A 461373-nucleotide genomic window follows, 5' to 3' on the forward strand; every position below is an offset into this window, starting at 1 on the left:
AGCCCTTCGGCTACTCCTTGGCTATCGCGAAAACTCCTCCAATGTTCCCGCCTATGATTACCGCGCTCTACAGGGAGGCCTCTCGTGGCACCTGACCTTCTGAACCCCTGAGTTACGGGCATACGGGATTATTTGTTTCAAAATGCTTTACTCTACTGCGATCATTAGCTATATTGCACAGCACGCTCCCTTGACACAGTCGCTGGCAAGGCAGAAGGGCGCTCACCGCAACACTCTGTAAACAGGCCGCACCCGATCGCAGGAGGCTCCCATCGACCGCCATCCGTACGCCCACCCTGCATGCACCGCACCGCGCCAGAAAATTCTGCTCAGTCTGTTGATATCCCTGATTCTCGTGGCCATCGCCGCCTCCACGGCAGGCTTTTCCCGTTATCTCCACGAGCGCAATACCGACCAGGGGATGCGTACCGCTGCCAACCTGGCTATCGCCCAGGAGCGCCATATCACACTGACCATTCGCGCCGTTGACATCATCCTGGAAAGTATCGCCGAGGAGTTTGAGTCCCACTCAAAGGGCCAGGCAGGCCATGAAATATCGGAACTTTTGTGGCAACGGCTGCAGAGCATACCAGAGCTGGCAGACCTGGCCATTTTCGACGCTGATGGCCAGGCACTTCACCTGGCCCGCTATCGCGAAAAATCACCGCACTCCATTGACGTCAGCGATCGCGAATTTTTTCTGGCTCAGCGCGATATCCGCTCCTCGGGGCTTTTCATCGGCCAGGCCCAGCGCAGTCGCGTCGATGGGGAGTGGTTTATTCCCGTCAGCCGCCCGATCATCACCGATGGCCAGCTTGAGGGTGTGATCCTGGGTGCCCTGCAAAGCGATTCTCTCAGCACCTATTATGCCAGCCTGGACCGGGATGGCCATCGCGCTTTCTCCCTGCTGCACATCCCCTCAAACTCCGTGCTGGCCGCCTACCCGCCCCACAGGGCCATGGCGCACCCCGGCGATTCCGCTGACTGGGTTCCCATCGACATTTCTACACATCCCGATCGCTCCCATACACAGATGCTCACCCTGAACCACCAGCTCCACGCCTTCAGCTTCCTGGCTGTGGACGGCTCGCCTCTGGCCGTGACGGTTACCATTGCCGCCGATGAGTTCATGGGTCGCTGGTATGACGGAATCCGGACCCATCTTTTCTTCATGTCCCTGTTTTCGCTGATGGCTCTCGCTGTGGGAACCTTCCTCTGGCGCAACATGCTTGCCCGTGACCGGATTTCCGCTGAACTCAGAAGCAGTGAAGAGCGTTACCGCACCCTCTTCGAACGGTCCCTCGACAGTATTTTTCTCATTGATGATGAGGGGCAGGTGTCAGAAAGCAACCCGGCAGCCCAATCCCTGGTGGAACACAGCATCGGACACTTTGCCATGAACAGCATCTTTGAGCTGCTGGCACCAGAAGGGGAAAATCTGCAGGCCATGCTGGATCTGGTCAATGCCGCCAGACAGGGGCACAGGGCCCAGCAGGAGATCATTATTTCCGGCGAAAAACCCCTCTACCTTGACGTCCACGCCGTCAGCATGGACGAAACACATATCCTGCTGGTCGCCCGCAATATTACCCGTAGAAAAACCAGCGAACTGCGCCTGCGCGAAAGCGAACAACGCTTCCGCGATGTATCCAACGCCGCAGGCGAATATATCTGGGAAATTGACAGCGATGGCTGCTTCACGTTCCTGACGGACCGTGTCGTAGACGTACTGGGATATCCGGCTGAAGAGCTGCTCGGTCGCTCCCCCTTTTCCCTGATCCCCCCGGAAGACGCCCAGAAGGTGCAAAGAGTGTTCTCGCGCATCGTGCGCGCCCAGAAATCCTTCAGCGGCTTCTCCTACCGGTGCATCACCCGCAGTGGCACCATTATCTGGCTGGAAATCAGCGGTGTACCCATCGTGGGCCCGTACGGAACTGTACAGGGCTACCGGGGTGTCGGCCTGGATATCACCCTGCGCAAGCGCGCTGAAGAGGCTCTCCAGGAAGCCCGACGTCAAGCCGAAGACTCCAGCCAACTCAAGAGCATGTTTCTGGCCAATATGAGCCATGAGCTGCGCACCCCCCTCAATGCGATTCTTGGCTACAGCGAAATGCTCCAGGAAGATGCCGCCGTCATGGGTGCCCAGGAGATGGTCGGTGACCTCGTCAAGATCCACAGCGCTGGCGAGCACCTGCTCAGACTCATCAACGATGTGCTGGATATTTCCAAAATTGAAGCCGGAAAAATGGATGTCTACCTTGAAGAGGTGAATATCGCGCGCCTGGTACGCGATGTGGCCGACACCATCACCCCCTTGGTCCGTAAAAACAAGAACCACTTCCACCTGGAGTGCGGCCAGAACCTGGGGGCCATGCACACAGACCTGACCAAAGTTCGCCAGATTCTCTTCAATCTCCTCAACAACGCCGCCAAGTTCACCCAGAACGGCAGCATCACCCTCCGGGTACAGTGCCAGGAAGACCGGGAAATCCCCACGATCTCCTTCCAGGTCATTGATACGGGAATCGGCATTGAGCAGCAGCGGTTGAGCTCTCTCTTCCAGTCATTCACCCAGGCCGATGTCTCCATCTCCCGCAAATATGGCGGAACCGGACTTGGGCTGGCCATCAGCCAGAGTTACAGCCATCTGCTGGGGGGTGGCATCACCGCCCACAGCAAGCCGGGCGCTGGCTCAACATTCTGCCTCACGCTCCCCCTGATCAGGCAGCCCCACTCCTCCACAGCACCCCGGCACGGCGGGGAAAGCGATCTTCGCAACGCCCTGGCGGCTGCCGAGCACCCTGGTGATGTGGTACTCATCGTTGACGATGACCCGGAAGTGCGGCACCTGCTGCGAAAATCACTGGAAAAAGAGGAGTTTCACGTCATGGAAGCGCACAGCGGCAAAGAGGCACTGCGCCTTGCCCGCAGCTGCTCCCCCATCGCCATCACCCTGGATGTCATGATGCCGGAAATGGATGGCTGGAGTACCCTGTCCGCACTGAAAGCCGACCAGCAGACCGCGAATATCCCCGTGATCATGCTCACCATCATCAGTGAACGCAATATCGGCTTCTCTCTGGGGGCGGATGAGTACCTGGTCAAGCCTGTTGACCGGCAGATGCTCACCGGTCTGCTGCAGCGCTACCGCCACGGGGCCCGGATCCTTATCGTTGAAGATGAACCCCTGACACGCAACACCATCGCCAGCATCCTCAGCGAGGAGCACTATGAAGTACAGCAGGCGGAGCATGGCGCCGAGGCGGTGGAGCTGTTGCAGACCCTGCCAGAACTGCCCCATATCATTCTGCTGGACCTGATGATGCCCGTGATGGACGGTTTTGCTTTTGTCCAGGCTCTTCAGGCAGACCCGCGCTGGAAGTCCATCCCGGTTATCGTCCTCACGGCCAAGGAGCTGCATCGCAATGACCGTGAGCGCCTGCAGGGCTTTGTGGAAGAAATCCTGCAAAAAGATGCTTCCTCCGCCAAAGCCATTCTCTCCCAGGTTCGCAACTTCCTGACGCGCCATCGCAAATCAAACGGGAAGTGAAACTTTCTCCTTGTGCCTTTTGCTGCTATGCAATAACATTTTCCTGCCAGAACCTGTTTGTACCATCAGTTTTCCTGGGAGAATTTCATGGGCCTCCTCAATACCATCCGGGGCAAAATCATCACCTTTGTGATCATCGTGGCTGCCGGTATGGCGCTCCTGATCTCGCTTTCCATAAACACTCTCCACAAAAGCCTCTGGGAGTCCCGCAAGGATGCGGTACGCTACGCCGTACAGAATGCCTACAGTGTTCTCAGCTTCTATGAGCAGCAGGAGCGCGCCGGACTCATGAGCCGGGAGGAAGCCCAGCGCATCAGTAAAGATCTCCTGCGCTCCATGCGTTACGAAAACAATGAGTACTTCTGGATCAATGACACCCATCCCCGCATGATCATGCACCCCATTCAGCCACAGCTGGATGGGCAGGATCTTTCATCCTATACAGATCCTGCCGGGAAAAGGCTCTTTGTGACATCGGTGGAAATTGCCAGGGCAAGCCAGCAGGGCTACATGGAGTATCTCTGGCCTAAACCCGGGCATAGCGAATCCGTGCCAAAGGTCTCATACCTCAAGTACTTCGAGCCGTGGGACTGGGTGCTGGGCAGTGGGGTCTACCTGGATGAGATCAATACCCTGTTCTGGGGTCAGGTTCGCCTGAGCGCCTTTATCGTCCTGACCATCATCTTCCTGCTGCTGGTTCCCGTCGCCACCATGACGCTCTCCATCAATCGCTCCATGGCGCGCCTCATTCACGCCATTCGCCACACAGGTCGCAGTGGCGACCTGTCTACCCAGGTACAGTTTGAAGGCAACGCCGAGGGAGAAATGCGCCAGATCGCGCTGTCTTTCAACCAGATGCTGAAGCGACTGCGCCTGGCCCAGCAGGAACTGGAGCAGGCCCGCACTGCCGCCGAAGCAGCCAGTGAGGCCAAGGCCCAGTTTCTGGCCAACATGAGCCATGAGCTGCGCACCCCGCTGAATGCCATTATCGGCTACAGTGAAATGACCCAGGAAGACATCGCCGCAGGCAATACCCAAAGCGTTCAGCAGGACCTGGAGAAGATCAACAAGGCGGGCCTGCACCTGCTGTCAATCGTCAACGACATTCTGGACATTTCCAAGATTGAAGCGGGAAAAATGGATCTGTTCCTGGAAGATTTTGACATAACGCAGCTTCTCCACGATGTGGTGGCGATCATGACTCCCCTTATGGAAAAGCAGGGCAATCAGTTTCAGCTCGTACTCAGTCCCGATATTGGCATGATGCACGCTGACCAGACCAAAGTGCGCCAGATTCTGATCAACCTCCTCAGTAATGCCACCAAATTCACCCACCAGGGGGAGATCACCGTCGAGGTGCAGAACCATGGCGAGCATATCGTCGTGAGTGTCCATGATACAGGCATTGGCATGGATCCTGAACAGGTGGATCGACTCTTCAAGGCCTTCACCCAGGCCGATGCTTCTACGACGCGCAAATACGGAGGAACTGGACTGGGGCTCTCCATCAGCCAACACTTCTGCCATATGATGGGTGGATCTATCCGTGTCGAGAGCACCCCAGGCAAGGGTTCACACTTCACGGTCCAGCTGCCGCGAAAAACGCTTCGGCCACCAGCGCAGCAGCCAGCTGGCGAAAAGACTACTCCCACGACAATCCAGGGTAGCGGTGAACATGTGATTCTCATAGTGGATGACGACCCTGTGGTGCGGGATATTATCTCCCGCTCGCTGGTCAGGGAGGGATACAGTGTCGTCCAGGCCTCCGATGGCAAGCAGGCCCTGGAGTTGGCTGAGAAATTCCTTCCCACCGCCATCACCCTGGACGTCATGATGCCCGGCATGGATGGATGGCAGGTTCTGAGCCAGCTGAAAGCCAACAGCCAGACCCGTCATATTCCCGTCATCATAGTGACCATTCTCAACGAAAAGAGCACCGGCTTCTCTCTGGGCGCATCAGAGTATCTGGTCAAGCCCGTTGACAGGGAAGTGCTGCGGGACGTAATCAGCCGATACCGCCACCCCGGCCACCAGCAGCCCGTCCTGGTGGTTGACGACGACGCCATCACCCGCTCCACCCTCAGGGAAGTGCTCGTTACGGAAGGCTACGCAGTCATAGAAGCGGAACATGGCAAACACGCACTGCAGATGCTTTCCGAACACCAGCCAGCATTGATTCTGCTTGACCTGGTGATGCCGGTCATGGATGGGTTTACCTTTGCTGCTCACCTGAAGGCTCACCCCCAGTGGAGCAAGCTCCCGGTTATTGTCCTGACATCCAGGGAGCTTGATCCCGCAGACTGTCGCAAGCTTGAAGGGCATGTGCATAACATTCTGCAGAAACATGCCTGTCCGCCTCAAACCCTGATTTCCCAGGTGCGCCAGTTCATTGATGACCACAGGATCAAAGGCGACTCCTGAGAGCTTGCTGAGAATACCTCCGCAGGCAAATGACGACAACACCACTCAGCGACCACCGTGAATTCGCATCAGAACACAGATATAGGGGGTTCCCGAAAAGAGAACCCGCCGGGTTTCCACAATTTCAAAGGTGGGATTGTCCCGCAGGTGGGGAGGCAGAATGCGCCCCTGTCGACGCGAAAGTTCATCATGTGCCAGGGCAATCGCCTGCTCGCGGGCCACGTCTTCGGAAGCCTCAATGGGAACGCACTCGGAGGCGTACTCCAGGCCATAGGAAGATGAGGTGAAAAATATCCAGTCCGGCAGCGGTTCCTCTGAGAAGCCTGCAGAACGCTGCTGGCCAGGTGCCACACAGGCGCTCAGGAGCAGCGCCACCATGATCAGCAGTACACACATCGCAGTGGAAGAAACTGTTCTGTACATCACGGCCTCCTCATTCTTGGTGACTGCACAAAAAGAGCCGCAAACGCCTCGTAAAAGATACAGGCCGCTGTTTTATTCCCGCCTTTTCTGTCTTTCCTTTGTGCCTTTGTGAGCTTTGTGTGAAAAATCGTCTTTCTCAGCAGCCTGTCAGCGGCTCAGCACCGCCCGCACATTCACCATCCCCGGCCCCGCACTGTCAACGGCAACCTGGCTGACAGTGATGCGATGCTCCACCTGCAGTTTTTCCACCCAACCCGCAAAGGCGTGAAAGGGAACCCCTTCCAGCCAGACCCGCAGGCCAGTGGTACCGTCCGGCTCAAAGCGACGCAGGGCAATATCCTGGGCACGGGCCACTTCGCTGACAAGCCTCAACAGAGACTCCGTGGATGCTTCACCGCCATTCGAGCGAGGGGCGAGCCCCTCCACTACATGGCGATTCGCGTGCATCCACTCAAGCAACTCAACCTGGACGGCATGCTGGCGCCTGGCCTCTTCCAGGCCGCGCTGACTGGGCAGCCAGAGCCCCAGGTAGAGGATGGCAACAACCACGACAACCGCCAGAAGCAAAAGCGCTCGCTGGTCGTTGCGGGAAAGACGATGCCAGGCAACCATGGCTGAATTGAACACCGGGTGACTTTTCAGGGTTGTCATCAGGGACTTCATGGGCGCTTCCTCAGGATCAGGCGGCTTCTGACAATATTTCCATCGGCCACCGCTGATTGAATTTCGGCCTCAAAGCCACTGCTCTCAAGATCAGCACGGTACTGCTCCAGATGTTCAAAGCTGGCGAAGTGCACCTCCAGCATCAGATCTCCGCGCTGCTGTGAGTAACTGATATGGCGCATGGTCACATTCCCCCCGGCCAGCAGTGGCTGCAGGGGATTTCCAAGGCCTTCCAGCAGGCCCAGGAAGGTTTCATCGGTGGAGGCACTCTGGCCGGCGCGGTTGATGTGGCTTTGCATTTGAGCCCGGATATTGACAATACGCTGTTCCTGGGGAAAGAGCTGTCGGTAGAGCTGCCTGGCCTGATCTTCCAGGGCCTGGGTCTGGCGGCTGACATGGGCGGCCTGCACAAAGCCGCTGGCAACTTCCACCACAAACCACACCAGGAAAGCGCCTGCGGCCAGAGCCCACGGCAGGCGATTCGCGGCCGTCCTGCGGGTGACACGAAAATCCCCCTGCAGGAGGTTCATGGGACAGGCACCACTGCCAAAGCGCTCAATATAGTACTGGCACTGCAGAGCAAACGGATCGCCATGATAGTGATTCCAGTGAACTTCGAAGCGGCTTTCACTGCGCAGCTCCGTTTCCAGGGCCGCATATTCCAGGGGGACATTTTCGTCCGGCAGCCAGACATGCAGCGGCAACGCTTCCTGGGACTCGCGGCTCTGCAGATAGCCCTCCAGCAGGAGCCCAAGGGAAGACGGATGCACCGCGGTGGCATCCAGAGGGTCGGTCTGCAGCAGGCAGCGTTGCCTGTCGGGCGTAAAGTCAAACCAGGCCTGCCACAAAGCATTTTTGCCCTGCGGGGAAGGGGGAACGCACAGGGTATCGGGAACCAGAACATCGGGGGCAATGGCGCAGGCACTCAGGCGCTCCATCCAGCTTACCATGCGCTCACGGTCAACAACCATGGTGGCAATAGCACCATCGCTGCGGCGCGGTCCGATGGCGATGTGCACCTCATCAAGGTCCTGGGCCAGCTGCTCTTCAATGGCGTAGGGGAGAGCCTGACGAACATAACGGCTGTTTCGGGAGGGTATGCTGGCACTGGTCAGCAGCACCTGCTCACCAGGAACCATCACCACCGTGCGCCGGGGAGTTTTTTCCGCCGGCAGGGAGGACAGGACATCCTCCAGGCGACCTGTATATACCTGATCCGGCCCCTCGTAGCCCTTGAACATCCAGCGGGCTTCCCCGAAGTTCTGAGGGGACATCGGTAACATCTGCAGAAAAAGCGTGTCCATGGGTATCCTTTATTTATTCAGGTGCGGCGGGAGCGGGAGTTCCACCGACCTGCCCGTACTCGCGACCCAGAAGGTAGGTTCTCTCAACATCCCGGTAGATATAGCTGGTCAGAAAAACACTGCGGCCGGCAAACTGTGCCGTGGTCTCCACCTGAAAGTGGCTGCTGGAGACCGTCAGCCCCTGGCTGGAGACCTCCATTCCCGCCAGAAGCGGATGTGTCAGAAACTCCTCCACACTGTCAAAACCCTCCTCGGGTCGGTTTTCCACCAGCTCAGCTGCCGCCGATTCACTGAGTGCCGGGAAGATGCTACGCAACACGAGTGCCGATGCTGTATTTATATTTACGGGATAACCCGGCGCCAAAGCAACCACAAATGGGCGCAGCTGCTGATACTCTTCGAGCTCCAGTCCATGGATCAGGCGCAGCTCCGAAGGACATCCCATGGGGGCATCGGCCGTGCGATACGGAATCGGTTTATCCAGGTATTCCAGATCCTCCGCCCCATCCAGAGAGAAGGGTTCCTGATCGCTGTCGAGCCAATCGACTATGGCATCGGCCAGCGTTGGACGCAACCCCAGGGCATCCAGCAGGTTGCGCAGGCGCTGCAGGGCTACAGCATTCACCTGTCCCGCCGTGACCACGCTATTGATATTCAAACGCCCCTGCAGATCCAGGATACTGACCTGCAGGGCGCCGTGCTCCACTTCAAAGGGTGCCAGGGGCTCGGCCCAGCTTTCGCCGGGATGATCCACAAAGCGGGCGCTCTCGGCATCCGCCAGCATGTCCTGATAGAGGATCTGTCGGGCGTACTCCTCGCCGCCCAGGGCGTACAGGTGGGCCTGCTGATAATCCAGCAGGCCCGATGTCGTGCGGATATCCATCTGCTGGCGCTGCAGCATGGCTACAGCCACGGTACTGGCAATGAAAAAGACCAGCATGACCGTGATAAGCGCTACACCGCGCTGCCCGTATCTTTTCACGACTCCCCTCCTTCTTCACCACCGGAGGGAGGGGGGTCATCACCCGTACCGGAATCAAAGAGCGATGGAGGCAGGGCTGCCAGGGCAAAGACACGCCGGACTTCACCGAAGGTACCGGTCTCAAGAACCAGTTCCAGGCCGGTCAGGATCAGCTGCTGGGGAATCTGGGGCGCCTCCAGGGGAGGCCAGACATCATGCCACATGCCCGTGGCATCCACCACCCGCACCTGCAGGTGTTCCACACCCTCCAGCAGCGTCTGGACACGGGGCTCACTCTCCCGGGACCGGTCGAGCACATCCCAGTAAAGACGCAGCAGCGAGCTGCCATCAAAGTCATAGGCCACGCGCTGCTGGGTACTGCGTGGATGCTGCAGGGGATTGGTCCAGCCACGCCGGGTGAACTCCAGCGTATAGAGCCCGCCGCCCAGCTGCAGAAAAGGCTGGTGATCGCCATACTCATCGCGAATACCCCGGGCGTGTATCTGCTCGATATCCAGGGCCAGAAAACGCATGGCGCGCTGCAGACTGCGCAGCTCATCGCTGTGAACCTGAGTGATCTCCTGGGTGCGGAAAACGGTGTTCATCACCTGGTAGGAGCCGGCTCCGATCAGGGCAAAGATCGCCACGGCAATCAACACTTCCAACAAGGTAAACCCTGCCTGCCGCCGTACCATCAGTGCTCTCCCCGGAAGCCCACCAGGTGAGCCAGGTGATCCTGCTGGCGCAGGGCGAAGCTCCCGGCCACGGGAGCCACAAAAACCTCAACGCGCCGAAGATGTTCGGACGCCGTCGCCTCCACCACGCGGGTCAGCTCCCAGCGGCGGTCACCCAGGGTCACTTCGTCGGAAGTTCGCCCGATATCCGGCCACTGGGGGGCAATCAGCACCTCCATGATGGCATCGCGGGCAATCCATGAAGCCATGGTGCGCTGTTCCAGGTAGGCGGCCTGACGGCTGTTGCCACCCAGGGCACTGAGCAGCGCCGCCGAGGCCACCGCAAAAACCGCCAGGGCGATCATGACTTCCAGCAGGGTGAACCCGCGGCTGCCAGTGCGGGAATTTTTGGGGAAGAGCGTTTCAGGGATATTGGGCAAAAGTGATATCCTGTATGCCATCGGTTGAAAGACGATAGTGGGGCAAAGTGGTACTTGAAGCATGCCACTCCACCACAAGGGTAAAGGGGGAAACCTCCCCCGAAGAAAGCAACAGCACGGTGGGAACCGGGTCAGAGTCGCTCAGCTTCACGGCTCCCGGCAAAACCGGACGATGCTCCTGCTCCAGATGCAGGCGGATTTCAGATCGCAGCTCATGTTGACGGAGAGGGCCTTCTTCAAGAGCCACCCATCGCGCTTCTGCAGGGTCGTAGAGAAAGAAACCGTATCCACCAAAGTCCGTGGCAAACCCCAACTCCCGGCCATTATAGACGGCCTCGTCGGCAGCCATCTTCAAGACGGCGTGCAGGCGACGGGCTTCACGCTCCAGCTCCCGCTGACCGCTGCTCTGGCCCATGGTCATCACCGTGACTGACGCCAGAATACCGATGATGACCAGGACGACCAGAATTTCAATCAGGGTAAAGCCCTTCACCGACAAGCCTGAATCAGAGATCCCAGTTGCCGATAACCGCATTCACTCCCTCACCACCTTCACGGCCATCGGCACCAAAGGAATACAGGTCATAGGTGGCACGGGTGCCGGGGCTGATGTACTGGTAGTCATTCCCCCAGGGGTCGCGGGGAATATTCTTGAGGTAGCCTTCGGAGTTCCAGTTACGCGCTTCAGGAAAACCGGAAGGACGCCGTACCAGCGCATCCAGTCCCTGATCGGTGCTGGGGTAGGTGTGGTTATCCAGGCGGTACATTTCCAGCGCGTTGGCAATGGCGCGGATATCTGCCCGGGCCGCTGTGACCCGTGCCTCGTCGGGACGCTGCAGGATATTGGGCACCACCAGGGCCGCCAGAATACCCAGAATCACCACTACGACCATGATTTCAATCAGCGTAAAACCTTTGGCCCTGCTGTGCACGCGTGTTGCACGTCGAACCCTAACCCATTTCTTCATAAACGTATTCCTCACTGAGTAATATTCACGCAACACACTGAGCTCACATGATAAAAAAAACTACACCACTATTCAAAAAGAATTTCCGCCTGCTTCCGGTAATCCCCGACAACACGGCACTCCACTTCTATCCGGAAAGAGACTGAAAATCCCTGTCTCCTTACTCTCCATGACAGCATAGGGGAGGTTGCGCCACGGTACCAGTGAAATATCGCTCAAGACGAATGCATAAATTTTGTGCAATCCATGCTCGCCATGGTCACTTTCTGTTCATCTTTTGCAATCCACTCCTGTCGATAACCGTGTAAACCCTCTGTTCATGCTTAGAGAGAGTTTGGCCCATATGTTGCAGGTAAACGAGGGCAAGTTACGAAACCTTTCGAGAGGAGTGTGGGTTATGAAAAAAATAGAAGCGATCATCAAGCCCTTCAAACTTGACGATGTAAAAGAAAAACTTGAAACTATCGGCATTCAGGGCATTACCGTCAGTGAAGTCAAAGGGCTTGGCCGTCAGAAGGGTCACACCGAGCTTTACCGCGGTGCCGAGTATGTCATCGACTTTCTGCCAAAGGTGAAGATTGAGCTTATCGTTGCTGACAGTGCGGTAGAAGATGCCATCAATGTGATCATGGAAACAGCACGCACTGGACGCATCGGCGACGGGAAAATCTTTGTACTGCCCGTTGAGCGCGTGGTGCGCATCAGAACCGGCGAAGCCAACGAAGACGCCATATAACGCTGACAGCCACAGAAGCTGTTATTTCAGAGTATTCAACGCAATTACACAACGAGGTGCACCCTATGTTCAGAAGTATTGATGAAGCCGCCAAGTATATCCGCGACAATGGTGTTGAAGCCGTTGACTTCCGTTTCACCGACCTGTTTGGTGTGTGGCAGCATATCACCATTTCCGCTGCGGAAGTCGGTGAAGAAACCCTGGAGAACGGCCTGGGTTTTGACGGCTCCTCTATCCGCGGCTGGTGTGAAATCCACAACTCCGACATGAGTTTCGTCCCCGATGTCACTTCCGCCTTTGTCGATCCCTTCTTCCGCCGCAAGACCCTGGTCTTCTGCTGCGATATCGTGGACCCCATCACCACCGAAAAATACAATCGCGATCCCCGCAATATCGCCGGCAAAGCCATCAATTACCTGAAGCAGACTGGCATCGCCGACACCGCCTACTTCGGTCCCGAAGCGGAATTCTTCATCTTTGATGACGTGCGTTTTGACAGCTCCCCCCAGGGTGCATTCTATTTCCTGGACTCCAAGGAAGGTACCTGGAACACTGGCGCCGACGAAATGCCCAACCTGCAGTACAAGCCGCAGTTCAAGGGCGGTTACTTCCCCGTCCCCCCCATGGACTCTCTCCACGAGCTGCGCTCCGAGATGGTTGAAGTTATGGAGAAACTGGGTATTGTCGTTGAAGCCCACCACCACGAAGTGGCCACTGCCGGTCAGGTGGAAATCGACGTGCGCTTTACCGACATGCTCAAGCAGGCTGACATCATGCAGCTCTACAAGTATGTAGTGCGCAACGTGGCTGTGAAGAACAACAAGACTGTCACCTTCATGCCCAAACCTCTCTACGGCGACAACGGCAGCGGCATGCACTGCCACCAGTCCCTGTGGAAAGATGGCAAGCCCCTCTTCAGTGGTTCCGGCTACGCTGGCCTGAGCCAGGAGGCCCTGTGGTACCTGGGCGGCATCATCAAACACGCCAAGGCCATCGCCGCCTTCACCAACCCCACCACCAACTCCTACAAGCGTCTGGTGCCTGGCTTCGAAGCCCCTAACAAGCTGGCCTACAGCTCCCGTAACCGCTCTGCCGCCATTCGCATACCCATCGTGAACTCGCCCAAGGCGCGCCGCGTGGAAATCCGCTTCCCCGACCCCACTGCCAACCCCTACCTGGCCTTCAGCGTTATGCTCATGGCCGGCCTTGACGGTATTGAAAACAAAATTGATCCCGGCCAGCCTCTGGACAAAAATATTTACGACCTGGATCCCGTGGAACTGTCCACCATTCCTTCCATGCCCGCCTCGCTGGAAGAGTCCCTGGCAGCCCTGGAAGAAGATCACGAGTTCCTGCTCAAGGGCGACGTGTTCACACCTGACATCATCGAAATCTGGTGTGACTACAAGCGCAACAATGAGATCAAGCCATTGTCCCTGCGCCCGCACCCCATGGAATTCAGCATGTACTACTCTTACTGAGGAGCATACTCCCGGAATTTTCATCTGCACAAAAGCCCCCGCCATTCGGCGGGGGCTTTTTCAGCGTTGTAACTCTTTACGGTGTGTTGGTACTCGCGCCAGCATTCCTCCCAGAGACGCTCACTTTCGTCCGAAGACCAACGTCTCTGCCGCTCGCCATCCGGGCTCGCTCTCGGAATACTGGCGCTCCTGCTGAAAAAAACGCAGGGTAGCCGTGAATGGTTACAGAGCGTTTTGAAAACCAAAGAGTGCAGGAAACTTCCCAACCCCTTATTGCCAGTACTTGCCGTACAGGGGAAAGAGTTTTTCGCGCAACTCGCGGGAAATGGCATCGGCGGGGGTGATGACGGCATTGGCCGCTGCGCTTCCGCATTGACAGCCAGTATCTATGGTTCTGGCTGCCAGCACCTGCAGTACCTGTTTGGCGTTTTCCACATTGCGGTGCATGATCTCCAGAACCATTTCCACGCTGACGTGCTCTTCGTCTTCCTTCCAGCAGTCGTAGTCGGTGGAGAGGGCCAGGGTGGCGTAACAGATCTCCGCCTCACGGGCCAGTTTGGCTTCGGGCATATTGGTCATGCCCACCACGTCGGCGCCCCAGGCTCGGTACATGTGGCTTTCGGCGCGACTGGAAAACTGTGGCCCCTCCATGCAGATATAGGTGCCATGGCTGTGCAGGGTCACATCCAGAGAGCCAATGGCCTGCTTCAGGGCATCGCGCAGACAGGGACAGGTTGGCTGCGCCATGCTGACATGGCCAGTGATGCCCTTTTCAAAAAAAGTTGCGGGGCGATCTGCCCGGGTGAAATCGATAAACTGGTCCACCAGCACCATATCGCCGGGTTCAATGTGCTCACGCAGACTGCCGACAGCGCTGACACTGATGATTTTCTCGACACCCAGAAGTTTCATGGCAAAAATATTGGCCCGAAAATTGATTTCTCCGGGGGGGATGAGATGCTGACGCCCGTGACGGGGCAGGAAAAACAAGGTTGCGTCACCCAGGGTTCCCTGAACAATGATATCGCTGGGGGGGCCATAGGGGGTATCCAGCTCCACTTCCTGGACATTCTTCAGGGCATCCATTCGGTACAGCCCGCTGCCGCCGATAATACCAATTTTTGTCATACTGCTGCGACTCCACTTTTTTTGGACATTTCCAACGGATTTCTTATATAATCCCAAGGATTAAATGTCAAACTACCCCCTAGAACGGTGTTTTAACTATGGACTTTTTTACGTACCAAAATGGCGAACTGCACTGCGAAGAGGTGCCTCTGTCACGCATAGCACAGGAAGTGGGCACCCCGGTTTACGTCTACTCCCAGCGAACTCTGGAGCGTCACGCCCAGGTCTTCACCCAGGCCTTTGCCAACCTGAATGCCATGATCTGCTTTGCCGTCAAGTCCAATAGCAATATTCATATCCTGCGCGTTCTGGCGGAACAGGGCATCGGAGCTGACATTGTCAGTGGTGGCGAACTCTATCGTGCTCTGAAGGCGGGGATCCCCGGCGAGAAGATTCTCTTTGCCGGTGTCGGCAAAAAAGCCGATGAGATGGAATACGCCCTCAATGAGGACATCTTCATGTTCAATGTGGAGAGCATGGAAGAGCTTGACCTGCTGCAGGCAACCGCCAAGCGCCTGAACAAGACCGCTTCCGTCGCACTGCGCGTCAACCCCGATGTGGACGCCCGCACCCACCCCTATATCTCCACCGGCCTCAAGGAAAACAAATTCGGCATTCCCATGGAAAGCGCTCTGGAAAGCTACCGCTACGCCCACAGTCTCTCCTGTATCCGCGTGCGGGGCATCCACTGCCACATCGGCAGCCAGCTGACCGCCATAGAGCCCTTTGTGGATGCCTTCGTCATCATTAAAAACCTGGTCCGCGAGCTGCTGTCAGAAAATATTCCCATCGAATATATCGACATGGGTGGCGGCCTGGGCATCACCTACGACCAGGAAAAGCCCCCACTGCCTACGGAGCTGGCCGCTGCCATCGCGCCGCACCTGAAGGAAGTTCCCTGCAAACTCATCCTGGAGCCAGGACGAGCTATCGCCGGCAACACCGGAGCCTTCCTCACCCGTGTCCTCTTCACCAAGGACAATGGCTCCCGGAAATTCCTGATCGTCGACGGCGCCATGAACGATCTGGCCCGTCCCTCCCTCTACGGCAGTTTCCATGACATCCGCCCCGCCGTGGTCCGCGAGGGGAATACGGAAGTGGTGGATATCGTTGGCCCCGTGTGTGAGTCCGGCGACTTCTTCGCTAAAAATCGTCCTTTACCCCCCTGCCACCCCGGCGATATACTCAGCCTCATGAGCGCCGGAGCCTATGGTTTCACCATGAGCTCCAACTACAATTCCCGCCCCCGGGCCGCAGAGGTTCTGGTAAGCGGCGACCGCTACCGGGTCATCCGGCAGCGGGAAACCTATGAAGACCTGACAAGACTTGAGGAACTATCGTGAATACTTTTTCCCATGCTGGCTGGAACGGCTCATTCACCAAAATCAGCGGCACCGGCAATGACTTCATTGTCATCAACGACCTGGCCCGCACCATCAACTACCGCTCCATCCAGGAGATCATTCCCCGCATGTGCCATCGCCACTTCGGCATCGGTGCCGACGGAGTGATCTTTATCCAGCAGAACGCCCCCACCGACATCCAGTGGCACTTCTACAACGCCGATGGCTCCCGGGCCGAAATGTGCGGCAATGGCGCCCGCTGCGCAGCACGGTATATATTCTCCCAGGGCATCGTGCACGAAAACAGCTTTAACCTGCACACCGAAGCCGGCATGATCGGAATCCGCCTGGATGAGCAGCGGCTCATCGGCGTTCAACTCACCAAACCCCACGATCACCGCAGCAAGTACACCATCAAAACCATCAAGACTGAATACCTGCTCTCCAGCATCAATACCGGCGTTCCCCATGCCGTGCTGCAGGTATCGGATATTGAAAGCTTCGACCTCATGAACATGGCCCCGGAAATCCGCTTCCACGAAATGTACGCCAGCGGAACCAACGTCAACATCTACGAGAAGGTAGCACCGGATACCATCCGCGTGCGCACCTACGAGCGGGGCGTGGAAGGCGAGACCCTCTCCTGCGGAACCGGCAGCGTCGCCGCCGCCATCGTCGCCTGCCTTGACGACAGCGAAGTTTCAACGGAAGTCCACGTTATCACCAACGGCGGCGAACTGTTTATTTCCTTTGACAGAGCGCTGAATTCCGTTACCATGACCGGCGATGCCCACATTCTTTTCACCGGGACCATCACTCCAGACCTGATAAACAACAAACTCCAGCTTACGGAAAAAGAGGTATAGTGTATGCAGCAGTTACAAGGAGCCATCGTTGCCATCATCACCCCCTTCAGAAACGGCAAGTTTGATGAAGACGCGTACCGGCAGCTGATCGAAAATCAGATTGAAAACGGCATCAGCGGCATCGTTCCCTGCGGAACCACCGGAGAAAGCACCACCCTCTCCCACGAGGAACACCAGCGCGTAATCCGCGTCTGCATTGAGCAAGTAGCCGGAAGAGTTCCCGTCATCGCCGGAACCGGCTCAAACTCCACCGCCGAAGCCATCAGCCTGACCGAGCACGCCCTCAAGGATGGTGCCGACGCCGCCCTCTCCGTAACGCCATACTACAACAAGCCCAGCCAGGAAGGCCTCTACCAGCACTACCGTGAACTGGATCGCATTGGCATTCCCATCGTCCTCTACAACGTCCCCGGACGCTGCGGAGTCGACCTGCTGCCCGAAACGGTCGCCCGCCTCGCCGAACTGGACAACATCGTCGCCATCAAGGATGCCACCTCCAGCATGATCGTCGCCTCGGAGATCCGCCGCCTGTGTGGCGACAAAATCACCCTGCTCTCCGGCGACGACCTCACCGCCCTTGGGCAGATGGCCCTGGGAGGACGAGGCGTCATATCCGTCATATCCAACATCATCCCCGGCCCATGGAGCCAGATGGCCGCCCTCGCCCTCGCGGGCGACTTTGCCGCCGCCTGCGAAATCCACGACCGCTACTTCCACCTCAATCGCCTGCTCTACCTGGAAGCCAATCCCATTCCCGTCAAAACCGCCGTTGCCATGATGGGTAAGTGTGCCGATGAATTCCGCCTGCCCCTGACCAACCTCAGCCCAGGCAACCGGGAGATCCTCGCCAAAGAGCTGGCGCGCCTGGAACTGATCCGCGCATAACACAGGAGAGACATATGCTGAAAATAGCCATCATGGGCGTTACCGGGCGCATGGGAACCACCATACTCAACCTGGTGGAAAAAAGTGACCACTGCCAGCTCGCCGCCGCCATCGACGCCCCCACATCACCCTACCTGGGCAAGGACAGCGGCGAAATCGCCGGATTCGGCACCAATGGCATCGTCATCACCGACGACCTGGAAGCCGCCCTCAGCGAAGCTGACGTGGTCATCGACTTCACCCACGCCGACGCCACCGCCGGCAACGCCCCCCGACTGGCCAAAATCGGCATCCCCCTCGTCATCGGCACCACCGGACTCAGCGCCGAAGGCCAGGCAGCCATCAATGCCGCCGCTCAGCATATCCCCATCGTCTTTGCCCCCAACATGAGCACCGGGGTGAACGTGACCCTGAAACTGCTGGAAATGGCCGCCACTATCTTTGGCGACGACTACGACGTGGAAGTGGTGGAAGCCCACCACAACCGCAAAAAAGACGCCCCCAGCGGCACCGCCATGAAAATGGCCCAGGTACTGGCTCAGACCCTCAAGCGGGATCTGGCCACCGACGCCGTGTATCATCGAGAAGGCATGATCGGTGAACGCACCAAAAAGGAGATCGGCATCCAGACCATCCGCGGCGGCGATATCGTCGGCGACCACACCGTCTTCTTCTGTGGCCCCGGCGAGCGCGTAGAAATCACCCACCGCGCCCACAGCCGCGACACCTTTGCCAGCGGAGCCATACGCGCCGCCACCTGGGTACACCATCAACCCGCCGGCCTCTACAGTATGTTTGATGTTCTGGGCCTGAAATAACAACAGGAGCACGCCATGTCCACGTACCGCTGCAACAAATGCCGAATGCTCTCTTTCAGTGAGCCATCGCCATCCACCTGCCCCCACTGCTCCTATGAAGACACCTTCGAGGAGTTCAACGGTGAAACCATGGATATGGAACAGTACATCAAAACCCAGATCAGCGGCGACTCCTGGGAAGCCACCCGCCTGATGGCCTATGGTCTGCTGGCCCAACAGCTGGGCTACCCCCAGGTCGCCGACGTCATGGGCAAACTGGCCGAAGAAGAGCTACGCCACGCCGCCGGGTTTGTGCAGCGGGACGAGGACACCACCGATAAAAACGACATCATGGAAATGATCAAGAAACTCATCGAAGGCAAAAAGGGAAGCCGTAAACTCAAACTGGAAGGCAGCTCCCACGCCCGCGCCGCCGAAAACCCCCAGATGGAAAGCTGGTTCCGCAACTGCGCCGACGATGAAAAGCGCCATATCAAAAGCCTGGAGTGGTGCCTGAAGCAGCTGCAGAAACTCTGAAGGCAGAGGCTCTCGCACCCGATCGCTCGCCCGCAAAGAGAGTCAAGCAACGCAGTCTGTGCAGAACCATTTCCGCCATTCCAGCATGCTATTAGTGTCAGCCGGGGGATGTGAAACTTCAGTTATAATACTCAGTTGACGTTGTCACGATTCTGCCAGGCGTGCTCAAGCCAGTGATCGCGCATCTGTTCGCTGGTGCCTGTTTCGATATGAGGATTACCTGGAATAGTTCCCGTTACAGGCACTCCGTTGATCTGCGTTGGAGTGAGATCAATAAACGGTATGCCCATGCTGATGTCAAAAGTTCCAAAGCGAATATGTTCAGCCACCAGATTTTGCCATTCATCACTTTCGCCCTGAGATTGAGATATGTTGATAAATAAACCATAATGACTCAGCAGATAATAATCGAAACTCCCCCACCACGTATTCGCTGTTTTGGACCATGCATCACAATGCAGGTGCAGAACATTCACCCGTCGTTGCGATTTATCCCGAAAACTTCCGACAATATTGGGTGTGAATGTCAGTTCGAATACCTGATTTAGCCAAGAGTCTTCGTATTCAAGAATAAATTTCTCACCCGCCGTTAATTGAATGGGAAAAATGAGATCATCATCATCCAGTGCAATAAGCCCATCTCTTTCATTGATCATGGGAAATGAGGCATACACACCTTTTGTTGGTAATCCCAAAATACTGTCACAATGCAGCCCTTCGCATTCAGTGTCGGGATTTGGATTATAAAATCCACCGCCACCAGAGAAGGTCTCCCATTCACCATCTTCATAGTAAGAATCTTCATATTCATCATAGAAATTGGCATGTATCCGCCGGATATGCTTGCTTTCGTCACGGTAGGTAAGAATAAACTCACGTAACCGTTCATAACCCTTTTCATCAGTATACTCCCATTCGCGATAAAAATAATCCGTAGTCCAGGTTCCAGGGTGAGGTACTAAATAGTCGGTCAGTGCAATATGCTGAACTTTTTCAGGGTCGGTCTGAAGTTGAATGGCATCAATGCCACCCAATGGGTCATAGGCTTCCTGAATGCCTTGAGGAGCCCATGTGACAGGTAAAAGAATCTGTGATTCCTCAGCTACCTGAATGCCATTATTCCCCAGATTGAGATTCACGTTTTCAGTGCTGGTGCCCAAACTGAATGCCCCCAGGTTCCCATCAAATGTCAGAGCCCCCAGGAAGTTCATGGTGGCGAGATCAAAGCTTGTCAAACTACTCAGCGTATTCTTGGAAACCAGGAGTTGATAGTTTCCGCTGGTGACGATGGCAGTGGAAGTGTTGCCGTTTTCATCCACAGCAATTAACAGAAGTGATACATTGAAACCATCACTGGAAACGCCTGGTAGTGATGATATAGTGATCTGACCGCTGAGTTGCACCTGAGATACCGTTTCCACTTCCACTTCGGGCTCATCACCTCCACCACTGCTACTGCCGCCGCAACCAACCATGAACAGAACGATTGCCAATATCGAAAGGCTGGTAAAAATCCACTTACATGATACCGCCCTGATGACCATGGGGCACCTCTTTCTCTGTTTCTGATTTCAATGATGAAGTAAAACGACTACACCGTTCGTACTAAGAGGTAAATACACCGCAACAGACTATAGGTAAACATAAAACCGTCCATCGGTAAACAAAATAAACATAGGTCGCATATTACATCGCGATATTGCATTTTACAGAAGGCCTTATTCTTATCATGTCTGGTTATTTCCGTGCCTTCCGCGTTTTCCGTGGTCAAAATCCCCCTTGCCATTCTTTCATGCCCTGGTGTCTCGAGTGAGCACAGCGAGCGGGCGAGAGGCCGGTCTTCTCGTAACCGGTTTATCCACGTTGCACTTGTGAGATAAAAAAAGGCTCCCGTTACCGGGAGCCTTTTTTATTTCGCAGATGCCACTCTTCAACGCTTGCGGATACCGGTGATGAGATAGTCTGTCTCGGTCAGGCGCTTGAGGTCAAACACGATGCGATCGCCTTCTGCAAGTCCTTCGGCGATGGAGGGGTTCTCCAGGTCCAGCTCCATGGTCATGGCGGGCCAGCGCAGGGCGCGGATGGGTTCATGGTGCAGGGTGATGGTTCTGCCGGTGGGGTCGAGGGCGATGACTTCGCCATTGGCACTGACGGTGCTGCCAATGGCTCCGCTGGCCGAGCCGTGGCTGCTGTGTCCATGGTTTCCATGCCCGTGACTGCTGGCCATGGTGATGGCGGCGGTGAGTGAGAGAAGGCTGACGGCGGCGATGATGGCGATAATGGACTTTTTCATGGGACAACTCCTTGAGTTTGGTTTGTGTATGTAAGGTCTCTTTCAACTTTGTACATTGTCCTTTTTTGGTTCGGCCAAAAAAAGACCAAAAAAAGCCGCCCCCCAACGCCCGTTGATCCGGTTCGTTTGCTCGCCTGGACTGGAGATCCGGCAGACGCTGCATCCCTGCAGCTCTGCCGGACCACCTGCTTCCTGCAGGTGTCCCGTGCGGGTCTTGCCAGCCAGGCTTCACACTTACCGGACGGGCTCAGGGGGGATTTGTGTCTTCTATCTATCCCCCGTGTGCTGTCCCAGCCAGGACGCTGCCATTGGAACGCGGTAGCCCAGCTACTATTTGAAAATAGTAGCTGGGCGCTTTTGCGCCACTTTGGGCGGGTCAAAAGTGGCGCAAAAGGACTGAAGTTACAACACCTTTCATGCCTCTGAATACGATCGAGATATGTGACGATTATCTCCTGGTTCAGGGTGCGGCCTTTAGGCCTCTTTCCACGCTTGCTCCAATGAACTATGCACATTTCAACTGTATCCGTTTCCACAGATAGTAAGCGGCGGGCAGTACCACCAGGGTCAGTACGGTGGCGCTGACCATTCCACCCACCATGGGGGCGGCGATGCGGCGCATGACTTCCGAGCCGGTGCCGGTACTGAGCATGATGGGCAGCAGGCCGATGATGATGGTGGCAACGGTCATGACTTTGGGGCGCACGCGCAGCAGGGCGCCTTCAATCACGGCTTCCCGCAGCTCATTCAGGCTTACTGTGCGACCTTCGTCGGAGGCTTTCTTCTTACGCGCCCGCAGGGCCTGATCCAGGTAGACCAGCATCACCACCCCGGTTTCGGCGGCTACCCCAGCCAGGGCGATAAAGCCCACGCTGACGGCGATGGAGAGGTTGTAGCCCAGCAGGTGGAGCAGCCAGAAGCCGCCCACCAGGGAGAGGGGCAGGGTGGCCATGATGAGCAGGGCTTCGCCCACCCGGCCAAAGCTCAGGTAGAGAAGGAGCATGATGATGGCCAGGGTCAAGGGGATGACCACTTTCAGGCGCTCGTTGGCACGCTCCATGTATTCATACTGGCCGGACCAGCTGATGGAATACCCGGCGGGCAGCTCGATGAAGCGGTTGACGGCGTCGCGGGCTTCGGCCACATAGCCGCCCAGGTCACGTTCCTGGATATCCACATAGGTCCAGCCGCTGAGACGGGCGTTTTCGCTGCGGATCATGGGGGGGCCGTCAGTGATCTCCACGCGGGCCACCTGCTCCAGGGCTACCCAGGCGCCGCTGGGCGTTGCCAGGGGCAGCTGCTGCAGGCGTTCCAGGGAGTCGCGCAGGTCGCGGGGGTAGCGCAGGTTGATGGGGTAGCGCTCCAGCCCTTCCACAGTGGTGCTGATATTCATGCCACCCACGGCGGTGCGGATGACTTCCTGCACGTCGGCCACGTTGAGGCCATAGCGGGCGGCGGCGGGGCGGTCGATATCCACTTCGATGTAGCGGCCACCGGTAACCCGCTCCGAATAGACGGAGGAAGTTCCGGGAACGCCTTCGATCACCTCTTCAATGCGCTCGCCGATCTGCTGAATAACGGCCAGGTCGGGGCCAGCCACCTTGATGCCCACGGGGGTACGGATGCCCGTTGCCAGCATGTCGATGCGGGTGCGGATGGGCATGACCCAGGCATTGGTGACGCCGGGCAGCTGCACGGCGCTGTCCAGCTCTTCGATGATTTTGCGGGTGGTCATGCCGGGCCGCCACTGGTCGCGGGGCTTGAGCATGATGCTGGTCTCCAGCATGGTCAGGGGCGCGGGGTCGGTGGCGGTTTCCGCCCGCCCGGTCTTGCCGAAGACGCGCTCCACTTCCGGCACGGTCTTGATGAGGCGGTCGGTCTGCTGCAAAAGCTCTGCCGCTTTGCCCGCCGAAAGCCCCGGCAGGGTGGTGGGCATGTACATCAGGTCCCCTTCATCCAGCTCGGGCATGAACTCCGAACCCAGTTTGGTGACGGGATAGATCATGCTGGCCGCGGCAAGGATGGTCAGCACCACGATGGTGCCGGGGAAGCGCAGGGCGACCTTGATCATGGGCTGGTACATGGCGACCAGGACACGGTTTATGGGGTTTTTATGTTCCGGCGTAATGCGCCCACGGATGAAGTAGCCCATGAGCACGGGCACCAGGGTGATGGCCAATCCCGCCGCCACGGCCATGGCGTAGGTCTTGGTGAAGGCCAGGGGCGCGAAGAGGCGCCCTTCCTGGGCTTCCAGGGTGAAGACCGGCAGGAAGCTGATAGTGATGATGAGCAGGGCGAAGAACAGGGGCGGCCCCACTTCCGTGGAGGCGCGGCTGATGATGGCCCAATGATCCTCGTCACTGTCTGCCTTGCGCCGTTCCAGGTGTTTGTGGGCGTTTTCAATCATGACGATGGCGGCGTCCACCATGGCGCCAATGGCGATGGCAATGCCCCCCAGGGACATGATGTTGGCGTTGATGCCCTGCAGCTGCATGATGACAAAGGCTCCCAGCACGCCCAGGGGCAGGCTGATGGCGATAACCAGGGAGGAGCGGAAGTGCAGCAGGAAGAGCAGGCACACCAGCACCACCACGATCAGCTCCTTGATGAGGGTGTCGCGCAGGTTCTCCACTGCCCGCTCGATGACGCTGGAGCGGTCGTAGGTCTCCACGATTTCCACCCCTTCGGGCAGGCCATCGCGAATTTCATCAATCCTGGCCTTGACCCGCTCAATCACGGCGAGGGCGTTTTCGCCGGAGCGCATAACCACAATGCCTCCAACCACTTCACCTTCACCATCCAGTTCGGCGATACCCCGGCGCATCTGGGGTCCGGTGGTGATTTCCGCCACATCGCCCAGCAGAAGGGGGGTGCCGCTGGAGCCGACCTTCAGGGGCACCTGGCGCAGGTCTTCCACGCTCTGGATGTAGCCCTTGGCGCGGATCATATACTCGGCTTCGGCCATTTCGATGGCCGAGCCGCCGCTCTCCAGATTGGCCCGCTGCACGGCGCGGGAAACATCAGCCGTACTGAGCCCGTAGGAGCGCAGGCGAAAGGGGTCAACGGTGATCTGGTACTGGCGCACCATGCCACCCACGGTGGCTACTTCCGACACTCCTTCCACGGTCTGCAGTTCATATTTGAGGAACCAGTCCTGAATACTGCGCAGCTGTCCCAGGTCGTGGTTGCCCGTGCGATCCACCAGGGCATACTGATAGACCCAGCCCACGCCGGTGGCATCGGGCCCCAGGGAGGGGGTGGCCTCCGGGGGCAGGCTGCCGGCGGCCTGGCTCAGGTACTCCAATACCCGCGCCCGCGCCCAGTAGAGGTCGGTGCCATCTTCAAAGAGGACGTAGATATAGGAGTCGCCAAACATGGAGTAGCCACGCACGGCCGTGGCCTTGGGCACGGCCAGCAGAGCGCTGGAAAGTGGGTAGGTCACCTGCTGCTCCACCACCTGGGGAGCCTGGCCGGGGTAGGTGGTCTTGATGATCACCTGCACGTCGGACAGATCGGGAATGGCGTCCAGGGGCGTCTTCTGCAGGGAATACATGCCCCACAGGGCCAGGAAGATGCTGGCCATCAGCACCAGCAGGCGGTTACGCAGGGACCAGTTGATAATAGCGGCAATCATGGCCGCACCTCCTCCCCGTGAATACGCAGGGCCACAATGCGGAAGGTGATTTCATCCAGGGCTTCCAGGGCAAAGGCGAATGCATCACCGGGCTGCAGGTGGTCGGGAACGCTCAGCCCTTCAATCAGGTCCAGATCCATGGTCATGGCGGGCCAGCCCAGGGCGGGAATGGGTTCGTGGCTGAGGTTGATGGAGCCGGGATTGCGGCCGGGGCCTTTATAGATGCCATCACTCCACACTTCGTCACCGGGCTGCAGCTCTTCCAGAGTCTCCAGGCGGGTAAAGGCACCCCGCAGGCTGCTTTCGGAGTCGATGAGGAACTGGGCCGAGATGACCACACGCTCGCCTTCCTGAAGGCCAGCCGTGATCTCCACCGTGTCGGCGGTCATCAGCCCGGTGCGCACTTCCACCGCCTCAAAGCGGCCTTCATCACGGGCGACGATGACCCGCTGGGTATTGTCGCTGCGGATCAGGGCCTGACGGGGAATTGCCAGTACATGGGGGCGGCTTTCGGTGGTAATGGCGGCGCGGGCAAACATGCCGGGCTTGAGGGTGCCATCGGGGTTGGCAACGCTCAGGCGCGCCCGCAGGGCGCGGCTGGAGGAATCAAGGGAGGGGTAGATGAATTCCACCTGCCCCTGGAGGGCGTCATCGCCGGGGTTCAGCTGCAGCGTGGCCACCTGACCGGTTTTCACCAGGCGCGCCTGGTGCTCAAATACCTCCACCAGTACCCACACCGAGGAGAGGTCGCTGATGGTGAGGATATCCATGCCGGGGGTAATGTACATGCCTTCGCGGATATTCAGTTCGGTGACGACGCCATCCTGGCGGGCGTACACCGGGATAAGCTGGCGCACCCGTCCGTCCCGTTCAATCTGCTGAACGGTCTGGCGACTCAACCCCAGGGAGAGCAGGCGCTCGCGGGCGGCGTCACTCACGGCAGGCTGATTCATCGTCAGGGCGCGCAGGAACTCCTCCTGGGCATTGACAATAGTGGGGGAGAAGAACTCCAGCAGCAGCTCGCCCTGTCTCACCCGCTGGCCGAGGCTGCGGGCGTGCAGGCGTTCCACCCAGCCCTCAGCCCGCACATGCACGTGGCTCAAGCGGGTTTCGTCGTAGTCAACATAGCCAACGGCTTCCACTACGGGCTCCATGGTCATGCGTTCAACAGGGCGGGTGCGTACCCCCAGGCTCTGGGTGACTTCCGGCGCCACGAAGATGCCACCGCCACTGCCACCCTGGTCGGCATAGATGGGAATGTAGTCCATGCCCATCTCGTCCTTGCGGGGCACATCGGAGGTGACGCGGGGGTTATGGGGGTGCCGGTAGTAGAGGATTTCCCGCTCGGCGGAAGCCCCATCGGCCACTTCGTGGTCACTGTGGTCGTCGCTGGACAGCCAGTTCAGGGCTACGGCTCCCAGGGCCAGCCCGGCGGCAAAGGCGAACAGGATGGCGAGAAGGGCAGATTTATTCATGGTGGGCTCCATTGGAGTAGTAGAGGAGGTTGGCCTGGATCTGGGCGGCATCGGCCAGCAGGCGCTGGTGGCGCAGCTGGTTTTCCAGTTCGTACACCGCAGCCCGCAGCAGGCCATCGAAATTGGCGCTCAGGTTCTGGTAGCCGGAAGCAGCGGCATCGCTGACAATGCGGCTGTGGGGCAGCACAGTGGTGCGGGAGAGTTCAATGCGCTCCTGCAGGCGCTGCCAACGCTGGTGCTGGGTGCGCAGGTCGCTTTCCAGCTGGCGCAGCTTCTCGATCCGATCGAGGCTGGCCGCGCTGGAGCGCTGGCGGGCCGCACTGGCATTGCGCTCCTGCAGTCTGCCGGGAGCGATGGGAATACCTACCTCCACCATGATGGTGAACGTCTGGTCATCGTTGTCGGCGCGGGCGTAGAGAGCATCCACCATGAAGCCGCTGTAGTACTGTCCGCTCAGGCGCACATCATTTTCCAGGGCCCTGATGGCGGCGTCATCCGCCGTAACGGCGGGATGGGCTGGCAGCGTTGACAGGAGTTCATCCACTGGGGGCACCGTGGGCAGATCGGGAAGGTCGTGGGGCAGCTCCTGCTGCCAGGCGGCTTCGCCCACCCAGCGGGCCAGGGCGGAGCGGGCATCGTCGCGGGCAGAGAGAATGCTGGTGAGGCGATCCTGCTGCATGGCCTGCTCCAGCTCCAGCATGAGCATCTGCTGCTGGCTCAGGCGGCCGGCGGCGTACTGCTGACGGGCCACGTCGGCCAGGTCGCGCAGCAGATTGGAGTGATGGTCCACGATAGCCACCGCCCGCTGCTGATACCACAGCTCCAGATACGCCCGCTGCACGTTGCGGTTGAGCTGGCGCTGCCAGTCTTGCTGACGGGCCAGCTGGGCATCGGCCTGATGCTCAAACTGCTGGGAACGCAGATTCAAGCGACTGGAGCGGGGGAATTCCTGACGAACTCCCACCATGAACTCGCTCATCATTTCCGACTCTTCATAGCCCAGCAGCAGTTTTGGGTCGGGCAGGCGCCCCGCGGCGACCGACTGCTCACGCAGGCCGCTGGCACGGGCTTCCAGGGCAGACAGGGAACCGTCGCGCTCGTGAGCCATTTCCAGGGCACGGGGCAATTCCAGCGCTGACGCTATGCTCGGCCACAGGCCAAGAAACAAGACGAGAGAGAGTGTCTGATAAAGTGGGGCTTTTGCTCCCATGATTTTCTCCTGACGAAAAACGTTACACCGACACAGGTCGGCAAGCGGCTCTTGTCAGGAAGCGAGAGGTGGTTCGGGCAGGATTTCGCTGAGGGGATCGGGCAGGAAGGAGTGGTACTCCATGACAGGGACGCCCAGCAGGTTGACATGAAAGCTCAGGCTGGCTGCGGGACCCACTGGTGCCAGGCAGATGCAGCTGTCGCAGAATCCGCTGGCCATGTCACCGCATTCGCCACTGTCAGAAGAGGTATCGACAGCACTATGATGGCCGTGGTGGCCGGAGTCCATGCTGAGCTGCCCGGCATCGGAAATGGCAACACTGTGCACACTCCCCGCCATCAGGCTCTGGGAGAGCAGAAACAACACCAGCATGGTAGCGCCGAATACGCGTGAGATTTTCATGGTGATAAGAGTTTGACAATTCCCCCTAAAAGTCAAGTAATTTTATCGAAATAAGGGGATTATGCTCATCTTCAAACAGCTTCGCTCGAATACCAGTCAGGGCAAACCTCCTCCTGAAGAAGAAAATCGAAGCACCGGTTGAATCATCCGTTTTCTTTTTGCTGACCCTATGCTAGATTCTTTCAACCGCTGTTTTAAAAAGGAGAAGAGACATGATAGCTTCCTGGCGAAGATTCTGCGCACTGGTTTTCTGTATCGCCCTTGCTCTGCCGGCACAGGCCCAGAGCGACCCCACTGCCGCCTGGCAACCTTCCTTTGATCCCAGTAAAGCTGAGCACACCTACATCCTTTCCAATATATCCCACCCGGCCATTGAGGGTGTTGGCGTCGGATACCGCATCCGGGACAAGGTCTGGGAACGCTCCAACGGGAGACTCTATGTGGATTTCCGTCCCCTGGCTCAGTTGGGTGGCGAGCGCGATGTTATCAGCAAGCTGCGCATGGGCGCGGTACATGGAATGCTTTCTTCGTCAGTGGCAGCCGCCAATGTGGCCGATAAGCTTGGAATCGTGAACCTGCCCTATGTGGTGGACACCTTCGAAAAACTTGATAAGTTCATTCAAGATGAAGAACTCTTTGAAGAGTTTCGCCAGAGCCCCCGTCGCCAGGGAGTCATCGCCGTTGATATCACCAGCTACGGCACCTACGGCTGGGCCACCACCAAGCCGGTACGCAGCCTGGAAGATGCCCGGGGCGTGAACTTCCGTATCGCCGAAGCTCCCGTCAATATCGATATTTACCGCGCCTGGGGCAACCGCTTTACCGTCATGCCCTGGCCCGATGTTCCCCAGGCCCTGCAGACCGGCGTCATTGACGGCCTTGACCACACTCCCACTGTCAGCAATATCACCGGAAAATTCGATGTGGCCAAGTACTTCACCGAAGTCAACTACGCCCAGGGCCTCTTTATCCACCTGATCAACGAACGCTGGCTCAACCGCCTGCCCGCTGATCTGCGCGAAATCCTGCTGGATGTCATCGCCGAAGAGAGTGCCAAATCCCGCGAGCTGGCCAGGATTCAGCACGAGGAGCAGATTGCCGCTGCCAAGGCCAAGGGCGTGGAGTTCATTCCCCTTTCGGCCGCTGACAGACAACGCCTGATTGAGCTGGCTGAGCCGGTGTACAAGACCTGGGGTGAACGGATCGGGGCCGATTATCTGCAGCGCGTGCGGGATTCACTGGAAAAATAAATCATTTACTGGCATAATCGGCGGGTTTTTCAGAAGCCTGCAAAAGCCGGGAAGCAGGTGCTTCCCGGCTTTTTTTGTTGGAGTCATGTCAGTATGAAACGAGCATTTCGCTTTCTGGACCGCCTGCTTGGCCATGTGGAAGACTGGAGCCTCTTCACGGCCGTCATGATGGCTCTCTTCGCCGCCATGACCAATATCATTCTGCGCAAGACCACCGATATCAGCCTGTACTGGTCTGACGAAGTGGTGCGTAAGGTTATCTTTTTCACTACCTTCATGGGAGCCAGCGCCGCCATCCGTCGCCGGGCCCTCATCCGCATTGATGCCGTTCCCCAGCTCCTGCCCATTTTCCACAAGCCCCTTACCGTGCTCAGCCATGTGGCAGTACTGGTCTTTGCCGGTATCATGATCTGGCTCGGCCTGGGCATGACCATGCTGGTATATGATGATCCCTTTGCCCGCACCTCTACCCTGCAGATTCCCGAGTGGTACTTCTACGGCCTGCTGCCCCTGGTGGGATTCATGATGTTCATCCGCACCTGCATGCAGATCGTGGAAGACTGGCAGGACTGGCGCAGCCCGACTTCAGATAAGGAGGGCGCGTAGCATGGATACTTCATACCTCATCATTCTGGCCCTGCTGCTGGGGGCCCTGGCCGCCACGGTTCCCGTGTTCATTGTGCTCTTTTTCGTGGGGCTGACGGGACTGGGCTACTTCATCGGCATAGATCCCATGATCGTCATCGAAGTCCTCTACCGCAGCATGGACAAGTTCGCCCTCATCGTGGTGCTCTTCTTTGTCCTGTGCGGCAATATCATGACCACCGGCTCCATTGTGGAAAAACTCATCAAGACTGCCAACGTGCTGGTGGGCTCCCTGCCCGGTGGCCTGGCCATGGCCGGTATTCTGGCCTGCGGCTTTTTCGGGGCCATCTCCGGCTCCACGGTGGCCACGGTGGTGGCCATCGGCGGCTTTATGATTCCCGCCCTCATCAGGCACCGTTATCCCGAACAGTTCAGCATTGGCGTCATGACCACCGCACCCATTCTGGGCGTGGTCATCCCTCCCTCCATCGCCATGATTCTCTACGCCATGGTGACCAATGTCTCTTTGGAGGCGTTCTTCCTGACCGGCTTTATGCCCGGCCTCCTGATCATGGCAGCCATGTCCCTCTATGCCTACTTCTACTGCCGCCGCCTGCCCGATATTGACCTGGCACCCAAACCAAGCCCGGCAGAAGTCTTCAAAACCCTGAAGGACAGCTTCTGGGCGCTGATGCTGCCGGTGATCATCTTCGGCGGCATCTACTCCGGCCTCTTTACCGCCAACGAGGCTGCCGTGGTGGCCTGTTTCTACGCCTTTTTCGTGGAAATCGTCATCCACCGCGACATGAAGCTGACCCAGGTGAAAAAGGTGGTGGTCTCCTCGGCGGTCACGTCATCCACCCTGCTGATCATCGTGGCCGGCGCTTCCGTATTCGGCGAATACCTGACCTTCGAGCAGATTCCGGGGCAGATCACCAATGCCGTGGTCTCCAACATTCACTCCCAGTGGATCTTCCTGCTGGCGGTGGGGATTATCCTCCTGCTCATCGGCATGTTCATGGATATTATCTCGGCCACTATCATCCTGACCCCCATCCTCTACCCCATGCTTTCGCGCTTCGGCATCGACCCCATGCACTTCGGCCTGCTGATGACCGTGAACCTGGGTATTGGCTACGCCACACCGCCGCTGGGAGTCAGCCTGTACATCGCCGGTACTGTGGCCAACCGCAATATTCTCTACGTCACCAAAGCCGTGGCCCCCTTCCTGCTCATCCAGCTTGGAGTACTACTGGTGCTGACCTTCTGGCCCGATTTTGTGCTGTTCCTGCCGCGCTGGCTGTATGGGTACGGAGGGTGAGTCTGTCACTTTTGACCCGCCAAAAGTGACGCAAAAGCGGCCCCCAGTGCTTGCAGATTTCTGCCATCAGCTTGTCTGAAACTGGGGCCGCAAACAACCGTCATCCCTGACTGAGTTTGCGGTCGCCGCCCTCATGGCGACGACCCTGCGGGCGGCCAGCGTTTCAGTCGGCACTGACTGGCAGAAGCAAGCACACGGGGGAGATTGAGCGTAGCGGGCGAGCGCGGCATTGCCTTTCTTTGTGTGAAACACTCTTTATCAACAGATCACCCCAGGAGCACTGTTATGGATGTCAAAATTCTGGTTCCCGTCGACAACTCCGATACGGCCCGCCGCACTCTCAGTATGATCATCGCCCATAAGGAGCAGTTTCCCCCGAAACTGACCCTGCTCTATGTCATCAATATGGAAAAGCTCACCTATCGCATGATTCCCGACTTCCAGGTGGATATGATCCGTGAGAACGCGCGGCAGTCCGGCGAGGACATGCTGCAAAGCTATGCCGCCATTCTTGAGCGGGCGGGGATTGCGGTGGAAAAGCGCCTGGAGTTTGGTTCGCCCCGTGAGCGCATCAGCCGCATTGCCAATGATGAGGGCTTTCAGATGGTGATTATGGGCCGTCGCGGGCGGGGGGAAGTGAGTGATGTGCTGTTCGGCTCAGTGGCCAACTATGTACTGCATGCGGTCAAGTGCCCGGTAATGCTGTTCTGAGACGGTACTCTTACAGGGCCACCACTCGGTTGCGCCCGGTCTGTTTGGCGATATAGAGCGCCCGGTCGGCACGCTGGATCAGCTGATCGTGGGGCTCGCCCAGCTGATATTCCGTGACTCCGAAGCTGCAGGTAATTGAGCCGATACTCAGTGGCGCCTGCTCTACTGCCAGGCGCAGCTGTTCGGCTTTCATACTGGCATCATCCAGGCTGGCATGGGGCAGGACAATGATAAACTCCTCCCCTCCCCAACGCCCGAAGGTATCACTCTGGCGCAGCATGTTCTTGATGAGTTCGGCAATCTGTCGCAGCACCTCATCTCCCCGGTTATGCCCATGTTCATCATTGATCGCTTTAAAGTGATCGACATCCAGGAAAATAAAGCTCAAGTGGCTGCGGTAGCGCTGCGCCCGGGTGGTCTCCTTTTTCAGGGTTTCACTGAGTTTGTAGCGGTTATATACCTGGGTCAGCGGGTCAAGCATGGAAAGCTGCTTGACTTCATAGAGTTTGATAATGGTCTCCTCAAGTTCACGATGCCCGGTAACATCTTTGAGAACCGCGATATAGCCATCGCTGTCCGGCAGGGGACAGAGGTAACTGTCAACCCATATCTGGCGGCCATCACGGGTCAGAATCTTCAGCTCCCCCTCCCAGCGCTCATTGGCCAGGGCCATCTCCCAGATGCGCTGAAAGTGCTTCCCGGACATTTTTGGATGACGAATCAGGCTCAGGGGTTTGCCGAGAAGTTCACTGCGATCGTAGCCACACAGGCGCGCAAATCCCGTGCTCACATTACCAATCACTCCATGGGCATCCAGCTGGCACAGGCACACATGCTGATCCAGTACCGGGAAGAGGAATTCCGGGTCGGGGAAGTTCTGAAAGAACGTCGGGTGCTGGTCAGGGTGTTTTTTCAAGTCTATGCCTTTGAGGACAGATAGAGCAGCGGGGCTACGTCAAGGTTGACGTTTTCGGGGTCAATGGCGCGGGCCACCTTGATATCCGTTTCCAGCTTCAGATCGCGTAAAAAAGGGCGAGGAACCTTTTTCCCGCTGCCATCCAGGGCAATGGCCACCCGCGGAGCCGTGGGAGCTTCGGGAGAGTGCTGGTTCACCACACCCACTTCACCCGTGGAAAGTTTCACAATGCTGCCGATGGGAAAGACACCGATATAGCGTACCAGCTTGTCCACCAGTTCCGGATGGTGGACAACTCCCTTGCCCTGCAGCAGTTTCACCAGAACCAGGGTCGGATTCTCGGCGCTGCGGTAACTGCGACTTGAGGTCATGGCGCAGTAGGCATCGCACAGTCCAACCAGGGCTCCTCCCAGGGATATCTTGTCACTGCCCAGCTGGCGGGGATATCCGGTGCCGTCAAATCGTTCATGGTGCTGCAGCACATAGAGGAGGACTTCCTGGGGAAAACCCTTCTCCTGCAGCAGTCTGGCTCCAATGACGGGATGAGTCTCCAGCAGCCGGCGTTCATCATCGCTGAGTTTGCCGGGTTTACTGAGAAGATCCTGAGGAATGCGCAGCATGCCGATATCCGCCAGCAAAGCTGCCGTAGCCATATGAATGGTGGGCTCGCGGCGCGCCTTGTTCACATGGGCTGCCAGCACCAGGCTAATCAGGGTACGCCGCAGGGCATGCTGCACCTGGGGAGGAAACTGCTTGTTGACCATTCCGCTGAGGCTCAGCAGGGTACGGTAGTTGCGCAGGTAACTCTCCATGAGCTCCTGCAGGTGGCCGGATATCTGGTCCGGGGAGAGGCTGGCTGCCTGGCCCCGGCTGATCTGCTGTGAGTTATTGTGCAGCAGGGTCGCCAGAAAATCATAGGAGGCGCGAATAATCCCCATCTCATGGCGATAGGGAGTTTGTTCGGTCTGCCCCGGCTCCCAGTCCTTCAGGCGCTCCTGGGACTGCGGATTGCGACGCTTGCCTTTGTATACGACGATTTCGCGAATACCCGCGTCCTTCAACCGCTTGACCGCAGGCGAATAGAGGCGGATTCCCTCTTCCACAACCAGGTTGCCGGCATCATCCCGAACCTCCTCAGCAGTGGTATATCCCAAGCTCATGCTGTCAACTTTTATGGTTTTTTTAAAATCCATTGTGTACTATCCTGTTACAGAAACGCGTTGCGAAGTGGAAACTGAAAACTGACTGCCATGTTGAATATCTGCAACATATCATCCCGATGGGAAAACCTGAACGATACCGAAACCACAATCGCCGACTATAACCAATTCCGTCATCAATTGACAAGTGCAGGAAGTGGTTTTTTTCACTGGATGATACACGACTACGAGGAGGAATTATGCCTTTATCGCTGAAAAGCCTGTTTTCGCACCTGGAGTCCATCGCACCCCTTGAGCTGGCCGAAAGCTGGGATAACTGCGGCCTCCTGATTGGCGATGATAACCAGCGCGTCGGCACCATCCTCCTGGCTCTGGAACTGACTCCCGCTGTACTGGATGAGGCGACGCGCTGCGGCGCCGGGCTTGTCATCACCCACCATCCGGTACTGATGAAACCGGTAAAGAAACTCTTGACAAGCCCTTCCTCGGAAACAGCCCTGGCAACCGAAGCCCTGCGCCGCGGCATCCAGGTCTACTGTGCCCACACCAATATCGATATCGCCTGGGGAGGGCTTAATGACTACCTGTGCCAACTGCTGCACATCAAGGTGCAAAGTCCCCTGGTGATGGAAAACGTCGACGAACTCTATAAGGTGATCGTCTGCCTGCCCCGGGATGAAGACGCCCTGGAGAGCATCTCCCAGGCCATGTACAAGGCTGGCGCAGGCGTTCTGGGCCCCTTCACCCATCGCGCCTTTATCTCTGAAGGTCGCGCCACCTACAAGAATCTTGACGACCACCGCGCCAAGATGAACGAAGAGTGCAGCGAATTCCGCCTGGAAGCCACCGTCCACGTCAATGACGTGGAGAATGTCACCAACGCCATTTACATGACCCATCCCTACCATACTCCACCCATCGACCTGATCCCCCTGAAGACCGGACGCGCCTCAGTGGGTCTGGGCCGTATCGGCAGCTTTGAACAGCCGAAAACTCTGCCAGAGCTCGTTGAACAGCTAAAAAAGACCCTGGGCCTCACCCACGTGAGTGTAGCCAATGGTGGAGCGGAGCAGATCAGCCAGGTGGCTGTTGTCACCGGTTCTGGCGGATCACTGGTCAAACAGGCCAGCAAGGCAGGGGCTGATGTCTATATCACCGGAGACCTCAAATACCATGACGCCATATGGGCCATTGAAAATGGCCTGACAGTCATCGACTGTGGGCACTTCGGAACTGAGCGCATTTTCAGTGATCTGATGGAAAAAATTATCTGCGACGCCTTTCCCACGGTCACGGTGGTAAAAAGCAGCTGTGAAGCCAACCCACTGCAGGTGTGGTGAAACCATGGGGCGCTTTCCCATCCTGACGGTGTCTGCGCTTCTGCTGATCTGCGGCCTGCTGAGCTCCTGTGAGCGAAACCCCTCTGAGGTCAATGCTCCCAGTACGCGGATAATACGTGAAGAAACCCTGGTCATCGGCGTCCTGCCGGAGAAAAATGTCTTTGAACAGCGTCGCCGCTACCAGCCCCTCACCGAATACCTTTCCGATGTCCTCGACATGAATGTTCGCATCAAACTGCTGGACAGTTATGGTGCCATTGCCCGCGAACTGGAAGAACAGGTTATTGATGCCGCCGTTCTTGGCAGCCTCAACTATGTGCTGATGCACGAACGAGGATACGTTCTCCCCGTTGCCCGTCTGGTCGACCTGACCCATGGAGCAGACTACCGCAGCATCGTGTTCACCCGCCACGATACCGGCATTACCGAAGATATCCGCAGCTGGAAAGACAAGGACATTGCCCTGGTGCATCCGGCAACCCTGGCGGGTGCACTCTTTCCCCGCTGGTATCTCTATCAGAGTGAAAAAATCGATATGTCCTGGTATTTCAACACGGTTCGCTATATGGGAAGCCACGACAGCGTCGTGCTGGCGGTGTATAACGGGCACGCCCACCTGGGAGCCGCCAAAGATGATGTCATTCGGGCCATGCAGAGCGACTGGCCTGAACTGCAGGAAGGCCTGCTGATATTAACCATATCCGAACCGGTCCCCTCCAATACGCTCTCCCTGCGCAGTGACCTGGCGGACATCCTGCTGGAGCGCCTGCAGGAAACCCTGGTCTCCATGCATACCTATCAGCAGGGAATCACGGCCCTGCAGCAACTGGAGGCATCCTCGTTCGTGGCAACCCGCGACGAGGAATTCGACTCGCTGCGCGTTATGATGTATGAACTGGGAGTCGATTCAAGCCATTTCAGCTTTGCCGATTAGGGGAGCCATATGGAGAGACGTTCGTGAAAAAGAAACTCTTTGTCGGCCTGGGCCTGGCCATGCTCCTCTTCATCATGGGAGCGCTCATGGTGCTGCGCCACCTGGAAACCATCATCGTCAACCAGGGTATTGCCAGCGAGCAGAACGTGATCATCAGTATCTACAATGAGATGCTCTATTTCATGCGCAGTGCCCAGGCCGAGCTCTACCGCCATCAAGCCGGGTACAGCCGCAATATCGACGACCTGGTTACCTACATAGAGTCCTTTGAAAACAACCGCCATATCCTCTCCTCACAGTACCAGAACCACTTCGGCGACGTCACCTGCATGCAGTGCCATCCGCGTATTGAGCAAAGGCTGCTCAGTGTCAACAATATCTTCTTCGATATCGATGAACTGCTGGAAGAGTACAAGCGGGATGTCAGCGTCCTCATCACTACCCGCGACCCACTGCAGCGGCAGATTCGCGAACAGATGGCCACCCAGAACGGGCAGATTATCACCAGCGCCCTGGAAACCGCCCACCACGCGGCCCATGAAATGTGGCTGGAAGTTCACAGCAACAGTAATCGCATCATCGAACGCTCACGCCACGCCATCCTGCTCTCCATCGCCTTCACCCTGCTCTTCTGCGCCAGCATCTTTCTGGTGGTCATTCGCGGAATTACCCGCCCGGTACAGAACCTCATCGGAGGTATCCAGACCATTTCCCGGGGCGACTTCTCCCAGCGGGTCGAGGTGAAAACCCGCGATGAAATCGGTATCATGGCCGAAGCCTTCAACACCATGGCTGAGCGTCTGGACAGGATTCACCGCGAAAAAGACAGCCTGCTGCAGGAACTGCAGGAATTGAACGAAAATCTGGAGCACCGGGTGGAACAGGCGACAGCCGCCCTGAGGGAGACCCAGGCCCAGATGGTGCGAGCTGAAACCCTGGCGGCAGTGGGAACCCTGGCAGCCGGAGTCTCCCATGAGGTCAGCACCCCCCTGAACGCTATCACCGGCTTCTGCCGTATCATGCTTGAAGAGGTGGATGAGTCCCACCCCCTCTACGAGGACCTGAAGGTCGTTGAGCAGGAAGCGCTGCGCTGCCGGCGCATTGTCCAGAGCCTGCTGCAGTTCGCGCGCGTTCCCTCCCACAGTACCTCCCTCGCCTGCGTCAACGAGCTGCTGGACGAAACCATGACCCTGGTCTCCTACCAGACGGCCACCAGAGGCATTACCATCGACAGGGACTTTTCCTCCGACCTGCCCGACGTATCGGCAGACCCCATGCAGCTCAAGCAGGTACTCCTCAATATTGTCCTGAATGCCATCCAGGCCATGGAGGGCAGGGGCAGGATGCACATTCGCACCTTCACCCTCAGGGATACGGTCATGATCGCTATTACCGACAGCGGACCCGGCATTCCCGCCGAGCAGCAGCAAAAAATTTTCCAGCCGTTCTATACCACCAAATCCGGCGGCACTGGCCTGGGACTGGCCATATCCTATGGCATTATCAAGGAGTATGGCGGCGATATTCTCCTCGAAAGCGCGCCAGGCAAGGGAACCACCGTCACCATTACCCTGCCCGCCTATCAGACTAACGAACAGGAGCATAAAGATGACACAGATCCTGATTGTTGACGATGACCAGGCCATGTGCCGTCTCCTCAAGCGCCTCCTGCAGAAGGCAGGCATGGACGTTGTCTGTAAAAGTGACCCCCATGAAGCGGTAGACGTTCTCTCCCGCCAGGAGTTCGACCTGGTGCTCTCCGATTTCTATATGCCACAGCTGACAGGCGAGGATATTCTCCACCACGTCAAAAACCTCCAGCCTGCCACCGACGTCATCATCATGACCGCGTTTGCCTCCATTGAGCATGCCGTGAATGCCATGCGCAGCGGAGCCTATGACTACATTGTCAAGCCCTTCCAGAATGACGACGTGCTCCACGCCGTCGGACGCGTGCTGGAAAAGCGCAGGCTGGAGCGGGAGAACACCCTCCTGCGCAGTCAACTGGTCAGGACCAGCAGCTTCCACGATATGGTGGGAAAGTCCGCAGCCATGGAGCGCCTGTTTACCCTGATCCAGAAGGTCTCCCAAAGTGACGCCACCGTTAACCTGCAAGGAGAGAGTGGCACCGGCAAGGAACTGGTGGCCAGGGCTATCCACCAGTGTGGGCCACGCAGCTCCAAGCCCTTTGTGGCCGTTAACTGCAGCGCCCTGCCCGACACCTTGCTGGAAAGTGAACTCTTCGGCCACGCCCGAGGGGCCTTCACCGGCGCTGCAGAGGCGCGCCAGGGGCTTTTTCAGCATGCCGATGGCGGTACCCTCTTCCTGGACGAAATCGCCGACACCAGTCCCGCCGTCCAGGCCAAGCTGCTGCGGGTACTGCAGGAGAAAAAAGTGCGACGGCTGGGAGACAACATGGAGAAGGGTGTGGACGTGCGAGTTATCACCGCCACCAGCCGTGACCTCAACCACCTGATGGAGCAGGAAGCCTTCCGTGAAGACCTGTTCTACCGCATCAACGTCTTTCCCATCGCCATCCCACCCCTGCGTGAGCGCCGCGAAGATATTCCCGTGCTGGCCGAACATTTTCTGCAGGGGCGCAAGCGCCTTGAAACCCGCACCATGGATATCCTGTGTGCCTATCACTGGCCGGGCAATATCCGTGAGCTGGAAAACCTGATGGAAAGGCTGTGTGTCTTCATTGAGGCAGAACATATTCTCCCCGATGACCTGCCTGCGGAAATCCGTGGTTCCTCCCGGCTGCCCATGGATGCACAGCTTCCCTATAACGATGCCAAAGAGCAGGCTCTACGTGAATTCCACCACGAATACCTGGGCAGCATCCTCAGCCGTGCCGGAGGAAATATCACCCAGGCAGCACGCACCCTGAATCTGGATCGCGCCAATCTGCAGCGTCTGCTGCGCCGCTACACCATTGACCCGGATACCTACCGCTCCTGAGTCATTTTTGACCCAGGAGCGTTCCCGGCTCAGGCACAGGCTATCTTCTTTCCCTCAATCCCCATCCGCCCATACCAGGAACAGCTCGCTTTTTTTCAGGTTTTTTGCCTGAGACAATCAGGTCAGATCTGACGCACCACTTCAAAATGCACCAACACAACCAACGAAAAACAAACACTTTACACATGTGAAAAAATTGGCAATTCGTTTGCTCTCTCACCAGCAGGAGAAGCGCAAGGAGGTCTACACATGTACAGGCTACTGCTGTTTGGGATTATCACCGGATGCGTTCTGCTGCTGGCGGTGACCCAGTCCATGGCCACCTATTTTCTGCCCTGACAGTGCGTCGGGGAAATCGTTATTTTTCAGGAGGAGATTCTATGCGAAAACACTGGTTTATCGCCTTGCTGCTGGTGCTGTTCAGCGTGTCAGCAGCCTCGGCCAAAGACTACATGACCTGGAAGACCGAAGGCTTCGTGGGAGCCGACGGTTGTAAAATGTGCCATGCCGGCATTCACAACGACTGGTCCAAGAGCTGGCACACCATGAAGACCGAGTGGGGCCCTGCCTACCCCGACATTTACTACAAGCAGGCAAAAGATCGCTATCCCTGGGGCAGCGAAAAGATCTACCCCTGGATCAAGCGCGACTGGGACAAACTTGACACGTACATGATCCTGGACCGCAAAGATGCCAACACTAACTACGTCTCCACCACCAAGGTAAAATACGAAGAGGTGGAGCTGATTATCGGCAGCCAGCGCAAGCAGCGCTATGCGGTATACTACGATGGCTCACCTGACAAGGCGTGGCTGGCCCACACCAAGGATGGTGGCATCTCCTGGACCCTCGACAAGTCCACAGTCGTTGACTATCCCGGCAACAAGGATCGCGCCGGCTACAAGTTCCTCTTCATTGAAGTAACGCCGAAAGATGGCGTTATGAACAAGAACAACTATGGCACCTGGCGTTCATGGCAGGAGCAGTGTATCGCCTGCCACGTTACCGGATTTGACGCCGAAGCTTGGTATAAGGCTGTTGACGACTTCAAAGTCGGCAAGCGCCCCCACCTGCGCGACACCTTCGCCGTTGACACCAGCGTCTCCTGTGAAGCCTGCCATGGTGCCGGTGCCGAGCACGCCCGTCGCCCTTCCAAGGACAACATCATTAACCCTGCCAAGCTGACTGATACCTCAGAGCGCATGGTCACCTGTAACCGCTGCCACACCCGCGCCCAAACTAACACCATGTACGGCAAGGGCTCCAACGACAACCGTGGCTTCGTACTGGGCAAGCATTCCTATGAAGATGTCATGCAGTACACCCGCCCCGCCTGGGGTAAGGGGAACCGTCAGACCTCTATTGACGGTAAAGGCCGCCGTGACCACCAGCAGGATATGGACCTGATGCTGAGCGCCACCATTAAGGGTGATCACAGCACCCATGCCCAGATGGCTTGCTTCGACTGCCACACGGTCCACAATGTGGGCAATAACCCCGAAAGCCCATGGCTCTTTGACAAGTCTCCCGTGGAAACCTGCGCCAAGTGTCACCTGGGTCAGGCCGAAAAAGTGCTGCGCGCCTTTGATGGCCGCACCGGCTGGCCCCGCTACGGCTATGGTAACTGGGACAACGAAGGTGGCCGCGTCGCGAACAAGCAGCACATCTTCAACCTGGATGAAGAGGGTCGCTCCTTCGGTCTCTCCCCCGATCAGTACCACTGGGCTCTGAAAAAGGGTGGCGACGCCAAGAAGGCCGCTGACTGGGAGTCCATCTGGCCCTGGGAAAAGGCTGCCATGGAAAAAGATGGTCGCACCACTTTCGTGGGAGCTGATCCGACCAAGCGCTGATACGGACTCTCCAAGACGTCTCCTGTCTATCTCCTTAAAGCCACGGGGCAGAGAACATTCTCTGCCCCGTGTGTTTTTTCGGTGGACTGCTTTTCGATTTCTTTACCGTTTTCTGACATTCTCTTGCTGAATATCTTCTGCCCCGGAGCTACTGTCCAATGGTTTGCGCACTGGCTGAAACACCACTGTCAATCGCTACATCAGCAGGGGAGAGATCATGCTTGCAGGTTTCTGGGAGGAGTGTCTGGCCTCCATCGACTACGCCTTTCAGCCCATTGTCAATCCCATCACTGGCTCCATCTTCGCCGTTGAGGCTTTGATCCGCAGTGTCGGGGGCGAACGCACCTTCGGTCCCTGCCGCTCCATTGACGATTTCTTCGACACTGCCTTTCGCGAAGGGGTGCTTTTTTCCCTGGATGTGGCCCTGCGTCGCAAGGCCATTGAAAAGTACCTGCAGATCCCTTTTCACCGTAAGATCCGCCTCTTCTATAACTACGACCATCGTATGACCAAGATGTACAACTACACCCCCAATGTCATGGAGCACATGATGCAGGAGTACAGCCTGCCCGTGGGAAATCTGTGTATGGAGCTGACGGAAAAGCACAAGTACGACTACTCCAATGCTGCCCTGGCCCTGGATCAGGCTGTGGGCAACAGCAAGGAGCGGGGGTTCCTGGTAGCCATTGACGATTTCGGAGTCGGGTATTCGTCCTTTGAGCTCATGTACCATGCCGATCCCGATTTCATTAAAATTGACCGCTTCCTCATTGCCGATATTCACCGCGATCTGAAAAAGAAGTCATACTGCTCCCATATTATCAGCCTGGCGCACCTGCTTGGCATCACGGTCATCGCCGAGGGAGTGGAGACCGAAGCGGAATACTCTCTGTGCAAGGAGATGGGGGTAGATCTTATCCAGGGATACCTGGTGCAGTACCCCACCAGCAGCATCGAGGATATCTGCCTGGTGTACGAGAACATCCAGGCCCTTGGCCAGAAGCACCGGCGCAGCACCTCCGAGGATATGGCCATACTTTCGCGGGAGATCTATCCCATACGGCCCATTCGCATCAACACCAGCATGAAAGAGCTCTTCGCCACCTTCCAGAACAATCCCGAGGAGAGTTTCTTCCCGGTCGTGGATGGCAACGACTTTCCCCTTGGCCTGATCCACGAACGCACCTTCAAGAAATTCATCTACTCGCCCTATGGCAAAGAGGTTCTGAGCAACCGTTTTTTCGACCAGTCCCTGCGCAAGTACCTCACCGAGTGCCCCATTGTGGATATTCATCTGCCGGTGGAGAAGATTCTGGCCGTGTTCGTCAACAACACGGAATCGCCGGGAATCATTGTGACTCGCGACCAGTCCTACTGCGGTTTCCTGTCGGCTTCCAGCCTGCTGAAAACCCTGAACGAAAAGAACATGGCCTACGCTCGGGAGATGAATCCCCTGACCAAACTGCCCGGCAATATCCTCATCAACAATTTCATCAACCAGGCCTGCGAGGACACCGGAAATATCTACTACCTGATCTACTTTGACTTTGACAACTTCAAACCCTTCAACGACCGCTTCGGCTTCCGTCAGGGCGATCGCGCCATCATTCTCTTCTCGGAACTGCTGCGCAAGCGTTTTATCAGCTCCTGCTACTTTATCGGGCACATTGGCGGCGACGACTTTTTCCTGGGAATTCAGGTTCCAGAGCACGAAAGGGCGGAAAAAGATGACACCTTTGTGGAGCGCAAAATCACCAAAACCATCCGCAAGTTCATGGACTCCATTGAGCCTTTTTACCAGGAAAACGAGTTGCTGCAGGGCCAGTACAGCGCCCGCGATCGAGAGGGAAACCTGCGCACCTTCGACCTGCTCAGCGCCAGTGCTGCTGTCATAAAACTTCCCGCCGCTTCTCGTTCTCTGGCACAGGAGGATCTGGCGGAAGTCTTCGCGCGACTGAAAAAAGAGGCCAAATCCCGTCCCGAGCGCATTGCCATGCACGTATCTGCAACTGCTGAAATTATCGCGCCGGTATTGCCGGGCTGATCTGGCTGCCTGCGCACCACTGCCGATAGTGTCGCAGAATAGCCTGCTCGTCCATCTCACCTTCGGCGTCGCTGCGTTTTTCCAGATAGCGGTAGTATTCGCGCAGGGTGACAGCATCCAGGTGAATACCTGCCCGGTTCAGGCAGTCCTGCAGAACAGCGGTTCCCGACTGGCTGGTAAAGCGCAGCTGCTCTCCATCGGCCCTGCCCACGGCGCCGGTGACAAAGGGAAGATAGACGCCCCGCCCGCTGCGACTTTTTATGGCCCCATCCTGATGAATACCACTGCGATGGCTGAAAACATCGGATCCGATAATCGGCGTTTTCGGGCCAACGGCAATGGCACTGAGTTCGGCAACCTCCCGGGCCGTTTCAAAGATGTACTGGCGCTGGATGCCCGTATGCACCCCGCTGTTTTCCAGAGCGCAGACCACCTCATAGAGGCTGGCATTGCCAGCGCGTTCACCAAGGCCATTCAGGGAAACTTCCAGTTGGGTGGCTCCAGCAAAGTAACTCTCCACGGTCGTTGCCGTCGCCATTCCCAGGTCATTGTGGCAGTGCACCGCAAAGGCCGCCCTGCCGCGAAAGTACTCCATCACCTGTCGGGCAATTTCCACGAAGACCATGGGGCGGAAACGCTCCACCGTGTTGGGCAGATTGATCACATCGGCGCCCTCTTCAATGGCGACCTGAAAGATATCAAGCGCCAGGGCGATATCATCCAGGCAGTCGCCGAAGTGCTCACCGGAAAACTGCACGCTTCCGCGTTTTCCCGCCAGACGACGGGCGTGACGGACCGCCTGGCGAACTGCCCTGGCAGCTTCATGGGGGGTGCAGCGCAGCACCTGGTTCACCACGGAGGGACTGACGGGGTAGACAATGTGCACCCGCGGCTGCGCCGCATGACTGACTGCTTCCCAGGAAGCATCAATTTCGGCAGTGCGCGCCCGCGAAAGGCTTGAAATAACCATGCTGGCCGGAGCTTCCTGGGCCAGGGCGCAGCAGGCTTCAAAGTCCACGGCGCTGGCAGACGCGAAGCCAACTTCCGCACCAGGTACCTCAAGGCGGATCAGATGCTGGAAAACCTGCTGCTTCTGTTTGAGGCTCCAGGGACGTGGCAGTGCCTGGTTGCCATCGCGCAGGGTGACGTCCAGAAAAAAGGGGGAATGGGGCGTGTGTGAGGCAGGAAACGTTTCCATGGGGCTCTCCTGTGCTGCTGCCCCAGGAGAAATGTGCTTTCAGGAGTGCCTGAAAAGAAAAAACCCACTTCCCTTGGGGAAGCGGGTTGTGTTGTGGCAACGTCCTACGCTTCCCGGTATATACCCAGAAGCAGGAGTAGAGACACTGATGGATGGTGAGGGGTTACGTCTTTCATAGTGGCAAAGGATATAGAAGGAGCCAGCCCAGAAGTCAAGAAAATAGTGTGAGAAAAGTTTCTGTCCGGTTCATTTCCCGTTACACTTCCAGTACAATAGGGCACGGAATAAACTCGCAAAACAGAGCCACAATACCCGAACATGAAACCCACAGGAGCCAGCGTACCTCCTGCGTCACCGCAGATGGGGTTTTCTGCAGCCTGCTTCAGGAGGAGCCTATGTATTTACTGAACGCCCAACAGATGGCCGCCATGGATCGCTACACCATTGAAACCCTGGGAATACCAGGAATACTGCTGATGGAAAATGCGGGTATGGCTGTGGTGCGCGAAATCAATGCCCGCTTTGATAACTCTACTCCTGTCAGTATTCTGTGTGGAAGCGGGAATAACGGGGGTGACGGATTTGTCATTGCCCGTCATCTGCACCTTCAGGGATATCCGGTAACCGTCTTCCATGGTGGTTTACCCCAAACCAACGACAGCCTGATGAACTTCAGGCTGATTGAAGGCCTGGGAGTTTCCATGTTCCCTCTGGAACACTTCCTGGAAACAGATCCCGTCCTGGTCATTGACGCCCTCTTCGGCACCGGATTGAGCAGGCCCCTGGAGGGATTGAACGCTGAACTCCTCGCCAAAGCCAGTGAGGCACCGTTTCGCATTGCCGTTGATATCTCCTCGGGGGTCTGCAGTTCAACGGGCCAGATCCTGGGTGTGGCTTTTGAGGCTGATCTCACGATCACCATGGAGTACCCGAAACGCGGGCACTTTCTCAGCCCGGGTGCCGAGTTCACAGGCGAGCTGGTAGTGGCGCCCATCGGCATATCGCCCCAGGGTCTTCCAGGCCAGGCACCCAGATTGCTGAGCTCTCTGGAACCAAAGATCCCACACCGCAGTATCCTTGCCCACAAGGGATCGTGCGGCCATGTACTGTGCGTGGGGGGCAGTACCGGCAAAGCGGGTGCCATCCGTCTGGGAGCCAAAGCGGCATTGGAGTGTGGCGCCGGACTGGTGACCGTTGCTTCCCAGAAGGAGACAGTGCGGTCGTTACAGATCAGCGAGCCGGAAATCATGTGTCTGGAGTTGCCCGAGGAGAATTCCGGCGCTCTGCGGGAGTTGTTTGAGTTCCCCGCCGACGCGATGATCATCGGACCCGGAGGGGGCCGTCAGCTGAGTAATCTGCTCTTTTATCGCGACCTGCTTTTGAGTGCGGAGTGCCCCATTGTCCTGGACGCTGATGGCCTCTACTGTGAGGAAGCGGAGCGGGACATGGTTCTTGGAATACTGCGCAAACGAAAAAGTCCAACCATTCTGACCCCCCACCCCAAGGAGTTTGAGCGACTGACGGGAATTTCCACCAAATCCCTGGAGCCACGCAAGCTGGATGCAGTGCGGGAATGGGCCGAGGAACTGGATTGCTGCATTGTGCTCAAGGGCACCAGAACCACCATTGCCTCTGCCCAGGGGCAGGTGCTCCTGCTGGACGCTCCCAATCCGGCACTGGCCAAAGGCGGAAGTGGAGATGTGCTGGCGGGTATAATCGGTTCCCTGTTGGCCCAGGGTTTTGATATCTTTGAAGCGGCGGTGGAAGGCTGCAAAATTCACGCGCTGGCTGGAAAAATAATGCAGCAGCAGTATGGTAACCACTCCGGTGGACCCATGAAACTCATTAGCCATCTTTCGGAAATTTTCAAGGAGTATACTGATGAAAACTATTATCAAAACCAGTAACGCACCAGCCGCCATTGGCCCCTATGAGCAGGCTATCGCCTATAACGGTACTCTGTACTGTTCCGGACAGATTCCCCTCACCCCTGCAGGAGATATGGTTGAAGGTGATGTGGCTGATCAGACCCGCCAGTGTCTGGAAAACCTGGCAGCCATCTGCAAGGCGGCGGGGACAGGCTTTCAGAATGCGTTGAAAATCACTATATTTCTGACAGATATGGCTGATTTTCAGAACTGTAACGCAGTTTATGCGGAGTATTTTGAAAAAGCAAAACCAGCTCGGGCATGTGTGGCTGTCAAAGCGCTGCCCAAAGGGGCAAAAGTTGAGATCGAGGGAATATTCGCTCTCGAGCAATAGTAAATCGCCTAAAGACGTACCACCTGCCCGAACTCTAGGGGCAGGTTTTCCCCTTCAATAGTGGTGAGAATAACCTGCTGATAGGATTGAAGGATAGCAGCTACTCGTTTCAATGCCGCAGCATCAAGACCTGCGGCAAGATCATCCACCAGGAGAACGGGCTCTTTCTGATGCTGCTGGATCAATTCGGCCTGCGCCAGTTTCATGATCATCGCCACCATCTTCTGTTGCCCGTAGGATGCGTACTTTCCTGCTGAAAGTTCATCTATGGTAACTGTAATCTCATCCTTGTGAGGACCTATCAAGGTATATCCATAGCGCTTCTCATCGCTGTATTTTTTTTCTAGAGCGCGAAGAAATGCCTGTGTATCCGTATATTCATCATCTCCGGAATTTATATAAGTGATGGAAATACCTTTTGGGTAATCCATTTGCGAAATAATGGAATTCACACTCAGCTGCAGCTGCTGGGTATATTTTTTCCGATATTCGTGAATCTGAAGTGCGTACTGACAGAGCAGATCGTTCCAGTAGGGAAGCGTAGAATGGTCTTTCTGTCGCAGCAAGGCATTGCGGTTTTTGAGGATACGGTGAAGATATGAGAGTGTGGAAAGGTACTCGGGATGCTGTTCAAAGACTCCGCGATCAATGAATTTGCGACGCATTCCTGAGCTGTGAGCTACCAGATCAATATCCTCTGGGGAAAGGACAAGTACGGTGTTGATATTAATATACTGAGAGAGACGCTCTGGTCGGTGTTCACCGATCAGGAGTCTACGCACATTTTTATGGAGCAGAAATGTCTGGAGAATGTGACGATCATTTTCCAGGGTGAGGGAAAAACCGTCACTGCCTTTGCGGACACATTCACGCAGAGTGTTTGTGCGGAATGACTTGCCATTGGCGCAAATGGAAACAACCTCAAGAAAAGAGGTTTTACCGGAGCCGTTTACACCGCAAAGGGCATTAATACCTGGGGTAAACGACAAAACGGCGTCTGCGATGCATCTGAAATTTCGTACCCTGGTTTCAGTCAGCATGACAGGTCAGAGGCGGTTGGGCATAAGCACATACAGAGTCTGTTCGTCTTTTTTATTATCTCCGGGGCGAATTACGCTGACGGAAAGTGATTCATTCAAAGCCAGGGTAAAGGTCTCCGACTCAATATGATTAATAATTTCATTAAAGAGACGGACATTATAGCCAATTTCAAAATTGTTTCCTTCATATTCAATTTCAATGACTTCTCGGGCGTTGCCATGTTCCTGGGATTGAATAGTAGCAACGAGAATCTTATCTTCAACAGAAAACTTCACTATTTTTACGTTCTCATTCACGAAAATTGAGAGGCGTTTCAGGGTTTCCTTGATTTTTTTGGTGGATATTTGCAGGGAAACGGGACACTCATCTGGAATAACCTTGCCGTAAGGGGGAAACTTCTTTTTCAGCAGATTGGTTTTGATGGTGTCCTGCTGTGTGGCGAATACGATGGCGTTTTCATCAATATGCACCTTGATATCTTCATCGACATCGGTAAGGACTTTCACGATCTCATTGAGGCTGTTGCGGGGGATGACAACTTCATTGTCACTGTACTGCTGATCGGTACTTATGGCACTGAGCCCCAGTCGGTGACCATCGGTGGCAACGGTGGTGATCTTGTTCCCCTGGAGTTTCAGCAGGGTTCCGTTGACACCGAATTTTGTCTGGGTTTCGGTGGAACAGAAGAAGGTTTTGATGAGAATATCTCGTAATTTCAGTGCGGGAATGACAACTGGGCTTTCACCGAGCTGCAGATCAAGTTCAGGAAAGAGTGTGGGATCAGAAGTGAAAAGCTTGAACTGGGTTTTCTGGCAGGCGATGGTGAGTGTGTTATCAACCCGTTCAATAATGACAATATTGTTTGGAAGTTCTTTGATGGCTTCATAGAACTTCTTTCCATTGACGAGTACGGAACCGGTTTCCTGAATATTGGCACTGATCGTACTGGTAAGACTGATATTCCTGTCTGTACTGTTGATGCGGATCAAGTCGCTTTCTGCTTTGATCTGGATATTGGTGAGGATGTTATTGGTGATGTTTTTTGAGTTACAGATTCCATGAGCTTTGAAAAGGGTCTTTTCCAGATCTTTCTTTTCTATTTCAAATCGCATTTTCCACCTGTCTACTATTATTATAATTATATCCTTATTACAGTAGTAATAGTAATAAGGGGGTTGATAATGGGGATAGCTCGCTAAGGTTTTTAAACCACATGGATTATCAGATCAATAAACTGTTGGAAAGTATAGAAAGTTTTCCACAGAATCACAAGGCACAAAACTTACTCACAGTTTTTTCCCTTTATACACAGGTTATCCACTTTACTGATTGATAATTTGATTTTCAATAGATTCCAGCTCCACTTTAAAGTTATCGTCATTGGATGACTTGGCTTCGACGGTTTTGATGGCGTGAACCACGGTGGAGTGATCGCGCCCGCCGAACTCCCGGCCAATCTGGGGCAAAGACATATTGGTGAGCTTGCGGCAGAAATACATGGCAATATGTCTTGCGTGGGTGAGCTCAGAGGAGCGGTTTTTCGATTTCAGGTCGTTGGTTTTGAGGTTGAAGCGCAGGGAGACCTGACGCTGGATGTCTTCACAATTCACGACCTTGTCGCTGTCCTTCAGGATGTCCTTGAGCACATTCTTGATAATGTCCACTGTGGGTTCAACGCCAGTGAGGTGAGCGTAGGCACTGATGCGGTTCAGGCAGCCTTCAAGTTCCCGGATATTATGCTTGATGGCCTTGGCGATAAACAGTGCCACTTCATTGGGCAGGTACATGTCGATGGATTCGGCTTTTTTGCGCAGAATGGCCATTTTGGTTTCCAGATCCGGTGGTTGTATGTCAGCGATGAGTCCCCATTCAAAGCGGGAGCGCAGTCGTTCTTCCAGGTGTGGGATTTCCCGGGGAAACTTGTCGCTTGAGAGCACAATCTGTTTTTTCTCACCATGCAAAGTGTTGAATGTATGGAAAAACTCTTCCTGGGTGCGATCCTTGCCGGCGATGAACTGGATGTCATCGATGAGAAGGACATCCACGTATCTGTATCGTTGGCGGAACTCCTCAATTTTCCCGTTTTTCAGGGCATTGATCATCTCGTTAGTGAAAACTTCGCTCTGCACATACATGATTTTGGCACTGCGATTATCCTGGTAGATGGCGTTTCCCACTGCCTGCATCAGATGGGTTTTCCCGAGTCCAACGCCACCGTAGATGAAAAGCGGGTTGTAGGTGATACCGGGCCCATTGGCTACGGCCATGGCAGCGGCGTGGGCAAACTGATTGGATGAGCCGACGACAAAGCTGTCAAAGATGTATCGCGGGCTGAGAATATGGCGAACATCACTGTGAAGTTTTTCCTTCTGTTGCGTGGGCAATGGTGCGGTTTGTGTCACAGAAGTTTCCAGTGCCGCAGGCTCATGGGCAGGTTCCTTTTCAGAAACTTTGTCCACCTGCTGCTCCACGAGGATATTCACGCGGTACGCTTTCTTTTCCAGTTTTTCTATGGCACCGCGCAGGGTTTCCAGGTAGCGCTCCTCCACAATATCTTTCATAAAGCGTGAAGGAACGTGGAGGGTCACGGTATCATCACTTTTGTCGTGGAAATGCATGGGTTCAATCCACGTATAGAAGTTCTGTTCCGATATCTGGGTTGAAAGTAAGCCGAGCACATTTTCCCAGAATTCATTGGTGGTCATTCGGTAATCCCTTGTCGTGTATTCTGTTGCCCGTGAACTTCAGGCGTTTTGTGGCAGTGGTCGATAAGCGGGAAGCTGCTCTTTTCATCATGGCTTCTGACAGTGGCAAGCATCCGGACAAGTCGATGATCACTGGAAAATAGGGCTATACACTCTATTTTTCCTATACTATGATAGGATCATAGCGGAACGGTTGTTTTATACAGGCGAAACCTGTAAAAATGTCCGTTGAATTTGTATCTGCTTTTGCCGGAAAAGTAAACACTGGCCAGCGGGCGAAGTGACTCCAAATGGACAGGAAGTACATGGTTTATTCCCCTTTGCACCTTATCCGTGCCCTGATTGCTGTCTTTGTGCTGAGCGGATTCGCCCAGGGAGCCACAGTCAGCTTTAAAGTGGAAAAGGATGAGGATGGCAGAATCCGTGAAGTGGTTTCCTTTGTCATGGATCAACCGGTTCCTTATATTGTAAGGGATTATACTATTATTCAGCAGGTGCTGGTAGAAATTCCCGGCTTCGATGTTGATATGCCCGAGATAATTTTCAGTAGTGTTAACTCAACGCTGGTGGAAAAGGTAACCTCCTATCGAGGGAACCTCATTATTCACCTCAGACATGTTCCGGTCACCATTTCCGATCGTTTTGATAACGATCCCTTTGTTATCCAGGTTATTCTTGATGCCGATCGGCGGCGTATATCCCAGGTTCAGGCCAATGTAGCCCAGTTGCTGCAGTCACTGGCTCAGGAGATGCAGATAACTCCTGAAACTCCCGTACTTACCGGGCCGGTTTCCCCCCAAAGCCCCATGGGGCCAGGTTTGACAGAAGAAGACCTCTATCAGCTGGAGCTGCGTAGCAGTGCTATCGGAATGCTTGACCCCTATCGCAGTGATCGCCAGCTCAGGGAATTGAATACCCCTGACGCCATAGCATTGCGCCAGGCCTACAGTTATTTTGGGGAAGGCAATGATCTGCAGGCTTTGGATGAGCTGCTGTATATTATCCGGGAGCACCCGGAATCACCTCTGGTGGAGGAAGCCACTTTTCTCCTGGGTGATGCCTATCATAATATTCCCCAGGAACCACCGGGAGTACAGTTTCGTGACGCCATTACCGTGTATGAAAAGGCTATCGATCTGTATCCTGGCAGTCGCTTTGTTCCCCGCGCCATTTATGGCATAGGCCAGTCCTATGAAGCCCTGGGCAACCCGGCAGCCGCGAAGTTTCACTACGAGATGATTCCGTCACCAATCGTCAATGAGTACATAGGTCCGGCACTCCTGGCAGTGGCGCGGCTTGAACTTGAGCAGGACAGTGTCCGTGGAGCCATTGAGGCTATGGAAACACTGCTGCAGTACGACGAAGATCACTGGCGCATGGAAGCCCTGCGCCAGTTGACTCGGCTTGAGTTTAAGGCCGGCCACTATCAGCGCAGCGCCGATTACTTTACCCGCCTGCAGAATGAGTACTCTGAACTTTTTACCTTTGATCCCCAGCTTCTCCTGGAAGCAGCCCAGTCCTACCACCAGGTGGGTGAATTGCGTGAGGCTGCCTGGAATCTGCAGCGAGTCATCAATGTGTATCCCCATTTTGATGGTGCTGCCAAGGCTTTTCTTGAGCTGGCGACCATTCACCACACCGTGGGCAACACCGACCTGGCCCAGATGTTTATCAGTGAGCTGACGGGAAAGTACCCCGATACCCTGGATGCCTCGCGCGGGCAGCTGCTGCATGCCAGAATCCTGATGGAGAAGGATCTGTGTGAGGATGCCATGGGCCTGTACTCCCTGGTTGAATTTGGTATTCACAGCGCAGAACTGGAAAAAGAGGTTATTCTCGGGAAAATTGACGGTGAGATCTGCCTGGCCAATTATGAAGTTGCCGAGAGCATGGCCAGAAGTTTCCTGCGCAGTTTTCCCCTGGCCGATGAAGCGGAGGAGGTGCGCTCCAAGCAGCACCGGGCAGTCTACCTGCGGGCCCTGTTTGAACATGAAGAAGGGAACTTTCGCGTTTCCTATGATCTGCTGCGTACGTATCTGAATAATCAGCCCCTGTTGCCTAACGACGAGGAGAACCATGCTGCCATTGTGGAGCTGGCCCAGGAGAACTTTGTCATCATCGGTCTTGCCATGATGGATGAGGATCCCTATCGGGCGCTGGAGCACCTGAAGCGCTATGCTGGACTCTATAATGGCGAAGCCAGACACGAAGAGGTGGAGCGCCACATTCGCGATCTGCAGCATCGCCTGGCTCATAAAGAGATAGATGGTCTTCAGTTTCAGCGGGCCATCAGCCGGCTCAATGAAGCGGTGCAGAACTATGAAACCGGGTATCGCAGTGCTGACTTCCGTGATCTGCGTGTCTACGCTCTGTTTAAACAGGGAGAATTCTTTTTTAACAACGGTAACTACGAGGATGGATCAACCTACTTCGACCGCATCTTCTCCGAATTTTCCGAAACCCCCTACGCCGCCATGTCCCAGCGTTTTCTGGTGGCAGCTGGCAAAGGAAATGTGCTGCAGGCCTTCAATGCCAGTAACTATGTGGAGGCTATAGACCAGTTTCACGTGTATGAAAAATACCTGGCCATGAGCCCGGAAGAGTATTTTGAGGCGGCCAAGCTGGCTTCCCTTGCCTATACGCGCCTGAGTTTCCATGATCGCGGGTTGGAGCATATCAACGACATGGAGCAGGTGTTGCCTGCGGCCTATTCGGAAAAACTGGATGACCTGCGGGCGCTCAATTACTGGGGTCTGCAACAGTATGAGCGGGTCGTACGCGCCCTGGAGCCCAGAATGGAGCGGGATGAACCCCTGATGGTGGAAGCCTATGAAGCCTTGGCGAACGCTTTCTCCCGTCTGAACCGCTCCGACCGCGCTGTCGAAACCTTCCTGAAAGCGGCTGAGCTGCTGAGTGACGATGATCCGGCCCAGAGTCGGCGCATGCGCTTTGAAGGAGCTCAGCTGCTGCGCAGCCTTGGCCGGGATGACGAAGCTCGCCAGCAGTACCAGGATATTGTTGATAACTACGAGATCAATCCCACCCTTGATCCGGTGGTGGTTGATGCGTATCAGCAACTGGTCAGCATGGCGGCGGCGCAGAGTGACCACGAGACCGTTATTGGCCTGAGCGAATCAGCGCTGCAGCTGTTGAACGGTCATGAAGAAGCATCATCCGAACGTATCCTGTACTTCATGGAGCAGCAGGCGATAGCCTATCAACGCACGAACCGGGTAGCGCAGGCCATCACCATCTACGAAAGCATTTACGAGCGAAGCCCGGAAAGCGTTACCGGGCTGCGGGCCAAACAGGAACTCGACTCCTACGAGTGGAACCGGCGTATGCGGGAACAACTGCGATGAGTGAGCAACTGGATCTTCAGGAACTCATGAAGGCCATGGACTACTTCAATGAACAGTCCAGGCGCCTGACCGAATCCTACGCCAAACTTGAAGATGAAGTTGCCAATCTGAATCTGGCCCTCGATGAGAAAAACCGCTATCTCACCAATATTCTGGAGAGCATTTCCAACGGAGTGCTTGGGCTGGATGCCGATGGGACCATTACCGTGGTGAACCGCGCCGCCAAGGAAATGCTGCTTATACAGCACGATGACGATATCCTGGGGCGCAATATCTGGCACCTGTCCATCTTCAGCGATATCCTTGACTCCTGCGAAGATCTCACCAGCGATCACCTCCAGAACTTTTCCCGTCAGGCAACCCTTTATCTGCCGGGCCAGAAGCGTCGAGTTATTGAGTACAACCTGACGCCCCTGGAGGGAAGTGCCGGAACCATCCTCTATTTCCGCGACCTCACCCGCATCATCGAGCTTGAGCAGCAGGCGGCCCGCAACGAAAAGCTGGCAGCCATGGGGGAGATGGCCGCCAATATAGCCCATGAGATCCGCAACCCCCTGGGTTCCATCGAGCTCTTTGCTTCCCTGCTCTTTCGCGATCTTGCCGATGACAGCAAAAAACAGCAACTGGCTGCCAATATTGTCAGTGGAGTACGCAACCTGAACAGCGTCATCAGCAATCTGCTGCTCTTCACCCGTAATCTCAGTATCCAGAAAGAGACCTTTGACGCGACGGCCCTGCTGGACGAGGTATTGAAGTTCAGCGAGCATCTGAAATATAAAAAGAATATTCGCACCATCAGAGAGGTTGCTGCCGGCGTCGAGCTGCACGGAGATTTTGACCTGCTCAACCAGGTGTTGCTCAACCTGGTGCAGAACGCCGTCAATGCCATCGAGGAAAGTGGGACCATTGCATTGACGGTAGAGCGCGATACCGATTCCGATGCCTGCGTACTGCGGGTGGAGGATGATGGCAAGGGAATGGATCAGGAGACGCTGCGCAAAATTTTTATCCCCTTCTACACGACCAGGGCCAGGGGCACCGGGCTGGGCCTTTCCATCGTCAACCGCATTGTCGAGGCCCATGGGGGAGTGCTGAATGTTGAATCTCAGGAAGGTTTGGGAACGACTTTTACCATCAAACTCCCCGGATGCCCCCGGGGATAGGGCAACAACCCGCGATACCGGCCTGCATCATGAGCAGATGGCCAGTGGTTATCTGCGGAATCAGGGTTTTGTCATCCGCGCCACTAATTATCGCACCCGCAGTGGTGAAATTGATATAGTGGCTCTGGATGAAATGACACTGGTTTTTGTCGAGGTACGCTTTCGCTCTCACCCGGCCACACTGGCTGAATATACGGTTGATCGCACCAAGCAGCGCAAGCTGTGGAAAACCGCTGCCCATTACCTGCGTCAGCATCCCTGGGACGGGGATGTGCGCTTTGATGTCATTGCCATCAATGGTGCCGCTCTTGAACACTACCAGGATGCCTTCAGGGGGAATGAATGATGATATGGAAAGCATGGAGTAAAGAGATTTTTGAAGAAGCAGCGGAGCAACTGAAGCTGATACTGTTGATGCTGGTTTCCGACTTGAACAGTTGCAGTATGGACGCACAGTTTCAGCCAGGTGCCCAGGAAGCCTATACCCTGGAGGAAATTGAACGCAACTTTCTCCCGGTGAAGGTGACCGTAGAGGAACGGCCCGACATTGAGCTGCTGCTCAGTCCCGGCTATTACCCGTCCACCCTGCTGCTGAGCCCGGAAGGGCGTATCCTGTGCGTGGTGCAGCCACAGGAAAAAGACCTCTACGAAGTGCTGTTCCAGGCCCGCAGACAATATATCAATGAGGGCACCAAAGCAGGTGTTCCCGTAGGCATGCCTGCCTATCCCGTGCAGGAAGCCTTTTCCTGGGGTATGAATGAAATTCAGACGGTTATTGGCGCGCTGATGCGTTCCTGTGAACAGGAACTGCAGCGGATTGCGACACCACTGTCGGAACAGAAGACTATCGGATTCGAGGGAAAGATGCTGCTCTTTGTCACCCAGGCAGCTCTGATATTGCGCGATGAGCACCTGACCAGTCTGGCAGGGCAGTACATGGAACACATGGCCGCCGTCCTGTGGGATCCGCACAATAATGGCTTTTTTGCCTCAATACAGGGGGAAACACCCCTGCCCATCAAAAAACTCTCCCATCAGCTGGAAGCCATGGAGGCGCTGGTGAGCTTTGCTCAGCAGGACGAGACCTCTTCGCGCCGGGCTATCGAGGCCTTGCTGCAGGCTATTGAAGGGAATTTTTCCAAGGATGAGGGGCTCTATTCCACCTACTCCTCCACCACGACCATGTATACCGCCGACAATATGCACCTGCTGCGCTGCCTGTTGCTGGCACGGGACAAAGAACTTTTGCCAGCCGGACTTGAGGCGAATATCTCCCTCTTTGCGACACGCCTTGAGCAGACAGTGGCCGATGATGGCAGCGTTGCCGTTCTGCCCTTTGCGTCTGCGCGGGCATCTGTGCCCCTGTTGAGTACCCAGGTGGCCTGTGCCCGCGCCTTTTTTGCCTGTTACCGCTACAACAAAGAAACCCGCTTTCTTCAGAAAGGCCTGAGGGCACTTGGGTACGCGATCTCCCACCTGATGCTCTCCCTGGGGGGAGTATTGATGGCGAAGGATCAAAGTGACCGTTTACCGTTGTTGCGGCCGCTTGACGCCAATATGGAGTTTGTTCTGGCCTGCCTTGAAGCGGCTGAACTGACGGAAGCCTCCATGTATCGCGAGTGCGCCCGTAATGTTCTGGCCATGTTCCGGCAGAATTACAGTGGATTCGGCAATCAGAAATACACCTATGGAACGGGACTGCTGGCTTTGGTGGTCGCCGAGAACCTGCTGGAAGCAGGTGAAAGCTGAAGAGCTGTACCTGCCTCTCAGATGGGTCGGGAAAGGAAGGCCCGGAACCTCAGGTCAGCAAAGCGCCAGGGAAGATGCGTACCCTTTTTTATGCCGATGCGCGTTCCCTGCCCAAGGTTCTGTGGCTGGTATCCATCGCTCCAGATGCTCAGGGGACTTTGATGTATGGCAGTATTGTTCAGGCAGAGGTCGATCCCCAGGTGGCGGCACAGTTTTCCCGGCCCATTGAGAATGCGCGTATGGCCTGGTTCCGATGGAGAAAAGCCCTCCATGGGAAACGCAGCGCGGATAAGCACCGCTGAAGGCATACCAGCGGCGTCAGTCACCACATTGAGCATATGATGGTTGCCATAGATGAAGTAGATGTAATAGCGTCCGCCCCATTCGAACATGGGCTGGCTGCGGGGAGTCGGGCCCCGGTACCCGTGGGATGCGGGGTCGTCAAAACCATGATATGCTTCCGTTTCGATTATACGGCAGCTGTACCTTGTGCTTCCCCGCTCCATGACCAGGATTTTTCCCACCAGAAAGTGTGCCCCTGCCACAGCGTCGAGGCAACTGAGCAGAGGTGGCGTGATCTGAGTCCATTGAGTATCATCTGACATGAGAGGAACACCTGATGAAAGTCAAAATCATGCGTCTGTCCCACTGTTACAGCCTTCCCCAGTACAACCATCCCGGAGATTCCGGTATGGATCTGTTTGCCGCCCACGGCGTTCTTCTGAATACCGGCGATGTGGCCAAAGTGCTGACCGGAATCTGTCTGGAAGTTCCCGAAGGCTATGAAGGGCAGATACGACCACGCTCCGGCATGATCCTCAATACTCACCTCTCCTTTGAAATCGGTACGGTGGATCAGGGATATCGCGGTGAAGTCCATGTGGTCGTCCGCAATTTCGGGCCAAAACCCTATAACATTGCCCGGGGGGACCGCATTGCCCAACTGGTTATCGCTCCCGTGGTGCGGGCCGAGCTGGAAGAGGTGCAGGAGCTTGCTCCCAGCCAGCGCGGTGGCAAAGGGCTTGGCAGTACCGGCAAGCGGTAGGGGAGTTTTTCTACATCCCTTTTGACTGGAAGAAGCTGCTGTACTTCTTGTCTTCCTGGCGGATATGCTTGAAGAGCCAGTTGCGCAGAAAATCCAGGGTTTCCGTTGCCACCAGCAGATCACCTTTGTCAAATTTTTCCTTGAGTTTCAGAACCTGTCGTACCAGGCTGTCGTGGATTTCCTGATGCTGCGGTGCTTCATGGTAGCCGTGCTTCTTCATCAGGGAAATCTCGTCTTCGAAGTGGGTTACGGTGTAGTCCAGCAGTTCGTCAAAGACATTGTCGAGGACACTTTTCCCGGCTCCCTGCTTGACGGCGTCCGCCAGCTTGTTGATGATGCTGACCAGCTTTTTGTGCTGATCGTCAAAGCGTTTGATTCCCACAGACAATTCATCGTTCCAGACAATAAACGGCCCGTCATGATTTTTCCCGTTGGGGTGCGCAGGTCTGCTGCTGGCCACGGGCGCCAGCGCCTTGGGAGCGCCGGCAGTGGCGACCGGTTCGCGGTCGCTGGTACGCAGCTGGGAGAGGGTTCTCTCCAGCTGTTCAGTGGCTTCCTTGAGGCCCATGGCCGTGTCGGTGATATCTGCCAGTGACATGGTGCTTTTCTCCAGGCCGGCAGCCATCTGCTGCAGATCACTGTTGGTCTTCTGAATCAGCTTGTCCTGCTCCTTGATGGCAAAACCGATCATGCCGTTTGCCTGATCAATCTCCTGGACGGAATCCACAATATCGTTGAATACGGCTTCGGCCTTTTCAATAACCTCGACCCCCTCGTCGACACTCTTGTTGGCCTCTTCCATTTCCTTGAACGCGCTCTCGGTTTCTGAGTAGAGGGTGTTAATGATAACGCTGACTTCCTTGGTGGCGTTCTGGGTTCTCTCCGCCAGCTTTCGCACCTCATCGGCGACGACGGCGAAACCGCGCCCCGAGTCCCCGGCCCTTGCGGCTTCAATGGCGGCATTGAGGGCCAGGAGGTTTGTCTGGTCGGCGATATCGTTGATGACATTGAGGATGGCACTGATCTTTCCGGAAGACTGGCTGAGCTCCTGAATAGTGCTCGCCAGGCTCTGTGCCTTGGCCTTGATGACCCCGATATTCTGTGTGGCCATTTCCAGCTGCTTTTTCCCCTCGGAAGTCTGACTGTTGGCGAAATCGGTTTTTTCGATCATATCCTGGAGGGTCTGCATGACATCCTGCGATGATGTGGCCATGGCCTCCATGGCCTTTGCGACGTTGTTGATGCTGCTTACCTTATGCCTGAACTCCGTGGTGACGCTTGCGGCGGTGTCGCCCATGTAGGCAGTTTCCTGCTGGAGGCTTGCGGAAGCGCCCTTGAGCTGGTTGATGTGGCTGCACAGAAAATCAAGAAACTGATTGAATGGCGCGGAAGCAGGCCCCCTGAGGCGAAAGGCAAGGTTGCCGGGATCGCGCAGAATGGGAAGCCGGGTGCTGTATTCATCCGCTGTGCTGTTGGCTTTGCGGGCGTAGATCAGGGCAAGCGCGGTCATGGCTATGGTGATGACAAACACTATCCACAGCGGGTTCACCGAGGTGTATCGCAGCAGTAAGAGACTTACGATGAAAAGGGTTACTGCACAGATTGTGACCTGAAGACTCTGAATGTTCTGTTTCATGCGGGCAACCTCGGGGGAAATAGTGTCATCAACCTTCACTTATAAGGGAAGGAATTCCTTTTGTCGAGTAAGGATACTCCACATTGGAGGAGAGCTTTTGGTGGAAAAGATTCCCTTCAGGAGTGTTTCAGTGAAAAGGTTTGCCAATGGCTCCATACTGCTTGTCTTCTTTGGGGATATGGTTGGAGAGCCACTTCTTGAGGAACTCCAGGGTTTCAGCAGCCACCATCAGGTCACCTTCGTCGAACTTCGACTTCAGACTCAGCGCCTGTTGCACCAGATCGGCGTGGATTTGCTTATGGTGTTCAATGTCCCTGTACCCATGCTTTTCCATATAGGCCTCTTCGTCTCTGAAGTGGGTGGTGGTGTATTGCAGCAGCTCTTCGAAGGTAGGCGCCAGAACATGCTTGCCTTCGCCCTTTTTTACGGCGCTGGCCAGACGGTTGACAATGGAGAGCAACTGTTTGTGCTGGTTGTCAAAGTGCTCTATCCCTACCGACAGCTTATCGTTCCAGACAAAAAACGGCCCGTCATGATTTTTCCCGTTGGGGTGCGCAGGTCTGCTGCTGGCCACGGGCGCCAGCGCCTTGGGAGCGCCGGCAGTGGCGACCGGTTCGCGGTCGCTGGTACGCAGCTGGGAGAGGGTTCTCTCCAGCTGTTCAGTGGCTTCCTTGAGGCCCATGGCCGTGTCGGTGATATCTGCCAGTGACATGGTGCTTTTCTCCAGGCCGGCAGCCATCTGCTGCAGATCACTGTTGGTCTTCTGAATCAGCTTGTCCTGCTCCTTGATGGCAAAACCGATCATGCCGTTTGCCTGATCAATCTCCTGGACGGAATCCACAATATCGTTGAATACGGCTTCGGCCTTTTCAATAACCTCGACCCCCTCGTCGACACTCTTGTTGGCCTCTTCCATTTCCTTGAACGCGCTCTCGGTTTCTGAGTAGAGGGTGTTAATGATAACGCTGACTTCCTTGGTGGCGTTCTGGGTTCTCTCCGCCAGCTTTCGCACCTCATCGGCGACGACGGCGAAACCGCGCCCCGAGTCCCCGGCCCTTGCGGCTTCAATGGCGGCATTGAGGGCCAGGAGGTTTGTCTGGTCGGCGATATCGTTGATGACATTGAGGATGGCACTGATCTTTCCGGAAGACTGGCTGAGCTCCTGAATAGTGCTCGCCAGGCTCTGTGCCTTGGCCTTGATGACCCCGATATTCTGTGTGGCCATTTCCAGCTGCTTTTTCCCCTCGGAAGTCTGACTGTTGGCGAAATCGGTTTTTTCGATCATATCCTGGAGGGTCTGCATGACATCCTGCGATGATGTGGCCATGGCCTCCATGGCCTTTGCGACGTTGTTGATGCTGCTTACCTTATGCCTGAACTCCGTGGTGACGCTTGCGGCGGTGTCGCCCATGTAGGCAGTTTCCTGCTGGAGGCTTGCGGAAGCGCCCTTGAGCTGGTTGATGTGGCTGCACAGAAAATCAAGAAACTGATTGAATGGCGCGGAAGCAGGCCCCCTGAGGCGAAAGGCAAGGTTGCCGGGATCGCGCAGAATGGCCGCCTGAAGCTCTTTTGAAGGAGTGCTGCTGGCTTTTGCTGCGCGAACCTGAAAGAGAATCGATATTATGGTTAATATGAAGAGTATTGACGCGATAATAACCTTTGCATCCATATGACTTACCAGGAAAGATGCCGTCAGGAAAAGTATGATGGAGACAGAGGGGATGACAAGAAGCGGCAGTTTGAAACCTTGTGGCATGATGTGACTCCATAGGGGGAATAGTAATCGTTTTTGTTGTGGCATTTTAGAGGGAAGCCGCGGCCTTTGTCGAGAACTTTTTCACATAACCATGCCGATCTTCAGTCGCTCACCATGCCGGGAATCTAAGACGTGTGAGTATTTCTGCTGGCGGCCTTTTCGAAGAGCTTCCCTGAAAGAATAGGTGCCTTTGGGCCGATTTATATTGAATTTTTGTGAAATATTACTATATTGCCATCATGCAATGTCAATTCAGGCAATGAGTGCCTTGAAATTTCCAAAGGAGTTTAGAGATGAAAAAATTTCTGCTTGTTTCCATGGTTGCCCTATTTTTCACAATTCCATCCTTTGCCTTTGACCTCAGTGGCTGGGAAAATGGCAACGTAGCTCGTGGCCAGTGGGCGTGGTTTACCGGTCAGGCTCGTGACTGCAAAGATCCTATTCCTGTTCCCGGAACGCATACCCGTGCGGAATGGCAGCAAATGCTCACCAGCGATAAGGGCAAACTGCCCTGTGGCGGTTCCGGACTGAACCAGCGCATCATCGGACATGTGTACAAGTTCCTTTACGAGCATGCTTCCGACTCCGACAACCCCATGAACCAGAAGCCTGAGTCCTGCGGCTGATGGAGCCAACTGAAGTGCTGGTAGGAGCGGAAGATCTTGCTCATGAGCTGCTGAAGGTGGCTGACACCTTTGCCTATCCTACGGAAGCGTGGTCCCAGGCAGCGGGTTTTGAACTGAATGATCTGGAAAGCATCTACGTGCGCTTGTTTGTCAATGACCTGGGAGGGGTAAAAGCCCCTCCCTTTGCTGGGTGTTATCTGGACGTGAACCGCTTGGACTTTATGGAGGCTTTCAGTGGTCTGGCACGCTCCAGTGGCATTGAACTGGATCGTTCCTATCCGCCGGACTATATCCCCATGATGCTTGAAGTGCTGGCCATGATGATAAAAAACGAGATGGCACCGGAACATGTAAAAGTCCATCTCGAAGACTACTTCTCCCTCTGGCCCGAGGCCTTTGTGCAGCGCCTGCAGTCCCATGATGACAGCGGACTCTATCTGGAAGCGGCGCGCTACCTTCAGCAATTGCTGGAGGATTTGGTAAGCATCTCCAGCAGGAAAATCAGAATATGAAAAAGAAACGAATACGAGGGTACCTATGAGTTTCACCAGAAGAACATTTCTCCAGGGCTCGGTTGCCACGCTTGGAGCCATGGGAGCCGTGCCGGGTTTTCGGTATGTCAGCCAGGCCCAGGAGAGCTCACCCGCGCCGCAGGTGCGCTATGTCAACTCCAGCTGTGCCATTTGTACCAACAAATGTGTCTTCCGTGGCCAGGTAGTCAATGGCGTTATCAAGCGCCTTGAGCCTGAGCCCGATTTTGCCAAGTCACGTGGCATGATGTGCGCTCGCGGCAACGCTGGTGCCTGGACGCCCTATGATCCCGATCGCGTCAAGTATCCCATGATTCGTACCGGCAAACGGGGCGAAGGAAAGTGGAAGCGGGTAACCTGGGAAGAAGCCTACGCCTATATTGCCGAAAAGACCAACAAAGTAGTTGAAGAGGAAAATGGCAATCGCGCCAGCATTGGCTTTGTCTCTTCCGAAGGAACCTACCACGAGCACTACTGGAACCAGTTCCGCGAAGTGTTCGGGTCGCCCAACTCCCTGCGCCACCCCACGCTGTGTCTCAGCTCCGTTATCCGTGGTTTCATGTCGGTGTTTGGTACCTACCCCACTGCCGACGTGAAGAATTCTCCATTTATTATCCTGGCGGGTGCTGACCGGGCTGAAGCTCTCTTCACACCAGACTCCATGGATATGTTCAGCGACCGCGGCAAGAAGATCATCTGTCTTGATCCCCGCTTCACCAAGACGGCAGCCAAGTCGAGCAAATGGTATCCCATCAAGCCGGGCACAGACATGGCATTTGCCCTGGCCATGATGAACGTGATTATTGGCGAAGGCCTCCACGACAAAGACTTTGTCAGCAAGCACTGTGAAGGTTTTGATAAGCTGGCAGAACACGTCAAACAGTACACTCCCCAGTGGGCAGAGAAGGAGACCGGTATTCCGGCTGCCGATATTCAGGCAATCGCCCGTGAATTTGCCAAAACTCCCGGTGCGGTTTTCTACCCCGGACGCCGTTCCTCCTGGCAGCGTGATGATGTGCAGACCCGTCGCGCCATTGCCATGGTCAATGCCATTGTGGGCAGTTTTGACCGTCCTGGTGGATTGATTCCTAATATTTCCATTCCCATGAGAAGCTACTTCTACGAACCGGCCTGGTATTCGGATCCCAAGCCGCGTTTGGAAGCTGATGATGTCGCTTACCTCAACCCCCGTGATGGTTCTTGGGTGCCTTGGCGTGAGCGCGCCCTCAAGGGTGATCCCTACGCGATCCGTGGTCTGTTTATCTACAAGCAGAATGTCATTGACTCCGTACCTGATCGTGACAAGACCATGGAGCTGTTTGCCAAGATGGACATTATCGTCTGCATTGACACCTTCATGAGCGATACGGCCTGGTATGCCGATGTCATCCTCCCTGAGTCCAACTATCTGGAGCGCCTGGATGCGCCCTATCAACTTGGCGGCATCGAGCCCTTCCTGGTGCTGCGTCAGCCCCTGATCAAGCCAATGTATGATACCAGGGCCGGTTTTGATATTATCAAGGATCTGGCTGCCCATTTCGAGGATGAAGACGGACTGACCCTCGATGAGTACTTCGAAGGGAACGTGGAAAAACATTCTGTAGACTTCGTTGCTCAGCACCCCGGCGCCCTGGAAATGTTGAAGCGAAAAGGCTTCTATACCGATGGTCGCAAGGCCGAAATCGGATCCTATCGTAGTGGCAAAAACGCTATCAATACGCCCAGCCGCAAGGTGGAGCTGTATAGCGAGGACTTTGCAGGTCGCGGCCTGGATCCCATGCCCACCTATCACAAGTTCGATGAACCTGGTCCGAATCAGTTCCGCTTCCTGGTTGGTCGCCACGCTATTCACACCCACTCCATGACATCGGCATTCCCGGAGTTGAACTGGCATATGCCCGAGAACACCGTGTGGATCAACACCGCGAAAGCCAGGGAAATGGGAATCAGCTCCGGCGATGAAGTGCTCATGAGGAACCGCACTGGTGGTGAGGCGCGTATCAAGGCTCAGGTCACCGAGGGCATCCGCCCCGACTGCGTCTACTTTGCCCACGGCTATGGCAGTCTCTCCCAGGGCAAACCACTGGTCTATGGCCGTGGCGCCACTCAGGCTCAGATCCTGGAGTCTCACTATGAGCCTATCTCCGGGAACGCCCTTTTCCATGAAACCATCGTTGAGATCAGGAAGGTGTAACCCATGGCACAAAATAAACGCTGGACCATAGTCCTCGATCCGGACAAGTGTATTGACTGCAAGGCCTGTGATGTGGCCTGCAAACGCGAGAACAGCATTGATGCCAAAGGCAGGCAGGAAGTGCGCCGCAACTGGATCGGAACTGAAGGCATCCAAGGCACCTACCCGAACCTGAAGCAGACCTTTCAGCCTGAGCAGTGTCACCAGTGCGCTAACCCCCCCTGTGTACCCGTCTGTCCCGTCAAGGCCACCTACGCCAGAGAAGACGGTGTCATAGTGGTGAACAAGAGCACCTGTATCGGTTGCACTCTCTGTGTTATCAGCTGCCCCTATGGCGCGCGCTACATGAGCGAGAATCGCAAGGCGGACAAGTGTGATTTCTGTTCCCACCGTGTCGCCCAGGGCAAAGTTCCCGCCTGCGTTGACACCTGCCCCACCAAGGTACGTGTTTTTGGCGATATGAATGACCCCAACAGTGCTGTATCCCGCCTGCTCAGGGCCAATCCCAAGGCCCGTGTTCTGCAGCCGGAAAAAGGCACGAAGCCGAATCTGCACTATATTTCGTAGACCAAGAGAATAAGGAGAGAATTATGGCCTTCATGAAAAAAACGCTGATGCCTTTTGTCGCTCTGCTGCTTTTCGCCTTTGTTGCCGTGGGATGTGGTGGTGGTCAGGCAGCGAAATCCGCTGTTGATACCTCCAACCACGTACCCCAGGATCCTGCTCTGCGTATCACTACCCAGGAAGTGATGGACCTGTTCAAGAAGGAGTACGGTGACGCGCCTCTGATCGAGGAAACCCTCAAGAAGAACAAGAGCTTCCTGCTGGTGGATGCCCGTCCCCTGCCCCGTTTCCAGGAAGGCACCATTCCTGGTTCTATCCACATGCCCCCTGCTGCCGTTGAAGCCAATCTGAGCAAGCTGCCCAAGGACAAGATGATCATCTTCTGGTGTGGTGGCCTGCACTGTCACCTGAGCCCTGAAGCGGCTGAAATTGCCAAGAAAAATGGCTACACCAATGTGAAAGTCTATTATGAAGGCGATCCAGGCTGGAAAGCTGCCGGCAACTACCTGATCACCGATACCCCCTATGTCAAGCGCATGTGGGATAACCGTGACAAGGAAAATATTCTTATCGTGGACTCTCGCCCCGCCATGGTATTTAACAAGGAGCACATTCCAGGTTCCGTGTCCATCCCCTAGGTTATTTTTGACCAGAAAAAGGGCCTGCTGCCAAACGACAAGAGCACTCAGCTTATTTTCCTGTGTGGTGGCCACCACTGTGACCTGAGCCACTTCTCCGCTTCCGCAGCTCTGAAAATGGGCTACAAGAATGTGAAAGTGTACTCTGCTGGTATTCCCGACTGGAAAAAAGCTGGAAATCCCACCTGGGGCAACGAGTCAAGCGGCATTGTTGCGGCTCCTTCCACTGGCGCAAACGTCACGATCTCAGCCGATGACTTCAAGAAAGCCGTGGCTTCCGGCAACTACACCATCATTGACGTGCGTGGAGCCCGCGAAGTGGCAAACGGCATGATCCCCGGTGCTATTCACATCCCCGATGGCGACTTCATGGGTGACTTCGACAGCGCCATCAAGAAGATCCCCACTGACAAGCCCGTGGTTATCCATTGTGCTACAGGCGCCCGCGCAGCTGGCGTGTTCTTTGTGATCCAAGACGAAAAAGTGAAGTTCCCCAAAGGCATTCAGTATCTGGATAAAACCATTCAGATTCGTGCTGACGGAACCTTTACTATCCAGTAAGCCTCATTAACTCCAGGGCGCGCCTTCTCCGCGCTCTGGAGATTTTTTTAAAAAAGGAGATGACTATGCATTTTCTGAAAAACAGGATCATTCCGTTTACCGCCCTTCTGCTCTTTGCCTTTATCACCATTGGCTGTGGGCATGCGGCAAAGGCTCCGATTACGGTTACCGCTTCCAGTGCCGATGACCTGATTGCCAATCGCATTGCTCTGCTGACAGAAGCCCGCAAGGTTACGCCTGAGATTTCCGTTGAGGAACTGAATAAGATGATAGAGGCAGGCGAAAATATTACTATCATTGACGTGCGCGACCCAAATGAGTGGGAAGTCGGCGTTATTGATTTTGCAGGAACCAAGACCATTTCCCGTGGACTGCTGGAGTTCCGCGCGCCTGCTCAGGTTGATGTCAACGAGCGCATCTATGTCATCTGTAAGTCAGGTGCACGGGGAATATTCGCGTCAAAAGCTCTTATTGATCTTGGCTATCCAAGCGTAACCAACGTTGTTGGTGGCATGGATGCCTGGATGGCGGAAGGCTATCCCGTAAAATAAGCAATTCTCTCCTTCTTTTTCCTTCTTCTGCTTTACCCGCTTCGGCGGGTTTTTTTTATGGGAATTACGGTGTGCCCTTTTCCTCCAGGATATCCAGGAGTTCAAGCAGATTCTGGCGGGAGAGGCGGAGAGGCTGCATGGGTGATGCCGATCGTTTTTCCCGGGGGTTGTGCAGCCACGTTTCAAGATTTTCCCTGTTCCAGGGGCGCTGATCCCGTGCGGTGTGCGGGTAATAATCTGTCAGCAGACCGGAAAGATCCGGTGCCACTTCGCCACTGCCGAGGCTGCCCCGCATGGCTGTCAGTACGCGGTGGCAGCTGCCACAGTGCTTTGTGAAAACATCATCCCTGTGGGTGCTCGGATCATCAAAGTAGATGACCTGGGGAACTTCTCCCTGGCTGGGGTGTGTGGCACCCAGGGATGAGGCGTAAAGGGCGTTAACGATACTTATAATCATTGACTCCCGCAGATGAAACTGAGGCATGGAGGTGACCGGTGAGGCTATGGCCAGGGCCAGGGTGCCGGGAGCGTTTGCCATGGCGCTGCGATCAAGGTTGCTGGCCAGGGCGTTTCCCCGCCCGCCTATCGTATGGCAGCGACGGCACGCGAAGGAATCTATGGCCTGATTTCCCACTTCAACTTCCTGGGAGTGATCGAGGTTGAACCGGGCATAGGCTGCCGGGATGATTCCAGCGTGGGCAATCTGCTTGCGCGAAGAGCGGGGATCACCACGGTGGCAGTCGGTACAGCTGGTCAGGTGCTGGGAGTGGGGTGTGTGGCAGCTCATGCAGCGTGGCTGAACTGCTGCAGCATCTGTCGTCAGGATAACGCTTCCCAGCAGCACTCCAATCAGAATGGCAGAACGAAGGACCAATTTTCCCCCCGAAAGTAAAGTGCTATGACCGTCAGCACAAGAATACCGGCAAAGCTGATCAGTGTAATGGAATTGATGACTCCCTGATCCCTGGAAAACCACTGGGCTTTTTCTGCCGGGCGGGTGCGTGGGAGCCAGGGAAGCATGCCGAAAAAGACTCCCAGGGCGATGATCAGGTAAATAAAGGCGTTGGAATAGCTCACCAGTTCCTGCATCCACAGCAGAAACCAGCCGGAGTGCGCTGGGTTGGGCACCTCTGACATATCAGCCGCTTCCTGCAGTGGCGCGGGGATCAGGAGAGCCAGGGTTACCAGAAATACGCAGGCTGCGCCCATGGCCCTGAGAATCAATTGGAAAAAAGTAGGTGAGCTCTTGATATATTCGTGCTTCATAGGTATGGCAGCAGTCCTTTGTCTTTGCGGATACGATAGAAGTGCAGGGCGCACAGAATGATCATCAGCACGGGCAGTACGACAATATGCAGCGCGTAAAAACGAAGAATTGAGAGGGTTCCACCAATACCATCGGGAAGCAGGAAGTCGCGGACATAGCCTCCTCCGGGCACAATGGCCACCAGCTCCATTCCCGTCTGCGTTGCCCAGAGAGCCAGCTGATCCATGGGCAGCAGGTATCCCGTATAGGCGGCAAACAGTGCCAGGCAGAGAAGCGCGAACCCGATCAGCCAGTTCATCTGGCGAGGCGGGCGATAGGCACCTGTCAGAATCACACGCAGGGTGTGCAGGAAGATCAGAATCAGCAGGGCGTGGGAGCTCATGCGGTGGAGGCTGCGGATGAATTTTCCGCCACTCACATGTTCCTCCAGGAAAAGAATCGACGCGTAGGCGCCCTCACTGGTGGGCTGATAGTAAAAAACAAGCAGAAATCCACTGAAAAGAAGCATCAGAAAGGATGTCAGTGCCAGGCCGCCCAGGCAGAAAGTATACTGAATCCGCAGGTTTTTTCTGATGACGACTCGCGGAAAAAGATGTACCAGGAAATCTTTGAGGGGTTCATGTACTTTCATTGGCTGACAGTCCAGTGTTGCGCGTCGCGGGAGACATGGAGCTGACGCAGTGGGCGCTCAGCGGGCCCCTGCAGTACATTTCCGGATCGATCAAAACGGCTTCCATGGCAAGGGCAGACAATCTCTGATGGGGTCACCGTCAGTGTGCAGCCCAAGTGAGTACAGGTGAGATCAAGAGCGTACACCTGGTCAGCCTGATTGCGGATCAGGGCGACCCGCGATTCCCGGTAGACCAGAGCCCCACCGGCGGGAACTGGCTCGTAATCAACATGAAGGCGCACATCCTGACGGGCGATATTTGGGCGCAGAAAGCGTACAATACCGCCAAGCGTCAGCAGGCCAAGGGCTAGTGTGAGAAATCGTCGACGTTTTCCAGAAATTGTTTCCATTTTTCCACATATGCTTTTGTGTAATTGCTGTCACGTCGTGACATCCTATCAAATCGCTGGCGCTCGTAGAAGGATCCGTTGACCATCACCTGATTCTCTTGCTGCCAGAATGAATCCAGTCCCAGGCCATCAGCTGCCGGCAGGTAAATGCGGTCTTCCGGGCTCTCCAGCAGAAATCGGCGTGGATTGTTATGACAGGCGTCACACATGGGAGTTCCCCGCTGAACCGTATGGGGGAAAAACGCCTTCCACTCTGCTGCCAGTAGCCGGTTTTCTTCGCCGACGACCTCTTCTGCTTTGATATCGCTGAAGTAGGCCAGAAACTGTGGGCGGATCGGACTGACAAGACCGCGCTGATTTATGCCGAGCGGAGGCAGATCCTGCCTTTTCAGGTAAGCGCTGCGGATATAATTTTCGGCGGTATTTCCGGTTCGGACGTGGAAGTACTCCTGAAAAGGGCTTTGCGTAAAGCGAACAAAAAAGGTTCCGTATTCCTGAGCGCCCCAGCCCGAGTGGCAGGCATAGCACTCGAGCCTTTCCATGTGGGCAGGTATTCCGTGTTCGATAATTTTCGGGTCGGGTGTGTGGCAGTCGCGACAGTGTTTCGCGCTGCTTTTTCCGGCAGCCAGGCTCGGCATGCTGTGGCAGTCACCGCAGGCCATTCCGGCGCGCTGATGCACATCAGGCCGCATTTTCAGATATTTCTCCCCCTGAACATCGGTGCCCCGCTGATAGCGCAGGGCATCCTCGCGCGGGGCATAGCCGTAGTAATCGGCTCCAACATAATATCCCCGATGACAGGAGTGGCAACTCAGTGTGGCGGGCCTGGTCAACCGATGGGTCTGGCGTTCAAAACCATGGCAGTCAAAGCAACTCTGCACATGGCACCCTTTGCAGTTTATCTGAAAAAATTCAGGATCTGCCTTTCCCCAGCTGCGCTCAACGAAAGCCTTTTCCTTATGGCGCGTTGCCATGGGGCCCTGAAAAATCCCGACAGTGCCCTCATGGCACGCCTGACAGCGGTGCTGAATAAGGGATGGCACCCCAGCCTGATGGTGCTCGTCAAAGGTGCCGTGGCACGCGGAGCAGGAGACCTCCGCATGAGCTCCCGTGACATGGTTCTGGTGGCAGTCCAGGCAGTTTTTGTCAGTGGCTGCCGGAAGCGGGGCGGGCATGAGCAGGACGATCAAGGCAACGAGAAAGTACACGGTAGTCAAGCTCCTTCTGGTATATCGGATCTTTGGGGTCGGTATGGCATATCAGGCACTGGTTGACAGCCCACATGCGCCGAATTTCCCGGGCGTTCAGGGGGCGTGAATTTTCACGGGTAATGGCCGAAAACGCTTCCAGCGTTCCCTCCTCCAGGGTCAGAAAGCCATCCAGAGGCTTGCGGTCAGATTTTTCACACAGCAGGGTTGGCGTGATGGAGTTCCCCTCAACCACATGCTGCCCAAAGCCGGCAAAAGCGGGATTTCCGTGGCACTCTTCGCAGCTGACAGCCTTGCTGCCGATGTTGTGGCCAAAGAAAGGGGCAAAGCGCAACCGCTGTTTTCCATCGTACACAGAGACATAACTGTCTTTCGAAAGGCTGCCATCTGCTTCTACGACTGTCACAAACGTCTGGCAACCCGGCGTGACCGGAGATATTCTGCCATGCTGATTCAATGCCAGGGGGAAGGGGTAGAGGGTGCGGTAGTCCTCGGTTTCGCTGAAGGCGCCAGGAGTATTGCGGCCTTTGATAAAATCCCTTCCCTGCTCACGCAGGTCATACTGGGTGTGGCACCCATAGCACTGCGCGACACTTCGTGAGTGGCAGCTGTAGCACTCCAGGCGTTCGTGGCCGGCGATGGTATGCTCTGGTGTCTGGGTGATCACCTTGCTTTCGTGGCGTTCACCGGTGCGCTTACTGACGAGCCAGACAGCTCCATCCTCATAAAACACATTGGAATATTTTCGCCCTTTGGAGGTCAGGATCATCTTGTCGCCCATTTTTACCTGGCGCTGGTAGTGCTGCGATTCCCGCACCGCTTCTGAGTGCTCGCGGGCTACTTCCGCGTAGGCGGGCTTCCTGTCTGCGCTGCCATGGCAGTCTTCACAACGGATTTCCACCTGTTCATACATGTTTTCATAGGCGTAGCCGTCACCCATAATATCCCGTGATGTGTGGCAGTCGATACACTCAAGGCCCCGTTTGTGGTGTATATCCGGGGCAATGGACGTCGCGTTGCGTATGCCGCTTATCAGCTCCGGGCCGGGATACCCCTGACTGGTGGGAACAAGGCTGTTGTTGCCGTCATTCTGACCTTCATAACTCATGGCAATTCGTCCGCTGCGGTTGTGGCAGCGGAAGCAGACACGATTCTCTGGCAGTACCTGCATGGCATGGGTCTCGGAGTAAGGCCACTTGCCTTGCAGGTGCCGGTCACCGCCCTGGTAGGTGGCATTGTCATTATAGGGAAAGTGGCAGGCCGCGCATCCGGCAGCATGGCTTGCCGACCACGACTGGTTGGACTCAATGCCGACGTGGCACAGGGCGCAGAACTTGCGGTACAGCTCACCGGACAGGTGATCAAGCTTTTCCACACCCTCCAGTACCAGCTCCGTACCATCGGCGCCATAGGTTTTCAGTGGCTTGCTGGCATAGAGTTTGCCGTCTTCTCCCTCCCAGGTAAGCTGAATGTTTTTGATCATTCCCGTTGCCGTGTTCATCAGGCTCGACTGCACCCGTTGCAGTTGATAGGTATGACAGCTGCCGCACGTCCTCTCCCAGTATTGCGGCGATGAGGGATTTTTGGGGCCATACATGGACCAGTGGGCAATATTTTCATCCATGGTGTCCGGGTCGCCGCCATGGCATTCGGTGCAGTCATGATGGCTGGGGGAGACCTGTTCCAGGCCCTGATGGCACTGCACGCACCCTGACGCTTTGGGCTCAGATGGGGAAAGCTGGCAGCCTGCTATCATGAGTACCAGAGCCATGAGTATGGGAAAGAGAAAGTTCATCGGACATCCAGACAGAGAAAATACGGGAAAATGTCACACGGAGCAGAGTATAGCAATGAGGGCGTCCCGTGTCATGTCATTCACAAGGCAAAGGCGAGGAATCTGCACAAGAAAAAAGCGGGGCTGTTTCCAGCCCCGCAGAAAGCTGCTCAGCAGCCCATCAGCATATCCTGCCCACGCCGTGGTGGAGTTGCTTTTTTCTCCTCGGACTTGATTTCGACCGTGTCGCCTTTTGACAGGTCGGAAGCTTTGCCCTTGTTGATCTCGATGGTCACGGTTTTCCCCTTCACATCGACCACTTTGCCCTGAAGTTCAGCGGAAACTGCCATTCCAGCGGCGTAGAGTGCGATTATGGATACCAGAAAAACAATTGAAATTCTTTTGGCCATCATTCTGTGCTCCTTATTCGGTGGTATTTTAGAACATCAGCTGAAGCTGAGCGGTGAGGGTGGAAAAGTTCTCCGTGGTAACTCCGCCGAAGGTGCCTTCCTGATCGAAGTCAACCTTTGAGTACTCAAGAGTCAGTTTCAGATCCTGCCCACGCAGATAGTAATTCACGCCGACACTGTTCCAGTCAACTTCCTGGCCAATAACGCCATTCAGGCTGGCAAACGACCAGTTTTCACTGCGGGCGAAGAACTGCAGGGGCAGATTGGGCAGCATATAACCGGCCTTGATGTATCCACCGTTCTTTTCGCCGTTCAGGCCGATTGTGGCAGGATCGGGGTTGGCACCCTGGTAGGCGTCATCCAGATCGTAATCCACGTAGGCCGCGGAAACCGTGAATGTCCCCACGTCTTCCACCGGGTACTCAAAGAACAGATCCACCGTCCAGGCGCGGTAGTCAACCGGGTCGCTGCTGCCAGCCACATCAGCGTAGGCCACCTCGTCTTCCATCTGGTAGGCCGCGCCAATGGTCAGAACGCGGCGTTCACCCAGGTAGGTGCCCTTGTAGCCATATCCTGCTTCAGGATCCAGAAGGGAAACGTGGGCACGGGCACTGTAACGGAAGTTGGAATTGGGCGCTGACTCAGCGTCATTGCGGCCGTTCATGACATCAAAGCGGTACTGGAACATATTGTCCGCCAGATTTCCCCACACCGCCACGCCCTTGTCACGGGTGCCACTGCTGGCCAGGGGAGCGCGCAGCATGGCGGAGCGATCAAGGGTCAGAGGTTCTTCACATGACTCCAGGTTTTCGCGGGTCAGGTTGTACTTGAATTTCCCCACCCATACATTCAGGCTGGGGCTCTGACGAAAGCGCATGACGGCATCCAGGATGCGGAAATCCGAATTGTTGCCGTCGCTGACGTTCATGGGAGTGATATTGTTGTCTTCGTTGAACTCGGTCTGCACATAGAGGCTGAAATTGCTTCCGTAGGCTCCCATCAGGGCCAGGCGGTTGCGGCGGAAGTTGAATTCACTGGTATTGCCCGTCCCGTCAGAGCCGGAACCGGTGTCGCGGAGATTCATCTGGAACTGGGCCTTGTAGTCGAGTTTCATCAGCCCCTGATCCTCAGGTCCGAAGGACCAGATCGGGCCGGCCAGAGCCGGTGTTGCCAGCATCGACAAGCCAGCCATAAGGGACGCGGATTTTGCTATTTTCACGAGGCTACCTCCTGGGTTGATCAATGGTTCTGGAATATCAGCAGCCGGAAGCTTCACCACCGCCAACACTGGTTGGAGGTGCGGAAACAGGGCTCATGTACTCACGATCCTCGTTCTCAATCTGGTTGGCACGGGGATCATCAATGGCGCGATAGAGGGCATTGAGCTTGGGGTCGATCACTAATGTTCCGCTATAGGTTAGTGTGGTGTTGGAGCGTCCATGCAGATCTGTTCTCCATGCGTCAGATGCGATCTGCCCACTTGCTCTATTCATATAGGCATTCCATTGATTGGCAGAGCCATCAAAGACGGCGGCAGGCCAGCCGAGAACGGCATCCAGGGCTACGAAGCTGGGCATGCAGCTTGTGCCGGTAACACAGTGGGTGATGCTGACGAGGCTCTGGTCAAAATCTGCCGGGAATACTGCCAGGAGGTCGTCTCCTGTTTTGAGTTTTGCGATTCCGTTTTCCGTAACAGAAAAACTGGCAGCACCAATGCCGATAGCGTGAGTTATAATGGGTGTTTCAGTTGTCTGCTAGATAATATTCACTGTTCTTGTGGTGTCTGCTGCCATGCTGGCGATATTGGCGTCCACTGCCTGCAGCATTTCGCCGATGGAATAACGGAGTTCCTCTTTGAGTGCGCCATTTTCACGTACACTGAAATTTGAGTTGCTGGCCAGAGTGGCAGCATCGGTCAGGTCATAGGTGGCTGCATCCCAGAGATTTTCCGTTACAGCTGCTGTCCAGGCGTTATTTCCTCCGTTAAGCAGCTTGATGCGGTCTTTTGGAAAGCCCCAGTAGCGCAGGTGGAAGTAGGCACGACCAACATTATTATAGCTGGTGCCGTCAAAGGAGAGCACAATCGTTGAGTGGCGACTCACGCCGGCTCTTTGCAGAAGATCATCCATGGTGGCGCCATTAACAGTCATTGTGGTGCTTTCCCCAAGCCCTTCCAGGCGGGTAGCGTTCAATTCTGTTGTTCTGTCCCACAGGTGGGCGCCTGGAATTTTTGCGGCAGCATAATCGGCAGGTGCGCTTACCTGCAGAATAACCACATTTTCACTGTGGGCAGCGGCATTCACCAGTCCCCGATCCATCCAGGACTTCAGGGTCGCTGGTTCGATAAGGGGAGTCGGGGTGAGCGTCAGCGTCTGCTTGGTATGGTTTGTGTAGCTGTCGGAGCCACTGCAGCCGACGATCAGCAGGCCTGTTGCCAGGATCATGGCCAGCAGCAGAACCAGTTTACTCTGCTTCAATGGGGTGAAAAACATTTTCATGATACCTCCATCCTTCTTCATAGTGTTTGTCTCTCCATGGGTGCTGTGCACCGGTAAACGGGTGAATATGCCTCCTTCTTGAGTGTCGGGAACGTGCTGAATGTTTTGCAACCATCACGTGAAATGTTTCCCAAATTAATACTATGCAAGAATTGCCATATTGTCAAGAAGAAGTATGCATGAAGGGCCATAATGAAATATACCCGTTACATGGAGAAGTGGTAAGGCAATGCGCATGAGAATTTCAAGATAAAGTATTGTAAGATAGGCGCATGAGTTTTAATGGCGAAAACGCCATATATGTTTAAGCTCTTTGAAGAAAATATATTTAATGGAGCTGGTGAGCTTTTTTCGGTGCCTCTCCGTTAAGGAGTGTACAAGCCCCAAATGGTACAGTAACGCATCAGTCAGCCTCTTGATGTCCTTGCCGTTTCGGAGTAAAGCTATGGCAGATGCCCGTTGGCATACGTATTTCTCAAAGGTGCATTATGCTGCTCTATAGTATGACGGTGTTGTGTGTCCTCATCAGCGCCATCGTCAATTTTTCCCGCACCCGCGAGGGTATTGTCAAAGGCGGCAGAATGTTCGCCAATCTCCTGCCGCCGCTGCTGGCCATACTGGCTCCCCTTGCGATAGCACTCAGTCTGCTTGACCCCGCTTCCATCGAAAGGTGGCTTGGGCAGACTTCCGGCCTGGTAGCCTACCTTGGAGCGGCCCTGCTGGGAGCGGTGGTCATGATGCCTGGCTTTGTAGCTTTTCCCATCGCCGCGCTCCTGCTGAACAATGGCGTTGCCTATCCCATTATCGCCGTCTTCGTCACGTCACTGATGATGGTGGGGGTGGTGACTCTCCCCCTGGAGCGGCAGTACTTTGGCTGGCGCATAGCCCTGGCCCGCAATGGCCTGAGCTTTGTGGGTTCCCTGGTGATCGGGGTGCTCATGTGGCTGCTGTGGGGGATGTTATGAGCGGCTACCTGGCACAGCATCGCCGCAGCCTTGCTGTAGTCGTTCTCTTTGCTTTGGGAGTCGGACTCTCCCATGTGCTTGACTGGACTATCGGGGTGCAGATTGGGCTGAGTTTTGGCGACTCCCTGCTGGAAGTCCTCTCCGTGCTGCCGGCTGTCTTTATTCTCATCGGACTGATGGATGTGTGGATTCCCCGGGATTTTGTCCAGCGCCACACCGGGCAGGACGCCGGGCTCATCTCCATGCTGTGGATGGTGCTGCTGGCCATGTTCCAGGCCGGACCCCTCTATGTGGCCTTTCCTATCGTCTATCTCATGTGGAAAAAGGGCACCAGTGTGCGCAATATCTTTGTGTATATCGGGGCCTTCTCCACCATGAAGCTGCCCATGCTGGGCTTTGAAATCACCTTTCTGGGGCTGCAGTTCACCATTGTGCGCTCCCTGGTGACCCTGCCAGTGTTTATTGTCATTGCCATTATCATGGATCGCTGGTTCCACGAAAGCTTTACGGTGCTGGAGGGAGGCGAAGGCAGGGGGAGGTGACAGGAGGAGTATCTGGTACAGCCTGTTCCGAGGATTTGAATCTTTTTCAAGTGGAAACTTCCGCTTTGGTTGGGATGGTCGGGAAAGTATTTTCAGGGATGGGATCACTATAGTACAGTGGCATTTTCCGCTACAGCAAGTGAACTTCTGGAAGGGGTGATTCCATGGGATACCGTATTGTATTGTTGCTTGGTTTTCTGTTGTGCCTGGTGCCGGTTGCGCTGGCTGGTGAATTTCCGGAAAACATGATCCAGTTTGAGGTCAGCGCTGAAGGGGAGGTGGAAAACGACACCATCACCGTAATGCTGCGATATCAGACTCAGTCTGCCCAGCCCTCTGTGGCGGCCGATGAGGTGAATCGCACCATGGAGTGGATGCAGCGTCAGCTGGGCTCCTTTGCTGATGTCAAGAGCCGCCACCGTGGCTACCGCACCACTCCCCTGCCCCAGAGTGCTGAACAGCGGGGCCGCGAACCGATCATCTGGCAGGTGCAGCAGGAGGTGGAGCTGCGCTCCACAAATATCGTTCAGATGCAGCAGGCCATTGCGCGCCTGCAGGAGAGGCTGGCGGTGACTTCCGTGGTATTTTCTCCCTCACCTCAGTTACATGACCGGCAAAGCGATGCGTTGACCCGTCAGGCGTTGCAGAAGTTTCGCCAGCAGGCGGAGCTGATTCGCAAGGAACTGGGGGCCAGGAGCTATCGCCTGGGTCAGCTGCACGTGAACAGTTACAGCCAGGAGCCTCCCCGCGATATGTTCCTGCAGCGCAGCAGCGCGGAGGTGAGCACCATGTCCATCGCGCCGCCGGCCATGGAATCTGGCAGCAGCCGCATTCAGGTGCGGGTGGGGGGGAGCATTTTCCTCGACTTCTAGCAGCCTGCTAGCAGGAGTTACCCTTCGTCACCTGGCGAAGCGGGGAATTCTATGTGGAAGCACGCGCCACCGTTACGGTTTTCGACGCTGATCGTTCCCTTCAGTCGCTCCTGCACCAGCATGCGGGCGATATAGAGCCCAATCCCCATTCCGTCTGTTTTGCCGCTTACAGAGGGCTCGAATATTTTCCCTTGTAAGTGGGAAGCGATCCCGCCGCCATTATCGGCAACAGACAAGGCAACCCGCCCATTGGCGCACCTGAGGGTCACCTGGATGCGAGGCTCGTCTACCCGACGCAGCTGAAAGGTATCCAGGGCGTTTTCCATCAGCACCATGGTGGCATGGACCAGTGCTGTGGGGTGGCTTACGACCTGGCATGGCTTGTCCGGAAAGGTGTAGTGGACATCAACGCCCTGCTGTAACAGTCTTTCATGAAGGATTGCCAGCACATGCTTGATCATGGTGTGGGGGAAAAAGGCCTCACAGTTTGTATTGGCGGAATAAAAGCTGCGGAAGTCTTCAATGGTTCCGCCCATGGTGGCCAGGCACTGGTGCATGTACTCAAGCACCTGATTGATGCGCTGATCATGGGAGGTGGGTTCACCCTTTGCTTCCTGGTATACCTCCAGTTCACTCACCAACGCGCCTATGCGTGCCAGGGGCGAGCGCCACTGGTGGGCCACCATCCCCACTGAGCGTCCCACGCTTGCAAAACGGGACTGTTCCACCAGAAGCTGGCGCTGCATTTCGTGCTCACGGTGCTGGTCACGGGCCTGCTTGGCAATGGCCAGGGAGAGCATGATAACCAGCAGGGTCTGGCCAATGGGCATGGACCAGAACACCAGTCTGAGGTCGCTGATCAGACCATACTGGGCCAGGGAAATTATGCCGGCCAGGAAGACCACAAAGAGCACCTGCCCCATCAGAAAAAGCCAGCTGCCACTGAGCCCTCTCCTGATTGCCAGCACCCCGGCGCTCACCAGAGCGGTATAGGTGGAAACAAGCAACAGCTGCATCATGGTGGTTTTGGTGTAGATTTGCGGATACCACGGTGCCGCGGCAAAGAGGAGAAGAAGCAGGCCAGTCAGGGCAGCCAGAGACTTCAGGCATTTGTCCATCAGGGGCATAGTGCGGTGGGTTTCCAGGAAAAAGATGCATAGCAGCAGCAGAAAGAGGATTCCGCCGGCAACCATGATCCAATTACCGTAAAACCAGATCTGTGGAGACACTCCCAGGGAAATGATGCGCGCAACCCCGCTGTAACCCATCATAAATCCGAAGGCGCAGAAGCAGTAGCCCAGATAGAACAGGATACTGCCGCGTCGCATTATCAATCCGCTCATCAGGCTGTAGATTGCCATGGCCGCCAGCAGGCCAAAGTACAGCCCCCACTTGAACAGTTCCGTCACCTGCCCACGTGAATACTCCGCCGGGGAAGCCACCTGCCAGGCAGCCTCAATGGCTCCCCGCGTTTCCAGGCGGGTCAGCAGGGTGTAGGTTTGGCCCGGCTCAACAGAAAGCAGCAGGTGACCAAACTGACTGGCCTTATGCTGGTTCCGCTCGTCAGAAAAGAAGCCTAGTTTCCTGTGGAACGCGAAGCCGTGCTCAGTTTCCACAAACACATCAATAAAATTGACGAAGGGGCGTTGGTTGTACAGTACAATCTCCTGCGCCCTGGGGTGGGAGTTGGTAATGTTCAGGCGCGTCCAGATGGGATAACTCAGATAGCCAAGATTGCTGCGTTCCAGGGGAAGCCACTCCTGGCTCTCCCTGGCTGAGGCGTAGGTATGCTGGCGCTGCAGATCGGGCAGATACTCCATGTATGGCAGCAGGGATCCATGATCATCCATATAGCCAGCATCAAAGGCCGCCGCCTGCCCACTGGCTGACGAAATCCAGAACAGCAAAGTGGTACCCAGAACCACCAGCAGGCGCGCAGGCCAGCACCCCTGGCTAATCATTTGCCGTCAAAGCTCTGCAGGGGTTATACGCCCATATCATACCATATGCCTCCCGCATCAGTACTTCCATTCGTCCGAGACAGGATATAACAATTACCAACATTATTCATATTTTGCAACTATTCAGGGGGCTGTTACGGGAGCGCCGCGAACGGGCGAGAGCCATATCTTCGCTTTCACAGCTGATCATTGATATCTCTGCGACTCCCCTTCCCTGGTGTCAAATCTGCGCAGTGGGTCTTCCGGTCCTTCTTGGCCCCTTGTATATGGACTTCGTTTGCCACTTTGGATCCGCAAAAGTGGCGTAAAAGCGGCCCCTAGTGCTGTCCTTTTCGTGCGGTCAAAAATGACAATATCCGGATGAATCAAGCATCTAAAAACAATACTGTTGCCGCGTGGTAAATATCAGGACAATAGTGCCTTAACCCAGGGCAACAAGGTGCGAAACTTCAGTTCTTACCACTATTTTCATATTTTACATTTTTTTTACATTCCGCTGATAGTTCCATGACACCGGGATCGTATCCTCTCTGCAGTTTTAATTGCACAAACGCATGGAAAAAACGCAAGGAGAAGATGCATGAAAGTCAAAGGCGTAATGAAAGGACTGGCCACCCTGCTGGTATCGGCAAGCGTACTGGCCGTCACCGCCACAGCCCAGGTCGATCCCAAGCTTCCTACCTACAAGGAAACCCGTGGTGTTTCCGGTAACCTGTCCAGTATTGGTTCCGACACCCTGAACAACCTGATGACCCTGTGGGCTGAGGAGTTCCAGGGCTTCTACCCCAATGTGAACATCCAGATCCAGGGTGCCGGTACTTCCACCGCACCTCCCGCTCTGACAGAGGGAACTTCCAACTTCGGCCCCATGAGCCGTGGCCTGCGCGACACGGAGAAGGCGGCCTTTGAGCAGCGTCATGGATATCCCCCCGTACTGGTACCCGTGGCCATCGACATGGTTGCGGTGTTTGTCAACAAGGACAACCCCATCCAGGGCCTGTCTATTCCCCAGATTGACGCCATTTTCTCGTCCACCCGCCGTTGCGGACTGGGTAATGACATCAACCGCTGGGGCCAGGTTGGCCTGACAGGTGCCTGGAACAACCGTGACATCACTTTGTACAGCCGTAACGCCGTTTCCGGCACCTATGGCTTCTTCCGTCAGCACGCCATGTGTGATGGTGACTTCAAAGACAGCATCAACGAGCAGCCTGGCTCCTCTTCTGTTGTTCAGGGTGTCACTGAATCCCTGAATGGCATTGGCTACTCCGGTATTGGCTACCGCACTTCCGGTGTACGCGTGGTTCCCATTGCCCGTGAGCATGGCGGAAAATTTGCTGAAGCCACTGCCGAGAATGCTGCCAGCGGCGATTACCCCCTGGCCCGCTACCTGTACCTGGCTGTAAACAAGCACCCCAACCGTCCCCTGCCTCCCATGGAGCGTGAGTTCCTGAAGATGGTTCTCTCCAAGCAGGGTCAGGACGTGGTAAACCGCGATGGCTTTGTGCCCCTGCCCGAGTCAGTGGCTGGCAAAATCCGCAAAGATCTTGGCCTTGACTGATAGCGTCTGACGTCTCTTGCCCCCCCAGAGCCGTTGCGGGAGACCGCAACGGCTTGTGGTGCGTGAGGGGGCAGACACCTTGTTTTTCTCCTTGCAAATATAGAACTGGTTGAGGGAGTAACCTTCCATGACAACACGAACAGCCAACGGGTCATCTATTCTGCCCAGTCCCGAGCGGCGGGAGAAGTTGCGTAAGTGGCGCGGCTTCAAGGACCACGGCACCAAGTATGGGGTCGCCTTTGGTGGCTTCAGCGTTATCGGAGCTCTGGCTCTGATTTTTATTTTTCTGTTTATCGAGGTTCTGCCCATCTTCCGGCCGGCGACTATGGAGTTCAAGGCCCAGCACAGTGTGGCAGCCACAAGTGGCGCGGAAGTGCTGCTCACGTCGGTGGACCGTTATCTGGAAGTGGGGGTGAGTTTTGATCGCTCCGGCCGGGTGCTGTTCTTTGAGCCTTACGAAGGCCGGACTCTCCTGGAGGAGCAGATCTCCTTTGGTGCCGGGGAACAGGTGACCAGCTTTGCCCATGCCGAGGAGCGCACCGGCCTGGTGGCCTTTGGTCTGGATAATGGCAAGGCGCTGGTGGTGAGCCACGCCTACGACCTTTCCTACCCCGATGATGTGCGCCTGGTCACCCCCAAGCTGGAGTATGTGCTGGGGGAAGAGGCCGTAGTGGTGGATGCCCAGGGGCAGCCCCTGGAGGTTCTGGCTATTCAGCGCGGGCCGCGGGGCTACATTGTGGCGGGCTCCACGGCTGATGGCCGCCTGCTGCTGGTGGTCTACGGTACCCAGACCCACTTTATGACGGGAGCGGTGACGGTAACCCGTACGGCCTATGAACTGGAAAATCCCGGAAGTACCATTCAGAGTATTCTCCTTGATAATATGATGCAGGCCATGTACGTGGCCGATGACCGTGGCCATGTCCACTACTACGACATCAGCACCCCCTCCAGCGCCCACCTGGTCAACAGCACCCGCGTGGTGGCTGAAGGGCAGACCATCAGCTCCATCGCTTTCCTGCTGGGCACCGTGTCCATCGTGGTGGGCAGCAGCGATGGCAGCGTGGCCCAATGGTTTCTGATGCGGGACGCGGAAAACGTCCGCAACCTGACCCATATCCGGGAATTTGACTCCCACAGCGCCCCCATTACTGCCATTACGGCGGAGCATGCCCGCAAGGGATTTGTCACCGGCGATGCCAGCGGAGTGATAAAAGTGCACTATGGCACCTCGTCCCGCACCCTGCTGGCGGAGAAAATATTTGATGGCAGGCCGGTGCAGGCCATGGGTCTGGCCCCGCGCAACAACGGCTTCATTGCCGCCGATGACCGTAATCAGCTGCGTTTTTACGAGCTGCGCAACCCCCACCCCCAGGTTTCCTGGGCGGCCCTGTGGGAAAAGGTCATGTACGAAGGGCGCAGCGAAGCTGATTTTGTCTGGCAGTCCTCATCGGCCACCGACGAATTTGAGTCCAAGTTCAGCCTGGTGCCCATGACCGTGGGAACCATCAAGGCGGCCTTCTACGCCATGCTTTTTGCGGTTCCCCTGGCGGTGATGGGCGCCATCTATACCGCCTACTTCATGAGTCCCAAGATGCGCGGGCTGGTCAAGCCCATCATTGAGATCATGGAAGCCCTGCCCACCGTTATTCTCGGCTTCCTGGCCGGTTTGTGGCTGGCACCCTTTGTGGAAAACAACCTGCCCTCGGTGTTCAGCGTCCTGCTGCTGATGCCCCTGGGTATGATTGCCTTTGCCTATCTGTGGACCAAGGTCCGCCCCCGTCTCATGCACATCGTGCCCGATGGCTGGGAGAGTGCCCTGCTGATCCCCGTGATCCTGGTAATCGGCTGGGCCTGTGTCACCGCCAGCCCCTTTATCGAGATATGGTTCTTCGATGGCAGCATGCGTCAGTGGTTCACGGAAAATGGCATAACCTATGACCAGCGCAACGCCCTGGTGGTAGGTATTGCCATGGGCTTTGCCGTCATCCCCACCATCTTCTCCATTGCCGAGGACGCCATCTTCACCGTGCCCAAGCACCTGACCCAGGGTTCCCTTGCTCTGGGAGCCACCCCCTGGCAGACCGTGACCAAGGTGGTTCTGCTGACCGCCAGCCCCGGCATCTTCTCGGCTATCATGATCGGCCTGGGTCGCGCCGTGGGTGAGACCATGATCGTGCTCATGGCCACGGGCAACAGTCCGGTGGTCAACTTCAATATCTTTGAAGGCATGCGCACCCTGTCAGCCAATATCGCGGTGGAAATGGCGGAGACGGCCGTGGGCAGCACCCACTACCGCATCCTCTACCTGTCGGCGCTGGTGCTCTTCGCCTTGACGTTTGTGGTGAACACCATCGCGGAGCTGGTAAGGCAGCGGCTGCGGAAGCGTTATGCCTCGCTGTAACAGGAGCATGGAAATGAATAACTCTACAGAGGCAGGCAGCAGCCTGCGGCAGGTGTGAATATGAGAAAATGGTTTAATTCGGGAACCCCCTGGATCTGGCTGAATGCCGGGGCTGTCACCATCAGCCTGGTGATGGTGCTGGGACTGTTGGGACTGATTGCCGTGCGCGGTCTCTCCCACTTCTGGCCCGCCACGGTCTATGAAATCACCTACGACCACCCCGACCAGGGCATTGTACAGGTTATCGGCGAACTGAGCCGTTCCGAGACCCAGACGGCCACCCGCATACGCGAAGCGGGCCACTATGTCCCCGAGGAGCTGGATCTGGTGGAGCGTCACCTGTTCAAGCAGGGCAACCGGGATCTGACCGGGCGCGATTTCCTGTGGTATCTGGATTTCCGTATCAAGGACTGGCAGGCCCCCAAGGACCTGATGGTGCTGGAGCGCATGGAGTGGGGTAACTTCTATGGTCGTCTGATCAATGTGAAGGAGCGCGGTGAAATCGTTGCTTCCGGTGAAGAAGCCTGGGGCGAACTGCAGGAACGCCTTAAGCGCAGCTTGACCCTGGCGGCTCAGATGAACCACCTGGAGCGCTACGACATCGGCAGCATCAACTTCCGTATCGAGCAGGTACGTCTGGACCAGCGTCGCCTGGAACTGCAGAGGGAGCGCTTCACTCCGGAGGAAATTACCACTCGCCTGGCCGAGCTGGATGCCCAGCTTGCCAGTCTGGATGACGAGTACAGCGTCCTTCACCGCGATCTGATGGCCCTGCGCCAGCAGGCCGCCCGCGACAGCATCACCGCCCTGGTCATGGATGGCAGTGAACTGGAGATTCCCCTGGCCCACATCGTGCGGGCCTATCGCCCCAACGCCATGGGTGTGTTCCAGAAAATGGGTCACTATGCTGCCGAGTTCAAAGACTTTGTCACCGGCTATCCCCGCGAGGCCAACACCGAAGGGGGCATTCTGCCCGCCATATTTGGTACGGTCATGATGGTTATCGTCATGTCCATCGTGGTCACACCCCTTGGCGTGCTGGCGGCCATCTACTTGCGCGAATACGCCAAGCAGGGGCCCATCGTGCGCACCATCCGCATCGCCGTGAACAACCTGGCCGGGGTGCCGTCCATCGTCTTTGGCGTCTTTGGCCTGGGTTTCTTCGTCTACTTCCTGGGGGGCAATATCGACCGCCTCTTCTACCCCGAGGCTCTGCCCGCGCCCACCTTTGGTACGCCGGGACTGATCTGGGCCTCCCTGACCCTGGCCCTGCTGACCCTGCCGGTGGTGATTGTCTCCACTGAGGAGGGCCTGACCCGCATACCCAGCACCATCCGCAATGGCAGCCTGGCTCTGGGGGCCACCAAGTCGGAAACCCTGTGGAAGGTCATAGTCCCCCTTTCGGCCCCTGCCATGATGACGGGGCTGATTCTGGCCGTGGCCCGCGCCGCCGGAGAAGTGGCTCCCCTGATGCTGGTGGGCGTGGTCAAACTGGCCCCCAACCTGCCCATTGACGGGAACTTCCCCTATCTCCACCTGGAGCGCAAGTTCATGCACCTGGGCTTCCATATCTACGATGTGGGCTTCCAGAGCCCCAACGTGGAAGCGGCCCGGCCCCTGGTATACGCCACGGCCCTGACCCTGGTGCTGATCATCGTAGTGCTGAACCTGACGGCCATTGCCATACGGAATCATCTGCGGGAGAAGTATCGCAGTGACAGCGACTAAACCGGCGCTGGCAAGTGCCTTGTCAAAACAGGAAAGGCACTGCCTCTCGCCAAGCCGCAAAGACGCCAAGGCGGAAAATGCAGGTCAAGATCTTTCTTTGCGACTTTGCGGCTTGAGTGAGCGGAGCGAACGGGCGTGAGTCATGGTTTTGACTGCTGGAAAAAACCCTTGATTCACAACGAATGTCACTCTCCTGATGTTTTATCAGAACTCTGAATAAAGGACGGATACCATGACGGAAAAAGATAAAAACTTTACCCACAGTGGCATTGGAGCCGACTTCTTCGCCGGCAAGCCCGCTGATGCCACCAACCTCAAGGACGAAAAGATCTCCTTCGAGGTAAAGGACCTCAACCTCTTCTACGGCAGCGATCAGGCTCTGAAAAACATTAACCTGCAGATTCCCCGTTACCGGGTTACGGCGTTCATCGGCCCCAGTGGCTGCGGAAAGTCCACTCTGCTGCGCTGCTTCAATCGCATGAACGACCTTATTGATATCTGCCGCATCGAAGGGCAGATTCTGCTGGAGGGGCAGGATATTCACGACAAGAAGGTGGACGTGGTGGAGCTGCGCCGCAAGGTGGGCATGGTGTTCCAGAAGCCCAACCCTTTCCCCAAGTCCATTTATGAAAACATCGCCTATGGCCTGCGCCTGCAGGGAGTGCGTAACCGCTCCCAGCTGGACGAGGTGGTGGAGCAGTCCCTCAAGCGTGCCGCCCTGTGGGATGAGGTGAAAGATCGCCTCAAGGAGAACGCCTTCGGCCTCTCCGGTGGTCAGCAGCAGCGCCTGGTTATTGCCCGCGCCATTGCCATTCAGCCCGAGGTGATCCTGCTGGATGAGCCGGCTTCGGCCCTGGATCCCATCTCCACGGCCAAAATCGAGGAGCTGATCTACGAGCTGCGTAACGACTATACCATTGTCATCGTTACCCACAACATGCAGCAGGCGGCCCGCGTGTCCTACTATACGGCCTTTCTGCACATGGGCGAGCTGGTGGAGTTCGGCAACACCGCCGCCCTGTTCACCAATCCCAAGAAGAAGCAGACTGAGGATTATATTACCGGACGTTACGGATAGTCGGGCTGCTTCCTGAGCGGCATCTTTCCTCGCTCCCTGCCATCTCTTACTGACTTATGAAGGGGTATGACCCATGAATATCGACAAAAATATCCATCGCACCCATATTTCCAAGCAGTTTAACGAAAGCCTGGACAATATCATCAATGGCCTTCTGGACATGGGGAACCTGGCCCGCACCCAGCTGAAAAGTGCGGTGCAGGCGTTGCTGGAGGAGAACCGTGAACTGGCGGAAACGGTCAATGCCAATGACCGGGAAGTGGATGCCATGGAAGTGGCTATCGACAATGAGTGTACCGAGATCATCGTGCGACGCCAGCCAGCAGCTTCCGACCTGCGGCTGATTCTGGCTGTGGCGCGCTCCAGCCGCGATCTGGAACGTATTGGCGACGAGGCGGCCAAGGTGGCCCGCCGCGCCCTCTCCCTGATGGAAGAGGGGCGTCCGGTGGTGGGCTACTCGGAAGTGCGCCAGCTTGCAGATCTGGTACTCTCCATGCTGGACACGGCCCTGTTGGCCTTCAGCGACTTTGATGCGGACACGGCGCTGCGGGTCATGCACCAGGACAAGGATGTGGACGCGGAGTACAAGCGGGCCATGCGCTCGCTGGTCATGCATATGATGGAAGATCCGCGCTGCATCTCCCAGACTCTCAATATCATCTGGATTCTGCGAGCCCTGGAACGTATTGGCGACCACGCCGAAAACATAGCAGAATATGTAATTTACCTTGCCAAGGGCATGGATGTACGGCATAAAAGCCTGAAGAAGATCGAGAAAGAACTGTCAAAACAGCAAAGCAAGAGCGACTCCCATGAAAAACCGTGACGATGCCTTCCTCACCCTTAAGTCCCTGATTGCAGACATGAGTACCCATACGGTCAGTATGATAGAGAATGCCATCAAGGCGCTGGTCACACGGGATTCCGTGCTGGCCCAGCAGGTGCTGGACTCGGACGATCAGATCAATAATCTGGATATCACCATTGATGATATCTGCATGAAAATCATGGCCCTCTACGAGCCAAAAGCCAAGGACCTGCGCCATATTCTGACCGTCTCGCGCATCATCAACGACCTGGAGCGCATTGCCGACCACTGCACCTCCATCTGTCGCGAGGTGATTCACCTCAACCAGGTTCCCCAGGTCAAGCCCTATATCGACATTCCCCGCATGGGAGAAGCGGCAGCCGACATGCTGCGCGGCGCCATCGACTGCTACTTCCACCGCGATACGGACAAGGCCCTGGAGGTCATCCGGCGCGATGACGCCGTGGATGAGTTTCAGGCCCAGATCGTGCGGGAGCTGCTGACGTATATTCTGGAGGATGTGCGCAAGACGCAACCGGTAATCTGGCTGATCTTCATCACCCGCCGCATTGAGCGCATCGGCGACCACGCCAGCAATATTGCCGAGCAGGTGTACTTCATGGAAACGGGGAAGGTCATCCGCCATCGCAAATTTGTCCAGAATGGAAAGGATAACAGCCATGAACCGGATTCTGCTGATTGAGGACCAGGAAGAACTCAGGGAGCTGGTGGAATACAACCTGGTGCGCGACGGCCAGTTTCAGGTGGAGTCGGTGGACAACGCCAATGACGCCCTGATGATGCTGGAAGATATCGAGGTGGATCTGATTCTGCTGGATCTGATGCTGCCGGGGCTCAGTGGCCTTGAATTTCTGCGCATCCTCAAGAACTCGGTGGAACGCAGCGAAATCCCGGTCATCATCATCTCCGCCAAGAGCGGCGAGCAGGATATTGTCACGGGCCTGAGCCTGGGAGCAGACGACTACATCACCAAGCCCTTCAGCATGAAAGTCCTCAAGGCCAAGGTGGACGCGGTGCTGCGCCGGGCCTTGCACCATGATAACCGCACCGTCGCCTATGGCAGCATCTCCATTGACATGGAGACCCACAAAGCCTATGTGGATGGGAATGAAGTGGTGCTGACCATGAAGGAATTCGAGCTGCTGCATCTGTTCCTCAAGCGCCCCAAAAAGGTCTTCCACCGCAATCAGCTGCTCAGCTCCATCTGGGGATATGATTCCGAAGTATACACCCGTACCGTGGACGCCCATATATCCTCTTTGCGCAAGAAACTGGGGGACAAAGGCAAGATGATCCGTTCCATCCCCAAGGTCGGCTACGGAATGGATCTCTAGCAGGCTGCCGCCCCTCCCCCATCTGCGGCGTTACCCGCAGCTGCTCGTCGCAGCAACGAGGGAGTACGCTTCACTCCTTGCTTTGCGGGCGCCTTGCACCTGTAGGTTTTTCAATTGCCTGCATGTTCACTGGGGGGGGACTGACTTCTTCTGCCTCTCCCCCGTGGGCTGGCCCAGCCAGGACGCGCTGACTGGAACGCGGTAGACCCGCAGGGTTGACGCCACGATGGCGGCAACCGCAAACCAAAAGCCACGGAGGGCGGTTGTTTGCGGTCCCCAGTTCCAGGCAAGCGGACGGCTGAAAAGGACAGCACTGGGGGTCGCTTTTGCGCCACTTTTGGCGACCCAAAAGTGGCAAAGAAACAAAATATGCCATGCAACAGAAAACCGATTCGGTAGCTTCACGCTCAACCAAGCGTACCCGCGAATCTACTCCCTGTACGTCGCAGTGACGAGCGATGACCGGCAACGCAGCAGATGGGCCTCTTTGAGCAGCCTGCTGCCGGATCTCCAGAACAGGTGAGAAACGATCCGGAAAAACGGGCGTTGGGGGGCGCGTTTTTGTGTACTTTTTGGTGCGCCAGGGTAAAAAGTACATAGTATTCTATGCATCGAAAAATGAACCTGACCTTAGGTAGGAAAGTTACTCACCATGAGCTCATTCGCACGCGTATTCCTCATCATCGCCATTCCCATGGCCCTGGCCATTCTGCCGCTGGTGTACATAGCCAACGGCATCGTGATGGATGGTGCCCGCAAGAACCTCATGGAAGAGATGAAGACCAAGTGGGCTATCATGGCGGCTCTGGAAATACCCCAGGAGTACAACCGGGAATTTCACGACCGCCTGCGCGCCATGGCTCGCACCACCAGCCTGCGTACTACGCTTATTCATACCGATGGGAGCGTAACTTACGACTCCCATGTGACAGCAGCTCAGATGGAGCAGATTGCCAACCACAGCCAGCGCCCCGAGGTGCTGGATGCCCTGGAGCTGGGGGAGAGTTACTTCACGCGTATCAGCACCACTATCCACAAGGAGATGGTTTACTATGCCAAGCCCCTGGAGGATGGCCGTATTCTGCGCATCTCCTACCCCACCACCTATATCACCCGTCTGGAGCAGGATGCCCGCGAGCGCAGCCTGATCTTCCTGCTGATGTTGCTGGCCGCCACGGCACTGGTTTCCGCCTATCTGGCCCGGAAAATCTCTTTGCCCATCCAGCGCCTGAGCTATATCGCCGAGGCAGTGGAATCGGGACGCAGCTCCATCCACTTCCCTCACTTCCGCGACCCTACCATGGCCAAGATTTCCCACCTCATCGCCCGCATCTACCACGCCATGATCGCCAAGCAGGAGCGCCTGCGTGAAGAGCAGGAGAAGCTGGAGAATATCTTTGGTATCCTTGAGGAGGGAATTATCCTGGTGGATCGGGACAACACCATCCTGCACTCCAACCCCAAGTCCCAGGAGTTCCTGGGAGTTGAATTCCACGTGGGCAGCAACCTTCTGGGGGACATCCAGGACTTCCAGGTCATCAGCTTTCTGCGGGAGATCCTGGAGTCAGAAGAGAATAACCTGTGGGACAAGCGCCGCTTCCGCGACCGGGTGTACGAGGTGAATCTGCGGGTACTGGCCAAGGAGAAGCTCATCGCCTTCTTCGATGTCACCGAGGAAGACAAGTACGAACGCTACAAGACAGAACTGGTGGGGAATATCTCCCATGAACTGCGTACGCCCATCACCATGATCATGGGCTACGCCGAAACCCTGCTCAGCGACCCCGATCTGCCCACCGAAAGGCGTGAGCGCTTTCTGCGCATTATTTACAAAAGCTCTCACTCCCTCAGTGCCCTGATTGAAGATGTGCTGCAGCTCAACCGCCTGGAGCAAACCGGGCAGGAGTTCGCCATAGATGAACCCCTGCTGATGGAAGACGTCATCCTGACCCTACGGGAGCGCTTCGCCACCATTACCAGCAAGGTTATCCACTATGACGTGCCAGGAGGCATGCAGGTATGGTGCACCTACGAGCATGTTCTCAGCATCCTCTCCAATCTCATCGATAACGCCATGAAGTATTCCTCCGGAAGCACGATTCATGTGCGCGTCCATCAGAAACCGCCCCATCTGGTGCTGGAAGTGGAGGACGAAGGTCCGGCCATTCCCGCCAAAGAACGCGAACGCATCTTTGAGCGCTTCTATACCGTGTCCCAGTCCCGCAATCGGGCCAAGAGCGGCACGGGAGTCGGCCTTTCCATCGTCAAGCATATCGTGCACGCCTATGGCGGGCGCGTGGATATCAGCGAAAGTCGGCAACATGGCAATATTTTTACCGTCAGGTTGGTGGAAAAGCGGGAGAAGAGGTCTGAGATTTTGTGATGGGCAAGAGCGCACCGCGAATGAATGCACAATAGATGGGATAAAAAGGCGGTTACTGCGCTGTTGAAAACGGCTGCTTCACACAATAAAAGACGATCCACTGTCCACGCATGGCCATTTCCCATTCACGTCTATGGGCGTTCATTTGCGATAACTTCCGTGGCTTCTGCAACTTTCCGCTGTAAGCGATGTTCCTATCCGTGTATACTCAGGGAAATTGTCTGTGCGAGGGAATATGAAGCGCATCTATATCGTATCCGATGGAACGGGGCAGAGTGCGATCAACCTGATCAAGGCGGCGCTGGCCCAGTTTGATGAAAAGCATAAGACGGTGCTGACGGTGAATGCCAAGATCGACAGTCAGCAGAAGATGCTGCAGCTTCTGGAAGAGGCGCGCAGCGAGCAGGTGCTTGTGGCCTGTACCGTGGTAAAGAAGGATCTGCGCGAGTTTGCTGCGGCTTACTGCCGGGAACACTCCCTGCCGTTTCTGGATATTATTGGTCCATCGCTGGATATGCTGAGCCAGTACATGGAGAGCGCTCCCCTGGAGAATCCCAATATCTTCCGCAAAGTGGACGACCGGTATTTCCGGCGTATTGAAGCCATGGAATATACTCTGGCCCACGACGATGGAAAGAATCTCGATGGCCTGGATAAGGCGGATATCGTGTTGCTGGGCCTTTCCCGCACTTCCAAGACGCCGACGTCCTTTGTGCTGGCCCAGCATGGCCACAAGGTGCTGAATATTCCGCTGATTCCCCAGGTTCCCCTGTCTGAGAAGCTCTTTGAAGTGGATCAGAATCGCATTGTCTGTCTGATCATGGACCCAGATGTCCTGCAGAAAGTGCGCAGCAAGCGTTTGCGGCACTATCGGGCCCAGAGCACGTACACCAATCTGGCGGATATTTTTGAGGAAGTAGAATTTGTCCATGAGCTGTGCCGGCGCAATCGGCAGTGGCATATTGTCAATACGACAAATAAATCGGTGGAAGAGACGGCCCGCGAGGTTATCCATGCGGTCTTCGGTCGTGATACCGAGCTGTGAGGAGCATTCGTCACTGAATCAGCAGTGTAACGATACCTATTCGCTCAAGGGGCGAATGTCTCCTTGGATTGGTACATCCCCTATTTTGGTTGCTTGTTGCGCGGCATTTATCTATGATGATTTTTTGTAAACTTGTGTCTGGTTAATGAAGTACTTCAGATTGAAGGGGTTCCCATGGCTGAGCTCAGGAGCATACTGATTGTCGACGACAGCCGCTTTTCCCAGGCGCTGATAGAAAATCTGATCCTTGAGAAGCACCCCGACTGGATGGTGGAGAAGGCGGCCCATGGCGAGGACGCTCTGGCCAAGGCGGCCACTTCCGACTTTGACCTGATTACCATTGACTATAATATGCCGGGAATGAATGGTATCGAGCTGGTGGAAAAGCTGCGTCAGGCCGGGTGCCAGGCGCACCTGATTCTGCTGACTGCCAATGTGCAGGAGAGCATGTCCCAGCGGGCGCACTCCCTGGATATCGGTTTTGTCAAAAAACCCATAACCCCTGAAAGTATGGCTCAGGTTCTGACCTACCTGGAGTAGCTCTTATGGCACACCCTCCGCGTCTGACGCCTTTGCAGCACGATGCCATTGTGGAAATTTTCAATATCGGTATCGGCCAGGCTGCTGCGGTCATGAGTTCCATGGTGAACGAAGAGGTTATCCTCTCGGTGCCATCGGTGTATTTCTTTTCCCGTCGTGAACTTTCCCAGTACCTCAACAAGGAGTCTGTGCGCAATGTCTGCGGAGTCGTGCAGCACTTTCAGGGCATTTTCAATGCGGATACGGTTCTGCTCTTTCCCGAGGATAAAAGTCTCGAGCTGGTGCGGCTGATGGTGGGAGACACCATGCCCCACGAGCAGATGTCGGAGATGGAGCAGGAAGCGATGACGGAAATCGGCAATATTATTCTCAATGCCTGTATCAGCGCCATTGCGTCGCTGTTCAGGGGAGAATTCACCAGCTCGCTTCCCGTCTTTCATGCCGGAAGCTTCTCCAACATCCTCCAGCTGGATGTCACTCCATCGGATGGTCAACATGAAGACGATGTCGTGCTCATGTTGCTGATTGACTTCAAGCTGGAATCGAAATCCATTCACGGGCATGTGGCGTTCATGTTGGATGCCCCATCGTTTGATGACTTTATCGCGCAGGTTGATCACTTTATTCACAACAGGTAAGCATACTCTATTCTCTACAGGAAAAACGCCCCATGCACGAGTCCGTTCTCCACAACCTCATGATTGGCCTGTTTGTCCTGAACAAGGATCGGACAGTTGTCTTCTGGAACCGGTGGATGGCGCAGTTTTCTGGAATCAGTGGGTCAGCAGCTCTGGGCAAAACGTTGGGGGATATTTTCGTCGAGCCGGTCAACGGCCGCTTTTCCCTGGCGCTGGAGGACGCGTTGCGCGGCCACTCCTCGCTGCTCTCCCACTCTCTCAACAAGGCGCCTCTGCCTCTGTACGCCTCAAACCAGATGCGACTCAGCGAAACCCGTATTCAGCAGCAGATCTGTATTGCGCCGATCCGGGACCAGCAACAGGAGCTCTTTGTGGCGGTGCAGGTGGTTGACGTGAGCGCGGCGGAGCACCGTGAGCGCCTGCTGCGTAACAGTGATCGTCGCCTGCGCACGCTGATTGACGCGTTGCCCGATTTTGTCTGCTTCCGTGATCGCGAAGACCGCTGGCAGGAGGCCAACCGCTCAGCTGTGGATCTGCTTGAGCTCCCTGCGGGATTCCGTGGGAAAAGTGACCAGGAGCTCTTTGGTGAGATCCCCCTGCCGCTGCGCATCCAGGGAAACCATGAATCCGTGACGCTCCAGCGCCCCGAAGGGGCCATCAGCTTTGATGTCAGCCGGCTGCCCATTGACGATCAGGGTGAGCTGGTCATCGGTCGTGATGTCACCAATTACAAACGGGTAGAAGCGCAGCTGCGGGAACTGAATCAAAACCTGGAAAAACGTGTACGGGAGGAGACGGACAAGCGCCTGAACCAGCAGCGCCTGCTGGTGCAGACTTCCAAGATGGCGGCCATGGGCGAGATGATTCAGGCCATTGCCCACCAGTGGAAACAGCCCTTGAACATCATCGCCTTTCTCATGCAGAACCTGCGCGACATCAGTCGCAACAGCACCCTTGAGCCCCAGGCCCTTGAAGACGCCATTGAGAAAACCCTGCAGCAGGTCAGCTTCATGGTGGGTACCGTTGACGATTTCAAGAATTTCTTTGATCCCGATAAGCAGAAAGTCTCCTTTTCCCTGCTCAAGGCGGTGCGTGAAGTGGACGCTATTCTCGGGGAGCAGCTGCGCACCAGCAACATCAAGGTGGTGTATCAGGATGCCGAGCAGGCCAGCGCGGCAAAGATCATCGGCTATCCCAACGAGTTCAAGCAGGTGATCCTGAGCCTCTTTAACAATGCCAAGGACGCCTTTATGGAGCGTGAAGGCAGGGCAGAGGTGCGCGATCCCTTCACAATCGGTGTCGAGATTGAACCCTTGAACGGCAATCGCTACGCCGTCACCATCCGTGATAACGCGGGTGGCATCCCTCCCCATATCATGGACAAACTCTTTACCCCCTACTTCACCACCAAGCAGGCGGGAACGGGTATCGGGCTCTCCCTCTGCAAGACGATCATCGAGGATCACTTCGGCGGTTCCATCACCCCTGGAAACTGGGAGCGCGGCGCTTTTTTCCGCATCGAGCTGCGCAATCCCTGAATGCTTTCCCGCTTACCTGTGACTCCGGTGAGAGTCATTGCCATTTTGGAACTTATCGCTTGCAACAAGCGTGTTTGCTGGCTAAAATTCCGTAAGCATACGAAATACCTACCCTGGGAGAGTTCCCATGTCTTTTCGTTTTTTCCGTCGCATCAGGTTGGCTCCGGGCATTTCCCTCAATCTCAGCAAATCCGGTGGCTCCATATCTCTGGGTCCCCGCGGTGCCCGAATGACGGTGGGGCATCGTGGTGTGCGTACAACACTGGGTTTGCCAGGGAGCGGCCTCTACTATACGGACCATGAGTCCTGGGCACAGCTCTCCCGCCGCAACAGCTCAGCGGTGGCACCGTCGCGGGAGACCGTCTGTGATCCCAGCGTGGTGCAGCAGACCCTGCACCTGGGTTTCTTTCGGCGCCTCGTTACCCCAGCCAGGGAAATCGCCTTTATCAACGGGTTGCGGCATTTTGTGGAGGGGAACTTTCTGGAGGCCCTCCACGCTTTCGAGCGAGGCCGCAATGCTGCTGATAATGCTTTTATGGTGGGATTCTGCCAGCTCAAGAGCAGCCGTTTCCAGGACGCGGTGCAGACGCTTACCAGGGTTGAAGAGCAGCATCACCTCCTGGGGCAGCTTTTCGAGAAGTACCGGTTGAATCTGCGTTTTGATCTCTCCATTACAGAGGAAGTGACGGCTCATATCACCCCGTCGCGTCGCGGCGTGCTGCTGGCGCTGGCCGAGGCACACCAGGAGCTGCAGCAGTATGACGCGGCCCAGGCGTGTCTGCAGACCCTTCTGAAGCTCAACCCAGACGACGTGGTGGTGCGGGTATCCCTGGTGGAGATTATGCTGGAGACGATTCCGGAGGAGTCGACCGTCTGGGAGATGGTGGAATCCGACGGTATTGCCGCCCGCAAGTGTGTGCGAAGGCCTACGGATCCGGCCGCCTGGCAGGAAGTGGTGGATCTTTGCGAAAATGTGGAGAATGAGAGCTCCGTTCACAGTGTACTGATGCTTTACAAGGCACGGGCCCTGCAGAGGCTGGGGCAGCTGGCAGAGGCTCGGGATACCCTGACCGCGGCACTGCGCCGCCGCAAGGATCGCAGTGAAATCGTGCTGCGCTCGCTGCGCTATGAGCGGGCACTGGTATACGAACTCATGGGAGAAAAGGCCCGCGCCCGCGAGGAGTTCTCCCGGATACTGGCGGAAGATCCCGGCTTTGAAGATGTCGCTGAGCGCCTGCAAGGCTGAGAAGCGGGCAGCTTTCCCCCTGCTGATCCATCATGTCAATCCGGTCTTTGCTGTGGTATAGTATCCTTTCCCGCAAGGCGCATATCCTTGCGGTGCGGACTTCTCCTGGAGCAGCTTATGTCTTTTGTCCATTTGCATTTGCACACCATGTACTCCCTCCTTGACGGAGCCATCAAAATCCCCGAGCTGGTAAAAAAGGCCAAGGAATACGGCATGCCCGCGGTGGCCATGACCGACCACGGCAATATGTTTGGCGCGGTGGATTTCTATAAGCAGTGCACCAAGGCTGGTATCAAGCCGATTCTGGGTTGCGAGGTCTATGTTTCTCCCGGCAGCATGCGCGAGAAGCGCAACGCCGAAGGGGTCTACGAAGGGGCCTACCACCTGGTGCTGCTGGCTGAAAATATGACGGGCTACCGCAATCTCATCTATATGGTCTCCCAGGGCTACCTGGAGGGCTTCTACTATAAGCCGCGTATTGACAAGGAACTGCTGCGGGAGCGTTCGGAGGGTATTATTGCCCTCTCGGCCTGCCTGGGGGGCGAGGTGCCCAACCAGCTGCTGGCCGGGGACACGGAAGGCGCCCGTCGCAGTGCCCTGGAGTACCTGGAGATCTTCGGTGAAGGCAACTTCTTTCTGGAGCTGCAGGAAAACGGCATGGATGACCAGCGGGCCGTCAATCGTCAGCTGATCGCCCTTGCGGAGGAGACGGGCATCCCCATGGTGGCCACCAACGACTGCCACTACCTCAACCGTGAAGACGCCAAGGCCCACGATATCCTGCTGTGTATCCAGACCCAGAGCAACTTTGACGATGAAAAGCGTTTCCGCTTTGACAGCGACCAGCTCTATTTCAAATCCCCCGAGACCATGCACAAGGACTTTGGCCATATCAAGGACGCCATTGCCAATACGGTGAGAATCGCCGAGCGCTGCAATGTGCAGCTGGAGATGGGCAAGGTCTATCTGCCCAAGTATGATATTCCCGCCGAGCATACCCTGGAGAGCTATATTGGCGAAGTCTCCCGCAAGGGCCTGCTGGAGCGCTTTGCCCAGTTTGACCGCCTGGGGCTGACCTACGATCGCCCGGCCTATGAAGAGCGCCTGGAAATTGAACTGGATGTTATCAACAGCATGGGTTTTCCCGGCTACTTCCTCATCGTGGCCGACTTTATTCAGTGGGGCAAGGATCAGGATATTCCCGTGGGGCCGGGCCGGGGTTCCGCTGCCGGCAGCCTGGTGGCCTACGCCCTCAAGATCACCGACATCGATCCCATCCCCTATAACCTGCTCTTCGAGCGCTTTCTGAACCCTGAGCGCGTCTCCATGCCCGATATCGATATCGACTTCTGCATGAACCGCCGGGGCGAAGTCATCGACTATGTGCGCAAAAAGTATGGCGACCAGAACGTCTGCCAGATTGTCACCTACGCTTCCCTGCAGGCCAAGGGGGTGTTGCGGGATGTGTGCCGGGTCATGGGGTTGCCCTACAGTGACGGTGACAAGCTGTCCAAGCTGGTGCCGAACAAGCTGGGCATTACCCTGGATGAGGCCATCTCCATGGAGCCCAAGCTCAAGGAGGCGGCAGCCGCCATGCCCCACGGGGAGAACCTGCTGAAGTACTCCCTGGCCCTGGAGGGCCTCTTCCGCCAGGCGGGCATGCACGCCGCCGGGATTGTCATCACCGATGAGCCAATTTACACCTACGCGCCCCTCTCCCGTGGCCCTGAAGGCGAGCCGGTCTGCCAGTTTGACAAGGACAAGGCCGAAGATATCGGGCTGGTGAAGTTTGACTTTCTGGGCCTGAAGACCCTGACGGTCATTGACGAAGCCTGCCGCTTTGTGCAGCAGACCCAGAAGCTGCCCGCCAAATTTGATATCAGCGCCATTGCCATGGACGATCAGCCCACCTATGACCTGCTGTGCTCCGGCAAGTCAGCCGGGATATTCCAGCTGGAATCGGGGGGCATGCGCAGCCTGCTGACCAAACTCAAGCCTTCAAACTTCGAGGATATCGTGGCCGTGCTGGCCCTCTACCGTCCTGGTCCTTTGGGTTCAGGCATGGTGGATGACTTCGTGGATCGCAAACAGGGTCGTTCCGAGATTTTATACCTGTTTCCCGAACTGGAGCCCATCCTTAAAGACACCTACGGAGTTATCGTCTACCAGGAGCAGGTCATGCAGATTGCCCGCACCATCGGCGGCTACTCCCTGGGAGCTGCCGACCTGCTGCGCCGCGCCATGGGCAAGAAGAAGGAAGAGGAGATGGTCAAGCAGAAGGAAATCTTCCTCCACGGCGATGGTGACAAGGTTCCCGGTGCCAAGGCCATGGGCTTTGACCTGAAGAAGGCCGAGCAGGTCTTTGATTTGATGGCTTATTTTGCCGGCTACGGCTTCAACAAGTCTCACTCGGCGGCCTACGCCCTGGTGGCCTACCAGACGGCCTACCTGAAGGCCCACTACCCATCAGAACTGATGGCGGCCCTGCTCTCCTGCGAGATGGATAACACTGACAAGGTGGTGCAGTTCATAAACGAGTGCAAGAGCATGGGGCTTGAGGTGCACCCACCCCATATCAACCTCTCCGGCCACTCCTTCACCGTGGACGAAGATGGCCGCAGCATCATCTTCGGCCTGACCGCCATCAAGAACGTTGGCTCCAAAGCGGTGGAGGCTATTCTGCAGGAGCGCCAGGAGAATGGGCCCTTCACCTCCCTCTATGATTTCACCGAGCGGGTGGATCTGCGCAGTGTGAACAAAAGGGTGGTGGAAAACCTCATCAAGTGTGGTGCCTTCGATTCCGTACACGCCAATCGCCGTCAGCTGATCGGCGCGCTGGACCACGCCTTCTCCCTGGGGCAGACCATCCAGAAGGATCGCGAGGCTGGGCAGATCTCGCTCTTTGAGATGGAGGCCCAGGATGACAGTTCCGATGACCTGAGCCACCATGAGGAGTATCCCGATGTGGAGGACTGGAATACCACCACGCGGGTTGCCTTTGAAAAGGAGTGCCTGGGCTTTTTTGTCAGCGGACATCCCCTTGAGCCCTTCCAGTCGGTTCTGGAAGGCTACACCACTCCCATCGCGTCGGTGCTGGAAGCCCAGAAAAAGGGCAGGGTGCGCATTGCGGGGGTCCTCTCTTCCCTGCAGCCCAAAACCACCAAGGCAGGGAAAAAAATGGCTATCATCGTGGTGGAGGATCAGACGGCAAAGCTCGAAATACCAATATTTCCAAAAACTTATGAACAGTTTTATTCACAACTCAGTGTCGATAGTATTCTGATCATTGAAGGGAAAACCGAGCCAAAGGATGACAGTGTAACCATAATTACAGAAAACATTTATAGTGTAGATGAGGCGCTGGGCAATTGTGTAAGTGCCGTTGAATTCAACATCAACCGCCTGGAGTTTTCCACAGAGTTACTCACAGAGCTGGAAGCTCTGGTAAAAAGCTTTCCTGGGGATAGATCCTTCTTTGTTAAAATATTCACCCCCCAACAGTACGAAGCCGTTATCCGCACCGGCGTGAAGGTCCGCCCCGATGCCAGCATGGTGCGTGCCCTCGGGGAGCGTTTCGGCCACGATGTCCTGCGCTGTCATAGCGCGTAATATGAGGAGGGAAAAAGTGAGATTAAAGAGTATCTGGCTGAGCGTCATTGTGGTTTGCGCGCTGGCGTCCGAGGCTTTTTCCTCATCTCTGGAGGCTTGTTATAACGCCTTTTATATCTTTCGTGTCGGTGAAACCTGCATCACCTATCGCCTGGCGGCAGATGATCGGCTTGAAGTGGAGTCCTTTGCCCGCACCACTGGCCTGGTGGACTCGGTGCGCCGCTTTGAAGAGCGCAGCCAGTCGGTGCTTGCAATCCACCCACTCAAGCCGCTTGTCTACACCCAGCAGCAGTCCAACCGGCGTGGAACCCGTGTTCACGACTATACCTTTCATGACGAGGGTATTGACTACGCCATCGTGCGCTACCACAGCGATGGCCGTGTACGCAGCAATAACGTGGGTACCTTTGAGGAGTCAGGCTTCCACGATCCCTACTCTCTGAGCCTCTCCCTGCAACTGACTCGGCAAGAGCGGGGTGAGCTGCCCCTGTTTTTCGGCGGTGAAGCCGGCAGTGTGGAATTTCGCTATCGGGGCAGGGATACCATTGAAGCCGCCGGCCAGACCTTCCGCACCCGGCGCCTGGATATCACCCCCAAGGCCGAAGATGAAGATGGAGCCCTGTCGCCCCAGGGCAGTTGGCGGTTCTGGATTGATGAAAAGACCGGGCTGCTGGTGCGCATGCGCATCAGCGTGGCTGTGGGCAGCGCCACGGTGACCATCAGTTCACTCAAAGGCGATATGGATCTTCTGCAGCGCATCATCTTGCCAGAGTAGGCAGCGCATTCATTCAGTTCTTTTTCCTGTCTTTGTTCCACAGAATCTTTGTTTCCGTTCCCAGCAGCAGGCGACGGATATTCTCCTGGTGGCGGATGATCACCAGGGCTGCTGCTGCTATGGTAAACAGCAGGTACAGGCTGGGCACTCCCGTCAGCAGGCTGATGAGGGGCAGGCTCAGCGCCGCTCCCACGGAACCCAGGCTGACATAGCCACTGGTGAGGAAGAGGGCGGCAAACACCACGGCCGCCAGAGCCACCTGCAGAGGCAGCAGGGCCAGACAGACGCCAAGGCCGGTGGCAACCCCTTTGCCACCACGGAATTTGAGGAATATGCTGTAGGAGTGGCCGAGAATGCCGACAATGGCAACCATTACATGGTACAGCGGCTGCTCGGGGTAGGCCTTCATGACGAGGACCACGGGGAGGTAGCCCTTGAGGGCATCGAAAAAGAGGGTCAGGATGCCCACCGGTGCCCCGCCGAAGCGGAAGACATTGGTGGCGCCTATATTCCCGCTGCCGAACTTTCGGATATCTTCGCCTTTGACCAGGTAGACAAAGACAAGGCCAAAGGGAATAGAACAGAGGATATAGGCCAGCGCAAGGTAGAAGAGAATTCCCATGGATCACTCCCGAAAGGCAGTTCAGTGCACTGTTTCATGACAGTGTGTGGCGACAGAATACAAAAAAAAAGCGGCGCATGCCTCCTTTTCTTTTTGCCAGGTGTACGATTTTCTTCTTGACAGCAATGTCTTCCGGGGAGATATTCTGTGCATATGCACAAAATATCTCCCCGGAGGGTGACCTATGAATGTCTGTTTTCCCATTGTTCAGAATCTTGGTCTGGAAAGTATTGTCTTTGACCACTTTGGCTCTGCACCACTGTTTGTCCTGGCGGACATGGATACTGGCGCTGTGCGGGAGCTCAGCAACGGTGATCTGAATCATCAGGCCAGTCAGTGTCAACCCCTGAAAGCCCTTGGTGCAATGCACCCTGAGGCGGTGGTGGTTGGCGGTATAGGCGCAGGAGCGCTGAATCAGCTGCGTCGCGCAGGCATCCGGGTCTACCAGGCGCTGGGGAAAACCGTGGCGGAAAACATGCAGATGCTGCGGGAGAACGCCCTGCCTGAAATGAAGCTGGAGGGCTCCTGTTCTTCCCATGGTCACGGCCACGCTCATCATGGTCATGGCCACGGATCGGGGGGACACTCCTGCTGTGGGAACCACTGAGTGCCGCGTTCGCGTAAGCCGCGCCACTGCAGCTGCCCATTCCCCGATACGGTGGAGCGGGTTTTTAAGCCTGCGGGTATTCCCGGCAGGCAGCTGCGTCACGAGCGCATTGCCCACGATGAGCTGGAATCACTCTATCTGTGTGATGGTCTGGGCCTGACCCAGGAGGAGGCGGGTGAGCGTATGGGCGTATCCCGTGGAACCGTACAGCGCCTGCTGGTGTCGGCTCGGCGAAAAGTAGCCCTGGGACTGGTGGAAGGCGTGGCCCTCTGTGTGGAAGGTGCTGCGCTTTCGCCGGATGCGCAAACGGAATCGTAAATAAAAAAAGGGAGGCAATTTGCCTCCCTTTTTTCGCGTCCGCAGGAATTACTTGGGACGGTTGTAGTTCATCTGCTCTTTGATACGGGCAGCTTTGCCGCGCAGGTTGCGCAGGTAGTAGATGCGGCCCTGGCGCACGCGACCGATCTTGGTCACTTCCAGCTTGGCAATTTTGGGCGAGTAGAGGGGGAAGATACGCTCCACGCCAACGCCAAAGGAGACTTTGCGCACGGTAAAGGTAGGGATGCCACCTTTTTTCAGGCGCAGTACCACGCCTTCAAATACCTGAACGCGCTCTTTATTGCCTTCTATGACTTTGTAGTGAACTTTGACGGTATCGCCGGCTTTGAACTGGGGTACTTCTTGTACCTGTTCCTGTTCAATCATCTGTACAGGATTCATTATTTTCCTCCAAACATGAAGAGTACGTGGTTACGGGTAGCGCCGGAACACCCGGTCAAGGGTGATGGCGGCGGCACTTCTTACGGAAAGGTGATTGTATTCACCATTGCCATCTATGGGGGGCAGCACGTAGTCGGCTGCTTCCATGATTTCGTCTGTCAGTCCCCAGCCGGTGCCGAAGAGGATCAGGTGCTGGGTTTCGCGATCCTGATCCATCATGCGTGACAGATGGGGGTAGGTGGTGTTGGTCCACTTGGGGTTGGCGCTGGTGGCGGTAATCACCAGCCGCTGCCCGCGCTTGCGGAAGTGCTCGCGCACATCCTCCAGGCTGTGGACAAACTGCATACGATCGAAAGCTTCCTTGCGATCGGGGTTGTAGGTGGAGCCGTAGCCCTCGGTCCAGTGGCGCGTGATACGTCCCATCAGTTCGTGCTGGCTTTTGACTGGCGTCACCACAAAGTAGTTGGTCAGTTCAAAGGTGCGCACGGTGCGGGAGATATCGTGCAGGTCCATGTTGGTCACCGAAGTGGTGATGACTTCATGGCGCTTGTTGTACACCGGATAGTGAATCAGGGCGATGCTCACATTGGCGCCGGGCATGCCGCGCTGCTGCCAGTCCTCCCGCATGATCTCCCGCAGCATGGTGCGCTGGCGGGTGGAAAGTACGGTTTTTTCCAGCAGGTCGGGGCGTTTGTGCCAGGTGCGGCGCAGGGATTGCTCCTCGCGCCACTGCTCGATGTGCTCATGGTGTCCGCCACTGAGGACAGCGGGAACAGCCTCAGCCTCAAATTCGGCGGGCCGGGTGTAGTGGGGCGCGTCCAGCAGACCTTCAAAGAAGGAGTCTTCCGTAACGCTCTGCACCTGGCCGATAACACCGGGAATGCAGCGGGCCACGCTGTCGATCACTACGCTGGCGGCCAGCTCGCCCCCACTGATGACATAGTCACCGATGGAGATTTCCTCGTCCACATAGTGGTCGATAAAACGCTGATCAACGCCTTCGTAGCGCCCGCACACCAGGATGAGCTGCTCCAGCTCTGCCAGTTCACGTACCTTGGCCTGATTCAGGGGCTGGCCCTGGGGCGAAAGGTAGATGACCCGGCTGCGGCTGGTGCGCTCCACTGCTGAAACAGCGCTGGCCAGAGGCTCGGCCTTCATCAGCATGCCGCTGCCGCCACCGTAGAGGGTGTCGTCAACGGTACGGTGCACATCGCTGGTGAAATCGCGCGGGTTCACGCACTTCAGGGCGATATCACCCCGCTGTAGCGCCCGACCCACAACACCTTCGGCAAAACAGCTCTGAACCATTTCGGGAAAGAGAGTTATGATATCAAAGCGCATCTTCGTCCATCATTCCGGGTATGGGTCGCACCAGCATGTAGCCCTCTTCCAGGTTGATTTCGGGGATGAATTCATGGTTGGCCGGAATCATCCACCGCTTGCCCCCGGGAGAGAGGATTTCGTACACGTCTTTGGCACCCGTGTGAATAATCTGTGTTAAGGATCCAAGTTCTTCGCCGTCATCATTGATGACGCGAAGCTTCTGCAGTTCAAAATCGAAGTATTCGTCTTCGTAACGGGGTATCTCATCGACCGGCAGGCAGGCATCCTGCCCCACCAGCTCTTCCGCCTGTTCGATGGTGTCCACACCCTTCAGGCTGACCACCAGCCGCTGGCTGTCCGCAATACGCAGGCGGCTTACGGCAAACCTGACCCCTCCGATATGGAGATGCTTCAGGCCTTCAAAGCGCCCAGGCTCATTGAAAAGGCTGAACAGTTGCAGCTCGCCCCGCAGGCCACGGGTTTTGGTGATGCGGGCGATGGACAGCATTTCACTCGATGATTTCAAGGATCAGCCGTCTTCCATCTTTACTGGCAGAGGCACTGACGATGGTGCGCAGCGCTTTTGCCATGCGTCCTTGTTTGCCGATGACTTTCCCCAGGTCGTCTGAAGCCACTTTCAGTTCGATAATGGTCGTCTTCTCCGCTTCCGTTTCCGTTATTTCCACTTCATCGGGATGATCAACAATGGATTTGACAATATATTCGATTAACTCTTTCATGACTTCGGACCTCTTTTGCCTCGTTGAGAGAAGCGTTACTCAGACTTCTTCTTTTTCTCCAGCTTCAGCTCGTGGAATTTCTGCATGACACCCTGCTTGGAGAGCAGATTGCGCGCGGTGTCACTGGGTTCAGCACCCACACCCAGCCAGTAAAGAGCCTTTTCTTCGTTAATTTGCAGTTCGGCTGGCTCTTTGATGGGGTTGTAGGTACCGATGATTTCGAGGGATTGTCCATCCCGTGGGGTGCGGGAGTCCATGGCGACGATTCGGTAGAAGGGTCGCTTTTTGGATCCCAGGCGTTTGAGTCTGATCTTGACAGCCAATGTGACCTCCAAAAAAAGTTTTTATGATAAAAAATTTATCCAAAGTGAGTTTGCTGAAAAACGCTCATCTGCAGGATGCGGACGCCTTGCAGCTGAACATTTTTCAACAGGCTGCTCTCCCGGTATGCGCCAGGTGAGTGCGTTTGCGCAGCCTGCTAACGACGCCCGAAAGGCATCTTCCCGCCCATAGCCCCCTTGGGCATACGGGCCTGCAGCTGGCGCATCATGGCCTGCTGCTGCTTCTTGTTCTTGCCCCCCGCGCCCGAGAACTGCTTCATCATCTTGCGCATGTCCTGGAACTGCTTCAGCAGGCGGTTGACCTCCTGCACCGTGCGTCCCGAACCCTTGGCGATGCGGCGTCGGCGGTTGGCGTTGATGATCTCCGGCTTCTCACGCTCCTGGGGCGTCATGGAATCAATAATCGCCACCACCGGCTTGTACTGGGAGTCGTCTATATCCATATCGCCCATTTTTGAGCTCATACCGGGAATCATCTTCATAATGGAGCCCAGTGACCCCATCTTCTTTATCTGCAAAAGCTGGTCCTTGAAATCCTGCATGCTGAATTCATTGCCGCGGATCTTGCGTTCCAGATTCTTGGCCGTCTTTTCGTCGTAGACACTCTCAGCCTTCTCAATCAGGGTGAGCATGTCCCCCATGCCCAGAATGCGCGAAGCCACCCGGTCGGGGTGGAAAGGCTCCAGGGCATCCATCTTCTCGCCGCCACCAATGTACTTGATGGGCTTGCCAAGCAGTGCGCGGATGGAAAGGGCCGCACCGCCACGGGCGTCACTGTCCATTTTCGTCAGGATGACACCGGAAAGATCCAGGCGTTCATCAAAGGACTGGGCCACATTGACCGCCTCCTGACCCGTCATGGCATCGGCCACGAAGAGAATCTCGTCAGGGCGGGCGCTGGCCTTGATCTGCACCAGCTCTTCCATCAGGGCATCATCAATATGCAGACGCCCCGCCGTATCCAGAATCAGTAAATCAATCTGTTTGCCCATGGCCAGCTTTCTGGCCTGGGCGCAAATCTCCACCGGCGAAATATCCGTGCCGGGGGCGTACACATCCACACCCACCTGCTCCGCCAGGGCGCGAATCTGCTCCACCGCCGCCGGACGGTAAATATCGGCACCCGCCAGCATAACCTTGCGGCCCTGCTTCTTGAACGAAGCCGCCAGCTTACCCGCCGTCGTCGTCTTACCACTGCCCTGCAAACCGCACATCATCACCACCGTGGGTGGAGTGCTGGAAAGATGCAGCTTGGTATGGGTCTGCCCCATCAACTCCGTCAGTTCCGCATCAACAATCTTGATGAACTGCTGACCAGGCGTCAGACTCTGCAGAACCTCCTGCCCAAGCGCCTTCTCCTTCACCTGCGCAATGAACTGCCGCACCACCTTGATGTTGACATCGGCATCCAGCAGGGCAACCCGCACCTCGCGCAGGGCCTCCTGAATGTTGGCTTCGCTGATCTTCCCCTGCCCGCGCAGGTCCTTGAAGACTTTCTGGAAGGAGTTCTGGAGTTGGGAGAACATGGGCCTCTATCCTTAACCGGCTGCTGAAAAACCCTCATCTGCGGCGTTGCTCGCCGTCGCGTGCATTGCACCTGAGCATTTTTCAATTGCCTGCGTATTTTGAAGTATTTCTGCAAGCTGTGAAAACCACCTGCCGCGCATTTGGGAAGAAGGGGAATGCCCACTTTCTCAGCGCAGACAGCAAAACGACAGGGCAGTATACTGAGGAGCCCCTGCCCTGTCAAGTGGTTGTGGTTTCATGATCAGTGGAAGGAGCGCGGTGAGAGTCTGCCCTGTCCGGGGTCAGGGATAAATTCCCGCGCCCGGTGGACAGTCTGCTGGGCGTGGCTTTCCTGCGGCTTCAGCATCCAGTACCTTCAGCAGGCATTGATACTGGGGTGATGCCCGCAGGAGCTCTGGGCCGATGGCAATGAGTTTTGCAACCTGTTCCTCACTCAGTTTGAAGGATGTGGGCAGGTTCAGGTAGTAGTGGGCCTCCTCGCCGGAGGTACTGCCAAGCGCCTCAAAGTTGATTTCTATGACGTAGGGGTCGAGGTCATTGCCCGCCAGGGGGACGAGGTCGGAAGGCTGGCCGCAGGTGGCGGCAAGCAGCTCCGTGCAGGCTGCCTGGTCGCGCTGAGCCTGCACTCGCGCGTACAGGGTTGAGCGCAGCGCGCTGACGCTGTCATAGGTGTAGTTGTCCATGGCTACCGTTGAGGTTTTTTCTGCCACGGAAAAGAATCCTGGAGGCTTCCTGCTGGGGCTGAGCTGATCATCGCTCTGGGTGCGGGCATTGACGACAATCAGGACCAGCTGGCGGATGCTCCCGTCATTGATGCGGGTGCGGATAAAGCCTCGCTCGAAGGCGTCCAGCACGGATCGGGCGCCGATGTTGTCCGAGAGACCACCATCCATCAGGTGAATATAGCGGTTTTCCTGGTCCAGGTAGACGCTCAGGTTCCTGGCCGCATCATAGCGCCTGGTTGTCCAGTCTTCAGGGCTCAGGGCACCCTGAAACCACCAGGGAGGGGTATAGTCAGCAGCCGCGGGATAGTTTTTCAGGCTGATGGGGCTCAGGAGGTAAGGAAAGGCCGATGAGGCTGCCACTGCCCGGGCGACCGGATAGGATTCAAGGCGGGAGCCCAGGGCGTCAAAATAGTCCTGAGTGAACTCAAAGCGTCGACTGGAGCCGAGGTTGGTGGCATTCAGGATCACGAAGGGGCGTTGATTTTTCTGCAGATCGGCGAAAGTTGCCGTGGCGAAAATATCCTGGTCATACCATTGCGCCGCCAGGTCGATGCGGCTGAAATAAGGTGAGGAAAGCCTGAACCAGTTCACCGGGTTGCTGAGTTGCGTCAGCAGCGCTCCCTGGACGTTGCGCTCCAGGAAGCGACTGCGGTAGTCCTCAAACAGCTGTTCACGGAACAGCCCGTAATAGGCGGCCGTAAATGAACCTCCGGATACCGAGGAGATGCAGTCCACTTCGTCCAGAAGGCGTTTTTCCTGCTGGTTGACCGTGATGTGCGTATCGCGCAGCTCTTCCATGATGCCATAGGACAGGGCGGCCGCCCGCGTGCCGCCCCCCGAGAACATCAGGCATATGAAAAGCTCATCGCTGTTCAGTGGCCCGGCGGCGAGGGCATCAAAATGATAACCGGAGTCGGGGTGAAAGGTGGTGCTCTGCTCGTTGAGCGGGGAGCTGACGCGACTTATGGCGAGTGCGAGTGCCAGCATCAGGATGGCGGTTATGGTGAGAGCGAACGTTCTCATCTTCATGCCTTGCAAAATTCAATAGTGGCGGGATTGAGCAGGGATGTTCCGCGCAGGTGAACCTGGTGTTCCTCGGGAGTGAAGTTCTCCGGCGAGTCCAGGGTTACGGTATACCGCCCTCCTTCCAGCTCCAGTGTGCGATTGGTCTGCCCCATGAGCCTGTTGTTGATTTTGACGCGGCGCTCTTCGGGGAAAGACACGACAAGGTACTCCATAGGTATCCTTTCTTCTCAACTTTCTCACCTTGTTGTCTTTGGCTAAGGTGCTATTATTATGGTGTTTATCGCATTGGGGCCGTATTGATTTTGAATGCTTGACTTATCTGGCATTCCACTTTTCGTCCCCGGATATTGTCCTTTTTGACCGCGCAAAAAGGACTCAAAAACGCGCCCCCCGAACGCCCGTACTTCCGGCTCATTGCTCGCCTGCTCTGGAGATCCGGCAGACACTGCATCCCTGCAGTGCTGCCGGACCACTCACTTCCTGTGAGTGTCCCGTTCGGGTCTTGCCAGCCAGGCGTCGCACTCACCGGACGGGCTCAGGGGGGAACGGCTTTCCTCTGCCTTTCCCCCGTGGGCTGGCCCAGCCAGAACGCGCCGACTGTCAGGCTGCTGAAAAGCCTCATCTGCGGCGTTGCTCACAAGTGCTCGTCGCTGCGACGTACAGGAAGTACGCCTCACTTCTCACCTTGCGTGCGCCTTGCACCTGAGAGCTTTTCAATTGCCTGCATAACGCTATGGACCCGCAGGGTTGACGCCACGAGGGCGGCAACCGCAAACCCAAAGCCACGGAGGGCGGTTGTTTGCGGTCCCCAGTTCCAGGCAAGCGGACGGCTGATAAGGACAGCACTGGGGGCCGCTTTTGCGCCACTTTTTGCGGGAAAAAAGTGGCAAAGAAAAAACGAGAAAAAGGGTTTTGTGCGTTAAGCAATGCAGTTTATGCAGAACCAAATGTCCTCTTCCATCGTGGCATCGGCATCCATACCGACACCCAGCTGTTTCGGGGGTGCGAAACTTGAGTTTTTTGCTGCATGCTCCGTCCGGATTTCCTGAGAAGGGTTCTATTTGTATCTTTCCCATGGGGCTGCAGGATACCATCAGAGCGGTTGCATTCTCAGGATGGAGTAAACCTGTCTTTTCTCAGGATAAAAGTCAATAATTTCTTTGGCTTGCCTTTTAAAGCGGGTACGTGATCGCAGTTGCCTCTTTCTGCATTTTTGCGTTACGCACACGTGGTTATGCTGTTTTTATCAGTATCGCCTTATTGTTTCCTCTTTAAAAAAGACGTATAGTACTGTCTTAGTGTGAAAAGTTCACTGCTGATATGGCGTGGCGGGCTGTTTGACGACTGTCACCAGTGACTGGCGAAATTTTTGGTGATCGCTTCAGGGCGTTATCAATCCGGGTGCGAGAGTTGCGCATTCGGGAATAAAGTGCACTTTGGTGCAGGAGGGTACAGTTATGCCGGTATCAGGACGTGAACTCGCCAGTCTGGACTTTGGCAATCTCATCGGGGGGCCGCTCAACGCGGTGGTGGAAGCGCAGGCAAAATCTGCAATCGCAACCGTAAACTTTATCAAAGAGGTGGGGTTTGACAAGGAAGGGAATGTCATAACCACGGAATTCAAGTATTCGCGCAAAAACGATCGGGGCAGCAGCGAAGAGTTCTGTCTCGCTCTGCCTTTTCTCTCCATGCTGCCGGTTCCCTATGTTTCCATCACTTCCGCCGAAATAGAGTTCAATGCCAAGATCACATCCACTACGGAATCGAAAACCGACAGCACTTTTAACACTGAAGTGAGTGGCAGTGCTGGTGGGAAGTGGTGGTTTGCCTCGGCACGAATCAACTCAAAGGTATCCAATCAGAAAAAATCCAGCAGCTCTGACCGGGAGGAGCGCACCTTCGACATGCGTGTCCGGGTAGAGGCGCGCAACGTGGATATGCCCAGCGGTACAGAGCGAATCCTGACCATGCTGGAGAATGTTATTGAGGAGCGCCCCACCAACAGGGTTCACAGTGTACAGGTGCGGGTTGACAAGCTGGAGAACAAGACTCTCTTCCTGGAAGGCCCTGATGTCGCCTTTATCAAGGAAAAGAGCAAGTTCAGCTATGGAAGCCAGGAGTGTACCGTAGGCCAAGTTGAAGATGTCGGAAGCGCTACACAGAAAAAGGTGACGATCTCAGAAGACTCTGTTGACCTTAAGGGCATTGAAGGACGGACGCTGGAAATTTCCACCCCAGCCTGATTTCTGTTTACCTCTGAAGGACAACGTTGACGCGGGCACCGTACAGCTTCTCCGGGAGCCGTACGGTGTTCTCAGTTGTCGTAACTCATGACTGCTGGAGAAATTCTTCTATGGGTGAAAACACAAATCCTCCCAAGCTTTCCGATGTGCTTGGCGGGCTGGTGGCCAGTATGGCGCAGGCGCGTGCCGTAGCTGACCGGGAAGCCCTGCGCATCGCCTACCACTATCGCGATAATCCTTTTCTGCAAGGACTTCCGGTTCCGCGCCTGCGCCTGCAGAAAGTCAGCATCAGCCTGCCGGTGATTCTCAGCGACATCATTGCGGGGCAGCCAGCCCGTGCCGAGCACCATGCCACCATCGCCGAGAAAGTGCGCGCACGCCTGGAGGAAATCATCACCGAGGCGCATCGTCACCTTGAGGGGCGCCTCCAGCTTCATCACCTTGAAGATTCAGAAGATCAACGCTATTTCCAGCGTTTTCAACGCCTTTTCGAGTCCATCGACATGAGTGCGCAGCGTCTGGAAACAGCGGAACAGGTGCTGGCTGAGCGCATCAGGATTGCGCTGGAGCGACTGGGCGTGGGCGCAGAAGTTGCCGTCAGCGCACCAGCCGATGTGGATATTCGCGAAGCCGCGTCCCAGACAGTGCAGAACTATTGTCGTGAGTTCCTGCAGGAGGCCGCTTTCTGCTATGTACGCAACCGGGTTGTGGAAGAGGGGAAGAGTGAGAGCTTTGACCCCCAACGCGCCCGCAAATGGTTTGAGGATGAGGTGGTGAGCAGCGAGCTGGTTGCGACGGCCATCCAGCGCCTGAGCCGATTGGCAGGGGATGTGGCCGTGGTCATGCCAACCATTGCGCCCGATTTTGCCGTCTCCGTCAATACCGATGAAATCAGGAATTCCGGCGGTGGTGCCGATGTTGTCACCCGTCTTCACCTGACCTTACGGGAAGAAGGACTGGAGTGGGTGCAGGAAACCGATGTCAATGGTGCTGAGACAAGACGTCTGATGCCGGAATAGGACCAGGTATGATTCTGTGCCATCAGATAGAACGCCTTGAACCCTCACTGGAGGACCTGGCCCGGTTGATGGAACTCTATCGCAATGGTGATTACACCTTTCCCGATGCCGCAGTGAAATGGCTGGATGAAGCCGAAAAAATGCTGGCAGTGCTGCGGGTGACCGGCAGTTCCGAGCTGGCGACCTTGAAGGGACGGGTTATCAAAGCGCCGGAAGTTCTGCATACGGATATCGAAAAACCCTCTCGCTCACGGGTGCGGGCCACCCGCAATGTGGCAGCCATGGAAGCCCTGGAACGTGGCGAGACGATTCTGCGCGAAGCCCTTACGGAAGCCCGGGAGCGGCTGGATCGCTTTGAAGAAAAACTGTGTGAAGGGCTCACAGCCCTTTGCCTGCAGGTAGAGCTGCCACCCCTCTGTTCTCCCCGCTCCGCCTGGCTGTCCCAGGTGTGGCGGGTGCTGGCTGACACTGCACCCACAAAACCCCTGTCACTCTACCTGGCGGCATCCCTGAGCATGGTGGATCGCCTCTACCTGCTTGACCGCGTGCTGGGGAGGCTGTACGAAGGCTGACTCTCGTAATCCCATCCATACACAGGAAAAGCCTTTTCCCTTGGCAGGCTGCTGAAAATATCTCTACATTAGCATAGCTAATGCTCCAACCGACCAAGCCAGTATTGCGGTCGTCGTTTGGCATGTGCCACGGCAAGCACCTGGAGGGAGTCAGAATTTTCACGATAAATGATGGATAAGGGAAATCGATTGAGGGGCGCTCGGCGAATGCCTGGCTCATGCTCGACTTGCCAGGCTTTTGGATGCTCACAGATTATGCTGACGAAAGCCTCGAATTCAACGATAAAAGCGTTTCCCAGCCCTGGAACCTTTGATTCATAGTAACGAACTGATTCTAAGAACTCAGCTTCCGCTGCTGGGTGGAAGAGGAAGTTCATTTCACCAATGCCCGGGCTTTCTGCAATACTTCTTTACCCGATACTGCTTTCACCGCTCCGCTATCAAGTTCGCTGGCTCTGCGGTGTGCTTCCTTTATCCACTCGGCTTTCAGTTCGTCTTCCGAGGGAGATTCCATACTCAGAACGAGTTGCTGGATCAGGTGTGCCCGCTCTTCCATGGAGAGGTGGAGTGCTTCTGCTGCAAGTTCCTGGAGATTCATCTGGAATACCTCTTGCGGTGAATATTGTCTTTTCGATTTGCACAAATTGTACTTAATAGTCGCTCGCCGTGAAAGCAGTATGTTCAGGCTATACCAGCCTCCTTAATTTCAACGAACAACTGATCCAGCTCTTCGTGTGATTTGATTGTAGTTCCCAGCCCCTGGTCAAGTTGGTTGATGCCGACTTGCAGCTGCTCGCGAAGGTGGGTAAGTTCGCTGGCTTTGCGGTGGGCTTCCTTTATCCACTCGGCTTTCAGTTCGTCTTCCGAGGGAGGTTCCATACTCAGGACGAGTTGCTGAATCAGGTGTGCCCGCTCTTCCATGGAGAGGAGGAGTGCTTCTGCTGCAAGTTCCTGGAGATTCATCTGGAATACCTCTTACGATGAGTGATGTTCATAGGGTATGCCTCCTCCGAAGATTGTCAACCTGTAACGGTGCAGGGTTGCCACGTTGCCAGCAATAGGAAAGAACTCTATCTCTCACGAATGCGAGGGAAAGAGGGCGGCCAGGTGCATTTCCCTTGTCTTTCCTCCGCGTGCCCCGCGTCTCAAGTGAGCGTAGCGAACGGGCGAGAAGCACTGCCTTGTTAGTGCCTTTGAGGCCTTTGCGTTAAACCCGCTTTTTCTCTTGCGGTTCCACTGTGAAGAGTTACGAAAACTACAGCTCCCACAGTTTGCCAAAAGGTACGGCAAAGATATGGCGTTTCGGCTCAATCGGGAGAACCGCATCGCCATCGTAGAGAATCAGGCCGCCGTGGAATGAAGTGCCAGCCACATCCGCCAGGCGCATAAGCCCACGGCCATCACGTGCCTCCAGGGTAGCGGCAGCCTTTACTTCAATACCCCACACGGTGGCATCTGTCTCAATGACGAGATCAACCTCTACCTGGTCCTTGTCACGGTAGTAGTGAAAGCGCAGGTCCTTTTCGCACCAGCCACCCATAGCCATAATTTGTTGCACCACAAATGATTCCAACAGGTGGCCGAAGCGCTTGCGCTGTGGAATCCACTGCTCCGCCCGCAAGTTGGAAAGAGTTGCTGCCAGACCGCTATCACAAATATGTATCTTTGGTGTCTTCACGAGGCGCTTGCCGCGATTACTGTGCCAGGCTGGTAACTGGCGGATCAGGAAGAGCTTTTCCAGTACTCCCAGATAACGCTCAATTGTGGGACGTGCATACCCAAGCGCATTGGCTATGGCTGCGATATTCATAAGCGAAGCTGTCTGGTGGCTGAGGTATTCCAGCAAGCGTTGCACATCAAGCGCTCCACGGATAGTGGCGATATCATGAATATCCCGTTCGATTATCGAGTGCAGATATTGCTGCTGCCAGCTTCGCGCCCGTACGGGCTGACGGAAAAATGCTTCAGGGTAGCCACCCGCCACCAGGCGTGCAGGCAGCTCGCTTGCGCGGGAAGCGCCACTGGCTGGCAAGCTGATATCCAGCTTTTTCTCCAGCCACAGGTCAAGAAAACGGCCAGGCGAGTGCTGCTTTTCCGCCTCAGTCAGCGGGTGCAGGTAAAGGCATTCCATACGTCCTGCCAGCGAATCCGCCAGTCGTGGCAATTGCAACAGGTTGGCTGAGCCCGTTAGCAGAAAACGTCCCGGATGGCGCCTGGCGTCGACACTGCGCTTGATTGCCAAGGTAAGTTCTGGAGCGCGCTGAATTTCGTCTATGGCAACCCTCTCGGGTAAATTGTCGATAAAACCCTCTGGGTCGCGCCGAGCTACCTCCAGGTAGTTGCGATCATCCAGGTTGATGTAAGTTCGGTCTGGCTCCAGGTGATGGACCAAGGTAGACTTTCCACACTGGCGAGGTCCCAGCAGGCAAACAACCGGAGTATCTGTCAGGGCCTCTTGCAGCTTGGTCGCAAGGTGTCGGGGGATGTATTCAGGATTGACAGTAGTTTTCATCATTGTCCGTCCAATTGCATGATTTGTAGTCGTCTAATTGTATATCATGGCTTCGTCTAATTGTATAGTAGAGGGCCGTCCCATTGCTCATTACTGTGCTGCTCCCATGCAGATAGGGCTTTCAGCAGCCTGCCAAAAACAAACAGCCCACGGAGTATACCGTGGGCTGTTTCCTTGGTGCCTTTGGGGGCTTTGTGTGGAACCCGCTTCTTCTCTTACTGAAAGATTGCGTCAATCTTTCGCCAGCAGCTTGCGCAGGTAATGCCCGGTATAGGATGCCTCGATATCGCACAGCGCCTCTGGCGTTCCGCTGAAGAGTATCTGGCCGCCCCGGTTGCCACCTTCGGGGCCCAGGTCGACGATGTGGTCGGCGCACTTGATCATGTCCAGGTTGTGTTCGATGACAATGACGGTGTTGCCGGCGTCCACCAGGCGGTTGAGCACTTCGATGAGCTGGCGGATGTCGTGGAAGTGCAGGCCGGTGGTGGGTTCATCCAGGATGTAGATGGTGTCGCCGGAGTTTTTGCGGCTGAGTTCCTTGGAGAGTTTCACGCGCTGGGCCTCTCCGCCGGAGAGGGTGGTGGCGGCCTGGCCGAGCTTGATATAGCCGAGGCCCACGTCCCTGATGGTCTGCAGTTTCTGCTGGATCTTGGGGATGTTCTCGAAGAATTCGGCAGCCATATTGACGGTCATGTCCAGCACGTCGGCGATGTTTTTGCCCTTGTAGGTGATGTCCAGGGTGTCGCGGTTGAAGCGTTTGCCTTTGCAGGTTTCGCAGGTGACGTAGAGATCGGGCAGGAAGTGCATTTCGATTTTGATGGTGCCGTCGCCCTGGCAGGCTTCGCAGCGTCCGCCTTTGACGTTGAAGGAGAAGCGCCCGGCTTTGTAGCCGCGTTTTTTGGCTTCGGGGGCGCTGGCGAAGAGGTCGCGGATATGGGTGAACACGCCGGTGTAGGTGGCGGGGTTGGAGCGTGGGGTGCGTCCGATGGGGGTCTGGTCGATGGCGATGACTTTTTTGATTTTGGGGCTGGTGACCTGAATGCTGCGGTAGGGGCTGCCGCCACCGGCGTCTTCGGTGCGCAGGGTGGATGCCAGGGCGGGCAGCAGGGTGTCGATGATCAGGGTGGACTTGCCGCTGCCGCTGACGCCGGTGACGAGGGTGAAGGTTTCCAGGGGAATGCGCACGTCCACACTCTGCAGGTTGTTGCCCGCTGCGCCTTGCAGTTCCACATATTCCTTGCCGGAGCGCCTGCGGGCGGGAACCTGTATGGTTTCGCGGCCGCTGAGGTAGCTGCCGGTCAGGCTGGCTTCACAGGCCATAACCTGGGCGGGGGTGCCGGCCACCACCACTTCGCCCCCTTTGCGTCCGGCGAAAGGGCCCATGTCCACCACGAAATCCGACTGCATGATGGTGTCCTCGTCGTGTTCCACCACGATGACGGTGTTGCCGTTGTCCCGCAGGCTCTTGAGGGTGGCGATGAGTTTGTCGTTATCGCGCTGGTGCAGGCCGATGCTGGGTTCATCCAGAATGTAGAGCACGCCCATGAGTTTGGAGCCGATCTGGGTGGCCAGGCGGATGCGCTGAGCTTCGCCACCGGAGAGGGTGCTGCCCTTGCGGCTCAGTTCCAGGTAATCCAGGCCCACGTCGTTGAGGAAGCTCAGGCGTTCGCAGATTTCCCGCAGGATGCGCTGGGCGATGACCTGGCGGTGGTCATCGAAGTGGATGGAAGTGGCGAACTGCAGGGCGGTGCCGATATTCATGGCGGTGAAGCGGGAGATATTCTGCCCGTTGATCAGCACGCTGAGCACCTGCTTGTTCAGGCGCTCGCCGTTGCAGGCGGGGCAGGGTTTTTCGCGCATGAAGCGCTGCACATAGTCCTTGATGTAGGAGACGGTGGTTTCGGCAAACAGGTTCTGCAGATAGCCGATAACGCCGGTAAAGCGCGCTTCCACGATCTTGCGGAACTTGCCCGCCGAGGGCTGGGGTACCTTTTCCTGGGTACCGTAGAGCAGGATATTGTGCTGCCCCTCCGTCAAGGCGGACCAGGGCTTGTTCAGGTCGATATCATAGCGTTCGGCCACCATCTGCAGCGTTTCCCAGAAGCGGGTGGAGCTCTTGTGGGCCCAGGGGGCGATGGCCCCTTCGGCAATGGAGAGGGAGGGGTTGGGGACGATGAGGTTGGCGTCCAGCTCCAGGGAAGCGCCCAGGCCGCTGCAGTTGGGGCAGGCCCCTTCGGGAGCGTTGAAGGAGAACAGGCGCGGCTCCAGCTCGGGCATGCTGACGCCGCAATCGTGGCAGGCGGCGGTTTCGCTCATGAGCACTTCGTTGCCTTCGCGGTCGGCCACCAGCAGCAGCCCTTCGCTGTACTGCAGGGCCGTCTCCACGCTGTCGGTGACGCGCCGCTCTATGCCCTCCTTGACGGAGATGCGGTCCACCACAATATCAATGCTGTGCTTGGTATTCTTGTCCAGCTTCACCGCCATGGCGCTGTCCATATCCAGCACCTCGCCATCCAGGCGCACGCGGGCAAAGCCCTTCTTCTTCAGGTCTTCGAAGAGCTTTTTGTACTCCCCTTTGCGGCTCCGCACCACTGGCGCCATGATCATCAGGCGGCTGCCCGCCTCCCGCTGGCAGATGGCATCCACCATCTGCTGTACCGTCTGGGAAACCAGGGGTTTGCCGCACTCGTGGCAGTGGGGTGTGCCGGCGCGGGCGTAAAGCAGGCGCAGGTAGTCATAGATCTCGGTGATGGTCGCCACCGTGGAGCGGGGATTGCGGGTGATGCTCTTCTGCTCAATGCTGATGGCGGGGCTCAGGCCCTCGATGGCATCCACATCGGGCTTGTCCATCTGCTCCAGGAACTGACGGGCGTAGGCGGACAGCGACTCCACATAGCGGCGCTGTCCTTCGGCAAAAATCGTATCAAAGGCCAGGGTGGACTTGCCACTGCCACTGACCCCGGTGATGACCACCAGCTTGTCGCGGGGAATTTCCAGATTGATATTCTTCAGGTTGTGCTCACGGGCACCTTTGATGACGATGGTATCTTTGGCCACGGTATATCTCCTTTGCAAGCTGCTGAAAAACACTCATCTGCGGCGTTGCCGGTCATCACTCGTCACTGCGACGTACAGGGGGTACGCCTCGCTCCTCGCTTTGCCCGCAGGAGATTTTTCAACAACAGGTTTCTTCTACCTCTTTTGGCACCTGTACGTGCGGAAAAGGGAAACCGGTATGGTAATCACTTTTCGCCATTTTGCCAAGAGTTTCCAGTTACACAGCAGGTACATAGGCAAAGAGCTCAGGGCAGAGGGCGTCAACCCCCACGTGGAGGTTGCGGCGCTATGCGCTCCCCCGTCCCTGTGATAGACTGGAGGAAATTTCGGTTCCGGGAGGCGTGCCATGTTTGAAGAGGCCTGCAGATACCTGACGCAGCATCGCAGTGTTCATATAGAAGAACTTACCCACTGGCTGACCATCCCCTCGGTGTCCAGTGACCCCCAGTGCGCGGACGAGATGGTGCGCTGTGCCGAGTATACCGCCAGGCTGCTGACCGAGGCGGGCATGGAGCAGGTGGAGATTCTGCCCACCAGAGGGCATCCGCTGGTGACGGGGCAGTGGCTCCACGCGCCGGGAGCTCCAACCGTGCTGATCTATGGCCACTATGACGTGCAGCCCGCCGATCCACTGGAGCTGTGGGAAACCGGCCCCTTTGAACCCCACATCAAGGACGACACCATTGTGGCCCGGGGAGCCACCGACGACAAAGGACAGGTCTTCATGCACATCAAAGCCATCCAGGCCATGCTGAAGACATCGGGGAGCCTGCCAGTCAACGTGAAGTTCCTCATAGAGGGCGAAGAAGAGATTGCCAGTGAAAACCTGCCGATGTTTCTGAAGGAATACGGCAAGCGCTTTGAAGCAGATATCATGGTGGTCTCCGACACCGCCATGTGGGACCGGGATACCCCCAGCATCACCTTTGGCCTGCGCGGCCTGGCCTATATGGAAGTGGAGTGCACCGGCCCCGACCGCGATCTGCACTCGGGGGGCTTTGGTGGCGCCGTGGCCAATCCGGCGGAAATCCTGGCGCGCATTATCGCTTCCATTAAAGATGAAAACGGCCATATCCGCATTCCCGGCTACTACGATCAGGTGCGCGAAATCACCGACCGGGAGCGGGAGCTGCTGGCCAGGATTCCCTACGACGAGGAAAAATACAAGGCGGGCGTGGGCGTGAAGGCCCTGTGGGGCGAGCACGACCGCACCGTGCTGGAGCGGGTGTGGAGCCGGCCCACCGTGGAAGTCAACGGCATCTGGGGGGGCTATACCGGCCCCGGCGCCAAAACCGTGCTGCCCGCCAAAGCATTTGCCAAGATATCCATGCGCCTGGTGCCCGATCAGGATCCGGTGGCCATCACCGATATGGTGGCCGATTACTTCGCCAGCCAGGCGCCTTCGTCCGTAACCATCAAAGTCAATAAACTGGCCGGTGGCAAGCCCTTTCACACCTCCGTGGAAAACCCGTTCATGGAAGTTGCGGCCGAAGCCCTGCAGGAAACCTTTGGCCGGGAGCCCCTCTTTATCCGCAATGGTGGCTCCATACCCATAGTGGCGGAGCTGCGCGATCTGCTGGGGCTTGACACCCTGCTGATCGGTTTTGCCCTGCCCGGCTCCCGCGCCCACTCCCCCAACGAAAACTTCCACCTGCCCACCGCCTGGAAGGGTACCGAGGCGATCATTCGCATGTACGCGAAATTTGCGACAATACCCTGAGGCCGGTTGCCTAAAAGCTTACTGAAATGCTTCAAAACACGCCTGCTAAGGGTTCGGCAACATTGACTTTTTGCGGGCAAGGCGTACACTAATCAGGATACATTCCTGGCAGGCTGAGAAAATGGTCCAGGGGGGAAAAGTGAAAGCATCATTAAAACACCAACTGGAAGTATTTCACGAGGAATGTCGCAAAAGGGGGCTGCGTCTGACGCCCCAGCGCCTTGAGATATTCAGGGAACTGGCCCAGTCAATGGATCACCCCAGCGCTGAACAGCTCCACCAGCGTCTGATTAAAAAGATGCCGACCCTCTCCCTGGATACCATCTACCGGACGCTGGCCACCTTTGTTCAGTACGAGCTGGTGAACAGGGTTGAGACAGCGGAATCCCAGGCCCGCTTTGAAGTCACCCATGGCCGCCATCACCACCTGATCTGCCATAAATGCCGAGAAATTATGGATTTTGAATGGAACGACATTGATCAACTGACGCTGCCCGAACAGTTGCAAAGCTGGGGCCGGGTTGAAAAGAAGAGTGTCGTGGTCTATGGCACCTGTGAAAAGTGCCTGGGAACTGCCGAATAGGACACTTTGCCGTATTGACTGAGATTGTATGCAGGTCATCGATAGGAATTTTTCTTAATAAAAAGATATTATTGCTTTTCGGGCTGTGGTATTTTGATTTTACCGATTGCAATTTCACCGGCATTGCAACATTGGCTGTAACGTTTCTGAACCCACTTTGAAGGAGGCGAAAGATGAGCGAGCACAGTAAATGCCCCGTAACCGGAAAAACCGCCAGCAGCACCCACGGCAAGGGAGCCTCAAACCGTGACTGGTGGCCCAATCAACTCAACCTCAGTATCCTGCACCAGCATGCCCCCGCCTCAAACCCCATGGACCCCGACTTCAACTACGCCGAAGAGTTCAAAAAGCTGGACCTGAAAGCGCTGAAAGAAGACCTGTACGCCCTGATGACCGACTCCCAGGAGTGGTGGCCCGCTGACTATGGCCACTACGGCGGGTTGTTCATTCGCATGGCCTGGCACAGCGCCGGAACCTACCGCATGGGAGATGGACGCGGTGGCGGTAACACGGGGAATCAGCGTTTCGCACCCCTCAACAGCTGGCCCGACAACGCCAACCTGGACAAAGCGCGCCGTCTGCTGTGGCCCATCAAGCAAAAATACGGCAATAAAATATCCTGGGCCGACCTGATGATCCTGGCCGGCAACTGCGCCCTGGAATCCATGGGATTCAAAACCTTTGGCTTTGGCGGTGGGCGCGCGGACATCTGGCAGCCCGAAGAGGACATCTACTGGGGCTCCGAAGCGGAATGGCTTGGTGACAAGCGCTACAGCGGCGACAGACAACTGGAAAATCCCCTGGCCGCCGTGCAGATGGGGCTGATCTACGTGAACCCCGAAGGCCCCAATGGTGAGCCAAACGTGCTGGCATCGGGTCAGGACGTGCGCGAAACCTTCGCCCGCATGGGCATGAATGACGAGGAAACCGTCGCCCTGGTGGCCGGTGGACACACCTTCGGCAAGTGCCACGGCGCAGGCGATGCCGCCCAGGTTGGCCCCGAACCCGAAGCCGCCCCCGTCGAAGAGCTGGGGCTCGGCTGGATCAGCAGCCACGGCAGCGGCAAAGGGGACGACACCATCACCAGCGGCATTGAAGGCGCCTGGACCCCCAACCCCACCAAGTGGGACATGGGCTATTTCGACATGCTCTTCGGCTACGACTGGAACCTGGAAAAAAGTCCGGCCGGTGCCTACCAGTGGGTTCCCGTCAATCCGGCGGAAAGTAACCTGGCCCCGGCAGCCCACGACCCCTCCAAAAAGGTCAAGACCATCATGACCACCGCCGACTTGTCATTGCGCATGGACCCCATCTACGAACCCATCTCGCGCCGTTTCCACAAGGACCCCGCAGCCTTTGCCGACGCCTTCGCCCGCGCCTGGTTCAAGCTGACCCACCGGGATATGGGCCCAAAATCCCGCTACCTGGGGCCGGAAGTACCCGCCGAAGACCTGATCTGGCAAGACCCCGTCCCCGCCGTCGATCACCCCCTGATTGACGATCAGGACATCGCCAGCCTCAAACAGAAAGTGCTGGCCGCAGGGCTTTCCACCGCCGAACTGGTCTGCACCGCCTGGGCATCGGCCTCCACCTTCCGTGGCTCCGATATGCGCGGCGGTGCCAACGGCGCCCGCATTCGCCTGGCACCCCAGAAAAACTGGGAAGTCAACCAGCCCCAGCAGCTCTCCAAAGTCCTCAGCGCCCTGGAAAGCGTGCAGCAGGAATTCAACCGCGCCCAGACAGGCGGTAAGAAAGTCTCCCTGGCCGACATCATTGTCCTCGCAGGCTGCGCCGCCGTGGAAAAAGCCGCCCAGGACGCCGGCGTCACCGTCACCGTCCCCTTTACCCCCGGACGCACCGACGCCAGCCAGGAGCAGACCGACCTCAACTCCTTTGCCGTACTGGAGCCAAAAGCAGACGGCTTCCGCAACTACCAGAAAAAGGCGTACGCCGTGCGGCCCGAGGAAATGCTGGTGGACAAAGCCCAGCTGCTGACCCTCAGCGCCCCCGAAATGACCGTGCTGGTCGGCGGCCTGCGCGTACTGGGCGCCAACGTTGGCCAGACCAGCCACGGCGTCTTCACCAAACGCCCCGGCACACTCACCAACGACTTCTTCGTCAACCTGGTGGATATGGGCACCGCCTGGAAGCCCGCCTCGGAAGCCGCAGACGTCTTTGAAGGCCGCGACCGCAAAACCGGAGAAGTGAAGTGGACCGCCACCCGGGTTGACCTGGTGTTCGGCTCCAACTCCCAGCTGCGGGCACTGGCTGAAGTCTACGCCCAGAGCGACGCCAAAGAAAAATTCGTGCGCGACTTTGTCGCCGCCTGGAACAAGGTCATGAACCTGGATCGCTTTGACCTGAAGTAACTGACACCCCCAGAAACCTCAATGATGATTGCCCCCTGTGCCTTTGTGGTACAGGGGGCATAATTATTTCCGCAGACCGCACAGATAAAGAAATTCTCACACAAAGCCCGCAAAGGCGCAAAGAAAGGCAGGGGGAAAAGCAGTTTCCACCGCGAATGAACGGGAATAAACGCGAATGGGGGAAATTTCACGCAAAGACTGTGGGGAGGGGAAACCGGAAGAGCTTAACCACGGAAATCACGGAAGACACTGAAGTTACCGCGAATAAACGCGAATAAACGCGAATGGAAAGGCAGGATCTCACGCCCGTTCGCTGCGCTCACTCAAGCCGCGAAGACGCCAGGGAAAAGCAGCAACGAGCGACTGCTCAAAAACGAAGAGGTTTTCACACAAAGCCCGCAAAGGCGCGAAGAAAGGCAGGGGGAAAAGCAGTTTCCACCACGAATGAACACAAATATACGCGAATGGGGGAAATTTCACGCAAAGACTGTGGGGAGGGGAAACCGGAAGAGCTTAACCACGGAAATCACGGAAGACAAGGAAGTTACCGCGAATAGACGCGAATAAACGCGAATGGAAAGGCAGGATCTCACGCCCGTTCGCTGCGCTCACTCAAGTCGCGAAGACGCCAGGGAAAAGCAGCAACGAGCGACTGCTCAAAAACGAAGAGGTTTTCACACAAAGCCCACAAAGGCGCAAAGAAAGGCAGAGGGAAAGGCAGTTTCCACCGCGAATGAACGGGGATATACGCGAATGGGCAGAATTGCTCTGCCCTCACGAAGATGTCGTGTCAAAGGCAAAGTGGGTGTCCTGAAGTGTCATTTAATCCGCTAGGTCCGGAGCGCGCGGAGAAGCTTGTCGGGTTGAACTAATCATTAGCTTCGTAGTGCAATATACGTGTGCCTAACCCCAAATATTCATACGCGGCCGCAGCCTTCATCACGAGATCAGTGTCCCTGGAAATCATCAGATGGCAGAATGTCGCCAATCCGGCATGCGTCATATCACTGAAAGATGCACGGAATCGCCGCTCTCGGCTCATTTTTGAGTCCCGATAGTAGCCAATATAGTTGAGCTGATGGTAAATCCCGTTGACCTTCTCAAGCGGTGTTCTCTCGCGGCCAGCATCAGCCTCAAACGGGAAAGGCTTCAAGCCAAAGAACGTATCAAACTCAATTTCCTCAACCGCTAGCCGCTCTTGGACTAGATCCCAGATCTTTAGCAGAACTCCCGGTGGTTTTATATTTTTCAAGACTTTCGGCCCTAAGCCTGTGACTTGATCAAAATTCTTCACGGATATCTCCGGCTCTGCATCCAACTGCTGCCCAATCTCTTTGTACTGCTCCCCCAGAACCTCTGGGAACGCGGTTACCGCCGCCCGTATTTCTTCCGTGAAACCTGGGTTATCTCCAAGTTCTTCCATGGCGGATTCAAGCAACACGCATAACTCGTTTGCTCCTGCCAAGAATATTTCTTCGAAAGATTGAGTTTTTCGCCCATCATAGAACTTTTGCAACATCCCGGTTAACCCAAAACTGTGCTCGGGCATCGAGTTCACATTCTCGACGTAACTGGCAAACGCGTCAAACGGATTTACCGACCGTATCTCCGCCGACCCTGTGTCCCTGAAGTTCTTATCTAGAACTGGAACAAGGTGTAGTGCACCTGTTCTCTCTAGAATTTCAAGAAATTTATTTTCATGTCCGACGGAACGTCTGATTTCAGAGAGGTTTTCGCTTGAATACACGGGAGTCAAAGATGCGCGTTTTAGGAAGCCAGCGACCCCATCAGGATCACCTTTCGTCATGCGATCTAGGACGTTGTGGTCGAAGTATACAAGTAGTTGCGCCTGACTCATGCATTTCCTTCTTTTCCGAGCTAGCGCTCAGCGTAACCGGTTGCTTTTGGAGCGTCAGCGGAAAAAGAAATCCGCGTTGACACTATTGTTGGCCCTTTCCGCGAGCCACTATTTTCTTGAGTTGCTCGATTGGGATAGCTGCCCCTTGATTGATATGCAACATAGCATGACAGTTTGGGCAGACAGGAATAAGGTCTTTAACAGGATCAACAATGTGGGCCCCTCGGACCTGCGAAAGCGGGACAACATGATGCACATGGATGAAGCCATTGCCCAGATCGCCGTAGACGGCGCCAAAGTCGAACTGACAGATTTGGCAGCTTGTACCGTAATGCGCTATACAAGCTTCCCTTGCTGCTGGGTCACGCTCGAAAGCAGTTAAGCTCAGCTCGACGATGCTGCCCTCAATAAGTGCTTCCGGTTTTCTGTTGGGCGCGGTGCGTTTAAAAAAACTAGGTGCAGTCTCCGTGGAAGTGGATACAAGTTGCTTAAGCTCTTGGATGGTGATCGGCAAGGAGGATTGGATGTCCAAGGCACAGACGTTTTTCCAGGGCGCCCTGAACTGGCGTGCCCAACCCAAGAGGTCTCCAAGCTCACCGGTTGAGTCATTTATCTTGTAAATGACCACGCCAGAGTAGCAGGTGGTTCCGCAAATGATCTTTACGGGTGAACCAACCGAAATCTGCGGAGTGGCCCTAACGCCAAAATCCCAAAAGTTAAGATGTTCGTGCTTAAGGATAGACGAGAGAAACAACCTAACAGCTGAAGATTTGGCTTTTTCCAACAGTGGCGCAAGTTCCACCTTTCGGTCGAGTGTCCGAGCGGAGTTCGGGACTTGCGTTTTGTAGATTTTCACAAATTCCACGGAACCTCCTTCATGGGCTAACGCTTGGGCTCACCGGTAAATTGCGAGCACAGCGAGTAATCTATCCGTGTGCAGCACTTTGTTGGACGGAGCCGCTACGCGGCAGACAAATACCGATCAAACCCATTTCACCACGATGAACCACTTGTAATCTCACCGTATTCGGTAATAGTAGCAGCGGAGCGTCTATCGCTCTCTATCAAGTACCGAGGAGATTACAATGAACACCACCATGCCGCAAGATCCGAGTTTCAACAAACTATACCAGAAGCACCTCAAATACCTCAAACTAGGGGGCCTTCAGCAGAAGAAAAGCCCGTCATCTCTCCCCACATCTTGATGGTTTGAACACCTAATGGGGCAACCCTGAGATCAAAAAGCTATTTTCTATAACCGGACCCGTCCAACAAACGGTTCAGATCGTGGCTCGCTCCGCGAGCACAATTTAACCTTATTCGTTATGCATTGTAGCAGCGCAGACCTTCTGTTTTTACACCATAGAATTCGTCCATCCCTCGACAAAACTCTGTAGCATAGCTGCCCAGTAACGGAGCCCAATACTTGCATGGCAAGTCTGTTTGGTTTTGCATGCTTTCTAAGGACTTATCCATAAATTACGCCGATTTTCCTGTATGTGATTATCGCCGCCGCGAGACACGTCAATCCGTAGTGAGTGACCTCAAGCTTCTCAAAGCGCACATGAATCTTCCTGAAACGGTTGAACCAGGAAATAGATGCTTCCACTATCCAGCGCCTCGCCTTCTTTGATGGGTCACGCTTCTTGTCCTCGATCTCTTCTTTTCGCTGCTTTACATGGGGTATGTATCCGCGCTGAAGAATGCTGCTGAGCGCCGGCTTTCCCTTGTAGCCACAATCTGCGCAAAGATGCTGCTCCTGCTCTGCAGGCTTCTCGAAGACTACGCCATCAAGAACGGCTTCAAGCTGGCTCACATCATGCCGGTTCGCTCCGGTTACGACGATGGACAACGGGACGCCACGACCGTCCACCAGGACATGACGCTTGCTCCCGTTTTTTTCCCCGATCCGTCGGGTTCTTCCCTACGGTTTCAAGAGCCATTGGAGCTTTGTACATTCCGCCATCTATGCTTTGCCACTCCCAAGCTATCCCCTCCATCTCGTCATACTCAGCCAGCCCCTGACGCCAAATAGCTTCGAATACACCGGCCTTACTCCATTCAATGAAGTACTTGTGCACTGCACTGGCGCAACCAAACTGCTCCTTGGGTATCGCTTTCCACTGACAACCGGTGCGCAGCACATAGACAATGCCGGAAAACGCCTTCCTGGGGTCAAGTCGCTTGCGCCCACCACCAGGCTTGCGCTTGTAGATCTTGTCAGGATCTCTTTGCTGGATTGGCAGTAAAGGCTCAACTCTTTGCCAGAAGGCATCTGAAACTTCCCATGATTGCACTTTAGACATAAATCACCGCCATGAATGATCTTTTGTGGATCATTCTACAGCGAAACATTGCTCGGGTCAATGATTATTTATGGACAAGTTCTAAGAACCCTGTGGCGATGATTTCCTTAACTTGATCGTCGCCATTTTCAAGAAGAGCTTCCACTGAGGCGAAAAGCCCATCACTATTTTCATAGTTTCCTTCACTGAACCTTTCCAAGACTAATGCTGATAAAGAACCGATTAAGGTAATGTAGAGAATGCTACCGTTTTCAGACATCCAATCGTTAGCTCGATAAACAATCTTATCCCTCAAGCCTGGATAGCTCTTGCAGAGCAGCTTTATCATTTCCTCTTTATCAATTATCAATACACACCCCCCTCATGCATAACGTCCGACATAAGCGGTCGAGTGAAACGAGGTCCGGCGCACGAAGTGCGCGAACTTAACTGCTTGGCTATGTGATTTATGCGCGATGAACAACCTTATATACAGTTAGTTGTATATGAGAAAGCGTCTTACTTTGCTGTGTAGAAAGGCAAGAACCATACTGTTTTTTGACCAAGCTCAAATGGTCTAGCAAATAGGCCCAACCATCTGTCAGGCCATTTAAGCCAGACATACCCTTCGCAATTATAGAGCTCGCATCTTCTTGACCGGTTGAAGTCAGGTCTTTCGACAGCCTTTCAATAGCCTCAAATAACTCTGTATTCGACTTGAATGCCATATTCTCTGCTTTACACATAACGCCGCCGCAGTGCTTGACTTTGATATCACTTAGCGCTTCTGAGCCTTAAAAAGTGTTTAACAAACGAGCTGGTTAACTCGAACACAAATTCAATCTCAGCTGTAATGACTGAATCATCATGTTTAATGTAGGTATTTTGATATTTTGTGTAGTAATCCACAAGCTTCTCAAACATATTTGCCAACTGTGGCGAGCCACCCCGATCTTTTACGTACTGACCGATAGTTGAAATTTGATTCTCAAGGGTTTTATGGTTTTCAAATATTTGGCGGACAAGAATTTCAAGAGCCAGCCTAAGATCATCCAAAGTATTACGCTGAAAAACACCATGACTATGTTTTTCAAGCGCCTCATCAAAAAGCTTCTTTGCATCTGGATAGTCGGCTAGCCAATGTCTCGCCTCAATGATCTGGGTCTCGTGAATAGCTGTAAGATTATCTTGATCTGCAAAGTCTCGGTACTCTCTGAACAATTTGGTCTTTAGAGTGACAAGCTGGGCTATATCCCCGTTTGCATTCAGCCGATCACAAAGCTCTCGAATTATTTGATACTGCTGCTTAGGGGAAAACTTTAGCAGGTTGTCAAGAAGTGCCGTCCGTTTGTTTGGCGCATCAAAAGGATATCTAGCGTGCGGGATATCGACCGTAAAATCAGCGGCGTAGGCTGATGTTATCTCTACCAGTTTTGGGCCGGACAGACCGTTATTTGTCAGCTCCGTAGCGGCGAACGAAATAAAGGCTGTCGGAATTCGATCATGCATTGCTGTTCCCCTAAGAGTTAACGCCTTGCTCACCGGAAAATTTGGAGCGCAGCGAGTAATTTTTCAACATGCAGCAGCTTGTTGGACGGAGCCGCTACGCGGCAGACAAATACCGATCGAACCCATTTCACCGCGATGAACCACTTGTAATCTCACCGTATTCGGTAATGGTAGCAGCGGAGCGTCTACCGCTCTCTATCAAGTATCGAGGAGATTACAATGAACACCACCATGCCGTAAGATCCGAGTTTCAATAAACTGTACAAGCACCACAAATACCTCAAGCTAGGGGGTCTTTAGCAAAAGAAAAGCCCGTCATATCTCCCTGCTTCGCAACCTTTCGAAAATCTGACTAAGCAACCATGAGATCAAAAAAGCTATTTTCTATAACCGGGCTCGTCCAACAAACGGTTCAGATCGTGGCTCGCTTCGCGAGCACAATCTAACCTTATCCGTTAGCCTCTCGCGTGAACAGAATAGGAGAAGTTCCTATGTTCTTATATTCATAGATGGCTTTTGCTCTTTTAACTAAACGCTTATCCTCAGACATGATTGCTGAGCAATATGCCCCCATCGCTATATGACCAGCATCACTTCTTACGTTATGAATTTTGTTTAGTTTCCTGCACTTTTTCTCTGCTTGAAAACCTAATATATCAAGCATCGAATTGCATCCAATTATTCCTAGATAAATTGGCCAAATAACGTAACCCTGCTTATCGATGGGGTCAAAGCCAAAAAACTGATCACAACTAATATCTGCCTCGTGCATCGTTGGAGATATTATTTCCCAGATTTTCTCAATCTGTTTCTCACCTGATATACTACCGATGGAGCCTTTTTCATCTCCGAAAGCCGCCCTGGCCTTATGGATATCATTTCCATTTGATATCATCTCATCGATCATGGAATCAAATCCGGGCTTTATCTGCTGAACTTTTTCGGCCATTTCTGTAGTATCAAAAGGTAAATCAGAAGCGAGCTTTAAGATTTGCTGTGCGAATTTTTCAGAAAGTTCTTTTAATGGACCTTCGTCTCCACCACCGTTAACCCATACTTGGAATGGGTCGAAAATGGTGTCATCGAAATCTACATTGCCAGTTGCTTCAATGTAGCTATCATAATGTTCATATGGGGTTCCGTTCTCAACTAATCTAGCTTCACCAGTAATTTTCCAGTTTTTATCAAGAACAAGGTCTAATAATTTCGCATCTATAGCATCGAGCACACCTAAATATTTCTCAGATTCATTAGAGCGTCGAATCTCTGCAAAGTGCTCCTTTGAGTAAACCCAAATTAAATCATCTCGTTTACTCAGGTTGATAATGCCCTGCAACTGCAAGCCGATGATATTTTGATCTAGGTAAATTAAAGGTTTACTCATAACTCTCCATGAAGGCTAACGCCTTGCTCACCGCTAAATTAAGAGCGCAGCGAGTCATTTATCCGAGTGCAGCAAATTGTTATAGGTTTATCGGTCAATCTTCGATGAAGAAGTCAGTATCCACTTTCTTGACTTCGTATATAGCCGCAGAACTAACACCTACCCCATGATCGATCATTAACTGAACAAGGTCGGTGCCATCTATCAGAACGACTTTCGGATCGATCTGGCTAACATAATCCAGCGCCTCTTTTGAGAAACGACTGGTGGTAATAAATACACCTTTCTTGGCCCGCTGACCATGAAGAGCTCCAACAAATTTCTGAATTTCCGGACGCCCAACCGTTGCTTCCCAGCGTTTTGCTTGAAGATATATCGTCTCCAGCCCGAGACGGTCTTCTTTGATAACGCCGTCAATGCCTTCATCCGCTGTTTTCCGCGTAGCCTTCCCGGCTTCTTTCACCGAACCGCCATACCCCATTGAAACGATAAGGTGAACGACAAGTTTCTCAAAAAACTCCGGTGTATTGCCTTTAATGAGATAAAGAAGCTCATTGGCGACTTCGTCCCGAAGCTGTTGATATGCTTGCTCTAGCGTTTCTTCAGGTGTCGTAGACGAGGTGTCGCCGTCGTCCGCATGGGTCACTGGTTGAGTGCGGTTCTTGTTGCTTGCCTGCCGAAATTCCTGAAATTCTTCGAACTGTTCCAGGTACTTGATACTGATTCGATCAGGGTTTTCTGAAAGGATTTTCCTGCCGCGGTCAGAAATATAGAATTTTCCCCGCTTGGGAGACTCCAAGACCCCAGCCTGAGTCAGATACACTTTTGCCCATGCCACACGATTTGCGAATGTAGATTGCCGGCCACTTGGCAGTTTTTCTTCGAGATCATCTTGAGATAGCTCCATTTTTACTGCCAGCCCTTCTCGGGCTTCCTGCATCGTATGTTCTTCACCGTCAGCCGAAAACTTCAGCAACGGCAGCATCAGTGATTGAAAGTCAGGTACAGCCAAGTGGTACTCCCATTTTTTTACCTATAACGTTTGAATTCACTGGCCGCCGGAGGCGGTCCGGTGGAATGGATGGTTAGCCATTTCTTCTTCGGCCAAGGCCTAGCAGGAATTCAACAAAGTGATGAAAGTCGCGAGACCTTGCCATCGCTCGGTCGTATGAAAACTGGTGAACGAGTAGGTTTCTGACGTGATTTATCGATGCCTTCCCAAACCTCTGGATGAAGACGTCCTTTGTGACAAACCCTAAAGGCGACTCATCATCCGAAATGAGGCCAGCAGCCATCCAAGCCTCAATTGACGGGTGTGCAAAGAACGATGTGATGTTTTCAGCTTCGCTGTCCTGGATAATAGATTGCAACTGGCGTTGATTCTGTTCGAGTTCGGCTTCGGTTTTAGCATCGCTATCTAGAAGGACGATCACGTGCTCAAAAATCTTGCCGTACTGTGCTACGACCGTCTTGAAGTTGTTTAAGACGTTGTATTTTCCGTATGTAGGAATGATCACAAACTGCTGATGCAGATCCAGTTTTCCGACCAAGAAGGAAACGAAAACTCGATCTACTTCCCCCTCCACGATTACGCAAACCCTCATTCTCTCTGTTGCCGCCTCTTCTTCCTCTTCCTTCGGTGTGGCAATTGTGCGCTCAAGTTCACGCATCCATGTTGCGAGCTTTTTCTCGTAGTCCACTATGGAGTGAAACGGTGCTATCCAGTTATTCACCTTCTGCTTTGTAATCCAATCGAGGAGGTCAAAGAGTTCGCTCCTTTCAGCGTAGGCTGGCATGAACGACGCAAGAAATTGATTTCGCCGTCTGGTTTCTTTCTCATCAAGCGTTCTCTGACGAGCGAATGTTACAACTGGAATTGCCTTCTCGTGAGCGGTAATCAACTCAACCCAAGTAATTGATAATGATCTGGCGGGAACCACCACCTCAAACTTCTTTCGTTTCCCTGATTTCGTAGCACCAAGAACGGAAAGTTTTTGATCTGGAATTGATGCGATTCTTGCGCCGGCGTATTTCCCGCCGTAGCGTTGGTCGATAAGGCAGATCACGAGATCAGAATCTGCGACGGCCTCGATGCACTGGTCGTGAGAGTGGAGGCCTACACGAGCGGGAAAAGTTGGGCTCTCATGAAACAGGACCTCGTGCCCGCTCTTCTCCAGTAAGTTGACGGTGAATACCCTGAGATCCGATAGGTCGTAGGCAGTTGAACTGAGGAAAATGCGCATCTGATCTTCTCTTTGCGATGGCTAACGCCGCCAGCACGCGCGGCTTTGTAGTGGAGGCGAAGCCGCAACGAAAAAGCCGTCGCCGTGCCTGGCCTTGTTGGGCGATGCTCACGCCTCTGCCTTCATAGCCGCAACCCAATCGCCGAACGTCGACCAAGATTCAGTTACAGCGCGGGCATCGTGTGACCAAAACTCCACCCCACCTACTTGATTGACACAGTAGAAGTCTGCGTTGTCATGCACGATCGGCAGTAAGCTCCTCGGGACACCCCAAAACTCCCATGCTTCCTTGCAGTATGCATACATGTCGACGTAAGACTTGGGTTTATCGATCTCTAGTGGCTCAAGAACAGAGTCCCCGAGGTCATACCCTGATTTAATGAACGCGATGTAGTCAGGGTGAAACCTCACACCGAGCAATTCTTGAGCAGAGTCGATAACTTCGTCGCTCGGTATATATTCTGTGTGATTCATGTCAGCCCTCCGCCCAACGTTAAGGTGAGGGGCGCGAGCCGCTTTGCGGCGAAGCGTCCCTCTCTACCGCAATGTTATGCGTCTGTTGTAGTAAGCGCCCCAACTCTGCAAAAAAATCGGTGCGGTAAGACACGCCGTTGCCGCTTAAGCGGTGATCCGCACCGGGATAGACACGAACGATGAGGTTGTCTTTGCCCGCTTCTTTGAACTTCGTTTCGAGGAAATGGGCAGATTCGACCGGGACACTCTCGTCTCGCTCGCCAATGCCGATCAAAATGGGGATATTCAAATTGAGAAAGTCGGGAAGGGGGTCGAGATCCATGATGTCCGACCACCAGCGATAGCGGTTGCCATACCAATTCTTTTCGATGCTGCGAGGATCAGCGGCAATCTTCTCCCAGCCCGAGTTGACGTCGAACTGTATAGCGCCCCTTTGCCCGAGTGTGGCAAGAGATTTACGCATTGAGTAGCCACCACTGCCGATGATGGCAAGATGGGTAATTGCAGGAGACAGCCCGGCAATTTTGGTTGCGGGTAACGCGCCTTCTGAGACACCAACCAAGACGACGTTCTTTGGTTTGGGCGTTACGGAACCTATTTGCGCAGCGATGAATTCTGAATAGTCTGAGACCCATTGGATTGGATTGTTTGCGAGATGAAAGTCGCGGCCACAGTCGAACAGCCCCATGGAACGGTCAGAAACAAATCGCTTGTTAAGGACAAAAACGCGTGCGTTGACCGTGAGGCCGTTGACGTAGCCAGGCATTACGGACTTCCAACTGGGGCAGCCTGTTGCGCCATAGAAGAAAACCACGGTATCCGCGTGCGAAGCGTCACCGACGATGAAGGAGTAGTACGTGCTTAAACCGCCATCCTTGTACTGAAACGAGAGCGGCTGGGGTGCTTCGCTGCTGTACATGTGGGCGGTGCGCTGAATGGTCGTGCATCCAGGCAAGGCGAAAGCGAGCGACAGAACAAAGAGGTTGAGAAGGCGCATAGGTTCAGTGATTGCGAGACGCATAACGTTTAAGCTAAGCGGCGCGCCTCTGGCGCGTCCGGTGTAGGCCCATCAGGGCCGGAACGTACTTGAGCGACTTGTTATGTGGCCCGGCTTGATGCCATTGCTTGCGCGTAATCTTCAAGTGATAGATGTTCACCCACGAAAAATCCGGTGTTAGGGAAGCCACGCCCATCATCAAATCCTATCCAACTTGAATGATCGCCTGGGATCACCGACAGAATCTTGGAAACCGTCTGCTCTTGATTGAAGGAATCCAGACTCTTCCATTCATTTATTGCTTCATCGATTATGTCGAAAACCTGTGCTGATGTCGCTATACTGCGAAATCTAGCCGAAAAAGTGTTTTTCTCCCGCCTAGTCAGTGTGCCACCCGGTGCAATCAAGGTCATATAATCAGGGATTACTGTCAGTAAGTCCGGTTCATCGTAATTATTTAGTGCACCGTCTAAATAGTCTGCAGTTCCATAATCATCTTCGTTGTAAAAGTCCTTGGCTGGATAGCCGAGTTCCTGGAACTTCTCAAACATACGATGGTGTTGAAGCTCATTATCCAGGCAGTCCACAAGTCGCTTTAGCTTGGTAGGATCTAGTGTCGTGGTGCAAGACTTCATCCTCCGATAGCCGGACATCTGCGTGTGAAAATGCAGGAGTTCGTGGGCGAGACTGTATTGCTTGTTTTTCGCCTTAGCATAGACGACTACAGCATTTCCTCCGTCATCGACGTAAGAGCCCCACTCGGGACCAGTGCTTTCGGATTTCTCCGGCACTATCGTCCTCCAAGCATTGATCTGATTGTACAGAGCCAGTAGTTCTGAATTTTTCTTAGCTGTTTTCAGGAAGTCCATTCTCTCATCAGCCTATCGGTCAGATTTCGTGCGAATAGCCACATAACTACATTTAGGCGTCAAAACTGACGCTATGCACTTTTTGAAAAAAAGTCCAAAGTGACACATAAAATCTCCCATCCTGAAGCTCGGGCTGTAACCCTTGCAGAAACGACAACTTTTTGCATAGATGCGCATTTACCAAAGTTTATCCGTCAAATATGCAACCTGCAAAACCGTACTAATCCAGCGTCAAGCCAGGTTCAGTTCGCATAGTAGCACAGTAAACGTTACGCGCAAATACAATTTATTGCATAGCTCGTAAATGGGGAATTTATCCATTGTTTTCCCCTTGACGACTTCGCGCCTTGGCGAGAAACCTGCCTTTACAGGCTGCTGAAAAACCCTCATCTTCGGTGTTGCTCGCCTTGCACCTGAGCATTTTTCAATTGCCAGCGTATTTTGAGGTATTGAAAGACACTTTCTTTAAAATTATCTTTTCAGAAAAGACAATCTCCTCTCGCAAAGCCGCTGAGAACGCAAAGAAGATGGGCAGCCAAATCAGTTAATCTTGTATTTTCCTCTGTGTCTTCGCGACTTGAGTGAGCATAGCGAACGGGCGTGAGATCCTGCCTTTCCATTCGCGTCTATTCGCGTTTATTCGCGGTAACTTCCGTGTCTTCCGTGATTTCCGTGGTTAAGCTCTTCCGGTTTCCCCTCCCCACAGTCTTTGCGTGAAATTTTCCCCATTCGTGTAAATTCGCGTTCATTCGCGGTTCCACGTCCCTTGCCTTTCCAGGCTCCCTACTCCCCCAGGTGTTTCTGCAGCCGGAATATTTCATCCCGCACACTGGCGGCGGATTCAAAGTCCAGTTCTTCAGCGTGGCGCTGCATTTTGGTTTGCAGTTCCACGATTTTTTCCCGGATCTGGTAGTCGGCGAGCTGGCCGATGTCCACTTTGCCCTGCAGGCGTTCCTGGCGTTCTTCGGCCAGTTCGGGGATCAGGTCTTTGCCGATGGCTTTGCTGATGCCCTGGGGGGTGATGCCGTGTTCTTCGTTGTAGGCTTGCTGGATGGCGCGGCGCTTGGCGGTGGTGTCGATGACGCTTTGCATGCTCTGGGTGACTTTATCGCCGTACATGATGACGCGGCCTTTGAGGTTGCGGGCGGCGCGGCCAGCGGTCTGCATCAGGCTGCGTTCGCTGCGCAGGAAGCCTTCCTTGTCGGCGTCCAGGATGGCGACGAGTTGCACTTCGGGGATGTCCAGGCCTTCGCGCAGCAGGTTGATGCCGACGACGACGTCATAGACGCCCAGGCGCAGGTCGCGGATGATTTCGCTGCGTTCGATGGTGTCGATTTTGGAGTGCAGGTATTTGACTTTGATGCCCAGCTGGATGAGGTAGTCGCTGAGGTTTTCGCTGAGGCGGATGGTGAGGGTGGTGACGAGGGCTTTGCCGCCTTCGGCGATGACTTTTTTCAGTTCAAAGACGAGGTTGTCCACCTGGCCGGTGGAGGGGCGCACTTCGATTTCCGGGTCCAGCAGGCCGGTGGGGCGGATGATGAGTTCGGTGATGGTGTGGTCGGAGAGTTCCTTTTCGTATTCGGCGGGGGTGGCGGAGACGTAGACGGCCTGGGGCAGGATGCTGTTGAACTCTTCAAAGTTCAGGGGGCGGTTGTCCAGGGCGGCGGGCAGGCGGAAGCCGTAGTCCACCAGGGTCATTTTGCGGCTGCGATCGCCGTTGTACATGCCGCGCACCTGGGGGATGGTGACGTGGGATTCGTCGATGAAGATAAGGGCGTCGTCGGGCATGTAGCTGAGCAGGGTGTGGGGCGGCTCGCCTTCGCTGCGGCCATCCACGTAGCGGGAGTAGTTTTCGATGCCCTGGCAGAAGCCGAATTCCTCCAGCATTTCGATGTCGAAGTTGGTGCGCTGTTCGATGCGCTGGGCTTCCAGCAGTTTGTTTTCGCTGCGGAAATAGTCCAGGCGCTTTTTCAGGTCGGCCTTGATGCTGCCGATGGCCCGCTCGATGATGCTTTTGTCGGCCACGTAGTGGCTGTTGGGGTAGATGCGCAGCTTTTCGATGCTGCGGCGCTTTTCGCCGGTCAGGGGGTCGATTTCCCAGATGGCTTCCACGGTGTCGCCGAAGAACTCTATGCGGATGGCGGAGTCGATTTCGTAGGAGGGGAATATTTCGATGATGTCGCCCCGGCGGCGGAAGGTTCCGCGCCGGAAGTCGGTATCGTTGCGGGTGTACTGCACGCGCACCAGCTCTCCGGCCAGCTCCTCCATGTCCACTTCGCTGTCCACATCCACGGGAATGACCATGTCCAGGTAGAATTCGGCGGAGCCCAGGCCGTAGATGCAGCTGACGGAGGCGACGATGAGCACATCGCGGCGCTCCAGGATGGAGCGGGTGGCGCTGTGGCGCAGGCGGTCGATCTTCTCGTTGATGCTGGAGTCCTTCTCGATGAAGGTGTCGGTGGTGGGAATATAGGCTTCGGGCTGGTAGTAGTCGTAGTAGCTGACGAAGTATTCCACGGCGTTGTCGGGGAAAAACTCCTTGAACTCCTGATAGAGCTGGGCCGCCAGGGTCTTGTTGTGGGCGATGACCAGGGTGGGTTTCTGCACGGCTTCCACGATCTTGGCCATGGTGTAGGTTTTGCCCGAGCCCGTTACCCCCAGCAGCACCTGGTGCTTTGTGCCCTCCGTGATGTGGCGGGTGATTTTTTCGATGGCCTGGGGCTGTGAGCCGGCGGGGGAGTAGGGGGAGACGACGCGGAATTGCATGGAAAACACCCTCTGGCTGAAGTTTCTCTGCAGTATAGCAGGTGCGGGACGCGGTCTCCACTTTCATCTGTCCGGATTACCGGCTCAGTAATAGGGGATTCCCAGGAAGAGGTAGGCTGCGCCCCGGCCCTCACTGCCATGGGCCAGGGAGAGGTAGAGGGGGCCGAGCCCGGTGTCCAGGGCGGTGAAGAGGCTGGCTGACCACGGGCTGTGGCGCAGGTTGTCGTGGGAGAAGTCCGGTTCATCCCACACGTTGCCGGTTTCCAGCAGCACTCCGCTGTAGGCTTTACCCAGCACGGGCAGGCTGCCCGTGTGGCGAAAGGCCATCAGCTGTGCCAGGGCCACTCGCTCGCCCACCAGTTCTTCGCCGCGATAGGCGCTCAGGTTGAAGAACCCTCCCAGGCGGAACTGGTCGAAATAGGGTATATCGGTGTCCAGTCCACTGCCGCCCCGGAACGAGAGTACGACACTGTTTCTGCCCCAGCTCAGGGCGTGGGCAGCGCGGCCTTCAACGCGCCGGTAGGAGGTCTGGCTGTCGGGGTTGTCCAGGGTGGCGTACCAGTCAAGGGCAAAGGCGCTGCCCTGGGTGGGAAAGGCGGGATTATCCATCTGGTCATAGGTGATGCTGGCGGTATAGCCGGTCTGCCACTGCTCTTCCTCGGGCAGGGCGGAATCCCCCACCTGGACGGTGGCCCTGTGGAAGCGGCGCACGATGCCCAGGCGCCCTTCACCCCAGCGCCCCACATGGGTGCCGATTTCCAGGCCGGTGCCATAGTGGCTGACGTTGTAACGGGCAATGGGCTGCTCCTGCTGATACACCTGATGAGGCTGGCTGTGATAGCTGATGTGGGGGGCGAGGAAGAGCTCGCTGCCCAGGAAGAGGGGCTGGTTGAACTCGCTGTACAGCTGCCGCTCGTGGCCGATCTTGAAGGTATTGCGCCACTGGGCGCCAAGGCCGTTCAGCCAGGTTTTGCGATAGCTTGCCAGGGCGGTGAAGCGGGAGTCACCTTCAGAGTCAGTGTAAAGCTCCATGCCAAAGCGCAGAAAATCGCCACCGGGCCTCTCCGTGGCGCTGATGATAACGTGGGTGCCGTTGCCGGGCTCCTCGCTCAGGTGGTAATCCAGACGCTCAAAGTCTCCGCTGGCGTAGATGCGGTTCAGGCTGGCGTGGAGGGTGGACTGGTCAAAGGCCTGCTGCGGGTCGAGCCGCAGGCGTCGCTGCAGCACGTCGGGATTGACGCGGGTCAGCTCAGGCAGGCTGATCGTGCGGATAGACAGCGAGTGGGCCAGGGGAGTACGGTGCTCGCGATACCACTGGTCGTATTCGCCCGGGCTGAGGCTGAGGGGCCGCAGCTGGTCGTAGAGCAGGGCAGCGGCCCGGTAGCCTTCGGCGATCAGGGGGCGTACGGGGGTGAAATCGCTGGCCGAATAGCTGCCGACTCTGGGGCTGATGAGGAGGTCGTAGGGGCGCAGTTCCTGCAGTCCATGGCGCACATTGTACTGGACGGGGATTTCGGTGATGCGCTGGGCCACTGTCAGGATGGAAGCAGGCTCATCCGCCCGGGCGCCGGTATCGGTATCGGGGCTGATGTTGACGGCGATGATGAGGTCGGGCTTGCAGTCCCGAAGGGCCACTGCGATGGGCAGATTGTTGACCAGGGCGCCGTCGAAGAGCAGGCGACCTTCATGGTATACGGGAGGAAAGACGCCGGGGACGCTCATGCTGGCCAGCAGGGCTGTGGAGAGATCGCCCCTGCTCATGGTGACGGCTTCGCCGCTTTCCAGATCGGTGCCGATGGCCCGGAAGGGGATGGGCATCTGGTCAAAGTCCATCACCGGCTGGAATCCCGTCAGCTCCCGGAAGAAAAAGTGCAGATTGTGGGTGTTGATCAACCCGGCAACGGGGTAGATGCGCGTACCCTGCATGTTGATGGTGAAGTCGAAAAAGTTGAGCCAGTCTTCCTGTTTCTGGTGGAAGGGAATGAAGGAGCGGTGGGGCGTACTGGAAAAGAGGCGCTCCCAGTCGGCGCTGCTGATGGCTTCTTCCAGCTTCTGTACCGAAAAGCCGCTGGCGTAGGCACCTCCCACCAGCGCTCCCATGCTGGTTCCCGCGATGCAGTGCACGGGAACGCGCATCTCCTCCAGAAACTGCAGCACTCCCACATGGGCGATGCCCTTGGCTCCGCCGCCGCTGAGCACCAGGGCGACGCGGGGCGACTCCTGGGCTGAGCCGGACATGGCCGTGGCGACCAGCAGACAAAGGAGCAAAAGGGTGCTTCGCAGGTATTGCATCACGGCACCTTGCGCAGGTGAGCCAGGTAAAAGCCATCCATGAACGCGTCGGGCAGAATGCGCCTGGTTCTTTCCAGGCGCGGGTCGAACTCCTTGCCCTGCCAGTGGGTCAGGCCGGGTATGGTGTTGGCGAAGGGCAGCTCCAGCGGCAGAATATCCACCGCGTCACCATATTTTTTCAGCAGCGCCGCCACCATGGCTTCGTTTTCTTCAGGCGCGAAGGAGCAGGTGCAGTAGACCATGGTTCCCCCTGGCTTGAGGGACTGCCAGGCCGAAAAGAGCAGGGGCTTCTGTTTGCGGGCCGCCTCACGGATTTTCGCGGGGCTCCAGAACTGCCAGCTGGCAGGATTGTCGGCGTGAAAACGGGCCTCCGAAGAGCAGGGCGCGTCCAGCAACACCCGGTCAAAGTGCTCTGGACAGGCCAGGCCCACGGTGCGCCCGTCGCGCAGATAGGTGTGTACGATGGAAGCCCCAAAGGTTTCCACATTGGCCTTCAGGCGAAAGAAGCGGTCCTTGACCGCCTCCACAGCTGATATCCAGCCGCGGTTTTCCATCAGAGCCGCCAGGTGCAGGGTCTTGCCACCGGGGGCGGCCGCCAGATCAAGCACCTGTTCGCCGGGCCGGGGATTCAGGAGCAGTGCGGGTGCCATGCTGGAGAGATTCTGTATATAGATACGGCCCTCAGAAAAAGCAGCGGAAGTACTCAGCAGGGAGCGCTGCCCGTGGGGCACCACAAAAGCTTCCGCGCACCAGGGAACCGGGTTGGAGCTGATGTCCAGGGCTGAGAGCTCTGTCAGCACGTCCGCCGTGGAACTGCGCAGCGTATTCACCCGAAAGGAGCAGGTTCGGTGCTGGTGAAAGGTGGCAAAGACCTGGTCGTACCGGGATGGCGGTACGATGGAGGCCAGGCGTTGCAGAAACTCTGCAGGCAGGGGGCTGCTGTAACTCATGTCATGAACCTCTGATTCTCTTCTCAAGCTGTCGAAAACCCTCCATCTGCGGTGTTGTCTGCGGTCGCTCATGGCTGCGACATACGGGGAGTGTGCCGCACGCCTTGCGGGCGCTTGCACCTGTGGGTTTTTCAATTGCCTGCTTGTTTTGAGGTATTTCAGCAAGCTGCCGGGGAATCCCCAGGAGAGCAGCATCATAAACCAGGACGACCGAATGTAGCACTTCAGTTTATCCTGACAACAGGGAAAAGGCGATGTAATTCAGCGGGGGATTTGTACCGCTGGCAGGGGAGGTGACAGAATAGAACAAAAGAATTTTCGCACAATAAAACAATATGCTATAGTCAGCGAGTTTGCAAAAAAGCCTTGACAGGTTTGCTATACTTAACTGATCGAAAGAATCCGGCTCCCGTAACAGGAACACTCCCTATGCAACAGACACGCGTTCTCATCGTCGAAGACGAGAGTATTGTAGCACTGGATATCAAAAGCACCCTGAAGAACCTTGGTTATGATGTGGCCGGAATATGCGCCTATGGCGAAGAAGCTGTCAAGGCGGTCGAGGATCTCTCCCCCCATCTGGTGCTGATGGATATCGTGCTCAAGGGCGACATGGATGGTATTGAAGCAGCGGAAATCATCCGCCAGCGCTTCCATGTTCCCGTGGTCTTCCTCACTTCCCATGCCGACAAACAGACCCTTGAGCGGGCCAAAATCACCAAACCCTTCGGGTATATCATCAAGCCCTTTGACGACCGCGAAATTCACTCCAATATCGAAATGGCCCTGCACAGTCACGATGTGGAAAAGCGCCTGCGCGAAAGCGAAGAGCTGTTTCGCGTCCTGGCGGAGAACTCGGTTGCCGGCATCTTTATTGTGGAGAACGATCGCTTTGTCTATGCCAATCCGGAGTTTTTGAAGATTACCGGTTACAGCGCCGATGAGCTGGAGCAGATTCCCTTCTCCCAGCTTCTGTGCAACGAATTCCGCTATATCGCCGAGTCCATGCATAACTGCGATGTGGCGGCCAAGATGCAGAAGACCATTCGGATCACCTCCAGGGATCAGGATGAGCGCTGGCTGGAGCTTGCCACCAACACGGTGGTGCTGCGGGATCGCTGCTCCGGTATCGGCACGGCCATGGATGTCAACGAACTCAAGCAGCTGCAGATGCAGATGGAGATATTTGCCACCACGGATATGCTGACGGGTTGCTACAACCGCCGCAAGTTCGAGGATATTTTTCGGGTGGAGACCGAGCGGGCACGACGCTACCGGCAGCCCCTGGCGGCGGTACTCTTTGATATCGATCACTTCAAGCAGGTGAATGATACCCATGGGCACAATGTGGGCGATGATGTGCTGCGCACTCTGGCAGCGCTGGTCCGGGGCAGCCTGAGGCCCAGCGATTACCTGGTACGCTGGGGGGGCGAAGAGTTCCTGGTGCTGGCGACGGAAACCAACGCCCGCCAGGGTGGCCATCTTGCCCAGCGCATCCGCCGTCTGATCGAACGCAGCGAGTTCGCGGCGGTGGGGACGGTGACCATCAGCCTTGGTGTGACGGAGTTTGTGTCGGACGATGAGCTGCATACCTTCATCAAGAGGGCCGACGACGCACTCTACCTGGCGAAAAACAAGGGGCGCAACCGGGTGGAGGTTCATGGGCTCAGCTCGGAAGAAGCCCGTGAAACGGGTCCATGAAGCAGCGCTGGTCAATGAAGGACTTCACCTGTATTCACTTCCCCCTGCTTGCCATTGTCCTGATATTTTTCTGCCTGCTGCCCTTCCTCGTTCACCAGTCCCACTCAAGAATAACTCTTCAGCACGAAAATGCCATCGCGGAGACCCGCCAGCTTTTCCAGCACACCATTGATCTGCGCCATGCCATAGCCTCATTCAGCTACGAAACCGCTTTCAATATTCCCCGCATCCAGCAGCTGCTGTGGGAACACTCCCGAGGTGAGCGCCTGGCGGAAGCCGTGCGTCGGGAACTGGCCAGTGAAGCGCAAAGCATATATCGTTCATTGCAGCGGATGGGCTTTGATCACCTCTACTTCCATGACAGAGACGGAACCGTGGTACTGCGCATGCACGCGCCCCATGCCTTCGGGGATAACCAGCAGCACAGCCGTGCCATGATTGCCGCCATGGTTGAAAAGCCCGTGGCCCTCAGCGGATTTGAAGGTGGTCAGATGACCACGGGGCTGCGTTTTCTGTTCCCCCTTTTTCACCAGGGGGTGCATGTGGGCTCCGTTGAGGTGGCGAGTTCCTCCGCCAGTCTGTCCCGGGAATTCTCCGCGACCCTGTCTTCGGCCTCCTATCACTTCCTCGTTCCTCGTGCAGCGGTGAAAGCCCGTGTCTCGGCGTCGGATTTTCGGCGCAACTACAGTGAAAGTCTGATGTGCCCGGATTTTGTTATCGAAAGCGCGCTGACCTCCCCCGATGAAAGGGGGCAGCTGGCTGACCTGGAGCGGGCCCTGGCAAAGCAGCGCTCCTTTGACTGCTCTGTCCTGATGGGTCCCGAACCCGGCGCGACAGTGCTGCGCTGGCAGGAGCATAACTACCAGGTGCTCGCGCTGCCCGTCAGGGACTTTGCCGACACGACCATCGCCCACCTGGTGGTCTACCGGAAGGCCCCTGTCATTGGTCAGATCAAGCGTTCTTTCTGGCTGGCGTTCACCGGTCTGGGAGCGGTGACGACACTGGCGGTTATCTTTGTGATTCTGCGCATTCGCCACCGCCTGACGCTGGAGCAGCAGCTGCAGCAGAAAATCGTCCTGGAGGAGCAGCGCGAGCAGCAGGCCCGGGATCTGGAGAGCAAGAATCGCACGCTGGAGCGGGCTCAGGATGAACTTGTGCGCAAAACCAGCGAACTTGAGCGCAGCAATTACTACAAATCGGAGTTCCTGGCCAACATGTCCCATGAACTGCGCACGCCCCTGAACTCTATTTTGCTGCTCTCTTCGCTGCTGATGCGCAGTGAAGCGGAGTTTCGCCCGGAGGAAGTGGAGAAGTTCAAGGTGATCCACATCTGCGGCAAGGAGCTTTTGACCATGATCGACGAGGTTCTGGACTTCTCCCGCCTTGAATCGGGGCGGGTGGAACTTCACCTGGAGCCTCTGCACACCAGTTTTCTGGTGGATTTTCTGCGCAGCAAGTATCACTATGAAGCCAGTGAGAAGGGGCTGGAGCTCGTGGTGGAAGATCAGTGGCAAGGTTCCATGATCACCGACAGCAAGCGACTGCTGCAGATTCTGCAGAACCTCATCGTCAACGGACTGAAGTTTACCCGCACGGGACATGTGAGCCTGAGCATAAAGCCCAGTGGACGGGCGGATCTGCCGCTGAGCTTCACCGTCTGCGATACGGGAATCGGCATCGAACAGGCGAAGCGGGAAATCATTTTCGAAGCCTTTACCCAGGCCGATGGCAGTATCAGCCGCGAATTCAAAGGCACTGGCCTCGGTCTGGCCATCAGTCGTAACCTGGCAGTACTGCTGGGAGGCACACTCACTCTGCAGAGCAGTGAAATGGGCAAGGGCAGCTGTTTTGAGCTGCTGCTGCCCCAGGAAAGCACGCTGCCCGACTGAAGAGATTGGCAGCAACAATGGCACTCTGCTCAAGGAAAACGTACCCACAGCCAGGAGGAAAACCATGGCACCACCGCAAGCCGGCTATACGCTTCTGAGTGTTGATGATAACAGCTTTAATCTTTTCAGCCTGCAGGCTTTGCTGGAGCAGCTGCCCCAGTGCCGTGTCATCAATGCATCCTCTGGACAGGAGGCGCTGGAAATCCTGGGGCGCGAGCCGGTTGACCTGATTCTGCTGGATATTCAGATGCCCGTCATGAACGGCTTTGAGCTGGCGCAGCATATCAAGGTGCTCCCCCAGGCCATGGATGTGCCCATCATCTTCCTCACCGCGTTCTATAAAAGTGAAGAGTTTGTGCGCCAGGGTTTCGATGTCGGCGCCGTGGACTACCTCACCAAGCCGCTGGATAACCAACAGCTGCTCAACAAGGTTCGCATGTACCTGCGTCTGATTGAAAAGGAGCGGCAGCTGCGCCAGGCCAATACCCGGCTGCGCCGCGAGCTTGAGTTCAACCGCCAGCTCATGGAGACCATTCCCCTGCCCCTCTTCCTGAAAGATGCCGATGGTTGTTATCTGGAGGTGAACCCTGCCTTTGAAGAGCTGGTGGGACGCACCATGCCGGAGCTCCTGGGCAAAACCTGCCGGGAGGTTATCGCGGCCAAATGGTGCAAGACCTGTGAAGATCACGACCAGCGCCTGCTGGCAGGCAAAGATCAGACGCTCAGCTGCGAAATGCAGATACAGCGTGGCGATGGCAGCTGGGCCGATGTGGTGTTCACCAAGTCCCGCATCGAAGTTCATGAAGATGATTTCACCGGCATCGTGGGAGTACTCACCGACGTCACGGAACGCAATCGTGCCCAGCAGGAAATCACGACCCAGAAGGCGCTGCTGGAGTCGCTGCTGGACTCTATACCGGATATTATCTTCATCAAGGATGGTGACGGCAGTTACCTTGGCTGCAACCGGGCCTTTGAGCAACTGGTGGGCGCGAAGCGCGCAGAAGTTGTGGGCAAGACCGATTACGACCTGTTTGAGCAGGAACTTGCCGCCGAATTTCACCGTCAGGATCGGGTGATGCTGGAGCATGGGCAGGCTCGCCGCCATGACGATTGGGTGACCTATCCCGATGGTCGTCGCGCCATGATGGATACCCTGAAAACACCATACTGCGACGAGCATGGCCAGATGACTGGTCTGATCGGCGTGGCCCGCGATATCACCGAACGCGAGCAGCTGCGCCAGCAGCTGGAACAGCTCTCCTTCACCCTGGACAACAGCGTCGAGGCAGTACTCATCCACTCCATCGAAGGTGAGTTTGTCTATGCCAATCGCGCTGCTTCGGAGCTTTATGGCTACACCGTTGAAGAACTGCGCAGGGACGTGCGCCTGTGGCATGTGGATCGCCAGTTTAACCCGGAAAATACCCGTAAGCGCCTGCTGGCAGTGCGCAACAAGGGTTACTTTACCCAGGAAGTGGAAAACTGCACCCGCGATGGCGTGGTTTTTCCCGCCGAGGTGCGGGTACAGAATATGCAGTATGGTGACCAGGAACTCTTTCTCGTCTTCGTGCGTGATCTGACCCAGGAGAAGTTCGCACGCCAGCGCCGGCGGGAGCTGCTGGCCAAGAAGACGATTCTCGAGAACATGAACGACGCCATTTTCATTCACGATGTGAATGGCCAGATTCTCGAAGTCAACGAGAACATGCTGCGGATGTACGGGGTCAGCGTCGAAGAAGCACTCAGCCTTGACATTGCCAGGGACTACTCTGCCCCCGATAACGATTTCACCCTGCTGCCAACGATGTGGCAGCAGGTGGTTCAGGGCGAGGTCAGGCGTTTTGAATGGCACGCCCGGCGGCCCCATGATGGAAGTAGCTTCTATGTGGATGTGATCCTGCGCAAGATATCCCTGGACGAGCGAGACGTCATACTGGCCAGCGTGCGGGATATCACGGAGCAGAAGCAGCTGCGCGACAATACCCTGGCTTCCCTCAAGGAGAAGGAGATGCTGCTCAAGGAGATTCACCACCGGGTGAAGAACAATATGCAGATCGTCTCAAGCCTGTTAAACCTGCAGTCCCTGCACAGCTCCGATGACGCCCGCGTGGTGGAAGTTCTGGAAGAGTGCCAGAGCCGCATCCGCTCCATGGCCCTGATCCACGAAAAGCTGTACCAGTCGGACACCCTGGCGCGCATCGACTTTGCCGGCTACGTCAGAACCCTGTGCCAGAATCTCTTCCGCACTTACAAGGCCAATGCCCAGGCGATCAGCCTGGAGGTGGATGTCGCCGATGTCACCTTCAGCATCAACACGGCTATTCCCCTGGGACTCATCCTCAACGAACTCATTTCCAATGCCCTGAAGCACGCTTTTGCGGATCGGGAAAAGGGAGTCCTTTTCATCAGGCTGCAACCCCAGTCCGGGGGCCGCTATCTGCTGGAAGTGCAGGATGATGGCGTGGGATTCCCCGCCGGATTTCTGCTGCAGGGGCAGGGCAGCCTGGGAATGGAGCTGATCCACACCCTGTCCGAGCAGCTGAGTGGCTCAGTGCGCCTTGGGAATACCCACGACAGCGGTGGATACGTGGTCGTGGAGTTTGAAGAAGCGTAACGGGTTCAGGGAAGTAGTTCTGCACAGACTGCGTCACTTGATCTTATCCTGCACCAGGTATACGAGTTTCTTGTGCCACTTTGGACCCGCCCAAAGTGGTGCCTGGAACTGGGGACCGCAAACAACCGCCTTCCCTGGCTTTTGGTTTGCGGTTGCCGCCGTCGTGGCGGTAACCCTGCGGGTCCATCGCGTTATGCAGGCAAGACCCGAACGGGACACCTGCAGGAAGCAGGTGGTCCGGCAGCACTGCAGGGATGCAGGGGTCAGGCAACGCAAAGAGGCCCAGGTGCAAGGCGCGGGCAAAGCGAGAAAGGAGGCGTACTTCCTGTACGTCGCAGTGACGAGTGATGACCGGCAACGCAGCAGATGGGCCTCTTTGAGCAGCCTGCTGCCGGATCTCCAGAACAGGCGAGCTAACGAGCCGGAAAAACGGGCGTTCGGGGGGCGCGTTTTTGAGTCCTTTTTGCGCGGTCAAAAAGGACAATGTCTTCTCTGTCTATGAATGGCTACACTGGATTTTCGGTACCAGTGCCTCGATGGAGGCAAAAAGTTCCTGGGTGTTGATGGGCTTGTACAGATGCAGGTCAGCCAGATCACTCTGGTACTGATCACTCTTGTAGGCGGTCAGCACTACAATGGGATTGCGGAAATCATGTTCATGGCGCAACTTTTCAATCAGGCCCAGGCCGCCCAGGCCGGGCATTTCAATATCGGTGACCACAATATCCGCCGGATGGTCGGCGAAAGCCTCCAGGGCTTCCAGACCATTGGCCGCAAGGCGCACTTCACGCACCCGTCTTCCCATCATGCGCCCGATGGAGCGCAGGGTCAGCAGATCGTCTTCCACGTAGAGTATGCTGATATCTGCCAGGCTTCTGGTGGTATCGGTAGTGGACATGGTGTCTTTCCTTGCGGTGTTGTAATGCCCAGAGAACGGCGCATATGGTTGCGATTTGTAAACTGCTTTGCGGCATTGTAAACCCGATTATCATATCAGTTGAGAAAAACTTCAAGCACTTCCTTGAATCTGGAACCAGAAGGCCACGAAGAAGCGCGTTTTTTCCGGTTTTTTTCCAGACCTGTCGGACGAACTCTTTTTTGCTTCTGTCAGGAGGTTTTGGTATCCTTGCCCGCAACAGTTTACCGGATCCTGCAGGTGTTCCGCATCGGGGTATTTTCCGGTAAAATGCTTTCTTATCGCGATTCACATCATCATACAAGCGAGGTTTCCGTGAATAAGCAGGATGACAAAAAGCTCTGGGGTGGCCGCTTCGAAAAGCCCATGGAAAAATTCACCGAGGAGTTTACCGCCAGCGTCAGCTACGACCAGAAGCTCTACCGTTACGATATCATCGGTTCCATTGCCCACTGCCGTATGCTGACGAAGCAGGGCATCCTGCACGAGGTGGAGCGCGACATGATCATCACGGGGCTGGAGAGTATCCTGCACGATATCGAACACGGAGATTTCGAGTTTCTGGTCAGCCTGGAAGATGTGCACATGAACATCGAAAAGCGCCTGATTGAAAAGATTGGCCCCGTGGGCGGCAAGCTGCATACGGCCCGCAGCCGTAACGACCAGGTGGCCCTGGACAGCCGTCTCTACGCCCGTGACGCGGTGAAGCAGATCATTGAGCTTGTGCGCAATCTGCAGCGCGCCCTGGTGGAGCAGGCCAGCCAGCACACCGAAACCATCATGCCCGGCTACACCCACCTGCAGACGGCCCAGCCCATTGTGCTGGCCCACCACCTGCTGGCCTACTTTGAAATGTTCGATCGCGATGCCCAGCGCTTCAGCGAGATATATCAACGGGTCAACGTGCTGCCCCTGGGCGCGGGAGCCCTGGCGGGAACCACCTTTGACATCGACCGCCAGTACGTGGCCCGCGAACTGGGCTTTGACGGTGTCAGCCGCAACAGCCTGGACACGGTCAGCGACCGCGATGCCTTTATCGAAATCTGCAGTGCCGCGTCCCTGGTGATGATGCATCTGTCGCGTCTCTCCGAAGAGTTCATCCTGTGGAGCTCCTCGGAATTCCGCTTCCTGCGCCTTTCCGATGGTTACTGCACCGGCTCCAGCATCATGCCCCAGAAGCGCAACCCCGATGTGAGCGAACTGGTGCGGGGCAAGACCGGGCGGGTCTACGGCAACCTCATCAGCCTGCTGACGGTGATGAAGGGCCTGCCCCTGGCCTACAACAAGGACATGCAGGAGGACAAGGAACCCCTGTTCGATACCATTGACACCGTGGTGGGCTCCCTGCGCATCTACGCCGACATGATCCGCACCGCCGCCTTCAACACCGAGCGCATGCGCGCCGTGGCCGGACTGGGCTTCTCCACCGCCACTGACCTGGCCGACTACCTGGTGCGCGGCGGCCTGCCCTTCCGCGATGCCCATGAAGTGGTGGGTAAAATGGTGGCCCACTGCGAGAAACATCAGATCGACCTGCCAGAGGTGGATCTGGCCACCATGCAGGGCTTCCACCCCTCCATCGGCGAGGACATCTACCAGTTCATCACCGTGGAAAAGAGTGTCCAGAGCCGCAGATCCTATGGAGGAACGGCGCCCGAACAGGTGAAGGTCCAGCTCGAAGCTATCCGCAGCCGCCCCGAATTCGCCTGAGTAACGGGGAGCTGGCGGCGTGAGTGCGATTCTGGAAGAGGCCCTGCAGCAGCTGGCATCGGAACGCCTGGTGAAGCACGCTGTCCTGGGCGTTGAAAGCGTCGATGGCCAGCTGAGCTGGATTGGGGCGGCGGGCAGCGCCCAGCCTGATGGTACGCCCATGGGGGCGCGGACTCCGTACTTCATTGCCAGCATCACCAAACTGTATATCGCGGCTGCCCTCCTGAAACTTCATGAACAGGGGGTGCTCAGCACCGGCGACCTTCTCTGCGCTCACCTGCCCCACTCCCTGATTGGCCAGCTGCACCGCTATCGCGGCGTGGACTTTACCGGCGAACTGACGCTGCAGCACCTGCTGAGCCACACCTCCGGGCTGCCCGACTGGATTGTGGATCGTCCTCGTGGCAGAAGCAGCCTGCTGGAGGGCATCGCAGCGGAAAGTGACCGCTCCATTGACCTTGCGCAGATGCTGGAGTATGTCCGCAGCGAGCTGGAGGCTCACTTTCCGCCCCAGTCCCCGGGGAAGGCAAAGCCCAGAGTCCGTTATTCCGATACCAACTTCCAGCTTCTCATCGGCGTTCTGGAGCACCGGCTGGAAATGCCCTTTGGCCAGGTGCTGCGCAATCTCATCCTGGAGCCCCTGGGCCTGGAAAATACGGTTCTCTGTGATCCGGCGGGTGGCCACGAGCCGATGCCGGCCACGGTGTGGGCTGGTGCCACGCCCCTGCGCATCCCTCGCCTGATGGCCTCCTTTCGCGATCTGTACAGCACCGCCAGGGATCAGCTGGATTTTCTGCGGGGCCTGACGCAAGGACAGCTGCTGAGCGCTGAATCATCCCTGAGGCAGATGCAGCACTGGAACTCCTTCAGTGCGCCACGGGATCTGGCTTCGCTGCAGCTTCCCGGCTGGCCAATTCAGTATGGAGCCGGTATGATGCGCTTTCAGATTCCCCGGATTCTGACGCCTTTCAAGCCGGTTCCCGCAGTTATTGGACATACGGGCGCCAGTGGTTCGTGGCTCTTTTTCTGCCCTGAAAAGCAGCTGTTTCTCTGTGGCACGGTGGATCAGGTTGCGGCCGCGCCCCTGCCCTTTCGCTTTCTTCCCAGGCTCCTGCGAGCCCTTGAATAACCAGGAGATACCTATGAAATCTGTTTATGGCGTCCTGTTTCTGCTCCTCCTCGTCGCCCTGGCGGGCTGCGGGGTGAAGACCCCCATCATCCTGGAAGAAGAGACCGCCGATGTGGTTATAGAGGCGGTGAATACTGGCGAAGGCGTGCTGGTTACCTGCAAGTTCCCTCCTTTTTTTCGCGGTGAAACCGGCCTGGTGCGGGCGCGACGTCCTCAGGGGCAGAGTGTCTATGGGCCTGACCACGTTATCCTGCGCCACGAGAAGGTCAGTTTCGCCCACCTGGATACTGACGTGATCCCTGGTGACAGCTACCGCTACGGTTGCGCCGGGGTTCGCTCCAGTGAGCGCCTGTCTTCGGCGGTGCTGAATGTGGATTTCCGCGCCCTGCCCGCCGCGCCCCGGATGGAAGCTGTCTGGCACGGGGGGGCCGTTCTGTTGAATATCAACGCTCCCGAACAGGGTGTTTTTGAAATCATGCGCTCCAGCGAAGAGCGGGCCTATGAGCGCATTGCCACCACCAGCCAGAGCCAGTACCGCGACGAGCGGGTGGTGCGGGGTCGCACCTACCGGTATCGGGTCTATCTGCGTCTTGACCGTTTCACCGTTTCACCACCATCGGATGAGCTGATTTTCCGCGTTCCCTGATCGCGGAAAGAGTTCCCGGAAAAAGAAATGAGACTCTTCCATGCCGGAATCCCTTGATTTTCGCCGTACCGAGCACTCCATTCGTCGCTGGATTCTGCTTTTCTCTCTCGTAAGCCTGCTGCTGGTAGCCATCCTCTCTTCCACCCTTTTTCTGCGGGAAACCTACAGCCGTTTTGAGGAAGAGAAACACTGGATTCGCCAGTCCCATATGGAAAGCCAGCAGTCCATGCTGCAGGAGCGGGTGGATAACGCGGTGCAGGTGATCAGCAAGCACCGGGAGCAGGCCCAGGCGCGCCTGGGAGAAACGGTTCGCGAGCGGGTGGATCAGGCGTACACGGTTGCCCATGCGCTCTATCAGCGCTACCACGGCACCATCAGTGACGAGGAGCTGCAGCAGATGATCGTGGAAGCCCTGCGCGCCATGAGCTGGCGGGAGGGTGACTCCTATATCTGGATCAACCGGTACGATCTGCAGTCGGTGCTGCTGCCCCGCAATCCCGGCCAGGAAGGGCAGAGCCTGGCCGATATTACTGACCCCAGCGGAAACTATGTGGTGCGTCAGCAGGCCAGGACTGCCCGGGAAGAGGGCTCGGGTTTTAATGTGGACGCCTTCTTTAAACCAGAAGACCCGGAAACTTTCCATGCCCAGATCAGCTATGTCCGCGATCTTGGACTCTGGGACTGGTATATCGGCAGTGCTGAATTCCTGGATCGCTTCCGCGATGAGCTGCAGCAGGAGATCCTCCTGACCCTGGCCGAGCTGCGCTACGGTGACAACTATATCTTTATTGATACCGTGGATGGCCATGCCATCCTCATGAACGGCGAGCTGCAGGATCCACCCCGTTACTCATGGGAGCTGGAAGATGCCCAGGGTACCAAAATTCTGCAGGAGCAGTTGCGGGTCGCCCGGGAAAACCCGGAGGGAGGCTTTCTCTCCTATGTGTGGCACGAAAAATCCCTGGGCCGTGATATGCCACATCTCTCTTTTGTGCGCCTGATTCCCGACTGGGACTGGAAAATCGGCACGGGGGCCTACCTCACCGACATTGAGCAGTTCATCGCCTACCGGGAAGCCGACCTGTGGAAGCGCACCTGGCTCAATATCATGACCATCGGAGCCGTGGTTCTCCTCATCATCTCCGCAGCAACCCTGCTGGCCATTTTCACCAACCGGCGCATCCGCAAGCTGTTCAGCGCCATGGGGCAGCAGATTGATACGTACTATGGGCAGCTTCGGCGCATGAACTGCGAGCTGGAAGAACGGGTTGCCGAAGAGACCCGCAGGTGTATGGAGCAGGAGCGCCTGCTGATTCAGCAGACCAAGATGGCCGAGATGGGAAATATGATTGGACTGATTGCCCACCAGTGGACTCAACCCCTCAACGCCCTTTCCCTGCATATGCAGGATATAGAGGACCAGAGCCAGATGGGGCCTGTGGGCGCGCAGGCGGTAAGTGAACACGTGGAATCCTGCAACCGCCTGATTGCCCACATGTCCGACACGGTGAACAGTTTCAAGAACTACTTCAAGCCGGACCTCCACCCCGTGGAGTTCGACCTGAAGCAGACCCTGGAGTCGGCAGCCGCCATACTAAAGCCGCGTCTGCGTCAGAGCGAAATTCTGCTGCAGCTGCCGGAACGCAGCGCCACCCTGCACGGCTACCACAACGAGTTCAAGCAGGTGATTCTGAACCTCTTCTCAAACGCCTGTGATGCGCTTGAAGAACGGCGGAAAGCCCAGGGGCCATTTCAGGCCAGCATAACCGTCACCCTGACGCAGCAGTCCGGCCTGGTGCAGGTGGAGTTTCGCGACAATGGCATCGGCATCCCGGCACATGTACGGGAAGGCATCTTCTCCCCCTACTGCAGCACCAAGGGAGAGGCGGGTATGGGTATCGGTCTGCACATGAGCCGCCGCATCATCGAAGAGAAATTCCATGGCCATCTGGTCCTGGGCAACGCCACGGAAGGGGCGTGCTTCTGCATTGAGATTCCTGTGGAAAGGCCCGTCAGCTAGCTGGCGGGCCCAGTGTGCCTCTTTTTCCATAGCAGGATAACCTTGTACTGCTATATCCGGTCCACCCCGTCTGAGGAAATCTTTTATTTTACGGGAGATACTCAGACAGGATTGACTGGATGAAAGAGGATTTGGTTTGCCTTGAAATCCTGCTATATCCTGTACATCCCATCTGAGGAAATCTTTTGTTTTACGGGAGATACTCGGACAGGATTAACTGGATGAAAGAGGAATTGGTTTGCCTTGAAATCTTGTTATATCCTGTACATCCCGTCTGAAAAAAGCTTTTATTTTACGGGAGATACCCAGACAGGATTAACCGGATGAAAGAGGATTTGGATTGCCTTGAAATCCTGCTATATCCTGTACATCCCGTCTGAAAAAATCTTTTGTTTTACGGAGATACTCGGACAGGATTAACCGGATGAAAGAGGATCTGGATTGCCGTGCACGGTTTACCTTGAAATCCTGCTATATCCTGTACACCCCGTCTGAGAAAATCTTTTATTTTACAGGAGATACTTAGACAGGATTAACCGGATGAAAGATGAATTGGATTGCCGTGCACGGTTTGCCTTGAAATCCTGCTATATCCTGTACATCCCGTCTGAGGAAATCTTTTATTTTACGGGAGATACTCAGACAGGATTAACTGGATGAAAGAGAATTTGGATTACCGTGCACGGTTTACCTTGAAATCCTGCTATATCCTGTACATCCCATCTGAGGAAATCTTTTGTTTTATGGGAGATACTCAGACAGGATTAACCGGATGAAAGATGAATTGGATTGCCGTGCACGGTTTGCCTTGAAATCCTGCTATATCCTGTACATCCCGTCTGAAAAAATCTTTTATTTTACGGGAGATACTCGGACAGGATTAACTGGATGAAAGAGGATTTGGATTGCCTTGAAATCCTGCTATATCCTGTGAATCCCGTCTGAAAAAATCTTTTGTTTTACGGGAGATATTCAGACAGGATTAACTGGATGAAAGAGAATTTGGATTACCGTGCACGGTTTGCCTTGAAATTTTGACTTCGGTCAATTCCCTCCTCGCACTTTGTGCTACCCTTCCGCCAGTAACAGATTACGGAAAAACCCATGATACATTTTCCACAGGCAAGGAGGTGCCCCGTGCAACCAAAAATTACCGGTTCCATGACCATAGAGCAGATTCTCACCCAATATCCCGGCACGCTGGCGGTGTTCCAGGCGCGGGGCTTCGAACAGTTCTCCGATCCGGCCAAAGTGCAGACCATCGGCCGGTTTCTGAAACTGCAGTCCCTGGCGAAGCAGGGAAATTACGACCTGGACGCCCTGATCGGCCTGCTGGAAGAGGCCACTGGTGGCGAAGCGGTTTCCGTCAGCTCCCAGCCCCCTGTGCGTGTTGAAGGACTGCTGCCCTGCCCCGTGCGCCTGCCCCTGAGTGAAGCGTTCGGCCGCTTCAGCGAAGAGTTCACCACCCAGACGGGGGTGGAGGTCAAGACGACCCTGGAGGCGGCGGCGGTGGGCGCCAAGTGGATCGAGGAGCACATCCGCACCCTGTCCAGCCATGAGGAGCTGCCGGATATTCTGGTGAGCGCGGGTTTTGATACATTCTTCGACCCCAAGCTGATCGGAGCCTGGAAGCAGGAGGGCGTCTTCTGCGACACCACGGCCGGACTGGGAGTGAACGAGGCCTTCCGCGGTGTGGACATCCGCGACCCACGGGGTGACTACGGCATGTTCTCCGTGGTGCCGGCGGTCTTTGTCATTCACCAGGACAACTACCCTGACCTGGAGGCTCCCCGCACCTGGGAAGAGCTTTTGCACCCCCGCTACGAAAAGAAAGTGGCCCTGCCCGTTTCCGACTTTGACCTGTTTAACGGCATTCTCCTGAACCTGCACAAGGAATTCGGCGACGAAGGTATTGTGCGCCTTGGCCGCAGCATGGATGTCAACCTGCACCCTGCCCAGATGGTGCGCGCTTCCAACCGGGCGTCGGCCCATAAACCCTTTGTGACGGTGATGCCCTACTTCTTCACCAGGATGCTGCGCCAGAACAGTTCGGCCCGCAGTATCTGGCCCGAGGACGGTGCCATTATCAGCCCGGTGTTCATGCTGGTGAAAAAGGAGCGTCTGGAGCTGACCCGGCCCGTGGCCGATTTCCTGGCCAGCCCGGAGATGGGCAGTATTCTCACCAATCAGGGGCTCTTTCCCTCCCTGCACCCGGACGTGAAGAATGTCCTGCCGGAAAATCCCCGCTGGAAGTGGATTGGCTGGGACTACCTGCACGACAACGATGTGGCGGCTCTGCTGAAACACGCGCTGAAAATATTTGAAGATACGGTGGGGGTGAGCCAATGAAACTGGTAATTGTGGCGGGCCCCCCCTCGGCGGGCAAGACGGCCGTTATTCTGAAAGTGGCGGAAGCCCTGGCGGGCCAGGAGACCATCGGCGTGGTGAAATTCGACTGCCTGGCCACCGATGACGATACCCTCTATGAAAAAAAGGGACTGAAGGTGAAAAAGGGCCTCTCGGGCTCCATGTGTCCTGACCACTTTTTTGTCAGTAATATCGAGGAGTGCGTGCAGTGGGGAATCCGCGAGGGACTGAGCATGCTCATCAGCGAGAGCGCCGGTCTGTGCAACCGCTGCTCCCCCCATATCAAGGGAGTCACCTCGGTCTGCGTGGTGGATAACCTCAGCGGCGTGCATACTCCCCGCAAGATCGGCCCCATGCTGAAATCCGCAGATATTGTGGCCATCACCAAGGGCGATATTGTCTCCCAGGCCGAGCGGGAGGTCTTTGCCTTCCGCACCCAGCAGGTCAACCCCAAAGGGCGCATCCTGAACGTGAACGGCATTACTGGCCAGGGAGCCTACGAGCTGGCGACCCTCTTTGCCCAGTCGCCGGATATCAGCACCGTACAGGGCTGTTCCCTGCGCTTCTCCATGCCATCGGCCCTGTGCTCCTACTGCCTGGGTGAAACCAAAATCGGCGAGTCGTACCAGATGGGCAACGTGAGAAAGATGGAGAACCTGGATCAGTAGCGGGTTCAAGCAGAGCATCGCCGTGCAAATGCAATAACAGCGAGCTCAACTTTCGCGCCCCCGAAACGGCAGGTTGTCTGCGCTGACACTGATGCCATGCTGGAATGGCGGAAATGGTTTTTCACAGACGGCGTCGTTTGACATTACCCTCATTTTGTTTATGAGTTTATTTTGCCACTTTGGACCCGCCCAAAGTGGCTGGGAAGCGACCCCCGGTGCTGTCCTTTTCAGCCGTCCGCTTGCCTGGAACTGGGGGCCGCAAACAACCGCCTTCCCTGGCTTTTCAGCAACCTGACAGTCGGCGCGTCCTGGCTGGGAAAGCACACGGGGGAGAGGCAGAAGCAGGCCGTTCCCCCCTGAGCCCGTCCGGTGAGTGCGACGCCTGGCTGGCAAGACCCGAACGGGACACTCACAGGAAGTGAGTGGTCCGGCAGCACTGCAAGGAAGCAGTGTCTGCCGGATCTCCAGAACAGGCGAGCAGGCGAGCCGGAAGAACGGGCGTTCGGGGGGCGCGTTTTTGAGTCCTTTTTGCGCGGTCAAAAAGGACAATATCCGGAAGCGAAAAAAGATACCAGATGAGTCAAGCATGAAAAGTCAATACTTCAATACTGTTTCCGCGTGGTAAACATCAGAGTAATAATGTCTTAATTCAAGACAACAAGATGCGAAACTTCAGAGCGAGGATATTCCCATGCATACCAGAGATTCCATGACCATTACCGAGCTGCTTGCGCAGCATCCCTATGCCAACGATTTCTTTGATTCCTATGGCCTGCAGCTGCCAGCCGAGGACTCTCGCACCTTGGCCCAGTATCTCGACTCCATTGATGAGGAGCGCTGGGAGGATCTGGGTGCTTCGGCGGAAAGTGTCCTGGAGAACTTCGAAGCCTTTCTGCAGGGTATGGCCGATCTGGCCAGTGAACAAAGCTTCAGCGTGGAGAGCCTGACCGTCATTGGCGGGCAGAACAAGCGCGGTGAGCCCGAGGAGGTGACCCTGGAGCTGCGGCGCGGTGATATCGTCAGTATTGTCGGTCCCACCGGCTCAGGCAAGAGCCGCCTGCTGGGGGATATTGAGTGGATGGCCTGTGGAGACACGCCCACCAAACGACGCATTCTGGTCAACGGCCAGCAGCCCGACGCTTCCTGGCGCTTTTCCATTGAGCGCAAGCTGGTGGCCCAGCTCTCCCAGAATATGAACTTCGTCATGGACCTCAGCGTCAAGGAGTTCGTGGATATGCACGCCGAAAGTCGCCTGACGGCGAACCGCGATGAAGTTACTGCCACCATCATCCGCGAAGCCAATTCCCTGGCCGGAGAGCCCTTCGAGGCGGATACGCCCATCACGTCCCTCAGCGGAGGGCAGTCACGGGCGCTGATGATTGCTGACACGGCCTTTCTCAGCCGTTCGCCCATTATTCTGATCGACGAAATCGAAAACGCGGGCATCGACCGGCAGCGGGCCCTGGATCTGCTGGTGCGCGAGGAAAAAATCGTACTCATCGCCACCCACGATCCCATCCTGGCCCTGATGGCGCCCCGGCGTATCGTCATTCGCAACGGTGGCATTGCCGCTGTCCTGCAGACCTCAGTCCAGGAGCAGGATAACCTGAAACACCTGCAGGAGCTCGATCGCAAGGTACTGGCCCTGCGCAACCGCATTCGCACCGGTGGGAGAATTGAAGACACTCCAGGGCAGTGGTAGGGCGGCATGCCGTATTCAGTGGTGCAATCTGAAAAATTCTTTGGTATGATTTTCACACATGCCAAAGGCTTGCCACCACTTTGCTTACGGGGAAGGTTATGAAAATTGCCCACTGCACGAGATTCTCTGTTCTCGCACTGTTTCTTCTGGCCCTGACGTGGATGTTGATGATTCCGTCTTCGGCAGCTGCGGGAAGGATTGCTGCCGGTTTCGCCCTGGGGGAAATTACCGGGCTCAGCATCAAGTACTGGCAGGACAATGAGCGGGCCTTTGACTTCGCTGCCGGCTGGTCAGACACTGAGACCAAGGTGAAACTGGACTACCTGTTCCACGAGCACGGAGTTATCCAGGTGAAAGAAGGTCGCGTTTTCGTGTACTACGGCCTTGGTCTTTACGGCCACAGCGACGACGATGAGCCCGATGATGTTTTCGGCATACGGGTTCCCTTTGGCATCGAGTACTTTATCCCAAATATGCCCCTGAGTATCTATGGTGACATTGCGCCAGCCATGGACCTTAATCCCGAGACGGATTTTTCCGGGCAGGTGATGCTTGGGGCGCGCTTTATTTTCTGACAGAAAAACACCGATACAAAAGACCGAAAAAGCCCTCGCAAGGATATGCGAGGGCTTTTTCGGTTGCGGGGTTACGGCAGAAATGCTCTGGTCACCGCGCGGGTGAACCACAGCAGGAGAAAAAACAGCAGCAGGGGGAAGACGATGCAGTCAAAGAGATAGGCTGCCATGAGCATCATGCCGGAGGTCACCAGCTCGCCGGTCTTCTGCTCCAGGTAAACGCTGACCTTGTTGAGCCGCTCGCGGGTGTCGTTCCAGCGTGACCAGATGCTCTTCTCCTCGGCGGAATCCCGGAACAGATCCTGCTCGATGGTGTCGAAGACCCCTTGCGCACTGTTCAGACTCGGTGCGGTAATATGACTGGAAAGCATGGATGCGCCTGTGACTGACAGGGGCAGGATCAGGGCCATGCTGATACTCAGCACGACCATAAAGGCGCTGACGGCGTGCATGATGCGCCCGAGTGCCGCGCTGTGGGGAGCCAGCCACCGGCAGATAACGGTGAGGCTCAGCAGGGCAAAGGTGATGCTGAGCAGCCAGGGAGCGGCTGCCTCCGCCATGGCCAGCAGATACTGCAGGGCCAGCAGGATGATTCCTCCCGCCAGCACGGTTTTCCAGGCAATATCCACATAGTCGTAGGCTGCCTGAACCACGTCACCCACCTGCAGGCCGAACCCCACGCCGATGGTCGACCCCTCCACGATGGAGAGCCCCACCTTGATGGTGGAGAGAACGGCAAAGGTTTTCAGTGAGCGCTCAAAGGCGCTCTGCAGGTACTCCTGGTTGTGCTGGGAGACCTGCTGCAACCCGCTGTACTGCAGAGCCAGTTCGTGGTGCTGGGTGGTAAAGAGTGCAGCGGCTGTCGCCAGCAGCAGCACCAGAAGACTTTTCCCTATCCAGCTGTATTTTTTTGGCTTGGAGCGCAAAACGGCCATCTTACCCTTCCTTTTCCGGTCGTCTGCCAACCAGTTCGGCGGCCCAGGCCTGGCCCCACTGCTGGCGGTTGGAGATATATTCGCGGTAGTGCAGGATACGCAGATGGGGAACGCACTGGTGGAGCAGTTCATTGGGCTGGAGCAGGTGCTCTTTGGTCATGGGGGTGCCCTGGTTTTCGGGGCCGTCCATGAAGGTGCGGAAGATCAGCATGCCTCCGGGTTGCAGCCCTTGAAAAAGAGAGGGGAAGAGAGGTCGGTGCAGGAAATTGATATTGAGAATCAGCTGGTAGCTGTCTGGAGCTATGGTGTGCTGATCGAGATCGACGCAGCGCGCATGGATACCGGGAAGTTCAAGTTCCTGCAGGTGTTTTATGGCCACATCGGAAATATCCACCGCATCCACCGTAAAGCCCAGAGCTGCCAGCACTCGGCTGTGGCGGCCCAGGCCGCAGGCGATATCCAGTGCCCGGCCGGGAGAAAGTTGTCTGGCGTAGCTTTCCACCAGCTCCAGCGGCTCCTGGCCTGGTGGATTTTCCCGATAACGCTGATTCCATTTTTCGCGATCCTGCTCCATGGGTTCCTCGCAATATCTCTGATCAATCGGCCACAGGCAGGGTGATGGTGAAAATCGCCCCGTCAGGACCATTGGTGGCAGCAATGCTGCCCTGGTAACGCTCTTCGATAAGGCGTTTCATCATATAGAGGCCAAGGCCTTTGTCGCGACTTTTGAACTGGGTGGTGGTGTAAGGCTCAAACATGGATGGCAGGATGCTGCTGTCGATGCCACCGGCGTTGTCGGCGATGGTAATGGTGATGGTATTATGGGGAGTGCGGGCTGCCTCGATCCGTATGTCCACACGGTCGCGCTCGCGGGCAGCGGCAACGGTCATGGCATTCTGGATGATTTCCATGAAGAGTTCTATGATCTCGATTTCCACCCCTTTGACCTGGAGGGTATCGGGGATGTTTTTCAACAGGGTGACTCTGCTGAACAGCGGCTTGGCCTGAAGGTAGAAGAGCGCCTGCTGGAAAGTGGCGTGGAGGCTGATTTTCTCCGGAGCCGTGTTGCTGGCCTGGTAGAGATCGGTGAAGGTACTGATGGTGTCCGAGAGATGGTTGACCTCCGCCATGGCTTCGACAATCGTGGAGTGAATCAGCTGCTTCTGCGGGTTATCGCTATCCAGCTGGTCGCCCATATCCTGGATGATCAGTCCGATGCCGTTGAGGGGCTGCCGCCACTGGTGCGCGATATTGATCAGTAGAGTGTTGAGGGCCTGGCGCCGCATCTGGTCGAAGATAATGCTGTCCTGCTGGCGAGCTTTCTCGACGGCAGCAGCAATCTGCTGCTCCAACCCGCAAAGAGTTTCCTGCAGGGCCAGCTCAGCAGACTTGCGCGTACTGACATCTGCCCAGGTGCCGATAATCTCCTGGGCGAATCCGCTGCGCCCGGCACTGCGAGCCTGGTCGTGAATCCAGATATAGGAACCATCCCGGTGCATCACGCGGAACTCCTGGCTGATAGCCCCTTCGCTCAGCAGTTTCTGCTGATTCTTCAGCACCTGACCCATATCCTCCGGGTGAATATGATCGCGCCACCAGTCTGGTCGGAGTACCTCATCGGAGCCGAAGCCCAGTACATTATGGATATTTTCACTGACCCATACGGGCGTGAGTTCCCTGTCATTGCCACTGAGGGCATAGGTGATGACGGGGCTGACGTGGAGGTAGTGCTGCAGCCGCTCGGACCATTCGCGGGCTTCCTGTTGAGCCTCCTGGCGCCTGCGCTCTTCGTCCAGCAGGGAGCGTACCTGTGCGTAGAGCACCACAAAAAGAAGCGTGGCAGTGGCCAGGACAAAGAACCACCCCTTATAGGTCTGCATGCGGGTCAGTGTCTGGGGAACCTCAAAGAGCACCATCAGGGCGCGATCCGAGAGCACGATCCACAGGGCTGCAATGACGGCGTACAGGATGACAATCCGCAGGGCGATAATGGTAGCTCGTTTTCTTGTCTCCACAGAAGCTCCTCTCCAGCAGGATGCTCGCTATACCTGCCCGGCGGCAACCGCTGCCCTGCCTGCTACAGGAAAGCGCCTTTACGCCGCCGTTCAGATTCATTCAGAATAAAGGCATTATGGATTATTTCGTCGCTACGTCAATGTTTTCCTGTGCTTTACCGGGCTGTTGCGCCAAGCGGCATCCGCAGCCCGGCAGGCCAGGGCAGGCTGCATTTTGTTGACAGTCAGGGAAACTGCTGGTAATGGTCCTTTTGAAACTGACAGCCTTGAGTTTTTCCTGGGGGGGGTGTAGTATGGCTGGGTTAACTTGTGTATCTTCTGGGTTGCAAGACCCTGCAGCAAGGCAGTACTGCCCCTGCTGCAAGGCGCACCTCAAGGATCCTCGCAGCTTTGCCGATACAAGCACAGGGCACTGTCGAGTTATCTGCCCAAATTGCCTGCGCTCCATAGTTTTCACCAGGGAGAAAGCCCATGAACGCTAGTTACATAAATCCTTTTGTTGAGTCCACGGTAAATGTGCTTGCCACCATGACTGGCGTTACTCCCCAGCGGGGAAAACTCTTTGTGAAGCAGGGAATCTCTCCCACTTTCGACATTTCCGCCATCATCGGTATCGCCGGTGATGTCCATGGTTCGGTGGTCATCAGCTTTCCCCGCGAAGTGGTTCTGAAGCTGGTCAGCGCCTTTATCGGTGAGCAGAAAAACGCCATTGACGAGGATGTGCAGGACGCCGTGGGCGAATTTGTCAATATGATCACTGGTGGTGCCAAGAAAAACCTCAGCGCCATGGGCGTGCGCTTCAAGCTCTCCATCCCCAGTGTTATCGTTGGCCGGGGCCATACCATATCCCGACCGCGTAACGTTCCCTGTATCGTACTTCCCTTCGCCATTGAAGGTGTCGGCAAATTTGCCGTCGAAGTTTCCATCAAAGAGCTGGTCTGATTGCACCCTTCCCCTGATACTTCCACATTCCTGCCCATGACTCCCCGCGAACTGCGCCAGCGAGGAGTCGATCGCCCCGATGTTATCCTGGTCAGCGGTGACGCCTATATCGATAGCCCCTACTGCGGTATAGCGGTTATTGGCCGAGTGCTGGAAAGTGCCGGCTACTGTGTTGCCGTGATTGCCCAGCCATCCCTGGACACCCCCGATGATATCACCGCCCTGGGGGAGCCGCGCCTGTTCTGGGGTATCAGCGCCGGTTGCGTGGACTCAGCAGTGGCCAATCGTACCGCCCTGGGCAAGCCCCGCAAGTCCTGCGACTTTACCCCGGGTACGGTCAATAATCGCCGCCCGGATCGCGCCACCATCATGTACTGTAACCTTGTGCGCCGTTATTTCAAGAACACTGTTCCCCTGGTGATCGGGGGCATTGAGGCCAGCCTGCGCCGCATCGCCCACTATGATCTCCAGAGCAGCGCCATCCGCCGCAGCATTCTGCTGGACGCCAAAGCAGATATCCTGGTGTACGGCATGGGCGAGCACGCTGTACTGCAGATCGCCCACAGCCTGCGCGAGCAGCGGGATATCAAGAGTATCTCCGGTACCTGCGTTCTGGCGGCAGAGGCTCCGGCGGGTTACCGGGAGCTGGCGTCCTATGAAGCGGTGCAAAGTGATGCCGACGCCTTTGGCGAAATGTTCGCGACTTTTCATAAAACAGCCTTGCACCAGGGCGCGCCTGGATTTTTCCAGCAGCACGGAGCGCGCTTTCTGATCCACCACCCCCCCGCACCCATGCTGAGCAGCGCGGAGCTCGACCGCGTTCACGGGCTCCCCTTTCAGCACGACGCCCACCCGAAGTGCAGGGCCGATGGTGAAATCCGCGCCCTCGCCACCATCAGAAACTCCGTGACCACCCACCGGGGCTGTTATGGTGACTGCTCCTTCTGTGCCATCACGGTTCATCAGGGCCGCAGCATTATCAGCCGTTCCATGGAAAGCATCCTCTCGGAAGTGAAGCACATGGCGAGCCAAAAGGGCTTCAGCGGTATCATTCGCGACCTGGGTGGCCCAACCGCCAATATGTACGCCTCCGGCTGTGAACTGCTCTCCCGGGGCACTCCCTGCCAGCATCGCCACTGCATTGGCTACGAGGGCATTTGTCCGAAGCTGGTTCACGGCCATGGGGAGCAGGTGGAGCTGCTGGCCCGTCTGCGGGCTTTGCCTGGCGTAAAGCGGATTTTCATCGCTTCCGGTATCCGCTATGACCTGATTCTGGCCGACGGGAAGCATGGTCGCGCCTATCTGCGCCAGATGGTTGCCCACCATGTCAGCGGCCAGTTGAAAATCGCCCCCGAGCACTGCGCGGATGCCGTGCTGCGGCTGATGAACAAACCTTCCGCAGCGGTGACTGCCCGCTTTGCCAGCCTTTACCGCGAGATGGCCGCGGCGGAAAATCAGCATATCCACCTGAGCTGTTATGTCATTGCGGCCCATCCCGGAAGTACCAAACAGCACATGGAGGAGTTTGTCCGCTTTGCCCGCAGCAACCTGCAGTTCATGCCGGAGCAGGTGCAGATATTTACTCCGACGCCATCCACGGTTTCCACGGCCATGTACCACTGTGGTCGCCATCCCCTCAGCGGTGAGGTAGTCTGGAGTGAAAAGAGCAGCGTGGGGAAGCAGGCCCAGAAGGATACCCTGCGCGCAGACAGGGAAATGCGCAAGGAGACCGTCCGCAGCCGTCCTGCCGGAGGCCGTCGCAAAAAGCCTTCTGGAAGCCCTTGGCGTTCGTAGTTGAATTGCCACCAGTGGGGCCTGTTCGTATCGCTTTCCATGCATTGATTCCAACCGTAACGTTGTCGATTGACCGTAAGCGACTTTCGCTTTATTCTAACTGCTTGCTCACTATCCCCGCAGGAGAATATGGTGACCCATACTTCGCTGCTGAACATTCGTCAGATACGCCGCCGCAGCATATTGCTGATTCTGTTACTGATTCTGGCCCTGGCCATGTTGATTGCCGGTTTCATGTTTGTGGGCGTCCGGCACCAGGATCGCGTGATGCTGGAGAGTGGGCGTGCCATGGTGGAAAATACCCTGGAAATCTCGCTGCAGCGGCTGCGGGAGATTGCCCTCGACTACGCCGTCTGGAGTGAAGCCTGCGATGCGCTGGCCCACAGCCCGGATATTGCCTGGGCCGATGAAAACATCGGCCAGTGGCTGGTTTCCGGATTTGGCATATCCGGCTCCCTGGTGCTTGACCAGGATGGGCGGGTGACCTACGCCTACCTGGAGGGCCAGCGACAGACTCTGGAGCAGGACGTCCTGGGCGAACAGATTCCCCGGCTGCACGAGCGAATACGCGACTCCCATGGCCATGAACCCCGTGCTCTTTCCGGATATGTGCAGATGAATGGTGAGGTGTATGCCGCCGTGGCGGCACCGGTGGTGCCGACCAACTGGGACGAATACAGCGTGCCGGACTGGCCACCCACCACCCTGCTTCTGCTGCAGCGGGTACTGGACAATGAAGCGTTGCATGCCGTTGCCCGCAGTCTGCGCCTCCATGATTTTGCCATCGTGCACCATGATCACCGGACTGAGCGACTGGTGGCAGTTCCACTCTGGGATAATGATGGGGAACTGCTTGGTTTGCTGCGCTGGCAGGCCAGAACGCCAGGGGTGGCCCTTTTCCGCCAGGCCATTCTTCCCGGTATGCTGGGCTTTGCCGCCATAGTCGGCCTCTTCCTGCTGCTGCTTCAGCGCATGCTGGGGACAATCAGCGCGCTCCATGAACGTGAATCCGCCCTTGGCCTCAACCGGCACGCTCTGGACTCCATTTCCCAGGGGGTGCTCATCAGCGACGCCCAACAGAAGATCACCTATGTCAATGATGCCTTCAGTCGTATCACCGGTTGGCAGCGTGCGGATATCCTGGGTCAGACCCTGCACCTGCTGCGGGGTGTTCACACCAGCCCTGCCATGGAGCAGGAGATTCAGAGCGCCTTTGACCGGGGCGACGCTTTTGCCGGCGAAGTGCTGCACTACCGCAGCGATGGCATGCCCTTCTGGAACGAACTCACCATAACTCCCGTATGTGACGCCCGCAATCAGCTGTGCCAGTTTATCAGCACCCACCACGATATCACCGAGCGCAAGCGCACAGAAGAGGCCCTGGCCCGACGCCTGCGCTACGAAAAGTCCATTGCCGGCCTCTCCAACGTGCTGCTTACCAGCCGCCAGGAAGATCCACTCCCCAGGGCACTGGAGCACCTGCTGGAAGCCGCCCGGGTGGATCGGGTCTATATTTTCCAGAACTCCTTGGTGGAAGGTGCCGGCCTGTGCGCCAGCCAGACCCATGAAGTCTGCCTGCCCGGAGTCGCTTCGGAGCTGCACAATCCCCTGCTGCAGAATATTCCCTATTCAGAGGGCCTGGAAGGTCTGCGTCAGCAGCTGGTGCGGGGGGAGATTATCTACGGTATTGTGAAGGACTTTCCGCCTCCCGCCAGGGAGATCCTGGAGGCCCAGGGAATTGTCAGCATTCTCATCCTGCCACTCTTTGTCGGTGGACACTGGAGTGGGTTCATCGGCTTTGATGATGTGTCACAACCCCGCACCTGGGATGTGAACGATACGCGTCTGCTGCAGACCAGTGCCGAGCTTATCGGTGTCTATATGGAGCAGCGCCAGTCCCAGGAGACCCTGGAGAAGATGAACCAGATGCTGGAGCAGCGGGTGGAAGAGGAAGTGCAGCACCGCAGGCAAAGTGAACAGGCCATGCTGCAGCAGTCGCGCACAGCGGCCATGGGCGAGATGGTAAGCGCCATTGCCCACCACTGGCGGCAGCCCCTGGGGGCCATCGCCCTGCAGGTGGAATTCCTGCAGCAGTTGTGCCGCGAGGCTGGCATCGACGACATGGACGAGGTGGAGGCCATCACCCGCCAGGTTATCGCCCGGGTGCAGGAGCTCTCCACCACCATCGACAACCTCTACGGCTTCAGCCAGCGCCATGAGGCCGCTCGCACCGTCGATATCCGCGGCCAGGTACAGATCGTGATTGACATGTTACGCCCCCAGTTCAGGGCTCACGAAATAGAGATCCACTTCAGCTGCAGCGAGCCACAGCAGGGAACGCGGGATGTTCTGGCCTCCATCTACCCGGCAGCCTTCAAACAGAGTATTTTCAACCTGATGATCAATGCCCGCGATGCCATCCTCGTCAGACGCAATCGCCTGGAGGAGGAGAGTCACCGTGGCGGGGCAGAAGATCGTGTGGATATTTTCATCGACACCAGTGCCGATCACATACGCATCGTCATCGAAGATTCCGGCACCGGCATTGACGAAAGCATCGTGGGGCGTATCTTCGACCCCTTCTTCACCACCCGGGAGGTGACCCGTGGCGAAGGCCTTATCAGTGGAACGGGCACCGGACTGTACATGGCGAAGCTGGCCATAGAGGGCCAGATGGGGGGGTGGATCAGTGCCAGCAACACGGACCACGGAGCCCGTTTTGAGGTAAGCCTGCCACGGGCCTAACAGCTTGCTGAAATACCTCAAAACACGCAGGCAATTGAAAAATACTCAGGTGCAAGGCGCGAGCAAAGCGAGGAATGAAGCGTACTCCCCGTACGTTGCAGTGACGAGCGACGGCGAGCAACGCCGCAGATGAGAGTTTTTCGGCAGCCTGCTAGATTCTGGTCCGCAAGAGCGTTGCGCGCGTCTGGAAGCTTTTATTCCGCAGAAGCGGCTGATCCGCGCAGGTAGAGAAACCAGTAGGCCATGGCCACAAAGACCACACCACCCACAATATTCCCCAGGGTCACGGGAATGAGGTTGGTGACAAAGAAATTCCACCAGTTCAGATCAGGCATGTGGACTCCGCTGGAGCTGGCCAGAAAAATGGCTGCCGGTATGAAGAACATGTTCGCCACCGAGTGCTCAAAACCACTGGCCACAAAGGCCATGATGGGTACATAGCACGCCAGGATCTTGCCCGCGATATCGCGGGCCGCCACCGCCATGACCACCGCCAGGCACACCAGCCAGTTACAGAGAATACCCCGGATAAACGCCGCCTCGAAACTCAGGGTGCTTTTGCGCACGGCGATATCCAGAGCCTGGAGCGCCGCCTGGGTATCCTGCCACAGCAGGCTGGCCACCATCAGCCATGCCAGCGCAATGGCGCCGATGAAGTTTCCCACAATCACCAGAGCCCAGTTCTCCCATACCTTCAGCCAGGGAATCTGCCGCTGCAGCGCCGCTTTGGCCAGCAGGGTGTTGCCCGTAAAGAGCTCTGCGCCGCAGACCACCACCAGCATCAGGCCGATGGAAAAGACACTGCCGCCCAGAAAACGGGCCATTCCGACACCCATGGTTTCCGCCACCCCCTGGGTGACCACGATGGAGAGCTGAGCCCCAAATGCGATGTAAAATCCTGCCAGCAGGCTGAGCACGAAGGTACGTCCCGGGGATTGTGTCAGGACGCGGCGACCGTTTTCCATGATAGCCGCCACGGCCTGGGGCGGAGAGAGAAATCTGTTCTGCATGGGTGGAGCACCAGTTGTTGGAGTGATTGCATAGCTTCTACCGGATATTGCCCGGCAAGTAAAGGTGCAAGGGCTCGCAGAAAAAATTGACTGGATGGTTACTTTTCTGTTGACATTAACCGGCGATCGCTCTAATTAGATGACTGACTCGTCCGTCATCTAATCCTGCATTCCACAAGGAGGCAACTCCATGTCTGAAGAGAGCCGCGCCCCGGGACGTCCCAAAGATGAAGAGCTCCAGGCCCGCCGTTGCGAGGAAATTCTGGCGGCAGCCACGTCCGCTTTCGCGCGCCACGGCTACCACCAGACCGATGTGCAGCTGATCGCCTATAAACTGGGCATCGGCAAGGGAACCATCTACCGCTATTTTTCCACCAAGCAGAAGCTCTTTCTGGCTGCCGTCGAACGGGGACTGGACCAGCTCTCCGAGTATACCTGCGGGTTGCTTGAGCAGGAAAAACCCGTCATGGAGCGCATGCGCGACGCCTGCTTCGGCTACTTTGACTTTTTTGACCAGAATCCGGATATCGCCGAGCTGCTGATCCAGGAGCGGGCCGAGTTCTGCGAACGGGGCAAGTCCCTCTTCTTCGACCACGAGTCGCGGGACCATGACCACTGGGATCAGCTGATGGATGAGCTGGAGCAGGAGGGGCGGCTGCGCTCTCCCGCAGACCGCGAGAAGATGCACCGTGCCGTCGAGAACATGGTGTACGGCATCGTCTTCACCAGCCGCTTCTCTCCGCACTACGCGTCTTTTCGCGAACAGGCGGCCGATATCTTCGACATTATCTGTTACGGAACACTCAAACAGAATCAGGAAAACTGACAGCACAGCTTAACACTTCTTCATGCTGGCGAAAAACGTGCGCAAACTTTGCGTGGCAGAGTCTTCCCTATGACCGGACATCGCCCACGAAGAGGGGGTATTGCCATCAAATGCCGCACGTTCTGCTTCACCAATCCATCCTTATCAGGAGAACGACCATGATTTCTTTGCTCTCTTTGCGCCGACTTCCCCGGATTGCCGGTTCCTTACTGCTTTTTTCCCTGGTGGGACTCGCCGGCTGCGGCCAGGATCCCTCCCAGCAAGGCGGCTTTCAGATGCCACCAGCCCAGGTCAGTGTCTTAAAAGTTCAACCAACCGATGTGGGTGTCTACCGCGAGTATCCCGCACGGATCCATGGGTCACGCCAGGTTCAGGTGCGCGCCCAGGTCAGCGGCATCCTGCAGGAGAAACGCTACCAGGAGGGGCAGGTGGTGGCCAGCGATGAAGTGCTCTTTCTGATTGATCCGGAGCCCTTTCAGATAGCCCAGCGCCGCGCCGAAGCCGAGCGTGACGCCGCCCGGGCCGACCTTGCCCATGCTCAAAGGGAGTGGGAGCGTATTTCCCGTCTCTTCGAGCGCAATACCGTCAGCGAGCGCGAGCGCGATCAGGCCAGAACCCAGGTGGATCAGGCCCGTGCGCGCCTGAATATGGCCGAAGCTGTACTGGATGATGCCCGGCGCAACCTGGGCTACACGGAAGTGCGTTCTCCCATTGCCGGTGTGACCGGTATGGAGGATGTCTCGGAGGGCAACCTCATCAGCACCGGAGGGCTGCTGACCACCATCACCCAGAATGATCCGGTGCACGTACGCTTTTCCATGCCGGAAAACGATGCGCTGATCAGGCGTGGACAGGCAGAAGACAGCAGCCAGGCCGCGTTGATCCTGCCCGGTGCCCACGAATACTCCCACGGGGGAGCCATCGACTTTGTTGCCAGTACCATTGATCCCGCCACCGGCACGGTTTCCGTCAGGGCGGTTTTTCCCAACCCCGACCACCAGCTGCTACCGGGGCAGTTCGTCCGCATACGCGTCCTGCTGCAGAGCCTGAGTGGCGTATTCACCATTCCCGAGCAGGCGGTCAGCCAGAGTGCCCAGGGGCCGCAGGTCTTTGTGGTGAACAGTGAAAACAAGGCGCAGGCTCGTCCCGTTCGCCTTGGCCCGGTGACGGAGCAGGGTCAGGTGATTCTTGGCGGCCTTGAGTCCGGAGACCGGGTGGTGACCAATGGCCATGTCTCCCTGCGCCATCAGGCTCCGGTGAACGTGGCTGCCGAGGAGATGCAATAATGCTCAGATTTTTTATCGACCGGCCGATTTTCGCTTCGGTGGTCTCCATTGTGATCATTCTGGCGGGGGCCGCCGCCCTGCGTGTGCTGCCAGTGGAGCAGTATCCCGATGTGGTGCCGCCCCAGGTCATGGTCAGTGCCGTCTATCCCGGCGCCAGCGCCGATGTCATGGCCGACTCCGTGGCCGCTGCCCTGGAGCAGGAGATCAACGGGGTGGAGAACATGATCTACATGGAATCCACCGCCATGGACGACGGCTACCTCAATATCGCCATTACCTTCGCCTTTGGAACGGACCCTGACCAGGCCGCCATTAACGTCAATAACCGTGTGCAGGCAGCGCTTTCGCGGCTGCCCCAGGCCGTGCGCGATCTGGGGGTACGGGTGGAGGCCAGGTCCACCAGTATTCTCATGGTGCCACTGCTCTACTCCCCTGAGGCCAGCAAAGACAGCGTCTTTCTCAGCAACTACGCCCTGCTCAATGTTCTGGATGAACTGGTGCGTCTGCCCGGTGTGGGCAACGCGTCCCTGTTCGCGGCGGAAGATTACTCCATGCGGGTGTGGCTCAGCCCCGACAAGCTGGCCCAGTACCAGCTTACCCCCACCGATGTGGCGGCCGCCATTCGCGAACAGAGCGCCCAGTTTGCCGCTGGACGACTGGGGGCCGAGCCTTCACCGGAGGGGCAGGCCTTTACCTTTACGGTGGCGACCCGTGGACAGATGAGCAGCCCCGAGGAGTTTGAGCGGATTATCCTGCGTTCAGGGGCGGATGGCAGTACCCTGCGCCTGGGCGATGTGGCCCGCGTGGAACTTGGCTCCCGCAGCTACGCCTTCTCGGCGAAATACGATGGCCAGTCAGCCACGCCCCTGGGCATCTACCTGCAGCCCGGAGCCAATGCCCTGGATACCGCGGACCGGGTATACGAAACACTGGATCGGCTCGCACAGAACTTTCCCGACGACGTGGCCTACACCATTGCCTATGACACCACGGAATTTGTGCGCATATCCATCCAGGAGGTGGTCATCACGCTGATGATTGCCGTAGCGCTGGTGGTGCTGGTGACCTTCATGTTCCTGCAGCACCTGCGGGCGACCCTGATTCCCGTGGCGGCCATTCCCGTCTCTCTGATCGGTACTTTCGCCGGCATGCTGGTCTTCGGTTTCTCGGTGAACCTGCTGACCCTCTTTGGCCTGGTGCTGGCCATCGGCATTGTGGTGGACAACGCCATTATCGTCATGGAAAATGTGGATCGACTGATGCGGGAGCGCAATATCCGGGCCCGCGAAGCCTCCATCGAGACCATGAAACAGGTCTCCGGTGCTGTTATCTCCTCCACTCTGGTGCTGGTGGCGGTGTTTGCTCCCGTAACCTTCCTGGGTGGCATGTCCGGCGAGCTCTATCGCCAGTTCGCCGTCACCATTGCCGTCTCCGTGGTGGTCTCGGGTGTGGTGGCCCTGACCCTGACTCCCGCCATGTGTGCCATGTTGCTGGATAAGCAGAGCCACCGGGTCTGGAGCTTCTTTACCCTGTTTAACCGCGTATTTGAAAAGCTGACCAACCTGTTCGTCTGGTGCGTGGAGAAGCTTCTGCGTCGTCCCCTCCTCGGCTGCCTGCTCTTTGTGGCCATCATTGGCCTGACTTCCGTGCTGGTGGGACGCATGGCACCCGGACTGGTGCCCCAGGAGGACCAGGGCGTTGCCATGGTGGTCTTCCAGCTGCCCGCCACATCGGCGCTGCCCCGCACGGAGCAGGTACGTGATACCATCACCGGTATGCTGGGCCACCTGGAGGAGACCCGGAAGTTCACTGGCATTGCCGGGTACGATATCATTGCCGGTGCCCTGCGCACCAACGCCGGTATCGGCTTCATCGACCTGACCGACTGGAAAGACCGCCAGGGACCGGGCCAGGATGCCCAGTCCGTTGCCCGCAAGATCATGGGCATGGGCCTTGGCATTCCCGAAGCCAATGTCTTTGCCTTTACCCCGCCACCGATCATGGGCCTCTCCCTGACCGGCGGAGTGGAGGGTTACCTGGAAGTTCGGGGTGACTACACGGCCCAGCAGATCGAAGCCATGGCCAATGAACTGATGGCGGCGGCCAATGCCCGTCCTGAGCTGATGAACGCCCGCACCACCCTGGATACCAACCTGCCCCGCTTCCAGGCCCATGTGGATCGGGAAAAGGCCCGTGATGTGGGAGTCTCCATCAGTCAGGTCTTTGGCACCATGCAGAGCACCTTTGGCTCCCTCTATGTCAATGACTTCACCATGTTTGGCCGCAACTGGCAGGTGAACCTCCAGTCGGAAAAGGATTTCCGCAGTCAGCCCGAAGATCTGAACAAGGTTTTTGTGCGCTCCGACCGTGGCGAGATGCTGCCCCTGAGTTCGCTGGTAACCCTGGAACGCACCTCGGGGCCTGATATCATCAATCGCTATAACGTCAACAGTGCCGCCAAGATCATGGCCGATGCCGCGCCCGGCTACACCACCGGCCAGGCCAAAGAGGCCATGGAGGCCGTGGCCGCCGAAGTGCTCAGCCGCAATGGCAGTCTCAGCATCGGCTGGATTGGCGAAGCTTTCCAGCTGGATGCCGCTGCCGGTGCCGGAGGCCTGGCCTTTGGCCTCGGGCTGCTGATGGTCTTTCTCATCCTGGCAGCCCAGTACGAGCGCTGGACACTGCCCATGGCCGTAGCCACCGCCGTTCCCTTTGGGGTCTTGGGTGCCGCGCTGGCAGCCGCGATGCGCGGTTTTCCCAACGACATCTACTTCCAGGTGGGTCTGCTGGTGCTGATTGGCCTGGCCGCCAAAAACGCCATCCTCATCGTGGAGTTTGCCGCCCAGAACCGCAAGACGGGAATGAGTGCCTTTGAATCGGCACTGGCTGCGGCACAGCAACGCTTTCGCGCCATTGTCATGACGGCCATGACTTTTATCATCGGCACCCTGCCCCTGGTCTTTGCCTCGGGCGCCGGAGCCGCCAGCCGTCAGGAAATCGGCACAGTGGTAGTGGGCGGAATGATCCTGGCCAGCTCCCTGGCCCTGGTCTTTGTGCCGCTGTTCTACATGCTGCTGGAAAACCTCTCCGGCTGGTTTGACCGCTATCGCCGACGCTCCGACAGTGAAGCCGTCTTTGAAGAACTCGTGGAAAGGAACCCGGAGAAACAGCCATGACACCACGACCCCTTATCATCGCCCTGTGCGGCCTGCTGCTGGCAACGCCGCTAACCGGCACAGCCGCCCAGGAGCTGTCACTGGAAGAAGCCGTCCTCATGTCCCTGCGAAGCAACCGTGAACTGCGCATGCAGCAGTTGCAGCCTCAGCTGCGCCAGACCTTCGAGGAAGTTGAACAGTCCCTTTTCGACGCCCGCCTCTTTGCGGAAGCCGGCTATGGCGCGGAGCAGGGCCAGACCCTGTCTCCCGGTGTTGCCGGCCTGGTGGAGAGTGACACCAGCCAGTGGTACCTGCAGGGTGGCCTCCGCCAGGAATTCGCCACCGGCACCACCTTCGAGGCCATCCTCTCTCACAATCAACGGGATATCGATAACCCCGATAACCTGCACCAGTGGCGCGCCGGCATCGGCATCAATCAGGCCCTGCTGCAGGGGCGCGGCAGCCAGGTAAATCTGGTGCGGGTGGAACAGGCCCGCCTTGATACCGATATTTCCCGCAATGAACTGCGCGGATACACCCAGGCCCTGGTGGCCAATGTAGAGTCCCTCTACTGGGAGTACGCCCTGGCATCACGTCAGGTGGAAATCTATGAGCAATCCCTGGAAGTTGCCCGCGTACAGCTGCGGCAGACCACCGACCGGGTGGAAGTGGGTGCCATGGCCCGCACCGAACTGGCAGCTGCCAAAGCCGAAGTGGCGCGACGCCAGCAGGAACTCATCGATGCCCGCAGCCGCATGCGCGTTCTGGCCACAGACCTGACGCGGCTCATGGGCCTTGAACACACGGCTGAGCCTCCGCTTCCGCAGCAGCCCACGCTCCCCGCTGTTTACCTCGATACCCTGGAAGAGCACATTACCTTTGGCCTGCAGCAGCGCCCCGAAATACGCGAAGCCCGTCTGCGCCAGCAGCGCGGCGAGCTGGAAGTGACCCGCACCCGCAATGGCCTGCTGCCACGACTTGACCTCTTTGTCACCCTTGGCAAGAGCGGCTACGCTGACTCCTTTGGCAGTGCCCTTGATGAAATGGGAGGTGACGATTACGACGCCACCATAGGCCTGCGCCTGAGTTATCCCCTGGGAAATCGCAGCTCCTCGGCCCAGCATCGCGCTGCCACCATCAGTCAGCATCAGGTTGACCTGAGCCTGGAAAACCTGAATCAGCTGGTGGCCGCTGATGTCCGCAAGGCGTACCTGGAAGTGGATCGCAGCCGCGAGCAGATAGAGGCCAGCGCGGCTACCCTGGAGCTGCAGGAGGAAGTGCTGCGGGCGGAAATGGAAAAATTTGAAGCGGGCACCTCCACGGCGCTGCTGGTAGCCCAGGCCCAGCGCGACCTGCTGGCGGCCCGTATTCAGCAGGCTCGCTCCATTGCCGACTACCGCCGCGCCCTGGTGGAGCTGTATCGCCTGGACGGTTCGCTGCTGCAGCGGCGCGGTATTGAGCTGGAAACCTGAACACAGACTTCCTGCTCAAACCCTGATAATGGAACTTTCGCTTTTCACCTGTACTGGCATGGTAAATGATGCAAGTACATGCGAGCAGTTTGCTTGCACTTTTTGACCACGAAAAAGGCTCCCGGGAAAAAACATGCGCTCCTGCCCCCGCGTCCTCGTCACCATCTTCTGTGTGTTCGCCTTCTGCGTTTCCGGTGCTGGTGCAACGGAAGGGCCGGGGATCTTTTCCTTCTACCTGGAAAACGATATTGTCGCCCAGACTGACCGGTACTACACCGGCGGCATGCGCTTTTCCTATCTTTCCCCAGCGACCTGTGTGCCTGGCAGCGGGGATGGCAGCTCCCTGTGTCGCCTGCGCCAGTGGCCCTTCCTGGGGCACCCCGACCTGGCGTATCAGTGGGGATTTGATATAGGTCAGCAGGTCTTCACACCAGCCAATATTGAAACTGCCGAGCTGCAGAAGGACGACCGGCCCTACGCGGGCTGGACCTATGGAGGCTTCTCTCTGGTGGGGCGCAACCACCATATCATGCGCTCCCTGAAGGTGGAATTGGGGCTGATCGGCGAGTGGTCCGGTGCCCGCAGTATGCAGACCCGTCTGCATGAAGCCTTTGGGGCAACGCGCCCTGAGGGGTGGGAGCATCAGCTGGAAAACGAGGTGGGAGTTTCGGTGCTGGCAGGCCAGAAGTGGCGTTACCATGGGGATTTTCCCGAGCACTCCAGCGAACTGGACTTTATTCCCCATGTTACCCTGCAGCTGGGCAATGTGGCCACACGGGCCAATGCGGGTTTTTTCCTGCGCTGGGGGCGTGATCTGCCCCGCGATTTCGGCTCCAGCCCCATCAGCGGGTTTGCTGAAACCAATGCTCCCCTGGACTACGCCTACCGTCATAACGATCGCTGGCGCTGGCATCTGTTCACCGGCCTGAATCTGCGCCTGCAGGTGCATGACATCTTCCTGGACGGCAATACCTTCCGCGACAGCCACCGTGTGGAAAAGGAACACACGGTGGTGGAGGGGGGCATAGGCTACGGCTTCTCCAAAGGACCCTGGAAAATTTCCTACGGTCGCATGTTCCGCACCAATGAATTCACCACCCAGAAGGGCACTGAAACCTTTGGGTCTCTGAGTGTTTCCCGGGTACTGGAGTAAGAGCAATGCAGGAAGTTTCGACAATGCAATCCCATGAACATCACAGCACGCGCCTGCCGGGCCTGGCTCACCTGCTGACAGCCCTGCTTGCTGTGGCGATAGTGCTGCCGCTGAGCGCTGCGGCCCGCACCACCCTCAGCTTCCAGTTTGAGGCTCTGCCGGATTCCCGCATCGGCAGCAGTTCCGCTGAGGTGCAGTCCGGCACCAGCAGCGTGCAGGTCGGCCATGGTAACTTTCAACTGGGCTACTCCCACAGCCGCTACTCCTGGAGCGATCCCGCCAGTCTGCCTCCGGCCCTGGCAACTGCCGATGGGCGTGACCCCTGGGAGAAACTGCAGCGCCTCAGCCTTGGATACCGTGACCGCCTGGCGGGCCCGCAGTGGAACACCTACTACGGTGTTGGCATCAGCGCGAGCTACGAGCAGGAGCTGGATGACTCTGTCAGTGTCTTTTCTTATTTCATGCGGGGCTACAACCATTCTCCTGACTGGGAGAGTGGGCTGGGAGTGGCCGTTTCCTACAGCAGCCTCAAGGAGTATGTGTTGCCCATGGTCTTTGTGCGCTACCGGGCGCCACACCAGATGGGCCTTTCCGGCAGTCTGGGCTTCCCCCGCACAGAGCTGCGTTATCGAACCCATCCCCAGTTCAGCGTCGGCACCCGTGCCGCCTTTGGACAGGGACACTTTCGCCTGCGCGATGACAGCCCCCTGCAGCCGGCAGGCTTTGTGGAAATGAAAGGTTACCAGGCCGTGGGCTTCGCCGAGTACCGCCTGGCAGCCGGAACCCTTCTCAGTCTTGAGGCCAGCACCTTTGTGGAGCGTCACTGGAAAATCTACGATGCCGACGGCAGCCGGCAGGGGCGGGTTGATCTGGAAAATGGCATCAGCACATCCCTGGTGTGGCGACAGGTGTTCTGAGAAATACCCCAAGGAGGGTGTCATGGGAAGATGCTGTTCCCAGGAAACAGGAAATATTGCGTGTTTCCTGCTGGATGTGAAGACGCAGCTGTTTTTGCGCACTGACTGTAATGAGAGTTTGCACATGCTGAATCATCTGAATGAAGTGCGCAACCTCGTGTGGAACGCCGGAGTGGGTGGACAGTCAAAAATTCTATGGCTGGCGTTGCCTGGCTCCCAGCAGAAGATCCTGGCAAAGTGTTTTTTGCCAAAGCTTTCTTAGGACTTATCCATAAATTACGCCGATTTTCCTGTATGTGATTATCGCCGCCGCGAGACACGTCAATCCGTAGTGAGTGACCTCAAGCTTCTCAAAGCGCACATGAATCTTCCTGAAACGGTTGAACCAGGAAATAGATGCTTCCACTATCCAGCGCCTCGCCTTCTTTGATGGGTCACGCTTCTTGTCCTCGATCTCTTCTTTTCGCTGCTTTACATGGGGTATGTATCCGCGCTGAAGAATGCTGCTGAGCGCCGGCTTTCCCTTGTAGCCACAATCTGCGCAAAGATGCTGCTCCTGCTCTGCAGGCTTCTCGAAGACTACGCCATCAAGAACGGCTTCAAGCTGGCTCACATCATGCCGGTTCGCTCCGGTTACGACGATGGACAACGGGACGCCACGACCGTCCACCAGGACATGACGCTTGCTCCCGTTTTTTTCCCCGATCCGTCGGGTTCTTCCCTACGGTTTCAAGAGCCATTGGAGCTTTGTACATTCCGCCATCTATGCTTTGCCACTCCCAAGCTATCCCCTCCATCTCGTCATACTCAGCCAGCCCCTGACGCCAAATAGCTTCGAATACACCGGCCTTACTCCATTCAATGAAGTACTTGTGCACTGCACTGGCGCAACCAAACTGCTCCTTGGGTATCGCTTTCCACTGACAACCGGTGCGCAGCACATAGACAATGCCGGAAAACGCCTTCCTGGGGTCAAGTCGCTTGCGCCCACCACCAGGCTTGCGCTTGTAGATCTTGTCAGGATCTCTTTGCTGGATTGGCAGTAAAGGCTCAACTCTTTGCCAGAAGGCATCTGAAACTTCCCATGATTGCACTTTAGACATAAATCACCGCCATGAATGATCTTTTGTGGATCATTCTACAGCGAAACATTGCTCGGGTCAATGATTATTTATGGACAAGTTCTTACTCGCGCTTCCGTCGCGTTCGTCTCTGGTTCAGAGATCAGTTTCGTTTTCAGGGGCAACCCGCACGGCATAGTTTTTTCGGAGCCATGCTTCTCAGGAGTCACGGGTTGCCAACACCAGAACCTTATGGCTATATTCCTGCAGTAAAATGTGCACCATTGCACGGCATTGCCTTCTTTGCCTGTCATCAGCACGCCGTGACACTGCATGACTTTTTAAAACAGGAGCCACTGGAAAGGCAGCAGTGGGTGGTCAGGCGCCTCGCACGCCTGATAGCAAATATGCATCGTCGTGGTATTCGCCATAAAGACATCAGCAGCCGTAATGTGCTGGTGGAGCCATGTGAGGAGGGGAAATATCCACGCCTGTTGCTTATTGATACCGATAGAGTTGTGCAGGGCAACGAGCCTGTGAGCATGGTGCGATTCATACGCAATATGAAATGCGTAAAAAATCTGAATCTTGGGCTGCAGCACAATATACGCTTTATGAAATTCTATATGCTGCATGTTGCCACCCGTGAGGCGATGTACTGGTGGAGATTCTGGCAGAGGAAGTAGCCCGTTGGCCGTACCTTGTGCAGAGCTCATTCACGCATCGTTTAGCAGGCTGCTGAAAAAACCTCATCAGGGAGCACACTGCATTCCTCGCTCCGCGAGCGCCTTGAACCTGAGTATTTGAGGTATTTCGCCACGCTGTTAAGGGTACGGAACTTCAGTCTTTTCCAAAGAAGAAGGGGCCCCTTTGATGATACCTCCGAAACACTCTTGCCTGCGCCTTCTGCTTTTGCTGTGCGTCACTCTGCTGGCTGTGGGTTGCGCTTCTGTGGAGCCCCTTTCCGATCGTGACCAGCGGCCCCATGAACCTCCGGCTGCCGCAGGGGAGCTGGCGGCACAGATGCCCCTGAGTGGCCCATCGGGTTTTCGGATACTCTACGGTGGTCCCGAGGCCTACCAGTGGCGGGTGGCCAGTGCCAGGGCAGCCCATGAGCGCCTTAATATTCAGTACTACATCTGGCAGGATGATGTGGCGGGTCGTCTGCTGATTGCCGAGCTGCTGCAGGTGGCCGATACTGGTGTGCGCATCTCCCTGCTGCTGGATGACATGGACGTGCGCGGCAGTGACCGCGCCCTGGCCATACTGGATCAGCACCCCCATATCGAAGTGCGGGTCTTCAACCCCTTTCGAAGCCGCTGGGGTATCCTGCGTACCGGGGTGGAGCTGGTGCTGCGGGGCAGTGATCTGAACCACCGCATGCACAACAAGGCGTGGATAGCCGACGGTCATCTGGCCATTATCGGTGGTCGCAATATCGGCGATGAGTATTTCAGTGCCGGCAGCGCCTTCAACTTCTCCGACATTGATCTGGTCATCGTGGGTCCCCTGGCCCATGGGGCTGATATCTCCTTCACCGATTACTGGAACAGTCCCCTGGCCATTCCCATCAGTCAGCTGCGTCGCGTTCGTGACGATGTCAACTGGCTGAGCAGGCACCGCGATGCCATGGACGAGTGGTTCACCTCGTACCTCGACCACCCGCTCATGTCCATGGTCTATGGGCAGCCCCCCTTTGTCAGTCGCGAAATGCTCCTCTGCCCCTCTTCCTACCAGTGGACGGATCAGGCCATACTGGCTGCCGATGACCCGGCCAAGGCGCTGAACCAGGAAGACCTGGAGCCCGGTGTGCTGGAAGCTCTGGCAGAGCGCTTTGCCATGGTGGAAGAGGAACTTCTGCTCATATCTCCCTACTTTGTTCCCGGTGCGGAAGGCACTCGCATGCTGGCAGACATGGCCGCACGCGGCATCCGGGTCGCCGTCCTGACCAACTCCCTGGCTACCAATGATGTGGCCATTGCCCACAGTGGCTATGCCCGTCGTCGCCAAGCCTTGCTGGAGGCAGGGGTCGAGCTGTACGAGCTGCGGCCCAGCGCCCATGCCGCGGCGGAAAACCACAACAGCTTTGGCCTTGGCTCCTCACGGGCCAGCCTGCACACCAAGGCGCTGGTGGTGGATCGTCGCGAGGTCTTTCTGGGCTCCTTTAACCTGGATCCACGCTCTGCCCACATCAACACGGAGCTTGGCGCCTTTGTGCGCGATGAACAGCTGGCCGAATCCCTGACGGAGTTTTTTCACCACAGCGTCCACCCGCTCTTTGCCTATCAGCTGTATCTTGATGAGCGCGGAAGCGTGCGCTGGATCGACCATGAGGGGCAGATTCACACCCGTGAGCCCAAGGCCGGGTTCTGGCGACGCTTCCTGGCCGGTTTTGCCCGGCTGCTGCCCATTGAGTCACAGCTCTGATTCAGGTCTTGTGCCTTGCGGGTTCGGGGCGTTTCGCGGTACATTTTCCGTGAACAGGCTCAATATCAGACTCTTTCCGGAAAACTTCTCACAGGCGCCACCGGCACATTGGGGTGCGAATGGAGATATGGCATGACCCTTCCCTTTGGCTTACTGCACGACCAGTTCCAGTGGATTCGCGACGATGATCTCTGGCGCGAATGGGATGAGCAGTGCCTGCTGCTGACGGCCAACCGCCGCATGGGGCGCTCGGCCCTCTCCCGGCACAGTGGCTTTATGGAGTCACAGCAGCGGGAGGTCTGGCAGACGCCCCGCATCCTGCCCTGGGGCACCTGGCTGCAGCAGCTTGTGGAGGATGGAGTGCTGTCCGGCAGCTGCCCGGCGGCGGAAGTCCCCCGGCTGGTGCTCAGCGACTTCCAGGAGCGGTTGCTGTGGGAACAGCAGATTGAAAACCTGGAATCCGAGGGCTTTCTGCTCTCGACCACTCTGGCGGCCAGCGCTGCCATGGAGGCCTGGCGCCTGATGCACCAGTGGAATGTTCCCCTGGAAAAATACCTGAGTGCCACCACAAACCGCCTGGGGCTTGACTGCGGGCATATCCCCGAACTGCAGGCGTTTCTGCGCTGGGCCACCATTTTCGAGAGTACCCTGAAGGAGAATCGCTGGATTGATCAGGCGCGTCTGCCCCATCTGGTGGAGCGCATGATCCGCAAGGTTGCGCTTCCCCTGCCTTCGCGTCTTTTTCTGATGGGATTCGACGAGCTTTCACCGGTGCAGATACGGCTGCTGGAAGCGGTTATGGCGCGGGGGTGCACCGTGATACAGGTGATCGCCCAGGATCACTGCGCCCTGGGCGGTCATGTGGCCATGGCGGACAGTGAAAGCGAATACTGGTCGGCAGCCCACTGGGCGTTGGCGCGCCTGCAAGTGAACCCCGCCGCCCGCATTGCCATTGTCATTCCCCAGCTGGAACAGGTCCGCCACCAGGTGGAATCCGTGTTCGACGCCGTTTTCTATCCCCAGTGGGACTTCTCCCCGGAAAGCCGCCTGCGCACGGCCTATAATATTACCGCCGGACGCACCCTCGCCAGCGTGCCCATGGTGGACATCGCCCTGCTCCTGCTTGACCGCCTCCATCGGAACGTGGAACTGACCCAGGCCGAGATCAGTGGCGTTCTCCTGAGCCCCTTTCTGCCTGGTTATGGGGAAGAGTTCAACCATCGCGTTCTCCTTGATCTGCAGCTGCGCCAGCGGCAGCAGGTCAGCCTGCCCCTGGCGGCCGTGATCCGGCTGGCGGCCAGCCGCCACTGCCCGCGACTGGTGAAGTTTCTGCGGGAGCTTGGCGCGGGCATGCAGGAACTGCGCTCCCGGAAAGCGCGGCCCGGCCAGTGGAGCGAACGCCTCTCCCAGCTCCTGACCCGTGCGGGTTGGCCAGGGGATCGTCGCCTCAACAGCGACGAGTATCAGGCACTGGAAGCGTGGAATACCATGCTGTACACCTTCTCCCACTGCGATCCCATAGTGGCAGAGCTGCCCCTGGGCGACGCCCTGAAGCTGATCAGCACCATGGCCCACCAGACCATTCACCAGCCCCACAGTTACGGCGAAGCCCCCGTGCAGGTGATGGGCATGCTGGAGGCGGGAGGAGCCCACTTTGACGCCATGTGGATCATGGGGCTTCACGACGAAGCCTGGCCCGCCGAGCCCCGTCCCAATCCTCTGATCCCCGGTGCTGTCCAGCGCCTGCATCAGCTTCCCCGTTCCAGCCCCCGGCGGGAGTGGGAGTACGCCAGCGCCCTGACCCATCGTTTCCTGGAAAGCGCCGACGAAGTGATCTTCAGCTATCCTGCCAGTGAAGGAGATCGTCATCTGCGCCCCAGTCCACTGATTACCGGTCGCAGGGAACTGAGCCTTCGGGAACTCCGGCTGGAAGAGGCCACCGCGACGTCGCCCCTGGGTCAGCTTCTTGCCACCGCCAGCCTTCAGACACTGGAGGATACCCACGCCCATGGCCTGCCAGCGGATACCCTGCTGCGCGGTGGAGCCTCGGTGCTGAAAGACCAGGCCCTCTGCCCATTTCGGGGCATTGGCCTGCATATTCTTGGTGCCACCGCACCCTGTGGCGCCCTGGCCGGCGTCAACCCCATGGTGCGGGGTATTCTGCTCCACAGCGCCCTGGAGGATATCTGGAACAAGCTGGAGAGTTCCCGCGGACTGCAGAAGATGGAAGCGCGCAAGCGCCGCCAGTTCATTGAGGACTCCCTGGGCAGAGCCATCCAGCGCCTGCAGCACGAACTCAATATCACCATAGCGCCCGCCCTGGCCCAGATGGAAGTGCAGATGCAGGCCCAGTGGATTGATGACTGGCTGGAATACGAAAAAACACGCCCGCCCTTCACCGTGGCCAGCCTGGAACGCTATCACCACATCAGCCTGGGAGGGCTGCAGCTGAAACTGAAAGTAGACCGCATTGACCAGCTGGAAAATGGCCAGCATGTGCTCATCGACTATAAAACCGGCCAGGCCAGCGCCAGGGACTGGGAAGGCGAGCGCCCCGCCGATCCCCAGCTCCCCCTCTACGCCGTCACCCTGCAGGACACCTCCATAGGCGCTGTCGCCTACGCCTTGATCAACCGCGAAGCCTGCCACTTCCGGGGGCTGGCCATGGAGGAAGGCATGCTGCCGGAGCTTGGCGCTCTGCCCGACCAGCAAAGCTGGCAGACCATGCTGCAAAACTGGAAAGCGGCATTGGAGAACCTGGCAGGCGAAATCACCAGCGGCTATGGCGCCATCAGCCCCCGCGATGACACCAGCTGTCGCTATTGCCCCCTGCCCCTGCTGTGCCGCATTGATGGAAATGAGGGGGATGAGGAGAGGTGAGGGATTGATGAAGCAACTGAAGGTTTTGCTGGAATTGAGCCTGTACTCGAAGTGCGGTGAGCCGGAACAGAAAAGAAAGGCCTCACACAGCCCTCAAAGGCCCAAAGGAGAGACAGGGAGAAGAGGGGACTTGACCGCGAAGAAACGCCAATGAACGCGAATTCAGAAGAGTAAAACCGGTCTCAGTCCCGTTCGCTTTGCCCACTTAAGGTGCGAGCACTTGTGAGCAACGCCGCAGATGAGGCTTTTCAGCAGCCTGACAGTCGGCGCGTCCTGGCTGGGCCAGCACACAGGGGAGAGACAGAAGCAGGCCGTTCCCCCCTGAGCCCGTCCGGTGAGTGCGACGCCTGGCTGGCAAGACCCGAACGGGACACCTGCAGGAAGCAGGTGGTCCGGCAGCACTGCAGGGAAGCAGTGTCTGCCGGATCTCCAGAACAGGCGAGCCAACGATCCGGAAAAACGGGCGTTCGGGGGGCGCGTTTTTGTGCCCTTTTTGCGCGGTCAAAAAGGGTAATATCCGGAAACGAAAAGAAGAATACCAGATGAGTCAAGTATGCAAAATTACTACGGTTTTTGCGTGACAAGCATCAGTAAAATAACGCCTTAAGTCAAGCCGACAAGGTGGGTAACTTGAGAAGTTACTCTGTGGAGAGATTTTTCCACAGTTTTTTCAGGAAAAACCCTTTGTGCCCCCTGAGTAATTCCTCGAAATATACGAAAAGGAAGAGGTATTTGTGCATGCGTGACTTCCCCTCCATTGCCGATGAAGCTGCCCGCACGCGGGCGCTGGATATATCAACGTCCTTTATCGTGCAGGCCCCGGCGGGCTCCGGGAAAACCGAACTCCTGACCCAGCGCTTTCTGGCGCTGCTGGGCCAGGTATCCGAGCCCGAGGAGATTCTGGCCATCACCTTCACCCGCAAGGCGGTGGGCGAGATGCGCGAACGGGTGCTGGGCAGTCTGCGCATGGCCCTTGATGCGGAGCCTCCCGCGGCCCCACACCTGCGCACCACCTGGGAGCTGGCCCGCGCTGCGCTGGCCAATGCCCGCCGTCAGGAGTGGAATCTGCTGGAGCATCCCACCCGGCTGCGCATCCAGACCATTGACGCCCTCTGTGCTTCCATCGTGCGCCAGATCCCCTACTTTTCCCGCCTGGGGGGACAGATGGCCATCAGCGATGAGCCTGCCCGGCTTTACCGCCAGGCGGCGATGCAGACCCTGGAGGAGCTGGAGTGCCCCCATGTGCGCACGGTACTGACCCACCTGCACAACGATATGGAGCGGGCCTGCGCCCTTCTGATGGAAATGCTGCAGCGGCGCGAGCAGTGGCTGCACCACATTGTGGCTGCCCGGAAGGCCGATCGTGCCGCGCTGGAGCGTTCCCTGGCCCATGTGCGAAGCTCCTACCTGCTGGAGCTGCAGGCGGGCCTTGATGAAGCCACGGTGGCGTCTCTGGCCGAACTGGCCGCCTATGCCGCTTCCAATCTGGATGAAAATCATCCCCTGGCCCGTATCGACTGGAGTCAGGGGCTGGGCTTCGAGGCGGCGTACACCGGGGCCTGGATTGCCCTGAGCAGCCTGCTGCTGACCCAGAAGGGCACCTGGCGGCGCAGTTTCACCAAAAATGATGGATTTCCCCCTCCCAAGAATGCCTTGATCCCTGCCATAAAGGCTCTGCTCCAGGAACTGGCCGCCAGTCCCCAGGCGGAGAACCTGTGCTGGGCCCTGCAGGCTCTGGCCCTGATTCCTGCCACCTATGACGATGACCAGTGGCCGGTACTCCACGCCATCAATGAGCTGCTTCTGAAAGCCGTTGGACATCTGTGGCTGGTTTTTGGGCGCAGCGGCTGCGTGGATTTCTCCCAGATGAGCCTTGCCGCTGTGGAAGGTCTGGGCAGTGATGACGAGCCCACTGACCTTGCCCTGAAGCTTGATTATCGACTCAACCACATCCTGGTGGACGAGTTTCAGGATACCAGTGCCAGCCAGTACCGACTGCTCAGGAAGCTGACTGCCGGGTGGCAGCCCGGTGACGGGCGCACCCTCTTTGTGGTGGGTGACCCCATGCAGTCCATCTACCGCTTTCGCCAGGCCGAAGTGGGTCTTTTCCTGCAGGCGCGCCAGCAGGGAATTGGCAATGTGCAGCTGGAACCCCTGTCCCTGAGTGTGAACTTTCGCTCCACCGCAGCCATCGTGCACTGGAACAATCAGATATTCTCCCGTGTCTTTCCCGCTGTGGAGGAGATATCCAGCGGAGCCATAGCCTACAGCGCCAGCAGCGCTTTCCATGGGGAGGCAGAAGGGCCTGACTGCGCCGTGCAGGCTCACCTGCTGCCAACCGCAAAGGCGCAGGAAGAGGCGCGGGCTATACTGGCGTGTATTGAGGACATCCGCTCCCGCCATCCCGGTGAGACCATTGCCATCCTGGCCCGCAACCGTACCCACCTGGACGAGATCATTTCCCTGCTCAAAGGGGGTGCCACCTCCTTCAGTGCCATAGATATAGCGCCCCTGGCCCACAGTGGCGCCGTGCGCGACCTGCAGATCATCACCCGTGCCCTGTGCCATCCCGGTGACAGCATCGCCTGGCTGGCTCTGTTGCGGGCACCCTGGTGCGGGCTGACCCTCGCGGATCTGCAACTCCTTACTGCCGGTGCCGATGGACGCACTCTCTGGCAGTGCCTGCAGGAGGCTACCTGTGTGGAACCGCTCAGTGCCGATGGACAGGCGCGCCTGCTGCGTATCCGGCCAGCCCTGATCCAGGCCATGGAAGAGCGTGGCCGCCAGGGGCTGGCGCGCTGGGTGGAGGGAACCTGGCGGCAGCTGGGTGGACCCGCCTTTCTGGAGCGGCCAGCACAGCTGGAGGACGCCCGCGTCTTTCTGCACATTCTCCAATCCCTGGAAGAGGAGCCCTTTCCGGAAATTCAGCATATGGAGGAAGCCCTCGCCAGTGTCTACTGCAGCGAAGACCCGTCCGCCGACAGCTCTTTGCAGCTGATGACCATCCACAAGGCCAAGGGCCTGGAGTTCGATCACGTCATCATTCCCGGCCTCTGCGGCGGCAGCCGCAGCGAGAGCAAACCTCTGCTGGCCTGGCATGAAGGGCCGCACCGCAGCGCGGATATGGAGCTGCTGCTGGCCATTGCCCGGCGGGGGCGCGACCAGAAGGAGAGCAGCCTCTACGAGTACATCCGCCAGATGCACCAGCGCTGTATGGAGAACGAGCAGAAACGCCTGCTGTACGTCGCCTGTACCCGCTCCAGAAAAGGCCTGCACCTGTTTGCCCGCCTGCGGCCCGATCGCAGTGGCGAAGACTGGGCTTCGCCCCGCAGCGGCAGCCTGCTGCGCCATATCTGGGAGCAGCTGCAGCCACTGGCACCACCGCTGCCCGATGCGCCGGAAGCAGAGGAACAGCAACAGGCGCAGCCCCCTGTTCCCCTGAAGCGGGTGCACAGTGACTGGCGGATCCCCCGTGTGGCTCCCCGCATACTGCCGAATCTGGCCATTACCCCGGCCCAGCATGACGAAGGGGAACCACAGCCCGAGTTCCAGTGGGCAGGTGAAATGGCCCGCCTGGTGGGGGTGCTCTTTCACCAGTGGGTGCGTCGCCTGGGAGAAAAGAATGAGAGAGAGAGCCTGAGCGGTGATATGGAAGAACTGCGCAAAAACCTTCGCTGGAGCACCTATCAGCTTGGCGTTCCCCATGAACTGCGAGCCAGCGTGGTGGAGCGCACCATCACCGCCCTCGGGAATATGGGCGTCGATCAGCGGGGCCGCTGGATTCTCTCCTCCTCCCATCAGGACTCCCGCTGGGAGTACCCGTTGACCGGCACAGACCAGCGTGGTCACATCGTCAATATCATCATCGATCGCATGTTTATCGATGACCAGGGAACCCGCTGGATTATCGACTATAAAACCGGCCAGCACGAAGGAGGGGGGCTGGAGCACTTCCTGCGCGAAGAGCAGCAGCGCTATGCACCCCAGCTGGAACGCTATGGCTTTCTGGCAGGCAAGCTCGGGCCGCAGCCCGTGCGCCTGGGGTTGTACTTCCCCTTTCACCAGCGCTTTGTGGAATGGGGAGTGGGGGAAGGGTATGGAAGTTCATAAAAACCGTGCCATGCACAAGGCAGGCATTCTGCACTCCCAGACCCGCTCGCTTGTCTTCCTGGCTCAAGGGTCTGCCGCTCGCCATCCGGGCTCGCTCTCGAAGTGCTGAATGCCACGCTGAGGAGACAACTGGCGCAACATGCGCGTCTGAATACCAAAATACAGGCAGGCCAATGACACCCAACAACAGTTTTTCCACCCTTTCCACATTCATCTGCGCCATGGAGGCCTTCAGCCGCGCCCATGGGCGCGATGAGCTGCCGTGGCGTCAGCCGGGCATGACGCCCTATGGTATCTGGGTCAGCGAGGTGATGCTGCAGCAGACCCAGGTAATGCGGGTGATTCCCTATTTTCAGGCTTTCATGGAGCGCTTCCCCCATGTCTTTTCTCTGGCGGCAGCCAGCTGGGATGACTTCCTGCCACTGTACCGTGGGCTTGGCTACTACCGTCGGGGGGAGAATATGCTGGCCTGCGCCCGGCTGGTGGTGGAGCAGCATGACGGGGTCTTTCCCCGCGACAGGAAGCAGCTTAAGGCCCTGCCGGGCATTGGCGATTACACGGCCAGCGCCATCCTCAGTTTTGGCTATGGCGAGCCAGTGCTGGCTTTTGACACCAATATGCAGAAGGTTTTCGGACGCTTTCTGCAGGGCAGCCGCAAGGCGGTGGTGGACAAAGAAGCCCTGGAAGGTTCACTGGTGGGTCTGTTCCGGCAGCGTCCCATGGGCTGGTTCAATGGAGCGGTTATGGATTTTGCCGGGGCGGTCTGCCGCAAGGTGCCCCTCTGCGCAAGCTGCCCGGTCCGCACCCACTGTCGCTATTTCGCCGAAGAAGGCCGGCAGGAAACTGTCGCGGTCAAGGCAGGCGCCACGCCCCCCTTTCCCATGGGCAGTGCCCAGGTTCACCTGTGGCTGCACCGGGCGCATCGTCACTATTTCTCTGTGGACCCCGATCGCTTTGTGCCCTTTATATTGCCGCCGGGGGTGAACCGTCGCCACCAGATCAAGGCATACTTCATGGAGCAGTACGGGCTGGAGCTGGCGGTGCGCCCTCCCCACGCCCGTGGCTTTCTGGAGGGGATGCCCGTGTTGCTGGTCAATGCCCAGGTTCTCCAGGGGCAGGCGGAGTTTGCTGCTTTCACCAGGGAAGAGGTCCGGGAGTACGGTGAGACGATAACGCTGAAGGGTTCTTTCTGAGATTTTGCACCTTGTTGCATTGACTTCAGCCATTATTTTCCTGGTGCTTACCACGCGGAAATAGTAGTAATTTTGCATGCTTGACTCATCTGGTATTCTTCTTTTCGTTTCCGGATATTGCCCTTTTTGACCGCGCAAAAAGGGCACAAAAACGCGCCCCCCGAACGCCCGTTTTTCCGGATCGTTTGCTCGCCTGTTCTGGAGATCCGGCAGACACTGCATCCCTGCAGTGCTGCCGGACCACTCACTTCCTGTGAGTGTCCCGTTCGGGTCTTGCCAGCCAGGCTTCGCGCTCACCGGACGGGCTCAGGGGGGAACAGCCTGCTTCTGCCTTTCCCCCGTGTACTGGCGCAGCCAGGACGCGCCGACTGTCAGGCTGCTGAAAAGCTCTCATCTGCGGCGTTGCTCACCAGTGCTCGTCGCTGCGACGCACAGGAGGTACGCCTCACTTCTCACCTTGCTTGCGCCTTGCACCTGAGAGCTTTTCAATTGCCTGTATAACGCGATGGACCCGCAGGGTTGCCGCCACAACGGCGGCAACCGCAAACCCAAAGCCACGGAGGGCGGTTGTTTGCGGTCCCCAGTTCCAGTCAGGCGGACGGCTGAGAAGGACAGCATTGGGGGCCGCTTCCCAGCCACTTTGTGCGAGTCCAAAGTGGCAAAAGAAACTCATAAACAAGGCAAGGATAATGTCGCGACGCAGTCTGTGCAGAACCATTTCCGCCATTCCAGTATGGCATAAGGGTCGGCGCCGATAGCCTGCCGTTTCAAGGGGGGGGAAGTTGAGTTCTTTTGATTGAAAAAGGACTGGTTCGGGTATACAAGCATGCAGAGTACGATCGCGGCCAGAGCCTGGTCTTGAATTTTCCCGTGGAAAGGTTTCTATGAATACATTGCCCCCGTGTCCCCGGTGCCAATCATCCTATACCTATGAAGATCAGAGTCTGTATGTCTGCCCCGAGTGTGCCCACGAGTGGCCGAAGAATGCTGCCGTTGCCCCAGCGCAGGACAAGGTGGTACGCGATGCCCACGGCGCTCCCCTGGCTGATGGAGACACGGTGACGGTGATCAAGGATCTCAAGGTCAAAGGCTCTTCGGCGGTGGTGAAGGTCGGCACCAAAGTGAAGCAGATCCGCCTTGTGGAAGGGGATCATGACATCGACTGCAAAATTGACGGTATTGGCGCCATGAAACTGAAATCAGAGTTTGTCAGAAAGGTTTAGGCGCACATGCAGAAAACGGCTTCTGTCCAGTGGCTTGACGCTATTGCCTGTCACTCCCGGCGATGGGTGCTCTGGGGTGTTGTATTGGGTGGTCTTGGCGGGGTGCTGATCATCCTGCAGGCGGGGCTGCTGGCCCACGTTATCCATGAAGCGTTCATGGAGGGAATTTCCCGCGCGGCCTTGTTGCCGTTTTTTGGTTTCCTGGTGCTGGTGATTGCTTTGCGGGCACTGATCGCCTGGGGGCGCGAGCTCCTGGGGCAGCGCGCCTCGACGCAGGTGCGTCGGGTGGTTCGTCAGCAGCTGCTGGAGCATATCGGACGTCTGGGGCCGGTCTATGCCAGCGAGCAGCGTGCCGCGTCTCTCTCCAGTGCTCTGCTGGAGCGGGTGGAGGCCCTGCACGGCTACTTTTCCCACTATCTGCCCCAGAAGATGCTGGCCATAGTCATTCCCGCCACTATCGGCCTGGCGGTCTTCCCCGTCAGCTGGGTGGTGGGGACGATCTTTCTGGTCACGGCGCCGCTGATTCCCTTCTTCATGGTCATGATCGGCCGCGGGGCGGCGACATTGAACCAGAAGAACTTCCAGGCCCTCTCCCGCATGAGCGCCCACTTTCTGGATACCCTGCAGGGTCTGGCGACCCTCAAGATTTTTTTCCGCTCCCGTGATGAGGCCCAGCGTATTGCCAAATCTTCAGAGGAGTACCGTCAGGGAACCATGGCGGTGCTGCGGGTGGCCTTTCTCTCCTCGGCGGTACTGGAATTCCTCACTGCCGTGGCCATTGCCATGACGGCGGTCTATCTGGGGATGCACTTCCTGCACTATCTCGACTTCGGCCTCTATGGCCGGGAGCTGACCCTGAAGATGGGGCTTTTCCTGCTGCTGCTGGCACCGGAGTTCTACCAGCCCCTGCGGGAGCTGGGCACTCACTATCACGCCCGGGCCGAAGCCGTTGGCGCGGCCGAAGGTATCCAGGCCATTCTCAGGGCACCGGCTCAGGCCGCTCCCCGCGACGGGGAGCCCTTTGGCCCCGTCGGCAACATCGCCATCGACTTTCGATCTGTCCATCACTGTTTTGGCACGGAGCGCGTGGCTCTGGAGAATCTCTGCCTGTCCATCGAGGCGGGGCAGTGGGTGGCCGTGGTGGGTGCCAGCGGCGCCGGCAAGACCACCATGCTGAATCTGCTGCTGGGCTTTCTGTCCCTGCAGCAGGGACAGATCCTGGTCAACGGTCAGGATCTGGGCAGCCTGAACATGGAACACTGGCGTCGGCATGTGGCCTGGGTTCCCCAGTCGCCGACGCTTTTTTATGGCAGCATTGCCGACAATATCGCCCTGGGCTCAGAGGCCATGACCCGTTCCCGTGTCATTGAAGCGGCGCGACGCGGACGGGTGCTCGACTTCAGTGATGCTCTGCGCGGTGGCCTTGACGCGCCTGTGGGCGAGCAGGGGAACCTGCTTTCCGGTGGTCAGGCCCGCCGGGTGGCCCTGGCGCGGGCCTTTGCCAAGGACACTCCCCTGGTGGTGCTGGATGAACCCACGGCTGGTCTGGATGGTGAAAATGAGCGTCTGATCATGGAAGGCCTGAAGGGTCTGGCTGCGGGGCGTACCATGATGATGCTGACCCACCGCCTGGATACCGCTCGCCTGGCGGATCGTATTGTGGTCATGGATCGTGGACGGATTGTGGAAGCGGGCAGCCACGCTGAGCTGATGGCCCTGGAGGGAACCTATGCTGCTCTGGTGCGCAGTGGACGCGCGGAGGTGCTCCCATGAGGGAACTGCTGCCCTTTGTGCGCCTCTTCTGGCCCAGCCGCCTGTGGATATTCTGGGGAGCCTTTTTCGGACTTGCCACCATGGTGGCAAGCGTCGGTCTGCTGGCCCTTTCGGGCTGGTTTCTCAGTGCGGCGGCCTTTGCCGGCCTCAGTGTCATCAGTGCCAGGGAGTTCAATTTCTTTACCCCCAGTGCCGGAGTGCGGGGGTTTGCCATCCTGCGTACCGGTGGCCGCTATGCCGAGCGCATCCTCTCCCACGAGGCCACCTTTCGCCTGCTGGCCTCGCTGCGTGTCTGGTTTTACCAGCGTATTGAGCCCCTGGCGCCGGCAGGGCTGCTCCGCCATCGCAGTGGCGATCTGCTCAGCCGCATTGTCACCGATATAGATACCCTGGACGGCCTCTTTCTCCGGGTCATATCACCGCTGCTGATCGCCCTGGGCCTGGCAGCCATAGCCGGAACCTTTCTGTGGTGGCTCTCCCCGGTGCTTGCATTGATATTCTGGTTTTTCTTCGCCCTGGCCGGGCTGCTGGTTCCCCTGCTGGTCAGGCACATGGGCAATCAGATTGGTCGGACCATGCAGCAGTGCGGCGCGCGTCTGCGCACCGCAGCAGTAGAGGATATGCAGGGTATGGCCGACCTGATGGTGTACGGAGCCGATACCAGGCATCGCGCCCGGTTGCTGGAGGAGAGTGAACGCCTGCTGATGCAGCAGGAACGCATGGCGCGGATCAGTGGCCTCAGCAGTGCCTTGATGACGCTCCTGGCGGGCCTGGCGGCTGTGAGCGCCCTCTTCGCGGCGATTCCCCTGGCTCAGCAGAGCGTCTTTGACGGAGCCATGCTGGCCCTGATCGCCTTCGGTATTCTGGCGACCTTTGAGGCTGTGCTCCCCATTCCCCACGCCTTTCAGTTCCTGGGCAAGACGCGGGAAGCGGCCCGCCGCCTGCTGGAAGTGACAGAGGTAGAGCCCGCCGTCACTTTCCCTGAAAACCCCTGCCGGGAGGCTGCCGGGGCGCTGTGTCTGAAAAGCGTCAGCTTTGCCTACGCAGGGGGCAGTGGAGCCGAGGCCCTGCGGGATGTTTCCCTGAGTATAGCCGACGGAGCCAAAGTGGCAATCGTCGGGCCATCGGGCAGTGGGAAGTCGACCCTGGCTCACCTGCTGGTGCGCTTCTGGGATCCACGCAGCGGACAGATAACCCTTGGCGACAGCGATCTGCGTCAGCTCAGCGAGGAGCAGCTGCGCAACACCATCACCCTGGTCTCTCAGAAGTCCCATATCTTCTGCGCCACCATGCGGGAGAATCTGCTTATTGCCGCGCCCCATGCTGACGAACAGCAGCTATGGCAGGCTCTGGAGCAGGCGCAGCTGGCTGATTTTGTCAGGGGGTTGCCGGAGGGGCTGGATACCTGGGCCGGCGAAGGGGGGGCGCGCCTTTCCGGCGGCCAGGCTCGCCGTCTGGTGCTGGCGCGGGCGCTTTTGAAGAACACCTCCATCTGGGTGCTGGATGAGCCCACCGAGGGCCTGGATGCCGTGACCCAGCAGCAGTTTATGGCAACGCTGCTGGACAGCCTGGCAGGGCAGACCCTGATCCTGATTACCCATATCACGGCAGGGCTGGAAGCCATGGACACCGTTTATTTCATGGAGGACGGGCAGCTGATCTGCAGTGGCAGCCATCGACAGTTGTTGCGTACCAGTGAGCGGTATCGGGTTTTTACGAATTGCGCGGGTGACTAGAAAAAGGGCAGCTTCAGTCCTGCCCTGGTCGTTCGACTAAAGTTGTGCACATTTTTTGCGCACCCGCTGTGCGCTGTCGTCAAAGTCATTTTTCTCCTCGGGGCTGGCGAAGCCTGGGATTTCTTTTCTTCCCTCTTGCAATAACGCAACATTTCCTTGACAAGGCGTAGGTTAGACGCATAATCTTAGCCACGGCAAAGGGGCCCCTGTTCTTTTCTGGCATGCTTATTGCTGTATGCCATAGGGAAAGGCAATACGCCCGGTAACAGCCCATTTTGCAAAAGGAGAAGGTTATGTTGAAAGCAAAACGTCTTGGAATCATCGGTGGAGTTCTCGCCGGAAGTCTTGTTCTGGCAGCCTCTGCCTCTGCCCTGCCCCTGGAAAGCCATGTAGGCGCCACGTACGGTATTCCCAGCGAAGGCGACAACGGCCTTGAGCTGGAAGTCGGTACCCTGTATTCCCATGAATCCGGATTTTACGCTGGTGCCACCTATTTCACCAATGACCTGCTGGACGATGACTGGGATTTCTCCGAATGGTCATACTTTGAGCTGACTCTTGGTTATGAGGGTGAAGCTGGTGTTATCGGTTACGATCTTGGTTTTCTGAAGACATGGTATCTGGACAGTGATTCCGATGACCTTGCCGGCTCTGATGAAATTTATCTGGGAGTTCTCTTTGCCCCTACCGATGAACTGGGCCTGAGCGCGTACTACTACCATGATCTTGACTCTGATGTGGATGGTTATGTGGAACTGGGAGCTGAGTACGACCTGGGCTTCGCCGTGGCCAGCTACCTCTACACTCAGGGACTGGCTGATCGCGATGACGAGAAAACCTCAGAAATCGGCATCAGCAAAGAATTTATCCCAAATCATGAGTTTGGTCTGTTTTATACCATTGACCATGACGACAGCGACAACAGTGTTCTCGAGCTGACCTGGACCTACAGCTTCTGATTCTGCCCTCACCATTTGTGGTTTGTGGAAAAATATCGTCGGCCGGCCCTGCACGTGTGCGGGGCCGGTTCGCGTTTACACCCTTGCGCTTTTCCTGGAACACCTGTTTTTCCGTAGCAAAAAGAAATGCCTGTTACCAGTGTGCCTTCATTGCTATACTCGTGCCATGGTTTTCCAGGCAGAGTCAACGCTCACGCAAGTGGAAAACTCACTCCGCGATGTACAGCAGCGGTTGGCACCGCAGGTTGTCTACGCTGGCCCTGATGCCATGCTGGAATGGGGGGATACTTCTGCACAGACTGCGTCGCTTGACATTATCCTCACCATATATACGAGTTTCTTTTGCCACTTTGGACCCGCCCAAAGTGGCGCAAAAGCGGCCCCCAGTGCTGTCCTTTTCAGCCGTCCGCTTGCCTGGAACTGGGGACCGCAAACAACCGCCCTCCGTGGCTTTTGGTTTGCGGTTGCCGCCGTCGTGGCGGCAACCCTGCGGGTCCATAGCGTTATGCAGGCAATTGAAAAGCTCTCAGGTGCAAGGCGCAAGCAAGGTGAGAAGTGAGGCGTACTTCCTGTACGTCGCAGCGACGAGCACTGGTGAGCAACGCCGCAGATGAGAGCTTTTCAGCAGCCTGACCGTCGGCGCGTCCTGGCTGGGAAAGTACACGGGGGAGAGACAGAAGCAGGCCATTCCCCCCTGAGCCCGTCCGGTGAGTGCGACGCCTGGCTGGCAAGACCCGAACGGGACACTCACAGGAAGTGAGTGGTCCGGCAGCACTGCAAAGAGGCAGGGGTCAGGCAACGCAAAGAGACCCAGGTGCAAGGCGCGGGCAAAGCGAGAAGGGAGGCGTACTCCCTGTACGTCGCAGTGACGAGCGATGCCCGGCAACGCAGCAGATGGGCCTCTTTGGGCAGCCTGCTGCCGGATCTCCAGAACAGGCGAGCAAACGATCCGGATAAACGGGCGTTCGGGGGGCGCGTTTTTGGGTCCTTTTTGGGCGGTCAAAAAGGACAATATCCGGAGGCGAAAAGTGGAACACCAGATGAGTCAAGCATGCAGAATCAATATTGCTTCCGCGTGGTAAGTGCTGGGGAAATAATTGACTAAGTCGATGCAGTAAGGTGCAAAAGTTAAGATGAAAGCTATGGTTCGCAGACAGTCTTTTCAGCGCCGGGTACTGGTGACGACGCTGGCGATAATTTTTGCGGGTATCTGGTTTTTGTCATTTATTGTCACCAGCTCCCTGCAGAAGGATATGGAGCGGTTACTGGCAAGCCAACAGTACGCTACGGTATCCCTGATGGCCCACCAGATTGAGCGGGGCTTTCAGGCTCGCGTCCAGGCCCTCGAAGAGTTGGCAGGCAGGGTTGGACAGCTGGGGATTGCCCATGATCTCGAGGCTATCCAGTCCATGCTCGAGTACCGGACTTCTCTGCATCAGCTCTTTAATGGCGGACTTCTCTTTGTGGATGAGGGCTTTACGGTTCGAGCCGATGCTCCGCCGCAGCCGGGACGTCGCGGTCTGACCTACGCCAGCAGCCCCTATCTGCCCACGGTTTTCCAGGAAAAGCGCACCGTCATCAGTCCGCCCCTCATTGGGGGAGCCCTGCAGAGGCCCCTGGTGGTTATCGCTGCTCCAGTCCTGGTTGACGGCAATGTGGTTGGCGTCATCAGCGGTGCTATCAATCTTGCCTTGCCGAATTTCCTGGACGATATTGCCGCCCAGGCTTATGGACACAGTGGCGGGTATCTGCTGGTCTCTCCCCGAGATGGGGTTTTTGTCACGGGAACCCAGAGCGATTATGTTATGGCAAGAGTGCCGGAATCCGGCATCAATCCGCAGTTTGATCGCTACATGTCGGGTTACGAGGGATCGGGGATTTCCGTCAGCTCAAAGGGGGTGGCCCAGCTCTCATCGGCCCACTCCATAGCCACTCCTGACTGGTTTCTGATGTCGATACTGCCTGTCAGTGAAGCCTTTGCACCCATTGCCCTCCTGAAGAAGCGCATCCTGCTCCTGGCCCTGGGTCTGACTCTGGTCAGTGGTCTGCTGATGGCCTGGGTTCTGCGTCGTCACTTCCGCCCTCTTCACCAGGCCATTCACAGCATCCGCAGCGCTGCCCGGGAGCCAGACCTCTTTCCTCAGCTCCTTGAGGTGCGGATGAATGACGAAATCGGCGAACTGCTCAAGAGCTTTAATGTCCTGCTGGAAACCCTTGGCCAGCAGCACCGCGAGCTGTGTGCCCGCGATGAATTGCTGGCCAAACTCTCCTCCCAGATTCCCGGCGTGCTGTACCAGTTTCGCCTCGGGCCCGATGGGCAGTTCACGGCACCCTATGTCAGCCATGGTATCCGGAAGATCTTCGAGCTGGAGTTTGAAGATGTCAAAGATGATGTCCAGGCAGTATTTCAGCGCATACACCCCGATGAGCTGGATGATGTGCTGCGCAGTATTGACGAATCGGCCCGCAACCTGACCCCCTGGCGTTCGGAGTTCCGGGTGCTCCTGCCCGGGCGGGGAGAGTCCTGGCGCGAAGGCTACGCCATGCCGGAAATGCAGGATGATGGCTCTGTGCTCTGGCATGGCTTTATCACCGATATCGACGAGCGCAAGCTGATCGAGGGACGCCTTCACCTGTTGAACGAGCACCTTTCCGAACAGGTGGAGCTGGAGGTGCAGGAGCGGCTGCAAAGCGAAGCCAAGTACCAGAACCTTTTCAATACCATTCCCGACGCCATCTTTATTCACCCCCTGGACGAGAACAATATGCCCGGTGTCTTTGAAGAGGTGAACGAAAGCGCGTGTCGCCTGCTGGGTCTGAGTCGGGAAGAGTTGCTGAAGCTCAGGCCCATGGACATTCTGCCTCCCGAGTATCACGGACAGGTGGCTGTGCGCATGGAGGAGCTCCTTCGCAAGAAGCACATTCTCCTGGAGCAGCCCTTGCGCACGGCCGACGGGAGAGTTCTGACCATTGAGCGCACCTCCAGCCTGCATGCCATGAACGGACGCCAGATTCTGTTCAGTATCGTGCGGGATATCACCGAGAAAAAACGTCTGGAGCGGGAGCGGGAGATGAACCAGGCGCTGCTGATCCAGCAGTCAAAGCTGGCGGATCTGGGTCACATGATCGGCGCCATTGCCCATCAATGGAAGCAGCCCCTCAACAATATTGCCATTATTGCCCAGTCATTGCCTGACATGCAGGAAACGGGTGAGCTGGATCGAAAAACCCTGGTGGACTACACGGATAAGCTGATGAACCTCATTCAGTTCATGAATCAGACTGTCGATGACTTCCGCAGCTTTTACCGGCCATCCCGTGAAATGGCGGCCTTCTCCCCCGCCGATGATGTCCGGGCGGTAGTCCAGCTGCTCCAGGATCGCCTGGCGCGCCATGGCATCGAAGTGGATATGGACACAGAGGGTGGCCCCCCTGCCTGGGGATACTCCGGAGAGTTCCGGCAGGCGGTGCTCTCTGTGCTCAATAATGCCATTGATGTACTGGTGGAGCGCTCCGTGCCACAGGGCCATATCGCCATTGAGCTGGGTGTGGAGGGAGACTTTGTCATGATTGCCATCGAGGATAACGGGGGTGGTATTTCTGCGGAGCTGCTGCCCGACAAGCTGTTCAATGCCTTTACCAGCACCAAGGGAGAGGAGGGAACCGGCATCGGACTCTCGCTGTGCAGAACCATTATAGAAGAGAAGATGGGTGGGCGGATAACTGCCCGCAATACCGATGGCGGCGCGCGCTTCACCTTCTGGCTGCCGTTGCACCAGGAAGAAACAAGAGAGGAAACGTAAAAAGTCCCGGTGGAATACTCCATCGGGACTTGTTGTATGTGTGGCGCCCCCGGCGCGATTCGAACACGCAACCTACGGATTCGTAGTCCGGCACTCTATCCAATTGAGCTACGGGGGCCTCTCAAACTGCTGGGGGAGCATACCCAAAGCGCCGTGAGATTGCAAGCAAAAATCTCACTTCAGAAAAACAAATGGATTTTCATAAAAACTCAGCTGATCGCTGTGGTTGAGTTCACGTAACTGCCCTGGCCGAGGAAACAGATTGCGCTGGGCCATCTGAAAGGGGCTCTTGCGCTCGGCGAAGTAGAGCAGGTCATCGAACATAAAGCTGAATTCCCCGCCGGAAAGGGTGAATTCCAGGTCTTTTGGGGGGCGATCCGAGCCCAGGGTCAGGGAGAGTGGCATATCGTCAAGGCGGATCTCCAGTTCGTCCAGATTGATATCCAGCTTCATGGAGGCGCTGGGTGAGTTGGATTTTTCCACAGAGATGGAAGGTTCGCGCAGCTGCCTCTCCTGAGCATCGGCCAGCTGAGGCAGTGGCGTCGCCTGTGAGGCCAGCGCCAGCAGACCAAGGCCCGTCAGCAGTATACCACTCCACCCGATTACTTTTCCCGGAACCATTTGAAAAACCACCTCAATGTCATTATCATGGGAAATTCATACACCGAAAAACGTTCTTTTTCAACTGTATCACCGAGGAGTACCATGCAGACTCTGTGTTATATCGTACGCGGAAAGGTTCAGGGCGTGGGTTTTCGCTACTTTGTCCACGGCGTGGCTCAGGCCATGGGCATCGCGGGAACCGTGGAGAATCTGCCCGATGGTTCCGTGCGTATTTATGCCTGCCTGGACGAAGCGGATCAGGCGACCTTCAAGGCCAGGGTTGCCGCCGGCCCACCCCTGTCGCGGGTGGAAGAAATCGAGGAAAGGAAAGTGCAGGCCCATGCCTTTGAGGGCTTTCGCATTGTGGGGTAAAGCATGGACAGTATCGCCAGACTGATGAGCGTTGGCAGGATCACCTACGACAAGGATCTCAACTCGTCACATTCAGGAAACATCTCTTTTCGAGCTTCCGATGGAAGCATCCATATTACCCGCCGGGGCTCCATGCTGGGCTTTCTGACCGAAGGGGACGTCATTCGGGTGGAGGCAGGCGGGGAGCACCCCCAGGCTTCCCGCGAACTGCCGGTGCACCGCGCCATTTACGACGCCAACCCCTCCGTCGGGGCAGTGGTGCACGTGCACGCCCTGCACGCCACCGTGCTCTCCACCTTTCACGATGAGATCCTTCCGGCCGATGCCGAAGGGCGCTACTACCTGCCCCGCATTCCCGTGCTGGAGTGCGCCAACCCCATCGGCTCCGACGAACTGGCCGCAGGGGTATCCAGCATACTGCAGCAGCAGCACGCCGTCATCGTGCGCTCCCACGGCGTCTTCGCCGCCGGCCGTGATCTGGACGAAGCGCTGCTGTACGCCTCCTGCACCGAAAGCATCTGCCGTATTCTCTACATGACCGCCCACTATCAGCAAAGGAGTCAGCCATGCGAATAGCCATCATCCTGGCCGGCGGCCAGGGCAGACGGATGGGCGCCACCCTCCCCAAGCAGTACCTTGAACTTGCCGGCAAGCCGATTCTGCAGCACACCCTTGAAACCTTCGTCAGTTTCGGCTTTTTTGATGCCTATGTTCTCGTGCGCCGACCTGAGGACGCTCCCATGGTCACCTCCATAGTGGAACAGGCACAGGTACCGGTTCCCGTCACCCAGGTGGAGGGAGGAGCCGAGCGGGCCGACTCCGTGCTGGCCGCCCTGCGCGCCATTCCCCATGCCGGAGCCCGGGTTTTTATCCACGACGGCGTGCGCCCCTTTGTGCGCCGCGAGCAGGTGGTCCGGCTCGAGCAGATGCTCAGCACCTACGCCGGGGCCATACTGGCCGTGGAAGCCCATGACACCATCAAGGTCGTCGTCGAGCCTCCCCTGATTCAGGGAACCTTCGATCGCCGCACCATCTACCACGCCCAGACCCCCCAGGCATTCGTCCTCGAAACCATCCGCACCGCCCTGGAGAAAGGCACTGCCGGCCTGACCGACGACGCTTCCGCCCTGGAACGCGAAGGACTGCCCGTGGCCGTTGTTCTGGGAGACCTGCGCAATATCAAGATCACCACTCCCGAAGACATGGCCATCGCTGAAGCCATACTGAAAGGCTTTTAGATGCCACACTGGATCGCGGGCAAAGACGCCCCCCTGGAAGAATCCGTTGCCGCCATGACCCGCATTCTGAAAGACCTGGGATTCGATCTGCAGGAATCGGCCTGGATGCATCAGATCGACCCCGTCTACTCGGTGCGCCTCTCCCAGCGGGACTGCCCCGCCGTGGCCTCCAACGGTAAAGGCACCACAGAGCTGGCGGCCCGCGCCAGTGCCCTGGGCGAAATGATCGAGCGCCTGGCCTGCCGTCACTTCTTTGCCGATTATTACCTGGCCCGCCAGGACGCCCCATGGGTTTACGACCCGCGCGAGCAGTGGTTCAATGCCAGCGAAGCTTCCCTGGAAACCATCTTTCCACCCCACCTGCGGGAAATCTACGACCCCACCGGCGAACTGGAACCCACCGACCTGCTGGACCACAATGGCCCGCTGGGCGATGGCCGCATCTGCTGCCTGCCCTTTGAACGCTCCAGCGATGGCAGCCGCCAGTGGCTGCCCGTCAGCCTGCTTGGCAACCTGTACGCCAGCAATGGCATGGCCGTCGGGAACAGCCTCGCCGAAGCGCGCGTCCAGGCCCTGTGCGAAATCATCGAACGCTCCGTCAAGTACCAGATGATCGGCCAGGGCCTCAGCCTACCAGTCATCCCTGCCGAAGTATGGCAGGGATTTCCCGCCGTGCAGTCAGCCGTGGAACAGCTTCAGCAGAAGGGCTACGGCCTGCGGCTGCTGGACGCCTCCCTGGGTGGCCGCTTTCCCGCCACCGCCGCCGTCCTCATGGAACAGACCAGTGGACGCTGCCTGTGGTCCTTCGGCTCCCATCCCCTGCTGGAAGTCAGCCTGGAACGCACCATCACCGAACTCCTCCAGGGACGCCCCCTCTACAGCGCCGAGGGCCTGCGCTTTCCCAGCTGGGATCGGGAAGCGGTGGCCAGCACCAGCAACCTGGAAACCCACTTTATCGACTCCAGCGGACTGGTACACATGGACAGCCTGCGCCAGCCCGCCGATTATGCCTTTACCCATTGGAACGGCTCAGCGGACAGCCATCAGCAGTGGCAGGACCTGCTCACCCTCTTTCAGGAGATGGGGCAGGATCTGTACCTCATCGACCAGTCTCACCTTGGGTTTCCCGCCTGCCAGATCATCGCCCCCGGATTTTCCGAAATCTATCCCCCCGAAGAGCTGGTGTGGAACAACACCTACCGGGCTGCCCCGCTGCGGCCACGGATACTGCGCCTGCCCCGCCTGAAGTACCCGGAAATCCATCAGTTGTGGCAGCAGTGGAATGAGCTGGACCCCGAACCATGGCGCCCCATGCTGGAAGCCCTGGGAATCGCCATGCCCATCAACCAGGAAGGCCTGCTGTGGCAGGATATGCTCAGCGGTGACGTGAAGATGCTGATTGCCCTGGCCGTGGGCGAGCGGGATGAAGCCCTGGAGTGGCTGGAACAGCGCCTCCAGCTCCCCTGCCACCATGGCCGCAACCAGGCCCTGCTGCACTGCCTGCACACCGTTCTGATGGAAAACCAGCAGGATAATGACGCGCGTCCACTGCCCCTGGAAGAGCTCATCGCTCCCGACATCCTGCGCCAGGCCCGACAGTTGGCCGCAGGGCACCTGAGCGCCCTGGAGGAGCTCCCCCTCGACAACAACAGCCCGCACCAGGCAGTGCTCAGCGCGTACCAGAAAATAGTGGATGCTTTCAAGACTAACTAGGGCGTGCTACTGCACGCGTTCAAACAAAGACAGGAGGTTAATAGATTAACTGTCAGGCAACTAGCTCGCATTATGTGTCTGGCTCTATTCGTTATACCTCAGTGGTACTTTTAATGAAAAAGTTGTTTCAATATGTCCATTAAGGGTTTGCTTGATATTTTGTTGTACTTTTATGCGAGAGTTTAAATGCTCGGTAGCAATTTTTTGCGCTAAAAACAATCCAAATCCAGAGCCATCTTCTTCAATTTCTTTTGCAGACATACCGCGAAAGAAAGGTTGGAAAATTTTATCACTTTCACATTCTAAAATTTTGGGGCCAAAAGAAGTTACTGAGATGTAAATATGTCCATCCCCGTCGTTAATATATACGGATATTGTAGACTTTTTTGGTGAATATTTAATTGCATTGTCAATTAAGGTGTGAGGTATAATTGAAAATGCCTTTGGGTTTCTTGTAATGTCAAATTGATTACTTCCGCTCACATTAATCTTGATGGATTTTGCATCGCTTTTCAATTTATAAATTCGGATGTATTTTAAAAAACACCCGTAGATGCGAAAAGACTTGTAGTCATCTTCTCTATAGAGCCAGCTTGTGTCTTGAATCGCTTTTGCCAAAGTTATTTTTTCGTCTAACATTTTACTGGCGTAATATATTGCCACTTCCTCGTGGCTGCAATTCTTTAAGATGTCGTCATTTATTTCTTCTGCGCCAGTTTTTTCTAGTATTGAGACATTGATGTTTTTGATAATGGTGCTGTTGATTTGCTGATAGTCGTGCAAAAAAGAAAGGTTTTTTTGAAGCTCATTTTTGATGGGATTAAAAAAATTATCTTTGTACATGTTGTTTGATACGTAATTGTCTAATGTGGAGCTTTTTAGCTGTGCAATTTCTGATTCGGTATTCTTCAGTAGCTCATCACTGTGTTTAATATAATTGTCTATGAAGCTATTCGTTACTGTGCATTCAGGTGAGTCGTATAAGCGTTTCTTTTTTTGTTTTGAATTGTTGATGTCTTTAATGCAGAATCCAAATAAAACTATTGTGTTGTGTTTTATGTAGTTTAAACCGTAAGAGCATTCAAGCATCGCATTATGCGTTGGAGTTTTGCATTGGTGAGAAGTGCATTTCTTGCACGAATTTCCCATTTTTATTATTGCTCCATCAATAGCTGAGTTGTTTTTCCAGTGAGGGAATATTTCTTTCACTTATACAGGCCTTTCAGTGATGAATAGGTGTTAATTGCAAAAGTGACAACGGATAATATGAACGTAATTGATTCTTGCGGCAGTTGAAATGGTGCAATTTTTTTCTCGAAGTACTTAGGGTTTGAGTTGGCAATGCTTTTATTGAAAATCTTTTTTATTGTCGCTTTATTGTCAACCTCGCCAAAAGTTTGCATGATCATATCTAAGTAATATTCGTATGAAAATCTTTTTCTTATGAAATGGTCTACCTTTTGTTTGTATTCAAAGAAATCCTGTGCTTTGTCAAGGGTGCCGTTTGCCAACTTGAAGAAGTCCTGATATGCAAGTTTGTAATCAGCATTTGAGTATGCAAGTATGATTTGACATGGGTTTACAGTCTTAATATGTTTGAGGACTCCAAGCCCTTGCTCTGATGAAAAATTTCTCCCGACTCCTTGGATATCTAAAAGGATAATGTCATATTCGCCATTCTCAAGAGAGTTGATATCCTTAATATCTATGTCATCCCATGTGTCAATTGCATAGCGTGCTTCTTTAAATAATCTTTCGTATTCGAATGGGTTGTCATCAATTACTAAAATTCTAGTACGCTTTTTAAGTTCCTCGAATTCGATATCTGGCCATTTAAGTCTATTAAAAAAACATAACCTGGTAAGCATGTGTCACCTTTTTACTGCTAATGGGTTCAGGTAGAGTGCATGGATATTAGTTGTCAAAATACTTCAAGATGCCATTATTGTGGAAATTGGTAGCTGCAAGTATTATTTTAAGGCTTTGGCCAAGGCATATACACGATGTTGCTTTAACTGATTAACCCCAGCATAACGCTGGAAGATGGAAAGCTGCATAGTCTTGTGTTTTGCATGAATATAATATAGCCCTGCCCATATAAGGATAGCAAGGGAGATTCAACCTATTCCTCCGGCTAGGGTAGTAAAAGATTGATATGCATCAGGGCTTCAACCGTTGCCAGTCAAAGCCCTGTTATTCTTGCTTAAATTCCTTACCCCCTTTTGGAAGCGCCTTCCATGCGGTGCCGCTCCTGTCCGTCCAGAATAGCCTTGCGCAGGCGGATGTTCTTGGGGGTCACTTCCACCAGCTCATCTTCACGGATGAACTCAATGGCGCGTTCCAGGGTCATGGGCAGTACGGGAGTCAGGGCGATGGCGTCGTCCTTGCCGCTGGCGCGCACGTTGGAGAGCTTCTTCTCCTTGCAGGGGTTGACGTTGAGGTCGTTGTCCCGGTTGTGCTCGCCGATAATCATGCCCTCATAGACTTTGGTGGCGGGAATAATGAAGAGCACGCCACGGGGCTCCATATTGTAGAGGGAGTAGCCGGTGGCTTCGCCCTGGCGATCAGAGACCAGGGAGCCGCTGAGGCGGCTGGCAAAATCGCCGCGATGGGGCTCGTAGCCGCTGAAAATGGAATTCATGATGCCGGTGCCACGGGTATCGGTGAGGAACTGGCTGCGATAGCCGATCAGGCCCCGCGAAGGGATGCTGAACTGCACCCGCACTCGCCCGGTGCCACGATTGGTCAGGTTGACCATGCGACCCTTGCGGTGGGAGAGTTTCTCCGAGATAACGCCCAGGTAAATCTCCTCGCAGTCGATATAGACATCTTCGATGGGCTCCAGCAGGGTTCCGCCTTCATCGCGGCGGTAGATGACCTCCGGTTTGCCCACCATGAGTTCAAAGCCTTCACGGCGCATGGTTTCAATGAGAATCGCCATCTGCAGTTCGCCCCGGCCTTTCACGATAAAGGTATCGGAGTTGGGCGTCTCTTCCACTTCCATGGCCACCGAGCGCAGGGTTTCGCGCTGCAGGCGCTCGCGGATCTTGGTGGACTGCACCAGTTTGCCCTCCTGGCCGGCAAAAGGAGAGGTGTTGGGGGCGAAGCGCATGGAGACCGTGGGACGGTCAACCCGCAGGCGGGGCAGGACCTTGGGTTGCTCCTTGGTGCAGATGGTGTCGCCGATATGCACATCTTCTACGCCAGCCAGAATCAGGATGTCGCCAGCCTGCACCTGTTCGGCCTCTTCCATCTCCAGCCCAGCGTAGACCTGCACCTTCTTGATTTTCAGGGAGTGCTGCTCGCCCGTTTCGCCAATGCACACCAGGGCGGTGTTGCGTTCCATGGTGCCGTGGGCGACGCGGCCGATGGCCAGGCGGCCCAGGTAATCGGAGTAGCCCAGGTCGGCCACCAGCATCTGGAAGGGTTCAATGGGGTTGTGGCGGGGGCCGGGAATCTTCTGGAGGATCGTATCCATCAGGGGTTTCAGGTTCGTGGATTCGTCTTCGAGCTTGTGCTTGGCGATGCCCTGAATGCCGATGGCGTAGAGGACGGGGAAGTCGATCTGCTCGTCATTGGCGTCCAGATCGATAAAGAGATCGTAAACCTCCTCCAGCACTTCATCAATGCGGCTGTCGGGACGGTCGATCTTGTTGATGACCACCACAATGTTCAGGCCCAGATCCAGGGCCTTTTTCAGTACAAAGCGCGTCTGGGGCAGGGGGCCTTCCGAAGAGTCCACCAGCAGAATGGCACCGTCCACCATGGCCAGGGCCCGCTCCACCTCGCCGCCGAAATCGGCGTGGCCGGGAGTATCCAGAATATTGATCTTGACGCCTTCCCATCGCACCGAGCAGTTCTTGGCGGCAATGGTAATACCCCGTTCCCGCTCCAGATCCATGCTGTCCATCACCCGCTCATCCACGGACTGGTTGTCACGGAAGAGACCGCTCTGGCGAAAAATCTGGTCAACGAGCGTGGTCTTGCCGTGGTCGACATGGGCGATAATGGCGATATTGCGGATGGAATCATTGGTGCTGAGCTGGGACATGGGGGACGTTCTCCTGTTGTGTCTGGAATCTGGTAAAGTATTTCGCGGATATTCGGGAAGGCAAGTCTTTACCATAACATCAGGCAAAATGAAATAGGCCTGAAAAAAAGGAAAGCGTGAAGAGTGCGAAAATGGGGAATCCCCCACGGCATATCAGCGAATTCTTGTCCTTTTTGATCACGTAAAAAGGACACAAAAACGCGCCCCCCGAAACAGGAGGTTATCGGTGCCGACCCTTATACCGTGATGAAATGGAGGAAATGGTTCTACGCAGACTGTGTTGTTTGGTATTGTCCTCCCTTTGTTTATGCGTTTCTTTTGCCACTTTTGACTCGCCAAAAGTGGCGCAAAAGCGACCCCCAGTGCTGTCCTTTTCAGCCGTCCGCTTGCCTGGAACTGGGGACCGCAAACAACCGCCCTCCGTGGCTTTTGGTTTGCGGTTGCCGCCGTCGTGGCGTCAACCCTGCGGGTCTACCGCGTTCCAGTCAGCGCGTCCTGGCTGGGTCAGCACACGGGGGAGAGACAGAAGCAGGCCGTTCCCCCCTGAGCCCGTCCGGTGAGTGCGACGCCTGGCTGGCAAGACCCGAATGGGACACTCACAGGAAGTGAGTGGTCCGGCAGCACTGCAGGGAGGCAGGTGTACTCTCTGTACGTCGCAGTGACGAGCGATGCCCTGCAACGCAGCAGATGGGGCTCTTTGGGCAGCCTGCTGCCGGATCTCCAGAACAGGCGAGCAAACGAGCCGGAAAAACGGGCGTTCGGGGGGCGGTTTTTTTGGTTCTTTTTTGGCCGTACCAAAAAAGAACGATGAACTTCATAGTCTGGACACTGCACAAGTCAAGGAGGGCAAGTTGAAGTGTCCTGCGCACTCCCTGCTGCTTCAGGGCTCCTCACCCTTGAATGGCAATCACTTTTGCTGCACAATAACCGCAAACCAACAGCTTGCGAGAACTCAGGAGGCACCATGGGCGAAGACAGGGGCTACGTGCAGATCTATACAGGTAATGGCAAAGGCAAAACCACCGCCGCCCTCGGGCTGGCCCTGCGCTGTGTCGGGGCGGGATACCGGGTCTACCTGGGGCAGTTCATCAAGACGGCGGATACTTCGGAGGCCAAAGCCATTGCCATGCTGCAGGGAGGCATTGTCCATGAAACCTTCGGCAGTGGGCGCTTTATCATGGGCGCTCCGGACGAAGACGAGTTGGCCCGCGCCCGTAATGGCCTGCAGAGGGCCAGGGAGGCCCTGCACAGTGGACAGTATCGGCTGGTGATCCTGGACGAAATCATCGGCGCCATGGGTGCCGGCGTGCTGGCCGTGGAAGAGGTGGTTCAGCTGATTCGCAACCGTCCTGATTCCGTCGAGCTCGTATTGACTGGACGCAATGTGCCCGCGCCCATTCTGGAACTGGCTGATCTGGTCACGGAAATGGTCCCGCTGCGCCACTACTTTGACGCCGGAGTTCCCGCGCGAACCGGCATTGAAATGTAAACCAGCTCTTGTTTACAGATATTGCCCTTTTTGACCGCGTAAAATGGACACAAAAACGCGCCCCCCGAAACAGGAGGTTATCGGTGCCGACCCTTATACCGTGATGAAATGGAGGAAATGGTTCTACGCAGGCTGTGTTGTTTGGTATTGTCCTCCCTTTGTTTATGCGTTTCTTTTGCCACTTTTGACTCGCCAAAAGTGGCTGGGAAGCGACCCCCAGTGCTGTCCTTTTCAGCCGTCCGCTTGCCTGGAACTGGGGACCGCAAACAACCGCCCTCCGTGGCTTTTGGTTTGCGGTTGCCGCCCTCGTGGCGTCAACCCTGCGGGTCTACCGCGTTCCAGTCAGCGCGTCCTGGCTGGGTCAGCACATGGGGGAGAGACAGAAGCAGGCCGTTCCCCCCTGAGCCCGTCCGGTGAGTGCGACGCCTGGCTGGCAAGACCCGAATGGGACACTCACAGGAAGTGAGTGGTCCGGCAGCACTGCAGGGACGCAGTGTCTGCTGGATCTCCAGAACAGGCGAGCAATGAGCCGGAAAAACGGGCGTTCGGGGGACGGTTTTTTTGGTTCTTTTTTGGCCGTACCAAAAAAGAACAATAAATTCATAGTCTGTGCTGCTTGAGGCAAACAGTGTAAATTGAAGCAATTCACTGCGTTATCAGCGGCTCCGCGAGAGGAAATGGATTTTCCTGCATTCGAAAATAACCTGAATAATTCCACGGAAATACGCTTTGGAGGCATCATGCAACACCTCAAAGAAAGCATTCGGCAGTTCTGCCGCGAACGCGACTGGGAGCAGTTTCACTCCCCCAAGAATCTGGCCATGGGCCTGAGTGTGGAAGCCGCCGAACTGCTGGAAATATTCCAGTGGCTCAGCGAGGAGCAGAGTCGCAACCTGAGCCCGGAGCAGCGGCAGCGGGTCAGTGAGGAGGTGGGCGACGTGCTCATCTTTCTGGTCAACCTGTGCGACAAGCTGGGTCTCGACCCCCAGGCCTGCGCCATGGAAAAACTGCAGGCCAGCGCCGCCAAATACCCGGCGGAGCTGGTAAAGGGGAGTGCCCGGAAGTATACGGAGTATTGACAGGCTGCTGTCCCCCCCCATCTGCGGTGTTGCCCACTGTCGCTCGTCATTGCGATGTACGGGGAGTACGCTTCACTCTTCGCTTTGCGGGCGCCTTGCACCTGTGGATTTTTCAATTACCTGCGTCACTGTGAGAGTGACGAGTTTTTCAGCACTCTGTGAAAAGGAGGGACCATGTCCGCAACTATCGTCTACATGACCGCCGGAAGCGAGGAGGAGGCTCGCCGCATTGGCCATGTCCTGGTGGAGGAGAAGCTGGCTGCCTGTGTGAATATTCTGGGTGGCATCACTTCCCTCTACTGGTGGGAGGGGGCGGTGCAGGAGGGGGGCGAGGTGGCTTTTCTGGCCAAAACCCGTCCAGAGCTGGTGGATGAGCTTGCCCGGCGGGTGGTGCAGCTGCACTCCTACGACTGCCCCTGTGTGGTGAGTCTGCCGGTGGCTGGTGGTCATCCGGCTTTTCTGCAGTGGATCGGCGAGAGTACCAGGTGAACCTGGTCTGGCTGCGCAATGATCTGCGCATAAGCGATCAGCGTGCCCTGGGCGCGGCTGCTGCGGAAGGCGGTTCCGTACTGGCCGTCTTTTGTCTTTGCCAGCGACAGTGGCAGCGCCACCACATGGCTGCGGTGCGCCGGGATTTTCTGCTGCGCAATCTGGAGTGCCTGCGCCTGCAGCTGCAGGCCGTGGGTATTCCCCTGTTTGTTCTGGACTGCCACGACTTTGCCGCTGTGCCAGAGGCACTGCTGAAGCTTGCTCGCACCACCGGCGCGCGCAGGCTCTTTTTCAACGAGGAGTACGCCATCGATGAGTGGCGGCGCGATATGGCGGTGGAGCGATGTTTCCGGGAAAACGGCATGGAGGTGCGGCGCTGCTGTGACCACGTGGTGGTTCCCGCCGGGCAGCTGCGCAGTGGTCGCGGGGAGTGCTATCGGGTCTTCACCCCCTTCCAGAAGGCCTGGCTGAAGCTGGTGGTGGAAAATCCGGCCCTGCTTGCGCCTGCTCCCATCGTGAACACGCAGCCGCACCCTTTCCCCGGCGACGGCGCTGCACTTCCCACGGATACCCCCCACCCGCTGGCCCACCTGTGGCCCGCCGGGGAGGCCGAGGCCCAGCGCCGCCTGCAGGCTTTTCTGGACGGCCCCATCCGCCGCTACCATCTGGATCGGGATTTCCCCGCCATAGAGGGTACCAGCGCCCTTTCGCCCTACCTGGCCTGCGGGGTTCTGTCCATTCGCCAGTGTGTCAGCGCGGCTCTGGAACTGGCCAACGGGGGCAGTGAAGGGGCGCGGGTGTGGCTCAGTGAACTCATCTGGCGGGAGTTCTTCCAGCACATTCTGCGCGCTTTTCCACGGGTCAGTACAAACCGCGCCTTTCAGGAGCATACGGAAACCGTAGCCTGGCGTTATGATGAAGGGGAGTTCGCCGCCTGGTGTGAGGGGCGCACCGGCTACCCCATCGTGGATGCCGCCATGGCACAGCTGCACTCCACCGGCTGGATGCACAACCGCCTGCGTATGATCTGCGCCATGTTTCTCACCAAGGATCTGCTTATCGACTGGCGCTGGGGCGAGCGCTACTTCATGGAGCACCTGGTGGATGGCGACCTGGCCGCCAACAATGGTGGCTGGCAGTGGGCCGCTTCCACCGGCACCGATGCCGTACCCTACTTCCGCGTCTTCCATCCCACCACCCAGTCAAAGCGCTTTGATCCTCACGGGAAGTTCATCCGCCACTTTTTGCCTCAGCTGGCAGAGCTTGACGAGAAATACATCCACGAACCCCATGACAGCAGCGGCCTTTTGAGGCCCGACATCGATTATCCCCGGCCCATGGTGGACCATAAAGTGGCCCGCCAGCGGGCCATTGACGCATTCTCCCGCAACCTGAAGCCGAGGTGACCTGTGCCTGATTCCAATCTGCAACTGGTGGAGCATCTGAAACAGCGGGGGGTTCTGAAAACTCCAGCCCTGGTGGAAGCCTTCCGCGCTGTTGATCGTCGCAGCTTTGTTCCCGAGGAATTTTTCTTCAACGCCTATGAGGATCACCCCCTGCCCATCGGTCATGGCCAGACCATCTCCCAGCCCTGGACCGTGGCCTTCATGCTGGAACGGTTGCAGCCTCAGCCGGGCAATCGCGTGCTGGATATTGGTTCGGGGTCAGGCTGGACCACCGCTCTGCTGGCCCATGTGGTGGGTGCCGAGGGTTTTGTGCAGGGATTGGAGCTGATTGACGCATTGGTGGAGCTGGGACAGCATAATCTGAGCCTGTGGGATTTTCCCCAGGCAGCCATTGACAAGGCAACCCCCGGAGAGCTGGGGCAGCCGGGGCAGGTGTTCGACCGCATTCTCGTCTCCGCTGGCGCTGCCAGTCAGAAAGCCATACAGCAGCTTCTGCCGCAGCTGGCCTGTAACGGGAACCTGGTGATCCCGGTGGCGGGCTCCATCTGGCATCTCCACAAGGGTGAAGACGGCGTTCTGCAGTCCTGGGAGCACCCCGGCTTCGCCTTTGTACCTCTTTTGTAACACTTCTTACTGAACTTTCGCACCCCGCGGCGATTGTCTGCGCTGACCCTGATGCTATGTTCTAATGGCAGAAATGGTTCTGCACAGACTGCGTCGCTTAACATTGCCCTCACCCTGTTTATGAGTTTCTTTTGCCACTTTTGGGTCGCCAAAAGTGGCTGGGAAGCGCCCCCCAGTGCTGTCCTTTTCAGCCGCCCGCTTGCCTGGAACTGGGGACCGCAAACAACCGCCCTCCGTGGCTTTAGGTTTGCGGTTGCCGCCGTCATGGCGGCAACCCTGCGGGTCTACCGCGTTCCAGTCGGCGCGTCCTGGCTGGGCCAGCACACGGGGGAGAGGCAGAGGAAAGCCGTTCCCCCCTGAGCCCGTCCGGTGAGTGCGACGCCTGGCTGGCAAGACCCGAACGGGACACTCACAGGAAGTGAGTGGTTCGGCAGCACTGCAGGGAGGCAGGGGTCAGGCAACGCAAAGAGGCCCAGGTGCAAGGCGCGGGCAAAGCGAGAAAGGAGGCGTACTCCCTGTACGTCGCAGTGACGAGCGATGCCCGGCAACGCAGCAGATGGGCCTCTTTGAGCAGACTGCTGCCGGATCTCCAGAACAGGCGAGCAAACGAGCCGGAAAAACGGGCGTTCGGGGGGCGCGTTTTTGCGTCCTTTTTGCGCGGTCAAAAAGGACAATATCCACAAACGAAAAGAGAAATACCAGATGAGTCAAGCATGCAAAATCAATACTATTTTCGCGTGCAAACATCAGAACAGTAATGCCTGAAGCCAAGGCGGCAAGGATGCGAAACCTCAGTTATTAAAAGCGGTCTTTGTGCCCACGCAGTATGCCGAATACCTCTGCGGGGTCCAGATCCTGGTCCACTTCACCCAGAAAGCGCCGCGCGTAATCCTGAACGTCTTCGGTATGACAGCGCAGGAAGGGGTTTATCAGTCGCTCCTGCCCCATGGTGGAAGGCGTGGTGGCTTTGCCCATGCGGCGCAGGGCCTGTACTTCGTCGTGGTAGCCAAGCAGCGCCGGGTTGGATGGCTCAACATGGCGGGCAAAGCGCAGGTTGCTTTCGGTGTATTCGTGGCCGAAGTAGATGGCCACATCATCCGTCAGGCTGGCCAGCCTGACGTTCAGTGAGTGGTACATCTGCTCTGCACTGCCCTCGAAGAGTCGTCCACAGCCCGCGCTGAACAGGGAGTCCCCCGTAAAGGCGGCGCCATCAAAGTGATACACCACACTTCCCCTGGTGTGGCCGGGGGTATGGAGGACACGCCCCGGGATCTTGCCGACGGTGAGGGTATCACCGTCATTGGCGAAGCCGTTCTGACCGGGGATGCGCCCACGGTCTGAAGCGTGAGCCCACACCCGCAGGCCGGGATACGCCTGCAGCAGCTCCTCCACACCACCCACATGGTCGGCGTGGTGGTGGGTGCACAGCAGGGCCGTGGGGCGGATATCATGATGCCTGATGACGCGATCGACGGGAGCGAACTGGCATGGATCCACCACTGCCGACTCTCCGGTCTCCTCGCAGAGAATCAGGTAGGCGTAGTTGTCCTGGGCGCAGGGAATGGGGATAATTTTCATGGGTACGCTCCTTTTTCGGCGGGGAAGTCCTGTGTAAGTTGCCGAGAAAGCTTGTGTTAGCTTTATGACATTGTGAATTTTTTTCAGGACGCCTTTGCTTGCGGCAATGTACTGCCTTTTCGCGCTGTCTGCAATTCCAACCGGATAGTTGTTTCTTTTGAAATACGTTAGGCGAGGCAAGTCTCTGGAATCAGGGTGTCATTTCGCCTAACTTCCTGTCATATTTACGCTTGTCATATTTCCTACACAGTATTTTCCTGTTGACATTATCTGGTAAGTCATGTCTATAAGGTGAGATAGATCAATTTCCATGGGGTGGACGATGTGCGCTGGCTGCTTGCTCTGCCTCGGAGAAGAGGGAGCGCGTGAAAGTCGTACCAGTTGTCATGGGTGTGCTTGCGTTTACGGGGAGTGCGTGGGGAGTGCCGGAAGATCTGGTGACCCAGGCGAATATAGATATGCTGTGGATCCTGATTGCCACAGCGCTGGTGTTTATCATGCAGGCAGGGTTCACTTTGCTGGAAACGGGCATGGTGCGGGCCAAGAACACCATCAACGTGGCCATCAAGAATGCCGCCGATATGACCTTTTCCATCGTGACCTTCTGGGTGGCTGGTTTCGCCATCATGTTTGGTGCCACCGCTGGTGGCTGGTTCGGCACTTCCTCCTTTCTGCTCAACGGTGGCCATGAGCCCTACTATTTCAGCTTCTTCCTCTTCCAGGCAGTCTTCGCCGGAACTGCCGCCACCATTGTGTCCGGAGCTGTGGCCGAGCGCATGAAGTTTCGTGGCTATATCCTCATGGCCGTTATAGTGGTGCTGGTGATCTACCCGATCTCCGGCCACTGGATATGGGGCGGGGCCCTGATTGATGGACAGGAGGGCTGGCTTGAGGCCATGGGATTTGTGGATTTTGCCGGCAGCACCGTCGTTCACTCGGTGGGAGCCTGGGTGGGCATGGCAGGGGCGATCATGCTGGGGCCCCGCCTGGGGCGCTACTGTCCGCAGACGGGCGAGCAGGTGCATATTCCACCCCATAACCTGGCTCTGGTCACGGTTGGTGTGTTTATTCTGTGGTTTGGCTGGATTGGCTTTAATGGTGGCAGCACCCTGGAAGTCAGTGCCGATGTGCCCGTCGCCATATTCAATACCATGATCGCCGCTTCCTTTGGCGGCGTGACCTGCCTGCTGGCATCGGCCCTGCTGAATGGCCGTGTTCATGTGGAAAAGATGCTCAACGGCATTCTGGGTGGCCTGGTGGCCATCACCGCCAGCGCTGATATCATGACCCCATACGGTGCTGTGCTGATTGGCCTCAGTGGGGGCCTGATCATGTATGCTGCCGAATATGCCCTGAGTACTTTCTTGAAAATTGACGATCCCGTGGGGGCTGTGGCCGTTCATGGTTTTGCTGGCGCCTGGGGCACCCTGGCCCTGGCATTCCTGGCACCCGTCGAAGCCCTGCCGGCTGGCGATCGCTTCAGCCAGGCGCTGATTCAGCTGGCCGGCATCGGCAGCGTATTCCTGTGGTCCTTCGGTCTGGGGCTGCTGCTGTTCTGGCTGCTGAGGCAGCTCAACATGCTGCGGGTCTCCCCTGAAGATGAAGAGGTGGGCCTGAACGTCAGTGAGCATGGCGCGCGCATGAGCTGGGTGGATACCATTTCCACCGTCACCAGCATTGCCGGCAGCGGTGATCTGACCCAGCGGGTGGAAGTTGAACGGGGAACCGAGATAGGCGATGTGGCCAGCGCCTTTAACCGCTTTCTGGCGGACCTGGACGCCAAGGCGAGAACCCTGGAGCAGGCCAGCGAGGGTAACCTGGAGCAGGAAGCGCTGTCCCGCGGCCCCCGTGATGTGCTGGGCAATGCCGTGGATCGGCTGTTGAGCAGCCTGCGAGATGTAACTGGCAAAGTGCGCCAGTCCACCGATATCATCAGCACCAGTGCCCGTGAGCTGGATGGCTCCAGTCAGGAACTCTTCAATAGTAACGAGAGCCTGGTGAAGCTGATGGAGCATATCAGCGCAAAGCTGCACAATGCGGAGCAGGAAGCTCAGCAGATGAAAGACATTACCCTGCGCGGAGCCGCCCAGGTACGCGATACCATTGAGCGCATGGGTACCATTACCCAGTCACTGGACCGCCTGACCCATCTGATGGCAAAGCTTGAAGACAGTTCCAACCGGATCGGCAACTTTATCCGCTCCATTCACGAAGTTGCCGACCAGACCAACCTGCTGGCTCTCAACGCCGCCATTGAAGCGGCACGGGCCGGAGAAAACGGCAGAAGCTTCTCGGTGGTGGCAGACGAAGTGCGCAAACTGGCCGAAATGACCATGATGACCGCCAAGGAGATCGATACCCTCTCCAGCGAAATGCGCCTGCGCTGCGCCGATGCCATTGAGCAGACTACCCAGAGCCGCGAACACACTGTGGTCATCTCCCAGGAAGCCCGGGAGACCACCGCCACTATTGGCTCCATGGAGCAGGAAATCCTCAGCATGGCCGGCATGACCCAGGAGATCATGCACACCATCCAGACCCATGAGCAGACCTGGGACAGTACCCGCAATGCCAATGAAAAAGTGGCCCAGGTGGCTCTGCGGCTCTTGAATGAAGCTGGGGAACTGGTCGATCTGGTCAGCTTTTTTGACGGAAAAACCGCTTCTCGCGGACTGGTCTCGGTGAAGCCATAGTGGAGAAATTCCGGATTCCCGTCAGTTCTGGCTGACGGGAATCCGGAGGCTTACCACCGCGCCGGTTTCTCCATTTTCCAGGCAGATGGAGCCGCGCATATGCTCCTCAATGATAATCTTTGCGACATACAGACCGATGCCGCTTCCACCCTCATCCTGTCTGGAACTGACAAAGCGTTCGAAAACACGGGGCAGTATCTCTGCGCTGACGCCGCCGCCGTTATCGGTGATGGTCATTTCCAGCATCTCATCACGGTGCTGGCAGGTAATCCGGATCACTCCATCAAACCTGCCCGCCTTGGCGCCATCGGCCTCAATGCGTTTGCGTCGCAGAGCGGTGATGGCATCCCGGCTGTTGACCACGATATTCAGGACAGCCTGCTGAAACTCATTCATGCGGCCCCACACATTGAGTCCCTCCACGTCGCATTGCAGGTCAAAGTGGATATGGTGTTTGCGGAATTCCACCTGCAGCAGCTCCATGACCTGATTCACCGCCTGGCAGATGTTGAAACGGGTGGCTTGCGCCTGGGGATGAAAGAAGTTGCGGAAACTGGTGATGGTGCGGTTCATAAAATCCAGCTGGCCCAGGATGGACTGCAGCGACTGGCTGGCCGCGGCGGTGCGGGGATCGTCCAGCTCCGCGACCTGCTCCTGCAGCATCTGCACCTGCCAGTTGATGGTGTTCAATGGCTGCTTCCACTGGTGGGCAATGACGCCCGTCATCTCTCCCAGCGCCGCCAGCCGGGACTGCTGAACCAGCATATGGCGCTGCTCCGTGTGGCGCTGTTCCAGCTCACGCTGATAGGCTTCCAGGGCGGTAATGTCAAAGAGGGTGACAATAATCTCCTCTGTGGAATCGGCAAAGGGGCAGAGGCGGGCCAGGAAAACCCGTGGCTGTCCGTCCTTCTCCGCCAGGTGTAAACGCACTTCGGCAATATCTTTCTGACGAAACGGGATTAAAAAGTCGCCCCAGCTCTGTCCCGGCTCCAGCGCTCCCCCCTTTTCAAACAGATCCCGCAGCCACTGCACCGAAGTCCCCAGTGCTTCCAGAGAGTCGCTCCCCATGAAATCCAGCAGACTGCGATTGGCGCTCAGCACCGTGGAGCTGTCGGCCAGGGCGACCAGGGAAGGTTGGGAGTCGAGAATCTGGTGGATCTGGCGGCGCCTGTGAGCAGCCTCGGCTTCCGCCGCTTCGGCCCTGGCCTGATTGGCAAAGACCCGCCACAGGTAGAGCACCCCCAGCAAAGCCAGCACCGTAACCACAAAGCCCGGCCCCTCCACCAGGGTCTGCACCAGCCAGGGCTCGTCAATGCCGTAGGTGCTGCTCAGGAGTGTGAACATCTGGCGCAAGGCCATCAGGAAGAACATGAGAGCCAGGGGCAGGATGCGCCAGTCGCGCCAGCGAAGATAGATAGCCACCGCGATCAGGCAGGCCATCAGGCGAATGACAGAGGAGCTGAGCAGAAATGGGCAGGGGTCCATCATCACCCAGGCCATGGAGCCTGTTCCTGCCAGCAGTGCCACGCCAGCCACCAGAAGCACCAGAGTCTGGCGTGTTGACAGCGCTTTGGTCATGACGTTCCTCCGTTATCGCAAAAGCGGTAACCCGTCCCCGAAACATTCAGGATGCAGGATCGCCCCACCTTGCGCCGCAACTCCCGAACGACGCTTTTCAGCGCGTCGTGGGTCATGTCGCGGTCACACCATACCCGGTTCTCGATTTCCGCGTACTCCACCACCCGGTGGCTGTTGGTAATCAGCAGATGCAGAAGCTGCCGCTCCAGGGGTGTCAGGTCGATAATCGTGCCCTGAAGGGACAGGCAGCGGGTGGCGGGATCATACTGCCAGCCATCGCCAAAACCGATGGCCTTCCCCAGCTCACCGGCAATTTCGCGGGCAACCTTCTCCAGGGCCGTATCCAGGTCATTTTTGAATATGGGTTTCACCAGATAGCGGCTGATATCAAGCTCCACCGCGTCCAGCAGGTAACGTTGATCCGTGTAGGCGCTGGTGATGATAATGCGGCAGTTTGCACTCTCGCGCCGCAGTTTTTTGATCAGTTCAAGGCCGCTCAGGTAGGGCATATCAATATCCACCACCATCACGGGTGGCTGGTGAACCTGGTACATTTCCAGAGCCTCAATGCCGTTCTGTGCCTCAAGCACCCTCTGAAAGATGGCAGAAAAATACGGCAGAAACATCTGGCGGGTCTGGTCATCGTCCTCGGCAAACAGGAGCAGCTGGCTGCGCAGAACCTCACGGGCGGAAATGCTCATTGGCACAGGGGCATCCTCGATGAAGTACTTCATAACATGCACCCCTGAGCATAATGGAAAACCGGCAGGAAGGAAAAAGCTTTTGAGTAACCCTTCACGGCTTCATACCGAAGCTCCACATCTTGTCGTCTTGACTTAAGGTGTTGTTGTTCTGATGTTTACCACGCTGAAACCGTATTGGTTTTGCATGCTTGACTCATCTGGTATTTCTCTTTTCGTTTGTGGATATTGCCCTTTTTGACCGCGCAAAAAGGGCACAAAAACGCGCCCCCCGAACGCCCGTTTATCCGGATCGTTAGCTCGCCTGTTCTGGAGATCCGGCAGACACTGCGTCCCTGCAGTGCTGCCGGACCACCTGCTTCCTGCAGGTGTCCCGTTCGGGTCTTACCAGCCAGGCGTCGCACTCACCGGACGGGCTCAGGGGGGAACGGCTTTCCTCTGCCTCTCCCCCGTGTGCTGGCCCAGCCAGGACGCGCCGACTGGAACGCTATGGACCCGCAGGGTTGCCGCCACGAGGGCGGCAACCGTAAACCAAAAGCCACGGAGGGCGGTTGTTTGCGGTCCACAGTTCCAGGCAAGCGGATGGCTGATAAGGACAGCACTGGGGGTCGCTTTTGCGCCACTTTTGGCGAGTCAAAAGTGGCAAAAGAAACTCATAAACAAGGTGAGGGCAATGTTAAGCAATGCCGTCTGTGCAGAATCATTCTGCCATTCCAGCATGGCATAGGCTGGGAACTATACTTATACCCTGCTCACTCGTACCGGGATGGCCTGGCGAGCGTTGGAGCCCACCACGATATCGGCCAGGGTTGCCACGCCGTCACGGCTCTGGTCGGTCAGGCCAAGCTTGTTGATATTCAGGCCACTCTTGCGGTTGATGCGTCCCTTGAGGGTCTGTCCGCCAACTGTCAGGGTGACGGCGCCTTCTCCCTCCCTGCCGGCTCCGTGTTCAATGGCCACGGCTTCGGGATGCACTCCCTGGCGCAGGCGCAACAGACCACGGATAGCGGCAGCGGGAGATTGCACTTCAACCTCGTCGCCGTGCTGCAGGCCAAGTTTTCTGGCGGTGGCGGGGTTGAGATCCACATAGGTGGTGTACCGCAGCTGGGTGATGGCGTCGCTGGCGGCCACTGCCTGGGAGAGTACGCTGGACTTATAGCTGAAGGCGCGCAGCGAAAACTTCTGTGGGTCGAAGCTGCTGCTCAGGGGGGTGCCATCGGTATAGCTCTGGGGGAAGTAGCGGGGGACGCCGCTGAATTTTTCTCCCGTGAGGCTGTTGCGGTGGTTGCCCACCTGTTCGCTGTAGACACTGATGGGCTGTTTGTAGGTCTGGCCGAGCACGGCTCCGTTATAGGCGCGCTCCTTGCCGTCGTAGCGCCCGCCCCGCGCCATGCAGTAGGCCACCTTGCGCCAGTTCTCGCCGTTGACGCGCTTCAGGGTGTCAACATACCCTTCCAGCCCTGCCAGCCTGATTTCCTCGTCACTGATGTCAGGCACAGGTTGCCCATCCAGGGCCACGTTTTCGAAAGCGCGCAGGTAGAAGTCTTCTGGACGATCCATGGCGTACTTCTTCCCATCGGCGCCATTGATGGCGCCTGGACCAAAGCCCGGCAGTCCCATGTACTTGCCAAGCTCAATCACAAAGCTGTCCATGGTGATGGGTTCGCCATTGGCAAAGCGCTCCTGGGGCGCGGGGAGCACCGGGTAGCGGAAGTTGTTGGCGCGGGTCAGGTAACCATTCCAGGGGCGCACGACCCCCCAGGTTTCATAGAGCACCGCGTCGGGAATAATATAGTCGGCATAGCGGCTCGATTCATTGATAAAGGGATCAATGGCGATGATCAGGGGAATGCTGCGCTGGGGATCTTTCAGGTCGTCCAGCAGGTGCTCAATGCCCGACTGGCCATAGATGAAGTTGGCATTCCAGCTGATGAGGGCCTTGAGCTTGTAGGGGTACTCCTTGATGCTGGAGACGATCACCTCCGACTCCAGGGCACGGGCAAAGGGATACCAGGTATCCCGCGCCGGATAAGGGTTCTGACCGGCAGCCACGCGATCGCGGTACTCCTTGGTGTTTTCGTAGGCACGGCGGGCGCGGTCGGCGCGGTAGCCGCGAGGCTGCACCTTGCCGGCATAGCCGACCAGGTTGTAGGCCGCTCCATTGAAATCGCGGAACTTGCCGCCGCCCACACTCATGCCACCACGGTAGTTGAGGTTCCCGATGAGCGCGCCCAGCATCATGATGGCGTAGGTGGTGTAGTAACCAGTGGTGTGCATGGTGCCGCCGTGGCAGTCGATGGCCGCCTTGCGACCATGGCTGGTGAATTCGCGGGCCAGGTCGATAATATCGTTCACCGGCACACCGCAGAAGCGCGAATACTCTTCCAGAGTATGCTCCTGGGCCGCTTCCTTCATGAGAGTGAAGGCGCTTTTCACCTGATAGCGGTGGCCCTGCCACTGCACTTCGGCATCAACTTCCAGGCGGGCCTGCAGAACTTCGGAAGCCTTTTTGAGAGCCCCATCGCGTTCATCTATCACCAGGGCATCATCGCCGTCTTTCAGAATATGCCCCTGGCGCTCACCACTCTGTACCACAAGGTGGGATGCATTGGTAAAGCTTGGTTCCCCTGCCGCCTGCATGGCCTGCTGGGAGGGAATGCCGAGGTAGTGGGCGTTGTGGCGATCGTTCTCCACAATCCAGCGAATCATCCCCATGACCAGGGCCAGATCCTCGCCGGGCTTGATGGGCAGCCACCGTGAGCGCTCACCGCAGGCAATGCTGTCGCAGTTGGTGAGCATGGGCCCCACCACCACATACTTCAGATTCTTGTCGCTGCGGGCGCGGGCCAGAAGCTTGGCCTGGCGCTTGAACGGATTGCCTGCCTGGGCAGGCGACGTGCCGATGGTCAGCAGAAATTCGCACTCTTCAAAATCGGGCTTCAGGTGGGGATCAGCCCCCAGTCCGGAAAGAAAAGCCGCCTCGCCGGCGCGCATGGACAGACCGCAGATGGAAGTGTGCCCAAAGAAGTTTGGAGTGCCGAAGGACTGGGCAAAGCGCTGAACGATAAAGGCCTGACGCCCCTCATCGCCGGTACCGAAAATGGCCAGCTGGTTTGCTTTGGGCCCCATCTCCGGATTTCCCGCGTCGATGGGCGTTTCGATGTCGCGAAGAGCGCGCAGGCCATCCACATGCCCTTCGCCAAAGAGGTCTCCCCCTTCCACGATTTCCCGCATCAGCTGTTCGACGCTGATGGGCTCCCACTTGTCTTCTCCGCGCTTGCCCACCCGCTTGAGAGGGCGCAGTACCCGGAAGGGGTCATTGAGCTTGTCAAAGACCATATTGCCCCGCGCGCAGGCAGTGGAGCGGTTGGCATTCCCCTGCTCCTGAAAGCCGGAAGTGCGGGTGAAGCTCTCGCCAAGGGGCGTCTGGTAGGGCAGCCATGGATCGCTGGAAAGCAGGTTGTAGGGGTTGCCGCTGACGCGCACCACCTGATTGGTCTCGCGGTCTATTTTCACCCGCACGCCACAGTGGGTCGTACAGCCATTACACACCGAAGCAGCCACACGATAGCGGGGGTTGGGCTGCGCCTTGCCGTCGCTGTCTATGGTGAATTCCGGCTCTTCCGCCTGACCATAGACCGGGTCGGCCATGCGCTCGCCCTTGTCGCCAAGGGTCACCACGGAACTGAGGGTTTCGCTGTAGCCGGCCACCGCGCCCAGGCCCGCCACCGCTGCAGTGCCCAGCAGAAATTGACGTCTATTTTTCTCCATGACTTCCTCCTTCATAGTGTACCGCCATCTCCTTGTCCCAGGGGAAGAGCACCATCACCAGGGCGAGCAGGGCGATGAAAACACCCCAGTTGGCCATGACGGCGGTTATGCTGCCCTGGCCGAACCAGTGGGGGCTGTACTCCAGAAAACCCGTGGCCGTACGGCCAATGGTCTGGCCACCGATAACCGTATTCCAGCGAAAGAGCCACACGCCGACAGCGGCGATGAGGCCGGCGGCAAAGACCCAGCCCGTGCGCCTTGCCAGGGGGCTGAAGGCAATGGCCAGGGGGACGAACAGGCAGAGCAGGTATTCGATGTACACGACATCGAAGAAGTGATGCTGGAAGAAGGCCTGCAGCACAAAGCGCTCCTCACCGGCAAAGGGCATGGCGAAGGTGAGCCAGAAAAAGCGGATCACCAGGTCGATGATGATAAACCAGCCCAGCAGACGCGCCAGCTCGCGCATCATGTCGCCATCGACGCGGCCCATGGGGGTGAAGAATTTCTGCACCAGAGGCAGCAGAATGATGAGCAGGCCAGTGCCGGAAACCATGGCCGAGGCCAGGAAGAGAATGGGCATGAGGGGAGTGCTCCACAGCGGGTTGGCGTGCACCACACCCAGGATGTAGCCAGTGTAACCGTGGACGCTGAGGGCCAGAGGGATACCGATGATACCCAGAATGAGGCCGCGTCTTTCATCGCGGGCCAGGGACGCTTCATCGGTGCGCATGTTCCCCAGGGCCATCATGCGGAACCAGCGACCGGCAAAGGCGCTGCGGGCCGACTCGGCCTGGCGGACGAAGAAGGGGCGGTAGAGTACCAGAGCCTCGAAGAGAATCAGCAGCGGATACGCCAGCAACAGCAGCACCCCCCACTTCATGGGCGAAGTGAGGAAATTCTCCCAGCCGTAGGCGAAGAAGTTGAGGATACGGCCCGGCTGGCGCAGGTCGTCGATGAGGTTGAAGGGCGCCGCCGCCAGCAGCACAAACGCCAGCAGCAGGGAGAATCCCGCAATGGGCTTGTATTTGCGCATGCCGAAAACATGGGCAAAGCTGGAGATGATAAAGGCCGCCGCGCTGCTGCCCGTAAACCAGAAGTAGTTGGGAACATCCAGCCCCCAGGGGCGATCGGGAGTGATGGACGCTATGGTGGTCAGCGATTGCAGAAAATCCATGGTTTACCTCACTTGTACGTCGTCTGCCACTCACGACGGGGCAATCCGTCGCGCTGGCGGGCCAGGTCATCGAGATTCAGCGTACCCACGGGAGCATTCTGCACCGATCCATCCAGGCCGATGTAGTACACCTGGGGGCGATTTCCCTGGGAAGGCTTGAGGACGGAGACAGAGTAGGCACCCAGCAGACGGGAAATCTCGGAATTCTTGTCATTGAGATCGCCACTGATGCGGGCTCCCCCGACACAGCTCTCCACGCAGGCAGGCAGCAGACCCTTGTCCATGCGGTGGGCGCACAGGGTGCACTTGTCGACGGTTTTGGCAGCGGGATGAAAGTAGCGCTTGTCATAGGGACAGGCATTGATGCAGTATCCGCATCCCCAGCACACCTTGTCGTCCACCATGACGACCCCGTCCTCGCGGGAAAAAGTGGCACCGGTAGGGCAGACCCTGACACAGGAAGGCTCAGCGCAGTGATTGCACAGCTGGGGTAAAAAGACCTTGTGTACCGCTGGGTACTCGCCACGCTCGTACTCGGAAACCCAGGTACGAAAATGGCCTTTGGGGGTTTTGTTTTCGACCTTGCAGGCACCGCTGCACGCCTGGCAGCCCACGCATTTGCGCAGGTCGATGACCATGCCGAAACGCTTCCCCGTCTGCCCCACATAACGCGGATCCTCCTGGTCACGACCGGGATTGCGCAGGGAGATGGCCTGGGCCTGAGCCGCCGCTCCGGCCGCCAGTGTCCAGGCACCCAATCCTTTGACGAAATGACGCCGTTTGAGTTTGTGTTCACCCATGGGATGACCTCCATTACAGGTTAATGAAGATCAGGGTAAGAAAAAAAAGTGTGGAAAAAGGGGGAGCGGGAGAAATATTTCACAGACTCATGGCTGAGCCTGTGCGCGCCTCCCTTGGAAAGAGGGTGCAACGCCGCCAGCCACCGCTGCCCGCGCGCTCCATGCCGTGAATTTCATGGCGTGTCTTTTTGCTGGAGTGCGGCAAGGTATTTTCGTCCCTTGTCCGTCAGGCGATACTGCTGCAGACGGCTGTTGGGTTTATCAGGAAGCGTCATTGCGATCAATCCGACTGCCAGAGCGGGCCTGAGATACCGCTCACGAAAAGACTTGCGATCATGCAATTGCAGCGCTGCCTGCAGCGCTTCACGACCCATTTCTCCTTTGAGTGCGCGCAGAAGCTCCCTGACTTGGGGGGTGACTTGGGGGGTGACTTGGGGGGTGATCCCTTGCAAGGCGCTGATAATCATGCGCAGCATGAATTCAATAAAGGGAGCCGAGTCTGTTTGACGCGTACTTTCCTGCAGCGCCGTGTAGTACTCGGACTGGTGGGCATGGACCAGGTTTTCCACGGGAACATCCGCAAAGAGCGGGTTCCAGCGAAAAAGTATGAGCGTTTGCCACAGCCGACCCATGCGGCCATTGCCATCGGCAAAGGGGTGGATAAACTCGAACTCGTAGTGGAAGACACTGCTGGCAATCAGGGGGTGAACATCGGTATTCGCAAGCCATTGCAGCAGCTCTGACATCAGAACAGGTACGCGACCGGCGGGTGGAGCCATATGGATTACCTCACCATCAGCCATCACCCCAACACCACTGCGGCGGTACATCCCCACTTCACCAATCAGCCCGGCCATTAACCTGTCATGGGCAGCCAGCAGATCACTTTCCGAATGGGCAGACCAGCTTTCCAGGCAGTCATAGGCCGCCAAAGCATTGCGCGCCTCCTGAACATCCTTCGGCGGTGCCACAACGGGCTTGCCATCCAGAATCGCGGTTATCTGCTCTTCACTGAGCGTATTGCCTTCAATGGCCAGCGACCCCTGAATGGTGCGAATGCGATTGATGCGCCGAAGGCGCAGGGCGCTTTCGTGATCCAACCGGGCGTCCAGGCCCCCAATCAGCTCACTGATGCGGGCCACGAGGTTCAGTATGGATGGAGTTATGGTGAATGGGGGGTGGTATTTCTTGTCCATCGTATTGACTCCGCTCACGCATCAAGCGCAATGCGATGTATTCGAGCAAAGTCGCGCGGATTTTCCAGATGCGCCGGTGTATTCTGCCACAGCTTCCCTCACTCCCCCGCCAGCTTCCCGTACAGCTCCCGGTACTGGCGCGCCGGCTTGTCCCAGCTGAAGTCCCGTTTCATGGCGCGCTGGCGCATGGCTTCAATATGCTGGGGGCGGTCGTACCAGGTGCTGATGGCCCAGCCAATGGTGTTGTAGAGGGCGCTGATGGTCATGTCGTGGAACTTGAAGCCGGTGCCTTTGCCGGTGAGTTCATCGTAATTTTCCACCGTGTCTTCCAGCCCGCCAGTGGCGCGCACCACGGGCAGGGTGCCGTAGGCCAGGCTGTACATCTGATTCAGTCCGCAGGGCTCGTAACGTGAGGGCATGAGGAAGAAGTCGGCCCCGGCTTCCACCAGGTGGGCCAGCTCTTCGCTGTAGCCTATGTAGGAGCCGATGCGGCCGGGATAGTGTTGGGGCAGTTCGCCGAAGAATCGTTCATATTCCTGCTCCCCACTGCCAACCACGACCATCTGGCAATGCATGTTGACTACGGCGGCTTCGATGGCCCCCTGCAGCAGATCCAGCCCCTTCTGATGGGCAAAGCGGCCCACGAAACCAAACAGCGGCAGGTCATGGCGCTTTTCCAGGCCGAAACGCTCCTGCAGAGCGGCTTTGTTGTCCCGTTTGAAGTGCAGGCTGCGCACGTTGTAGCGCTTGGGAATATGAGGGTCGGTGGCGGGGCACCAGGCGCTGTAGTCCACGCCGTTGAGGATGCCCACCAGATTGTCCCCCTTGGCGCGCAGCACGTCGTGCAGACCCCCGGAGCCGATGGGCCCGCAGATTTCGTGACGGTACGTGGGGCTGACAGTGGTGACGGCGTCGGCGAAGACGATACCGCCCTTGAGGAAGTTCATGGCGCCGAAGGACTCAAAGGTTCCGGCGTGAAAATGCTGACGGTTGATGCGGGCGTAGGTCAGTACATCTGGTGTAAAGATGCCCTGATAGCCTATATTGTGGATGGTCAGCAGGGTTTTGGTGTGCTGGAAAAAGGGATCGTGGTCCAGTTTGAGAAAGGCGGGAATCAGACTGGTCTGCCAGTCGTTGCAGTGAATAATCCCGGGTGAAAAGCACAGATCATGGGCCACCTGCAGCGCGGCGCGGCTGAAAAAGGCAAAGCGCCGGGGATTGTCCTGATACTCCCCTTCGCGGGTGTGGTAGAGCTCCGCGCGGCCAAAGTACTTCTCGCACTCCACAAAGTAGATATCCACACCATCGCGTTTGGTGTGGTGCAGGGCGAACCACTCCTCACGGTCGCCCATGTGCACGCACAGTGAAGGCAGGCAGGGCTGAATATTATAGCGCTGACGGTCGATTTTTCCGTAGAGGGGAAGAATGATACGTATATCCACACCCCGTTTTTTCAGGGCGCGGGGCAGGGCAGAGCTGACATCGGCCAGACCGCCGGATTTGACAAAGGGCTCAACTTCGCTGGAGACAAAAAGAACGCGCAGGTCTTCCATACTCTTTCTCCTTACGGTTATCGCTCAAATCATACACCCTTGCGAGACAAAAAACACAGGAATGTAGCACCAGGAATAATCCCTCGCTCTAAGCATTTGAAGGTAAAAACTGAAATTTCGCACCCCCCGAAGCGGCAGGTTGTCGGCGTCGACACTGATGCTATATTGGAATGGCAGAAATGGTTCTGCACAGACTGCGTCGCTTGATATTATCCTCACCATATATACGAGTTTCTTTTGCCACTTTTTACCCGCAAAAAGTGGCTGGGAAGCGGCCCCCAGTGCTGTCCTTTTCAGCCGTCCGCTTGCCTGGAACTGGGGACCGCAAACAACCGCCTTCCCTGGCTTTTGGTTTGCGGTTGCCGCCCTCGTGGCGGCAACCCTGCGGGTCCATAGCGTTATGCAGGCAATTGAAAAGCTCTCAGGTGCAAGGCGCGGGCAAAGCGAGGAGCGAGGCGTACTCCCTGTACGTCGCAGTGACGAGCGATGCCCGGCAACGCAGCAGATGGGCCTCTTTGAGCAGCCTGCTGCCGGACCTCCAGAACAGGCGAGCAATGAACCGGAAGTACGGGCGTTCGGGGGGCGCGTTTTTGCGTCCTTCATTCAAAATCAATACGCTTTCCGCGAGATAAGCACCAGTATAATAACAGCTTAACTCAAGGCAACAAGGTGCGAAAGTTGAGTAAAAAGAACGACTGTCGAAATCAGCGGACTATTTTGTTTTCTCTCCCTCTGCGTTCTTTGCGGCTCTGCGAGAAAATGGCTGTTCTGCTTGAGTGATCCCATTTGTGTTTATTCGCGTTCATTTGCGGTGAGGAGCTTCCCTTTGCCGCTTCTCTGCGGCCCTGCAAGAGGTATTCTTCCTGTTATTGGCCGCTCTCTATCCCTTGGGCAGACTTTCGCAGCTTTCCCCAAGTACCGTCGGCACCAGTTTTGCCAGGTTTTCCGGCAGATGTTGGTCCCGCTTCAGGATGTGGTCAATCCGGATGGCGGGTGGCACGTGTTTTTCGTTGCTGGTTACGAGGATGACGGGAATCTGGCTGTTGCGGCTGGCGCTCAGGCGCAGGGCAGCGATGACGGCGTGGGCGTTCAGCTCCCGCAGCTCGCCTCCCAGGATGGCCAGGTGAAAGGCGCTGTGGGCAAGTCTTTCCAGGGCCGCAACGCCGCTGTCCACGGTGGTTATCTGCAGGTTCAGGGGTGCCAGGATTTTGTGGAACTGGCTGCACATCAGACGTGACGATTCGGCAATCAGGATGGAGCGTCGCTGGCCCAGGTTGCGCGCGTGCAAGGCTTCCAGCTGCTGTTCGCACTGGCTGTAGTCGGGTTTTTCCTGGCGGGCGCACCGGACGATGCACGACAGGATGTCCAGGTATTTCAGACCAACATCGGTAAAGGTTTCGCTGTCTGTTTTCGTGCTTTCCTGCAGAAAACTCTCCCATTGATGGCAGGCGGTGCTCATGGGAGTTATGCCGTGGGTGCCGCCGGACCCTTTGAGGCTGTGAACGTGACGAAAGAGCTCTTCGTGCAGTCGGGTGTCGTCAGGGAGCTTTTCCATATCCAGCAGCAGGTTCTCCATGCGAACCAGCCTCTCGGGAACTTCTTCCAGAAAAGCCTGTTTCAGTTGTCTGAGCATGGCCTGGAATTGCTCCATTCCCTCCATCAGGGAGCCTCCGTGCTTTCCACCGGGGCCATACAGACCCGGTTGCGCCCGGTGTGCTTGGCGTGGTAGAGGGCTTCGTCTGCGGCCACCAGCAGGGTTTCGCTGTCATCGTAATGGCTGGAAGCGGCAATTCCGGCGCTGAGGGTGACGTGGAATTCGCGACCGCCTGAAACAAAGGAAACCTGGCCGAAGCGCTGGCGGATATCATCCACGATCTTCCAGGCGGCATCCCGGTCGCAGTCGGGCAGGATGGCGGCAAACTCCTCGCCACCATAGCGTCCCACGGTGTCCGACTGGCGCGCCCGCTGTTGCAGCAGGTGTGCCAGGGTTTTGATGACCCGGTCACCCACGCCATGGCCATAGGTGTCGTTGACGGTTTTGAATTTGTCCATATCCAGCATGGCTACGCTCAGGGGTTTGCCACTGCGCTTGGCGCGGGCCAGCTCAATCACCAGCTGCTCCTTGATGCGGGAGTGGTTAAAGAGGCCTGTCAGGCTGTCGCGGGCCATCAGTTCGCTGAGCATGCGCGCCCGTGCCACGCGCACGGTAACGGCAGCCACCAGCTGCTCGTTGGAGAGGGGTTTGACCAGGAAGTCGTCCCCGGCAAAGCCCACGGCGTTCATCTGCTTTTTCAGATCGGTTTCGGCGGAGACATACACGATAGGCGTGTGGAGCCAGTCGTCCTGCAGGCGCAGCAGGCGGGCCAGTTCCATGCCGCTGTAGCCGGGCATATTCAGATCCATCAGGATAATCTCGGGCCGCTGCTCCTGCACCGTGGTCAGAATGTGGGAGGGCTCCTCCAGCAGGTACACCTCCATGCCCGCCCCCTGCAGGGTCAGTTTGAAGTGCTCGGCCAGCTCCAGGTCGTCGTCCACAATCAGCACCCGGTAGGGCTTGTCGTTGCGGGTGCGCAGCAGCTGGTAGAGACGATCCACCAATTTGGGAATATCCACGGGATGGAGGAAGAATCCCTGGCCACCCACCCGTGCCACCTGAATGCGCGTGTCAAAATCGTCCCGCGCGGCGGTGAAGACCATGGGGGTATTGGCAAAGGCCATCAGGGAGCCGGTTCCCTCTTTTTCCAGGGCCTCAACTTCGATGATCACCACCTGTGGGCGTTTCTGACGCAGGGCCAGGCCACCCTGGGTGATGCTGGTAAAGCGGGAGGTGCTGTAGCCGAAGTGGCGCAGGGTAAAGGCCAGCTCCTCTGCGCGCTCCTGGTTACTGTCCACGATGTAGATGGAGGCTTCGTGGTGGCGGGGCACCTCCATGGCAGCTTCCTGCATAGGCTGAAACTGAGTGGTATCCTCTGCGGGGTCGGGGAGTTTGCTGGAAAGACACTGACGCAGATTGACCACCTGCGCGGCAAAGTCATTCCAGTCCGCAGGCAGCTCGGCAGGCAGATTTGCCAGCCAGAGCTGGGTCTGGATTTCCAGCTTGCGCACCTGCTGGCCCAGGGTGGAGAATCCGAAGGTTCCCGCTGATCCGGCCAGCTTGTGCAGTTTCTGATGAAGCAGCTGCAGGGTGGGTGCCATGTCATGGGAGAGGATATTTTCCACCAGCTCACTGAGCGTTTCCAGTTCATTGCTCAGGCGGCTTATGTACTGATCCTGCAGCTCCCTGAGCCTGGCGGCAATCTCTTCCTGACTAGCCATTGGTCGCCTCCTGCCACAGCGCGCGTATCTGGCCCGCGAGGGCCATGGGGTCAAAGGGTTTGGGAATGACGCCAATGGCACCCAGGGAGGTGTAGTGTGTTACCTCAGCAGGCTGCACCTTGGCGGTCATAAAGATCACGGGTGTCGTGGTAAAAGCGGGTATTCTCCGCAGATTCTGCAGGGTGGTGGGGCCATCCATGCCAGGCATCATCACATCCAGCAGAATAAGCTGGGGTGCAAAGCCGGGAGCTGTTTCCAGAGCTTCCTGCCCCGAAGAGCAAATGCGCACGGTGAAGCCGCCCACCATTTCCAGAGCCACTCTGGCCACCGCCTGAATATCCGGTTCGTCTTCTGCGTACAGGATGCGTTCAAGTGTCATTCCCTCTCTCCTTGGTTGACCGTATTGAGCATTGCAATCAGTTCCTGGACTGATGTGGGGGCCTTCAGCAGAGCCTGATCCACCTGGGAGGCCTGTTCGGAAGTCAGTTCATGGCCGGACAGCACAATGATCTGCGGAATCCTGTTCTGCTGCTTGATCAGTGGCAGCAGATCCCAGCCCGACCCATCGGGCAGGCCGATATCCAGAATCACCACGTCATAGGTATTCTGCTCCAGCTGCTGCCGCGCCCGGGCTTTTGTCGAAGCCATATGGAAGCTGGCCACATCCTGGCCCAGCAGGGAGATGATGCGGCGCGTGTCCTCGTCATCCTCAATATGCAGCACCAGTGGCTTATTGCCGGAGCCGCCCGTGGCACGGTGTATGCACTCCAGTAACGTCTGCTGATCAATGGGTTTTTGCAGCCAGTCGATGGCGTTGAAGCCACCATTGAGAGCCAGTTGCCCTTCCTCGATATTCCCCGCCACCACCACAATGGGAATATGGGCGGTGGTGGAGTGGGTGCGCAGCTGCCGGATTATGGAGATCCCGTTGCGGTCGGGCAGGCGCAGATCCAGCGTCATGGCATCATAGGGCACCTGTTCCACCATGGCAACCGCCGCCGCCCCCGTCGTGGCGATGTCGGCATGGTAGCCATGGTGCTGCAGCAGAGTGGCCAGCAAGTGGGCCACGTCGGGATCGTCTTCCACCACCAGGACGCGGGGCCGCCCGTCAGCCACTGCAGGAACAGGAGGCAGGCCGCACAGTTCGTCGCGGTGCACGGCGGGAAGTTCAAAGAAGAACACCGAACCCCTGCCCACTTCCGAGTGGACGCCAATGGTGCCGCCCATGCGCTCCACCAGCTCTTTGGCGATGGCCAGGCCCAGGCCGGTTCCCCCCTTCTGGCGGGTATCCGAGGAGTCCGCCTGGGTAAACTTGGTAAAGAGACGTGCCTGAAGCTCCGGGGAGATTCCCGGCCCCTGGTCGCGCACTTCCACCCGCACCTGATTATCCTGAGCCATGACCGCGATTTCCACCCGTTCAGCGGACGCGGAGAATTTGGCCGCGTTGGAAAGCAGGTTGGAAAGCACCTGCATCAGACGCTGGGCATCGACTCGCACCAGCATGGAATCGTCGCGCTCCACCAGTGCAAAGGTCACATTGAACTGCCTGCCATAGGCCTCATTGGCCTCCATGGCCTGCTCCACAATGGGCATCAGTTCCTGCAGGATCATGTCGAAGCGCATCTTGCCAGCGGCAATTTTCTCCATGTCCAGCAGGTCGTTAATCAGGTATCCCAGGCGCTGACTGTTCTTGTAGGCGATATCCACCAGCTGCCTGGCCTGGGACGGCAGTTCTCCCACGGCACCACCGGCAATCAGCCCCAGGGAGCCATTGATGGAAGTCAGAGGGGTGCGCAGCTCATGGCTGACCGTGGAGACGAACTGGCTCTTCATCAGCTCCACCCGCTTTTGCTCGCTGATGTCCCAGTTGGTGCCGATCACGCGCAGCGGCTCGCCCCCGTCACCATCAGCGCGCAGCACCACCGCGTTGGCTTTTATCCAGCGGATATTCCCATCGGGCAGTACAATGCGGAATTCCGCGCTGAAGAAACTCTCCCCCTGCAGCGCGGAGTGCAGCAACTGGTTTACAGACTCCAGGTCATCGGGGTGCACGCGGGATTCCCATATCCGCTGGGCATCTGCCTCTTCGCCGGGAGTAGCGCCATAGAGAGCGAACATCTGCTCATCCCAGGTCATTGTGCCTGCGGACATATCATAATCCCAGATACCGATCCCCACACCGGAAGTCGCCAGAAAAAGGCGCTGCCGCTGTTCGTCGCGGGACAGCAGCAGACGATTGAAGGCCTGCACCAGCTGCCCGATCTCGTCATTTCCGGCTATGGGCAGTGGGGTGAAGGCAGCGCGATTATCCACCATGGCGTCAATGGAGCTGGCCGCCTGCCCAAGGGGAAGCAACAGACGGGCTACCACAGCGGCCAGCAGCGTCCAGGCTGCGATAAGAATCAAAAAAGAGAAGATCAGCACCTGCACCACCAGACGATTTACCGGTGAATGCACAAGATCCTTGGGCAGCGTTTGAATGACCACCCACCCCAGCTGGGGGATGGTGGCGCTGGCAAAAAGCCGGTCGCTGCCATCCAGACCGGGGGCAAAACCCGCCGGCACACCCTCCAGGACGCGATCCATCACGGGGTGAACTCCCGGCTCCGGCAGCGGCCGCATGGCCAGGTTGAAGAGTGAGGAAGTGACGATCAGCTTGTTTGCGGGGTCGAGGATAAAAAAGTTCCCGGAGTGGCTCTGGTGATCATCGCCAATCTTGATCAGGAAGTTGTCCGTCCCCAGAATCGTGACCCCCACGGCAAACCCCACCACCTCGCCCGTGGCCGACAGAAGAGGCACATTGATGAAAAAAGAAGGAACCCCCAGGCTGCGGCTGAGCAGGGGGCGGGTAATGACAGGTTTTTTTGTGGAGCGGGCCAGGCGCATATGCTCCCGGTCGGAAATATCCAGGCCAATGCGCCCGGAAGCGCGGGGATACTCACCCACGCCGATGCCCTGGGCGTTGAAGATGGCGATACCACCGTTGAATTCCATCGTGTCCATCACCAGGTTTTCCAGTACCTGTGTGATCTGCTGCGGGCTTTTCAGGAGCTCGCCATCCAGCAGGCGCGGCGCCAGCCTCTCCAGAGCCCGCTGACGCATCTGCAGCTCGTTTTCAATATGGCTGACAATGCGCTGCGCCTTGGCCTGCTGCTCGTCAATCAGAAGCTGGCCGATACTGCCGGGAAGCGTGATATAGATATACACCACCAAAGCCGTACCAGCCAAAAGGAACCCACCCATGGTGGTCAGCAGGATACGCTGGGTGATCGTGACGTGCCGCCTCATGCAACCTCCGCAAAACGCATGACTACTTCAAAACGTAAAATTCGGCATAACTCGCTACAGAATACCACTCTCCGCACGGAAACACTACAGGAATGCGCCTGGCAAATTCGCAGGCGCCGGTGAGCAGCCAACAGGAGCAGCGGCCCTCTGCTGAATGCGCGATGGCCATAAATGTCGCCCTGGCTGAATGTTGCAATGCGCAAGCATGCCAGCCAGTGCGGCTGATGGAAATATTTTGGCACTGCTTCAGATTGGACTTCAATTCAGCGTCCACCTGGGGTAGTATTCCGTATCCAGCATGAAGGCAGATGCTGCCCTTCGAACTCCACTTTCGAGGCCACCTGTGAGCGACCATCGCAACCTCCGACATTCCCGCTGGTATGAGCTCGTCCTGCTGAGCCTGCCCTTTCAGCTTGTCTCGGGCCTGGTCTTCATTGCCGGCGCCAGCAGTCTGGCCCGCTGGAGCTGGGGATTCTGGCTTCACCTCACCCCGACCCAGATCAACTCCCTGGTGGCAGTCGCCATTGCCGTTACCGCATCCATACTGACACTGCGGCGTCTGCTGCGTTTTCCCGGCGCCCATTCAGCCGCCTACCCCTTTCCCACCGTCACCATATGGTTTGCGGTGGTTGTCATCACCATCTTCTCCTTTCAGATAGACCATGCCCGCACCGTCTTTGTGTATGCTTACATTTACACCATGCTGTGGTGCTATTTCGGCTACTTCATCGGCCGCAGATACCGCACCCTGAAAATAGCCCTGGTTCCCTTCGGCAATGCCCTGGAGCTGGAAAAACTCCCCGCAGTCTACTGGCGCCCCCTCGAGGAACCCTCACTGGGCGCCATTCGCGTTGATGCCGTTGTCGCCGACCTGCGCGCCGAAATACCGGCCCAGTGGCAGAAGTTTCTCGCCAGCTGCACCCTCAGCGGCATCCCCGTCTATCACGTCAAACACATCAGCGAATCCATGACCGGCCGCGTGCGCATGGATCACCTGATGGAAAATGACATCGGCTCACTGATACCATCGCGTAACTACGCTTTTTTTAAGCGAATTATTGATCTTGTGGGTGTTGCCATAATCGGGACCGTTTCCCTTCCCCTCATGGTTCTCTGCGCCCTTGCCATCAAGTTGGAAAGCAAGGGCACCGTGATATACCGGCAGGAGCGCATGGGCTTTCGCGGCAAACCCTTTATCATGTACAAGTTTCGCAGCATGACATGTGACTCCGATAACGGGAACTACTACACGGAAAGCTGCGACGACCCCCGCATCACGAAAGTCGGCCGCATCATCCGCAAATTTCGCATCGATGAGTTGCCGCAAATATGGAATATCGCGAAGGGGGAAATGAGTTTTATCGGGCCGCGACCGGAGGCCATCGCGCTTTCAAACCATTATGAACAGTGCATACCCTTCTTCAGCTACCGCCACGTTGTCAGGCCGGGGATATCCGGCTGGGCCCAGGTCAGCCAGGGGTATACCTGCGATCTTCCCGGAACCGCGCGGAAAATTGAATACGACTTTTATTACATCAAATACTTTTCTTTCTGGCTTGATCTGCTGATCTTCTTTAAGACCCTTAAGGTTGTCGTGACGGGGTTTGGGTCGAGATGAGCTTCGATGAAGCGGTAAATGCTCTGGCAGGCACTCAGGAAGAAAAAGAGCTGCAGGGCAATGGTTTTGCTGTGCCCCATGTAGAAGTTCTTCTTGCCACCTTTAACGGTGAAGCCTTCCTGTCACAACAGCTTGAATCTCTTTTATCACAGGAATATCAACAGTGGAGCGCGCTGATCCACGATGATGGTTCAAGCGACGGAACATTGGCAATCATTGAAAAATACAGCACCCTCTATCCGGAAAAAATTATCTGGCTCAATGACAATGTGCACTCTGGAAGTGCTCAGGGCAATTTCACCTATCTTTTGCAGAAATCGACCGCGCATTACGTTATGTTCTGCGATCAGGACGATATCTGGCTGAAAGATAAGATACGTCTTGCGGTGGATCGAATACTGCAACACGAAAAAGCAAGTGGCGCTGAAGTTCCGGCTCTCGTATTCAGTGATCTTGTGGTTGTTGATAGCGACCTGCGTGTTATCTCTGAGTCATTGTGGCAATACCAGGGGGCAGGACCGGAATTCAGTGTTACGCCAAAGCTGCTGGCACTGCGAAATTGCCTGACAGGGTGCACTCTGCTGTTGAACGGTGCAGCACGTAATGCTGTACTTCCCGTTTCACAATACGCAGTTATGCATGACTGGTGGTGCGGTCTGAGAGTCCTCCTGGCGGGGGGTGTGCTTTTACCTGTTCAGAAACCGACCGTGTTGTATCGCCAGCACGCTGCAAATGCTGTGGGGGCAGGGAGAGGTGGATCTCTGAAAAACGCGTTTGTAAAACTCATGAAGTTCAGACAATATGCGAATAACGTGATACGGTCGTACCATATGGCTCGACACCTTGGGATTTACTCAAGCATGGCAAAGTACATTTTCTGGAAAATCATGCTTTTAGCCGGGGTAGGCGTGAAAAAATGGACTTAAACGTTTCCATAGTCCTTTACAAGACAGACGAGCAGGAATTTCGCAAGGCCCTCAACAGCCTTATGCTCGGCGCCAGGCATATTGCAAAGATCTACATCATTGATAACTCTCCCGATCAAATCCTTGAGCCGATTGCTCGCTCATACGGGGATATCGTGGAATATCTGCATTCGGGTAATAATCTCGGCTACGGCAAAGCCCACAATATTGCCCTGCGCAAGTCGGTGGAGCAAGGAGTTGCTTACCACCTGGTCATGAATCCGGATGTGTACTTTCAGGAGGATATTTTTGAAGAATTACTCCTGTTTATGGAGCAGAACTCCGACGTAGGTCAGCTGATGCCAAAAGTGCTCAACCATGATGGAAGCCTTCAGCACCTTTGCAAGCTCTTGCCTACCCCGAAGGAGCTCTTTGCAAGGCGATTTCTCCCCGTCGCTGCAATGAAGGAAAAGATAAACTGGAACTATGAGATGCGTTTTGCGGACTATACGCAGGTTTTTGACGCGCCTTCACTCTCCGGGTGCTTTATGTTGCTCAGGACGCGATGTTTGCAGACGGCAGGTTTTTTTGATGAGAAGTATTTCATGTACCTGGAAGATATAGATCTGACGCGCAGAGTTGGTCAGGTTTCACGAACCGTTTTTTATCCTGCCGTCAAGGTGTACCATGGCTACGCAAAGGGCTCTTATCGTAAACTCAATTTACTTTGGCATCACATCAGATCAGCTGTATATTATTTCAACAAATGGGGATGGTTTTCAAATTGGCGTCATTATCGAGTGAATCGAAAAGCATTGCGGAAACACAGTCGGAAATAAAAAGAATATTGCTACAAAGTTCATCGAAAATCAGGTACTATACGCCCGAATTTTCAGCACAAGGCTTTGGTCAGTCAGTAGGAACCCTATGCATGTTTATATAAAAGAATTTTATCGCTTTGTCCGCCATGTCCTGAATAACCGGACGCTGCTTTATCAACTGGTTATCCACGACTTCAAAAAACAATATCTTGGTTCCTACATGGGGCTTGCTTGGGCTTTCATACAACCGCTTACATTCATGCTCGTGATATGGTTTGTGTTTGAAGTAGGCTTCAAGGTGGGCCCTTCAACGGGAGGAATGCCGTTTTTTCTCTGGCTCGCCAGCGGTATGATCCCCTGGCTTTTTCTGGCCAGCTCAATAAGCTCGGGGGCAAGTGCAATCACTGGCAACGCATTTCTTGTCCGCAAAGTCGCTTTTCGCGTCAGTATCCTTCCTATCGTGGAAGTTCTGTCCGCCGGAATAATCCATTTGGGCCTTGTCATTTTCCTGTTTGCCATGTTTTTTATCTATGGGTATAAACCCACGGTTTATTGGCTGCAGCTACCATTTTATACCTTCTTGGCCATAGTGCTTTCTGTCGGTATATCATGGTTCACTTCGGCCATTCAGGTTTTTGTTAAAGACATGAGCAGTCTTATTGCTGTTTTGCTTCAAATTGGTTTTTGGTATACGCCTATTTTCTGGAGTCTGGATCTTGTGCCCGCAAAATACCAGTATCTGATCAAATTGAATCCCGCATATTATATTGTCGATGGCTACCGGGCAGCGCTTATACATAATACATGGTTCTGGGAGCGTCATACGCTCGGCGCCTATTTCCTGGTGATTACCATTGTTCTCTTTATCGTTGGCGCAATTGTTTTCAAACGATTGCGACCCCACTTTGCGGATGTGCTCTGATGGCCAGTGCTATTATTTCCGTACACCACGTCACCAAAACCTATCCCCTCTATCAAAATCCTACCGATCGGCTTAAAGAGGCGCTAAACCCTTTGCGAAAGAAGTATCACAAAGATTTCCACGCGCTTGATAATATAAGCTTTGAAATCAACCGAGGGGAAACCGTAGGGATTATTGGCCGGAACGGCAGCGGCAAGTCCACTCTGCTGAAAATCATAGCTGGAGTTCTCACTCCCACCTCCGGCAGGGCTATCGTGCGAGGAAAAGTCTCGGCAATACTGGAGCTAGGCGCTGGCTTTAACCCCGAAATGACAGGCATGGAAAACATTTACCTAAGCAACACAATTAACGGCATAGCTCAAGAAGAAACAGACCGACAGGTCGAGGAAATTATTGAATTTGCCGAGTTAGGTAAGTTCATTCATCAGCCACTTAAAACCTACAGCAGTGGTATGGCAGCACGTCTCGCCTTTGGTGTAGCCATTCATGTCAAGCCAGAAATTCTGATTATTGACGAAGCGCTAAGCGTTGGCGATATTCGCTTTCAGCAGAAATGTCTCCGTCGCATGGATCAACTGAAAAAGAACAACACCACCATTCTCTTTGTCAGCCATTCAACAGGCGCGGTAGAAACATTCTGCAGCCGAGCCATATGGATTCACGAGGGTATGCTAAAGGAAGATGGGGACAGTGAGCTGGTGTGCAAAAAATACTTTTCTTTTATGACCTACGGACAGGAAACAACGAAAAACACACCCGTCTCCCAACCTTCAAATACAAAACAACTCACCGATATTCAGTGGCAATCTCTTAAAAACTGTGAAAGTTTTGGAGAAGGTGGGGCAAGGATAACAGGTATTGCCCTTGTGGATGAAAATTCTAATCAACTTAGTGTATTGCAAGGAGGAGAGAAAGTAAGGCTTTTGTTAAAGGTGCAAACCCATGAAGAACTGTATAGCCCTATAATCGGGTTTATTGTTAAGAATCATCTTGGCGTGCGAGTCATGGGGACGAATACCTATGTTTCAAAAAAAAACCGGGACTTGAATCTGAGCAGAGTTGGTAATTATATAGTTGAATTATGCTTTAGTGTTCCATTCTTACAGAATGGAGAGTATACAATGACAGTGGCATTGGCGGAAGGCATACAAGATAGCCATGTGCAGCACCATTGGGTACATGATGCCCTTGTGTTTAAAATGCAGTCAATGGATGAAGGCGCTAGGTTGAGCCATATTCTGATTGTTAAAAACCTACAGGTTCTCACTAAGGAAATCAATCATGCATAGGTTTTTAGAGAAAGTGATTTTTCCCATTCTGGATAATATAAATATTGGCACTATGGTTGAGATAGGATCACAGCGGGGTGATGGCACACTAAAGCTGATTGAGTACTGCAAGTCTCGGGGTTCCTTTTTGATTTCTATTGACCCTTTGCCTCAATTTGATTTTATTCAGATTGAGGCGGAAAATGATAAGTATTTTAAAATGATATGTGACCTTAGCCTGAATGCACTCCAGGAAATACACAATGTGGATGTGGTACTCATAGATGGCGATCACAACTGGTATACGGTTTACAATGAACTGCGCTTGATTTATCGAAATAATAAAGGCAAGTTTCCCATTGTTTTTTTTCATGATATAGGGTGGCCATATGGAAGAAGGGATCTGTATTACGACCCCAAGAATATACCAATTGAGTTTCTGCACCCATACAAAAAAAGTGGAATATTGCCCCATGAAAATGACCTGATAGGTGATGACGGTTTAAATTGTCATTTAAATAACGCTATTTACGAGAATGGCGAACAAAATGGAGTGCTGACTGCTATCGAAGACTTCATGGCGGGTTGTGACCTGGATTTAACTTTATACAAAGCAGATGGGTTAAACGGTTTTGGTATTTTGTTTGAAAACCATGACATAAATCACGTTCTTTTTTGCGAAGACAAGGTCACTGTCAAGTTGCTTGAGCTAACCGAGCATGACCGAATTTCTAAAGAAATTACCCTTAAAAAAAATAGCAACATATTACAATCCCACAAAACCTCCTTGGCTCAAATTCAAAAAAAACTACAGGACAATGAAACCATGTTGGCCCAGGCTCAAGAAAGTCTGAGCGAAACGAAATCTGCCCTGAAGGACAGAGAGGTCGCGCTGGCTCGAACTCAGGACAGCCTGAGCGAAACGCAATCTGCCCTGAAGGACAGAGATGTCGCGCTGGCTCGAACTCAGGACAGCCTGAGTGAAACACAATCTGCCCTGAAGGACAGAGAGGTCGCGCTGGCTCAAACTCAGGACAGCTTGAGTGAAACGAAATCCGTCCTGAAGGACAAAGAAGCTGTGCTGATTGCGCTGCAGCAGACCCTGCAAACGCAAATGCGGGAAAAGGACACGCTTGCCAACGAATTGGCAAGTGTACTTCTTAGCAGAAGCTGGCGTTACACCCGTTTCATCAGGAAAGCCATCAGAATGCTGAAGAGGAAATAATGTCATGAAATGGATTCAAAGATCTTTCAATAAATTTGCTGTGTATAAGGCCATCAAGGGAAGTGGATTGTTTGATGAAATCTATTATCTCATATCTTATCCAGATGTGCGCCAAGCCGACATGGATCCGGTTCGCCACTTCATTTCTTCTGGAGCATTCGAGGGCAGAAACCCCAACCGGTATTTTGACACTGCTTTCTATCTGAACTCAAACCCTGATGTGAACCCCGGTGGCATAAACCCTTTGTATCACTACATTAGATATGGGGAGAGAGAAGGTCGAAGACCCAACCCCGACTTTGACCCTGTATGGTACCTGGAATTCAACGTTGATGTGAAGGAATCAGGTCAGGGATCTCTTTGGCATTACTTTTCGCATGGTTCAGCTGAAGGGCGCGCAGTTAATGCAGCTCAGCAAGAGAAGCGTCAGAGAGATCAAGAGGCGCATGAGATCATTTTGCGAAGTGGTCTCTTTGATGAAGATTATTATTTAGAGAAATATCCTGACCTTCCCAGGGAGGATGTAAGTCCGATTTGGCACTATTTGTTTTATGGTGCTACAGAGATGAGAGATCCTTCACCCTTTTTCCACACAAGATATTACACCCAGTGCAATCCAGATGTGTTAGCTAGTGGCATGAATCCGCTTCTTCATTATATTGTCTACGGAAGGCATGAAAATCGCCTGCCTAATTGCGTTGATGTTTCCATGGTGAAAACTAGGCTCTTCCGTATTGAGGATACATTGACAAAAAAGTGAGCATGGTGCCATTTATCGGGATTACAACCAAATAATTCCGGGAGAAGCACCATGCCCACCAGTGTTCTTTACCATGCCTACGGCCTTGCTGGCTACGATTACATCCGTACACAGTATCGCGGCAATACCATCAATTTCCATGTCCGGCCCCGTAAAAAGCTGATTCGCTGCCCTGCGTGCCTTGGCCGTTCTGTCATATTGCGAGGCAGTAGCATTCGTCGGTTACGAGGTTTGCCTTTGGGGATCAAGTCCACTTGGTTGCACGTCCACGTTCCACGCATCCAGTGCCTTCAGTGCGGTAGCGTCAGGCGGGTGAGTCTGAAAATAGCCTCTCCACGGTGTTCCTACACCCATGCATTTGCTCGGTATGTGGTCTCCCTTGCCCAAGCTATGAGCCTCATTGATGTAGCACGGCTTCTTGGTATAGGCTGGGACCTGGTCAAGTCCATTTTCAAGCGGTATCTGCATCATCACTATAGTAGCCCTTCACTTGCTGGGCTTGAGTATATCGCCATTGATGAGAAATACACCGGACGCAAACATGGCTTCATTACTCTCGTCATTGACCTTGGTTCAGCCAGGGTCGTATACGTTGGAGCAGGCAAACAGGCAGAAGCGCTTGATGGTTTCTGGAAACGCCTTGGTCGTCGCAAGTCATCTATCAAAGCCGTTGCTGCTGACATGAGTCCGGCTTACCGGTCGGCAGTGCTCGAACACCTTCCATCTGCTGCGTTGGTGTTTGATCGTTTCCATGTCGTCAAGCTTATGAATGAACGCCTTACCGATATTCGCCGCGAGCTGTACCATGAGCTCACAAGTCAGCATGACAAGAGCATTCTCAAAGGCACTCGCTGGATGCTTCTCAAAAATCCGCAGAGCATTGGCGAGCAAACCAGCGATCATGAACGCCTTGAACTTGCCCTGCAGGCCAATCGACCATTGGCGGTTGCCTACTATATGAAAGAAGATCTCCGCCAGATATGGCAACAAACTGACAAGGTAGCTGCCACGGTATTCCTCGATGACTGGATCAACAGGGCTCAGGCATCAGCCATCAAAGGGTTGAAGAAAATGGCCAAAACGCTGGAGAAGCACCGAGAGGGAATCCTGAACTGGTATGATCACCCCATATCAACAGGACCACTTGAGGGGATCAACAACAAAATTGATACCCTCAAAAGGCAAGCCTATGGATACAGAGATATGGAATTCTTCGAGCTCAGAATAAAGGCCCTCCATAATTCAAAGTACGCTTTAACCGGATGAACCGAAAACTATACAGTTCGTTAGTGAAAGTGATAATAGAGATATACCTCTTGTGGATGAAGGTGAGAGAATTCTTGTTTTTAGTCATTACAACAAGAATGAATTGTTATCAGAGCATGTTGTATATGCGCTTAGCAAGATTGGTTGCCTTTTTGCGAGGGTGATTTTTGTTTCAAACAGCAAGCTAAACGTTGGCGATCTTGACAAGTTAGGTGCATATTGCGACAAAATTATAGTGAGGAATAATGTCGGGTTTGATTTCGGAGGCTATAAGGATGCGCTTCTGCATGAAGGGTTAGATTCTGTTTCTGAATATCGTAGTTTGACCATCATGAATGACACTTGTTTTGGCCCTATTCGCGATATTGGTGAGATATATGGCGACATGGAGTCGAGAGGAATTGATTTTTGGGGATTAACAAATCATGCTGAGGCGGCAAATGGTATGCCGGGTACCAATGGGCCGGTGCCAGAGCATTTGCAAAGTTACTTCTTGGTTTTCTCTCATTCTGTACTGAATTCAGTCGCGTTTAAGGCATTCTGGGAGGGCGTTCCATATTACCTAGGCAGGGATGAAGTGATACAGAATTGCGAGACAAGGCTTACGCCTCTGTTGACTTCAGCAGGATTTAGTCATCTAGCGCTTTGCGATTGTAGTAATGACGTGAATTATAATGAAGATGTTGCCATGAACTGCCCGGAGTTGCTCTTGGATAGGGGAATTCCTTTTTTTAAGATACGGCGATTTAAGAGTTTTCAATATCCTCGCTATTTACTTAAGTTATTATCTCAAAAAACAGGATTTCCAAGTTATTTAGTGTTCGATTATTTTTTTAAGACAGAGCCGCCATCTTATGTCGCCAGGATATTTAATAAAAATATATATGTTGGTGGAAATGTTAGGTTGGCTGAGGATTCAAATAAGTCATTGGCGATTCATATACATGTTTTTTATATCGATGTGCTTGAGTATATTTTATCTAAGGTAGAATTCTCAATTGTCGATTTTGATATCTACTTCAGTGTCTCTTCACAGGAACTTAAAGAGGATGTTGTTGGCTCTTCAAAGAAGGCTCATATCTATGACGCGGTTAAAGATATTTACGTGTGTGAGAATATTGGCCGTAATATTTATCCTTGGTTGAAAATGCAGAATAGCTTGAGTCAGTATGACTACGTCCTTCATTTGCATACAAAAAAATCACCAACAGCAGACTCCTGGGTGGGGGAATCGTGGCTAGATGAAGTTTTAGATGCTTTTTTGTGCAATCTGCAGGGGCTTGTAGCTTATCTGAACAATAACCCGAAGGTAGGGCTAATAGTGCCAGATGTTCCGCACTATTTTAAGTATCAAGGGTCATTATGGGGTGGAAATGAAAGTGAGTGTCAAGCCTTATGGCACTCACTGGGTTGCAAGAAATACATTGATTTTGCAGGTGAAAAATCTCCAATATTTCCAGTAGGATTTATGTTTCTGTATAGGCCTTTGGCTCTTGCGCCACTGTGGAGCGATATATCAATATACGAGTTTCCAGAGGAACCGCTGCGAAATAACCGAACAATATTGCATGCCATTGAAAGGTTACCTGTATATATAGCTTGGGATGAAGGATATGACTATCGAGTTGCTGTAGGGCCTGAACATCTTTCATCGGCATTTGACTATAAAGTAAATGTAAAATAATGAATGGGGGATTTTCGTTATGGATGTAATTTCTGACATAAGTATAGAGCATGACTACATAAATTCGTTCTGCAACTTTGCAATAGATAAGATCAACACCGTTGTTAGTATTGAGCTTTTTTTTATTAAAGTTGATATCGCGCGTAACTTTAGCCAGGGAGTCTGGCCTGCTAGATATCAATGTATGCTGAAAGTAACTTCTGGAGGGCTAGCAGGCTGGTCAGAACTTACATTGACAAGGCTTGAAAGGGCGGTAATAGACACAGAGAGAACTTACTCTGAGTGGCTTGGACTGACAATTGATGATGCATTGCGATTATGTGTGAGCGCAATTGGGCGCATGCCTGATATGTACCTTGAGGCTATGGAGCTTGCTCTAATTGACTTAGCTGCACGGATTCGTGGCGTAAATGCCATGGACTACCTGGGGCTTCCAAAGCAGTCAACCTCTCTACCTGGCCTTGAGTGTATTCTGCAAAAAAACCCTTTCAATGCTGTTGAGCAAGCAAAGCTATTGGCAAGAACGCACCTTAAGATAAAACTTTTCGGCGACATTGATCATGATACGCAAATCGTTAAATGTGTACGCGACGCTATTCCTGACGGCTGCTTTCTTGTGGCGGACGTGAATGAGGGATATTTGAAAGACTGTCAAATAGAAGATGACGAGCTAGAGGTACTTGCGGAGTACATGTCAATATTGCAACGCGCTGGACTTGACGCCTGTGAGGATCCCGCAAAGATTTCTTTCAGTCAGATGGCGCATCTTCAATCAATGGTTCCCTCTTTGCCGATAATCCCCGATTATCTCCTGCGACCTGCCTACAAGCTCCATAAGGTGCTCGAAGTAGTGCCTGGTCATATTTATAATATTCATCCTCACACCATGGGTTCTATTCGAGCCATGATTTTGCTGGCGAAAAGAATTCTTGATGGTGGTGGAAAGCTTATGATTGGAGATAATAGCCTGATTGGTGCAGCATGTACAGCGTGGCAGCAACTGGCGTGTGCGCTTGGTGCTGAATGGTGTGAATCAATAGAGAAGCCACTGGAGTATTCTGACCTATTCATGAGTTGTGTCAATAATATCGTTACTAGGCGAGACGACAGTGGGATATGTCACTGTCATTACCGACTGAGTGGATTTGGGTTGGAGGTTGATTCAGAGAAGCTTGCTAGAAACTGTGAGGTATATAGAATGCTCGAAGCCAACAGGGAGTTTTTTCATGATTAAAGTATCTGTAATCGTCCCTGTATATAATGCACAGAAATATTTATCGGAATGCTTGGACAGTATAAGGGCTCAAGTTCTTAAAGATTTTGAAGTGATTTGCATTAATGATGGTTCTACTGATAGTTCCTTGGATATTCTGAATTCCTACGCGGAAAAGGATCAGCGATTTCGCATTTTCACAAAAGAAAATGCGGGTTCTGCGGCTGCAAGGAATGTAGGTCTTCGGTATGCGCGTGGTGAATATATTTATTTTGTTGATAATGATGACTTTATTGACTCAGAGGCGCTTCAGGCTTGCTGCGAAGTTGCGGATCGCTACACCTTGGATGTTGTTTATACTAACCCCAACTGGGTTTGTGAGTCGCCTGAGCTTATAGATCCCTATTCTAGAACGAAGGATCCCACTCCTGAGCAAAGTATAATTCAGAATGGCAAGGAGCTGTTCACATCTCTCATGCTGGGGTCAAACTATTATGCGGCACCTTGGAAGCGCTTCATCAGGAGGAGTTACCTTGAGGAGTTTGGCGTGAATTTCCTGGAAGAGGCAAGCCCTCATGAGGATAACCTGTTCTCGTTCAGGGTTGATATTGAGGCAGGTAAGGTACTTTTCCTTAAACGCAGATTTTATACCCATCGTTCGCATGGTGCATCAACCATGATAACCAATGAGAAAAAGCTCAATCTTGGTCCAAAAATTGTTTCACACTTCCTGTGTGGCTGCAGGATAATGCAGTATGCTTCGGGGCAACGCTATTCGCAGGACACCAGAATGGCAATATTGAGGCGAGTCAATGGCCTCTGGAACCGCGCATTCGAGCTTTTTGACGAATCAGACGGGAATCTGCGTGAGCTGGATTGGAAGAATATGTGGTTAGAGGAAAACCTGTTCAGCCAAATGCATAGATTGCGGTCTTCCGCACATGCCAGGGTGGCTGCCGAGCTATCACCTGCCGTCGCCACAGTGCAGGTTATCAATGAGCGCCGATTCTTACCGCAGCTCGCTAGTATAATGCTAAGAATTGACCAATACAAACTTCGACATGGCTGGTTACGGCTCATAAAACGCATTGTGACAGGGAAGTGATTTGGTAATGAAGGGTTTTCAATGGCTTAGCCAAGGCAGTCAATCTCGTGCGCAAGAAGAAAAAAGCGTCTTGCCGGTTTCGGTAGTGTTAGTTGTGATTAAATCTCGTATGTTGTTTGTTGAAGCTTTTGTGCTTCCGTCTATTCGGGCGAATAATCCAGCTGAGATTATAATCATTGATGATGATAGCATGACTAATCAGCACAAACGCAATTTAGGGGCTGAAAGGGCAACGCAAAAATATTTATTTGTCTGTGATGACGATGTCGTCATGCCTGCTGGTCATCTAGCTTCTCTTGTTTCTGCCTTGGAAAGTCATCCTGAGTGTTGTTTTGCCTATACTGATTATCAGGCCATTGTCATGGATCCAGAAACGCACCCTAAAAGAAAAAATTACTATCATAAGGCATCAGAATTTAACCTTGAGAAGCTTAAATTCCATAATTACATAGACACTTGCTCACTTGTGCGCAGAGAATCTTTTCCTGGGTTTGATCCTTCTATCAAGAGATTGCAGGATTGGGATTTGTGGCTCACAATAGCGCTAAAGGGTGGTAAAGGAATCTATGTCAAAGGGTCAGGTATTGTTAAATATTATTTAGATGAAGGGATTACATCCGTAAATTCTTCAATTGAGATGCATAAGTCTGTTTTGCTTAACAAACACGGTCTCTCTGGCTTACTTTCAATTTTGTTTATTGACAGCGGAAACAGATTCAATGACAAAGAGCTGGTCATGAAAAGCTTTAATGTTTTCAATGGAAATGAATTTTCACTGGATTTTGATGTTAGTGCTTTTCAGTCAGTTAAATCACTAAGGTTTGATCCGGTGGAGAATAAATATTCCAGGGTCAAGGTTACTAAAGTATTGTACCAATTTCACAATTCTCGCATACAGGAAATCGTCAATCCATCGCTCGAGTCCAATGGTGTGATCGATAAAGAAGGATTTACGTTATTTAACACTTTGGACCCTCGTTATATGCTGCCTAGTTTACAGGAAGATAGTGTTGCCGTAGTGAAAGTCCAAGGATATATCTATTTTTATGATAAGCAAAGTATAGAGGAAATGATAGGATGTGACAGGAACTCCAAGCAATTTGATGCGACTCTTTTTGTTGACACTGGTGATGGATTTAATCCGCAGGAATCTCTCACACAGAAATTTTCTATCAGCAAAGATGGCGATATTCATTTGGAATACGATGTGCGTGATTTTGAAAGTATACGGTCGTTAAGATTTGATCCTGTAGATAATGAATATTGCCTGGTGAGGTTACAGCATGTCGAGTACGTGTTTACTGATGGCAATGCAGTTGGGTGTAGTGTTCATGAAATAGAGTCAAATGGTGTTGCTGAAGACAATGGCTTTGTTCGCTTCAATACAACCGATCCTGTCTTTTATCTTCCAGTGTATGGTAGACGTGGTCTTGAGAAAATAAAAATCTCGTTTTTTGTCAGTATAATAGGTGGAGAATTGTCATGAGCCTAAGCAGACGTCCGTTAAACAATATTGCCGTAGCAGTGTATTTTTCCTTTTTTCGCTATATGCCTGGGCACGTTTAAAGTATTCAGTTAACATGCCACAATGGGATGATTATTCTTCCACTTATGACTTTGTACTTGAGCTTGAATGACAGTAGTTGATTCTGTTTTCGCGGAGGGCAGTATGTCCCATGTTTTGAGAAAAAATGTAGCTTTATGCGATAAGGGTTTAACTATTCTGGCTCTGGGTGAAGGGAATATTGGCGTAAGGCTAACGGAAATTTTTGGAATAGATAATTTTAATGGAGTCGCTTTTTGCGGTGCGCAAACTATAAAGGATGCTGGATTGAACTCAGTTGGCAATGTTACTCATGTTCCCTCCAGCCCTCTATCGTCTACAGCGCTTCAGAAGATTCTTAAAGTATCAGATTGTTTCGATTGCATTTATGTGTCAGGTTTTTCTTCTCCTGTTGAAACCATAAAGTTGCTGAACAGGTATTTTCCTCTTTTGCATGAAGACGGGGTTTTCGTATTGGATGTTTTGGGTAGAAGCTACACTGATACATCTGCTGGTATCTTCGAGCCATATTCCCAGGTAGCGTTATTAAAAAAACTTATTGATATTGTCAATTTCCGGCATTGGAGAGTAGGTAAGAAGCGTGAATGGTTATTGGAGTCATTTCACCGTAGATTTGGTGTGTCGCTACATGAATCTGTCCTGATGAATATCAGGTCAGTTCAGTTTTTCGATTCTTTTTGCATAGTCCAATCTTGTGGGCAAGTCCTTTGCGACACAGCTGGTATTTCTAAGCAAACTACTGATGTTTCTGTCCAAAGCGCAGGTGGACTGACTCCTGAAGAGCAGGTTCCCGTCCTACGCCATCAAATGCACAATTTAATTTTAGAAGTGGAGCAGTTGCGCGCTTCAACAAGCTGGAGAGTTACCGCGCCATTGCGTTATTTATCGCGTTTATTGCGAACGATATGGGCACTCTCGGCTTGGCCTGTGCTCTTAGTGCGACGATATGGCGGTTTGAGAAATTTTTTATTTAAACTCACCCAACTTATTAGAAGAGAAGGGTTGCGCGGTGTGATACGTAAACTTTCGCAGCATCGTTCAGTGCACATTCCTCGTCCCTCAAAAGGTTCCGGTGCGCATGACCGTAACGACTATACTGAATGGGTCAGGCGATACGATACTCTTACCGAGGCCTCGCGTGAAAAGATGCGTCAAGAAATGCAGTGTATGCCCTGTCAGCCTTGCATTTCCATTGTTATGCCCACGTATAACGCGAATCCTGTCTGGTTGGCGGAAGCGATAGAGTCTGTTATGGCGCAGGCATACGGCAATTGGGAGCTCTGTATTGCCGATGATGCTTCCACGAAATCCGAAGTGAAGGAGCTCCTGCTGGCTTTTGCTGAGCGAGATAGAAGAATTAAAGTCTGTTTTCGTGAGAAGAATGGGCACATCTCAGAAGCGTCGAATTCAGCGCTGCAACTTGCTACAGGTGAGTGGGTAGCCTTGCTGGATCACGATGACGTTTTACCTGCGCATGCACTCTTTTATGTCGCAAAAGCGATAGCGAGTAGCCCTTCAGCAAGGTTGATATATTCTGATGAAGATAAGATTGACAAGGAGGGCAACAGGTTCAGCCCTTATTTTAAGTGCGGATGGAATATGGACTTGTTCTATTCGCACAATATGTTTTCTCATCTTGGAGTGTATCAGAAGCAGCTTGTCGAGAGTGTTGGTGGTTTTCGCAAGGGTATGGAAGGCTCCCAGGATTATGATCTTGCCTTACGGTGTATAGAAGCTGCTGGTGTTGAGGCTATTGTTCATATACCGCGCATCCTCTATCACTGGCGCGTTCACGAGGAGAGTACAGCAGGGTCGGCTGTAGATGCCAAGCCATATGCGATGATTGCGGGCGAGCGGGCTTTGAATGAACACTTTCAGCGAATGCGCGTCAATGGAAGCGTTGAACTGGTACCTTATGGTTACCGCGCTCGCTACGGTTTACCTAAAGCCCTCCCATTGGTAAGCCTTATTATTCCTACCAGGAATTGCATGAAGCTGCTTAAGCAATGCGTAAGCAGTATTCTAGAAAAGACAGACTATGGGAACTATGAAATTCTTGTGGTGGATAACGGTACTGATGAAGTAGATGCTCTGGAGTATCTGGAGAGTTTGAAAGCGATGGATACTATCGAAGTCATACGTGATGATAGCCCTTTTAATTATGCATCACTTAACAACAAGGCGGTTGCAATGGCTCGTGGTGATGTCATTGGCCTGATAAACAATGATATTGAAGTGATATCCCCGAATTGGCTGTGTGAAATGGTGAGCCATGCTCTTCGGCCTGGTGTCGGTGCTGTTGGCGCAAAGCTGCTGTATCCTGATGATACCGTTCAGCATGCTGGTGTGCTTCTCGGCGTGGGAGGTATTGCCAACCATGCTCATAGAGGTTTTCCAAGGGGGCATAATGGCTATTTCTCAAGAGCCCAGCTCATCAGTTCATTCTCTGCTGTTACTGCAGCGTGTATGGTAGTGCAAAAAAAATATTATCTCCAGGTTGGTGGACTTGACGAGGTGAACCTTGCTGTCGCCTATAATGATATCGACTTTTGCCTGCGGCTTAAAGAGGCAGGGTTGCGCAATATCTGGACGCCGTACGCAGAGTTGTATCATCACGAATCGGCTTCACGGGGCTATGAGGATAATCCGGAGAAAATCGCGCGGCTTCAGAATGAGGAGGGTTATATGAGGCAACGATGGGGGCACTCTATAGAGCATGATCCAGCATATAGCCCGAACTTATCAATAGAGGACACAGATTTTAGCTTGGCCTGGCCACCACGCATAGAGGTAATGCAGTGAACAGTAATATAAAAATACTCATCCCTGGTGCTGCCGGTCTGGTGGGTCAGAATCTCATAATCCAGCTCAAGGATCGGGGTTATCGGAATATTGTCGCTCTCGACAAGCACGCTGAAAATGCCAGGATTCTCAAAGAGTTGCATCCGGATATCACGGTTATTGTAGCTGATTTGTCAGAGCGTGGTGAGTGGGAGAGTGCCTTTGATGGCGCTGATGTTGTTTTGATGCTGCAGGCGCAGATTGGTGCACCCACTATCGAACCTTTCATCAGGAATAACATAAAATCAACGGAAGTTATCCTCGATCTCATAAAGAGGTTTCATATCCCCTATACGGTTCACATCAGCTCATCGGTTGTCGAATCGGTTGCCAGCGACTTCTACACCAATACAAAAAAAGAACAGGAGCGGATGGTGGTTGAGTCGGGTATTCCCCACTGTGTTTTGCGGCCAACGCTTATGTTTGGCTGGTTTGATCGCAAGCATCTGGGGTGGCTGAGCCGTTTCATGGAGAAAGTACCCGTTTTCCCCATCCCTGGGCATGGGCGCTATATGCGCCAGCCGCTGTATGAAAAAGATTTCTGCAATATCATAATCCGAGCGATGGAAATGCAGCCTCAAAATGAGATATTCAACATAACGGGTTGCGAAAAAATTGACTACATCGACATTATCAAAACTATCAAACGGGTGAAAAACCTGAAAACGCCAATTGTGAATATTCCCTACTCCATGTTTAAAGGGATGATGAGTTTTTACGCCATGTTCAGTTCGAATCCGCCGTTTACAACTCAGCAACTTGAGGCACTGGTTGCTGATGATGTGTTCGAACTGATTCCCTGGTGGGATATCTTCGGTGTTCAGCCTACTCCCTTTGAAGAAGCCATGCGTGAGACTTTTACGCATCCAGAGTACAGTAAAATTCAGTTAAAGTTTTAGGGGTACCATGAAGAAAGTTGCCGTTATTGGAGCTGGGCCCATGGGTCTAGCCGTGGCTTATCAGCTGGTGCTGGATGGCCATATCCCTGTCATTTTTGAAGCTGACGATCGCATAGGAGGCATGACGGCCTCCTTTGATTTTGGAGGCGTTGAAATTGAGCGTTACTACCACTTTCACTGTACCAGCGATGAAGCGTTTTTTGAATTACTGGAAGAATTGAACCTCGGTACCAAGCTCCACTGGGTAAACACCAGGATGGGCTACTGGTATCGTGGGGCAATCCAGCCCTGGGGGAATCCCATCGCGCTGTTGCGGTTCAAGGGACTTGGTTTGCCGGCAAAGGTTCGGTATGGCCTTCATGCGTTCCTGTCCGTTAAGCGTGATAACTGGAAACCACTTGAACGTTATGATGCCTTGTCCTGGGTGCGAAAATGGGTTGGCAATGAAGCGTACAAGGTGCTGTGGGAGAAACTCTTTTTCCTGAAATTTTACGAGCACTCAACAAACTTGTCTGCCCCATGGATTTGGAGCCGAATTCGGCGTATCGGGCGCTCGCGTTATAATCTTTTCAAGGAAAAACTTGGGTATCTGAATGGTGGCTCAAAGACCTTGCTGGGCGCCATGAGAGAGAGAATTGAGTCGCTAGGTGGTGAGTTCCGGCTTTCTTCGGCGGTTCAGCAAATTATTGTGGAAAAGGGGCAGGCTGCTGGCGTTGTGGTCCATGATGAGTCGCTCTATTTTGAGAGGGTGATCAGTACGATTCCGCTGCCGCTTGCGGGGCGCCTCTTGCCAGACTCCATGGGCATAAACCGCGATAAGCTTCTGAGTAAGGAGAACATCGGGGTAGTGTGCGTGATCGCGAAGCTTGCAAAGCCTCTGAGTGAAAACTTCTGGCTCAATACCAATGACGATGGAATGGATATTCCCGGTATTATTGAATATGGAAACCTTAACCCGGAGGTGGGGCATATTGTATATGTTCCTTACTACATGCCGCGATCAAACCTGAAATACCTTGAGTCCGACGAAACGTTCAAAAGTCGAGTTTCAGCTTACTTTCAAGCCATCAACCCTGGAATACGTGACGAAGATATTCTTGATATGGCTGTACATCGCTATGACTATGCACAACCCATCTGTCATCCTTGCTACCCGGAGTCGCTGCCCCCTGAAGAGATCTGCAAGGGACTGTATCTGGCGGATACCACCTACTACTACCCGGAGGATCGTGGCATAAGTGAATCCATCGGGTATGGGCGTTCAATGGCCAGGCGAGCAGTACTGTGATTGCGGCATTTCGCTCGCGCCAGTTTATAGCTTTTTTGCTTGCCGGTGGTTTTGCCGCGATAGTGAACTTTGGAAGCCGCTTTGCGTACAATGAATTCGTCTCTTTTGGCAATGCGGTACTGCTTGCTTACCTGACGGGCATGGTTACGGCATTTGTACTCAATAAGTTCCTGGTGTTTGAAAAGAGTATTCACTCTACAAAAAAAGAGTTTTTCTATTTCACCATTGTTAATCTAGCCGCTGTGCTGCAGACCTATGTCATCAGTGTTGGCTTGGCACACTATGCGTTTCCGGCAGTTCAATTCGAATTCTACCCGGAAGCTGTTGCGCATGGGGTTGGGGTAATTTTCCCGGTGTTTACGAGCTTTCTGGGGCATAAGTATTTCAGTTTCAGGAGGATGGAGTAGGTGTCCCATAAACTATATAGCGGCTTTGGTGGAGCATAACGTATGCTGCTCATTGAGTGAGCTAGATGCCTGAATGCATAATGGACTTCATGAAGGAAATTGGTTATGGCGATTAGGTCCTACTTATTAATATTCTCTATGTTTTTTCTTGTCTCTGTTGCTATCGGCATTGCGAATAATTACTCGCCTGTTCCATTCTGGGATATGTGGAATGCATATCTTGATTTTTATATTAAATCTTCTGAAGGAAATCTAGAGCGATGGGTAGCGCTGCATAATGAGCACCGCATTGTTTTATCAAGAATACTTTTTTGGATAGACATTAAGCTGTTTGGTGGAAGTATCATTTTTCTTTTGATCATGAATTTCATCTTGATGTTGTTCATGGTGGCCGTTTTCTACCTGCTTGTATGGAATCTTTTCAATGGCAAAACCTATCGTGATACGAGAGTGGCATTGACTTTGTTTATCGTCATAATTGTGTTTTCGTGGATGCAGCATGAAAACATAACATGGGGTTTTCAAAGCCAGTTTTTCCTTGCTTACTCAATTCCTTTGCTGAGTTTTCTTGTCTTGGGGCTATATTCCCAGCATGGCACTGCGCGATACTTTCTCGGTGCTTTGGTGTTTGGCGTTCTGTCAGTATTTACCATGGGTAATGGTGTCTTGGTGTTACCGCTCCTGGTTATCCTGAGTATAGCTCTTGGCCTTGGGTGGATTCGATCATTGCTGATTGCCTGTGTTGGTGTGGTGACACTGTATTGTCACTATTCACACTATGGCGCGCCACCTGGCCATGGTTCATTAAGCGTTACTTTGACACAACATACGGGCAGCTTTATACTGTATGTTCTTACCTACCTGGGGAATCCGTTTTACTATATGCTCGGAAAGCCCGACTTACTGGTGCCACAGCTTCTTGGTGCAGTTATGATAGGCTCATGTGCTTATTTTACCTTCAGGTGCTTTGTCTCACCCTCTTTTCGTCATCCCATGGTGCTGGTGCTACTGGCATTTTTGTTGTTTATTGGAGGATCAGTAGTTGGGACAGCCGGGGGAAGGGCTGTTTTTGGTATATCGCAAGCTTTGTCAAGCCGCTATACGACTCCAGCCATTATGGCTTGGGCATCGCTTTTCATTCTTGTAGCATATGCTCACAAAGAGACCTTTTTTCAAAAAAAATATTTTGTGACCATTGTGGTTCTTGTGCCTGTGCTGCTTCTCCCATACCAGCTCAAATCATTGAAGCCAGATTTGCAGAGTCTTGCGGAGAAGGAAGTTGCCGCACTCGCGCTTGCGATGCAAGTTCGAGATCACCAGAGTATTAAAAAGGTTTTTCCTGTTGTCGAATGGGCCCTTGATATAGCCAAAAGACCAAGTGAAATGGGGATATCTGTCTTTGGTGCAGAGCGATTTCGTTATGCGCAAGAAATAGGCAAAAGATACTCTTTTGAAAACTTTCCGTCAGGTTTTGCGCATTTGGATCAAGTTATTCCTCTGGAAAAAGGCTCGTACAGGATAGAAGGATGGTTTTTTTCATCAGAGACGAGGCAACCAGGATATTTATTGATGGTCGATGATGAAGAGCGGCTTGTTGGTATTGCTCTTGCTGGATTTCCCCGCCCGGATGTGGTCAAGCATTTTAGGACTTATCCATAAATTACGCCGATTTTCCTGTATGTGATTATCGCCGCCGCGAGACACGTCAATCCGTAGTGAGTGACCTCAAGCTTCTCAAAGCGCACATGAATCTTCCTGAAACGGTTGAACCAGGAAATAGATGCTTCCACTATCCAGCGCCTCGCCTTCTTTGATGGGTCACGCTTCTTGTCCTCGATCTCTTCTTTTCGCTGCTTTACATGGGGTATGTATCCGCGCTGAAGAATGCTGCTGAGCGCCGGCTTTCCCTTGTAGCCACAATCTGCGCAAAGATGCTGCTCCTGCTCTGCAGGCTTCTCGAAGACTACGCCATCAAGAACGGCTTCAAGCTGGCTCACATCATGCCGGTTCGCTCCGGTTACGACGATGGACAACGGGACGCCACGACCGTCCACCAGGACATGACGCTTGCTCCCGTTTTTTTCCCCGATCCGTCGGGTTCTTCCCTACGGTTTCAAGAGCCATTGGAGCTTTGTACATTCCGCCATCTATGCTTTGCCACTCCCAAGCTATCCCCTCCATCTCGTCATACTCAGCCAGCCCCTGACGCCAAATAGCTTCGAATACACCGGCCTTACTCCATTCAATGAAGTACTTGTGCACTGCACTGGCGCAACCAAACTGCTCCTTGGGTATCGCTTTCCACTGACAACCGGTGCGCAGCACATAGACAATGCCGGAAAACGCCTTCCTGGGGTCAAGTCGCTTGCGCCCACCACCAGGCTTGCGCTTGTAGATCTTGTCAGGATCTCTTTGCTGGATTGGCAGTAAAGGCTCAACTCTTTGCCAGAAGGCATCTGAAACTTCCCATGATTGCACTTTAGACATAAATCACCGCCATGAATGATCTTTTGTGGATCATTCTACAGCGAAACATTGCTCGGGTCAATGATTATTTATGGACAAGTTCTTAGTGATGAATCTGCTGGGAAAAGTGGATTTATTGGTTACGTTAAGGAATCCAATATACGTGAGAAGATGATCATGCATGTGGTTGCGCCCGAGGTAGGCCGCATGAGCACTTTTGAGTTTATGCCCCCAGTGCTGAAGGATTATCAGGAAAACGCGACCTACAGCAGGGAAGTGCTGCCAGGATATCGAGTTTATGGTTCCCATATCACCGGGGATAGTGATTTGGCCCAAATGACTTTTCCTTTGGGTCGTGAAAATGAAATTCTGTATATCACCGGTCCGATAGCCCATAACCAGAGAATACGAATTTTTCGCCAAGGCCAGGTGCGTCATGAGGCGGTTTTGCAAAGGAGCACTTCGTGGCGAAACCTTGATTTGGACGCCTCTTTTTTCGATGGTTTGCATACTCTTCAGATAATTGACAATGGTGCCAAATGGGGTGAGTGGTCTGGTATTGCCGTAAGGGAGGAGACACCTGCTATTTTAGAGCAATGATTGATATGAACCCAATGCAGGTGGCAAGCCAGAGGGTAAGGAGTCGGATAAGAATTGCCAGCCCTAGTCCCAAGGCCAGTGGAGTGCCGCAGGACAGAAGTAGTGCGACTATCGCGACTTCGGTTGAACCGACTCCCCCGGGGATGAAGGTGATAGCCCCGGCAAGCATGGCGGCGGGGTATATACTTGCCAGAAAGAGTCCGTTTGCTTGGATGTTCACTGAGTAACAGAGCACTGCAAAAGCCAGTGAAAGGCACAGCCAGGCGATCAGACCAGATGTGAAGTAATATGGCATTTTTCTTGAGGCGACTCCAAGGCTGACGCGCACGCGAACCATGGCAAGAAAGCGGAAAATCCTGGCATGCCAGCGCTTTGGCGCGAGAAGGCTTGTGCTCTGCGCAAGCACAAGGAAAAATCGCCTGATCCTGGTGGCTGCCAGGACGAAAGCGATCAGGGCCAGCGTCGCAATGCCAACAAGGGAAAATTCGGGCCTTGAGAAAAAGATCAGCGAGGCAAGGGCACTTACCGCGAGAAGGTCGAAAAATCGTTCTATGACAAAAGCAGAAAATACTTTCTGAGGTGATATGCCCACCTTGCGGTAGTAAAGAGCGCGTGATAACTCACCCGCTTTTCCTGGTGTGGCGGTATAGGCAAAGCCAGCCAGGTACGCCAGTAATCCGAAAAGCCATGGGGTAGTGCTGCGCTGCTCAAGCAGGATGGTTCTCCATCGCATGTACCGGATCAGCAGATTGGCTATGGACAGGATAAGTGCTGTCGCTACTGCCCAGGCTGGTGCGATTGTGACTGCAGAAAGGTCCAGGTAGCTGTCCAGCCAGTAAAGGGCAAGTCCGTAGAGTAACGCGAGTCCGATCAGCCAGGTTCCGTTTATTTTTTTTATTGCGTTCACGAAAGGCTCCAGCTGCTATACGAGGCTTGCGGCTACAAAGATTATACCAAGCATGGCTCCGGTAATCTGGCTTGCGCGATCTTTTGCGGCAAAGACCACGGGGTCGTCGTGCATTTGCCCACGATGCGCCAGCAACCATGTGCGGCTTATCCAGTAAAGAAGTACGGGGCATGCGAGCCACATGATCTTGGGTTGAGAGTAGAGTTGCAGGGTGCTCTCGTCCTGGATGTAGAGTGCGAGCACCAGCACGGACAGGTATCCTGAAGCTGCTCCGAGTGATGCGATAAGCTCCAGGTCTTTGGGGTAATAACCCCTCCCTCTTGTCTGCTCTTTTTTTCCTTCCTGTTTTGCGTTGTGGAGTTCTGTATATCGTTTTACCAGAGCAAGGCTCAGGAAAATAAACATGGAGAATGCGAGCATCCAGAAGGTTAGCGCCAGCTGAAGCGCGGTTGCTCCTGCGATAATGCGGGTTGTATAGAGCGCGGCCAGGCTCACGACATCAACCATGACAATCCGCTTGAGCCAGAATGAGTAGGCAAGGGTCAGTGTGTAGTACCCCGCAAGAACCACAAGGAATTTCCACGGCAGAAACAAAATAGGGTTCATCCGGTTAAAGCGTACTTTGAATTATGGAGGGCCTTTATTCTGAGCTCGAAGAATTCCATATCTCTGTATCCATAGGCTTGCCTTTTGAGGGTATCAATTTTGTTGTTGATCCCCTCAAGTGGTCCTGTTGATATGGGGTGATCATACCAGTTCAGGATTCCCTCTCGGTGCTTCTCCAGCGTTTTGGCCATTTTCTTCAACCCTTTGATGGCTGATGCCTGAGCCCTGTTGATCCAGTCATCGAGGAATACCGTGGCAGCTACCTTGTCAGTTTGTTGCCATATCTGGCGGAGATCTTCTTTCATATAGTAGGCAACCGCCAATGGTCGATTGGCCTGCAGGGCAAGTTCAAGGCGTTCATGATCGCTGGTTTGCTCGCCAATGCTCTGCGGATTTTTGAGAAGCATCCAGCGAGTGCCTTTGAGAATGCTCCTGTCATGCTGACTTGTGAGCTCATGGTACAGCTCGCGGCGAATATCGGTAAGGCGTTCATTCATAAGCTTGACGACATGGAAACGATCAAACACCAACGCAGCAGATGGAAGGTGTTCGAGCACTGCCGACCGGTAAGCCGGACTCATGTCAGCAGCAACGGCTTTGATAGATGACTTGCGACGACCAAGGCGTTTCCAGAAACCATCAAGCGCTTCTGCCTGTTTGCCTGCTCCAACGTATACGACCCTGGCTGAACCAAGGTCAATGACGAGAGTAATGAAGCCATGTTTGCGTCCGGTGTATTTCTCATCAATGGCGATATACTCAAGCCCAGCAAGTGAAGGGCTACTATAGTGATGATGCAGATACCGCTTGAAAATGGACTTGACCAGGTCCCAGCCTATACCAAGAAGCCGTGCTACATCAATGAGGCTCATAGCTTGGGCAAGGGAGACCACATACCGAGCAAATGCATGGGTGTAGGAACACCGTGGAGAGGCTATTTTCAGACTCACCCGCCTGACGCTACCGCACTGAAGGCACTGGATGCGTGGAACGTGGACGTGCAACCAAGTGGACTTGATCCCCAAAGGCAAACCTCGTAACCGACGAATGCTACTGCCTCGCAATATGACAGAACGGCCAAGGCACGCAGGGCAGCGAATCAGCTTTTTACGGGGCCGGACATGGAAATTGATGGTATTGCCGCGATACTGTGTACGGATGTAATCGTAGCCAGCAAGGCCGTAGGCATGGTAAAGAACACTGGTGGGCATGGTGCTTCTCCCGGAATTATTTGGTTGTAATCCCGATAAATGGCACCATGCTCACTTTTTTGTCAATGTATCCTCAATACGGAAGAGCCCAAAATAGTAATGCCAAAGCTTATCAGGAGCAATATGGGGATAAGGGCGACGGCATGCTTGATGGGAAATGAGCCGCTGGCAAGGGGGCGCTTTTTCTTTGAGTGATGGTGGCGGTCATCCTGGAGGTCAAGAAGATCGTTAAGCAGGTAAACGCTGGAAGCGGTCATTCCGAAAACGACAAAGGCTATGAGTGCCCACAGGATGTGCTGGGGCGAGAGGAGCATGTGAGAGGCAGCAAGTGGCACAAAGATCAACAGGTTTTTCATCCACTGGTGAAGCCTGAGTGTTCTGGCCAGTGTTTTGATGTGGTTTGGCCTGGTATGGAATATCTCCCCGGTTTTTCCAAGTTTACGGGCCTTGCTTTCGACGCCAAATTCAGGGTTGACGATATGTGCGGTTTTTGCTGTTTTCCAGACGGGTATATCGGCTTTTGCATTGCCCACATATTCGTAGCTGTTCGCACCAAACCGCTGTGTGAGTTCCTGCTGCTTGTTTGAGGAGGCAAGGTTGCGGTGTTCTGTTGTGCCCAGGGTAAGGTCAAAAATGCCAAGGTGCTCTGCTATTCTGTTGGCGAAAGCCTGATGAGTAGCGGTAGCAAGGACAATTTCTCTGCCTGCAGTTTTTTGTTCCTTGAGCCAGTGCAGAAGTGTCGTATTATATGGCAGGGTTGCTACGTCAATGGTGACGTGCTCAGCCAGGCAAGTCTTTAGGTGACTTTTTCCCTTGAAGAGCCAGATGATAAGCGTAAAGATGCGCAAGGGGTTGCTTTTGATGTACTGGAAGGCGCACTCAATCAGAAAGTCTGAGTCCAGGAGGGTGCCATCAAGATCCACAACGATGGGTGACGCGCTCTTGATGGGGGTGTCTTCTGGCATGTGATTCTTCCTTAATGAATTATTTTATTATCATTTGCGATTTCGCAGTATAATGTTGTATATCCCATGGGGCAATAATTATTCTGGTCAATTTTAGAAAAAACTCATCTGCGGCGAAGGTTTGATCAAAGCGTCTAAAAGGGAGATTTTTTCGCAGAAAGCTGATGGGCGCACAGTGCCTTGGAATACTCTGGTGTGCCTGTCATGGCCTCTGTGTTCTCTGTGGCAAAGCTTCTTTCTCTGTTCCTGGCTTCTAGGCTCAATAAACGCTAATGTTGTACTTCTGAAAAGGCAGTTTGATGAAAACACAAAAACAGCAATTGACTGCATGGGGGCGTTTCCCTGTTGTTGAGTCGGAGCGCGTATTATTTTCACACTATGATGAGCTGGCTGATGGGGTGAGTTCCAGTAGTGAGCTTATTGCATTTGGTAATGGCAGAAGTTATGGGGATAGTGCCCTTTCTTCAGTAGTTGCACCCATGCTGTGCAGCAACCGTTTTCTCGGTTTTGATGAGGCATCCGGGGTTTTGACTTGTGAGGCAGGGGTTTTGTTGTCTGATATCATAAAGGTGTTTTTGCCACGTGGTTGGTTTCTCAAGGTAACTCCTGGGACAAAACTGATCACTGTGGGTGGGGCCATTGCGTGCGATATCCATGGTAAGAATCACCATGTCGAGGGTTGTTTCAGCGAGTGTGTTGAGTCTTTCAGAATGATGCTTGCAGATGGTTCAGTGGTCGAATGCTCCCGATCTGAGAACAGGGAGCTTTTTCTGGCGACCTGTGGTGGCATGGGGTTGACGGGCATAATTTTGCAGGCGACTCTCGCCTTGAAGCCGGTAAAATCTCAAAATATTCGTCAGACTACGATCAAAACGCGGAATCTCAAAGATACCTTCGAGGCTTTTGAGGCGTACTCGGGGCAGCCATATTCCGTAGCATGGATTGATTGTCTCGCCAAGGGCAAGAGTTTAGGGCGCAGTATATTGATGGTTGGCGATTTTGCTGATGATGGCGATATAAATTATGTTGAAAAGCGTTCCCTTTCTGTCCCTTTGGATTTCCCGACTTTTGCTCTCAACACGCTGAGCGTAAAGGCATTTAACATGCTCTATTATGGCAAGGCCAAAATGGGGGAATCTCAGCAAACTGTGGGAGTGGACTCCTTTTTCTATCCGCTTGATGCACTGAATAATTGGAACCGAATTTACGGAAAAGCTGGATTTACACAGTATCAGTTTATTTTGCCTAAGTCTGTCAGCTATGAAGGTTTGTCGGAAATCTTATCCGCGATTGCCGCAAGTGGCAGAGGTTCGTTTCTTGCTGTGCTGAAGCTTTATGGGCCGGCAAACGAAAATTATCTTTCCTTTCCCCTTGAGGGTTACAGTCTGGCTTTGGATTTCAAGATTGAGAAGGGGCTGTTTCCCTTGCTTGACAGGCTTGACAGTATTGTGGTGAGGCATGGTGGGCGTATATACCTGACCAAGGATGTGCGCGTATCCAGGGAGACGTTTGAGGCGGGTTACCCTGAGCTAGGCAAGTTTATGTCTGTGAGGCAAAGTGTAGATCCGAAGAGAAAATTCGCATCCTTGCAATCAAAGAGACTGGGGTTGTAGATGAGTAAAATGGTTTTGATCCTTGGGGCGAGCAGCGATATCGCAAAGGCAGTGGCACGTGAGCTTGCGGGGCAGGGTTTCGGATTAATTCTGGCTGGCAGAGATATGCAGGAGCTGGAAAAGGATGGTGCTGATTTTGCTCTGCGCTATTCTGTGCCAGTTACTTGCTGTTTCCTTGATATTACGGATTTTGAAAGTCATCAGGACTTTTGGATGGCGCTTAACGTGAAACCATATGGCTGTGTTTGCGCGATTGGGTATATGGGCGTGGAGGAAGAGATACAGAAGAGTCAAAGCGAGGCCAGAAGGGTTATTGACACTAATTTAACTGGTTGCATGAGTGTACTTGACATGATGGCGTCGCATCTTGAGTTGCAAGGTGAAGGCTTCATTATTGGAATTTCCTCAGTTGCCGGTGATCGAGGTCGGGCTTCCAACTACCATTACGGGGCAGCAAAGGCAGGGTTTACGGCTTATCTATCGGGGCTGCGTAATCGGTTCTCTCTTCTGGGAAATAATGTGAAGATACTGACGGTAAAGCCGGGCTTTGTTGATACGCGAATGACTCGTGGTATGAACCTGCCAGCAAAGCTTACAGCACAGCCGGAGCAGGTCGCTCGGGATGTCATGCGAGGGTTACAAAAAAACAAGGGAGTTCTTTATTCCCTTTGGGTATGGCGTTATATCATGCTGATTATTGTCCATATTCCTGAATTTGTTTTTCGAAAAACAAAACTATAGAGTCTGGGAGTTTTCATGAAAGGTATAATTCTTGCTGGCGGTTCAGGAACCCGCATGTATCCGATAACCAAGGGTGTGTCAAAACAACTGATACCGGTTTATGACAAGCCCATGATCTACTATCCCCTTTCCATTCTGATGCTGTCTGGTATTCAGGATATTCTGATTATAACGACTCCTCACGACCAGCAATCTTTCCAGAAGCTTTTGGGAGATGGCAGCGATATTGGGATCCAGTTATCTTATGCTGTGCAGCCAAGTCCTGATGGATTGGCTCAGGCTTTCATTATAGGCGAGGAGTTTATTGGTAATGATGATGTGTGTTTGATTTTAGGGGATAACCTGTTTCATGGCCATGGGTTGGTGGAGATGCTGCAACGTTCAGTAGGGGCAGTCAGGGATCAACGAAGAGCTGTTGTTTTTGGTTACCAGGTGGCGGATCCCCATCGTTACGGAGTAGTGGAGTTTGACAATAAGCTTAATGCAGTGAGTATCGAGGAAAAACCGGCAAATCCAAAAAGCAACTATGCGGTCGTTGGTCTGTACTATTACACAAATGATGTGGTTGACGTTGCGAAGTCTATAAAGCCTTCTGCCAGGGGTGAATTGGAAATTACCACTGTCAATGAGGAGTACCTTAAGCTTGGGAAGCTGAAAGTGGAGCTCATGGGCAGAGGGTATGCGTGGCTTGACACAGGAACGCATGAAAGCCTGCTTGAGGCCAGTAATTTCATTGAGGTAATTGAAAAGCGCCAGGGTCTCAAGATTGCCTGTATAGAAGAGATTGCTTTTCAGATGGGCTATATTGATCGTGAGCAGCTTTTGTATCTTGCTAAACCATTGGAGAAAAACCAGTACGGGCAGTATCTGATGAGGCTGGCGAATAGATAGGTCTTCATGAACTGAGGCTGTTCTGTGGAGTTTTTCAACAAATTACGGTCATTTTTCTGGGGTTGATATGAAAATTATTTCGACAGAATTACGAGATGTCTGTTTGATCGAGCCTAAAGTTTTCGGCGATGATCGCGGCTATTTCATGGAAACGTTTCGCGGAGATTTGCTGCGCGATGCTCTTGGGTTTGACGTGACTTTTGTCCAGGATAATGAGTCGCTTTCGTGTCGTGGTGTTTTGAGAGGGTTGCACTATCAGCTTCCTCCGTTTGCCCAGAGCAAACTGGTGAGAGTGGTTCAGGGGTGTGTGCTGGACGTAGCGGTGGATATCCGCAAAGGAAGCGCAACCTTTGGCAAACACGTGGCCTACGAGCTTTCTGCTGAAAACAAGCGACAGTTATTTATTCCTCGGGGCTTTGCTCACGCGTTTGTGGTGCTTTCTGAAACTGCGGTCTTTCAATACAAGGTGGATAATTTCTACTCAAAGGAGTGCGACAGGGGGATTGCATTTGATGATCCTGCGCTCGGAATTGACTGGGGGCTGGCAAAGGATCAATTGATTCTTTCCGAAAAAGACAGGCAGCAGCCGCTTCTGAAGAATGCGGAAGTTTTCTCCTGCGAGCAGCTTTATGGCTAAGGTGCTGGTTACAGGAGCTTCTGGGCAGCTCGGTTACGAGCTTTCAAGGTTGCTTGGTGAAAAGTTCTTCGGAGTAGATGTGAATGAGCTTGATATTACCGATGCGCATGCGGTCCTCAGCTCTTTTGCGGGTCAAGAAATTGAAGCTATAGTGAATTGCGCTGCGTATACGGCTGTTGACAAGGCCGAGAGCGAGCGCAAGGAGGCTTTTGGTGTCAATGAGTTTGGTGCGAAAAATATTGCGGCCCTTGCCAGCAAAATGAACATTCCGCTGATACATGTATCAACGGATTTTGTGTTTGATGGTAAAAAATCCAGCCCTTATACCGAAGACGACAGTGTGAACCCTTTAAGTGTTTATGGTGCGAGCAAGCTGGCTGGAGAAAACGCTGTGTTGCGTGAGTGCAGCAGTGCGGTTATTCTTCGTACAAGTTGGCTCTATTCATCACACGGCAAGAACTTTGTGAAGACCATGCTGCATTATGGGCGCGAGCGAGGGCACTTGCGCGTAATTTATGACCAGGTAGGAACTCCCACGTATGCTGCCGACCTGGCCGCAGCTATTGTTCATATTCTTCCACAGGCGCACAAAGGTTTTGGGCAGGTTTTTCACTTTTCCAATGAGGGTGTTGCGAGCTGGTATGATTTCGCCCATGCAATTCTCGGGATTGCTGGTGTGCCATGTACTATAGAGCCGATTCAGACTCATGAGTATCCAACACCCGCAACGCGCCCCCAGTATAGCGTAATGGACAAGTCTCATGTGAAGCGTACTTTTAGTGTAGTTATTCCGCACTGGCGGGATTCGTTGGTAAAGTGTCTGGATATACTGGGCAAGGAGGGTGAGAAATGAAGAAGATTCTCGTCACTGGCGGTGCAGGTTTTATTGGTTCTGCTGTTATCCGCCACCTGATTAGCAATACAGATCATCATGTTGTGAACGTGGACAAGTTGACTTATGCGGGAAACCTTGAGTCGCTGGTCAGCGTGAGCGCGAGTGAGCGTTACTGTTTTGAACAGGTGGATATCTGCGACGCTGTTGAGGTGAAACGAGTATTCGAGACGCATCAGCCCGACATCGTAATGCACCTTGCTGCGGAAAGTCATGTGGATCGTTCCATAGACGGTCCGGCAGAGTTTATTCAGACAAATATTGTGGGAACCTATGTGCTGCTTGAGCAGGCAAGAAAGTATTGGCTGGGGCTTGGGGAGCGGCAGCAATGTTTCCGGTTCCACCACATTTCGACAGATGAAGTGTATGGTGATTTGCCCCATCCGGATGAAAGTGAAGTGCGACCCCTTCCGCTTTTTACGGAGAGCACGACCTATGCGCCAAGTTCTCCCTATAGTGCGAGCAAGGCGAGCTCGGATCATCTTGTGCGCGCGTGGCACAGAACCTATGGCTTACCTGTGGTTTTGACGAATTGTTCAAATAATTATGGGCCATACCATTTTCCGGAAAAACTTATTCCACTGATGATCCTGAACGCCTTGGAGGGTAAGCCATTGCCGGTTTATGGTAAAGGCGATCAAATTCGTGACTGGTTGTATGTTGAAGACCATGCGCGAGCGCTCGTGCTTGTCGCAACGAGCGGAAAAATTGGATCGACGTACAATATCGGCGGACATAATGAGCGACGAAACCTTGATGTTGTTCACACGATATGTGACCTCCTGGAAGAGTTGGCGCCAAAAAAGCCAGCTGGTGTTGCAAACTTTCGTGAGCTTATTGCTTACGTTGCAGATCGTCCGGGGCATGACCGCCGTTATGCGATTGACGCCAGCAAGATTCACGACGAGCTTGGTTGGGTTCCAGATGAGACTTTTGAAAGTGGCATTCGGAAAACCATTTCGTGGTATCTGGAAAATCAGGAATGGTGTAAGCGGGTTCAGGATGGGAGCTATCAGCGTGAACGGCTTGGTGTTGTGAAGTAGCCTGAACTCCAGCTGAGAGATTCTGATGCTGGGAGAAGGGGTTCTCCGCTGATTCCGCTGATTTTCGCAGAGAGAGACGAAAGGCAGCAGGAACCGCTTACCGCAGATGGACGCTGAGGAAAAAACTGAGGCTTTCACTGCCTTTCCCTCCGCGTACCCTGCGTCTCAAGTGAGCGCAGCGAGCGAGCGAGAGATATGCCTTTCGGCTGTTTTGCGGTGAGTTTGCGTCGTGATGGGTGAGAAACCAGAAGATGAAGGATGTTTCTTCCATTCTTGCAGTGTCACTGAGGGCACTCGCGAGGGGCAGGGATTCATAAGCAGTTGCGTGCAATGACCCTTGCTTTTGCAGTTTCCATAGGTATACTTGTGGAAATTACAAAGGCAAGGGTGTGCTATGTTCAATCGGTCGCTCAATGATATTATGCATGAAGCCTTGAAGGTATCCCCTGCGGTTCTGGTCTGCGGTTCCAGGCAGGTGGGGAAGTCAACCCTGTGCCTTTCCACGGGGCGGGAATACCGCGTTTTTGACAATCTCAGCGACCGCGAGGCGGCGCTCAATGATCCGGCTGGGTATATCCACTCCCTGCCCAGGCCTGTTGCCATTGATGAGATTCAGAAGGTTCCCCAGGTGCTTGAGGGGATCAAGATAGACATTGATGGCAACCGCATCAACGGCAGTTTCCTTTTGACGGGTTCTGCGAATGTGCTGGACATGAAGCAGGCAAGGGATACCCTGGCGGGCAGAATTATCGAAATAGTCATGTGGCCGCTTTCCCAGAAGGAGATCCACCACAAGCCGAACGAGAATATCATCGACGTGCTGTTCCAGGGGCAAGTGGATGATTTTACCCCGACTGATGTTGCGTATGGGGATATTCTGAAGGCGATCATAGCTGGCGGTTATCCCGAAATTTTAAAGATTTCGTCTGCCAGGGGTCGCTCGCTTTGGTTTGACTCCTATATCAGCACCTATATCGAAAGAGATATCAGGGATATTGGTGAGCTCAGAGATGTTTCCTCTTTTATTCGGTTCTACAATATCGTCGCGCCCAGAAGCGGCAGTCTGCTGAATAAATCAAATCTCGCTTGTGACGCGAATATCTCCGAGCAGACGGTAAGCAACTACCTTTCAATGTTGGTGATGATCTACCAGATATCCCTGCTGCAACCCTACAGCTCGAATATATCCAAGCGATTTATCAAATCACCCAAGTTTTTTATGACTGATAGCGGCATACTGAGCCACCTTGTGGGGATAAGCACCCCGGATGAATTGCTTGCCTCAAACTACAAGGGTAATATCATTGAGACGTTTGTTTACAGTGAATTACTGAAGCATATCAGCTACAGTCAGAGCAAACCCCAAATCTCCCACTACCGTACCAGTGACAGGAAAGAAATAGATTTTATCATCGAAAAAGGCGACAGAATCTTCGCTATAGAAGTAAAGTCATCCCAAGCGGTTACGAAGGAAGCGTTTAAGCATATTGCAGAATTTCAGCGCAAATCACCCAAAGATATTGTGGGGATTGTATTCTATGGCGGAGATTCTATTCTGCCCTTTGGGGATGAGCAGCATCAAAGGTACGCACTTCCCCTGAACCTGTTCTTTTGAGATTGCGTGAGGAATGGGGGGAATACCAAGGCAGCAGGAACCGCTTAACGCAAATGGACGCGAATAAGTGCGAACGGAACACTAAAGGACACCCACTTTGCATGGTAGCGGTTACATTCGAGTTCGCAAGGAAGTTGCAGAATATCCCACCATGGTGTTTCAGTACGAGGAAATGGCAAATGGTTATCTGGTAACACTGAGCTATACCGAACAAAAAATTACGCAAAAATCCTTAGGGGCCAGTGACCAAGCCAGTGACCAAGCCAGTGACCAAGCCAGTGACCAAGCCAGTGACCAAGCCAGTGACCAAGCTATCCTGACTTTTTGTCTGACTCCGAGGAGTGCCGATGAAATTATGACTTATATTGGAGCTAAGCATAAAACATACTTTCGGAGAAATACGTTGAAGCCGCTTTTGGATAAAGGCTTGCTAGAGCCTACAGTTCCTGGAAAGCCAAATAGTCCGAAACAGAAGTACAGAACCAGGGAACAAGATGGAGAATGAATTCTGGAGATGGCGGGTCAGACTAAAGGACACGGTCAGACTAAAGGACACCCACTTTGTCCTTATGAATGAGGATGCGCCGACGATTCTGGTGCGCATGGGTATAGACAGTGAGCGCTTTTCCAAACAGATGCGGGGTGAGGGCGGCAGCTTCCCCACCTTCATGGGAGCCTGCCACTGCCTGCGCGATGCGGCCAGGGAACGGGGAATTGCACTCTGTACGGGGCAGTGGTACAGCCAGGCGGTTGTTCTGCGGTGAGTTTGCGTCGTGAGCGATGGTTGTGATATAGGTTTAATCTCTTAACAGGCTGCTGAAAAACCCTCATCTGCGACGTTGCTCGCAGTCGCGCGTCACTGCAACGTACGGGGAGTACGCTTCATTCCTCGCTCCGCGAGCGCCTTGCACCTGAGCATTTTTCAATTGCCTGCGTATTTTGAGGTATTTCAGCAAGCTGTTAATTGACTGCTCTCGTTACCTTATTGAATGAAGTGCGAAAAAGGTGAGTTACTATAAAAACGTATGCTTGCTCGCTGTCCGCTATTCCCCGACTCACCAAAATCGCCGCAGGTACTTGCTGGAGACCTCAATGGATTTATGCTCCCAACTTGCCAATATGCTTAAGGACGAACAAGAGTTGAAGCTTGCCATTATTTATGGTTCTGTCGCCGCCGGTACCATGCGTCCAAACAGTGATATCGACCTCGCGCTGCTATTCGATCAGCCATTAAGTGCCGAGCGTAAAATGAAGATTACCGCCAGCCTGGAGCGGAAAACACTGAGAACGGTTGACATAGTTGACCTGTCAAGGATATCCGGGGCGATTCTTAAACATGTTTTATGCAAGGGCAAAATCCTTATTCAGAATGAAGAAGGACTCTTTACCCGCCTTGCAAAAACCATGATATATAACCAGACTGACATGATGCCTTATGTGAATCGAACCCTACGGGAAAGACAACGGAGGTTTATTGATGGATAAGGATATTGTGCTGAGTAAACTGGAAAGCCTCCGGCGCTGTATACAACGCATACAAGACAAAACTCCTCCATCATGCCATCTTCTCATCGAAGACTATGATTTACAGGACATCATCGCGCTGAACCTGGAGCGATCAGTCCAATTGTGTGTGGATATAGGGCTCCATATCATCAGTGATCTGGAGGTTCCGGTTCCCGACACCATGGCAAAAACCTTTGTCGTTCTGGAACAGGCAAATTGCCTTGATGGCGAAGTTACCGACCGCATGATAAAAGCGGTAGGGTTCAGAAACACGGCAGTGCATGCATATCAGGAGATTGACTGGAATATCGTCTACTGCATTATCACGGAACACCTCGACGATTTTCGAGCCTTTTCAAGGCAGATACTGTCATTTATGGATTCAACACCGGCCTAGGGTGAGCGCAGCGAACGGGCGAGAGATATTGCCTTTCAGGCTGCTCCAAATACATAAAGAGAAAGAACACCTCTCGCGGAGCCGCAGAGAACGCTGGGTAAGAAAGCAACCAGGGAAAAACTAACTGCCTCTCCCTACCGCGTACCCTGCGCCTCAAGTGAGCGTAGCGAACGGGCGAGAGCAATATTCCATACTTTTCCAATCTGCGGTAATCCGCCGCATCTGCGGATAAATAAGAGGTTGTCCACAGATTTCGCTGATTTTTTCGCAGATAAAGGCAATAGCGCTCTTCAGCGCAGCTCCACCACTTCGTGGGCTGAACCTGCATCAAGTACATTTATGGCATAACGGGAGAGTTCTTCTTCGGTTGCCTGGGTGATGCGGTCATGTACTTCTGGCGGCACAGAGTCGAATCGGCGCTCTATCAGAGCATGCAGGAGTTCGGTTCTTCCTTTGAGTATCCCTCTGGCCTCTCCTCTGGCTTCTCCCCTGGCTTCCCATTCTTTCGTGATTGTGGTCATGACAACCTCCTTGTGCTCATGTACTTTGTCCAGTGAGCGTTGTATCGTTTGTTCATCCAAGTCGTTGTTCACACTTATGGCATAGGTCAAAAACTGGTAAATCAATTCCAGGGTTGTAGGCTTGTCATAGGCGGCTTTGTCAATGAGCACCATAATGGTGGGCAAGACGTCCATGAGGCTTTGCTTGCGTCCATGGTGCAGGATCATCAAAAACGCGCTTGTATCGGGCCGATATACCTGCCTTTGCTGATCCATCTGCGATACATCCCACAGTACATAATCGAAGACCGGGGTGTAGGGGGCCATGGGATCTGGATCATTCACATCCAGCAAATCCACAATCTCTTTGCGGCGCCACTGCCCTTCGCCATGATACAGCACCAGGGGTATGATGGGCGGCAGTCTGGTTGCCTGGGGGTTCTCCCGGAGGTACTTTTGCCACTGGGCGCTCATGTACTTGAGCAGTTGCAGGCTGCACCAGTCGTCGGAATAACTTTTATGCTCAAGCAGCATGTAGATGTAGGCCTGCTTGTCGCTGTTTTTGAAATTTGCCAGAAATACCCGGTCGCTGTAGGTTTTTCTCAGATCATCACTGACGTATGTGGTCTCCAGCCGCTGCAGGGTGGAAAAATCCAACGCTTCAGCAATGTGTGCTGGCATCTCGTGCTGCAGCAGATCCAGCGCCACATTCTCGTGCTCCAGTATTGCCTGTACAAAGGTATCATGTGGATTGTTGATTTTGTCGTCACCCATGGTGCGAGTATAGGTTCAGGGGATTTTGAAGGCAAGTCTTTCTGTGCCTGGGGGATTAGGGGTTGGGAATGGGGAAGGTGTTGGCTATTCTCCAGTCCCCACTCTGCGGATTAAAAATTTCTGTCGTTCAGGAGTTGTGCTGGCCGTAGAGGTTGCTCTGTATTCTTGCTGCTGTTTTAAAATGGCAATTACGCCATATGCTACTGTCACTTCCGTATCCGAAAATTTTTTTTCTGGTGGCAGGAAAATAACCGGAACTGTTACTCTTTTACTTGCAGCTGTTTTGCCCCTCGTTCAGCCTCAATTCCCCCTTTGTTGCAATTTTGTGAACAAGAATTCACTAGATTCAGATTACCCCCAGGAGCTATCTCATTACAGTAAGTGGGAAGTCGAACGCCGTTTCAATGGTCATGGGAAGGAGAGAGATTCCGTGATCACGGCAGCCAGACATGAAATTACGGGCTGAGATGTTTGCCTTCCTACTCTAAGGATCAGTTGGCTGACCTTATCTTCGGGTATTACTTTTTTGAAAGTGTGCCAGCTTTGCTTTTGACTTTGGCACGGATTGTGACTCTGTTCACTTTCTGTTTAATTGAAGAAGGAGGATCTATGGAGTTGTGGCAGCGATTTTGGGCTGCGGCGCTGGTTGCCTTGCTGGCAGCAAGTGCATCGGCCATGACCGTAACCGGCAGGTCGAGTACGGTGCTGGAATGGTATGATACGCCAAGGGGCGATACTGCCGCCTGCCTATCAGTATCTGATGTTGAACGCGCGAAACATCCAGGATACGGGAGTGAATTTTCGCTTCTATGGACGGCTGGGTACGGATCTGAATGATGAGGTGGATGCCGACAGTCGCCTGTACTACGCCTATGGTGAAAAGCGCGGCATCAACGATCGCTTTGATGTGAAGTTCGGTCGTCACCTGGTATTCAACACTGCTGGCTCAGCTATCATGGATGGCGTCACCGTTGACTACAATGATGGTGGCCCCTATACCGCCAGTGTGTTTGGTGGAGGAGACGTCAAGTACTACGAAAGCTATGACAAGAAAGACCTTGTCGCCGGCGGTAAGGTTGGCGGGAAGTTCCTGGACAATAACCTCAAGCTCGGCCTCTCCTACATGCAGAAGTGGGAGGACAGCGCCATAACCCACCAGCTTATTGGCTTTGATGCCTTCTATGATCACAACAACGCCCTGGAAATCTATAACGAATACCAGTTCAACTACCTGTCCGACACCATGAGCTACCTGCTCTTCGGGGTGAATTATTACGCGAATCCAGACTGGCAGGTGCGGGCGGAATATCTCTATTCCAAGCCGGTATTCTCCTCCACGTCCATTTACTCTGTATTTGCCGTTGCTGAGTACGAAGAAGTCATGGGCCAGCTCAGCTACCGTCTGGGGCCAGGCATGTTCGCCTTTGGCCGTCTGACGCACGAGATGTACGAAGAAGTTTCCAATGCCAACGTCATCGAGGCGGGCATAGAGCAGATTCGGGTTGACCGCTTTTCCGGCGGTATCTCTGGTGTGCTGCGCGACCACGAAGAGGGCCAGGACATGTATGGGCTGCGTGCCCGGGCAGCCTACCTGCTGAACCACCAGTACCAGATTGGTGGTGGAGCCAGCATCGATGTGCTTGAGCGTCGTCTGCAGGTCTATGACGGGCAGGAGACCTCCATCGAAGGAATTTACGAAGAAACCAGCCATCGCATCTGGGCTGACGTTACGGCTTTCCTCAGTCGCCGTTCGTCGCTGGAAGCGCGTATTGAACGCATAGAAAGCGACCGCTGGGACGAGTATTACTATGGCCGCATCCGCTTTAACTATCACTTTTAGGCAAAGGAGCTAAACCCATGAACCGCATTTCCTACATCGCATTCATGCTTGCTGCATGTATTGCCCTGGGGGGGCTCTCCGTTGCCGTTGCACAGTTCAGCGCCATGACCTTCAACCATGATCGTCACCTCGCCTATATGGGGGGCATGGACTGCGCCACCTGCCATGGTGAAGGCCTGCAGCAGATAACCCCGGACCCGGCCACCTGTGTCAGTTGCCACGGCAACAGCTTTATGAACGTTGTCACTTACCCCGGTAAAAAGACCCACGGCCCCGCCTGGGCCCTGAACCATGGCCCCATGGCCAAAGCCGGCGTAATGGACTGCATGGCCTGCCACCAGGAATTCACCGACAAAGGTCGTCAGGGGAAAAGTCAACGAGCTACCACCTGTTACGACTGCCACAGCCCCAGCGGCAAGGATGGCGAATTCGGCCCCTTCGGCGGCAGCCTGCACAACGTGCATACCAGTGACTTCTACGTCACCCACCCCCTGGCGGCCCGTACCGACCAGCGACTGTGCGCCAGCTGTCACACCGAAAGCCGCTTCTGCGCCGACTGTCATAATGACTTCAACCGCAACGAGCTGGCCCTGCAGTCTCACCGTCGCAGCTTCAGCGACCTGAGGGTCATCTTTAACCGCGATACGGCCCAGATTCACGAACAGTTTGATGAGAGCCAGTGTATCGCCTGTCACCGGGATGAAAATAACTCCATCGTGATTCCCGCTGATCGCTGGGCTCGCGGCCATGCCATTGAGGCGCGCAAGAACCTGGCCACCTGCCAGGCCTGCCACCCCACCGGCAACACCTGCATCAAGTGCCACAGCGCTCGCGGTGGACTGGGCGTCAATCCCCATCCCAAAGGATGGAGCGGCAGCATGAGCAGCCGCCTTGACAGTGCCAGCAAAGGTCGCACCTGCGCCAAGTGCCATTAACACGTACGTTCAAGATTTGTGATACGCAAAAGGAGAGAGACATGAAACACACGAAGATTCTTCTACTTGCATTAATGTTTACCATAGCCGCCCTGCTTGCCGGCTGCGGCAGTGACAGCGGCACCAGCGTCGGCACTTCGCCCGGCACGCCTGATCCTGCCAACAGCGCCCAGTATGTGGGCGACGTCAACTGTATCAACTGCCACGCCGACCAGACCCGCGAATGGCTCAAGGCCCACGGGAACCTGGATCGGGCTACTCTGGCCCACAATCCCAGCTATCCGCTGCCCGACGAAAGCTGCGCCGCCTGTCACGACCGCTCCAGCCTGACCGACCCCAATGCCGAAGGCAAAGGCTGGTCGCTGATCGGCTCATCTGGCCCCGCCCGACCCGTTGTCAGCTGTGAAGCCTGCCACGGTGGCGGCAGCTTCCACTACGGCATGGGCCCGCTGCCGCGCCCCATCCCCGGAGTGGAAACCTGTGTTACCTGCCATAACTCCGACGTACCAGCCAGCACCTATCCAAACCACAAGTCCTCGGATATCGCTGCCTACTACTATGAAAGCAAGCACGCCATCGGCGCCGCCATGGAAGGGCGCGAAACCATCCAGGCCCGCTGTGCCATGTGTCACACCGACGAAGGCTTCATCAAGTATTCCCGCGCTCACAGCTACGATGGCGACAATGAACGCAACAACATGACCTATGACAAACTGGGAGCCGCCTTCGCCAATCGTCCCGCATACAGCCCCGACGACGTCAGCCCCATCGGTTGCCGCACCTGCCACGACCCCCACAGTGGTGAACTGCGTGCACCGGAAAATGTAGATGGTTCCAATAACGTGATATTCAGCCGACAGTTCAACCTGTGCACCAGCTGCCACCAGGTATTCGTGAAGCATGACGCGGCGAACCCCGTGAATGGCAGCCCCTACTTCCTTGATCCCGATCACTATGGCGGAATCGCAGGGTTTGACTGGAACAATGCCACCAACAAAGGCAAGCTGGAGTACCACCACCCCGTTGTCAATCAGTATGGCCAGCCGTCTCACATTATATCCGACACTCACTTTGCCGGTTACTTCCCCCAGAAGAACACCGACGGCACAGTGACCCAGGTGCTCAAGAGTGGTTATTATAGCGTTGGGCTTGATCCATCTGCTGCGAACTCGTGTACGGCCTGTCACGATCCTCACCAGGCCAAGCGCTAAAGGCTTGTAATGTGGTGCCCAAAACAATAAGGGCACCACTCTTCCAATAAGAAGCTTTTTCAGGAGGTAGTGTAAGAGGAAATACGAAAAAACGAGTCAGTTAATGTGGCTGCTATTGGCAGCAAAATGAGAATTCGAACATGAAGAAGGAGAGAATTATGGGAAATGCATTAAAATTCCCCCGCTATCTGCTCATCGCCCTCTTCGCCATGACAGTGGCCCTGACGGGTTGCGGCAGTGATGGCAGCGACGGCAAGGCCGGCACCCCAGGTGACCCAGGTCGCGATGGCCTGGCAAAAGTATCGGCAGTGGAATCCTGTACTGTGTGTCATGGAGAAAATGCGGCTTACAGCGTTGGCGCAGCACATGTACTTGATGCGCCCCGCGCACTGCAATGGGATGTGGCGAGTGTAACTGCGGACACCGTTGCAGGGACAGTGACTATTGACGTGGCAATTGATGACAAAGGCTATGCCATGACCAATGTTGTCAATGTCCGGGCTGTCTGGGACAATGCAGGCGCGTTGACCAGCACAAATAATGCAGGAACTGCAGTTTCCGTCGATAACGGTGATGGTACGTACACCATAACGATAACTGTAGGTGCGACGCTGCTGGCAGGTGGCTGGGACCAAGACGCTGATATTGCCTGGCGCATTCGCCTGAACTCTGGTGTCAGCTTCCCGGAAGCCAGTGTGTTTGCTTATCAGAACGATGGTGCTGACGTCATGGCGGCCTCTACTGCCGTGAGTGATCAGAGCTGTATCAACTGTCATGGCAACAATATCTTTGTTGATGCCAAAGGCACGTACATGAGTAACGCGGTGGATGCCGATGGTGTTCAACGCGTAATGAGCGCTAGCCGCCAATATCATTTCTCCTCATATGGAGCTGAGTCATGCGTCATGTGCCATGGAACACCTGTTGGTGGTCATGGTGATCGTCTTATGATCTATGCCCATGGTATCCACAACTCTAATGCCTTTAATGGGAACTATGGCAGTACAGCTGAAGTAAAAGGTGGCTGGAACTTCTCTGTGCGCTATCCAGGCGTTATGACGGACTGTACGGCTTGTCATACCAGTGATGCTGATCTTGCGGCTGTTCTTGCTGCTCCAGTAAGCTATAACACCTGTATTTCCTGCCATGGCGGCCTCATTCGTGGTGATGATGGCAGCAGTGATGAGCAGAAAGCCCAGGCCTGGAGAGGTCTCAGCGACAACTTGCCTTCTGGGCACCTGGCTTATACGGCAGCTACTGACTGTACTGCTTGTCACAGCCCATCTGGCTCAGCAGGAGCCACGGTAGGTGACTACCACCTTGGCTACAATCCTGAGCTGATAGCTGCCCGCGATATTAAGCTGGCTATCACTGGCGTCGTTGCCGCTGGTTTCGACAACCCGGTGGAAATCACCTGGCAGGCCACGAACGATGCGGGTGACACCCTGTACGATGCGTGTAATGTTGCTACCGCAGATGGTCCGAAGTTCCTGGGTGAGTACGCCGTACGCATCGCCTACTTCGAGCCCGGTGGAGACGATATCACCAACAAGGGTCTGGGTGGAAACCCAGGTCAACCTGGAGGAACAACCAATATTACTGCAGACAACACGGTATGTGATGCCAATGGTGTTGCCACAACTACCGTCGACCTCCATGCAGGAGCTATCGCTGAGCGAGCAATGATCACCTTTGATGGCCGCGCCCGTATTGACGTGACTGGCCCTTCAGGTGAATCCCATGCGAACCAGCAGGCTCGTATTGCGGTTCCCAGCTACTCCTTTGACATTAAAGATGGTGCATCTTCACCGCGTCGTCAGATTATTGACAGCGCCAAGTGTCTGGCCTGTCACCAGGGCAGCATGTACCGTCACGGCGGTGGACGTAATGACAATGTAGACTCCTGTATTGCCTGTCACAACTCTGGCGCTACTGATCAGTATGTACGCGCTGCTGTGTTGTTTGACGGTGCAGATGTAACTGCTGCGAATGCCTTTGATGGCAAGAGCGCGGAGACCTTCAGCATGGGCTACAACATGCACGCTATTCACAGTGCAGGCGCTACGGATGCCTTCTATGTTGTATACCGTACTCGCGGAGTATATGGGTATGGCGGAGAAGATACGCTGCCAGCGAACTGGCCTGTAGACGCTGATGGTAATGCGGTGGCCTACGTAAGCGCTTCGAACAGTGACCTCACGGTGGCCAGCAATGGCAACGGTGTACCTCTTTACCTGAAAAAAGTTGACTACCCACGTCCTCTGCAGGATTGCACTGCATGTCACTTTGAAGGAACTTACGGCGTAGCTGATCAAAGCAAAACTGTAGCCGTGTCAATGACATCCGGTATTGACTTTGCTGACCAGGACACCGATACCTTGATTGGGCCCGCAACAGCAACCTGCTTCAGCTGTCACCAGTCTGGTGATAAGAAGGTGCAGGCACAGCTTCGCGCCCATGGATATCAGAACAGCTGGGTTCCCAGCGTGTTCCCCGGTGGCAAGGAAGATGTTCTCGAGTTCCGTACAGTTTTGACTGAGACGGAGTAACCTTAACCACGTGCTTTTTATTTACCGGGGGGAGTTTCCTCCCCCCGGTTTTTTTCTTTGAGCGGGTTTTCCGGGGAGTACAGAATGCATCTGTATTGCCCGGAATATCCAAAACCAATAATCGCAAGGAGAATAACATGAATCTCACCCTGCGTTTTATCGTCGCCGCTGCCATAATCGTTACCGCCTTTGCCGCCACGGTCATGGCCCTGTGCTCCTATACGGTGTATTGAACGCGAACAGCGAATATTTAGACAGGATTTACTGGATGAAGAAGGATTTGGATTGCCATACACGGTTTCCCGTATTTCCCCAAAATCCTGTGAATCCTGGTCTGAAAAGTTCTTTTTTGGATTTTTTCGGTGGATGCACTGCGCTTATCCACTCTGTTGTGGGGTATTAGGGGGAGTAGGGGATGGAGAATAGTTGCCAGGAAGGTCTCCATCTTTTCCCCAGCCCCTATTCTCTATTTCCTTTGCAACGGTGCACGAATACGGTTCTTTACCATATCAGCATGCAATCGGGTGCTGTTGAAAAATATGCAGATATCACTCATTATATGCTCACAGGCAAAATAGTGAGGGAGGATGGCTGTGAATAATACGATTCAAATTCAATGCCCCGACGAGCTGCTGCTGAGTCTTCATATGAATAGTGAGGAATTATCCGAGTTGATAAAATGGCAGACAGCTTTGGCGTTGTTTCGCGATGGCAAGCTTTCATCTGGATTAGCCGCGAAATGGCTAGGAGTGGGAAGGGTCTATTTTTTACTGAAGGCACTGCACGAAGGCGGAGCAAGTCTGCTGGAGGATAGTCTGGATGACTTTAATCGAGAGACTTCACTTCTATGAGAGTTTTCAGTAATACAACACCTTTCATTGCATTGTGCAGTGCAGGTGCACTGGATATTTTTCCGCAATTGTTCCATGAGGTCTGTGTTGCTCAGGCGGTTGTTGACGAGTGTGCACAGGGTGGAGCTATCATGGTTCCTGACCTCTCGGCACTTCCATGGATTAAAGTGATTCCGGACATTGCGGATGTTCACCACGCGCTCCTTCTTGAGCTTGACCATGGAGAGAAGCAGACCCTGCTTCTTGCCTGCCAGTATGAAGCAGATGTGGTGATTATTGACGAGCGCATTGGTCGCCGTGCGGCTGAGTTTATGGGGCTGAAGGTAGCTGGAACACTTGGTTTGCTTTTGAAGGCGAAACAGAAGGGTTTGATTCGCTCGTTCAAAGGGACTGTCGAGCGAATGCAGCAACAGGGTATACGCTACCATCAGTCTCTTGTGGACAAGCTTGCAGCTCATGTTGGTGAGTAAGTGGAATATTCCTGAGTTGAGGGTGGTAGGTAGAGAGTAGCTCGTCAGTGAGTAGTCCGTAGCATGTAGTGGGTAGAGAGCTGGTGATGGAGAATGAAAAATAGTTGCCAGGAAGGTCTCCATCTTTCCCCTAACCCCTATCCCCCATTCTCTCTCTTGACGGGCGAGAGGAATTGCCTTTTCTGGTGTCTTTGAGGACTTTGTGTGAGAGCGTTGTTGCCTGTGAAGAAACTGGGAGTCAGGTTTTGCTTGATGCGAGCCCTGTCTTCTGTTTTCTTCAGGGAGATTACCGATAAGGAGAGTTGAGTATGAGAAATCTGATTTTGTCGTTACTGGTGGTTCTGATGGCTTTGGCCTCTGCTGCTGCCATGAACTGCAGTACCTGCCATAAGGGTGATCTGGCTGGCGCAGCTATGGGGAATGTCCACGGCGTTCAGGTGCAGGGTCTGCAGGATATGCAGAACCCCATGCACGGAGGGCTGCGCGCCTGTACCAGCTGCCATGCCACGGATAACCTGGCTGCGGCTGCTTCAGCTGGCGAGAGTCTGCTGGGGGGAAGCCTGGAGGCTCTGGGAACGGCTCCTGCCTGTGTTGGCTGCCATAATCAAGGTGGAATTCCCGGCCCCTACTGGACCAATTGGGACATGAAGCGGGTTCAGGGGCACACGTTCACTATTCCAAAGTAACTATATCATGCCTGCTCTCCCCCGCTGTGTTTTCTCCATTGCATGGCGGGGGAGTTTTGCTCTGATATGTGGGCCCAACTGATGAAACAGACTCTTTTGACCTTGTGGCAGTGCTTTCTGGTTGCGGCGTTAGCCCTTGGTTTGGTGTACATGAAAATCCATATGTGAGAGTGACAGCGGGGTATCCTGTATGCATTTGCATGCAAGTGCGTACAGGATGTTCTGGCGAAACGCAGATTCTGATGGCAGGCGGACAGAAAACAGATCGCCGCTGTGCTCGAGGGGTCTGCGTTTTGTTGTTTCGTGGACTGCTTGCCTTGTACCAGGCCCGCAAAGGCGCGAGGAAAGGAAATTCAGAGCAAAGGCAATGTCTCTCGCCCGTTCGCTGCGCTCACTGGGGACGCCAAGTACGCGGAGGAAAGGCAGGGGGAATTCTTGGTTTCTTCTTACTCTGCGGCTCTGTGAGAGGAAATTGCTTTTCCTGTATCCATGGGCAAGCTGAATAATTTCAAATACGAAAGCCCCCGCTTCCTGGGAAGCGGGGGCTTTTTCTGTGGTGGGTTCTGCCTGATGCAGGTTTACACCAGGGAGACGATGTCCTGGGGCAGTTCGTCGAACTGCAGGTAGTTGTACACGTCTGCGGCGTGGGGGGCGACGCGCTGGCGGTAGATGTCCAGGTACTCCTGGGGAGTGGGGATTTTACCGGTCAAGGCGATCACGGCGGCAACTTCGGCGGAGCCGAGGAAGACCTGGGCGCCGTCACCAAGGCGGTTGTCGAAGTTACGGGTGGAGGTGGAGAACACAGTCACCTTATCGGGGACGCGGGCCTGGTTGCCCATGCACAGGGAGCAGCCTGGCTGCTCGATGCGGGCTCCGATGGCGCTGAACTTGGCGAAGGTGGCTTCGGCCATGAGCTTCTTGTAGTCCATGCGGGTGGGAGGAGTCAGCCAGGTGCGCACTCCGGGGTTGAATTTCTCGCCCTCAAAGATTTTGGCGGCGGCGCGGAAGTGGCCGATGTTGGTCATACAGGAGCCGATGAAGACGTCGTCCACTTTGGTGCCGGCAACTTCCGAGAGGAGTTTCACGTCGTCGGGGTCGTTGGGGCAGGCCACGATGGGCTCGGTCATTTCGTCCAGGTTGATTTCGATGATTTCGGCGTATTCGGCGTTGGAGTCGGCTTCGATGAGTCTGGGGTTCTTCAGCCACTCTTTGACGTCGGCGATGCGCTTCTCAAGGGTCTTGGCATCCTGGTAGCCGTCTTTGATCATCTGCTCCATGAGGGCGATGTTGGACTTGAGGTAGGCCACAACGCTTGCTTCGGAGAGCTTGATGCAGCCAGCGGCGGCGGAGCGCTCGGCGGCGGCGTCGGTCAGTTCGAAGGCCTGTTCTACGCTCAGCTCAGGCAGGCCTTCCATTTCCAGAATGCGGCCGTTGAAGCAGTTGATCTTGCCGGCTTTGGGCACGGTCAGCAGGCCTTGCTTGATGGCGTAGTAGGGGATGGCGTTGACCACGTCGCGCAGGGTGATGCCTTCGCGCAGTTTGCCTTTGAAGCGCACCAGTACGGACTCGGGCATATCCAGGGGCATGAAGCCCAGGGCACCGGCGAAGGCGATGAGGCCGGAACCGGCGGGGAAGGAGATGCCGATGGGGAAGCGGGTGTGGGAGTCACCGCCGGTTCCCACGGTGTCGGGGATGAGCAGGCGGTTGAGCCAGGAGTGGATAACTCCGTCGGAGGGGCGCAGGGCTACGCCGCCGCGCTCGGCCACGAAGTTTGGCAGGTTCTTGTGCATGGACACGTCAGCTGGCTTGGGGTAAGCGGAGGTGTGGCAGAAGGACTGCATGTACATGTCGGCCTGGAATTTGAGGCAGGCCAGTTCCTTCAGCTCGTCGGCGGTCATCATGCCGGTGGTGTCCTGGGAGCCGACGGTGGTCATTTTGGGTTCGCAGGCGGTTCCGGGCAGTACGCCGGGCAGGCCGCAGGCTTTGCCAACGATTTTCTGAGCCTGGGTATAGCCCTGGCCAGCTTTGGGTTGGGGGTTATCGGGCTGGATGAACAGGTCGCTTTCACCCTGACCCAGCAGCTTGCGGGCACTGTTGGTGAGGGAGCGGCCAATGATCAGGGGTACGCGGCCACCGGCGCGGTATTCGTCTTTCAGGGTGCCGGGGTTGACCTTGAAGGTGCTCAGGGTTTCGCCGGCTTCGTTCTTGATGGTGCCTTCAACGGTATTGATGGTAACCACATCACCCATTTTCAGTTTGGAAACGTCGCAGCGCAGGGGCAGGGCGCCGGAATCCTGGGCGGTGTTGAAGAAGATAGGCGCGATGGCGTTGCCGATGATAACGCCGCCGCGACGCTTGTTGGGGACGAAGGGGATGTCTTCGCCGATGTGCCACAGCAGGGAGTTACAGGCGGATTTACGGGAAGAACCGGTGCCCACGACGTCGCCCACAAAGGCCACGCTGAAGCCTTCAGCGCGCATCTTGGCGATCTGCTCCAGGCCGCCGGGGAAGCGCTTGTTACCCATGCACAGGGCGTGCAGGGGGATGTCGGGGCGGCTCCAGGCTTCGGAAGCGGGGGAGAAATCGTCGGTGTTGATTTCGCCGTCCACGCGGAAGATTTTCACTTTGATTTCGGCGGGGAAGTCGGCCTTGCGGGTGAACCACTCGGCGTTGGCCCAGGACTCCATCACGCTCTTGGCAGCGGGGTTGGAGGCGGCCAGCTTGTTGATGCTTTCCAGCTTGTCAAAGATAAGCACGAGGCCTTTGAGGGCTTCGGCGGCTTCATTGGCCAGGCTGCTGTCCTGGAGCAGGTCAACCAGGTACTGGAGGTTATAGCCACCCAGCATGGTGCCCAGCATTTTCACGGCGTCCTGTTTGGATATGACGGGAGAGCTGGCCTGTCCTTTGGCGATTTTGGCCAGGAAATCGGCTTTTACTTCGGCAGCAGGGTCAACACCGGGGGAAACGCGATCGCGCAGGAGCGCCAGCAGGAATTCTTCTTTGCCCGCAGGCGGGTTCTGCAGCATTTCACAGACACTGGCGGTCTGCTCGGGAGTCAGCGGTTTGGGAGGAATGCCCTGGGCACTGCGTTCCTTTTCGTGTTGGAGGTAGGCTTCAATCATTGACAATCTCCTGTGAAGGTTTTACGTGAATCTTGAAAATAAAATACGATTTCATTTTAGCAGAACATTGTATACAATTGAAAGTGGTTTTTTGGGTGCTGTTTTGGTGAAAATATGCACATTCAGGGGCGTTACTGCTCACGGCTTGTGGCGCCCCGAGAGCGCAGCGAAGGGGTAAGAGACCGACGCAGATGAACGAGAACAGGCGAGCGGAAGGGTCTTTTCGCCCGTTTATCCCCTTTGCAGGCTGCTGAAAAACCCCCATCTGCGGTGTTACCCGCTGTCGCTCGTCGCTGCAACGTACAGGGAGTACGCTTCACTCCTTGCTTTGCGGGCGCCTTGCACCTGTGGTTTTTTCAATTGCCTGCCTGTTGTGAGGTATTTCAGCAAGCTGTTTGAGGATGTGCGGGCTTGACAGGGATGGCAATTCCGATTACTTCATGGTCTTATGATACGTCAACAACTGGAACAACGGGAAAAATCCATACTGCATCCCCGGGCGACTCTCAGTTCCGAGAGTCTCGGCAGGGTGCGCCCCATAGAAGAATGCTCCTACCGCACGGTTTTCCAGCGCGACCGCGACCGCATTCTCCACAGCAAGGCGTTTCGGCGTCTCAAGCACAAGACTCAGGTCTTCATGGCTCCCTCCAACGACCACTACCGCACCCGCCTGACCCATACGCTGGAGGTTTCCCAGATCGCCCGTACCATCACCCGTGCGCTGGGGCTCAACGAAGATCTGACCGAGGCCATTGCCCTGGGGCACGATCTTGGCCATACGCCCATGGGCCATGCTGGTGAGCGGGTGCTGGCGGATATCATGGAAGAGGGCTTTCACCACGCGCATCAGAGTCTGCGGGTGGTGGATCTGCTGGAAAACCATGGAGCGGGCCTGAATCTGACCCGCGAGGTGCGTGATGGCATTCTGCTGCACTCCAAGGGCAAGGGAAAGCTGCGTCAGGCTCATCTGCCCATGACCCTGGAGGGGCAGGTGGTGCGCATTTCCGACGCTGTTGCCTATATCAACCACGATATCGATGATGCTCTGCGGGCGGAGCTGCTCCATGAGGATGATCTTCCCCGTCAGACGCTGATGGTTCTGGGGCGCACCCACTCCCAGCGTATTCAGCGCATGGTGGAGGATATTATTTTCACCACCATGCAAAGTGATTATGCCGCTATCCTCATGAGCGACGAGGTGAATGAAGCCACGGAGGAGCTGAAAACCTTTATGTACAATGCGGTTTATCCGCATCCAAGCATTCAGGTTGAATTCGAAAAGGCTTACAAGATAATAAAAGAACTTTACGAATACTATCAAAACCATATAAACTCCATTGAGTACAGCGTGACAGACGCTTCGCCGCAGCGTCAGGTGTGTGATTATCTGGCCGGCATGACTGACCGTTACTTATTGGACCAATACCACAAAATCTTTCTACCAAAACCCTGGGGAATGTAGATGCGCCCGATAGTTGTTGCTGATCAAAGTCCGAGTCTGCGCAAGCTCTTCGAGCTGACCTTTAGCGAAGAATATGAAGTGCTCTTTGCCGACAACGCCAAAGGGCTTTCCGAGACCGTTGAAGAAAAGGATCCTGGCATTGTCTTTCTGGACGCGGATTTTGTTGCCGACCAGGATGAACTGCAGGCTCTGATTCAAAGTATCAGCAGCGTCCCCGTGGTTCTTCTGCGCGGAGAGTTCAGTGAAGTGGAGAGCCTTGAAGGCATCAGCCGCGAAATCAAGAAGCCCTTTGATCCCGACGAACTTATCCAGTGCTACGATGAGCTGGTGACTTCGGCCGCGGGCGCATCAAGTGATTTTGACGACCTGTTCAGCAGCATTGGAACAAACTCCCTGGATGAAGAGGTTTCCAAGGAGATCAACGACCTTTTCCGTCCGGACAGCGCTGAGGCGTCTGGAGACCTGGATATTGAAAATCTGGATATGGAGATAGATCCCGAAACCGCCCATGAGCTGGAGGGCCTGCTGGAAAGCCAGGATGGCTCGCTGGATGAACTGCTGGGTGAAGAGGCTTTGGAAACCGAAGATGATGAGGTTTCGGAAAAGTCCAACAATTTTGGCGCGGATCAGGAGATCTCCATGGACGATATCGACCTGGAGAATCTGGACGATGTGCTTGATTCCATGGGCGATGTCGCGGTGGCTTTGCCTGAGGAAGGCGGAACCGATCCCCTGGACGACGCCTTCGCCGATATGGATGACCTGAGTGCTGACGCAACGCTGGATGCGCTGAAGGACGCTCAGGACAGTGATGACGAAAATCCCTATCTGAATGTGGAAGAGCCCGAGGAGATCAGGCCTGAGCCCGCTGCGGCCCGTGGCTCTGGTGATCATCACGTGCGCCTGACAGATCTGCAGCTGACCATTCCCGAATCCTTCACTCCCAAGGTGTACTTCCCCGAGCCTAAGGGCGACTTCAGCGAGCTGCGCTTTGTGGTCGATCGCAGCTACATCGAGGACTTTCTGCGTCATAACCTGCGTGAACACCTGCGCGAGCTCCTCAGCGAACAGATCCAGGACATGCTGCCTGAAATCGCCCGCCAGGTGGTGGAGGAAGAGCTGGAGCGCCTGAAGCAGATTAAAATCGACGACATCTGACAGGCTGCTGAAAAACCCTCATCTGCGGCGTCGTTCGTCATTGCAACGTCCGGGGAGTATGTCTCATTCCTCGCTTCGCGAGCGCCTTGCACCTGAGCATTTTTCAATTGTCTGCGTCGTTTGAGGTCTTTCTGCAAGCTGCTAACTCGAGTTTCGCACCCCCGAAACAGCTGGGTGTCGGTATGGATTCCGATGCCACGCTGGAAGGGGACATTTGGTTCTGCATAAACTGCTTTGCTTAACGCACAAAACCCTTTTTCTCTTTTTTTCTTTGCCACTTTTTTCCCGCAAAAAGTGGCGCAAAAGCGGCCCCCAGTGCTGTCCTTTTCAGCCGTCCGCTTGTCTGGAACTGGGGACCGCCAACCGTCTTCCGTGGCTTTTGGTTTGCGGTTGCCGCCCTCGTGGCGTCAACCCTGCGGGTCCATAGCGTTCCAGTCGGCGCGTCCTGGCTGGGCCAGCACACGGGGGAAAGGCAGAAGCAGGCTGCCCCCCCTGAGCCCGTCCGGTGAGTGCGACGCCTGGCTGGCAAGACCCGAACGGGACACTCACAGGAAGTGAGTGGTCCGGCAGCACTGCAGGGAGGCAGGGGTCAGGCAACGCAAAGAGGCCCAGGTGCAAGGCGCGGGCAAAGGGAGGAGGGAGGCGTACTCCCTGTACGTCGCAGTGACGAGCGATGACCGGCAACGCAGCAGATGGGCCTCTTTGAGCAGCCTGCTGCCGGATCTCCAGAACAGGCGAGCCAATGATCCGGAAAAACGGGCGTTCGGGGGGCGCGTTTTTGTGTCCTTTTTGCGCGGTCAAAAAGGATAATATCCGGAGACGAAAAGTGGAATGCCAGATAAGTCAAGCATTCAAAATTAATACGGTCTCAATGCGATAAACGTCATAATAATAATACCTTAACCCGAGATAACAAGGTGCGAAAGTTGAGTGCTAAGTGTTTCCTGGAAACCTCCATCTGCGGCGTTGTCCGCTATCACCCGTCGCAGTAGCGTATGGGGAGTACGCTTTATTCCACGCTCTGCGGGTGCCTTGCACCTGGACATTTTTTATGAAACGGCAGGATCGGCAATATCCGCCCACCTGCCGCATCGCTATAATTCCAAACAAAACAGAAGGGTATCTCTATCCATGAGCAACGACAACACTTCCAAGACGATTACCTATAAAGATGCCGGTGTCGATGTTGACGCCGGCAATGCTTTTGTCCGCAACATCGCCTCCATGGTCAAATCCACCTTTACTCCCGGTGTCATGGATAATTTCGGCAGCTTTGGTTCCCTGTTCCGCCTGGATATCCAGAAGTATCGCAAGCCGTGCCTGGTTTCCGGCACCGATGGCGTGGGCACCAAGCTGCAGGTGGCCATCATGATGGATCAGCACGACACGGTGGGCATCGACCTGGTGGCCATGTGCGTCAACGATATTCTGGTGCAGGGTGCCGAGCCCCTGTTTTTCCTGGATTATCTGGCCTGTGGCAAACTCTCTTCCATAAAAAACACCGATATCATTGCCGGCATTGCCGAGGGCTGCCGGCAGTCCCGCGCGGCCCTGATCGGTGGCGAGACAGCAGAGATGCCCGGTTTCTACCCCGATGGCAAATATGATCTGGCTGGTTTCGTGGTGGGCGTGGTGGATGAGGATCGCGTTATTGATGGCTCCGGTATTCGCACCGGTGATGCCATCATCGCCCTGCCCTCCAGCGGCATCCACTCCAACGGCTACAGTCTGGTGCGGCGCCTCTTCTTCGAGGTGCACAACAAGCCCCTGGACTGGCATCCGGCTGAGCTGGCCAAACCCCTGGGGCAGACGCTTCTGGAGCCTACCCGCATCTATGTCTCCGCTGTCATGGGCCTGCTGGAGCAGGTCAGTGTTCAGGGCATGGTGCACGTGACCGGTGGTGGTCTGACCGAAAATATTCCCCGCATCCTGCCGACCGGCCTTGACGCCCTGCTGCAGCGGGATGCCATTCCGACCCAACCCATATTCAAGCTTCTTCAGGAGATGGGGAACCTGCCCTTCGAGGAGATGGCCCGCACCTTCAACCTGGGCTGTGGTTTCCTGATTGTGGTTCGTGAAGCCGACGCTGCGGTTGCCATGGATCACCTGCGCGCCATGGGTGAATCTCCGGTTGTCATTGGCCGCATCGTGGATGGAAACCAGCAGGTGCGCTATGAGTAAGAAGCTGGCGGTCATGCTCTCCGGGCGTGGCTCCAACTTTGTGGCCATTGCCGACACGATTGCCAGCGGTGCCCTCCAGGGGTGCCATATTGATGTGGTGCTTTCCGATAAGCCCGATGCCCCTGGGCTGGAAGAGGCCCGCCGGCGGGGCATCGACACCATGGTCTGCGCTCGCAGGCAGTACGCCAGCAAGCAGGAGTGGGAGCAGGCCATGATCGATGGTCTGCAGGCCCGCAACGTGGACTTCATTATTCTGGCCGGATTCATGCGCATTCTGGGAGAAGGCTTTATCAATGCTTTTCCCCGGCGCATTCTCAATATCCACCCTTCCCTGCTGCCTTCCTTCATCGGGCTGGATGCCCAGCAGCAGGCCCTCGACTACGGTGTGCGCTATTCGGGCTGCACGGTTCACTTTGTGACCAACGACCTGGATGCGGGGCCGATTATCGTGCAGAAGGTTGTGCCCGTGCTGCCTGCCGATGATGCTGCCGCTCTCTCCCGTCGTATTCTGGAGCAGGAGCATGTGGCCTACAGCGAAGCCATTGCCCTGGTGGTTGCGGGGAAGTATGAAATTCAGGGCCGCCGGGTGTTGCTGAAATGAAGGCGTGGCAGCGTGTCCTGACCGGGGTGCTGCTGAGCGTCCTGCTGGTGTGTACTGCCGCCGCGCGCAATGGTGCCGAGATACGCACCCTGGAAAATGGTATCACCATGGTGATGCTGCGTGACGCAAACCTGCCGCTGGTCTCCATGGGCTTCTACCAGCCCGGTGGCGTCGTGGCCCAATCCGAAGACAACTCCCTGGCTTCCATAACCTACGCCCTGCTCAGTGAGGGCACCCGCACTTACTCCCGGCAGCAGCTGCACTCCATTGAGGAGAACGGTGGCTCCATCGGTGCCCAGAGCTATAATCGCCTGGGAGCTCTCAGCGCTACGGTTCACCGTGATGACGCGGCGACCACCCTCTCCTTCCTCGTCTCCATGCAGCGCGAACCACTGCTGCCGCCGGAGCGCTTTGAAGTTATCCGCAATCAGACCATGGCGGCCATTGCCAACCGGCAGGCCATCGCTCACCGTCACGGCGCCTGGCTTTTTCGCCGCGAACTCTTTGCCGGTACCCCCATGGCTTTCACGGCCACCGGCGATGCTGAAGCCACCGCAAACCTGAGTATTGACGAGGTTCGCGACTACCACCGCCGGGTTATCGCCCGCTCCGGTGGTGCGTACTTCCTGCTGGCCGGCGACCTTGATCAGCCGTTGATTGAATTGGTCGTCAGTCAGCTCAGCGCCCTGCCCGCCGATGATGAGACTGCCCTGAAGGCATTTGTGCACTTCGATACGGCCTCGCCCCTGCAGCGCTGGCACGACGCGCCCGGTCAGCAGGCCCACATCTTCCTGCGCTATGGGGCCCCCGGAGCCGACGACCCCTGCTTTCCTCCCCTGCAGGTGGGAACCGCCATACTGGGTGGTGGCATGGGAAGCCGTATGTTCAGCCAGCTGCGGGAGAGAGAAGGGTTGGCCTATTCGGTGAATGCCAGCCTGGGGACCACCATGGTCAACGCTTCCATCGATGCCTATATGGGAACGGCGCGCCACAACGCGGCCTATGCGCTGGATGCCATGCAGCGCCACTTTCATCAGCTTCGCGATGAGCAGGTCAGCGAGAGCGAGCTGCAGCGGGCCCAGAATTACCTGGTGGGAAATCATGCCCTCAGCCGTGAAACCATCGGCGATCAGGGGTTTTCGGCATTGCTGAATATTGCCATGGGGCTGGGTGCCGAGCACGATGCCAGCTATCCTGAGCGTATCTTTGCCGTCACGGCCCAGCAGATACAGCAATGCGCCCAGCAGTGGCTGGACGCAGAACCAGATTTCCTTGTCTATGGGGCGGATCAGCCCAGGTGATTTTTCAGCTCTTGGCTTGGGCCTGAGGCGTTAAATGTCAGTCGGTTGCCGCGCGTAAGTACTTCACTTTCCCTGCTTCCCTGCAGTGCTGCCCAGCCAAGACGCATCGACTGGAGCACTGTATACCCGAAGCGTTGCTGCCGCGCGGGAAGCAACCGTAAACAAATAGCCACGATGGATGGTTGTTTGCCGTCCCCAGTTCCAGGCAAGAGGATTGCAGAAAAGGGCAGCATGGGGGGGCGTTTTGCGGCCTTGCTCAGAAGCGCATTCTCAGGCCGATATGAAACCCGTCTTCCGCCTCCTCCATGGAGCCACCGTCGTACTTGACCTGCAGGTTGCGATAGCCCAGGTACACATCAGCGTTGACCAGCACTTCGTAGAAGACCCGCGCGCCAGTTTCAAACATGCGTTCCGCTTTGCCAAAGGAGGTTACCTTGGGGGCCATGTACCCATAGGCCTCCACGCCTGCCAGGGGCGCGAAGGGGAAGTTCTGGCGCACGGCGCCGCCCAGGGCGATGGAGACGGCTTTTTCTCCCAGGGCGTCGATGGCATAGGCCTTGCCGCCGATGGCGACGCTGGTGTTTTCCGCCAGGCGCTCGGCGATGAACATGCCGATCATGCCGGCGTGCACGTCATCTCCATCGCTTTCGGAGTAGTACAGGTATCCGAAGCTCATGTGCAGGTTGCTTTCATAGAACGGCATGTAACTGTATTCCAGGAACAGGGTTTCGTCGTTGATGTTGATGTCCAGCCAGTCGGCCAGAGCGGGTACGCTGAACAGGCAGAGCAGCGCCACGCTGCAGATGCCGCGCTTGATTCGTGCCATTGGGCTCATTGCATTCTCCTATACTTTCAGTTCCACTGATACCCCGAGGACGTGGGCATAGTGTTTGAGGATGGGCTGGATTTCGTCGCGTATGAATTCTTCGGTCTGCTGGGGCGCGCGGCCCACATAGCGGGAAGGCTCCAGGGTCTGCTGCAGCTCCTGCAGGTTCAGGTCAAAGCGCGTGTCGTCGGCCAGGCGCTGCAGCAGGTCATTTTCCCCGCCCTCCATCTTGACTTGATTGCCGGCAGCGATGGAGTGCTGGCGGATGATTTCGTGAATTTCCTGGCGGTTGCCGCCCTTTTTGACGGCGGCCATCATGATGTTTTCGGTGGCAATAAAGGGCAGTTCGGCCATGAGGTGCTTGTGGATCATCCTGGGGTAGACCACCATGCCCGATGTGATGTTTATGAGGATATCCAGCAGGGAGTCTGTGGCCAGGAAGGCTTCGGGTGTTGCCAGACGTTTGTTGGCCGAGTCGTCCAGGGTGCGCTCGAACCACTGGACAGACTGGGTCTGCAGGGGATTCATCACGTTGCTCATGACGAAGCGTGCCAGGGCGCAGACTCGCTCGCTGCGCATGGGATTGCGTTTGTAGGCCATGGCCGATGAGCCGATCTGGTCTTTTTCGAAGGGCTCTTCCACTTCCTTGAGGTTGGCCAGCAGGCGCAGGTCGGTGGCCATCTTGTGGGCGGTGCTGGACAGCTGCGCCAGGCTTCCCAGTACCAGGGCGTCCTGTTTGCGGCTGTAGGTCTGACCGGTGATGGTGAGGACCTTATCAAAGCCCATGGCCTGGCTGACCATCTGGTCGAGTTGACGGATTTTTGCGTGGTCGCCGTTGAAGAGTTCCATGAATGACGCCTGGGTACCGGTGGTTCCCTTGACGCCGCGGAAGTGCAGCTGGTCGATGCGATGCTCGATTTCATGGAAGTCCAGCAGCAGATCCTGCAGCCACAGGGCCGCCCGCTTGCCGACGGTTGTCAGCTGGGCTGGCTGGAAGTGGGTGTATCCCAGGGTGGGCAGATCTTTATGTTTCAGGGCGAAGTCGGCCAGGTTCTGCATGAGATTGACCAGCTTGGCGCGCACCAGCTCCAGGGCTTCACGCATCTGGATCAGATCGGTGTTGTCTCCCACGTAGGCGCTGGTGGCTCCCAGATGGATGATGGGCATGGCTTCGGGCACCTGCTCACCAAAGGTGTGCACATGGGCCATGACGTCGTGGCGCAGTTTCTTTTCAAATGCGGCGGCCTGCTCATAGTCGATATCGTGAATATGGGCTTCCATCTGGTCGATCTGCTCCTGGGTGATATCCAGGCCCAGTTCCCGCTGGCAGCGTGCCAGGGTTACCCACAGTTTTCGCCAGGTGGAGAATTTGAAATCATTGCTGAAGAGGTAGGACATTTCCTTGGAAGCATAGCGTTGGGAAAAAGGCGAAACATAGATATCGTTGCGCATGAAGAAAACCTCGAATGGAGTTGGAAAAGGAGCAGATATTGCCGGAATCTTCCCCGGCGTGGGTGAAAAAAGTTTTCCGTCGAAGGGCTGCCCGGGAATCTTAGCGATTGTATACAGTATGCCAATCATGCTAGATTATGCAAGAATAACTCTCTTGGCAGGGGGCACCCATGGAATACGGAAAGTCGCTCAAGGATACTATAGCTGACAGCATTCGTGAAGATATTATATTGTGCACGCTCAAGCCGGGTGAACGCCTGGTGGAGCCCAAGCTCTCGGAGCGCTTCGGCATCAGCCGAACACCTATCCGCGAAGCTTTCCGTCAACTGGAAGGCGAGGGTTTTATCAAAATCATTCCCCGCAAGGGAGCCATTGTCACCGAGATTACCCCCAAGGACGTCGACGATCTCTACCTGATTGCCGCCAAGCTTGAGGGCCTGGCCGCCTATCTCAGCGCTCCCTACATCACCCCAGAGGATATCGCGGTGATGTCCCGCAAGAACACGGAGCTGGAAAAGCTGCAGGGGCAGGTGGTCAGTCGCGATTACTCTTTTATTAACAACAGTTTTCACGCCATTTTCATCAACAAGTGTCAGAACGAGCGGCTTATTCGCATTCTCTACAGCCTTTCACGGCAGTTCGACCGCTTCCGCAACCTGGCCATGACCATGACTGACAAGGTTGACGCCGCTGTCCTTGACCATCAGAGCATAATTGATGCCTTTGGGGCCAAAGATGCCAAGCTGGTGGAGGATCTGGTGTACAATCACGTTCTGCAGAGTGGCGAACGCCTCAAGAAACTCCTGCTCAGTAAAAAATCATAAAGGAAGCCTGTATGAATATCCTCGTCGTCGGTGGCGGGGGGCGTGAGCATGCCCTCGTCTGGAAAATCAGCCAATCACCCCGTGTGGAAAATATCTACTGCGCGCCCGGAAACCCTGGTATTGCGACCATCGCCCAGTGCGTGGATATTGCCGTGGACGATCTGCACAGTCTGGCAAGCTTCGCCAGGGATACACATATCGATCTTACCGTGGTGGGCCCGGAACTGCCCCTGACTCTGGGTATCGTGGACTTTTTTGAGTCCTGTGGCCTGAAGGCCTTCGGTCCATCCCAGGGTGCTGCCGAGCTGGAGGGCTCCAAAGCCTACTGCAAGATGATCATGGACAAGTATGGCGTTCCCACCGCGCAGCACCGCACCTTCACCGATGCTGCTAGCGCCCGTGCCTATGTTCAGGAAAAGGGTGCTCCCATCGTGGTCAAGGCCAGTGGCCTGGCGGCGGGCAAAGGCGTTACTGTGGCCTTTACCGTTGAAGAGGCCCTGGAGGCCATCGCCCATATCATGGAAGACAAGGTGTTCGGAACCAGTGGCGACGAAGTGGTCATTGAGGATTTCCTGGCTGGCGAAGAGGCCAGCCTGCTGGCTTTCTGTGATGGCAAAACCGCTGTGGCCATGGTGCCTGCCCAGGACCACAAACAGGTCTACGAAGGAGATCGCGGCCCCAATACCGGTGGCATGGGCGCCTACTCCCCTGCCCCCATCCTGACCCCCGAACTGCAGCAGGAAGCCATGCGGACGGTCATGCAGCCCATGATTGACGGCATGGCCCGCGAAGGTCGCCCCTTCAAAGGCATCCTCTACGGTGGCTTGATGATTGACCAGGGCAGGATCCAGGTGCTGGAGTTCAACGTGCGCTTTGGTGACCCCGAAGCCCAGCCGGTGCTCATGCGCCTGAAAAGCGATATTGTGGAAATCATGCTGGCCTGCGTGGAGGGCCGCCTGCACGAGACCACCATTGAGTGGCATGACGACCCCACCATCTGCGTGGTCATGGCCAGTGGCGGCTATCCCGCCGAGTACACCAGGGGTTTTCCCATCAGCGGGCTTGATCGTGCCGCCGCCGTGGAAGACGTGATGGTCTTCCACGCGGGAACCGCCGAAAAAGATGGCCAGATCGTCAACAGCGGAGGGCGCGTGCTGGGAGTGACCGCCAAGGGCAAGACCCTGCAGCAGGCCATCGATCGCGCCTACGCCGCCACCGACTGTATTCACTGGGAAGGCGCCTACTTCCGCCGCGATATTGGCGCCAAGGGACTAAAGAAATAAAACGGATATCTGAAGTTTCGCACCCCCCCCCCCCCCCCCCCCCCCCCCCCCCCCCCCCGAAGCGGCAGGTTGTCGGCGTCGCTTGACATTATCCTCACCATATATACGAGTTTCTTTTGCCACTTTTTACCCGCAAAAAGTGGCTGGGAAGCGGCCCCCAGTGCTGTCCTTTTCAGCCGTGCGCTTGCCTGGAAGTGGGGACCGCAAACAACCGCCCTCCGTGGCTTTTGGTTTGCGGTTGCCGCCCTCGTGGCGTCAACCCTGCGGGTCCATCGCGTTATGCAGGCAATTGAAAAACCCTCATCTGCGGCGTTGCTCGTCATTGCGACGTACAGGAAGTACGCCTCGCTCCTCGCTTCGCGAGCGCCTTGCACCTGAGTTTTTTCGATTGCCTGCTTGTTTTGAGGCATCGCAACAAGCGGTGAAGAGTCCCCGGGTGCAGCGCCACCGGTGGGCTTTTTCAACAATAGTCCCCTGAAGAGCCCGCTGAATCCCCTTCCCTCTCGACAAAAATGTCGAGCCGTGACAGGATCTGTCGCCTTTTCCTGCCTCTGCTGAATTGTAAAGCATTTTCTATTAATGTTTTGTCGTGTTGGCACGCCAGTTGCTCACATGGAAAGTGTTTCCCGAGCCAGCATACGGGAGCTGGCAACTTTACCCCTCCAGATGGAGGAAACACTTTTCAAGGAGCTTACCATGAAAAAGCACATGAACCCTTTGCGCACTGCCGCCTCAATCGCCTTTATTGCCTTTGCTGCCTTTACTTTTATTGCGCCCGCTGCTGCCCAGACTGACACCCGTCCAGCCCCTGGCACCTTCTGGGTGGACACCACGGGAGATGGTGTGGCGGACAGCCGCCCCACCCGTGGTACCGGCGCTGGCCGCAACGCCGGCGAAAATTTTGTCGATGCGAACGGTGATGGCAACTGCGACAATTTTGTCGGCCGCGAAGCCCTGCGTAAAGAACGACGCAGTGAGCGTGCAGCTCTGGGTGCCCGCAATGCCGATCGTGCTCGTGGCAACAGCGAGTCCAGTGGCGGTGGTGGACCCCGCCGCTAAGCGGAGTTTTTCCCGGCATCGCTTTTCACTCCACCACACGCAGAGATCTTTTCTGCCGGTGGAGTGACATGGCGGCCCCCCTTGCCCGTGGGGGTACACATTTTCTTTACTGGAGCTTTTCATGAGCGTTGCACCCACCAGGTCATTCCATGTGCGCGGATTTGTTTCCCTGTTTCTTACTCTGAACGCAATTCTTCTCACCATCAGCGGGCTTCTGCTTTATGTCATTCCGGAAGGCAGGGTTGCCCGCTGGGCGGGGTGGCATTTCCTGGGTGTTGACAAGGGCGGCTGGGAGGCCATGCACACCATTGCCTCTTTTGCCTTCATCGTCGCCGTGATTTTCCATATTCTCTATAACTGGAAAGTGCTGCTCTTCTACCTGCGCAACCGTGCTACGCGGGCTTTCAGCCTCAAAGGGGAACTGCTGGCCAGCCTTGGACTGACCGGGCTGCTGGTCTTTGGCAGCATCAGCCTCTTTCCTCCCTTTGGCACTATTATGGAGCTGGGAGGGCACCTCAAGGAGGCCTGGTATGGTCAGGATGTCCAGGCACCCTACGGGCACGCGGAGCAGTCGCCCCTGAGGGTTCTGGCCAGTCGCCAGGGGTTTGACCTGACGGCTGCGCTAGAGGTTCTGCGCGAAGCAGGGGTGTCGGTGACTTCAGGCGAACAGAGTCTTGAAGAGCTCTACGCCCTTTCGGGTATCTCTCCCATGGCGCTTTATAATGCCATTCAGGACGATCCTCGTACGCTGCCCGCCCCTGTTCCCGTCAACCCGGCGCTTCGTGATGACGCTGCTGCCGTTGCCCCTTCGGGCCTCGGGCGCATGAGCCTGGAGCAGGTATGCCGTGAGCATGGCATAGCCCTGGAACACGCTCTGCAGGCACTGAGGCATCAGGGAATTGTCGCCCAGGGCAGCGAAACCCTGCGCGTTATTGGTGAGCGGGTCGGGATCACGCCGACCCGGATTTATGAGTTGATAGGGGCGGCAGAAACGGATTCGGGAAGTCGTCTGGAATTATGAAATATTCCCATCTGAAGCGATCAGTGTTCTTTTCCTGCAGCCTTGCCATCGCGTGCAGCAGCGCAGCATCAGCTGTGACGGCAACGGTGGGGACAGGGGTTGGTTATGAGACGTATAACCATGCGGATAATGAACATTCATGGAGTGCCGTATTTGTACAACCCTCCCTTGAGCTGTTCCATGAAGTGCTGCCGGAAGACGGTGGCACGGTTCTGAGTTTCAGCGGGCACCTGAGCACGCGTGTCTATGAAAGTCGCCACGACCAGCGCAGGGCGGGCGCAGGCGCTGCCCTGGAAGTTCCCCTGGCAGAAGGTTTGCTGGGGCGTCTGGGGCTGGATATTGTGGATTTCCGCGATGAAGAGGAGGTGATCGACTCCTTTCGCGGTGTTCAGGGCGCAGTATCCCTGTACTGGCAGGCTGCTGATCGCGTCAGGTTGGGAGTCAGCCACTTTCGAGGCGAAGACCGCTTTCAGGATGTCTCTGGTGAGGAAAGCGCTATTTCCGGCCGTGGATCGGGTTGGCGTAACACCAGCATCAACAGTTTCTCAACGCCGGGGGCAAAGGAGGTGTATCAGACCACAGAGGCTTCTGTCCTGTGGTATCTGAATGCTTCCCTGGATGTCAATGTACATCTGGCCTCTACTCGGGTATCATCAAGCTTTCCCGGAGAAGGATATACGGGGAGTGAAGCCGGCATGGGGCTGCACTGGTTTCTCTCGGAATACCTGATTGTCAGTCTTGGCGCAATCAAGGCAAACAGGCGCTTTGTCGACGGTAACGAGCTTGAGCCGTATCGTGAAGACGCGCTTTCCACAACGGTGGGTATAGGCTGGTACCGGGGGCCGGTGGAATTGCGCTTGCAGTGGTTTCACCATGATCTTGACTCGCAGCCACCCCACAGCAGTTACCGTCGGGAGGTAACCCAATGCGTTCTCTACTGGTCTTTCTGAACGCCCTGCTCATCTGCATGTTTTTATCCCCTGTTTCGGTCAGCGCCGAAATGATTCAGGGGCGCGTTGTCGCGATTGATCCGGAAAAGGGAGAAATGCATATAGAGCTGGATACTCCGGCTGATGTCACCGGGGAGTCGCTGCTCACTGTGCATTTCAGCCAGGAACAGATAGAGCGCTGGAGCCAGCAGATGCGCCCCGATGCCGTGGTACGTCTGCGCGGCGAGGCCCTTGATGCCCAGGGGCACATCCGCCTGCAGCACATTGCGCCGCGCATGGGTTTGGGGCCTCAGCGCGAGGATCGTACCGGTGTGCGCTCCCGCCTGGGCGAGTCCCGGCAGGGGCATGGCGCTGGTGCCGGCTTGGGCTCCCAGCGGGGAAGGAGGCCCTGATATGGTCACTGCTGCACCGCCACACTCTCCTCTGAGTTCTCCGATTCCCCGCGCCAGTCGCTATCGTCGCGGCAATATACTGGTTATTGGCCTGCTGATTCTTCTGACCCTGATCTACTTCTCCTGGCAGGCCAGCCACAATACCCGCACCTTCTCCGAGCACACTGCCGAGCAGGCCCAGCTGCTGGCAGAGGTTCTCCTGCTCAATACCCGTACTGCCACCACGACGGGCCAGCTGCTCAGCAGCACCGCCCATATTTTCCTCAGCAGTACCGCTGAGTTTATCGCCTACCTCAACAGCATTGAACCCTTTACCGATGATGAGCTTACGGCTTTTGCCCAGGAGGCGGGGCTGGCCGGAATACGCATCGCTTCAGCGGCCGGGCCTCAGCAGCTGGTGGAGGGTCCCCGGGGCTGGCTGGGGGAAACCATTGGAGAGGATGAGGGCTTTTTTCACCTGCGGGAGCAGAAGCTTTTTGTCCTCAGCCGCCTCTCCCCCCAGGAGGATTATCGTATTCAGGTGGGGTTTGACGCGAGTGCTCTGCATCTCCTGGAGGAGCGAAGCGGTCTGGAGGCGATGCTTGGTTCACTGGGAGCTCTGCCCCATATGAAACGCGTTGAAGTGATGGACAGCCCGCCCCCTGGTTTCTCGGATCAGCGGGATACCGGTATTCAGATGCTTCCGCGTTCCCGCGAGGTCGTCATTACCCTGCCCCTGGATGGCGGAAAGTGGCTGGTGGTCAATCAGAATGCCGATCACTATTACGACCGGGTGCAGCGTCTGTGGGGGGAGTTCGTTGTTTTCAGTGCTCTGCTGATTCTGGTGGGGCTGCTGTTTGCCTGGCTCCTCTCACGCATGCAGCAGGCGCACCTGGCGACGGTCCAGGCCGCCGAGCGTCAGCTGGCCCAGCAGCATGAGGATGCCACCATCGGGCGCGCCACTGCCACCATCAGCCATGAGATCAAAAATCCGTTGAATGCCATCAGTATGGGTCTGCAGCGCCTTTCCATGGAGGTGCCGCAACTGGAGCCGGAGCAGCAGGAGCTGCTGTACTCCATGCGTTCTGCCGTGGAGCGCACCAGCCGTATTGTCAGCGCCCTTAGGGAGTACGCCCACCCGGTACAGCCCAGGTGCCAGCAGATTGATCCGCAGCAGCTGGTCTCCTCGGTGCTGTCCCTTTATCGTAATGGCTTTACGCAACAGGATATTACTGTTGAGGTTGACTGGCAGTTCACGGGGAGTCTGAGTGCTGACCCCGAACTGCTCTGCCAGGCGCTGGAGAATCTGGTGAAAAATGCCCTTGAGGCTGCTCCCCACGGTGGTCGACTGACGGTGGGTCTGTACCGTCAGGAGCATCATCTGGTGATGATATTGGAGAACAGTGGATACGATGGATCATCTGTCCACATGGATCATCTGCTGGAGCCCTATGTGACCAGCAAGACCCAGGGCAGTGGCCTGGGTCTGCCCATTGCCCGGCGCATTGTGGAGGCCCATGGCGGTCAGCTGTTCCTGGAGAGCCCCCAGACTGGTATTTTCCGCGTGACGGTGGTGCTTCCCGCCGGGGGAACGTGTCAGCAAAGGAGTCAGCTGTGAGCATAAAAATCCTTATTGTCGATGACGAGGCCATGCAGCGCCAGATGCTGGAAGGTTTTTTACTCAAACAGGGCTTCGAGGTTCTGACGGCGGCCAATGCCGCGCAGGCCCTTGAAATTTTTCAACGCCTGCCGGTGCACCTGGTTCTTCTCGACCATCGCATGCCCGATATGAATGGCGACCAGTTGCTGGCCGAGCTCAAGGCGATCAATCCCCTGGTGCGCGCCATAATGGTCACCGCCTATGGTGCCGTCGACATGGCGGTTGAGGTTATGAAGCTGGGGGCGGTGGATTTTCTGGAAAAACCAGTGGATCTGACCCAGCTGCTGGGCAAGCTGCAGGAGCTGGCCCAGGATATCGTGGTGAGCGATGAGGTCCAGGAGGTGAATGGCCACCTGGCTGAGCGTCAGCTTCCCATGACGGTGGCCGGGGATTCACCCCCAATGCGTCAGCTCCTCTCCATGGTGCGGCGCATCGCTCCTTCACCCTGGACAGTGCTGATTCACGGTGAGACGGGAACGGGCAAGGAGCTCTTTGCCAATCTCATTCACCAGCTGAGTGATCGCAGTGATGGCCCTTTTGTGGCCCTTAACTGCGCCGCTATCCCGGAAAACCTCTTTGAGTCGGAGCTCTTTGGCCATGAGAAGGGGGCCTTCACCGGAGCCATCAGCCGCAAGCGGGGTCGCTTTGAGCAGGCCCGGGGCGGGACGCTCTTTCTCGATGAGGTGGGTGAGCTGCCTCTGGCCATGCAGGCCAAGCTGCTGCGTGTTCTGCAGGAAAAACGTATAAGCAGGGTTGGCGGTGAGGAGGAGATTGCTGTGGATGTGCGACTTATTGCCGCGACTAACCGCAACCTGCTGGAGATGTCGCGCAGGGGAGATTTTCGCGAAGATCTTTACTATCGGCTTAACGTCCTGGAGCTGGAGATTCCCCCGCTGCGCCACCGGCGTGAGGATATACCCGCCTTTGTCGACTTTTTCCTGCGTCGCTTTGGTATGGAGCAGGTACGCTTTTCTGCTGAGGCCCTGAATATGCTCGTGAAGTATCCTTTTCCTGGCAATGTGCGTGAACTGGAGCATCTGCTTCAGCGCACGGTGACCCTGGCGCGGGGGAAGACGATCACTCCGGCCGACCTGCCACCGGAAATTGTCCACTATAGCCAGCAGAAGCAGAGTGCCTCCCTGGATGAGCGACTGGCTGACCTTGAGCGCCATATTCTGCAGGAAGCTCTGCAGCGCCACGACTGGGTGCAGACCCGCGCGGCCCAGGAGCTGGGCATCAGTGAACGGGTGTTGCGCTACAGGATGGCCAGGCTGCAGATTCTCCGCCAGTAGCGTCGGTTCGCTTTGACAGCAGGGAGGAACTGGGGTATTTTCTCTGCCGTAACAGCCGCGGTTTTCGACGCTTTACCACTGCCGTCACAGCCGTTTGAGGAGAAAATCATGTTCCAGCGCCTTCTGTCTGAATTGATGCAGCTGCAGGCCCAGCTTAACGCCCAGCTTTCCTCCCTGTTTCGCCAGCTGGAAAGCGGTGGCCTGGAAGCGGTTCTCCTGTTGCTGGGAGTGGCTTTTCTCTATGGCGCTCTGCATGCCGCTGGCCCCGGCCACGGCAAGACGCTGGTGGCCGGATACTTTCTGGCCAGGGATGCCCGGCTTTCATCCGCCCTGCTTGCCAGTGCTCTGGTTGCCCTGATTCACGCGATCTCGGGGTTGGCGGTTTCCCTTACCATCTATTTTGCAGCTCGGGCAACATTTCGCCAGAGCTTTGCCGAAACAGAAGCGCTTATGATGAATGTTTCGGGCATACTGATTATACTGGTCGGCGTGTGGCTGCTGTGGCGATTTGTGCGCAGTGGCCGCTCCTGCGGGTGTCAGCATCACCACGGCGAAGAGGTTCCGATTCTGGCCTCCGATCGTCGGGGAATTTTCAGCCTGGCTTTGGCGGCGGGTATTGTGCCCTGCCCCGGCGTCATGACGGTGCTGCTCTTCGCCCTGCTGCTGGGTCAGCTGGCTGTGGGAATAGCCGCCACGGTGGCCATGAGTGTCGGCATGGGTCTGACTATCTGTCTGGTGGCTCTGGCAACGGTCAAGACTCGCAGTGTCAGCAGACACACAAAATTGCCCATCGCCCGCTTTTTCTCTCTGGCAGGACCGCTGGTGGTTATTGGCGTCGGTATCCTGCTGCTGCTGGCCGAGCCCATGTCAACGGGAGGTGGCCGCTTTGGTTAACATGGCCCGGAAATTCTCACCCGTCGCCGTTATCGTGTTGATGCTGGCTTGCCTGTCGACGGTACCGGCTGTGGCTCACCCCCATATGTTTATAGACGCTTCCTATCACCTGCATATTCACAGAAGCCACCTGGAGCGCATTGATGTGGAGTGGCGTTTTGATGAGATGAATACCGCTCTCTATCTCATGGATTTTGACCGCAACGGGAACGGGCAGATTGATCCGCCCGAAGAAGAGGTCATCCGCCAGCGCATTTTCAACCAGCTTGGTCCATACAGCTATTTCACCCATATTTTTCTTGATGACAAGGCCGCCAATGCTCCTCTGCAGGGCGAGAATTTCCGGGTTACCGTAGAAGGCAACAAGCTGGTCATGCGCTTTGAGCTGCGCACGAACCTTCTCCTTCCCCCGGGTAGGAAGATTGGCGTCTATGCCGCTGATGAAGAGGGGTTCATGGCTCTGGACATCAAGACCGAGCGCATCGCCTTTACCGGAGTGCAACCAGCATTCTCCCTTGGCGAGCGACGTTTCGGCATGTTCTACGCCCAGGGCTTCCGCTTTACTCAGCCCAACTGAGCGCGCTTTTTCCGTTACCCTGAAAGGCATTTTCCGTCACCTCATTTGCGTTGCCACGCACAGATTCAATCTTAAAAAGAACCAGTCCTGTCAGTACTTGTTTTTATGTTCACTGAACGGCGTTTTCCGGAAATGAGATGCGCTGCAAGTTCAAATCTTCACGAAAACAAGTGTTTAAGTGAATGAATTATCTTGGCCATTTCTTGATGTAGATCAATTTTCTTTAAATAAAATAGCGTTTTACTCTTGGTATCGTGCTTGATTGAACAGCATGGTCAAGGAGGTAAACGCATGATGTATTCAGGACGTTTCGGTATCTGCGCGCTGGCGGTCATCGGCTTTCTGTTTGTCCTTGCCGGCTCTGCCTGCTCTGCGCCAGGCAGTGTTGACGACGGGCGGCAATGGTATTTTGGCGGTGCGGCCTACGCCAATGGAGGGGCATCCTGTATTGCCTGCCATGGCCTGGGCGCCGCCGAGTTTGGCGTGGCCGGCAACGCCAGTCTGGCCAGTGACCTGACTTATCTCTCCCATTTCCTCAGCCCCGAAGGGATACAGACTCTTCTGGAAAACCTGCACCACTTCCCCACCATGGCGGCCATCTATCGGGAGCGTCCACTGACCGAGGACGAAAGGCGACATGTTACCGCCTTTCTCGCCCAGTCAGCTGAGAGCTCACCGGTTCGCGGCACGTCCTCTGGCTTTGTGCTCCATGGAGCATTGGGCGCCGCCATACTCTTTGGCCTTTTCTTTCTGTTGAGCCGGCGACGAAGTGCCGCCAGAGTTCAGCGGACCATGACACCCATTTCATCCACTGCAGGGAGGAAAAGTCTATGAGCTGGATACAGGATATCATCGACCCCCAGGCCCGCACCTGGGAAGATTTCTACCGTAACCGTCATCAGCACGATCGCGTGGTGCGCAGTACCCACGGGGTCAACTGCACCGGCAGCTGTTCGTGGAATGTGGCCGTCAAGGATGGCATTGTCGCCTGGGAGATGCAGGCCACTGACTATCCCCCGCTGGCAGGAGAGATTCCTCCCTATGAACCTCGGGGATGCCAGCGGGGCGCTTCCTGCTCTTGGTATCTCTACAGCCCGCTGCGGGTCAAATACCCCTATCTGCGTGGGGTACTGCAGGATCTGTGGCGCGAGGCCCGCTCCCAGCACGATGATCCGGTGGATGCCTGGACCTCCATCGTGGAGAGTCCCGAGAGCCGTCGCGCCTATCAGCAGGCCCGCGGCAAAGGGGGGTTCCGTCGTATCGACTGGGAGGAAGCGCTGGAAATGATTGCCGCTTCCACCATTTATACGATCAAGAAATACGGCCCCGACCGGGTCATCGGCTTTTCGCCCATTCCCGCCATGTCCATGCTCAGCTATGCGGCCGGCTCGCGTTTTCTGCAGCTGCTGGGCGGGGTGAACCTCTCCTTCTACGACTGGTACTGTGATCTGCCCAATGCTTCACCGGAAATCTGGGGGGAGCAGACCGATGTGGCCGAAAGTGCCGACTGGTATAACAGCAAGTTTATCGCGGTCATGGGTGCCAACCTGGGCATGACCCGCACTCCCGATGTGCACTTTCTGGCGGAGGCCCGGCACAACGGCACCAAGGTTGCGGTTCTCTCCCCCGATCTCAATATGACCTGCAAGTATGGCGACTGGTGGATTCCGGTGCATGCCAGCCAGGATGGTGCTTTCTGGATGGCGGTCAACCACGTGATTCTCAAGGAGTATCACCACGAGGCCCCGACGCCGGCATTCCTGGACTATGTGAATCGCTATACGGACAGTCCCTTTCTGATTGAACTGGAAAAGCGCCAGGACTCCTGGCAGCCCGGACGCATGGTGCCCGCTGCGAAACTGGCACCTTACCGGGAGGTGGAAAACGGGGAGTTCAAGTTCCTGGTCTGGGATGAGACGAGCAGTGCTCCCCGCATGCCCCTGGGGTCCCTCGGCTTTCGCTGGCAGGAGCGCAAGGGTGAGTGGAACCTGAAGATGGAAGATGGTCTCGATGGCAAGCCCATCAGTCCGCGCCTGAGCTTCGCCGATGAAAATGACGAGGTGCTGAAAGTCCGGTTCGATGACTTTGCCGGAACGGAGAAGCTCCTGCGCAGCGTTCCCGTGCGCTACGTGGAAAGTGATCGCGGCACCATTGCTGTCACCACGGTGTATGACCTGCTGATGGCCCAGTTCGGCGTGGCCCGGCCCGGTGTCGCCGAGGGCTGCGCCCGTGACTTTGATGACGAAACGGCACCCTAGACCCCGGCCTGGCAGGAAAAGTACAGTGGGGTGGGCCGCGACACTGTGATCCGCTTTGCCCGGGAGTGGGCGGATACCGCTCAGCGCACCGATGGCAAGTGTTCCATCATCATCGGTGCCGGCATCAACCACTGGTATCATGCCAATCTCACCTACCGTGCCGGGATTGTGGCCCTCATGCTGTGTGGCTGTGTGGGCAAGAATGGCGGTGGACTCAATCACTATGTGGGGCAGGAAAAACTGGCTCCCATGGCTCCCTGGCTGACCATTGCCGGAGCCCTGGACTGGACCAGGCCGCCACGTTTCCAGAACACTCCCTCTTTTCACTATGTGCACAGCGATCAGTGGCGTTATGAGCGGGCGGTTGACGAAGAGCAGCTGAATCCGGCGAGCCATGATGGTCCCCTGGCAGGCGGGCACACCATGGATCATCAGGTACGGGCGGTCAAGCGCGGCTGGCTGCCGTTTTTCCCTCAGTTCAACCGCAATTCCCTGGATCTGGCTGCTGCTGCCCAGGCCGACGGAGCCAAGGACGCCCCTGCCATCGTCGCCTGGTCTGTCGAACAGCTCAAACAGAAGCAACTGCACTTTGCGGTGGAGGACCCCGACGCCCCCGAAAACTGGCCGCGCCTGTGGTTTATCTGGAGGGGCAATGCCCTCTCTTCCAGTGCCAAGGGGCAGGAGTACTTTTTCAAGCACTATCTGGGTACCCACTCCAGCGCCATTGCCCCTGAGACTGCTCGCGATGGTGTCACGGAAGCGGTCTGGCGTGAAAAGGCTCCCGAGGGCAAACTGGATCTGGTGGTGGATATCAATTTCCGCATGGATACCAGCGCCCTGTATTCGGATCTGGTGCTGCCCACGGCCACCTGGTACGAAAAAGATGACCTGAATACCACGGACATGCATTCCTTCATCCACCCGCTGCAGGCGGCGGTAGCGCCCTGCTGGGAGGCTCGTCCCGACTGGGAGATCTTCCAGAACATCGCCCGCAAGGTCAGTGAGCTGGCGCTAGTGCACCTGCCCGAGCCCATCCTGGATGTGGTGGCGGTGCCCTTGCAGCACGATACTCCCGCGGAAATGGCCCAGCGCGAGGTGCGCGACTGGAGCCGTGGCGAATGTGAGCCCATTCCCGGGAAAACCATGCCGGGCCTGGTGGTGGTGGAGCGCAACTACGTGGACCTCTACCAGCGCATGCTCTCCCTGGGGCCGGGGGCCCGTGAGAATGGCCTGAGCATGCACGGCCTTACCTGGTCGGTGCAGCCCGAATACGACGAATTGCTGGCCTCGCGCCCGGTGCACCAGTGGGATGGTCAGTGCTATCCATCGCTGGAAAGGGCGTCCGATGCCGCCAATATCATCATGCACCTGGCACCGGAGACCAATGGCGAGGTGGCCTACCGCGCCTTTGTGGCCGAGGAGAAGAAGGTGGGGCTGCCCCTGGTGGATCTGGCAGAGAAAAACCGCAGTGTGCGCACCAGCTTCGAGGATATCGCCCGCCAGCCCCGCCGTCTGCTCACCAGCCCCTGCTGGACGGGTATCAGTAATGATGGTCGCGCCTACAGCGCCTACTGCCTCAATGTGGAGCGCCTGGTGCCCTGGCGGACCCTGACCGGACGTCAGCACTTCTACCTGGATCACCAGAGCTATCTGGCCTACGGTGAACACCTGCCTACCTATAAGCCGAAACTGGAGGCCGCTCTGCTGCAGGATCTGGTGGCCAGTGAACCGGAAGGTCGGACCATCGCCCTGAACTATCTGACCCCCCATGGCAAGTGGGGTATTCACTCCACCTATGGTGATAACCACCGCATGCTTACCCTGTCACGGGGCCTGCATCCCCTGTGGATCAATGACCGGGATGCCGCCCGCATCGACCTGCAGGACAATGACTGGGTCGAGGTGTACAACGACCACGGCGTTGTCATGACCCGGGCGGTGGTCAGCGCGCGTATTCCCGAGGGCATCGCCTTTATCTATCACGCTCCTGAGCGCACCGTCGGCGTGCCCAAATCGCCGCTGCGGGGAGGGCGGGGTGGCAGCCACAACAGCCTGATCCGCACCCGTCTCAAGCCAAATCTCATGGCCGGTGGCTACGGTCAGTTTACCTATGGCTTTAACTACTGGGGTCCCACCGGCACCAACCGGGATACTTTTGTGCTCATCCGCAAACTGGAAGGAGAGCCCCAATGGTAAGCCGTGAATTCCCTCTATTGCCTCAGAACGACCTTCAAGGAGGACGCTCATGAATATCCGGGCACAGGTCTCTTCCGTTTTTCATCTCGATAAGTGCATTGGCTGTCACACCTGCAGTGTCACCTGCAAGAATATCTGGACCGACCGCAAGGGCGCGGAATACATGTGGTGGAACAATGTGGAAACCAAGCCCGGCACGGGCTATCCCACCCGCTGGGAAGATCAGGAACACTACCGGGGAGGCTGGGATGGTGAAAAGCAGCCCCTGCAACTGCGCAGCGGCGGCAAGGGCAAGGGGCTGCTCAACCTCTTCCACAATCCTGACCTGCCCTCCATGGATGATTATTACGAGCCCTGGACTTACCGTTATCAGGATCTCTTCCAGGCCGGTCAGGGGAGTGATCAGCCTGTGGCCCGCTCCGTTTCCATGGTGACGGGGCAGCCCATGGACCCCCAAAGCGGGCCCAACTGGGATGATGACCTGGGTGGCTCCAGCCTCTACGCGGCCAATGACCCTTCACTGGAAGGTCTGACGCCCGATGAGCGTCAGCAGCTGTTTGCCACGGAGCGCATGGCCTTTTTCTATCTGCCCCGCCGCTGCAACCACTGTCTCAATGCGGCCTGTGTGGCAGGCTGTCCTTCGGGGGCAATCTACAAGCGCGGCGAAGACGGGGTGGTGCTGATCAATCAGGAGAAGTGTCGGGGCTGGCGCATGTGCGTCTCGGCCTGTCCGTACAAGAAGACCTACTATAACTGGACGGCGGGAAAGTCGGAAAAGTGTATCAGCTGCTATCCCCGTCTGGAGTCGGGGGAGATGCCTGGCTGCTATGCCAGCTGCGTGGGGCGTATCCGCTATATGGGGGTTCTGCTCTACGATGCCGACGGCATTGCCGCCACCGCCGGCCTGCCACCCCAGGAGCTGGCAGCGGCCCAGCGCGAACTCATCCTCAACCCCCATGATCCTGCCGTGATCGCCCAGGCTCGCCGTGATGGCATTCCGTTCCCCCTGCTGGAGGCCGCCCGGCAGTCCCCGGTGTATCGCTTCGTCAAGGAGTGGGGGCTGGCCTTGCCCCTGCATCCCGAATTCCGCACTCTGCCCATGCTTTTTTATGTGCCGCCCCTGCTGCCTGTGCTGGCCAAGGTGGAAGGCGGAGTGGCCGATATGGCCCAGGCGAGTTTCAGCAGTCTGGAGAAGGCGCGTCTGCCCCTGCGCTATCTGGCGAATCTTTTTGCCGGTGGGAATGAACAGGAGATTAAGGCGGTGTACCGACGCCTGATTGCCGTGCGGCTGCAGCGCCGGGCTGACAGCGTTGGCGATCTGAGTGCCGGCGAGGTGGAGCAGGCTGCTGCGATGGTGCCTCCGCAAATGGCGCGGGAGATCTATCGCATGAGCGCGCTGAGCAGCATCAAGGAGCGCATCGTCGTGCCGCCTATGGCCCGCGAAATGGCCATTGAGGCCCATACTGATCCCCATGAGCATCGCGGCGCCAATGGCTTTGGCGCGCGTCTTGCTCCCGCGCGTCGCTGGTAAAAGGTGCTCAGATGATAACCGCAGAACTCTATCGCTGTTTCAGTGTGCTCATGCGCTATCCCGATCTGCATATGGCGTCGGTGGCCCGCCAGGCGGCCCAGGCAGCCGCGTTTCTTCCCCAGACGGCACAACCCCTGGAATTCTTCTGCGGGGTTGCGGAGGATTCCGGAGTGAAGGTCATGCAGGAGGCCTACACCGCGGCCTTTGACCTGCAGCCCCTGGCCGCGCCCTATGTGGGCTACCACCTCTTCGGTGATGATGCCCGACGCGGGCAGTTCCTGATTCGGCTCCAGGAGATCTACCGTCAGCGGGGCATTACTCCTGATCCCGGTGAACTGGCGGATCACCTGGCGACGGTCCTGCGCTTTCTGGCGACCACGGCGGGTTCAACGGAACATGGTGCCCTCGCCAGGGACGCGCTGCTGCCAGCTGTCAGATCCATCCACGGAGCACTGGCCCAGGGAGAAAACCCCTATCGACATATCCTGCAGTCCCTTGAGTACTGTATTGATCGCTCTGTAACCACGCTCTGTACTGCTCCCCCCGATGTGGAGGTGTTCCATGCCTGATCTGTTCTTTTTTGCCATATTCCCCTATGTCGCGGTGGTTCTGGCAATCGGTGCCACCTGGTATCGCTACTCCCGCGACCGTTACTCCCACTCTTCGCACTCCTCGCAGTTCCTGGAGAGTCCCATGCTCTACTGGGGTTCGGTGCCCTGGCACATTGCGATTTTCCTGGTTCTGGCGGCCCATCTGCTGTCCTTTCTCTTTCCGGCGGCCTGGGCCACCTTGGCCGGTCGGCCCTTGCGCCTGTATCTGCTGGAGGTCACGGGGCTTGCCCTGGGAATCACCACGGTTATTGGCATTGCCCTGCTGATGGTACGTCGCTTTACCCGGCCACGGGTAAAGGTGGTGACCACCACCATGGACTGGGTGCTCCTGCTCCTTCTGCTGCTGCAGGTCATCAGTGGTGTCGTGATCGCCGTTACCCTGCGCTGGGGATCGGTGTGGTATCTGCATACGGCCACCCCCTGGCTGTGGTCGCTGTTCAGTTTGAGTCCGCAGGTGGAATACATGGCCAACCTGCCCTGGATTGTCAAATTCCACGCGGTCAACGCCTTTGTCCTGATCGCGGTACTCCCGTTCACCCGTCTGGTGCATGTGCTGAGCGTTCCCCTGGGCTATCTGTGGCGGCCAGCCCAGGTGGTTATCTGGAATCGCAGGCGCACCACTGGTAACAACTGAAGACACGCCCGGCTGCGCGGCCGGGCTTTTTCGAGGTGGCTATGGCAACACGTCAGAAGCAACAGATTTCGGTGCTCGTCATGAGCACGCTGGCTTTTACTGCCTGTTTCGCCGTCTGGGTCATGTTTTCCGTTATCGGTATTCCCATCAAGGATGAGCTGGGGCTCAGTGATACCCAGTTCGGCCTGCTGGCAGCTACGCCGATTCTCACGGGGTCGCTGATCCGCCTGCCGCTGGGAATGTGGACGGATACCTATGGCGGGCGCGTGGTTTTCACCCTGCTGATGATTTCCACTCTCATTCCCATCTGGTTGATCAGCGCGGCAACCACCTATTGGCACTTTCTGGTGCTGGGACTCTTTGTGGGCGTGGCGGGGGGCTCTTTTGCCGTTGGTATTGCCTATACCGGCCGCTGGTTCAGCCAGGAACGGCGCGGTTTTGCCATGGGGATTTTCGGCGCCGGTAACGCGGGAGCCGCCATCACCAAATTTGCGGCACCTACCCTGGTGGTGGTCTATGGCTGGCAGGCGGTCCCCAGAATCTATGCGGTGGCCATGGCGGTGGTCGTGATCCTGTTCTGGTTTTTCACCTACAGTGACCCCAGCCACCGGGTGGGGTCCCAGGTCACCATTCGCCAGCAGCTTTCAGCCCTGAAGGATATCCGGGTCTGGAAGTACTGTCAGTACTATTCCATTGTCTTCGGCGGTTATGTGGCGATCTCCCTGTGGCTGACCCGTTATTATATCAGTGAGTATGGATTCGGCATCCAGACAGCGGCGCTGATTGCCGCCATCTTCGTGTTGCCTTCGGGGGTGATCCGCGCTCTGGGCGGCTGGCTTTCCGATCGATTCGGGGCGCATACGGTCACCTGGTGGGTCATGTGGACTTCCTGCATCTGTCTCTTCCTGCTCTCCTATCCCCAGCACGAGGTGACTTTTCATACCCTGCGCGGTGAGGTGACGCTCAGCCTGGGTCTCAATGCCTGGGTTTTCACCTTGCTGCTCTTCATCGTGGGTATCGCCTGGGGCTTTGGCAAGGCTTCTGTCTTCAAGTACATCGGCGACGAATACCCCGAAAATATCGGCGTTATCTCGGGCATTGTGGGCCTGATCGGGGGTTTGGGGGGATTTCTCTTCCCGGTGCTCTTCGGGCTTCTGGTGGATCTGACGGCCATCAACAGCAGCATCTTCCTCTTTCTCTTCGGAGCAACCTGCTGGTCGCTGGTCTGGATGTACTCAACGGAGGTGCGGGGATTGAAGAACCTCAAGCTCATTGCGGCACGGGGGGACGAGCTTTCGAAGAGGGATCGCCCATGACCGCATCTGTACCGCACTTTCTGCCTCTTATTCTTTTCCTGGAGGAAATACCATGTCAAAGTCCCAATCTTCAGCATACCTCCTGACCCGCTGGGAACCAGAAGATCCCCGTTTCTGGGAAGAGCAGGGTCGACGTATTGCCCAGCGCAACCTCTGGATATCCATTCCCAATCTGCTGCTGGCCTTTGCGGTGTGGATGGTGTGGAGTGTCGTGGTCGTCAATCTGCCCAATCTGGGCTTTGCCTACAGCGCCAATCAGCTTTTCTGGCTGGCGGCCCTGCCCGGTCTTTCCGGTGCGACCCTGCGGATATTTTACTCGTTTATGGTGCCCATCTTTGGCGGGCGGCGCTGGACGGCCATCAGTACGGCATCGCTGCTGCTGCCGGCCCTGGGTATCGGTTTTGCGGTGCAGAACACCGGCACTCCCTATGTGGTCATGCTGGTGCTGGCGCTGCTGTGCGGTTTTGGCGGCGGAAACTTTGCCTCAAGTATGGCCAATATCAGCTTTTTCTTTCCGAAATCCCAGAAGGGCACGGCCCTTGGCCTGAATGCGGGGCTTGGCAATCTGGGAGTCTCCACCGTGCAGTTTGTGGTTCCCCTGGTTATTACGGCAGGGGTTTTCGGATTCCTGGGCGGTGAGCCCCTCACCTGGACCGATGGCAGCACCACAAAGCAGATGTGGCTGCAGAATGCCGGGTTCATCTGGGTTCCCTTCATCGCTATCGCCGCCCTGGCAGCCTGGTTCGGCATGCACGACATCGCCACGGCCAAAGCGTCTTTCCGTGATCAGGCCATCATCTTTCGCCGTAAGCACAACTGGCTGATGTGCTGGCTCTACCTGGGAACCTTCGGCTCGTTCATCGGCTACGCCGCTGGTTTTCCCATGCTGATCAAAACCCAGTTCCCCAGTATTGACGCCATGCAGTACGCCTTTCTGGGACCGCTGGTGGGTGCCCTGATCCGGCCGCTGGGTGGCTGGCTCTCGGATATGCTGGGTGGCGCCAAGGTCACTTTCTGGAACTTCATCGCCATGGCTGTTGCCGTACTGGGTGTGCTGTATTTTCTGCCTGCCAATGGCAGTGGTGGAAACTTCTGGGGTTTCCTGGCCATGTTTATGGTGCTGTTTATCACTACGGGTATCGGTAATGGCTCCACCTTCCGCATGGTGCCGGTCATTTTTATGACCGAGCGTTTGCGGGAAGTCGAAGGAAAAGGTGCCCAGGCGCAGGAACAGGCGGTACGGGACGCCAACAAGGAGGGTGCTGCCGTGCTGGGGTTCAGCTCGGCCATCGCCGCCTATGGCGGGTTCTTTATTCCAAAAAGCTATGGCACTTCCATCAGTATGACGGGTGGCCCCGAAATGGCTCTCTATGGCTTCATCGCCTTCTATATCACCTGCATTGCCATGACCTGGTGGTACTACGCCCGGCGTCACGCCGAAATGCCCTGCTGAGGCATTGTGTCTGCAGGGGCCGGGCACGATTTTCCGTGACGCTCTTGTCAGAAGAGCCCGTTGCCATTAGGATCACGGCAAATCCATCATCGGAGCAAGCCATGCAGCCATCAGTAATCGTTGCCATTGATTCTCTTCTGACCGGGCGGGTGCAGTCCATCGGCACTGCCGGGAAATTCAGCGGTATTGCCAAACAGGCCACCCTGGAGCCGTTGACGGTAACCCTGCTGGGCATAGAGGGTGATGAGCAGGCTGATACTCGTCACCATGGCGGCCGGGACAAGGCCATTCACCACTATGCGGCGGAGCACTATCGGGCCTGGCGGGAGGAGTTTCCCCTGGCCGACACTCACAAGTTCGCGCCTGGTGGATTCGGCGAAAACATCAGCACTGTCGGGCTGACCGAAGAGACGGTCTGTCTTGGGGATCGCTTTCGTCTGGGAGATGCGGAAGTTCAGGTTTCCCAGCCCCGTCAGCCTTGCTGGAAACTCAATGTGCACCTGGGGCATCCCCGCATCGCCCACAGGGTACAGAGCAGTGGGCGCACTGGCTGGTACTACCGGGTGCTGCGCACCGGCACGGTGAGCGCGGGTGATACCATGGAACTGCTGGAGCGGCCTCTGCCCCAGTGGCCCCTGTCGCGCATTATTGCCCTGCTCTACCATGACATGCTCAATACAACGCTGCTCGCCGAGTTTGTGGAGCTGGAAACGCTCCCCCAGGGGTGGCGTGAGCTGGCGCTGGGGCGTTTGCGCAGTGGTCAGGTGGAGGACTGGGAGAGTAGACTTTCTGGTCTGACGGAATGAAAAAAAGGGTTCATGCGGTAGCATGAACCCTTTTTCTGAGTGTGTTTCTTAGCGGGCGTATTCCACGGCGCGGGTCTCGCGGATAACGGTGACCTTGATCTGGCCGGGGTAGGTGAGTTCGGACTCGATTTTCTTGGAGATATCCTTGGAGAGCAGGTGGACCTGAGAGTCGTTGACCTGCTCACTTTTTACGATAATGCGTACTTCGCGTCCTGCCTGGATGGCAAAGGCCTTTTCCACTTCATCAAAGGAGTCGGCAATTTCCTCCAGCTTTTTCAGGCGCTTGATGTAATTCTCCAACACTTCGCGGCGGGCGCCGGGACGGGCGGCGCTGATAGCGTCACCGGCCTGTACCAGCACGGCTTCCACGGAGTCCATTTCCATTTCGCCGTGGTGGGCGCCGATGGCGTTGACGATTTCCGGTTTTTCTCCGTATTTCTTGGCCAGATCAGCACCGATAATGGCGTGGGAGCCTTCCACTTCGTGGTCCACTGCCTTGCCGATGTCGTGGAGCAGGCCGGCCCGTTTGGCAACCTGGACGTTTACTCCCAGCTCGGCGGCCAGGATGCCACAGATGTAGGCCACTTCAATGGAGTGCTTGTAGATGTTCTGGCCGTAGGAGGTACGGTATTTCAGGCGACCGATCAGGCGCACCAGCTCGGGGTGGATGTTGTTGATGCCCAGTTCGAAGATGGCGCTTTCGCCGGCTTCCTTGATGGTGCGGTCCACTTCCTTGCGGGTCTTTTCCACCACTTCCTCAATGCGGGCGGGGTGGATGCGGCCGTCGGTGATGAGTTTTTCCAGGGAGAGGCGGGCCACTTCGCGCTTGATGGCGTCGTAGCCGGAGAGAATGACGGCTTCGGGAGTGTCGTCAATGATGAGGTTGATGCCGGTGACATCTTCCAGGGCGCGGATATTGCGGCCTTCGCGGCCGATAATGCGGCCCTTCATTTCGTCATTGGGCAGATCCACCACACTGACGGTCATTTCCGAGACGGTGTCGCTGCTCAGGCGGCCAATGGCGGTTGAGATGTATTTCTTGGCTTTGCGCTCGGCTTCCTCCAGCGCTTCTTCTTCAATCTGTTTGGCCTGCTTGGCGGATTCCACGCGGGCTTCGTGGAGCATCTGTTCCATAAGCATCTGCTTGGCAGCTTCCTGGGTCAGACCACTGATACGCTCCAGCTCCTGGCGCTGGCGCTCCAGGCCGTGTTCCAGTTCGCGGGATTTCTCCTCCAGGTCGTTCTCCCTGGCCTGGATGGCGTTCTCCTTCTGGTTCAGGCGCTCTTCTTTCTGGTCAAGACTGTCCAGCTTTTTGTCGATATTGCCTTCTTTGCTGAGCAGGCGATTCTCGATCTGGCTGAGCTCCTTCTTGCGCTCTTTCAGGTCGCGTTCAGCTTCCTGGCGGGTCTTGATCAGCAGCTCCTTGGACTCAACTTCCGCTTCCTTGCGAAGCGTGGCCGCTTCCTGCCTGGCGTTCTTGACGATGGCTTCCGCTGTCTGGGCTGCTGCGCCCATGCTTTTCTGGGTAATATTCTTCTGGTAGTAGAATCCGGCAAAGGCTCCTATCACGATACCGCCGATGGCGGCTATCAAAATGAATTCCATGTCTTTCCTCCAAGTATGGATGTTTCTGTTATTATCATATGTACCTTTTTGTCATGTTCATGGGCGGGAATGTCGGTAAAGACATAACGCTCCAGGCTGAGGCCCACCAGCAGGCAGTGGTGGCGGGTGCGCTCAAGATAGCGGTCATAATAGCCTTTTCCGTACCCAATGCGGTTCAGATGCTCGTCAAAGGCCATGCCGGGCACGAACATCACTTCGGGCTGGTCGTCCACCGGGCAGTTCCGGGCGGGCTGGCGCAGGCCAAAGCGTCCTTTTATCAGTTGGTCTTCTGAGCCAAATCGGCAAAAGTGCATTTCTTCCGTGTTCTCAACCCGCGGCAGGAGCAAAGAACCGTTGTGCTGCATGAGATAGGAGTTCAGGGTGTCTACGGAAACCTCACCCTTGAGGGGAATATAGCTGGCAACCTTGCGGGAGAGACAGTGCCGCAGAAGGGCTATGGCCCGCTGGCAGACTATCCGGGAAAGATGTGAATGTTCCTCGTCGCCGAGGGACTGGCGAAGATCACGGCAGTGGTCTCGAACTTGCTGCTTCATGTTTTGCGAAAGTCCACAGAAAAAACCCCCGCACATGTCGTGTGAGTGGGTGCATTTGAACCTGGTCTAACCAGGTGGGCTACCAGTGCAGGGTTTCAGGCTTCCTCCGCAAGGGAGGCGTGCACACCACCCACAGGCCGGTATCCCGTTCACTTAGCATTGGCTCAAAACCACCACTTCATCACGTATCAGCGCAGGGGAATTCTACAAGTTGAGTTTGCCGTCTATTACCTTGAGGATATCCAAGGTCTTGTTCTTGGTGCTGGCTTCCATCTCCTGAGCCTGCCGCTGAGAGGCGAAGAGCTCCTCAGCGATATTCAGGGCTACCAGTACTGCCACCTTTTCCATGGAGGTCTGGGGCGCCTTGGCAGAAACTTCCCGGAATTTCCTGTCAACATAGTCGGCCAATTGCTCCACATGCTCCCGACTGCTCCCACCTTTGAGGGTATAGCGTTGTCCGTTTATGGTCACTTGCAAGAAGCTACTCCGACTGATATGACATTTCCCGGTTCAGCAGAATCCAAGAACATCTTTCGCGCGTGACTCCGCGTCCTACAGACTTGGAGTGACATCAACATTTTCCAGGGTTCCCAGTATAGACTCAACTCTGGTTTTATAGGTATTAATTTCCGCAGTGAGCTCTTCTATTCTCGCCGCATAGGAATCACGCAGGCTCTGATTTTCTTCTTTGAGCTGCTGGATGATCTCCTCGCTCTCCAGGACGGCAAGCTCCAGGTCTGAAACCTTACGCTCCATTTCCGTGCCCGCCTGTTCCAGGTGATCGTTACGGCTAATGAGCGCTTGTACCTTCTGGTTTAACATATCCAAATGGCTTAAGCTCATGGCGAATTCCCCTTTTCCTATGTTTAGAAAGTTTATACGTTCACTGTAACAGCTGTCAACGTTTTTCACCTGTCAGCGCAGGGTTCCGCCGGTTTTCCTGCTTACGCTTTCAACAATTGCCTTGATTTGCTGGTCAACTATGACATCGGTGAGAGTCTGACTGGCATCGCGGAAGACCAGGTGGAATGCCAGGGATTTGCGCTCCCCATCCAGCTGATACACGTCAAAGAGGCGAATATTCTCCAGATACAGCGCCCCTGATCCCCGCATGGCATCAATCACCTGCTGGGTCGTTACCGCCTGATTGACGACAAAGGCAAGGTCGCGCCAGGTGGAGGGGAAGCGGGAGATTTCGCTGAAGCCCCAGCTGCGCGCCAGGCTGCTGTTCAGCACGGGCTCCATCTCTATCTCGAAGACCGTTACCCGGGCCTCCAGATCAAGTGCCTGGCGCACCTGGGGATGGATCTCACCCAGATACCCGATGGTCACACCATCAAGCACAATATCGGCACTGATACCCGGGTGCAGCCAGGGCCGGGAAGCGGGGCGCACCTCAAGCGCGAGCCCCAGGTGATTCCACAGGAACTCCAGATCACCCTTCACATGGAAAATCCCCAAGGGTTGGGGAGAGTCGGTCCACCACTGCTTAGGCATTTCACCGCAAACCGCTCCAGACAGCAACAGGCGCGAAGGGGGAATCTCGCCGGTGCCATCGTGCCCTTCGCACACGGCATAGGAAATTTCCTGCAGGCGCAGGCTGTCCTGCCCCAGGTGCAGGTTGCCCTTGATGTTCATCAGCAGACTGGGAATCAGGCTGGTGCGCATCACCGCCAGCTCTTCCGATATGGCATTGAGCAGGTGTACGCGCTTGCCAGCCCCTAGAACTTTCTCCAGGTTGCTGGCGGAAGTGAAGGAGTAGTTGATCGCTTCGAAGTATCCGCGTCCGGCCAGAGTCTGCTTGATATCCAGCAGGGCCTCCTCGCGGGTCTTCTGGGGCGGCAGAGCCTCCACGGCCGGCAGGGCGGGCGCAATGTTGGCGTAGCCGTAGATACGGGCAATTTCCTCAATCAGGTCGACTTCACGGTGAATATCCCCCGTGTAGGTAGGCACCTGCACCTGCAGGACGTCATCCTGGGATGACAGGACAGTCATGCCCAGCCTTTGCAGAATCTGCACCACCTCTTCGACCCCGATAGTGGCACCAAGAATCTGCCGGATGCGCGGCAGGCGCAGAAGGAGTGTGCGGGGCATACTGACCGCCTTGTAGCAATCAACCGCACCGGGGGCAATGGTTCCGCCTCCCAGTTCCGCCATCAGATGGGCTGCCAGGTCAATGGCGTACTGGCAGCCATTGGGGTCAACGCCACGCTCGAAACGGTGGCTGGATTCGCTGTGCAGTGCCAGCCGCTTGGCCGTCTTGCGCACCACGCTGCCATCGAAGGTTGCGGCCTCGATGAGCACCGTGGTGGTTCCGTTGTCGATGGAACTGTGCAGGCCACCCATAACTCCGGCCAGGGCAATGGGCTTCTGCCCATCGGTAATGACCATATCCTGCTCCGTCAGCTCACGGGTGACTTCATCCAGGGTCACCATGGTTTCACCGGCGCGGGCGCGTCGCACCAGAACCTCTTTGCGTTCCAGCTTGTCATAGTCAAAGGCGTGCAGTGGATGGCCCAGTCCAAGCATGATGAAGTTGGTGATATCGACCATGTTGTTGATGGGGCGAATACCGCAGGCGACCAGGCGGTTCTGCAGCCACTGGGGTGACGGCTGCACCCGCACGTTCTTGACGATGCGTGCCATATAGCGGGGGCAGTCCTGGGCGTTTTCGATGGCAACGCTGACGTGCTGGCTGGCGGGTGTCGGATCTTCCTGGAACTCCAGTTTGCGCAGGCGCACGCTGCCTCCGGTCATGACGGCCACCTCGCGGGCTACGCCCACATGGCTCAGGCAATCGGAACGGTTGGGGGTCAGGCCGATCTCAATGGCGGTATCGCGCAGCTGCAGGTACTGGACGATATCCGTGCCCACGGGGGCGTCTGCGGGCAGAATGAACAGGCCGGAGGAGTGCTCTTCCATGCCCAGTTCCGATCTGGAGCACAGCATGCCCTCCGAAAGGACACCGCGAAGCTTCGCGGCCTTGATCTTGAAGTTGCCGGGCAGTACGGCGCCAGGCAGGGCGACGGGAACGCGGTCGCCGACTTTCATATTGGTGGCGCCACAGACGATGGAGAGCAGGCGGCCCTGCTCCGCTTCCACGGTGCACAGGGAGAGTTTGTCGGCGTCGGGGTGAGGTTCAATGGCTTCGATCTGTCCCACCACGATATTGCTGAAGTTGCCGTATTCGATCAGGGCGTCCACTTCCAGGCCCTGGAGGGTCAGGCGATCGGCCAGTTCCCTGGGAGGCAGCGTAATGTCGGTATATTCTTTCAGCCAGCTGTAACTTACTTTCATGGTTTTCCCTCTATTACTGGTACTGCTTCAGGAAGCGCAGGTCATTTTCAAAGAAGAGTCGCAGGTCGTTGATTCCGTATTTGAGCATGGTGATGCGCTCGACTCCCATGCCAAAGGCAAAGCCCTGGTAGATTTCCGGATCATACTTGACGGCGTCGAAGACGTTGGGATCCACCATGCCGCAGCCGAGGATCTCCAGCCATCCGGTCTCCTTGCAGACGCGGCAGCCGGCTCCCCGGCACATGACGCACTGGATGTCCACTTCGGCACTGGGTTCGGTGAAGGGGAAGAAGGACGGGCGGAAGCGCACGGCGGTGTGTTCACCGAACATGGCTTTGCAGAAGTATTCCAGCACACCTTTGAGGTCGGCGAAGGTCGTGGTGGTGTCGATGAGCAGGCCCTCCACCTGATGGAACATGGGCGTGTGGGTGATGTCGCTGTCGCAGCGGTAGACTTTGCCCGGTGCGATGATGCGCACGGGTGGCTGCTGTTCCAGCATGGTGCGCACCTGAACCGGTGATGTGTGAGTGCGCAGCAGTATCTCCTCGGAGACGTAGAAGGTGTCCTGCATATCGCGGGCAGGGTGATTTTTGGGGATATTGAGGGCTTCGAAATTGTAGAAGTCCATTTCGATTTCCGGCCCTTCCTTGACGGTGAAACCCAGGCTGCCGAATATGGCGATGATTTCGTGCATCACTCGGGTCAGGGGGTGCAGTGCTCCGAGGGTGCCGCTGGTAATTCCTGGCAACGTGACGTCAAGGCGCTCGCGCTCCAGAGCGGCAGATTGCTCCCGTTCTTCGCAGATGCGCAGGGCTTCCTCCAGGCTGCGGCTGATGGCTTCCTTGACCTCATTGACCACCTTGCCCATGGCCGGGCGATCTTCGGGGGCAATGTCCTTGAGCTGTTGCATAGCTGCGGCCACCAGGCCCTTTTTTCCCAGGTACTGTATCCGCAACTCACCCAGTTCCTTTGAACTGGCGGCCTGCTGAATGCTCTCTAAGGCTTCTTTTTCGATGGTGAGAAGTTGCTCTTTCATGGAATCACCTGCTTTACATTCTGATAAAATTTGGCTGCCCCAATGGCGATCTGCTCAATGCGAAGGCAGGGCGCCTATGATAAAAAAAGCCTGGCCCACGAAATTCATGGGCACAGGCTTTCATCTTTTTTTCTTTCAGGAAAACGGCTTAGAGTACCTCAACAACAATCACGGCACCATGCTTCAGGATATAGCGGTTTTCGCTTTCTGGACAACCGCATCAAAAGAGGCTGGGCTGTTGACGGCCATATCGGCAAGGACTTTCCTGTCAAGATGAACCTGTGCCTGTTTCAGACCGTGCATAAATCGGCTGTAGGAAAGGCCGTGGGGACGAACAGCCGCGTTGATGCGGATGATCCACAGACGGCGGAATTCGCGCTTGCGCACCTTGCGGTCGCGGAAAGCGAAATTCAGGGCCCGTACCAGTGTGGTATTGGCCATACGGAAGAGGTTACTGCGGCCGCCGCGGTAGCCCTTGGTTTGCTTGAGAACTTTTTTATGACGACGTCGTGTGACGAATCCACCTTTTACACGCATGTGTTCACCTCTTTCTTACGCGTACGGGATCATGCGCTTGACGTTGGGAACGTCAACGGCAGCAACCAGTGCGGGATTCTTGAGCTGAGATTTGCGCTTGGAGGACTTTTTCGTCAAAATATGGCGCATAAACGCCTGGTTTCGTCGTATCTTGCCACTGCCAGTCGCCTTGAAGCGCTTGGCGGCAGCTCTTTTGGTCTTCAGTTTGTACATGCTTATCTCCGTTATTTGGGTTTTACCGGCGCCAGCATCATGGTCATGTTGCGTCCTTCCAGTTTGGGAGGAGCTTCCACGGTGCACAGTCCTTCCATATCGGCAACCACTTTGTTCAGAATCTCGCGGCCTATCTCGGTGTGGGCCATTTCGCGGCCACGGTACATGATGGTCACCTTGACCTTGGCACCGTCCTCCAGGAAACGCTGAGCATGCTTCAACTTGAAGTTGTAGTCATGTTCCTCGATCTTGGGGCGAAATTTCACTTCCTTGATGACGATGAGCTTCTGATTCTTTTTGGCTTCCTTCTGCTTTTTGGACTGCTCATAGGCAAATTTGCCAAAATCCATGATCTTGCAGACCGGTGGCTTTGCGGCCGGGGCGACTTCGACCAGGTCAAGGCCCCTGTTGTGCGCCGCTTCTAGCGCTTCTTCTCGGGTGAGGACACCCAGCATTTCGCCTGAGTCCAGAACAACACGCATTTCCGTGGCTCTGATTTCCTCGTTGATCTTTGGACGCTGATCCTTGCTAATACGTAAACCTCCTGTGATGTTGTGGGTGAGCCGATCCTGATATATTGCAAAGCCCGAAGGCGTATGCCACGTTAGGGGAAACCGATGATGTGGGCTGGTGCCACATGGTAGCCCATCGCCAGACGGGCCCGGTTGTTCTCCTGGTGAAATCGCTCCAGCAGTTCTTCCCAGCTGCTGGCAAAGGTCTCTTTGTGCCCGTAGGCGCGCACCGCGAAGATCCGCTCTTCCAGTTCCTTTTTTCCCACCACCAGGGTGTAGGGGTGCTTCTGGGTCTGGCTGCGTCGAATCTTCTTGCCCATGGACTCACTGGACGCATCCACTTCCACTCGATAGCCAAGACGGGTGAGTGTCTGGCGCAGCTGCTGACAGAAGGGCAGCAGTTCATCATTCACGGGAATGATACTGCACTGCACCGGTGCCAGCCAGAAGGGCAGGGCTCCCGCGGTATGCTCCAGATAAAGGCCCATGAACCGTTCAATGGAGCCCAGCACGGCGCGGTGAATCATAACCGGTGCCTGGCGCTGTCCCTGCTCATCCACGTAACTGGCGCCAAAGCGCTGGGGCATGGAGAAGTCCAGTTGCACGGTGGCCAGCTGCCAGGAGCGGCGGATGGCGTCGCGAACCTGGAAGTCGATCTTGGGACCGTAGAAGGCGCCATCGCCCTCATTGATGGAAAACTTCACGCCAAGGCTGTTCAGGGCCGCTGCCAGAGCGGATTCAGCCTTCTGCCATATCTCGTCACTGCCGATACTTTTTTCGGGCCGTGTGGACAGGCCGATGGCGATATCCTCAAAATCGAATACTTTATAAGTTTTCAGGATTAAGTCAATCAGATTTTTGATTTCGTCTTCGATCTGATCGGGACGGCAGAAAATATGGGCATCGTCCTGGCAGAAAGTGCGTACGCGCGTCAGCCCCTGGACTACCCCGCTGCGTTCGTAGCGGTGCAGGCGGCCGAAGTCGGCATAGCGCACGGGCAGGTCGCGGTATGAGCGGCTTGAGGCGCCATAGATCATCACGTGGGTAGGGCAGTTCATGGGCTTGAGGGCGTTATGCTGCCCATCCAGCTCCGTGAAGTACATGTTTTCCACGTAGTTGTCATAGTGGCCGCTGCGCTTCCACAGTTCCACATCCATGACCTGGGGCGTGATCACTTCGCCGTACCCGTAGTAGCGGTACATTTCGCGGATAAACTCCAGCAGCTGGTTGTAGACCACGGTTCCCTTGGGGTGGAAAAATGGTGAGGCCACGGCCACTTCCGGGTCAAAGTGGAACAGATCCAGTTCTTTGCCCAGCTTGCGGTGATCGCGCTTTTTCGCTTCTTCCAGGAAAAACAGGTATTCCCTGAGCTCTTTTTCCGTGGCGAAGGCGGTTCCGTAGATGCGCTGCAGCATGGGCCGCTTTTCATCTCCACGCCAGTAGGCCCCGGCGATGCTCAGGAGTTTGAAGCTGCCGGCGCCAAGCTTTCCAGTGCTGGGAATGTGCGGACCGCGACACAGGTCCAGGAAACTGCCCTGCTGATAGATCCCCACCTGGTCATCAAGAATATCCTGCTGCAGGAGCTCCACTTTGAAGAGTTCTCCCTGTTGCTTGAAAGTGTTTATGGCTTCGGCGCGTTCCATTTTGCGACACACGAAGGGTTGGTCAGCGGCGGCGATTTCCGCCATGCGCGTTTCAATCTTTTCCAGATCCTCGGGCACGAGGCGGTGTTCCATATCGAAGTCGTAGTAGAAGCCTTCGCTGGTGGAGGGGCCGATGGCTACTTTCACCTTGTCGCCACCAAAGAGGTCCTTGACGGCCTGGGCCATGATATGGGAGGCAGAGTGGCGCAGTACGTCCAGGCCTTCGGCGGAGCTGGCGGTGATGATTTCCAGAGTGGCATCTGCCGTCAGGGGGGTATTCATATCAACCAGGACACCATCTACACGGGCGGAAACGGCATCTTTGGCCAGACGCCTGCCAATGGACAGGGCGACTTCCATGGGAGTCACCGGGCTGTGTTCAAAGTGTTTCTGGGTACCGTCGGGGAGCGTGATGCATAGCATGGGTGTTCTATCCTTTGTTCAGTTTTCTCTGTGCTCTATCGTTTTATTCAATGCCCAGTTCGCGCAGCAGGGAGTTGACGGCGTGCTGGTCCCGCTCGATTTTGGCTTCCTCTTCAGCGGGCCGCCTGAAGGGGAACGGTTCCTGGGCCGTTGGCTGAGAGGCTGATGCCTGCACGCCAAGGGGGATCAGGGAATCCATGTCGGCCAGTGTGGCCTTGAAGTCGCGCAGCTTCTTGCTGAGCTTCTGGATACGCTGTTTGGTGATGTCCTGGAATTCCATGGCGCCCATGATGTTAAAGACGTGGTCAATGGACTGATCCACATCCTTGACCAGCGCGTGCACTTTCTCCAGACGCTGCTGGCTGTCAAGGCCGCCGAACTGGGCGCGGGTTTCGGTGAATTCGTCCTGAAAGGCGTTATTGCTCTGCAGTATCTTCTCGGAAAGGTCGAGGATCCGGTTGGTGCTGCGTTCAGCGTATTTGCTGCTGTCATAGAGCGCGGAGATGATGGCGGGAACTTCTTCCCTGGCGGTATTGATAGTCACTTCACTGGCAATGAGCAGCGACTGGATGCGCGAAAGAAGCATGCCGATTTCGGGATCGCCATGGAAGTCGGAGGAAAAGCTGCCTGCCAGGAGTTCGTCCAGGTAGAGCGACACTTCCTGCTCGGTATCCTCACGGCCCGCTATGGGCTTTTTTTTTTCAGTTTCTTCAGGACTTTGCGGCTCGTCCGCCTTGTCCAGGATGTCTTCCAGGGGCTCCGGGACAAAGTCTTCTTCAAAGCGGCTCGGGACGGTGCCCGGCCAGCGGAAGGCGGTTTCGATATTCCACTCGTCCTCACCGTTCTCACTGGCGATGTCCTGCTTCTCAACGGAGTTCAGGATACTGTCCAGGTCTTCAAGCTCAGCGGCGAGGGAATCGGGGGTATCCAGTTCCTCCAGCTCATCTTCGCTGATGCGCATGGAGGTTTCCCCCATGATTTTTTCCAGTTCGGCCTGTTGACGGGAGAGTTCGCCCATCACTCCATCGAGAACGGCGTTGTGATCCGGGGATACTGATGCTGTCTGCGCAGCGGGAGATGTTGGCGGTACCTCGGCAGCAGGCCCGGGCAATTCCTCAACTTCCACCGAGGCTTGAGGCTCGCTTGGCGCCCCCGGTGGTTCAGGCTTTTTTCCGGCAGCCTCTGCTTCGGCGAGCTCCGCCAGACGACGTGCGTTTTCGGCTTCGCGTTTTTTCAGTTCCAGGGCAATCAGCTCATCTATGCGCTGGGTGCCGTCGTCGGAAGGCATTTCCTCTTCAGGCTCTTCCTGTTCTATCTGCTGGAGCTTTTCCAGCCTCTGGGCGTCTTCAGCTTCGCGTTTCTTGAGTTCCAGCGCGATCAGCTGGTCAAGATCATCCAGTTCCTCGGCGGGCAGGCTGGAGAGCTCTTCGCCCATCTGGGGAAATTCTTCCTCGGGTTCTTCCTCTGGCTGCTGTGCCAGCCTTCGGGCGTCTTCGGCTTCACGCTTCTTGAGTTCCAGCGCGATCAGCTGGTCAAGATCGTCCTGTTCTTCGGCAGGGAGGCTGACAACCTCTTCGCCGCCTCTGGCAACTTTCGGGGTGGTTTCTACCTGCTGTGCCAGTCTCTGGGCATCTTCGGCTTCGCGCTTCTTCAGCTCCAGGGCAATCAGATCATCAAGGTTATCCAGTTCGTCTTCACTGAGGGCTGGTTTGGAAGGAGTGCTTTCCTCCACGGGGGCCATGGCAGTTGACACTGGCGTCTGCGGTGCGGGCGTGGGGGCTGGCTTGGCGGCCTTGGGCTCGGATTTCGGGACAGCGACGGCCTCTTCAATCGCGGTTCCCTGGCCGCGTTTTATCTTGCGTTCAAGCTCGCTCTCATAGTAGCGGCCACTCTCGTTTTTGAAGCCGACAACGCGGTTGAGATCTATGATGATCAGCAGGCGCTTGTCGGTTTTGCCGACGCCCAGCAGATACTCGTTGCTGATGTGTCCGATCAGAGGTGGGGTGGGGTCAACCCGGTTCACGGGAATTCGTATGACCTCTGTCACGCTGTCCACAACGAATCCCATGGTTTCATGGGCCAGGTCGATCACCATGATGCGGGTGTCGTTGTCGAAGTTGTCGGGAAGGCCAAAGCGCTTGCGCAGATCAATAACACAGATAACCTTGCCGCGGAGGTTGATGACTCCCTTGACGAAGGGCTGGTTTTTGGGCACCCGGGTGATGTGCATGCGCTTGTTGATTTCCTGGATATTGTGAATATCTATACAGTACTCTTCTTCACCCAGCTTGAAACCAACTAACTGCAGGGTGCTGTCCATATTTTCCTGCTCTTCGGATCTCGCGTGGTGCTGGCGCTCCAGAGTCGTCATGATCCCCCCTCGCCTACGGTGTTTCGCTGTTTTTATTCATGAAATTGATCTGACCGACGATATTTTTGAGCGACTTCACGGAAGTGGCGTTCTCATCGGCTGCCGCCACGGGACGAGCTTCGCGCATATGCTGTACCACGGCCATGTCGTAGGGCAGGTAGCCGATAAACTTCGCTTCCAGCAGCAGGTACTTGCGGATGATCTCCTCCAGGCCCTGTCCGACCCTGCGGTCACCGTCTTCACGGACCATGTTCATGATGATCAGTGGACGGACTTCCTTCAGGGTGCTCTGCAGCTTTTCAGCCATTTCCGGCCGGAACTCCCCGATCTCCTCAATGAGATGGCGGGTCTTGAAGGTCTGTTGAGGGTTCTCGGCGTACTTCTTCAGTATATCGGTAATAACGGAGTTCCCCTTGAACAGTTCCATGGTCATGCGGAAAATACAGTTTTTCAGAAAGCTGTAGACGTTTTCCACGCTGGTGGGTTCCGGTGTTACCACCACGACGCCCCAGTCAGCTGTCAGGAACATGTCAATGCGATCCTGGGTGCTGCCTGCGCCCAGGTCAAGAATGACGTAATCGGCCTTGAGCTTCTGGACGGAGCGTATGAACTTGCCTTTCGTGGCATGGTGCATGTTGATAAGCGGCGTTACGTCCACGTGGGCGGAAATGAGCCGCAGATTGGGATAAGGTGTTTCAACGGCGACATCTTCCATGTCACTGATACGAGCTGGCTTGGAAACAAAATCCGCCAGGGAACGGTCGGGTTTCCCCATTCCCAGGCAGGTATGCAGGTTACTGCAGCCAAAATCAGCGTCTATGACGATAGTGCGCTTGCCGTATTTGGCCAGCAGTATAGCGATGTTGGATGATATCAGGGTTTTGCCGACCCCTCCTTTGCCGCCGCCGATAGCCAGAATTTTGGTCTGTTGTCCACTACTTGCCTTCATGGTGCTCCCGATAACGCTTTATAAGAAACAAAGTCAAAAAATATGAAGCCGCTGCACAGCACAGCCCTACCACTCCAAGCCCGATCAGAAGCTGAATCAGATAGGGCTTCATCACCTCAAGGACATTGTCCATGCCCAGGGAGGTCCACTCAAACTCCTGGCTTTCTCCATAGGGATAGACCAGCATTCCGGCGTGAAAGCTTATCCACAAAAGGGGGACGAAAGTCACCGGATTGGTGAACAGCGACCCGGAGACAACGGCTACCACGTTCAGGCGCAACAGCCATGAAAGCGCAATGGACAAAGCCGTCTGCACACCAAGCAGAGGGATAAATGCAATATATACCCCTATCGCAAAGGAAATTGCAATCTTTTTGGGAGGCGCGTCCAGGTGGATGATGCGCTGGTACCACCCTCGCAAATCCACATAGGGGCGCAGTCGCCGTCGCCACAGTCGCAGGTAGACTCTCTGCCGGTTAGCTCTCCGGCGCTTCTGTATCCTCATGTACCACCGAATCAAGTGGTTCGGTCAGCGCTATTTCCAGCACTTCCCGCACGTGCTTGACCACATGTATCGTCAGTGTATCGCGTATCTTTTTGGGAATATCGCGCAGGTCCTTTTCGTTGCCTTTGGGTATGATAATGGTTCTGATGTCTCCACGGGCAGCTGCCAGGGCCTTTTCCTTCAGCCCGCCGATGGGCAGGACATTGCCGCGGATGGTGATTTCACCGGTCATGGCCACGTCATGGCGTACGGGAATGCGGCAGATGTCGCTGACGATGGCCGTGGCGATGGTGATGCCTGCGCTGGGCCCGTCTTTGGGTATGGCTCCCGCCGGCACGTGCACGTGGTAGTCACGTTTGCTGAAAATATCCGTTTTCAGTTTCAGCTCCAGGGCCAGGTGCTTGGCATAGGTCAGGGCCGCGTGGGCAGACTCTTTCATGACATCCCCCAGTTGCCCGGTGAGCATCAGATTTCCCTTGCCCGACATGCTGGCGACTTCCACCAGGAGGATTTCTCCGCCCACCTGGGTCCAGGCCAGGCCATTGACCACGCCGATATTGTCTTCCTTGTTCTCCTCATCGGGCAGGAACTTTGGCGTGCCCAGATAGTGGTGGAGGTTGGTGACGCTGATGCGGTGGATCTTTCTGTGGCCATCGGCGACTTTTTTCGCCACCTTGCGGCACAGCTTTCCCAGTTCCCGTTCCAGGTTGCGCAGCCCCGCTTCGCGGGTGTACTGGCGCACCACCTGTTCCAGGGCTTCCTGGGAGAGGTTGATATACTCTTCGCTGATGCCGTTGGCTTCCATTTGGCGGGGAATCAGGTACTTGCGGGCGATCTGCAGCTTTTCCTCTTCGGTGTAGCTGGAGAGCTCAATGATCTCCATGCGGTCGCGCAGTGCGGCCGGGATGGAGTGCACATTATTGGCGGTGCAGATGAACATGACACCGCTGAGGTCGTAGGGCAGGCCGATGTAGTGGTCCTGGAAGCTGTTGTTCTGTTCGGGGTCCAGCACTTCCAGCATGGCGCTGGAGGGGTCGCCTTTGTAGTCGTATCCCAGCTTGTCAATCTCATCCAGCATGAACAGGGGGTTGACGGTTCCGGCCGTCTTCATGCCCTGTACGATCTTGCCCGGCATGGCGCCCACGTAGGTGCGACGGTGGCCGCGAATTTCCGCCTCATCGCGCACGCCTCCCAGGGAGATGCGCACGAACTTGCGTCCCAGGGCGCGTGCAATGGATTTGCCCAGGGAGGTTTTGCCGGTTCCCGGAGGTCCGGCGAAGCAGATGATGGGCCCTTTCATGTCGGGCTTGAGCTTCTTGACACCCAGGTATTCAACAATGCGGTCCTTGATGTCCTGCAGCCCGAAGTGGTCTTCGTTGAGGATCTGCATGGCTTTTTTCAGGTCCAGGTTATCCTTGGTCTTCTTTTTCCAGGGGATTTCGATGAGCCACTCCAGGTAGGTGCGGATGATATTGGCTTCGGAGGCGTCCTGATGCATGCGGCGATAGCGCCCCAGCTGTTTCATGGCCTCCTTGTGGACATCCTTGGGCATGCCGGCCTTGCTGATCTTCTCTTCCAGCTCCCGCACCTCTTCGCCCACATCGTCAGTGTCTCCCAGCTCCTTCTGAATGGCTTTGAGCTGTTCGCGCAGGTAGTACTCCCGCTGCAGCTTGTCCATTTCGCCTTTGGCTTCCGTCTGAATCTTCATCTGCATGTCAAGCAGCTTGAGCTCCTTGGACAGCAGGTCGTAGACGCGGCGCAGGCGCTTGACCGGATGGGGTTCCGCCAGCACTTCCTGGGCGTCTTCCACCTTGAGTGACATGTTGGCGGCCACGATATCGGCCAGTTTGCCCGGATCATCCATGGAGTCAATGAGCGCCAGGACATCGGGCAGGATCATGCGCCCGTACTGTACCATCTGGCCGAGGTGCTCTTTGACATTGCGGATAAGGGCTTCCGTACGCACGCCGCTGGTGTTCACCTGCAGGTCGTCGAACTGGCGCACCTCCACTTCGTGGTAGCCTTCACGGGCAAAAAACTGCTCGATCACGCCCTTGCGCAATCCCTGTACCAGCACTTTTACCCGTCCATCGGGAAGGCGCAGCATACGTATGATGGATGCCACGGTGCCGGTCCGGTACAGGTCGTTTTCCTGGGGGTTCTCCTGACTCGGATCTTTCTGGGTGGAAAGGAAGACGTATCGATTGCTGGACAGCGCTTTATTGACGGCATTTACCGAAAGATCCCTGCCGATGAACAGGGGCAGCAACATAAAGGGGTAGACGACGATATCCCGAATGGGAAGCAGGGGCATGACCGTTGGGATATTGGCCAGCAGAGCCTCCTCAGTCACTTCCAGACTGGCGGTTTTCTCATCGGTGTTTGCGCCTGTTTCGGGCACATGCTCCTGATGATCGCTGTGTTCATCGTCCCGCTGATGGTTATTGTCCTGCATAATGCTCCTCTATCTGTATTTCGTAATGGTGTTCTTTGGGTATGGTGATGGTGAGAACCCCCAGGTCATAGCGGGTGGATATGTCGCGCGGGCGCACCGGCGCACTCAGATGCACAACGCGGTGAAACTGTCCCGCCTGGCGCTCCACCTGCAGGTAGCGTCCGCCCTCGGGCAGCGCCGGATGAGGCAGTTTCCCCCGGATAACCAGGTTGCCCGCCCCATAGCTCAGGTTGACCTGTTGCGGATCAATGCCGCCTGGCAGATCGATTTCCAGGAAATAGGCTTCGCTGGTCTCAAAGATATCCATTGGGGGGAAACCGGTATTCCCGAAGTGACGGGCCAGATATGATGACTGGGGCGTCATATCTTCTCCGTTTTCCATGAGAAGCTGAAAATGCAACACACTCATGCGTTCACCATAATCTGTAACTTGATCGCGCAGTATACACCAAAGCTTTGTCCCTGACTATGCCAGAATATACCCTGCATATCCCACCACGGAATCATGGTCGCCACTTACGGCGGCGGAGTCGGTATAGCCCACCAGGCTGGCATGGGAAGCCCCGCGCAGCAGGGCGTTTTCCAGGGCGACGGCAACGGGGAAGGCACCACACATGCTGATTCTGTGGCGATTCACCACTTCCAGCAGGCCGGGACTGTCCAGGGCCGCGATGCGCTCCATGGCCAGGGCATTCTTGCGGTCAGAGACGGCTTGAGACTCAAAGTGGTTCATGTCCGAGGAAGCCAGCAGCAGAACGTCTTCTCCCTGAAATTCTGCCTCCAGAGTGTGGGCCAGTTCCCGGGCGTCCTCCGGGGAGCCGCCTGCTACAGTTATGGCAATTATCTGCAGGCTGGGGTTGCGGTAGTGCAGCATGGGCAGCAGGACCTCCAGGCTGTGTTCGCGCTGGTGGGCGGCGGTGTCGCAGGTCAGGCCAAGGCGTGCCGCCAGGGTCCGGGCGTGGGGTGAAACGGGGATATCGCCCACCGGAGTGCGCCACAGGCCGGGTGGAAAGATGGAGATGGCTGAGCCAAGGCCCGTGTGGTTCGGCCCGATAATCACCACGGTGTCTGGCACCCTCACACGTGCCAGCACCTGAGCCGCCAGCTGGCCAGAATAGATCCACCCGGCATGGGGGACCACCACGGCACAGGCATCAACGGGTGCTGTGGCAGCAGCCATATGATGGTCGAGAAAGGCTCTGATCTCCCGGGGGTTGTCAGGGTAGAACATTCCCGCCACGGCACTTTGGCGAATGGTCACGGCTGAGCCTCCAGAATTTCATAGAGGGTGGTGCGTTCGGTGGGGATCTTGCCGGCGCTGCGTATAAGGTGGATCAGGTGATCCTTTTCCATGGCCTCAGAGGTTTTCGCACCGGCAGCGTGGGTGATTTTCTCCTCGACGACAGTGCCGTCAAGGTCGTTGACGCCAAAGCTGAGGGAGATCTGGGCTATGCCTTCACCCAGCATAATCCAGTACGCCTTGATGTGATCAAAGTTGTCCAGATATATCCGGGCCATGGCCAGCGTTTTGAGGTCATCCACACCCGTCGTGCCCTGCTTGACGATATCGGTGTTTTCCGAGTGAAAGGCGAGGGGGATGAAGGCCTGGAACATGCCGGTGCGGTCCTGCAGGCGGCGCAGCCGCTCCAGGTGGTCGATGCGGTCGGCAGAGGACTCCACGTGGCCGTAGAGCAGGGTGGCGTTGGTGTGAATGCCCAGGCGATGGGCGGTTTCATGGATATCAAGCCAGCGCTGCCCGCTGATTTTTTCCGGGCAGATGCGCTGGCGCACCTCTTCGGCGAAGATCTCCGCCCCGCCGCCGGGCATGCTGCCGAGTCCGGCATCAATAAGCTCCTCCAGCACCTCTTCCACCCGCAATCCGGTCAGGGAGGCAAAGTAGTCAATTTCCACGGCCGTAAATGCTTTCAGGTGCACGTGGGGGTAGGACTTCTTCAGGGCGCTGAGCATCTGGGTATAGTAGGAAAAGGGCAGGTCAGGATGCAGTCCACCCACGATATGGAATTCCGTTACGGTGGAAGGCGCCTTGGCAGCTGCTTCCAGTACCTTCTCCAGGGACATGGTGTAGGCGTCGTGCGCCGAGGCGTCTTTGCCGAAAGCGCAGAACCGGCAGCGATTCACGCAGACATTGGTGTGATTGATATGGCGATTCTGATTGAAATAGACGCGTCCGCCGTTTTTGCGCTGGTTCAGGATGTCAGCCATCCTGCCGAGGCCAAGAAGGTTGTGGCTGTCATAGAGCTCCACTGCCTCCGCCATCCCCAGGCGCTCGCCAGCCAGGACTTTGTGGGCAATCTTTTCCATTCCGCTGAATATGATATCTGTTTCCATGGCAAGAAGTCTCCTTCGCGAATTCTTCCGAGTGTATAACCCCCGGCTTCGCCGGGCAAGAGCTGTTACTGATTTATTGCGCCCCCTCCGGCGCTGTGGTATTGTGACAATCTGGACAATTCACAGGAAAGTGAGCCAGCGCAGCAAAAATGCCGGGCCCAGAGCGCTTCCTGTGATTCCCCAAAAAAGCAGTGACGGAGTTCCCATGGCGCAGGCTGAAGGACGAAGCTACGATTTTCTGGACACATCACACATTGACACCGGCTGCCTGGAAACCTTCGAGTACGAGGGCTACCGTCAGTTCATCCAGTATAAAAGCGCGGAATTCAGTGCCGTCTGCCCCTTCAGTGGCCTCCCGGACATTGGTACCGTTATCCTGGAGTATATCCCGGAAAAGGCCATTGTGGAGCTGAAAAGCTACAAGTACTATCTGGTGAGCTTCCGCAATGTGGGTGTCTATCAGGAGCAGGCAACCAGCCGCATCTTCGGGGATCTCTGGACGGCACTGCAGCCCGCATATCTGAAGGTGGCCACGATCTATAATACCAGAGGTGGCATAGACACCACCTGTGTGGTGGAACAGGGTGATCGCAGCCCCTACACCGCTGACCCCATCCCCGGATACTGACTGAACCAGGAGAAACCCCATGGGCGCTGAACAGCTGAAGGAGCTTCAGAAGCTTTTACAGGAGAGTACCATCCTCTATGTTGAGGATGAAGATATCTCCCGTGAAAGCGTGGTTACCCTGCTGCGTCATTTCTGCCCCAACGTCCTGGTGGCTACCAACGGTCGTGAAGGCCTGGAAATCTACCGTAATAATTCTGTTGACATTGTGATAACCGATATTCAGATGCCCGCCATGGATGGACTCACCATGGCGCGGGAAATCAAGAAGATCGATCCGTATCAGCACATTATCATCATTTCCGCCTACAACGAGACCTCCTATTTCGCAAAGGCCATCAGGAACGGTGTGGACGGATTTATTCTGAAACCCGTGGATATGGAACAGCTTCTGGAAACCTTAACCAAGACCGCTATCCGCATCCGCGAGCACCGGGAAAATTTCATGTACCGGGCGTATCTGGAAGAGATGGTACAACAGTATGCCGGCATGCTCAAAGACAAGTCCCGTGAGCTGAACCAGGAGATGACCTCCGACCGCCTGACCGGGTTGCCCAATCGGGTACAGCTGGCGGAGATTCTCGATGCGGGGCAGACCACGACGCTGATCCTGCTGAACGTCGATAACTTCAGCCACATCAACACCACCTATGGCTACAGCATTGGTGACGAAGCCCTGGTTGCCATTGCCGGACGTCTCAAGGAGTGCATGAGCCACGGAGCTCACCTGTGCCGCTTTGCCTCCGACGAGTTCATCTGCCTGCTGCCCGGCTACTCCGTGCACGAAGCCCGCGACTTCGCCCACGATGTCATCCGAAAGGCCTTCCTTCCGCCCATCCGCCTTCAGAAGAAGCAGATAGACCTGCAGATCACCTTCACCATGTCTATCGCCGAAGGCAAGGGTTGGGATCTGCTGCGCAACGCTGAAGTGGCCATGTTGGAGACCCGGGAGCTGGGCAAGAACCGCATTGCCGTCTACCAGGGGAAGTCCCCCCTGGAGGCCAAGCAGAAAAACAATATCTACTGGATGAACCGGCTGCGCACAGCCCTGGAAAACAAGACGGTCGTGCCGTTCTTTCAGCCCATACTCAATAACCGGACGGGAAAAATAGAAAAATTTGAATGCCTGGCCCGCATCTGGGAGCAGGGAGAGATCATCTCCCCTTTCCAGTTCCTGCAGCCGGCCAAACAGGTAGGACTGTTGCCTGCCATCACCAGGAGCATTGTCGAAAAGTCATTTGCCCATTTCAGCGGCAGACCCTATCAGTTCTCCCTCAACATCATCGATGAGGATCTGCGGGAAGGCTATCTGGTCGACTACCTGAAGGAAGCTTTTCAGCGCCATAACGTCAACCCCGGACAGGTTGTCTTTGAAATCCTCGAAGGGGTCAGCGTGTACGCTTCCCATGGCATCATCGAGCAGCTGCAGGCCCTCAAGGAGCTGGGATGCCAGATCGCCCTGGACGATTTCGGTGCCGAGCACTCCAACTTCAGCCGCCTTATGGATCTGCAGGCGGATTACGTGAAGATCGACGGGATGTTCATCAAGAACCTGGATAAGGATCCCCGCAGCGTCACCATCACCAAGGCCATCATCAACCTCACCAACAGCCTGGGAATTCAGACCATTGCGGAATACGTCTGCAGCCGCGAAGTCCATGAAAAGGCCTGCGAGCTGGGGATATCGCACTCCCAGGGCTTTTATGTGGGGAAACCGCTGCCAGATATAGTGGAGACACCCTTCCTGCCCGAATAACAGCAGATTTCCAGATGCTCAGGCTGGCTCCAGGAGCACAATCTGGTCGCCGCGCTTGATCTCGCCACCGTGCAGAACCCGTGCGAAAATCCCTTCCTTCGGCATCACACAGTCACCCGCCTGATAGAATATGGCGCAGCGTTCATGGCACAGTTTGCCGATCTGGGTGACTTCCAGCAGAATTTCGCTGCCCACCTGCATGCGCGCACCCACTGGCAGCGTGTGCAGTTCAATACCAGTGGTCGTGAGGTTCTCCGCGAAATCCCCCGGACCAACCGTCAGGCCGGCCGCAATCATCTTGTGGATACTCTCCATGGCCAGCAGGCTGATCTGACGATGCCAGTCGCCGGCATGACCGTCGCCCACTATCCCGAAATTTTCCTGCAGCTGGGCCCTGCCCACATCTTTTTTGCGCTGCCCCTTCTTCTCGCTGGTACATACGGCCAGAATCTCTGCTTGTTTCATGGGTTCACCACCTGTTTATATAGACTTAGTAATTACGTAATTTTTGCATCACCGAAACAACGGATTGTTAGCGTCTTCCCTGCTGTCATGCTGAAATGAGGGGGAGTGGTTCTCTACAGACTGCGTCGCTTGCATTACCTTTACCTTCTTTATGAGTTATTTGCCACTTTTGGGTCGCCAAAAGTGGCGCAAAAGCGACCCCCAGTGCTGTCCTTATCAGCCGTCCGCTTGCCTGGAACTGGGGACCGCAAACAACCGCCCTCCATGGCTTTTGGTTTGCGGTTGCCGCCCTCGTGGCGTCAACCCTGCGGGTCCATCGCGTTCCAGTCTTCGCGTTCTGGCTGGGCCAGCACACGGGGGAAAGGCAGATGCAGACCGTCCCCCCCTGAGCCCGTCCGGTGAGTGCGAAGCCTGGCTGGCAAGACCCGAACGGGACACTCACAGGAAGTGAGTGGTCCGGCAGCACTGCAGGGATGCAGTGTCTGCCGGATCTCCAGAACAGGCGAGCAGGCGAGCCGGAAAAACGGGCGTTCGGGGGGCGCGTTTTTGCGTCCTTTTTGCGCGGTCAAAAAGGACAATGGACACATAATCTGGATGTCGAATGAGTCAAGCGGGCAAATTGAAGGAGTTTACCCGCAGCAAACAGCAATCATTTTGACGCTTTACGACCGGGTCAAGGGGTGCGAAACTTTTGCAAGCTATTCAACATCCTGTGCCACCAGGTATTTCAACTCAGCCGGAAAGCGCAGTGGCTCCTGCCGGGCCATGTCATAGAGATTGCGCAGAACGCGGACATCATCCCATACTGGCCGCCGCAGGTTTTCATTGCGGAGCAGGGCTGAGGGGTGGTAGGTCACCACTACCTGGATATCCCCATACTGAAGGATCTTCTCGCGCATGCTGCCCAGGGTTCTGGGGGCGCCACTTTCTCCGTAGAGGAAATTGGCGGCAAATTTTCCCAGGGCCAGGATAAAGCGCGGATTCACCAGTCGGATCTGCCGTTGGAGAAACTGCTGGCAGATGGAAATTTCTCCCGGCTCGGGGTTGCGGTTGCCCGGTGGGCGACACTTGACCACATTGGCAATATACAACTCTTCACGCTGAAATCCTACCGCCAGCATGATCTGATCCAGTTTCTGGCCACTCTTCCCCACAAAGGGGCGGCCAAGACGATCCTCGTCAAAGCCGGGGCCTTCGCCAATCAGCATGATGTCAGCCTGGCGGTTGCCCTCGCCCATGACGATGGTTTTGCGCCCCTGGCGAGCCAGAGCGCAGGCCTGGCAGTCCTTGAGATCCTCTTCCAGGCGCTGCCAGCTGTCTTGGGACGGGATGACCGCAGGCGCCGTGGTCTGGCGGGGAGGAGGTTCAGCTGCTGGTCGGGTCGTCTGCTGGAACACCGGCGGTCGGCTGGCAGAACGGGGTCCGGGGTCGGAAAGGGAGCGCAGTGCGGCGATATCGCGCACGCTCAGGCGGGGGCGGCCAGAGTAGCGCAAGTGAGTCAGATAGGTAAAAGCCAGACGGTCTATGGTACTGTGCATTGCATTGCCACCTGATCCAGTATGGCATGGGCCACCTGAATTTTTGAACCGGAAAACTGGCCGTGGGAGCCTGCGGGAGTAAAGATCTCCACGGTATTTTCATCGCGGCCGAAGCCGCCGTGGTCGGCTCCCACCAGATTGGCTATGAGCATATCGGCACCCTTGCGCTGCAGTTTTTCCCTGGCATGGCGCTCCAGGTCGTGGGTTTCCGCAGCGAATCCCACAATATACTGTCCCGGCTGGCGGGACTGGCAGAGGGTATGGAGAATATCGGGGTTCCGGGTCAGGCTGAGCGTTGGCACGTCATCTTCACGGGTCTTCTTCCACTTGATGCTCCCTGGCTCAGCTGGCGCAAAATCCGCAACGGCTGCGGCTTTGATGATGACATCCGCATGGTGGCGCTGCTCCATGATGGCCGCGTGCATCTGGGTTGCGGTCTCCACGGGGATACACCGGACGCCATAGGGGACGCTCAGGCTGACGGGACCGCTGACCAGCGTGACTTCAGCCCCTCGCTGGTACAGTGCCTGGGCAAGGGCGTAACCCATTTTTCCCGAGGAGTGGTTGGAGAGGTAGCGAACGGGGTCGAGGGGTTCACGGGTGGGGCCGGCACTGACCAGTACGCGCTTGCCCGCGAAGTCCTTACGCGGTTCCAGCAGATGCAGGCTGTGGGCGTAGATATCTTCAATGGGCGCCAGCTTGCCACGACCAATGTCGCCACAGGCCAGAGAACCGCACCATGGCTCAACAAAGTGGACGCCATCGGTACGCAGAAGATCCATGGCGCGGCCTGTGGCCGGATGTTCCAGCATGGCGGTATTCATGGCAGGGGCGACCAGGACGGGCTTGCGGCAGGCCAGATAGAGGGTGTTGACGGGATTGTCGGCAATGGCGGCAGCCATTTTCCCCAGCACACTGGCACTGGCCGGCGCGATGACAAAGAGATCGCACCATTTGGTCAGTTCAATGTGTTCCGCATTGGTGCGCACACCGAGGGCGAACTCATCGGTGTACACCGGCGAACCGCTCAAAGACTCCAGGGTGAGCGGTGTGACAAAGTGGCGGGCATTGGTGGTCATGCATACCTTGACGCTGTGGCCATCCTTGACGAAAAGCCGCAGCAGGTCGCATGCCTTGTATGCCGCAATGGAACCGCAGATGCCGAGCAGTACGTTCATCAGTCGTGCTTGGGAGCCTCAACCCGTTCTGCGTTGAGCAGGCCAAGGGAGATTTCCTCAAGGGCCTGGGTCGGAAACTTGGTGTAGCTGGAGTCGGAGATCATGGGATGATCCCTGACCAGGGCCAGGTCATTGGCGCGCTTCGCGGCAACGCTGGTCAGTACAAAGCGGTTGTTGAGAAAAGACGAGTCCTTGAGACACTTTTCAATATTGATGAAGGCCATCACTCACTCCTGTTGGGAAATTTTCACTGGGTATGGGTTACTGCCCCTCGGGGGCGATTTCGATATGAATGTCTGCCAGCTCGCTCAGCGGCCGCCGCCGGTTCTTGCGCAGCTCCTCGGCGGTGAGAATGCTGGCCAGCTGTTCGTAGGCCTGTTCAAGGTCTTCATTGACCACCACGTAATCAAAGTGGCTGTACTGCAGGATTTCCTCTTCGGCGTTCTGCAGGCGCAGTTTCACCACTTCATCGTCGTCGCGACCGCGGGAGGTCAGGCGTTCGCGCAGATCCTCCAGACTGGGGGGAAGGATAAACACCAGGATGGCCTCGGGCATCTTCTTTTTCAGCTGGAAGGCCCCCTGGTAGTCGATATCCAGCAGGACGTTCATCCCCTGTTCCATGGCCTGGTGCAGGTACTGGAACGAGGTTCCATAATAGTTTCCATGCACGGTGGCGTACTCCAGGAACTTGCCTTCCTGAATCATGGAGAGGAATTCATCCAGTTCCACAAAAAAATAGTCCCGGCCATTGACCTCGCCGGGGCGGGCTTCACGGGTGGTATGGGAGATGCTCAGCTGGCACTGGGGATAGCGCTGTACCAGCATGCGGCTGAGAGTGGTCTTGCCCGCTCCGCTGGGTGCGGTGAGGACAAGGATATTCCCGGAAAAAGTTTTCGGCATGACTCTTCCTGTATTTCTGGACAGCACATTCTGAGGATTCCCCGCGCGGGGATCTACTCGACGTTCTGCACCTGTTCGCGTATTTTTTCCAGTTCGGAGCGCACTTCCACACTCAGGCGGGAGATGCGGCTGTCGGCGCTCTTGGAGGAGATGGTATTGATTTCACGCTGCATCTCCTGCAGCAGAAACTCGAGGCTGCGGCCAACGGGGTCGGCAAGCTGCAGGTACTCCCGGAACTGCTGTACATGGCTGTTGAAGCGGATTATTTCCTCGGTGACATCGGACTTGTCTGCGATCACTGCCGCTTCCTGTACAATGCGTCCTTCGTCCAGGCCACTTTCCATTCCATGATCTTCCAGCAGCTTTTTCAGGCGGCTGCGGTACTTCTCCACCAGGGCTTGCGGGGTATCGGAAGCCATGGAGTCGATCTCCACCATCTTACCTTCACAGACATCCAGGCGGTAGAGGATGTCGTCCTGCAGCAGTTTTCCCTCCTGCTTGCGCATCTGGGTCAGGCGATCCAGGGCCGTGTCCAGTGCTGCCATCAACGCCTGCTGGAAGAGCTGGCGATCGGGAATACGTTCTTCGCGATCCAGCAGGTTTTCCAGGCGCAGAAAGTCCTCCAGTCGAACATTGCGATCCAGCCCGTAGCGGTCGAGGATTTCCGTGAAGGTCTTGTAGTATTCATCGGCCAGGCCGCGATCCAGCGAGATCACATGGGCCGAGGAGTCGAGAAAGGAGACTTTCAGGAATATCTCCACGCGCCCTCGGGCCACGCGTTCCTTGACCCGGTTTTTGATAGTCTGTTCGAACTCTCCCAGCGGTGGACATTTGGCTCGCAGGGAGCACTCAAAGAAGCGGTTATTCAGGCTCTTGATCTCGCAGCTGGCACTGATGCCCTCGGTCGCAAAGACTCCACTGCCGAACCCTGTCATACTGGTCAACATATTCCCCACCCCGTGACGCCTGCAGGCGATATTAGAGTCTTTCAATGATTCGCTTGGTATCCAGCAGTACTGCCGCTTCCGTGGCCTCCAGGGCTTCATCCCAGAAGTGCTCGGCCATCAGCTGCTTCACATGGGAGCTGATCACGGAGGTCATCAGTTCCCGGCGATCCTTGTGCATGCCGATAATTTTCTGTTCTATGGCCATGGTCAGGCTGAGCACCTCAAGGGAGCTGTGCACCGGGAAATCCATGCCAACGGTGTTCAGCATCTGGGGCGAAAAGAGGTATTCATCAGCGCAGCCAACCACGTCGCTCGTGCTGACTCCCTCGAGCAGCCTGGACTGACACTGCTGGCGCAGGGTGGCGGTATCCACTTTGCCGCTGATCTCCAGCTGGCGCAGGGAGTTCAGGATATAGTACTCGATCCCGGAAAAGGCACTGGTTGAGGCGGTTTCGGCGCCCATGAGATTGATGGTGACCGCCTGGTATCCCTGTTGTCTGCGCGTCTGGGACATGGATTGCAGCAGGTTTTTGGCAAAGCCCACCAGGTAGCCAGGATAGGAGGTGAAAACGAAGCGGCCGTTCGTGTCCACCACATGTTCACCCTGGTAGCCGAGGGCGACCACGGGACAGTGAGGGTTCGCGCTCAGCAGCTCCTGGGCAGCCGTGAAGATGTGGTCATAACTGACCGCCGTCACCAGATCCATATTGGGGCCGACAAAGCATTTGAATACCGGAGATTTGATGAATTCCGCTGTGGAAATAAAGCGGTCGGGATCATTGGTTCCCAGCATCGACTTGGTAATCATCATCATGCCACGGGTGCGTGGAATGCCACCGGCCATGATGTGGATGATCCCGTCGATCTTGCCTCCGGTGCGCTGGGAAAGTTCCGCAAAAATGGAGCGGGCTTCCTCGAGGCTGCTGGTGGCGGAAGACTCTATCAAAGAAGCGCAGAGGGCTTCATCGGGTTGATAGGCAAGTATATCCTCAGGTTTTTTCAGGGTCTTAAAGGACTCGGGATAGTCGTCATCCTTGATGCCATACCACAGAGGGGTACGAATGACCTCTATGCTCCGGGCGCGGAGTCTGGCCTCACCCTCAGGAGTAAGTTCCGGTGCCGCTAGGCAGTATATTGTCGCTCCCCGTGATACCAGTTCCGACGCGATGAAGTCAGCAAAACCCTCTTCACGGATAAGTCCATAGAAAAGAATATGCTTCCCCTGAAGATCTTTTGTCATTGACTACCTCTTTTTCTTATCATGGCGTAAGTACACAACAAGAAAATATGTAGCACATTTTTCAGATGCTGACCACAGGCAAGGCGATTTTTCAGGTGTGCCAACCAGGGGCAGGGTGTCAGGGTCGGAACTGGTCGACGCCGATAACTATCCGCAGATCAACGTCTTCCGGTAGGTCCCTTCCCTGGGTAACAATTTGGTAGTTACGCATGGAGTGCCCCAAGGTCACCGCGTCGCGGGCCAATCCGTTACGATAATGGATGTGGGTAAGCTCCTGGTCCGTGACATTTCCCGTGGACCCGACGCGGATCACATCATAGTTGCCTTTCTGGCGGACCTCTTCGGCAATGCGCTCGCCCAGCAGGGGCACGCCGGAGGCATTGATGACCTCCACCCGCAGCCTGCCGGTGGCTGCCGGCGCAGCTGCTCCTGGCAGGAGGGCGCCGGCAGCGGGGTCTTGATCGAGGGCGGCTTCAGCGGCCAGGCGTTTTTCCAGCTCCTCCAGGCGCTTGCGCAGTTCATCGTCCTGGGTGGCGCGGGCGGGCTGGGTTCGATAACTCAGTCCAAGCATATACCGACTCTCGGGTTCCAGTCCGTTTTCGGGAATGTCGCGGCCAACGGCCATGGTCAGGTTCCAGCCCGCTGCCGGATTGCCGAAGCGCAGCCCGGGCATGACGTAGATGGAGAACTGATCCTGCTCGTCTTCGCCAGCCAGGCCAATGGAGGTTCCAGCTTCCAGGAGCAGGTAGCTCTGCTTCCACAGACGCTGTTCAAGGCCCATCTTGTAGGAGAGAGTTCTGGTGATCTGGTATATGGCTTCGGGATCATAGTCGGGGTCGGTGGCTTCCAGGTAGGGGGCCCGGATATCGCGTCGCGCCAGGCCGATGGACGAGTGGAAGCGGGTGTCGGTGCTGAGCACTTCCGTCACCAGGAACTCGATGCCCATATTGGCCCTGCCGGTTCCCAGGAAGGGCTCACCTTCTGAGTTCACCACAGTGCCAAAGAGCGCCAGGGCTCCGGAGCGCTGCGCACGGGGACCGCCGAAAAGCTGCACTTTGGCGGAAAGCTCAATGTGGCGCAGGCCATCCTTTTCCAGTTCGCTGTCGCTGCGGTAGGGGAAACGGGCTCCCAGCTCCCAGCCCGGCGCGATGCCGGCCCGCACGCCCCAGGGAATATCGGTGGTGGTTCCCACTTCATCGGGGAAATTCTCGCGCAGAACCGGCAGGAACCAGACAAATGCCCCCTCTTCCATGACGCTGGCGCTGCCCATGGTCAGGCTGCCCGCGCCTTCGAAGTTTACCGGTGCGCTCAAAGAGGTGCCGGCGCAGGCTCCCAGTATCAGGGCGATGCCCGCGCTTTTCGCAAACACATACTGAAGCTTAGTATGAGGAGACATCATAGTCACCATCCGCTTTGGATTTTATGAGTACGTTCTGGGGGATGCCGGCGATCACCACCTGAGCCAGCACGGTATAGTCGTTCACCTGCTCCACCTCGGCGTCCCAGACTTCACCTTCATAGGTGAGTTTCAGGGTGCCGGATTCGGGGTCATACTGCATGGTCGCGTTCTCATCGCTGGAGAGGGAAAAGTCGCGGTCAATGGCGGTCAGGTCAATGGCCGGACGGGTGAGGAAGGTGGCCGCGTCAGGACCGGCTCCGCTGGTATCGATCAGGTGCGCGGCCAGGCCTCGCACATCTGTGGCTTCGCCAAGGCTGTCGACATCAAGGGCATTCAGCCGTGCGATGGACGCGGCTGCGATATTGGCGTCTGCAGCGTCGCGCAGCACCGTGGCAATCACCTCCACGGCCCGGGTCCGGGATTCCAGCTGTTCCCTGGTCAGGGTGTCATCCGTGGCGTCGAACAGATCGTCAATAAAGTCCCACATGGCTTTCACCTGGACCTTGAAGTCGCTGCTGACAGCTTCCTCGTCCTGGCCAGTCAGCTCGGCAAGGTACTCGGCGGCATTATCCACCATGGCGCTGAGGATGTCCTGGGTGTCAATATTCTGTACAAACTGTGGCTCCATCATGACTTCCACCATGGAGCGATAGAGGTATCCGCTGAGGTCGCGGGGCAGCCGGCTGCCGTTGGCGGCGCGCGTCTGGCCGTCAAAAATGGCCTCACCGCCGTACAGTTCCCGCAGGGAGGCTTCGGCCACATCGGCCAGCTTATGGAACTGCAGGGAACGCTTCAGCAGGTGCACCCGGCGATCAAGGCTCAGGGTGCTGTCGAAGTCACTTAAATCAGCGTGGAGGTCTGTCAGGCTCAGGTATGTGTCGTCCTGGGGATCAAGCTGCTTGCTTTCGCCACGGCGGAAGCTGTTGACCTGGGCGGGCTCCATATAGCTGAGCAGGGTGGTCAGGGGGCTGATGGTGAGGTCGATGCCCGTGGTGTCAATGGTGCGGCTCAGGATGCCGTGAAAGGTTTCGCCGGTAACCCGGTCGATTCCCCCGCGGGCCCGCAGAACGGCACCGGGCTGCTGCAGCTGGTGGGAGTTGACCACAATGGCATAACTGGCCGCGACTGTGGCAAACGTGTAAGACTCAAAGGGGTTGCGGATATAGTCGCCGTTGACATCCAGGAAGACCTGGGCTCTGGCCACGCGTCCGTCCACCACGACACCTTCCAGGGAAAGGTTCTGGACGCGGCTGGTGCCGCGGTCGGGGTCATCGGCTGAGCCGCAGCCCGCGATGGAAAGAAGTGCTGTTGCGCCAAGCAGAAGGAGTATTGATTTGTGCATGGATGTTTTCATTGCTGCCTCCTCAGAACGTCAGATCAAAGCCCAGGTTGACCATGATGGAGCGTGGGTACTCATCATCGTCAACCTCGATGCGGTCAAGGCCGTAGGCGATATCCAGGTTAAAGGTTCTGAAAAGGGTGAAGCCGGTGGTGACATAGCTGAGTTCGCTGCCGGTGAGGTTCTTGCGGTAGCCGAAGCGGTAGCCGGGTATCACCCAGCTTTCGCTGAGGTAGGCTGTGCTGAGGGTAAACCACTGCACCTCGTCGCCCACGGCGTCGTAAACGGGATTGGCGTCCAGGCTGGCGGACACCACCCACTGACGGTTGGGATGATAGAGGGTACCCTCTACCTGTAACTGGGGCTCCATCTCGTATTTTTCCCGCAGGTTGATGCGGTTGCTGAAGTACGCCGCCGTATTGCAGTTATCCTGGGCGGAGCCGCTGAGGGAGTCACACCCTGTGCCAATGGAGGGATAGGAGAGGCTGGGACTGTTGAGGTTGTTGACCGTGGCTCCCAGGCGATAGAGATGGGCCACCCAGAGGACGCCGGCATCGACTCCCAGGGCCGACGAGGTACGCTGGTTGGCGTCGAATTCGTCTTCAAAGACATCGGCCACATCGTCATCGGCGTCCATCAGGGCGATGACGTTTTTGGAGAAATCTCCCTCATAGTGCTTGAGGCGGGCTCCGGCATAGAGGGTGCCGAAATGATTTTCCCATACCTGACGGCTGTATCCCAGGCTGATCTGGCGAACCACGGCTCCCTTCAGATAGAGGGACGTGTTGGTCACGGCTTCGCCGCGGACTTCGTCCCACGCAATGGGGTCGTCCAGGACGCCCAGACGGGCCTGTCCCTGGTAGCTGGCGTCAAAGGTGATGCTGCCCTGCCACAGGGAGTGGGTCATGACGATCGGCATCAGGGGGACATGGATGCCGCCCTGGACCTTCAGGTAGCCATCCCGGCCCATATCCACCAGGATATCGTCAAAACGCTCCTTGATATCTTCAACATCCTGCAGGGTGGAGGCGTCATCCAGGAGGTCGGAAAGGTCATCCAGTTCATCCAGCAGGTTATCCACGTCGCCAAATTCATAGCCGAAACCGATGGAGCTCAGAATGCCGAAACGGTACTGCCCCCCTTTTTTCTCAAGGGCGGCCGCTCCGGCAGCGGGATTCTGCACGCTGGCCAGCAGACTCTGATTGTGGCTGACATTGCCAAGGGTCAGGGTGGAGCCGGGAGGATGCAGCGTCCCTCCGTGCCCCACGACGGGGAAAAGCCACAAAAAAGCACCAGCCAAAAGGAGTTTCCTTCCCATACGCACCACCTGTATTTCCATAAAGAGGGAGTAATAAAACAGATAAAGGCATCCTATGGGCATGCTTACAAGGTGTCAAGTATTTTGATACCCACAATGACAGACCATCACAGAGCTTTTGTTTTGGAGCTTGAAATCCGTGGAATTTGTGGCTTGTGAAATACGCCCGCCGTGGTATCTTTTCCCTTATCTCAGACGCCAGAGGGATCCTTGGAACTTGTCAATATTCTCCATTTCGCGCTGACCGGCATTGCCGCTGGTATTATTGCCGGCACCCTCGGGGTGGGAGGCGGGGTGATCATTGTCCCTTCCCTGCTCTATCTCTTCGCGCGCCAGGGCATGGACCCGGCCCTGGCCATCAAGCTGGCCGTGGCCACATCCCTGTCCACCATTATTGTTACCTCAATCTCGGCCATCCTGGCGCAAATGAAGCGCGGCGCCATTCTCTGGCAGGTGGTGCGTCGCTGGACACCCTATATACTCCTGGGCGCCTTCCTCAGTGGGACCGTGGCCAGCCTGCTACCCGCTTTTGCCCTGCAGGCGTTTATCGGCTGCTTTCTCACCTATGCGGGAGTCAATATGCTGCGCCGCTGGACCCCGAATCCGAGGCGGCAGCTGCCCGGCGGGGTGGGGACGGCGGGAGCGGGCACCTTTGTGGGCCTGGTCTCCGGCATGGCGGGTATTGCCGGCGGAAATGTGATCATCCCCCTGCTGGTGGCCTCCAATGTTCCCATGCAGAATGCCGTCGCCACCAGCATCACTCTGGCGCTGCCCATTGCCACGGCGGGAACCATCGGTTTCGTGTACGCGGGCTGGCACAGCCTCGGCCTGCCGGCCTGGAGCCTGGGATACGTCTACCTGCCAGCGCTGCTGGGCATCGCCACCTTTACCTTCCTCAGTGTGCCCTTCGGTGTTGCCCTCTCCCATCGTCTGCCCGCTCCCAGGCTTAAGCGCATCTTTGGCCTGCTGGTGCTTCTCGTGGCTGCGCGCATCCTCTGGAAGGCCTTTTTCCCATGAACGATCGACCCGGAATCCTCTGTACCAGCGAACAAAAGCGTTTCAGCCGCCTGCGCTGGATCATCTATGGTCTGTTGGCGGCATCCTTTATCTCCGTGTTCTTCCACCGCATTGCTCCCGGCGTCGTGGCCGGTGAGCTCATGGCCGCCTTCAATACGTCGGCGGTGGCTCTTGGTTCCCTGGCTGCCGCCTATTACTACGTCTATACCGCCATGCAGATCCCTTCGGGTATTCTGGCCGATACCCTGGGGCCCCGCGTCTGCGTCACCGCCGGAGGTGTGCTGGCCGGGCTTGGCTCGCTGCTCTTTGCCCTGGCACCCGACTACTCCACTGCCATGGCAGGGCGCCTGCTGGTGGGACTGGGGGTCTCCGTCGTCTTTGTGGCTTTCATGAAGAGCAATACCCAGTGGTTCAGCGAGCGCAGCTATGGGGTTATCAGCGGGCTGACCATCTTCCTGGGGAACCTGGGGGGCGTCTTTGCGGCTGCTCCCCTGGGCCTGATTCTGGACGTTCTCTCCTGGCGCACGGTGTTTGTGCTGGCGGGAATTGTCTCGCTGGGCCTGGCCGTGGCCAGCGCCATTGTCGTGCGCAACCGGCCTGAAGATGCGGGATTTCCCTCCATTCGTGAAATGGAAGGGCAGCTGACCCACCCGGAGCGCCAGCAGTCGTGGTTGGCTGATCTGCGCCAGGTGCTGGCCAATCCGCGCATCTGGGCCGCCATGCTGATGAATGTGGGCATGCTGGGTGGACTGCTGGCCTTTGCCGGTCTCTGGGGAGTCCCCTACCTGGAGCAGGTGCATGGCATCAGCCGTACCCAGGCTTCCCAGTATACCAGCATGGCACTGCTGGGATTCGCCATCAGCTGCCTTGGCATGGGCTTCGTCACTGACCGCCTGGGCCGCCGCAAGCCGCCCATCGTCTTTTCCTGCGCCCTCTCCTGTGGGGTCTGGCTGGCCCTGATCCTGATGCCCTGGGGGCCGGGGCTGAGCGGATTTGTGCTCTACACGCTGCTGGGGATCTCTGCCGGTGGTTTTGTGGCGGTCTTTCCCGCTGCCCGCGAAATTGTTCCACCCTGGTCGGCGGGAACCGCCATGGCCATGGTCAATACCGGCAGCTTTCTGGGGGCGGCGATCCTGCAGCCGGCCTTTGGCTGGGCCATGGATCTGGGATGGAGCGGTGTGATCATCGATGGAGTGCGCTGGTACAGTATTGAAGCCTACCAGCGGGGGCTGTGGCTGTGTTTCGCCTTCTGCGTCTTCTCCCTGCTGGCCAGCCTGGGAATCAGGGAGACCCGCTGCCGGAACACTTCTTTACCGGAAAATCGCGGCCCACTGGGCAAACCGGCGGGATTTTAGTAGAGTGGAAAAAAGCGCAACAGGAGGCTGCACATGGTGACACTTCCCCATATTTCCCGGGTTGCCAGTTTTGATATTGATGCCCAGTATACCTTTACGCCGGTCTGTCCCGACGAGCTTCCGGTTCCCGAGGGGACGGCCATTGTGGAGGAGCTGAACTGTCAGGCGGCTCTGGCCAGTGTGCGCGTTGGCTCCAAGGACGCCCACAGCCCCTGCGCCATCTGGGTTGCCACCGAGGAGCATCCCCAGTTCAGCGCGGTGGCCGGAGAGCATGTGGATATACGCTGGAACCAGCACGCGGTTCCGGGAACCCGTGGTTTCGAGCTGATCGCGGGGCTTCCCCATCCAGCGGACTATGACTACTTTGTCTGGAAGGGCGTCGAGCCGGACATGCACCCTTACGGAGCCTGTTATCACGATCTGGCGGGGAAACTCACCACGGGAGTCATCGAGTTCCTGCGTAGTCGCCAGATTACCACGGTTCTTGTGGGAGGGCTGGCCACCGATTACTGTGTCAGGACCACCGTGCTGCAGCTGCTGGCAGCTGGCTTTCAGGTTGTGGTGAATCTGGGAGCCTGCCGGGGCATAGCCGCGCAAACGGTGGAGGCGGCCATTGACGAAATGGAGCGCTGTGGCGCCATCATCGTCTCCGGTACGGCGCAGATACGTCAAGGGCCCCAATGATTATTCAATCACTTCTGGATACCGACCTCTATAAATTCACCATGATGCAGGTGGCCTTTCACCAGTACCCGAAGGCCCATGCCGAGTATCGTTTCTTCTGCCGCACCAGCGACGCAGACCTGGGCGGCATTGTGGAAGCGGTGCGCACTGAAGTTCGCCATCTGTGCACGCTGCAGCTGACGGCGCCAGAGCTTGACTTCCTGGCCTCGCTGCCCTATATGCAGCCGGATTTCCTGGCCTTTCTGGAGCGCTTTCGCCTGGATGAAAGGAATGTCAGTGTCAAGGCCTGTGGCGACGCCAATCTGGAAATCATTATCCGGGGCGGCATTCTGCAGACGATTCTCTTCGAGATTCCCCTGCTGGCCATTGTCAACGAGCTGTATTACCAGCAGGTGTTTCCCGATCCCGACTTCAGACAGGCCTGGCAGCGCCTGTGGGACAAGGTGGAGCTGGTTCGCCAGCACCCTGAAGGCGCCGACTTCCACTTTGTTGAATTTGGCACCCGCCGCCGATTCTCGCGCCGCCATCACTTCCGGGTAATGGAGTATCTGCGCAAGGAGCTTCCCGCCAACTGTGTCGGCACCAGTAATCTCCACCTGGCCCGCACCATGGGTCTGCAACCGGTGGGCACCATGGCCCATGAGTACCTGCAGATATGCCAGGTGCTGGCGCCGCAACTGCAGAAGAGCCAGCGCTACGCCTTTGAACTGTGGCGGCGGGAATATGGGGATCAGCTCGGCATTGCCCTGTCGGACATCATCACCCTGGAGGCCTTTCTGCGGGATTTTGACGCTGACCTGGCCAGTGCCTACGCCGGCGCCCGCCAGGATTCCGGCGATCCCTTCCACTGGGGAGACAGCCTCATTGCCCACTACCAGAAACTGGGAATCGACCCCACCACGAAGACCCTGGTCTTCAGCGATGGGCTGAATATGCCCAAGGCCCTGGAAATTCACTGCTACTTCCGCCGCCGCATCAGAACCCTCTTTGGCATAGGCACCAATCTCACCAACGACCTTGGCGGCTATACCCCGCTGGATATCGTCATCAAGATGACCCGCTGCAATGGCCAGCCCGTCGCGAAAATCAGTGACTCTCCCGGAAAATCCATCTGTACGGACCCCACCTATATTGATACCCTCAAGGAAGCCTTCGACGTGCAGAACCACCGTGCCGGAGACCAACGCCCATGAGCGCCACCATCAATGTTTTCATGCTCTACCTCTTTTACGGCCTGGCCTTTTTCACCATTGGCGTGGCCATCACCTCCAAACAGAAGCGCTACAGCAAGCTCAAGATCGCCCGCCACCTGTGGCTGCTGGCGGCGTTTGCCTTTATCCATGGCCTCCACGAGTGGTTTGAGCTCTACCTGATCCTGCAGAGCCAGGAAAATATCAGCCAGCAGCACGCCTATCTCACCTGGTTTCAGTACTCCCCCCAGGCCCAGGTGTGCATTCCCGTGGAGATGACCGCAGGTACCTACGCGTACCCGAACCTGGTGCGCATCGGGATAATCCTGCTCTCCTATGGTTTTTTGCTGGCATTCGGGCTGGCAATTCTCTCCAGCACCCGGCAGGTGCTGCGCAGCATCTCCGTCATTATTCCTCTGCTCCTCTTTATCGGCTTTGCCGTCACCATTCAGGTTGCCGACGCCAGCTGCCAGAGCGCGGAGGAGTGCCGCTTCATTCTCAGCAGGGTACGCAACTTCTTTGGCCTGCCCGCTGGCCTCATATCGGGAATTGCCCTGATTCTCTACTCCCAGCAGGTGGTCTCCATCAGTGAAAAAGGCGCCCGCAGTCTTTACTGGTGCGGTGTCAGCCTGATTGTCTATGGTGTGCTCACCGGTGCTGTTCCCTCGGGTATCACCTTTACACCCCTGGGGATAGACGTGGAGCTGCTGCGTGCCATCTCCGGCTTTGTCATCCTGCACTTTCTCATGCAGGCCATGCATATCTTCGATATTGAGTACCACCGGATGCTCGAGAGTACCCTCAACAAACTGGCCCACTCCAGCAAGCTGGCTTCCATCGGCCGCATGGCCGCCGGGGTGGCTCACCAGATCAATACGCCCCTTACCAACATCTCCCTGGGCCTTGATATGCTGAAAAAGCAGGCCCGTATCACCATGGCGCCGGACGATCCCCAGTACAGCAAGTGCATGAATCGCATAGATGCCATAGATCGCAACCTGCAGAAAGCCGCCATGGTCGCCCGCGAGCTTCTGCTCTTTTCCCGCCAGAAGGAGACGGATTTTCTGCCCCTGAATCTGAATCAGGTGATCATGGGGGCCTGCCGGCAGGTGGAGCAGCAGCTGAAGGGCTACACCGTGCGGTACCAGCTCCAGAAAGTTCCGCCCATGCTCGGCATCCCCTGGAAACTTGAGGAAATTTATGTCAATCTTCTCAACAACGCCATGGATGCCACCCCGCCAGGTGGAACCATAACGCTGGTTACCGAACTTGACGGCAAGACGATTCGTTCCCGGATCATCGACACCGGCGCCGGGATAGCTTCTGAGCACAAAGCCATGCTCTTCGACCCCTTCTTCACCACAAAACCTGAAGGCAAGGGAACCGGGCTTGGCTTGTTCATCTGTTATGGTATTATTCAGATGCATAACGGAAATATCGCCATTGAAAGCAGCCTTGGCAAAGGCACTACGGTAATCATGGAATTCCCCGCTGGAGATAACTGCTGATGAGCACAAAAACCATACTGGTGGTCGACGACAACAACGAACTGCGCGAAAATATCTGCGAAGCCCTGGAAAGTGAAAACTATACCTGCCTCAGCGCCGCCAGTGGTGAAGAGGCCATTGACATTGCCCGGAACCACGCCTTTGAGGCGGCCCTGGTGGATCTGGTTCTGCCGGGTATCAATGGCATAGAGCTTATTGGTCAGCTGCGACAGCAGCGTCCCCACGCCCGCATTATCATGATCACGGCTTACGCTACGGTGGAGAACGCTGTCGAAGCCATGAAGCAGGGTGCCAGTGACTACCTGATCAAGCCCTTCAATACCTCCGATCTGGTCATGACCCTGCAGGTGAACAGTGGTGACGACGAGGATTCCTGCTGCGATAACATCGATGAAGATGCCCTTTTTTACACCCTCTCCAATGAAATTCGCCGCAGCATCATCGATCTGCTGGGGAAAAACAGCACCATGAAATTCATGGATATCACCCGCGCGCTGGGTATTGAAGATCACACCAAGATGTACTTTCACCTGAAAGTCCTGCGCAAGGCGCAGTTCATCGAACAGACAGAGAGCGAATACGCGCTGACCCAGGCTGGACGCAGCGTGCTGGGCTGCCTGTATACGATCCACCGGAACTTCATGCAGTAGGTGAACCCTTGCCGGGCGCAACACGATGAAGCACCCGCATGGCAGTACTGCGCGAAGGCCATACATTATACCGCTGAAGGAATATCATGGAACTTGCCTGCCTGGATCTTGAAGGAGTACTGATCCCCGAAATATGGATTGCCTTTGCCGAAAAAACCGGTATCGAAGCGCTGCGTGCCACGACTCGCGATGTGCCGGACTACGATGTGCTGATGCGCCAGCGCCTGCGCATACTCGACGAGCACGGCCTGAAACTGCCGGACATTCAGGCGGTGATTGCCACCCTGGAGCCCCTGCCGGGGGCGGTCGAGTTCACCAACTGGTTGCGGGAGCGTTTTCAGCTGGTCATTCTCTCCGATACCTTCTATGAATTCGCCATGCCCCTCATGAAGCCCCTGGGCTACCCCACCCTGCTGTGCCATCGCCTGGAGGTGGATGCCCATGGCCGGGTCGTGGACTACCGGCTGCGCCAGCCGGACCCCAAACGGCAGAGCGTGCGGGCCTTCCAGCTGCTCAACTACCGGGTGATCGCGGCTGGTGACTCCTATAACGACACCACCATGCTGGCCCAGGCTGAGCGGGGTATCCTCTTCCATGCGCCCCACAATGTCATTGCGGAATTCCCGCAGTTCCCAGCCGTTGATACCTATGCTGATCTGAAAAAGGCCTTCCTGCAGGCCAGTGAGCGCCAGCTGTCCCTCTAAGGCAGCTGGCGCTGCCCCGGATGCCCTTCCCTCCCTTTTTTCGGAAAAGTGTGCTAGAGTAGCTGCGTAAATAGACTGTTGTAAGGTATTCTGCACGCTGTTCGTGGACGTTTGTGCAACCTGGGAGGTTTCCGGTGCATACACTTTCCTGTGATACTGTGGTTTTCGGCGAGGTGCTCTTCGATGTGTTTCCCGGCGGCAGAGCGGCGCTGGGGGGAGCCCCTTTTAACGTGGCCTGGCATCTGCGCGGTCTTGGGGCTGAACCGCTTTTCGTCAGCCGCGTGGGTCGCGACCCCTACGGCGCGCAGATCATGCAGGCCATGCAGCGCCAGAAGATGCTGACCGAGGCGCTGCAGCAGGATGACCACCTGCCCACTGGAACAGTCCATGTCAAGCTGCGGGAGGGCATTCCCTCCTATACCATCGCCTCTCCATGCGCCTACGACGCCATTGAACCGCCACCCGTCTTTTCCCCTGCTCCCCATGCCCTGCTCTATCACGGCACCCTGGCTCTGCGCCACAGCCGCTCTCGTCAGTCCCTGCTGCAGCTGCAGCAGACCTCCTCCCTGCCCTCTTTTATCGACCTGAATCTGCGCTCACCCCACTATGATGCCGCTACGGTTCGCGCCTGCCTGGAGCAGGCCACCTGGCTCAAACTCAATACGGAAGAGCTGCTGGAAGTGGCCCGTCTGCTTGGCATGGCATCGCTCATCACCGGTTTCGATGATGCCGGAGAGCTTTTCCGGGCCTTCCCCCTGCAGGGCATTGTGCTGACCTGTGGCGGGGAGGGGGCTTTTGTGCTGCTGCGCTGTGGCAAAAGGCACTTTTGCCCGGCAGTGCCCGTGCCGCATATGGAGGATACGGTGGGTGCCGGCGATGCCTTCAGCGCCGTTGCCATGCTGGGAATCATGCGGCAGTGGCCCATGGAGACGCTGCTGCACCGGGCCGCGACCTTTGCGGCGTCCATCTGCGCTGTTCAGGGGGCTCTTCCCGCCGACCATCGCCTGTATCGCCAAACCCTGCAACAATGGAATGGAGTTTAGGGGGCAGTTATGGAGTCAAAATACTATATCGTTCTCATCAGTATTCATGGTCTGATTCGCGGCAGGGATCTGGAGCTTGGCCGGGATGCCGACACTGGCGGGCAGAGCCTGTATGTGGTGGAACTTGCCAAAGCGCTCTCCCGTCACCCCGACGTGGGCCGGGTTGATCTGCTGACGCGTCAGGTTTTCGACCAGAAAGTGGACGAGTCCTACCGCGTTCCCGAAGAGCAGATCGACGCCAAGTCCTTTATCGTGCGCCTGCCCTGCGGGCCCCGCCGCTATCTGCGCAAGGAGGTGCTGTGGCCTTATCTGGATCAGTTCACCGATCAGGCCATTCGCCATATCCGCCGCGCGGGCCGCATTCCCCATATCATTCACGGCCACTATGCCGATGCCGGCTATGTGGGGGCGGGGCTGGCGTCACTGCTGGAGGTACCCTTTGTCTTTACCGGTCACTCCCTGGGGCGGGAGAAGCTGCGCAAGTTGCTGGAGAAGGGGCTCAGTGAGGAGGATATCCAGGAGCGCTACAATATCCGCAACCGCATTGAAGCCGAGGAATTCGCTTTGGGAGTGGCTTCCATGGTGGTGGGCAGCACCCGCCAGGAGATAACCACCCAGTACCGGCAGTACGAGAACTTTCATCCCCACAAGAAGGTGGTGATTCCACCAGGGGTCGATATCGAGCGCTTTCATCCTGAGCCCGCCGCTGCCGACAGCCGGGCGCGGCTTTTGCTGGAACCCTTTCTGCGCAGCCACGCCAAGCCCATGATCCTGGCCCTGTGCCGGCCCGACGAGCGCAAGAATATCGCCTCCCTCATTCACGCCTACGCTCAGCACCCTCGCCTGCGGGAACTGGCCAACCTGGTGCTGGTCATCGGGAACCGCGAAGATATCCGCGAGCTGGATACGGGGTCGCGCAAGGTGCTCTCCCACATGCTCCTGCTGATCGACCGCTACAATCTCTACGGCCATGTGGCCTACCCCAAACACCATGGCAGCGATGATGTTCCGGCCCTCTATCGCCTGGCGGCAGCTTCCGGTGGCGTCTTTGTCAATGTGGCTCTGACGGAACCCTTTGGCCTGACTCTCATCGAAGCGGCGGCCAGTGGCGTTCCCATTGTGGCCACCGATGATGGCGGACCCCAGGATATTGTGGGCAACTGCCACAATGGCCTGCTGGTGGATCCGCTTAATACCGGGCAGATTGCCGACTGCCTGCTGGATATTCTGGAAGATGGCAGCCGCTGGCAGGAGTATTCCCGCAGCGGTATGGAAAAGGTGCGCCAGCACTATACCTGGCACAGCCATGTGGATACCTACCTCAACCATATCCGGGCCATGACCCACCTGGAAGATCCTCACACCTACGAACTGAAGCCCATGCAGAAGTTTTCCATCATGGATCGTCTGCTGATTTGCGATATCGACAATACTCTCACCGGTGACCTGGCGGCCCTGCAGGCGCTGGTGGAGAAAATCAAGCGTAACAACCGGCGCGTGGGCTTCGGTGTGGCCACGGGGCGCCATATCGACAGCGCCCGGGCGGTGCTGCAGGAGTGGGGCGTTCCCACCCCCGATGTTTTCATTACCGCCGTGGGCAGTGAAATTCACTACGGACACAGCGGCAGGCCCGAACACTCCTGGAGCCGCCATATCGATTATCGCTGGAACCCCACCCGTATCCGCCAGGTGCTTGAAGAGGTTCCCGGCATTCGCCTGCAGGCCGACAGCGAGCAGCGCCAGTTCAAGATCAGCTACCTGCTGGACCCGGCCCTGGCTCCCAGTTTGAAGGAGATCAACCGCAAACTGCGCAAGGCCAATGTGACCGTCAATGTGGTCTTTTCCCACAACGAATTCCTGGACATCCTGCCCGTGCGGGCCTCCAAAGGGCACGCCGTGCGCTATATCGCCCTGAAGTGGGGTATGCCCCTGGAGAATATCCTGGTGGCCGGTGACTCGGGTAATGACGAAGGCATGCTGCGGGGCGGGGCGCGGGCTGTCGTCGTGGGCAATTACAGCCAGGAACTGGAAAAACTCAAAGGGCACGAGAATATCTATTTCGCCAACACCAACTTCGCGGCGGGTGTCATTGACGGCATCCGCTACTACGACTTTTTTCAGGAGGAAGACGATGCAGCGACAGGCGATTCCGGCAACCATTGAACAGGTGAAGGGCAACCTCTTTCTCTTTTTCCGCAGGATACTGGAGATGGAAAAACCGCTGGTGCTGTGCACCGAAGTGCAGAAGGCCTACACAGAGTTTGCTCCCTGCCTGGAGCAGCCCTGTGCGAAAATGGAAGTGCTGATCGGCTCTATCCAGGAGGTGATTGTCTACGCGCCCCAGCTTTACTGCGCCCTGCGCGTGGATATCGGCAAGTGGCTCTATGTGGCCTTTGATCTGGATTCGCTCCAGTACACGGTGGTGCGCAAAAGTGTCTTTCTGAGCTTCAAGGAACAGCTGGTGGGACGTGCCGCCCGGGGGGAGTGGCGTCTGCGCCTCGATGTGGAGCCCTTCAATCAGGATTTTCCCAAGGTGCAGGACGCCAGGGATATCGGCAATGGCATCGAGTATCTCAACCGCCACCTGATTGATTTCTTCGCCGATCGCGAGAGCGAGCTGGAGCACCTGCTGGAGTTCCTGACCCTCCACCGCTACAATGGCATGCAGCTTATGGTCAGCCCGCGCATCAAGGACGTGGCTGCTTTGCGTCAGTCGGTGGAGCAGGCCCTGGAAAAACTTCGCCAGTGGGAACCGCAGACCCTTTACGACGATATCGCCCATGAACTGCAGGCCCTGGGATTTGAGCGTGGCTGGGGGCGCAGTGTGGAGAGGATCCGCACCACCATGGGACTTCTGCAGGATATCCTCAGAAAGCCCGACAGCCCCGCCACGATAGAGCACTTCCTCAGCCGGGTGCCCATGATCTTCCGGGTACTGATCGTCTCGCCCCACGGCTTTTTCGGCCAGTCAAAGGTGCTGGGTTACCCCGACACCGGCGGCCAGGTTGTCTATATCCTCGACCAGGTGCGCGCCCTGGAAGCCAGAATGCGGGCCAATGTCCATGAGCAGGGCATTGATATCGAGCCGGAGATCGTGGTGCTGACCCGTCTGATTCCCGAAGCCCAGGGAACCACCTGTGATCAGCGCGAAGAGCAGATCTGGGGCACCCACAACGCCAGGATTCTGCGGGTGCCCTTCCGGGACGACCATGGCGAAGTGATTCCCCACTGGATCTCCCGTTTCCACATCTGGCCCCATCTGGAGCGCTTCGCCTTTGATTCCATCACCGAAATCCGGGGCGCCATGGGTGGACGGCCCGACCTCATCATTGGCAACTACTCCGATGGCAACCTGGTGGCCACCCTTATCTCCCAGACCCTGAAGGTCACCCAGTGCACCATCGCCCACGCCCTGGAAAAGTCCAAGTACCTCTACAGCGACCTCTACTGGGAGGACAACGAAGAGGACTACCACTTCTCCATCCAGTACACCGCCGACCTCATCGGCATGAATTCCGCCGACTTCATTATCTCCAGCACCTATCAGGAGATCGCCGGCAGCCCCACTGGCATCGGCCAGTACGAAAGCTACAAGACCTTCACCCTGCCGGGCCTCTATCAGGTAGTCAACGGCATCGACGTCTATGACACCAAGTTCAATATCATCTCTCCCGGCGCCAATGAGGAGGTCTTTTTCCCCTACACCCGGAGTGAACGGCGCCTGCACGCCCTGCACCCGGAGATTGAAGCCCTGATCTGTGGAGAACCGGATTCGGTCAGTCGCGGCAGGCTGCTGGACCCCGCAAAGCCCATTATCTTCAGCATCGCCCGCCTGGATCGGGTCAAGAACCTGACCGGCCTGGCCCGCTGGTTTGCCGCCAGTGACGAGATGCGCCAGCATGCCAACCTGGTGCTCATCGCCGGCCATGTGGACAAAGCCAACTCCAGGGATGAAGAGGAGCGCGCCCAGATTGATATCATGCACGGCATCTTCGACCAGTACGCCCTGGATGGCAGTGCCCGCTGGCTCGGCATACAGCTGGAAAAGCAGATGACCGGCGAGCTCTACCGCTATATTGCCGACGGACGGGGCATCTTTGTGCAGCCCGCCCTCTTTGAAGCCTTCGGCCTGACCGTCATCGAAGCCATGACCACCGGCCTGCCCGTCTTTGCCACCACCTTCGGCGGGCCGCTGGAAATCATTCGCCACGGCGAGTCGGGCTTCCACATCGACCCCACCGATGACGAAGCCAGCACCGCCGTCATTGTCGACTTTCTGCGGGAGTCGGCCCGCAATCCCGCCAGCTGGGACGCCATATCGCGCAGCGCCATCGCCAGGGTGGAGGAAAAGTACAACTGGCCCCACTACGTTGACCGTCTGATGACCCTGGCCAAGGTGTACGGCTTCTGGAAACACATGACCAAAAAAGACCGCGAGGAGATTCGCCGCTATATTGAAATGTTCTATGGATTGATGTACCGCCCGCTGGTGCAGCGGTTTATGACAGGCCCCGGCCAGCAGTGAAAAACTGCGACACTCTTCGGAAGCAGGGTGTGGAACTTCAGGGCGCAGTCGCTACGCCAGCTGCTGCAGAAAGAACTGCACCACCAGCAGGCAGGCTACCACGGCCAGCAGCCAGTGCAGCCAGCGTTTGTAGGTGGCCACGGGCAGTCGATCCCGTAAGCGCATGCCGAAGAGCAGACAGGCCACGGAAAGGGCCAGCAGCGGCAGGGAGAAGAGCATCAGCTCAATGCTGATCTGTCCGAGGGAGGCAAAGGTGATGGTCTGGGATATTTTGCCCACCAGAAAGCACAGGTTGAGGATCTGTACCATGGCCAGGGGGGGCAGGCTCAGCTCCAGCAGGTAGATCAGCAGAATGGGGCCGCTGACATTGACAGTTCCTCCCAGCAGGCCAGCCACAAAACCGGTTCCCACGGTACTGGAGCGGGGGTGCCTGTGCAGGAACTGGAATGAGATGCGGGTGGAGCGCAGGGTGGTGTACAGGTAGAAAAACAGCGCAAAGGCCAGGATCAGGCGAAAGGGGTTGGGGTCGGAATTCACCAGGATAATGGTCCCCAGGACGCTGCCGGTCAGCATGAACAGGGCCAGGGGCCAGTAACGGCCGATGCTCTGGGCCCACTGCCCGCCCCGGTAGATGCTCATCACATTGACGACGATATTGGGAACCAGAGTGACGATAATCGCTGTCTGCACGTCTGTCACCAGGGCAATCAGCGGGGTTACCACCATGGGAAATCCGATCCCCAGCGCGCCGTGGATAAATGCCGCCAGGGCGACTGCCGAAAGAACCCAGAGTATGGCTTCCAGTGAGAGAGCGTCCATGAAAACTCCGCTGCGAAGAATTGACAGAAGTGAATTTATACGCCAAGGGGCTGGTCAGCGACAAGGTTTTTGATGCGTCCGGTGCAACGGCGCGGCCGTGGCCTTTGTGACTTTTCTCCCGATCTGCCCGTCCCTGATGGCTTTTGTGCTATGCTTCCCCATAAATAACTCTTCACGGTGTAGCAGCATTCGCGCCCGCATTCCTCACGGAGACACTCGCTTTCGTCCGAGGACCTACGTCTCCGCCGCTCGCCATCCGGGCTCGCTCTCGGAACACAGGCGCTCCTGCTGAAATACAACTGCGAGACCGTGAATGGTTACCCCCATAATAACAACGTTCGGGAGGGAGTCATGCTGCAGGTCGATTCACAACGATGCCGGCGCGACGGTCACTGCGTCAATGTCTGCCCGGTGGCCATTATTCACCAGGATGAGCAGGGGTATCCCTGTGCCCGTGAAGATCGCGCGGGGTTGTGCATTGCGTGTGGCCACTGCGTGGCCGTGTGTCCCCACGATGCGCTGCGTCACGAAGGGCTTCCGGATGAGGGGTTTGAAGTTGCCGACGAAGGGGCACTGCCGACGGCAGAGAGTCTCGGCCAGCTGATTCGTCAGCGTCGCTCCGTGCGGGTTTTTCGCGACAAGCCCGTCGATACTGCGATTTTCGAAGCCATTCTGGCGGAGGCGCGCTTTGCTCCCACTGCCAAAAACGAGCAGTATCTCACCTGGACCATCTGGCACGACAGTGCCCGGGTGCGAAGCCTGGCCACGGAGCTGGCCTCCTGGTTTCTGGCCAAACGCAGGAACCCGCTGATCAGCGAAGCACTGCAGCAGGGGCGCGATCCCATGCTGCGCGGCGCTCCCCATCTGGTCATGGTGAGTGCTCCCCGCGAGAAGCCCTGGGCTCAGGTGGACGGCACCATTGCCCTGACCTGTTTTGAACTGCTGGCCAAAACCCATGGTTTGGGCGTGTGCTGGGCCGGTTTGCTGCAGTATGTGGTTGAGGCCGACAGGGAGTTCGCGGCCCGTGTGGACCTGCTGCCGGGGCACCGTTTCTGCGGAGCCCTGATGCTTGGCTATCCGCGCGTGGCCTGTCATCGCATCCCTCCCCGCAACGAGGCCCGGGTCAGGATGGTGTGAGGTGCTGGGGAGTATCGAGTCCTTTGTCAGTGACTTTGTCCTTCGTCACCCGCTGAATCGCCTGCCCGGTGGCGGGAGCGGGGCCATGTTCGATGCCCCGCTGGTGGGCTGCGCTGCCGCCGATGATGAACTTTTTGATCAGTACAAGCAGATCATCGGTTTCTTTCATCTGACTCCCCGTGAGCTGGTGGCGGCCCAGCAGGAAAGCTGGCAGCCCCGCGCGGTGATCAGCTGGATTCTGCCGTCGACGGAAGCGGTGCGTACCGCCAACGCCCAGGAGGCGACCTTCCCCGCGTATCTCTGGTCGCATATGCGCAGCCGGGGCGAGGATATCAACATGGAGCTGCGTCGCGCCCTTGCGGATTTTCTCCGGGAGCAGGGTGGGCAGGCGCTGGTTCCCCAACTTTCCCCGGCGTGGCAGAAATTTGAGGACACGCCTGTGGGCATCGCTTCAAGCTGGTCCGAACGCCACGCGGCCTATGCCGCCGGGCTGGGAACCTTCTCCATCAGCGATGGCCTGATCAGCGCCAGGGGGATTGCCCATCGCTGCGGCAGTGTCGTGACCAGCCTTGAGGTGGAGGTCACTCCCCGTCCCTACTCTTTTCATGGTGAATACTGTCTGTATATGCGAAACGGGACCTGCCTGGCCTGTGCCGGACGCTGTCCCGTTCACGCTATCGGCCCCGCGGGGCACGAGAAGGATATCTGTAATGGCTATGTGTATGGCACCACCCAGCAAGCCCTGGAGGGCCGGTACGATCTGCCCCAGATAGGCTGCGGGCTCTGCCAGACCGGGGTTCCCTGCTCCGGGCGCATTCCCTGACCGGCAGTCGGAAAGCAGCCGCCTGCTGCGTTAGCTGCGCATGTTCACGTACTGCAGGGGGATGTCCAGGTTGGCGTTTTTCATCACCTGAATGATCTCCTGCAGGTCGTCGATCTTCTTGGCGGTGACCCGCACCTGCTCATCCTGAATGGCCGCCTGCACCTTCAGGCCGGTCTCCTTGATCATCTTGACCACTTTTTTGGCCGTCTCCTTGTCGATGCCCTCCTGAATGCGGGCGTGGACGCGGATCATATTGCCGGAAGCCTTTTCTGCCTCGTCGAAGGCAAAGACCTTGGGGTCCACACTGCGCTTGATGCAGTTGGAGATGATGGAGTCCTTGATGGCGCGCAGCTTCATGTCATCCTCGGTGAGGATGGTGATGGCCTTGTCCTTCTTGTTGAGGATGATTTCGCTCTTGCTGCCCCGGAAGTCGTAGCGGCTTTCCACGAGCTTGCTGGTCATATTGATGGCGTTGTCCACTTCCTGCAGATCAACCTGGCTGACAATGTCAAACGATGGCATGGGTTCCTCCTGTGCAACTGGGAATACTGGTGAAGCGGCAGTGCTACTGCAGTGCCTGTTCGATATCGGCGATGATGTCGTCCACATTCTCGATGCCGATGGAGAGGCGGATGTAGTCGTCGCTGATGCCGGCGGCGCGGCGCTCCTCGGTGGTCATCTGGCGGTGGGTGGTGCTGGCGGGGTGGCTGACCACGGTGCGGGCGTCACCGATATTCACCAGGTGGATGATCATCTGCACCTTTTCCAGAAAACGCTTGCCGGCTTCCAGTCCGCCCTTGATGCCAAAGCCGATAACTCCGCCACAGCGCCCGTCAAGATAGGCCTGGGCGCGCTGGTGGTCGCGGTGGGAGGGCAGGCCGGGATAGTTGACCCAGTTGACGGCGGGGTGGTTTTCCAGGAAGCGGGCCACCTTCAGGGCGTTGTCGGTATGCTTTTCCATGCGCAGGGGCAGGCTTTCCATGCCCTCCATGGTCAGAAAGGCGTTGAAGGGGGCGATGGCACAGCCCATGTCACGCAGCAGCTGTACCCGAGCCTTGATGCAGAAGGCCATGCCGCGAGCGGCAGCCTGGTCGTGATCGCCGAAGGCACTCCAGTACTGAACGCCATGGTAGGAGGGGTCGGGCTCGGTGAATTCGGCGAATCTGCCGTTGTTCCAGGGGAAGTCGCCCTTTTCCACGATAACGCCACCGATGCTGGAGCCGTTGCCACTCATGTATTTGGTGGTTGAGTAGACGGCGATGTCGGCGCCGTGGTCAAAGGGCTGGAAGATGATGGGGGAGACAGTATTGTCCACGATCAGGGGCAGGCCCAGCTCGTGGGCGATGGCGGCAATGGCGTCCATGTCGTCCACGTTGTTGCCGGGGTTGCCGATGGACTCCATGTAGAAGGCGCGGGTGTTTTCGTCGGCAGCGCGGCGGTAGTTCTCGGGGTTCGAGGAGTCCACAAAGCGCACCTCGATGCCCATGCGGGCAAAGGTATGGCGGAAGAGATTGTAGGTGCCGCCGTAGAGGCAGGAGGTGGAGACGATGTTCTGGCCGCAGCGGGCGATATTGAGGATGCTGAGCATGATGGCCGACATGCCCGAGGAAAGGGCCAGGGCGGCAGTGCCTTTGGATACGGCAGCCACGCGCTTTTCCAGCACTTCCTGGGTGGGATTGTTGATGCGGGAATAGATGAAACCGAATTCCTTGAGGTCGAAGAGGTTAGCGGCGTGTTCGGGGCTTTTGAACTCATAGGCGGCCGTCTGGTAAAGAGGGGCGATGCAGGCGCCGGTGTGGTCGGGGCGGTAGCCGCCGTGCAGGAGCTGGCTTTCGATGTGCTTCATATGCAATTCCTCCAGTATTTCAAAATGAACTCAGCAATGACGAACAGAGAAAAAATATAGCGCAAACTCGGTCAATATCCTACCACAACCACGGGGGAAACATCTTGACAAAAACTCTGCCGCCACTATAGTATGCCCCGTGTTGGCACTCAACTTCAAGGAGTGCCAATTGCAAGGAGCAGCGCAATGAGTGTATTTGATGAAAGAAGCCAGGTGATCTTGCAGGACATCGTGCGCCTCTACATCGACTCCCAGGAGCCGGTGGGATCACGTACGCTCTCGCGTCAGTCCTCCATCAGGCTCAGTGCCTCCTCCATTCGCAATGTCATGAGCGATCTGGAGTACATGGGCTTTATCACCCAGCCCCATACGTCGGCGGGACGGATTCCCACGGACAGTGGGTACCGTTTTTATGTGGATACACTCATCACCCAAAAGCGTGAGCAGCGCAAACAGCAGGACTACAGTAATGTCTCCGATTCCCTCAGCCGCAAGGCCGACGACAAGAGCCAGCTGTTGCAGGAGACTTCCCGCGTCCTGTCGGCCATGACCGGTTGTATGGCCCTTGTGAGTGCGCCACGGCTGTCCCAGCTGCCGATCCGTCAGGTCAGTTTTCTGGGGCTGGGAGGCAAACGCCTGCTGGTGGTCCTGGTGACGGAGTCCGGCATGGTGCAGAACGCGGTGATTACCACCGAAGCAGAGTTGCGGGCCGATGATCTGGAAAAGATCAATCGCTTTGTCAATGAGCACCTGGTGGGAATATCCCTGCAGGAAGCCCAGCGCAAGCTGCGGGTGATCCTGGAGCGGGAGATGCGCCAGTTTCGCAGCCTGATGGAAAAGCTGAGTGTCCACACCCAGAGCAGTGATCAGCAGGTGTATATGGAAGGTCTGCTGCGCATGCTGGATGGCCGCAGGGTGGAGGATATCCAGAAAATCCAGGATCTGGTGAAGGGCTTTGAAGAGAAGAAGATGATCTTCGACGTCATTGATCACAGCCTGAAGGCCCAGGGTATCAAGATCTTCATCGGTGCGGAAAATCCGGTGGAGGACATGAGCGATTATTCAGTGGTCGTGCGCAATTACGGCAGCGATGAACAGGCTCCGCTGGGGGCTATCGGCGTTATTGGTCCCAAGTCCATGAACTATCAGCACGTGATTGATATCGTGGACATAACCGCGTCCTGCCTGGACGACCTGATGAAGTCGTGAAGAGACAAGAACAATACAAGAGGTGAAGGAACATCATGTCCGAACACAACACAAACGAGGCATCAGAACAGGCTCAGTCGCCAGCTGAAGGAGCCACTCCCGACGAGGGTGCCGCGCTGGCCAATCTGGAGAAGCGGGTTCAGGAGAAAGAAGAGCAGCTGCTGCGTCTGCATGCCGAGTTTGAGAACTTCAAGAAGCGCAACAACAAGGAACGCCATGACGCCGTGCGCTTCGCTAACCAGCAGATCATCAAAGACCTGCTGACCATGCTGGATAACCTTGATCTGGCCATCTCGCACATTCCCGCTGGCGATGAAGCGTACAAGGCCATTCGCGATGGAGTGGAGATGACCCGCAAGCAGTTCGCCAATCTGCTGGAAAAGTACGGCCTGCAGGAAGTGCCCACCGATGGCGAGTTCGACCCCAACCATCACGAAGCTGTCATGCAGGAAGCATCGCCAGACCATGAGAACAACCATATAGTGGCAGTACTGCAGAAAGGCTACCTGCTCCACGATCGCGTAGTTCGCCCCGCCATGGTCAAGGTCTGCAAAAAGTAAACTCACAACATATCTGAATAAGGAATAATGGAGGATACATCATGGGTAAAGTAATCGGAATAGACCTGGGCACCACAAACTCCTGTGTTGCCGTCATGGAAGGTGGCGATGCCAAAGTTATCGCCAATGCTGAAGGAAACCGCACCACGCCAAGCATCGTGGCATTCACCGACAAGGACGAGCGCCTGGTGGGACTGACCGCCAAGCGTCAGGCCATCACCAACCCCGAAAACACCCTGTTTGCCATCAAGCGCTACATCGGGCGCAAATACGACTCCGACATCGTGCAGCGCGACGTCAAGAGCCTGCCCTTTAAACTCTCAGGCGCCTCCAACGGCGACGTGCGCATCGGAGCCCAGGGCAAGGACTACTCGCCCCAGGAAATCAGCGCCATGGTCCTGCAGAAGATGAAGCAGACCGCCGAGGACTATCTGGGTGAGACGGTGACCGAAGCGGTCATCACTGTGCCCGCCTACTTCAACGACTCCCAGCGCCAGGCCACCAAGGATGCCGGCAAGATTGCCGGCCTGGAAGTGCTGCGCATCATCAACGAGCCCACTGCCGCGGCTCTGGCCTACGGCATGGACAAAAAGGGCGACGAAGTCGTGGCCGTCTTTGACCTGGGCGGTGGAACCTTTGACGTTTCCATCCTGGAAATCAGCGAAGGCGTTTTCGAAGTCAAGTCCACCAATGGCGACACCCACCTGGGTGGCGAAGACTTTGACCAGCGCATTCTCAACTATGTGGCCGACGAGTTCAAAAAAGAGAGCGGCATCGACCTGCGTAACGATAAAATGGCCCTGCAGCGCCTGAAAGAAGCTGCTGAAAAAGCCAAGCACGAGCTTTCCGGCTCCATGGAGACGGAAATCAACCTGCCCTTCATCACCATGGACGCCAGCGGCCCCAAACACCTGCAGATCAAACTGACCCGCGCCAAGCTGGAGCAGCTGGTGGAAGACCTCGTCGAGCGCACCATCGAGCCCTGCCGCAAGGCACTCAAGGATGCCGGTCTGAAAGCCTCTGACATTGACGAGGTTATCCTGGTGGGCGGCATGACCCGCATGCCCAAAGTGCAGCAGAAGGTCAAGGAGTTCTTCGGCAAGGAGCCCCACAAGGGCGTGAACCCCGACGAAGTGGTCGCCATTGGTGCCGCCATTCAGGCCGGTGTTCTGAAAGGCGACGTCAAGGACGTGCTCCTGCTGGACGTAACCCCCCTGAGTCTGGGCATCGAGACCCTGGGCGGCGTCATGACCAAGGTCATCGAGCGCAACACCACGATTCCCACCAAGCGCTCCCAGGTGTTCTCCACTGCCGCCGACAACCAGACTTCCGTCAGCGTGCATGTCCTGCAGGGTGAACGGGAAATGGCTGCCGATAACAAGTCCCTCGGACGCTTTGACCTGGTGGACATCCCCCCCGCGCCTCGCGGCATGCCCCAGATCGAAGTCACCTTCGACATCGATGCCAACGGTATCGTCTCCGTATCCGCCAAGGATATGGGTACCGGCAAGCAGCAGTCCATCGTCATCCGCGACTCCAGCGGTCTCTCCGACGAGGAGATTGAAAAGATGGTCAAGGACGCCGAGCTGCATGCCGATGAAGACAAGCGCAAAAAAGAGCGCATCGAGACGCTGAACCAGGCCGATACCCTGGTCTACTCCACCGAGAAGGCCATGGGCGAACATGGTGACAAGCTGCAGCCTGAAGACAAGGGCCGCATTGAAGAGAAGCTTGCCGCCCTCAAGAACCTGATCCAGGACACCGGCGCCAGCAAAGAGCAGCTTGAAGCGGCCACCAAGGAGCTTTCCGAAGCCTCCATGAAGCTGGGCGAAATCGTCTATCAGCAGGCTCAACAGGAGCAGCAGGCTGGTGAGAGCCAGGCGGATGCCTCTGGAGATGCCGGCGCGTCTGAAGGCAATAAAGCCGACGACGATGTGGTGGATGCCGAGTTTGAGGACATGGACGACAAAGAGAAGAAGTAAGCGCACTCGCCGTCCCCGGCTCAGCCGGGGACGGCTTCTTCCTTGCTTGAGCGAACTGACACGAATGCACGCGGGAGTGGCTCCAGGTCCGATGCATTGGTGTCAGTTTGTTTCCAGGGGTAACTTCCGGGGAATTGCAGACCACCTTCCCCTGTGATACAACCCCTCTTTCTTCAACTGAGACAACCCAAACAAACCAGGATACGCACACATGGCAAAACGTGATTACTACGAAGTACTCGAGGTCAACAAGAACGCCTCGGAGACCGAAATAAAAAAGGCTTACCGCAAGCTGGCCATCCAGTACCACCCTGATAAGAATCCGGGGGACAAGGAAGCCGAGGAGAAGTTCAAGGAAGCCAGCGAAGCCTACGAGGTGCTCAGCGACCCCCAGAAGCGCACCCAGTACGATCAGTTCGGCCACTCCACCAACGGCGGTTTCGGAAACTACCAGAGCCATGGTTACAGCAATGTCAACTTCGAAGACATCTTTGGTGACTTCGAGGATATCTTCAATATGTTCGGCGGCGGAGGTTCACGCCGCTCTTCCGGTCGCAGCGGCACTCAGCGTCGCCAGGGCTCCGACCTGCTCTTTGAACTGGAAATCACCTTTGAGGAAGCGGCCTTCGGGGCTACCCGGCAGATCAAGGTTCCCAAAATGGAAACCTGCACCAAATGCGGTGGCAGCGGTGCCAACTCCCCCGAGGATGTGGAGACCTGCGCCACCTGTGGCGGACGCGGCCAGGTGCGCCGCACCCAGGGCTTCTTCAGCCTGACCCAGACCTGCCCCGACTGCCGTGGTGCCGGCAGGAAGATCAAGAACAAGTGCTCCCACTGCCATGGTGTCGGCAAGGTGCGGGTGGAAAAATCCCTCTCTGTCAATATCCCCGCCGGAGTGGAGACCGGCAACCGCCTGCGCCTCAATGGCGAAGGGGAGAGCGGCCAGAACGGCGGCCCCGCAGGTGACCTGTACATCCAGCTGACCGTGAAGCCCCATGCCATCTTCGAGCGCGAAGGCAATAACGTCTACTGCGATGTCCCCGTCTCTTTCGTCACCGTGACCCTGGGCGGAGAAGTGGAAGTGCCGACACTGACCGGGAAAGCCAAACTGAAGATTCCCGAAGGCACCCAGACCGGCAAGATATTCCGCCTCAAGGGCAAGGGCATTGCCGATATCCACGGACGTACCATTGGCGACCAGCTGGTGCGCATTGTGGTGCACACCCCCACTAAACTGAGCGCTCGCCAGAAAGAGCTGCTGCTTGAGCTGCAGAAGGAGCTGGGTGACAGTGCCGCATCGGGCAATGGGTTCTGGGATAAGGTCAAGGGAATGTTTGAATAGCGGCCCCGCTTGCCGCAAGTAGAGAAAATTTCGCCCGCGCCCCCCTGGGGTTGCGGGCTTTTTTTCTGGCTACCGGCCTTGCAGAAAGCGGGCGGCCTCCAGCAGGGTGGCGCAGCGCTGGAAGGCAAAGGGACGCTCCTGGGGGGGCGTGAAGTTGTCATATTCCCTGCCGTGGCCGGTCTGTACCAGGATGCCCCCCTGGCATCCCGCGGCGTAGCCCGCCAGGATGTCGGCGTCCTTGTCGCCGATGATCCACGCCCGCTGCAGGTCGATCCCGTGTTCACGGGCAGCCTGCAGCAGCATTCCCGGCAAGGGTTTGCGGCACAGGCACTCCCCGTCTCGTGAGGGGTGGTGGGGGCAGTGGTAGATGGCGTCGATGGCGACATCGTAGCGGTCGCGCAGGTCATCCACCATGAAGCGGTTCAGCTCATCCATCTGCTCCTGGCGGTAGTAGCCGCGCCCGATGCCGGACTGATTGGTGACCACCACCAGGTGGTCGCACAGGGCGCGCAGCACCTGCAGGGCCTGGGGAACCTCTTTTTCGTAGGCGAAATCCGCAATGCGGTGCAGGTATTCGAGTTCGCGATTGATGGTGCCGTCGCGGTCAAGGAAAATGGCGCTGAAGGGCATGTGTACTCCTGTGAGGTCTCTGGCGCTTTTGTACGTTACCCGCTCCGCGGGCGCAAGCTTTGCGTTGATTTTTTACGTCAGATGGGTATAATGCGCTGGCACTCAAGGAATCCGAGTGCCAGCAAATATGCAATACAATCCTGGAGGCCATAGAGACATGACAGCCCAAACCATGGAATTCAAGACGGAAGTTCAGCAACTGCTCGACCTGATGATCCACTCCCTCTACTCCCACAAGGAGATCTTCCTGCGGGAGCTCATATCCAACGCTTCCGACGCCATCGACAAGGTGCGCTATCTTTCCCTGACCAACAGCGGTCTGCTGGAGGGCGAGGGCGACGGCAAGATCAAAATTGCCATCGACAAGGATGCCGCCACCATCACCATCAGCGATAACGGCATCGGCATGAACCGTGACGATGTCATCAAGTCCCTGGGCACCATCGCCCACTCCGGCACCAAGGAGTTCATCCAGGCCCTCAAGAGCGAAGAGGTGCAGAATAATCCGGAGCTGATCGGCCAGTTCGGCGTCGGCTTCTACTCCACCTTTATGGTGGCCTCCAAAGTCACCGTGCGCACCCGCAAGGCCGGTGAGCCCGCTGAAAGTGGCGTGGTGTGGGAGTCTGCCGCCGATGGTTCCTATACCATCGATGCCTGCACCAAGGAAAACAAGGGGACGGAAATTACCCTGGTGATGAAGGATGACGAGAAGGAGTTTCTGGACCAGTGGACTCTGCGCGGTATCGTGCGCCGCTACTCCGACTATATCGAATATCCCATCGTCATGGATGTGGAGAAGACCGAAGGCGAGGGCGACGACGCGAAAAAGGTCATCAGCGAGGAGACCCTCAACTCCCAGAAAGCCATCTGGCTCAAGGACAAGTCCGACGTCAGCGCCGAAGAGTACAACGAGTTCTACAAGCATATCGCCCACGATTTCACCGACCCGGCCAAGGTCATCCACTACCGTGCCGAAGGCACCAGCGAGTTTTCGGCTCTGCTCTACCTGCCCTCGCGCGCGCCCTTTGACCTCTTCTACAAAGAGTTCAAAATCGGCCCCACCCTCTATGTGCGCCGCGTGCAGATCATGGAGCACTGCGAAGACCTGGTTCCTCTCTACCTGCGCTTTGTCAAAGGCGTTGTGGACTCCTCCGACCTGCCCCTCAACGTCTCCCGTGAAATCCTGCAGAAAAACCGCCAGGTGGAGCAGATGCGCAAGACCATCACCAAGAAGGTGCTGGACACGCTGGGTGAAATGAAGCGCGACGAAAACGACGCCTATCTCGGCTTCTATGGGGAGTTCGGCAAGGTGCTCAAGGAGGGCATTCACTACGATCCCACCCGCAAGGACACCATCGCCGACCTGCTGCTCTTCGAGTCCACCCACACCGAAGCGGGCAAGCTGACCGACCTGCAGTCCTACATTGGCCGCATGCCCGCCGAGCAGGAGCACATCTACTACATCACCGGCGCCAGCCGCCGCGAACTGGAGGGTTCACCCTACCTGGAGGCCTTCAAGGAAAAGGGCTACGAAGTGCTCTTCATGCTGGATGAAATCGACGACTTCATCGTCAGCAGCCTGCACGCGTACCAGGAAAAGGAATTCAAGTCCGCCGTCAAGGGCGACATTACCCTGGATAAAGAGAACGAAGAGAAGAAAAAAGAGGCCCAGGAGAAGCACAAAGACCTGCTGGAGCTGATCAAAAACGAACTGGGCGAAAGCGTCAAGGAAGTGCGCCTCTCCGGTCGCCTCAAGGACTCTCCCTGCTGCCTCGTGGCCGGGGAAGCCGACATGGACCCCCAGATGGAAAAGATCCTCAAGTCCATGGGCCAGGAAGTGCCTTCCGGCAGCCGCATCCTGGAACTGAATCCCGACCACCTGCTCTTCAGCGCCATGAATGGCCTGTACGAAAAGGACAAGGACAGCGGCACCCTGAAGGAGTACGCCCGCCTGCTCTACGACCAGGCCCTTATCCTGGAAGGCTCCAAACCCACCGATCCCGCCGCTTACGCCCGCTCCGTCGCGCGCATTATGGCCGAAAACGCCATGCGCTGAGCCGGTATTTCAGCACACGACACCTTTACGACAAAAGCCCTCCATGCGGAGGGCTTTTTGATTATCCAGAAGACCCTTCAGGTCACCTGTTTTTCAAAGTTATAGGTCATGATAACGCGATTGATGTGATATTCCGCTTCTTCGGATTTATCGATGAACTCAAAGCCAGTGGCCAGCAGGCTGTCGTTGATGTCGCGCTTGCTCCAGCGGCTCAGAACGCGTAGAGGGACGTGAATTTTTTCCCACTCCCGCGCTTCAGCGGGAAACTTCACATACACATCAAAGTAGTGACCCTGGGGCAGGGGCTCCTCGTGGACGAGCATGAACCCCTTGTCGGTCAGGTCGACAATGCGCCCCAGCAGCCGATGGGACCCCTGCGTATAGACGGGGAAGTAGTAGATAAGATTGCGGCGGGTTGCCTTGCGGCTGTCTCTTCCCATGGGGGCTCCTTGCATGGCACCTGAAAACACCCATCTGCGGGGAAGTACGCTGCACTCCCCTGGTGCCGGGATGTTCTGTGTGAGTCTTTTCAGCTGCGGTGTATTTCCGGGCTTGTGGGCAGCGGGTTCAGCGCACCCGTGGTATGCGCACTTCGTGCTTGTTGATGCTGATCCAGTGGTTCCAGCTTTCCAGCTGGTGAGACTCCTGGATCTGCGCGCTGCCACTGCGGACGCCCTTGAGATTGCGAATGGACGCCTCCAGACCGCGCTGATAGTCCTGGCGGAAGTGGTGGGGCAGGTCGCGGTGGGCTTTCTCCAGAACACGGTCTTCAACCAGCAGGGCCTGCTCCAGGGCCCGTTCCCGCAGGGCAAGGGCCTGTTCAATCTCCGTGGGAGACAGCTCGCCACGGGCGCTGGTGCGGGAGGTCATCAGCATGTGCGCCTGCCCGTTGGCCTCCAGGGAGTTCAGGAAATGGATGATGTTGCTTTTGTCCTCGTCACTCCATGAGGAGAAGCTGGCGGAATAGAAAGCCAGTGCCAGCAGGAGAATGCCGAATATAACAGTGGTGGCGATAATATGTTTGCGGCGGTTATTGTCAAACATGTGGTTTCCCCTTTGTTGATAGGTGCAGTATAGGTGTCACCCGTACGGGAAAAATTGACCCTGGTCAATTTTTCCGCGGCGCCTGCTGTGGTATGCACAGGGAGTGTGTGCTGAGAAGTTCAATATGTCCCATTCCTACAGGAGAACGCTGTTTTGAACACATTGTACCGTTTTTTCTTTCGTATTTCAAAACCTATTCATAAGTATCTCGGACTCGTCCTGTGTTTGTATTTTCTGGCCATGGGAGCCAGTGGCCTTCTGCTGAACAATCCCGGCTGGATTCGTTCCATGTCCGTTTCGTGGAACCTGACCCCTGCCAACTATGAGTACCAGAACTGGAACCGCATGCTGGTGCGCCAGGGATTTATTGACTCCGACGACACCTGGTTTGTGGCGGGCAAAGCCGGAGTGCTGCGCGGTGAAGACGGCGCGTTCACCGCACTGGAACAGGGTTTTCCCCGGGCACTGTACGAACGGGACACCTCGGCCCTGCTGCCCCTGGATGGCGGCCTGCTGGCGGCAACCCGTGGCGGACTCTATGCCTTTGATCGCTCGCAGCAGTCCTGGCGACAGCTGGAACTGCCAGGAGCTGGCCGCTCCCCCCACGTGGTGGACGTGGTACGGGCTGGCCAGCAGATCGTCGCCTTCACCGCCCGTCAGGTGTTTGTGGCAGAGGCCGATGAACTCTCTTTCCGACCCGTGGAGCTGACCGTCGCCGATGAAAACTTCCGTGGACGGGTTCCCCTGTTCCGGATACTGCACGACATCCACAACGGCACCATCATCGGCCTGCCCGGCAAACTGCTGGTGGATGTGATCGGGCTGGCCCTGGTATTCCTGAGCATCAGCTGCCTGGTGATCTGGTATGTGCCGCGCCGCAACCGCTGGTTTGCCCGCTGGCGCAGAAACCCCGGCGCCTTCTTCCGCTTCAACTGGCGCTACCACCTGAAAGTGGGCGTATACGCCGTGGCCTTCCTGGCCATGCTGGCCATCAGTGGCGCCCTCCTGCGTCCGCCCCTGCTCATTGCCATTGCCCCCTATTCCATGGAACGGGAGCACCCCCTGCTGAGCTTTTCCGAACGCTCCCACGGCCTGGGCGGCAAGATACAGCGCGCCCTTTACTCCACCTGGGACAACAGCATTCTGCTGGCCACGGAAAGCGGCTTCTGGCGTGGGCCAGCTGATTTTTCCGCGCCCTTTCGTCCCGCCTCAGTGCCGATTTCCATCCATGGCATGGGAGCGACCGTGCTGGAAGAGATGGAGCCGGGACTCTTCCTGGTCGGCTCATTTTCCGGCCTCTTCGTGTGGGAGGAACTCTCGCAGCGAGTCTGGCGCCTGCCAAGGCCCGGGCTGCGTGGCGGCAACCCCTTCATGAGCAACGACCTGGTCAGTGGCGTGATCCTGCAGGAAGGGTATCCCCGCTTCCGCCTGGACTACCACGACGGCATGCTGCCCCTCAGCGCCCAGCGTGCCGATATTCCACCCGCCATGCCCCGCGAGATAGCCCGCAACACCCCCCTCTCCCTGTGGCACTACCTCTTCGAGTTCCATAACGGGCGTATCTTTGAAAAGTGGCTTGGTTCAAGCTACATGCTGGTGGTTCCCATCGGCGGTGTACTGCTGCTGATCATCGGGCTCAGTGGCCTGTACGACTGGTGGTATCGCCGCCGGAAGGCAAAGCAGAAAAAGCGCATGGAAAGCGCACAGACAGAGGAATAGGTTTCTGGAAAAGCGGCTTTGCTGGAACGTCAGCAGGCCGCTTTTTTTTGTCTGTGGAAAGAGGGAATTTACCGCGAATGGACGCCAATAGACGCGAATATGGGAGAAAAAGGCATGCCTCACGCCAAGCTCGCAAAGGCACCAAGGAAAGGCAGTGGGGAGGGAGGAGCAGCCGGGTTGACCGCGAATGGACACGAATGAACGCGAATACAGAAGAATAAAGTAGGTCTCTCGCCCGTTCGCTACGCTCACCGGGGCCGCAAAGCCCGCCAAGGAAGACAAGGGGCGTTCAGTGTAAAGTGGGTGTCTTTTAGGTCGTTTGCCCGCCCTGATTGACAGCATCATCTATCAAAATAGCCACCCGAAAGAGTGGCTATTGGTATTTCATTGGTCGCGAAAAAAATTCTGCATAATTGATTAATCGTCGTAAAATGGACTCCTAGGGTCAAAGTGATTTAAATCAAAAAGGAATTCAGGTTTTTTACTTTTCAAAAACACATCATCCTCAAGGCCAGTCTTAATCCACGGCTTCTGCCCTTCAGCAGGTCCCATATAAGTGAGCTGGCGGCCTTCATGGAAATCAGCGGGAACGGGCACCTGATCTTCGGGAGCATCTATACTATTTGCATTTTGAATCCACTCACGCTGTGAGTTGCGGGCGACAAGAGCAATGACGACACCTATGCTGATAAACAGAGCAGTAAAGCCGACTGCCTGCAAGACACCTATCAAAGTCATGCATCACCTCTCGTAGTTTAATTTTATATAGTGCATTGTCGGGGTTCTCAGTACAAAAGCCAAGGATGAGATCACCGCAACGCATTATTTTATTATAACCTGCGAGAGTTTCCCGCATTTCAGGAGCAATTTTTCTCCGGGATAATCCATACTTACTCTCTATGCTTAACGCCAGCATCGCAGGTGCGCAAAAGAGCGACAGGCAAAGTAGGTGTCCTTGACTCGTGCTAGTTGGGTATTTCTACAGTCTCAATTATCTTTGTAACCAACTACTTTCTTTAGCTTTCCTCTAATGAGAAACAGTATTACTCCAAAAATAACAGCTGCAAGTGCAGCCCAAAACTCCACGAATTTCTCCCATAAAACACTCCAAAGTTCATTCACTTTCTCGCTGAAAATTTCTTTTTGGTCGACTTCGACCAAGACCTTCAACGTGGAGGCAGTCTTAGGAATGGGCGCGCCACTACAGTCAATAGAATCAAAAAGATAAACATTGGCGCCCACGTCATGTGTCCCTTGTTTGAGTGGTGTCAGTTTGAAGCGCACCTCCGAACCTGAAGGATGTATCCTAAGGCATTGGGTTTCTGCGGGGTCTATTTTAAACGCCGGAGCAAATGGTTGTACCGTTGCAGATTCTCCGACAGCAGGAACGGTAGTGTCATCTTGAATCATGTGATCTGGAAAGTCTGGTTTGTAGCTTGTATTGCCGATCCAGACTCTGAGCTCACCCGGTATACCGGGAGTCTTAATGATCTCGTCAGCGCCCAATACGACACTATATTCGTTGATTCTATTAGTATTTTCAGCGTGCTCGGGGTAGCTCTCAGCAGGGGCGGCAGCTTCTTTAGTGTACTCGAGGCGGCTCTCAGCGGGGGCGGCAACTTCTTCAGCGTGTTTTTCGCCATCTGAGCAAGAGGCTAACGCAAATAAAGAGATTAACAGGATGTAAGAAGAAAGTTGCATTTTAATATTGTTTAATTTCATTGGCAGACTCCCGTTCATGTCAGTTGTTTTTTCGAGCCAGTTTCTCGGTCAAGTCCACAATTGGAAACACCGCCTTCCTGAGGCGCTGCATTGCCCAGCCAGTTGATTCAGTCCGTATGATATCAGAATAAATGTTATAGTAATACTGTTAACTTCCATGGAATTGACAGATGCGTGACTTTGTTCCTGGAGTAGCTCGTTTAAACGCTCTGCGTTCAGATTGGTTTGATGCGCCCGAATCCGCCCCGCAGCTAATCCTCCTGCCTTTCCTTGGCGACTTAGCGGCTTTGCGAGAGGTATGTCTTTCGCTCTTTTTCCGTGCCCTCCGTGCATTCCGATGGAGGGTAATAGCCAGCTGAAACCACGGATGGACGCGAATAAACGCGAATCCAGAAGAACAAAGCAGGTCTCTCGCCCGTTCGCTATGCTCACCGGGGCCGCAGAGGTCGCCAAGGAAGGCAAGGGGCGCACAGCGCAAAGTGGGTGTCCTTTAGTTCGGCAGCGACTGGTTGGGCAAGGCGACGAATCCGAGTACCGTGTTGTGTACCCGATGAAGAGAGCGAAACGCTTCCAAACGATCTATCGAAGAGTCTCCGCTCATTCGAACTCCGTGTATGTTGGTACAAGCGTCATCCTTGGCCACCTAACGCCCATATTCACGTGCCAGCGTAGCTGGTCACGTGCAATTGATGGTTAGCTGTTCAACTCCTCGTCCAGAAGAAATTTACGTAACAACATTTCTTCCCTCATGACGTGAACAATGAAAACCACACCCTTGTCTTGACGGTAAAATATTCGACATGGCCTGACAGAAATTTCACGATATATCGAGCCTGGAATCTCGGGGGGGACATGTCCCGAATCCGGAAACTGCCCAAGCCGATCCACGGTTGAAAATATTTTCTTAACATGCCCTGCGGCAGCTTCCGGCTTATCCAACGCGATGTAATCTGCGATTTCTTCCAGTTGATACAGTGCGGGATCCGTCCATACTATTTCAGCCACTTTTGCATCCGCTCTTTGGCCTTTTCATGGGAGGTCGTTCTGCCCTCCAGAATGGCCCTTTCTCCCTTGGACAATCCTTCCAGCAGCGCCAGCCTGCGCTGCATGAATTCGTAATCCTGAACATCGACCAGGTAAGCGGATGGCTGGCCGTGTTCTGTGATCAGGACCGCTTCCTTGCTCTCATGCAGATCAGCAAGAATTCTTGTCGCTTGACGCTTTAGATTGGTTACAAGCTCAACTTTCATGGGCTACCTCCTTCAGAGTGCCACTATAGTATCACTTTTGTCGGTTTATGACTACTCTTGCAAGACACGGAGGTCAATCTTGACAGCTAACGTCCGCCATCACCGGTGACAAACCGGCGCGAAACTGAGGTTTGGCATCCGGTGCATGGCATGGTTATGCGCTTTCTCCGATGGCACGGATATCCTCGATGTCTACCGGCCGCGAGAGCGCAGATTTATACCGGACCAGATCTTCCTTCAACATAAGGGGCAAATCTAGGCCCAGCAGGTGCATTGTTTTATAACGAGAGAAATCTATGTTGAGCGGGATCCAGGTCTGGCTGCCTAAATCAAAGATTCGTGGACCGTTAGCGTTGCCCACTTCCACTTTGATGCCCTCATACTTGAACTGGACGTAGGTTAGATCCCAGCCTTCCTCCTGGCGGTGAGCGGCAGCCTTGGATACAAATTCTTGGCCGGCCTGAACCACTGACGAAAAATGTTCGCCGGAAACGAAAAGATCTATGTCATTCAGGTCACGCTCAGACCCATATCCCTTTGCAGCGAGTCCACCACAGATCAGAAAGGGGATATTCCTATCTCCCAGTAACCCCACAATCCACTGGGCCGCTAATTGATGCACGGCTCCTCCTTTTGCGCATAACGCCGCCAGCACGCGCGGCTTTGTAGTGAAGGCGAAGCCGCAACGGAAAAGCCGTCGCCGTGCCTGGCCTTGTTAGCCGGGGATACTACGCCCCGGCCTCTTTAAGATTTTCCAATGGCACCCACCCTGATTCCGTGCTGCCTGATTTCTCACACCATACCCAGCCATTCAAAATCCTTGTGCCAGTCAGTAGCTCACCTTCCAGCACATTGAGTTCTCTTGCCGTATAGTCATCAAGTGCTCGCCCGCTAGAGTCACCAAGGCGTTCAATAACTTGGCCAGGTACCCAGCCTGGTTCTTGTCCTGGCGTACTGCAATAGAACCAGTTATCCCAGCCTTCAGATCCCTTATATTCTTCGCCAACAACAAGAGGATCACCTGTTCGGAAAGTGATTGGGCTGGGGAACTCACTTTCATGAGGGCTGGCGACGATATATTTCTTAATGCTCATGTTGCTCCCAAATTTTGGCTAACGCCCGCAGCACGCGCGGCTTTGTAGTGAAGGCGAAGCCGCAACGAAAAAGCCGTCGCCGTGCCTGCGATTGTTATGCGTTTGACGTAATTACAGTTGTGTTGAACCCTTCATCAGAAGTGGGGGCAACAAAGTACTTTGTAACAAGCTCAAACATCTCTTCCGTATCAGTTCCCGCTCTCTGCGGCTGCTCTATCCGCCTTTTTGCAATTTGCCCCAAGCAAATATCATTTGGCTGATCGATGTAAATTAGCTCGTGTGGAGCCTGGATCTCAGAAAAAATGCTTTTAAACCACTCTCTTTGCGAAATTGTATTGGCAGGAAAGTCCATTACCACATTAGTACCTGCTGCCAAGATCGACTGAGCCAGCTTCTTCATTTGAGGCTTGAGCCGACCAGCATATTTTACGTAATCTTCCAGTGTCTTAATGCTATCGGGATAAGCTGACGCAAGCCATTCGTCTTCAGAAAGCAGAACGGCGTTTCGCTCATGGGAAACTTCAAGAGACTTTGTAGTTTTACCTGCCCCCATTTTTCCACAGAAAAATGTCAATACTCCTTTATTCATTTCTTACCTCGTATTGCATAACGCCGCATTAAGGGGCAGCCAACGCTACTACCAACTTACCGCATAACACCGTAACCACAAAAACCAACGCATAATAAAAGTGCCACGCGTTGGCTGTCCCTCTTAAATGCTTTGTTAGCCTTATCAACGCGATTGTGATGAATAAACTTCAAAAATTGAACGACCAATTTTAACAATTGCATCATTTCGCTCTGCTATTGAAGCCTCTGTTTGCGCTAGATAGATACTAACTATGATTGGGGATTGAGCTTCACTCCAAACAACGGCTGTAATACTTCGAGCACCAAATCCGCCAGTACCTGAACGATCCGCAATATTCCATCCCTCTGGCAATACTGACCGCAATAAATTACCAGTGACTTGATTATTCACCATCCAATACTCTAATTTTTTCTGGCCATCTTGAGACAATGTGGAACCAAATAATAATTCATTTAAAGTATTCACTATTGCATTAGGAGTTGTCGTATCCCTCAAATCACCAAGCTTGCCTTCATTTAATTCAGGTTCAATACGGTCTAGACGGGTTTCTTTATCTCCGATTTGTCTTAGAAAATCCGTCACGCTTTCAGGACCTCCTAGGGCATTTAGGATGATATTTGCTGCTGCATTATCACTTGTCGTCATAGTTGCAAAACACGCATCATCGAGCGTTATTGCTTGTCCTACTTGCTTTTCTATTACGGGAGAATAGGTCACAAGATCTGCTTTTTTGATCTCAACTGTACTCTTAGAATTTATTTCCCCTTGCTCAGCATTATATAATAATTTAGCGCAAGCTATTGTTTTAAAAGTACTTGTTAAAGGAAAACGCTGATTGCCATTGTAATCCCAAGACTCTCCAGTTTGAGTATCAAGAACAGAAATCCCTATATGCGCAGAAAGAGATGCTTCAATTGCCTTAGCATCTTGTTCAACCTGTTGAAACTTTGAACTATTTGCAAACACTATAGACGGTATTAAAAGCGAAAATACCAGTAAAAGCTTCATGTAATAACCTCATCATTTTGATTGGCTTACATCTTATATCAGAGTGTGAAGTATTCAAATAAGGCTAACGCCTAAATCAGGTGCGCCTTAGGCGTCACCTGGATTTTCTTGTTATGTGATTTCATGTAATGAACACATTTCCAAAATCTTTGCTTGAGATTTCTGAAACAATTTCAAATAAATATGTTTCATTATTCTTTATATAGGATGCGAAAGCTTCAAAAGGGTTGGTAGGAGAACATTCTCTCCAACGCTCACTTTGATACTTGAAGAATGTTCGCTGTCCTTGAGTGATGTCGCATCTGAAGCTTCTATATTCTAATCCTAGATCTTCGATAATATCTGTATCTTCTGAAGCCCGAGCTCCCCATGTAACAGTAAGAATAAGAGCTTCTATTTTTCCGAAATAATATTTGTTCAGTATTTCTTGAAATGATTTTGGCTGACTACTTTCTACTAGGGAGCCAAAGTACGTTTGAACATCTTCATTATTATCATGAACAATAATGGAATAAGTTGGTAAATATAGTATTCCTTCCTCTTTGGTTAAACAGAAATAAGGAGTGAAAACACCTGTCTCAGGATTATATATAGAGATAGTTATTTCAGCGTTTGGGAAGTCTCTTTCTATATCATTAAGAACTCGTAGAATTTGATACTTCCACGATAGGTTCGTCGAAAGTGTTTCTTCTATTTCGTTCTTTAAAATCTTTAGATGATACTGATTGTTTATGGATATTTTTTTCTTGTATCTCTGGCCAGTAACGCCATCATAACCGTTTATTTCTTCTATTATTGCGGCATCATCAAGCAAATTATTTCTTTCAAATTTACCATATCTTTTAACCGAATGTATTTTCAAGTTTTCTGAATTTAGTAGCTTGTCAAATTTAGCAGGGTAGCTGATATCGATATCATCTTCGTTACTTCTTGGCTCCATCGCTGTTAATGTTTCGTGTAAATAGCAGGACTTTTCGCTCTCTTCTAAATCCTCAATTATCTCATTAACCTCTTCAAGCGCATCCTTATTGCAACTTATTGAATTGATGCACTGCTCTTGTGATAATTCCTGCATTGCGAAGTACGCTATATATTTATAATGAGGGATCTTATCTTCTCTTAAAGGATTTCCTGACAACCCAGATAATAACTCAAGTCTTCTTATTTGTGATTCTGATGAAAATAAGTTATCACCCTTAAATGTGATAAGGATGTAGTCCTTGATTCCTTTCTTTGCGCATGATTCTTCAATGCTTGTAATTCCGTTTAATAAGGAGTCTTGGTTCAAGTAATAATGGGCAGTATGCCATGGCGCTATAAGACGCCCATTATTAAGATCTAAGGGGGTTATAGCTGTGGTTCGAATATTGGCTTCTTCAGTTACATCTACTGCAAGACCAATGACTGAGATCGATGTATCGCTTACAAACCTAGAGAATGGGACTAACAATTCTTTCCATTCTGTTGAAGCAATAATTACGCGAATTTCGTTATCCTTAACGCCAAAATGGAGCTTAACTCCTTCTACATATTTGTTTATCTCGTGAATTGCTTCTCTTGATGATGCATTACTTCTTTTAAGTTCTATTAGTACATGATTGCCAATATTGTCTTTTGCGTATAGGTCAATGAAACCTCTTGTCCCCAATTCATTAGGTATGTACTGTTCCTTGCTTATAAGAGTAAGCCCAGGCTCTAAGATAGATATATTTTCTGAGATTAGATCTCTCAATATTGATTCTTTCATATAAATAAATTCCGTTATTAGACCTTAGAGGTATGCACTTATCACATAACTATATTTAGGCGTCAAAAGTGATGCTATGCACTTTCTCAAAAACCGTACAAAATGACGGATAAAAATGCCCGCCTGACTGTGCATCCTGTAACTCTTTCATAAACTGTGCCTTCCTGTCAGGTTTGCATTCAGGCCAGTATTTCCGTCAAATCCACAATTGGAAAGACCGTCTTCCTGAGGCGTTGCATTGCCGCGCCAGTTGCTTCAGTCTGTATGGTATCAGAATAAATGTTACAGGAATACCATTGACCTCCATGGAATTGACAGATGCGTGATTTTATTCCTGGAGCAGCTCGTTTAAACGCTCTGCGTTCAGATCGGCTCATGTACCCCAATCCGCTCCGCAGTTAATCCTCCTGCCTTTCCTTGGTGCCTTTGCGAGCTTGGCGAGAGGCATGTCTTTCTCTCTTTTTCCATGCCATCCGTGTATTCCGATGGAGGGTAACAGCAAGCTGAAACCACGAATGGACACGAATAAACGCGAATCCAGAAGAGTGAAGCAGGTCTCTCGCCCGTTCGCTGCGCTCACCGGGGCTGCAAAGCCCGCCAAGGAAGGCAAGGGGCGCACAGCGCAAAGTGGGTGTCCTTTATCCTCGCAGCCTGCAAAAGGCAACTTCTCACGCCAAGCTCGCCAGCTTGCCTGGCCTGACTTATTCACGCAAGAGAAGTTCCAGGAACTTCATGTCATCATAAAGCATATCCAGGTTCTGTAAAATAAATCCTTCGTCCATAAACATTTGCCACTTGCTTGCCTGTCCGGGGAAATAACCGAACTGCTCTATTCTGGCACTCATGGCATCCTGGAGAGTATCATAAGCCGTGGGGTCAAAGAACGTATAGGGATTCGATTCATAGGCCATGTATATGCCTTGAGCAAGGTCACTCGCATCATCATTTTCAAAAGCATTATTCAAAAAGTGCAGTACGGCTGGATTGACATCGGATAGCGGTTTGGTAGACCTGGCGCCATATGTGGTCCCTTGACCGACAATGTGGAGCACCTGATTTACAACGGCCTCAGAGCCCTCGCGTCGCAGATACTTCCCTTGATTGTCCCGCAAAAAATTCCCCTCATCATCCGTCTGAAACTTATACTGGATAAATTCCTGTAAAGAATCAAAATCAGGTGGCTTATGGCCGGGAATAAAAGAAACTCTGATGCCGCTTGGATCGCGGAAGCGTGTGCTGTTTTGCAGGTATTCCACCAGATCGGCGGTGGAAAGCTCATCCAGCATACTTTCATCTTCCAGCCCCAGGTTATGCGATAAACGACTTAACTCCTCTTGCTGCAGGCTTTCCATGCGCTCTTTGGTTTTGAGCAGCGTATCTGCATCAATATCTTTGGGCTTAACACCCATGGGATCGAAGATGACATTATGCTCAGCCGCAAACGTGTTGCGTTCAACCTGACGACGCGCAAAAGAACTAAACTCAGCAATGTCTTGAGGTGATTTCTGTTCAACCGACTGCAACTTTGTCAAATCCGGTAACGCCATTGAAGCAGCCTCATTGGGCCGTGCCAGTGCTTTTCGCAAAAAGGCATTGGCAATGCTTTGGATATCGTTGAGCATCTCTACCACACTCCTTTGTGGTTAAAAACTTCGCTTTTAAAAGAGGAGCTTCACTTGCAGCGCCTGTGGCATGGACTTCTGGCAGTGCATTTATAACCTTCGATGGATAACGTGTATGTTCGTGTTAAGCTCATGGGATGTCAAGCTGATTTTGAAAATTTGTCCTGCAGACGCCATCTCCATTCGGCAGGCGTCGGCCATGCTCACATGGAAGTCTATAAAGACGTTATGTCTTCAATGGTGAGTGCCATGATATCGTGGCGGTTTGATATGAGGTGCTGAACTGTGTGCAACTGTCCAGATTTGGCGTATTTTCCAGGGCGAGAATTAGGGGAATGCGGTGAAGGGCGATATCGCGGGCAACACCGCAGATGAGGGCTTTTCAGCAGCATGCAAAAGGCAATGCCTCACGCCAAGCTCACAAAGGCACCAAGGAAAGGCAGTGGGGAGGGAGGAGCAGCCAGATTTACCGCGAATGGACACGAATCCAGAAGAATAAAGCAGGTCTCACGCCCGTTCGCTATGCTCACTCAAGCCGCAGAGGTCGCCAAGGAAGGCAAGGGGCGCACAGCGCAAAGTGGGTGTCCTTTAGTTCGATGCCCGCCATAAACGGCGCGAGGAACGAGCGTCCGGCGACCGTAGGGAGCGAATTTAATGGCTTTGCTAGTACTGTTAATTGTAAACTGTTGGTTGCTAACAAAACGGCACCCCATTCTCGTCTTCCGATTCCACCGATTCTGAAACCGGGTCAAATCTGGAAGTAGAGTCTTCTATCGGAATCAGTTCCCACATTTCATTCTGGTGCAACCAGAGCGGATCAGCATTTTCCTCAATGAACTGATCTATCGGTATGCCATCCACAGTCGGTGGCCGCTTTAATCTGACTTGCTTTCCATTCATAAAGCTCCACTGGTATTTCTTTTGTCGCTCGGCCTTCGCGGCTTTCCTCGCACGCCTTTGAGCCGGAGTGAACTTTTTCTTAACCTTTGCCATGCCCAGCCATTTTGGTGCTAATGTTTAGGCTCAGCGCGTTTGGGCGGCAATGGAGCGCAGCGGAATTGCCGTCCGGTGGAGCGCCTTGTTCGCCCATGTATATTCCCGTCACTGTTTCATCAAATACTTAGCCACGGCTTGATAGGCAGGTAAGGAGGTTGGGTCAATCTGCGCGTTTTCAGCAGTTGGAAAAGACGCAAACCGAACGATGACCATCTCGGCAGTTGGGTCTATATAGATGGTTTGCCCGTGAACGCCACGCGCAGCGAAAGCACCGTGTTCGTCATGAAACACCCACCACATGCTACGGTAACTACCGCCTTTGAGCATTTTGTAGCCAGCCTTAGCGAAGACTTCTCTATCGCCACCGGCGCGAATGTTCTCTACGACGGCTTTTGGAAATAAGCGATCCCCGTTGATCTCTCCGCCGTTAAGCATAAAAAGCCCAATGCGCCCTAGATCTCGCATGCCGGCACTGAGTCCGCCGCCAGCAAAAGGCGTTCCCTTCGCGTCTACCGTCATATATCCATCTTGCTCCGCACCCATTCTGCTCCAGATACGCTCCGACAGCAGGTGCGCGAGATCCTTGCCTGTGACTCTCGATACAATCCAACCCAGTGCGTCCGTGTTGATGGTTTTGTACCCGAAGGCCTCACCATGGGCGCCGTCCTGCGTGACGGTTTGTAGATACTCGAAATAGCCGTTTGGTCCCTTATAACCTTGTGGTTTTGGTAATGGGCTCGCCGCCTTTGAATAAGCCCAGATATCTGCCTTTGGATCGGAGTAGTTCTCGCTATAGTTTAGCGCCGTGGTCATGTCCATTACTTGGCGCACTGTTGCGCTGCCGAAAGCGCTGTCCTTAAGTTCCGGGATAATTGACGAGACCTTCGCTGTGTCGTCAAGCAGCCCCTCAACTACGAGAATCTCGGCCAGTAGTCCCGTCAGCGACTTCGTCATCGACATCGCGGCGTGCTTGCCCTGCTCGTCCAGACATCCAAAGTACCTTTCGTAAACAATCCGGTTCTTGTGAATGATGAGTATGCCATCGGTATAGTTGGCCGAAAGCGACTCCCTCCATGTCATTAGCTTTTCACTGCCAAGAGGCGTGAAGCGAACTGCATCAATAGCCTCATCGATTGCGTAGGTCAACGGTACCGATGAACCGATACCGCGACTCACCTCCTTTGTGGGCATCAGCTCGCGAATGTGGCATACCGTCCAACGCAACTTGGGGAACCCAAAGAAATCGGACTCCGGCTGCATGATAAGTTTTTCAGGTGGCGGGGGGAATCCCGTCATCCAACCCATCTTCACTGGATCTGATTTATCTGCACTCAATGGCACGGTTGATTGCTCAGCCGCATGCGCAAAACCGCCAAACAAGGTCAGAATACCTAAGAACGTTACGAGTGCGGTGCGTATTGTATCCAGCATGGTTATTCCTCCTTGCGGGTCATGGAAGTGCCTGGCTTATTTGGCGAACGCTGCCAACACGGGCAGCTTTGTAGTGAAGGCGAAGCCGCAACGGAAAAGCTGTCGCCGTGCTTGGCCTGGTTAAGTTGTATATTTCTCAATCTTTAAATGAATGAGTGCAACACGGTCTCCATTGTAATCAACCCGTTGCTCAATATCGTAAGGCCGAAAACCAAGCTTTGGGTACAAGAGCAATCCTGCTACGTTTCTATTAAAGCAAGATACTGAAACCGCCTTCGCGTGGTGCTTCTCGAAGCCCAGCGTGAGCATATGATTGATCAGATAGCTCCCCACTCCAGAGCCTCTGACGTCGGACGCGACAACAACATTACCGATTGAACATAACCCTTCCTTCCACCGGTAAAAATTCGCGAATGCAACAACACGTCCGGCGACTTCCACTACCGTTGAGTCAGCGCGCTTTTCGATGCTTTGACGCAAGTCTGCTTCCGACAGTGGGAAGCCTACTCTTGGAAAGCAATAAAAGAGCTCTTCACGTGTTTTCGGAAGCTTACAAATCTCAGGGATGTCGCTTTCCGTTACTTTTCGATGGTGCACAGGTTCCCTCCATGCAATTAACGCCGCAAACAGCGGCGGTGAAAAGTGGGTTGGAGCGAAGCGGAAACCCGCTTTACACCGTCCTACTGATTTGTTTTGTTGGACGGAGCCGCTACGCGGCAGACAAATACCGATCAAACCCATTTCACCACGATGAACCACTTGTAATCTCACCGTATTTGGTAATGGTAGCAGCGGAGCGTCTACCGCTCTCTATCAGGTACCGAGGAGATTACAATGAACACCACCATGCCGCAAGATCCGAGTTTCAACAAACTGTACAATCTCTCTCTGCAAATATACCGATTACACCATTGCTGCTTCTTTCCACATCTACGATCAAATCTTGAATGGCACTAACCAACTCATTGTGTTCTATCAACGCTAGCGAATCGAGCAAGGAGCAAGCTAGGCGCTGATCTCCTGGCCGAAACTGGTCGACCCAAGATATGCCCTCGGTTGTTTCAGATAAGCGCGTCATTGGTCACCTTCGAGAGCTAACGACAGTCATCACAGGCGGCAAACTCGTAGCGTAGCGAAGGTTTTGCCGTCCTCGTGAATGGCATTGTTATATTTCACTTTGTTTCGCGACCAGCTTTCTCAACTGACCAACACTAAGAGCCGGCTTTTTTCGATGCAGCATCCTATGGCAATTTGAGCAAACCAATGCCAGCTCGGATATTTTTGTTTTTCGCTCTCCGTCCAATTCCGATATAGGCACCGTATGATGGGCTTCAATGAACCCCTCTCCAAGTTCACCGTACACATCCAGGAAGGAGAATTCACAGACCTCACACCTAAGCGCACCGGTTTGCCTAAGGCGTATCTCTTTGGCTTTTTTCGAGAGAGCGGCATCTCGCTCCTTCGATCGGTGCAAACGGAAACGTTCTTTGCCCTCTGGGGAGGCGGATTCGTCATCTTCAATAGCTATACGCCGTTCCGTTTTTCCTTCTCTGCGATCAGTTACCCGATAACCCCGACTCACAAAATAATTTTTCGCCTCAACTGCGTTGAAATTATCCGAAGACCACTCCTCCCCGTCAAGGTACTTCGCTGCAATTGAGATTACATACTTAGGACTTATCCATAAATTACGCCGATTTTCCTGTATGTGATTATCGCCGCCGCGAGACACGTCAATCCGTAGTGAGTGACCTCAAGCTTCTCAAAGCGCACATGAATCTTCCTGAAACGGTTGAACCAGGAAATAGATGCTTCCACTATCCAGCGCCTCGCCTTCTTTGATGGGTCACGCTTCTTGTCCTCGATCTCTTCTTTTCGCTGCTTTACATGGGGTATGTATCCGCGCTGAAGAATGCTGCTGAGCGCCGGCTTTCCCTTGTAGCCACAATCTGCGCAAAGATGCTGCTCCTGCTCTGCAGGCTTCTCGAAGACTACGCCATCAAGAACGGCTTCAAGCTGGCTCACATCATGCCGGTTCGCTCCGGTTACGACGATGGACAACGGGACGCCACGACCGTCCACCAGGACATGACGCTTGCTCCCGTTTTTTTCCCCGATCCGTCGGGTTCTTCCCTACGGTTTCAAGAGCCATTGGAGCTTTGTACATTCCGCCATCTATGCTTTGCCACTCCCAAGCTATCCCCTCCATCTCGTCATACTCAGCCAGCCCCTGACGCCAAATAGCTTCGAATACACCGGCCTTACTCCATTCAATGAAGTACTTGTGCACTGCACTGGCGCAACCAAACTGCTCCTTGGGTATCGCTTTCCACTGACAACCGGTGCGCAGCACATAGACAATGCCGGAAAACGCCTTCCTGGGGTCAAGTCGCTTGCGCCCACCACCAGGCTTGCGCTTGTAGATCTTGTCAGGATCTCTTTGCTGGATTGGCAGTAAAGGCTCAACTCTTTGCCAGAAGGCATCTGAAACTTCCCATGATTGCACTTTAGACATAAATCACCGCCATGAATGATCTTTTGTGGATCATTCTACAGCGAAACATTGCTCGGGTCAATGATTATTTATGGACAAGTTCTTAGGCGGGTACTTCTTGCCATCCAGGACAAGATCGTAATGGACAGAAGCGCGCTCGTTGGGTACGCCATCCCTATCTATTTCCTTCGCAGCACTCTTAAAATGAACTGAAGTTAGACCTTTGGGGATCATCCTATTCTCCGTGAAATATAACGCTGCCCATAACCGGCGCCAATGGAGCGCAGCGGAATTGGCGTCCGGGTTGATGGGCTTGTTCGGCTCTTCTTACTTGTCACTTCCGATCGGCCTCCCAAACACCTCGTCGAAAGCGGCCTCTGCTGCTTCTCGGATCAGCTTGGTGCTCTTTGGCATGCTATGAGTCACCACAACCCATCGATTTCGATTGAGTGGCTTCTTATCTATATTGATGTTCTTGCCATCGAGCTTCATGCATACCGTAAACCTTCGCCCGGAGTCTTTGGCCAAATACGAGCTATAGAACAAATGGCTCTCTATTCTTTCTCTTACTCCGTAGGAATGCCCTCGATAAACTACCCGGGCGTCTTTGACTCTCAACTTGCATGGATTGTTGCCTGCAGCTAAGTCGGTGGCGATCAGGTAAAAGCCAGGGCCTGCGAGAATACTATCAAGGTCAGCACGGGAACTAACTTGATGGATTTTCAATTTTCCTTGGTTCTTTTGGTAACTCACTCCAGCGAAGAATGACTTGAAGTGCTCAGCCATACCATCCAAGCACTCGCGATGTTTTTCTAATAACGCCGGAATATCGTACATACGTTTCCTTTAAGGGGCCGAACGCTGCCTTAGCTTGCGTTTTGGGTGGCGCGGTTGTTGCCATAGGCAAGAACCGTGACACCCAAATAAGTCAGGTTGAAGGCATTGTTCTACTGAGGCCCCGTGTCTGCCTTTGGCCTCGCCACGGACGGGGAGGCTACAGATCAATCGCTATAGTGCCCCTATCCTGCTCAAAATATCAGCGTACTCCTTTTTCAGGGTCGTATTCGTAATATCGATAGCAGGCTGGAAAATATTCATATCCATCTCGAAGTGATTGAACTCATTCAACAATGTCTTTCGAGAAAGAAAGAACATCCGATTCTCAATCTCACGTTGGCCAGAACCACGGAAGGACTCAGAAATGATCTGAGTGAGTTTATAGAATTTGTCTGTTCTGATGCCGTATTTCTTGACAAGCACTTTTTCGACTGACATTCTGAGATATAGGTAGGTCAAGCTATGTACAAGAGTTCGGTTTAGAAGAGGATAGTTGTCATTTCTCAGAATTGAAACGTTCTGCACATTCTCGCCCAAGAGGTCTTGTGCTGAAACAGTGTGAGTACCTTTCAAAACAGGTCCGAATAGGTCATTGTATATTTGAGTGATATTTACTGGCTGATTTTTATATCCATGCATTAGCTTTGTAACTCAAGTTTCGCACCCTTGAAAGAGCATGCTGACGACGCAGTCTTTGATTCTCTGCTGGAATGCAGCGATTTGTTCTACAAAGACAGCAGTGCTTGACTTCAATATCTCGCCGCAGAGCTCATAGACGAACTCAATGTACTGATCGAGATTAAAAAGCACACTGAGTGTTTGCAGCTCGCACTCGGTTTTCTCGAATAGGGTTCCTTTGTAGCGATAGTCTTCTTCTTGTCGCTGCATGATGGTGAACACGATGCTCCTGATCATGCTGATGGTTAAAAAGCAGATATTTGACTCAAAGTTGCGGCACTGGCTTTTGCCAAAGTCCCAGGTGTGCTTGAGCTCCTTAAAAAGCGTTTCTATGGACCAGCGATTGGCATAGGTATCTATAACTTCCTGCTCGCTGTGGTGGGTCAGGGTGCTCAGCAGGATAATAGGCTTGTAGTGGCTGCGCTTGTCTACAGGACGGCAGAACACCAGCTTTACCGGAGTATTGCCGAAGTCTGCTCTTATGGAGCGAACTTCCACCTCCACATTGCGCACGGTGATGACTTTTGCGCGCAGGCTGGGAACAACCGTATTCCAAAGCTGCTGTGTTGCGTAAGGTTTCCCTTGGCAGGTCACCATGATCGTCCTTGTCGCTTTGAGCTGAGCGCAGACGTTGTAGCCGATCTCGTGGTAAATCTTGCCCACCAGTTTGGGATAGCAATACCAGCTGTCAAAGAGTACCGCATCGGCCTCAACTCCCTGGTTCCGGGCTCTTCTCAGCATTTCCAGCACCAGGTCGGTTTTCTTCATTCCCACTTCCATGCGACGTCTTGCTGCATACGAGCGCCCATCAAGATCAGCAGGTTCCAAATGCTCACTGACCCGGTTCGCTGAAGACTTGATGGCAAAGTCCATGGGGATAGTGGAAGTTCCATCGGTGTAGCTCAGGCACGGTATTTCGAAACCCATGGTTGAGCGCTTCTTGCTCTTGTCGAATATCCAGCTCAGGTACTCAATACGCTTGCCGGTCTTTTCCAGCTGGGAGTCGTCAATAGTCAGGTAGCGTCCACTATCCGGATAGTATTTACCCAGGATGCCAACAGCGCGCATGGCAACACACAAAAGCAGTTTGCGCCAGTGAATGCACTGGCGCTGTGCATAGCGGTAGGCAGTGTCCTTCTTCAGGCTGAATACGGAGCCCTGTGCTTTACGCACAAACCTGGCTATCGTGCTGGAGGTAAATACTGCCATAAACAGGGAGACAAAGACCTTCACCCCATCTTCGCCCTGCTGCTTGTTCATGCCACACTTCCTGGCCAAACGCTGAAAGTCCAGCATGCGCAAAACCCGTAATACTTCGAACTGTTCAAGAAGACGCGCTTGCAGTTTTTCATCACTCAGGGTAACTTTTGCCATTGATGACCTCCTGTGGCTTGGATACTCGTTTTGTGTTAACTCAAGTATACCAAATTGCGGGGGTCATCGCTAGTTAAATGCTAGCTTTTAAAGACCTTGCGCTAGAATCAAAGGATGCGAAACTTCAGTTTGTAAGCTCTTCCTTGTACTGCACATGGTTGATCATCTGGCAATAGCCACGCATAAACGGAACTAGAGCGTAGGCAAAGAGCCTTTCGTTGGATATCTCGTCCGCGATAGAACCACGAAGTAGATTAATAAACTTGGGGATGTAGATCAAAATTTCTACTTCCTTGCTCGTCAAAGGTATGAACCCATTCACTTCCCCGGCCGTATTGTTGAGAATGTACAGTCTGAACGACCCTTGCTTCTGGTGTTCGAGCAATTTAATGAGGTCTGTGTTGTGCGTCAGCACAATCGACCTCTTGTCTTCTAGGAACTTTAGGATCGCATACGCTATCTTGTTTTTGTAAATGGAATCAAAGCTTGAGATTGGATCATCAAGGACAACAAGCTCACTATCGACCTTCTTTGCCTTCAATAGCTCAAAAGAAAGAGACAGGAAATTCTGTTCACCATTGCTAAGTGAAAGAGACTCCCGCTCTTGCTCTAGAAACTCCTGATCGCCGAGTAACAGTCTCAGATTGTTGTCATCGTCGCGCTTTAGTTCGATTTTTCGGTCAAGGCAATCATTCAAGAATTTTTCGATAAAAATGATGTCTTCATTTTCAAGTTCTGGTTTTCCACCGGTCAACTTCTCATACTCGGCAGATTCCTCTCTTAGCGATGTCGCACTAAGACTCTCTACGAACAAATTACTAATTTTCGTTGAGTAGATCTGTTGATAATAGCCAATTTCACGGATGAGTTCCGTGACCGGTTCAGTTTCCCCAGTTTTGATAGCATCAAGCAATATCGCTCGTATTTTAAACGGGTCATCGCCGGAAATTGAAGCAATGATCTCCTCGAGTATCTTCTTGGTAAAGTCACTCAGTGAAGACTTTGCCTTCTCTTGCTGCTTCTGCTTCTTTGTTATCAAACCGATCCTATCGATATTGGGAGTGTCGCAGACAACGCAATCGTCTGTGTAGTCAAACCTGGTCAAGACATTTATTGCGGAGTCGCTCTCGTCTATTTTCAGGTATTGCGGCTCGGCCTTCAGCATTGATAGCTTGAGCTCAATGATTCCCCTGATCGCTGATACCTTTCCTTTGTAGTCATTTATGAAGAACAAGTACTTCTGTCCATCGTGATCAGGAACAGGTTCGACAACCAGACTACCAACAGCTTCAAGAAAGTCTCTACGGTCAAGATTGTCTCCCTTCGACTTTTGGTTTGCCAAGTCGGACACAAATTCTTTAAGTTTCTCGATCTTGATCAGCTCTCCAAAGGGACTTGTTTTGGTCGAAATTCCAAACTGCTGTTTTAGGTCGCCATTCAGTCTAGTTTTGAAAAGCGCCTCAAACTGGTTCTCAATGCTGCGTTTCAGAGCATACTCGCGCTTTATGTTGTCTCCAAGGATAAAGTCCTCGGTCTTGCCACTAATGATATTTCTGCCATTCTGGTCGTTGATTACGTGGAATTGTGGTTCTTGCTCATTTGTGAATGAATTTCCGTCTATCGATAGCGAATACTCGCCTTCTTCGTCTACATTCGCCAAGACGGCAGCAAGACTACTTTTTCCTGAGCCGTTCGGACCATAGACTACCACTACTTTGTTTGAACCAAAATCGAATGTATTGTTTGAGGCCAGTTGACTGAAGTCCGACTCAAAAATGTCGAATCGTTGGATTTTGTTGAACACGACTTTCATTCGCCTTCCCCTTTCGAACTTTAAATCCACTCCGCGCCATGGACGGCGCGCGCGTCAGAAAATGTTGGCCGTCTTGTCAGTAGAACGCTTGCGCTCAGGCGCGTCCCGGCCGCAGTGAAGCGGAGGCCGGGACGTCGGACTGCAGCGCCTTGTTGTACGTCATTTGGTTAGTGCCAAAAGCCTTTGTTTGCTTCGAGAATATCTAACCCAATCTCTACGCGCGTGCGGCACCAGTTTGCATCATGCTTGGGCCAACCCAATTCTTCTACAAGCAGGCATTCAAATGCCTCCAAGTCAAATGGCTTTCGTTTGAAGCTCGAAAGCGCGCATATGAATGCATCTAGTCTACGAATATCTAATGGGTGATAGCTGAGAGGATGCATGGAGAGGAAAATTTCGAACCTTTTCTTCGCGATCTTGCCGAGGATCACATCTGCGAGCCGAACTTCATGTTTAGACAATTTCACGGCTAGACGTATTTCGCGCTGAGCAGCACCGAATCGAATGAGCTTCGCCGTATAAGCTATGAGTTTGTTGTACTCCGCGAGCTGTAACTGAGACTTGTTGAGCGGGACAATATTCGCGACGACAAGCGCATTGTCTCGCTTCCTTGTGAAATGCACCGCTGCCATATTCTGAGGGTCGCTGACGCAAACTATGCAGCAGGACGGCTCTCCACAGAGCTGCCGATACTCGGCGCTCTTTTCCACAGGAAAGACCCAACTCTCCGACTCCTCTGCGAACAGCTCAATCTGCCGGGCGATCTGATTGGCATCGGATTCCTGAGAGGACACCACGAGTTCGCGATAACGGTTCATACCGTACAACGCCCAAAGCAGCGGCAGCGTTAGCTGTCCGACTGACTTTGCTTGTTAGCCTTAAATTTCTCCAACGCCTCCATAGCGGGCCTGAAGTAGGTATTAATATAAGATTGCAGCTGATAACCGCTGATCTTTCCCTCAAATAACTGTCTTTTTTCTTCTAGCAACTTGATCATATTTTTAAGCCACTCCAACTCAGGGAGGAGCGAATCATTAAAATTATCGAATTTGTACCTTTCCGCAAATGCATAACAAATTGTATTTCTTGAACTTGGTATGGCGCTTACAAATGCTTCAACAAATGCCGAAGGTTCTATGTATTGAAATATTGGTATTTCGTAGTAAATATTGTCTGAATCGTTGCAGAGCACTACCTTTCGATAGAATAAATTGGGATCATCGCTTATCAATTGAATCAACTCTTCCCCTGCTGCTGGATAGTCTTCAATTACTGCCTGTTCACTTAATTTATCTATATACCTATTTAGCTCACTAAATTCATCTGATTCTTTTTCATGAAAACCTAGGCCTCCCCATGATTCATATTCTCTAAATCTTGGTCTATTTGAGACTTCCGAATTAAGGTTGTTATTTTCCTTTAACTGATCAATGTATGAACAGGAAAATTCAAGAATTTCGCGCCTAGTCTTCTTCATTAGCCCTATTTTAGAAAGCCAGAGAAAAATGCCGGCAACATGTCTAACAACACCTAACTCGGAGTACCTCATATCGAAGAAATCTTTTTCAACAGATTCTAGTGCAGCACTAAACTCATCATCACTCAAATCCATTGAGTGCCATAGTCTAACCCAATCAGGAGTATTCTCTGTTCGATAGTATTCTGACTTTTCTAGAGATTCTTGTATTCGCTCCTCAGCGCAGCAACCTTTATCAAAGAAATCTATCCAAATTGACTCTTCAACTAATAGATCTCTAAGGCTCACATTTTTATATTTTTTGCTCACTCTTTGATAAGGTGTTTCTTCTTTCTTTTTTGAATCTCTATCGAGCAAACTTGAAAAATATGCTCTCTTAAAATTTGAAATATCTTTTGGGAGAATACTCCCGCTTTTTATCTCAATCGACAGAATAAGAAATATTTTTAATAAGTGATCTAGCAGCCCATCTTTCGAAGATGCATCTGGATTAACAAATGATAAAAATCTTTCAAAATCCCAAAGAGCTTGCTTTAAATGCCTTAAATTCTGATATTGTGAGTTTTCATAAATCTCAGATATTAAATTGATGTTTTTGTTGTATAGCGCTTGCGCATCATTATCTTTAACTTCAGAGATGAAATTAACTAAAGCCCCACTTAAGTCAGGGTTTATCTCAAAGGTTTTTCCTACCAATTTTTCTTTTATTCTTCTATATGCAAGCTTGAAGTCATCACGTTGTTCTTGATGTGCCAATATCTCTTCTTCATTTGCAACAATGATTACCTTGTAACCTTGATGCTCAACATAATGATTTATATATCCGAGAAGGCTTTCCAGATTAATAGATGCTCTTTCAAGATCATCAAAAACGATAATAAAACCAGATGTATTGGTGAGATAATCAGGTAAATTTAACTCTGGAACTTGCGCAGAAACACTGCCGTCAGCTTTTCCATCTCCGTCCAAATCAATTTTCAATGTAGCCTTTAACAACCCTTTAGCTATCTTTCCTGTTAAAGCCATACTTTTCGACGATAATAGCGGATGTAGTTGCTTAAAGAACTCATCTTCTATTTCTTCAAATGAAGTTACCCCGTAGAGACTTACATATAGATATTTTCCATCTTGCTTAGCAAGTGAATTTAGCGTTTGGTTAATAAACCATGTCTTTCCCGTTCCCCACTTTCCTTTCAGTAGCACTGCATATCCGGGCTCCTGATCAAATGAATAGTAGTACTTTAGAAATTCCTCGATGTGTAAATTAGGGGAATCCATGATTTTTTTGCTTCTCCTGAACCATGACTTTTTAAGGCTAACTACATTTAGGTGTCAAAAGTGACGTTATGCACTTTATCAAAAACCGAACAAAGTGACGGATAAAAATTCCCGCCAGACTGCGCGCTCTGTAACTCTTTCATGAAATATGTTTTCCTGTCAGGTTTTTATCTGGGCCAGTTTCTCCGTCAAATCCACAACTGGAAAGACCGTACTGCTGAGGCGCTGCATTGCCACGTCAGTTGATTCAGTCCGTATGATATCAGAATAAATGTTACAGGAATACCATTAACTTCCATGGAATCGACAGATGCGTGATTTTATTCCTGGAGCAGCTCGTTTAAACGCTCTGCGTTCAGATCGGTTCATGTACCCGAATCCGACCCGCAGCTAAACCTCCTGCTTTTCTTTGGCGACTTTGCGCCTTGGCGAGAGGTATCTTTTTTCCGTGCCTTCGCTCTCCTGCATTCATCTGCGTGAATCTGCGTTCATCTGTGGTAAACCCTCTTGCCGGCTGCTTATACTTGAATTTATTCGCGTCTATTTGCGTTCATTCGCGGTGAAAAACACCCTCTGCGGTTTTATCGGTTCATCCGGTTAAAGCGTACTTTGAATTATGGAGGGCCTTTTTATCCTCCTGCCTTTTAAGGAGCTGGCGTTCCACAGCAAATTTATATCAACCGGGCTAAACTCCGCTTCCTCGCAAACCCTCCCCCGACCAACGCTCCCTGAAACCCGCCACCAATCTATCCATCAACACCCAAGCTGATCTCGGTCCCCTCACTCAAAATCTCCACGTAGGCATGGTAGATAAACTTCCGGTTTCTCTTTCCGGTTCCTCGTTGGCGCAAAATGCCGAGATCTTCGCAGGCGGCGATCAAAGCATTGGCTTTGGTATAACTGACACCGACCATGCGGGCGACGTCATTGGCCATGACCACTGGCTGGCGCATCAGGCCGCGCAACAGGGTGAGACCATAAGAACCTTCCCCATGAGCCACCAGACGATCCGAATCCTCCCTTTCGAGAAGCTGAATCCTTTTGGTCGTCTGCAACACCATCTGTGAAACTTCACGAATTCCTTCGAGGAAAAAACGGATCCAGGCCTCGAAATTACCCTCCACTCTGACCTGGGTCAGGCGATCATAATATTCCTGTTGATGAATCTTCAGATAGGCACTCAGATAGAGCATCGGTTCATCAAGAATCCCCTTCCAGACCAGATAAAGTGTCATCAGCAGACGCCCTACCCGGCCATTGCCGTCGTTGAAGGGGTGGATGGTTTCGAACTGATAATGGAGCAAGCCACAGCGGATTAGCGGCGGCAGGGCGTCATCCTCATGCAGGTAACCCTCGAAAGCTGCCAGCGCATCGTGCATGGCCTCGACGGGCGGCGGAACAAATCGGGCGTTGGCGGGGCTGGTCCCACCGATCCAGTTCTGCATGCGGCGGAATTCCCCTGGGGTCAGATTGGTGCTTCCTCCCCGCACCTGCTGCATCAGCATCTCATGAATTTCCCGGATCAAGCGCAGCGACATGGGAAAATCATCCTCCTGGATTCGTTTCAATCCATGGCGCATGGCCTTGACATAATTGATGACTTCGCCTACGTCCGCAGTCGGAATATGGTCTTCATCCGCACCCAGTACGTCAACCAGCGAAGATTGCGTGCCCTCGATCTGGGAACTGAGCAGTGCTTCTTTCTGTATAAACATCCCGACCAGTAGATCGGGATTGGGCAGAACCGTGACAACGATATTCAGCGCCCCCAAGGCACGATCCGCTTCGGAAAGCAACAGGGCAAGATCACCTTCCAGGCTGATCTGCGGAACCGGCGGGAGAGGGGCGGGAAAAAAGGCCGTGTAACCAACGGGCATTTTTTTAAATTGGCCACTGCGCATGGCTTTGCCTTTCTTATCTCGCAACTACGATTTATGGAAGCCTTCCAAGAGGTTATATCATTTTTTTTGGAATAAGAAAGGAAAGTCGCACTCCATATCTCTCAGGCGCGAGATATGGAGTGCGTCGAGGCGGTCATAGCACACACAACAACACAAGGATGCCGTGATCAAAACCCCTCGACGCGTGGTGGGTTGCTTCAATGCCGTTTTTTTTCCAGTTGTTGCGCTATTGTTCGTGCCAGAAGCGGTTCACCGGCGGCAGGGTATTCAATCTGGTAGGATTCGGCCGGAAACCCGTAGTAATCGTAGATCAACTCCGGTCGGCTTGCTGCCGTGAGGGTTGGACGACTTTCCTTCCAGTGAGCACTGACAATAATAAATCCCCTCTGCGGTTTTATCTTCCTGCCTTTTCTTGGCGACTTTGCGCCTTGGCGAGAGGTATGTCTTTCTCTCTTTTTCCGTGCCTTCGCTCTCCTGTATTCATCTGCGTTCATCTGTGGCAAGCCCTCTTACAGGCTGCTTATTCTAGAAGTTATTCGCGTCCATTCGCGGTAAAAAACCCCTCTGCGGTTTTATCCTCCTGCCTTTCCCTGGCGGCTTTGCGCCTTGGCGAGAGGTATGCCTTTCTCTCTTTTTCCGTGCCTCCGCTCCCCTGCATTCATCTGCGTGAATCGGCGTTCATCTGTGGTAAGCTCTCTTACCGGCTGCTTATACTTGAATTTATTCGCGTCTATTTGCGTTCATTCGCGGTGAAAAACCCCCTCTGCGGTTTTATCTTCCTGCCTTTCCCTGGCGGCTTTGCGCCTTGGCGAGAGGTATGTCCTTCTCTCTTTTCCGTACCCCCGCTCCCCTGCATTCATCTGCGTGAATCTGCGTTCATCTGTGGCAAGCCCTCTTACAGGCTGCTTATTCTAGAAGTTATTCGCGTCCATTTGCGGTAAAAAATCCCCTCTGCGGTTTTATCTTCCTGCCTTTCCTTGGCGACTTTGCGCCTTGGCGAGAGGTATGTCTTTCTCTCTTTTTCCGTGCCTTCCGTGTTTTCCGTGGTTCAGTCTCTCCCTGCCTTTCCCTCTCTCCCTATCCCCCAGCTTCAGCACGCTTCCCATTTCTGGTCTTCCCTGCCGCGCAGGGCGTTGACGGCTTTGCGCAGGCTTTCCAGCAGGTATTCCACGTCTTCGAGGGAGTGGGTGTAGTGGATGCTGATGCGCAGCCAGGCGGGTTTGCGGGCGAGGTCGTGGTCGTCGGGCATGTTCAGCAGGTCGTGGCCGTAGGGGCCGGCGCAGCTGCAGCCGGGGCGGGTTTCGATGCGGTAGAGTTCGGAGAGGTGTTCGCAGAGGCTGTAGGGGCTGACGCCTTCAAAGTTGAGGGCGAAGGTGCTGATGCGCGGGATGTCCTGGGCGGGGCCGTAGATGGTGTGGCTGCCGATATTTCCCAGGCCTTCCAGGAAGACGCTGCTGAGGTTGTTTTTGCGTTGTTCCATGAAGGCGAAGCCCACTTCGTTGCGCAGCTGGTAGGCGAAGCTGGCGCGCAGGAGCTGCAGGATGCCGGGGGTTCCGGCGTCTTCGCGCTGCTCCAGGTTTTCCACAAAATCGTGCTGCTGGCGGGAGACGTATCCCACGGTTCCGCCTCCACCGAAGGTGGGGGGCAGGCTGGTGTCCACCAGGGTACGGCGGATGGCCAGCAGTCCGCAGCTGCCGGGGCCGCCCAGCAGTTTGTGGGGCGAGAGGAAGGCGGCGTCATAGAGGCTGTTGTCGATGTTCATGTAGGGCGAAGATGCGGCCATATCGAAGCATACCAGGCCCTGGTGCTGGCGGATGATGCGCGAGACTTCCTCCCAGGGCAGCAGGTCGCCGCTGACGTTGGAGGCGGTGGAGAAGGAGCCGATGATCTGACGGTGGGCGTGGCGGGCGGCTTCGGCGCGCAGAGTGTCCAGGTCGATGGTGCCCTGGGCGTTCAGGGGAATGCGGATGACGGTGGCGCCGGTTTCCCGCAGGCTGATTTCGTTGGAGTGGTGTTCCTGGGGGCCGATGAGAAAGACGGGCAGCTGCTCGGGGTCAATGGCAATGCCCAGGCGTTTGCGGGTGGCGGGGGGAATGTAGATGCCCAGCAGTTCCTGGAACTTCTTCATGGCGGCGGTGGAGCCGTTGCCGCAGGGCAGCAGGGCAAACTCGTTGTTGATGCCGAGGAAATCCTTGAGGCGCGAGCGAGCCACATCGTAGCGCGACGAGGTGAGGGCTGCCGAGCGGGCGATTTTGGAGTGGGTATTGGCGTAGTCCTGCATCGCCTCGGCGATGCGCTCCTCGATGGGCTGGTAGCCAAGGCCAGTCGCCGTGAAGTCGAAGTAATAGGTATCGGGGGCTTTTATGACATGCTGGCGAAGCTCCTGGAAGGGGTGCTCCGACTGCAGAAGGCGGCGGAAGAGGTTTTTCATAAGTATCCATTACGCTGTATTTTTGGAAGGGTTTTACACAAGGGCCACCAAGGCTCAAAGGAAGGCAATATTTCATGACCGTTCGCTGTACTTTTTGCGCGTTCAAAAAGTACCGGAGCCATGCAGTTACATTTTGGCCCTGCGCAAATTCGCCCGAGACAGAATCTTGAGTAAACCGTCAATGATGGTAGACATTCTCGGGTTTACTCACTATACTGCACTCCTTAAAACAGGTCAAAACACTTTTCAGGAGGTTTGCATGGATGTCCAGGGTCGCTACCGTCGCAATGTGCAGTTGCCGCAGATCGGCGAGGCGGGGCAGCGCAGGCTGCTGGATTCGCGGGTGCTGGTGATTGGTGCCGGGGGTCTTGGTTCGCCGGTTTCCATGTATCTGGCGGCGGCGGGTGTGGGGCACCTTGGCATTGCCGATGCGGATGTGGTGGATATTTCCAATCTGCAGCGGCAGATTCTCCATGGCACGCCCGATCTGGATACGCCCAAGGTGTACTCGGCGCGCGCCCGTCTGCGCAATATCAATCCCGATGTGGATGTGAAGGTGTACCACCAGTGGATTACGCCGGAGAATATCGCCGAGGTGATGGAGCCCTACGACTTTGTGGTGGAGGCGACGGACAATATCCACGTGAAGTTTCTGGTGAATGATGCCTGTGTGCTGGTGGGGCAGCCCTTTTCCCACGGGGGTATCCGGGAGTTTACGGGCCAGACGCTGACGGTGAATCCCGGCCAGACGGCCTGTCTGCGCTGTCTCTTTCCTGAAGCGCCGGCGCGCGAAGAGAAGCGGGTGGAGCTGGGGGTGCTGGGTTCGGTGGCGGGTATGCTGGGCACGATTCAGGCGACGGAAGCCATCAAGTACCTCACCGGTGCCGGTGAGCCTCTCTATAATACGCTGCTGGGCTTTGATGCCCTGGTGATGCACTTCCGGAAGACGAAAATCAGCAGAGATCCCCATTGTCCCCTGTGCGGCGAGAATCCGAAGATCAGGACTTTTGAACAGCTGGCAGCAGCGTTCTGATCTGCTTGAGCAGGTCGGCGGGGTTGGTGATGTCGAAACGGCAGCAGTGGAAGATCTTGTACTCCTGCAGCTTCTGCTTTTTCAGCTTTTCCATGGGGTCGGAGTCGATGACAAAGACGGGGTGAAAGAGGTTCTTTGAGCGCAGGGTCTTGATGAACGCGCTCCAGGTGAAGTCGCACCTGCGTTCTTTGGCGGTGACCAGGTTGTCGAATATGACAAAGCAGTCTTCATTTTCCTCAAGAAAATCCAGTATTTCCCGTTCATCGCTGAGGTAGTGCTTGCGGTAGCGCTGCTCGAATTCCTCGTTGTTGTAATAGGTGGAGCTGCGGTCGCCGATGATGACGACGTCGCGGCGCTCCTGGGCGGCAGCCTGCAGGGTGGCTTCGACTGAGGGTTGCTGGCTGCGCTCCATCAGGTTTTCGGATTCCAGGTTGCTGATGTTGGCTGCGCGGCAGAAGCGGGCAAAGTGCTGCATCAGTGAGCTGTCCACCAGGTAGGGATACTGGGAGACGTAGGGCACGTTCTTGGACTTTTCCGTAAAGAATTCCAGGCCGCAGAAGCGGTTAAAGCTCTTGATGTGGGCGACGCGGGCCAGTACCTTGACGCTGGTGCGCGGCAGCAGATCGATGCCGGGCAGGGTGAACTCCAGGTAGACCACATCGTTGATATCCAGGGTCATGGTGGCAAAGGACATGAAAAAGAGGCCACCTTCCGAGATGTCATAGGCCTTGCCGTCATAGTCAAAGGCCTTGACCTGGCCCTGGCTGTGGGCCAGCTCGGTTTTGGAGATGTTCTTCAGGGAGCAGCGGATATTGTACTGGGATATGCGCACCCGGAAGACTTTGCGGCGCTCGTTGCGGTGCACTTTGGTGGGCAGGTGGACGCTGATGATGTCATTTTCGCGGTCAACGGCGGCTATGGTGGTGGAGCAGTAGAACATGACCCCGTCCACGGAGAAGAAGAGCATGATGGGGTTGCTCCTGAATACCGGTGTGCGGGGAAAGACGTACTCGATTTTCAGGATGTGCTCCGCGCTGTCCAGCTCAGCCATGGCGGAGCTGCGGAAGGGCGCTTCCTTGCCCAGTTTGCGGTATCCGTCATAGGCATCGGTATCCCCCAGAAACACGTCAAGGGGCTCGTTGCGTTCAACGGCCCTGGTGAAGAGTTCCAGTATCTGGGGGGAGACGCTCTCCTGGGAGCGTTTACCGAAGAGTTTTTTCAGCACTGCTATTCACCTGCAGGGAGTTCCTGTCCTTCTGCCCAGAAGGGGAGTCTGAGCGAAACCAGTCGCTCGTGTTCAGATATCGCGCTCAGCGTGATTTCGCCGTAAGCGGAAGATGTGGTTATGGCTGCTGGCAGCATTTCCGGCCATTCGACAACGGCGATGGCATCTTCAAGCATTTCGTCTATACCGCTGTGGTAAAAGTCGTCTTCGCTGTGGAGGCGGTAGAGGTCGCAGTGACACAGCGAGTGGGGCGAAGCTTCATAGTGCTGGGCGATGGAGTAGGTGGGTGAGGTCACCGTATCGGGGTCTATGCCGAGCCCGCGGGCAATGCCCTTGACCAGGGTGGTTTTGCCCGCGCCGAGCTGTCCTTTCAGGCCGATGATGATCGGGCCTGGAATCCTCGAAGCGATTGTTTCGCCCAAGGAAAAGGTATCATCCTCGCTACTGGTTGTCACCTTTATTTCCGTTGTCATAGGCAATTGCTCTCATTATATCGGTAGTGCTGACGATTCCCTGGACGCGGTTGCCCTCATCCACAACGGGAACCATGTGAACGTGGCTTTCCGAAAGAATGCCGGCCACTTTGGCGATATCCGTCTGGGGATCGACGGTGACCACTTTGCGGGTCATGGCTTCGGCCACCTGCACGGCAGAGATCTTGCCCAGCTCGTGGTTGTACTCTTCGGTGTTTTCCAGGTAGATGATGGCGTCAAAGAGGTTGATCATGCGGGGCAGTTTCAGCTCCTTGATGGTGTCGATGATATCCTTTTTGGTGATGATGCCCACCAGCTTGCCGCTGGCATCCAGAACCGGCGCGCCGGAAATGTCCTTTTCCAGAAAGAGGCGGGCGGTATCCTTGATGGAGTGGTCGGGGGCAACGCAGATGGGGCTGGTGCTCATGATATCCTTGGCTGTGGTCATGGGAACTCCTTTGGGAATGTTTGCGTGTCAATGTACCAGGAGGTTGATGGCAGAGGCAAATACCAGCAGTGCGAAGAACCTGCGGAAGAGGCTGAGATTGACCTTTCCCAGGAGGTGAATGCCCAGTGGAGCGGCTGCCATGGCTCCAATGGCAATCACGATTGCAATATCATAACGAATCAGCGGAAGTCCAGTGATACTTTGCCCCAGCAGGTAGCCGAAAACTCCCATCAGAGAGTTGAAAAAAATCATGGTGCTGGAGGTGCCCACGCACTTGCGCAGGGAGATGTGGCACCACTGGTTGAAGGCCGGCACACTGAAAAATCCGCCGCCCACGCCGAAGGTGGAGGTGATCAGCCCGGTAAAGGCGGAGATGGGGAAGACGCGCCGCCAGTCCAGGATATCTTCACCGTCCACATACTCCGGCTTGCCCGCCGATGCCATCAGGCGGTAGCCCACGTAGAACAGCAGCAGGGCAAAGGAGATCTTCAGGAGAGCTGCGGGCAGCAGGGTGCCGAACTGGGAGCCGATAAAGGCGCCGATCAGCCCACTGACCAGGGCGCGCCTGAGCAGGGGCAGGTGGACGTTGTGGGCGCGCAGATTGGCCAGGCTGCTGGAGATGGAGCTGAGGAGAACCACCAGCAGGCTGGTGGCAATGGCGACCCGGATGAAGTCATCGCCATTGCCTGTCAGCCAGGGCAGCATGAAGGTCAGAACCGGAACATAGATAATCCCGCCGCCGATGCCCAGCAGGGCCGCCAGAAAGCCTGTGATGGCGCCGAGGGCCAGAAACAGAGCGATCAGGGCGGGATCAAAGCTCATACCACTTCTTCCGGTTTTTCCTGGAGTTTTTTCAGGTGTGGTTCAATGTACCTGGGCTGCCAGTAGACCAGCAGCAGGGAGGCCACGAAGATGGAAGAGTAGGTTCCCACAATAATGCCCACCAGCAGGGTAAAGGCAAAGCCGTTGATCACTTCCCCACCGAAGAAGTAGAGGATCGTGACCACGATCAGGGTCGTGCCGCTGGTGAGGATGGTGCGGGAGAGGGTTTCGGTTATGGACGTATTGATGATGGAGATAATACTGGGTTTCTCCGCCCCTTCCGGCATGTAGAGGTTCTCCCGTATGCGGTCGAAGACGACGATGGTGTCGTTGAGGGAGTAGCCGATGACCGTCAGCACCGCTGCCAGTACGGGCAGAGAGAAGGTCACACCCACCAGGCTGAAGATGCCCAGGGTGATGGCGACATCGTGGACCAGGGCGATGACCGCGGCCACGCCAAAGTTCAGTTCAAAGCGCCACCAGATATAGGCCACGATGGCCAGCAGGGCGTAGAGAATGGCATAGGTGCCCTGCTGACGCAGTTCACTGCCCACGCGGGGGCCAACGGTCTCTATGCGCAGTACCTCCATCTCGTCTCCGTACTGGGCGCTGAGGGTCTGGCGAATCAGCGTGATGACTTCCATGGCCGCAGCGCTTTCGTCACTGAGGATAGGCGCGCGCACCAGGATGTCCCGATCGGAGCCGAAGTGCTGGATGGTGCTGTCGCCCAGGCCTACGGCCGAGAGGTGGCCACGGATCTCCTCGATGGCGGGTGGCTGCTGGAATTCCAGCTGTACCAGAGCGCCACCGGTGAAGTCGATGCCGAAGTTGAGGCCGCGTGTGCCCAGGGAGATGAGCGCTATGGCAAAGAGGATGGCCGACACCACCAGGGCATATTTGCGCAGCCGCATAAAGGGGATGTAATTGAAACGCAGTCGCATGATTCCTCCCCTATATACTGAGTTTGCGAACGGGTTTGATGGCAAGTACCAGCTCATACATTGCCCGGGTGAACAGAATGGCCGTGAACATGCTGGCCAGGATACCGATGCTCAGGGTCACGGCAAAACCCTTGATGGGCCCGGAACCGAACTGGAAGAGGATCACTGCCACAATCAGGGTGGTGATGTTGGCGTCCAGAATAGTGCTGAAGGCCTTGGCATAGCCCTCTTCGATAGCCAGGCGCGCCGAGGCTCCCCGTCGCAGTTCTTCGCGGATGCGCTCAAAGATCAGGACGTTGGCATCCACGGCGATGCCGATGGTCAGGATGATTCCCGCGATGCCCGGCAGGGTGAGGGTGGCGCCGAAGTAGGCCAGCAGACCCATGAGGATAATCAGGTTGAGAATCAGAGCCATATTGGCCAGCAGTCCGGAGAGGCGGTAGTAGGCCACCATGAACAGCAGGACCAGGGCCATGCCGATGCTGACAGAGAGAATACCCTTGTCGATGGAGTCCTGTCCGAGAGTCGGGCCCACGGTGCGGTTCTCCACGATGTCAACGGGGGCGGGCAGGCTGCCTGAGCGCAGCACAATGCTGAGATCCGTGGCCTGCTCCATGGTGAACTGGCCGCTGATGGAGGCCTGTCCCGAGGGGATGCGCTCGTTGATGACCGGGGCGGAGTGCACATGGCCGTCCAGCACGATGGCCAGACGTCTGCCCACGTTCCTGCCGGTGACATCTGCGAACAGACGCGCTCCCTCGCCATCCAGGGTTATGGAGACGTAGGGAGTATTGAACTGTGGGTCAAAGCGCACCCGCGCGTCCAGCAGGCGGTCACCGGTGAAGATGACGTCGCGGTAGAGGACAAAGGGGGTGCGGTCCACTTCGGTGTTGGTCTGGGGGTCCATGTGGCGCTGGTAGAGAACCTCGGAGTTCTCGGGCAGGAAGCCGTCCAGGGCGTCCCGGGTCGAGACGTTCTCGTTTACCAGGCGGAACTCCAGCACGGCGGTGCGGCCGATGAGCTCCACCGCGCGATCCACATCCTCTACGCCGGGCAGTTCAATGATGATGCGCCGGTCGCCCTGCTTCTGCACGGTGGGTTCACTGACGCCGAACTGGTCAATACGGTTGCGAATGGTCTCAAGGGCCTGGCCTACGGCCAGCTCCTTGATCTCTTCGATATCGTAGTTGGTGTATCCGTAGACGAGCAGCTCCGGCTGCTCGTCCTGGAGTTCAAGCTGACCATAGCGGCGCTGCATCAGGCGTTTGAATTCAGCCTTCTCCTCCGCGTAGGGCACGGGTACCAGAATCTGCATGCCACGGCGCTGGATGGTGCCGATGACCAGGTGCTGCTGCTGTGCTTCCAGGCGCAGGGCGTTGGTCATGGCGTCCAGTTTGCGCTCGACGGCCTGCTCGGTGTCGACGTCAAGGGCCAGGTGCATGCCGCCCTGCAGATCGAGGCCAAGGGCGATCTTTTCGTTCAGCGGGGTGGCCAGGTGAATGCAGAAGCCGATAACGGCAGCGATGAGCAGGAGTTTGGCTATAAGCTTGCCATCCATACTCCGCGCTCTTACTCAGCGGTACGCTGGGCTTTGCGCACCACTTCCGCCACGTTCATGCGGCGCAGCTTGGCTTCCATGTTCTGTCCCAGCTTGACAAAGATCACTTCGGGTTCAACGCGGGTGACATGGCCGAAGAATCCACCCAGGGTGACGATTTCATCGCCCACCTGCAGGTTGTTCACCATGTCCTGGTGCTTTTTGCGCTGCTTGCGCTGGGGGGCAATGATCAGGAACCAGAAGATCGCGAACATGAGGATGAGGGGAATGAGTGCGGAAAAGCCTTCCATAGTAAATGCTCCTTGTGTTTTTTCACAAAAATTGTTGATAACCCTGGGGGTTTTTGTTGGTAATGCTGTGGAAAACGTCTGTCCTCGCAGCCTCCGCTGGGAGTGCCCTCTTTTTAGGCTCGCAGCGCAACTATTTGTATATAAATCACTTGTAAATGTCAAGCTGCTGGTTTTTCCAGCGGTTCCAGGTTCCGTCAGCGATGGCGGCGCGCGCGCCAGCCATTAACTGCAGGTAGTAGTGGATATTGTGGAGTGTGTTCAGCCGAAGCCCCAGTATTTCGCCGCACTGGTAGAGGTGGCGCAGGTATCCCCGCGAGAAGTTGCGGCAGGTATAGCAGGAACACTGGCTGTCCAGGGGCTCGTGATCCTCGGCGTAACGGGCATTCTTGATGTTGACCTTGCCTGTCGAGGTGAACAGGGTGCCGTTGCGGGCATTGCGCGTAGGCATGACACAATCGAACATGTCCACGCCGCGGTCGATGCACTGGATCAGATCGACCGGTGTTCCCACGCCCATGAGGTAGCGCGGACGATCAGCGGGCATGGCAGGCGCGATGTGCTCCACCACTTCGTACATTTTTTCCGGTGGTTCGCCGACGCTGAGGCCGCCGATGGCGTAGCCGGGAAAGTCCATCTCCACTAAAGCCGACAGGGATTGTAGGCGCAAATCAGGGTAAAGTCCACCTTGAATGATGCCAAAAAGCGCCTGTTGCTGACGGTTTGTCCAGGCTGTTCTGCTGCGGGACGCCCAGCGCAGGGTCATGGCCAGGCTCTGCTCGATATAGCCGCGGTCGGCGGTGCTGGGCGGGCATTCGTCGAAGACCATCATGATGTCAGAGCCCAGTGCCTGCTGTATTTCCAGGGATTTCTCGGGGCTGATGAAGTGTCTGCTGCCGTCGATGTGGCTGCGGAATTCCACGCCCTCTTCGGTGATTTTGCGCAGGCTGCCCAGGCTGAAGACCTGGTAGCCGCCGCTGTCGGTGAGGATGGGCTTGGGCCAGTTCATGAATCCGTGCAGGCCGCCGAAGCGCTTGACCAGCTCGTGGCCGGGGCGCAGGTACAGATGGTAGGTGTTGCCGAGGATGATCTGGGCCTGGGCCTCATCCAGCTCGCGGGGCGAGAGGGCTTTGACGGTGGCCTGGGTGCCGACGGGCATGAAGATGGGGGTGTGTATGGTTCCGTGCCTGGTGGTGACGGTTCCAGCGCGGGCCTGCCCGCAGGTGTGTTTCAGCTGAAAAGAAAGAGACTGCATAATGTGTGGCACCGGTTTGCGTTGAGCTGTTGAAGGCGCCCACTATAGTACACTGGGAGCGCGGATGCAAGGCAGACCGGTGAGCATCCGGCGAAGGTGCGAGGGGCATTCCGGTGCCGGGGGAGTCTGGCTTCTGGCTGTGCGTGTGGCCCGGTTGTGGTGTAGTCGGTTGTATCATTTGATAACGGCGTTATATTTTTGCGAGAGCCGTTCTATATCCTTTTTTTTTACCGAAGTTTGAGTTTTGGCGATGGGCGATATTTCCGCAGGTAACTGTGTAAAAATAATGATTGACAACGTTTACATTTTCAACTATTGTCGAGGAACAATAAAAAGCAGTTCTATTTCGCCTGGCTGATGAGTTTCATTATGTCCGAGCAGATTGCGCTATTCGTGGTGTGATCTGATTGGGCGGGGCAGGCTATTCGCTGTTGCCTTCCGAGGGGAACGTCGTTCCGTTTCTGGCTCAGCGTTTTCTTGTCACCTTACCGCACGATGCGGCGTATGTCGCGTGTGCGCTCCCGTGCTTTTCCGGTTTGCTGCTCCTCTGGGTGCTGGTCGTTTCCACGGCTGCGCCTGGGTTTGACTTGCAATCCGTTGAGTGGGGGGAAGTTTCCTATCATCAATCTCATTAAGGATGGCTGCAATGTCCAAGACCAAAGTCCGACCTTCGTTAAAAAATCCTTTTGCTCCACCTGAAGTCATCGACTTCAACATTCCAGGCGAAGTAGCCAGCGCCAAGACCGGCCCCTATGAAGAGGCCATGAAAGAAGGCTACGAGCTTATTCAACGTCCCATCAAATCCGTTTCCATCGGCCAGATCGAAAAGCAGCATTTCAAAAAGCGCATGACCGTGTGGGAGCGCATTCGGGTGCTCACGGATCAGGAACCCAATATCCTCTACCAGAACTGGGGCAAGAACCTTGATGGCGCTTCCCTGGTCACGGGGATTCTGAATATCGGTGGCCGGGATGTGGCCGTATACGGTCACGACTTCACGGTACGCGCCGGTTCCATGGATGCCACCAATGGCAACAAGCTGGCCCGCCTGTTTTACATGGCTGGCGAAAAGGGGATTCCCCTGATCGGCATGAACGACAGTGCCGGTGCTTTCGTTCCGGCCGGCGTGGGTGGTCTGGACGGCTATGCTGAAGCCTTCACCGCCCTGCGCAAGATCAGTGGTGTGGTTCCCAGTATCATGTGCATGTTCGGCTTTAACGCTGGTGGCGGCAGCTACCTGCCCCGTCAGGGCAGCTTTGTCATCCAACCCAATGACACCTTTTTCGGCCTGACGGGCCCCGGTGTTGTGAAATCGGTTCTGGGTGAGGACATTACCCCTGAAGAGCTGGGTGGGCCTCAGGTTCACGGCCAGTCCGGCGTCGCGGATATCACCGTTGCCGATGAAGTGGCCGCCCTGCGCCGCGCCGTGCGTCTGCTCAGCTACATTCCCGACAACAACAGCGTGATGGCACCCTTCCAGCCCACCAGCGACCCCCTGGAGCGCAAGACCTGGGAGATCAATACCCTGCTGAAAAAGGCGTTCAATTCGCCAACCGGTTTCAATACTCCCTTTGACGTCTCCATCATCATTCAGCAGATCTGCGACTTTGGCGACTTTATCGAGCTGCAGCCCGATCGCGCCCGCTGCGTGATCACGGCTTTCGGTCGCCTGGGTGGCAATGTGGTGGGCTTCTGTGCCAATAACAGCGCGGTGGCTTCCGGTCAGATCGACGTGGACGCTGCTCTGAAGATTGCCCGCTTTATCCGCTTCTGCAATATCTACAATATTCCCGTGATCTTCATGGAAGACACCACCGGCTTCCTGCCCGGCCGCGAGCAGGAATCCCGCGGTATTGTGCAGGCGGGCCGCTCCATGCTGGACTCCATCGTTGACCTGCGCACTCCGCGTATTCTGCTGATCCTGCGCAATGCCTTCGGCGGTGCCTATGCCTCCTACAACAACTATCCCACCGGTGCCGACCTGGTTCTGGCCCTGCCCACGACGCGCCTGGCGGTTATGGGCCCTGCCGGTAAGGAATTTGTCTATAAGGATGAGGTTCGCAAGCTGCGCGCTGCGGTTGCCGGCAAGATCAAGCAGGGCACCCAGGAGCGTATTGCTGCCGGAATGGACGGCGCGCTGGCCAAGCGCGATGCGGAAAAAGAGGTGAACGACTGGCTGCGGGCTGAGGAAGCTCTCCTGAACCAGCGCTATGAGAAGGAGCTCATGAATCCCAAAGAGGGCCTGGCCCTGGGATCAATCTCCTCCATTGTCATGCCTACGGATCTGCGCAAGGTGCTGGGTGAGAATCTGAACTTCTTCCTGCGCCACTACAAGCCTTCGCCCATGCAGTGTGTGCAGCGCGAATTCCACTGATGGCCTCTTCTCTTACCAAGCAACGACACTGAACAGGGAGATACAGATTCATGGCAAAAAAAGTCGACTACTATAAAAAGAATCCACTGATCCACCGGGATCGTCGCCTGAGCAAATCGTCATCCAAGTGGGTGCGCTCCTTTTCCTGTGAGGATCTGCGGCCTCTGATCGTCTGCCGCGGCCCCATCCGCAAGGAGGCCATGGATGTCTACGAGGAGATGGGCATCAACCACTACGGTATCCTGCTCTCCGAGAAGGACTCCATCGTCTATCCAAACGCGCTGGCTCCCGAGCTGCGCCAGCTGACCGACCCCAGCCGGGTGCACCGCGTTCCCGACTACACTGGCGCCAGCAAGGAAGAGCGGGTTGAGCGCATCAATCAGATCATCCAGATCGCCAAGGACAACAACTACGACTCCATCTTTGCCGGATACGGCTTCATGGCGGAAGACGAGGAGTTCGTCGCGGCCATTGAAAAGGCTGGCCTGAACTTCATCGGCCCCAACTCCATCACCCAGGCCCGCGCCGGGAAAAAGGACGAAGCCAAGCGCACGGCGCTGGAAGTGAACGTCAGCGTCACGCCTGGTATTGATGATGTCACCGTCCGCACTCTGCTCAAAAAGCACCCCACCCGCGAAAGTCTGCTGGCCCTGGTAAAGAGCGAAGGCCTCAGCTGTGACGAGAAGATTCTTGGCGACAGCAAGGTTTCGCTGGAATCGCTGGCAAACCACATTCTCTTCGCCTCTTATGCCAAGGGCATCGACCTCTTCAGCATCGATGAGCTGTGTGCTCAGGTGCAGGTGGAAGTCACCGAGATGTTCCGCAAGTACCCCCGCAGCCGCGTGCGCCTCAAAGCCATCGGCGGTGGTGGCGGTAAGGGGCAGCGCATCCTGGGCGCTTCGCTGCTGGTGGCCAAAGAGGTAACCGAGGAGGCTATCGCCAAAGCGGCGGCAGAAGCTCCCGGTCTGGTGCGCGAAGTCCTCAACGAGGTAAAAGCCAATGGCGTGGGCGACAATAAAAACGTCCTCGTGGAGCTGAATATCGAGCAGACCCGCCACAATGAAATTCAGCTGCTGGGCAACGGCGAGTGGTGCGTCTCCCTGGGCGGTCGCGACTGCTCCGTGCAGATGCACGAGCAGAAGCTGCTGGAGGTTTCCGTTACCAAGGAGGGGCTGGAGGCCGCCATTGAAAGGGCCCGTGCCGCCGGTAACGAAAAAGAGGTCAAGTCTCTCCAGAACGACCTCACCATCCTCGGACGCATGGAAGAGGAAGGGGCGCGCTTCGGTCAGGCCGTTGGCCTCGACTCCGCCTCCACCTTTGAGTGCATTGTGGATCGCGACCGTCACTACTTCATGGAGGTCAACACCCGCATCCAGGTGGAACACCGGGTTACCGAGCTGTGCTACAGCCTGAAATTCACGAACCCTGACGACCCCAACGACTTCTTTGTCGTGGAGTCGCTGGTGGAAGCCATGGCGCTGCTGGCCAGGCATAAGAAACGTGTCCCCAAGCCCGAACGCATCAAACGTTTCGGCGCTTCCGCTGAAGCTCGCCTGAACGCCACCGATGCCTCGCTCTCACCCCACGCCGGTGGTATTATCCGCTACTGGTCGCCCCCCATTGAGGGCGAGGTGCGCGATGACCAGGGGATCTGCCTGAATAACCCCGACACCGATGTGTTCATGACCTACACCGTAGCCGGTGCCTATGACTCCAACATTGCCCTGCTGCTGACCAAGGGAGAGAATCGCCTGGAGAGCTATCAGTACCTCTCCCGCGTCCTGCGCAAGACCAAACTGCGCGGCACCAACCTGGCGACGAACCTGCAGTTCCACTATGGCCTGGTGAACTGGTTCATTGCCAATGGCGTCAACTCCAAGCCCACGACGCGCTTTGTAGTGCCCTATCTGACCCTGGTGGGAACCCTCAAGGAAGAGGCCAACAAGCTTGATCCGGTTACGGCTTTCCTGCAGATGAAGAAGCACTACGCGGCCAGGATTGGCGAGATGTTCGCCGATGAGCCGGAAGCACAGGCCGCAGAGCTGAAGAATATCTCCAATATCCTGGATCGCAAAGGCACGCTCCTGACTCGTCCCATGGAAGTTCTGCTGGATGACCCCCACCTGCTGGCGGGCTGGTTGAGCCTCAATAAAGACAACTTCCGTCTGGAAGATGGTCGCGTGGTCTGGCTGCGAAATCCGCTGGTCATTCTGGATGAGACCTACGAGTACCTGAATATGTCCTACGACCCCAAGGCACCTGCCGCAGAAGTCATCTGGGATCATGACAACAAGGTACTGCAGGATGCCCTGGCATTTTATTCCGAGCTGCGCAAGCGCCTGAAGCTCGGTAAGGAGGACTTCTTTAAAATCAATGAGCTGCTGCAGAGTGAAAAGGCGCCCAAGGGCTTTGACGACAGCACCTGGCAGCAGGTGCGTTCGGCGCACTTCGGTTACGAAGCCGGTGTGGAGATACTGGGAACCCTCTTCCTGATTGGAGATCGCACAAAGTTTTATGACTTCTGTGTCGATGAGGACATGGATATCATTATCCCTGAGCACCTCAATGACCCTGACCTGCAGGCTCGCATGAAGAAGATTCTGGTTCCACCTCCCGCCACCAAGGCAGACGAGATCGTCTCGCCCTGCGGTGGCATGTACTATGCTCAGGAGGCTCCCGGCATGCCCCAGTTCATCAAAGAGGGTGACCACTTTGAAAAGGGCCAGCCACTGTTTATCATTGAAGTTATGAAGATGTTCAACAAGATCACCGCGCCCTTCTCGGGAACCGTTGACAAGATCCTCATTGAAGGTGGTGAAGGGGTGATCGTGACCAAAGGGCAGCCGCTCTTCAAGATCACGCCCGACGAGAAGTTTGTGGAAGTTGATCCAAGGGAGCTGGAGAAGCAGCGCCGCGAGTGCACCATTGAGTACCTGAAAGCGGTTCTCAGCTAAGGAAAGTGTTTTGCAGGCCCCGCAGCCTCTGGCTGCGGGGCCTTTTGCGTGTGCGGGCAGGTGTCCGGATGTGATGCGGGCGTTTGAAACCCGGTTGCATCCGCATGGCAACCATTGGTGGTCGGATGCGCTGAATAAATATTCTGTCGTTCGGCGTGCCCATAGTGTCATTCGCTGGAGAATAGTGCGACTGGGCTGAATGTCTCCCGATGCCGCTGTGAAAGGGCGTTGACAGCTTTTCCTGCTTTTGGATATAAAACTATAACTGCTTTTTATTCACTAAAACGCGCCCCTGCCTTTTGGTGCGGTTTTGTGCGTCCAGCCCGGCGAGATCAGCGAAATTGTGCAGAGAAAACTGGATTTTCCTGAAAGTGTTTTATTTTCAAGGGCCGGTTCTCTGTCGCTCTGTCGTGATCACGGCGGGCTGTTTGTCATCAGCCACGCGGAGAGCATTTACGAAAAACCCAGGAGTGTATATTTATGAGCGAATTTCCCCACAAAAGTCTGCAGGACTGGGAAAGCCTGGCCAAGAAGGAGTGCAAGAAGGAGAGTCTGGATCATCTGACCTGGCGCACTCCGGAGAATATTGACATGAAACCCCTCTGGACCGCCGAGGACATGGAGGGAGTACAGCATACCAATACCCTGCCGGGATTCGCTCCCTACATTCGCGGTCCACGTGCCACCATGTATACCGGGCGTCCCTGGACCATTCGCCAGTACGCGGGTTTTTCGACGGCGGAGGAGTCCAACGCATTTTATAAGCGGAATCTGGCGGCAGGCCAGCAGGGCCTTTCCGTAGCCTTTGACCTGGCGACCCACCGGGGTTACGATTCCGATCATCCCCGCGTGGTGGGCGATGTGGGCAAAGCCGGGGTGGCCATCGATTCCGTGGAAGATATGAAGATTCTCTTCGGCGATATTCCCCTGGATCAGGTTTCCGTCTCCATGACCATGAATGGCGCGGTGCTGCCGATTCTGGCAGGCTACATCGTGGCCGCTGAAGAGCAGGGCGTCACCCAGGAGCAGCTGGCGGGAACCATTCAGAATGACATTCTCAAGGAATTCATGGTCCGCAACACCTATATTTATCCCCCTGAACCCTCCATGCGCATTATTGCCGATATTATCGAGTACACCTCCCAATACATGCCCCGCTTCAACTCCATCTCCATCTCCGGATACCATATTCAGGAGGCGGGAGCCAATGCCGTGCAGGAGCTGGCCTTCACCCTGGCCGATGGTCTGGAGTATGTGCGCTGCGCCCTTGGCAAAGGGCTGGATGTGGACGCCTTCGCGCCACGCCTCTCCTTCTTCTTCGCCATCGGCATGAATTTTTACACCGAAGTCGCCAAGCTGCGCGCTGCCCGCTTCCTGTGGGCCAAGCTCATGCAGCAGTTCAATCCAAAAAATCCCCAGTCATCGGCCCTGCGCACCCACTGCCAGACTTCGGGCTGGTCGCTGACCGAGCAGGACCCCTACAACAACGTTATCCGCACCACCATCGAGGCCATGGCGGCGGTCATGGGCGGCACCCAGTCCCTGCACACCAATGCCCTGGACGAAGCCATTGCCCTGCCCACTGACCACTCGGCCCGCATTGCCCGCAATACCCAGCTTATCATTCAGGAAGAGAGCAATGTCTGCCGCATCGTTGACCCCTGGGCCGGCTCCTATATGATGGAAAACCTGACCCAGAAGCTCATCGATGAAGCCATGGCGCTGATCAACGAAATTGAGCGCATGGGTGGCATGACCAAGGCCGTGGAATCGGGCATGCCCAAGCTGCAGATCGAAGAGACCGCTGCCCGCAAGCAGGCCCGCATCGACCGTGCTGAAGACGTCATCGTCGGTGTCAATAAATACCGCGTGGCGGAGGAAGATCCCATTGAAGTGCTGGACATCGACAACACCGCCGTGCGTCAGTCCCAGATCAAGCGCCTCGAAGCCATCCGCGCCAGCCGCGACAGCGCTGCGGTGCAAAAGGCCCTGGACGCCCTGACCCAGGCCGCCGCCGACAACAGTGGCAACCTGCTGGATCTTGCCGTACAGGCTACCCGCGTGCGTGCCACGGTGGGCGAAATCTCCGACGCCCTGGAAAAAGTCTACGGACGCCACAATGCCCATACCCAGATGATCTCCGGCGTCTACGGCAGCTCCTATGAGGGTGACACCATGTTTGCAGAACTGCAGAAAGCGACAGAAGAATTCGCCCGTAAGCATGGCCGCCGTCCCCGCATCCTGGTTGCCAAAATGGGTCAGGATGGACATGATCGCGGTGCCAAGGTCGTTGCCACCGGCCTGGCCGATATCGGCTTTGACGTGGACATGGGGCCACTGTTCCAGACCCCCGAAGAGAGTGCCAAAATGGCTGTGGAAAACGATGTGCACGTGGTAGCCGTCTCCAGCCTGGCCGCCGGACACAAAACCCTGGTGCCCCAGCTGGCCGCCGAGTTGAAAAAACTGGGCGCAGACGATATCATCATCGTCGTGGGTGGCGTCATCCCCCGCAAGGACTACGATGACCTCTACGCCGCCGGAGCCAGCTGCATTTTCGGACCGGGCACCAAAATCACCGATTCGGCCAAGCGCATCCTGGAAGTCCTGGATAAGCAGTAACGCAACCGGTCTTTGCTTTCGCCCACAATGGAAATCATCAACATGCCCCGGTGAAAACCGGGGCTGTTCTATCTCGACACCGAGAAACCCCAAGGGGGTGGGTGGTAACCTCGCTTTTGAGCCTTTGCCTGGTACGAAGCGGGTAGTAACCCATCTTTGGCAACAGAGAATCGTGTGTAACCATTCACGGTCTCGCAGCTGTATTTCAGCAAGAGCGCCTGTGTTCCGAGAGCGAGCCCGGATGGCGAGCGGCGGAGACTCGAGCCACGGACGAACGCGAGTGTCTCCGGGAGGAATGCGGGCGCGAGTGCTGCTACACCGTGAAGAGTTACAATCGTGTAAAGTGACAACAGGAGAATCATGACACCCCAGCAAATCATCGAGGGCATCCACCAGGGTAAACTGCGCGCCCTGGCCAAAGCCATAACCCTCATAGAAAGCCAGCGTCCCGAAGATCAGCAGCGGGCGGCCGCCATCCTGGAGGAGCTGCTGCCGCGCACGGGACGCAGCCTGCGCATTGGCATCAGTGGCGTGCCCGGCGCTGGCAAGAGCACCTTTATCGAAGCCTTCGGCATGTACCTGCTGCAGCAGGGCAAAAAGGTGGCCGTGCTGGCCGTGGACCCCTCCTCCCAGATCAGTGGCGGCAGTATCCTGGGCGACAAGACCCGCATGGAGCTGCTGTCGCGGGAAGCCAATGCCTTTATCCGCCCTTCCCCCTCCGGCGATACCCTGGGCGGCGTGGCCCGCAAAACCCGCGAATCCATGCTGCTGTGCGAAGCCTACGGCTTTGATGTGATCATTGTGGAAACCGTGGGAGTGGGCCAGTCGGAGACCGCCGTGGCCGCCATGGTGGACTTCTTTTTGCTTCTGCAGCTGCCCAATGCCGGGGATGAACTGCAGGGCATCAAAAAAGGCGTTATGGAAATAGCCGACGGCATCCTCATCAACAAAGCCGATGGCGACAACCGCCCTCGCGCTGAACTGGCAGGGCGCCAGATTGAAAATGCCCTGCACATCATGAAGCCCAAAAGCGCCAACTGGCAGGTTCCCGTCCACCTGGTCAGCGCTCTGAAGAAAGAAGGCATGGGAACCGTCTGGCAGATGCTGGAAACCTATCGTGAGGCCATGAGTGAAACGGGGGAGTTCGAGGAAAAGCGCCGTCGCCAGGCCGTGGACTGGATGTGGAGCACCGTGATGGAGAGCCTGAAGTACAGCTTTCACCACCACCCCAAAGTGGCAGCCCTCCTGCCCCAGATTCAGCAAAGTGTGGCCGAAGGCGTGACGACGCCCGGAATGGCGGCCAAAAGACTCCTGGAAACGTTTAAGCGCCACTGACGAGCTTTCCTTCAGCAAGCTGCAAAATTGACTGAGGCGGCGGGATATATCCAACGGGCTGTGTGGCTTCTTTTCTGACGAGCGAAACCGGTGCAGATATGCTATTATCGCTCAGGAATAACTCTCATTATTGGATCAGAGGTGGAAAATGAAAGCAGAAGTTCTGAAAGCCATGCAGGAAATCGGCAAGCCGGCTTCCGCAGGGGAAGTCGTCAAGCACTCCGGCCTGGATCGCGCCGTGGTGGATAAGGCGTTCAAGGAGCTCAAGGCAGAAGGTGCCATTGTCTCGCCCGTTCGTTGCAAGTGGGAACCGGCCAAGAAGTGATGTTTTCAGCGGTGGCGGGGTGTGTTCATGACACCCTGCCATGCGCTCCCTTGAGTATCCAGAAAGTGGAATCCGTGGTATAGATACGGGTGTTCCGGATGCGGGAAAAAGGAGGGTGCATGGAGAAGACCAGGGGGCAGCTGGAAGCGCAGATCAGCGATGCGGTCATCCGCTTCGAAAAGGAGTATATGGGGCGTGGTCCCCTGGAGACCAAAACCTATATTCTGGACGATCTGGTGGTGGTGCGCCTCAAAGGGGTGCTGACCCGGGCCGAGTGCCAGCTTGCCGAGTCCACCGATGCCTATAATGGGCGCGATCTGATCAAGCGCATGCGTCATGCCCTGCTGGAAAAGGGTCGACCGATGCTGGACGCGATTATCCATGATATTCTCGGCACGCGGGTCAAGAGTCTGCATACGGATCTGAGCACCATAACCGGCGAGCGCATCATCATTTTTTCCCTTGAATCCCGGCCCGAGGCTTTGCCGGAGTAAACTGCGTATTTTCCTTGACAATCTGCCTGAATATCTTTATCAATTCTGCTTTGACATGAGTCGCAAATGGCCTGCGGGCAAGTTGCGATATGCCATGGGCCTTTGCCGATGGTTCGTGTCTTCAGAGAAATAGCCTGAGTCAGATGGAACGTCACCGCATGGTGTAGGTAATCTCAAAGGGGCTGTCAGCATGTGTGCTGGCGGCCCCTTTTTCTTTTCAGGCTGCTGTCTATCAAAATCTTTACAGGAGTGTTCAATGGCGAAAAAGGCTGCGTCCAAGTCAAGTGATTCAAAAACCCTGGTCGGTATTCTGACCGGAAGTCCCAATGATCTGCCCAAGGTTATCAAGGTTCAGGAAACTCTGACCGAGCTGGGAATTCACAGCGAGGTGGTTATTGCTTCCGCCCACCGGACTCCGGCCAAGGTGTTCGCCTATATCGACCGCGCCCACGCCGAGGGAGTTGAAGTGCTGATCGGCTGCGCTGGTGTGGCCGCCCACCTGGCGGGTGTCATTGCTGGCCATACGCGCCTTCCCGTCATTGGCCTGCCCCTGGGCAATGGTCCTCTCAGCGGCTGGGACAGCCTGCTTTCCACCGTGCAAATGCCTCCAGGGGTTCCCGTGGCAACGGTTGCCGTGGATGGAACGCGCAACGCGGCCATTCTGGCGGCGCGCATTCTGGCCATCAAGTACCCCGCCATTGACAAGGCACTGGCCAAGCTGGCTGAGGAAGATCGCAAGCGCTACGACCAGACAGCCGAAGAAGCGCTGGCAGCTGTAAGCAAAGGGTAATATTCCGTCAGCAATACTTGCAGCAGTGCACCAGGAGGTTATTGCAAGATGAAAGATATTGAAGGATTTATCTCCGGATTCAAACGTTTCCAGAATACCTGGCTAGGTTCCGACAAAACCCTCTTCGATGAATTGCGGGAAGGACAGAGCCCGAAAGCCATGCTCATCGGCTGCAGCGACTCCCGCGTTGATCCGGCCATTCTCACCGACTGCCTGCCGGGGGAGCTGTTCATTGTACGCAACGTGGCGAACCTGGTTCCTCCCTGCCGGCCCGACGAAGGTCACCACGGGGTCAGTGCGGCGCTGGAATATGCCGTGTGCCACCTGAATGTGGAGCACATTATTGTGCTGGGCCACTCCCAGTGCGGAGGCATCAAGGGGCTGATGGATGGCATCTGCGAGTGCAGCAAGCAGAGTTTCATCGGCAGCTGGGTCGGGATTGCCCAGGCCGCCAAGGAGAAGGTGCTGAAGGAGCTGAGTCACAAACCTGTGGAGGTGCAGAACCAGGCCTGTGAAAAAGCGGCTATCCTGCTCTCCCTGGAAAACCTGCTGAGTTTTCCATGGATAAAGGAGCGGGTGGAAAGCGGCTCCCTGGAACTGCACGGCTGGTATTTCGACCTGCAGGCGGGCACCCTTTCGGGCTTGTCTCAGGAGACCGGGAACTTTATTCCGCTGGCCTGAAACCTCCCCTGAAGAGTGCATCACCGGCAGATGTGATCGCCTGGGCCCCGGCGTCACATCTGCCGGATGGATATATGCCTATACCTCTCCAGACAATCTTTTGTAAATCCTGCGAACCAGCAGGAACGCTACGCCAAGTGACAGCACTTCCGCCAGTGGGATTGCCAGCCAGACACCATGAATGCCGAAAAATACTGGCAGTACGGTGACTCCGATCAGCACGAATACCAACCCGCGCAGCACCGAAATGACGAGTGAATTCTTCGCTTCACCCAATGCGGTGAAGGAGGCAATGATCAGCATATTGAGCCCGTTGGCCAGAAACACGAAAGCAAAGAGGTGTAAGCCCTCGGCGGCAATCTGAAACGCCTGGCTTTCGCTGCTGTCGAAGAACAGCAGGATTGCGTGGCCCCCAAATACCTGCAGCAGGATGAATATCACGGTGCCGATGCTCATGTTGACCACTGCGGCAAAGCGGAAGAAGCGCTTGACACGCTCATAATTTCTGGCGCCGTAATTATAACTCAGCACCGGGATCAGGCCATCTGAAATACCCAGGAACAGCAGCACACCCATGAAGTTGATGTAGTTGATCGCCGTGAATGCGGCCACCCCATCGGCTCCCAGAAGCCGCACGACAGTGAGGTTGATGATCAGGATAGTGGCTGCCGCCGCCATTTCTGAAACGCCCTCCGAGGAGCCGTTGTAGGCGGCGCGCAGCAGGAGTGGCAGGCGAAAACGACCTTTCAGCATTGAGAGCCGCTGTTTGGGGTTGAAGGTAATGCTGCCGGAGATCAGCAGTCCCACGGTGAAGGCCACCCCTGTGGCCGCGCTTGCTCCAGCAGTTCCCCAGTCCAGCCCGATCACAAAGTACAGGCTGAGCAGTACATTGATCACAACGGTCAGCGACATGATGACCATGGAAAACCTGGGGTGCCCCAGCGCTTTGAGCATGGCATCGGAATAAAAACACAAACTCAGCGGCAGGATGAACGGCGTCAGCCCTGTAAGGTAGGCAAGGGAGAATGGCAGCAGTCGCTCGTCAGCGCCCATCAGCCTGATCAGAGGTTCTGCGAACAGCAGCAGCAACACCGTGGCCATTGCGCTGATGCCCACCATGGCCTTGAAGCCAGTGGACATAGCGTCCTGCGCCTTTTCGGGATTCCTGCGCCCCAGCTCCATACTGACCAGGGTCTGGCTCCCGATACCGACGATCAGCGCCAGCACCATGATGATGCTGAAGAGTGGCAGGATGATGTTTATTCCGCCCAGGGCGTCCGGACCCAGGTGATTGCCCACCACAATACCATCCACCAGGCTCTGCAAGCCAAAAAACACCATCGTGACGATACTTGGCAGCGCGTATTTCAGGAAGACCCGGCTGACCGGGGCTTGCTCTAGAAAGTGCTTGTTATCTGAAGTGCTTTTCATGGAGTGAAATCCCTTTCTGCCAGGCTCGCAGGCAGCAATGGATGAAACGAATTGTCTCTGTGAGGAGTGACCTTGCAGGGGAGCGTGACTCTCTGCAGCGCCGAAAAAAGCCTCTGACGACAAAGTGGGCGGATCTTGACAGCCTGGGAATGTAGTTTGTGTAGACACTTTTGTCAACATGAATAGTCGTGTGGCTTGTGGCTCAAGGAGTTATTCTGACGCTTCAGTTGGAAAAAAGCAAACGCGGCAACGGGCAGGCAGTTTCGGGTCGCCGGTATTCGCCTGGAGGGGAACAGGTGCAGGCGCTTGGGTCAGCCGGTATCGCACTTTTTCGTGTTGGCACTGCTGGCGCGACGCTTTCGCTCCTGCTCAGCCATTTGATTCTGGCGTTCCTCAAGGGAGTTCAGCCCGAGGCGCGCACGGCGTTCATCAACCGCAGCAGCATCCTCAATGGGCAATGGTATCGGCCAGCCGTTTTCGTCAACATCAAACTGCGTTCCGTAGTACTGTGGCCGACCAGATAACGTCCGCACCCGATCGTGAAGGAATGCCAGCTGCCAGCCAGGCGCATCTGCTCTTGCAACGGCATCTTCCAGAAGGACGGCACACTCCGCCATGAATTGCGGATCTGAAACGGAATGCTGGACGATGAGCCATGCCGCCTTGGCGGCTTCTTCCCCGACCAGTGAAATGCCGGGCCAGCCGTGGCAGTCAATAATCTCTTTCAGGCGGGAAGTATTCCGCTCATGCAGGGCTTTCATCCGGGGGTGATACGACTCAGAAGGGAGCTCGCCGGAGTCGAAAAGCTGCTGCAGTACGTGCTGATCCTCCTTCATCATGGCGATCAGTTCATCGGCAGGATGGTGATACATGGGTTCCTTCCACTGTGCCGTTCGGGACTCTTTCGTTTTATGAGCGGCTTGAAGGCGCCATCGTGGCGAGATTATGCGCCATTTGATCAAGGTTTTTCGGTGTATATTTCGGCTTGTGGCGAAGGATATGCTCCGTCAGGCTCGTGTACTGCAACACGGGAGTAGAGAACTTTCCGTGCAACTCTAACCGGCTCTCTGTGTTTGAGAAGAAGACGATGCCTTCCAACCAGGTTGCATATCCACGTTTTTTTGTAAACTGGTTCAGTGCCCAGATCTGCCGTTTCAATTGCCTGATTGGATTTCTCATGGAGGCAGTGTAGGGGGTACCATTTCTTCCTATCTTGTGCTGAATCCATTCTCTGTCTTCTTCTGAGCCAGTTATTGTGCCGTTATGATTCTTGACCTCAATCACGAAAACTCCATTTGGACCTAGCACAATAAAGTCGAGTTCGGTGTAACCGGTTCTTGACTGTTCATTTGGCACAGGGATTTGATTGAAAATAGTGTAAGAGTCTGGAAGAGCAGAAAGAATACTGAGAGTAGTGTCTTCACCAGCTGCACCAGCCCGTTTGGTAGCTCCAGTATTCAGGAAAATGATAAGAAATACTGCCAGAAGGAACCACCAGAAGCCCGGAAAAAGAAGGAGCAGGATGAGGGTTACAGGAGTCCCTATAAGCAATATGCGCTTTCGAGCTTGGCTCGCTTCCGTTGAGAGTCGGTTTGTGGTGACATATTGTGTATTTGCCATGCTGGCTCCAGTCCGTATTTCTTCATACCATGAGCGGTGAGAACCACCTCTTTGAGTGAGTCGGGTTATGTCAGTTTCGCTTAGTGAGCTCCTGTGGCACTGGCAACGCCTTGTTTCTCATTATGATTTTCAGCGAAAGAGGCACTCGAATATGTGGCGTGCTGCTGGCCAAGTTCTCTTGCCTTTGTCAACATCGTTTTTTGTGCATCGTAGAGATCCGCTGTTTCTGAGAAAAAAGCCTTTCTCCACTTCGCGATATCATGGTCGCGCTCTTCAAGTAACCGGCGGCTTTCAGCATGGCGTTCATTGTTTCGATGTTTGATAAAGCCAGCAACGGTGAGGGCAATTGAAAAAATCAGAAATGCAGCTGCAACGGCAAGGTATGTGTTCGAAATGGTTTTATTGCTCTCTGCCTCGATGAGATGTACGAAAATCAGTGGAGTTACGATAGAAATTGCTAACCAGAAAAAACGCATAGAATCTCCCATGGAAATATTTTTTTGATAAATTGCAGACGAAATTAAATGCTGTTGGTGTGAAGCTCCTGGCGCAGAAATCCTTGCAGTGAAAAGTTGCAAGAACAGCACACTTGATATTGAGCGAAACATTTTCGTTGAAATGTAGTCTGAGTTTGCACTTGAGTCAACTTTAAAGGTTGCGTGGATAGTTATTCAATGAAGGTAGCGTCGCTGCCTGTTTTGACTTGGAATAACGAAAGCCCTTGGTCACGATAATATAAACATGCGGAAAGAGATTGCAGGCCCCTTTTCTTGGGCACTCTCAAGGCCACATTCACTGCAAAACTTTCACCTGGTAATGTCACGCACATAATTCCCGCTCCGTTCCTGTCATCTGGCCCTCCAGCGCTTCGCTGAGAGGCGCTGAACGAGGTCGTCAACTATCTCATAGAGCACCGGGATCACCAGCAGGCTCAGGAAGGTGGAGGTGATGAGGCCGCCGATCACGACAATGGCCATCGGCGCGCGGAAGCTTGGGTCGGCGCCGAAGCCCAGGGCAATGGGCAGCATTCCGGCGCCCATGGCCAGCGAGGTCATCACGATGGGACGTGCGCGTTTGCGGCAGGCGTCCAGCAGTGCGTCAAGCCGGGCCAGGCCATGATCACGCTGTGCCATGATGGCGTATTCGACCAGCAGGATGGAGTTTTTGGTGGCGATACCCATCAGCATGACCATTCCGATCATGGCGGGCATGCTGAGGTGGGTGCCGGTCAGGAACAGCGCCAGAATCGTCCCCGGAATGGACAGCAGCAGTGCCCCGAGGATGGTCACTGGTTGCGCCCAGGCATGGAACATCAGTACCAGTACGATGTAGATGCAGGCCACGCCTGTGCCCATTGCCAGCAGGAAGCTCCGGCCCAGTTCGTTGGATGTTTCCGCCTGACCGATGTCGTGCCTTGTCAGGCCCGGTGGCAGGTGCGACAGGCTGGGCAGCGCGCTGGCGCGCTGCTGTACATCGCCCAGGGCCTGGCCGTCCAGCTCGATTTCGAAATTCACGTTGCGCAAGCGGTCGAGGCGGTTGATCTGCGCCGGACCGCTGGTGATTTCGATGTCCGCCACGTCACGCAGTGGTACCGGGCCCCACGCGCCCGGTACCGTGAGTTGGCGCAGCAGTTGGAGATCCCGCGTGGCTTCGTCGGACAGCCGCACGATGATGGGTATCTGGCGCTGATCGAGGTTTAATTTGGGCAGGAACTGATCGTAGTCGCCTTGCGTTGCCACGCGCAGGGTTTCCGCGATGGCATCGGTGTTCACCCCCAGGTCTGCCGCTCGCGCGGTGTCCGGGCGCACAATCAGCTCGGGACGCTGCAGGCCTGCGCTGCTGGTTACCTGGCCGATTCCGGCCAGTCCGCGCAGTTCCTGCTCCACGGTGGCCGCGTGCTGCGCCAGCAGCTCGCTGTCCTCGCCGGAGAGCGCCAGGGTATAGCTTTCGCCCGCGGCCATCTTGATGCGCGCACCGGCAACCGCGTGCAGGCGCGTGCGCAGTTCGCGCTCTATGTCCTGCTGGCTTACGCCCGGGCGTTCCTTGCGTGGTGTCAGGTTCAGTGTCAGCTGGGCTGTGCGGGACTCGGCGGCACCGCTCATGGGGTTGTCTCCCGCACTGCCGCCGCCGATGGCGGTGTAAACCTGCTCTACATGCGGGTGTGTTGCCACGATGGCGCGCGCCTCATCGGCGATCGCTCGCGTCTGCGCGTAGGTGCTGCCCGGCGGCAGCTCGACGCTGATCATGGTCTGGCTCAGGTCGCTCGGCGGCATGAAGTCACCTTTGATGGCGCCCGTGAGCAATGGCACGCTGCAGACGAGGATGAAGGCCGCTGTGATTGCCAGCGTGGCGCTCTTGTGGGTGAACGCCCAGCGCGCGACCCGCAAGTACGTTGGTATCCAGAAAGGCTCGACATGGGGACGGGTGGGTTTCTTCAGCAGGTAGGCCGCCATCATCGGCGTGAGCAGCCGTGCCACGGCCAGCGAGATGAGTACGGCGATGGAGGCCGTCCAGCCGAACTGTACGAAAAACTTGCCGGCCAGGCCCTGCATGAAGGCGGTGGGCAGAAAAACGGCGATCAGGGTGAAGGTGGTGGCGACGACCGCCAGCCCGATTTCGTCGGCGGCCTCGCGCGCCGCCACGAGGGGCTCCTTGCCCCGCCCCATATGACGCATGATGTTTTCGACCTCGACGATGGCGTCATCCACCAGAAGGCCGATCACCAGTGACAGGGCCAGCAGCGTGATGATGTTCAGCGTGAACCCCATCCACTGCATGAACAGGAAGGTGGGAATGATGGACAGGGGCAAGGCTACCGCGCAGATGAGGGTGGCGCGTAGGTTGCGCAGAAAGAGACCCACCACCAGCACCGCGAGCAGGGCGCCTTCGATGAGCAGCGACAGGCTGCCCCGGAAATTCTCCAGAACCTGGTCAGTGGCGTTGACGGCCTCGGTGAGTTCGAGGTCGGGGCGTTCCTCGCGCAGCTCGGCAAGTGCCTGGCGCACGCCATGGGCTACGTCCAGGTCGCTGGCGCCGGTGGCGCGAAAGATCTCGAAGCCGACCACTGGCCTGCCGTCGAGGAAGGCGCCACTACGGCGCTCGGCCAGCGTGTCGGTTACGGTGGCGACCTGATCCAGGCGTACGACCTGGCCATCGGGCAGGGGGATCTCCATCGCTGCCAGTGCTTCGGCGGAGGACACCGTGGCGACGGTGCGCACCGTTTGTTCGCCGCTGCCCAGCCGGGCACGGCCGCCCGGGGCTTCGCGCTGCACCTGGGCGAGCTGCCGCGAAATATCGGCGGCGTTCAGGCGCCATGCCAGCAGTCGATCCGGGTCCAGTTCCACCCGCACTTCACGGCTCGCGCCGCCCACACGGATAATTGCGCCGACACCGGGCACAGCGAGCAGACGCCGGGTAATCTGATCTTCCACGAACCACGACAAGGCTTCCTCGTCCATACGCGAAGACGCCACCGTGTAGGTCAGGATCGCCTCGTTCTTGAACTCGATGCGGCTGATGACGGGATCGCGCAAGGCGGCAGGCAGATCGCCCCGCACCCTGGCCACGGCGGCACGGGTGTCGTCCAGAGCCTCCTGGGGCGGCTTCTCCAGGCGGAACTCTGCCGACACCGTGGCTACGCCATCCTGCACCACCGTATGCAGGTGTCGCAGCCCTTTCATGGTGGCCATGGCGTTTTCCAGTTTGCGTGCCACTTCGGTTTCCATCTGCGCCGGGGCTGTGCCGGGCAGGCTGGCCACCACAGTCACCATGGGCAGATCCACGTCCGGGAAGTGCTGGATTCTGGCACCATGGAACGCGAAGAGGCCCGCCACCGTGAGCATGGCGAACAGCAGGATGGCCGGGATCGGGTGGTGGATCGACCAGGCGGAGACGTTCATGCTCACTCCTTCAGCGCGGGATATGTATTTGGGCCTGCGGTCGCGAGGCGTACCGTCACGCCATCGGACAGGAAGCCCACACCGGACTCGACGACCGGCGTGTCAGCGTCGATTCCCTCGCGGATTTCCACCCGGTCATCACGCCGGGCGCCCAGGGTGACCTTCTGCTGCCGCACCTGGCTGCCTTCGATGCGAAAGACATAGCTGAAGCCGTCGCGCAGCAGGACAGCGGTTTCCGGCAGCGTCAGCACCCGGTGCTGCGCCAGCAGAAATTCGCCGCGTGCGAACAGCCCGGCGCGCACCAGCGCTGAAGGATCAATATCCACGTACACAATGCCGGTGCGCGTGTGCGGATCAACCTGCGGCGAAACCCTGCGCACGCGCCCTTCAACAAACTGTGGAGCACCGAATGTGATGCGAACAGCCTGACCAGGTGCAATCTGCGCAAGCTCCGGGCCAGGCAGCTCGGCACGCCACTCCAGCCGGCCCTGGCGCTGCAGGCGCATGAGTTCCGCTCCGGCCTGCACAAGCGCGCCTTCGACGGCGGGTCGGGCGCTGATTACCCCCTCGTCCGGGGCGCGCACCTCGGTATACGCCAGACGCAGCGAATCCGCCTGCACCCGCGCGCGGGCGGCAGCCAGGCGCGCCTGTGCCGTATCGGCAGTGGACAGGGCCTGGTCGAGGGCCTGGTCAGATAAGACATTGGTGCGCTGCAACGCCCGTGCACGATCGGCGGCACGCTGCGCCTGGGCGGCATCGACCTCGGCCTCTTGAAGTGCCGCGCGACCGGCGTTCAAGTCCGCTTCAAGCGTGCCGGGGTTGAGCTGCGCCAGAAGCTGCCCCTTTTCCACCCGATCGCCGACATCGACCAGCAGGCGTGACAGCCGCTGTCCGCCAATTTCCGCGCCGATGATGACCTCCTGCCAGGCGGCGATGCTGCCGACGGCGTGCAGGGTTTGTGGCCACTGCTGTGCCGTGGCAAAGGTGCGCTTGACCGTCAGCACCGGTGCCGCAGAGGTGGGTGGGAGGGAAGGAACAGCACTGCGCATGGCCACAAGCAGCGCGACACAGGCGGCGAAAAGGCCAGCGACGACGAAGATGGTGACGAGGTGACGCTTCATGGTTGAAATATCCACTGATCGGTGGGACTCGAAGTGGCGAGGACGCACTCGCACCGCTTGGCTGTGGCTTTCATGGGGTTCTCCTTCGGCGAAAACGCAAGTCAATGATTCGCATTACGAACCTATTATTGACTCGTATTGCGAACTATGTCAAGGTGAATTGCGAAACGAAAGGAGAAATCCATGGAACAAACCCCTCCATCCAACGAGGAACTGGCCGACGCACTTGTAGTAAGTTCCTTTGTCACGATGGCCGTCATCAATAAGATCGGTGCCGAAAACGACCTGTCCCTCTCGATGATTCGCGTCCTGGGAATATTGTGGGATCGGCGCCCGCGCATGGCCGAACTCGCCGAATACCTCGGTCTGGAGAAACAGACGATGTCGGGACTGATCGCCCGAGCAGAGAAGCGGGGGTTGGTGGCGCGAGCGCCAAATAAAGAGGATGGAAGAGCGACGGATGTGTTCCTGACGAGTGACGGAGCCGAGCTTGTAAAGCGGGTACGTGCCCAGGGCCAGCAGGCACTGGCACCGATCATCGAAGGACTCAGCGCACCGGATCAGCAGCTTCTCCAGGAACTGCTTCTGCGCATGCTCGAAAGCCGGAAGGGCTGACAGCCTGCTGAAACACCAGAAATCAAGCAGGCGATGGGAAGCTCAGGCAAGGGAGTTCTTCCGAAATTATTTGGATGTCCTGTTCGTGATGAAATCACGAAACACAGAAAAGAAGAGGGGGTTGGTGTGTTTCGCGCCCGTTTGCTACGCTCATTCAAGACACGGAGTCACCATGGAGATACGTTTATGAATCGGCAGATCCGCTCCCTTGTTTTCATGTTCGTGTTTGTGGCCACTGGGCTGCTGGGAATGGCAATGGGGTGTTCCGCCCAAACGGATATTGCTGTACCCACAACTCACCTTTCGGCTTTTCAGGCTTATACCGAAACGACACGGCAGTTGCTTGGAGCACAGCGCAGTTTTCAGACGGAAAATCCGCTCCATGAAATCGAGTGGAATGCTCCCTTTGAGCTCCACCCGCCCGCGCCAACCACCAAAGCCATCCTGCTGGTGCATGGCCTGGGCGATTCACCCTGGTCTTTCACCGATGTGGCGCACCGTCTTGCTGAACAAGGCTATGTGGTACGCACGCTGCTGCTGCCTGGACACGGCACCCAGCCCGCCGACCTGATCGGCATTCGGCTGGAAGACTGGCAACAACTGGTGCGTGAACAGATCAGCTTGCTGCAACGGGATTTTCCAGACGTCTGGCTGGGCGGCTTTTCAACCGGTGCCAACCTGGTGCTCGAATACGCCCTGGATGACCCTCAGATTCAGGGCCTGGTGCTGTTCTCCCCCGCGCTGCGTTCGAACGAGCTGTTTGACTGGGCCACGCCCTGGCTCGTACATATTAAGCCCTGGCTGCTTTCCCCTGAGAGGCACCCGCTGCAATCACCGCTTCGCTACCACATCGTACCCACCAACGGCCTGGCACAGTTTTACCGCAGCAGCGTGGCGGTGCGCAAAAGCCTGAAGGGTCGAACCTTCGACCGCCCAACGGTCATTGTGCTGGCCCAGCATGATTCGGTCGTCGATGTGCGTTATGTACGAAACGTCTTTGAACGCCATTTTACCCATGCTTCCAGCCGCTTGATCTGGTATGGGAACCCCCCGCCCAGATCAACCTCTTCGGCACGTGTGCTGGTGCGCACCGATGTGTTGCCCCAGGAGCGCATCAGCCAGTTTTCGCACATGGGCATCCTGTTCTCACCTCAGAATCCGCTGTATGGGCGGGATGGCAGTGAACGCATCTGCTTCAATGGACAGACAGACGAGGACACCGCCCGCTGCCAGGCTGGTGATCCGGTCTGGTATTCCGACTGGGACTACCGTGAGCCGGGCAAGATTCATGCGCGCCTCACCTTCAATCCCTATTTTGATTGGCAGTCGCAGATTATTCAGGAGGTGCTGGCAGTGGCCAGTGATTGAGGCAACAGCTGGCGGTGCCGATAAAATGCAGCGCCTGGGTGTGATATGGCATTTTTATGAAACCATGTCGCCGCAAAACAACCGCCTGGCCGTGCCGCTGCCCCGCACATAGTGCAGCCCCCGCTCCCTGGCCGCATCGCGCAGACAATGGTAGGCTCCCATGAAGGTGGGGAAGCTGCCGCCCTCGCCCCGCATCTGCTTGGTGAAGCGCTCACTGTCTATACCCAGGCGCACCAGAATTGGCGGCGCGTCCTCATCCATGGCGCAGGCCTTGTCAGCCCGCACGTTGCGCGCCGTCCAGTCCACCAATTCCATATAATCCACAGTGGTAAAAGGCAGCAGAGCGTCATCAGTCCCACTGTCATTGAAACCCAGTAAAGGCGGACACTGTGCCCCCGCCTCTTCCCCCAAAGCCTTTCCCCATGCCTCTATGCGCGCCTGGATGGAAGAGAACTCGGAATGCTCCGGTGAATCGGCAATCCCCGCCCGTATGGCATTCAGATCCACATAGGCCATACACGTCAACAGACCGTATTCATCCAGCAGCGCCTGGGTGCGAAATCGCCCCTCCCAGAAACGCCCCTTGCAGTTATCCTCTTTATTGGCCTGCCGGGCAATCCACTCATTCAGACTGCGCATAAACCAGGAAATATCATACAGGCGGGGCCGAATATCCCGAATCAAAGCCGCCAGCATCTGCTCCTGCACCGTGCTGAGCCTCTGCCCCGCCAGGAACATCCTGATCAGCGGATTACCGGAAAAAAGCACATTCCAGCGCCCAAGCACCTCATGGTCAGACATCGCCTCCACCCGCTCCCGGTCAACCCGCAGCACCAGATGGTAGTGGTTGCTCATCAGAGCGTAGGCGCAGATATCAATGGCAAAGACCTCAGTCAGCACCCCAAGCCGATCCAGAATCCACTGCTTGCGATGATCAAAACTCTGCCCTGTCACGCTGTCGGTGCCACACAGAAAGGCCCTCCGCACGCAGCGACTGACGCAGTGATAGTAGGGCGTGGAATCCAGGGCAATAATCTGACTTCTGGCAATGGTCATGTGGCACCTCCTGCTGGGAGTTTGGTGGTTGAGTGTATCGGGCATATGGCGGAATCATCAAGGACAAAGTGGGTGTCCTTTAGTTCTGCTCGGAACGAACTTGAGCGACTTGTTATGTGGGCGGGGTGAACGATCGCCTGGGCTGCCCCAACCGCCCGGCCGAAGCCGCTTGCGGAAACAGCGACGACTCGGAACCTACCACTTGCCGCGATGTTGCCGGCTCGGACCGCCGCGGAAACAGCGACGGCCCGGCGACCCTCAGGCTGGATGTTTCCTGGCACTGAACTGGACGAGCCCACCGCCCTGCTTCTCCGAACTAGCCGGAGCCTCGATTCCAGGGTTTGGCCGGGATGCTGCTGCCTTTTCACCAGAACACACATAACGCCAAGCTCAGCCGAGGAAGGCCGCATCGCGGCCTGACGTCGGCTGGAGCGACGTGTTATGCGTGTCTTCCACGACGGCCCACCAACCAGACGATTGCGGAGTACAAGGCAAACTCAACTAGCCCGCCAAGGAACCATAGTCCGGCAAGAATGCCTGGGATTGGGTACACGAAATACTGATTTGCGTTAACCAGAACTCCAGCAAGTACTGCAAAAAATAATCCATGGATCAAACTTTCGGTTAAAGTCCCACTTCTGAGCCACTTGCTATAACTAACAACAAAAAGAGTCGCCATGCCAATAGTGATAAGGAGGGATAAAAGTACTTTTTCCGACATATCAGGACGCCGAAGTTCAGCAATCATGGCATTTTGATCAGCGATAAGAACCATATGAAACAGGCCATTCCAAATCATGGCTGTGACAAAAATTAGAGCCACTGAAACGATGCATCGCTTAATACTCACTGTGCCCTCCTATTCGCATAACGCCGCATTCAGCGGCTTGTCCGCTGCAATGTTTTGTTAAGCATCATCGTCGCTTGGCTCACAAGCTGACAACTCTTCTTTGAGCTGTTCCAAAAGCTCATTTTCCAGGTGAGCGCCATGACTTTCAATGAGGTTACTATAGAATTCATAGACGTCCGAATCACAGATAATCCAATTTATTTGGCTATTGCTAATTGCAACCTGAGCTAGCTCGTTTGCTTGCGACTTATTAAACTCAGCATATTTAGACAGCTTAGATATTGATGAATGAGTTGATGCAAAGTTACTACTATTAACAAGGGCCTTAATCGCCAACTCTTTTTCAAGCTCCGTTGCCAATTTAATTTCTGGATAGTGCTCTTTGAAGAACTGTGAAAGCCGCCTATAAAAATGCACTTGGGATTCTTTCTTCTCAGACCATTCATCACTCAGAAATTCTTTTATTACATTTTCATCAAGGACAGAATAGTAATCTTTGTCGTCCGCAACCAAGTGTAACGGCTCTCCATTTGTCACAGACTCCAATAAACCTTCCCAATTAATTGCATCCCCCAGAGAACCATCTTTCCCAGGTGGATTACGTACATCCATTCTGAACCTTGCTTTTTCTATCAAGCTAGAATCCGTACTGATGATAGTTGCTTTCCCAAAAAGCTCCGTTATCTTTTCGTCTGCCTTTAGGCTTCTTGATGCAACATCGTCAGAGACTTTTTTAATAAGAGACGACAAATGCTTTTCATATTCTTTTTGGAGTTCACGTATTACTGGATATTCTTCATAATCCTTACATATCTGCGGAAACTGGGGCTTTTTCTTTTGCTCTTGAAGTTTCTTTACGGCTTCCGATATTTTGTTTTCTCTGTTCCTTTTGAATTCATCCTTTACCTGTTCAGTCAGCCAAAGCTTTACGTCTCCTTTCTCGAGAAGTACCGCCAGTTTGTGTATCTCTTCAAGATCATCGTTTGAAAGATGGTAAAACGAAAGATATACATTTGTATCTATGAATAGGTTCAATGCTTACTCCAAGCTATTCTTGATGCTTAACGCTCGCCATCACGCGCTTGTCGCGTGCATGGCATTGTTAGGCAAGCGCATCTTCTCTACGCCATGCTGCATCCTCAAATGCCTCAAACATATCGGACACGCCTGTAAACGCTTCTCTCAAGCTAATCCCTCGAAGATCTTCCTCTATCTCATTCCATTTTCCGTGAGCAAAGTTATTTCTTATTGAGCGGAAAGTCCCAACTCGTGAAATAAACTCTTCAATATTTTCCACCTCAAGCCCACAACTAACGAGATGATGCGAATAAAACTGGATATCACTCATTCTGCGATCCGCCTTTTTGGGGGAGCCTCTAAAGAGGCTTATCGCTATATGCTTCAACCCCCACTCGGTAAAACTAGCTAAAAGAACGATCGGCGCAGCCTTTGCAAAGATAGCTACATTATCTTCCCAAGCTGGAATTTGCTCCGAAAGATAATCGAAAACTTCAGCTCCTGAGGCTTTGTCCTCAGTGGCGCGATCATGTTCCGCTTGAAGTTCGCTTAGCTTAGTTTCCGAGGCCACAAGCTGATTGAAACAATAATCGTTAAGTTGACCCAGTCTGTCGAAAAGAACCCAGAATGGTTCCCAAAACCGATCTGGTTGATAAATGTAGAGCCCGTCAGCAATAAGCCTCCCCGACTCGTCCTCTACAAACGACCTAGCCCAAAACAAACCATATTTTTCAGCAGTGACTAGTTCAGCATCCATGATTAGCCTTTCTGCCTAACGCCTTGCTCACCGGAAAATTAGGAGTGAAGCGAGTAATTTTTCCGAGTGCAGCAACTTGTTAGCCTAAATTTAGTATGTAGCTGTATGGATTTCTCTTTCTATTGTTAAGCGCTGATATCGAAGTGACAATATCTTTAGCTCCTTTAGTAGATAAGAAAGTCCCTTCAGCAGCGGCCAGCACACACATAGACTCAATAGCTCCCAGCCCCGCATAAAAGCTTGTCGATAGCGTTGGAATTGCAACTCCAACACTTTGTATAAACAGCTTACCCAAAGATTTTTCTATATTTTTCTCGAATTCATCATTTGATGCAATCAACTCAGGCATCAGCTCTTTATCGATAATCTTGTTTAGTTCGTACGATCTATTATTTGACAGGTGATCAATATTCGCAAGAAGTTCATTCACTTTAATATTATAGCGCTCAAGCTTTGAATGATTTTCATCTCTATATTTAATTATATCTTTGAAGCTTAAGTTTTTTAGTGCATCGTCAGAGATTATTTTATCGAATATAGAGAAACTCAGTTCTTGATAGCTATTGCCAGCTACATTCGGCGAGTCAGATTCATTAATATTGAACGCCCTCTGTATTTTTTTAGATAGTAGCGTTGAATGAACTGAGCTGTCTGTAAAAGGTGTATACCCATAGAGCTCACTTAACAGCAGCATTTCATTTATTCTTAGACTTGATGCATGGGAGAATGGAAGTCTATAGGAATTCAATAAAACATGCGGGCTTCCCCCTATTACAAACTTATATCGTTTTTTTAAATGCTCCAATGCCTTTTCAGGTGTTGCTTCGGGGTAACGGAACTCAGCAAATCTTCGAAGTTTTTCAGGTATCTTCGAGTAATCCCCGCATGCCCAAACAATATTATGCAAGCTAATTGCTTCACTATATGTGCCTGCCCCAGGATAAAACTCCTTAATTAAAGAAGGTGGAAGTCTTTCATATAATATGCTCCAGTCGTCTGACGAATGATTAATAGCTGTTTCGAAGAAGGAATCATCACCGATATCACTTTTTATGTTTGAAGTTAGCAGATGATCGTACTTAATAAGTTCCTCAGTAGGGTTGATAATCTCTATTGCACACTCCTCTTCGAGTTCCGCGTATACTTTTTCCAGTTTTTCAGGGTTGCCACCACTATGGCCTAATAATTCGCTTCGCATGAATTGAGGCTGGCTGTCAGCAAATACAATTCCTTCAAAGAATAGAAGAGCCTTCTTGAGATGATTTTCTGAAATACATCTTGAAAAAGGAAAATAAATACATTTCACGGAGGCATATCCTTATATATGCTAACGCTTGGCACAGCGGACGTTTTGAAGCGACGAAGGAGCGGAAAAGCGTTCCGCCTGCTGCCACTTGTTAGGCTTTATATTATTAATAAGTCTTCGGATTTTGGAGTTCCTTTTGCTTCAATTACCGCGTCAAAAAAAACACCATGCTTTCGTATCCCTACGGCAGGTGACCCTAGATCATTACAGTAAATACTGCCATCCTCATCCTTTTTTGACTGCAAATACAAATCACCTTTTTGAAAAAAATAATAGCTTGGCGGCAGCTCAGCGCTCTGCCCACTTTCCAAATCTATGATTTTAACAGGAGACTGATTTTGTGAAAAACATCCAACGGGAATGTTCATTTTAAAATGGTCAGCGCCATTCATTTTTAACGCATATCTTGGAGATGCAACAAATTTAAAGCAGTGATTTAGTAGTGAGTTGTTATTTTCGTCTCTGACATAGCTTGGCTGATAGAAAATGATGCAATCAACACCTCCACCTTTCTCATCCACAAGCCTGTCAAGCTCTTCAGAGATATAGTCAAAGTCCGCATTTACATGCGTTCTAATAAAAATTACACGAGAGTTGCTTTCATCCTGAGGAGTGTATTTAGATATATTTGCAACAGCATCACGAATCTTTTTCAAATATCTTTTTAGCTCCGACTCTGGCGGTGGGCAGAAAACCTGAACAATATCGGATATATACTTTGAAGAAAGACTGTATTCGCTCGAAGGAAGATCAAAAATATGAATTTTAATTTCCGCGCAAATTTGTAGAGAATTCTGAGGACTGTTTATTTTTAAAGATTTAATTTTATCAATCAACACCTTGAAATCTTCATCAAGCAACACCTTTGTTGACACAATTCTAATGCCAAGTCTTACATGACTAACCCTTAACTTTTCTATCCACTTTATCCTGAGTTTGATGCAGCTCTTCTGAAACTTAATATATTGTTCCGATGAGTCTATATTTTTTACTGACACGAACTGTCTTGTACTATTTGGCAAAGTGACAGAGAAATCATACCCAGAATTGCTTTTCTCCGCCGGAGTTATTTCTGACTTATACAGACTTGACATGCCAGCATACAAAATTTCTGTAAAGAAACCTTGAGATGATGTTGGAGGCTGTTTTTTAATTCTTCCAATTGTAGATTTCAGCCAGTCTGGGGAGCTTTTTTCGAGCTTTATAAGACAAACTCCTAGTGTATATAGCTCGACAGTAGCCAATCGATCAGCCCTAGACCATAATTTTTGAAGTCTATGGTTTTTTTTAGCGTTTAAATAACCATCTCCAAACATCTCAGAAACTGCTTGAAGTGCAAGCGTGGCATCCTCACCCTCCCCAAGATTTGACAAATCCCTACCAGAAAGCATTGTATTTTTTCCTTGTTATTTGGATGCGATGAATTTCACAGTTGCCTAACTACAATTAGGCGTCAAAAGTGATGCTATGCAACTCTTGACTTTTTATCAGTATTGACTGATAAAAATGTACCTGTTAGTTTTGGATGTGTCAACGAGTTTGTTTCTCGAAGTTACCATATCGCTAAGATTTTCGCTCAATATTCGGGGGCATAAATGGGAGAGGAAAAACCACGCCTGTTGGATCTGGTTCGCAGGCAGCTGCGGGTCAAGCACTATGCGTATCGAACTGAGCAGTCGTATGTTGACTGGATAAAGCGCTTTGTATTGTATCACGGTAAGCGTCATCCTGAGACGATGGGTGTTCGTGAGATAGAGGAGTTTCTGACCTATTTGGCGGTGGAGCGGAGTGTGGCGGCGTCCACGCAGAATCAGGCGTTGGCGGCGTTGCTGTTTCTTTATCGCGAGGTGCTGGATATCGACTTACCTCTTGTGGAGGAGGTCACTCGGGCAAAGCGTTCCAGCTACTTGCCGACGGTATTGACCCGCGGTGAGGTCAGTAGGGTGTTCTCCCAGATGGACGGGGTAAATTTGTTGGTGGCGCGTTTGCTGTATGGCTCCGGGTTGCGTCTGATGGAGGCGGTTCGCCTGCGGATAAAGGATGTGGATTTCGAGCGGCGCGAGATTTTGGTGCGTGATGGTAAGGGTGGTAATGATCGGGTTACGATGTTGCCGGATGCGCTGGCTGGTGGTTTACTGGAGCACTTGGATCGGGTGCGGCAAATTTATGAGCAGGATCGCATGGAGGATGTTGCCGGGGTGTATCTGCCGTTTGCCCTGGAGAGAAAGTACCCCAATGCAGGCACGGAGTGGGCCTGGCAGTGGGTGTTTCCGGCTCGCGGGATTTCCCTTGACCCGCGTAGCGATGTCCGCAGGCGCCACCATATTGATGAGCAGCGGGTGCAGCGTGCGGTAAAGCGGGCTGCCGGTCTGGCGGGGATAGGAAAGCGGGTTACTCCCCACGCTTTTCGCCATTCATTTGCCACCCATTTACTTGAATCGGGGTATGATATTCGCACGGTGCAGGAGTTGCTTGGTCACAAAGATGTGAGCACTACCCAGATTTACACCCACGTGCTGAACCGTGGTGGGCGAGGTGTGAGGAGTCCGCTGGATACGTGAGTACTGGTTTTCGCTTTTCTTATTTCCAGTCTTATCCGTGTTCATTAGTGTCCATCCGTGGTTTCAACTCCCCCTCCCCCATCATCACTCTTCCCTGCGCAGCCTGCGTTGCTGGAGCAGGTGCCGCACGCTGAACACCAGTACCAGAACCAGGATGCTTGTGGTAATAATGGGGCTGACCAAAAGCCCAAGGCTGATGGCTGCCATGGTGATGAGGCTTTTGCCAAAACTCCAGCGGGTGCCAACGTAGCGGCGTGCCATTTCGTTCCTTTCTGGGTTTTTGAATGCAGGAAAGGCTCTTTCCTCTCGCCAAGCCGCAGAGAACGCGGAGAAGATGGGTGGCTAAATCAATCTCCTTGTGTTTTCTCGGCGCTCCCCGCGTCCCCAGTGAGCGCAGCGAACGGGCGAGAGACCTGTTCTTCTGAATTTGTGTTATCTGCGTTTATTCGCGGTCAAACTCCCCTCTTTATCTTTGCGACTTTGAGGGCTTTGTGTGAGACCTTGCCTTCTGTTGGCGGTTCCAATTCGGTATGACCTGAGAATAAGTTTTTGACAGGCTAACATAGAAAAAATGACGACGCAAAACTCCACCTCCTCTTCCAATTCCCCATATATCGGGCGCTTCGCGCCGACGCCTTCGGGGGCGCTGCACTTTGGTTCCCTGGTGGCGGCGCTGTCCAGTTTTCTGGAGGCGAGGGTTCATAAGGGGCAGTGGCTGCTGCGTATTGATGATATTGACGCGCCGCGCGTGGTTCCCGGCGCGGTGGATGAGATTCTGGCGGCTCTGGAGCGCTTTGGCTTCGCGTGGGATGGTCCGGTGCGTTTTCAGGGTCAGTGCATGGAGCGTTACGGTGCGGCGGTGGAGGCGCTTGGCCGCGATGGCTTTGTCTTTGCCTGTACCTGTACTCGCAGGTTGCTGGCGGAGCGTGGGAACCATGGCCCCTATGACGGGTTCTGTCGTGGGTTTGGGCATGCTTTGCAAGGTGCCCACTCCCTGCGCTTTTCGCTTCCTTTGCCTTTGCCGGAGCTGTGCGATGGTGTGCAGGGGGTGGTGGCCTGGGAACGGTGGCGCGATGAGATGGGAGATTTTGTGGTGCGGCGGGGCGATGGTTTCTATGCCTATCACCTGGCCTGCGCGGTGGATGATGCCCATGAGGGGATTACCCATGTGGTGCGGGGCAGTGACCTGCTGCCCAGTTCCTTCCAGCAGCGGGCTTTGATGGAGGCGCTGGGTTCTGCTGCGCCGGTGTATGCCCATGTGCCGGTGGCGCTGGCGCGGGATGGGCAGAAGCTCAGCAAGCACAATCAGTCCAGGCCCCTTGATCCGCGTCATCCGGTTCCAGAGTTGGTGCAGGCGTTGGCGTTTCTGGGGCAGGGTCCACCGGCGGGGCTGGAGCGTGCCAGTGTGCAGACTGTCTGGCAGTGGGCGCTTGAGTGCTGGGATCTGGCGAGGGTGCCAAGGGTCATGGGGATGCCTGTTTCTGGTCTTCACGGTTGAAATGCGGGTTGTGTCGAGGTACTCTGTTATGGTGAGTCCCTGTTTTGATGAATACTCTTTTCCCTTTCAGGAAAGGCCACTATGGCAAAGGAATACTCTATGCACCACCTGGTAACCGGCACGGCGGGATTTATCGGCTTTCATACGGCAAAAAAACTGCTGGAGCGCGGCGACAGCGTGGTGGGTTTTGACAGTGTCAACGACTACTATGATGTGGATATCAAGGAAGCGCGCCTGCGGATTCTGGAACAGACGGCCCGGGAGACGGGCAGCCAATATGCCTTTGTTCGCGCCAACCTGGCCGATCAGGAAGCGGTGAAGCAGTGCTTTGCGGAGCATGACTTCGGGCGGGTCATCCACCTGGCTGCCCAGGCCGGAGTGCGCTACTCCCTGGTGAATCCCCACGCCTATGTGGAGAGCAATATCGTCGCCACCACCAACATTCTGGAAGCCTGTCGCCATGCCCGGACGCCCCACCTGACCTACGCCAGTACCAGCAGCGTCTATGGTGCCAACACCCGCATGCCCTTCAGCGAGCATCGGGGCGTGGACCACCCCCTGCAGTTCTATGCGGCCACCAAGCGGGCCAACGAGCTGATGGCCCACAGCTACAGCCACCTCTACGGGTTGCCCACCACCGGCCTGCGCTTCTTTACCGTCTATGGCCCCTGGGGTCGCCCCGACATGGCGCTCTTTCTCTTCACCAAGAATATTCTGGCCGGAGAGCCCATTCAGGTCTTTAACCACGGCAACCACACCCGCGACTTCACCTTCGTGGATGACATCGTGGAAGGGGTTATCCGGGCCAGCGATCAGATCGCCGCGCCCAACCCCGACTGGGACAGCGACAACCCCGATCCCGCCACCAGCTGCGCCCCCTTCAGGATATTCAATATCGGCAACAACAGCCCCGTGAAGCTGGAGGAATATATTGCCGCCATCGAGGAGGCTGTGGGGAAAAAGGCCATCAAGGAGATGCTGCCCCTGCAGGCAGGCGACGTGCCCGACACCTTTGCCGATGTGAGCGAACTGGAAAAGAGCGTGCAGTACCGCCCGGCAACACCGGTGCGTGAAGGCGTGCAGCGCTTTGTGGAGTGGTATCGGGAATTTTACCGCGTGTGATGTGTGGAGCGGTCTGTGAAAGGCAAGTGGCGAGACGCCCCGCTGGTGGGGATTCTCGCCACTTGCCTTTTTTTGTGACGGATTGCCGCTGTTGAGTGGTGGAGGCTACACGATATAGCCACCGCCCAGCAGTCTGGTGCCCTCATAGAAGGCGGCGGCCTGGCCCGGTGCTATGGCGTATTCGGGGCGTTCAAGCTCTATGGTCGCGGAGCCGCCTGCGCCCAGCAGAACCCTGGCGGGGGCTTTGGGATTGCGGTAACGCACTTTCACTTCACAGGTGAATTCCTGGCCGGGGTCGGGCAGGAAGAGGTTCAGGTCGCGCACGGCAAAACGCTGCAGGTTGATTTCCTCGCGAGTTCCCACCACCAGCTCATTGGTCTTGGGCAGGATCTGCTTCACGTAGAGGGCCGTGTGGGAGAGGGGTACATCGAAGCCTTTGCGCTGGCCGACGGTGTAGTGCATGTAGCCTTTGTGGCTTCCCACCACGTTGCCGCCGGTATCGAGGACTTTTCCCGGCTGATCCACCTGCAGGTGTTCGCGCAGAACGTCGATGTAGCTGTCTTCCACGAAGCAGATTTCGCTGCTCTCCTTCTGGGTGGCCAGGCTGGCGAGCAGGGGGATGTCGGCGGCCATGGCTTTGACATCGCTTTTGCGCCAGCTGCCCAGGGGGAAGAGCAGGTGGGGGATGATGTGGGGCTCGATGTTGAAGAGGAAGTAGCTCTGGTCCTTGCCGGGGTCGTCGCCCTGGTAGATGTACTGGCCGTCGCATTTGACGTAGTGGCCGGTAGCCAGGTGGTGGCAGTCCAGCTCACGGGCAAACTCGAAGAGGGTGCCGAACTTGATGAGCCGGTTGCAGAAGGTGCAGGGGTTGGGGGTCTGGCCCTGGCTGTAGATGTCGATGAATGGCTGGTAGACGGACTGGTGGAACAGGTCCTGACGATCCAGCACGTGCCAGGGTATATTGAAGTAGCGCGCGACTCGCTCGACGCGGGCGATATTCTGCTCGTGCATCTGTTCGTTGCCGTGGAGCTTCATGTAGCAGCCCTCCACGGGGTAGCCCTGCTCCAGCAGGAGCTTGGTGGTCATGGAGGAGTCGACGCCGCCGGACATGGCGACCAGTACCTTCTTGCGTGGGACGTTCATGGGAGCTTTCCTTGTTCTTGCGATGCGGGCCCTTGGCCCGGCAGGCAGACGTCACTCCGCCCGCTGCCATGATGTGGTGTATCATGACGGCGGGCGGTGAGCAACTGCCTTGCCTGTACGTTGTGTGCAGGATCAGACGCCGATGCCCTCGAAGAGCACGGTGGAGAGGTAGCGTTCCCCGGCGTCGGGCAGGATGACGACAATGGTCTTGCCGGCGAATTCCGGGCGCTGCGCAATGCGAACAGCGGCTGCTGCTGCGGCTCCGGAAGAGATGCCTACGATAATGCCCTCTTCGGCAGCCAGGCGGCGGGCGTATTCCACGGCGTCGCTGATATTGACCTGCTCGACGGCATCTACAACGGAGAGATCAAGGGTTTTGGGAATGAAGCCGGCGCCAATGCCCTGGATTTTGTGGGGGCCGGGTTTCAGCTCTTCGCCCGCCAGCTGCTGGGTGATCACCGGGCTCTCCTGGGGCTCAACGGCCACAGAATGGAGGGCCTTGCCTCGCTCCTGCTTGAAGTAGCGGGACACGCCGGTGATGGTGCCGCCGGTTCCCACGCCACTGACCAGGACGTCCACATTGCCGTCGGTGTCCTGCCAGATTTCCGGCCCGGTGGTTTTCAGGTGGATGGCCGGGTTGGCGGGGTTTTCAAACTGCTGGGGCAGGAAGTATTTCTGGGGATCGGAGGCGGCAATTTCCTCGGCGCGGCGCACCGCGCCTTTCATGCCTTCCGGCCCGGGAGTGAGCACCAGGTTGGCGCCAAAGGCGGCCAGAACGCGGCGACGTTCGATGCTCATGGTCTCCGGCATGGTCAGGGTGAGCTTGTAGCCTTTGGCCGCGGCCACATAGGCGAGGGCGATGCCGGTGTTGCCGCTGGTGGGTTCGATGATCTCCATGCCAGGCTTCAGCAGGCCTTTCTCTTCGGCGTCCCAGATCATGGCAGCGCCGATGCGGCACTTTACGGAGTAGGAGGGGTTGCGCCCTTCAATTTTGGCCAGTACTCTGGCAGAGCTCGTGCCGACAATGCGGTTAAGCTGGACAAGTGGCGTTCTTCCGATTGACTGGGCGTTATCTGCGTAAATGTTTGCCATGGGGAGGCTCCTTGCTGCGTTTTTTAATCTTGATAAAATCAACCGACAAACTTTAGATATTGGCAATGTAAATGCTTCTTCTCGTTTTGTAAAGCAATTTTTGGAAAAAAAGAATGACAGGCTGGCTGTTTCTTTGTTAGCCTTGCTTCTGATGAGGCGCTCGGGGCGGAAAATAATTCGCCCATGGCCTGGGCGGTGATCGTAAAGTGTTGTATATGGCGACTTGTGTTTTTGGCACGCTGTCTGCATTTGAGCGGGGCAGTCAACGCCACAACCTCGGAAAGGTGACGATATGTTTATCTCTGAGCTCTTCAATCGCACTCCCATAAACCTGCTGGCAACCTCCATGACGGTTCGCTCCAAGAATCAGGATGTGATTGCCACCAATGTGGCCAATGCGGAGACCCCCAACTACAAGGCCAAGGAGCTGGTGTTTGAGGATCAGCTGCGCGAGGCCGTGCTGGGGCGCAAAGAGGACAAGGAGATGATTCCCATGGCGCGTACCCATGAGAGCCACCTGCCGACCGGGGCCAAGCCGGCGTTTATGCCGTATATGCAACTGCAGCACAATCAGACGGTCCGCAACGATGGCAATGATGTGGAGCTGGAAAAAGAGATCGGGCGCATGATGGAGAATGCCACCATGTACCAGGCTTCCACCACGATTGCTGCCAAAAAGATTGAGGGACTCAAGAGCGCCATAATGGAGGGACGTTAAGATGAGCTTCTTTGACGGACTGAAAATATCCTCATCCGCGCTGTTTGCGCAGCGCCAGCGCATGAACGTCATCTCCAGCAACCTGGCCAACGCCCACACCACGCGGGCTGAAGATGGCACCTACTACAAGCGTAAGGATCTCGTCTTCAAGCCCCAGACGATCCATGACGATGTGCGGGGGAAAATTTTTCCTGCATCCTTTGAAGAAGCATGGAAAAAAAAGATTGAAGGGGTTCGCGTCGAGGCTATAATAGAAGATGACGAGCCGCCCATTCTCAAGTATGACCCCAGCCACCCCGACGCCGATGAAGAGGGCTACGTGGCTTATCCCAATATTAACGTTGTTGAAGAGATGACCGATATGATAACTGCCAGCCGCTCCTACGAGGCGAACATAACGATGATCGAAACCATCAAGAAGATGGCCAATGAAGCCCTTGGGCTTGGGAGGGTCTGATCATGGCAGATTTTAACATCCATAACAGTATGCCCCTGCTGCTGGATATGACCAAGCCCACCGGAAAGCCGGAGGCCACGTCTGCCCAGCCGTCCGGTGAGCAGACGCAGTTTTCTGAGTTTCTGAAGAGCTCGCTGAAAGAGGTCAACACCGCTCAGAAGGATGCTGACCGCGCTATCGAAGAGCTGATAGCCGGCGAGAGCAAGGATATTCACACCACGATGATCAAGATGCAGCAGGCTGATGTCTCGCTCAAGATGATGATGCAGGTGCGCAACAAGATCATGGATGCCTATCAGGAAGTCATGCGCACTCAGGTGTGACCAGTCTGGTTTTGTGACCCCAGCAGCCGGGAAATTGCTTTCCCGGCTGTTTTTTTGTGTTTTCACAGATGTAACTGATTGAAAACTTCTTTCCGTGGTGATAAGTTAGGATTTTCATCACCATATTATGGGAAAGGCTTTATGAAGTTTTCATTTAAGGAACTGATTTCCCAACTCTCACGTGTCCTCCAGAAACTTTCCCGCACGCAGCAGATTACCCTTGCGCTGGTGATCGGTGCGTCAGTCATTACTATTATCACCCTTATCATCTGGGCCGTTGTGGCCAGCCGTCCCGGCAACCAGGTTCTTTTTTCCAACCTGGCCATGGAAGATGCCGGCGAGGTGGCTGCGAAACTGGCTGAATTGCGAGTGCCCTATGAGATTCACAACGATGGCCGGACCATTCTTGTGCCGGGCAACGTGGTGCACGAAACCCGCCTGAACCTGGCCCAGCAGGGCCTTCCCCGCGGCAGTGGTGTCGGTTTTGAGATTTTTGACAGCGCCGGAATCGGCATGACGGAATTTATCCAGAAGGTGAACTTCCGCCGCGCTCTCCAGGGGGAGCTGGGTCGTACCATCTCGGCTATCGATGGCATTGAGAGCGCCCGTGTGCATATCGCTCTGCCGGAGCGCTCCCTGTTTATTTCCCAGGACCGGGGTGCCGAGGCCAGTGTTGCCCTGCGCCTGAGTCCCCACACTCGCCTTTCCGGCGATCAGGTCAAGGGGATTATCCACCTGGTCTCTTCCAGTGTGGAGGGCCTGACTCCTGAAGGGGTGACTGTGGTCGACGAGCAGGGACGGATCCTGAACGACCTGATTCAGGAGCGCTCGGAAGAGTCCACCCTGAGCGTCACGCAGCTGATGTATCAGCGTAATATGGAACGCAACCTGCAGATAGCGCTGGATAACCTTCTGGTGAGCGTTCTTGGTCAGGGGAACTCCTACTCCAATGTCAGCCTGGAACTGGACTTTGACAAGGTGGAACAGCAGATAGAAGCCTATGACCCCGCCAATGTGCCGCGCAGCGAGCAGCGCATTGAAGAGCGCGAGCAGGGCCGTGAGGCTCAGGGGGGTATTCCCGGTGTGCGCGCCAATATCGCCGACCAGGATGATCCGCAGGCTGGCCTGATGACCACTCGCTCACGGGAAGTGGAGACGACCAACTACGAGGTCGGGCGCACCCTGACCCAGATTACCCGCAGCCGTGGTCAGATCAAACGGCTGACGGTGGCGGTGGCGGTGAATGGCAGCTATGTGCAGCAGCAGGCTGATGGCGTGTCACAGGTGGTCTACCAGCCGCGCAGCTCCGAGGAACTGGACAAGATTACGGCGCTGGTGCAGAGCGCCATTGGATACAATGAAGGTCGTGGTGACCGGGTGGTGGTCACCAATCTCCAGTTCGGCGAACCGCCGAAATCGCGATGGCAGGAACTTATGGAAATGCAGGATCTGTGGAAGGAAATGCTGAAGTACCTTGGTATTGCCCTGTTCTTCCTCTTTGCCTTCATCTTTATCATCCGCCCCATTGTGAAGTGGGTGACCGATATGACCAGAGATGAGGACGAGCTGAAGAAGACCTTCGGTACCGGGCAGAAAAAGCCCAAGCAGCTGGTGCCGACGCAGCTGCCCAAAACCCTGGCGGAACTTGAAGCGGAGATGGAATCCCAGATCGACTCCGAGAGCAGTGTTTCCGCATCAGCGGTTCGGGGCAAGGTTATCCGCAAGAAGCTGTCGGATATTGTTCAGGAGAATCCGGCTGGGGCGGCTCAGCTGATCCGTATCTGGATTAATGATGACAAGACAAAAGGTGAACCCTGATGGCCATTCCCTATGACATGCTTACTGGCTATCAGAAAAGTGCCATTCTGCTGATTGCCCTTGGTGAAGATCTGAGCTCCTCGGTGCTTGAGCACCTGGATGATGACGAGGTTGGCGAGATTTCCAAGGAAATTGTCCTGATGAAGGACATTGAGCGGGACACCGTCGACCAGGTTCTGGACGAATTCCACCAGATGGCTCTGGCCAAGGGCTACCTGTCCAAAGGTGGCCTTGATTACGCCAAGGCGCTTCTGAATAAATCCCTGGGCCCGGAAAAGGCCCGCAAGATCATTGACCGCCTTACCCGCGCCCTGGAACAGTCCAGTGGCTTTTCCTTCCTGCAGAAGGTGCACGCGCCCCAGCTGGCCAAGTTCATACAGAATGAGCACCCTCAGACCATATCACTGATTATGGCGCACCTTGACCCCTCCCAGGCGGCTGAGTGTCTGGCGGCTCTGCCCGAAGATCTGCAGCCGGAAGTGGCCATTCGAATGGCGAACCTGGATGAAATTTCGCCGGAAGTGGTCAAGCGCATCTCGGCGGTGCTGGAGGAAAAACTGGACGCCTTTACCTCTTACCAGGTGGAGATTGGTGGTGTGCGCTCGGTGGCGGAGGTCTTCAACCGCATGGATCGCACCGTCGGCAAGGTTACCCTGGAAAAACTGGAAAAGCTGGCACCGGAGCTGGCGGCCCAGATCCGCGATATGATGTTTGTCTTCGACGATATCCGCATGCTTGGCGACGCGGCCATAACCGAAATTCTCAAGCGCGTGGATAAAAAGGTTCTCACCCTGGCCCTTAAAGGCACAGATGAAGACCTGCAGGGGAAATTCTTCAGCAATATGTCACGCCGCGCCACCGATACCCTGAAGGAAGAGATGGAGTTCCTGGGGCCCATCAAGGTGCGCGATGTGGAAAAAGCCCAGCAGGAAGTCATTGAGATCGTGCGAGCCCTGGAAGAGGAAGGCATCATTACCCTTGGCGAGCAGGAAGAACTGATTCAGTAATATCCGGCTGGAGGGATGCTTATGAAGCGGATTATCAAAAAAGATCAGGCGCAGCGGGAAGTGAGCCAGATATACGACTTCAGCTTCGACAAGGCGCTTGGTCGGGAATCCACCGACGAGGACTATGATTTCCCTCACTTTCACTGGCAGAAAGAGTATTCCCAGGAAACTGCCTCCAAGGCGACCAAGAAGGTCTTTCAGCGTCTGGATTTCACGCCTTTGCTTGATGAATCCACCTATGGACGCAGACCTGAAGAGACTCCCCCCCAGGAAGCCTTTGTCTTTCCCTTTATGAACGAGCGCGTCAGTGGCGAGATCAAGGATATGCTGGACCGCGAACAGGTTCTGCGGATTGTAGCCGCTGAAGGCAATGCCATCAAGGTGGTGGCGGAAGCTCCCCGGGCATCAGCTCCTCCCAGGGTGGATCAGCCGGCTGCCGAGACAGTGTCCGCCGAAGCGTCTGTGTCCAGGGAAGAACTGCGTCAGCTGGAGCAGCGCAAAGGAGAGCTGGAACAGCAGATTGCCACCCTGAGCGCGCAGCTGACAGGTATTGAGGGCCAGCTGCAGCAGAGTCAGCAACAGCTGGAGCAGTCTCAGGCCCAGGCCCGACAGGTTCTTGAAGAGGCCAGGGCCCAGGAGGAGAGTATCCGTGAGGAGGCCCGCAGCAAAGGCGAGGCCGATGCACGCCAGGAGCTGATCGCCATTGAAAGTCAGAAGCTCGATGGCGTGAAGAAGCAGTATGAAGAGAGCGTGGCGCGCGTAGGCGAAGCCGCGAAGAAGTTTGAGAAAGCCTATCTCGAGGCGGAGCAGAACCTCATCGATCTGGCTATCCACATTGCCACGAGTGTGATTAACACCGAGCTGAAAACCAACCATCTGGTGATTGTGGGACAGGTGAAGAAAGCCATTGTGGAGTTGATTAACCGTGAAGAGGCCGTGGTAAAGGTCTCTGCGGCAGATTATGACGCCCTGCAGAGCTCCCGCCCTGATGTCATGCAGTCGATACCCAGCCTGAAAGTCCTCACCATCGAAAAGGATGAAAGCCTCCCGGCCGGAAGCTGTGTGGTGGAAAACGAATATGGCTCCGTGCACGCCAATGTGCAGAGCAGCCTGCGTGAAATCGAACAGACCCTCAAAGGATAATCATCCATGCCCCTTGATGTGGAAAAGCTCAAGCACCGCATTGACCATACCCGCACTGTGAAACTCATCGGCAAGGTCACCAAGATCATCGGCCTGCTCATCGAATCCCGGGGGCCCGCCTCCTCCATCGGAGACCTGTGCCTCATCCATCCCATTAACCCCCGCGAACCCCTGGTGACGGCGGAAGTTGTCGGGTTTCGCGATGATGTTATCCTGTTGATGCCCCTGGGGGATCTGGCGGGAATCGGGCCAGGCAGCCGCGTCGAAGCCATGAAGGAGGTCTTCATGGTGCCCGTGGGTGACGCTTTGGTTGGCCGTGTGCTCAACGGCTTGGGCATGCCCATTGACGAGCAGCCTGAGCCGGAGTGCAAACGCCTCTATCCCGTTCAGGCGGCGCCGCCGAATCCCTTCACCCGCAAGCGCATTGACACCCCCATCGGCACTGGAGTGCGCGCCATTGACGGCCTGCTGACCTGGGGCAAGGGTCAGCGGGTGGGAATCTTTGCCGGCTCGGGCGTGGGCAAGTCCACACTGCTGGGGATGATTGCCAAGAACAGTCAGGCTGACATCAACGTCATTGCCCTGATAGGCGAGCGTGGTCGCGAGGTGCGGGAGTTCATCGAACGCGATCTTGGCCCCGACGGCCTGGCCCGCAGTGTGATTGTGGTCGCCACCAGTGATCAGCCGGCGCTGGTCCGGCGGCAGGGAGCCTATGTGGCCACAGCGATTGCCGAATACTTTCGCGATCAGGGAAAGAACGTCATGTTCATGATGGACTCCATCACGCGCTTCTGCATGGCCCAGCGCGAAATCGGGCTGGCGGTGGGTGAGCCACCGACGACCAAGGGGTATACCCCCTCGGTTTTTGCCCTGCTGCCAAAGCTGATGGAGCGTACTGGAACCGGAACTGGTGAAGGCAGCATCTCCGCTCTCTACACGGTGCTGGTGGATGGCGACGATATTACCGAGCCGGTGGCCGACGCATCGCGATCTATCCTGGATGGTCATATCATGCTTTCGCGTAAGCTGGCTTCCCGAAACCACTTTCCGGCCATCGATGTGCTGGGCAGCGCCTCCCGCGTCTTTGGCGAAATCACCTCAGGGGAGCATCAGGAGCTGGCGGCCAAGTTGCGCAACCTGATGGCGGTCTACGGAGACGCTGAAGACCTGATCAACATCGGAGCCTACAGCAAGGGCACCAACAAGGAGATCGACCGCGCGGTCAGCCGCATGGGAGCCATCAACAGCTTCCTGCGTCAGGCGGTCAACGAGTCAGAGGATTTCGGCAATATCTGTGTCCTGATGAAACAGACTGTGGGTGAATAGACATGGCATTCCGCTTTCGCTTCCAAAAGGTACTGGAGCATCGCCAGCGGCAGCTGGACATGCAGCAGAAGGTTATCGCGGAGTTTCGCCGCAAGAAGCTGGCTGCCGGTGAGCGCAAGCGCTCCCACGAAGCTCTTCTGCTGCAGGATACCGAGCATGTGCGCCAGTGTCGCCTCAAGGGAGATATGGCCACCGCCCAGCTCTTTTATGATTACCTGCCGGCCCACACCAAGGCCATCAGGAACTGTGAAATCGAAATTGCCAGCCTGGAGAATGAAATACGGCGCGCCACCGAAAAACTCAAAGACCTTTTCAAGCAGAAGCGCAGCCTCGAATTTCTACGGGATCGTGATCTGCTGCGCCATCAGGAGCATGAGCGCCGCGAAGAGGAGAAAATGCTGGCTGAAATCAACACCATAAAATATGCGACCAACCAACGCGAAGGAGTGACTCCATGAAAACCCTGCCCCGCCTCTTTGTAGCGGTATACATGCTGATTATCCTCGGGCTTTTTCTCTCGGCGGCATCATCTGTTCGCGCCGAGGAGCGCTCTTTCTCGGGAGGGTATGAGAGCGAAATCAATGTGGATAAGGTTATCCAGAATCTGCGGCAGCGCGAAGAGGAGCTCAACCGAAGGGAAAACAATCTGCAGGCCCGCGAGCAGCAGCTTCAGCAGCTTCAGCGCGAGGTAAACGGTCAGATAAACCGTCTTGAAGCCCTGCGTGGAAACATTGAAGAACTCATTGGCATGATCGACAACGAACGCCAGCAGAGGCTGCAGAACGTTGCCAGTATCTACGAGACCATGAAGCCTCGCGAGGCGGCGGCCGTTGTTTCGGAGCTGCCGGCCCGCGAGGCGGCTGACATCTTTGCCGCGATGCCCCCTCGTACTGCCGGGGGTATTCTCCAGGCCCTGGGCCGCCTGAATCCTGCCCATGCGGCCCGTATCAGCCATGAACTCAAGACGGTTCAGGGATTTGAAGAGCTGCAGCAGCAGTTCTGAATCTGGATTTTCTTATGCCCTATGCATGGGCATTTTCGCGGCGCAGGGAGCGCAGCAGCATTTCGGTCATGATGGAGGCGGCTTCCTCGGGGGGCGACTGCAGCATGACCTTGCTGTCTTCGATGAGTTTCTGGCTGGCTGCCAGGTGACGCAGTGGCTCGCCTACGATGTAATAACTGATGCTGCCCACAATCATCAGGTAGGTCATAAAGGGGTTGCTGGTGTGAAATACCCCTTCTTTCTCGCCCAGGCCCAGGATATCAGAGAGCAGGTTGATCAGACGGATGACCTGCTCGAGAACCGACGGGGGCATGTTCTTGCCACCGCTGGCAACCTCCCACATCATCAGCACGGAGATCCGGCGGTCGTTGACCATGTTGCCCACATAGGCGTCAATGAACGCGCGTAACTTTCCCTCGGCGCCTTTGGCGGCGGCCACCTGCTCTTCCAGGGCGGTGGCGTGTCGATTGAGCATTTCTATGAGAACATGTTCATAGAGTTTTTGCTTGTCCTGAAAGTGATAGTAGATGCTTGCCTTATTGACGCCGGAGACCTTGGCGATCTCGTCAACGCGGGTGCCATCATAGCCATCACGGGAAAAAATATCCGATGAGGTTTCCAGGATTTTCGACATGGTTTCTGCGCTTCGGGCACGAATAGGCTTTCGCATGATTTTCCTCGGAAGAGTGTTGCTGGCTCATCGCAAGGGCTGTGACAAAACGCTGCGATAAACCCGGTCTGATGTTTTACTGAACTTTTTGCGGTTAAACTAAATGGCAAGTTTAGCCTTTTTTTTTGCGTCGTCAACAGATTCTGATTGGTTCACCAGCAAAAGCGCGATAGTTTCCTGAGAATACTTGAGTTAGAGGAAAAATTCCCGTATTCTGCTGACAATTTTCAACTGTTGCCAGAGGGGGAGCTGTGTTTCGTCGAATGGGTTTCTTGCTTGTACCTTTGCTGCTCTGCATGCTCCTGTCTGCGCCGCTGCTGGGCAATGAATACAACGAAGACTACTTTTTTGGCGTCAAAAGTGATTATGAGCGCCTGTTGCGCAATGAGAGCACTCAATTCCGCTCGGCGTGGCTCAAGGTGATTGAAGGCTTTGAGCTCTTCTACCTGAACCGTCCCGACTCCCCCCTTGCCCCAGAGGCCATGTATAATGCCGGCGATGCCTATTTTCGCCTCTATCGCCTCTCCTCCAAGGACTACGACCTTGAACAGTCCCTGAGCACCTTCCGCACCCTTCCCCGCCGGTACGCCGACAGCGAAAAAGCTCCTGACGCCGCCTTCCAGGCGGGCCGCATCTATGAGGAGGAAAAGAATGACATCCTCCTGGCGGCAAGGCTCTATGAGCAGCTTATTGAACGCTACCCCCGCAGCCAGGCGGCTGTGGATGCTTTGCAGCGGCTCGATGCCATGGGCGACATCGTTCGCTCTCCGGCCAATGTCAGTACGCGACGCCCTTCCGCCACCCGCTCCACTGTGCCGACGCTGGAAGATCCGGCGGTGGTGAAACCCACCCAGGTGGCGGCGACGACTCCAGCCCCCTCCCCGGCAGCGTCTGAGGAGGTTGAGCTGATCAAGGTCGACACCTTCTCCAATGCGGAGTACACCCGTGCGGTGCTGCGATTCAATGGCTTTGATGGTGATATCTCGCTGAAAAAACACTGGCTGCGTGAAGACCGCAATCTTGGGATGCCTCCCCGCCTCTTTGTGGATCTGTTCAATGTGCGCAAGTCGGAAAAGCTGGAAAATCTTGAGCTGGACAATACTCAGCTGCAGGGTATTCGCATGGCGCAGTACGACCGGGAAACGGTACGGGTCGTCTTTGACATCAACAGTGTCAGCGACTTCAAGGTTTTTGTGCTGCAGAATCCAGTGCGGGTTGTCGTTGACCTGATTTCCGAACCGGAGCCTGATCCCATGGCGGTAACCCGCAACCTGCTGGTGGCAGCCAAGACGCCGCCCCCCGTCGCGCAGTCCATCCAGGCTCCTGCCGCGCCACCCGCTGCGGGCAGTCGGGGTGGGGAAGTGCTTCTGGCGGAGCGCTCCAAACTGCCGGCTTCCGATGAGCCTGAACCACTGCAGCTGGCTTCCCTGGAACCCCGTGCCATAAGCCTGGCCAAGCAGCTTGGCCTGGGGGTCAATACGGTGGTCATAGATCCTGGCCATGGCGGCAGAGATCCGGGGGCCGTGGGCTTTAACGGCCTGCTGGAAAAGGACGTGGTGCTGGATATTGCCTTGAAAACGGCGGCGTATCTGCGTCGCAACTCCGACCTGACCGTGCACCTGACGCGGGAGACCGACAAGTTTTTACCATTGGAGGCGCGCACGGCCATTGCCAATACCAAGCGGGCGGATCTCTTTGTGTCCATCCATACCAACGCCTTTCGTGATCCCAATGTGCATGGGCTGGAGACCTACTATCTGAATATCACATCTGATCCGCGCGCCATGGAAGTGGCGGCGCGGGAGAATGCCATATCCCAGAAGAGTGTCAGTGACCTGCAGAATATTCTCAATGACCTGATGCTGAATACCAAGATCAACGAATCTGCCATCCTGGCCCAGGTGGTCCACAACGACATGTTCCACGGAATACGTCGTCACCACCCCCAGGCGCGCAACGCGGGGATAAAGAAAGCTCCCTTCTATGTTCTGATTGGCGCCCAGATGCCGTCGATTCTTATCGAAACGGGTTTTATCACCAACCCCCGTGAAGGCACTTTGCTGGCCCAGGAATCCTATCGCCAGGCGCTGGCGGAAAATATTGCCAAGGGCATAATCCGTTATGCCGAAAATCACTAGGAGCCAGTTCTTTGGAGAAATTTGACGTATTCGAATCCTTTGTTCGCTATTACGGTTCGGCCTATCTCGTGGTCAACCGCACCCGTGGGTTGTGCCGGGGCATAAAAGAGCACTTCTTCAAGGATGACCAGGTGGTGCTGATCTTCAACCCTCTGACGCAGCCCCTGTGGAGCTATGAGGATGATGTGCTGCTGTGCACCCTCTCCTTTGACGGGGATCGTTGTGAAGTCGCCATATCCGAGCGGTCGGTGGCGGCAACCTACAGTGTTTACGAAGGGAAGGTTCAGGCCCAGGCGGTTTTCCCTCCGGAACTTGACGATATTGTGCTGGGTGAGTCTCCCCGTGAGGCAGCAGCAGAACCTGGTCGCGACAGCCAGGGCAAGAAGATCCTGAAGCTCTTCTGATGGGTGCTCCGTGAATGCTCATATCTTCCGGGCCAATGATATCCGCGGGCTGGCCCACAGCGAGCTGACGCCGCAGCTGGTGTCAGCAATCGGTGCCGCGTTCGCGCGTATGCTTCCCGCGAAAAAACACCCACGGGTTTTCGTGGGCAAGGATGCCCGTACGCACTCTGAGACCCTGGCCCACAGCTTTCTGGCAGGCCTTGCCTCGGTTCCCTGTGAAGTAGTCTATGGTGGCGATTGTACGTCGCCCATCTCCTACTTCGCCGCATCCCCTGCCGGGGGTGGTTTTGACGCCACGGTTATGGTTACCGGCAGCCACAATCCTCCGGAGTATAATGGACTCAAGATGACCCTGGGTGGTCGCAGCCTCAGTCCCGATCAGATTACCACCCTGCGCCTTGGCTGCGGGAGCGCCGTGACAGGGACACCAATGGTTCCCAGGGTTGACACTGCGGTTCTGGTGCGGTACCGGGAGTATCTGTGCAGCCTCTTCCCCACGCTGCAGGGAATGCGTATCGGCATTGACTGCGCCAATACGACCATGGCACTGGTGGCACCTGAAGTACTGGGCTGCCTGGGGGCCGAGGTTCACGCCCTCTTTACCGAGATTGACGGCACCTTTCCCAACCATCATCCCGACCCCACCATTGCGGAAAATCTTACCGACCTGATGGATCTGGTGCGCCAGCAGCGGCTGGATGTCGGCTTTGCCTATGATGGCGATGGAGACCGCGTGGGGGTGGTGCTGCCTCACCCCGATGATGGCGTACGGATTCTCTGGAGCGATCAGCTGCTGCTGCTCTTCGCCCGGGATATGGCGCGCCGTTATCCCGGCCGGCCGGTTACCGTGGTCAGCGAGGTGAAATGCTCCCAGCTGATGTATGATGGTATCAACCGGCTGCCGGGGTTCCGGGCCATTATGGGCAAAGCCGGCCACAGCTTTATCAAGAGCAGGATGCTTGATACCGGGGCCCTGCTGGGTGGCGAGATGAGTGGCCATATCTTCTTTGCCGATGAGTACCTGGGCTTTGACGATGCCCTGTACGCTTCCTGTCGATTTGCCTGCCTGCTGAAGCAGGGTGTTGATATCTGGGACGAACTGCGGGAGTTTGAGCAGGTCTGTTCCACGGCCGAACTGCGTCTGGAAAGTGATGACCAGCGGAAAGTGCAGATCGTGGACGCGGTTGCGACATACCTGCGGGATCCGGCGGTGCGATCAGCCAGTGGTATCCAGGATATCATTGATGTGGATGGTCTGCGTATCTGTTTTGGCGCCGGAGCCTGGGCGCTGCTGAGGGCAAGTAACACTCAGCCAGCGCTGGTGATGCGGGTTGAAGCTGCTACGCCAGCTGAGCTTGAGCGCTATCAGTGCTTTGTGGAGCAGCTGATTGAGCGGGTTTCTCCCAGAGTGGCAGGGGCCTGATGGCCATGATAACCCCATAACCCATGACACCGGAGGTGTGAGATGAATGATACCCTGAAGGGCCTTTTGCAGATCATGGCTGACCAAGGTGCGTCGGATTTGCACCTGGTTGCCGGCAGTCCGGCGCAGATTCGCGTTGACGGTCGTTTGCGGCCGGTTAACCAGACCGTGCTCAGTGGTGAAGACATTGATCTGATGTGCCGCAGTACCGTTGAGGGCAAAGAAATTGCCCGCTTCCAGGAGAGTGGAGAGCTGGACAAGGCGCTTTTTCTGCCGGGTATCGCTCGTTTTCGCCTGAATCTGTATAAGGCGCTGGGGGAGACGGCGGCGGCATTCCGCATTATTCCCGAGAAGATTCCCGCCCTGGACGAGATCGGTTGCCCCCCCATGTATAAGCAGCTGGTCAAACGCGAGAAGGGGCTTATCCTGGTGACGGGGCCGACGGGCAGCGGCAAGTCGACCACCCTGGCGTCCATGCTCAATGAGATCAATCTGACAGAGCATAAACACATTATTACCATTGAAGATCCGGTGGAGTTTATTCACCGGCACGACAAGTCACTCTTCTCTCACCGCAATATCGGCCGGGATACCCAGAGCTTCCCCCAGGCCCTCAAGTACGCCCTGCGGGAAGATCCCGATGTGATCCTGATCGGCGAAATGCGTGATCGCGCCACCATTGAAGCGGCGTTGACCGCCGCGGAGACCGGACACCTGGTATTTGGCACCCTGCACACCAATTCGGCCTCCCAGACCATCAACCGCATCATTGACGTCTTCCCCGGTGACGAGCAGTCGCAGATACGGGCTCAGCTTTCCGTCAGCCTGGTGGCAGTCATCGCCCAGGTGCTGGTGCCCCGGATCGGTGGCGGGCGGGTGGCTGTGCCGGAGATTCTCCTGAACACCAGTGCCGTGGGCAACCTGATCCGCGAGAGCAAGGTGCATCAGATTTACTCCCAGATGGATCTCGGCCGCAACCTGGGGATGCAGACCCAGGTGCGGATGATGGCGCAGCTGGTGCAGGATGGTGTGGTGGAGCGTACCACGGCGTTTCAGTTCAGCAACAACCCCGAAGAGCTGATGCGTGTTCTGGGGACAGGGAGTTAGAAATTTCCTGGTGACCATGACTACCATGTGAAGGGTTGCGGGAGCGACCTGGTCTCCTCTTTCCTGGATCCGTCCGCGCGCCTGTCGTGCGGACGGTGAGTTTTTTTGCATTTTTGACGGGTCTGTCTGGCAATTCGCTCATTATATGTGTTACACCCTTTTAGTTTTGATGTAAGTGCCGGCAAATGTGTGCAGACGTTTGCGCCGGTTTGCGCAGGCAGAGCTCCCGTACCGTTGCGGGGGCCCGATGTTATACCTTTTACTGAGGATGGTATGGGAAAAAAGAAACTCGTCATTGTGGAATCACCTGCCAAAGCGAAAACCATTAACCGCTACCTGGGGAATAATTTCACCGTCAAAGCCAGTGTGGGGCATGTCCGCGACCTTCCCAAGTCGACTTTTGGCGTTGATCTGGAAAATAACTTTGAGCCCAAGTATGTGACCCTGCGCGATAAGAAGAAGGTAATCGATGAGTTGAAAAGCGCTGCCAGCAGGGTTGATGAAGTCTTTCTGGCAAGCGATCCCGATCGCGAGGGAGAGGCCATCGCCTGGCATATCAGCGAGATTCTGCAGAAGGAAAACAAGGGACTTGCCATCAAGCGGGTGCTCTTCAACGAAATAACCAAGAAGGCCATTGTGCAGGCGCTGGAACATCCCGGCGAAATCGTCCAGCCCAAAGTGGATGCCCAGCAGGCCCGGCGGATTATCGACCGTATCGTGGGCTACAAGATCAGCCCCTTCCTGTGGGAGAAGATCTCGCGCAACCTCTCCGCCGGCAGAGTGCAGAGCGTGGCCCTGCGCCTGGTGTGTGAACGGGAGAAGGAGATCGACGCCTTTGTCACCGAGGAGTACTGGAGTGTTGTCACCCAGTTCATCAAGGACGAGGTGCCCTTTCAGGCCAAGCTCTTCCGCATCAAGGAGAAAAAGGCCCAGATCAAAGACGGCGATACAGCTCATGCTGTCGTTGACGCCCTGAAAAAAGGTTCGTTCACGGTTGGCACGGTGGAAAAGAAGCAAAAGCGCAAGCGCCCCATGCCGCCTTTTACCACCAGCAAGCTGCAGCAGGATGCCTCACGCAAGCTGCGTTTTTCCGCCAAGAAGACCATGATGGTGGCCCAGTCACTCTATGAAGGGGTCAACCTTGGTGAGTACGGCCAGACGGGTCTGATCACCTATATGCGTACCGATTCCACCAGGCTCTCCCAGGATGCCATTGACATGGCCCGCGAATATATCGGCAAGACCTTCGGCCCCGATTACCTGCCGGAAAAACCACGGGTCTACGCCACGGGCGGCAAGACCCAGGATGCCCACGAGGCGATTCGCCCCACCACCTCCCTGAACCCCGAAAGCATCAAAGCACACCTGACGGGGGATCAGTACCGCCTCTACAAGCTTGTTTTTGACAAGTTCCTGGCGTCGCAGATGGCCGATGCCCTGATTGACGCCACGGCGGCGGATATCATCAATGGCGACTATACCCTGCGCGCCACCGGAAGCGTGGTGGCCTTTGCCGGTCACCTGGCCCTCTATCAGGCGGTGGAGGAGAGCGCCAAAAAAGAAGAGGATATTCTGCCGCCCCTGCATCAGGGCGACAAGCTCACCAGTGAAGATATCCAGGCCCTGCAGCACTTCACGCAGCCACCGCCCCGCTATACGGAGGCGACACTGGTGAAGACCCTTGAGGAAAAAGGTATCGGCCGTCCCAGTACCTATGCATCCATTCTCTCCACCATCGAAGATCGCAAGTATGTGGAAAAGGAGGACCGGAAGTTTACCCCCACCGAGCGTGGAAAAATCGTCAACGAGCTTCTGGTCAATCACTTCCCCGAACTCTTTGAGTACAGCTTTACCGCCAATCTCGAAGCCAAGCTCGACCGCATCGAGGAAGGCGAGGAGAACTGGAAAGATACCCTGGGGAACTTCTACGAAGGGTTTCAGCGGGAGCTGGAGAAGGCCAAGGAGTCGCTGAAACACGTTGACAAGATCAATATCAAGTCGGGGGTAGCCTGCCCGAAATGTGAAGCGGAGCTGGTGATCAAGAGCGGTCGCAACGGTGAATTCCTGGCGTGTATCCGCTATCCGGAGTGCGAGTTCACCTCCAACTTCACCAAGGAAGAGGATGGCTCCATCACCATTGTGCAGCGTCCGGCCGAAGAGATGACCAGCATCGCCTGCGACAAGTGTGGGAAGCCCATGGCCATCAAGATGTCACGACGTGGCCCCTTCCTGGCGTGCAGCGGTTATCCGGAATGCAAAAACCCTAAAAGCTTCCGCCGTGAAGAGGATGGCACCATTGTGGTGGTAGAGAAGAAGCCGGCTGAGCCCACCGATATCGCCTGTGAGAAGTGCGGCGCCCCCATGGTGATCCGCGCCTCCCGCCGTGGCGAGTTCCTGGCCTGCTCAGCGTTTCCCAAGTGCCGCAACACCAAGAATATGGAGCGCGATGAGCAGGGTAAGGCGGTGATCAAGGAGAAAAAAGCCACCGCCAAGGAACCTGGCGAAAAGGCGGCAGCACCCAAGGCAAAGGCGGCTGCCAAAAAGGCACCCGCAAAAAAACCAGCTGCGAAAAAGAAGTAGTATTGCCCTCATGCCAAATACAAAACCCCCGCGGTCAGAGGACCGCGGGGGTTTTGTTTTCTGCAAAGAGATATCAGAACGCGAACATCACATAGAGGCGGGGAAAGAAGATCGGGCTCTCGGCGTAACCGAATATCTCCTCCTCAATCATGGCCATCTGCACGGCTCCACCCAGAATGATATTGCGGGCGATGGCTGTTTCATAGCCCACGGCTGCGGTAAAGCCGATTTCGGTGTCGTCATCTCCGTCCACATACATGCCGCCCAGCTCGTAGTAGGTGCCGTTCTGGTAGCGCTGGTTGTACGCCTTGTAGGTGAGTTCCAGTACGGTGAGATCCTCGCCGCTGGCGAAGCTGGCCTTGATGGCCGAGGTGCGCGTCAGGGCATGCTGAAAGATGATGTTCATCATGCCATCATCCTGGTTTCGATCAAAGATGCGCACGACATCGGTTCCGATGGCGTTATTGGCACTGGCGGTTGCGGGCAGCAGAAAAACGAGGGCAGCGAGCGTGCTGACGATCACTCTTTTCATGGGAACTCCTTCGGAATGAAATGAGCTCACTATAATTTCTTTTGCCGTGGGTGTAAAGCCCGCTGCTTTGTCTAGCAGCAGGCGCTCTCCAGCTCCTCGACACCCTGGGTAATGCTCCAGTCGATGCGGTTGTGCTCGTCCACATGGATGATGCGTGGCTTGAGAGTGCGGGCGACGGCATCCTCCATCTGGGCGTAGGAGATGATGATGATCAGATCACCCGGCTGTACCAGCCGTGCCGCGGCACCATTGAGGCAGATGACGCCACTGCCGGGTTCGCCCTCGATGATATAGGTTTCAAAGCGGGCGCCATTGTTGATGTCGACGATGGCGACCTGTTCATATTCCAGCAGGTCGGCAGCTTCCATGAGTTCTCGATCGATGGTGATACTGCCGACATAATGCAGATTAGCTTCGGTGACGGTGGCTCGATGTATCTTGGATTTGCACATGGTACGCAGCATAGGGGTTACTCCTTGGCTTTGAGGGTAATGGAGGCGTTATCGATCAGGCGGGTTCTGCCGATATGGACGGCCAGGATAACTCTGGCTTCTTCGGTAATGGTTTCCAGGTGAGCCAGGGTGACCGGATCGACGATTTCCACATAGTCGATGGTGCACAGTGGCGAGGCGGCGAAGTGCTCCCGGAGAGCCTGCCGGATTCTGGAAGCATCCCGCTGTCCCTGGTTGAGTATCTCCTGGGCCAGCGTCAGGGCCTGAAAGAGCATGGTGGCCGCTGAGCGTTCCTCCGGCGAGAGGTAGGTGTTGCGGGAGCTCATGGCCAGGCCATCTTCTTCGCGCAGCGTGGGGCAGGCAACAATCTCGACGGGCAGGTTGAGGTCCCGGGTCATCTGGCGGATCAGGGCCAGCTGCTGGTAATCCTTCTCGCCGAAATAGGCCCGTTGGGGCTGAATCAGGTGAAACAGCTTGGTGACAACGGTGGTGACTCCGCGAAAGTGGCTGGGGCGGCTGGCGCCACAGAGGACGGCGGCCATGGGCGACTGAACCTCAACCCAGGTGCAGTGTCCAGGAGGGTAGATGTCCTGGGCTTGCGGGGCAAAGACGTAGTCAACGCCAGCGTCACGGGCCATATCCAGATCCCTTTGCAGGTCGCGGGGATAACTGTCCAGGTCTTCTGAAGGGCCAAACTGGGTGGGGTTGACAAAGATGCTCATGACCGTGCAGGCGTTCTCGCTTTTGCTGCGCTCCACCAGGCTCATGTGGCCGGCGTGGAGGTATCCCATGGTGGGGACCAGGCCAATGGTATGGGACGTCTTCTGCCAGAAAGCCCCAAGCACGTTGCACAGTTCCTTGCGTGTTTGTATGACCTGCAAGGTGCTACCCTTTGAAGCAGTGTTCCGGCTGTGGGAACACTGCTTGTTTTACTTCGGTGCGGTACTGGCGGAAAGCCTCGGCCACCTGCTCACCCAGCAGGGCGTACTGTTTGACGAACTTGGGCGTGAAGTCATCGAAAAGCCCCAGCAGATCGTGCATGACCAGAACCTGGCCATCACAGTCGGGGCCGGCCCCAATGCCGATGGTGGGAATACGCAGCTCTCGGCTGATGCGCTGCCCGAGGGATGCGGGGATGCCTTCCAGGACTAGGGCGAAAGCTCCGGCTTCCTGAAGGGCCAGGGCGTCGGCTGTCAGGGTGTCGGCAGCTTCAGCCCCTCTCCCCTGGACGCGGAAGCCGCCCAGTGTGTGAATGGATTGCGGTGTCAGGCCGATATGGCCCATGACGGGGATGCCGGCACCGACGATTTTGCGTACGGTGTCTGCCATGGCGCGCCCGCCTTCAATTTTGACGGCTTCGGCACCCGCCTCCTGTACGAGGCGGCCGGCATTGCGCAGGGCTTCTTCGGGGTTGATCTGGTAGGTCATGAAAGGCATGTCAGCGACGACCAGGGCATGCTTGGCCCCACGGCTGACGGCGCTGGTGTGGTAGATCATCTGTTCCAGGGTGACGCTCAGGGTGTTGGGCTGGCCGGAAAAAACCATGCCAACACTGTCCCCCACCAGGAGAATTTCGATACCCGCACTGTCGGCAATGCGGGCAAAAGACGAGTCGTAGGCGGTCAGCATGGCGATCTTTTCCCCCTCCGCTTTCATGGACATGACAGCGGTAGTGGTGATCTTGCCCACCTCAAGGACTTTGCTCATGTAAAGAACCTTTCTGGTCTGACCCCATGCGGGTGTCAGCCAAACAGTGTTTTCAGATTTTTTTCTTTTAGAGAACGTGGCAATTTTTGTCAAGACAAGAGCTTGCAATTTCCCGCAGTTTCTCTGTGGCTGCGCTCAAAGGGGCGTGCTCAGAGGGCTCGTGTCAGTTCACCTCAATGGGGAAGGGGAAGAGTTTTTCCTTCTCTTTGATCTGTTCGGCTTTGGTGCGGGCGGCGTCCAGCTGGCCGAATTCACCGACCCTGACACGGTACCAGATACCTCGGTCTCCCTGGTCGGAAACCATATAGTAGGCGTCATAGCCTTTTTCCTTGAGGGCTTTCGCCTGGCTCTGCGCGGACTGCTCGTCCCGGAAAGCGGCTATCTGTATGGTGAATTTTCCGGCGGGTACCGTGCGTTTGAGGGATCCTTCGCCGGTGGCTGTGGCCGGAGCGGCCGGGGGAGCTGTCTTGGCTGCCGTAGGCTCAGCGGGGGAGCTTACCTGTGGTGCACTGGGTGTCTGGGGGCCGCTGGGGGTTGTTGGGGCGGCTATCTCCTGTTTTGCCCTGGCCAGCAGGTTGTCCTTTTCCTGGCGGGTTGCCTGGGCCTGCTCGGCAGCGCGCTGCGCTTCCTGGGCGGGTGGAACTTCCGCGAACTTGAGCTCAGGGGCTGTGGGTGCTCCGGGTGCGGTTGGCGCGCTCAGGGGCTGGGAGTTTGGCGGCAGGACGGTGGTGGTTTCCGTATCTGGCTGCAGGACGGAAATGCGCTGATCCATCTCTTTGGAGCCCAGGAGCATGCGACCGGCAAAGACTCCCAGGGCAAAGACCAGGGTGAGCCCGACTATAAAGACGATAAGGGTTGCAAATGTCTGATTGCCGCTTTTGCGGTTTGGCTGTTCCTGCTTGCTGCGTCCTGCGCGGGACGCGGTTCCAAATTGATCCACCTGTGGCCTCCTTGGCGGTTTCGGGGGGTTGTTACATGCGCTGGGGTGCGTCTATGCCGATGACATGGAGTCCGTTGCAGACGACCTGACGGGTTGCCTCCACCATGATGGTGCGGGCGGCCAGCAGTTCCTGCGTGGGGGCATTCATGACGCGGCATACATTATAAAAGCTGTGGAATGCCGATGCAACTTCGTTGAGATAGTGGGGGATGCGGTGGGGTTCGCGCGCCAGAGCCGCGCCTTCTACCACTTCGGTGAAGCGTCCCAGCACCTTGGCGAGGTCTTTCTCCTGTTCCGTGTCCATCACGCTGAAATCGATGGCGTCCAGGTTTTGCTGCGGGTACTTGTCGTTGGCTTTGAGCTGTTCGATGATGCTGCAGCAGCGGGCATGACAGTACTGGACATAGAAGACCGGGTTATCGTTGGTCTGCTGTTTGGCCAGCTCCAGGTCGAAATCCAGGTGGGAGTCGCAGCGGCGCATGAGGAAGAAGTACCGGGCGGCATCGGTGCCCACCTCGTCCAGCACGTCGTGCAGGGCATCGAACTCGCCGGAGCGGGTGCTCATGGCGACGGGCACACCCGCGCGCTGCAGGCTGACCAGCTGGATGAGGATGACTTCCAGATCGTCGGGGTTGCGATCCAGCAGGTTGACGGCGGCCTTGAGTCGGTTCACATAGCCGTGGTGGTCGGCTCCCCAGATATCGATCAGGGTGTCGAAGCCACGCTGGAATTTATTGCGGTGATAGGCGATATCGGCGGCAAAGTAGGTGGTTTCGCCATTGCCACGGCGCACGACGCGATCTTTGTCATCGCCGAAGGCGGTGGTGCGGACCCACAGGGCGTCGCCCTCTTCATAGGCCTTGCCGGCAGTCTGCAGCTGATCCAGTTCCCGGCTGACGTGGCCCTGTTCGTGGAGATCCTTTTCCGAGAAATAATGGTCGAAGCTGACCCGGAAGCGCTGCAGGTCGTCTTTGATGCCCTGCAGGATCACATCACCGGTCAGGGTGGTGAAAAAGGGTATGCTGGAGCGGTCGCCTTCAAACTTGCGGCCGTACTTGGTGAGGACATCCCGGGCGATATCAGTAATATAGTCGCCCTGGTAGCAGCTCTCTTCCAGGGCCATTTCCTCGTGTCCCAGCAGCTGCATGTAGCGGATATAGGTGGAGAGGCCCAGGTTGTTCATCTGGTTGCCGGCATCGTTGATATAGTATTCGCGGTGCACATTGTAGCCGGCGTACTCGAGAATGCGGGCAATGGCGTCTCCCACGGCAGCTCCCCTGCCATGGCCGATATGTAGAGGGCCGGTGGGATTGGCGCTGACAAATTCCACCATGACGCGGCGGTTCTGGCCCACGGCGCTGCGTCCATACTGCTCACCTTCCCGCAGAATGGTTCTGAGGACTTCCAGGGAGGCGGCCGGGCGTACAAAGAAATTCATGAAGCCGGGGCCGGCAATTTCCACTTTCTCAATGGCGCTGTGGGAAAGGTGTGCCATGATGGCCTGGGCTATGGCTCGTGGTGGCTGCCCCATGATCTTGGCCAGTGGCATGGCTATGGTGCAGGCGAAATCGCCAAAGGATTTTTCCTTAGGGTTTTCGATGATGATCTCGGGGAGACCCTGGCCTTCGGGCAGGGACAGGGTGCCCCTCTGTATTGCCTGTTCAATGGCGTTTCGCACGCATTCCGCAATGAGCTGTCGCATAGGTGACGATTCCTTGTTTCTGGAAAAATGAAGTGTTAAGCCACAGCATCATAGTGATTCTTGCCTGCCATGGCAAGAGCAAGGGACGACTAAAGTAGCGTTGGTTGCCTGTGGTACCTTTACTTGCGGTAGCCTGCGCAATGGTGTATATAATTTGCTTTTGTTTCCAGAAGGCTGCTTTGGATGTGTTTTCTGCAAACGGTGACACTATCACTTGAGTACAAGAGGTTTCATGCAACGGGAGTTCAAGCGCAACTTTTCCATTATTGCCCATATTGATCACGGGAAGTCGACCCTGGCTGACCGCATCATAGAGTTTACGGGTGCCATACAGGATCGCGAAAAAAAGGACCAGCTGCTGGATCGCATGGATCTGGAGCGCGAGCGTGGCATCACCATCAAGGCCCAGGCCATTACCCTGAACTACCTGGCGCAGGATGGGAACACCTACGAGCTGAACCTGATTGATACTCCGGGGCACGTGGACTTTTCCTATGAGGTATCCCGCAGCCTTGCCGCCTGTGAAGGGGCACTGCTGGTGGTTGACGCTTCCCAGGGTGTCGAGGCCCAGACTCTGGCGAACGTGTACCTGGCCCTGGACAACGACCTTGAGCTGATTCCGGTGCTCAATAAAATTGATCTGCCGTCGGCGGAGCCGGAGCGTATCAAGCAGCAGATTGAAGATATTATCGGACTGGATACTTCCGATGCCGTTATGGCCTCTGCCAAGGAGGGGATCGGTATCGGCGATATTCTCGAGGCGGTGGTGCAGCGCATTCCCTCACCGGAGGGCTCAGAGGAAGCGCCGCTGCAGGCGCTTATTTTCGACTCCTGGTTTGACCCCTACCAGGGCGTGATCATCATGGTGCGGATTGTGAATGGCTCTTTGCGCAAGGGGATGCGTATCCGCTCCTTCAAGGGAAGGAAGGAACACGAGGTCACCCATGTGGGGTACTTTGACCCCTTTCAGCAGGATGTGGACTGTCTCAGCGCCGGCAGTGTCGGCTTTGTGATCGCCGGTATCAAGGATATTCAGGAGGTCAAGGTCGGTGACACCATCACGCGCTGTGACCACCCGGCCAAGCAGCCGCTGGACGGTTACAAGGAAGTGAAGCCCATGGTATTCAGCGGGCTTTACCCTGTGGACAGTGCAGAGTACGATGACCTGCGGGACGCTCTGGAAAAGCTGGTGCTCAACGACGCTTCCCTGAGTTTTGAGCTGGAGAGCTCGGCGGCCCTTGGTTTTGGTTTTCGCTGTGGCTTCCTGGGACTTCTGCACATGGAGATCATTCAGGAGCGTCTGGAGCGCGAGTACAACCTGAATCTCATTACCACGGCGCCTACGGTGACCTACGCGGTGCACGATATCAACGGTGGGTGCACCATGGTGGACAACCCCACGCAGCTGCCGGATCCGCAGTTGATCGACCATATCGAAGAGCCGTATATTGTTGCCAACATCATGTGTCCCAACGACTACGTGGGGCAGGTGATCACCCTGTGCCAGATGAAGCGCGGGATTCAGAAGGCCATTCAGTATATTGGATCTGACCGGGTCATGGTGACCTATGAGCTGCCGCTCAACGAAGTGGTCATGGATTTTTATGATGCCCTGAAGAGCGCGACACGCGGCTATGCCTCTTTGGATTATGACTTCCTGGAGTATCGCCCCGGCAAGCTGGTCAAGCTCGATATACTGCTCAACGGCGACACGGTGGACGCCTTGAGTCTGATCGTACACGCTGACAGCGCCTATGCCCGTGGCCGCGACCTGGCAGCCAAGATGCGCGAAATCATTCCGCGCCAGATGTTCGAAGTGGCGATTCAGGCCGCTATCGGTAATAAGATCATCGCTCGCGAGACCGTCAAGGCCATGCGGAAAAACGTTCTTGCCAAGTGTTATGGTGGCGATATCACCCGAAAAAAGAAGCTTCTGGAGAAACAGAAGGAAGGAAAGAAACGCATGAAACAGGTGGGAGCAGTGGAAGTTCCTCAGGAAGCATTTATGGCCGTTCTGCGTGTCGGCACGGAGGGAAGGTAAGTGGTGAACGAGACCCATACCGACAAGGAAGGGACGCCGGTATCCCGGGAGGGAAATCCCAGGGGGATGCGCCACTTGCTGGAGAGGCACCTTGATCTGATTATCGCGGTTTTCTATACGCTGTGCCTGATCTTCTGGGCCGATCAGCTGCCCCTGAAGATGGGGACGGCCACGGTATCTCTGCCCATGGTGGTGATACTGACCGCATTGATTGCCCACCACGCCTTCTATTACGTGGTCAGCCTGCTGAAGACCACCATTGAAAAGGGAAGATTCCAGCGTTTTGTGGACGAAATATCCCAGGTGCTTGCCATGGCCCTGGTGATTATCATCTTCATCGTGCAGGCCTTCAAGATCCCTTCCGGATCCATGCTGGAGACGCTGCAGATCGGTGACCACCTGCTGGTGAACAAGTTTATATACACTTTTGTAGAAGTTGAGCGCGGTGACGTGGTGGTGTTCAAGTTTCCCCCTGAGCCCCACATCGACTATATCAAGCGTGTCGTTGGCCTGCCAGGCGACCGGATTCGCATCGAGGCCAAGCGGGTCTATGTGAATGACGAGCCCTTTGTGACCGGTTTTGAACAGTTTAAGGACTCCCAGCTGCAAACGGGTTCGCCCCGCGACAATATGAAGGAATTCCAGGTTCCCCAGGGCAGTTACTTCATGCTGGGTGACAACCGGGATAACTCTTTCGACAGTCGCTTCTGGGGATTTGTTCCCGAAGAAAACATCGTTGGGAAAGCATTCATTCTCTATTTTTCCTGGGATTCCGAAAACAGCGCTGTGCGTTTTAATCGCATCGGCCGCCTGATACGGTGAGAGCGTGGAAGCAACCAAAGCCACCATAGCCGATGTGAAGCAGATTCACACCATCATCAACCGCTTTGCTCAGGAGCAGCTGATGCTGCCCAAGGCGCTGAGCGATATCTATGAGACCATCCGCGATTTTTTTGTTCTGCGTGACGAGCAGGGGCAGGTTACGGCCTGCGGAGCCCTGCACGTTATCTGGGAGGATCTGGCCGAAATTCGCAGCCTGGCCGTAGCCCATGGCTTTCAGGGTCAGGGCCT

At 55.7% G+C, this 461373-nt stretch carries 386 protein-coding genes, 1 tRNA gene, 1 other RNA gene and 5 pseudogenes (2 of these 393 running past the window's edge); 210 read left to right on the top strand and 183 right to left on the bottom strand.

The annotated features are described in order from the left end of the window. The 3 genes from ACZ46I_RS03660 to ACZ46I_RS03670 all read left to right on the top strand — a co-directional run. Positions 1–103, top strand: the 3' portion of a protein-coding gene (locus tag ACZ46I_RS03660; protein ID WP_464281452.1) for a tetratricopeptide repeat protein. Its footprint begins 1715 nt before the window's first position; only the last 103 of its 1818 coding nucleotides appear in the window; its start codon lies beyond the left edge, outside the window; its stop codon occupies positions 101–103. 234 nt (positions 104–337) lie between these two features. Next, positions 338–3550 carry a response regulator gene (locus ACZ46I_RS03665; RefSeq protein ID WP_464281453.1) on the top strand — a complete coding sequence of 1071 codons (3213 nt, stop codon included), beginning with the start codon at positions 338–340 and terminating at the stop codon, positions 3548–3550. 87 nt (positions 3551–3637) lie between these two features. Then, positions 3638–5971, top strand: a complete 2334-nt coding sequence (locus ACZ46I_RS03670) for a response regulator (RefSeq protein ID WP_464281454.1) — start codon at positions 3638–3640, stop codon at positions 5969–5971. A gap of 45 nt (positions 5972–6016) precedes the next feature. Here ACZ46I_RS03670 and ACZ46I_RS03675 read toward each other — a convergent pair whose 3' ends face one another. From ACZ46I_RS03675 to gspG, 8 genes are all read right to left on the bottom strand, one after another. Continuing rightward, on the bottom strand, positions 6017–6394 hold the full coding sequence (locus ACZ46I_RS03675) for a hypothetical protein (RefSeq protein ID WP_013504710.1): 378 nt from the start codon (positions 6392–6394) through the stop codon (positions 6017–6019). A gap of 147 nt (positions 6395–6541) precedes the next feature. After that, positions 6542–7057, bottom strand: a complete 516-nt coding sequence (gspM, locus tag ACZ46I_RS03680) for a type II secretion system protein GspM (RefSeq protein WP_464281455.1) — start codon at positions 7055–7057, stop codon at positions 6542–6544. Further along, complete coding sequence (gspL, locus tag ACZ46I_RS03685) at positions 7054–8361, bottom strand: type II secretion system protein GspL (RefSeq protein WP_464281456.1); 1308 nt, start codon at positions 8359–8361, stop codon at positions 7054–7056. The genes gspM and gspL overlap by 4 nt, the downstream gene beginning before the upstream one ends. A 13-nt stretch (positions 8362–8374) precedes the next feature. Continuing rightward, complete coding sequence (gspK, locus tag ACZ46I_RS03690) at positions 8375–9343, bottom strand: type II secretion system minor pseudopilin GspK (protein WP_464281457.1); 969 nt, start codon at positions 9341–9343, stop codon at positions 8375–8377. Further along, complete coding sequence (gspJ, locus tag ACZ46I_RS03695) at positions 9340–10017, bottom strand: type II secretion system minor pseudopilin GspJ (protein WP_464281458.1); 678 nt, start codon at positions 10015–10017, stop codon at positions 9340–9342. The genes gspK and gspJ overlap by 4 nt, the downstream gene beginning before the upstream one ends. Further along, positions 10017–10436, bottom strand: a complete 420-nt coding sequence (gspI, locus tag ACZ46I_RS03700; protein WP_013504705.1) for a type II secretion system minor pseudopilin GspI — start codon at positions 10434–10436, stop codon at positions 10017–10019. The genes gspJ and gspI overlap by 1 nt, the downstream gene beginning before the upstream one ends. Continuing rightward, positions 10420–10929, bottom strand: a complete 510-nt coding sequence (gene gspH, locus ACZ46I_RS03705) for a type II secretion system minor pseudopilin GspH (protein WP_041725848.1) — start codon at positions 10927–10929, stop codon at positions 10420–10422. The genes gspI and gspH overlap by 17 nt, the downstream gene beginning before the upstream one ends. Before the next feature lie 13 nt (positions 10930–10942). Beyond that, positions 10943–11404, bottom strand: a complete 462-nt coding sequence (gene gspG / locus ACZ46I_RS03710) for a type II secretion system major pseudopilin GspG (protein ID WP_226508330.1) — start codon at positions 11402–11404, stop codon at positions 10943–10945. Positions 11405–11801: 397 nt separating this feature from the next. Here gspG and ACZ46I_RS03715 point away from each other — a divergent pair, with 397 nt between their 5' ends. Further along, positions 11802–12140, top strand: coding sequence for a P-II family nitrogen regulator (locus tag ACZ46I_RS03715; RefSeq protein ID WP_013504702.1), 339 nt, complete (start codon positions 11802–11804; stop codon positions 12138–12140). Between the two features lie 65 nt (positions 12141–12205). Further along, the gene (gene glnA / locus ACZ46I_RS03720) at positions 12206–13621 is read left to right on the top strand and encodes a type I glutamate--ammonia ligase (protein ID WP_226508329.1); all 1416 of its coding nucleotides are present in this window, start codon (positions 12206–12208) and stop codon (positions 13619–13621) included. Between the two features lie 270 nt (positions 13622–13891). Here the strand turns inward: glnA and mtnP are convergent, their stop codons facing one another. After that, positions 13892–14749, bottom strand: a complete 858-nt coding sequence (gene mtnP / locus ACZ46I_RS03725; RefSeq protein WP_464281459.1) for an S-methyl-5'-thioadenosine phosphorylase — start codon at positions 14747–14749, stop codon at positions 13892–13894. Positions 14750–14847: 98 nt separating this feature from the next. Here mtnP and lysA point away from each other — a divergent pair, with 98 nt between their 5' ends. Genes lysA through ACZ46I_RS03750 form a run of 5 tightly spaced genes read left to right on the top strand, consistent with a single transcriptional unit; the run spans position 14848 to position 19177 of the window. Next, on the top strand, positions 14848–16092 hold the full coding sequence (gene lysA, locus ACZ46I_RS03730) for a diaminopimelate decarboxylase (protein ID WP_464281460.1): 1245 nt from the start codon (positions 14848–14850) through the stop codon (positions 16090–16092). Then, entirely contained in the window at positions 16089–16958 is an 870-nt protein-coding gene (dapF, locus tag ACZ46I_RS03735; protein WP_013504698.1) for a diaminopimelate epimerase, read from the top strand. Before lysA ends, dapF begins: the two co-directional genes overlap by 4 nt. Positions 16959–16961: 3 nt before the next feature. Next, entirely contained in the window at positions 16962–17843 is an 882-nt protein-coding gene (dapA, locus tag ACZ46I_RS03740) for a 4-hydroxy-tetrahydrodipicolinate synthase (RefSeq protein WP_013504697.1), read from the top strand. Between the two features lie 14 nt (positions 17844–17857). Continuing rightward, the gene (gene dapB, locus ACZ46I_RS03745; protein ID WP_013504696.1) at positions 17858–18661 is read left to right on the top strand and encodes a 4-hydroxy-tetrahydrodipicolinate reductase; all 804 of its coding nucleotides are present in this window, start codon (positions 17858–17860) and stop codon (positions 18659–18661) included. A gap of 15 nt (positions 18662–18676) precedes the next feature. Beyond that, a complete protein-coding gene (locus tag ACZ46I_RS03750) occupies positions 18677–19177 on the top strand; it encodes a hypothetical protein (protein ID WP_226508327.1) in 501 nt (166 codons plus the stop codon). Between the two features lie 131 nt (positions 19178–19308). Here the strand turns inward: ACZ46I_RS03750 and ACZ46I_RS03755 are convergent, their stop codons facing one another. The 6 genes from ACZ46I_RS03755 to ACZ46I_RS03780 form a co-directional block, all read right to left on the bottom strand. After that, positions 19309–20721, bottom strand: a complete 1413-nt coding sequence (locus tag ACZ46I_RS03755; RefSeq protein ID WP_464281461.1) for a hypothetical protein — start codon at positions 20719–20721, stop codon at positions 19309–19311. A gap of 386 nt (positions 20722–21107) precedes the next feature. Then, positions 21108–21470: a copper-binding protein gene (locus tag ACZ46I_RS03760; RefSeq protein WP_013504684.1), complete on the bottom strand. Its 363-nt coding sequence runs from the start codon at positions 21468–21470 to the stop codon at positions 21108–21110. A gap of 505 nt (positions 21471–21975) precedes the next feature. Continuing rightward, a complete protein-coding gene (locus ACZ46I_RS03765) occupies positions 21976–25104 on the bottom strand; it encodes an efflux RND transporter permease subunit (RefSeq protein WP_464281462.1) in 3129 nt (1042 codons plus the stop codon). After that, a complete protein-coding gene (locus tag ACZ46I_RS03770; protein ID WP_464281463.1) occupies positions 25101–26579 on the bottom strand; it encodes an efflux RND transporter periplasmic adaptor subunit in 1479 nt (492 codons plus the stop codon). The genes ACZ46I_RS03765 and ACZ46I_RS03770 overlap by 4 nt, the downstream gene beginning before the upstream one ends. Further along, on the bottom strand, positions 26572–27789 hold the full coding sequence (locus tag ACZ46I_RS03775; protein ID WP_464281464.1) for a TolC family protein: 1218 nt from the start codon (positions 27787–27789) through the stop codon (positions 26572–26574). The genes ACZ46I_RS03770 and ACZ46I_RS03775 overlap by 8 nt, the downstream gene beginning before the upstream one ends. Before the next feature lie 54 nt (positions 27790–27843). Next, positions 27844–28161, bottom strand: coding sequence for a hypothetical protein (locus ACZ46I_RS03780; RefSeq protein WP_464281465.1), 318 nt, complete (start codon positions 28159–28161; stop codon positions 27844–27846). Between the two features lie 242 nt (positions 28162–28403). On the opposite strand from ACZ46I_RS03780, the gene ACZ46I_RS03785 reads away from it, so the two are divergent. The 4 genes from ACZ46I_RS03785 (at position 28404) to ACZ46I_RS03800 (ending at position 32058) form a co-directional block, all read left to right on the top strand. Continuing rightward, positions 28404–29441, top strand: coding sequence for a TRAP transporter substrate-binding protein (locus ACZ46I_RS03785; protein ID WP_013504679.1), 1038 nt, complete (start codon positions 28404–28406; stop codon positions 29439–29441). Between the two features lie 93 nt (positions 29442–29534). Continuing rightward, complete coding sequence (locus ACZ46I_RS03790) at positions 29535–30047, top strand: TRAP transporter small permease (RefSeq protein WP_464281466.1); 513 nt, start codon at positions 29535–29537, stop codon at positions 30045–30047. 1 nt (position 30048) lies between these two features. Next, positions 30049–31347 carry a TRAP transporter large permease gene (locus ACZ46I_RS03795; RefSeq protein WP_464281467.1) on the top strand — a complete coding sequence of 433 codons (1299 nt, stop codon included), beginning with the start codon at positions 30049–30051 and terminating at the stop codon, positions 31345–31347. Positions 31348–31632: 285 nt separating this feature from the next. Then, on the top strand, positions 31633–32058 hold the full coding sequence (locus ACZ46I_RS03800) for a universal stress protein (protein ID WP_226508311.1): 426 nt from the start codon (positions 31633–31635) through the stop codon (positions 32056–32058). A gap of 10 nt (positions 32059–32068) precedes the next feature. Here ACZ46I_RS03800 and ACZ46I_RS03805 read toward each other — a convergent pair whose 3' ends face one another. Then, positions 32069–32974, bottom strand: a complete 906-nt coding sequence (locus tag ACZ46I_RS03805) for a sensor domain-containing diguanylate cyclase (RefSeq protein WP_013504675.1) — start codon at positions 32972–32974, stop codon at positions 32069–32071. Between the two features lie 2 nt (positions 32975–32976). Next, complete coding sequence (locus ACZ46I_RS03810) at positions 32977–34167, bottom strand: HD-GYP domain-containing protein (protein ID WP_226508309.1); 1191 nt, start codon at positions 34165–34167, stop codon at positions 32977–32979. 206 nt (positions 34168–34373) lie between these two features. On the opposite strand from ACZ46I_RS03810, the gene ACZ46I_RS03815 reads away from it, so the two are divergent. From ACZ46I_RS03815 to ACZ46I_RS03840, 6 genes are all read left to right on the top strand, one after another. Next, positions 34374–35474, top strand: a complete 1101-nt coding sequence (locus tag ACZ46I_RS03815) for a Nif3-like dinuclear metal center hexameric protein (protein ID WP_013504673.1) — start codon at positions 34374–34376, stop codon at positions 35472–35474. Between the two features lie 4 nt (positions 35475–35478). Further along, positions 35479–36408 (top strand): phosphate/phosphite/phosphonate ABC transporter substrate-binding protein, encoded by a 930-nt coding sequence (locus ACZ46I_RS03820; RefSeq protein ID WP_464281468.1) that lies wholly within the window; start codon positions 35479–35481, stop codon positions 36406–36408. Between the two features lie 23 nt (positions 36409–36431). Beyond that, positions 36432–38039, top strand: coding sequence for a sensor histidine kinase (locus tag ACZ46I_RS03825; protein WP_464281469.1), 1608 nt, complete (start codon positions 36432–36434; stop codon positions 38037–38039). Then, a complete protein-coding gene (locus tag ACZ46I_RS03830; protein ID WP_464281470.1) occupies positions 38017–39369 on the top strand; it encodes a sigma-54-dependent transcriptional regulator in 1353 nt (450 codons plus the stop codon). Before ACZ46I_RS03825 ends, ACZ46I_RS03830 begins: the two co-directional genes overlap by 23 nt. Positions 39370–39749: 380 nt before the next feature. Further along, positions 39750–41219: a multiheme c-type cytochrome gene (locus ACZ46I_RS03835; protein WP_464281471.1), complete on the top strand. Its 1470-nt coding sequence runs from the start codon at positions 39750–39752 to the stop codon at positions 41217–41219. A 217-nt stretch (positions 41220–41436) separates the two neighbouring features. Further along, positions 41437–43263: an EAL domain-containing protein gene (locus ACZ46I_RS03840; RefSeq protein WP_464281472.1), complete on the top strand. Its 1827-nt coding sequence runs from the start codon at positions 41437–41439 to the stop codon at positions 43261–43263. Here the strand turns inward: ACZ46I_RS03840 and leuA2 are convergent. After that, entirely contained in the window at positions 43238–44461 is a 1224-nt protein-coding gene (gene leuA2, locus ACZ46I_RS03845; protein ID WP_464281473.1) for a 2-isopropylmalate synthase LeuA2, read from the bottom strand. The genes ACZ46I_RS03840 and leuA2 overlap by 26 nt on opposite strands. Positions 44462–44856: 395 nt before the next feature. Here leuA2 and ACZ46I_RS03850 point away from each other — a divergent pair, with 395 nt between their 5' ends. Continuing rightward, positions 44857–46368 (top strand): NAD(P)H-hydrate dehydratase, encoded by a 1512-nt coding sequence (locus ACZ46I_RS03850; RefSeq protein ID WP_464281474.1) that lies wholly within the window; start codon positions 44857–44859, stop codon positions 46366–46368. Next, positions 46343–46723: a RidA family protein gene (locus ACZ46I_RS03855; protein ID WP_013504657.1), complete on the top strand. Its 381-nt coding sequence runs from the start codon at positions 46343–46345 to the stop codon at positions 46721–46723. Before ACZ46I_RS03850 ends, ACZ46I_RS03855 begins: the two co-directional genes overlap by 26 nt. Before the next feature lie 8 nt (positions 46724–46731). Here the strand turns inward: ACZ46I_RS03855 and recF are convergent, their stop codons facing one another. The 3 genes from recF to dnaA form a co-directional block, all read right to left on the bottom strand. Continuing rightward, complete coding sequence (recF, locus tag ACZ46I_RS03860; protein WP_464281475.1) at positions 46732–47763, bottom strand: DNA replication/repair protein RecF; 1032 nt, start codon at positions 47761–47763, stop codon at positions 46732–46734. A gap of 6 nt (positions 47764–47769) precedes the next feature. Then, on the bottom strand, positions 47770–48876 hold the full coding sequence (gene dnaN / locus ACZ46I_RS03865; protein WP_013504655.1) for a DNA polymerase III subunit beta: 1107 nt from the start codon (positions 48874–48876) through the stop codon (positions 47770–47772). A 210-nt stretch (positions 48877–49086) separates the two neighbouring features. Then, complete coding sequence (gene dnaA, locus ACZ46I_RS03870) at positions 49087–50469, bottom strand: chromosomal replication initiator protein DnaA (protein ID WP_464281476.1); 1383 nt, start codon at positions 50467–50469, stop codon at positions 49087–49089. Between the two features lie 305 nt (positions 50470–50774). Here dnaA and ACZ46I_RS03875 point away from each other — a divergent pair, with 305 nt between their 5' ends. The 4 genes from ACZ46I_RS03875 to ACZ46I_RS03890 are packed head-to-tail and all read left to right on the top strand — an operon-like array spanning position 50775 to position 56743. Then, positions 50775–53831 carry a tetratricopeptide repeat protein gene (locus ACZ46I_RS03875; RefSeq protein WP_464281477.1) on the top strand — a complete coding sequence of 1019 codons (3057 nt, stop codon included), beginning with the start codon at positions 50775–50777 and terminating at the stop codon, positions 53829–53831. Beyond that, a complete protein-coding gene (locus ACZ46I_RS03880) occupies positions 53828–54994 on the top strand; it encodes a two-component system sensor histidine kinase NtrB (RefSeq protein ID WP_464281478.1) in 1167 nt (388 codons plus the stop codon). Before ACZ46I_RS03875 ends, ACZ46I_RS03880 begins: the two co-directional genes overlap by 4 nt. Then, entirely contained in the window at positions 54927–55340 is a 414-nt protein-coding gene (locus tag ACZ46I_RS03885; RefSeq protein WP_083806069.1) for a YraN family protein, read from the top strand. Before ACZ46I_RS03880 ends, ACZ46I_RS03885 begins: the two co-directional genes overlap by 68 nt. Then, entirely contained in the window at positions 55337–56743 is a 1407-nt protein-coding gene (locus ACZ46I_RS03890; RefSeq protein ID WP_464281479.1) for a hypothetical protein, read from the top strand. Before ACZ46I_RS03885 ends, ACZ46I_RS03890 begins: the two co-directional genes overlap by 4 nt. Positions 56744–56760: 17 nt before the next feature. On the opposite strand, the gene ACZ46I_RS03895 is transcribed toward ACZ46I_RS03890, so the two are convergent. Next, positions 56761–57348, bottom strand: coding sequence for a DNA-3-methyladenine glycosylase (locus ACZ46I_RS03895; protein WP_464281480.1), 588 nt, complete (start codon positions 57346–57348; stop codon positions 56761–56763). 14 nt (positions 57349–57362) lie between these two features. Here ACZ46I_RS03895 and dut point away from each other — a divergent pair, with 14 nt between their 5' ends. Continuing rightward, positions 57363–57788, top strand: a complete 426-nt coding sequence (gene dut, locus ACZ46I_RS03900) for a dUTP diphosphatase (protein WP_013507194.1) — start codon at positions 57363–57365, stop codon at positions 57786–57788. Positions 57789–57798: 10 nt separating this feature from the next. Here the strand turns inward: dut and ACZ46I_RS03905 are convergent, their stop codons facing one another. The 4 genes and pseudogenes from ACZ46I_RS03905 to ACZ46I_RS03920 all read right to left on the bottom strand — a co-directional run. Further along, positions 57799–58479 carry a bacteriohemerythrin gene (locus ACZ46I_RS03905; protein ID WP_464281837.1) on the bottom strand — a complete coding sequence of 227 codons (681 nt, stop codon included), beginning with the start codon at positions 58477–58479 and terminating at the stop codon, positions 57799–57801. After that, positions 58468–58812, bottom strand: a pseudogene (locus ACZ46I_RS03910) (methyl-accepting chemotaxis protein); the annotation flags it as partial. The gene ACZ46I_RS03905 and the pseudogene ACZ46I_RS03910, both read right to left, overlap by 12 nt. 739 nt (positions 58813–59551) lie before the next feature. After that, a complete protein-coding gene (locus tag ACZ46I_RS03915; RefSeq protein ID WP_464281838.1) occupies positions 59552–60229 on the bottom strand; it encodes a bacteriohemerythrin in 678 nt (225 codons plus the stop codon). After that, a pseudogene (locus tag ACZ46I_RS03920) lies at positions 60218–60562 on the bottom strand (methyl-accepting chemotaxis protein); the annotation flags it as partial. The pseudogene ACZ46I_RS03920 and the gene ACZ46I_RS03915, both read right to left, overlap by 12 nt. Before the next feature lie 911 nt (positions 60563–61473). On the opposite strand from ACZ46I_RS03920, the gene ACZ46I_RS03925 reads away from it, so the two are divergent. The 6 genes and pseudogenes from ACZ46I_RS03925 (at position 61474) to ACZ46I_RS03950 (ending at position 66844) form a co-directional block, all read left to right on the top strand. Continuing rightward, positions 61474–61806: a hypothetical protein gene (locus ACZ46I_RS03925; RefSeq protein ID WP_013507191.1), complete on the top strand. Its 333-nt coding sequence runs from the start codon at positions 61474–61476 to the stop codon at positions 61804–61806. After that, entirely contained in the window at positions 61806–62318 is a 513-nt protein-coding gene (locus ACZ46I_RS03930; protein WP_464281481.1) for a molecular chaperone TorD family protein, read from the top strand. Before ACZ46I_RS03925 ends, ACZ46I_RS03930 begins: the two co-directional genes overlap by 1 nt. A gap of 25 nt (positions 62319–62343) precedes the next feature. Beyond that, on the top strand, positions 62344–64530 hold the full coding sequence (locus tag ACZ46I_RS03935; protein WP_464281482.1) for a molybdopterin-containing oxidoreductase family protein: 2187 nt from the start codon (positions 62344–62346) through the stop codon (positions 64528–64530). Between the two features lie 3 nt (positions 64531–64533). Then, complete coding sequence (locus ACZ46I_RS03940; RefSeq protein WP_464281483.1) at positions 64534–65097, top strand: 4Fe-4S dicluster domain-containing protein; 564 nt, start codon at positions 64534–64536, stop codon at positions 65095–65097. Between the two features lie 182 nt (positions 65098–65279). Then, positions 65280–66293: pseudogene (locus ACZ46I_RS03945) on the top strand (rhodanese-like domain-containing protein). A gap of 65 nt (positions 66294–66358) precedes the next feature. Further along, positions 66359–66844, top strand: a complete 486-nt coding sequence (locus tag ACZ46I_RS03950; protein WP_464281484.1) for a rhodanese-like domain-containing protein — start codon at positions 66359–66361, stop codon at positions 66842–66844. A 64-nt stretch (positions 66845–66908) separates the two neighbouring features. Here ACZ46I_RS03950 and extS read toward each other — a convergent pair whose 3' ends face one another. The 10 genes from extS to extH all read right to left on the bottom strand — a co-directional run bounded on the left by extS (position 66909) and on the right by extH (position 75021). Next, complete coding sequence (gene extS / locus ACZ46I_RS03955; RefSeq protein WP_464281485.1) at positions 66909–67718, bottom strand: selenite/tellurite reduction operon c-type cytochrome lipoprotein ExtS; 810 nt, start codon at positions 67716–67718, stop codon at positions 66909–66911. Beyond that, entirely contained in the window at positions 67694–68110 is a 417-nt protein-coding gene (extQ, locus tag ACZ46I_RS03960) for a selenite/tellurite reduction operon b-type cytochrome membrane protein ExtQ (RefSeq protein ID WP_464281486.1), read from the bottom strand. The genes extS and extQ overlap by 25 nt, the downstream gene beginning before the upstream one ends. Further along, entirely contained in the window at positions 68107–68742 is a 636-nt protein-coding gene (locus tag ACZ46I_RS03965) for a cytochrome b N-terminal domain-containing protein (protein ID WP_013507183.1), read from the bottom strand. Before ACZ46I_RS03965 ends, extQ begins: the two co-directional genes overlap by 4 nt. Continuing rightward, complete coding sequence (locus tag ACZ46I_RS03970; RefSeq protein ID WP_013507182.1) at positions 68739–69131, bottom strand: QcrA and Rieske domain-containing protein; 393 nt, start codon at positions 69129–69131, stop codon at positions 68739–68741. The genes ACZ46I_RS03965 and ACZ46I_RS03970 overlap by 4 nt, the downstream gene beginning before the upstream one ends. Further along, the gene (extO, locus tag ACZ46I_RS03975) at positions 69089–70339 is read right to left on the bottom strand and encodes a selenite/tellurite reduction operon b-type cytochrome iron-sulfur cluster-binding subunit ExtO (RefSeq protein WP_464281487.1); all 1251 of its coding nucleotides are present in this window, start codon (positions 70337–70339) and stop codon (positions 69089–69091) included. Before extO ends, ACZ46I_RS03970 begins: the two co-directional genes overlap by 43 nt. Next, complete coding sequence (extM, locus tag ACZ46I_RS03980) at positions 70278–72134, bottom strand: selenite/tellurite reduction operon c-type cytochrome ExtM (RefSeq protein WP_464281488.1); 1857 nt, start codon at positions 72132–72134, stop codon at positions 70278–70280. The genes extO and extM overlap by 62 nt, the downstream gene beginning before the upstream one ends. A 149-nt stretch (positions 72135–72283) precedes the next feature. Beyond that, positions 72284–72526, bottom strand: coding sequence for a selenite/tellurite reduction operon protein ExtJ (gene extJ, locus ACZ46I_RS03985; RefSeq protein WP_041726168.1), 243 nt, complete (start codon positions 72524–72526; stop codon positions 72284–72286). 25 nt (positions 72527–72551) lie between these two features. Beyond that, positions 72552–73742, bottom strand: a complete 1191-nt coding sequence (gene extI, locus ACZ46I_RS03990; protein ID WP_013507178.1) for a selenite/tellurite reduction operon porin ExtI — start codon at positions 73740–73742, stop codon at positions 72552–72554. 37 nt (positions 73743–73779) lie between these two features. Beyond that, on the bottom strand, positions 73780–74100 hold the full coding sequence (locus ACZ46I_RS03995; RefSeq protein ID WP_464281489.1) for a hypothetical protein: 321 nt from the start codon (positions 74098–74100) through the stop codon (positions 73780–73782). Between the two features lie 177 nt (positions 74101–74277). Beyond that, entirely contained in the window at positions 74278–75021 is a 744-nt protein-coding gene (gene extH, locus ACZ46I_RS04000) for a selenite/tellurite reduction operon rhodanese-like protein ExtH (protein WP_464281490.1), read from the bottom strand. A gap of 488 nt (positions 75022–75509) precedes the next feature. Here extH and ACZ46I_RS04005 point away from each other — a divergent pair, with 488 nt between their 5' ends. The 3 genes from ACZ46I_RS04005 (at position 75510) to ACZ46I_RS04015 (ending at position 77400) form a co-directional block, all read left to right on the top strand. Continuing rightward, positions 75510–75986: a hypothetical protein gene (locus tag ACZ46I_RS04005; protein ID WP_013507176.1), complete on the top strand. Its 477-nt coding sequence runs from the start codon at positions 75510–75512 to the stop codon at positions 75984–75986. Next, positions 75983–76528 carry a permease gene (locus ACZ46I_RS04010; protein ID WP_464281491.1) on the top strand — a complete coding sequence of 182 codons (546 nt, stop codon included), beginning with the start codon at positions 75983–75985 and terminating at the stop codon, positions 76526–76528. Before ACZ46I_RS04005 ends, ACZ46I_RS04010 begins: the two co-directional genes overlap by 4 nt. Positions 76529–76692: 164 nt before the next feature. Then, the gene (locus ACZ46I_RS04015) at positions 76693–77400 is read left to right on the top strand and encodes an SIMPL domain-containing protein (RefSeq protein WP_226508290.1); all 708 of its coding nucleotides are present in this window, start codon (positions 76693–76695) and stop codon (positions 77398–77400) included. 17 nt (positions 77401–77417) lie between these two features. Here the strand turns inward: ACZ46I_RS04015 and ACZ46I_RS04020 are convergent, their stop codons facing one another. After that, entirely contained in the window at positions 77418–79361 is a 1944-nt protein-coding gene (locus ACZ46I_RS04020; protein WP_464281492.1) for a sensor histidine kinase, read from the bottom strand. A 580-nt stretch (positions 79362–79941) separates the two neighbouring features. Here ACZ46I_RS04020 and ACZ46I_RS04025 point away from each other — a divergent pair. The 15 genes from ACZ46I_RS04025 to ACZ46I_RS04095 all read left to right on the top strand — a co-directional run bounded on the left by ACZ46I_RS04025 (position 79942) and on the right by ACZ46I_RS04095 (position 100069). Continuing rightward, the gene (locus tag ACZ46I_RS04025) at positions 79942–80922 is read left to right on the top strand and encodes a PstS family phosphate ABC transporter substrate-binding protein (protein ID WP_464281493.1); all 981 of its coding nucleotides are present in this window, start codon (positions 79942–79944) and stop codon (positions 80920–80922) included. A 127-nt stretch (positions 80923–81049) separates the two neighbouring features. Then, positions 81050–83326, top strand: coding sequence for an ABC transporter permease subunit (locus tag ACZ46I_RS04030; protein WP_464281494.1), 2277 nt, complete (start codon positions 81050–81052; stop codon positions 83324–83326). A gap of 60 nt (positions 83327–83386) precedes the next feature. After that, a complete protein-coding gene (gene pstA / locus ACZ46I_RS04035; RefSeq protein WP_464281495.1) occupies positions 83387–85054 on the top strand; it encodes a phosphate ABC transporter permease PstA in 1668 nt (555 codons plus the stop codon). A gap of 232 nt (positions 85055–85286) precedes the next feature. Further along, positions 85287–86132, top strand: a complete 846-nt coding sequence (gene pstB / locus ACZ46I_RS04040; RefSeq protein ID WP_013507167.1) for a phosphate ABC transporter ATP-binding protein PstB — start codon at positions 85287–85289, stop codon at positions 86130–86132. Positions 86133–86205: 73 nt separating this feature from the next. After that, entirely contained in the window at positions 86206–86958 is a 753-nt protein-coding gene (gene phoU, locus ACZ46I_RS04045) for a phosphate signaling complex protein PhoU (protein ID WP_013507166.1), read from the top strand. Beyond that, entirely contained in the window at positions 86945–87643 is a 699-nt protein-coding gene (gene phoU, locus ACZ46I_RS04050) for a phosphate signaling complex protein PhoU (RefSeq protein ID WP_464281496.1), read from the top strand. The genes phoU (ACZ46I_RS04045) and phoU (ACZ46I_RS04050) overlap by 14 nt, the downstream gene beginning before the upstream one ends. Beyond that, positions 87621–88295 (top strand): response regulator, encoded by a 675-nt coding sequence (locus ACZ46I_RS04055; protein WP_013507164.1) that lies wholly within the window; start codon positions 87621–87623, stop codon positions 88293–88295. Before phoU (ACZ46I_RS04050) ends, ACZ46I_RS04055 begins: the two co-directional genes overlap by 23 nt. 652 nt (positions 88296–88947) lie before the next feature. Next, positions 88948–90678: a sensor histidine kinase gene (locus tag ACZ46I_RS04060; RefSeq protein WP_464281497.1), complete on the top strand. Its 1731-nt coding sequence runs from the start codon at positions 88948–88950 to the stop codon at positions 90676–90678. A gap of 235 nt (positions 90679–90913) precedes the next feature. After that, positions 90914–91723, top strand: a complete 810-nt coding sequence (locus tag ACZ46I_RS04065; protein WP_013507161.1) for a pyruvate, water dikinase regulatory protein — start codon at positions 90914–90916, stop codon at positions 91721–91723. Between the two features lie 174 nt (positions 91724–91897). Continuing rightward, positions 91898–92263: a response regulator gene (locus tag ACZ46I_RS04070; RefSeq protein WP_464281498.1), complete on the top strand. Its 366-nt coding sequence runs from the start codon at positions 91898–91900 to the stop codon at positions 92261–92263. A gap of 5 nt (positions 92264–92268) precedes the next feature. Next, on the top strand, positions 92269–92901 hold the full coding sequence (locus ACZ46I_RS04075) for a chemotaxis protein CheC (RefSeq protein ID WP_013507159.1): 633 nt from the start codon (positions 92269–92271) through the stop codon (positions 92899–92901). Positions 92902–92933: 32 nt separating this feature from the next. Beyond that, positions 92934–94439 carry a PAS domain-containing sensor histidine kinase gene (locus ACZ46I_RS04080; protein ID WP_464281499.1) on the top strand — a complete coding sequence of 502 codons (1506 nt, stop codon included), beginning with the start codon at positions 92934–92936 and terminating at the stop codon, positions 94437–94439. 127 nt (positions 94440–94566) lie between these two features. After that, positions 94567–95685, top strand: coding sequence for a DUF4236 domain-containing protein (locus ACZ46I_RS04085; protein ID WP_464281500.1), 1119 nt, complete (start codon positions 94567–94569; stop codon positions 95683–95685). Between the two features lie 117 nt (positions 95686–95802). Continuing rightward, positions 95803–99294, top strand: coding sequence for a DNA polymerase III subunit alpha (gene dnaE / locus ACZ46I_RS04090; protein WP_464281501.1), 3492 nt, complete (start codon positions 95803–95805; stop codon positions 99292–99294). A gap of 16 nt (positions 99295–99310) precedes the next feature. After that, positions 99311–100069 (top strand): DUF3108 domain-containing protein, encoded by a 759-nt coding sequence (locus tag ACZ46I_RS04095; RefSeq protein WP_464281502.1) that lies wholly within the window; start codon positions 99311–99313, stop codon positions 100067–100069. Positions 100070–100082: 13 nt separating this feature from the next. Here the strand turns inward: ACZ46I_RS04095 and plsY are convergent, their stop codons facing one another. Further along, on the bottom strand, positions 100083–100691 hold the full coding sequence (gene plsY, locus ACZ46I_RS04100; RefSeq protein ID WP_464281503.1) for a glycerol-3-phosphate 1-O-acyltransferase PlsY: 609 nt from the start codon (positions 100689–100691) through the stop codon (positions 100083–100085). Between the two features lie 184 nt (positions 100692–100875). On the opposite strand from plsY, the gene ACZ46I_RS04105 reads away from it, so the two are divergent. Both ACZ46I_RS04105 and ACZ46I_RS04110 read left to right on the top strand, forming a co-directional pair. After that, on the top strand, positions 100876–101298 hold the full coding sequence (locus tag ACZ46I_RS04105; RefSeq protein ID WP_464281504.1) for a NifB/NifX family molybdenum-iron cluster-binding protein: 423 nt from the start codon (positions 100876–100878) through the stop codon (positions 101296–101298). Beyond that, a complete protein-coding gene (locus ACZ46I_RS04110; RefSeq protein ID WP_464281505.1) occupies positions 101299–101616 on the top strand; it encodes a DUF134 domain-containing protein in 318 nt (105 codons plus the stop codon). A 48-nt stretch (positions 101617–101664) separates the two neighbouring features. On the opposite strand, the gene rplS is transcribed toward ACZ46I_RS04110, so the two are convergent. The 8 genes from rplS to ACZ46I_RS04150 form a co-directional block, all read right to left on the bottom strand. Beyond that, positions 101665–102018: a 50S ribosomal protein L19 gene (rplS, locus tag ACZ46I_RS04115; protein WP_013507151.1), complete on the bottom strand. Its 354-nt coding sequence runs from the start codon at positions 102016–102018 to the stop codon at positions 101665–101667. 30 nt (positions 102019–102048) lie between these two features. Continuing rightward, positions 102049–103359, bottom strand: a complete 1311-nt coding sequence (gene trmD, locus ACZ46I_RS04120; protein ID WP_464281506.1) for a tRNA (guanosine(37)-N1)-methyltransferase TrmD — start codon at positions 103357–103359, stop codon at positions 102049–102051. Next, positions 103349–103867 (bottom strand): ribosome maturation factor RimM, encoded by a 519-nt coding sequence (gene rimM / locus ACZ46I_RS04125; RefSeq protein ID WP_156788086.1) that lies wholly within the window; start codon positions 103865–103867, stop codon positions 103349–103351. Before rimM ends, trmD begins: the two co-directional genes overlap by 11 nt. Continuing rightward, positions 103851–104081, bottom strand: a complete 231-nt coding sequence (locus tag ACZ46I_RS04130) for a KH domain-containing protein (RefSeq protein WP_013507148.1) — start codon at positions 104079–104081, stop codon at positions 103851–103853. Before ACZ46I_RS04130 ends, rimM begins: the two co-directional genes overlap by 17 nt. 35 nt (positions 104082–104116) lie before the next feature. Continuing rightward, complete coding sequence (gene rpsP / locus ACZ46I_RS04135) at positions 104117–104404, bottom strand: 30S ribosomal protein S16 (RefSeq protein WP_013507147.1); 288 nt, start codon at positions 104402–104404, stop codon at positions 104117–104119. A gap of 155 nt (positions 104405–104559) precedes the next feature. Continuing rightward, positions 104560–105948, bottom strand: a complete 1389-nt coding sequence (gene ffh / locus ACZ46I_RS04140) for a signal recognition particle protein (protein ID WP_013507146.1) — start codon at positions 105946–105948, stop codon at positions 104560–104562. A 282-nt stretch (positions 105949–106230) separates the two neighbouring features. Then, the gene (locus ACZ46I_RS04145; RefSeq protein ID WP_464281507.1) at positions 106231–107697 is read right to left on the bottom strand and encodes a patatin-like phospholipase family protein; all 1467 of its coding nucleotides are present in this window, start codon (positions 107695–107697) and stop codon (positions 106231–106233) included. A 2-nt stretch (positions 107698–107699) separates the two neighbouring features. Continuing rightward, on the bottom strand, positions 107700–107912 hold the full coding sequence (locus ACZ46I_RS04150; RefSeq protein ID WP_464281508.1) for a PEGA domain-containing protein: 213 nt from the start codon (positions 107910–107912) through the stop codon (positions 107700–107702). Positions 107913–109157: 1245 nt separating this feature from the next. On the opposite strand from ACZ46I_RS04150, the gene ACZ46I_RS04155 reads away from it, so the two are divergent. From ACZ46I_RS04155 to ACZ46I_RS04165, 3 genes are all read left to right on the top strand, one after another. Continuing rightward, positions 109158–109943 carry a DUF2589 domain-containing protein gene (locus ACZ46I_RS04155; RefSeq protein WP_464281509.1) on the top strand — a complete coding sequence of 262 codons (786 nt, stop codon included), beginning with the start codon at positions 109158–109160 and terminating at the stop codon, positions 109941–109943. Between the two features lie 110 nt (positions 109944–110053). Further along, the gene (locus ACZ46I_RS04160; RefSeq protein ID WP_464281510.1) at positions 110054–110962 is read left to right on the top strand and encodes a hypothetical protein; all 909 of its coding nucleotides are present in this window, start codon (positions 110054–110056) and stop codon (positions 110960–110962) included. Between the two features lie 8 nt (positions 110963–110970). Further along, complete coding sequence (locus tag ACZ46I_RS04165) at positions 110971–111534, top strand: hypothetical protein (protein WP_464281511.1); 564 nt, start codon at positions 110971–110973, stop codon at positions 111532–111534. 373 nt (positions 111535–111907) lie between these two features. On the opposite strand, the gene ACZ46I_RS04170 is transcribed toward ACZ46I_RS04165, so the two are convergent. From ACZ46I_RS04170 to uvrA, 4 genes are all read right to left on the bottom strand, one after another. Further along, positions 111908–112132, bottom strand: coding sequence for an addiction module protein (locus ACZ46I_RS04170; RefSeq protein WP_464281512.1), 225 nt, complete (start codon positions 112130–112132; stop codon positions 111908–111910). 83 nt (positions 112133–112215) lie between these two features. Continuing rightward, positions 112216–112497, bottom strand: coding sequence for an addiction module protein (locus ACZ46I_RS04175; RefSeq protein ID WP_464281513.1), 282 nt, complete (start codon positions 112495–112497; stop codon positions 112216–112218). 292 nt (positions 112498–112789) lie between these two features. After that, the gene (locus ACZ46I_RS04180; protein ID WP_464281514.1) at positions 112790–114049 is read right to left on the bottom strand and encodes an ATP-binding protein; all 1260 of its coding nucleotides are present in this window, start codon (positions 114047–114049) and stop codon (positions 112790–112792) included. A 228-nt stretch (positions 114050–114277) separates the two neighbouring features. Next, positions 114278–117103, bottom strand: coding sequence for an excinuclease ABC subunit UvrA (gene uvrA / locus ACZ46I_RS04185; RefSeq protein WP_464281515.1), 2826 nt, complete (start codon positions 117101–117103; stop codon positions 114278–114280). Positions 117104–117449: 346 nt separating this feature from the next. Between uvrA and ACZ46I_RS04190 the strand changes: the two genes are divergently transcribed. The 3 genes from ACZ46I_RS04190 (at position 117450) to katG (ending at position 121775) form a co-directional block, all read left to right on the top strand. Then, positions 117450–118823 (top strand): dipeptidase, encoded by a 1374-nt coding sequence (locus tag ACZ46I_RS04190; protein WP_464281516.1) that lies wholly within the window; start codon positions 117450–117452, stop codon positions 118821–118823. Between the two features lie 139 nt (positions 118824–118962). Beyond that, positions 118963–119406, top strand: a complete 444-nt coding sequence (locus ACZ46I_RS04195) for a Fur family transcriptional regulator (protein WP_226508278.1) — start codon at positions 118963–118965, stop codon at positions 119404–119406. A 173-nt stretch (positions 119407–119579) separates the two neighbouring features. Next, positions 119580–121775 carry a catalase/peroxidase HPI gene (katG, locus tag ACZ46I_RS04200; RefSeq protein ID WP_464281517.1) on the top strand — a complete coding sequence of 732 codons (2196 nt, stop codon included), beginning with the start codon at positions 119580–119582 and terminating at the stop codon, positions 121773–121775. An 868-nt stretch (positions 121776–122643) separates the two neighbouring features. Here katG and ACZ46I_RS04205 read toward each other — a convergent pair. The 14 genes from ACZ46I_RS04205 to ACZ46I_RS04270 form a co-directional block, all read right to left on the bottom strand. Beyond that, positions 122644–123633, bottom strand: coding sequence for a hypothetical protein (locus ACZ46I_RS04205; RefSeq protein WP_464281518.1), 990 nt, complete (start codon positions 123631–123633; stop codon positions 122644–122646). An 82-nt stretch (positions 123634–123715) separates the two neighbouring features. Next, a complete protein-coding gene (locus tag ACZ46I_RS04210) occupies positions 123716–124498 on the bottom strand; it encodes an HNH endonuclease (protein WP_464281519.1) in 783 nt (260 codons plus the stop codon). 603 nt (positions 124499–125101) lie between these two features. Further along, positions 125102–125939, bottom strand: a protein-coding gene (locus ACZ46I_RS04215) for an IS5 family transposase (RefSeq protein WP_464280308.1) whose coding sequence is annotated in 2 segments (ribosomal slippage) — positions 125102–125533 and positions 125535–125939 — 837 coding nt in all. Because the reading frame shifts where the segments join, the coding sequence is not laid out codon by codon here. A 64-nt stretch (positions 125940–126003) separates the two neighbouring features. Further along, positions 126004–126288, bottom strand: coding sequence for a DUF7674 family protein (locus tag ACZ46I_RS04220; protein ID WP_464281520.1), 285 nt, complete (start codon positions 126286–126288; stop codon positions 126004–126006). A gap of 404 nt (positions 126289–126692) precedes the next feature. Next, a complete protein-coding gene (locus ACZ46I_RS04225) occupies positions 126693–127427 on the bottom strand; it encodes a hypothetical protein (RefSeq protein ID WP_464281521.1) in 735 nt (244 codons plus the stop codon). 448 nt (positions 127428–127875) lie between these two features. Further along, on the bottom strand, positions 127876–128811 hold the full coding sequence (locus tag ACZ46I_RS04230; protein ID WP_464281522.1) for a hypothetical protein: 936 nt from the start codon (positions 128809–128811) through the stop codon (positions 127876–127878). A 94-nt stretch (positions 128812–128905) separates the two neighbouring features. Beyond that, on the bottom strand, positions 128906–129823 hold the full coding sequence (locus ACZ46I_RS04235; RefSeq protein ID WP_464281523.1) for a restriction endonuclease: 918 nt from the start codon (positions 129821–129823) through the stop codon (positions 128906–128908). 73 nt (positions 129824–129896) lie between these two features. After that, entirely contained in the window at positions 129897–131054 is a 1158-nt protein-coding gene (locus tag ACZ46I_RS04240) for a DUF4062 domain-containing protein (protein ID WP_464281524.1), read from the bottom strand. Positions 131055–131162: 108 nt separating this feature from the next. Continuing rightward, complete coding sequence (locus ACZ46I_RS04245; RefSeq protein WP_464281525.1) at positions 131163–131528, bottom strand: SMI1/KNR4 family protein; 366 nt, start codon at positions 131526–131528, stop codon at positions 131163–131165. A gap of 19 nt (positions 131529–131547) precedes the next feature. Further along, positions 131548–132549, bottom strand: coding sequence for an alpha/beta hydrolase family protein (locus ACZ46I_RS04250; protein WP_464281526.1), 1002 nt, complete (start codon positions 132547–132549; stop codon positions 131548–131550). 77 nt (positions 132550–132626) lie between these two features. Then, positions 132627–133394 (bottom strand): hypothetical protein, encoded by a 768-nt coding sequence (locus ACZ46I_RS04255; protein WP_464281527.1) that lies wholly within the window; start codon positions 133392–133394, stop codon positions 132627–132629. A gap of 783 nt (positions 133395–134177) precedes the next feature. After that, positions 134178–136160, bottom strand: coding sequence for an excinuclease ABC subunit UvrB (uvrB, locus tag ACZ46I_RS04260; protein ID WP_464281528.1), 1983 nt, complete (start codon positions 136158–136160; stop codon positions 134178–134180). A gap of 84 nt (positions 136161–136244) precedes the next feature. Then, positions 136245–138452 carry a patatin-like phospholipase family protein gene (locus ACZ46I_RS04265; protein ID WP_464281529.1) on the bottom strand — a complete coding sequence of 736 codons (2208 nt, stop codon included), beginning with the start codon at positions 138450–138452 and terminating at the stop codon, positions 136245–136247. Then, the gene (locus ACZ46I_RS04270; protein WP_464281530.1) at positions 138452–139402 is read right to left on the bottom strand and encodes an RsmB/NOP family class I SAM-dependent RNA methyltransferase; all 951 of its coding nucleotides are present in this window, start codon (positions 139400–139402) and stop codon (positions 138452–138454) included. Before ACZ46I_RS04270 ends, ACZ46I_RS04265 begins: the two co-directional genes overlap by 1 nt. Before the next feature lie 429 nt (positions 139403–139831). Between ACZ46I_RS04270 and ACZ46I_RS04275 the strand changes: the two genes are divergently transcribed. The 3 genes from ACZ46I_RS04275 (at position 139832) to ACZ46I_RS04285 (ending at position 145609) form a co-directional block, all read left to right on the top strand. Further along, on the top strand, positions 139832–141103 hold the full coding sequence (locus ACZ46I_RS04275) for a diguanylate cyclase (protein WP_013507131.1): 1272 nt from the start codon (positions 139832–139834) through the stop codon (positions 141101–141103). Then, complete coding sequence (locus tag ACZ46I_RS04280; RefSeq protein WP_464281531.1) at positions 141100–142992, top strand: ATP-binding protein; 1893 nt, start codon at positions 141100–141102, stop codon at positions 142990–142992. Before ACZ46I_RS04275 ends, ACZ46I_RS04280 begins: the two co-directional genes overlap by 4 nt. A 64-nt stretch (positions 142993–143056) precedes the next feature. After that, entirely contained in the window at positions 143057–145609 is a 2553-nt protein-coding gene (locus ACZ46I_RS04285; RefSeq protein WP_464281532.1) for a PAS domain S-box protein, read from the top strand. A 496-nt stretch (positions 145610–146105) separates the two neighbouring features. Here ACZ46I_RS04285 and ACZ46I_RS04290 read toward each other — a convergent pair whose 3' ends face one another. Further along, the gene (locus tag ACZ46I_RS04290; RefSeq protein ID WP_013507128.1) at positions 146106–146507 is read right to left on the bottom strand and encodes a response regulator; all 402 of its coding nucleotides are present in this window, start codon (positions 146505–146507) and stop codon (positions 146106–146108) included. Between the two features lie 333 nt (positions 146508–146840). Between ACZ46I_RS04290 and argH the strand changes: the two genes are divergently transcribed. From argH to ACZ46I_RS04330, 8 genes are all read left to right on the top strand, one after another. After that, positions 146841–148235: an argininosuccinate lyase gene (gene argH / locus ACZ46I_RS04295; protein WP_464281533.1), complete on the top strand. Its 1395-nt coding sequence runs from the start codon at positions 146841–146843 to the stop codon at positions 148233–148235. 19 nt (positions 148236–148254) lie between these two features. Beyond that, positions 148255–149364 (top strand): serine hydrolase domain-containing protein, encoded by a 1110-nt coding sequence (locus ACZ46I_RS04300; protein WP_464281534.1) that lies wholly within the window; start codon positions 148255–148257, stop codon positions 149362–149364. 13 nt (positions 149365–149377) lie between these two features. Then, positions 149378–150010, top strand: a complete 633-nt coding sequence (locus ACZ46I_RS04305) for a hypothetical protein (protein WP_013507125.1) — start codon at positions 149378–149380, stop codon at positions 150008–150010. 40 nt (positions 150011–150050) lie between these two features. Next, the gene (locus tag ACZ46I_RS04310) at positions 150051–152030 is read left to right on the top strand and encodes a sensor histidine kinase (RefSeq protein ID WP_464281535.1); all 1980 of its coding nucleotides are present in this window, start codon (positions 150051–150053) and stop codon (positions 152028–152030) included. A 1137-nt stretch (positions 152031–153167) separates the two neighbouring features. After that, positions 153168–154379, top strand: a complete 1212-nt coding sequence (locus tag ACZ46I_RS04315) for an ABC transporter substrate-binding protein (protein WP_464281536.1) — start codon at positions 153168–153170, stop codon at positions 154377–154379. Next, complete coding sequence (locus ACZ46I_RS04320) at positions 154376–155065, top strand: GTP-binding protein (protein ID WP_013507122.1); 690 nt, start codon at positions 154376–154378, stop codon at positions 155063–155065. The genes ACZ46I_RS04315 and ACZ46I_RS04320 overlap by 4 nt, the downstream gene beginning before the upstream one ends. Before the next feature lie 691 nt (positions 155066–155756). After that, positions 155757–156767 carry an ATP-binding cassette domain-containing protein gene (locus tag ACZ46I_RS04325; RefSeq protein WP_464281537.1) on the top strand — a complete coding sequence of 337 codons (1011 nt, stop codon included), beginning with the start codon at positions 155757–155759 and terminating at the stop codon, positions 156765–156767. 98 nt (positions 156768–156865) lie between these two features. Next, a complete protein-coding gene (locus ACZ46I_RS04330) occupies positions 156866–157342 on the top strand; it encodes a hypothetical protein (RefSeq protein ID WP_013507120.1) in 477 nt (158 codons plus the stop codon). A gap of 71 nt (positions 157343–157413) precedes the next feature. Here the strand turns inward: ACZ46I_RS04330 and ACZ46I_RS04335 are convergent, their stop codons facing one another. From ACZ46I_RS04335 to ACZ46I_RS04345, 3 genes are read right to left on the bottom strand one after another with little or no spacing between them, the layout of a single operon-like run. Continuing rightward, positions 157414–158277 carry a hypothetical protein gene (locus tag ACZ46I_RS04335; RefSeq protein WP_464281538.1) on the bottom strand — a complete coding sequence of 288 codons (864 nt, stop codon included), beginning with the start codon at positions 158275–158277 and terminating at the stop codon, positions 157414–157416. Between the two features lies 1 nt (position 158278). Next, on the bottom strand, positions 158279–158851 hold the full coding sequence (locus ACZ46I_RS04340; protein ID WP_464281539.1) for a class I SAM-dependent methyltransferase: 573 nt from the start codon (positions 158849–158851) through the stop codon (positions 158279–158281). Between the two features lie 22 nt (positions 158852–158873). Beyond that, positions 158874–160292: a PAS domain-containing protein gene (locus ACZ46I_RS04345; protein WP_013507117.1), complete on the bottom strand. Its 1419-nt coding sequence runs from the start codon at positions 160290–160292 to the stop codon at positions 158874–158876. 471 nt (positions 160293–160763) lie between these two features. On the opposite strand from ACZ46I_RS04345, the gene ACZ46I_RS04350 reads away from it, so the two are divergent. From ACZ46I_RS04350 to ACZ46I_RS04360, 3 genes are all read left to right on the top strand, one after another. Continuing rightward, positions 160764–161234 (top strand): chemotaxis protein CheX, encoded by a 471-nt coding sequence (locus tag ACZ46I_RS04350; protein ID WP_226508239.1) that lies wholly within the window; start codon positions 160764–160766, stop codon positions 161232–161234. Further along, positions 161235–163028, top strand: coding sequence for a YgiQ family radical SAM protein (locus ACZ46I_RS04355; protein ID WP_464281540.1), 1794 nt, complete (start codon positions 161235–161237; stop codon positions 163026–163028). It abuts the gene before it with no gap. 132 nt (positions 163029–163160) lie between these two features. Further along, a complete protein-coding gene (locus ACZ46I_RS04360; RefSeq protein WP_464281541.1) occupies positions 163161–165773 on the top strand; it encodes a PAS domain-containing protein in 2613 nt (870 codons plus the stop codon). Between the two features lie 194 nt (positions 165774–165967). Here ACZ46I_RS04360 and ACZ46I_RS04365 read toward each other — a convergent pair whose 3' ends face one another. Continuing rightward, positions 165968–166783, bottom strand: coding sequence for a formate/nitrite transporter family protein (locus tag ACZ46I_RS04365; RefSeq protein WP_464281542.1), 816 nt, complete (start codon positions 166781–166783; stop codon positions 165968–165970). 190 nt (positions 166784–166973) lie between these two features. Here ACZ46I_RS04365 and ACZ46I_RS04370 point away from each other — a divergent pair, with 190 nt between their 5' ends. The 6 genes from ACZ46I_RS04370 to ACZ46I_RS04395 all read left to right on the top strand — a co-directional run bounded on the left by ACZ46I_RS04370 (position 166974) and on the right by ACZ46I_RS04395 (position 175592). Next, positions 166974–167609 carry a TetR/AcrR family transcriptional regulator gene (locus ACZ46I_RS04370; RefSeq protein WP_013507112.1) on the top strand — a complete coding sequence of 212 codons (636 nt, stop codon included), beginning with the start codon at positions 166974–166976 and terminating at the stop codon, positions 167607–167609. A gap of 158 nt (positions 167610–167767) precedes the next feature. Continuing rightward, positions 167768–168895 carry an efflux RND transporter periplasmic adaptor subunit gene (locus ACZ46I_RS04375; protein WP_464281543.1) on the top strand — a complete coding sequence of 376 codons (1128 nt, stop codon included), beginning with the start codon at positions 167768–167770 and terminating at the stop codon, positions 168893–168895. Next, entirely contained in the window at positions 168895–172071 is a 3177-nt protein-coding gene (locus ACZ46I_RS04380; RefSeq protein WP_464281544.1) for an efflux RND transporter permease subunit, read from the top strand. The genes ACZ46I_RS04375 and ACZ46I_RS04380 overlap by 1 nt, the downstream gene beginning before the upstream one ends. Beyond that, positions 172068–173522, top strand: coding sequence for a TolC family protein (locus tag ACZ46I_RS04385; protein WP_464281545.1), 1455 nt, complete (start codon positions 172068–172070; stop codon positions 173520–173522). The genes ACZ46I_RS04380 and ACZ46I_RS04385 overlap by 4 nt, the downstream gene beginning before the upstream one ends. Positions 173523–173655: 133 nt before the next feature. Beyond that, on the top strand, positions 173656–174675 hold the full coding sequence (locus ACZ46I_RS04390; protein WP_464281546.1) for a lipid A deacylase LpxR family protein: 1020 nt from the start codon (positions 173656–173658) through the stop codon (positions 174673–174675). Between the two features lie 23 nt (positions 174676–174698). Then, complete coding sequence (locus tag ACZ46I_RS04395) at positions 174699–175592, top strand: hypothetical protein (RefSeq protein ID WP_464281547.1); 894 nt, start codon at positions 174699–174701, stop codon at positions 175590–175592. A 265-nt stretch (positions 175593–175857) separates the two neighbouring features. On the opposite strand, the gene ACZ46I_RS04400 is transcribed toward ACZ46I_RS04395, so the two are convergent. Then, positions 175858–176695 (bottom strand): IS5 family transposase gene (locus ACZ46I_RS04400; protein WP_464280308.1). Its coding sequence is split into 2 segments (ribosomal slippage): positions 175858–176289 and positions 176291–176695, totalling 837 coding nucleotides; the frame shifts between segments, so codons are not numbered across the junction. 11 nt (positions 176696–176706) lie between these two features. Here ACZ46I_RS04400 and ACZ46I_RS04405 point away from each other — a divergent pair. The 11 genes from ACZ46I_RS04405 to ACZ46I_RS04455 all read left to right on the top strand — a co-directional run bounded on the left by ACZ46I_RS04405 (position 176707) and on the right by ACZ46I_RS04455 (position 196757). Next, positions 176707–177339, top strand: coding sequence for a lipopolysaccharide kinase InaA family protein (locus ACZ46I_RS04405; protein WP_464281548.1), 633 nt, complete (start codon positions 176707–176709; stop codon positions 177337–177339). A gap of 187 nt (positions 177340–177526) precedes the next feature. Next, complete coding sequence (locus ACZ46I_RS04410; protein ID WP_464281549.1) at positions 177527–179080, top strand: phospholipase D family protein; 1554 nt, start codon at positions 177527–177529, stop codon at positions 179078–179080. A gap of 132 nt (positions 179081–179212) precedes the next feature. After that, entirely contained in the window at positions 179213–181960 is a 2748-nt protein-coding gene (locus ACZ46I_RS04415) for a PD-(D/E)XK nuclease family protein (RefSeq protein ID WP_464281550.1), read from the top strand. Positions 181961–182698: 738 nt separating this feature from the next. After that, on the top strand, positions 182699–186070 hold the full coding sequence (locus tag ACZ46I_RS04420) for a UvrD-helicase domain-containing protein (RefSeq protein WP_464281551.1): 3372 nt from the start codon (positions 182699–182701) through the stop codon (positions 186068–186070). Further along, a complete protein-coding gene (locus ACZ46I_RS04425) occupies positions 186057–186179 on the top strand; it encodes a hypothetical protein (protein WP_464281552.1) in 123 nt (40 codons plus the stop codon). The genes ACZ46I_RS04420 and ACZ46I_RS04425 overlap by 14 nt, the downstream gene beginning before the upstream one ends. Positions 186180–186243: 64 nt before the next feature. Next, positions 186244–187263: an HhH-GPD family protein gene (locus ACZ46I_RS04430; RefSeq protein WP_226508227.1), complete on the top strand. Its 1020-nt coding sequence runs from the start codon at positions 186244–186246 to the stop codon at positions 187261–187263. An 884-nt stretch (positions 187264–188147) separates the two neighbouring features. Continuing rightward, entirely contained in the window at positions 188148–188486 is a 339-nt protein-coding gene (locus ACZ46I_RS04435; protein WP_464281553.1) for a zinc ribbon domain-containing protein YjdM, read from the top strand. A 6-nt stretch (positions 188487–188492) separates the two neighbouring features. Beyond that, the gene (gene cydD, locus ACZ46I_RS04440; protein ID WP_464281554.1) at positions 188493–190259 is read left to right on the top strand and encodes a thiol reductant ABC exporter subunit CydD; all 1767 of its coding nucleotides are present in this window, start codon (positions 188493–188495) and stop codon (positions 190257–190259) included. Further along, positions 190256–191995 carry a heme ABC transporter ATP-binding protein/permease CydC gene (gene cydC, locus ACZ46I_RS04445; protein WP_464281555.1) on the top strand — a complete coding sequence of 580 codons (1740 nt, stop codon included), beginning with the start codon at positions 190256–190258 and terminating at the stop codon, positions 191993–191995. Before cydD ends, cydC begins: the two co-directional genes overlap by 4 nt. A 293-nt stretch (positions 191996–192288) precedes the next feature. Continuing rightward, positions 192289–192954, top strand: a complete 666-nt coding sequence (locus tag ACZ46I_RS04450; protein WP_464281556.1) for a TorF family putative porin — start codon at positions 192289–192291, stop codon at positions 192952–192954. A gap of 1133 nt (positions 192955–194087) precedes the next feature. Continuing rightward, positions 194088–196757 (top strand): PAS domain S-box protein, encoded by a 2670-nt coding sequence (locus ACZ46I_RS04455; protein ID WP_464281557.1) that lies wholly within the window; start codon positions 194088–194090, stop codon positions 196755–196757. Positions 196758–196798: 41 nt separating this feature from the next. Here the strand turns inward: ACZ46I_RS04455 and ACZ46I_RS04460 are convergent. Continuing rightward, a tRNA-Arg gene (locus ACZ46I_RS04460) sits at positions 196799–196875 on the bottom strand. Positions 196876–196931: 56 nt separating this feature from the next. Next, complete coding sequence (locus ACZ46I_RS04465) at positions 196932–197378, bottom strand: hypothetical protein (protein ID WP_464281558.1); 447 nt, start codon at positions 197376–197378, stop codon at positions 196932–196934. Positions 197379–197462: 84 nt separating this feature from the next. Between ACZ46I_RS04465 and ACZ46I_RS04470 the strand changes: the two genes are divergently transcribed. From ACZ46I_RS04470 to ACZ46I_RS04485, 4 genes are read left to right on the top strand one after another with little or no spacing between them, the layout of a single operon-like run. Then, entirely contained in the window at positions 197463–197732 is a 270-nt protein-coding gene (locus ACZ46I_RS04470; RefSeq protein WP_464281559.1) for an acylphosphatase, read from the top strand. 3 nt (positions 197733–197735) lie between these two features. After that, the gene (locus ACZ46I_RS04475) at positions 197736–198308 is read left to right on the top strand and encodes a class II aldolase/adducin family protein (RefSeq protein ID WP_013507092.1); all 573 of its coding nucleotides are present in this window, start codon (positions 197736–197738) and stop codon (positions 198306–198308) included. Then, positions 198299–198970, top strand: coding sequence for a 2-C-methyl-D-erythritol 4-phosphate cytidylyltransferase (gene ispD, locus ACZ46I_RS04480; RefSeq protein ID WP_013507091.1), 672 nt, complete (start codon positions 198299–198301; stop codon positions 198968–198970). The genes ACZ46I_RS04475 and ispD overlap by 10 nt, the downstream gene beginning before the upstream one ends. After that, positions 198971–200683, top strand: coding sequence for a YcaO-like family protein (locus tag ACZ46I_RS04485; protein WP_464281560.1), 1713 nt, complete (start codon positions 198971–198973; stop codon positions 200681–200683). It begins immediately after the preceding gene. A gap of 84 nt (positions 200684–200767) precedes the next feature. Here the strand turns inward: ACZ46I_RS04485 and ACZ46I_RS04490 are convergent, their stop codons facing one another. The 3 genes from ACZ46I_RS04490 to typA form a co-directional block, all read right to left on the bottom strand. Continuing rightward, positions 200768–201892, bottom strand: a complete 1125-nt coding sequence (locus tag ACZ46I_RS04490) for a sensor histidine kinase (RefSeq protein ID WP_464281561.1) — start codon at positions 201890–201892, stop codon at positions 200768–200770. Further along, a complete protein-coding gene (locus ACZ46I_RS04495) occupies positions 201889–202551 on the bottom strand; it encodes a DNA-binding transcriptional response regulator (protein WP_226508212.1) in 663 nt (220 codons plus the stop codon). Before ACZ46I_RS04495 ends, ACZ46I_RS04490 begins: the two co-directional genes overlap by 4 nt. Before the next feature lie 344 nt (positions 202552–202895). Beyond that, entirely contained in the window at positions 202896–204734 is a 1839-nt protein-coding gene (gene typA / locus ACZ46I_RS04500; RefSeq protein WP_464281562.1) for a translational GTPase TypA, read from the bottom strand. Between the two features lie 856 nt (positions 204735–205590). Between typA and cobO the strand changes: the two genes are divergently transcribed. From cobO to ACZ46I_RS04525, 5 genes are all read left to right on the top strand, one after another. Next, a complete protein-coding gene (gene cobO / locus ACZ46I_RS04505) occupies positions 205591–206223 on the top strand; it encodes a cob(I)yrinic acid a,c-diamide adenosyltransferase (protein WP_464281563.1) in 633 nt (210 codons plus the stop codon). 740 nt (positions 206224–206963) lie between these two features. Then, on the top strand, positions 206964–207302 hold the full coding sequence (locus ACZ46I_RS04510) for a nucleotide pyrophosphohydrolase (protein ID WP_013507087.1): 339 nt from the start codon (positions 206964–206966) through the stop codon (positions 207300–207302). A gap of 174 nt (positions 207303–207476) precedes the next feature. Beyond that, a complete protein-coding gene (cutA, locus tag ACZ46I_RS04515; RefSeq protein WP_013507086.1) occupies positions 207477–207791 on the top strand; it encodes a divalent-cation tolerance protein CutA in 315 nt (104 codons plus the stop codon). After that, on the top strand, positions 207788–209197 hold the full coding sequence (gene phrB / locus ACZ46I_RS04520; protein ID WP_464281564.1) for a deoxyribodipyrimidine photo-lyase: 1410 nt from the start codon (positions 207788–207790) through the stop codon (positions 209195–209197). The genes cutA and phrB overlap by 4 nt, the downstream gene beginning before the upstream one ends. 3 nt (positions 209198–209200) lie before the next feature. Then, on the top strand, positions 209201–209821 hold the full coding sequence (locus ACZ46I_RS04525; protein WP_464281565.1) for a protein-L-isoaspartate O-methyltransferase family protein: 621 nt from the start codon (positions 209201–209203) through the stop codon (positions 209819–209821). Positions 209822–210619: 798 nt separating this feature from the next. Here the strand turns inward: ACZ46I_RS04525 and gloB are convergent. Then, a complete protein-coding gene (gene gloB, locus ACZ46I_RS04530; protein ID WP_464281566.1) occupies positions 210620–211399 on the bottom strand; it encodes a hydroxyacylglutathione hydrolase in 780 nt (259 codons plus the stop codon). 365 nt (positions 211400–211764) lie between these two features. On the opposite strand from gloB, the gene amt reads away from it, so the two are divergent. After that, positions 211765–214092 carry an ammonium transporter gene (gene amt, locus ACZ46I_RS04535; RefSeq protein ID WP_464281567.1) on the top strand — a complete coding sequence of 776 codons (2328 nt, stop codon included), beginning with the start codon at positions 211765–211767 and terminating at the stop codon, positions 214090–214092. A gap of 21 nt (positions 214093–214113) precedes the next feature. Here amt and ACZ46I_RS04540 read toward each other — a convergent pair whose 3' ends face one another. The 11 genes from ACZ46I_RS04540 to ACZ46I_RS04590 all read right to left on the bottom strand — a co-directional run bounded on the left by ACZ46I_RS04540 (position 214114) and on the right by ACZ46I_RS04590 (position 231468). After that, a complete protein-coding gene (locus ACZ46I_RS04540; RefSeq protein ID WP_464281568.1) occupies positions 214114–215670 on the bottom strand; it encodes a sensor histidine kinase in 1557 nt (518 codons plus the stop codon). Continuing rightward, positions 215667–216404: a response regulator transcription factor gene (locus ACZ46I_RS04545; protein ID WP_464281569.1), complete on the bottom strand. Its 738-nt coding sequence runs from the start codon at positions 216402–216404 to the stop codon at positions 215667–215669. The genes ACZ46I_RS04540 and ACZ46I_RS04545 overlap by 4 nt, the downstream gene beginning before the upstream one ends. 708 nt (positions 216405–217112) lie before the next feature. Further along, complete coding sequence (locus tag ACZ46I_RS04550; protein ID WP_464281570.1) at positions 217113–220142, bottom strand: molybdopterin-dependent oxidoreductase; 3030 nt, start codon at positions 220140–220142, stop codon at positions 217113–217115. Further along, complete coding sequence (gene nrfD / locus ACZ46I_RS04555; protein ID WP_464281571.1) at positions 220129–221316, bottom strand: NrfD/PsrC family molybdoenzyme membrane anchor subunit; 1188 nt, start codon at positions 221314–221316, stop codon at positions 220129–220131. Before nrfD ends, ACZ46I_RS04550 begins: the two co-directional genes overlap by 14 nt. 8 nt (positions 221317–221324) lie before the next feature. Further along, a complete protein-coding gene (gene dsrO / locus ACZ46I_RS04560; protein ID WP_013507077.1) occupies positions 221325–222116 on the bottom strand; it encodes a sulfate reduction electron transfer complex DsrMKJOP subunit DsrO in 792 nt (263 codons plus the stop codon). Between the two features lie 173 nt (positions 222117–222289). Then, positions 222290–223312, bottom strand: a complete 1023-nt coding sequence (locus tag ACZ46I_RS04565; RefSeq protein ID WP_464281572.1) for a Fic family protein — start codon at positions 223310–223312, stop codon at positions 222290–222292. A gap of 98 nt (positions 223313–223410) precedes the next feature. Further along, complete coding sequence (gene glgA, locus ACZ46I_RS04570) at positions 223411–224865, bottom strand: glycogen synthase GlgA (RefSeq protein ID WP_464281573.1); 1455 nt, start codon at positions 224863–224865, stop codon at positions 223411–223413. Between the two features lie 880 nt (positions 224866–225745). After that, positions 225746–226525, bottom strand: coding sequence for a response regulator (locus ACZ46I_RS04575; protein WP_464281574.1), 780 nt, complete (start codon positions 226523–226525; stop codon positions 225746–225748). Continuing rightward, complete coding sequence (locus ACZ46I_RS04580) at positions 226525–228180, bottom strand: diguanylate cyclase (protein WP_464281575.1); 1656 nt, start codon at positions 228178–228180, stop codon at positions 226525–226527. Before ACZ46I_RS04580 ends, ACZ46I_RS04575 begins: the two co-directional genes overlap by 1 nt. Next, positions 228173–228559: a response regulator gene (locus ACZ46I_RS04585; RefSeq protein WP_464281576.1), complete on the bottom strand. Its 387-nt coding sequence runs from the start codon at positions 228557–228559 to the stop codon at positions 228173–228175. Before ACZ46I_RS04585 ends, ACZ46I_RS04580 begins: the two co-directional genes overlap by 8 nt. Next, positions 228556–231468, bottom strand: a complete 2913-nt coding sequence (locus ACZ46I_RS04590) for a response regulator (protein ID WP_464281577.1) — start codon at positions 231466–231468, stop codon at positions 228556–228558. The genes ACZ46I_RS04585 and ACZ46I_RS04590 overlap by 4 nt, the downstream gene beginning before the upstream one ends. Positions 231469–231811: 343 nt before the next feature. On the opposite strand from ACZ46I_RS04590, the gene ACZ46I_RS04595 reads away from it, so the two are divergent. From ACZ46I_RS04595 to ACZ46I_RS04675, 17 genes are all read left to right on the top strand, one after another. Continuing rightward, positions 231812–233086 carry a sugar transferase gene (locus tag ACZ46I_RS04595; protein WP_464281578.1) on the top strand — a complete coding sequence of 425 codons (1275 nt, stop codon included), beginning with the start codon at positions 231812–231814 and terminating at the stop codon, positions 233084–233086. Beyond that, positions 233083–234012 carry a glycosyltransferase family 2 protein gene (locus tag ACZ46I_RS04600; protein WP_464281579.1) on the top strand — a complete coding sequence of 310 codons (930 nt, stop codon included), beginning with the start codon at positions 233083–233085 and terminating at the stop codon, positions 234010–234012. The genes ACZ46I_RS04595 and ACZ46I_RS04600 overlap by 4 nt, the downstream gene beginning before the upstream one ends. Continuing rightward, the gene (locus ACZ46I_RS04605; RefSeq protein WP_464281580.1) at positions 234003–234830 is read left to right on the top strand and encodes a glycosyltransferase; all 828 of its coding nucleotides are present in this window, start codon (positions 234003–234005) and stop codon (positions 234828–234830) included. Before ACZ46I_RS04600 ends, ACZ46I_RS04605 begins: the two co-directional genes overlap by 10 nt. 88 nt (positions 234831–234918) lie before the next feature. Beyond that, a complete protein-coding gene (locus ACZ46I_RS04610; RefSeq protein WP_464281581.1) occupies positions 234919–235734 on the top strand; it encodes an ABC transporter permease in 816 nt (271 codons plus the stop codon). Beyond that, the gene (locus ACZ46I_RS04615) at positions 235734–237023 is read left to right on the top strand and encodes an ABC transporter ATP-binding protein (protein ID WP_464281582.1); all 1290 of its coding nucleotides are present in this window, start codon (positions 235734–235736) and stop codon (positions 237021–237023) included. The genes ACZ46I_RS04610 and ACZ46I_RS04615 overlap by 1 nt, the downstream gene beginning before the upstream one ends. Beyond that, entirely contained in the window at positions 237016–238227 is a 1212-nt protein-coding gene (locus ACZ46I_RS04620; RefSeq protein WP_464281583.1) for a class I SAM-dependent methyltransferase, read from the top strand. Before ACZ46I_RS04615 ends, ACZ46I_RS04620 begins: the two co-directional genes overlap by 8 nt. A 4-nt stretch (positions 238228–238231) precedes the next feature. Next, positions 238232–238987 carry a hypothetical protein gene (locus ACZ46I_RS04625; protein WP_464281584.1) on the top strand — a complete coding sequence of 252 codons (756 nt, stop codon included), beginning with the start codon at positions 238232–238234 and terminating at the stop codon, positions 238985–238987. 51 nt (positions 238988–239038) lie between these two features. After that, entirely contained in the window at positions 239039–240253 is a 1215-nt protein-coding gene (locus tag ACZ46I_RS04630) for an ISL3 family transposase (protein WP_464280675.1), read from the top strand. 52 nt (positions 240254–240305) lie between these two features. Next, positions 240306–241937 (top strand): rhamnan synthesis F family protein, encoded by a 1632-nt coding sequence (locus tag ACZ46I_RS04635; protein WP_464281585.1) that lies wholly within the window; start codon positions 240306–240308, stop codon positions 241935–241937. 19 nt (positions 241938–241956) lie between these two features. Then, positions 241957–243171 (top strand): enolase C-terminal domain-like protein, encoded by a 1215-nt coding sequence (locus tag ACZ46I_RS04640; RefSeq protein ID WP_464281586.1) that lies wholly within the window; start codon positions 241957–241959, stop codon positions 243169–243171. Beyond that, on the top strand, positions 243164–244255 hold the full coding sequence (locus ACZ46I_RS04645) for a glycosyltransferase family 2 protein (RefSeq protein ID WP_464281587.1): 1092 nt from the start codon (positions 243164–243166) through the stop codon (positions 244253–244255). Before ACZ46I_RS04640 ends, ACZ46I_RS04645 begins: the two co-directional genes overlap by 8 nt. Before the next feature lie 7 nt (positions 244256–244262). Then, the gene (locus ACZ46I_RS04650; RefSeq protein WP_464281588.1) at positions 244263–245741 is read left to right on the top strand and encodes a glycosyltransferase; all 1479 of its coding nucleotides are present in this window, start codon (positions 244263–244265) and stop codon (positions 245739–245741) included. Positions 245742–245888: 147 nt separating this feature from the next. Continuing rightward, positions 245889–248621: a glycosyltransferase family 2 protein gene (locus tag ACZ46I_RS04655; protein WP_464281589.1), complete on the top strand. Its 2733-nt coding sequence runs from the start codon at positions 245889–245891 to the stop codon at positions 248619–248621. After that, positions 248618–249559 carry an NAD-dependent epimerase/dehydratase family protein gene (locus tag ACZ46I_RS04660; RefSeq protein ID WP_464281590.1) on the top strand — a complete coding sequence of 314 codons (942 nt, stop codon included), beginning with the start codon at positions 248618–248620 and terminating at the stop codon, positions 249557–249559. The genes ACZ46I_RS04655 and ACZ46I_RS04660 overlap by 4 nt, the downstream gene beginning before the upstream one ends. A 7-nt stretch (positions 249560–249566) precedes the next feature. Next, positions 249567–250847 (top strand): NAD(P)/FAD-dependent oxidoreductase, encoded by a 1281-nt coding sequence (locus tag ACZ46I_RS04665; protein ID WP_464281591.1) that lies wholly within the window; start codon positions 249567–249569, stop codon positions 250845–250847. Next, positions 250844–251254 (top strand): GtrA family protein, encoded by a 411-nt coding sequence (locus ACZ46I_RS04670; RefSeq protein ID WP_464281592.1) that lies wholly within the window; start codon positions 250844–250846, stop codon positions 251252–251254. The genes ACZ46I_RS04665 and ACZ46I_RS04670 overlap by 4 nt, the downstream gene beginning before the upstream one ends. Positions 251255–251359: 105 nt before the next feature. Next, on the top strand, positions 251360–252913 hold the full coding sequence (locus ACZ46I_RS04675) for a hypothetical protein (protein ID WP_464281593.1): 1554 nt from the start codon (positions 251360–251362) through the stop codon (positions 252911–252913). Here the strand turns inward: ACZ46I_RS04675 and ACZ46I_RS04680 are convergent. Further along, positions 252904–253741, bottom strand: a protein-coding gene (locus tag ACZ46I_RS04680) for an IS5 family transposase (RefSeq protein WP_464280308.1) whose coding sequence is annotated in 2 segments (ribosomal slippage) — positions 252904–253335 and positions 253337–253741 — 837 coding nt in all. Because the reading frame shifts where the segments join, the coding sequence is not laid out codon by codon here. The two genes, ACZ46I_RS04675 and ACZ46I_RS04680, sit on opposite strands and share 10 nt — an antisense overlap. Positions 253742–253801: 60 nt before the next feature. Here ACZ46I_RS04680 and ACZ46I_RS04685 point away from each other — a divergent pair. Further along, positions 253802–254320 carry a hypothetical protein gene (locus ACZ46I_RS04685; RefSeq protein WP_464281594.1) on the top strand — a complete coding sequence of 173 codons (519 nt, stop codon included), beginning with the start codon at positions 253802–253804 and terminating at the stop codon, positions 254318–254320. Here ACZ46I_RS04685 and ACZ46I_RS04690 read toward each other — a convergent pair. From ACZ46I_RS04690 to ACZ46I_RS04705, 4 genes and pseudogenes are all read right to left on the bottom strand, one after another. Beyond that, positions 254304–255227: a lysylphosphatidylglycerol synthase transmembrane domain-containing protein gene (locus ACZ46I_RS04690; protein WP_464281595.1), complete on the bottom strand. Its 924-nt coding sequence runs from the start codon at positions 255225–255227 to the stop codon at positions 254304–254306. The genes ACZ46I_RS04685 and ACZ46I_RS04690 overlap by 17 nt on opposite strands. Before the next feature lie 15 nt (positions 255228–255242). Continuing rightward, positions 255243–255821, bottom strand: a pseudogene (locus ACZ46I_RS04695) (UbiA family prenyltransferase); the annotation flags it as partial. Between the two features lie 8 nt (positions 255822–255829). Next, positions 255830–257044 carry an ISL3 family transposase gene (locus ACZ46I_RS04700; protein ID WP_464281596.1) on the bottom strand — a complete coding sequence of 405 codons (1215 nt, stop codon included), beginning with the start codon at positions 257042–257044 and terminating at the stop codon, positions 255830–255832. A 62-nt stretch (positions 257045–257106) separates the two neighbouring features. Beyond that, positions 257107–258009, bottom strand: coding sequence for a UbiA family prenyltransferase (locus ACZ46I_RS04705; protein ID WP_464281597.1), 903 nt, complete (start codon positions 258007–258009; stop codon positions 257107–257109). A 299-nt stretch (positions 258010–258308) separates the two neighbouring features. Here ACZ46I_RS04705 and ACZ46I_RS04710 point away from each other — a divergent pair, with 299 nt between their 5' ends. The 11 genes from ACZ46I_RS04710 to hepT all read left to right on the top strand — a co-directional run bounded on the left by ACZ46I_RS04710 (position 258309) and on the right by hepT (position 267344). Then, positions 258309–259622 (top strand): FAD-binding oxidoreductase, encoded by a 1314-nt coding sequence (locus ACZ46I_RS04710; protein ID WP_464281598.1) that lies wholly within the window; start codon positions 258309–258311, stop codon positions 259620–259622. Continuing rightward, the gene (locus ACZ46I_RS04715; protein ID WP_464281599.1) at positions 259623–260363 is read left to right on the top strand and encodes an SDR family oxidoreductase; all 741 of its coding nucleotides are present in this window, start codon (positions 259623–259625) and stop codon (positions 260361–260363) included. It abuts the gene before it with no gap. A 15-nt stretch (positions 260364–260378) separates the two neighbouring features. Next, positions 260379–261254, top strand: a complete 876-nt coding sequence (gene rfbA, locus ACZ46I_RS04720) for a glucose-1-phosphate thymidylyltransferase RfbA (protein WP_464281600.1) — start codon at positions 260379–260381, stop codon at positions 261252–261254. A 67-nt stretch (positions 261255–261321) separates the two neighbouring features. After that, positions 261322–261891 (top strand): dTDP-4-dehydrorhamnose 3,5-epimerase, encoded by a 570-nt coding sequence (gene rfbC / locus ACZ46I_RS04725; RefSeq protein ID WP_464281601.1) that lies wholly within the window; start codon positions 261322–261324, stop codon positions 261889–261891. Continuing rightward, positions 261884–262744 (top strand): dTDP-4-dehydrorhamnose reductase, encoded by an 861-nt coding sequence (gene rfbD, locus ACZ46I_RS04730; RefSeq protein ID WP_464281602.1) that lies wholly within the window; start codon positions 261884–261886, stop codon positions 262742–262744. Before rfbC ends, rfbD begins: the two co-directional genes overlap by 8 nt. Next, positions 262741–263826, top strand: coding sequence for a dTDP-glucose 4,6-dehydratase (rfbB, locus tag ACZ46I_RS04735; RefSeq protein ID WP_464281603.1), 1086 nt, complete (start codon positions 262741–262743; stop codon positions 263824–263826). The genes rfbD and rfbB overlap by 4 nt, the downstream gene beginning before the upstream one ends. Positions 263827–264190: 364 nt before the next feature. Next, entirely contained in the window at positions 264191–265441 is a 1251-nt protein-coding gene (locus ACZ46I_RS04740; RefSeq protein WP_464281604.1) for an ATP-binding protein, read from the top strand. Between the two features lie 151 nt (positions 265442–265592). Next, a complete protein-coding gene (locus ACZ46I_RS04745) occupies positions 265593–265946 on the top strand; it encodes a Fic family protein (protein ID WP_464281605.1) in 354 nt (117 codons plus the stop codon). Then, positions 265936–266205 carry a hypothetical protein gene (locus ACZ46I_RS04750; protein WP_464281606.1) on the top strand — a complete coding sequence of 90 codons (270 nt, stop codon included), beginning with the start codon at positions 265936–265938 and terminating at the stop codon, positions 266203–266205. Before ACZ46I_RS04745 ends, ACZ46I_RS04750 begins: the two co-directional genes overlap by 11 nt. 328 nt (positions 266206–266533) lie before the next feature. Continuing rightward, a complete protein-coding gene (gene mntA, locus ACZ46I_RS04755; protein ID WP_464281607.1) occupies positions 266534–266926 on the top strand; it encodes a type VII toxin-antitoxin system MntA family adenylyltransferase antitoxin in 393 nt (130 codons plus the stop codon). After that, a complete protein-coding gene (gene hepT / locus ACZ46I_RS04760) occupies positions 266919–267344 on the top strand; it encodes a type VII toxin-antitoxin system HepT family RNase toxin (RefSeq protein WP_464281608.1) in 426 nt (141 codons plus the stop codon). The genes mntA and hepT overlap by 8 nt, the downstream gene beginning before the upstream one ends. Before the next feature lie 290 nt (positions 267345–267634). On the opposite strand, the gene ACZ46I_RS04765 is transcribed toward hepT, so the two are convergent. Continuing rightward, the gene (locus tag ACZ46I_RS04765; protein WP_464281609.1) at positions 267635–268618 is read right to left on the bottom strand and encodes an Rpn family recombination-promoting nuclease/putative transposase; all 984 of its coding nucleotides are present in this window, start codon (positions 268616–268618) and stop codon (positions 267635–267637) included. A gap of 715 nt (positions 268619–269333) precedes the next feature. On the opposite strand from ACZ46I_RS04765, the gene ACZ46I_RS04770 reads away from it, so the two are divergent. The 7 genes from ACZ46I_RS04770 (at position 269334) to ACZ46I_RS04800 (ending at position 277160) form a co-directional block, all read left to right on the top strand. Next, positions 269334–270458: a hypothetical protein gene (locus tag ACZ46I_RS04770; protein ID WP_464281610.1), complete on the top strand. Its 1125-nt coding sequence runs from the start codon at positions 269334–269336 to the stop codon at positions 270456–270458. A gap of 17 nt (positions 270459–270475) precedes the next feature. Continuing rightward, entirely contained in the window at positions 270476–271393 is a 918-nt protein-coding gene (locus ACZ46I_RS04775; protein WP_464281611.1) for a cytochrome c3 family protein, read from the top strand. A gap of 41 nt (positions 271394–271434) precedes the next feature. Next, positions 271435–272604, top strand: coding sequence for a hypothetical protein (locus tag ACZ46I_RS04780; protein ID WP_464281612.1), 1170 nt, complete (start codon positions 271435–271437; stop codon positions 272602–272604). Positions 272605–272762: 158 nt separating this feature from the next. Further along, complete coding sequence (locus tag ACZ46I_RS04785) at positions 272763–275153, top strand: multiheme c-type cytochrome (protein WP_464281613.1); 2391 nt, start codon at positions 272763–272765, stop codon at positions 275151–275153. Between the two features lie 587 nt (positions 275154–275740). Further along, complete coding sequence (locus tag ACZ46I_RS04790; RefSeq protein WP_464281614.1) at positions 275741–276004, top strand: UPF0175 family protein; 264 nt, start codon at positions 275741–275743, stop codon at positions 276002–276004. Continuing rightward, a complete protein-coding gene (locus ACZ46I_RS04795; protein WP_226508155.1) occupies positions 276001–276474 on the top strand; it encodes a PIN domain-containing protein in 474 nt (157 codons plus the stop codon). Before ACZ46I_RS04790 ends, ACZ46I_RS04795 begins: the two co-directional genes overlap by 4 nt. 308 nt (positions 276475–276782) lie before the next feature. Then, the gene (locus tag ACZ46I_RS04800; protein WP_464281615.1) at positions 276783–277160 is read left to right on the top strand and encodes a multiheme c-type cytochrome; all 378 of its coding nucleotides are present in this window, start codon (positions 276783–276785) and stop codon (positions 277158–277160) included. A 578-nt stretch (positions 277161–277738) separates the two neighbouring features. Here ACZ46I_RS04800 and ACZ46I_RS04805 read toward each other — a convergent pair. After that, positions 277739–280282 carry a bifunctional aconitate hydratase 2/2-methylisocitrate dehydratase gene (locus ACZ46I_RS04805; protein WP_464281616.1) on the bottom strand — a complete coding sequence of 848 codons (2544 nt, stop codon included), beginning with the start codon at positions 280280–280282 and terminating at the stop codon, positions 277739–277741. A gap of 448 nt (positions 280283–280730) precedes the next feature. Here ACZ46I_RS04805 and ACZ46I_RS04810 point away from each other — a divergent pair, with 448 nt between their 5' ends. The 5 genes from ACZ46I_RS04810 to ACZ46I_RS04830 all read left to right on the top strand — a co-directional run bounded on the left by ACZ46I_RS04810 (position 280731) and on the right by ACZ46I_RS04830 (position 286985). Next, entirely contained in the window at positions 280731–281744 is a 1014-nt protein-coding gene (locus ACZ46I_RS04810) for a deoxyguanosinetriphosphate triphosphohydrolase (protein ID WP_013507047.1), read from the top strand. Then, positions 281745–282902 carry a hypothetical protein gene (locus ACZ46I_RS04815; protein WP_464281617.1) on the top strand — a complete coding sequence of 386 codons (1158 nt, stop codon included), beginning with the start codon at positions 281745–281747 and terminating at the stop codon, positions 282900–282902. Between the two features lie 1131 nt (positions 282903–284033). Beyond that, positions 284034–285083 (top strand): phosphoribosylformylglycinamidine cyclo-ligase, encoded by a 1050-nt coding sequence (gene purM, locus ACZ46I_RS04820; RefSeq protein WP_464281618.1) that lies wholly within the window; start codon positions 284034–284036, stop codon positions 285081–285083. Continuing rightward, positions 285076–285684: a phosphoribosylglycinamide formyltransferase gene (gene purN / locus ACZ46I_RS04825; protein WP_464281619.1), complete on the top strand. Its 609-nt coding sequence runs from the start codon at positions 285076–285078 to the stop codon at positions 285682–285684. Before purM ends, purN begins: the two co-directional genes overlap by 8 nt. Beyond that, complete coding sequence (locus ACZ46I_RS04830) at positions 285681–286985, top strand: M16 family metallopeptidase (protein ID WP_464281620.1); 1305 nt, start codon at positions 285681–285683, stop codon at positions 286983–286985. The genes purN and ACZ46I_RS04830 overlap by 4 nt, the downstream gene beginning before the upstream one ends. A 256-nt stretch (positions 286986–287241) precedes the next feature. Here the strand turns inward: ACZ46I_RS04830 and ACZ46I_RS04835 are convergent, their stop codons facing one another. Both ACZ46I_RS04835 and purB read right to left on the bottom strand, forming a co-directional pair. Further along, a complete protein-coding gene (locus tag ACZ46I_RS04835; protein ID WP_013507042.1) occupies positions 287242–287820 on the bottom strand; it encodes a YfaZ family outer membrane protein in 579 nt (192 codons plus the stop codon). Between the two features lie 9 nt (positions 287821–287829). Next, the gene (gene purB, locus ACZ46I_RS04840) at positions 287830–289263 is read right to left on the bottom strand and encodes an adenylosuccinate lyase (protein WP_464281621.1); all 1434 of its coding nucleotides are present in this window, start codon (positions 289261–289263) and stop codon (positions 287830–287832) included. 170 nt (positions 289264–289433) lie between these two features. On the opposite strand from purB, the gene ACZ46I_RS04845 reads away from it, so the two are divergent. From ACZ46I_RS04845 to ACZ46I_RS04930, 18 genes and pseudogenes are all read left to right on the top strand, one after another. Further along, on the top strand, positions 289434–290087 hold the full coding sequence (locus ACZ46I_RS04845; protein ID WP_013507040.1) for a GntR family transcriptional regulator: 654 nt from the start codon (positions 289434–289436) through the stop codon (positions 290085–290087). An 11-nt stretch (positions 290088–290098) separates the two neighbouring features. Beyond that, complete coding sequence (gene purD / locus ACZ46I_RS04850) at positions 290099–291370, top strand: phosphoribosylamine--glycine ligase (protein WP_226508145.1); 1272 nt, start codon at positions 290099–290101, stop codon at positions 291368–291370. 696 nt (positions 291371–292066) lie between these two features. Then, positions 292067–292429: a hypothetical protein gene (locus ACZ46I_RS04855; protein ID WP_464281622.1), complete on the top strand. Its 363-nt coding sequence runs from the start codon at positions 292067–292069 to the stop codon at positions 292427–292429. Positions 292430–292550: 121 nt separating this feature from the next. Next, complete coding sequence (locus ACZ46I_RS04860; RefSeq protein WP_464281623.1) at positions 292551–293450, top strand: DUF4405 domain-containing protein; 900 nt, start codon at positions 292551–292553, stop codon at positions 293448–293450. Next, positions 293447–294400: a hypothetical protein gene (locus tag ACZ46I_RS04865; RefSeq protein ID WP_464281624.1), complete on the top strand. Its 954-nt coding sequence runs from the start codon at positions 293447–293449 to the stop codon at positions 294398–294400. The genes ACZ46I_RS04860 and ACZ46I_RS04865 overlap by 4 nt, the downstream gene beginning before the upstream one ends. After that, complete coding sequence (locus ACZ46I_RS04870) at positions 294376–294792, top strand: hypothetical protein (RefSeq protein WP_464281625.1); 417 nt, start codon at positions 294376–294378, stop codon at positions 294790–294792. The genes ACZ46I_RS04865 and ACZ46I_RS04870 overlap by 25 nt, the downstream gene beginning before the upstream one ends. Position 294793: 1 nt before the next feature. Beyond that, entirely contained in the window at positions 294794–296389 is a 1596-nt protein-coding gene (locus ACZ46I_RS04875; RefSeq protein ID WP_464281626.1) for a sensor histidine kinase, read from the top strand. Positions 296390–296391: 2 nt separating this feature from the next. Next, on the top strand, positions 296392–297723 hold the full coding sequence (locus ACZ46I_RS04880) for a sigma-54-dependent transcriptional regulator (protein ID WP_464281839.1): 1332 nt from the start codon (positions 296392–296394) through the stop codon (positions 297721–297723). A 108-nt stretch (positions 297724–297831) separates the two neighbouring features. After that, positions 297832–298617, top strand: coding sequence for a nickel/cobalt transporter (locus ACZ46I_RS04885; protein WP_013507032.1), 786 nt, complete (start codon positions 297832–297834; stop codon positions 298615–298617). Position 298618: 1 nt separating this feature from the next. After that, entirely contained in the window at positions 298619–299194 is a 576-nt protein-coding gene (locus ACZ46I_RS04890; RefSeq protein WP_041726128.1) for a DUF1007 family protein, read from the top strand. Between the two features lie 291 nt (positions 299195–299485). Next, on the top strand, positions 299486–300028 hold the full coding sequence (locus ACZ46I_RS04895) for a c-type cytochrome (RefSeq protein ID WP_464281627.1): 543 nt from the start codon (positions 299486–299488) through the stop codon (positions 300026–300028). Continuing rightward, positions 300025–303648, top strand: a pseudogene (locus ACZ46I_RS04900) (nitrate reductase subunit alpha). Before ACZ46I_RS04895 ends, ACZ46I_RS04900 begins: the two are co-directional and overlap by 4 nt. 49 nt (positions 303649–303697) lie before the next feature. After that, a complete protein-coding gene (narH, locus tag ACZ46I_RS04905; protein ID WP_464281628.1) occupies positions 303698–305179 on the top strand; it encodes a nitrate reductase subunit beta in 1482 nt (493 codons plus the stop codon). Positions 305180–305190: 11 nt separating this feature from the next. Beyond that, entirely contained in the window at positions 305191–305748 is a 558-nt protein-coding gene (gene narJ / locus ACZ46I_RS04910) for a nitrate reductase molybdenum cofactor assembly chaperone (RefSeq protein WP_464281629.1), read from the top strand. After that, complete coding sequence (narI, locus tag ACZ46I_RS04915) at positions 305741–306424, top strand: respiratory nitrate reductase subunit gamma (RefSeq protein WP_464281630.1); 684 nt, start codon at positions 305741–305743, stop codon at positions 306422–306424. The genes narJ and narI overlap by 8 nt, the downstream gene beginning before the upstream one ends. A gap of 41 nt (positions 306425–306465) precedes the next feature. Beyond that, positions 306466–307740: an MFS transporter gene (locus tag ACZ46I_RS04920; RefSeq protein WP_013507025.1), complete on the top strand. Its 1275-nt coding sequence runs from the start codon at positions 306466–306468 to the stop codon at positions 307738–307740. Between the two features lie 52 nt (positions 307741–307792). Next, positions 307793–309193, top strand: a complete 1401-nt coding sequence (locus tag ACZ46I_RS04925) for a NarK family nitrate/nitrite MFS transporter (protein ID WP_464281631.1) — start codon at positions 307793–307795, stop codon at positions 309191–309193. Between the two features lie 101 nt (positions 309194–309294). After that, entirely contained in the window at positions 309295–309999 is a 705-nt protein-coding gene (locus ACZ46I_RS04930) for an MOSC domain-containing protein (protein ID WP_013507023.1), read from the top strand. 48 nt (positions 310000–310047) lie between these two features. On the opposite strand, the gene rny is transcribed toward ACZ46I_RS04930, so the two are convergent. From rny to mqnE, 18 genes are all read right to left on the bottom strand, one after another. Continuing rightward, positions 310048–311604, bottom strand: a complete 1557-nt coding sequence (gene rny / locus ACZ46I_RS04935; protein ID WP_013507022.1) for a ribonuclease Y — start codon at positions 311602–311604, stop codon at positions 310048–310050. Continuing rightward, on the bottom strand, positions 311589–312158 hold the full coding sequence (locus ACZ46I_RS04940; protein WP_464281632.1) for a 5-formyltetrahydrofolate cyclo-ligase: 570 nt from the start codon (positions 312156–312158) through the stop codon (positions 311589–311591). Before ACZ46I_RS04940 ends, rny begins: the two co-directional genes overlap by 16 nt. A 21-nt stretch (positions 312159–312179) precedes the next feature. Continuing rightward, positions 312180–312361, bottom strand: a non-coding RNA gene (ssrS, locus tag ACZ46I_RS04945) — 6S RNA. Position 312362: 1 nt separating this feature from the next. Next, positions 312363–312629, bottom strand: coding sequence for a cell division protein ZapA (locus ACZ46I_RS04950; RefSeq protein WP_226509095.1), 267 nt, complete (start codon positions 312627–312629; stop codon positions 312363–312365). Between the two features lie 81 nt (positions 312630–312710). After that, positions 312711–313001, bottom strand: a complete 291-nt coding sequence (locus ACZ46I_RS04955; RefSeq protein ID WP_013507019.1) for a hypothetical protein — start codon at positions 312999–313001, stop codon at positions 312711–312713. A gap of 72 nt (positions 313002–313073) precedes the next feature. After that, positions 313074–315455, bottom strand: a complete 2382-nt coding sequence (gene pheT / locus ACZ46I_RS04960) for a phenylalanine--tRNA ligase subunit beta (RefSeq protein WP_464281633.1) — start codon at positions 315453–315455, stop codon at positions 313074–313076. 13 nt (positions 315456–315468) lie between these two features. Further along, the gene (gene pheS / locus ACZ46I_RS04965) at positions 315469–316491 is read right to left on the bottom strand and encodes a phenylalanine--tRNA ligase subunit alpha (protein WP_464281634.1); all 1023 of its coding nucleotides are present in this window, start codon (positions 316489–316491) and stop codon (positions 315469–315471) included. A gap of 183 nt (positions 316492–316674) precedes the next feature. After that, on the bottom strand, positions 316675–317028 hold the full coding sequence (gene rplT / locus ACZ46I_RS04970) for a 50S ribosomal protein L20 (protein ID WP_464281635.1): 354 nt from the start codon (positions 317026–317028) through the stop codon (positions 316675–316677). 15 nt (positions 317029–317043) lie between these two features. After that, complete coding sequence (gene rpmI / locus ACZ46I_RS04975) at positions 317044–317241, bottom strand: 50S ribosomal protein L35 (protein ID WP_013507015.1); 198 nt, start codon at positions 317239–317241, stop codon at positions 317044–317046. A gap of 11 nt (positions 317242–317252) precedes the next feature. Further along, positions 317253–317774, bottom strand: coding sequence for a translation initiation factor IF-3 (infC, locus tag ACZ46I_RS04980; protein ID WP_083806053.1), 522 nt, complete (start codon positions 317772–317774; stop codon positions 317253–317255). 71 nt (positions 317775–317845) lie between these two features. Then, positions 317846–319819, bottom strand: a complete 1974-nt coding sequence (thrS, locus tag ACZ46I_RS04985; RefSeq protein ID WP_464281636.1) for a threonine--tRNA ligase — start codon at positions 319817–319819, stop codon at positions 317846–317848. 43 nt (positions 319820–319862) lie between these two features. Beyond that, positions 319863–322190: a chemotaxis protein CheW gene (locus ACZ46I_RS04990; RefSeq protein WP_464281637.1), complete on the bottom strand. Its 2328-nt coding sequence runs from the start codon at positions 322188–322190 to the stop codon at positions 319863–319865. 13 nt (positions 322191–322203) lie between these two features. Next, a complete protein-coding gene (locus ACZ46I_RS04995; RefSeq protein WP_226508129.1) occupies positions 322204–323139 on the bottom strand; it encodes a nucleotide-binding protein in 936 nt (311 codons plus the stop codon). Then, complete coding sequence (locus tag ACZ46I_RS05000; protein ID WP_464281638.1) at positions 323126–323644, bottom strand: DUF2062 domain-containing protein; 519 nt, start codon at positions 323642–323644, stop codon at positions 323126–323128. The genes ACZ46I_RS04995 and ACZ46I_RS05000 overlap by 14 nt, the downstream gene beginning before the upstream one ends. Further along, entirely contained in the window at positions 323616–326099 is a 2484-nt protein-coding gene (gene lon, locus ACZ46I_RS05005) for an endopeptidase La (RefSeq protein ID WP_013507009.1), read from the bottom strand. The genes ACZ46I_RS05000 and lon overlap by 29 nt, the downstream gene beginning before the upstream one ends. Continuing rightward, positions 326086–326508 (bottom strand): Hsp20/alpha crystallin family protein, encoded by a 423-nt coding sequence (locus tag ACZ46I_RS05010; protein ID WP_013507008.1) that lies wholly within the window; start codon positions 326506–326508, stop codon positions 326086–326088. Before ACZ46I_RS05010 ends, lon begins: the two co-directional genes overlap by 14 nt. Positions 326509–326565: 57 nt before the next feature. Next, positions 326566–327360, bottom strand: coding sequence for an AmmeMemoRadiSam system protein B (amrB, locus tag ACZ46I_RS05015; RefSeq protein ID WP_013507007.1), 795 nt, complete (start codon positions 327358–327360; stop codon positions 326566–326568). Then, positions 327357–328448 (bottom strand): aminofutalosine synthase MqnE, encoded by a 1092-nt coding sequence (gene mqnE, locus ACZ46I_RS05020; protein WP_464281639.1) that lies wholly within the window; start codon positions 328446–328448, stop codon positions 327357–327359. The genes amrB and mqnE overlap by 4 nt, the downstream gene beginning before the upstream one ends. A 205-nt stretch (positions 328449–328653) precedes the next feature. Between mqnE and queF the strand changes: the two genes are divergently transcribed. Next, complete coding sequence (gene queF / locus ACZ46I_RS05025; protein ID WP_464281640.1) at positions 328654–329076, top strand: preQ(1) synthase; 423 nt, start codon at positions 328654–328656, stop codon at positions 329074–329076. Between the two features lie 19 nt (positions 329077–329095). After that, complete coding sequence (locus tag ACZ46I_RS05030) at positions 329096–330829, top strand: putative bifunctional diguanylate cyclase/phosphodiesterase (RefSeq protein ID WP_464281641.1); 1734 nt, start codon at positions 329096–329098, stop codon at positions 330827–330829. A gap of 18 nt (positions 330830–330847) precedes the next feature. Here ACZ46I_RS05030 and ACZ46I_RS05035 read toward each other — a convergent pair whose 3' ends face one another. The 10 genes from ACZ46I_RS05035 to ACZ46I_RS05080 form a co-directional block, all read right to left on the bottom strand. Continuing rightward, a complete protein-coding gene (locus ACZ46I_RS05035) occupies positions 330848–331294 on the bottom strand; it encodes an MOSC domain-containing protein (RefSeq protein ID WP_464281642.1) in 447 nt (148 codons plus the stop codon). Between the two features lie 698 nt (positions 331295–331992). Further along, a complete protein-coding gene (locus ACZ46I_RS05040; RefSeq protein WP_464281643.1) occupies positions 331993–332832 on the bottom strand; it encodes a uracil-DNA glycosylase in 840 nt (279 codons plus the stop codon). After that, positions 332817–334010: a bifunctional phosphopantothenoylcysteine decarboxylase/phosphopantothenate--cysteine ligase CoaBC gene (coaBC, locus tag ACZ46I_RS05045; RefSeq protein ID WP_013507001.1), complete on the bottom strand. Its 1194-nt coding sequence runs from the start codon at positions 334008–334010 to the stop codon at positions 332817–332819. The genes ACZ46I_RS05040 and coaBC overlap by 16 nt, the downstream gene beginning before the upstream one ends. Next, positions 334010–334234: a DNA-directed RNA polymerase subunit omega gene (gene rpoZ / locus ACZ46I_RS05050; RefSeq protein WP_013507000.1), complete on the bottom strand. Its 225-nt coding sequence runs from the start codon at positions 334232–334234 to the stop codon at positions 334010–334012. Before rpoZ ends, coaBC begins: the two co-directional genes overlap by 1 nt. A gap of 37 nt (positions 334235–334271) precedes the next feature. Continuing rightward, on the bottom strand, positions 334272–334910 hold the full coding sequence (gene gmk / locus ACZ46I_RS05055; protein ID WP_464281644.1) for a guanylate kinase: 639 nt from the start codon (positions 334908–334910) through the stop codon (positions 334272–334274). Between the two features lie 53 nt (positions 334911–334963). Beyond that, positions 334964–335857: a YicC/YloC family endoribonuclease gene (locus ACZ46I_RS05060; RefSeq protein WP_013506998.1), complete on the bottom strand. Its 894-nt coding sequence runs from the start codon at positions 335855–335857 to the stop codon at positions 334964–334966. 31 nt (positions 335858–335888) lie between these two features. Then, a complete protein-coding gene (locus ACZ46I_RS05065) occupies positions 335889–337097 on the bottom strand; it encodes an enoyl ACP reductase FabMG family protein (protein ID WP_464281645.1) in 1209 nt (402 codons plus the stop codon). A 118-nt stretch (positions 337098–337215) separates the two neighbouring features. After that, positions 337216–338493 carry a LytR C-terminal domain-containing protein gene (locus ACZ46I_RS05070; RefSeq protein ID WP_464281646.1) on the bottom strand — a complete coding sequence of 426 codons (1278 nt, stop codon included), beginning with the start codon at positions 338491–338493 and terminating at the stop codon, positions 337216–337218. Then, positions 338477–339850, bottom strand: a complete 1374-nt coding sequence (locus ACZ46I_RS05075) for a hypothetical protein (RefSeq protein ID WP_464281647.1) — start codon at positions 339848–339850, stop codon at positions 338477–338479. The genes ACZ46I_RS05070 and ACZ46I_RS05075 overlap by 17 nt, the downstream gene beginning before the upstream one ends. Before the next feature lie 10 nt (positions 339851–339860). Next, positions 339861–341153: a conjugal transfer protein TraF gene (locus ACZ46I_RS05080; protein ID WP_464281648.1), complete on the bottom strand. Its 1293-nt coding sequence runs from the start codon at positions 341151–341153 to the stop codon at positions 339861–339863. 210 nt (positions 341154–341363) lie between these two features. Here ACZ46I_RS05080 and ACZ46I_RS05085 point away from each other — a divergent pair, with 210 nt between their 5' ends. From ACZ46I_RS05085 to ACZ46I_RS05130, 10 genes are all read left to right on the top strand, one after another. Next, positions 341364–342170, top strand: a complete 807-nt coding sequence (locus ACZ46I_RS05085; RefSeq protein WP_464281649.1) for a sulfite exporter TauE/SafE family protein — start codon at positions 341364–341366, stop codon at positions 342168–342170. Further along, positions 342167–343525: an MFS transporter gene (locus ACZ46I_RS05090; protein ID WP_013506993.1), complete on the top strand. Its 1359-nt coding sequence runs from the start codon at positions 342167–342169 to the stop codon at positions 343523–343525. Before ACZ46I_RS05085 ends, ACZ46I_RS05090 begins: the two co-directional genes overlap by 4 nt. 33 nt (positions 343526–343558) lie before the next feature. Further along, complete coding sequence (locus ACZ46I_RS05095) at positions 343559–344209, top strand: isochorismatase family protein (RefSeq protein ID WP_464281650.1); 651 nt, start codon at positions 343559–343561, stop codon at positions 344207–344209. Next, positions 344206–345402 carry a nicotinate phosphoribosyltransferase gene (gene pncB, locus ACZ46I_RS05100; protein WP_464281651.1) on the top strand — a complete coding sequence of 399 codons (1197 nt, stop codon included), beginning with the start codon at positions 344206–344208 and terminating at the stop codon, positions 345400–345402. The genes ACZ46I_RS05095 and pncB overlap by 4 nt, the downstream gene beginning before the upstream one ends. Further along, positions 345399–346907 (top strand): sensor histidine kinase, encoded by a 1509-nt coding sequence (locus tag ACZ46I_RS05105; protein ID WP_464281652.1) that lies wholly within the window; start codon positions 345399–345401, stop codon positions 346905–346907. The genes pncB and ACZ46I_RS05105 overlap by 4 nt, the downstream gene beginning before the upstream one ends. Then, entirely contained in the window at positions 346907–347557 is a 651-nt protein-coding gene (locus ACZ46I_RS05110; RefSeq protein ID WP_013506989.1) for a response regulator, read from the top strand. Before ACZ46I_RS05105 ends, ACZ46I_RS05110 begins: the two co-directional genes overlap by 1 nt. Before the next feature lie 86 nt (positions 347558–347643). Next, positions 347644–348261, top strand: coding sequence for a bifunctional phosphoserine phosphatase/homoserine phosphotransferase ThrH (thrH, locus tag ACZ46I_RS05115; protein ID WP_013506988.1), 618 nt, complete (start codon positions 347644–347646; stop codon positions 348259–348261). Positions 348262–348395: 134 nt separating this feature from the next. Further along, positions 348396–349304 carry a PfkB family carbohydrate kinase gene (locus ACZ46I_RS05120; RefSeq protein WP_464281653.1) on the top strand — a complete coding sequence of 303 codons (909 nt, stop codon included), beginning with the start codon at positions 348396–348398 and terminating at the stop codon, positions 349302–349304. Positions 349305–349313: 9 nt separating this feature from the next. Next, entirely contained in the window at positions 349314–351467 is a 2154-nt protein-coding gene (locus ACZ46I_RS05125) for an HAD-IIB family hydrolase (RefSeq protein WP_464281654.1), read from the top strand. Next, a complete protein-coding gene (locus ACZ46I_RS05130) occupies positions 351436–353829 on the top strand; it encodes a sucrose synthase (RefSeq protein WP_464281655.1) in 2394 nt (797 codons plus the stop codon). The genes ACZ46I_RS05125 and ACZ46I_RS05130 overlap by 32 nt, the downstream gene beginning before the upstream one ends. Before the next feature lie 51 nt (positions 353830–353880). On the opposite strand, the gene ACZ46I_RS05135 is transcribed toward ACZ46I_RS05130, so the two are convergent. Next, positions 353881–354648: a sulfite exporter TauE/SafE family protein gene (locus tag ACZ46I_RS05135; RefSeq protein WP_013506984.1), complete on the bottom strand. Its 768-nt coding sequence runs from the start codon at positions 354646–354648 to the stop codon at positions 353881–353883. 351 nt (positions 354649–354999) lie between these two features. On the opposite strand from ACZ46I_RS05135, the gene ACZ46I_RS05140 reads away from it, so the two are divergent. After that, entirely contained in the window at positions 355000–355785 is a 786-nt protein-coding gene (locus tag ACZ46I_RS05140; protein WP_464281656.1) for a nitroreductase family protein, read from the top strand. Position 355786: 1 nt separating this feature from the next. Then, entirely contained in the window at positions 355787–356608 is an 822-nt protein-coding gene (locus ACZ46I_RS05145) for a hypothetical protein (protein WP_013506982.1), read from the top strand. Between the two features lie 30 nt (positions 356609–356638). On the opposite strand, the gene ACZ46I_RS05150 is transcribed toward ACZ46I_RS05145, so the two are convergent. Beyond that, entirely contained in the window at positions 356639–357130 is a 492-nt protein-coding gene (locus tag ACZ46I_RS05150) for a YajQ family cyclic di-GMP-binding protein (RefSeq protein ID WP_226508109.1), read from the bottom strand. A gap of 43 nt (positions 357131–357173) precedes the next feature. Beyond that, complete coding sequence (locus tag ACZ46I_RS05155; RefSeq protein WP_013506980.1) at positions 357174–358454, bottom strand: O-acetylhomoserine aminocarboxypropyltransferase/cysteine synthase family protein; 1281 nt, start codon at positions 358452–358454, stop codon at positions 357174–357176. A 186-nt stretch (positions 358455–358640) separates the two neighbouring features. On the opposite strand from ACZ46I_RS05155, the gene hrcA reads away from it, so the two are divergent. The 4 genes from hrcA to dnaJ all read left to right on the top strand — a co-directional run bounded on the left by hrcA (position 358641) and on the right by dnaJ (position 363547). After that, on the top strand, positions 358641–359663 hold the full coding sequence (hrcA, locus tag ACZ46I_RS05160; protein WP_013506979.1) for a heat-inducible transcriptional repressor HrcA: 1023 nt from the start codon (positions 358641–358643) through the stop codon (positions 359661–359663). A gap of 35 nt (positions 359664–359698) precedes the next feature. Continuing rightward, a complete protein-coding gene (gene grpE / locus ACZ46I_RS05165; protein WP_013506978.1) occupies positions 359699–360223 on the top strand; it encodes a nucleotide exchange factor GrpE in 525 nt (174 codons plus the stop codon). A 41-nt stretch (positions 360224–360264) separates the two neighbouring features. Then, positions 360265–362205 (top strand): molecular chaperone DnaK, encoded by a 1941-nt coding sequence (gene dnaK, locus ACZ46I_RS05170; protein ID WP_464281657.1) that lies wholly within the window; start codon positions 360265–360267, stop codon positions 362203–362205. 211 nt (positions 362206–362416) lie between these two features. Then, the gene (gene dnaJ, locus ACZ46I_RS05175; RefSeq protein WP_226508108.1) at positions 362417–363547 is read left to right on the top strand and encodes a molecular chaperone DnaJ; all 1131 of its coding nucleotides are present in this window, start codon (positions 362417–362419) and stop codon (positions 363545–363547) included. 69 nt (positions 363548–363616) lie between these two features. On the opposite strand, the gene ACZ46I_RS05180 is transcribed toward dnaJ, so the two are convergent. After that, on the bottom strand, positions 363617–364177 hold the full coding sequence (locus ACZ46I_RS05180; RefSeq protein ID WP_464281658.1) for a D-glycero-alpha-D-manno-heptose-1,7-bisphosphate 7-phosphatase: 561 nt from the start codon (positions 364175–364177) through the stop codon (positions 363617–363619). Positions 364178–364334: 157 nt separating this feature from the next. Here ACZ46I_RS05180 and htpG point away from each other — a divergent pair, with 157 nt between their 5' ends. Next, entirely contained in the window at positions 364335–366233 is a 1899-nt protein-coding gene (gene htpG / locus ACZ46I_RS05185; RefSeq protein WP_464281659.1) for a molecular chaperone HtpG, read from the top strand. Positions 366234–366310: 77 nt separating this feature from the next. Here the strand turns inward: htpG and ACZ46I_RS05190 are convergent, their stop codons facing one another. Together ACZ46I_RS05190 and ACZ46I_RS05195 are read right to left on the bottom strand one after the other, a co-directional pair. Further along, positions 366311–366673: a PilZ domain-containing protein gene (locus ACZ46I_RS05190; RefSeq protein WP_013506973.1), complete on the bottom strand. Its 363-nt coding sequence runs from the start codon at positions 366671–366673 to the stop codon at positions 366311–366313. Between the two features lie 127 nt (positions 366674–366800). Then, entirely contained in the window at positions 366801–367277 is a 477-nt protein-coding gene (locus ACZ46I_RS05195) for a hypothetical protein (protein WP_464281660.1), read from the bottom strand. Positions 367278–367430: 153 nt separating this feature from the next. On the opposite strand from ACZ46I_RS05195, the gene ACZ46I_RS05200 reads away from it, so the two are divergent. Further along, complete coding sequence (locus tag ACZ46I_RS05200) at positions 367431–368996, top strand: PepSY domain-containing protein (protein WP_464281661.1); 1566 nt, start codon at positions 367431–367433, stop codon at positions 368994–368996. Between the two features lie 417 nt (positions 368997–369413). Here the strand turns inward: ACZ46I_RS05200 and ACZ46I_RS05205 are convergent, their stop codons facing one another. The 23 genes from ACZ46I_RS05205 to ACZ46I_RS05315 all read right to left on the bottom strand — a co-directional run bounded on the left by ACZ46I_RS05205 (position 369414) and on the right by ACZ46I_RS05315 (position 394741). Then, a complete protein-coding gene (locus ACZ46I_RS05205; RefSeq protein WP_464281662.1) occupies positions 369414–369734 on the bottom strand; it encodes a hypothetical protein in 321 nt (106 codons plus the stop codon). 249 nt (positions 369735–369983) lie between these two features. Further along, complete coding sequence (locus tag ACZ46I_RS05210) at positions 369984–370718, bottom strand: hypothetical protein (RefSeq protein WP_464281663.1); 735 nt, start codon at positions 370716–370718, stop codon at positions 369984–369986. Positions 370719–371411: 693 nt separating this feature from the next. Continuing rightward, on the bottom strand, positions 371412–371723 hold the full coding sequence (locus ACZ46I_RS05215; RefSeq protein WP_464281664.1) for a type II toxin-antitoxin system RelE/ParE family toxin: 312 nt from the start codon (positions 371721–371723) through the stop codon (positions 371412–371414). Next, a complete protein-coding gene (locus ACZ46I_RS05220; protein WP_013506968.1) occupies positions 371711–371968 on the bottom strand; it encodes a type II toxin-antitoxin system Phd/YefM family antitoxin in 258 nt (85 codons plus the stop codon). Before ACZ46I_RS05220 ends, ACZ46I_RS05215 begins: the two co-directional genes overlap by 13 nt. Positions 371969–372122: 154 nt before the next feature. Further along, on the bottom strand, positions 372123–372590 hold the full coding sequence (locus ACZ46I_RS05225; RefSeq protein ID WP_464281665.1) for a hypothetical protein: 468 nt from the start codon (positions 372588–372590) through the stop codon (positions 372123–372125). A 106-nt stretch (positions 372591–372696) separates the two neighbouring features. Further along, a complete protein-coding gene (locus ACZ46I_RS05230) occupies positions 372697–373062 on the bottom strand; it encodes an SH3 domain-containing protein (RefSeq protein WP_394423480.1) in 366 nt (121 codons plus the stop codon). 94 nt (positions 373063–373156) lie between these two features. Then, the gene (locus ACZ46I_RS05235) at positions 373157–373651 is read right to left on the bottom strand and encodes a P-loop nucleotide/nucleoside kinase family protein (RefSeq protein WP_464281666.1); all 495 of its coding nucleotides are present in this window, start codon (positions 373649–373651) and stop codon (positions 373157–373159) included. A 144-nt stretch (positions 373652–373795) separates the two neighbouring features. Beyond that, on the bottom strand, positions 373796–374662 hold the full coding sequence (gene blaPSE, locus ACZ46I_RS05240; protein ID WP_464281667.1) for a PSE family carbenicillin-hydrolyzing class A beta-lactamase: 867 nt from the start codon (positions 374660–374662) through the stop codon (positions 373796–373798). Positions 374663–374783: 121 nt separating this feature from the next. Continuing rightward, positions 374784–376409 carry an endonuclease NucS domain-containing protein gene (locus ACZ46I_RS05245; protein WP_464281668.1) on the bottom strand — a complete coding sequence of 542 codons (1626 nt, stop codon included), beginning with the start codon at positions 376407–376409 and terminating at the stop codon, positions 374784–374786. Between the two features lie 701 nt (positions 376410–377110). Continuing rightward, positions 377111–378031 carry a hypothetical protein gene (locus ACZ46I_RS05250; protein ID WP_464281669.1) on the bottom strand — a complete coding sequence of 307 codons (921 nt, stop codon included), beginning with the start codon at positions 378029–378031 and terminating at the stop codon, positions 377111–377113. A gap of 693 nt (positions 378032–378724) precedes the next feature. Continuing rightward, positions 378725–379024 carry a hypothetical protein gene (locus tag ACZ46I_RS05255; RefSeq protein WP_464281670.1) on the bottom strand — a complete coding sequence of 100 codons (300 nt, stop codon included), beginning with the start codon at positions 379022–379024 and terminating at the stop codon, positions 378725–378727. 108 nt (positions 379025–379132) lie between these two features. Further along, a complete protein-coding gene (locus ACZ46I_RS05260) occupies positions 379133–380458 on the bottom strand; it encodes a serine hydrolase domain-containing protein (RefSeq protein WP_464281671.1) in 1326 nt (441 codons plus the stop codon). A 120-nt stretch (positions 380459–380578) separates the two neighbouring features. Next, positions 380579–381055, bottom strand: a complete 477-nt coding sequence (locus tag ACZ46I_RS05265; protein ID WP_464281840.1) for a GNAT family N-acetyltransferase — start codon at positions 381053–381055, stop codon at positions 380579–380581. Positions 381056–381623: 568 nt separating this feature from the next. Then, positions 381624–382190 carry an HNH endonuclease gene (locus tag ACZ46I_RS05270; RefSeq protein WP_464281672.1) on the bottom strand — a complete coding sequence of 189 codons (567 nt, stop codon included), beginning with the start codon at positions 382188–382190 and terminating at the stop codon, positions 381624–381626. After that, positions 382136–382973 (bottom strand): IS5 family transposase gene (locus ACZ46I_RS05275; protein ID WP_464280308.1). Its coding sequence is split into 2 segments (ribosomal slippage): positions 382136–382567 and positions 382569–382973, totalling 837 coding nucleotides; the frame shifts between segments, so codons are not numbered across the junction. Before ACZ46I_RS05275 ends, ACZ46I_RS05270 begins: the two co-directional genes overlap by 55 nt. 306 nt (positions 382974–383279) lie before the next feature. After that, the gene (locus tag ACZ46I_RS05280; protein WP_464281673.1) at positions 383280–383789 is read right to left on the bottom strand and encodes a hypothetical protein; all 510 of its coding nucleotides are present in this window, start codon (positions 383787–383789) and stop codon (positions 383280–383282) included. A gap of 651 nt (positions 383790–384440) precedes the next feature. Beyond that, entirely contained in the window at positions 384441–385841 is a 1401-nt protein-coding gene (locus tag ACZ46I_RS05285) for an IS4 family transposase (RefSeq protein ID WP_464280369.1), read from the bottom strand. 124 nt (positions 385842–385965) lie between these two features. Next, complete coding sequence (locus ACZ46I_RS05290) at positions 385966–387654, bottom strand: AAA family ATPase (RefSeq protein WP_464281674.1); 1689 nt, start codon at positions 387652–387654, stop codon at positions 385966–385968. Between the two features lie 167 nt (positions 387655–387821). Beyond that, positions 387822–388472: a hypothetical protein gene (locus ACZ46I_RS05295; RefSeq protein WP_464281675.1), complete on the bottom strand. Its 651-nt coding sequence runs from the start codon at positions 388470–388472 to the stop codon at positions 387822–387824. Positions 388473–388501: 29 nt separating this feature from the next. Next, the gene (locus ACZ46I_RS05300) at positions 388502–390409 is read right to left on the bottom strand and encodes a P-loop NTPase fold protein (RefSeq protein WP_464281676.1); all 1908 of its coding nucleotides are present in this window, start codon (positions 390407–390409) and stop codon (positions 388502–388504) included. A 746-nt stretch (positions 390410–391155) separates the two neighbouring features. Then, positions 391156–392310 carry a Fic family protein gene (locus ACZ46I_RS05305; RefSeq protein ID WP_464281677.1) on the bottom strand — a complete coding sequence of 385 codons (1155 nt, stop codon included), beginning with the start codon at positions 392308–392310 and terminating at the stop codon, positions 391156–391158. A gap of 197 nt (positions 392311–392507) precedes the next feature. Continuing rightward, positions 392508–392804 (bottom strand): hypothetical protein, encoded by a 297-nt coding sequence (locus ACZ46I_RS05310; RefSeq protein WP_464281678.1) that lies wholly within the window; start codon positions 392802–392804, stop codon positions 392508–392510. Between the two features lie 596 nt (positions 392805–393400). Next, entirely contained in the window at positions 393401–394741 is a 1341-nt protein-coding gene (locus ACZ46I_RS05315; protein WP_464281679.1) for an aminotransferase class V-fold PLP-dependent enzyme, read from the bottom strand. A gap of 259 nt (positions 394742–395000) precedes the next feature. Here ACZ46I_RS05315 and ACZ46I_RS05320 point away from each other — a divergent pair, with 259 nt between their 5' ends. Then, positions 395001–395774, top strand: coding sequence for a HesA/MoeB/ThiF family protein (locus tag ACZ46I_RS05320; RefSeq protein ID WP_464281680.1), 774 nt, complete (start codon positions 395001–395003; stop codon positions 395772–395774). Here ACZ46I_RS05320 and ACZ46I_RS05325 read toward each other — a convergent pair. The 8 genes from ACZ46I_RS05325 to tgt form a co-directional block, all read right to left on the bottom strand. Continuing rightward, entirely contained in the window at positions 395740–396999 is a 1260-nt protein-coding gene (locus ACZ46I_RS05325) for a PilZ domain-containing protein (RefSeq protein ID WP_464281681.1), read from the bottom strand. The genes ACZ46I_RS05320 and ACZ46I_RS05325 overlap by 35 nt on opposite strands. Positions 397000–397001: 2 nt before the next feature. Beyond that, entirely contained in the window at positions 397002–397472 is a 471-nt protein-coding gene (gene tsaE / locus ACZ46I_RS05330) for a tRNA (adenosine(37)-N6)-threonylcarbamoyltransferase complex ATPase subunit type 1 TsaE (protein ID WP_013506958.1), read from the bottom strand. Further along, a complete protein-coding gene (locus tag ACZ46I_RS05335; RefSeq protein ID WP_013506957.1) occupies positions 397441–397920 on the bottom strand; it encodes a CBS domain-containing protein in 480 nt (159 codons plus the stop codon). The genes tsaE and ACZ46I_RS05335 overlap by 32 nt, the downstream gene beginning before the upstream one ends. Before the next feature lie 27 nt (positions 397921–397947). Beyond that, positions 397948–398742, bottom strand: coding sequence for a sulfite exporter TauE/SafE family protein (locus ACZ46I_RS05340; protein ID WP_464281682.1), 795 nt, complete (start codon positions 398740–398742; stop codon positions 397948–397950). Next, positions 398739–399683, bottom strand: coding sequence for a protein translocase subunit SecF (gene secF / locus ACZ46I_RS05345; protein WP_464281683.1), 945 nt, complete (start codon positions 399681–399683; stop codon positions 398739–398741). Before secF ends, ACZ46I_RS05340 begins: the two co-directional genes overlap by 4 nt. A gap of 10 nt (positions 399684–399693) precedes the next feature. Continuing rightward, positions 399694–401241, bottom strand: a complete 1548-nt coding sequence (secD, locus tag ACZ46I_RS05350; RefSeq protein WP_464281684.1) for a protein translocase subunit SecD — start codon at positions 401239–401241, stop codon at positions 399694–399696. Between the two features lie 11 nt (positions 401242–401252). After that, complete coding sequence (gene yajC / locus ACZ46I_RS05355) at positions 401253–401531, bottom strand: preprotein translocase subunit YajC (RefSeq protein ID WP_464281685.1); 279 nt, start codon at positions 401529–401531, stop codon at positions 401253–401255. Positions 401532–401676: 145 nt separating this feature from the next. Continuing rightward, positions 401677–402783 carry a tRNA guanosine(34) transglycosylase Tgt gene (gene tgt / locus ACZ46I_RS05360; protein WP_464281686.1) on the bottom strand — a complete coding sequence of 369 codons (1107 nt, stop codon included), beginning with the start codon at positions 402781–402783 and terminating at the stop codon, positions 401677–401679. Positions 402784–403429: 646 nt separating this feature from the next. Between tgt and ACZ46I_RS05365 the strand changes: the two genes are divergently transcribed. The 8 genes from ACZ46I_RS05365 to ACZ46I_RS05400 all read left to right on the top strand — a co-directional run bounded on the left by ACZ46I_RS05365 (position 403430) and on the right by ACZ46I_RS05400 (position 414355). Then, positions 403430–405157: an acyl-CoA carboxylase subunit beta gene (locus tag ACZ46I_RS05365; protein ID WP_013506951.1), complete on the top strand. Its 1728-nt coding sequence runs from the start codon at positions 403430–403432 to the stop codon at positions 405155–405157. A gap of 50 nt (positions 405158–405207) precedes the next feature. Next, positions 405208–408111 carry a biotin/lipoyl-containing protein gene (locus ACZ46I_RS05370; RefSeq protein ID WP_464281687.1) on the top strand — a complete coding sequence of 968 codons (2904 nt, stop codon included), beginning with the start codon at positions 405208–405210 and terminating at the stop codon, positions 408109–408111. 480 nt (positions 408112–408591) lie between these two features. Then, positions 408592–410730, top strand: coding sequence for a methylmalonyl-CoA mutase (gene scpA, locus ACZ46I_RS05375; RefSeq protein ID WP_464281688.1), 2139 nt, complete (start codon positions 408592–408594; stop codon positions 410728–410730). A gap of 360 nt (positions 410731–411090) precedes the next feature. Then, positions 411091–412065 (top strand): methylmalonyl Co-A mutase-associated GTPase MeaB, encoded by a 975-nt coding sequence (gene meaB / locus ACZ46I_RS05380; RefSeq protein WP_464281689.1) that lies wholly within the window; start codon positions 411091–411093, stop codon positions 412063–412065. Positions 412066–412213: 148 nt separating this feature from the next. Next, positions 412214–412390: a hypothetical protein gene (locus ACZ46I_RS05385; RefSeq protein WP_013506947.1), complete on the top strand. Its 177-nt coding sequence runs from the start codon at positions 412214–412216 to the stop codon at positions 412388–412390. Between the two features lie 119 nt (positions 412391–412509). Beyond that, on the top strand, positions 412510–412884 hold the full coding sequence (locus ACZ46I_RS05390; RefSeq protein ID WP_013506946.1) for a Na-translocating system protein MpsC family protein: 375 nt from the start codon (positions 412510–412512) through the stop codon (positions 412882–412884). Between the two features lie 256 nt (positions 412885–413140). Further along, the gene (purE, locus tag ACZ46I_RS05395) at positions 413141–413674 is read left to right on the top strand and encodes a 5-(carboxyamino)imidazole ribonucleotide mutase (RefSeq protein ID WP_013506945.1); all 534 of its coding nucleotides are present in this window, start codon (positions 413141–413143) and stop codon (positions 413672–413674) included. 48 nt (positions 413675–413722) lie between these two features. Beyond that, a complete protein-coding gene (locus ACZ46I_RS05400) occupies positions 413723–414355 on the top strand; it encodes a carbonic anhydrase (RefSeq protein ID WP_464281690.1) in 633 nt (210 codons plus the stop codon). 78 nt (positions 414356–414433) lie between these two features. Here the strand turns inward: ACZ46I_RS05400 and ACZ46I_RS05405 are convergent, their stop codons facing one another. The 6 genes from ACZ46I_RS05405 to ACZ46I_RS05430 form a co-directional block, all read right to left on the bottom strand. Beyond that, entirely contained in the window at positions 414434–415786 is a 1353-nt protein-coding gene (locus tag ACZ46I_RS05405; protein ID WP_464281691.1) for an MATE family efflux transporter, read from the bottom strand. Positions 415787–416097: 311 nt separating this feature from the next. Then, positions 416098–416658: a DUF6624 domain-containing protein gene (locus ACZ46I_RS05410; RefSeq protein ID WP_464281692.1), complete on the bottom strand. Its 561-nt coding sequence runs from the start codon at positions 416656–416658 to the stop codon at positions 416098–416100. A gap of 37 nt (positions 416659–416695) precedes the next feature. Further along, the gene (locus ACZ46I_RS05415) at positions 416696–417406 is read right to left on the bottom strand and encodes a nuclease-related domain-containing protein (protein ID WP_464281693.1); all 711 of its coding nucleotides are present in this window, start codon (positions 417404–417406) and stop codon (positions 416696–416698) included. Between the two features lie 80 nt (positions 417407–417486). Then, complete coding sequence (locus ACZ46I_RS05420) at positions 417487–417882, bottom strand: hypothetical protein (RefSeq protein WP_464281694.1); 396 nt, start codon at positions 417880–417882, stop codon at positions 417487–417489. Between the two features lie 372 nt (positions 417883–418254). Next, complete coding sequence (locus ACZ46I_RS05425) at positions 418255–421305, bottom strand: efflux RND transporter permease subunit (RefSeq protein ID WP_464281695.1); 3051 nt, start codon at positions 421303–421305, stop codon at positions 418255–418257. 2 nt (positions 421306–421307) lie between these two features. After that, entirely contained in the window at positions 421308–422426 is a 1119-nt protein-coding gene (locus ACZ46I_RS05430; protein ID WP_464281696.1) for an efflux RND transporter periplasmic adaptor subunit, read from the bottom strand. Between the two features lie 183 nt (positions 422427–422609). On the opposite strand from ACZ46I_RS05430, the gene ACZ46I_RS05435 reads away from it, so the two are divergent. Together ACZ46I_RS05435 and ACZ46I_RS05440 are read left to right on the top strand one after the other, a co-directional pair. Next, positions 422610–423041 (top strand): MarR family winged helix-turn-helix transcriptional regulator, encoded by a 432-nt coding sequence (locus ACZ46I_RS05435; RefSeq protein WP_464281697.1) that lies wholly within the window; start codon positions 422610–422612, stop codon positions 423039–423041. 279 nt (positions 423042–423320) lie between these two features. Then, positions 423321–424409: an alpha/beta hydrolase gene (locus ACZ46I_RS05440; protein WP_464281841.1), complete on the top strand. Its 1089-nt coding sequence runs from the start codon at positions 423321–423323 to the stop codon at positions 424407–424409. Between the two features lie 54 nt (positions 424410–424463). Here ACZ46I_RS05440 and ACZ46I_RS05445 read toward each other — a convergent pair whose 3' ends face one another. The 6 genes from ACZ46I_RS05445 to ACZ46I_RS05470 all read right to left on the bottom strand — a co-directional run bounded on the left by ACZ46I_RS05445 (position 424464) and on the right by ACZ46I_RS05470 (position 430786). Further along, complete coding sequence (locus ACZ46I_RS05445) at positions 424464–425465, bottom strand: transposase (protein ID WP_464281698.1); 1002 nt, start codon at positions 425463–425465, stop codon at positions 424464–424466. Between the two features lie 439 nt (positions 425466–425904). Further along, positions 425905–426315 (bottom strand): hypothetical protein, encoded by a 411-nt coding sequence (locus tag ACZ46I_RS05450; RefSeq protein ID WP_464281699.1) that lies wholly within the window; start codon positions 426313–426315, stop codon positions 425905–425907. Positions 426316–426372: 57 nt separating this feature from the next. After that, positions 426373–427350, bottom strand: a complete 978-nt coding sequence (locus tag ACZ46I_RS05455) for a PIN domain-containing protein (RefSeq protein ID WP_464281700.1) — start codon at positions 427348–427350, stop codon at positions 426373–426375. Between the two features lie 67 nt (positions 427351–427417). Further along, positions 427418–428089, bottom strand: a complete 672-nt coding sequence (locus ACZ46I_RS05460; RefSeq protein ID WP_464281701.1) for a hypothetical protein — start codon at positions 428087–428089, stop codon at positions 427418–427420. A gap of 79 nt (positions 428090–428168) precedes the next feature. Then, positions 428169–429395: a hypothetical protein gene (locus ACZ46I_RS05465; protein WP_464281702.1), complete on the bottom strand. Its 1227-nt coding sequence runs from the start codon at positions 429393–429395 to the stop codon at positions 428169–428171. Between the two features lie 98 nt (positions 429396–429493). Then, positions 429494–430786, bottom strand: coding sequence for a hypothetical protein (locus ACZ46I_RS05470; RefSeq protein WP_464281703.1), 1293 nt, complete (start codon positions 430784–430786; stop codon positions 429494–429496). Between the two features lie 204 nt (positions 430787–430990). Here ACZ46I_RS05470 and ACZ46I_RS05475 point away from each other — a divergent pair, with 204 nt between their 5' ends. Then, on the top strand, positions 430991–431956 hold the full coding sequence (locus ACZ46I_RS05475) for an integron integrase (RefSeq protein WP_464281704.1): 966 nt from the start codon (positions 430991–430993) through the stop codon (positions 431954–431956). 84 nt (positions 431957–432040) lie between these two features. On the opposite strand, the gene ACZ46I_RS05480 is transcribed toward ACZ46I_RS05475, so the two are convergent. Next, a complete protein-coding gene (locus tag ACZ46I_RS05480; protein ID WP_464281705.1) occupies positions 432041–432217 on the bottom strand; it encodes a hypothetical protein in 177 nt (58 codons plus the stop codon). A 310-nt stretch (positions 432218–432527) separates the two neighbouring features. Between ACZ46I_RS05480 and gluQRS the strand changes: the two genes are divergently transcribed. Beyond that, positions 432528–433454, top strand: a complete 927-nt coding sequence (gene gluQRS, locus ACZ46I_RS05485; protein ID WP_464281706.1) for a tRNA glutamyl-Q(34) synthetase GluQRS — start codon at positions 432528–432530, stop codon at positions 433452–433454. Between the two features lie 99 nt (positions 433455–433553). Then, positions 433554–434576, top strand: a complete 1023-nt coding sequence (locus ACZ46I_RS05490) for an NAD-dependent epimerase (RefSeq protein WP_464281707.1) — start codon at positions 433554–433556, stop codon at positions 434574–434576. Between the two features lie 105 nt (positions 434577–434681). On the opposite strand, the gene mnmA is transcribed toward ACZ46I_RS05490, so the two are convergent. Then, entirely contained in the window at positions 434682–435719 is a 1038-nt protein-coding gene (gene mnmA, locus ACZ46I_RS05495; RefSeq protein ID WP_464281708.1) for a tRNA 2-thiouridine(34) synthase MnmA, read from the bottom strand. A 132-nt stretch (positions 435720–435851) separates the two neighbouring features. After that, on the bottom strand, positions 435852–436811 hold the full coding sequence (gene cysK / locus ACZ46I_RS05500) for a cysteine synthase A (RefSeq protein WP_464281709.1): 960 nt from the start codon (positions 436809–436811) through the stop codon (positions 435852–435854). Positions 436812–437103: 292 nt separating this feature from the next. On the opposite strand from cysK, the gene flgB reads away from it, so the two are divergent. From flgB to ACZ46I_RS05545, 9 genes are all read left to right on the top strand, one after another. Then, positions 437104–437529, top strand: a complete 426-nt coding sequence (gene flgB / locus ACZ46I_RS05505) for a flagellar basal body rod protein FlgB (RefSeq protein WP_013506800.1) — start codon at positions 437104–437106, stop codon at positions 437527–437529. A gap of 1 nt (position 437530) precedes the next feature. Then, complete coding sequence (gene flgC / locus ACZ46I_RS05510) at positions 437531–437986, top strand: flagellar basal body rod protein FlgC (RefSeq protein ID WP_013506801.1); 456 nt, start codon at positions 437531–437533, stop codon at positions 437984–437986. A 2-nt stretch (positions 437987–437988) separates the two neighbouring features. Beyond that, entirely contained in the window at positions 437989–438309 is a 321-nt protein-coding gene (fliE, locus tag ACZ46I_RS05515) for a flagellar hook-basal body complex protein FliE (RefSeq protein WP_013506802.1), read from the top strand. A 141-nt stretch (positions 438310–438450) separates the two neighbouring features. Continuing rightward, the gene (fliF, locus tag ACZ46I_RS05520) at positions 438451–440127 is read left to right on the top strand and encodes a flagellar basal-body MS-ring/collar protein FliF (RefSeq protein WP_464281710.1); all 1677 of its coding nucleotides are present in this window, start codon (positions 438451–438453) and stop codon (positions 440125–440127) included. Next, a complete protein-coding gene (fliG, locus tag ACZ46I_RS05525) occupies positions 440127–441134 on the top strand; it encodes a flagellar motor switch protein FliG (RefSeq protein ID WP_226508059.1) in 1008 nt (335 codons plus the stop codon). The genes fliF and fliG overlap by 1 nt, the downstream gene beginning before the upstream one ends. A gap of 21 nt (positions 441135–441155) precedes the next feature. Beyond that, positions 441156–442277 carry a FliH/SctL family protein gene (locus ACZ46I_RS05530; protein ID WP_464281711.1) on the top strand — a complete coding sequence of 374 codons (1122 nt, stop codon included), beginning with the start codon at positions 441156–441158 and terminating at the stop codon, positions 442275–442277. A 6-nt stretch (positions 442278–442283) separates the two neighbouring features. Next, positions 442284–443603 carry a flagellar protein export ATPase FliI gene (gene fliI, locus ACZ46I_RS05535; protein WP_013506806.1) on the top strand — a complete coding sequence of 440 codons (1320 nt, stop codon included), beginning with the start codon at positions 442284–442286 and terminating at the stop codon, positions 443601–443603. 2 nt (positions 443604–443605) lie between these two features. Beyond that, on the top strand, positions 443606–444061 hold the full coding sequence (locus ACZ46I_RS05540) for a flagellar FliJ family protein (protein ID WP_013506807.1): 456 nt from the start codon (positions 443606–443608) through the stop codon (positions 444059–444061). Next, positions 444058–444606 (top strand): MotE family protein, encoded by a 549-nt coding sequence (locus ACZ46I_RS05545; RefSeq protein WP_226508058.1) that lies wholly within the window; start codon positions 444058–444060, stop codon positions 444604–444606. Before ACZ46I_RS05540 ends, ACZ46I_RS05545 begins: the two co-directional genes overlap by 4 nt. Positions 444607–444625: 19 nt before the next feature. Here the strand turns inward: ACZ46I_RS05545 and ACZ46I_RS05550 are convergent, their stop codons facing one another. Next, positions 444626–445276: a TetR/AcrR family transcriptional regulator gene (locus tag ACZ46I_RS05550; protein ID WP_464281712.1), complete on the bottom strand. Its 651-nt coding sequence runs from the start codon at positions 445274–445276 to the stop codon at positions 444626–444628. A 296-nt stretch (positions 445277–445572) separates the two neighbouring features. Between ACZ46I_RS05550 and ACZ46I_RS05555 the strand changes: the two genes are divergently transcribed. The 5 genes from ACZ46I_RS05555 to topA all read left to right on the top strand — a co-directional run bounded on the left by ACZ46I_RS05555 (position 445573) and on the right by topA (position 452928). Then, positions 445573–447414: an N-acetylmuramoyl-L-alanine amidase gene (locus ACZ46I_RS05555; protein WP_464281713.1), complete on the top strand. Its 1842-nt coding sequence runs from the start codon at positions 445573–445575 to the stop codon at positions 447412–447414. Between the two features lie 11 nt (positions 447415–447425). Continuing rightward, positions 447426–447818 carry a hypothetical protein gene (locus tag ACZ46I_RS05560; RefSeq protein WP_013506811.1) on the top strand — a complete coding sequence of 131 codons (393 nt, stop codon included), beginning with the start codon at positions 447426–447428 and terminating at the stop codon, positions 447816–447818. A 10-nt stretch (positions 447819–447828) separates the two neighbouring features. Beyond that, the gene (locus tag ACZ46I_RS05565) at positions 447829–449241 is read left to right on the top strand and encodes a phosphomannomutase/phosphoglucomutase (protein WP_464281714.1); all 1413 of its coding nucleotides are present in this window, start codon (positions 447829–447831) and stop codon (positions 449239–449241) included. 42 nt (positions 449242–449283) lie between these two features. Then, on the top strand, positions 449284–450348 hold the full coding sequence (locus ACZ46I_RS05570; RefSeq protein ID WP_464281715.1) for a type IV pilus twitching motility protein PilT: 1065 nt from the start codon (positions 449284–449286) through the stop codon (positions 450346–450348). 273 nt (positions 450349–450621) lie between these two features. Then, a complete protein-coding gene (gene topA / locus ACZ46I_RS05575) occupies positions 450622–452928 on the top strand; it encodes a type I DNA topoisomerase (protein ID WP_464281716.1) in 2307 nt (768 codons plus the stop codon). Between the two features lie 73 nt (positions 452929–453001). Here topA and ACZ46I_RS05580 read toward each other — a convergent pair whose 3' ends face one another. The 6 genes from ACZ46I_RS05580 to argS form a co-directional block, all read right to left on the bottom strand. Further along, positions 453002–453460 (bottom strand): hypothetical protein, encoded by a 459-nt coding sequence (locus tag ACZ46I_RS05580; RefSeq protein WP_464281717.1) that lies wholly within the window; start codon positions 453458–453460, stop codon positions 453002–453004. A 71-nt stretch (positions 453461–453531) separates the two neighbouring features. Continuing rightward, a complete protein-coding gene (gene panD / locus ACZ46I_RS05585) occupies positions 453532–453924 on the bottom strand; it encodes an aspartate 1-decarboxylase (protein WP_013506816.1) in 393 nt (130 codons plus the stop codon). 5 nt (positions 453925–453929) lie between these two features. Then, positions 453930–454793 carry a pantoate--beta-alanine ligase gene (gene panC, locus ACZ46I_RS05590; protein ID WP_464281718.1) on the bottom strand — a complete coding sequence of 288 codons (864 nt, stop codon included), beginning with the start codon at positions 454791–454793 and terminating at the stop codon, positions 453930–453932. A gap of 4 nt (positions 454794–454797) precedes the next feature. After that, positions 454798–455619, bottom strand: coding sequence for a 3-methyl-2-oxobutanoate hydroxymethyltransferase (gene panB, locus ACZ46I_RS05595; protein ID WP_464281719.1), 822 nt, complete (start codon positions 455617–455619; stop codon positions 454798–454800). 163 nt (positions 455620–455782) lie between these two features. Further along, a complete protein-coding gene (locus ACZ46I_RS05600; RefSeq protein ID WP_464281720.1) occupies positions 455783–456559 on the bottom strand; it encodes an SPOR domain-containing protein in 777 nt (258 codons plus the stop codon). A 31-nt stretch (positions 456560–456590) separates the two neighbouring features. Beyond that, positions 456591–458261 carry an arginine--tRNA ligase gene (argS, locus tag ACZ46I_RS05605; protein ID WP_464281721.1) on the bottom strand — a complete coding sequence of 557 codons (1671 nt, stop codon included), beginning with the start codon at positions 458259–458261 and terminating at the stop codon, positions 456591–456593. Between the two features lie 232 nt (positions 458262–458493). Between argS and lepA the strand changes: the two genes are divergently transcribed. The 3 genes in view from lepA to ACZ46I_RS05620 are tightly spaced (at most 4 nt apart) and all read left to right on the top strand, a layout consistent with a single transcriptional unit that may run on beyond the window. Beyond that, positions 458494–460302, top strand: coding sequence for a translation elongation factor 4 (lepA, locus tag ACZ46I_RS05610; RefSeq protein WP_226508050.1), 1809 nt, complete (start codon positions 458494–458496; stop codon positions 460300–460302). Positions 460303–460305: 3 nt separating this feature from the next. After that, positions 460306–461124 (top strand): signal peptidase I, encoded by an 819-nt coding sequence (gene lepB / locus ACZ46I_RS05615; RefSeq protein WP_464281722.1) that lies wholly within the window; start codon positions 460306–460308, stop codon positions 461122–461124. Between the two features lie 4 nt (positions 461125–461128). After that, positions 461129–461373: the 5' portion of an N-acetyltransferase gene (locus ACZ46I_RS05620; protein ID WP_013506823.1), read on the top strand. Its footprint extends 229 nt past the window's final position; the window shows 245 of its 474 coding nt (coding positions 1–245); the start codon lies at positions 461129–461131; its stop codon lies beyond the right edge, outside the window.

This window comes from Desulfurispirillum alkaliphilum, assembly GCF_055378285.1.

Excerpts from the sequence above, each read along its gene's own strand:
- ACZ46I_RS04335 (WP_464281538.1), bottom strand. The coding sequence starts at position 158,277 with ATGGCCGTTTTGCGCTCCAAGCCAAAAAAATACAGCTGGATAGGGAAA.
- ACZ46I_RS05105 (WP_464281652.1), top strand. The coding sequence starts at position 345,399 with ATGAGCGCCACCATCAATGTTTTCATGCTCTACCTCTTTTACGGCCTG.
- dnaK (WP_464281657.1), top strand. The coding sequence starts at position 360,265 with ATGGGTAAAGTAATCGGAATAGACCTGGGCACCACAAACTCCTGTGTT.
- ACZ46I_RS04590 (WP_464281577.1), bottom strand. The coding sequence starts at position 231,468 with ATGAGGCGGCACGTCACGATCACCCAGCGTATCCTGCTGACCACCATG.
- ffh (WP_013507146.1), bottom strand. The coding sequence starts at position 105,948 with ATGTTCTCCCAACTCCAGAACTCCTTCCAGAAAGTCTTCAAGGACCTG.
- ACZ46I_RS05420 (WP_464281694.1), bottom strand. The coding sequence starts at position 417,882 with ATGCGTTTTTTCTGGTTAGCAATTTCTATCGTAACTCCACTGATTTTC.
- ACZ46I_RS04650 (WP_464281588.1), top strand. The coding sequence starts at position 244,263 with ATGAAGGGTTTTCAATGGCTTAGCCAAGGCAGTCAATCTCGTGCGCAA.
- ACZ46I_RS04855 (WP_464281622.1), top strand. The coding sequence starts at position 292,067 with ATGAAAAAGCACATGAACCCTTTGCGCACTGCCGCCTCAATCGCCTTT.
- pheT (WP_464281633.1), bottom strand. The coding sequence starts at position 315,455 with ATGAAAGTAAGTTACAGCTGGCTGAAAGAATATACCGACATTACGCTG.
- glgA (WP_464281573.1), bottom strand. The coding sequence starts at position 224,865 with ATGGAAGACCTGCGCGTTCTTTTTGTCTCCAGCGAAGTTGAGCCCTTT.
- ACZ46I_RS04805 (WP_464281616.1), bottom strand. The coding sequence starts at position 280,282 with ATGATTGAAGCCTACCTCCAACACGAAAAGGAACGCAGTGCCCAGGGC.
- purE (WP_013506945.1), top strand. The coding sequence starts at position 413,141 with ATGGCGAAAAAGGCTGCGTCCAAGTCAAGTGATTCAAAAACCCTGGTC.
- extH (WP_464281490.1), bottom strand. The coding sequence starts at position 75,021 with ATGAAAATGTTTTTCACCCCATTGAAGCAGAGTAAACTGGTTCTGCTG.
- ACZ46I_RS04875 (WP_464281626.1), top strand. The coding sequence starts at position 294,794 with ATGGTCACTGCTGCACCGCCACACTCTCCTCTGAGTTCTCCGATTCCC.
- ACZ46I_RS04350 (WP_226508239.1), top strand. The coding sequence starts at position 160,764 with ATGAACGCTAGTTACATAAATCCTTTTGTTGAGTCCACGGTAAATGTG.
- ACZ46I_RS04165 (WP_464281511.1), top strand. The coding sequence starts at position 110,971 with ATGATTCTGTGCCATCAGATAGAACGCCTTGAACCCTCACTGGAGGAC.
- ACZ46I_RS04495 (WP_226508212.1), bottom strand. The coding sequence starts at position 202,551 with ATGCTTACCAGGTTATGTTTTTTTAATAGACTTAAATGGCCAGATATC.
- ACZ46I_RS04435 (WP_464281553.1), top strand. The coding sequence starts at position 188,148 with ATGAATACATTGCCCCCGTGTCCCCGGTGCCAATCATCCTATACCTAT.
- ACZ46I_RS04815 (WP_464281617.1), top strand. The coding sequence starts at position 281,745 with ATGCGCCCGATAGTTGTTGCTGATCAAAGTCCGAGTCTGCGCAAGCTC.
- ACZ46I_RS04790 (WP_464281614.1), top strand. The coding sequence starts at position 275,741 with ATGGCTGTGAATAATACGATTCAAATTCAATGCCCCGACGAGCTGCTG.
- ACZ46I_RS04710 (WP_464281598.1), top strand. The coding sequence starts at position 258,309 with ATGAAAACACAAAAACAGCAATTGACTGCATGGGGGCGTTTCCCTGTT.
- ACZ46I_RS05390 (WP_013506946.1), top strand. The coding sequence starts at position 412,510 with ATGGAGAAGACCAGGGGGCAGCTGGAAGCGCAGATCAGCGATGCGGTC.
- ACZ46I_RS04955 (WP_013507019.1), bottom strand. The coding sequence starts at position 313,001 with ATGAGCTTAAGCCATTTGGATATGTTAAACCAGAAGGTACAAGCGCTC.
- ACZ46I_RS04065 (WP_013507161.1), top strand. The coding sequence starts at position 90,914 with ATGAAGCGCATCTATATCGTATCCGATGGAACGGGGCAGAGTGCGATC.
- ACZ46I_RS05070 (WP_464281646.1), bottom strand. The coding sequence starts at position 338,493 with ATGTCTCCTCATACTAAGCTTCAGTATGTGTTTGCGAAAAGCGCGGGC.
- ACZ46I_RS04990 (WP_464281637.1), bottom strand. The coding sequence starts at position 322,190 with ATGACGACTCTGGAGCGCCAGCACCACGCGAGATCCGAAGAGCAGGAA.
- ACZ46I_RS05235 (WP_464281666.1), bottom strand. The coding sequence starts at position 373,651 with ATGAATAAAGGAGTATTGACATTTTTCTGTGGAAAAATGGGGGCAGGT.
- phoU (WP_013507166.1), top strand. The coding sequence starts at position 86,206 with ATGAATATCGACAAAAATATCCATCGCACCCATATTTCCAAGCAGTTT.
- extQ (WP_464281486.1), bottom strand. The coding sequence starts at position 68,110 with ATGAAGCACGAATATATCAAGAGCTCACCTACTTTTTTCCAATTGATT.
- ACZ46I_RS04275 (WP_013507131.1), top strand. The coding sequence starts at position 139,832 with ATGCAACAGACACGCGTTCTCATCGTCGAAGACGAGAGTATTGTAGCA.
- ACZ46I_RS04175 (WP_464281513.1), bottom strand. The coding sequence starts at position 112,497 with ATGAATCTCCAGGAACTTGCAGCAGAAGCACTCCTCCTCTCCATGGAA.
- ACZ46I_RS04580 (WP_464281575.1), bottom strand. The coding sequence starts at position 228,180 with ATGGCTAGTCAGGAAGAGATTGCCGCCAGGCTCAGGGAGCTGCAGGAT.
- ACZ46I_RS04245 (WP_464281525.1), bottom strand. The coding sequence starts at position 131,528 with ATGAATCACACAGAATATATACCGAGCGACGAAGTTATCGACTCTGCT.
- ACZ46I_RS04010 (WP_464281491.1), top strand. The coding sequence starts at position 75,983 with ATGAGCGGCTACCTGGCACAGCATCGCCGCAGCCTTGCTGTAGTCGTT.
- ACZ46I_RS05405 (WP_464281691.1), bottom strand. The coding sequence starts at position 415,786 with ATGAAAAGCACTTCAGATAACAAGCACTTTCTAGAGCAAGCCCCGGTC.
- ACZ46I_RS05035 (WP_464281642.1), bottom strand. The coding sequence starts at position 331,294 with ATGAAACAAGCAGAGATTCTGGCCGTATGTACCAGCGAGAAGAAGGGG.
- ACZ46I_RS05580 (WP_464281717.1), bottom strand. The coding sequence starts at position 453,460 with ATGAAAAGAGTGATCGTCAGCACGCTCGCTGCCCTCGTTTTTCTGCTG.
- ACZ46I_RS04700 (WP_464281596.1), bottom strand. The coding sequence starts at position 257,044 with ATGCCCACCAGTGTTCTTTACCATGCCTACGGCCTTGCTGGCTACGAT.
- rpoZ (WP_013507000.1), bottom strand. The coding sequence starts at position 334,234 with ATGGCCTTCATCAATATTGAAAAGTGTCTCAAGGACTCGTCTTTTCTC.
- fliF (WP_464281710.1), top strand. The coding sequence starts at position 438,451 with ATGAAGTTTTCATTTAAGGAACTGATTTCCCAACTCTCACGTGTCCTC.
- ACZ46I_RS05315 (WP_464281679.1), bottom strand. The coding sequence starts at position 394,741 with ATGAAAAACCTCTTCCGCCGCCTTCTGCAGTCGGAGCACCCCTTCCAG.
- ACZ46I_RS04775 (WP_464281611.1), top strand. The coding sequence starts at position 270,476 with ATGAACCGCATTTCCTACATCGCATTCATGCTTGCTGCATGTATTGCC.
- ACZ46I_RS05190 (WP_013506973.1), bottom strand. The coding sequence starts at position 366,673 with ATGGGAAGAGACAGCCGCAAGGCAACCCGCCGCAATCTTATCTACTAC.
- lepA (WP_226508050.1), top strand. The coding sequence starts at position 458,494 with ATGCAACGGGAGTTCAAGCGCAACTTTTCCATTATTGCCCATATTGAT.
- ACZ46I_RS05340 (WP_464281682.1), bottom strand. The coding sequence starts at position 398,742 with ATGAGCTTTGATCCCGCCCTGATCGCTCTGTTTCTGGCCCTCGGCGCC.
- ACZ46I_RS03750 (WP_226508327.1), top strand. The coding sequence starts at position 18,677 with ATGTCCACGTACCGCTGCAACAAATGCCGAATGCTCTCTTTCAGTGAG.
- ACZ46I_RS03835 (WP_464281471.1), top strand. The coding sequence starts at position 39,750 with ATGCGAAAACACTGGTTTATCGCCTTGCTGCTGGTGCTGTTCAGCGTG.
- ACZ46I_RS05285 (WP_464280369.1), bottom strand. The coding sequence starts at position 385,841 with ATGGCAAAAGTTACCCTGAGTGATGAAAAACTGCAAGCGCGTCTTCTT.
- pstB (WP_013507167.1), top strand. The coding sequence starts at position 85,287 with ATGACGGAAAAAGATAAAAACTTTACCCACAGTGGCATTGGAGCCGAC.
- ACZ46I_RS05475 (WP_464281704.1), top strand. The coding sequence starts at position 430,991 with ATGGGAGAGGAAAAACCACGCCTGTTGGATCTGGTTCGCAGGCAGCTG.
- purM (WP_464281618.1), top strand. The coding sequence starts at position 284,034 with ATGAGCAACGACAACACTTCCAAGACGATTACCTATAAAGATGCCGGT.
- ACZ46I_RS04770 (WP_464281610.1), top strand. The coding sequence starts at position 269,334 with ATGATACGCCAAGGGGCGATACTGCCGCCTGCCTATCAGTATCTGATG.
- hepT (WP_464281608.1), top strand. The coding sequence starts at position 266,919 with ATGGATAAGGATATTGTGCTGAGTAAACTGGAAAGCCTCCGGCGCTGT.
- ACZ46I_RS04155 (WP_464281509.1), top strand. The coding sequence starts at position 109,158 with ATGCCGGTATCAGGACGTGAACTCGCCAGTCTGGACTTTGGCAATCTC.
- ACZ46I_RS04280 (WP_464281531.1), top strand. The coding sequence starts at position 141,100 with ATGAAGCAGCGCTGGTCAATGAAGGACTTCACCTGTATTCACTTCCCC.
- ACZ46I_RS04830 (WP_464281620.1), top strand. The coding sequence starts at position 285,681 with ATGAAGGCGTGGCAGCGTGTCCTGACCGGGGTGCTGCTGAGCGTCCTG.
- argS (WP_464281721.1), bottom strand. The coding sequence starts at position 458,261 with ATGCGACAGCTCATTGCGGAATGCGTGCGAAACGCCATTGAACAGGCA.
- ACZ46I_RS04240 (WP_464281524.1), bottom strand. The coding sequence starts at position 131,054 with ATGCGCATTTTCCTCAGTTCAACTGCCTACGACCTATCGGATCTCAGG.
- gspM (WP_464281455.1), bottom strand. The coding sequence starts at position 7,057 with ATGAAGTCCCTGATGACAACCCTGAAAAGTCACCCGGTGTTCAATTCA.
- narI (WP_464281630.1), top strand. The coding sequence starts at position 305,741 with ATGCCTGATCTGTTCTTTTTTGCCATATTCCCCTATGTCGCGGTGGTT.
- ACZ46I_RS05460 (WP_464281701.1), bottom strand. The coding sequence starts at position 428,089 with ATGGATGCTGAACTAGTCACTGCTGAAAAATATGGTTTGTTTTGGGCT.
- leuA2 (WP_464281473.1), bottom strand. The coding sequence starts at position 44,461 with ATGGAAACGTTTCCTGCCTCACACACGCCCCATTCCCCCTTTTTTCTG.
- yajC (WP_464281685.1), bottom strand. The coding sequence starts at position 401,531 with ATGGAAGGCTTTTCCGCACTCATTCCCCTCATCCTCATGTTCGCGATC.
- ACZ46I_RS04485 (WP_464281560.1), top strand. The coding sequence starts at position 198,971 with ATGCCACACTGGATCGCGGGCAAAGACGCCCCCCTGGAAGAATCCGTT.
- ACZ46I_RS05445 (WP_464281698.1), bottom strand. The coding sequence starts at position 425,465 with ATGACCATTGCCAGAAGTCAGATTATTGCCCTGGATTCCACGCCCTAC.
- ACZ46I_RS04145 (WP_464281507.1), bottom strand. The coding sequence starts at position 107,697 with ATGAGAACGTTCGCTCTCACCATAACCGCCATCCTGATGCTGGCACTC.
- ACZ46I_RS04015 (WP_226508290.1), top strand. The coding sequence starts at position 76,693 with ATGGGATACCGTATTGTATTGTTGCTTGGTTTTCTGTTGTGCCTGGTG.
- rfbC (WP_464281601.1), top strand. The coding sequence starts at position 261,322 with ATGAAAATTATTTCGACAGAATTACGAGATGTCTGTTTGATCGAGCCT.
- ACZ46I_RS04615 (WP_464281582.1), top strand. The coding sequence starts at position 235,734 with ATGGCCAGTGCTATTATTTCCGTACACCACGTCACCAAAACCTATCCC.
- ACZ46I_RS04385 (WP_464281545.1), top strand. The coding sequence starts at position 172,068 with ATGACACCACGACCCCTTATCATCGCCCTGTGCGGCCTGCTGCTGGCA.
- ACZ46I_RS05230 (WP_394423480.1), bottom strand. The coding sequence starts at position 373,062 with ATGAGCATTAAGAAATATATCGTCGCCAGCCCTCATGAAAGTGAGTTC.
- ACZ46I_RS03775 (WP_464281464.1), bottom strand. The coding sequence starts at position 27,789 with ATGGGAGCAAAAGCCCCACTTTATCAGACACTCTCTCTCGTCTTGTTT.
- ACZ46I_RS03935 (WP_464281482.1), top strand. The coding sequence starts at position 62,344 with ATGAGTTTCACCAGAAGAACATTTCTCCAGGGCTCGGTTGCCACGCTT.
- ACZ46I_RS05030 (WP_464281641.1), top strand. The coding sequence starts at position 329,096 with ATGGGCGCTGAACAGCTGAAGGAGCTTCAGAAGCTTTTACAGGAGAGT.
- ACZ46I_RS05095 (WP_464281650.1), top strand. The coding sequence starts at position 343,559 with ATGGTGACACTTCCCCATATTTCCCGGGTTGCCAGTTTTGATATTGAT.
- ACZ46I_RS05125 (WP_464281654.1), top strand. The coding sequence starts at position 349,314 with ATGGAGTCAAAATACTATATCGTTCTCATCAGTATTCATGGTCTGATT.
- gloB (WP_464281566.1), bottom strand. The coding sequence starts at position 211,399 with ATGAAAATTATCCCCATTCCCTGCGCCCAGGACAACTACGCCTACCTG.
- ACZ46I_RS04150 (WP_464281508.1), bottom strand. The coding sequence starts at position 107,912 with ATGGAGTACCTTGTCGTGTCTTTCCCCGAAGAGCGCCGCGTCAAAATC.
- ACZ46I_RS03875 (WP_464281477.1), top strand. The coding sequence starts at position 50,775 with ATGGTTTATTCCCCTTTGCACCTTATCCGTGCCCTGATTGCTGTCTTT.
- ACZ46I_RS04665 (WP_464281591.1), top strand. The coding sequence starts at position 249,567 with ATGAAGAAAGTTGCCGTTATTGGAGCTGGGCCCATGGGTCTAGCCGTG.
- dnaA (WP_464281476.1), bottom strand. The coding sequence starts at position 50,469 with ATGACCACCAATGAATTCTGGGAAAATGTGCTCGGCTTACTTTCAACC.
- tsaE (WP_013506958.1), bottom strand. The coding sequence starts at position 397,472 with ATGACAACGGAAATAAAGGTGACAACCAGTAGCGAGGATGATACCTTT.
- ACZ46I_RS05300 (WP_464281676.1), bottom strand. The coding sequence starts at position 390,409 with ATGGATTCCCCTAATTTACACATCGAGGAATTTCTAAAGTACTACTAT.
- katG (WP_464281517.1), top strand. The coding sequence starts at position 119,580 with ATGAGCGAGCACAGTAAATGCCCCGTAACCGGAAAAACCGCCAGCAGC.
- gspG (WP_226508330.1), bottom strand. The coding sequence starts at position 11,404 with ATGAAGAAATGGGTTAGGGTTCGACGTGCAACACGCGTGCACAGCAGG.
- ACZ46I_RS04785 (WP_464281613.1), top strand. The coding sequence starts at position 272,763 with ATGGGAAATGCATTAAAATTCCCCCGCTATCTGCTCATCGCCCTCTTC.
- ACZ46I_RS04250 (WP_464281526.1), bottom strand. The coding sequence starts at position 132,549 with ATGCGTCTCGCAATCACTGAACCTATGCGCCTTCTCAACCTCTTTGTT.
- pncB (WP_464281651.1), top strand. The coding sequence starts at position 344,206 with ATGATTATTCAATCACTTCTGGATACCGACCTCTATAAATTCACCATG.
- ACZ46I_RS05130 (WP_464281655.1), top strand. The coding sequence starts at position 351,436 with ATGCAGCGACAGGCGATTCCGGCAACCATTGAACAGGTGAAGGGCAAC.
- grpE (WP_013506978.1), top strand. The coding sequence starts at position 359,699 with ATGTCCGAACACAACACAAACGAGGCATCAGAACAGGCTCAGTCGCCA.
- ACZ46I_RS04190 (WP_464281516.1), top strand. The coding sequence starts at position 117,450 with ATGTTTGAAGAGGCCTGCAGATACCTGACGCAGCATCGCAGTGTTCAT.
- ACZ46I_RS04070 (WP_464281498.1), top strand. The coding sequence starts at position 91,898 with ATGGCTGAGCTCAGGAGCATACTGATTGTCGACGACAGCCGCTTTTCC.
- ACZ46I_RS04390 (WP_464281546.1), top strand. The coding sequence starts at position 173,656 with ATGCGCTCCTGCCCCCGCGTCCTCGTCACCATCTTCTGTGTGTTCGCC.
- extJ (WP_041726168.1), bottom strand. The coding sequence starts at position 72,526 with ATGATGGCCAAAAGAATTTCAATTGTTTTTCTGGTATCCATAATCGCA.
- cydC (WP_464281555.1), top strand. The coding sequence starts at position 190,256 with ATGAGGGAACTGCTGCCCTTTGTGCGCCTCTTCTGGCCCAGCCGCCTG.
- ACZ46I_RS04585 (WP_464281576.1), bottom strand. The coding sequence starts at position 228,559 with ATGACACTTGAACGCATCCTGTACGCAGAAGACGAACCGGATATTCAG.
- blaPSE (WP_464281667.1), bottom strand. The coding sequence starts at position 374,662 with ATGAAGCTTTTACTGGTATTTTCGCTTTTAATACCGTCTATAGTGTTT.
- panB (WP_464281719.1), bottom strand. The coding sequence starts at position 455,619 with ATGAGCAAAGTCCTTGAGGTGGGCAAGATCACCACTACCGCTGTCATG.
- ACZ46I_RS04940 (WP_464281632.1), bottom strand. The coding sequence starts at position 312,158 with ATGAAGCAGCAAGTTCGAGACCACTGCCGTGATCTTCGCCAGTCCCTC.
- ACZ46I_RS04620 (WP_464281583.1), top strand. The coding sequence starts at position 237,016 with ATGCATAGGTTTTTAGAGAAAGTGATTTTTCCCATTCTGGATAATATA.
- ACZ46I_RS04925 (WP_464281631.1), top strand. The coding sequence starts at position 307,793 with ATGTCAAAGTCCCAATCTTCAGCATACCTCCTGACCCGCTGGGAACCA.
- ACZ46I_RS03930 (WP_464281481.1), top strand. The coding sequence starts at position 61,806 with ATGGAGCCAACTGAAGTGCTGGTAGGAGCGGAAGATCTTGCTCATGAG.
- dapB (WP_013504696.1), top strand. The coding sequence starts at position 17,858 with ATGCTGAAAATAGCCATCATGGGCGTTACCGGGCGCATGGGAACCACC.
- ACZ46I_RS05000 (WP_464281638.1), bottom strand. The coding sequence starts at position 323,644 with ATGAGGATACAGAAGCGCCGGAGAGCTAACCGGCAGAGAGTCTACCTG.
- ACZ46I_RS04465 (WP_464281558.1), bottom strand. The coding sequence starts at position 197,378 with ATGGTTCCGGGAAAAGTAATCGGGTGGAGTGGTATACTGCTGACGGGC.
- ACZ46I_RS04030 (WP_464281494.1), top strand. The coding sequence starts at position 81,050 with ATGACAACACGAACAGCCAACGGGTCATCTATTCTGCCCAGTCCCGAG.
- ACZ46I_RS04060 (WP_464281497.1), top strand. The coding sequence starts at position 88,948 with ATGAGCTCATTCGCACGCGTATTCCTCATCATCGCCATTCCCATGGCC.
- ACZ46I_RS04395 (WP_464281547.1), top strand. The coding sequence starts at position 174,699 with ATGCAATCCCATGAACATCACAGCACGCGCCTGCCGGGCCTGGCTCAC.
- ACZ46I_RS03950 (WP_464281484.1), top strand. The coding sequence starts at position 66,359 with ATGCATTTTCTGAAAAACAGGATCATTCCGTTTACCGCCCTTCTGCTC.
- ACZ46I_RS03915 (WP_464281838.1), bottom strand. The coding sequence starts at position 60,229 with ATGATCGGTTTTGCCATCAAGGAGCAGGACAAGCTGATTCAGAAGACC.
- glnA (WP_226508329.1), top strand. The coding sequence starts at position 12,206 with ATGTTCAGAAGTATTGATGAAGCCGCCAAGTATATCCGCGACAATGGT.
- ACZ46I_RS05530 (WP_464281711.1), top strand. The coding sequence starts at position 441,156 with ATGAAGCGGATTATCAAAAAAGATCAGGCGCAGCGGGAAGTGAGCCAG.
- ACZ46I_RS03785 (WP_013504679.1), top strand. The coding sequence starts at position 28,404 with ATGATAGCTTCCTGGCGAAGATTCTGCGCACTGGTTTTCTGTATCGCC.
- ACZ46I_RS05060 (WP_013506998.1), bottom strand. The coding sequence starts at position 335,857 with ATGTTGACCAGTATGACAGGGTTCGGCAGTGGAGTCTTTGCGACCGAG.
- gspL (WP_464281456.1), bottom strand. The coding sequence starts at position 8,361 with ATGGACACGCTTTTTCTGCAGATGTTACCGATGTCCCCTCAGAACTTC.
- fliI (WP_013506806.1), top strand. The coding sequence starts at position 442,284 with ATGCCCCTTGATGTGGAAAAGCTCAAGCACCGCATTGACCATACCCGC.
- cutA (WP_013507086.1), top strand. The coding sequence starts at position 207,477 with ATGTCCGCAACTATCGTCTACATGACCGCCGGAAGCGAGGAGGAGGCT.
- ACZ46I_RS05220 (WP_013506968.1), bottom strand. The coding sequence starts at position 371,968 with ATGAAAGTTGAGCTTGTAACCAATCTAAAGCGTCAAGCGACAAGAATT.
- ACZ46I_RS04270 (WP_464281530.1), bottom strand. The coding sequence starts at position 139,402 with ATGAGTTACAGCAGCCCCCTGCCTGCAGAGTTTCTGCAACGCCTGGCC.
- ACZ46I_RS04455 (WP_464281557.1), top strand. The coding sequence starts at position 194,088 with ATGAAAGCTATGGTTCGCAGACAGTCTTTTCAGCGCCGGGTACTGGTG.
- purB (WP_464281621.1), bottom strand. The coding sequence starts at position 289,263 with ATGCGCAACGATATCTATGTTTCGCCTTTTTCCCAACGCTATGCTTCC.
- phoU (WP_464281496.1), top strand. The coding sequence starts at position 86,945 with ATGAAAAACCGTGACGATGCCTTCCTCACCCTTAAGTCCCTGATTGCA.
- ACZ46I_RS05385 (WP_013506947.1), top strand. The coding sequence starts at position 412,214 with ATGAAAGCAGAAGTTCTGAAAGCCATGCAGGAAATCGGCAAGCCGGCT.
- ACZ46I_RS05470 (WP_464281703.1), bottom strand. The coding sequence starts at position 430,786 with ATGCTTTCTGGTAGGGATTTGTCAAATCTTGGGGAGGGTGAGGATGCC.
- ACZ46I_RS04630 (WP_464280675.1), top strand. The coding sequence starts at position 239,039 with ATGCCCACCAGTGTTCTTTACCATGCCTACGGCCTTGCTGGCTACGAT.
- ACZ46I_RS04450 (WP_464281556.1), top strand. The coding sequence starts at position 192,289 with ATGTTGAAAGCAAAACGTCTTGGAATCATCGGTGGAGTTCTCGCCGGA.
- ACZ46I_RS03855 (WP_013504657.1), top strand. The coding sequence starts at position 46,343 with ATGAAAACTATTATCAAAACCAGTAACGCACCAGCCGCCATTGGCCCC.
- ACZ46I_RS04080 (WP_464281499.1), top strand. The coding sequence starts at position 92,934 with ATGCACGAGTCCGTTCTCCACAACCTCATGATTGGCCTGTTTGTCCTG.
- ACZ46I_RS04130 (WP_013507148.1), bottom strand. The coding sequence starts at position 104,081 with ATGAAAGAGTTAATCGAATATATTGTCAAATCCATTGTTGATCATCCC.
- recF (WP_464281475.1), bottom strand. The coding sequence starts at position 47,763 with ATGCTGACTGAAACCAGGGTACGAAATTTCAGATGCATCGCAGACGCC.
- ACZ46I_RS04055 (WP_013507164.1), top strand. The coding sequence starts at position 87,621 with ATGAACCGGATTCTGCTGATTGAGGACCAGGAAGAACTCAGGGAGCTG.
- rfbD (WP_464281602.1), top strand. The coding sequence starts at position 261,884 with ATGGCTAAGGTGCTGGTTACAGGAGCTTCTGGGCAGCTCGGTTACGAG.
- fliG (WP_226508059.1), top strand. The coding sequence starts at position 440,127 with ATGGCCATTCCCTATGACATGCTTACTGGCTATCAGAAAAGTGCCATT.
- ACZ46I_RS04865 (WP_464281624.1), top strand. The coding sequence starts at position 293,447 with ATGAAATATTCCCATCTGAAGCGATCAGTGTTCTTTTCCTGCAGCCTT.
- ACZ46I_RS04870 (WP_464281625.1), top strand. The coding sequence starts at position 294,376 with ATGCGTTCTCTACTGGTCTTTCTGAACGCCCTGCTCATCTGCATGTTT.
- ACZ46I_RS05310 (WP_464281678.1), bottom strand. The coding sequence starts at position 392,804 with ATGAACGCAGATGAATACAGGAGAGCGAAGGCACGGAAAAAGAGAGAA.
- ACZ46I_RS04715 (WP_464281599.1), top strand. The coding sequence starts at position 259,623 with ATGAGTAAAATGGTTTTGATCCTTGGGGCGAGCAGCGATATCGCAAAG.
- ACZ46I_RS03830 (WP_464281470.1), top strand. The coding sequence starts at position 38,017 with ATGACACAGATCCTGATTGTTGACGATGACCAGGCCATGTGCCGTCTC.
- ACZ46I_RS05250 (WP_464281669.1), bottom strand. The coding sequence starts at position 378,031 with ATGCTCAACGATATCCAAAGCATTGCCAATGCCTTTTTGCGAAAAGCA.
- ACZ46I_RS04375 (WP_464281543.1), top strand. The coding sequence starts at position 167,768 with ATGATTTCTTTGCTCTCTTTGCGCCGACTTCCCCGGATTGCCGGTTCC.
- ACZ46I_RS05545 (WP_226508058.1), top strand. The coding sequence starts at position 444,058 with ATGAAAACCCTGCCCCGCCTCTTTGTAGCGGTATACATGCTGATTATC.
- ACZ46I_RS03850 (WP_464281474.1), top strand. The coding sequence starts at position 44,857 with ATGTATTTACTGAACGCCCAACAGATGGCCGCCATGGATCGCTACACC.
- coaBC (WP_013507001.1), bottom strand. The coding sequence starts at position 334,010 with ATGAACGTACTGCTCGGCATCTGCGGTTCCATTGCGGCATACAAGGCA.
- ACZ46I_RS05205 (WP_464281662.1), bottom strand. The coding sequence starts at position 369,734 with ATGACTTTGATAGGTGTCTTGCAGGCAGTCGGCTTTACTGCTCTGTTT.
- ACZ46I_RS05425 (WP_464281695.1), bottom strand. The coding sequence starts at position 421,305 with ATGAACGTCTCCGCCTGGTCGATCCACCACCCGATCCCGGCCATCCTG.
- ACZ46I_RS04810 (WP_013507047.1), top strand. The coding sequence starts at position 280,731 with ATGATACGTCAACAACTGGAACAACGGGAAAAATCCATACTGCATCCC.
- ACZ46I_RS04550 (WP_464281570.1), bottom strand. The coding sequence starts at position 220,142 with ATGGAGAAAAATAGACGTCAATTTCTGCTGGGCACTGCAGCGGTGGCG.
- ACZ46I_RS04685 (WP_464281594.1), top strand. The coding sequence starts at position 253,802 with ATGATTATTTATGGACAAGTTCTTAGTGATGAATCTGCTGGGAAAAGT.
- cysK (WP_464281709.1), bottom strand. The coding sequence starts at position 436,811 with ATGGCAAACATTTACGCAGATAACGCCCAGTCAATCGGAAGAACGCCA.
- ACZ46I_RS04075 (WP_013507159.1), top strand. The coding sequence starts at position 92,269 with ATGGCACACCCTCCGCGTCTGACGCCTTTGCAGCACGATGCCATTGTG.
- lon (WP_013507009.1), bottom strand. The coding sequence starts at position 326,099 with ATGCAGGACAATAACCATCAGCGGGACGATGAACACAGCGATCATCAG.
- ACZ46I_RS04780 (WP_464281612.1), top strand. The coding sequence starts at position 271,435 with ATGAAACACACGAAGATTCTTCTACTTGCATTAATGTTTACCATAGCC.
- ACZ46I_RS03995 (WP_464281489.1), bottom strand. The coding sequence starts at position 74,100 with ATGCCCAGCTTCGTAGCCCTGGATGCCGTTCTCGGCTGGCCTGCCGCC.
- ACZ46I_RS03760 (WP_013504684.1), bottom strand. The coding sequence starts at position 21,470 with ATGAAAAAGTCCATTATCGCCATCATCGCCGCCGTCAGCCTTCTCTCA.
- ACZ46I_RS03840 (WP_464281472.1), top strand. The coding sequence starts at position 41,437 with ATGCTTGCAGGTTTCTGGGAGGAGTGTCTGGCCTCCATCGACTACGCC.
- ACZ46I_RS04255 (WP_464281527.1), bottom strand. The coding sequence starts at position 133,394 with ATGGACTTCCTGAAAACAGCTAAGAAAAATTCAGAACTACTGGCTCTG.
- ACZ46I_RS04370 (WP_013507112.1), top strand. The coding sequence starts at position 166,974 with ATGTCTGAAGAGAGCCGCGCCCCGGGACGTCCCAAAGATGAAGAGCTC.
- ACZ46I_RS04655 (WP_464281589.1), top strand. The coding sequence starts at position 245,889 with ATGACAGTAGTTGATTCTGTTTTCGCGGAGGGCAGTATGTCCCATGTT.
- ACZ46I_RS05245 (WP_464281668.1), bottom strand. The coding sequence starts at position 376,409 with ATGAAAGAATCAATATTGAGAGATCTAATCTCAGAAAATATATCTATC.
- ACZ46I_RS04890 (WP_041726128.1), top strand. The coding sequence starts at position 298,619 with ATGGCCCGGAAATTCTCACCCGTCGCCGTTATCGTGTTGATGCTGGCT.
- dnaN (WP_013504655.1), bottom strand. The coding sequence starts at position 48,876 with ATGCGATTTGAAATAGAAAAGAAAGATCTGGAAAAGACCCTTTTCAAA.
- ACZ46I_RS04005 (WP_013507176.1), top strand. The coding sequence starts at position 75,510 with ATGCTGCTCTATAGTATGACGGTGTTGTGTGTCCTCATCAGCGCCATC.
- ACZ46I_RS03885 (WP_083806069.1), top strand. The coding sequence starts at position 54,927 with ATGTTGAATCTCAGGAAGGTTTGGGAACGACTTTTACCATCAAACTCC.
- mqnE (WP_464281639.1), bottom strand. The coding sequence starts at position 328,448 with ATGGAAACAGATATCATATTCAGCGGAATGGAAAAGATTGCCCACAAA.
- ACZ46I_RS04180 (WP_464281514.1), bottom strand. The coding sequence starts at position 114,049 with ATGATGAAAACTACTGTCAATCCTGAATACATCCCCCGACACCTTGCG.
- ACZ46I_RS03810 (WP_226508309.1), bottom strand. The coding sequence starts at position 34,167 with ATGGATTTTAAAAAAACCATAAAAGTTGACAGCATGAGCTTGGGATAT.
- ACZ46I_RS05540 (WP_013506807.1), top strand. The coding sequence starts at position 443,606 with ATGGCATTCCGCTTTCGCTTCCAAAAGGTACTGGAGCATCGCCAGCGG.
- ACZ46I_RS04170 (WP_464281512.1), bottom strand. The coding sequence starts at position 112,132 with ATGAATCTCCAGGAACTTGCAGCAGAAGCACTCCACCTCTCCATGGAA.
- ACZ46I_RS04025 (WP_464281493.1), top strand. The coding sequence starts at position 79,942 with ATGAAAGTCAAAGGCGTAATGAAAGGACTGGCCACCCTGCTGGTATCG.
- ACZ46I_RS04285 (WP_464281532.1), top strand. The coding sequence starts at position 143,057 with ATGGCACCACCGCAAGCCGGCTATACGCTTCTGAGTGTTGATGATAAC.
- ACZ46I_RS04705 (WP_464281597.1), bottom strand. The coding sequence starts at position 258,009 with ATGCCAGAAGACACCCCCATCAAGAGCGCGTCACCCATCGTTGTGGAT.
- ACZ46I_RS04745 (WP_464281605.1), top strand. The coding sequence starts at position 265,593 with ATGGTGTTTCAGTACGAGGAAATGGCAAATGGTTATCTGGTAACACTG.
- ACZ46I_RS04085 (WP_464281500.1), top strand. The coding sequence starts at position 94,567 with ATGTCTTTTCGTTTTTTCCGTCGCATCAGGTTGGCTCCGGGCATTTCC.
- ACZ46I_RS05415 (WP_464281693.1), bottom strand. The coding sequence starts at position 417,406 with ATGGCAAATACACAATATGTCACCACAAACCGACTCTCAACGGAAGCG.
- ACZ46I_RS05210 (WP_464281663.1), bottom strand. The coding sequence starts at position 370,718 with ATGAAATTAAACAATATTAAAATGCAACTTTCTTCTTACATCCTGTTA.
- dut (WP_013507194.1), top strand. The coding sequence starts at position 57,363 with ATGAAAGTCAAAATCATGCGTCTGTCCCACTGTTACAGCCTTCCCCAG.
- ACZ46I_RS05430 (WP_464281696.1), bottom strand. The coding sequence starts at position 422,426 with ATGAAGCGTCACCTCGTCACCATCTTCGTCGTCGCTGGCCTTTTCGCC.
- pstA (WP_464281495.1), top strand. The coding sequence starts at position 83,387 with ATGAGAAAATGGTTTAATTCGGGAACCCCCTGGATCTGGCTGAATGCC.
- plsY (WP_464281503.1), bottom strand. The coding sequence starts at position 100,691 with ATGGGAATTCTCTTCTACCTTGCGCTGGCCTATATCCTCTGTTCTATT.
- ispD (WP_013507091.1), top strand. The coding sequence starts at position 198,299 with ATGCGAATAGCCATCATCCTGGCCGGCGGCCAGGGCAGACGGATGGGC.
- ACZ46I_RS03770 (WP_464281463.1), bottom strand. The coding sequence starts at position 26,579 with ATGAATAAATCTGCCCTTCTCGCCATCCTGTTCGCCTTTGCCGCCGGG.
- gluQRS (WP_464281706.1), top strand. The coding sequence starts at position 432,528 with ATGACGACGCAAAACTCCACCTCCTCTTCCAATTCCCCATATATCGGG.
- ACZ46I_RS04230 (WP_464281522.1), bottom strand. The coding sequence starts at position 128,811 with ATGAGTAAACCTTTAATTTACCTAGATCAAAATATCATCGGCTTGCAG.
- ACZ46I_RS04860 (WP_464281623.1), top strand. The coding sequence starts at position 292,551 with ATGAGCGTTGCACCCACCAGGTCATTCCATGTGCGCGGATTTGTTTCC.
- ACZ46I_RS05090 (WP_013506993.1), top strand. The coding sequence starts at position 342,167 with ATGAACGATCGACCCGGAATCCTCTGTACCAGCGAACAAAAGCGTTTC.
- ACZ46I_RS03895 (WP_464281480.1), bottom strand. The coding sequence starts at position 57,348 with ATGTCAGATGATACTCAATGGACTCAGATCACGCCACCTCTGCTCAGT.
- ACZ46I_RS03780 (WP_464281465.1), bottom strand. The coding sequence starts at position 28,161 with ATGCTGGTGTTGTTTCTGCTCTCCCAGAGCCTGATGGCGGGGAGTGTG.
- ACZ46I_RS05065 (WP_464281645.1), bottom strand. The coding sequence starts at position 337,097 with ATGACAAAAGATCTTCAGGGGAAGCATATTCTTTTCTATGGACTTATC.
- ACZ46I_RS05260 (WP_464281671.1), bottom strand. The coding sequence starts at position 380,458 with ATGCTGGATACAATACGCACCGCACTCGTAACGTTCTTAGGTATTCTG.
- thrS (WP_464281636.1), bottom strand. The coding sequence starts at position 319,819 with ATGCTATGCATCACGCTCCCCGACGGTACCCAGAAACACTTTGAACAC.
- ACZ46I_RS04765 (WP_464281609.1), bottom strand. The coding sequence starts at position 268,618 with ATGGGTGACGACAAAATCAACAATCCACATGATACCTTTGTACAGGCA.
- uvrB (WP_464281528.1), bottom strand. The coding sequence starts at position 136,160 with ATGCAATTCCGCGTCGTCTCCCCCTACTCCCCCGCCGGCTCACAGCCC.
- ACZ46I_RS04290 (WP_013507128.1), bottom strand. The coding sequence starts at position 146,507 with ATGTCCACTACCGATACCACCAGAAGCCTGGCAGATATCAGCATACTC.
- ACZ46I_RS04430 (WP_226508227.1), top strand. The coding sequence starts at position 186,244 with ATGACACCCAACAACAGTTTTTCCACCCTTTCCACATTCATCTGCGCC.
- ACZ46I_RS05080 (WP_464281648.1), bottom strand. The coding sequence starts at position 341,153 with ATGGGAAGGAAACTCCTTTTGGCTGGTGCTTTTTTGTGGCTTTTCCCC.
- ACZ46I_RS03800 (WP_226508311.1), top strand. The coding sequence starts at position 31,633 with ATGGATGTCAAAATTCTGGTTCCCGTCGACAACTCCGATACGGCCCGC.
- ACZ46I_RS04160 (WP_464281510.1), top strand. The coding sequence starts at position 110,054 with ATGGGTGAAAACACAAATCCTCCCAAGCTTTCCGATGTGCTTGGCGGG.
- ACZ46I_RS04265 (WP_464281529.1), bottom strand. The coding sequence starts at position 138,452 with ATGCAATACCTGCGAAGCACCCTTTTGCTCCTTTGTCTGCTGGTCGCC.
- ACZ46I_RS05290 (WP_464281674.1), bottom strand. The coding sequence starts at position 387,654 with ATGAAAGTCGTGTTCAACAAAATCCAACGATTCGACATTTTTGAGTCG.
- ACZ46I_RS04600 (WP_464281579.1), top strand. The coding sequence starts at position 233,083 with ATGAGCTTCGATGAAGCGGTAAATGCTCTGGCAGGCACTCAGGAAGAA.
- ACZ46I_RS05280 (WP_464281673.1), bottom strand. The coding sequence starts at position 383,789 with ATGTACGATATTCCGGCGTTATTAGAAAAACATCGCGAGTGCTTGGAT.
- ACZ46I_RS03965 (WP_013507183.1), bottom strand. The coding sequence starts at position 68,742 with ATGAAAGTACATGAACCCCTCAAAGATTTCCTGGTACATCTTTTTCCG.
- secF (WP_464281683.1), bottom strand. The coding sequence starts at position 399,683 with ATGCGACTGCGTTTCAATTACATCCCCTTTATGCGGCTGCGCAAATAT.
- htpG (WP_464281659.1), top strand. The coding sequence starts at position 364,335 with ATGACAGCCCAAACCATGGAATTCAAGACGGAAGTTCAGCAACTGCTC.
- extM (WP_464281488.1), bottom strand. The coding sequence starts at position 72,134 with ATGAACTTTCTCTTTCCCATACTCATGGCTCTGGTACTCATGATAGCA.
- ACZ46I_RS04605 (WP_464281580.1), top strand. The coding sequence starts at position 234,003 with ATGGACTTAAACGTTTCCATAGTCCTTTACAAGACAGACGAGCAGGAA.
- ACZ46I_RS04800 (WP_464281615.1), top strand. The coding sequence starts at position 276,783 with ATGAGAAATCTGATTTTGTCGTTACTGGTGGTTCTGATGGCTTTGGCC.
- ACZ46I_RS04305 (WP_013507125.1), top strand. The coding sequence starts at position 149,378 with ATGAAATCTGTTTATGGCGTCCTGTTTCTGCTCCTCCTCGTCGCCCTG.
- ACZ46I_RS05570 (WP_464281715.1), top strand. The coding sequence starts at position 449,284 with ATGAATGATACCCTGAAGGGCCTTTTGCAGATCATGGCTGACCAAGGT.
- ACZ46I_RS04340 (WP_464281539.1), bottom strand. The coding sequence starts at position 158,851 with ATGGAGCAGGATCGCGAAAAATGGAATCAGCGTTATCGGGAAAATCCA.
- ACZ46I_RS04475 (WP_013507092.1), top strand. The coding sequence starts at position 197,736 with ATGGACAGTATCGCCAGACTGATGAGCGTTGGCAGGATCACCTACGAC.
- ACZ46I_RS04845 (WP_013507040.1), top strand. The coding sequence starts at position 289,434 with ATGGAATACGGAAAGTCGCTCAAGGATACTATAGCTGACAGCATTCGT.
- ACZ46I_RS05400 (WP_464281690.1), top strand. The coding sequence starts at position 413,723 with ATGAAAGATATTGAAGGATTTATCTCCGGATTCAAACGTTTCCAGAAT.
- queF (WP_464281640.1), top strand. The coding sequence starts at position 328,654 with ATGGCGCAGGCTGAAGGACGAAGCTACGATTTTCTGGACACATCACAC.
- ACZ46I_RS04920 (WP_013507025.1), top strand. The coding sequence starts at position 306,466 with ATGGCAACACGTCAGAAGCAACAGATTTCGGTGCTCGTCATGAGCACG.
- ACZ46I_RS04420 (WP_464281551.1), top strand. The coding sequence starts at position 182,699 with ATGCGTGACTTCCCCTCCATTGCCGATGAAGCTGCCCGCACGCGGGCG.
- ACZ46I_RS04225 (WP_464281521.1), bottom strand. The coding sequence starts at position 127,427 with ATGCATGATCGAATTCCGACAGCCTTTATTTCGTTCGCCGCTACGGAG.
- ACZ46I_RS03970 (WP_013507182.1), bottom strand. The coding sequence starts at position 69,131 with ATGGAAACAATTTCTGGAAAACGTCGACGATTTCTCACACTAGCCCTT.
- ACZ46I_RS03905 (WP_464281837.1), bottom strand. The coding sequence starts at position 58,479 with ATGATCGGTTTTGCCATCAAGGAGCAGGACAAGCTGATTCAGAAGACC.
- ACZ46I_RS04545 (WP_464281569.1), bottom strand. The coding sequence starts at position 216,404 with ATGAAGTACTTCATCGAGGATGCCCCTGTGCCAATGAGCATTTCCGCC.
- ACZ46I_RS05550 (WP_464281712.1), bottom strand. The coding sequence starts at position 445,276 with ATGCGAAAGCCTATTCGTGCCCGAAGCGCAGAAACCATGTCGAAAATC.
- ACZ46I_RS05040 (WP_464281643.1), bottom strand. The coding sequence starts at position 332,832 with ATGCACAGTACCATAGACCGTCTGGCTTTTACCTATCTGACTCACTTG.
- ACZ46I_RS04645 (WP_464281587.1), top strand. The coding sequence starts at position 243,164 with ATGATTAAAGTATCTGTAATCGTCCCTGTATATAATGCACAGAAATAT.
- ACZ46I_RS04410 (WP_464281549.1), top strand. The coding sequence starts at position 177,527 with ATGATACCTCCGAAACACTCTTGCCTGCGCCTTCTGCTTTTGCTGTGC.
- rpmI (WP_013507015.1), bottom strand. The coding sequence starts at position 317,241 with ATGTACAAACTGAAGACCAAAAGAGCTGCCGCCAAGCGCTTCAAGGCG.
- rny (WP_013507022.1), bottom strand. The coding sequence starts at position 311,604 with ATGGAATTCATTTTGATAGCCGCCATCGGCGGTATCGTGATAGGAGCC.
- dnaJ (WP_226508108.1), top strand. The coding sequence starts at position 362,417 with ATGGCAAAACGTGATTACTACGAAGTACTCGAGGTCAACAAGAACGCC.
- secD (WP_464281684.1), bottom strand. The coding sequence starts at position 401,241 with ATGGATGGCAAGCTTATAGCCAAACTCCTGCTCATCGCTGCCGTTATC.
- thrH (WP_013506988.1), top strand. The coding sequence starts at position 347,644 with ATGGAACTTGCCTGCCTGGATCTTGAAGGAGTACTGATCCCCGAAATA.
- hrcA (WP_013506979.1), top strand. The coding sequence starts at position 358,641 with ATGAGTGTATTTGATGAAAGAAGCCAGGTGATCTTGCAGGACATCGTG.
- ACZ46I_RS05150 (WP_226508109.1), bottom strand. The coding sequence starts at position 357,130 with ATGCCATCGTTTGACATTGTCAGCCAGGTTGATCTGCAGGAAGTGGAC.
- rfbA (WP_464281600.1), top strand. The coding sequence starts at position 260,379 with ATGAAAGGTATAATTCTTGCTGGCGGTTCAGGAACCCGCATGTATCCG.
- ACZ46I_RS05195 (WP_464281660.1), bottom strand. The coding sequence starts at position 367,277 with ATGTTTGACAATAACCGCCGCAAACATATTATCGCCACCACTGTTATA.
- flgB (WP_013506800.1), top strand. The coding sequence starts at position 437,104 with ATGTTTATCTCTGAGCTCTTCAATCGCACTCCCATAAACCTGCTGGCA.
- purD (WP_226508145.1), top strand. The coding sequence starts at position 290,099 with ATGAATATCCTCGTCGTCGGTGGCGGGGGGCGTGAGCATGCCCTCGTC.
- ACZ46I_RS05490 (WP_464281707.1), top strand. The coding sequence starts at position 433,554 with ATGCACCACCTGGTAACCGGCACGGCGGGATTTATCGGCTTTCATACG.
- narH (WP_464281628.1), top strand. The coding sequence starts at position 303,698 with ATGAATATCCGGGCACAGGTCTCTTCCGTTTTTCATCTCGATAAGTGC.
- mntA (WP_464281607.1), top strand. The coding sequence starts at position 266,534 with ATGGATTTATGCTCCCAACTTGCCAATATGCTTAAGGACGAACAAGAG.
- mnmA (WP_464281708.1), bottom strand. The coding sequence starts at position 435,719 with ATGAACGTCCCACGCAAGAAGGTACTGGTCGCCATGTCCGGCGGCGTC.
- ACZ46I_RS05370 (WP_464281687.1), top strand. The coding sequence starts at position 405,208 with ATGGCAAAAAAAGTCGACTACTATAAAAAGAATCCACTGATCCACCGG.
- ACZ46I_RS04425 (WP_464281552.1), top strand. The coding sequence starts at position 186,057 with ATGGAAGTTCATAAAAACCGTGCCATGCACAAGGCAGGCATTCTGCAC.
- narJ (WP_464281629.1), top strand. The coding sequence starts at position 305,191 with ATGATAACCGCAGAACTCTATCGCTGTTTCAGTGTGCTCATGCGCTAT.
- pheS (WP_464281634.1), bottom strand. The coding sequence starts at position 316,491 with ATGAAAGAGCAACTTCTCACCATCGAAAAAGAAGCCTTAGAGAGCATT.
- ACZ46I_RS04610 (WP_464281581.1), top strand. The coding sequence starts at position 234,919 with ATGCATGTTTATATAAAAGAATTTTATCGCTTTGTCCGCCATGTCCTG.
- ACZ46I_RS03790 (WP_464281466.1), top strand. The coding sequence starts at position 29,535 with ATGAAACGAGCATTTCGCTTTCTGGACCGCCTGCTTGGCCATGTGGAA.
- ACZ46I_RS04540 (WP_464281568.1), bottom strand. The coding sequence starts at position 215,670 with ATGACCAAAGCGCTGTCAACACGCCAGACTCTGGTGCTTCTGGTGGCT.
- ACZ46I_RS04105 (WP_464281504.1), top strand. The coding sequence starts at position 100,876 with ATGAATGTCTGTTTTCCCATTGTTCAGAATCTTGGTCTGGAAAGTATT.
- ACZ46I_RS04895 (WP_464281627.1), top strand. The coding sequence starts at position 299,486 with ATGATGTATTCAGGACGTTTCGGTATCTGCGCGCTGGCGGTCATCGGC.
- ACZ46I_RS04470 (WP_464281559.1), top strand. The coding sequence starts at position 197,463 with ATGCAGACTCTGTGTTATATCGTACGCGGAAAGGTTCAGGGCGTGGGT.
- ACZ46I_RS05435 (WP_464281697.1), top strand. The coding sequence starts at position 422,610 with ATGGAACAAACCCCTCCATCCAACGAGGAACTGGCCGACGCACTTGTA.
- ACZ46I_RS04885 (WP_013507032.1), top strand. The coding sequence starts at position 297,832 with ATGTTCCAGCGCCTTCTGTCTGAATTGATGCAGCTGCAGGCCCAGCTT.
- ACZ46I_RS04330 (WP_013507120.1), top strand. The coding sequence starts at position 156,866 with ATGAAAATTGCCCACTGCACGAGATTCTCTGTTCTCGCACTGTTTCTT.
- ACZ46I_RS05110 (WP_013506989.1), top strand. The coding sequence starts at position 346,907 with ATGAGCACAAAAACCATACTGGTGGTCGACGACAACAACGAACTGCGC.
- ACZ46I_RS05075 (WP_464281647.1), bottom strand. The coding sequence starts at position 339,850 with ATGAAAACATCCATGCACAAATCAATACTCCTTCTGCTTGGCGCAACA.
- lysA (WP_464281460.1), top strand. The coding sequence starts at position 14,848 with ATGGACTTTTTTACGTACCAAAATGGCGAACTGCACTGCGAAGAGGTG.
- ACZ46I_RS03755 (WP_464281461.1), bottom strand. The coding sequence starts at position 20,721 with ATGGTCATCAGGGCGGTATCATGTAAGTGGATTTTTACCAGCCTTTCG.
- ACZ46I_RS04205 (WP_464281518.1), bottom strand. The coding sequence starts at position 123,633 with ATGAGTCAGGCGCAACTACTTGTATACTTCGACCACAACGTCCTAGAT.
- dnaE (WP_464281501.1), top strand. The coding sequence starts at position 95,803 with ATGTCTTTTGTCCATTTGCATTTGCACACCATGTACTCCCTCCTTGAC.
- ACZ46I_RS03765 (WP_464281462.1), bottom strand. The coding sequence starts at position 25,104 with ATGATTGCCGCTATTATCAACTGGTCCCTGCGTAACCGCCTGCTGGTG.
- ACZ46I_RS05255 (WP_464281670.1), bottom strand. The coding sequence starts at position 379,024 with ATGGCAAAGGTTAAGAAAAAGTTCACTCCGGCTCAAAGGCGTGCGAGG.
- typA (WP_464281562.1), bottom strand. The coding sequence starts at position 204,734 with ATGTCCCAGCTCAGCACCAATGATTCCATCCGCAATATCGCCATTATC.
- rplS (WP_013507151.1), bottom strand. The coding sequence starts at position 102,018 with ATGAATCCTGTACAGATGATTGAACAGGAACAGGTACAAGAAGTACCC.
- ACZ46I_RS04365 (WP_464281542.1), bottom strand. The coding sequence starts at position 166,783 with ATGCAGAACAGATTTCTCTCTCCGCCCCAGGCCGTGGCGGCTATCATG.
- topA (WP_464281716.1), top strand. The coding sequence starts at position 450,622 with ATGGGAAAAAAGAAACTCGTCATTGTGGAATCACCTGCCAAAGCGAAA.
- trmD (WP_464281506.1), bottom strand. The coding sequence starts at position 103,359 with ATGCGCTTTGATATCATAACTCTCTTTCCCGAAATGGTTCAGAGCTGT.
- ACZ46I_RS03880 (WP_464281478.1), top strand. The coding sequence starts at position 53,828 with ATGAGTGAGCAACTGGATCTTCAGGAACTCATGAAGGCCATGGACTAC.
- ACZ46I_RS04405 (WP_464281548.1), top strand. The coding sequence starts at position 176,707 with ATGAATGATCTTTTGTGGATCATTCTACAGCGAAACATTGCTCGGGTC.
- ACZ46I_RS03670 (WP_464281454.1), top strand. The coding sequence starts at position 3,638 with ATGGGCCTCCTCAATACCATCCGGGGCAAAATCATCACCTTTGTGATC.
- ACZ46I_RS03675 (WP_013504710.1), bottom strand. The coding sequence starts at position 6,394 with ATGTACAGAACAGTTTCTTCCACTGCGATGTGTGTACTGCTGATCATG.
- ACZ46I_RS03940 (WP_464281483.1), top strand. The coding sequence starts at position 64,534 with ATGGCACAAAATAAACGCTGGACCATAGTCCTCGATCCGGACAAGTGT.
- ACZ46I_RS04995 (WP_226508129.1), bottom strand. The coding sequence starts at position 323,139 with ATGAAGGCAAGTAGTGGACAACAGACCAAAATTCTGGCTATCGGCGGC.
- ACZ46I_RS04310 (WP_464281535.1), top strand. The coding sequence starts at position 150,051 with ATGCCGGAATCCCTTGATTTTCGCCGTACCGAGCACTCCATTCGTCGC.
- ACZ46I_RS04510 (WP_013507087.1), top strand. The coding sequence starts at position 206,964 with ATGCAACACCTCAAAGAAAGCATTCGGCAGTTCTGCCGCGAACGCGAC.
- ACZ46I_RS03890 (WP_464281479.1), top strand. The coding sequence starts at position 55,337 with ATGATGATATGGAAAGCATGGAGTAAAGAGATTTTTGAAGAAGCAGCG.
- ACZ46I_RS04750 (WP_464281606.1), top strand. The coding sequence starts at position 265,936 with ATGGAGAATGAATTCTGGAGATGGCGGGTCAGACTAAAGGACACGGTC.
- ACZ46I_RS04380 (WP_464281544.1), top strand. The coding sequence starts at position 168,895 with ATGCTCAGATTTTTTATCGACCGGCCGATTTTCGCTTCGGTGGTCTCC.
- dapA (WP_013504697.1), top strand. The coding sequence starts at position 16,962 with ATGCAGCAGTTACAAGGAGCCATCGTTGCCATCATCACCCCCTTCAGA.
- ACZ46I_RS03795 (WP_464281467.1), top strand. The coding sequence starts at position 30,049 with ATGGATACTTCATACCTCATCATTCTGGCCCTGCTGCTGGGGGCCCTG.
- panD (WP_013506816.1), bottom strand. The coding sequence starts at position 453,924 with ATGCTGCGTACCATGTGCAAATCCAAGATACATCGAGCCACCGTCACC.
- ACZ46I_RS05365 (WP_013506951.1), top strand. The coding sequence starts at position 403,430 with ATGTCCAAGACCAAAGTCCGACCTTCGTTAAAAAATCCTTTTGCTCCA.
- tgt (WP_464281686.1), bottom strand. The coding sequence starts at position 402,783 with ATGCAGTCTCTTTCTTTTCAGCTGAAACACACCTGCGGGCAGGCCCGC.
- ACZ46I_RS04835 (WP_013507042.1), bottom strand. The coding sequence starts at position 287,820 with ATGAGCCCAATGGCACGAATCAAGCGCGGCATCTGCAGCGTGGCGCTG.
- ACZ46I_RS03925 (WP_013507191.1), top strand. The coding sequence starts at position 61,474 with ATGAAAAAATTTCTGCTTGTTTCCATGGTTGCCCTATTTTTCACAATT.
- ACZ46I_RS03820 (WP_464281468.1), top strand. The coding sequence starts at position 35,479 with ATGGGGCGCTTTCCCATCCTGACGGTGTCTGCGCTTCTGCTGATCTGC.
- gmk (WP_464281644.1), bottom strand. The coding sequence starts at position 334,910 with ATGCCGAAAACTTTTTCCGGGAATATCCTTGTCCTCACCGCACCCAGC.
- ACZ46I_RS03815 (WP_013504673.1), top strand. The coding sequence starts at position 34,374 with ATGCCTTTATCGCTGAAAAGCCTGTTTTCGCACCTGGAGTCCATCGCA.
- ACZ46I_RS05555 (WP_464281713.1), top strand. The coding sequence starts at position 445,573 with ATGCTCCTGTCTGCGCCGCTGCTGGGCAATGAATACAACGAAGACTAC.
- dsrO (WP_013507077.1), bottom strand. The coding sequence starts at position 222,116 with ATGGGTGAACACAAACTCAAACGGCGTCATTTCGTCAAAGGATTGGGT.
- cydD (WP_464281554.1), top strand. The coding sequence starts at position 188,493 with ATGCAGAAAACGGCTTCTGTCCAGTGGCTTGACGCTATTGCCTGTCAC.
- gspJ (WP_464281458.1), bottom strand. The coding sequence starts at position 10,017 with ATGGTACGGCGGCAGGCAGGGTTTACCTTGTTGGAAGTGTTGATTGCC.
- ACZ46I_RS04625 (WP_464281584.1), top strand. The coding sequence starts at position 238,232 with ATGAAATGGATTCAAAGATCTTTCAATAAATTTGCTGTGTATAAGGCC.
- ACZ46I_RS05140 (WP_464281656.1), top strand. The coding sequence starts at position 355,000 with ATGCTGCAGGTCGATTCACAACGATGCCGGCGCGACGGTCACTGCGTC.
- fliE (WP_013506802.1), top strand. The coding sequence starts at position 437,989 with ATGGCAGATTTTAACATCCATAACAGTATGCCCCTGCTGCTGGATATG.
- ACZ46I_RS04325 (WP_464281537.1), top strand. The coding sequence starts at position 155,757 with ATGCATACCAGAGATTCCATGACCATTACCGAGCTGCTTGCGCAGCAT.
- ACZ46I_RS05305 (WP_464281677.1), bottom strand. The coding sequence starts at position 392,310 with ATGCGCAGTGGCCAATTTAAAAAAATGCCCGTTGGTTACACGGCCTTT.
- ACZ46I_RS05155 (WP_013506980.1), bottom strand. The coding sequence starts at position 358,454 with ATGAAGCACATCGAAAGCCAGCTCCTGCACGGCGGCTACCGCCCCGAC.
- flgC (WP_013506801.1), top strand. The coding sequence starts at position 437,531 with ATGAGCTTCTTTGACGGACTGAAAATATCCTCATCCGCGCTGTTTGCG.
- ACZ46I_RS05410 (WP_464281692.1), bottom strand. The coding sequence starts at position 416,658 with ATGTATCACCATCCTGCCGATGAACTGATCGCCATGATGAAGGAGGAT.
- ACZ46I_RS04575 (WP_464281574.1), bottom strand. The coding sequence starts at position 226,525 with ATGGAGGGAATGGAGCAATTCCAGGCCATGCTCAGACAACTGAAACAG.
- scpA (WP_464281688.1), top strand. The coding sequence starts at position 408,592 with ATGAGCGAATTTCCCCACAAAAGTCTGCAGGACTGGGAAAGCCTGGCC.
- meaB (WP_464281689.1), top strand. The coding sequence starts at position 411,091 with ATGACACCCCAGCAAATCATCGAGGGCATCCACCAGGGTAAACTGCGC.
- ACZ46I_RS04640 (WP_464281586.1), top strand. The coding sequence starts at position 241,957 with ATGGATGTAATTTCTGACATAAGTATAGAGCATGACTACATAAATTCG.
- rplT (WP_464281635.1), bottom strand. The coding sequence starts at position 317,028 with ATGCGTGTAAAAGGTGGATTCGTCACACGACGTCGTCATAAAAAAGTT.
- rfbB (WP_464281603.1), top strand. The coding sequence starts at position 262,741 with ATGAAGAAGATTCTCGTCACTGGCGGTGCAGGTTTTATTGGTTCTGCT.
- ACZ46I_RS04795 (WP_226508155.1), top strand. The coding sequence starts at position 276,001 with ATGAGAGTTTTCAGTAATACAACACCTTTCATTGCATTGTGCAGTGCA.
- ACZ46I_RS05010 (WP_013507008.1), bottom strand. The coding sequence starts at position 326,508 with ATGAGTGTGTTGCATTTTCAGCTTCTCATGGAAAACGGAGAAGATATG.
- ACZ46I_RS05320 (WP_464281680.1), top strand. The coding sequence starts at position 395,001 with ATGGATGTCCAGGGTCGCTACCGTCGCAATGTGCAGTTGCCGCAGATC.
- ACZ46I_RS04020 (WP_464281492.1), bottom strand. The coding sequence starts at position 79,361 with ATGATTAGCCAGGGGTGCTGGCCTGCGCGCCTGCTGGTGGTTCTGGGT.
- ACZ46I_RS04930 (WP_013507023.1), top strand. The coding sequence starts at position 309,295 with ATGCAGCCATCAGTAATCGTTGCCATTGATTCTCTTCTGACCGGGCGG.
- ACZ46I_RS04565 (WP_464281572.1), bottom strand. The coding sequence starts at position 223,312 with ATGGACAAGAAATACCACCCCCCATTCACCATAACTCCATCCATACTG.
- ACZ46I_RS05135 (WP_013506984.1), bottom strand. The coding sequence starts at position 354,648 with ATGGACGCTCTCTCACTGGAAGCCATACTCTGGGTTCTTTCGGCAGTC.
- ACZ46I_RS04320 (WP_013507122.1), top strand. The coding sequence starts at position 154,376 with ATGAAACTGGTAATTGTGGCGGGCCCCCCCTCGGCGGGCAAGACGGCC.
- ACZ46I_RS04415 (WP_464281550.1), top strand. The coding sequence starts at position 179,213 with ATGACCCTTCCCTTTGGCTTACTGCACGACCAGTTCCAGTGGATTCGC.
- ACZ46I_RS04675 (WP_464281593.1), top strand. The coding sequence starts at position 251,360 with ATGGCGATTAGGTCCTACTTATTAATATTCTCTATGTTTTTTCTTGTC.
- ACZ46I_RS05480 (WP_464281705.1), bottom strand. The coding sequence starts at position 432,217 with ATGGCACGCCGCTACGTTGGCACCCGCTGGAGTTTTGGCAAAAGCCTC.
- purN (WP_464281619.1), top strand. The coding sequence starts at position 285,076 with ATGAGTAAGAAGCTGGCGGTCATGCTCTCCGGGCGTGGCTCCAACTTT.
- ACZ46I_RS05180 (WP_464281658.1), bottom strand. The coding sequence starts at position 364,177 with ATGCCCTTCAGCGCCATTTTCCTTGACCGCGACGGCACCATCAATCGC.
- ACZ46I_RS05295 (WP_464281675.1), bottom strand. The coding sequence starts at position 388,472 with ATGAACCGTTATCGCGAACTCGTGGTGTCCTCTCAGGAATCCGATGCC.
- ACZ46I_RS05335 (WP_013506957.1), bottom strand. The coding sequence starts at position 397,920 with ATGACCACAGCCAAGGATATCATGAGCACCAGCCCCATCTGCGTTGCC.
- nrfD (WP_464281571.1), bottom strand. The coding sequence starts at position 221,316 with ATGGATTTTCTGCAATCGCTGACCACCATAGCGTCCATCACTCCCGAT.
- ACZ46I_RS03715 (WP_013504702.1), top strand. The coding sequence starts at position 11,802 with ATGAAAAAAATAGAAGCGATCATCAAGCCCTTCAAACTTGACGATGTA.
- mtnP (WP_464281459.1), bottom strand. The coding sequence starts at position 14,749 with ATGACAAAAATTGGTATTATCGGCGGCAGCGGGCTGTACCGAATGGAT.